This window comes from Chitinophagaceae bacterium, assembly GCA_016699815.1.
In the GTDB taxonomy this organism is placed as follows: domain Bacteria; phylum Bacteroidota; class Bacteroidia; order Chitinophagales; family Chitinophagaceae; genus Ferruginibacter.
Genome location: CP065012.1, coordinates 1,903,163 through 2,364,535, shown reverse-complemented (window position 1 = coordinate 2,364,535; position 461,373 = coordinate 1,903,163). Strand labels below are relative to the sequence as shown.

Genomic DNA, 461,373 nt, shown 5'->3' with positions numbered 1-461,373 from the left:
CTCATTCACTGCACCATCCACAAGCTTCCTATCCATTCTTTCGGCATTTTTGCCCAGTTTATTAAAAATGATGCGTTGCGTAATAAAGTTGTACAACTCATCTATATAAAATTTATTTTTTGCAAGGGTATAAATGCCTTTCATGGAATTTGCCACAGCTTCGGCTTTACCCGATGCCGATTGATACATCCACATAGCCAATAAAATACCGGTAAGCGCAAGGGCCACAGGAAGTATGGAAAAACTTAAATCAAAATGCTGTGCCAATGCCCTTCCATCTGCCGAAACATATTTGCCAAATGAAATAAAACCGGCACCAACAGTACATGCCGACAGTATTAGCAAAGGAATTTTCATGGAAGCGCCTGTTGAAGTATGGTGCTGCAACTGTTGTGATGGTTTGTTCCAAAAAACAGAAAAATATAGCCGGAACATATAAAAAGCCGTAAGGCCCGAGGTAATGAGTGCTACAAGGTAAACCAGTTTGTTTTTTTGATATGCCGCAAGCAAAATTTCTTCTTTACTGAAAAACCCGGCAAAAGGCGGAATGCCTGAAATGGCAAGGCAGGCAATTAAAAATGCAGCGTGGGTAAGGGGTAAATTTTTTCGCAGACCGCCCATGTCTTCCATATTATTGCTGTGTACAACATGAATAATTACACCGGCACATAAAAACAATAACGATTTAAAAAATGCATGAGTAAATAAATGAAACATGCCTGCAGTAAAGCCAAGCGATGCTTCTCCACTGCTCCCGCTTACAGCAAGGGCCAGCATCATGTATCCAATTTGGCTCATGGTACTGTAGGCCAAAATGCGTTTAATATCTGATTGTGTACAGGCAATTATTGCTGCAATAAAAGAAGACATCAACCCAACGATTAAAACTATTTGCAATGAAGCGCCATTAAAAACATACAAAGGAAATAACCGGGCCACTAAAAACACACCTGCCACCACCATTGTTGCAGCATGTATCAAAGCGCTAACAGGCGTTGGGCCTTCCATGGCATCAGGCAACCAAACATGAAGGGGAAACATGGCGCTTTTGCCTGCCCCGCCCATAAAAATGAGCGTTAATGCCCAGGTTAAGCCAGAGCAACCCAGGAACAATGGCGCTGCTGCTGCTGCAAAATCGGGTGACTGAGGATGAGAAAGGTTTTGAATTACCGTAATAAAATCGAGGCTATTGCCAAAATACGATAACATTAAAATACCGATAAGAAAACCAAAATCGGCAAAACGGGTAACAATAAATGCTTTTTTTGCTGCCGCAACAGCAGATGATTTTTGAAAATAAAACCCAATTAACAAATAAGATGAAATACCCACCAACTCCCAAAAAATATACATTTGAAATAAATTGGATGCCATTACCAGGCCAAGCATTGAAAAAGTAAACAAGCCGAGATAAGCATAATAGGTAGCAAACCGCTCTTCTCCTTTCATATAACTGAGGCTGAAAAGATGCACCATCAGCGAAATAAAAGTTACCACAATTAACATAATCACCGAAATAGGATCGAGTAGTATGCCGATATTTATAGAAAGGTTATTGGTGAACCCGAGCCAGTGAATATCCATCGCCACTAACTTATAGTAAACATCAAATGCTTTACCAAAATAAAAAAAATATTGCGCTGCTACAATTAGGGAAAGAACGGCAGACGCCAGCAAAAGCAGGCTGGCAATAACACCAGAGGATTTATTGAAATATTTTTTTCCAAACAAACCTAACAACACAAAGCCGGCAAAGGGCAACAATGGAATGAATAATATATAAAGCTGGTTATGCATTAAAATTTCATTTCACCTGCTTCATCCACATCAATAGATTGATGAGACCGGTAAAGGTTAATAATTATGGCAATGGCCACAGCGGCTTCTGCAGCAGCTATGGTAATAATAAAAATGGTAAAAAATACCCCGTCGAGTTTATCGGGATATAAATATTTATTGGCGGCAATAAAATTTATATTTACGCTATTGAGCATCAGCTCAACAGACATAAGCATAGAGATAAGGTTTTTTCTGGTAAAAAAACCATACATGCCAATAAAAAAGAGCAGGCTGCTTAAAACAAATATATGTGCTACCGGTATCAACTTAAATTTTATTAATTATTTTTTCGGCATTTTTTTGTTCGGGGCTTTTCATAGCAATAACAATACAGCCTACCATTGCAGCCAGCAGTAAAATACTCACCACTTCAAAGGGCAATACAAACCCGTTTTTACCGGTATGCAACATTGCTGTGCCAATTTTACTTACCGAAGGGTCAAATATTTTTGTGGAAACAGGAAAATTAATGTTACTGATGATATAGATACTAAAGGCTACTCCAAACAAAGCAGATAAAACTGCAAAAATGTTGCGGGCAGGCGGCGCTTTGGCCATTTCATTACCCGATTGCTGCGTAAGAAAAACAGCAAATATGATGAGTACAACAATACCGCCAACATATACGGCAATTTGAACAGCGGCAATAAATTCCACTTCCATCCAAAAATACAAACCGGCAACACCTATTAAGGAAAGCAGTAACCATATTGCTGAGCGAAAAATTTTACGGGTAGTAACGGATAGAAAACCCGTTACCAGTATTATGGCAGCAATGCAATAAAAAGTAATTTGATAAGCAGTCATCCTGTTTTTTTTTGTTTTACTCTACACCCGACCTTACTTTAGAGCCTTCGTTATTTAATTTTTTTGTGAGCTTATTCCTGTCAAATACACTGTGTTCATAGGCGGTATCCATTTTAATTGCCGATGTTGGGCAAGCTTCCACACACAGGTTGCACATAGTGCACATTTCCAGGTGATACACAAATGTATCAATAGCTTTTTTCTTTTTCCCTTCGGGTGATATATCAAACTTAGTTACAATTTTAATGCTTCCATTAGGGCAGGCCAGTTCACATGCCGTGCATCCTGTGCAAGCATGCTCGTTATTTTCATCATGCATCAATACCACTTCTCCCCTGAACCTTTCTGCAATTACGGGCATTTCATCGGGGTATTGCTGTGTAATAATTTCTTTGGGCCTTACAAAATAAAATAAGGTACGCCGCATACCAATAGCCAGCGACTTTACCGCCCCAAAAACATCCTTTATATAATTTATCAAAAACATGTTTATCCATTAAAAATGCCAACCGCTAATTGCCACAACGGTTACCAGCAATAAATTTATTAAACTTATGGGTAATAAATATTTCCATTCCAGGTTGAGCAATTGATCAATGCGTAACCGTGGAAAAGTCCACCTAAACCACATCATTACAAAAATGAGAAAAAAAGTTTTTCCAAAAAACCATACAATGCCCGGTATATAATCCATTACATGGTTAAAACTGGTATTGCTGCCAAAATGCAACGGCATCCATCCGCCCAGGAACAGGGTGGCGCCAATGGCACACACAATAAATACATTTACATATTCAGCTAAAAAAAATAACGCAAACTTCATTCCCGAATATTCTGTATGAAACCCTGCGGTAAGTTCACTTTCAGCTTCGGCCATATCAAATGGCGCTCTATTGGTTTCGGCAGTAGAAGCAATAATAAAAATTACAAAAGCTATTATTGCCGGTATATGGCCTTTAAATAACCACCATCCATTTGCCTGTGATTGAATGATATCGCTAAAAGTTAAGCTACCCGATAAAATTACTATGGCTAAAATGGAAAAGCCGGCACTTAGTTCGTAGCTCACAATTTGTGCGCCGCTACGCATTGCGCCGAGTAAAGAATATTTATTGTTACTGCTCCACCCGGCCATTAAAATACCAATTACGCTTACCGAAGAAACAGCGCTTACAAACAACACCCCAATATTTACATCCCATATTTGAAACCCATTGGCAAAAGGTAATGGAGCCAGCAATATCATGGCTACAATCATTACTAAAAATGGGGCAAGATGAAATAAAAACCTGTCCACATTGTTTGGCGTCATTCCTTCTTTTACAATTAATTTAATGGTATCGGCCACGGTTTGAAACATCCCTTTTGGCCCCACACGGTTGGGCCCCAAACGTACCTGCATAAAAGAAGAAACCTTTCTTTCCATAAGCACAAGTACCAGCCCAAGAATTGCAAATAAGCTTATGGCAAGCAGGGCTACAATAATTGCCTCAAATAAAAAAGCCATTGCAGGGCTGAACATTTCATTCAACTTTACATCGGTTCTTTTTACTATTTCATTAAGGCTCCACATGTATAAAAAAGTTGTACAATTTTATCGGTCTATATCCGGTATTACCAAATCAATGCTTCCCATTACGGCAACAAAATCGCCAATTTTACCGCCCACAGCCATATGCTCCAAAGCACTTAAATTACTAAAACCAGGGGAGCGAAATTTAATACGGTAAGGCGTTGTAGCGCCTTCGCTCACAATATACACCCCTAATTCCCCACGGGCAGTTTCTACCTTACTGTAAAATTCGCCTTTGGGTGGTTTCAACACTGCTTTTGTTTTTGCCTGAAAATCTCCTTCCGGGATATTATCAATTAACTGCTCAATAATACTAAGGCTTTGCCGCATTTCCTGCATCCTTACATTATATCTTGCCCAGCTATCGCAACCTGTATCAATTATTTCTTCAAAATTTAATTTATCGTAAATGGCATAAGGAAAATGTTTGCGTACATCACAACTCACCCCGCTTGCCCTTGCCACAGGCCCTGTGCAACCATAAGAAATTGCGGCTTCCCTGCTCAAATGACCAATGCCTTTGGTACGGTTTTGAAAAATTATATTATCGGTAACCAGTTCATCATACTCTGGCAATTTAAATTTGAATTGCCTGATGAAAGCATGGACTTTATTTTGAAAACCGGGATGCAAATCCATGAGTACACCACCGGGAACCATATAGTTCATGGTTAACCTTGTACCACAGGTATCTTCAAAAATATCGGTGATCATTTCTCTTTCCCTAAAGGCATGAAAGAAAGGGGTAAGCGCACCAATATCCATTGCCATAGAAGCCCACCAAAGCATATGAGATGCCATACGGGTAAGTTCATCCATGAGTACCCGGATGACCAATGCCCTTGCCGGCAATTCTATTTGCATGGCCTGCTCTGTAACCAGGCAACATGCATGGTTATTGATATGGCTGCTAAGATAATCCATGCGGCTGGTTACATAAATAAACTGGCGGTAGCTGAGGCTTTCGCACATTTTTTCTATGGAGCGATGGATATAGCCCAGGTGAGGTTCTACTTTTTTGATGGTTTCACCATTGAGGGTTATTACAAAATGTAATACACCATGCGTTGCAGGATGCTGCGGCCCTATGTTGATGATCATTTCACCTTCGGCGGTGGGTTGTTGCAATATATTGGTAGTTGTGTACAAATTATAGTTTTATCATGTTCACAGGGTCTTCAAAATCTTTTCTCAAAGGGTTGCGGCCCTCCCATCCATCGGGCAAAATCAACAATCGTAAATCTGGATGATGAAGGAATGTTACACCAAACATTTCATACACTTCTCTTTCATTAAAATTGGCCGTAAGCCAAATGGATGAAACCGATTCTATCTCGGGATTATCACGGTTCAAATCGGATTTTACAAAAAGTTCATGGCCAAAAATTGTAGAACGAAGAAAATAAACCATGGTAAGTTTTGTCTTCCAGTCTATACAAGTTTCGCAATAAAGAAAATCGAATTGCAAATTTTTATGGTTGCGCAACAAGCCTGCAATGCTTAACCAATCAGCAGAAGGAACAATAACATAGGGCCATTGGCTACCCTCTTCAAAAGTTGCGGCTGGCAAAAGTTCGGCAAGTAGTATTTTCAGTTCTTCTTTGGTCATCAGGTTTTTTCAAAAATAGATTAGATTACTGGCAACATTTTCATTTCTTCCTTTATTTGTTCACGGGTTAAACCCATTCTTATTTTTTTCTGTAAAGCAATTAAAGCATGAATGAGGGCTTCGGGCCTTGGCGGGCAGCCGGGAATGTACACATCTACAGGAATTACATGATCTGCACCTTTTACTACGCTGTAGGTATTATAAAAAAAAGGCCCGCCACTAATGGCACAGGCGCCCATTGCAACCACATATTTGGGTTCGGCCATTTGATCGTAAAGGCGCTTGAGTACAGGTGCCATTTTATTTACAATTGTACCGGCAATAATAATAACATCTGCCTGCCTTGGTGAAGCCCTTACTACTTCAAAACCAAAGCGGCTCCAATCGTACCTGGCAGAATTTACCGACATAAACTCAATGGCACAGCAGCTTGTACCAAATGTAAGAGGCCACAAAGAATTGCTCCTGGCCCAATTGATAAGGTCATCGAGTTTACTGGTGCTAATGGCAGACCCGGTTTCCCGAACTATTTCGCCTGGAAATACCTCCGCACCCTGCGATTTAATTTCTTCACTCATATTATTGCCACTTCAAAGCGCCTTTTTTATGTGCATATAAAAAACCTAAAAATAAAATAAAGAGAAAAACCATCACTTCAGCCAGGGCAAACCAGCCGATTTTTTTCACTACCACTGCCCAGGGAAATAAAAAAATCAATTCTACATCAAATAATAAAAAGAGCAGGGCAAACAAATAATATCCTACATTAAACTGTACCCAAGTGGGGCCTTTTGTTGGTACGCCACATTCATAAGGCTCACCTTTTTGCTTATTGGTAGTAGGTTTTAATAAAAATTTGGAAACCAGTAATGCAATACCCGAAAAGGCAATGGCTGCAAAAGAAAGAATGATGAGGGAAGCGGCTCCCATATTTCGCAATATTAATTGCCTTAAAGTTAACCATCATTGGCAATTACACAAAATATGTTTTATACATATTGTGGAAATATATAGGCGCTTCAAATTCCTATTGCAAGTGCAGTGTAAAAACAAAATATAAAATACTCAAAAAATTAATAAACTTTTTCATTGGTACCATTTGAGAGAATAAAAATAGCAACTGTATCCTTTAAAAAAAATTCCCTAAATGGCGTAGTGGCCAAAAAATTGCTGTTTAAATCACTACGTTGATCATTTTACCTTTTACAAAAATTATTTTTTTAGGCGCTTTGCCTTCCAGCCATTTTTGTACCACATCGTTTTGCAATACAATAGCTTCTACTTCAGTCTGCTGCAGCTCAAGAGAAAGCGTAAGGGTAGTTCTCAGTTTACCATTTATGCTCAATGGGTATTCTTTGCTGGTTTCTACTAAATATTTTTCTTCCAGTGCTGGATAATCAGCGTCTAACACAGAGCCAGTATTGCCCAATTGGCTCCAAAGTTCTTCTGCAATATGCGGCGCATAAGGTGCAAGCAGTACCAATAGTTTTTGAAGCACTTCTTTTTTATGGCATTTGGCATCGGCAAGTTCATTTACACAAACCATAAAAGCGCTTACGGCTGTATTAAAAGAAAAGTTCTCGGTATCCTGTTCTATTTTTTTAATGGTGCGGTTGATGATTTTTAGTTCGGAATCGGTTGATTGGTCAACTGTCCATATTTTTCCTTTCAACTCATCATTAAACAAGCGCCAGAGTTTTCTTAAAAAACGGTGTACGCCTTCAATGCCCTTGGTATCCCAGGGTTTGCTTTGCTCCACAGGGCCCAGGAACATTTCGTACATTCGAAAAGTATCGGCACCGTATTTTTCACACAACTCATCGGGGTTAACCGTGTTGTATTTTGATTTGGACATTTTTTCAACTTCAACACCGCAGATGTATTTTCCATCATCCTCCAAAATAAATGCTGCATTGACAAACTCAGCATTTTTCCATTTTTTAAATTCATTAATTTTCAATTCAACTCCATCAACTAAGTTTACATCAACATGAAGTTCATTCACATTATAATCTGCCTTTTTACTGATTGAAACAAATTTATTTGTTCCGGTTATCCTATACACTAACCTGCTACTCCCCTGTATCATCCCCTGGTTCACCAACCTTTTAAAAGGCTCATCAAAGCCTATCAATCCCAGGTCGAACAACACTTTTGTCCACATGCGGCTGTAGAGTAAATGGCCTACGGCATGTTCTGTACCGCCAATATAAACATCTACCTGGTTCCAGTAATCGCTTGCTTTGCGGTTGCAAAAACTATTGTTGTTGTGTGGATCCATGTAGCGTAAAAAATACCAACTGCTTCCGGCATAACCGGGCATGGTACTTGTTTCCATATTGGCATCTTTCCATTCCTGTATGTTTGCCAGCGGCCCTTCCCCATCTGGCCCGGGGCCATATTTTTCCACATGTGGTAATTGTAAAGGCAGTTCATCTTCGTTTAATGCAACGGGCAAGCCATCTACCCATTTTATAGGAAAAGGCTCGCCCCAATAACGCTGGCGGCTAAAGCCTGCATCTCTCATTTTGTAATTCACTTTTCTTTTACCAATACCCAGTTCTACTATTTTATTTACGGCTACGCCAATGGCTTCTTTCATGAGCAAACCATTTAAAAAATCGCTATTTTCCAGTACTGCATCTTTTGTAGGGTTGGCTTCGTTGCCATTAAAATGGCTGCCTATTATATTAGTAATGGGAATGTTAAAATGTTGGGCAAAATCATAATCTCTTTGGTCGCCACAGGGTACGGCCATTATAGCCCCAGTTCCATAACCTGCCAACACATATTCTGCAATGTAAATTGGTATTTCCCTGCCATTAAAAGGATTTTTTGCATAAGCGCCGGTAAAGCAGCCGGTAACTTGTTTAACTTCGCTCATACGCTCCCTGTCGCTACGGCTTTTTACATAAGTAAGGTATTCTTCAATAGCATCGGCCTGCTTATCACTCACAATTTCTTTTACCAATTCATGTTCGGGTGCCAGCACCAAAAAGTCCACACCAAAAATAGTATCGGGCCGGGTGCTGTAAACCGTTATAGGCTCATCTAAATATGTTTCTGAAATAGAACCCTTTACAATCGAAATCGAATTGTCTTGCTGAATAACTTCCTTTTTTTTAACAGATTTTCCAATCTTAATTTCAAATTCTATCTCTGCTCCTTCGCTCCTTCCTATCCAGTTGCGCTGCATTTCTTTCATAGCATCGCTAAAGTCTACTGTATCCAGGCCTTGCAGCAACCTGTCGGCATAAGCCGTAATGCGCAAATACCATTGGCGCATTTTCTTTTTTACAACCGGGTGGCCGCCCCTTTCACTTACGCCGTTTACTACTTCGTCATTGGCCAGTACGGTTCCTAGCGCTTCGCACCAGTTTACTTCACCATAAGCTACAAAAGCAAGGCGGCGTTTCATCAACCAATCGCTTTTCGTTTTTTCATCAAAGGCATTCCAGGCATCGGCTGTAAACTTGCTGCTGCCCTTAGTTTCGTATTTATTTATTAACGTTGTTATAGGTAAAGCTGCTTTGCAGGTATTACAAAAATAACTGTTGAAGAGTTGCAGAAAAATCCACTGTGTCCATTTATAATATTGTGCATCGCTGGTGCGTACTTCTCTATCCCAATCGTAACAAAAACCAATTTTATCTAATTGCTTTTTAAAAGTGTCAATATTTTTATGGGTAGTATCGGCTGGGTGCTTACCGGTTTCAATAGCATATTGCTCAGCCGGTAAACCAAAACTATCAAAGCCCATTGGATGTAGTACATTAAACCCTTTTAATCTTTTATAACGGCTGTAAATATCGCTGGCAATATAGCCCAATGGATGACCCACATGCAAACCTGCGCCGCTGGGGTAGGGGAACATATCCAGTACATAATATTTGGGTTTGCTACTATTATTACTTATGGAATAGGTATTGCTTGCCTTCCAGTCATCCTGCCATTTTTTTTCTATATCCTTAAAATTGTATTCCATTCTTGTTTATGCTATCATTGATTTTATTAAATAGTATTTTAACAAAACAATAGGCGTAACTATAGTTCTATAAAAATATATTTGACAGGCAATCTCAATTTTTTTGTAAGCCGCAAATTTAAAGCAAAGCAGTTAAAATCCTTTATTTTTGCTGCAAATGGCGTTAATAATAGAGAATGATGAATGGGGTTACATTGAAAATAACATTACTTTATTCATTTGTGAGGTAAAAATATAATAGCGGCAACCATATCTCCTTAGAAAAAATTAATAAATTAAAAAAACTATGGCTCAATTTGGAAAAGCTCCCGGTACAAAAAGCAAACCCAGTTATATCTATGCAATAATTGGTGTTTCCTTAGTGCTTTTTTTATTTGGAATAGTTGGCTGGTTTTTCCTAAACCTGCGTAAAACCGGCGATTATTTTAAAGAAAGCATACAGGTGCACACTTATTTAAACAGGGATGCACCCAAGGTTCAAATTGACAGCCTTACCCAATACATCAGTGCTTTACCCTATGCTAACCGTGTAGAATATGTTACCAAAGAAAAAGCCATTGCTAAATGGAATGCAGAAAACGATACTACCTGGAAACAGTTTTTATCCAACAATCCTTTGCCGGAAAGTATTGACTTTTATGTAAAAGCCGACCATGTTGATAAAGACAGCCTCGCCTTACTTGCTGCGGATTTACAAAACTATTATCCAGGCGTTATCAGCGAATTTCAATTTCCCACCGAAACTTTAACGCAGGTAAGTAAATTTGTAAAAACAGCAGCCGTAATTTTTATTATTGCAGCTATTTTATTAACGGTACTTGTGGTTATATCTATTGATAATACCATAAGGCTGGCAATGTACAGTAACCGGTTTTTGATTAAAACTATGCAAATGGTTGGTGCCACAAGGGGATTTATTTCCAAACCGCTGAATAAACGAGCTATTATAAACGGGCTAATTGCCTCTGCTATTGCTATTGTTGCTGTTTTGGGTTCTGTGATACTCATTGAAAAATTTATTCCCGACTTTAAATTATTGCACGATAACCGTGGGCTTTTATTCCTTTGTATCTTAATAGTTATTTTGGGTATTACCATTACGGTGATAAGCACGCACAGGGCAGTTATTAAATATTTAAAAATGAAGCTGGACGAATTGTATTAACAAGGCTGCAACCGATACTTATTAAATCCAGTACAGGCCAAGTTTTGGAACTTTTGGAACCTTAAGTTATATTGCAGCCTCAATAACAAGTTTATGTCAAAAAACAAACCAGAAATTTCACCTAAAACACATAAGGAATCTCATGCCAATATAGAGTTGTTTACTAAAGAAAATTATAAATGGATGCTGATTGGCCTTGCGGTACTGGCCGTAGGTTTTTTTTTAATGGCCGGCGGTAAAGGTACCAATCCTCAGGTGTTTGACCCTAAAGAAGTGTACAGCCCCATTCGTATAACCTTAGCGCCGTTATTAATTATTGCAGGGTTTGTAATTGAGATTTATGCCATAATGAAAAAATCAAAAACCGACTGATATTTTAAAATGCCTAACATTTTTTAACCGGTTTATAAATTTGAATTTTTATTTCAGGTTTTAAACCGGTTTTTTAATTTTAATTACTGCGTATGAATATTATTGAGAGCATCATTATTGCTATTGTAGAAGGAATTACAGAATACATCCCCATTAGCAGTACCGGGCACATGATTATTACCGAGAAACTTTTGGGTGTGGAAGAAACTGATTTTGTAAAAGTATTTACCGTAGCTATTCAGCTTGGCGCCATTTTATCGGTTTTGGTACTTTACCGCAAAAAATTCTTCGATTTTAAAAATATCAACTTTTACTTAAAGCTTGCCATAGGCGTAATACCAGCTATGGTACTGGGCCTTTTGTTTTCTAAAAAAATTGATGCCCTGCTGAATAGCAGCACTACCGTAGCAATAGCCTTATTGCTTGGCGGTATTGTTTTAATTTTTATTGATAAAGTTTTTACCCAAAATGAAATCCACAACGAAAAAGAAATTTCCTTTATCAAAGCCTTTATCATAGGTTGCTGGCAATGCCTGGCCATGGTTCCCGGGGTAAGTCGCAGCGCAGCTTCCATAATTGGCGGAATGCAGCAAAAATTAACACGTTATGCAGCTGCAGAATTTTCATTTTTTTTAGCCGTGCCTACCATGCTGGCTGCATCTGGCTATAAATTATTTAAATATTACCGACAAAATGGCGGGTTTAGCAGCAATGAGCTGCAATTGCTGGCTATAGGTAATATTGTAGCCTTTATAGTTGCGCTCCTTGCCATTAAATTTTTTATTGGTTTTTTGCAAAAACACGGCTTTAAGGTTTGGGGCATTTACCGTATTATTTTAGGCATACTCCTCCTGACGCTTATTTACAAAGGCTATTTACCTGCCTGATTATTAAAAAATCATTGCTTTTGAACCATTTAATGTGTAAATCATACATATTTTTTTCAATCGGCTGGTTATTGTTATTTTTGCTTTATGCACATTGTTGAATCCATTCAAAAAGCTGCTGCCAAAACGCTTTGCGGGCTTTTTGGTGCTGCGGTAACCGAAAACGACTTCCAGGTAAATAAAACAAAAGAAGAATTTGATGGTGATTATACTATTGTGTTATTTGGCCTTTTAAAAAAAACCGGCAAAAGCCCCGATACCCTGGGCAATGAATTAGGCAATGCATTGGTACAGCAAAACTCTGAATTATTTAGCGGGTTCAATATTATAAAAGGTTTCTTAAACCTTAGCATCGCTGAGGGCTATTGGCATCAATTTTTACAACAGCATTACAGCAATACTTTTTACGGCAAAAAATCAATCCATACAGGAAAAGTAATGGTGGAATATTCATCCCCCAACACCAATAAGCCGCTTCACCTGGGCCATTTAAGAAACAATTTTTTAGGCTGGAGCATTGCAGAAATTTTAAAATACAACGGCTACCAGGTAATTAAAACCTCCATTGCAAACGACCGTGGCATCCATATTTGCAAAAGTATGGTTGCCTGGCAACTTTACGCAAATGGCAGTACACCTGAAAGCACCAATACAAAAGGTGATCATTTTGTTGGCGATTATTACGTATTGTTTGGAACAGAACATAATAAACAGGCCAAAGAACTGGCAGATAGTGGTATGAGCAAAGATGAAGCCGAAAAAAATACGGCTTTAATAAAAGCAGCACAGCAAATGCTTATTGACTGGGAAGCCGGCAAGGCAGATGTGATTGCTTTGTGGGAAATGATGAATAGCTGGGTGTATAAAGGCTTTGATGAAACCTATAAAACCATTGGCAGCGATTTTGATAAAATGTACTACGAAAGCGATACCTATATACTAGGCAAGCAACTGGTACAAATGGGCCTGCAGAAAAATGTTTTTTATAAAAAAGAGGATGGCAGCGTTTGGATTGATTTAACGGCTGATGGTTTAGATGAAAAAATTGTGCAGCGTAAAGACGGAACAGCCGTTTACATTACACAGGATATTGGCCTTGCACTCGAAAAACACAAACAATACCAGTGCAACAAAAGCATTTACGTAGTTGGCGATGAGCAAAATTATCACTTTAAAGTATTAAAACTCATTTGTGAAAAGTTGCAAATTCCAGCTGCCGAAGGGATTTATCACTTAAGCTACGGCATGGTGGAGCTACCAAGTGGCCGCATGAAAACACGGGAAGGAACAGTAGTAGATGCAGATGAAATTGTAACAGAAATGCAGGCAGAAGCTGCGCAAAAAACCAATGAGCTGGGAAAAGTAAAAGATTTTTCTGCCGAAGAGTTACAGACCTTGTACCTTACCATTGGCCTGGGTGCCTTAAAGTTTTTTTTATTAAGGGTAGACCCTAAAAAAAAGATGCTCTTCAATCCTGCAGAAAGTATAGATTTTCATGGTTTTACCGGGCCTTTTATCCAGTATAATTTTGCCAGGATACAATCGGTATTAAGAAAAAACGAAGCACCTAAAATAGAAATTACCCGGGGATTTTTTTTACCGCTGGAAAAAGAGTTGGTTGTTTTACTGGAACAATATCCATCTGTACTTACTGCTGCTGCAAATGAATACAACCCATCTGCAATAGCAGTATATGCATACCAACTGGCCAAAACTTTTAGTTCGTTCTTTGCAGGACATTCCATTGCACATGCAGAAACTGATGAAAAAAAACAACTCAGGCTCAGGCTGGCAATGCTTACGGCAAATGTGCTGCAAAGCGCATTGCATTTACTGGGTATAAAAGTGCCCGAACGGATGTAATTTTAATTTTTTTTAAACGCAAATGCTTGTTATTCATAAATAAACAATAAAGAATGTAAATCCAATTATGGCAGAAAAAAAAGTAACAAGAATAGGTGTAATGTGCAGTGGTGGCGACAGCCCCGGAATGAATGCAGGCATAAGAGCAGTAGTACGTACGGCACTTTACCATGGCATTGAAGTATTTGGCATTGTGCGTGGATACAGCGGAATGATAGAAGATGATATCCATCAAATGCAAAGCCGCAGTGTGGCCAACATTATTCAAATAGGCGGTACTATTTTAAAAACAGCAAGGTCCAAAGAATTTTTTACAAAAGAAGGCAGGCAAAAAGCTTATAACAATTTAAAAAAGAGAGGTATTAACGGGCTGGTAATTTTGGGTGGTGATGGCAGTTTCAGGGGTGCACAAACTTTCAGCAATGAATTTGATATTCCCTGTATTGGCCTGCCGGGAACCATTGATAAAGATATTGCCGGTACAGATTTTACCATTGGCTTTGATACCGCTGTAAACACTGCCGTTCAGGCAATTGATAAAATAAGAGATACGGCCGAAAGCCACGACAGGCTTTTTATAATAGAAGTAATGGGGCGTGATGCCGGCTATATTGCCTTGCACAGCGGCATTGCCACCGGTGCAGAAAATATCCTCATCCCCGAAAAGAAAACAGATATTGACAACCTAATTGCTTCTTTACAGGAAAAAGAAAAACGCAAAAAATTAGTAAACCTTATCATTGTTGCAGAAGGCGAAAAAGGCGGGGCAGATTATATTGACAAAATCATTAAAGAAAAAATTCCCGGCCTGGATACCCGGGTTTGTATTTTGGGCCATATACAACGAGGCGGTTCCCCTACCTGCTTTGACAGATTAATTGCCAGCCGCATGGGTTACCACGCTGTAGAATGCCTAATGGAAGGCAGGTTTAATGTATTTGTAGGTATAGTAAATAACCGCATCAATTACATACCGTTGAACGAAGCCGTGAAAAAGAAACAACGCATTAATGAAGAATGGATGAAAATTGTAAAAATCCTTTCTTCCTAATTTAATAAAAAAAAAGAAACCAGTAAATGAATACAACAGATAAAAATATAAGCAAATACCTGTACCAGGAGATGGATAAAGAAGCAGGTATTGCACACGCCCAAAAAAGAACTAAAATTGTAGCTACAGTTGGCCCGGCCTGCGATACCTACGAAAAACTGCTGGAGCTGGTAAAAGCCGGCGTAAATGTTTTTCGACTAAATTTTTCCCATGGCACCAATGACGATAAGAAAACCATCATAAAATATATCACCCGCATTAATAATGAAGAACCCTATAATATTGGCATCCTTGGTGATTTACAAGGGCCTAAAGTAAGGGTGGGCGAACTGCATGATGCAAGCATCCACCTAGAAACAGGCGACAAACTCATTTTTACCACCGAAAAACAAGTGGGCACAAAAGATAAAATTTATATCTCCTACCCCAATCTTACCAAAGATGTAATAGTGGGCGAACGCATTTTTCTCGATGATGGCAAAATGGAAATTAAAGTAGAAGAAATATTGAATGAAAAAGAAATTTCTGTAAGCGTTATACTTGGCGGTACTTTACTTCCCAAAAAAGGAGTAAACTTTCCCGACAGCACCCTCTCTTTACCATCACTTACTGAAAAAGATTTAGCCGACCTGGAATTTATTATTGAGCAAAAAATTAACTGGGTTGCCCTTTCTTTTGTGCGAAAAGAAGAAGATATACTTGATTTAAAGCAAAGAATAAAACAAAAAAGCAGCAAGCTTAAGGTTATTGCTAAAATAGAAATGCCCGAAGCGGTAAAAAATATCCGCAATATTATTTTGGCCAGCGATGCCATAATGATTGCCCGTGGCGACCTGGGTGTTGAAATTCCCATTGAACAAGTACCTATTGTACAAAAAGATATTATTCGCAAATGCATACGCAGGGCAAAACCGGTAATTGTAGCCACCCAAATGATGGAGAGCATGATAGACCGTACCAAACCCAACCGTAGCGAAGTAACCGATGTAGCCAATGCCGTGCTGGAAGGCACCGATGCCGTAATGCTTAGCGGCGAAACGGCCACAGGCGCTTATCCAAAACTGGTTGTAGAAACCATGACAAGGATTATTCAATATGTAGAAAGCACTTTATACCATTACAACCGTGAAGATTTACTTGCGCCGCAACCACATTCACCTTCTTTTATTAGCGATGCCATATGTTACAATGCCTGCAAACTTGCGCAGGATGCAAAAGCAGATGCACTTATTGGTATGACGCAAAGCGGCTATACCGGCTTTATGCTCAGTAGCTACCGGCCAAAATCACCTTTATTTATTTTTAGTAAAGAACGCACTCTCATAAACCAATTGAGTTTAAGCTGGGGCGTACGTGGGTTGTTTTATAATGAAGAAGTGAGTATTGATGATATAATTTTTGACCAGATAAATATCCTTAAAGAAAGGGGATATTTAAAAAAAGGGGATATTGTAGTAAATACCGGCAGCATCCCGGTAAAACTCCACCTTAATACCAATACCATTAAAATTACTATGGTAGATTAACGCTTTTAAAATTCTTTAATTAAAAAAATTTAATAATAAAAAGTTTAGCGGTTTTGGATTTTATTAAGGAGAAAGATTAGCGGCTGGTTTTGTAAAAAACAGTACCTTCATAAGGGTAAAATAAAAACATGACATCAGGCTGCCCTATTTCTGAAGATGAAATATTAAACCTGCTTCCGCTAATTGCTATGCAGGATGAGGGTGCTTTTCGCAAACTCTACATGCATTATTATACCAAGCTGTTCCAATTTTCTCATTCTATTTGTAAAAATAAACAGTGGGCAGAGGAAGTAACAGAAGATGTATTTATTAAAATATGGCGCAACCATAAAAATGCCCCCCAAATCCAAAACCTGAAAGTATATTTATACACCGCAATTAAAAATACTACCCTCAACTATATAGCCCAGCAAGCCCGCCGAAATATTACCGAACCCTTTGGCGATATTGACATAGAGCTCACTGAAAACCCTGCAGATAGCATTATTGAAAAAGAAACCTTTAAAAAAATTTACCAGGCCATAGAAACCCTTCCCCCACGCTGCAAAATTGTTTTTAAACTCATAAGGGAAGATGGCTTAAAATATAAAGAGGTTGCAGCAATACTCAACATCTCCCCAAAAACCGTTGAGGCCCAAATGGCCCTTGCCATCAAAAGGATTTTTCTGTTTATGAAAGACGATTTTCTAAAAAAGCCCGATCTTAAACTTTTTTACAAAAAAGTTAAAAGCAATTAAGGGTAAACCCTTTTTCTATTGTCTTATACATATAAGCTACTGCTTTGAACAATTCGTCAAAACTATATTATCTCTTTTCCCGTAAACTTTCCGGCGAAGCCAGCCCGGAAGAAATAGAACAATTAAAAGCCATCTTGGCCGAAGATGCCGAAAACGATTTTATTGCCCAATCCTTAGAATCTTTTTGGCAGCAACCCTATTCATCTGCAGAAAGTGCAACTGAAGAAAAATTAGACCATTTACTCAATACTTTAAAAAATGAAACCGGGGAAAAAGCCTCTATTGGGTTTTGGAAAAAATTCAAATGGCACATATCTATTGCTGCAACAATTATTCCTATAGTAATTTTTGGCTACAACTTAGTTTCCCAAAAACCTATTAAAGAACAAACCAGGGTTCCTGCGCTTGCCTCAAAAATAATAACGCCTGCCGGCAGCAGAAAGCAACTTACCTTGCCCGACGGGACAAATGTGTGGCTTAATGCCGCTTCCTCCCTCATTATCCACAAAAATTTTAATGAAGAAACACGAGAAGTGGAACTAAAAGGTGAAGCCTATTTTGATGTAACCCACAATGCCCAAAAACCATTTATTGTACATACTTCGGTAATAGACATAAAAGTGCTGGGAACTAAATTTGATGTAAAAGATTACGAAACCGAACCCAATATTGAAACTACTTTGCTGCACGGTGCCATTGAAGTGGTAAAACGTAACGAACCCGGAAGTGCAAGGGTAATTTTAAACCCCAATGAAAAACTGGTTTTTGCCAAAAAAAACCTACTAACGCATAACGGTAAAGAAAAAAAGGTTTTAGCGGAATACAATAAAATTAAAAGGTCTGATATAACCATTACCACACTTAAAGCCGACAAGAAAATTGTGGATATACCCGAAACGGCATGGATGTACAACAAACTGGTTTTTGAAGAAGAAAACTTTGAAACCATCGGTTTTTTGATGGAACGCTGGTATAATGTAACTATCCATTTTGCCGATGCAGAAATAAAAAACTACCGCATGAGCGGAACCTTTGTAAATGAAACCGTTAATGAAGCGCTCGATATTTTAAAAATACTGGTTCCTTTTGATTACGATATGAACGGAAACAACATTTTAATTGGCAAATTAAAGAATAGCAATAAATACAAAAGAATAAACAATATAAAATCTAAATAAAAATCCAAAACCTATGACCCCGAAATTTTTTCTAATTTTAAAAAAATGTTTATGCAAAACAAAGCACTAATCGGCCGGCACATTTGGCTAAAGTCGCTACAAAAAACTTTGCTTGTTATGAAGCTTGCTGCAATTTTTCTCCTCATCGGCACTTTACAGGTAAATGCTGATCCACTAATGGGACAAACCATTAACATGCATCTGAAAAATACCGAAGTAAAAAAAGCGCTCAAAACTATTGAGCGTGATGGTTACTATCGCTTTGCTTACAATGCCACATTGGAAGGATTGAAGCAAAAAAAAGACATCAGTTTTAACAACGCTGGTATTGAAGAAGCCATGAAATTGCTCCTAAATGGCACAAACATGACGTATAAACTGGTAGCCAACAACCTGGTATTGGTGCTACCGGCCTACAGTAATGAAAATACGACACAATTAGTAACCGGAAGAGTTACCGATGAAAATGGGCAGCCCGTGGGCAATGTAAGTGTAACCGAAAAAGGAACAACCAACGGCACCAGCACCGATGCAAACGGCAACTATACCATCAATGCTGCACCCAATGCCACACTGGTTTTTAGCAGCATTGGTTACGAAACGCAAAGCGTAGCCGTTAACAACCGCAATGTTGTTGATGTAAGCTTAAACCCTGCAGTTAAAAAAATTGATGAAGTAATTGTGGTAGGTTATGGCTCACAAAGAAAAATAGATGTTACCGGATCGGTTACACAAATAAAAGGCAATGAAATTTCCAAACAGGCCTCATCCAATGTACTAAGTGCATTGCAAGGAAAAGTTGCCGGTGTGCAAATAACCAATTCTGGTGCGCCTGGCTCTGCTCCTCAAATTAATATAAGAGGTGTAGGAACCGTGTATGGTAATACCAACCCACTTTTTGTAGTTGATGGTGTTTGGTACGATGATATTAGTTTTATTAATGCCAGCGATATTGAGAGTATGAGTGTTTTAAAAGATGCCTCATCCGAATCTATTTATGGTATAAGGGCAGCAAATGGCGTAATTTTGGTTACCACAAAAAAAGGCCGGCAAAATGCCAAAGCTGTTGCCAACTATAATGGGTTTGTGGGCACTCAGGTTGTTACCAATCAAATAAACATGGTAAACGGTCCGCAATATGCTCAACTCATAAATGAGCTGGATGTACTTAACGGAAGCGCAGGCAGGTATACCAACCCTACTGCATTTGGCACAACAGACTGGTACCACCAAATTCTTAGAACGGCAATGGTTACCAACCACCAGGTTTCTATCACAGGTGGAGGAGATAAATCGAACTATAATGTTTCCCTGGGTTATTACCACCAGGATGGTTTGGTAAAAACCAATAACTACGACAGGTACACGGTACATGTTTCCAACGATATACATTTATCTAAAGCAATAAAATTTGGCGTAAACACTACTGCATCTTTAAGCAAATCTAAGGATATGCCGGGTGGTATTTTTTACGAACTGTTTAATGCAGCTCCAATAGTACCGGTTTACTATGCCGATGGCGCTTATGGCGACGCCGGCGATTATAATATTGCTACTGCCAATCAAAAAAACCCGCAGGCATCCGTTGACTTTTTTGATCAAAACACCAAAACCTGGAAATTGAACGGAAATATTTACGGCGATTTAAAATTCCTAAAATATTTTACCTTTCACAGTAGTATTGGCGGCGATTTCTCGCAGGCAGAAACCAATAATTATACACACTATACTAAATACAATTCGGTTCCGGTTGCCTACAGGAACGATTTTACCGCCTTAAACCGCAACCGTGGCGAAAACCGCAACTGGATTATTGAAAACACTTTGACTTACGATAGGAAATTTGGAGACCATTCTTTTAAAATACTTGCTGGCCAGGGCGCACAAGAATATAAATTTTATGGATTGAATGCCTACAGAAGAGGCGTACCCGATTTTAACGGCGGACAATATTTTGCCTTAGGCAGCGATACCATGACGGTTTCCGATGCAGGATCTATCAACCGGGTTGCCTCATATTTTGGAAGAATTAATTATGCATTTGCCGATAAATATATGGTAACCGCATCATTAAGGGCAGATGGTTCATCAAAGTTCAGCAACAACTGGGGTTATTTTCCTTCTATTGGCCTGGGCTGGGTCATTAGCAATGAAAAATTTATGGAAAGTCAGCAAATTTTTAACAATCTTAAGTTAAGAGGAAGCTGGGGAAAAATAGGTAACATGAGTGTACCGGCAAACCTCTCCGTACTTACGGCTTCGCAAACAGGCCAACTGGTATATGTAGGCGGAGATGGTACCACAGGTATTGGCGCCAGCATCAACTCTGTAGTAACGCCAAAAACAGATTGGGAACTGGGCGAAGGAATTGACATTGGCCTTGAAGCCTCAATGCTCGACAACAGGTTGTATGCAGAAATTGACTGGTACAGCCGCAAAACAAAAAATGCAATTTTTGATATCCCTGTATTAGGCTCTGTAGGTACAAGCAGTGGAACTATAATTGGCAACCAGGCCAACTTTTTAAACAAAGGTATTGAGCTGGTTGTTTCCTGGAAAGATGATATTAATAAAGACTGGCATTACACCGTAAGTGCAAATGCCGGCTTTAATAAAAACAAAGTTTCTTCAGTAAGCACCGGAGGAAACCCCATTTATCAATACCTGGGTACAAGCGTAATTTCCCGTACCATGGCAGGCCAGCCTATAGGGCAGTTTTATGGCAGGCAGGTAGTGGGTATTTTTCAATCGGCGGCAGATATTGCCAATTATAAAAACAGCGGCGGCACCGTAATACAGCCCGGCGCTAAACCAGGCGATTTTAAATTTAAAGATGTAAACGACGATGGTGCCATTGATGATAAAGACAGGGTAATATTGGGCAACCCCAATCCTAGGATGATTTATGGTATTAACACTACTGTTGGTTACAAAAACTTCGATCTCACACTTGATTTTCAAGGAGTATCGGGCATAGAAATTTACAATGGCAATTTTGCATTGCGCTTTGGAGGTGAAAATTATACCAAAGATTACTACGATAACCGCTGGCATGGAGAAGGTACTTCCAATACTTATCCTTCTGTTGCCACATCGGGCAATAGCAGCGTTACCAGCTCATTTTATGTAGAAAACGGAAGCTACTTCAGGGTAAGAAACGCACAATTAGGTTATACCTTTTCCGGCTTAAAACGTACAGGAATTTCAAAATTAAGGATGTATGTAAATGCACAAAATCCTTTTACCTGGTTCCATTACAGGGGCTTTACACCGGAGGTTCCGGCAAGTTCACCTTCAAGGTCGGGTATTGACCAGCAGGTGCATCCTTTATATGCTACCTATAATTTTGGCGTAAACCTTACTTTTTAATTTTAAAAAAATATTATCATGAAAATATTAAACAAAAAATTAGGGGTAACGGCTTCTTATTTATCTATCCTGTTATCTGCATCGCTTTTAATAACAGGTTGTAAAAAAGATTTTTTAGATGTTCCCCCGCAGGCTCAGCAACCGGTAACACAGTTTTGGCAAACCCAGGAAGATGCAACAGCAGCCGTTAATGCCATGTATGCCAATACCCGTAGCTGGACGTTTTCAGCATTTGCTACTATGGCCATAGAAAGTTTAGGTTCCGATGATGCCTCAACAGGCACCGAACCATCCGATGGTTCCTATGGTTTTATGAATGAGTTTGACACTTATACCGTTACATCATCCAACGATAGGGTGAATGATTTTTGGGTAGGCATGTACCAGCAAATAAATTATTGCAACCAGGTATTGGATAATATCCCCAATATTAATATGGATGATGCACTTAGGGCTCGTTATTTACTGGAAGCAAAATTTTTAAGAGCTTATTCTTATTTTAGGTTGGTTAGAGCCTTTGGCGATGTTCCACTAAGGCTGCATGTACCGGTAAGTGGAAGCGAATACAACATTCCCCGTACACCAAAGGCAGAAGTATGGGCAGCCATACAAACCGACCTTACCGAAGCTGCCGCAGGTTTACCGGCATCTTATACCGGTGCAAATATTGGCCGTGCCACAAAAGGCGCTGCTCTTGCACTTTTAGCTAAAATATCTATTTACCAAAGCAAATGGACCGAAGCTAAAAATTACAGCGAGCAGGTAATGGGCATGGGCTATAGCCTTTATACCAACTACGAAAAAATGTTTAGGCTCGAAGGTGAAAATTGCGCCGAATCTATTTATGAAATTCAATGCGCTTACTTGCCCAGTATTCCGGGAGCATCTAACAGCCAATATTGCCAAATACAGCAGGCAAGAGGGCCTTTTGATGGTAATGGATGGGGCTTTAACACACCCACCCAAAACCTTGCCGATGCTTATGAAGCCAACGACCCAAGAAAATTTGGCTCCATACTTTTTCGTGGACTTACCTCTGCCGAAGGCGATTTAATTCCCCTTACTGCTACTAACCCTATGTATAATTACAAATCCTATATACCCTTTGCCTCTTATACCACTACTGGTGGAAGCGAACAAAACATAAGGGTTATCCGTTTAGCAGATGTGTTATTAATAAATGCAGAAGCCAATAACGAATTAGGCAATACTGCAAATGCATTGGCATCACTGGAGCTGGTACGTAAAAGAGCAAGGGATTTTGCAATAGCCAATGGCGCACCTGCCAATACTTTGCCAGCCATAACTTCTACCAGCCAATCAGATATTCGCACCGCTATTTATCATGAAAGAAGGGTGGAACTGGGTATGGATTTCGACAGCCGATATTTTGACGTTATTCGCCAGGGAAGGGCAAGCACCGTATTTGGACCATTGGGCTGGCAGGCCAACAAAAATGAAGTGTGGCCAATACCGCAAAAAGAAATTGATTTAAGTGCCGGCATGTTGCTACAAAATCCCGGATATAATTAATAAATAAAAAACACTTATTATGAAAAATAAATTATGGATACAAAAGGCGCTTCTTCCTGCCCTGGCAGTTTGTGGCCTTCTTTTTTCGTCATGCTATAAAGAATTTGATCCCAAAACTTACCAACCTGTTTTTTCCATAAACGGTTATTCCTCTTCATCCGAAATTGGCGCCGGCCATTTAGTGGGTTACTGGGCTTTTGAAGGCCATTATAAAGACAGTGTTTCCGGCGCAGAAGCTACTGGCATAAATACCAGCTTTTCTTCGGGCTTTGTAGGTAAGGCCATGCAAGGCGGCGCCAATGCTTATGCCATTTGCGATTTACCGGCTGGTATAAAAACCGTAAGCAGCTTTACCATTGATTTTTGGATCAACACACCCCAAAACACCAGTGGAATTATTACCCCAATTACCATTTCTAAAGATGATGATTTTTGGGGCTCGCTGGATATGTTTTATGAAAATGGAAGTACGGCAAACAGTGCCACTTTTAAAGTACATGTAAAAGCCCAAAGCGAAGTATGGTTTACCAATCCCGTACTGGCCAACCCCTGGAATGCATGGCAAAATATTGCCCTTACTTACGATGCAGCTACATCTATATTTTCCGTGTACCAGGGAGGCGGGCTTGTAGCCAGCACTACATCTGCAGGCCTGGGCAACCTGGTATTTCAAAACACTGCAACAAAACTTATTTTTGGCACCGAGCAATTTAACTGTTCCCCAAGTATAGGCACCGCAGGCGGGCCACAAGGTTGGGCAGATTATTTAAGGGGGAAAATAGATGAAGTGAGGTTTTACGATAAAGTTTTAAGCGCAACCGAACTTCAATCTTTAATTGTTTTGCAGGGTAAGGGCAAATAACATTTTAATACTTCAAATTTTTAACATGAAAAATAAATTATTCATTCTAATGGCGGCTTCGGCACTGGCCTTTTATGGCTGTAAAAAAACCGATTCAGACACTGGCATTGATGTGAATGCAACTATGCCAACCGTTGTTACCAACGATGCAAGCGTAGCCGGCACAACTGCTTCGCTTGGTGGCAATATTACCAGCGATGGCGGCTCAATGGTAAGCGAAAGCGGCGTATGCTACAGTAGCGAAATTGGTGTTGATACTTCGGATAATAAAATTGCCAAATATGCCATTTCAGGAAATTACTCCGTAAATGTTCCCGGCCTTACTTACCTGTCAACCTATTATTACAGGGCTTATGCTATTAATGAAAAAGGACTGGTGTATGGCGAAGAAAAATCTTTTTTTGTTCCCATACCCGGTTATCCAACAGCCGACGATGTGGCGGCAGCCAACTTAGTGGGTCATTGGGCTTTTGAAGATAATTATAACGACAGTGAAACCGGTACTGCCGGCACGGCAAGCAATGTAGCAAACGTAAGCTTTGTAACAGGCGGTTTAAAAGGCAAGGCAGCACAGGTTACCACTCCGGGTTACATCAATACAAATATGGCCAGCACCGTTTCTGCATTGGGTAGCGTTACAGTTTCCTGCTGGATACAACAACCGGCAAGCTTAAGCTCCGGGCCTTCCACTTATTTCCCCTTTTCTCTCAATAAAGCCGGCTACTCCTGGGAGCAAACTAAATTTTTTACTTTGTATGAATCCGAAACCGGCGCAAACAGCTATGGTAAAGTTTGTGTAATGGACCAATGGTTTGATGCAGGAAGAGTTTGGCCAAAAATGCTGGAACCTGCCTGGCACCATCTGGTAGTTTCTTACGATGGACCATCCGGAGCGTTAAGGGTTTATGTAGATGGTGCACTGCTTCCGCAAACTTCAAATACAACCTTTAATACGCAAACTAGCTTTGGAGATGCCGACAGCTTTACCCTTGGCGGACCCGATGATAATGCGCATACTGCCAATGGCTGGATGAACTCTTTAAGTGGATATATTGATGAATGCAGGGTATATAGCAAGGCTTTAACTGCAAACGAAGCACAAATATTATATTCCTTAGAAAGTCATGGCTTCTAAAATATTCATTACTTTCTTATTAAAAATCCGGGTACTTTTTCCCGGATTTTTTTTATTGCTGCAACCCTATGGCTAAGAAAAATATTATAGTAATTTAGCAGGTAATAAAAAAAATGAAATTATATTTTTGGAGTATAGGAAAACCTAATGAAAGCTATGTAAAAGAAGGCATAGACCTGTTCACCAAAAGGTTGAATCATTATTTTGCTGCAGAGTGGAAAATTATCCCTTCGCCCAAAAATGCATCGGGTCTTGCACCGGATGATGTAAAAATAAAGGAAGAAGAAATTATTTTAAATTTTCTGGAGAAGGATGATTTCCTGATTCTTTTGGATGAAAGGGGTAAACTGCTCAATAACGACGGATTGGCTAAACTCATACAACAAAGAGCCAATGAAAGTACAAAAACATGTATTTTTTTAATTGGCGGAGCTTTTGGTGTAGGTAAAAAAATACAACAAAGGGCAAACCTTACCTGGAGCCTCTCTCCTTTGGTTTTTCCGCACCAATTGGTAAGGTTGGTACTTGCAGAACAGGTTTACAGGGCATGTACCATCCTAAAAAATGAAAAATACCATCATTAGTTAATTATCTTTACCTGCACCTTTTAAATTTTACTGCCTTATTTTTCCTTATGTTATTTTTACAAAAAGCAAAACTAATACAATGAATTTTTCCGAATATCCTATCACTATTTTACTCATAGCCGCCAACGTTATTATATCACTGATTGGGTTTAATAATGCCGCCTTTGCCGACAAGGCAATAATGCACCCATACCTGGTAAAGAGAGAAAACCAATATTACCGTTTCATCAGTTCCGGTTTTTTACATGCCGATTTCCTGCACTTGATTTTCAATATGTTTACCCTTTTCTTTTTTGGCATGGCTGTAGAATTTTATTTTACCAAATATATACTGGGTGGCAGCACTTCTTACCTTTTACTTTATTTTATAGGGCTGGTAGTTTCCGATATACCAAGCTACATCAAACATAAAGATGATTATCAATACCGCTCTTTAGGCGCATCTGGCGCTGTTTCTGCCGTAGTATTTGCAGCCATCATTTTTAATCCCTGGAACAGTATTTATATTTATGGCGCCATTAAAATTTCTGCGGCAGTGTATGCTTTGCTCTATATTGCTTATTGTATTTATATGAGCAAACGCAATGCAGATAATATTAACCATGATGCACACCTTTGGGGCTCTTTGTTTGGGCTTGCATTTACTATAATATTAATTTCCAGTTTGCAACCGGGTTTAATAGGGCCTATTTTAGAAGAGTTAAAACATGTAAGTTTATTTGGCAGGTAAACAATTAAGCATGGTAAGCAAATTTTTTGTTGTATGTTCCACTTTTCTTTTTTTGCAAATTACCGGTTTTGCACAGTTGAAAGCTGACAGCTTAATTACCCGGCCTAAGAGTGCTTACCAGTTGAGCTACAAAAAACTTATTTTACCTGCTGCATTAATAAGTTTTGGATTTATTACTAAAGAAAAATGCTTAAATGGTTGCAACAACACAAGCATTTATGATGAACCAAAAACAAGTTTTTCCACATTTTTTAAACCGGTGAATATCGCCCGCTTTGCGCCAGCAGCATTAGTTTACAGCTTAAACTTAGCAGGAGTTAAAGGCGAGCATAATATCCGGGACAGGTCAATCATTTATTTTACGGCACAGGCAATCACATCAGTATTGGTATATTCTTTAAAACACAGTATTAAAGAAATGAGGCCGGATAGCAGTAATTTCTTATCGTTTCCATCCGGGCATGCAGCCTTATCATTTTCAGCGGCACATTTTTTTTACCGGGAATACCAAAACAATAATTTTTGGCTTGCTATTTCCACATTTCCCATTGCCCTTTTTACCGCTGCCAACCGAATGGCTAATAATAAACATTGGTTTGGCGATGTATGTGCAGGCGCAGGTATTGGCATATTATCCACAGAAGCAGCATACTGGCTTTTTCCTAAAATAAATAAAGCGCTGAAAAAAAATAAACGTAAAACACAGGCAATGGTGCTGCCCTATTATCAAAGTGATAGTTATGGTTTAGCTGCTGTGCTGCAATTTTAGGCGCAAAACCTGTTTTGTGGCACCGGTAATTTTAAACCTGTTGTCAATGCGCATACCCAGCACCCAAATGATTTTTTTATTGGACTCCAGCACCCAGGTATTTTCTTTTTGCAACAGCGACAATTTATTATCCACAAAAAAACGGGAAAGTTTTTTCTTTTTGGACATACCTAATGGGTAAAAATAATCGCCCTGCTTCCACTTGCGTAATATCAAAGGAAAATCAATTTCCTTTTTATCCAAAAAAGCAAAATCGGGTGATTGGTTTATTTCGCCTTTTAGCTCCTGAATAGTAATGTGCAATACTTTATCTTCTAAAAATAATTCGCTATCGCCTTCATTTATAATATAAACCGCTGAAGCATTGCTGAGTTGAGAAATGATGAGCCATTTGCGATTTTTTAAAATGCGGTATCTTTCGTTTGAAATAAACTTACCACTTTCTGCATCTAGCAACTTTATTATTTCTGGCAATTGTGTGGCGGCAAACCCATAGTTTTTTACAATTTCAAAAAGCACAGTAGGCATTGCAGGTGTTTTCAGCAATCTTAAAACGGGTATATGGGTTTCTTCGTTATTTACCGTAATTAATTTTCTCTTTATTTCTTCAATTTGCATGTTGTATAAAATGGCAACGTCATTAAAACGTTGCAAATTATGCAACAGGTTGGCCTCTGCACCGGGATATACTCTTTGTATAGCAGGCAGCAATTTATTGCGAAAATAATTACGGGTGTATTTATCTGATGCGTTGGATGAATCTTCCCTAAAGGGCAGCTTGTTTTCTTTGGCATAGTGCAAAAGGGCTGCTTTTTGGGCAAAAAGGAACGGCCTTACAATAGTGATTTTATTTTTTGTTTTGGGCAAAATCCCCTGTAAGCCTTTAATTCCTGTTCCTTTAAAAAAGTTCATCAGCAGGGTTTCTATATTATCGCTTGCATGATGGGCTGTTAAAAGCATATTTGCTTCGCCTCTTTCAATTAATTGGGCAAACCATTGATAGCGCAATTCACGGGCTGCAACCTGTGTAGACACTTTATTAGCTTCAGCGTAAAGGTTGGTATCAAATTTTTTAATAAAAAATTGTCTTTGAAACCTTTCCGCAATTAGCTTTACAAAAACTTCGTCGCCATCACTCTCTTCCTTTCTTAATTGAAAATTACAATGTGCTATTGCAAAAGTATAACCGCATTTTTGCAACAAATCACAAAGCACAATACTATCCACGCCACCACTTACAGCTACCAGCAGTTTATCTTTTTTCAAAAAAAGATGGTTGCTTTCAATATAATGCTGAAAAGACTGAAGCATATTTAAATTTGCCAACCGGCAATTAATAAAAAATATTATTTAATCCGTAATTTCTTCTAATGCCATTTGTAATTCACTATAAGCATGGTTATCGCCGGCTTTTTTACTTTCTACCATACCCTTTTTATAAATTTTAATGGCTCCCTCATAATCCTGCTGCCTTTCCAGCAATTTTGCCAGGTGGTAATAAGAACCAATATATGCCGGTTCATATAACAAAATGCGCTCAAATAGGCCTTTGGCTAAATTATCTTCGCCCAATTTAATATATTCCAATGCCAGCGCATGTTGTAAAAAACTATCTGTAGCGTTAGTTTTTAAAAATTCTTTCAATTTTTCTATCCTGTCCATCATTTTTTTATAGGATTGTTACCCGGTATCTTTGCAAAACATTATATTTGCATTTAGTTGCATAAACAACCATTTTTTTAACCTGCCTGAGGGCAAAATATTTTTTTCATGAAAATCTTAGTTTGTATCAGTAAAACGCCTGATACTACGGCAAAAATAGCGTTCACGGATAACAATACGAAATTTGCTGCCGATGGCGTTCAATGGATCATCAATCCTTATGATGAATGGTATGCCCTGGTAAGAGCCATTGAAATTAAAGAAGCAGATCCATCAGCGGTATTACATTTAATAAATGTTGGCGAAGCCGATAACGATCCTATAATCCGTAAAGCATTGGCACTTGGCGGAGATGAAGCCATAAGGATAAACAGCGTCAATACAGATACCTATTACATTGCTACTCAAATAGCCGAAATAGCCAAAAGCGGCGGTTATGATATTATTTTTACTGGTAAAGAAACCATTGATTATAATGGATCTTCTTTAGGAGGTATGATTGCGGAATTACTTAATGTTCCCTTCATCTCCAATGTTACCAAATTCGATTTACAGAATGCCAGTGCTATTGTTACCCGTGAAATTGAAGGAGGCGAAGAAAAAGACACAGTTGCCTTACCGGCAATTTTCAGCGCACAGCAAGGTATGGCAGAACAACGCATACCCAATATGAAAGGTATTATGGGCGCAAGAACCAAACCGCTTAAAGTAATGGAACCCATTGCTGCCGACAGCTTAACCAACATTGTTTCATTTGAATTGCCTCCGGCCAAGCAAGGTGTAAAATTAGTAAGCCCCGATACCCCTGAAGAATTAGTAAAGTTATTGCACGAAGAAGCAAGGGTTATTTAACCTGGTATTTTAAAAAATTTATAAAAGCAAAAATTCGTTATGAGCATATTAGTATTTATAGATCATGCAGAAGGCACAATAAAAAAGTCTTCATTTGAAACCGCATCTTATGCATCTCAGCTTGCCGGGCAGCTTTCTACTACTGCCGAAGCCGTGGTACTGGGTACGGCCCCATCAGGGCTTGAGCAGCTCGGCAATTATGGCATTAAAAAAGTAAACACCGTAAGCAACCCGGTATTAGACACATTAGATTCGCAGGCCTATACCCATGCATTAGCACAGGTTGTATCAACTACAGACGCCGAAATAATAATATTTAGTAAAAACTCCGTAGGAATAGCAGTAGCGCCAAGGCTGAGCGTAAAACTTAAAGCCGGGTTAGTATCCGGCGCCGTTGCATTGCCGGATATTTCAAATGGTTTTGTGGTAAAGAAAAGTGTTTTTAGCGGAAAAGCTTTTGCACATATCAGTATTGCCACGGCAAAAAAAATTATTGCATTAAACCCCAACTCATTTGGTGTACATGCAACAGGCGGTACCGCAGAAATTGCTGCTTTAAACATTACGGTAGAAGCACCAAAAGTGGAAGTTCTAAGTACCAGCAAAATTGAAGGGGAAATATCATTAAGCGAAGCAGAACTTGTGGTAAGCGGTGGCCGTGGATTGAAAGGCCCCGAAAACTGGGGACTGGTAACCGACCTTGCTAAGGCATTAGGTGCAGCTACTGCATGCAGCAGGCCTGTGAGTGATGTAAACTGGAGGCCACACCACGAACACGTAGGTCAAACCGGGCTTGCAATAGCGCCCAATTTATATATTGCAATTGGTATTTCGGGGGCTATACAACATTTAGCTGGCGTAAACCGCAGCAAAGTTATTGTAGTGATAAATAAAGATCCTGAAGCGCCATTTTTTAAAGCTGCAGATTATGGCATTGTTGGAGATGCATTTGAAGTTGTGCCAAAAATTACCGAAGCGGTAAAAAAAATAAAAGGCATAAAATAAATACTGTATTAAATAAATTTATAAGGTTGACCGGAAATCCTGTCAACCTTTTTTTACGCTTCATAATTATTAAAAATTTTGCCTGAAATTATTCTACCCAATCGGCTATAAAAATATTAGTATCTCTTGTGCCGCCATTATTGCGGTTGCTGCAAAAAACAATTTTCTTACCATCGGGGCTAAACATAGGGAAAGCATCAAAACCTTTATCCCTCGATATCTTGGTAATATTTCCTCCATTGGCATCGGCCATATACATATTAAAAGGGAAACCCCTTTTATACTCATGGTTACTGCAAAAAATAAAGCGTTTTCCATCGGGCATAAAATTGGGAGCCCAGTTTGCTTTTTCCAAATTGGTGAGCATTTGTGGGTTGGAGCCATCGGCATTGGCAATCCATACTTCCATATTGGTAGGTGCTACAAGATTTTGCGCAAGTAATTCTTTATACTCTTTAATATCTGCTTCTACAGCAGGCCTGCTGGCACGCCAAATAATTTTACTTCCATCAGGGCTAAACCATGCACCGCCATCATAACCTAAAGCATGAGTGATCCTTTTTACATTTTTACCATTTATGTCCATAGTATATAATTCCAAATCACCGTCACGCATACTGGTAAATACAATTTTATCACCCTTGGGAGAAATGGTGGCTTCGGCATCGTAGCCTTTAGTTTTGGTAAGCTGCTTTATGATTTTGCCATTGGTATCGGCTTTAAATAAATCAAAACTTTCATAAATGGGCCAAATATATTTGTTGCCATATTTTTTCCTATCGGGAACCGGCGGGCATTCCTTACTGTTTAAATGGGTAGAAGCATAAATAATGTGCTTGCCATCGGGGTAAAAAAAAGCGCAGGTTGTGCGGCCGGTGCCTGTACTCACCAGTTTTGGGTTAAAGGTTTCATTAGGTTCTTGGGGAATTTTTCCCATCCAAATCTGGTCGCAATTAATACCTTTTGCCTGGTTGGTGTATTGATAAATTAAATACTTACCATCATAGCTAAAATAAGCTTCGGCATTATCGCCGCCAAAAGTAAGCTGGCGTATGTTGGCAAAATGGCTTTCGCCGTTAAAATGTATGGAATCGTTTAAGGGCTGGGCTTTTAGTGTGTTTTGCCCAAAAAATAAAATCACCAATAAAATAAAACTGTATCTCATCAAAAAATAATTTTTGCAAAGTTAGGCCTAATAAAAAATAGTATTGTCAGCAAATTGTCATGTACTGCAGTTAACCATTACTTTTGCAATATGAAAAGGATTTTGATTTGGGGTTTTACTGTATTTGTTGTTTCCTGTAATAACAAAAAGCAAAATGATATCCCAGGCAGCACAGTAACCACTCAGGAAGAAAAATTAAAAGCAGAAATAATAAAATACCCAGACAGCCTTATTTTGATGGAAAACCTGGTTCAATATTACCGGGAGGGCGGCAATTATGACGAAGCGGTAAAAACAATAAATCAGGCTTTGCAAAAAGATAGCAGCATAGCCAGGCTTTGGGATATTAAAGCCATATTGAGTTATGAAAACGGAGATACGGCTACGGCTATCCAGGCATTTGAAAAAGCAATTTCCATTTTTCCGGAACCGGTATATGTAATTTCATTAGGTACGCTTTATGCCCAAACAAAAAATGAAAATGCACTCACCATGGCCGATGCTTTGCTCATTGGTAACAAAGCCAATGCCAACCGGGAAGCATTTTTTATAAAAGGCCTTTACTTTAGCGCTACCCATCAAAAAGAAAAAGCTATTGGCTTTTTTGATAAGGCGCTTGCTACCGACTATGGCTTTATGGAAGCCTACCGGGAAAAAGCCATAGCGCTTTACGATTTACAAAAATATACCGATGCTTTACAGGTGTTACAAAAAGCGGTAAAACTTAATAACCGGTATGAAGAAGGTTATTATTATATGGGCCTTAACTTTGAAAAACTCGGAAAAAAAGAAGAAGCCATAGAAAGTTACGAAACTGCATTAATTTACGCACCGGATTATATTGAAGCCAAAGATGCATTGGCAAAACTGGGCATTAAACATTAATCTTAAATAATTACCATGGCCATTATAGCACCTTCTTTATTGTCGGCAAATTTTTTAAACCTGCAACAGGACTGCAACATGCTCAATAACAGCCGAGCAGACTGGTATCATTTAGATGTGATGGACGGCAGGTTTGTACCCAACATCAGCTTTGGCCCAATGCTGGTGGAGTTTTTTAGAAAAGCCACCACTAAATATTGTGATGTACATTTAATGATTGAAGAGCCGGAAAAATTTGCAGAAGCTTTTAAAAAAGCCGGTGCAGATAATTTAACGGTGCATATTGAAGCATGCAGGCACCTGCACAGAAATATACAGCAAATAAAATCATTGGGAATGCACTGTGGTGTTGCCATTAACCCACATACACCTGTTGAAGCTTTAAAAGATATATTGGCCGATATAGATTTGGTTTGCATGATGAGTGTAAACCCTGGTTTTGGAGGACAGTCGTTTATAGAACATACCTTGCAAAAAACCAGGGAATTAAAAGCCATGATAACCGAAAAGGGTTTAAAAGTAAAAATTGAAATTGACGGTGGCGTAACCTTACAAAATGCAAGGGCTATTATTGATGCAGGTGCCGATGTGTTGGTTGCAGGCAATACCGTTTTTAAATCTGCAGACCCTGTTGCTACCATTTCAGCATTAAAAGATATTTAAAACCCTGCTCCTTTATACTTGGTTTATCAAACAAAAATATGCATTATTGGCGCCGGCCCGGGTGGCGTTACTGCCGCATTGCAACTGGCTAAGCTGGGTATAGAATGTATTGTTGCCGATAAAGCAACTTTTCCCCGTGATAAAATTTGCGGGGATGGGCTTAGTGGAAAAGTTGCGGCCATACTGGATAAAATAGATCCATCCATCATCAAAAAATTTCAGCAACAGCCTTATAAAAATAATAGCTTCGGCATTATTTTTACTTCTCCCAACAGGCGGTCGGTTCCTATCCCTTTTTCCTTAAACTATAAAAATAATTTACATAACCCACGGGGTTTTGTTAGCCGGCGCTTTGATTTTGATCATTTTCTTGCCAACGAATTGCGGCTGCAACCAAAAATTACTTTTTTAGAAAACACCAATATTGTTTCGCATACTTTAACAAAGGAAGGCTATATTTTAAACGACGAAACCGGAAATATAGAAATAAAGGCACAATTGCTGATAGTGGCCAATGGCGCACATTCCCGCTTTGCCAAAGTAACCGGCGGAATTAAAATGGAACCTCAGCACCATATTGCAGGCATAAGAGCTTATTATAAAAATGTAAAAGGCTTAAATGAAGATGGTTTTATTGAACTGCATTTTTTAAAAAAAGTATTGCCCGGATATTTTTGGATTTTTCCTTTGCCTGGCGGCGCAGCCAATGTGGGCCTTGGCGTGCACAGCAGCATTTTACAGCATAAAAAAATAAATTTACGCAAGCTGCTTTTAGAAATTATTGATACCGACACTGAAATTAAATCCCGTTTTTCTGAAGCATCACCCGATGGAAATATTGACGGCTATGGCTTACCGCTGGGAAGCAAAAAAAGAAAACTGTATGGCAACCGTTACCTGCTTATTGGTGATGCTGCAAGCCTTATAGATCCTTTAACCGGCGAAGGCATTGGCAATGCCATGTACTCTGGTTTTTATGCGGCAAATGTTGCAGAAAATGCGGTGAAAAATAATGATTTTTCGGAGCAGTTTTTACAACAGTATAATAAAGATATTGATCGTGTGCTTGGGCCGGAGTTAAAGATGAGCACTACGTTACAAAAACTGGCCACGAGGCCCTGGTTGTTTAATTTACTCATGAATAAAACAGCAAAAAGCGCCGAATTACGGAACCTGCTTACCGCAATGTTTGCAGAAATAGATGTAAGGAAAAAATTAGCCAATCCCTTATTCTATCTTAAAATGCTTTTCAATAAATAAAAAAGCCACGATTACTCATGGCTTTGAAAAAAATTTATTTAAAAAATTATTCAACAGTACTTTCAGAATCTGTAGTGGCTGTCATTGTCATTGCCTGGCCTGCAACATTCATTTCATTGGTCATTTCTACTTTTAGGGTACGTTTTTTTACCAGGCCGTTTGCAGCAACTAAAATAGTTCCTGAATTTTTGGCATCAATTGTCATATCAATCTGCATACCACCCTGTGCTTCTATTTGCTTAGCTCCGGTCATTGTGCCTTTCATATCAATGGTGCTAATGCCGTTATCTACCGATTTTAAAGTATAATGGCTAATGGCATTAAGCCCGTCTTTATTAGTAGTATCGCTCCATGTAACTCCAGGTTTTGCACCTGCAGGTATACCTTGGTAAATTCCGGCAATCATTACATCGCCACTTATGTTTTGCATAGTTTCACTTAAAGGGCCAAGTTTTTGTTGTGCTTCGGCATCTACATCTGCAACTTTCATAGAATCTACTTTGCCGGTTGCTTTGTTCAATTGGGTTGTACTTTCTGTGTTTACAAAAGAAGCCAGTGATTTGCCCACTTCTGTTTCCTGATCTTCTTTTTTATCAGAATCGTAATTGGTTGCGTTTCCCATCATTTCGCTTTTTACTACAAGCTTGGTTACCTTACTTGAAATAACGTAGTTCACATCATTTTCATCTTTTACAACGGCATTTGTAATTGCTGTTACATCATTGGTCATTTGCATCCCCATACCTAACTCAGCTGTCATGTGTGAAGTATTGGTGATTTTTATAGCCTGGCCCTTTTGTAACGTAATTGCGTTTTGAGCAATAGCATTTGCAGAAACCAGCACTACAACAAAGAGTAATAATTTTTTCATATTTAATGGTTAAAAATTTGAGCAACAAAAATAGGTATTCCGGCAATACAAATCATTTTGAAAATTGTTAGTGTTTCTGTAAAAAAACGGGAAAAACAGGTATTTTTTCCATATTTTCACAATTATCGGCTAATTTTAAACAGCCTTATTTTAAAAAAGCTGGTTCTTGCCTGTTTGTTCACTATTAATACACCATAAATGAGATCTGTAATTACAGGCACAGGGAGTTATATTCCCAGTAATATTAAAACTAACCAGGATTTTGCCATACATAGTTTTTATGCCGAAGACCATGTAAAAATTGATACCGATCCGCTTGAAGTAGTGGAAAAGTTTGAGCAGATTACCGGCATACAGGAAAGAAGATATATTGATGCCGGCATCAATACCTCCGATATGGCAACTATTGTTGCAAAAGCTGCACTTGAAGATGCCCACTGCAACCCTGAAACTATTGATCAGATAATTGTGGCCCACAACTTTGGTAATGTACTTAAACATACTATTCAAACCGATGTACTACCGGCGCTTGCATCGAGGGTAAAACACGATCTTAAAATTAATAACCCCAATTGCATCCCTTACGATCTTTTATTTGGCTGCCCGGGATGGGTACAGGGCCTTATACAAGCCGATGCTTTTTTTAAAGGAGGTGTTGCCAAAAAATGCCTGGTGATAGGCACCGAAGCGCTTAGCCGTGTGCTGGATACGTACGACAGGGACAGCATGATTTTTGCCGATGGCGCCGGGGCCTGTGTATTGGAATGGAAAAGCTCGGATGAAAACGGACCAGGGATTTTATCAACTGCCGTGCAGGCACATTGTAACGAAGAAGCATATTATTTATTTTTGGGCAAATCTAATTATCCCGAAAGCGACCCAAGGGTTCGCTACATAAAAATGAAAGGGCGAAAAGTGTATGAATATGCCATGAAATATGTGCCTATGGCAATGAAAGACTGCCTCGACAAAGCAGGCGTGGCAATTACCGACCTAAAAAAAATATTTATTCACCAGGCCAATGAAAAAATGGATGAAGGAATTGTAAAAGGTTTTTATAAATTATATGGTAGCAAAACAATGCCCGAAGGCATTATGCCCATGAACATACACAAATTGGGCAACAGTTCTGTGGCTACCATTCCTACTTTACTGGATATGGTTCGAAAAAACAAACTCGACAGCCATCAACTTAATGCAGGTGATGTGGTAATATTTGCATCGGTAGGCGCCGGCATGAATATAAATGCTGTGTGTTACCGCATTTAAACCAAAATATTTCTCCTCTGTATCTAAAATTATTTCAATGCTGAATTTTATAATATGAAAAAAATTCTGTTTTTTACCACAAGTATTTTTTTAATACTTAATGCCCATGCACAATTTAGCGGCAAAACTTTTACAACTGCCGACTATGATAATGCCGTAAAAATGCTGGGAGCCAAAACCAGTAAACTGGTTTTTAAAACTTCTGTACAGCCCAACTGGCTCGATGATGGTGGCTTTTGGTATAAAATACAAACGCAAAAAGATAAAGAATATGTTTTAATAAACCCAAAGAAAAAAACACGTCAAACCGCAGCTACCTATGCAGCATTATTTCCCGGAAAAACAGAGCCCAAAGCCTCAGCACCGGTATGGCAGGGCGGCTTTGAAGTGCTTTCTCCCGATAAAACTAAGGCAGCTTTTATCCGCAACTGGAACCTTTGGGTAAAAGATGTAAAAACCAATGCAGAAAAACAACTTAGCTTTGACGGTACAAAAGATTATGGCTATGCTACCAATAATGCCGGATGGACGCACTCAGAAAAACCCATACTGCTTTGGTCGCCCGATTCAAAAAAAATTGCAACCTTTCAGCAAGACCAGCGCCATGTAAAAGATATGTACCTGGTAAAAACTACGGTTGGCGCTCCCGAATTGGAACAATGGAAATATCCATTGCCAGGAGATTCTGCCATCATCATGATTAACCGTGTGGTAATAGATATTGAAAATTCAAAATTAATTCGTTTTAAAATGCCTGCCGATGCAAGGCGCAGCACATTATGCGACGATATTGCCTGCAACGGCAGTTTGTCCGATACTTACTGGAGCAAAGATGGCAGTCAGGTAGCTTTTGTATCGGTAAGCCGAGACCATAAAAAAAGCAACCTGAGAGTTGCCAATGCTTTAACCGGAGATGTAAGGGATGTTTTTGAAGAAACGGTGCCTACACAATATGAATCGGGCCAGGGAGATGTAAACTGGAAATTTTTACCGGCAAGCAATGAATTTATCTGGTATTCTGAACGAAATAATTTTGGCCATTTATATTTATACGATTTAACAACCGGGCATTTAAAAAACCAAATTACCAATGGCAGCTTTACCATTACCAGGGTAATAGATGTGGATGAAGAAAAACGCACTATTTTATTTGAGGCATGTGGTAGCGGCAGCAATCCTTATTACAAAAACTATTACAGCATAAATTTTAATGGTAAAAACCTAAAAAGGTTAACGCCTGCAGATGGCAACCACAGCATTATTCGTTCGCCTGATAATAAATATTTTATTGATACTTACTCCTCGCCAAATACAGCGCCGCAAATTATTTTAAGCGATGCAAAAGGCAAAAAGTTGATGGATTTGGAAACGGCGGATATTTCTCAATTGCTTGCCAGTGGCTGGCAGGCGCCAATACCATTTACGTTTCGCTCAGCAAATAACGCATTTGATTTATATGGCCTTTTATATTTACCACCCAATATTGATGCAACAAAAAAATACCCTGTAATCAATAATATTTATCCCGGGCCGCAAGGAGGAACTATTGGCTACTGGGGTTTTAGCGCAAGCCGCAGCGATTGTAATGCCTTAGCCCAACTGGGTTTTATTGTAGTGCAAATTGAAGGCAGTTGCAACCCTTACCGCTCCAAAGCATTTCATGATGCCTGCTATGGCGATATGGCAATTAATACCCTACCCGACCAGATTGCCGGCATTAAACAATTACAAAAAAAATATACCTTTTTGGATTTGGACCATGTAGGTGTTTGGGGCCATTCAGGTGGTGGTTTTGCCACGGCTTCGGCAATGTTTCAATATCCGGAATTTTATAAAGTAGGCATTGCAGAATCGGGCAACCATGATAACCGCAACTATGAAGACGACTGGGGCGAACGGTATATTGGTTTACTGGTAAAAGACAGTTCGGGAAATTCCAATTACAGCGAGCAGGCCAACCAGGTGTATGCCAAAAATTTAAAAGGAAAACTTTTATTGATACATGGAGGTATGGATGATAATGTGCCGCCATACAATACTTATTTGGTAGCCGATGCCTTAATAAAGGCAAATAAAAGTTTCGACATGCTTATTATACCCAATGCACGCCATGGTTATGGCCGTGACAGCTACTATGCCATGCGCCGCCGCTGGGATTATTTTATAGAAAATTTAATGGGCGGCAAAACGCCGGATAATTATGTGATAAAGCCCTAAAGGGTTTTGACGGCGTTAATTGACTTTTATCCAACGGCGAAATTTTTTACAAAAAGTAAAAATCTCAGTTGTTGAAGATAATGCCCGATTTAGAAATATTTTTTTTCAACAAGTTGTCATTAATACTGTAGGCCAAGATTTCAAAATAGTAAATATTTCAGAAAGGGGTTTTCAGCTATTCTTTATTTTTATTGACCTGGTTACATAAGCATCTTATTCATATTATCAGTTACTGTTGCATCCGATCGAAAAAAATCATGAAAAAATATATTCATTTAGCCATAGTAACAATTATTACTATAATTATTTTGGGAAGTTGCAAAAAGGAAAACAATAGTGAGGCGCAAAAAATAATATTGGAAATGAGTAAGTGTACCCGATATCAGCAGCAGCATTTCCTGTTATTTGCTTTGATTCACTTATCTCCGATTGCAGGTGCCCGGAAGGAGCAATGCATACCTCGGCAGGTTATACAGCAGTTCAATTAAGCATAAAAACAGGAGAACTTTCATACCAAAGTTTCTCTTTATCTACAGAAGCTAATCATACTACTTCATCCCCTGCAAACGATACCTTATTAAATGGTTACACTATCAGGTTAGTGAAAGTTCTTCCCTATCCAAATATTGATATGCCACAGCCTGTTGCTTACAGTGTAGTATTGGAAGTAACGCAATAATTTACCGGCTGGTGATTGTTCCTAATAAACTAAAATAATTCTGCTTTATTAATGGCCTTTTATCCTCACAAAAGAATTACTGTTAAATAAATATTCTCATCCTTAAGTATACATTATTTGAAACTCAGAGAAATTGCATTTTTACCAAAATCTAAAAATAGTTTACTTTCATACAAACTTTTTAAACTTTCAATAATGCAATTAGCAAAAGAACTCCTTCAAAGAAACGGCGAACTATGCGAATTATGCAATAACCATGCGGCTTGCACAAGTTACCCTGTAATAGCCGGTAATGAGGATGCTGCAAATTGCGTGGCGCTTTGCGCCGAATGTGAGCAAAAAATTATGCAGGAAGAAAAAGGCGAATATTGGCGCTGCCTGGAGGGGAGCATTTGGAGCCCGCAAGCTGCTGTACAAGCCCTTAGTTACCGGCTATTATTTTTATGCAAAGAGCAGGATTGGGCCAATGAAACCCTGAACTCCGTTGAATTAAATGAGCGTGTGGTACAAATTGCACTGAGCATATTTGAACAGGCCGAAGTACATAAAGATGCGTTTGGAAATGCATTGAGTAATGGAGATACTGTAGTACTCACACAAGCGCTTAATGTAAAAGGAACCAGTTTTAGCGCAGCAAAAGGAGTTGTTGTAAAAAAAATAAGGTTGGTGCCCGGTAATACAGATCAAATTGAAGGCAAAATAAACGAACAAACTATTGTAATATTAACTAAGTATGTAAAGAAAAATTGAATTGGGTAAATTTATCTGCCTGGGCTGATAACTTATGCAGAAGGAATTTTTATGTGTATAGTTTTAAAATTTGCTAAAAGACAAAAATGCCGAAAATGCCATTAGCCTTTACCAAAGCAATGAAAATTGTACTAACTGGAACCCTGCTACCCTAAGCCCTTTTGGGAGCCTTTTAACAGACCCTTATCAATAACGATATAAAAACAAAAAAATGAAAACCCAAAAATACTTTTTAATTATATTTTTAGCAGCCGCATCTGCTACAGCTTATGCACAGCATCCACTTGAATACGATACCTGCAATACCCTGCAGCAATACGAGGGAGAGTGGATGAATGTATCCGGTGCCGATACCATACGCATTTATTTAAAACCGGTAAGAACTTATGAACCTGTATACAATAATATTGATGATGAATTATGGGGATGGGTTGAATATAAGCAAGGCAATAATATTATAATGAGTAACTATGCCAACCGGTTTCTCCCAACTTCGGACAGTTGGAGTTATATGAATAGTATTACAAATTTTAGCCTCTCTAAATATATCTGTAATTCACAAAAACTCGATGGCCTTTTTTCAGACTTAAATCATCATCGAGGATTAATAAATTGGGTAGTAGAGGTAACATTAAGCGCAAATGATATAACCATGGATGTATGGCAGCAACGAACACCTTATTATGTACTTGATACAGGCGGTACAGAAATGACGCTACCGCTGAGATTTACGCTTATAAAACAATAAGTTGCCATTTCTCAGCCACAGGTATAAAGCATTAAAGCCGTTGCCTGTTTTTTAGCCAACGACCTTAATTTTAAATTTTCATTAATACATGTTTTCAATATTGCGCAGGCCAACGACCAAACGCCGTTAAACTAATAAAAATGCCCCGAAAAAAATTTTCCGGGGCAACATACAAACTATAAAATACAAACACAACAAAAGTAAAATGCAGCTATTATGCTGCATTACTATTAATCTGGTTTTTTACCTTCTAAAAAAGTATTGATGGTGCTGAGCTCGGCCTGGTTTTTATCATCGGTCTTTACGGTTACATTACTGTAAAATGATTCCACATCTGCAATTTGATTATGCAGTTCCATATTGCGGCGAAGGTAAGCCGGCACCGATTCAAACTCATTATTAGGATCAGCTGCATTGATGTTGAATGACAAATTACGCAGCTTCGCAATGCGTTCCATAGCCCGGCGCCTTAATTCTTCAGTTTCGTCCTGCATTGCAGGCTCCTCAACTTCAGACTTCATGATGGGCTGAGTTTGTTGTACAATTGGCTCTTCCTCCGCCGCATTGTTGGAATCTTTAACTACCAATTGCATTTCAAACATTGCAGTTTCGTCTTCTGCTGGCTCAATTTGCTTTGGCAGTGGTTCCTCGTTTGGTTTGGATAATTCAACGTCTGCATTTGGCAACTCCTCGGCATAAATTTGCTTAGGCTTTGCCAGGAAAGCTCCTGACGAAAGGGGCTTTGCAGTGCTGCTAGCATCATTAAAATTTTCTTTTTTCTTGTCGGGGGCTTCGGCTCCATTGTCTTGCGGCGCCGTTGCTGGTTTTGTAAGAGGGTTGGGATTAGGGTTTTCAAAATCAAATTCCACAATGGGTATTTGATCAGAAGCCGAAGATATTTCAAAAAACAGCGGCTCGCTACTTTCTATATCTTCATTTTTATCCACAGTATTTTTACCTGGTAAATCTACTGTTGTTTCTTCCTTAAGCTTTGGCATATAAGGGTCTTCATCCGCAAAATCTAATTTAAGTATTTCTACTTTTTTTGTTTCCATAAGCGTTTCATTTTCCACTTGCTCTATTGCTGCTTCGTCAACTATTTTTTCATTTGTTTCTGCAACCGGTTTTGCAGGATTATTTGCTTCCGGCATACTCAATTGCATTACAATTTTTTCCTCTTCTTTATTTTTAGTCGCCGGTTTGCTTTCTTTTGGAAATGGATCTTTATGATCAAAACCTGTTGCTATTAAAGTAATACCAATTTTATCTTCGAGGCTGTTGTCATAACCGAGGCCCAAAATTACATCTGTGTCTTCACCGGCATGGCTCAGGAGGTATTGCTGGATAATTTCTACTTCATCCATGGTAAATTCATGATCGCCTTCGGCACTATTGATGTTAATCAAAATCCATCTTGCACCCTGGATATCATTATCGTTGAGCAAGGGTGATGCAAGCGCTTGTTCGATAGCTTCCTGTGCACGGTTTTCGCCGGCTGCGGCTGCGCTGCCCAAAATGGCCACTCCGCCGTTTTTCATTACGGTGCATACATCCGCAAAGTCAACATTTATTTGCCCCGTACTATTGATTACATCGGTAATACATTTTGCAGCAGTAGCCAATACATTGTCTGCTTTTGCAAAAGCTTCCTTCATTTTTAAATTGCCAAACTGGTGGCGCAATTTATCGTTGCTGATCACCAAAAGTGTATCCACATGATCTTTTAATTGCCGTATGCCTTCTTCTGCCTGTATGATGCGTTTCTTTCCTTCATAAGCAAAAGGCGTAGTAACTATACCTACGGTAAGTATACCAAGGTCTTTACATACTTTGGCTAAAATTGGTGCGCCGCCTGTGCCGGTTCCGCCACCCATGCCTGCAGTAATAAATGCCATTTTGGTATTTACTTCCAGTATGCGCTTAATTTCATCGAGGCTTTCCTGCGTTGCCTCACGGCCAATTGCAGGGTTGGCGCCTGCACCAAGGCCCTGGGTAAGGTGTGGCCCAAGCTGCACTTTATTGGGCACCTTGCTTTGTGCAATGGCTTGCGCATCGGTATTGCATATTATAAAATCAACGCCGTCAATATTTTGGGCGTACATGTGGTTAACGGCATTGCCGCCACCACCGCCAACACCTATTACTTTTAGGATTGACGATTGTTCTTTGGGCAAATCAAATAAAATCATGTTTTGTAAGTTGTAGTTAGTAAGTATTGTTTCTTAATTTTCGGGGTACATTGGTTTTTTGTTTTCAAAAGATACAAACCTGGAATATTACAGTTGCGCATCTCCTTCTTCTTTAAACATTTCTATCAGGTTATTTTTAAAGCTGTCCATGAATTTTTTTAAACCATTTCTTTTTCTTGCTGGTATTTCTTCTGAAAAATTACCGGCTTCAATTTCCATTTCACTATGTACTTCAGTTTCTTCATCATCTTCAACAGAAATTTTGGTATATTCTTTCTCAAACGATTTGTTTTTATTTTCAAAATCGTTATAGCCTTTTAATATTAAACCAATGCAGGTGCTATACATGGGTTTTGTCAGCTCTTCGGTATGGCCGCCGCATAAATGTTCATTTGGGAAACCTATTCGTGCATTCATGCCGGTAACATACTCGGTAAGCTGTATTAAATGTTTAAGCTGTGATCCGCCACCGGTAAGAATGATACCGCCGTTCAGCATCCGGTTATCGAGGCCAATCTGTTTTAAGTGATAGCTTACAAAATCCATTATTTCACTCATTCTTGCCTGTATAATATTGGCAAGGTTTTTAACGGATATTTCTTTTGCAGCCATTCCCCTTAAGCCGGGAATTGTGATAAATGTATTTGTTCTTGCCTCATCACTTAATGCGCTTCCAAACTGAATTTTCATTTGTTCGGCCTGCGTTTTTAATACCCCAAGACCAGATTTTATATCATTGGTAATATTTTCGCCACCAAAAGGAATTACAGCAGTGTGTTTTAAAATACCTTCATAAAATACGGCAAGGTCTGTTGTACCACCACCAATATCTACAATGGCTACGCCTGCCTCCAGGTCCTGGTCGCACATTACAGCAGCAGCAGATGCCAATGGCTGTAACATGAGGTCTTTTGTTTTTAACCCTGATTTTTCAACGGCACGATTAATATTTCGGATTGCCGTTTTATCGCCAGTAATAATGTGGAAATTGGCGCCTACTTTTACCCCGCTATAACCAATTGGGTTGGGTATATTTTGAAAATTGTCTACGGTAAACTCCTGTGGAATTACGTCAATAATCTGATCGCCGGCTGGTATATAAGTGCGGTACTGATCGGCAATGAGGCGGTCTATTTCTTCCTGGCAAATTTCTTCTTCATTTTGCTGGCGTACAATATCGCCACGGGTTTGCAGGCTTTTGATATGCTGTCCGGCAATGCCTACATACACTTCATTTATTGCAAGTTCGGGGTTGGATTTATAACAATTTTCCAGCGCCAGCTGAATAGATTTTATGGTTTGTTCAATGTTCAAAACCATACCATGCTGTACACCGCTGCTATTGGCACGGCCAAATCCTAAAATTTCCAATTTACCGAATTCATTTTTACGGCCGGCAATGGCTGCAATTTTAGTAGTGCCTATATCGAGGCCTACTATAATGGGTTGTTCCTGGTTCATAGTTGTATTTTTTTGTGTTTGTATGTTTTGTATTAGTTCCATAAAAAGAAAAATATTTTTAATGGTTCCCTGGCATTACTGCTTTTGGTTTTTTCCCGGAATCAATTTTATTAATAGTATTTCCTGGCGGCTTAATAATGGGTTTTTCCAAGGGTTTTGTCTTCATAGGAACAGGTTTAAGAGCTGGCTTGGCGGGTTTTACCAAAGGTTTTGTGGGTTCAGAGGTGATGCTATTTATGTTTCCTGGGGTAATATTTTGTTGTACCACGTTATTGGTTCCTATTTGCTCATTGTTTCCATCATCCTCTCTTTCAAAAGAATGCTGAATGATGTCATTATCCTGCACGGGTTTATCACTATTATCTGCAGATTGCCCGGCAAGTGAAGAATCCGAAGCCATTGCCTCAGCTTTATCTGCCATAAGTTTTAGCAATTGCAATGTGCGGAGTGAATCGGCGATTACATCCTCTTTATTTCTCAGTTTTGCCACTACCTGGTCTTTATATTGTAAATTAATATTACTATATCTGTTCCAGCCTGCTTTAAGCATAATGTTTTTATAAAAAAGTTTCAGTTTATTAAATTTTTCTCCTGCGTTATTTGCATCTCCAAATTCAATTACCTGTTTCCCAATTTTAGGGATGATTTCAAAACTATTGCCTGCGGCAATGTCCACCTGTTCAATCATACCCATTAAAAAAGAATCGGCCATGATTATTTGCGCCAGGTTATTGATGTTATTAAGCAACAAACTGTCTGCTATCTTAAGCACTTTGGTATCTGCTGGAAAATTGGTAAATAGCGGCAGTCGTGCAGAAAATTTTTCACTCAATGGTAAAATCATATTGCTGCTATCTACATAAAAAGTAGCACCAGTGGCGGAAAAAATCCTTGCCACAGGTTCCCGCTCATCAATTATGGCTTTTAATATTCCGTTATTGTCAAAGAACAGTTCGGCATGTTTTATCCAAACATCATTTTCGAGCCCGGTTTCCAGTTTTTTTAAATTAAATTTTTCTACCGGCCTGCCTTCCATTTTACCGCCAGCTTCTCTTTGTATAAGGCCAATAATATCTGCTTCATCTATAAAAAAGTTAGTGCTTACGCCCCTAATCTCCACATCTACCCCATTACATTTAGCTGCATTTTTTTTATGCATGGCAGCTATGAGCAATACCAGCACTGCAGCTCCTAATGCACCCCAAAAAGAGCCAATCAATACTTTTACGATATGTTGCTTATTTACTGCCATCAATTATTGTTTACTAAAATGCTTTTTATTTCTGCCAATAACAGATCTATATCGCCTGCGCCAGCCGTTATTAATAATTCTGTTTCATTTTTCTTCAGCAATTCCAGCAAGCCGGTTTTAGATACTACTATTTTTTGCTGTATATTCATTTTGCTTAAAATCATTTCGCTGTTTACGCCTTCTACAGGCAATTCCCTTGCCGGGTAAATGGGCAACAAAACCACTTCATCGGCAATTGCCAGCACTTCGGCAAATCCATCGGCAAGGTCTCTTGTTCTGCTGTACAGATGGGGCTGAAAAACAATTGTGCATTTTTTACCAGGATATAATTCTTTTGCACTGGTAATAAGCGCCCTCAATTCTTCCGGATGGTGGGCATAATCATCAATTAAAATATGCCTGTTGTTTTTAAGCACATACTCAAACCTCCTCTTCACTCCTTGAAAAGATGAAACGGCACTTTTAATTTTTTTTTCATCTATATCCAAATACCTGGCAATGGCGATTGCCGCCACCGTATTCTCAATATTATGCCTGCCACCCATATTCAACTCAACATTTTTTATTGTTTGCTTGTTTATGGTAACATCAAATTTGTAAGCGCCGTTTTGAATAGTTACATTTTGTGCAAAAGAATCTGCGTTTTCTTTTCTGGCGCCATACGTCCAGGTTTTGCCGGCTTTAAATTCCTTACTTCTTGCAAGTTCCTGTTTGTGTATCAGTAATCCGCCCGGCTTAATTCTCTGGGTAAACTCTATAAAAGCATCCTGCATATTTTTTTCTGTACCATAAATATCCAGGTGATCGGCATCCATTGCGGTGATTACGGCAACATCCGGCGTTAATTTCAAAAAACTCCTGTCGTATTCATCGGCCTCTGCCACACATACATTTTTTTCGCTGCTCCAGAAATTACTGTTATAATTGGTAGCAATACCTCCCAAAAATGCATTGCAACCAAAACCACTATCCCGTAAAATGTGGGCAACCATAGCACTTGTTGTTGTTTTACCATGCGTGCCTGCAACACATATATTCAATTTATTTTCTGTAATTAAACCCAGCGCTTCGCTTCTTTTAATAATGGTGAAGCCATTGGTTTTTAAAAAATTAAATTCACTATGCCCTACAGGAATTGCAGGAGTATAAATTACCAGGGCTGCATTTTTTTCAACCAGGCTTATATTATCATCATAATGAATTATCATACCTTCTTTAACCAATTGTTTTGTAAGCTCCGATTCTGTACGGTCGTAACCGCTCACTTTATGGCCTCGGCTATTAAAATACCTTGCCAGGGCGCTCATGCCAATTCCGCCAATACCCAAAAAGTAAACTGGCGCTTTTATCTTTTCAATTTTATCAATTATGTTCCCTGTTTTTTCCAAACCTGATATTTAGTTAAGGTCATTTAATACCTGTGTTGCAATGCTATCATCTGCGTTGGTTACCCCAAGTTTTCCAATATTTTGTTTTAGTTCATTTCTCCTTTGCTCGTTTTTGCTTAGTGCTATTACTTCCGCAACAAGTTTTGTTGCTGCATCATCATTCATCACCATTAATGCCGCATTTTGGTTTACCAGCATTTTTGCATTGGCCACCTGGTGATTTTCGGCTGCAAAAGGGTAAGGCACAAATACTGCTGGCTTTTTTACCACGCTCAATTCTGCAATGGCCATTGCACCGCTGCGGCTAATAACAAGGTCTGCTGCGGCATAAGCCATATCCATCCTCATAATAAAATCACTTACATATACATTGCTCAAATTTTTTGCAACCTCTTCGGCCTTTTGTTTAAAGGGCTTACCGGTTTGCCAAATGAGTTGCAGGTTATTTTCTGTAAATTCATTTATGTGCCGGGCAATGGCTTCGTTAATACTCTGTGCGCCCAAGCTCCCGCCAATACTCAAAATGGTTGTTGTAGCTGCATCAAGGTTAAAAAATTGTAATGCTTCTTTTTTACTCACAGCACTTTGCACAATTTCTTTTCTTACCGGGTTGCCCGTTACTACTATTTTATTGGCCGGGAAAAAATTTTCCATACCTGCAGATGCAGTAAATATTTTTTTTGCTTTTTTAGATAGCCAGATGTTGCTCTTCCCGGCAAAAGAATTGCTTTCGTGTATATAAGTGGGCAACCCTTTTTGCTGTGCATACTTTAATACGGGGAAACTGGAATAGCCGCCAACCCCAATTACTGCACCTGGCCTAAACCTTGAAAAAATTTTAGCAACCTGGAAAAAACTTTTCAGCAATTTATAAGGCAAAAAAATATTTTTTATCAAAGAACTCCTGTTCAATCCTGCAATATCAATAGCAACAATTTTATACCCTGCCTGCGGCACTTTTTCCATTTCCATTTTTCCTTTGGCGCCCACAAATAAAATTTCTGTTGCCGGGCTTTGTTTTTTTATGGCATTGGCAATTGCAATTGCCGGAAAAATGTGCCCACCTGTTCCACCACCTGCTATAATAATCTTATTCAATTTCTTTTACCTCCTCTTCTTCAATTTCCTTTTTAATTTCTTCAACCTGGGTTCCTTCCTGCTGCTCTACATTTCGGGACACGCTTAAGATAATACCAATAGAAAGACAGGTAAATAAAAAACTGCTGCCGCCCATACTTACCAATGGCAGCGTAACACCTGTGTTGGGGAACAGGCCTACGTTAACAGCCATATTTGCCATAGCCTGAATGGCCAGCATAAAACTTAACCCCAATGCCAGGAAAGCACCAAAGGCATAAGGGCACCTTTTGTAAATGCGGATGCACCTGTAAAGAAATAACAGGTAAATAAAAACTATAAATGCTGCGCCAAACAAACCATATTCTTCAATTATGATGGCATAAATAAAATCGCTGTAGCTGTGTGGCAAAAAATTCCTTTGTTCGCTGTTGCCCGGCCCCACCCCCAATATGCCCCCTTTTGCAATGGCAATTTTTGCCTGATTTACCTGGTAGGTTTTATCACTTTCCAATTCATTACTGCCATAATAAAATGTTTGCACCCTGCTTATCCATGTGGGTATTCGGCCCATGGTGAGGATACCCGGCAGTTTTTTTGTTTCATGCGTTTCTTTATCGTAGGTGCTAATGGCAATACCCACCAGTAATACTATAGGAATAAAAGCAATACCCAAAGTTGCCAATATATGTTTGGTATTTACCCGGCCGATAAACATGAGAATAAAACTGGTGCCGGCAATAAGTATGGCCGTAGAAAGGTTTGCCGGCGCTATTAAACTGCAAATTAAAATCACCGGTGAAAGTATGGGTAGAAATCCTTTTTTGAAATCTTTAATTACTTTTTGCTTGCGGCTCAGCTGGCGGCCCAGGTACATAAACAATGCAAGCTTTGCAAGGTCGGATGTTTGCATGGTCATGTTAATTACCGGAAGCTTTATCCAACGGCTGCCAGCGTTTAACTCTACTCCTGCTGCTAAAGTGTAAATCAATAAAGGAACAGACGCTAAAAATAAAATTATAGCCACCCTGGAATAAATGGTATAATTGATGCGGTGTGCCCAGTAAATAATAAATAAACCAAAGATGATAAAGGCAAATTGTTTAAACAAGTAACTTTCATTGCTTTTACTCATTCTATATGCCAGCGAACCTGTACTGCTATACACCAGTAATAAACTGGCAAGCGTAAGGATAATTACAATTGCCCAAATTACCCTGTCGCCCCTTGTTTTATTTACAAGGCTGCCACCCATATTACTAAGCCCCGGGCTTAAAATAGATTTAATATTTAGGTTTTCGGCCATTACTACTAAAGGTTTTTTACAGCTTTTTTAAATTGCAGCCCCCTGTCTTCATAATTTTTAAATAAATCGAAACTTGCACAAGCCGGGCTAAGCAAAACCACATCACCTTTGCCGGCAAAATGAAAAGCCGTTGCTACAGCATCTACAGCATTATCAGTATTTACAATTTGAGGTACTACATTTGCAAAAGCTTCATGAATTTTTAAGTTATCGGTACCCAGGCATACAATAGCTTTTACTTTTTCGGCAACCAATTCTTTAAGAATAGCATAGTCGTTTCCTTTATCTACGCCGCCTAAGATGAGTACCACAGGTTTTTCCATGCTTTCCAAAGCATACCAGGTACTGTTTACATTGGTGGCTTTGCTATCATTAATAAATTCTACGCCTTTAATTGTAGCAACAGGTTCCATGCGGTGTTCCAGCGTTTCGAAAGTTTGCAATGCTTCTCTTATTTTTTCCTTTCGGATATCAATTGCTGTTGTAGCCATGCTTGCTGCCATACTATTATAATAATTGTGTTTTCCTTTAAGCGCAAAATCGTTGATACTCATTTGCATTTCTTCTGTGCGCCATTTAATATGCATTTGAGCATTGGTTAAATAAGCGCCTTGTGGTAGTTCTTTATTCATGGCAATTGGTGCTGGTATAGATTTAATGGTATAGTTAGTAATATTCTTTATTGTTAATTCATCATCTGCACAGTACACAAACACATCGTTTTCATTTTGGTTTTCAATAATTCTAAACTTGCTTTTTATATAATTTTCAACTTTATAATTATATCGGTCCAGGTGGTCTTCGGTAATATTTGTTAACACAGCAACATCTGGCCTGAAACTGCTGATATCATCTAATTGAAAAGAACTGATCTCTGCTATATACCATTCTTTGGGTTCTTCGGCCACCTGCCTGGCAAATGAAAACCCTATATTCCCTACCACCGCACAATCCAAACCTGCATGTTTACAGATGTGGTAGATCAGCGAAGTGGTGGTAGTTTTTCCATTGCTCCCTGTTATCCCTATTATTTTACTTTTTCCTTTATACCGGTAAGCCAATTCAATTTCACTGATAACCGGAATGCCTGCTGCCCTTATTTTTTTACCAGGCTGTTTTTTTCCGGGATACCCGGGCTCTTCATTACTTCGCTTGCATTAAGTATAAGATCTTCGGTATGGCCGCCCTGTTCAAAAATTATCCCATACTTATTTAACTCCATCCTATAAGTATCCTTAATGATACCACTATCGCTTACAAACACTTCGTAGCCCTGCTTACTGGCAAGTATTGCAGCGCCAACTCCGCTTTCGGCAGCTCCTAATATTACCATTCTCTTTTTCACATCCGTAATGCTTTAAAAATTGGTTCTTCATGAGTATTGAGCGCTAATACATCTTGTGCGTTCAGCATTACAAAAATTTGGTTCTTCATGGGTATAGGCATACAGGACAAAATTGCCTTGCAGCTTCCCAATAAAAAGGTTTTTCAACAGTATAGAATTTAACGGGTAACTGGTTTCCACTTTTCACCCGCCAACATTCTTAAAAAAGGTTTTTCACTGGCATAGAACTTAACAGGTTAGTTTCACCAACGGACAAGGGAAAGAGTGGATACCTTTTACAGCATTTCAATTTTCCCTAAACTTTTTTATCTCAGCTTAAGCGTAACTATTGCTGTGGCTACGCAAAAGATGGTTATAATCCAAAACCTTACAGCTATTTTACTTTCATGATATCCCAGCTTTTGATAATGATGGTGTAGCGGGCTCATTAAAAAAACACGCCTGCCTTCGCCATACTTTTTTTTAGTGTATTTAAAGTAACTTACCTGTATTATAACACTTAGGCTTTCCACAAAAAACACCATACAAAAAATGGGTATCAATAATTCTTTTCTAATAATTATAGCCAGCGCCGCAATGATTCCACCTAAAGCAAGGCTCCCCGTATCTCCCATAAAAACCTGTGCCGGGTAAGCATTGTACCATAAAAAACCAATACATGCCCCCACAAAAGCAGCAATAAAAATACTCAGCTCACCAAGGTTGGGTATATACATTATATTCAGGTAATCTGCCAGCTTAATATTGCCGCTTACATAAGCAAAAATGCCGAGGCCAATCCCTATTACAGCACTCACTCCGGTTGCCAGCCCATCAAGCCCATCGGTAATATTTGCGCCATTGGAAACAGCAGTAACAATAAATATTACCAGTATAATGTAGAGCACATAAGAATAATTTTCAAGGCTTTTGGGCATTAGCTTTGCGTAATTGAACTCATGATTTTTTACAAATGGTATTGTAGTAATCATATCTTTTGCATTTACAAAAACCCTTTTTTTACCATCTACCATAAATGAATCGTATTTTATGGAATGGCCGTCCTTATCTATTACCGGCAATGGCGCTGCTTCATTGGCACGGATTACTTCCCGCTTTACAATCACATTCGGGCTAAAATAAAGCGTAGCTCCAACGATTATGCCCAGCATTACCTGCCCAAATATTTTGAACCTGCCGGCCAATCCGTCTGCATCAGATTTTTTATATTCAATCCCTTTTTCTTTGGCAATCCGCTTTGCCCTTATTTTTAGATAATCATCTATAAAGCCAATGGCTCCCAGCCACACCGTACACAACAGCATAAGTCTTACATACACTTTATCAATATTGGCAAACAAAATTGTTGGGATAATAATAGCCAGCAACAAAATAATTCCGCCCATGGTGGGTGTGCCTTTTTTCTGCTGTTCACCTGCCAGGCCAAGATCCCTTACCGATTCACCCAATTGCTTTGCCTGCAAATACCTGATTAACTTTTTGCCGTATACAATGGTTATAAACAAACTCAAAATAAGCGCAAGCAAAACCCTGAAGGTTATAAACTGAAAAAGCCCGCTGCCCGGAAAGAGAGATACTTTCCAGTGTTCAGTAAGCCAATCAAATAAATAATACAACATAAACTACTATTGCTTTATAATGAGTTAAACTCTTTTTGCTACTATTTTTCCAGCATGGTAAACATTTCCAATAAAACCTGCTTATCATCGAAATCATGTTTAATGCCATCAATATCCTGGTACTTTTCATGGCCTTTACCGGCAATTAAAACGATATCTTCTTTTTCACTTAAACTCACTGCCGTTTTTATAGCTTCCCTTCTATCTACTATGCTGATAAATTTTTTTTTTAATCCTGCATGTACTCCGGCTTCCATTTCTTTAATGATTTGCCCTGGATTTTCTTTTCGAGGATTGTCTGATGTAAAAATTACTTTATCGCTATGTTCACAGGCAACTTCTGCCATCACCGGCCTTTTGGTTTTATCTCTGTTGCCACCACATCCCACGACGGTAATAATTTTTTCGTTTCCATGGCGCAGGTTATTAATGGTTGCCAATACGTTCAATAATGCATCAGGCGTGTGTGCATAATCCACAATACCCACTACTTTTTCATTGCTACTTACCAGGTATTCAAATCTTCCTTCGGCGCCATCAAGCTGGCTTAAAACCTGTAAAGCTTCCTGCTTATCAATGCCGAGGCAAATGGCAGCGCCATAAACGGCCAGTAAATTATAAGCATTAAACTCGCCAATCATTTTAAAAAATACTTCGGTATCATTCACCATCATGTGCAGGCCAGAAAGGCTGTTGCTCAAAATTTTTCCTTTATAGTCTGCAAGGGTTTTTAAACTATAGAAATACTTTTTTGCCCTGGTATTTTGCAACATCACCGCACCACGTTTATCATCGGCATTGCTTATGGCAAATGCAGTTGCGGGCAGATTATTAAACCATGATTTTTTTACGTTGATATAGGCTTCAAATGTTTTGTGGTAATCCAGGTGGTCATGCGTTATGTTAGTGAATAAGGCACCAGTAAACTCAAGCCCTGCAATTCTTTTTTGTTGTATGGCATGGCTGCTGCATTCCATAAATACATAGGTACAGCCGGCTTCTTGCATTCTTTTCAGGAGGCTGTTTAATTGAATGGCATCGGGTGTGGTATGCGTAGCCGGAATGATATTGTTGCCAATTCTATTTTCAACGGTACTTATTAACCCACAGTGAAACCCGGTTGCTGAAAATAATTTGTACAGTAAAGTTGCTACCGTAGTTTTTCCATTTGTGCCGGTAACAGCAACTAATTTCATTTTTAAAGTGGGCTCTTCAAAAAACAGGTGGGCCATTATTCCTGCGGCTTCTGCTGAATCATTTACTTGTATATAAGTTACATTATTTACCGGCTTATCCGGCATTTCTTCACACACAATTGCCAAAGCGCCGTTTTTAATAGCGGCATTTATAAAACTATGCCCATCGGCACCTGTACCTTTTATTGCAATAAAACAATTTCCTTTTTGAATGGCACGGGAATCTATTTGCAATGCATTAATAGGAATTGCCGTGCTGCCGTTTACAGCATTAACCGAAGTTTTATATAATAAATCCTGTAATAACATGCCTTATTAATTAAGCATTAAGTTTATTTTTTGCCCGCTTGAAACTGATGAACCGGCCAGTAAACTTTGGCTGATCACCTTTCCCCTTCCGGTAAAGCCCACTTTAAGACCCCTGTTTTCTAAAAGGTAAATGGCATCTTTAAGTCCCATTCCCATCACATCGGGCATTGTGTTTGCCGGCAAGCCGCTAATACCCGGCGATTTAAGCCCACTGTTATTCGCAACCATATTGACCATTCTCCATTTTCCCGAAACAGATGAATCACTGTAATTCATGTGCATAAAACTAAAAATAGCATTGAGGTCGTTCATCATCCCCGAATATTTGTACGCCGAGCTATCTGTAACCAGCCCTGCAAAAAGCGCCTTGTTATTATTAATATATCGGCCATAAATCCTGTCGCTGATTTCTTTAAAAACCCTTCCGGCTACGTCGGCTCCATAAATAAATTTTGATTCCCTGGAATTTTGTATCACTACGGCAATGGAGTATTTAGGGCTTTCGCTGGGGAAATAACCAATAAAAGAAGCCTGGTAAATTTTGTTGCCTTTATTATAGCCTTTATTATCGAGTGCAGAAACTGCAGTACCGGTTTTGCCGGAAATAGAATACAAGGAATCAAATAAAATCCTATGCCCGGTTCCGTGTGCACTGTCTACTACAGCTTTTAAACATTCTTTTACCTGCGCAAGGGTTTGCTCACTGCAAATTTTATTGACAACCACTTCCGGGTTTATTTTTTTAATTTCAACCCCATATTCTTTTATGGTATGTACAAGGTAAGGTCTCATCATTTTTCCCCCATTGGCAACAGCGTTATACAACATTAGCATGTGTAAAGGAGTTACCAACTCTTCGTAACCATGTGCCATAAAGGGAATAGTGGTTTTTGACCAACTGCGGTTTTTTGGTGTTTTAATGGTGGGCTTTCCCGCTGAAGCAATAATATCCACACCTGTCATTTGATTGAGCCTGAATTTTTGCAGGTGCCCAATAAATTTATCCGGCTGGCTATTGTAATATTCGTAAGCCAGTTTTGCAAAGGCCACATTACTACTTTTGAAAAATGCTTCTTTAACCGGCATTTCATGTTCGCCCAAATGCGAATCTTTAATTCTTAAGCCATAAAATTTTTTAATGCCTCCTTCGCAATCCACAATAGAATTTTGGGTTACATAACCATCATCAAGCAAACTTATAAGAGTAGCCAGTTTAAAAATTGAGCCCGGCTCTGTTGCCCTTCCAATGCCGTAATTAAGGTCTTCGATATAAGATCCATCCGGCTGCTTACCAAGGTTGGCTATTGCTTTAATTTTTCCTGTGGCCACTTCCATTACTATGGCAGTACCATGGGTAGAATTATTGCCCAGCATCATTTTCATTAAGGCGCTTTGTGTTACATCCTGTATATATGTATCCAGTGTGGTTACAATATCCTTTCCGTTTACGGGGTCAAGGTCTGCTCCATCTACGGGTAAATATATTCCTGCAGCATAGCGCATTAAACGCTGTCCGCTAATTCCTCTTAAGAGGCTGTCATAAGTTAATTCCAATCCTACATTTCTCTTGCTATTTTCCCTGGAGAGGCCAATGGTACGGTTGGCAAATAATACATAGGGATTAATTCTTTTATCCCTGGGATCTAAAATAAAACCGCTTTTATTTTTTCCTAACCTTACCAACGGAAAATTTCGAAGCTCACAATATTCATCAAAGGAAATTTTCTTTTTGAGTGAATAATACCTTAGCCTTTCCTTATATCCTCTTTGAAGTTCTTTCTTATACTGCTGGATGGTTTTATCTTTAAATAACCCGGCAAGGCAAATGCTGAGGGAATCAATATTATCTTTAAACCTTTTTCCTCCTTTTGCCCTTAGGCCATCTGCGCTAAAGTCTACATACACATCAAATATGGGTACAGATGTACTGAGCATATTTCCATCTTCACTGTAAATACTTCCTCTTTCGGCATCCACAGGAAAATACCTTAGGTGGTCTTTTTTACTTACATCCAGCCAAAATCTACCTTCTGCCTGCTGTACATAAAAGGCTCGGCCCAATACGCATAAACCCAAAAAGGCTATGCCTATAAAGCAGAGATAAACCCTCCATAATATGTCTTTTTTAATTTCCAAGCCTTTTTTGAAATGCTTTTAATTATTTGGCCCCGATGAATCTTCCAACACCTTTGGTGGCGCTATTAACTCTTTTAAACCCAGTGGTTCTACTGCTTTTATCAATTCGCTTGCCTTGCTCCGGAATATTACCTGGCTTTTTACATTCTTATATTCGTACTCTAACTCTTTAATATTTTTTTCAGTAACCGCAATTTTTCTTACCAGCTTATCCGAATGATGCCCATTATAGATATAGGCTACGGCCAATGCCGATAAAAAAAGAAAAAATGGGATATTTTGCACCATCCATTTGTAATTAAAAATGCGCCTCCAGTCTGTTTTGGGGTTATGGGTGTTTCCTATTTTTTTTTCTTCTGCCATTATTTTTTTTCTGCAATCCTAAGCCTTGCACTTCTTGATCTTGGGTTATTTTTTATTTCGTACTCGGTAGGTGCCTGCGGTTTTTTAGTGATTATTTTCAGTGGGTTGGTTTTTTTTATTCCAAAAATGTTGTCTTCCTGTTCTTCAAATGACCCGTTTTTAAAAAAACTTTTTACCAGCCTGTCTTCCAGCGAGTGAAAAGAAATTACGGCTATCCTTCCTTGCTGGTTTAACATTGCTACACTTTGCTCCAGCAATTCTTTTAAAGCCCCCAATTCGTCATTTACCTCAATGCGCAAAGCCTGGAACACCTGAGCAAAATATTTATTGGGGTTGCCTTTCACTAAACCGTACACCGCAACTTTAAACTGGCTGATGGTTTCTATATCCTTCAGGCTCCTTTGTGCTACAATTGCTTTTGCCAGCGATTTTGAATTGGTTACTTCCCCATATTGTTCAAAGAGCTTGTGCAATTTTTCTTCGGGGTAGTTTTTCAAAATATCGGCTGCCGTAAGTGTTGCCCGTTTATCCATTCTCATATCCAATGCTGCATCATACCTTATGGAAAAGCCCCTTTCTGCAACATTAAACTGGTGACTGGATACGCCCAAGTCAGCCAAAATACCATCTACTTTTTCCATTGCATAAAGCCTAAGGAAACGTTGCAAATGCCTGAAGTTGTGCGGCACAAAAATGAGCCTGTCATCCTCGGGCAAATTGTTTTTGGCTGCTTCATCCTGGTCAAATGCTATAAGCCTTCCTTTTGCAGAAAGCCGGCCCAGTATTTCCCTGCTATGCCCGCCGCCGCCAAATGTGCAATCCACATAAACACCATCCGCATGGGTAACGATACCATCTACCGCCTCTTTCAGCATTACGGTAGTATGATAGGCATTCGTCATCCCGGTTGCATTATTATTTATCATTCATGCCTGGTGAAGAAGGCTTATTCATTACTTCGTTTGCCAACGTGCTAAATGAATCTGCTGTATATGAATCAAAGAACTGCTGATATTTCATTTTATCCCAAATTTCAATTTTGTTTAATGCGCTTACCAGTACAATATCTTTTTGAAGCGCAGCATGTTCCACTAAATTTTTGGGAAGCAATATTCTTCCGGCGGTATCCAACTCTACCTGGGTGGCGCCATTAAAAAAATACCTTCGGAATTCTCTAACTTTGGGATCGAAATCATTGAGGTTACTTATTTGCTCAAAAATGGGCTGCCAGCTTTGTACGGGATATAGGGTGAGGCATTTTTCAAAACCCCTATTTATTACAAACTGGCCCACACCGGCTTCAGGAAGCTGCTTCTTGAAACCTGCCGGTAGCAGAAAACGCCCTTTTGCGTCAATAGTACTCTCATATTCACCCAAAAATTGGATCATGAAAGAATAAATAATGGTTTATTAAGCTGATAACAATACGAAAATAACACTATTACCCACTTTTACCCACCTTTTGGAAAAATTTTTTATCCACAGCTAATATTATGAGGCTTAATGGCTATTGTAGGCTAAAATTGCCCATTATTAGCCCTTTTAATGTGAATTAAATTGTGAATTGATGTGGATTACTGTGAATTGCTGTGGATTACTGTTTTTGAAAAGAAACTTAATTGAAATAACTATCCAGCGTTTTTATAAAAAAAACCGGCCTGGCAGCCGGTTTTCCTATACTTACTTTTCTTTTTGCCTGCATTGCTTACAGCAAAAAAAGATATTTTTAATTTTTTGCAAGCCCTAAATATTGCTTGTTGATTTTATCTACAATATAGCCGCTAATCCAGCCTACATAGGAATTGCGGAAGAAGATTAATTTTTTATTAGGGTTCCTTGTATTTACCTGTTGCATTAATTCATCCAGCCAAATTGCTCCGGCAAGCAAAGCTTTTTGATCGTAGGTTTTAACTACCCGTCCTATATTTTTCAGTGAAGCCTCTGCCAGGTCCCTATCGGCAAGTGTTGACAAATCGGGCTTTGAAAGCCTGGTAAAATTTTCAAACACCTGTTTGCGGAAATTAGCAATATCCTCTTTCTTCAATTCCACGGCATTGTCGTACACCAGTTCTGGGTACATCATAGAAGCTACAGCCCACACAATTCCGCCAGAAATATACACTACGTCCCTCGACTTAAAATCTGTTTTATTGGTAAATTCATATACAATCAAGCGGCCCAGGCTATCGTCCAAAATTTTTTGGGCTGCTTGCTTGTAATCCTGCAGGCTGCTTCCCTGTAATTTACTTTCAATAAGCCTTTGAAATGATTTTGTACCCAGCGGAAAAGTTACCGGAATAAAATTTTTACCTGCATCAAAATATCCTCCCTTGGTATTACCACCTCCCACATCAAGGTGGTCGGCTGTTAACCTGCTTTTTGAAGGCACAATTCCCCTAAAGCTGAATTCTGATTCCTGGTCGGCAGTAACATAACTTATCATGATTTTTGGATCCAGGTTTTTGGGCCTTACGATGCCGGCAAAATACTCTACCTTATTATATTTATCCAACTCCTGCCTTAGCCCGCTGCTGATAACAATATGGGTATGATTGGGCGAAATTTTAAAACGATTTTTTGCAATATGGTAAAATACAGCAATGGCATCATAAGTTTCCTTTTCGCTTTGGTAAGAAAGTTCGGCAGCATTGGTATTGATAGAGGTATCCAGCTTTAGCAGGTATTCATTCTCCCCGTCTTTACCCATGCGCACTTCAATTACGCTCATTTTATTTCCCCTTGCGCCAATTTCTATACCTGCATACATGTCGCCAATGCCCTGAACATTTTTTAAAAGAGTTTCCACCACTTTGGCAATTACTTCAAGGCCCTGAGCTTTATATAATTTAATTGCTTTTTCATAAGAGGTTACCGCAAGGTTTTTTTGCTCGGTTTTAGAATACAAATTTCCCAAACCCTCATAAGCCTGTGCCTGGTAATAAACATCAAATTTGGCTTTGGCATTTTTTAGCCCGATATTAAAATATTCTTCTGCAGCTTCATACTGCTGTGCTTCCAGCAATGAAGTTGCGGTTTTAAGAATACGGGAAACCGGTTGTGATTTTATATCCTGTGCCTTTACAGAAAAACTAAAAACAATCAACAGTATCAAAAAAAAATTACGCCTCATATACAAAATTTTTATATCAAAAAAAACAAACTGGCCAGTGCCGGGCAACAAATGTAGCCGTTTAATACTGCGGGCAGGGAATATAAACCGGGGTTTTGTAAACAGTTTTTCAACAAATAAAACTATTGCAATATGTATGCATTCATTTGGCTTTTAAAGCCTGTTTCTTATCTTTAATGTATGCAATTTTCAGATATAGTAAATGCAAAGCTGAGCAACGAAAAAGACAGGCCGCAAATGCGAAAAGAATTTTTTGCAGTAAGCGAAGGATTGCAAAAATACCTGGAGAAATATGGCAGGGGAAAAATTTTCCCGGTGAGATATTCTGACTTACTTAATTATCGCTTCAGAGATACCCTAAAAGATAAAAACGGAAAACTTACCCATTGGGAAACAGTACATTACGACCTTAAAGAAATGGAGTTTTTACGCACTGGTTTGGTGCAAACTTATGCCATGCTAAAAACCGAAGGCAATGAAAGGTTTAGCATACACCTTGATGTGGAACGCATAGATTTTTGCGAATTTGGCAACAGCGCACCTTTTCGCATCCGTATCATTAACCGCATTAATGGCAATTACGATCATTTTTATATTAAACAGGCAGATGCATCAAGGATTTACGGGCTTGAACTGGAGCATCTTTTATCGCCACATGCCATTGTTTTTCAATACCAGAAAAATACGCTGGTAGAAGAGCATATTGCCGGTATTCCCGGAGATGTGTTCCAGGAGCATTTTTTACATAACCCATTGCATAATAAAATACGTATTGCCAAAGAATTTGTAAAGTTCAATGAACGCTGCTTTGCCCGGTTACTGGGCGATATGCGCTCTTACAATTTTGTGGTAAGCGCCATTCCCGATATTGAAGATTTTCAATACCATTTCAGGGCCATAGATTTTGACCAGCAATGTTATGAAGGCAATAAAAAGTTTTACCTTCCACAGTTTTATAAAGAAAATTTTGAGTATGTACAATTAACCCTCGGCAGCCTGAGTACAGAAGTAATAGAACAATACCGCACCGAAGAAAGAACGAGTATTGCCTACCGGGTTTTTGATTGCAGGCACAGGCTTATGGAGCTTTTTAATACCATGATAAAAGATGAGCTTTCTGAAAATTATAAAATAAAATTATTAGCGCAGCAGCTAAATGAACATCACAACAACAATATTTTCAGTAAATGTAAAACCATGGGATGCCTGGTTAAAAAGCAATTAAAAGCACATATACAATCCCATTTAAAAAATGTATCCGGCTTTTATTAAGAAAAATAAATGGTTTCGTCTTTTTTCTTGCTTAATTCAACAGACTGGATTAATAAAAACTAAAATAATCATTATTAACCCGATTAAAAAAGTAGCGTAATACCATAATAAATCCTGCGCTGTACCAATTAGGCTTAAAAACGCCCCAAAACTGCATTAAAACTGAATAAAAAAGCCCATTTATGCAGCTTTTTATAGTTTATTTATATCTTTGCAGTAGCAAAGCCAATATACAACCGCTTTGCTTTTATTTTTATGGCACGTCAGCAACAGTTGCATTGTTCATTTTGCGGAAGAAACAGGGATGAAGTAAAAATACTCATTGCCGGGCAAGATGGGCATATTTGCGAAAACTGTGTGGACCATGCTACAGAAATTATTGAACAGGAGCTGGGCATTGTGCCTGAATCCAAAGCAAGCACGCCTTCATCCGGAAAACTTACGGTAAAAAAACCTGTTGAAATAAAAAAATTTCTGGATGAATATATTATTGGCCAGGATGATGCAAAAAAAATATTGGCCGTAGCCGTATACAACCATTATAAAAGGCTCAATCAAAAAATTGAGAACGATGTAGAGATTGAAAAAAGCAATATTATCATGGTGGGTGAAACCGGTACTGGTAAAACCTTACTGGCAAAAACCATTGCCCGAATGCTTAATGTACCTTTTGCTATTGTAGATGCTACTGTGTTTACAGAAGCAGGCTATGTGGGCGAAGACGTGGAAAGCATGCTTACCCGTTTGTTACAAGCCTGCAATTATGATGTAAGCTCTGCAGAAAAGGGAATTGTATTTATAGATGAAATAGATAAAATAGGCCGCAAAAGCGATAACCCATCCATTACCAGGGATGTAAGCGGTGAAGGCGTACAGCAAGGTTTATTAAAGTTGCTTGAAGGTACCGAAGTGCTGGTGCCGCCACAAGGTGGCCGCAAGCACCCCGAGCAAAAATTAATTAAAATTAACACCAGCAATATTTTATTTATTTGCGGTGGTGCATTTGCCGGTATAGATAAAATTATAGCCCGAAGAGTAAATACCCACTCCATTGGCTTTAACGTTAATAAAGAAGAACAGGAGTACAGGGAGAAAAATTTATTACAATTTGTAAATGCGGTAGATTTAAAAAGTTTTGGGTTAATACCCGAACTTTTGGGCAGGTTGCCAGTAGTAACCTACCTTAACCCATTAGATGCAGCAACATTACGCAATATATTAACTGAACCCAAAAACTCACTCATCAAGCAATTTACCCGCCTTTTTGACCTGGAAGGTATTGCATTAAAATTTGAGCCGGCCGTATTGGATTTTATGGTGGAAAAAGCGCTGGAATATAAACTCGGTGCAAGGGGCTTAAGGAGTATTTGCGAAAGCATACTTACCGATGCCATGTACGAATTACCATCAGAAAAAACAAAATCTTTTGATGTAACGCTGGAATATGCACTAAGAAAATTCAAAAACAGTAAATTAAGTATGCTTAAAGTAGCATAAAAATAACTTCCTTTTTATTGTTCTATCCATTGCCCGTTATTTTATTTACTTTTGGCCCTCAATCAATTTAATTTATGGTAGATGTAATATTAGGGATGCAGTGGGGCGATGAAGGCAAAGGAAAAATAGTAGATTTTTTTGCAAAAGATTATCAATTGGTGGCCCGGTTTCAGGGAGGCCCAAATGCAGGGCACACGCTATATATAGGCGATAAAAAAGTAGTGCTCCACCAAATTCCCAGCGGCATATTTCATGAGAACAAAATAAATTTAATTGGCAATGGTGTGGTGCTTGATGCTATTACCTTACAAAAAGAATGTGCTGCTGTAGCCAGTTTTGGTATTGATTATAAAAAGAACCTTTACATTAGCGACAGGGCGCATTTAATACTGCCTACCCACAGGGCATTAGATAAAGCCAGCGAACTCACAAAAGGAAAAGAAAAAATTGGCAGCACCTTAAAAGGTATTGGCCCAACGTATATGGATAAAACCGGAAGAAACGGGTTACGGGTGGGCGATTTACTGGATAAAAATTTTACTACGCAATATATTAAACTAAGGCTCAAGCACCAGCGCCTGCTGGATAGCCTAAATTTTAATGAAGACATAAGTGCATGGGAAGAAGAATTTTTTGATGCCCTGGAATTTTTAAGGAGCTTTAAAATTGTAAACGGGGAGTATTTTATTAATGAAAAAATTGCCGAAGGCAAAAAAGTACTGGCAGAAGGCGCACAAGGCAGTATGCTTGATGTGGATTTTGGCACCTTTCCATTTGTAACCAGCAGCAATACCATTTCTGCAGGTGTATGCACCGGGCTGGGCATTGCCCCTCAAAAAATAAAGGAAGTAATTGGCATTACAAAAGCTTATTGCACCAGAGTGGGCGAAGGGCCTTTCCCTACAGAACTGCTCGATGAAACCGGCAACTTTCTGCGTAATGCCGGAAACGAATTTGGCAGCACCACAGGCAGGCCACGCCGCTGCGGCTGGATGGATATGGTAGCTTTAAAGTTTGCCTGTATGATAAATGGTGTAACCCAAATAGTAATGACAAAAGCCGATATACTGGACGGACTCGATGAATTGAAAGTATGCAGGAGCTATAGCATTAATGGTGAAGAAACACAAAAGATCCCGTTTCAAATGAATAAACTGGAGATAACTGCCAATTATCAATCTTTTGAAGGATGGAAAACAGATATTACCAAAATTAACCAATTTGCTGCCATTCCTCCCACTATGAAAAAGTATGTTGATTATCTTTGTCAATACCTGGGTGTTCCCATAAAATACATCAGCAATGGCCCCGGAAGGGATCAATTACTGGCTGTGTGAAAAAAAAATAAAAAAAACCAGTAAAATATTTGGCCAAGTAAAAATTTCGTAAAAATTTTACAGTATTAATCCAATTTTAATTATGGCACCTAAATCTGAAAAAGGTAAAAAAATAGAAACGAATAAAAGTACGCCTGAACCAAAAGGCAAGAAAAATACCCCTGTAAAAAATACAGAGGATGATGAGTTGGAAGATGATGAAGATTTTGACCTGGAAGATGACGAAGTAAAGCCGGCCTCCAAAGCAAAACCTTCCAGAAAAAAATCTTCAAAGAAAAATGATGATGACGATGATGATGACGGTGATGAAGAAGTAGAAGATGAATGGGAAAAGAAAGAAGAAGAAGATAACTGGGATCCGGATTTTGATGAATTTGACATCCCTAAATCTGCCGCCAAAAAAAGCACCACCAAAAAAGGTAAAGAAGACGATGACCTTGGGCTTGATGATGACTTTAAAGAATTTGGCTTGTTTGACAATGAAGGCGGCAATTACGACGACGAGGAAGATGACTTTTAAAATAATTTGAAACCAACGCATCCACAAATTTTCATAACCGATATCGGAGGGTTTAAACTTAAGTTGCTGAACTGGGCTAACCGGTTTAGCATTTTTTGTTTTTTGGATAATAATGGTTACCCATCTCAAAACAAAGAATTTGATTACCTGTTAGCAGCTGGCGCAACACGTAACCTGCATTTAACGGCCGAAAACCCGTTTCAACAACTCAAAGATTTTTTTAATGAAAAGCCTGGCTGGCTTTTTGGGCACCTGGGGTACGACCTTAAAAACAGCCTGGAAAATTTAGTTACACGGCATCCTCCCTTTATAAACTTTGGAATTGGTTATTTTTTTGAACCCGAAATTATTGTAAAAGTATCAGGGAATAAGGTTCAGGTTATAGGCAATAAAAATGCCAGGCAGGTAGTTGATGAAATACTCAATGAAAAAACAGAAAATTTTCAAGCCAAAACTAATTTTTCATTAGAGCCTGTTTTTAATAAGCAGGAATACCTTTTGAAACTTAATCAAATAAAAGCCCATATTCAAAGGGGTGATTGCTATGAAATTAATTTTTGCCAGCAGTTTATTGCCCATAATGCAGGCATAGACGCTATTGCAACCTTTCATAAATTAAATTCGGTTTCTCCCAATCCATTTGCATCTTTGTATAAGTTAAATAAAAAATATTGTATTGCTGCAAGCCCTGAGAGGTTCCTGAAAAAAACCGGTAACCAACTAATTTGCCAACCCATTAAAGGCACAGCAAAAAGAAATACCCAAAATTGCGTTTTAGATAATCAATATAAAACTGAACTAAGTGAGAGCCAAAAAGAAAGAAGCGAAAATGTGATGATTGTGGACCTGGTTCGCAACGATTTAAGCAGGGTTTGCAAGGCTGGTTCCGTTACCGTAAAAGAATTGTGTGGTATTTATACTTTTCCACAGGTGTTTCAAATGATAAGCACCATACAGGGCGAATTACCTGCTGATATACATTGGGCCGATGCCATTAAAGTATGCTTTCCTATGGGTTCCATGACGGGTGCACCCAAAAAAAGGGTAATGGAACTAATAGATCAATACGAAGAAATTGGCCGGGGTTTATTTTCGGGGTCAATTGGTTATATTACCCCACAATCTAATTTTGATTTTAACGTAGTAATCCGGAGTATTTTTTATGATGAGGAAAACCAAAAGCTATCTTATGCTGCCGGCGGAGGCATTACCTTTAATAGTATAGCCGAAAATGAATACGAAGAAAGCCTATTAAAAGCAGCAGCTATAAAGCAGGTATTAGAAAACCAATAACCGGAACTCTTCGCAAACAATCAAAATTTATACAGGTAGTTACTCCCCTTTTTTCCGGTACTTATTATACTTAGACGGGTAAACGGTTTTATTATTGGGTACATCAAAATCGCTCAGCAAATATTGAACGCATTCATTGAGAATCGTATATTTATTGGCATTAAATACTTGCATTTTATCTATCGGCAATACCAGTTCATACTGGCCATTGGCGCTTATTAGCTGGTCAAAACCAGGGTTGTAGCGGTTAAATTCAGTAATTGCCATGGAAAGGTTTTTAGCTATTATTACCGCATTAAATTTGCCGGTAATGGTTTGTGTTTCGGCAGTTTCTGCTTCTTTGAGTGAAATATCGGGCTTATTATCGTAAGGATTTATTACCGCAACTGCATTATTATAACTGAGCGGGTTATTGCCTTCCATAATGTAATGGGTAGCTATAAATTTTTTTACATGGTTACGGCTTTCTTCGGGTAGATAATATTGCAGTGCCCAAAAATTGCGGCTTCCGCTGCGTTTTATGGCACTAAAAACCCTTCCTGGTCCACCGTTATAAGCGGCAATTACCAGCAACCAGTCATGGGTTTGCTTATACAGGCTTAGCAGGTAGCGTGCTGCAGCATGTGTGCTTTTTAAATAATCCCTGCGCTCATCGTAAACGCCATTAACCAATAGGCCATATTCCCTAGCGGTGTAAGGCATAAATTGCCAGGGCCCTGCAGCGCCAACCCAACTTGTTGCCCCTGTACTTAAATGGCTTTCTATTACCGCAAGGTATTTAAGCTCCCTGGGTAAACCATACTGCGAAAAAACATTGTCTATAAACCCAAAATAAGGCGTTGCCCAGGTTTTCATTTTGAGCAGAGATTTACTGTGAGACCTCAGGTAACCCTGCATATAGCTTTCTGCCAGTGGATTTACCTGGGACGAATAGGGTAATGAAGGATTATAGCTAAAGGAATTAAACAGGTTTTTAAACCCATAGCGTGTAAGCTGGCTGAAATATTGAACCTTATCTTTTTGTGGTACTGTTTTTTGCTCAATAATTTCATCAATAATTGCATTTTGGGCTATATCGGTTTCTATTGTACTATCTACAGATTCCGATTGTAAAACGGAATCTGATTTTTGTGCTACTAACCCAAAAGGCATTAACGCAATTAATAAAATATAAACTGATACCTGTCTCAATAAATTAAAAATTTATTTTACTATTTTACCTTGTTTTCAACTGCATAAAATCATTGGCAGCCTTTAACAAAATTAACTCATTATTGCTTTTTGACATAATTTGAAGGCCAAAAGGAAGGTTATTACTATGTGAAAATAAGGGTAAGGCAATAGCGGCAATGCCTGTAAGATTGGCAAATACGGTATAAATATCAGCAAGGTACATGGCAACCGGGTTTTTATTGTTGCAACCAATAGGGAAAGCCGTTGTGGGGCTCACTGGCATTATTACTATATCATACTTATCAAATACATTATTGATTTTTTCTACCAGCATGCGCCTTATTTTTTGCGCTTTTGAAAAGTATGCATCGTAATAGCCCGTACTTAATACAAATGTACCCAGCATAATGCGGCGTTTAACTTCTATTCCAAAACCTTCGGAGCGGTTCGAGGAATAGAATTCTTCAAGGTTTATGGTTTGTTTTTTTGTTGAATAGCCATAGCGTATACCGTCGTACCTGCCTAAATTACTGCTTGCTTCGGCAGTGGTAAGTACATAATATGTGGGTACTATATAATCCAGCAAATCAAAGGATATTTCATCTACCCGAAACCCATTATCTGATAAACTGGAAATATAATTTTGTATTTTCTCTTTTATTTCAGCATCCAGGCCTTGATGCTCCAATGCTTCCCGAAAATAACAAATACGTAATTTTTTTTCGGGAGTTAAATTAATTCCGGTTACCTCATTATAAGGAGCTGTTTGCAGCATGGTACTGTCTTGCTTATCTGGCTTGCTCATAATTTGCAGCAGCAAGGCTACATCTTGTAATGTAGTTCCAAAAATACCAATTTGATCAAAGGAAGAAGCATAAGCAATAAGGCCATACCTGGAAACCCGCCCATAACCCGGCTTTAAGCCAATAACCCCACAAAAATCTGCAGGCTGCCTTACACTTCCGCCGGTATCGCTACCCAGGCTAAGCATACACATATTGGCTTGCACCGCTACGGCGCTTCCGCCTGATGATCCACCGGGAACTTTTGTTTTATCTGATGCATTCAACACCTTGCCATATGCAGAATTTTCATTACTGCTGCCCATGGCAAATTCATCGCAATTGGTGCTGCCGATAATAATAGCATCTTCATCTATTAAATATTGTAAAGCCGTTGCCGTATAAAGCGAAACAAAATTTTTTAACATAGCCGATGCTGCCGATACCTTATGGCCTTTATAGCATATCACATCTTTTATGGCTATTACCACGCCATGCAGTTTTTTAATAGGTTGCCCTTCTGTTCTTTTTGCATCCAGTTCAGCAGCTTTGGCCAGGGCTTCATCTGTAAAAACTGATATAAAGGCATTTAACTCATTATGCTTCTTAATTTGAGATAAGTAATGCCTTACGGCTGCAATACAAGTAGTTTGCTTATTTTGTAATTGAGTATGGTAAGCTTCAATATGGGTAAATTCAAACATTTGGAGGTAAAATACGGTGAGCGGGATTTTTAAAAAAAAGCCAAAATGAATAAACATTTTGGCTCCATTTCTTAAGCGGATAAAATTAGCGGGCCGTTTGTTCTTCTTTTTTTATATCTTTTTCTTTCATGCCTTCCTCAATTTCGTTTTTCACATTATTTTTTGCATCACTAAATTCCCTCATCCCACGGCCAATCCCCCGCATTAATTCAGGAATTTTCCGGCCGCCAAAAAGCAATAATATGGCAATTAAAATAAATATCCACTCACCGCCTCCCGGCATGCTCCAGAGTAAATTTGTCGTAAACATTTTTATAAGTATTTAAAGAACAAAGATACAGCTATATTGAATAAGGTATTTTTATTTTAACAAACACAAAAAAAGCTGTTTTAAACAACAGCCGTTAACCAGGAAAAAAAAATTATTTTAAACTACCTAAGATACTTACCGCATTTGGCTTTTCCATTTGCTGCTTCGTAAGTGGATATACCACGAGCACAAGAACTTACCAAAAAAGCAATAAATGCTACAAATCCTAATACTTTAATCCAACGCATTGTTTTTTAAGTTTTAAGGTTAAATAATACCGTAAACTTTGGGGATGTAAAGTATTGCTATAAGAATAAATTAAGTGAGGTAATAAATTTAATAGGCTATAAATATACTTTCCAAGCCCCTAAAATCAAAATATTTGTTCATAAAAAAAGGGAACATTTAACAATATTCCCTTTTTAGTATTTTCTACTACATGCAAACCGTTATTTTACTGTAGTCACTATCCTTTTTTCTTTAATACGTGCACTTTTACCGCTTCTTTCACGCAAAAAGTAGAGCTTAGAACGGCGAACACGGCCGGTTTTATTCAAAACAATACTATCTATATTTGGCGAAAAGATGGGGAAAAGGCGTTCTACACCTATACCATCACTTATTTTACGCACGGTAAAAGAAGCGGTTGCTCCATTTCCCTGTCGTTTTATTACATCTCCTTTAAAGCTTTGGATACGTTCTTTATTGCCTTCAACAATTTTATAGTTTACTGTAATATTATCACCCGCTTTAAAAGTGGGTAATTTGGCCTTATTGGTTAGCTGGTCGTGTACAAACTGAACTGCATTCATTTCCGTAAAATTTAGGACGGCAAAGGTAAGGAAAAGAAATTGAACTTTTTAAGTAATTCCCTTAAAATATCACTGCTTTACCAAAAAAGAAAGGCTACCGAAAAGTAGCCTTTCAAAATAAACTATTACAAACAATTACGGTCTTGGGCCGATATAAGTTAACGTATCGTAGAACCCACGAAGCGGGTTGTTATTGTAGTTAAAACAAGCGTAAATGCTATGGTCAGATGGATCGAACCTGCTTGGGAAAGTGTTATAACTTGGATTGTTGAACACACCCATTACAGGGCTTCCAGGAGCAACAAAGTTTACAACGCTTACCATATCATTATCAACATTAAAGGTAATTTCTGGTGCAAAATCTCCATACCATGATAAACCTGAAGTTAAACCGATGGGATGACCGAAATCACCGCCTGCTTGCCAATAATATACTACAGAATTAGGGCCGGTTGTAATCATATCCATCAGTAATTCTGAAGGGTCTCCAGCTACATCCTGGTAACTCAAATCATAAGGAGCCCTGTTGTGGTGACCTCTAATTGAATACACACCATCGAGCCTGTTTTTTACAGAAAGCTGAAAAGCAAGTGTACCCAAACCTCCGGTAGCAGCCTGGAAACCATTGCTCGCTCCGGTAAGGTTTATAGCAAATACATATACATTTTCAGCATTAAGGGCAGATGTGTTTAATATTACTTCAACAGAGTCAGCCCAACTACCGGCATCAACAGTACCTGATGCAGGAAGGGTGATTAAAGAAGGGTCCAATACTTCAACATTTGCAGGGTCTAATCCCTGGGCAATTAAGGTATCCCTTAATTTATTGGCAGCTTCATTACTTAAGGCCATGTTAAAATCAACAGATGAAGCCTGTAAAGTAGATGCAGCCAAACCTACGGTAAACATTAAAGGCTGTGGTAAAGAAGACAATTCCACGGCAGATTTAACTCCGGCTAAATAAGGGCCTTTACCCTTACTAAAATAAACACCCTTCACCTCGTTTTCGCTACCGCCCTGCGTAGGGTTTGGCTGATTTACAGAATCTTTCAAACAGCTGGTAGCCGTTAAAAGTAAAACTGCAAAGCTTAAAAATTGTATTTTTTTCATAATCACTTTTATTAATATTTTTCTTTATGTTTATTAATTTAAATCCCAGAAAATTCGGTTTTGAGTTGCCGGGTTAAATAAGTCTATTCCACCATTTGGTGTTTCTGCAGCCACATTTGCGGCATTGTAATTATACTCATTTTGAGGATAAAACAAGCGTGTAGGCAAGAACAAATGTGAATTATTTGGGTGAATTGAAATTGGAGGACCTGGATCAAAACCTACAGCAGCGCCGTATTCAATATCACTCCTGCGAAAATCTGTCCAAACTTCCAAAGTAGCTGTAGCGTTTAAGGCAAACCATTTTTGTGATAAAATGGTATAAATACCACCGCCCGGTAAACCAGCGCCTAATGAACCTGCTGTAATATCCACATCAGGATACCCGGCATTGCCAGCTAAATAATTTGTGGCATCGGTTGTAGTTAAGCCCAACCATACAAAAGATTCGGTAACAGCATCAGCCAATTTTGCCTGGGCAGCTGGTGAACCACCAGGTAATATACCCCTGTAAAGTGCCTCTGCCTGCAGAAACAAGCTTTCAGTGCTGGTAAATATCCATGCCTTGGTAGCTGCCTCATTGGGTAATAAGCCTTTACCCCAAATTGTAGATAATTTATTACCCTGGTTATTTGCATCTACTCCGGAAACTTCACCAAAGGTTATACCTCTGTGTACGGTTGTTGGAGGTGTAGTTTTAGGGAATTCGTATAATTGATTTACACGCTTGTCTCCATTATACTGATAATAACCGCCATTATCGCTGGCACCTACTGCATATTTATTTGCTTTACTTACATCTCCAGATGAAGCAACCGTACCGGTTTCTGTAAAGCGATAAGTCCTGTAGTAAGGATTAGGTTTTGTACTGGAATATCCAGGTTCAATTTGCGCCGTTTCGCCAGCTTCTATAAAACCGCTGCCTTCGGCTGCAATGGCTGCGCCTTCTGCAACAACATCAATACCTGGGGCAAAAGAATTTATTTCGCCGCCGGATGCATCAAACTTTGTAGTAGAGGCATGTATTAATAAGCGCAACTTTAAAGTATTGGCAAATTTTATCCAGTTTGTTGTATTGCCCTTAAACATTAAATCGTTAGTAGCAATTGCCGGATTTGCATCGGGTGCACTTAAGATAGGATCTTTCAATAACCCAATGGCAATATCGCATTGGCGTAAAAGGTCGTTATAAATAGCTACATCATCATCATACTTTGGCGTTTTAAAATCGGTACCCTTAAATGCTTCAGAGTAAGGGAGATTACCATAAATATCCACCAATACCTGAAAGTCGAGTGCCTTCATAATGCGGCCAATGGCTTCGTAAGTACCGGCTCCTTTTGCATTGGCGTTGGTAACTATAAAATTGTAGTTATTTGCATTGTAATAATAGTTGTTCCAAATACTATTTTGAAAATCGTTTGTGAATTCATAAGTTTCTATCTGGTCTTCTGACTGATAGCTGCCAGAACGAGCCCAATAGCCCATCCAATGTTGCAGGAAGCGCCACCTGTTTGCGGTAATGGTTGCGGTATATGACTGCGCTGCCGGTAACACTGATTTGTAATCCACCGTTGATGCCGTAACATCATCGGGATTGGTATTGATTGCAAATTCTGCTTTTTTGCAACCTGTGGCTACCACGGCAGTTGTAAACGCAAGTATTGCAAAATATTTTATTTTAAATAGCTTCATTTTTATTCCTTTTTATTATTAATGATATTAGAAGTTTAAAGTTACGTTAGCGCCCATAAACCTTGTAGGAGGCTGGTTAAACGCTGTACTTAAACCTACTGCGTTTCCGGTATAAGAATTATTACCGTTAGCAGTAAATTCAGGATCTGTCCATTGGTTTGATTTTGGCAACCACATAAACAGGTTTCTTCCTGTAAAGCCGATAGAAGCGCCTTTGATACCTTTACCTTTAAAAATAGAAGCTGGGAAATCGTAAATTAAAGTAAGTTCACGCAATTTCCAGAAAGAACCATCAGCAAGATAGTTGCTGGTTACATCTGTATTGATATCATTATTATAGAATAACCTACCATAATTTTGTGTGTAAATATTGGTATTGTTTACATATTTACCATTATCTAAATAAACTGAGTTAGGGAATACAAATGCCCTTCTACCGTAAGATCCGCTTCTTGCAGAAATACCGTTATCATCGAGGAAATTACCGAGCTGGTCAGCAATTATCTGGTTACCACTGCGGTATTCAGCTACTGCGCCCAGGGTAAATCCTTTCCATTTTATGCTAAGGTTTAAACCCAGGATATGCTTGGGAAGCGTACGCCCAAATTGCGTTAAATTAGGATTTTGAGAAGGCATACCGGTAATTGGGTCAACAATTACTTTGCCTGTAGCAGAATCCCTGTAATAATCATTGGTTTTGAAAACAAATGCAGGTGAACCCACAACAGCATAGTTATAGTTGCCAATACCCAATTCATTTACACCATCAATAAGGCCGGTAATTTTGCTATCCTGGTTAGCGTAGTTGATTTTAAAATCAATTTCTGCTTCTCCCAATTTAACCAACGGGGTTAATTTAAGGTCAAATTCAAGGCCTTTATTGGTAAACTTACCAGCATTTAATAAAGCAGATGTAGCGCCTGTTGTATTAGAAAGCTGTACGTTCAATACCTGGTCGGTATTATTTTGGTTATAATATGTAGCTTCTAAGTTGATTCTGTTTTTAAGAAACCCTAATTCAATCCCTACTTCTTTGGTATTTACAAATTCAGGCTTTAAACCTTCGTTTGGATAAATTGTAGATCCAATTTGGTAACCTGGAAGGCTTCCAAAAGGAAAGAAAGTACCGGAAGAAAAAGCCACTTCATTTGCAAAAGGACTTATATTTACGTTACCGGTTTTAGCAATTGCACCACGAACTTTAAAGAAGTTCAAAGTGTTATTGTCTTTTAAACCGGGTATAATTTCATGAAGAAGAATTGAAGCACTTGCACCGGGATAAAAGAAAGAAATATCTTTTAACTGGAAAATTTTATTTGCAGGCACCAGGCGGCTATCCATATCGTAGCTTCCGGTTACTTCAAGGAACAACCAACGGTCGTAATCAAATCCCACCCTTCCAAAGAAACGTTGTGTTCTTGATGTAGTGTTGTCAACGTTAACTGTAGGCTCGCCCAGGCGGGTTGCAATGCTCAGGAATTGTGATTTACCGAGGTTGTCACTACCTGTTTTCTGGAGTTTGCTCCTTGAATCACGGTAAGAGTAACCTAAGGTTCCGTTTAAACCTACTTTATTAAACTTCCTGATAAAGTCAGCCATAAACAGGGAAGTAAGCCTGTTGCTATAGTCATTATAATTTTGAATAGCTGCAGTAGTACCTGTTTGTGCAGTAGCTTCTGGCCTTGCGAAATAATAATCGGAGAAGCTGAAAGGTTCTTTGGTAACTGTACTACCCGTATTGCTAACAGATAACCCTAACCGGTACGTTAAGTTTAACCATGAAGCCGCTTTATATTTAAATTCGATGTTTCCAAAAATATCATCGGTTTTACCGATATCCCTGTTAATATCTTTGGTGAAATAAGGAGTGTACTCCTGGTTGGAAAGGTATAATGTATAATAACCATTGGGGCTGGCCCTTACGTCATTTCTCCAATCCCAAAAATCGGTTAAAGGAACCTGGCCGGGGGCGCTTGCCACGCCATACCAAATAAGGGTATTGCTTGTAGTTACATTATATTTTTGTTGATTATAGCGTACATCCAGTGAGGCTTTAAACCTGTTGTATTCTTTTTCGGCTTTAAAGGTAATTCCTCTTCTTGTATTTTTATCGCCGGGTACAGTACCTTTAATATCTACGTTTTGGCCACTTAAGTAAAAGTCGCCAGTGGAGAAAGATACATCTGTTTGATTGGTGGTACCTACATCATAAAACCTTCTTCTTTCGCCCTGCAGGTAAGCATATTTTTGAGTATAGATTTCTCCGTTGGGACCAGGATCGCCCAATTGCCTGATGGAACCATCAAATTCATCTCCCCAACTTTGCTGTTCGTGTGGTTCATAAGTACCGTTTCCGTTACCATCCTGGGCATAGCCAGAACCCCAACGATTTTGGAATTGAGGCATATAGTTGATGGATTCAAATTGTACCGCATGGCTTACAGAAACCTGTGGCCTGTTTTTTGAACCCCTGCGGGTTGTAATAACTATGGCACCATTTACACCATCGGAACCGTAAATGGCAGTAGAACCTGCAGATTTTAAGATATCAGCAGTAGCAATGTCATTAGGATTAATAGAGTTTAGGTAACCTAATGAAATGGGCACACCGTCAACAATCAACATGGGTTGGTTATTACCGGTTAAAGAACGGATACCACGTAGCGTGATCCTTGTATCCTGAAAAACGCCACTGTTTGTTTGTAAGAAGGTAGCGCCGGAAACTTTACCGGTAAGGCCCTGTGCAATATTAGTTGCTTTGGCCTGGGTAAGTTCCGATCCTTTTACAGTAGCTGTAGAAAACCCTACTGAAGATTTTTGGCGGATTTGACCAGTTGCAGTAGTTACAACAACTTCCTGCATGGTTGCAGAAGTGGTTGCTATAGTAACGCCTACAAAAGATTGACCATCGGTAGGAACCGTTTTAGATTCGTACCCGGTTGAAGAAATAACGAGTTGTTCACCTTTTTTAACTTTAATGGCAAACGAACCGTCAGAATCAGTGGAGGTACCCTTATTAGTACCGGCAATTTTAATTGATGCCGCTGGTACTCCATTACCTTTATCGTCAACAACCTTACCGGTCACCAGCCGGTCTTGTGCAAATGCAAAAATTGATGTGAGCATTAGCACTGTGAACAGTGTTAGAAATCTTCTCATGTGCGATTAATTAATATATGTAAGCTACAAAAATAAGGAGTTATAGGTTCAACACAAAAAAAATGTTAAAATACACTCCCGGTTATATACATTTATAATGACAAAGGCAGTTTTTGAATTGCTGCATCCAAAAAAAATATTACTAAAATTAGCTGAGTGGTATTTTTAGAATTTATACCGAAGTTGAAGCTTTACTTCGGTTTTATGGTTGCCTTCTATTTCATCGAGGCCTGAACCAATAAGGGTTTTATCGGAGTAAATGGTTTGCGCCCATTTTGCCCAAAGAGAAATGCGCTTATTAATATCGTAATTAACATTAATATAATAACGGTATCCTTTATCATAAAAAACCGGTATGGAATAACCGTAAAGAACATCGTTTTCATAAGAATACACCCGGCTATTGTATCCATCTGTTTCAAAATATTGCAGCCTAATATTGCCCGAAAGTGGCTTCATCATTGGGTTATACAGTAAATCAGTAAAAATGGTAAAGCCATTTTCGGCAGCGCTTCCCCGCTTATCAAACCAAACCATTTCTACCCTGCTCCTGAATGTAAAAATAGAATTGAGTTTTACACTTAGTTGAGTACGCCAGTTTTGCCTGGGTTGTGGTATTACCGGGTTTAAAGTTAACCCTGTAGGATTGTAATTTATGGGCTTGCTTTCGCTGCGTAAGCGGCTGTAAATGCTAAAAATTTTATTGGGCTGATAGGTTAGCTGAAACATATACTCCTTACCGGTTGTAGGTGCATCTACCCTATAGCGCAACCAGGGAAATTTATATACATCTGCATAAGCATCTACTCGCCAGCCCATTGCCGGTTTTATGGAAATGCCCGTATAAAGGCCTTTTTCATTGGTAGGAAAAGTATTTTCGGTAAATGCGCTGGTATATAAGGATTGGTAAGCAGGAGAAATATTACGGTATAACAAACTTACATCTACATTATTTGCAACACTCATGAGCATGCCCTGAATAAAGGCAAGTTTTCTTTTATTAGTACTGGCAGCTTCTCCAAAAAAATGCATATTCCTGTAAGTATAGCCATAATCTATGCTATAATTGCCAAATGTTTTTCCGGTAAGTGCAAACTGGTTATAGGGATATTGAGATTTTTGAAGGGGTAATTTAAATTGATATTGCACAGCATTTACACCTATTTGCAGTCCATAAAGCCTATATTTAAAATTGCCGCCAAATGCTACCTGGCGCTGCATTCCCTTATCCTCTACTTCGCTTTTGGTACGGTGATAGCCCGATGTTTGCAAAGAGGTTACAATATCTTCAGCCTCCAGTAAACTGGTATCTGCCGCAACAAAATTGGCATCTATTTTTTTGTAGGAACCAAACAATGTAGCTTCCCAGTTATTTTTACCAACGGTAATGCCTATACCACGATGAAAATTTATTTCGCCTGCGGAGTTATAGGGCCGCAATACAGCAGCCTGCCTTTTTATAGTAGTAATATCGGGCCCTTTTCTGTAAGCCTGGCTCATCCATTGCGTTAAACCCTGGCCAAGGTTTACCGTAAAGTCCCCTAGAGCCAGCGCTTTTACTATGCCTGCATTTCGCATAAAAAAATGTACGGAGTAATAGTCGAACCCATATTTTTGGGAGCCTTTAAATAATTCTTCACCGGGGTCTTTTTCGGCCACTACACCGTATTGCAACAAATTTTTAAAACTGTATTTATACCGTATAAAAAGCCTTTGCGGTGAGCCGTAGTAAAAATTTGTGGCCTGCGAACTATCTAATTTGTAACCCCTGGATTTTTCCAACACCTGCGTAGAACGAACAAATAAAATATTATCTCCGTTTTTTAACCTGCTGCCAATGGCATTAAATAAGTTTACGGCCTGGCTTACCATAATATAGGGCCGTATTTTTTGAATGGTTGCTAAATCCCAGCCTGGAATGGCCTGTATTTCATAGATAGTTAAAAACTTACCCAGTAATGTACGATAAGTTATAAAATTATCTATTTGAATGGGTGTGAGTAAAAGTAGTTCTTCCAGAGTTGCGGCATCTGCCAAGTTTAAATTAATGGGGTTCCTCGAAAATTCTGAAAGCGACTGCAAATAAGTATCATCGTCGGTTTCTTCATCGGCATTATTTTCGGTAATATTTTCTATTTGTTGTTCGGTATCTGGCGAGGGCTGCGTAACGGGAGGTTGCGCCCATGCAGCTTTTATAAAAAAACAACAAACTAATATGATCAAATGTTTCATTTGGTTTCTTGAGCCTTCTTAAAATTATAGAGCAACATTAAACCTGGAGAAAACCCTAATTGCGGGTGGTAGCTTGCGGAAATATCGAACCGGAATGTATTCCAGGCAAGGCCCAGCCCGGCAAAGCCGCTGCCTGTTTCACTCATAAAGCCTGCCCTTGCAAAAAACTGTTTTTTGAAATGGTATTGCAAGCCGCCGGTTACATTCACTTCTTTATCTTCCTCTTTAATTATTTCTGCACTAAAATAGAAATTATCCGATGCATCGTAACCCATGCCCAGTTTATAAGCAGAAGCTAATTTTTCATCGCTTTCTTTACCTAATTTGCCGCCTACGGGGTTATATACATGCACACCTGCATTGAGCTTATCCGTTAAATGTACCAGCGCACCGGCTTCAAAATTTATGGAAGATGTACTTCCGTAAGCGGGAATTCGGTAGCCGTAATAGTTAAATTGTATGCCAATATCTACCTTACTGCCCAGGCTGCGTGCATAAGCAAGCCCGGCTTTGTTTTCATTAAAATTAGAAAAACCGGAATAGTTTACCATTACTCCAAAATTGCCCAGGTTTTTGGTAGGCAAGGCAAGGGCAAGGCCATAAAGGCTGGTTTCTTCCAGCATGAACCTGCGCTCTCCATAAACACCAACAGCAGCAAATTTTGCACCTGCCAGGGCTGCCTGGTTACTGGTAAATGAAAAAACATCCTGCTGCCGGCTGCTGTAAGCACCAAGGCTTACATAAGGCATGCTTAAGCTGTACCTCAGCGATTGTGCATTTAATTGCTGCAATACGGCAAGGCATAAAAGGCTAAAAAAAATTCTTCTCAATGCAGTAATAATTTGAATTGAAGTTAGGAAAAAATAAATAAACATGCATACTTCAATTAAGAATTGCAACGCAAAGCCCGGAGCTTTTGTATTTTTGCAGCATGCAACTATTAGATGGCAAACTGGTTTCGGCAGCAGTTAAAGAAGAAATTAAACATCAAACAAATATACACACACAAAACGGGGGCAAGCAACCTCATTTGGCTGCTATACTGGCAGGCAACAACGGTGCAAGTGAAACCTATGTGGCCAGCAAGGTAAAGAGCTGTACCGATGTGGGTTTTAAAAGCACTTTAATAAGACTTGATGAAAAGATAACAGAAACTGATCTTTTAAGCAATATTGAAAAGCTGAATACCGACAAAGATGTGGATGGTATTTTAGTGCAACTGCCCCTGCCCAAACATATTAATGAAGAAAAAATAATTAATGCCATAAACCCTTCAAAAGATGTGGATGGGTTTCACCCAATAAGTATGGGCAGGCTGGTGCTGGGCTTGCCGGGTTTTGTGCCGGCTACGCCTTATGGCATTATGTTGTTGCTGCAACATTACAAAATTGAAACCCAGGGAAAACATGCCGTAGTAATTGGCCGCAGTAATATTGTAGGAAGACCCATGAGTATTTTATTAAGCCAAAATACCAACTCCGGAAACTGCACCGTAACCTTATGCCACAGCAAAACAAAAAACTTAAAAGAAATTTGCCTGCAGGCAGATATTATTGTTGCTGCATTGGGCAGGCCCGGTTTTTTAACTGCCGATATGGTTAAAGAAAAAGCCGTAGTGATTGATGTAGGAATTACCCGTGTAAAAGATGAAACTAAAAAAAGCGGCTTTTCCATTAAAGGCGATGTAGATTTTGAAAACGTAGCGCCAAAATGCAGTTATATAACACCAGTACCCGGCGGCGTGGGCTTAATGACCATTGGCGCATTGCTGATGAACACCCTGAATGCGGTTACAAAAAAATAATTTTTGAATACGAATACAAATATTGAGGTGAAAACTACTTTGCCCTTAATGGAGCATTTTTATACTATACAGGGCGAAGGCTATCACCAGGGCAGGGCTGCTTATTTTATACGGCTCGGTGGCTGCGATGTGGGCTGCACATGGTGCGACGTAAAAGAAAGCTGGGATGCCTCTGCTCATCCTTTTATAAAAATTGATACCATAGTAAATGAAGTTAAAAAAAGTAATGCAACCCTTTGTGTAATTACAGGGGGCGAGCCATTGTTATACAATCTTGATAGCCTTACAAAAAAATTGCAGGTACAGGGAATTGAAACCAATATTGAAACATCGGGATCTTCTCCACTAAGTGGTTTTTGGAACTGGATATGTGTTTCTCCCAAAAAATTTAAAGCGCCCTTGCCCGAAGTTTTGGCAAAGGCAAATGAATTGAAAATAATTATTTTCAATAAATCAGATTTTGAATGGGCAGAAAAACATGCAGCCCTTGTAGCGCCCGGCTGCCGACTGTATTTGCAGCCAGAATGGGGCAAACAGGATAAAATGCTATCCCAAATAATTGATTACATAAAAGTAAACCCGCAATGGGAGCTTTCTTTGCAAATACACAAGTTTATAAATGTGCCTTAGGGCAAATAATATTATGAATAAAAAAGCTGGCAGGTTTGGGCTATGGTTTCATTTAATTACAACTACCCTTTTTTTTCTTTATCATAAATGGATAAAAGAACATTTTTACATTTTTGTTATTTATATTATTATTTGTCTTGCAATAATATATTTCATTCATAAAAAAGGAGCAACAAATAAACAATAGCAGATACTAATATAAATAAAAAAGGTTGAAACTATGTTTCAACCTTTTTTATAATTAAACTTCTATAAAGATATTAATACCGCTTCTTAAAGTTTTTATTGTTATTCCTTCCATTGTTGCGGTTGTTGTTATTATTGCTGCGGTTATTGTTACCACCGCCACTGCGGTTATCTCTGCCGCCAAAGTTTTTACGGTATTGATTGCGGCCTCCGCTGCGATTGTCCCTGCCGTAATCGGATTGTATTTCGGTGCGGTGTTTCACAAAGGGCTTATTGGTAAATTCCAGTTCGCCATCGGTAATTTCACTAAGTTCCATTTGTATGGTATCGTCATGCACCAGTTCTTTATGCCAGTTGCTGTAAGTAAGCTTCATGTAATAAGCAATTACATTGGCAAAGCCCTGCCTTTTTTCGGGGTCGGTTTCTATAAGCGCTTTATCCAAAACGGTTTCTATATTTTTTCCCAGGTGGTTATACTTGGGATACCTTTTTGGGTAATGCAGCGGCTTGGGTTTTGCCTTTAATTTTTCCCTGGTAGGTATTGGGTATGGGCTTTCTACCTCCAACTGAAAATTACTGATGAGAAAAAGATGGTCCCAAAGTTTATGGCGAAAATCTTCTACATTCTTCAAATGTGGGTTAAGGAAACCCATTAATTCAATTACTGCATAAATATTTTTTTGCCGCTCATCTTTGTCTTTTATGGTAAGGAGATAATCTACCATTTTTTGAATATGGCGGCCATACTCTTTCATAATGAGTGGGGCACGGGTGCTGTTATATTCCATAAATTGAATGTGCTATATTTACAAAATTAAGTTTTGGGGAGCATACGGCAAAACCCAATAACCGGTTTTTGATCTGTTAATTATAAAGTGTTGTTTTTCTGTACTTCTTACGGGCAAAGGTTTACAGCGCTATTTGATTCCTGGGCTGCTGAATATATTTTCTCCAAATAAAAAGCAGGGCTATCAACACCCCGGTGCAACCTGCCAGCCAATCGGTTAACTCATAAGAACGTCCTTTTACAAAATTTTTTTGAATAAATTCAATAGCCAGTGCCCAACTGCAAATTGCAAGGGAAACTATAATTGCATAGTGTTTTTTATCATTTGTAAAAACCTGTTTCTTACAATAGGGTACCAGCAAAAAATAAGTAAGCATACCAAACAAAAACAAATGCACCCATTTATCAAAAAATATTTTATCCAGCCAGTCAATGGTTATAGGTAAATCCGGCCCTGGAATGAGCAACAATATGGAAGCAATAAAAAACCAGGCTATACCCGGCTTATAACTTTTTACAGTAAAAAATTTATTGATTTTTAGCATTATCCAATTAATGAGTTGTAGCCTGTAGCATCCATCAAACGGGATAAATCGGCGCCGGCATCAATTTCCATTTTTACCATCCATCCTTCGCCGTATGGGTCAGAATTTACCAGTTCCGGGTTGGCTTCCAATGCAGGGTTTACCACGGTAATGGTGCCGGAAACCGGCAAAAACAAATCACTTACTGTTTTAACGGCTTCTACGGTGCCAAATATTTCTTCTGCAGCAAGTTTTTTACCCACGGTGTTTATATCTACATAAACAATATCGCCCAGTTCGTGCTGTGCATAATGGGTAATACCAATGGTGGCCAAATTCCCATCAATGGCTACCCATTCGTGGTCTTTGGTGTATTTTAAGTTTTCCGGTGTGCTCATGAAATGCATTTTTTTCGGATTTGCAAGATAGTTTTTTTTCACCACAAAATGCAAGCATTAAATTTTACCCCTATTTTTGAAAAATGGAACATCTATTTACCAGCGAAAGTCTCATAAGTTTTATCGTATTGGTTGTATTGGAAATTGTACTTGGTATAGATAATGTAATTTTTGTAAGCCTAATTTTAAACCGGCTAAAAGATGCAAAAGAGCAAAAGAAGGGCCGTACTATTTGGATTATTACCGGCATTATATCCCGCTGTTTATTATTAATGGCATTGAGCTGGCTGCTTGCCCAAAAAGGCAAAGCAATTTTTACGGTTTACGGCAAAGGTTTCGACCTGGCCAGTATTGTAATGCTGCTGGGTGGCTTGTTTTTAATTTATAAATCGGTAAAGGAAATACATGCCAAGCTGGAAGGGGAAGACCCAACGCAAAACGGTTCAAAAACAGCAGGCTTAAGTTTTGGTACGGCCATTGGCCAAATAATGCTAATTGATGCCGTATTTTCTTTTGACAGTATTATTACTGCAGGAGGCACGGCCAAGCATTTAGAAATTATGATTGCGGCTGTGGTTATTGCCATGTTTATGATGTTTTTCTTTAGCCCTGCCATTGCAGGTTTTATTCAAAAGCACCCTACTCTTAAAATGCTGGCCCTATCTTTTTTGGTGATGATTGGGTTGAGCCTGGTAATTGAAGGCTGGGATAGTGAAAAAGTGCATGATTTACATTTGAAAAACTATATTTATTTTGGTATGGCATTTTCATTTGTAGTGGAATTGCTGAATATGACCATGATAAACCGTGCAAAAAAGAAGCATGTGGTAAAACTTAATGAACCCCAACTTCCACAGGAAAAAGCATCAGCATTTGATGATGAAGCGCATTAATTATTTTAAAGCAAGCAAAACCGATGCTACCAAAGCTGCCGTTTCTGTCCTTAACCGGTTTTGGCCAAGGCTTACGGCGGTAAAATTATGTTGCAGGGCCAATTGAATTTCTTCTGCTGTAAAATCACCTTCGGGCCCAATTAATATTATTGATGATGCCGGTTTTTCAAAAGGGGTAAGCAAAAACTTATGCTCTGCATTTTCGCAATGAGCAATAAATTTTTGCAAAGTATTTTCATTCTTTAGCGTATCCATATAATTTTCGAATTTTACCGGCTCATGATAAAGCGGCAGCCTGCATTGGCGGCTTTGCAACATAGCGCTTACCAAAATATTTTTTGCCCTTTCGGGCTTTAAAGATTGTTTCTCGGTGCGGCTGCATAAAAGCGGCGCAATTTCCGAAACACCTATTTCTGTGGCTTTTTCCAAAAACCATTCAAAGCGGCTGGAATTTTTTATTGGCGAAACAGCAATTATGGTTTTATGCTGTGGTGGATTTTTTATTTGTGCATTTATTACTTCAACGGTACATTTTTTTCGATGGTTATCGGCAATAATGCAAGTGGCAATAATACCATTACCATTGCTAAGGATGAGTTTTTCACCATTTTGCATCCGTAGTGCTTGTACGATATGTTTTGAGACAGCTTCATCAAGGATTATTTGATTCCCTAAAGTAAACCGCTCTTCAGCAAAATAAAAAAAAGGAAGTGCCATGTAAAAATAAAATGAGGGGTAAAGATAAAGCACTAATAATATTTATCCTGCTGCGTCACTCTTTAGAAATAATAAATGATATGTTTCTAAAGTAATGTTTTAAAAATTGCCTACATTAGCAATAAACAAAATGTACCCATGCTCATTAAAACCTTTGGCAGTGCAGTATATGGGGTAGATGCCATTTCCATTACGGTAGAAGTGAATGTGGATGCTAAAGGCCAGCATTATTATATTGTGGGCCTGCCCGATAATGCCGTAAAAGAAAGCCTGCAAAGAGTTGAGAGCGCTATAAAGAGCAATAATTTTTACATGCCCCGTACAAAGCTGGTGGTAAACCTTGCGCCGGCCGACATTAAAAAATCGGGTACGGCATTTGACCTTCCTATTGCCATTGGTACCCTGGCCGCAACAGATCAAATTAAAGAACCGGAACGCCTGGAACGTTTTGTAATAATGGGAGAGCTAAGCCTCGATGGCTCGGTAAGGCCCATTAAAGGCGCTTTACCCATTGCCATTAAAGCACGCAAAGAAGGTTTTGAAGGCCTGATGGTACCTGTACAAAATGCAAGGGAAGCCGCCATGGTTAATAACCTTAACGTGTATGCCATAGAACACATAAATGATGTAGTGAATTTTTTTAACGGCGATAAAAAATTAACGCCAGTAACCGTAAATACAAGAGAAGAATTTGCTTATGCCCAAAGTAATTTTGATATTGATTTTTGCGATGTTAAAGGCCAGGAAAATATAAAGCGTGCATTGGAAATTGCAGCAGCTGGCGGTCACAATGCTATTTTAATTGGCCCGCCGGGAGCCGGAAAAACCATGCTGGCAAAGCGTTTACCTACTATATTGCCACCATTGAGTTTATTTGAAGCTTTGGAAACCACCAAAATACATAGTGTAGCCGGTAAGTTGCCCGAAAATGCAACACTCATCAATAAACGGCCTTTCCGAAGCCCTCACCACACTATTTCCGATGTGGCTCTGGTGGGAGGCGGCGGCAATCCACAACCCGGTGAAATATCTTTAGCGCATAACGGTGTTTTATTTTTAGATGAACTGCCCGAATTTAAACGTGCCGTATTAGAAGTAATGCGCCAACCGATGGAAGAAAGAAAAGTAACCATCAGCAGGGCAAAAGTAGCGCTTGATTTCCCGGCAAGTTTTATGCTAATTGCCAGCATGAACCCCTGCCCATGCGGTTATTTTAACCATCCGGAAAAAGAATGTACCTGCGGACCAGGTGTGGTGCAAAAATACCTAAGCAAAATATCGGGGCCTTTATTAGACAGAATTGACCTGCATGTAGAAGTAACCCCGGTTGCATTTGGTGAAATTTCTTCAGCCAAAGAATTTGAAAAAAGCGAAGCCATACGTAACCGGGTGATACAAGCCAGGGAAATACAAACCGAAAGGTATCAACTACAGGATGGCATTTACGCCAATGCACAAATAACGAGTAAAATGCTTAAAGAAGTTTGTGTAATTACCACTGCCGGGCAAACCCTTTTAAAAAAAGCCATGGAACACCTGAACCTTAGCGCCCGGGCTTACGACCGCATTTTAAAAGTAAGCCGAACCATAGCTGACCTTGCCGGTAAACCTGATATATTACCGGAGCATTTGGCCGAAGCCATTCATTACCGCAGCCTCGACAGGGAAGGCTGGGGCGCTTAAATTTTTTATGTAACCCAATTCACTTTTTCTTCGATAGATTTTCTTTTTGCAGGAGCAGAGGGAACAGCTACATGGCCAATATAAAAAAAGCCCAGCAATTTATCTTCTGCCGTCAAATTAAAAAATGATTTGGCTTCTTCTTTGTAAGTAACACCACCGGTTGTCCAGTAACCACCCAGCCCATAAGCCGAAACCGATAAATAAATATTTTGAACGGCACAGGCAACGGCTTCCACATCTTCAATTTCGGGGATTTTTCCTGTGCTGGTACGTTTCATGCCAATAGCAATAATATGCGAAGCAAGCAATGGCGTTTGCTGTAATTTTTCATAGGTGCCCTGCAAAAAATTTTCTCCGCTGTTTTTTTTGTAAAACTCACTTTGAAAAGTGGCCAGCTTTTTCAATCCTTCGCCACAAAAAACGGTGAATTGCCAAGGTTCTGCATGGCCATGGTTGGGCGCCCAGGTGGCATTGCAAAGTATTTGTTTTATTATTTCATCATCTATGGGTTTGCCCGCAACAAATTGCTTTGTAAATACCGATCTGCGGTTGCGTATAAGTTCATTGAGTGCTGCTGCTTGCATGTAAAAAAAAATTTTGGCAAATTTACTACTACGTAACTATCTAATTTTTCGAAAAGGGTAATAAAAATTTTGTGCTGCTTTAGAGGCCAGCCTATATCAGGCAGGAAATTGAACTACCGGCTTTGCAGGGTATTTCGTAGCTTTGCGCCCTTAAAATAAACTCCTTGATACATAATTTTAATGCCGGGCCATCTGTATTACCGCAATCTGTGTTTCAACAGGCGGCATCAGCTGTTATTAACTTTAATAATACCGGCTTATCTATTTTAGAGATTGGCCACCGTACACCTGGTTTTATAGATCTAATGGAAGAAGCAAGGGCATTGGTAAAAGAACTAATGAGCCTTGATGATAACCATGAGGTTTTATTTTTACATGGCGGGGCTTCAACGCAATTTATGCAGGTGCCCATGAACCTGCTGGATAATAAAGAAACCGCAGCTTATACCGATACAGGTGTATGGGGAGCCAAAGCCATTAAAGAAGCAGCACTATTTGGCAAAGTGGATGTAGTATGTTCCTCTAAAGACCAAAACTATTCCTATATTCCAAAAGATTTTGCCGTACCCAATGATGCAAAATTTTTACACATTACCACAAATAATACCATTTACGGAACGCAATGGCAAAATATACCGTTTACCAGCAATAGTATGGTAGCTGATATGAGCAGCGATATTTTAAGCCGTAAATTAAACTTTAACCAGTTTGACCTTATTTATGCAGGAGCACAAAAGAATATGGGCGCTGCTGGGGTAAATATTGTAATTGTAAACAAAAATATTTTAGGAAAAGTAAAACGCCGCATCCCCACAATGATGGACTACCGCAACCATATTGCGGAAGAAAGTATACTCAATACACCTCCTGTTTTTGCCGTATTTGTTTGCCTGCTTACGCTTCGCTGGTTAAAAGCAGAAGGCGGCATAGCAGAAATGGAAAAACGCAACAATATAAAATCTGAAATGCTTTATAATGCCATAGACAATAGCAAAATTTTTAAAGGCACTGCAGCAAAAGAAGACAGGAGCAAAATGAACGTATGTTTTGTAATGGATAATAAAGCTGCAGAAGCACAATTTTTAGAATATTTACAACCCCTGGGTATTGTGGGTATAAAAGGCCACAGGAGTGTTGGTGGTTTCCGGGCTTCGCTGTATAATGCACTTGAAAGCAGGAGCGTTGAAGTATTGGTTAAAGCCATGAACAATTTTGAACATAAATATTAGATTTCTTTCACCGGGCTGTACAGCCCAATAATATATTTGCATTATAATGATTACTATCGCCCCGTTTAAAGGATTAAGGCCCGAAGTACAGGTTGCCAAATCGGTAGCCTCCAGGCCTTATGATGTACTGAACAGCAAAGAAGCAAAAGTTGAAGCACAGGGTAACCCCAATTCATTTTTGCATATTACCAAAAGCGAAATTGACCTTGCTGCAGATATTGACACCCACAGTGCTCAGGTATATGAAAAAGCAAAGGAAAACCTTAGCGCATTTATAAGCAGGGGAATTTTATTTAAGGAAAGCAAAGCATGTTATTATTTGTACAAACTGCAAATGAACAACCACAGCCAAGCAGGCCTGGTATGTGTAAGCAGTGTAAATGATTATGAAAATGGCCTTATTAAAAAACATGAGTTTACCCGGCCCGATAAAGAAAAAGACCGTATTGACCACATGATGGCCATTGGCGCACAAACAGGAAATGTATTTTTAGCATACAAAAATGTAGCGGCAATAGATGAACTTTTGAATAAATGGATGCATGAAAAAAACTGCCAGTATCATTTTATTTCTGAGGATAATGTAACGCACAGCATTTGGGTAATTAATGATGATGCAACTATTGCATCCATTACTCAATTATTTAAAACCCAGGTGCCGGTAAGTTATATTGCCGATGGCCACCACAGGGCAGCATCTGCTGCCAAAGTGCGTAAAGCATTGGGCAAAAATGCGCCACTGGCTGCGGGCTATTTTTTAACTACTTTATTTCCTGCAAACCAATTGGCCATATTGGATTATAACCGTGTAATAAAAGATTTAAATGGATTAAACGCTGAGGATTTTTTACAAAAGCTGGAGCAAAATTTTACCATAGAAAACCAAACGGCAATTTTCAAGCCCGAAGCGCCACAACAGTTTGGCATATACCTGGAAAAGCAATGGTATAAACTTACGGCAAAACCGGGAACATGGAAACAAGACCCAATAGGCATTTTGGATGTAAGCATCATGCAGGAACATATACTTACGCCATTACTGGGCATCACAGACCAGCGCACCGATGTAAGAATAGATTTTGTAGGCGGTATAAGGGGTTTAAAAGAATTAGAAAAAAGAGTAGATAGCGGAGAAATGAAACTGGCCATAAGTTTATACCCGGTAAGTATGCAACAGCTTTTTGCTGTAGCCGACAGCGGGGACGTAATGCCCCCAAAAAGCACCTGGTTTGAACCCAAATTAAGAGATGGCCTGCTCACCCATATTATTAATGCTGATTAAAAATTATTTATTCAAAAAAATTACTTAATAATTAGCCTTATTAGATTAACGGTTTTTTAAAAGAATAGTTTTTATCTTTACTCGTAATGAAAAAACTGTTACTCGTAATAGTATTACAACTGGGTTTTTCCTTAGTTTATAGCCAACCCGTAACTGAACTGCAGGAAACCGCAAAAAATTTTATGCGCCAGGGCGATTATGCCAATGCTATTTTGGTATTAAACCGGGCGGTGCAAATGGAACCGCAAAATATTGCCGTATTAAAAGACCTCTCCTTAAATTTATATTACAAGGGCGACTATGATAAAGCTTTAGAAACTTTAAAGCCCGTTTTGGAAATGCCGCAGGCCGATGACCAGTCTTTTCAAATAGCCGGAAGTATATACCGGCAATCTGGCCGGCCGGAAGATGCCGAAAAAATGTACCGGAAAGGATTAAAAAAATTTCCGCAAAGCGGGATATTGTTTAACGACCTGGGAGAAGTACAATGGAGGCTGCAAAGTAAAGAGGCTATTAAAAATTGGGAAAAAGGCATAGAAGCAGAGCCTTCTTACAGCCGTAATTATTTTAATGCATCACGTTACTATTACTATACCGGTAATACCGTGTGGGGATTATTATATGCCGAAATTTTTATCAATATGGATCCATTTGGGCCAAATGCACCCGAAATTAAACAGCTTTTATTAGACGGCTACAAGCAATTATTCAAGCAGGCCAATATTGAACTGGGCAATACCAATAAAAATCCTTTTGTAATACAATACCTGCAATGCATGAACAAGCAATCTGCATTGGCATCAACGGGTATTAATACCTCTTCACTTGCAATGATAAGGGCAAGGTTTGTATTAGACTGGTTTGCCAACAGCAAAAATTTTCCTTACCGTTTATTTGAATACCAGCAACAGCTTTTGAGAGAAGGTTTATTTGATGCTTACAACCAATGGCTATTTGGCACCGTTCAAAGCCTGCCTGCTTACCAAAACTGGACCAATACCCATGCCGATGAAAGTAAAACCTTTTATAACTTTCAAAAGTCCAGGGTATTTAAAATCCCCAACGGGCAATATTACCATTAATAATTTTTCAGCTCAAAGTTTATCTTTACTTTTGTACAGCTAACACTTATTATGAAAAATTCCTTTCTCTTAATTACTGCCATTACTCTTTTTACCACTTGCAAAAACAGCCAAAAAGCAGATACAGTGGAAACTGCAGAAAAGCAGGAATCTGTTCAGGTTTCTGGTGAAAACTATTCTCTGGACTCGGCTAGTATCATTACCTGGACGGGCAGCAAACCCACGCAGCACCATACCGGTACTTTTAAATTAAAAGATGGAAAATTGTATGCCGCAAACAATGTATTAACCGGCGGTTCTTTTGTAATAGACATAACTTCTTTAACCGATACCGATATTAAAGACGGCGCCGATAAGGCCAAACTTGAAGGTCATTTAAAAAGTCCCGACTTTTTTGATGCTGCAAAATACCCTACTGCAAAATTTGAAATTACTTCTGTAGCGCCTTTTGTAGTTGATAGTTCTGCTGGCAAAACCTCGGTGCTGGAAAATGCTACAAATATTATTAAAGGTAACCTAACTATAAAAGACAGTACCGTAAACATAAGCTTCCCGGCAAAAGTTACCATTGATGCAAATTCCGCAAGCGCTTTTGCCAATTTTAATATAGACCGTACCCGCTGGGGAATAAATTATAAAGGCCCGGGAAACCCCAAAGACTGGATCATAAACAAGGAAGTAAACATACAACTTACCCTAAGTGCAAGTAAAAATTAGTTTTTAGTTTTAAGGGTTAAATAAAAAAGTCCATCCTGAAAAGGGTGGCTTTTTTTTTATTATCTTAGTTGCTATATAATTTCTTATGAATGAAGTAACCAGGCTTTTTGATTTTTTTTATTTTCAGTTAAAAAACTTTCCCAAAGCAGATATGCTCACCAGTAAAGTGAATGGGAAATGGGCGCCATTAAGCACACAAGACGTTTCCGGACTTGTAAACAGGCTAAGCGCAGGGCTAATGAAACTGGGGTTAAGTGGCAATGATATGACGGTGGAAAACCAGGATAAAGTAGCACTAATTTCCCGCAACAGGCCAGAGTGGTTGATTCTTGACCTTGCCTGCCAGCAAATTGGCATTGCGCTATGCCCAATTTATCCTACCACAAACCCATTGGAGCTTGAGTTTATTTTTAATGACGCCGCAGTAAAATATGTGTTTTTAAGCGGAGAAGATATTTTAGAAAAAGTAAATAACGTACAACATCAGACCCCTTCTTTAAAAGAAGTTTATAGTTTTGATGATGATGGTATTGCTACATCCTGGAAATCATTGCTCGAAAATATTTCACAGGAAGATTTAGAAAAAGTAGAAAAACTCAAGCAGGAAATTTTGCCCTCGCATTGCGCCACAATTATTTATACATCGGGCACTACAGGAAAACCCAAAGGTGTAATGCTGAGCCACAACAATATAGTTTCTAATGTTATGAACTCAGTTGAAAGTTTTCCTTTCCCTTTGCACACCCATGCAAAGGCGCTGAGTTTTTTACCGCTTAACCATATTTTTGAAAGAATGGTTTCTTATATTTATTTTAATAGCGGCATTTCTATTTATTATGCAGACAGCCTGGAAACCATAGGTGAAGATTTAAAAGATATAAAACCGCAATTATTTTGTACAGTGCCCAGGCTTTTAGAAAAAGTGTATGAAAAAATTATGCTAAAAGGCGCTGAACTAACCGGCATAAAAAAGAAATTATTTTACTGGGCCATTGAATTGGGCAATAAATATGACAGTATCAATAAAGGCAACATGAGTTACCGATTACAACTTGCCATTGCCAATAAACTGATATTTAGTAAATGGCGTGAAGCATTAGGCAATAATATTGAATTTATTATCACCGGCGGCGCTGCATGCCAGGTAAGGCTTTTAAGGGTTTTTACTGCTGCAAAAATTCCTATTTATGAAGGATATGGACCCACGGAAAACAGCCCGGTCATAAGTGTAAACACCCGTAAGCAGGTAAAATTTGGTACCGTTGGCCCGGTGTTAAAAGGCCAGCAAGTGAAGCTAGAACCCGATGGTGAAATTTGTGTAAAAGGGCCAAGTGTAATGCAAGGATATTATAAACGGCCCGACTTAACTGCAGAAACCATTATTAACGGATGGTTACATACCGGCGATATTGGGGTAATGGAAGACGGTATATTTTTGAAAATTACCGATCGTAAAAAAGAACTCTTTAAAACCAGTGGCGGCAAATACGTAGCGCCGCAACCCATTGAAAATAAAATGAAGGAGTCGGCATTTATTGAACAAATGATGGTTGTGGGCGCCGATAGGAAGTTTGTGGGTGCACTAATTGTTCCATCATTACCTAATTTAAAAGAATGGATGCAGCTTAAGGGTATATCGTTTACCACAGTTACAGATGCAGTAAACCACCCAAAGGTATTAGAGCTATATAAAGAAATTGTAGAAAGCTTTAACCAATATTTTAATAATGTGGAACAGGTGAAAAAATTTGAATTGCTGCCCGAAGAGTGGACGATTGATACCGGCGAACTTACCCCAACGTTAAAACTTAAGCGAAGAGTAATTATGGAAAAATTTAAATCTGCAGTGGACAGAATATATGTTTAACTTTTTAATTAATAATTAAGATTAATAATTTTTTTGTAAAAAATACTTTCGCAAAAAAAAGAAGCCTGCTTCATGCAGGCTTACAATGGTTTGTTTTTCTTAGAACGATTTAAAACGGAGCCAATAAAATCAGGCTACATAAGACTTGATAATGGATGTTATATGTTCAAAATCCCTGGATTTATCAATAAAGTGATCGGAACCTATTTGCTCACAAAGCGTGCGGTAATTATCCCCGCTTTTATTCGTAAGAACAATTACTTTAAGAGCAGGGTGATACTCCTTGATCCTTTTTAATAAAGCAATCCCATTATTATCGGGTAAATTAATATCGAGTAAAATAACATCGGGTAAATTGGTATCTATTTCATGCATTGCTTCTGAATAATTGTCGGCAATGGCAATAGATTCAAAACAATTTAATTCATCTAACATATCATGCAGGCGGCTGGCAACAACTTCGGCGCTGTCAACTATTAAAGCCTGCCTCGTACTGCTCATGGTATTATTCATTAACTCGGTAAATGTTTTCAGCCACAAAAGTAACTGCAACATTTTTAACGAGTTGTAGAGAGAAAGCCAATAAGTTAAAGTGGAAATTGAGATTTAAGAGTAGAACAAATACTACAAACAATATGCTTATTTACAGCAACTTATGTTCAATAGAGTATAAAATAAGGTCGGCATTGGTTTTTAGGTTCATCTTCGCCATTATTCTTGCCCTGTAAGTGCTTACAGTTGTAACGCTCAAAAACATTGATTCGGCAATTTCCGATACCGATTTACCAGTAGCCAGCAATTTCAGCACACTAAATTCCCTGTCGGATAATAATTCATGTGGCTGTTTGTCGGAATCCTGGTCCAATACCGAAGCCAGTTTTTCAGCAATGCTTACGGTAATATATTTTTTGCCCAGTAAAACCCTGTTAACGGCATTTACCAATTCATCCGGAGCTAAATCTTTACTTAGATAACCAGCTGCACCTGCTTTCAGCACACGCAATGCATATTGCTCTTCAGGGTGAATGCTTAAAATAAGCACAGGGATCTTTGGTTTAATTTGTTTTATTTGTTGCAGTGCTTCAAGGCCACTTCTTCCGGGCATGCTTAAATCGCTAATAATAATATCCCAGTCGGATTGTATGGTATTTTTTATGAGCTCTTCGGCATCGGGTACTTCCTCAATTTCTGCATCGGGGAAACCCTCAAGCAATATTTGCCGAAGCCCTCTACGAACTATAGTATGATCGTCTGCTATTAAAAACCTCATGTATCCAATGTTTAAGATGCGATAACCTGTTGCTGAACGCCTAAAGGTACAATTATTCTTACTAAGGTTCCCTTTCCGGGCTCGCTGGTAATTTGATAAGTTCCACCTATGAGCAAAACCCTTTCTTTCATACCCAGTAACCCAAGCGTTTTCTTGCTTTCTATTTCAGATGGGTTAAACCCTTTTCCATTGTCTTTTATGGTAAGTTCAAGCCTGTTTTCGTCAACCATTAAGTTTGCTTCTACCAGGTTGGCAGCCGCATGCCTAAGTACATTGGTTAGGCATTCCTGAAAAACACGAAAAACCACGGTGGCAATCTCAGGCTTTACCAATAAGGTTAATACATTGGCTGAAAAATAAGTAGGTATTTCCGACCTTTTTTCAAAATCTTCACTTTGCCATTCCATTGCGGCAATAAGGCCAAGGTCATCTAAAATACTGGGGCGCAATTGTGTGGCAATCCTTCTTACCGTTACTACGGTTCTGTCTATCAAAGAAATGGTATCTTTAATTTTTTGATTAATTTCTTCATCCTCTGATTTTATTTTTTTATTAAGCCAGGATATATCCATCTTTAACCCGGTAAGTTGCTGGCCCAGTTCGTCATGAATTTCCCTTGCCATATGGGTACGCTCTGATTCTCTTATGTTTTCCAGGTGGATAGCCAGTTGCCGCAACTCTTCATGCGACTTAAGCAGGTTTTTTTCGGCTTCTATTTTATCGGTTACATCATTTGCCAAAACCAGCTTACAAGGTTTATCTTCATAAATTATATCGTGTGCAATGATATTTACTTTAACATTAGTGCCGTCTTTTTTACTGTGCTCCCAAATGCCGGCTTCATCTTTACCCGGTTGTTTAACCTGCAATAAATTAATGCTGCTTTTTACCAAATCGTTTTCTTTCATTTGCAAAAATTCATCTTTACTATAGCCATAAAATGTAAGCGCAGCAGGGTTTACATCGGCAAGGCTGTTATCGGTCAAAGAGAGCATCCACATAGGCATAGGATTTTGTGTAAATAATAAGCGATATTTATTTTCCGAAAGCCGCAGGGCTTCTGCAGCAGCCTTCCTGGCAGTTATATCTCTCACAATTCCCTGGAACCTGCCATCGGGCAAAAGTTTGGCGCTTATTTCCACATCAATTATTTTTCCATCTTTACAACGCATTTGCCTTTCCCTAATTACTACACTGCCATTAAACAAATCGTCCATAAGCAAAGCGTCGCTACTTTCCGGATCTACAGTAATAACCTGGTCAAACATATTCATTTGCAGTAATTCTTCTTTGGAGTAACCGGTGAGTACTGTTGCGCTGGTATTTACATCGAGGTATTGCAGGTACCTATCGCAAATAAAAATTCCATCGGAAGCCTGTTCAATTAACATCCTGAAATTTTCTTCACTTTTCTTGAGTTCTTTTTGCGATTTTACTCTTTCGGAAATATCAATACCAACACCCATAAGGCACTCTTCGCCTTCGTACATAATAGCTATACCGGTAAAATAATAAGGCACCCACTGCCCGTTCTTCAAAACAAGCTGGGCTTCCTGACTGTTTTCGCCTATTAAAAAAACTGCATTTATTTTCTCTATTGCCATTTCTTTGTCTATAAAAAAATCTACGGCATTCATGGACTTTATTTCATCGTAACTATAGCCTGTTACTTTTATAAGGTTATTGTTCCAGCGAAATATTTTACCTTTTTTATCCATAAGGTAAAAAATACCGGGCAGGCTATTGATGATGGAGTCGGAAAGTTCTTTTTCGAACGTAAGTTGTTTTGCCGATTTTCGTAACTCGGTAATATCCTGCATAGCACCGAGCATACGGTAGCCTTTGCCCTCGCTATTATACAAAATATAGGCCCGGTTATAGAAAGTAAGCCAGTTTCCCTTTGCGGTTTGTAGCCGATACTCCTCGGTAATTAAGCTGTTTCGTTTTTTTAAAGTATTCCTAAAATTGTTGATCATGGGTTCCCTGTCCAAAGGATGCAAGTGTTCCATAAATTTTTCGAAACTGTATTCATTGGTATCTTTTAAGTCAAAAATTTCGCAATAGCTGTCGTTGCCCCAAATTGTACCGGTGGAAAAATCCCAATCCCATACGGCATCGTTTGTTGCCCTTGCCACAAGCATAAACCTTTCATTGGATATTTGTAACGCTTTTTCGGAAAGCTCCAGTTGCTCCAGAGATTTCTTGCGTTCTGTAATGTCCAGCACAAGGCTCATAATGCCTATGAGCTTGCCTGCCTTATCTTTTAACACTGAATTATACCATTCACAATAAATAATTTTACCCTGCCTGGTGATGCTCCTGGCAGTAAAAATATTTTTACTGCTGCTGTTAGATACCAATTGTGTAATAGAATCTTGCACAATGGATATATCATCTTTGTAAATGAGCTCCCAAAAACTTTGAGGGTTGTTCAGCAACTCATCCTCTGTCCACCCAAATATTTTTTCTACGTTTTCGTTGCCTTGTATTACCCTGGGGTTGCTATCCATTTCAATAAAAGCCATAGGCGTATTATTGATATGGTATTGCAGGCGTTCATGCATTTTTTCCAGGGCAATTTCTGCTTCCCTCCTTTCGGTAATATCGTGGTAATAAACAGATATACCATCCCGGGTGGGGTAAATTAAATCTTCGTACCATTTGCCATCTTTATCATAATACAACTGCACACGCTGGGGTTGCTGTGTTTCTTTTGCGAGGTAGAGGTAATGGTGAAATTCCCCGCCCACCAGCTCTGGGTATTCGGTCCAAATATTTTTGCCCTCAAGCTCGCCTTCTGACCTATTGTGCATTATGGCGGCCATTTTATTCAGGTAAGTATAATTCCAGTTGTTATCCAGAGCTATAAATGCATCGGTTATCCTTTCAAACACTGCGGTAAGTTCCGCAGCTTTTACTTTTACCTGCTGCCCGAGGTTTTCATTTAACATGAGCAATTCCTGCTGGAGTTTTTTACGTTCGGTAATATCCCTCAATACTTCTACAATACCCAGTATTTCACCGGTTTCGCTTTTAATTTCAGAAATAGACATTTCGGCATAAATCGTAGTTCCATTTTTATGCTGGTGCTCCACTTCACCTTTCCAATTACCATTTGTTTGTAATGTTTTCTCTATTTCATCAGTTGGAAATGTGTACTTTGATTGTAACAACTCCCCTACATGCCTGCCAATTACTTCATCTTCGGTATACCCATATAATTCATTTGCATGTTTATTCCAGTTGGTAATTTTGTAATTTCTGTCAATGGTAATTACCGGGTCGGACATGTTTTGAACTACGGAGGCATTAAACCTAAGGGCATGGTCGTTTTCCTCCCATTTTCTAAACTCCCTGTTGATGGTTTTGAAACTATAAAATAGAATTCCAAGAAAAAGCAGCACCAATGCAAAAAATTCCCAACTGATACGGCTAGCATATTTTTTTAAGTTCATGTTGGACTGTTCCATTTCAAATCTCCTGTTATTTTCAATTTGGCTGATAAATGAAATAACATTGTCGAATTGCATTTTTCCCCTCCCCAAATCCATATAGCTTCTGGCCGAATCGGCTCCGTAAAGTTTTAAAATTTCTACATACTCCTTGGAGTGGAGCATTTTTCTATTGAGAAGCGATAACAGTTCGGTCTGGTAATTATTGGAAACAGCATCGTTAAATTTCAATGCTGCCAAAAGGGTTGTATCCCTGCGGAGTTTGTTAAAATTATCATAATAAGGAGGCAGCAATTTATCATCGGATGCTGCAAATGCATTTTGGCTGGCCTCCATGGCATTTAGGTCAATACTGGTGCGCTCTAACTGCAATAAAAAATCCAGCGAACTTTTAACGCTGCTGCTGGAAGTTTCTGCTTTATACATATTAGAAAATGTAAATACCAGAAATGCACTAATAACTACAAAAGCGATGATAAATATCACCCTTATCCTTGCATCGGTTATTTTACTTTCCATATGCTTTTTTTATAGCCGGTAAAAATTACAAAAAATTTTATTTCTGTTGCAATTTAAGCCCATTGCTTTCCCTATCCAATATATAAAATAAAAAAGCAGCCCGGTAAGCTGCTTTTAAGTATTAATTAATAAACATTTATTTCAAATTTCCATTGGCATCCAGTTCTATAATCTCATAAATGCTGCTCATCACCTACATGGTCGCTGCCCTGGAACATCATGTGTTCAAAAAAGTGTGCAAAGCCGCTTTTGCCAATTTCTTCTCTTGCACTGCCTACATGATAGGTAATATCTACATGCACTACTGGATCGCTATGATCTTCATGCAACAAAATAGTGAGGCCATTGGGCAAGGTATATTTTTCGTAAGGTATTACCAGTTCATTGCCTTTACGGGTAATTTTTTCTACTAAAGCAGCCTGGCCAAAAGAAAGCAAAGTAACAATGAAACAAGAAATAGATAAAAGGATTTTTTTCATGGAGATGCAAGTTTAATAAAATAAAATTTCCATAATTGGTATTGTGCAAAAATACCGAATCGGTACTTTAAAAAAATTGTAATTTTAGCAAAAATCACTTTATGGCCACACATGATATTGACTATAAAATTTATGGTGAAGAACTGCAATATGTAGAAATAGAACTCGACCCCGGGGAAACGGCCATAGCAGAAAGCGGCGGGTTTATGATGATGGATAATGGCATAGAAATGCAAACCATTTTTGGCGATGGCAGCCAGCAACAGACTAACAGTGGTTTATTGGGAAAATTAATGAGTGCTGGCAAGCGTTTGCTGGTAGGTGAAAGTTTATTTATGACGGCATTTACCAATACAGGACAAAGTAAAAAAAGAGTAAGTTTTGCAGCGCCCTATACGGGGAAAATTATTGCATTTGATTTGTCGCAACTCGGCGGAAAAATAATTGCCCAAAAAGATGCTTTTCTTTGTGCTGCAAAAGGCGTAAGTATTGGAATTGAGTTTCAGCGAAAATTAGGTACGGGAATTTTTGGCGGTGAAGGTTTTATAATGGAAAAGCTTGAAGGTACCGGAATGGCATTTGCCCATGCCGGCGGATATATTACCGAAAGAGAATTGCAACCTGGTGAAATTTTAAAAGTGGATACAGGCTGTATAGTTGCCTATACCGCAACTGTAGATTTTGATATTGAAATGGTAAGAGGTATTAAAAACTGGGTTTTTGGCGGCGAAGGATTATTTTTTGCTTTATTAACAGGTCCGGGAAAGGTATGGATACAATCTTTGCCCATTAGCAGGCTTGCAGGAAAAATGTTGCAATACTCAATGGGAAAAAGAAAAGAAGAAGGAAGTATTTTGGGTGGGCTGGGTAATCTTATGGATGGATCTTAATTAACTTTATGCAAAACTGTTTAATAAAAATTACCCTTATACTTTGTATTATTTTTTTGCGGTTACCTGCAAAAAGTCAGCAACCCATAAATAATATTGTAAAGCTGAACATACCGGGTTATTTCCTGCTATCGGGAAAGCTTTCTTACGAAAAAAAACTTACGGCAAAATCTACTGCCCAGCTTAATTTTATTGCTGGCAAAGCTTATGGAAACGAGTTTAAAACCCTTGCTGCAAGGGCAGATTACCGCTTCTTTTTTTCTAAAAAGAAAAAAGCGCCTTTGGGGTTTTATGGCGCATTGGGTATGGGTTTTGAAAAATTTTCTTTTTATACATCTTATACAACACCTACAGCAACTTACCGCAGAGATTATGAAGCCAGCGGGTTTGCCATGGCCAATTATTATGGCTACCAACACCGGTTTAGTAATGGTATTATGCTGGATGTATTTTGTGGTGCACAAAAATTATTTTCTACATTCCGGGATAAAGAGGGCTACGAATATCTGCCCAATACACCAAAATCATGGGTATTGTATTTTGTGCCGGTGGCAGGTGTTTCTGCAGGGTTTAGTTTTTAAATATAGTTACTACCTGGAAACCACCTTCAACTCCGTTCTCCTGTTTTGGGCACGGGTTTCTTCGCTGCTGTTAGGAGCTATTGGTTTTGCTTCTCCAAAACCTTTGGACATAAGCCTGTTTGCTGCAATACCATTGGTAATAAGGTATTTCACTACAGATTTTGCCCTGTCCACAGAAAGCCTAAGGTTATCTGCCGGGTTGCCCACATTATCGGTATGGCCGGTAATTTCAATTTTAAGCAAAGGGTTATCATTCAACAGTTGCACCACTTTATTCAACTCGGTTTGCGATTCGGGTTTGAGCTCCCATTTTTTGCTGTCGAAGAAAATATTTTTGAGCACAATACTTGCCCCGGCTTCAATGGGTTGCAATGGTATGTCTAAATGAAAGGCAGTATCTGCGGAATTATTCATCAAAGAAAAATTATCGGAATAAAATAAATAATTTTTCCGGTTCACATTAAATACATAGTCTTTACCAATTGGCAAGGTAATAAGATAGTTCCCATGCTCATCTGTTTGCAATTGTGAAACCATACGGCTTGAATTTAATTCAAATAATTCCACCAGTGACGGAAGGCCTACGCCGGTTTTTTTATCAAAAACTTTTCCGCTTACCCAAAGTGTTTTTGCTGCGCTTATATCTTCCCTTAATTGATAACGATAAATATCCAATCCGCCTTTGGTATCTGCGCCATCGCTGGCATAATAAGCGGTTTTTCCATCACTTGCCACTATAAGCGAGCCTTCATCATCTATTGTGTTAATAGGGTACCCAAGATTTTCCGGTATTGACCATTTTCCATCCATAGTTTTTCTGCTCAAAAACAAATCGGTTGCACCATATCCCGGGTGTCCATTACTGTTAAAATATAATGTTTGGTTATCGGCATGTATAAAAGCGCAACCTTCATCGGCCATGGTATTAACTTCGGGGCCAAGGTTAACGGGCTCGTTCCAGCGCCCATTGTTGCCATTATGGCTTACCCAAATATCTTTGCCGCCAAATCCGCCCAGGCGGTTACTGGAAAAATATAAATCCCTTTTATCCGGTGACAAGCAGGGAGAAGATTCCCAAAATTCTGTATTGATCATTCCGGGAAGGTTTTGCGGTTCGGTCCATTTGCCGCTTTTTGTTTTATAAGAAATATAAAGGTCGCAGCTTCCTCTTCCTTCGGGATAATTACAACCGGTAAAAACCAGCAATTCCCCATCCTGAGAAATATTTTGTGCACCTTCATTAAGGTTGGTATTTACTTTTCCTTCTATAGGATTTGCTTTGCTCCATACGCCATTCACTAAATTGCTTACATAAAAATCTTCGTCGCTATTTATGCGCCGGGTAATAATCATGCTTTTGCCATCAATGGTTAAAGAAGGATAATATTCAAGATCGGCTGAGTTGATGCTATCTCCTAAATTTTGTGGTGCAGAAACAAGGTTGCTTATCGGGTGCTTTAATGCATAATCAATAGCAAAGGCATAAGTGCTTTTACGAAAATTTGCGGCTTTTTTACTTTGTGCATTAAGCGTGGGATTTTGCAAAAATTTATTTACTGCTTCCAGCGCTTTTGCAAAATTGGCGGTACCAGCCAGGGATATGGAATAAGGCAATAAATAAACCCCCGAATATTGTGCATCAAGGGCAAATGCATTTTCATATTCTGTTACGGAAGCCTGGTAGTTTTTCAAATTACCATATATGCCTGCTTTGGAGAGAATGGCGTCCAAAAATTTTGGATCGGCCTCAAGCGCTTTATTTAATAAGGTAATGGCCCCGGCATAATTTCCGTTCTGTGCTGCTTCGTAAGCGCTTTCATTTATCTGCAGGGCTTTTTTATTTACTTTATCGGGGTTATACCATTGGGCAAAGCTGCAGGAACAAACCAGTATAAAAAAAACATTTAAAAACAACTTTTTGCAATAAGCCTGCTCCATACCCAATAAATTATGTGTTGAAGATAGAACGAAACAAAAAGAAATGTATTTTGATAATGTTAAAAAACAGGAGTTAATTTTGGGTAAAACTGCGGAAAATATTTTCGAGGCTTTGTTCTATTGTTTGCAGAGACAACACATCTAATTTATTTTCTATGCTCCATTGCAGCAATTGCTTTTTTACCTGCTCGGTATTTTCGCAGGCAAGCCTGTAACGGTTATTAGTTTCTGCAAAAACATCCGTTACGCCGGGAATATTTTTCAAACTGTTTTCATTTGCTTTTGCCGAAAATTCTACCAATACCATTTGCCTGCTGTTGTTTTTGCTTTGCAAATTGGCAATGGAACCGTCGGCTACAATTTTCCCTTTGTTGATGATGATAACCCTGCTGCACATAGCTTCCACCTCCTGCATAATATGGGTTGAAAATAAAATAGTTTTATCTATTGCCAGTTGCTTAATAACATTTCTTATTTCCAAAATTTGATTGGGGTCGAGCCCGCTGGTAGGCTCATCTAAAATCAATACATCGGGATTATGCAGTAATGCAGCGGCAAGGCCTACCCGCTGCTTGTATCCTTTGCTAAGCTGACCAATTTTTTTATGTACTTCGGGCAATAAACCTACGGTTGCCGTTACTTCATCAATTCTTTTTTTGGGTTGTGCAATTTGATGAATGCCGGCAATAAAATAGAGGTATTCTTTTACATACATTTCAAAGTAAAGCGGGTTGGCTTCGGGCAGGTAGCCTATTTTTTTTCTGGTTGCCGTACTGGTTTCCGTAACCGGTAAATCACAAACTTTTATTTCGCCTTCATCTGCCGCAAGGTAGCCTGTTATCATTTTCATTGTAGTGGATTTTCCTGCGCCATTTGGGCCCAAAAAGCCTACAATTTCCCCTTTATTTACCTGGAAAGAAATATCATCTACAGCTTTTTGGGTTCCGTAATGTTTAGAAAGGTGTTTAATAGTAATAGTCATAATGCATTTACAAATTATGCTTAAAAATACGGCAATTATTATTGCTTACTTTTATAAAACTGGTTATTGAGAACAGTTGCTCTATTTATTGGTTATCTCCCGGCTTGTTTCTCCGTTGGTTGAAGTTGGGGTTGTTTCTGTTTTGCGGGCCTTGCTGGCCACGGTTTGGCCTGCCGCCATGCTGCGGTGGCCTTTGTGGCCCTTTTTGCTGGCCTGGTTGTTGCGAAGTTTTTTGATCGGGCCTGCGGTTTAAATTTTGCGGCTGTTGCCTGCTGCGTTCTTTATCCTTGCGTTTGCGGCTGTTTTTTTCCAGGCTACGCAGGCTTATTTGGCCTACCAGGTCGGCATACTCCGGTTCTACTTCTTTTGGTTTATTAGAAACTACCTCTACCGTTTCTAATTCTTCGGGCCTTATGCCTTCCCTGTTTTGTTGCTTAATGCGTTTTACGGTTTCAATAGCCAATGGGTATTGTGCATTGCTGTCTGCCATTGTGTACCACATCAGATTTTTAAAAATATCTTTTTTCACTAAAAAAGCTCTTCCTTTTGCCACTTCAAGCATATCGGCATCGTTAGGAAAAAATTGGAGTGCATCCAAATAGGTGTCTAATTCATAATTAAGGCAACATTTTAACCTGCCGCACTGGCCACTTAGCTTGGCCTGGTTGATGCTCAAATTTTGGTATCGGGCGGCATTGGTATTTACACTTTTAAAATCGGTAAGCCATGTGCTGCAGCAAAGTTCTCTTCCGCAACTGCCAATACCGCCTACTTTGCCGGCTTCCTGCCTTGCACCTATCTGGCGCATTTCAACTTTTACTTTAAATTCCCCGGCAAATAATTTTATCAGTTCTCTAAAATCAACCCTGTCATCGGCTATGTAAAAAAATGTTGCCTTTTTTCCGTCTGCCTGTATTTCCACTTCGGCCATTTTCATATCCAGCTTTAATTGCCGGGCAATGGCACGGCTACGTATGAGTACTTCTTTCTCTCTTGCTTTATTTTCTTTTAGTTTTGATAAATCGGTATCATTGGCAATTCGTAAAATCTTTTTTATTTCCGGGCTTTTTTCATCTACATTGTTTTTTTTGAGTTGCAGGCGAACCAGTTCTCCGGTAAGGTTTACTGTGCCTACATCAAAACCATTAACCCCTTCTACAGCCAGTAAATCGCCTTTTTCATAAAAATGCAATGTAGTATTTCTAAAAAAATCTTTTCGGCTGCCATTGTTAAAACTAAGTTCAAGAACCTTGCAATTGCTCTCCGGATCGCTAAAAGGCAGGTTGGCCAGCCAATCGAAAGCATTTAGCCTATTACAGCCACCGCTGGAGCAACCGCCATTGCTGTTGCAGCCGCCAACTTTACCAGTACCACAGGAACCACAAGACATATTAAATAATAATTAACATTAAAATTATTTGTACAAACCATTTGTACTTTTCAAAAAAATTTAACTGGGGAAATGTTTGTTATTTTCTTAAGAATGCAGCAAGCACTAACTTTTAATGGTAAAAAGTATTTACCAGGCCTCAGTTTCCAATAAAAAACTGCAAGGCCTTACTATGCTAAATATAGAGTTGAAAGCTTGTTAACTTACTAAAAACAACCCTCACACAAATCCAGTTCACATCCTCAGTTTACCAAAATTACTGATTTATTATGAATGATATGTAATAACTTAATGGTAAGTGCATGAAAGAGGATTTTTGCATTGGCATTACGTTCAATATAATAACTGGCATAATCCAGTTCTTTCATTATAGCTTCTTTTTGTTCCATTGCACAAATATTATTGAATTTTAAGGCTAATTCAATAGTTGAAGACATAGCTTCTGAGGTACCCGGCTGGTTGGTTCCCATTATTTCCAGCCTTATGGCTTCCTGCAATAACCTAAGGAAGTATTTGAGAAATTGCTTTTGTTTTTCCCTTCCCAGCTTTGCTGCTTCTTCAATCCATTTTACCTGCGCTGCCGTACCGGTTTTAATAATAGTATTTAGCCAATTCCTAAGCATAATTTCCCAGTCGTCTTCACCCGAATTTTGTAAATGAAGCAACGCCTCCCTATAGTTACCCTCACTAATAGAGGCAATTTGCAATGCCCTGACAGTAGCTAAATCTTCATATTGCTTTTCGAGTGCCTGAGCTATATCGGCATCGTTTAGCGGCGGAAATTTTACCAATTGTAACCGACTGAGCAAGGTGGACAGTATTAAAGATTCGTTTTCGGCCACAAAAATAAAAAGGGTATTAGGTGGCGGTTCCTCAATAAGCTTGAGAAGCTTGTTTCCTTCTGAACCCAGGTATTCGGGCATCCAAAGGATGAGGATTTTATATTCTGCCTCAAAGCTTTTGAGGCTCATTTTATGGATAATTTCGTTGCACTCTTTTGCGGTAATATTGCCTTGCTTATTTTCTGCGCCTATAAACTGCAGCCAGTCATAAGCATTGCCATAAGGTTTATCGGTAATAAATTTTCTCCATTCAACAATATAGTCGGTACTTACCGGTTGTTCACCCGACTTTCTGGTTACTACAGGATAACAAAAATGTATATCGGGGTGAATAAATTTTGAAGCTTTAATGCACGCCGGGCAAACGCCACATGAATCATGCAGGTATTCATTTTTTTTTTCGGATGCAGCGGTTGTACTTTCTTCGGCAAAAAGCGATGGAGCAGGTGCAACTGTGGTTTTACCGTTTTGCCTTTCGCATACAATATATTGTGTAAAGGCTAGAGCTATATTTAATGCACTGCTGCCTTCTCTCCCCAAAAACAATAAAGCATGGCTCAACCGATTTTGCTTTACCATTTGCACTAAATGTTCGGTAAGAGGTTTTTGGCCAATAATTTCGGAAAATTGCATAGCTGCAAATTTGGCTTTTTTTGCCAGTACGGCAAATAAAAAAATTGAGTTTCATAATATGTTGAAAAAAAGGCAGACGAATTACAGCCGGGAAACAATTTCATCATCCAAAGGTTTTACCTTGCTCCCAAAATGCGCTATCAATTTCCCTTCTTCATCGAGTAAAAATTTATTGAAATTCCAGCCCACTTCGGCATCCAACACGTTATTTTTTTCTTTATGCGTAAGCCAGATATAAATGGGGGCAATATCATCTCCTTTTACCGAAATTTTTTGGGCCATGGGAAATGTAACGCCATAATTTTGGGTACAAAATTCTTTAATTTCGGCATTGGAGCCAGGCTCCTGGTTCATAAAATTGTTGGCCGGGAAACCTACTACCACTAATTTATTTTTATACTTTTCGTAAAGCGCTTCCAACTCCTTATATTGCGGCGTGTAACCACATTTTGATGCTGTATTTACAATGAGTATTTTTTTTCCTTTAAAATCGGAGAAGTGTATAACACCGCCATCTAAAGCTGCTACCGAAAACTGGTAAACCGAAGCGGTATTTTTTGAAGATGCAGTATTGTGAATAGCCGTAACTGCATTGCCTGCCTGCTGGTTACAGGCCAGCATCAATAAAGATATCACTACAAGAAAAATATTTTTCATAAAAAATTATTATACAATAAAAATCTGTAACCTTTACCTATTGTTTTTCATAACATCCGATATCGGTATTTCCAATACTTCGGTTATTATTATCTAAATCTGAAGAAAACAAAGTACTAATTCCTGCATCAATTGCCGGAGAGCCATCGGATAAATGAAAGTCAAAAATATTATCGGCAATTTCGGTGGCGGTAAAAACCGGGTCGGCATTGGGCAGGCAACCCGTAAGCGTACAATTTTGAGGGTCGCTGCCTTTATAAATACAATTTTCCAGTATTATAGAAAACGATAAACTTCCTTCTTTGGCTACTTCAAATTCGTTAATAACATTAGTTTCGCTTCCCCAAAAAATACAATTGGTAAATACAGCATCCATTGCGCCATAAACTGTACTGCTGTTTTCTACAGTAAAGTCCTGCAAAAAAGTGCCGGGCCCGGTATGAGCAATAAATATTGTGGGATAAGCAGCAATGGTACAGTTTGTAAAATTATAGGTTCCCCCTTTTTCAATTTGCAGGTTTATATTGCAATTGCTGATTAAACAATTATTGGCGTTTACAAAACAATTTACTGCATACAGTCCGGCTTCGTAAGCATTATCAATAATGCATTGCTGAAGGGTAAGTTTTGGGATTGTATTTACCGAAGGTGCAAATACCGAAATACCATTAACAGCATTTTTTATTTGGGCAAAAACAAGAGTATTGTCTTTACTGTTTTCCATAAAGCGAATGCCTTTCCAGCCTGCCGGGTAATGGCTATAGGGTTCATCGAGCCTGTCGCCGGCAAAAATTACGGGTGCATCTTTTGTACCGTTTACCTGCAAGGTTCCCATTACGGTAATTTCGGCATTGGCGGCGCTATAAACCCTTGTGCCTTCGGGAATAGTTAATGTGCTGTTTTCGCTTATGGTAAGCCCGCCAATAATTACATAAGGCAATGGGCTGTTCCAAAATGAATTGTTGCTTATGGTATCATTCCATAAAAAATTTGCATTGCGGCCATAAGCCTGCAACTGAACAAAGTGGGTATTGCCATTAAAAGTATAAGCAATACTGTCTCTTTCTAAAAAAGGTGCATTTATGGCATTGGGATTAATAAATGCCGAAACAAAAACATAAATACTGTCGTTGGCAGGTATGGAAATAGCTGTTTGTTCTGCTCCTGGCGTTCCGTTAATATTCATTTTAAAAGAGGAGGTATTGCCGCCCATTATTTTTACGGAAGAAAGAATAACATCGTTGGAATTGCCGTTAATAATTTTAAAAGAACGGGTAACAGAGCCGGCGCCTGTAAAAACCGTATCGTAAAATAAGGTATCGGCAGAAACATACAGACCCCTGTCAAAAGACAAAGAATCTTTGGAGCAGGAATGCATTGCAGTACCCAAAACTATTGTTGCAAGAATAACAAAGAAAAACCCTGAGGTAACTAATTTCATAAATGAGGTGATTGCCAATGCACAAGATAGTTAATGTTATTTACTTGCTATGGCAAGCGTGGCAATACTTATGGTAACGGCTTCAATATGCTGCATTGCCGTAGCGCAGGATTCCAGCGTGGCACCGGTGGTAATTACATCGTCAACTATAAGTACATGCTTATTTTGTAATAAACCGGGATTGTGCACCGCAAAGCTGTCTTCTACATTTTGCCACCTTTCTACCCTGTGCTTTTTTGTTTGGGTTTCTGTGTATTTTTCACGGGTTACCGAAATGGTATCGGCAATAGGCAGGCCTGTTACCTGCTGCATGCCTTTACAAAGAATTTCGGCCTGGTTAAAGCCCCTTTTAAATACTTTTTCGGCATGTAATGGCAATGGTACCAGTATTTCCACAGCCGCAAACCGCTTACTTTTTTGCATGGCATATCCCATTATTTGACCAAGGAATTCTCCCAATTTTTTATTACCTCCATATTTAAACTGGTGAATGAGTTGCTGCACCAACTGGTGCCGGGAGAAATATAAAAGGCTGTAGGCTGATTCTATTTTTACCCTGCCGTAAAAAATTTTTTCTATACTATTTCCTTCAATAGATTCAAATTGTGTGAAGGGTAAATGGGCAATACATTTAATGCAAAGCATTTCATTTTCCGGTAAAATATCGGAGCCGCAGCCACAGCACAGGTGCGGATAAAAAAGATGCAGGGCATTTTGAAGGTACGACCGTAGCTGCATATTATCATTTAAAATTATAGCGCTAAATCTATAACCATCATTTCATTTTTCGTTTGGCAGGCTCATGAGCACTTAAAGCAATTTACCTATTTCTTCTACCAGTTCTGCTTTTGTAAAAGGGATGCCCATAATTTTGTTGTAAGCTTTTGCATCTACAAAATATTGATCCCGTATAATTTTCACCAACTGCCCGTTATTTAATTCGGGTACCAAAACGGTATCGAAATTTTTAATAATTTCTCCCAGGTTTTTAGGAAAAGGCCTTATATACCGAAGCTGGGCATGGGCAACTTTTTTACCCTGTGCCTGCAATTCTTCACAGGCCGTTTTAATAGCACCATAAGTGCTTCCCCACCCAATTACCAGCACCTTCCCTTTATCGGGTCCGCTATCTAATTGTTGTTCTGGAATATATTGAGCAATATCATCTACTTTTTGCTGTCGGATTTTCACCATCAACTGATGATTTTCGGGGTCGTAACTAATATTACCGGTGATGTTTTGTTTTTCAATGCCTCCAATGCGGTGTTCCAATGCCGGGGTTCCGGGAATTACCCATGGGCGCACCAATTTTTCATCTCTCTGGTAGGGTTGAAACTTTTCTTCATTTTCTGCAAGCTCGGTTTTAAAGCGCACTTTAATTTCGGGCAGTTGGTTACTTTGCGGAAATTTCCAGGGTTCGGCGCCATTGGCAATATAGCCGTCGCTTAAAAGAATTACCGGCGTCATGTGCTGAACAGCAATACGCACTGCTTCAAAAGCCACATCAAAACAATCGCTAGGTTTACTGCTGGCAATTACAGGCATGGGGCATTCGCCGTTTCGGCCATAATAAGCTTGCAATAAATCGCTTTGCTCGGTTTTTGTAGGCAAGCCGGTGCTTGGCCCGCCCCGCTGCACATCAATAATTACCAGTGGAATTTCCAGCATTACAGCAAGGCCCATTGCTTCTGCTTTTAAAGCAAGGCCCGGGCCGCTTGTAGTAGTAACTCCCAAGGCGCCACCATAGCTTGCGCCAATTACTGAAGCTACAGCCGCTATTTCATCTTCGGCCTGGAAGGTTTTAACACCAAAATTTTTATGGCGGCTCAGTTCATGTAAAATATCCGAAGCCGGTGTAATGGGATAAGAGCCGAGAAATAACTGCAAACCGCTTTTTTCTGCTGCTGCAATTAAGCCGTAAGCTATAGCCTGGTTGCCCATAATGGAACGGTAAACACCGGCATCCATTTTGGCTTTTTGTACCATATACCTGCCCGAATGGGTTTCTGTAGTATCTCCATAATGATACCCGGCCTGCAAAACCCTCATATTACTTTCCAGAATTTCGGGCTTTTTAGAAAATTTTTCTTTTAAAAATTTCAGGGTATAATCCATGTCCCGGTTATACATCCAGTATAAAAAACCGAGTACAAACATATTTTTGGCCCGGTCTTTTTCCTTAACGCCCATGGTAATATCCTTCAGTGCTTCACGGGTCATTTTGGTAACGTCCATTTTTATCACACTATACCCTTCGAGTGTACCATCTTCCATAGGATTGGCGCCTTCGGCATAATTGGCAAGCCTTAAATTTTTTTGGTCGAATCCGTCAATATTGGCAATAATTTTTCCCCCTTTTTTAAGCGATTTAAGGTTTACTTTAAGAGCGGCGGCATTCATGGCCACCAACACATCAAAAGCATCACCTGGTGTAAAAATGCGGTCGCTGCTGAAACGCAACTGGTAACCGCTTACTCCGGGAAGCGTTCCTATTGGTGCCCTTATTTCTGCCGGAAAATCGGGAAATGTGGCAAGATCTAAACCCAATAATGCAGAGTTGTTGGTAAACTGGCTCCCTGTAAGTTGCATACCATCCCCACTATCGCCTGCAAACTTTATCACTACCTCTTGTATTAATTCTGATTGCTGTGACATATATATAAACTGTTAGCTTGCTTCAAAGGTAAGGAAGTAACAAATAAAAAAAAATGATGTTTCACCGGTTAAAAAAAATTAAGTTTTTGTAAAATAAAACCGGCTGTTAAAAACTCATGGATCAATATTTTATATTTGCAGTAACACAGCGCACACATGAAGTTAAAATTTTTGCTATACTATCTTTTTGTTTTTGCCCTGGTATTTATTTTACCCTTTGCATCTACTGCCCAAAAGAAAATAAACCATAAAAAACAACCTAAAGGCATTACCTATTTAGACCAATATATAATGCCGTATTTAACATCTTTTCAAAATACATTTGCCGGCGGTTTTTCCAGCATTGACTATGACTCTGTACACAACCAGTTTTATTTTATTTGCGACGACAAGGGAAAAATAAACCCCTGCAGGTTTTACAAAGCCAGGTTCGACATCAATAATAATAAAATTGAAAACTTTACCCTTACTGCTGTAGATACCCTGCGCTATGAAGACGGCAGGATTTACCCCAAGGCAAAGGCAGGGGACGGAAATGCACCCGACCCCGAAGAAATGCGCTATAACCCCATTCAAAACAATATTATTTGGAGCAACGAGGGCGAAAGATTTTTGGGGAAAGAAAAAAACATTTTGCAAAACCCTTCTATAAATATAGCCGATACCAACGGTAAATTGCTGTATGAACTACCTGTTCCGGAAATTTATAAAATGAAGCCTGTAGAAAATGGCCCAAGGCGAAACGGTGTTTTTGAAGGCATTGCTTTTACCAATAATTATAACACGGTTTTTATTAGTACAGAATGCCCGCTATACAATGATGGCGAAGAAGCCGGGTTGAAAAAAAAAGATTATTGGAGCCGTATCTTAAAATATGATTTGGCAACAAAAGAAAATACTGCCCAGTATGCCTACCCGTTGGATGCCGTGGCCCAAAAACCTAAAAAAGAAGGCGGTTTTATGGTAAATGGAATTTCTTCGATACTTGCCCTAAACGAAATTGAATTGCTGGTAATGGAACGTTCTTTTTCTACCGGCTATGAAAATGACCTGCAGGTAAAAATTTATTTAGCCGATTTACGTAACGCAACAGATATTAAAGGCGATTCATCACTTGTATTAAAACCAGCATTAAACCCTGTAAAGAAAAAATTGCTCTTTAATTTTTCTACTTTAAAAATGAGGATAGACAACCTGGAAGGCATAAGCTTTGGCCCAAGGTTAAAAAACGGCAACCGTTCACTGCTGGTAATAAGTGATAATAATTTTAACCCTTTGGAAATAACGCAACTGATTTTGCTGGATAGCGGGATGAAGTAAAATAGGAAAACAGCAGAAGTTTAAATCTTATCCAGTATACCATCTACAATACCATAGGCAACGCTTTCTTTTGCATCCATCCAGTAATCCCTGTCAAAATCTTTCATAATTTTTTCTACGCTGTGGCCGCAGTTACCGGCGAGGATTTTTGCGCCCATATCTTTGGCTTTTTGCATTTGCACGGCCATAATTTCCAGGTCGGCGCTGGTGCCTCGGCCACCACCGCTGGGCTGGTGTATCATTACTTCTCCATGCGGAAAAATAAAGCGCCTGCCTTTTTGACCACCACTTAGCAAAATACTCCCCATACTTGCCGCCATGCCCATGCATACGGTACTTACGGGAGATGAAATCATTTGCATGGTATCGTAAATTACCATGCCGCTGGTTACTACACCGCCGGGGCTATTGATATAAAAAGTAATTTCTTTTCCGGGATCAAGGGCTTCGAGGTATAAGAGGCGGTCGGTAATATCTTTTGCACTTTTATCTTCTACCGGGCCCCACAAAAATATTTTTCGCTGTTCAATAAATTTTTTATCGAAGCGCCATCCGCCAATCATTTTTTCCATGGGATTTTCCGGTGCAGTTACTTCCGGGTTTTCTTCTTCTTCGAACCTTATTTTCATTGTACTATTATTTGCAGGTGATTTTATTTTTTTTCTTTTTTGGGGTTGGTAAGCAGCACTTCATCTACAAGGCCATATTCTTTGGCTTCAAATGCAGTGAGCCATTTGTCTCTATCGCAATCTAAGGCTACTTTATCTACAGACTGGCCTGTGTGCAAAGCTATAATTTCGTAAAGTTCTTTTTTTAGGGTGCGTATCTGGTTTACGGTAATTTCAATATCCGAAGCCTGGCCTCCTGCGCCAGCGCTTGGCTGGTGCATCATAATGCGGCTATGCTTTAATGCCGTACGCTTGCCCCTGGTACCGGCACACATAAGCACCTGCGCCATACTTGCAGCAATGCCAATGCAAATGGTGGCTACATCCGGCGAAATAAACTGCATGGTATCATACATGCCCAGGCCTGCATGTACACTACCGCCGGGGCTGTTGATATACATTTGGATATCTTTTGTACGATCGGTACTTTCTAAAAATAAAAGCTGGGCGGTAACAATATTGGCCACTTCATCGCTTATAGGATAACCCAGAAAAATAATCCTGTCCATCATCAGCCTGCTGTATACATCCATTACGGCCACATTCATGGGTCTTTCTTCAATAATATTTGGCGTAAGGCCGGTTACTATATAAGGGTTAGCGCCATTATTAATTTTTGCAGCGTTTTGGGTTTGATAACTATGCAGCGTATTGCCACTAATGCCCTTATGCTTTACGGCATATTTTTCAAATTCTTTTTGTATATCCATTTTTGTTTATTAAAGTTTGTAAGATAATTAAAAGTTCTAAATGTTATTTTGATTATTCATTTACCAGGAACATCATACTCTTCTTTTAATCGTCTCGTCTGCCTAAAAATATCATTACATATTGCAGCAGCATGGCAATTGATGCCAATGCAGCAACCACATAGGTAAGCGCTGCCCATTTTAAAGCATCTTTGGCGCCCTCCTGCTCACGGGATGATGTAATACTGGCATTTTGCATCCATGCAAGCGCCCTGTTGGATGCATCAAACTCAACCGGCAGGGTAATTACAGCAAATAAGGTTGAGAGGGCAAATAAGGCAATGCCCACTAACAGGATGGTATTATTGCCAGAGCCAAAACCAAGGCCCAGGCCGGCAAGTATTATCCACTGGCTAAAATTGCTGCTCACCTGCACCAACGGTACAAGCTTACTTCTTAAAGTGAGCATTGAATAAGCTTTTGCATGCTGTACCGCATGGCCGCATTCGTGTGCAGCAACGGCTGCGGCAGCAACGCTACGGCCATTATACACATCTTCACTTAAATTCACTGTTTTATTCACAGGGTTGTAATGGTCGGTAAGCTGGCCCTGAACCGAGGTAATTTTTACATCGAAAATGCCGTTATCTTTTAGCATTTTTTCTGCTACTTCGGCTCCATTAAGGCCTCCACTCACCGGCATTTTACTGTATTGGGCAAACTTGCTCCTTAACCTGCCCTGAACAATCATTCCGATGACCATAAAAACCACCGAAACCATTAAAATTGACATTGTCATTTTCTATAAAATTTTACTTGAACATTGTTACAAAAACTATTCCGTGCAAAAAAACTGACATTATTGCCGAAAGCAAGCCCTAAAACCGTATTTTTTTAAAAAAAACATAAAAAAGATAATTCTATAAAATATTAGTTATTACCTATACGTTTATGCATTTACTTAAAAATTAAAAATCAAAAAAAAACCTTTGTAAATGAAAAAAATTATGGCTGTTGCAGCACTTGTTACTTTATTTATTGCCTGCAACGATTCTAAAAATGAAAACAAAACAGAAACGCCTGCGGCCGATTCAACCGCACCTGTAACAACAGACACATCAAGCGTGGCAACAAAAATGGACTCAGCTGTAAGTAATGTAGTAGATGCCGCCCAGCAAACCGGTGCTAAAGTGGTAGCAGGTGCCAAAGATGCCGCAAATGCAGTTGCTGAAGGTGCAAAAGAAGTGGGCACAACCGTTAAGGAAGGCGCTGAAAAAGGTATGGAAAAAGCCAAAGAAGTGGTAAAAGAAGGAACCGAAAAAGCTAAAGAAGCGGTAAAACCCTAATTCTATAACCCCACAATACTGAGCCTGCAACAGCGGGCTTTTTTTATGCCGTATGCTGTATAAAACCCAGCATAATATTGATACTTAAAGCTACCACAAAGGTATTGAGAATAAAAGCCAGCAAGCCATGCAACAACACCAGGTGCCGTATTTGACGTGAAGTTACTTCCACATCAGACACCTGAAAAGTGCAACCAATTACTATGGAAAAATATGCAAAATCAAGATAATCGGGCTCATGGTTGCCCGGAAATACCAAGCCGCCACTTTTACTATTATTTTTATAATACAAATGGGCATAATGAAAAGAAAAAATAGTATGCACAATAAGCCAGGAAAAAAACATACCGGCAACAGCGCCCAGGGTTAATGGAAGCCGGGGCACATCCACAATATTTTTACTCAGCAGCAGCATGATGATAAATAGCCCGGCAATAGAAAAAAGGATCAGCAGTACAAATACCATCCATTTGCTCCCATCTTCCTGCGAAGCATTTTGTTTTAAAACCGGCAGTTTTAAGTTGATTAATACTACCCAGCAACAAATTAAATATACAACGGCAAATACATCCCAGGTGATTAACAGTACAAAATAGCGGTTAAGCGGATTTACGGAATAACGCAACAATACATAAGTGATTGCAGCACCTACACAGGATACTGCAAGCCTTTGCCATGGCTGTAAGCCTGAAATAGTTTTTGCAAAAAAGTTGCCCTTATTTTCCATAAGTAGCATTAACTAAGGTTTCATTTTAAAAAAAGATTGGAGGCCGTTTAAATAAATTTTTGCCCGGTTACCAGCCTGCAGGTTAAAGCCAAAAGAAACAATCGCCTGCAACATTAACCCAAAGGCAAGCCCACGCCATATTGCAGCGCCTGCATTATTTTTATAAACCAAAAGTAAAACTACCGCAGTTACAAAAAACGATGCTTCTGCAATGAGCAAAATAGTTAACCGCTTTTTTACTTTTTGCATTCTTGCCATTTCCTGGCTTTCCAGTTTTGCCGGGTTTAAATCATAAGCAAACACATTGTCTTTTCTATATTCATCTGCAGTTTTATATACCTGGTAACCCACCACGCCCTGTATGATACCAATTATAAATAAGGGAACGGCAAAGCCTTTATACCAATTGGTTTTAATAAAGGCAAAAAATATTACGGAAGCTAAAATGGCTACAATTCCCAGGATCAAAAAAAACAAAGCTGCATTTTTTTCTGCGAGGAAATATTTTTCAATATCTGCTTTTGTAAACATAATAAAGGTTATAGCTTTTTAGAATGTAAAAAAAATTACAGTTTTTCCAGCAGCTCTTTATCCATAGGATCTACAGGCGAAGGAAAAAAATGGGTGAGGTTGCCATTTTCGTCAATTAAATACTTACAAAAATTCCAGTCGGGCGCTTTGCTGTTCCATCCGTTTTTTTGCTCCTGTGTGAGCCATTGGTACACCTTGCTTTGTTCTGTTGATTTTTTTACGCCACTTTTTTTTGCCAAAGGAAAATTAACGCCGTAGTTTACGAAACAAAAATGTTCAATTTCGGCATCGCTGCCTTTTTCCTGCTCGCCAAACTCGTTTGAAGGGAAACCTATAATAGTTAAGCTGTTTTTAAATTTTTCATGCAACGCCTGCAACCCTTTATACTGTGGTGTATAGCCGCAATCGGATGCAGTATTAACAATTAAAACTTTTTTTCCTTTTAAGGCAGAAAAATCAAGTACCTGTTCATTATTTAAAGTTGCCTGCAATTGATAAAATGATTCCGGAGCCATAATATTAGATTGTAAAAATGAATTGTTGCCCACACATTGTGAAAATTTATGGAGCAAAGGATATGCAAAGATGATAAGTTTTTGCCTTAGCGTCATAAATTACCTGATGATTTTTTTAAACAGGTTAAGCCTTCCCTTAAACGGCGGATATTTTAACTTGGGGTCGAACCAGTTGGGTGATTTAAGCACGCCCTTTGGATGAGTAAAGGTATCAAAACCATATTTACCATGGTAATTACCCATGCCGCTTTTTCCCCTGCCACCCGCCGGCAGGTAATGATTGGCAAAATGCCAGCTTGCATTATTAATGCAAGCGCCGCCTGATGCAACATCCCTGAGCCATTGCATTGCATTTTGCCTATGGGCAGCAAAAATATAAAAGGCCAGCGGGTTTTTATTGGCTTCAATAATTTCCAAAGCCTGCTGTTTATCATCAAAAACAAAGATGGGAAGTATGGGCCCAAAAATTTCTTCCTCCATAACAGCGCTTTGTAAAGACAGCTCATCTAAAAGCGTGGGAGCAATAAAAAGTTTGCTGCGGTTATATTTTCCGCCAAAAATTACGTTGCCCTCATCCAGGTATTTAACAATGCGGTCAAATTGGTTTTCGTTTATTATTTTACAATAATTGTAATGAGCTGCAGCATCCTCACCAAAAAATTGAATGATGTATTTTTTCAATTCTTCAACCAGCGCTGCTTTTTGAGAACGGTGCACCAGTACATAATCCGGCGCTACACACATTTGGCCGGCATTGGTAAATTTTGTAACGGCTATTCGTTTTGCTGTAGTAACCACATCGGCGTCTGCATCTACTACGCATGGGCTTTTACCGCCCAGTTCCAGCGTAACCGGCACCAGGTTTTCTGCAGCCATTTTATAAATTTCTTTTCCCACAGCAGGGCTGCCGGTAAAAAACACATGGTCAAATACAAATTGCTGCATCATTTGAGGCAACACACTTTTTCCTTCTCCTTCTACATATAAAATATAATGCGGCGGAAAAATTTCTTCTACCATAGCTTTCATTACGGCAGCGGTAGCCGGTGCATGTTCCGAAGGTTTCAATACCACACAATTTCCACCGGCAATTGCAGCAATAAGCGGCTTCATGAGCAGTTGAAAAGGATAATTCCATGGCGCAATAAGCAATACAACACCCAGGGGTTCCCTCATTACAAAACTGGAAGAAAGAAAATTTACCAGGTTGGTACATTTTCGTTGCGGCCGCATCCATTTTTTTAGGTTGCATAAGGCATGGTTTATTTCTGCAATTGCGAGGCCGTTTTCCGTAACCCAGCATTCTTCGGCGCATTTTTTAAGGTCGGTATAAAGCGCCGCATAAATTTCTTCTTCGTGTTGAAGAATGGCATTTCTTAACTTTTGTAATTGTTCTTTACGAAAAAGGTAAGGTTGGGTTTGCCCGGTTTTAAAAAATTCATAGAGGGTATTGAGCTGTTGAAGATAAGACATGCACTAAATTTGTTTAAAGTTAAATTTTTATGACGACAGATGAGCATTATATGAACCTTGCATTAAAAGAAGCACAAAAAGCTTTGGAAGGAGATGAAGTGCCGGTAGGCGCCATAGTGGTAGTGCAAAACAGGATCATCAGTAAAGGATGGAACCAGGTAGAATTGCTAAACGACAGTACGGCACATGCAGAAATTATTGCCCTTACTGCTGCTTTTAATTATTTGGGAAGCAAATACCTGCCCGATGCTACTTTATATGTAACCTTAGAACCATGCCTCATGTGCTGTGGCGCATTATACTGGAGCAAAATAAACAGGATTGTATTTGGCGCTTACGACGAAAAAAATGGTTTTAAAAAATATACAGGCAATAAAAACCCGTTTCATCCCAAAACCGAAATTGTGGGTGGCCTATTGCAGGAAGAATGTAGCGCATTAATAAAATCTTTTTTTAAAGATAAGCGGTAAGTTTCCGAAATTAGAAAGATTAACAGGCACAGATGGGTTTTTTTAAAGCGAACCTTTAAATTTGTGATCCGAAAAATTTTTAAGAACCAATAAAATTTACAACTATGGCATTTACACTATCTCCATTACCTTATGCATACGATGCTTTGGAACCGCATATTGATACCCTTACCATGCAAATACACCATGGCAAGCACCACCAGGCCTATGTAGATAACCTCAATAAAGCCATTGCCGGATCTGACAATGAAAATAAACCGCTGGAAGATTTGGTAAAAAACGCAGGCAAAATAAGCCCGGCAGTACGTAATAACGGTGGCGGCCATTGGAACCATAGCTTTTTTTGGGAAAGCCTAATACCCAGCGCAGGCGGCGCCCCTACAGGAAAAATTGCCGAAGCAATTAATGCCGCATTTGGATCGTTGGATTCTTTTAAAGAAAAATTTAACAGCGCAGGATTAACCCGCTTTGGAAGCGGCTGGGCATGGCTGATAGTAAGAGACGGCAAGCTTGAAGTAAGCTCCACCCCCAACCAGGACAATCCTTTAATGGATGTAGCTGAAGTAAAAGGCACGCCATTGCTTGGTGCCGATGTATGGGAACACGCTTATTACCTAAAGTACCAAAACAAGCGGGGCGATTACCTGGCAGCATTTTGGAACCTGGTTAACTGGGCCAAAGTAGCCGAAAGGTTTGAAGCAGCTTAATTAAAACAATATTTAAATTTTTAAGGTTCAGCAGGTTAAAGCTTGCTGAACTTTTTATTTTGCAGCAGGGTTCATAATTTTACGACCTCACTTTATGCGTTCAGTCATAATTTTTAGATTTTTATTGCGTTGCATAACCTCTTTTGGTCCAAAAAAAATATTTACATATATCCAAAAAAATTACCCTTTTTCGGATTTTCAGATATCTTTTTTATTTAATTTTAAGCATCCTGATGCCCTGGCCATGTAACTGAGGGCTACGGAGTTGTATGCCCATTGAATTCCTTTAAAAGCAAAACCTGGCATGAAAACAATTTACCTGCGCCCTTTATTTCACCGTAACAATAATTGCATTGGCATTTATGTAGCTCACAATAAAAGCTTTATTGAATTATTAAAGAAAAAAGTTGGTGCACTGTGGAGCAAAAGCAATAAATGCTGGTATATACCCTACAATAAAGAAAGTTATCAACTGCTTAAAAAGGCTTTTAAACAGGTAGCAACCTTATTAACCGATGCACAAACAACACAACAGGAAGTGATGCAGGTAGCACATAAACCACAGGAACCAAAACCCGCTATTGCCGGCAAAGCATTGAAATCCTTATTTTATATACATGCAGCAAATGCACAGGTACTACCCCGTTTATTGGAAACCTTGCATTTAAAAGCTTATAGTGCATCTACAATAAGAACTTATGCAAATGAAATGAGCCAGCTTTTGGTACTACTCAAAAACATTCCGGCCGATGAGCTTACCATAGAAGATTTGAAGCGCTATATTATATATTGCAAGCTGCAATGCGGGCTAAAAGAAAATACATTGCATAGCAGGATCAATGCCCTAAAATTTTATTATGAGCAGGTATTGAGAAAAGAAAGGTTTTTTATAAAACTACCACGGCCAAAAAAGCCAATGCAATTGCCCAGGTTATTGAATGAAACAGAAATAGCCCGGTTGTTTAATGCGCTCAGCAACAAAAAGCATAAGGCCATGTTGTTTACGGCATATAGTGCAGGACTTAGGGTAAGCGAAATAGTGGCCCTAAAAATTACCGATATAGATAGCCGCAGAATGCAAATATTTATTGAGCGGGCAAAGGGAAAAAAAGACCGTTATGTGCCCTTAAGCCCCATATTGCTGGATATATTAAGAGATTATATAAAAGAATATAAGCCCCGGCCAAAACGATACCTTTTTGAATCGGAAACTACGGGAGAAGCCTACCCTACCCGAACTGCACAGCAAATATTTTATAATGCTAAAAACAAAGCCGGCATAAAAAAAGAGATAGGGATGCATAGTTTAAGGCATAGTTTTGCCACGCACCTGCTGGAAAAAGGGACGGATATAAGGTATATAAAAGATTTATTAGGACATTTCAACATTAAAACCACGGAGCGATATTTACATGTAAGCCGCCGGGAACTGGTAAATATTAAAAGCCCGTTTGATGATTTATGGAAAAGCGAAAAGATAGAGTGGTAAACAGACCAAAAACGTATTGTACTAATAACAATACAAAATGCATTATACTAAAGCGTTGGTTTTTAAGGTACATTTTTTTTCGAAATGGTGAGGAAGTATCATATATTTACGTGTACCCTAAACAGCACCTACTAAAGCCTTACATGACTTTGCCAGACGACCCTCGCTATTTTTAGCACATTGCGCCATCAAAACCCTGACACAAAGCCAACCTTGCAAAGAGCTAAAAATGCCAACACCAGACCCACCCCCCCGGCTGACGAATATCTATCATCATTAAGCGATGATCAATATATCTTACCTCGACATCCAGTTTCCACCCACCACCCATAGTTGGACAGCCATTTCTCAGGGCAACTTTATGATGGTGAAACCATAATCTGTCTTTTAACCTTTTTGTGGATGTAATGACCCATCATATATTGTATCCAAAGATGGAATAAAGAGTAATAAATTTTTTTTCAGGACGGCTTTGACTTAATTGAAATTTTTGTTTCAGAATTTAATGAGGACGGAAGGCCAACTAATATTTCTGATGGAATATCAATTTTTGTGGACCAACAAAAGGATTTTCCAGGGTATTTAGGAGATAGTGTTTTTCTGAAAAAGAAAAGGAATTAATTTCTCTTAATCGCAAAATAATGGACACCATTATGAAATTGAATGGGAACATCCTTGGTGGAGAGGGCATGACAAAGAAGTGTATGGAATATGTTTGAAAGTGAAGTTTTAATTGACAGTATAATAAATAAACGCTTCCCTTCAAACCCCAAAGAGAGTAATGTTCTTGAAAAGAGCGAAAATTACAATGGTTTTACTACTGATGAAAATAATGGATTAAAATTTACGACTATTCCCAAAGATTATATCAGACACACTCCCATTTGCTCTAAGAAATAAATCAATGGTATCTTTTAAATTTTCCAAGCATCTAATACAACCGACAAAGTATTTTTTTTGGTTAAAAGACGGAAAAATTCAAGCAATATGTAATTACTATAAAAGTAAAATTTGGGGTGATAAAAAACTGCGCCCAACATGCGGTTTTTGTGCAATTAGGAGACGGAAGTACAATCATCGGCAGTAAATATCCCAGCTTTATATTCGGCGGACGTAATTCTGCCGGACTGTAGTTCTAAACTTCGGCTTTTTAGTTATAAATTTAGCTTCAAATCCGGGCGGACAGTTGGTCAATTCCCCAACTGCACAAAGCCTCAAAACGTTACCGGGGAAACCCTTTGGCGACAGTGCTAACATCAAACTTACTGACATGGAAACGAACATTTTTGGACAACCTAACCGAACGACAGACCGCCAGACAGACAGCCAACGCAATGAAGTTTTATTTTTGCCACCGCACATTTTTTTGTTTTTAATTTTTTCAGCCGCACTGGGTGGCACATTTTGTTTTGCCGCAACCGCACAAGCCAACCCAAAGGCAAAACAAAAAGAGCCACTTCTTCCAACGCTTTATTTCAATTCTAATTTTACATTTGCATAATCAACAACTAACAATTTAAATTCATAACAACATGTCAAACTTCAGATTAAACCTTCAATCGACATTCCATGGAAACTCGTTAATTGTAGCGAGGATATGATGGACAAAACATTTTGTGACAAAAGATGCCTTCACCTTTCAGGTCATCAATTTCCTCTACACTTACGACCCAAAGGTTGAGGATATACCGGAAGAATATTCAAAGTGTGGCAAAGCAAATAACTTACCTAAAAGTAAGTTGCAGCATTACAGGCTACCAGCCAACTGAGGATGAAAAGCAAAAAATAATTGATTTGCTTGCTTCGGTTAAAGGAGTTGACTATTCTAAAATTGATGACATCACCAGAGAATACTTTGGATGTTATGGTGTATTATTAAATGTAACCGTTCATCCTGATAAAAGATAAGGATAACTTGGATAAATATCCTCACATCATTGACTTTGAACCAAAAGTCAGAGATTTCTATCAAGCAGCTACTGAAACAGGAGAAATTTTAACATCTTCAGTAAGCAAACTATCAACAAATAAATCTTTTGGGACAACAGACTCTACGCAAAGTTCTTGGAATGCAGGAGCAAATGTTAAAGCAACAATTCCTGTGGAAGGCATTCCAATTGAAACTGGTATCACTGGCTCAACTGGTCAGGTGAGGAACAGAAACTGACCAAGAGAATTGGAGTTTCAACAGATGCTTCTCGTGAAAGAAGAGAGGGACAAATCACAACAACTCAACTCAGTCAAATGTATAACCTTCTTACAGGCTATCATTCTGGAACAAACAGAGCTTCTTTCATAATGTTACCTCGTCCACACATTTTACAGCCAACTGACAGGAGAACCTTTGTTCAAGGATTAAGAGTTATAGAAGGTGTTCAAGATTTCTTCCTTATTGTAATCAGAGATAAAGAACAACCAATTCTAAATGCTTGATGCATTTTTTGCAAACAGGTCACTTCTGGATAACATCTCAATCAATCCACCATCAGATAGTGAAGTTTATGAAGAATCAGAGTTTGTTATGCAAAACGCCTGAGACAACATTGTATGCAAAGTATCATGATGCAAACCCCTTTAATTCAAATAAAAGGGAAAAAAAATTATTCAAAATCATACACTGTTATCCCTGATGGATGGGAAGGCAACCCAAGTAAGGGAGTAGCAGGACTTGGTGGTGTTGAAGAATTACCACCTGAAAGGTTACAATAACATCTGTAGATTCGGAAACTGGTGATGTTCTCGGATCCTATGAAATAGAGGCTCCATCAGATTCTGCTACGGAAGTTGATTATAAATTGATATGAATAAATTATTAATTGACTTCCATCTTGAAGTAGGAGATAAATTTCTATGGAAGGAAACAAATGGGCATTTTTTCAGAGAAGCTGCAAATATCCATTCGTAGAAAAAAAATTAAGCCCCTCAGGCCAAAGTTGATGTGTCAGGTTTGCTGATAACACAGCGTAAACTTTGCACTCAAATAACTGGCAACGAATGTATATCCAGCAAAGATGTTACAACTACAAAACTTAAAACCCATTGACACAGATATTGTTGATTTGCACGGTGGAAGGTTTGATGATATTGTGGTTGAAATTCCATTTGATATAACTCCATTATTTGAACTTCCAGAAGTAGTTGATCCTTCTATATTTGGAGATAAGGTAAGGCCTCCAAGACCAAGAGGACAGAGAAATGATTTCCCGTTCAAAAAGGAATCATTAGAATGATTCAGAACTCAATGCTTTCTGCATCTAATTCACCTTTGAGAAATGACCCGGGAACAGTTGGCTATCTCCAATCAAAACATTTCCAAAAGAGGTTATTGCAAATTCTACCAAAGAATATTTTTTAGAGTCTTCAATACATGACCTTGCTTTCATCAATCCAAAAGTCAAGGAGAAGGTTGATAAAATAGTTTCATTGAAAGAAATCTTGTCAACAAACGATTTGGCTGTTACAAAACAATTTGGAATATCTAGAATGAAATTCTCAATGTAGAAGAAACCAGACATAGCTAAATAGTAAATTATTTTTCTGTCACAAAAAATAATTATTGCTATGTCAGATTATACGGCAAAGTAACTTACCCGATTTCTCTTAATGGAGAAATTCAACAACCCGGCAGTGAATTCGGCTTTGACGACCCTTGCGATGCAATCAGATTTTTAGATAATGCTAACAGGACAATATTTTGTAATGCTGGTGAAGGTCCTGCAATTGGAGCATTTAGGAGATAATACTGGAGCCATAACTGATTGGACACCGGAAGACTATCGGGCATTATGCAATTCCAATCTACAAACAACAGTTAGAAGAAGCAGGAAAGATTTAAGCCAACGAAATCCCTGTTTGATAACAATCCTTCTGACACCGAGCTCCTGAGACATTGGGTGCCAATGTTACTGAACCGCCAGAAATTGAAATACAAGTTCCTCCTGTTCAGAAAGACATTGACCCAAACATCCCACCACCACAATCACCTCCTCAAGGTGAACCTGAAAAACGATCAAAGGATGAAGCTAAGAATACTCCAAAGGTTGCAGACCCTGTTAATCCATTCACAGGTGAATTCTATTTAGAGAAAGTAGATTTTGAATTGCCTTCTGTAGGTTTCCCTTTTGTTTTTATCAGAACCTACAAAAGCGGCAGAACATTCTTTGGTCCATTTGGTTACAACTGGGATCATAATTACAATGTCTATTTGAACATTAAACAATGGTTCCATTGCAATTAATACAGGGAGTTTGCAGGAAGATATATACTGATTCAGGGATTCTATTCTTTACAACCCACCAAGAGGTGTGTTCGCAAAATTGGAGAGGATTCAAAATTCAGATTTCATCTTGACCTTTAAAGGTGGGATGAAATGGTATTTCACAGATTCAGGTTTTGAAAGAATCCCGTTAATAAAATTGAAGACACAAATAAGAATTCTCAACAGCTAATTTACAATCCACAAAATCAACTTGAAACTGTAATTGATACAGTTGGTAGAAAAATAAATTTTGTTTATGGCAGTTGTGATTTGCTTGAAGCATTACAACCCGAATTTTTGCAAGAGCAAGGCAAGCATCCGGTAGAAATTAAATACATGCATTCCAATAACATTGAGCAACTTTCAGCAGTAATAACTTTTCCTACTCCCGATTTCCCAAACGGTTTAATGACTTGCTATGAGTATGACGAAGATCAGGCATTATCTGAATTAAGAAATAATATCCTCAGAGTAATAGATGCAAAGGGACAAACAATTGTAGAAAATTTTTACGGCACGGACTCAACAGATGATAGTTTCAATCGTGTGGTGAAACAATATTTCATGGGTGGTGAATATTTATTCAAATACACTAATATCCGCTACATTCCTCCATTTGACGAATACATCAATGATGCTTATCTGCAAACTGAATTTTACGAACCTGAAAGACCACTTAAAGTTTTGACTTTTAATTTCAGGGGAAATTTGCTTGACGAAAGATTTAGATTATGTGCTGATGGTTCTTACAGGGTGTGGGCACAATCATACAGGTATAATAAAAACGGACAAATGACTGAATTTTATTATGCCAATGGCATGGCAGACATCTATGAGTATTATGAGCATGACCCTAATAACCCGGCTTCAGTTATTGAAAAAATGGAAACTTGCTTCGGGTATTTAAACTAAATACAATCAGGTTAAACCCAAGAAAATAGCTGAATACACTTATGAAAATAATTTTCAAAAAGGTAGAAACTGTTACTGATGAAGGAACACAACTATTAAATTCAAGTATGACGGAAATGGGAACTTAGTCAAGATAATTTATCCAGATGCCACATTGCCCGATGGAACCGTTCAAAATAATTGCGAAACTAATCTTAAATATGACCCCTCAGGTCAATTAGTAGAAGAACTTTCTCCGGAAGGAAGAAAAAAAACTTATGATTATTTCTCAAATGGAAGCGGAGCAGGTCTTGTAAAGAAAATTAAAACACACGATAGCACAGCCTCACTGATTAAATCGTTTGAGTATGATGCTTTGGGAAATATCAAAAGAGCTATTGATGGATTTGGTAATGATACTTTATTTGAACATAATCTTATTGGGCAATTGGTAAAAACTGAACTGCCTTCCGTTAATGGCAGCAGAGCCGTTTACAAGTTTGAATACAATGAGGACAGAAAAATTGCTAAAGAGTTTTGCCAAAAGGAAATTATAGCGATCCGGTTTTGAGTGGTTCATTTATCATCAATGAATACTTTTATGATGTTGCTTCATGGTTAGTTGAAGTAAGAAAATATTCCAATACAGCATCTCAACAAATCACTAAAATTCAGAGAGACTTTTTTGGAAATGTAATTAAGCTAATCAATCCAATAGGTCAGGAATTTAGAAATAAATATGATGACAGAAATTTGCTTTTAGAAGAGACTAAATTTTCAAATACAGAATTCCCTTTAAAAACAAAATACCACTATGACCGAGTTGGAAATCTTGATAAGGTAACATATCCTGACGGCAACATTGAAAACATTTAAGTATGGTGAACTGGGAAATGGTGATCCTTATGCCCGTTTAGTTTCTCAAACGAATCATCTTGGAGTTGTTCAGGAAATTTCATATGGAAGTCGTGATGAGATTACCCAAAAAATAATTAAGGATTCTCTTAATTCCATTCTGCAAACTCATACCTTTTCATTTGACGAAAAAGGCAGATTGATAGAGTCAGATATAAATGGTTTAACTTCTCAATTGTTTTATGATAAAGACAACCTCACGATAAAAGCAATTAATCATCAAAACAACGCTACAAAAATTGATTATGATGGCATTGGTAGAACTGTTTTGGTTACTGATCCATTAGGAAACCGACAGGCTAATTCTTATGATGCAAATGGAAACATTATTTCTGATAAAACTGAATCTTTTAATAGCACTTCAGGTAATTATTTATCTTTCAGCCAAGGTGTTTCTTATGATTCAAGGAACCGTCCAATACAAACTTCTGATCCTTTAGGAAACAAAGTTTCGTTTATTTATGACGACAGAAATTTAAAGACAAGTGTTATTAATGCCTTAGGACAACAAGTAAATTTGTATTATGATATTAATGGTCTAACTATCAAAACTGGTTTAATTAGAACAGGAAATGAAATCATAATAAACCAATGGAACAGAGATTTGATTGGCAGGTTGAATTCATATCAGGATGCGGAAAATAATTTGACGAAATATTTTTATGATGAAAAAAGCAATCTTTTTAAAACTCAATACCCCGATAATTCTTCAATAATTAAAGAATATGACGCTTTAGGCTTTTTGAAAAAGGAAACTGATTGCAATGGCACAATAACCAATTTCAGTTACAATCCTAAAGGTCAATTGACCCAAATGGATTTTCATGTAAATGGCGGAACACTGCCAACTCCGCCTTTGACTTATGGCTATGACAGCTTTGGAAGAATTAATTCAGTTTCAAGCGGAACTCATACCATTTCAAAAAGTTTGACAGCTTCAACAGACCTATTGAAGAAAAACAAGGGACTGAAACCATCAGGAAAATATTTGATGACATTAACAACAGCATTGCTTTGACTTTTCCTGATGGAAGAATAGATAAATACAAATTGGATGCATTAGGCAGAATCAAGGAGGTTGTATTTGAAAAGAAAGGAACTGCAAATTGTTTGATTAATGATTTTGCAGAAGGAACGATATTATCAGCATTTCAGTATGAAGGGCTGTTTTTGAATAATAAAAAATATGCGAATAAATCTGTAACAGAATATAATTATGACATTGAAGGTTGGTTATCAGGTTTTAAGGTTAAAGACAATGCTGGTAACATAATTGATGGAGAGCAATATTTGTTTGACGGTGATAAAAGAAAAAAAATCATTACCAGAGATTCTTTACCTAACACAAACAAATATTTCAGCTACGATGGACTTAGCCGACTGACTGAAAGTTATACCGGAATAAATGCAGCGATTCCAAATAACTTAAACGACCAGCCAAGTATTGATGCTTTTTTGAACGGCTTAAATCCGAATGCCGCTGCCCATAAGGAAAGTTATACTCTTTCCGACAATGATAAAAGAGCGAGTTGGAATATAGACGGAGTGCAGTTTAATACAGCATACAATAATCTCTTGCAATTAAATTCCATTTCAGGTGGAGCAAACATCAATTATACTTATGATAAAAACGGTAATCGAACTTCTGATAATTTATTCAATTATTATTATGATGCGTTTGATAACCTTTTAAAAGTTGTTCAGAAATCAGATAATGCTGTTTTGCTTGAGCATCATTATGATGGCGAAGGCAGGATAATTGAACGGAAAGAAAACAATATTTCAAACCTGTTTTTTATGACGGACTTCGTTCAATACAGGAAAAGCCGCAAGGCGGCAATACACTTCAAAATACTTTTGGGTTAGGTCTTGATGAATATATTGTTCAAAGTAAGGGACAATCAAATTATTTCTATCATCAAAACAGCGTACTTTCTTTAAGCAGCATTACTGATAATAACAGTAATCCTTTGCAATATTTTGATTTTAGTTCTTTTGGTTCTCCTGCTGTTTTTGATTCTGGGAAGAATATAATTCCGTCAAGTAATTCTTTAACTACTATTCTTTTTAGCGGAAGACCCCAAATTAAGTCAATAGATAAATATGATTTTAGAAAAAGGGTTTATGATGAGCAGGTAGGATTATTTTTTCAGAGAGACATTTCCGGACATCTAGAAAGCAATAATCAACATCAGTATTGTGCTCATGACCCAATTAACAGGCGTGATGCGTTAGGGTTAGTTTCTGACACATGGACACCAAAGCTTTCAGGCGTTGCTCCTGCAACAGAAGACGAAAGAGAAAACATGAGAAAGCTTATCAGCGATACATCTTTTGGAATCGCAAATGCAATTACAGCCGGAGGATTAAAGAAGATGGTTGAAAGAAAGTCAACAGGATTCGTTTCAGACCTCGGTGCGAATGCTTGGATTGGAGTTACTACATTATCTAATATGGCTTCCTTAGGCTTTCAAGATGCTATTTACAATGGTGTCTCTGAAACGAAAGGTGATTTAACAGATTGGCACTTTAATACCTTTGGAGAAACTGCTGGTATATTACCAGAAATAGGATATGGCTTGGCGGCATCTGTCATAGGAACTGGTAGAGGAGCTTTAGATAATGTCGTAAGCTTATTACCCATTGAGGAAGCGGAAATTTTACTCGACTCAAATTCTTCTACTGCTGATAAGTGGGGAGCTTTATTTTCGGGAATTTCTAAAGCAGCAAATATTGCCGCAATGGGTGCTGCTGGTAGAAATTTTAATCCAATGACAGGTGAGACAGGAACCGTAGGTTATGGTCTTGCCGGCCCAAAGGGAACTCAAGGTTTAGGTTCATTTTTAAAAGGACATGGTGCAGTAACCTTTGATAAGATATTTTTTGATAAAAACGGACCATCTACAGTTCGTATTCGAAAGATTGATATTCGCCCAGATAAATATCATATTGATAGGCGATTATTTAATGGAAGAGAAGATTGGAATGGAGGAAATTTTGGATATACTGATGTAAAGGTTCCAAAATCATTATTTGATAGAGCTTTAAGATCGGCTCAATCAAGATTTAATAAGAACCAAAATCTGAATGGGCAAGAAGGATTCAATATTGGCCTAAATAATTGTAGTCAGTTTGCGGGTGAAATGCTTTCAAAAGCTGGCTTAGAAATACTTTCTTCTTTTCCAAAATTAGCACAGATGAATATGGAAAAAGTTCCGTTTCTTGGTGGGACAGCAATTAAATCAGCAATTACCAATTCCGCCATTCAACAAACAGAAAAAAAGAAATAAAGCCTCACACAAAAAATACACTCTTGCAAGTCGCTTGAGCCAACGCTTAATTCAAAGCTTGCAAGAGAGTATTTTTTCTCCACCCAAGAAAAAATTAAAAAACAAAAAATCTCCCACCCTTCAAAAAAATAAAACTTCATTCCACCGCACCATGCAAACTCTGACGGACACAACGTTGAATGTAAATCACTTCGGACAAAGTGAGTGCAAACTTGATACGACACACCTTCGGACAACCAGAAGGGCATCCGGTAACAAGGTATTGCCAAAAGCGGGGGTGACGAGCTTCTATGACACTTTTATGCTTAACCGAACTTTAGTTTTTCAAATCAACAGTAGTGCTGTAACGCCCCGCCTTCGGCAATACCCGAACCGTTAGCAGCAATTATAAAACAATTACACAAGCAATATGGGACTTCCAACTACCTACTCTCAAGAATTTAAGAAATTCAAAGATTTCTTTGCAAAAATTAGAGACGCTCAAGCGCCGCCTAAATTTACCAATCAACTTCTTCTCGATTGGGGTTACAAGTCCAAAAACCATCGAGCGTTTATTCCGTTACTTAAGTCGTTAGGTTTTTTGACGTGGGATGGAGCCCTACAGAACGATATTCGGAATTTCGAAACCACGCTACATCAAAGCAAGTTATGGGTGAAGCTATAAAGGAAACTTATTCTGATATTTTTCTAATTGCTGAAAATCCTACAGCAGCTGACAGAAATTTGATTGAAGGTAAATTTAAAAGTTACCACAACACCAGTGATGTAGTAGCAGGGTTAATGAGCAAGACTTTTTATGCGTTATTAGAACTAGCGGATATTTCAGGAGTTTCAAAAGTGGTAAAAAAGACCAAAAAAATTACAGAAACAACAGAAGATGATGATGAAAATGATGACGAAGGACAATCAAAAACAAATTCACCCAAGCCAAAAGGTAGTTTAGGTCTACATTATAATATTCAAGTCCATTTGCCAGCAACAAAAGATGTTGAAGTTTATAATGCAATATTTAAATCTTTAAAAAATCACCTCCTTGAATAAGAAAAAAGATGTTAGAGATTTCCTCTTTAGAGGATTGATGTTTGAATCCGAAGTATCGTTGTTTCAAGGTGCCGGGATAAAAATTGGTGCCGATAATGATATTAACGAACAGAAAACTCATTTAGAAGCATTAGCTCCTTACAATGTCAAGCTCCGAAATAAGTCTTTAGAAATGGCAAGACTTTATTCTATTGTTTTTTGCTTTGAAAATGATGTTCGGGATTTCATAAGAGAAACATTAACAGAAAATGTTGGTATAGATTGGTGGGATAAACTATCTAGCAGAATTAAAAGTCATGCCGAGACCAGGCAAGCAACTGCACTTAAGGACTCATGGCTCGAAGGCGAAAAGACAGACTTACTTGGGTTTGTTGATTTTGGCATGTTAGGTAGTATTATTATTGAAAAGTGGGAACACTTTGGAAATATAATTCCATCCCAGCATTGGTTGAAGCAACGAATGGATGAACTTGAAAAAACTAGAAATTTTATTGCACATAACAGAATGTTATTACCATCTGAATTTCAAAGAATTTATATGTATATAGCTGACTGGAATCGAATCAACGGACAATAACTGCTGCTAACATTGGTATTGCCAATAGTGGGGCTTGACGGAATAACAATCAGCAGCAGTAATTCTATTGTGCTGTGGTTCGGGGCTTGACGAATAAAGCCCAGCTTTAGTTCTTATTATTTATCTTTAGCAAAAAGCCAGGCAGCAGTTCCGGCGGACGGGAATTCTATTTCCCCACCATCGGCAATACCTGTCCGTTGTGCGTCATACAATCGCAGCAGTTTTAATCTTTAAAGTTTAGACAATATGAGCAAAGTTTTAGGACTTGACTTAGGGACAAATTCAATTGGGTGGGCAATTATTGATACCGATAATAATCAAATCGAAAGTTGCGGAACAAGAATTTTTCCAGGCAAAGCAGTTCGACACAAAAGAATTGCAAGACAAAAGAGAAGGAACGTATTTACAATTGTCAACTTGCTTCACTTCATTTCATTTGCAACAGTTTTATTATCATTGTATGATAGAACCAGTTGGCAATTTTGGCTTAATTTATCTTTGACAACTTTTGTAGCGACACTTATTCTTTTACATCAGGACAAGAAATAAAATAATGAAGGAGCATTTCATAAACCTTTTACTTGAACAATATAAACAAGAATGTTTGTTTGAAGAGTTAGAACAAAAAGGCTTACAATTCGGAAATATCTGCGTTGATAATTTGGCTGTTGTACTCGACATCATAGGCTTTCCACGAGACAATACTCTTGAATATGACTTTCTCTACTTAAACACTGGAGGGGAAAAGCGAGAAGAAAATAAAAAAATCCCTGATGATGAAATGTTTTGTAGAGATTGGCTTGACGAGAAGTATTTCGAGATAACAAGAGAATTATTTAGTCACCAATATATTTTTGTTACCGACAAAGGACTTCAAATAGAAAAGGGTGCTGGACTTGACTTAGTGCTTCAAAGCTTTGACCAATATATTGACTGGCTTTATGAAGAGTACGAAAAATTCAAACAAGGCATCGAGTGACAAGTACGAACGCACAACAAAAGGTTTGGCAATAGGCTGGCTGAAGGAATAACAATCGGCTGTAGTTCGCTATCAGCTAAGGTTCCAGCAGACGAACAAATATCGGCTTTTTGCACTTATCTTCGGCTTTAGTTTTTCAATCGGCTGACGTTCGGGCGGAAAGTTCATTGAATACCAGCCCATCGCCAAGCCTTAAACGTTGTAGGCAATTTCACCGAAACGCTCTAAAATTTCATGTTATATTTTTCATGACATTTTTTAGAGGTCTGATGGAATCGTCTGACAAAAAATAAATGAATTTATTATATTGCAAACGGGGAAGCCGAAAACCGCATATTGAGAGAGTAGGCACAAATTGACAATTGCTTTATGGTCAAAGCTTTTATATCAACTGGACTAATTTTGTTTTGTTTATTTTTCCCTTCATGTAAGAATTGTGAAACTAAAACAATTTCATACATTGAACAGGAGCCATATCAAACGACAGAAAGTGAATTTGAAAAACTTGACTTTCATGTTTCTGATAATAAACTACATTACAATAGAGTTGAAGGTGTTATTTTAGTTGGGGACAACCCTAAACTAGAAATAAAATGTAGTGTGATAAATGACGGTCAAGAAGGTGGAGACTTCGTATTGTATGCAGTATTAACTTGCCAAGGCGATAAGGTTGAAATTAGAGAAACCAAATATATACCAGCACAAGGTATAGGAGAATTTAATGTTCGGAAAGATGTAAATCCGTTCTCGTTCAAAACAGATATTGAAGTTGAAGATTGGGGTATACTTGCACCAACAGTTTCAGTTGAGAAAGTTGTAACAAAATACAAAGATGTTGTAAAATACAAACAGTGTAATACATGTGATGGAAATTGTCCTTAGGAATTCAGATTTTATTTTTTAAGTATAACTAAATTTTAATTTTTAAACATTAAAGAATGTATATACGATTGTTAGTAACATTTTTTTTCTTTTCATTAACAACACAAGGTCAAATTAAATTTTCTTCAAAAAAGGAAGCAGCTAGTTATTTAGTAAATTCATACAACAGATATAAGTATCTGCATTTTTTGACATGGAAGCTTAATGATGATAACGATATTCTAATCAGAAGCTATAATGGGGTAAAAGAAAATGGAAAGGAATGTGCCGAGTTATGGAAAATTGGAGTAAATTATATAGAAAGCTGTAGCATTGTCGGAGATAAGTATGTTCAAATCAATTTGTTTGGCAACAACAAAGTTTATAACCTCGAAACATGTTCTGGCAAGAGATATACTCAGACTGGTTATGGCTATTATATAGAGTTTACGAAAGTTCAGGGGCTAAAAGAAAATATTTTAGCGGCAGTTAAGTATATCAGCAAAGCAAATGGCTTCAGCTATTATTCAAATTAATACCATCTAAACTAATTAACTATGCTTAAATGTAAATCCTGCAAATATTCAGTTTCTTATGACACAATTGTTTGTCCTAAATGTGGTGACCCTGATTGTGTGTACAATTTAGTACTCAATCAAAAATATAAAGAACAAGACACTTTTGAAAACTTACTAAAAGCCGCTGGGGCCTTTACTGCTTTGTTTTTAATAGGAGGTATTGCAGCCAGCTTTTCAGATATATCTGCATTAGACCCAATTAAAAAATTGGGCATAGACAAAGCAATTATTACAGGTGTAATTGGTGGCGTAATTACTGCAATTATTTACAATTTTTACAGTAAGAAAAAATCAGAAATAAAAATTTTAAGAATTAAAAAAGAAAAAACAGAGTACCTATAAACTGCCTACAACAGGCGGTTTGGCTATATGGCGGGGCGACGAATATATTCTCATCTTTTTGTTCGCTAATCAGTTTCAGTTCCAGCCGACGGAATACTAATCAGCAGCAGAATTAACAATGAACTGTTGTAACTTTATTCAGCAGCGGTTACGGGCTGACGATTTTCAAATACCGCCACATCGCCAAGCCGTGTCCGTTGCCTGCAAGCCGTCTGACTGTTTACTAAGGAACGACATCGTCTGACTTTGACTTCATCTTTCAAACTGTTTTAATTTGCTCGGCTTCTTTTGCCCGGACACATTTTAGCACATTTGCAGGCTCACAAAACCTTGACACAGACCCAAACCTGCAAAAGAGCTAAAATTTTGCTTAGCTTCGACAGAACATTACAAATTTAAAGTAACGATAATTGATGGCGACAAAGGCAAAGAACAATAATTTACAGGAAGCAAAAAACAACAAAAAAGACGAGTTTTATACACAGCTTTCCGACATTGAAAGAGAGTTAAAGTATTACAAGAAGCACTTTAAAGACAAGGTTGTTTATTGCAACTGTGACGACCCAAGAGTTAGCAATTTCTTTCACTTCTTTTCATACAACTTTGAAAAACTTGGACTTAAAAAACTAATCGCAACTTGCTATAAAAACCAAAATATGGACTTGTTCAGCCAAAACACCTCTGAACAAGCAATTTATTTAGAATACACAGGCGACAAGAACGGAAACAACGTTCCCGACCCTAATGAAATTGGCAAAAATAAATTAAAAGGTGACGGAGATTTTAGAAGTAAGGAATGTATTGAACTTTTAAAAAAAGCGGACATTGTAGTTACAAATCCGCCCTTTTCTCTATTCCGTGATTACGTTTCACAACTTATTGAATACGACAAGAAGTTTATAATTGTTGGACACCAAAACGCAATAAAATACAAGGAGATTTTTCCTTTAATTAGAGACAACAAACTTTGGTTAGGTTACGGATTTAAAGGTGGTGCAGGTCATTTCATTAATGAACATTATGAAGACTACGCAACTGCAACTGACCGAAAGGAAGGAATGATTAGGGTTTCAGGCGTTCATTGGTTTACCAATCTTGAAATAAATAAGCGACACGAAGATTTAATTCTTTACAAAAAATACACACCAGAAGAATATCCAAAGTTTGAAAATTTTGATGCTATCAACGTTGATGTAACAAAAGATATTCCCATGGACTATGACGGCTTTATGGGCATTCCAATAACCTTTATGGACAAATACAATCCTGCTCAATTCGAAATTATTGGTGTAGGAATAGCAAACTTAGGTCTTGAAATGGGAATAGAACCCTACAAACCTGAACATAAAAAATACAGAAAAGAAATTCAGAAACGTGGTGCAGTTGACGGTGATTTGTATATGATGGTTAATGGAGTTGTAACAGTTCCATATTCCCGAATAATAATCAAAAACAAGAAAGTGCAAAAATGAACATTGAACTTAAAGAAATAACAGTTCGTGAACTGACAAACGGTTATCAAGACAACGAAGAAAACGGAGTTGTCGGATATGGTGGCAAGTTGGATATTCGACCACCATATCAAAGAGAATTTATTTACAAGGACAAACAACGGGAAGCAGTCATAGACACTATTACAAAGTCGTTTCCTCTCAACGTTATGTATTGGGCTGTTCGTGAAGATGAAAATTATGAAGTGATTGACGGACAACAACGTACTATTTCAATCAGTCAATTTGTAGAAGGCGATTTTGCCTATAAAAACAGATACTTTCATAATCTGCAAAAGGACGAACAAGAGCAAGTTCTGAATTATAAACTGATGGTTTATTTATGCAGTGGTACAGACAGCGAAAAATTAGAATGGTTCAAGACCATCAACATTGCTGGCGAAAAACTAACAGAGCAAGAACTTCGTAACGCAGTTTATTCAGGTTCATGGGTAGCAGACGCCAAAAGATACTTTAGCAAAAATGGTTGTGCTGCTTATGGTTTGGGCAGCGACTATTTAAATGGTGCACCAATCCGACAAGACTATTTGGAAACCACAATCAAATGGATAAGCAAAGACAACATCGAAAAATACATGGCTGAACACCAGCATGAACCAAACGCAAATGACCTTTGGCTATATTTTCAAAGTATTATTAGTTGGATAAAGGTTGTATTCCCAAAGTACCGTAGAGAAATGAAAGGAATAAATTGGGGCTTCCTTTACAACAGTTTCAAAGACCAGAAATTAAACCATAAGAAAATTGAAAATGAAATTTCAAATCTTATGCAGGACGAAGACGTTACCAACAAAAAAGGGATTTACGAGTACGTTCTGACACGAAATGAAAGACATCTAAACATCCGTGCATTTAGTGACAATCAAAAACGGGAAGCCTACGAAAGACAAAAAGGAATTTGTCCTGTTTGCACAGAGCATTATGAAATTGAAGGAATGGAAGGCGACCACATAACACCCTGGCACGAAGGCGGAAAAACTTCTGCGGACAATTGCCAAATGTTATGCAAAGACGACAACAGACGAAAATCTGGAATATAGAAAGCAATATTTTAAAGAACAAAATGGCTCGAAAAAAGCACCACACATTTACAAAGGCACACAAGCCCAGACACAGAAGCTAACCTTTGTAAAAGAGTGTTGCTTGCAGACGCTTCTAAAACCCCTCGACTCAATTAAAACCATTTCGTTCGACAAATCGGCCAGCAGGCAACATGGGGTTTGCCAAAATGGGGGTAGACGGAAGCCGTGTTTCAACTTTTTGTAATTCTATTGGGCTGCATATCCAGCTGGACGTAATTCTATTTAGCTATGTGCATATCATCAACTTTTATTTATAAATTTAGCTTCAGTTAGCCGGGGCGGACGGATTTCTATTTCCCCCACTTCGGCAAGCCCTGAACGTTGTGTGCCATATATCCCGAGAGTTCGCTAAAAAAATACCTAAAAAAGTTTCGTTATGATGAAACTTTTATTATTTTTGCTTCGTTGGACTAATTAACGAATGGACAAACTTTTTGAAATAACATTTTTGGACGAAGCGTTTGAATTCTTGAAAGGGTTAGATAGAAAGCATTACGAAAAAATTATTTATAACATTCGTAAAGCACAAACTGGAAACGACCCTGAACTATTCAAAAAACTTAATAACGAAATTTGGGAATTCAGAACATTATATCAAGGACTTCAATATAGGTTGCTTGCTTTTTGGGACAAGACATCCACTACCGAAACATTGGTTATTTCGACACACGGATTTATTAAAAAAGAAGTAAAGTTCCTGACAATGAAATTCAAAAAGCCATTGGACAACGAACTAAATATTTTGAAGAGAAACTATTAAAAAATAAGAAAAAATGAAAACATACACATTAGACCAAGTGCAGGACGAACTTATCGGAAAGATAGGAACTGCGGAAAGAGACCTTTTCAGTATGAACTTCAAATGGACTTAATTGGAAAAGCGATTAAACAGACAAGACAAGAACGTAAATTGACACAAGAAGATTTAGGAAAACTTATTGGTGTTCAGAAAGCCCAAATATCACGACTTGAAAACAATGCAAGCAACGTAACTATGGACACTTTGTTAAGAGTTTTTACGGCTTTGAAAGCAAAAGTGAAATTACAAGTAGAATTATCAAATTTAAACATAAGTGTTGGCCAATAATACGGCACACAACAAAAAAATTGGCGATAGAGCCGGTGAAGTGCTTCTATTGAACTTTTGTACAAGATTGAAGAGTTGTAATTCTATTCAACTTTTGTGCTAAAAGTCGGCTCCATCGCCAATTTTCCAACCGTTATAGGCTATTGTAAATGACGACTACGAAAAACATAATATTTTGGACAGTGACGACTTTAGCAACAGCATTTTTCGGACTGTTGACATTTATGTCGTTTGACGAATGGTGGACGGTTAAAATCAAAAAACAAACAGACAATTATCCTTGGGGACCAATTAATGATAACCCTTGGTATTACGACACACCAAATTTGTATTCGTCCGTAATGCTGACAGAAGGAATTTTGTTCACTATTGCATTGACAGTTTTAGCAAGACAACTACTAAAAAAAGACAAGACAAAAATTTTATACACATTACTTGTTTGCTTCGGACTTTTCATCGCAATGCTTGTAAATGGACAAATAAGATGAAGCGAATTTTAACAATTATAGGATTTTGTGTATTAGGACTTGTGGTAACATTCGTTTTGAATTTCTTCATTTTGGAAAGACTAATAATTCCTGACCCTTGTTACTATCATTCACACGACACAAACAAAATTTTTGACCTCTTTTACGAATTGACAGCAGGAGAAGGTTTTCATCCGACACCGACAATTTTAAATTTAGTTTTAACTTTGACGGCAGGAATTATTGTAGGGCTTGTTTTGGGTATAAGACGAACATCAAAATGACGATAAACAAAACAACAACAGCCTATAACAGCAGTTTGGCAAAATGGCGGGTTCAGTGCTAAATTCAAGTTCAGTTCTTCGATTGAACTTTTGTGCAAAACTGAACATTTGTGCTTCGATTTCCGCCACTTCGCCAAGCTGCAAAACGTTAGCTGCAACCCTATTGGACACTTTCCAATTATTCAAGCGGACATTTTTGGCGACACTTCAAGGACACTTTGTAACCCTGCTGACAATTTTGTATTTAAGTATTTGCTTAAATAAGTAATCTTCACTACTTTTGACACGACAAACAAAATTGACAATGGCAAACGACACTTGCATACGGCTTCAGGCAGACATAGAACAAATCAAAAGTTGCCGTGAAAAATTAAAAGCAAATTCAAAATCATTTTTGCAGTTAGGACAAGTTCTTGCTTTGGCAGGTAACGAAGTTCGGTTGAAAATTCTGTTTCTGCTTGAAGAAGAAAACGAACTTTGCCCCTGTGACCTTAGCGATATTTTAGGAATGAGTATTCCTGCAATTTCCCAACACTTACGCAAACTAAAAGACGGCAACATTATTGAAGCCAGAAAAGTAGGCCAAACTATTTTCTATTCTTTACGCAGCGAACATTTAAAAGTTTTAAGACCGTTCTTTAAAATAATCAATCAACAAAATTTGGCGGCCGTATGACAACGAAAACAAAAAATAGCAAAAGTTGGGTTGCAGGGATTTTTGCTGCAGTTGCAGCTTCTCTTTGTTGCATCACACCTGTTTTAGCTTTCTTAGGCGGTGCAAGCGGACTTGCTTCTTCGTTTTCGTGGATTGAGCCTTTTCGTCCTTATTTAATCGGTTTGACAATTGCAGTTTTTGCATTTGCCTGGTATCAAAAACTAAAACCACAAAAGCAAGTTGACTGCGACTGTAAAGGAGATAATAAAAAATCATTTTGGCAATCAAAATTATTTTTAGCAATCGTTACTGTGGTTGCAGGACTATTAATTGCATTTCCTTACTACGCAAAAGTGTTTTATCCAAAACCACAACAAGCAAAAGTTATTATTGTTGATAAAAGCAATATACAGACAGCGGAATTTAAAATAAAAGGTATGACCTGTGAAGGCTGTACAGAACATATAAACAGCGAACTTTCAAAAACATCGGGAGTGATTGAGTACAATACTTCTTACGAAAAAGGCAACAGTCTTGTGAAGTTTGACAACAGTAAAACTTCCGTTGACAGCCTTGTATCCGTCATAAATAAAACTGGCTATAAAGTAACTTCTCAATCTGTAATCAACAACTAATGGACAAAACTATCATACTTCAATCTGTTATTACTTGTCCCATTTGTGGACACAAACAAGAAGAAACAATGCCAACAGATGCTTGCCAGTATTTTTATGAGTGTTCAAGTTGCAAGACACGACTTAAACCAAAAGAGGGCGACTGTTGCGTTTATTGCAGTTACGGGACAGTAAAATGTCCACCAATGCAATTGGGAACATCCTGCTGTTCGTAGCGACGAAGGGTATGCAGCTAACAGCGAGGTTTGCTGCTATGCTGGCTGACGAATATATACTCATCATTCTTTTCGCTATCAGCTTTTGTTCGGGCTGAAGAATATAAATGAGCTTTAGTTGTTACCTTCATCATCAGTTTTTCAATCGGCTGCGGCTCCGGGCTGGACATTATAAAATACCAGCACAGCAGCAAGCCCCAACGTTATGCGCAACCTTTTTGGGACACCACATTAACTAAACACATTACCTTTGACAGAATAACAAAGACATTTAAAGAAGAGTGAAAAGGACAATTAAGTATTACAGAATCATTTGGCTTAAACACGACTTACCTGCCGGACTTTCCGTTTTTTGTTGCACTTCCGCTTTGCCTTGGGATTGCATTGGCTTCGGGTGCGCCACTTTACGCAGGGATTTTAACAGGCATCATAGGTGGACTTATGGTTTCACTCATCAGTGGTTCTCAACTTGCCGTTTCGGGACCTGCGGCTGGCTTGACAACATTGGTTGCCGCTTCCATCATTTCGCTGGGCGACTATAAAATATTTCTGCTTACAGTTGTAATAGCTGGCTTGTTTCAACTCATTCTTGGGCTTTTGAAAATGGGTGTAATTGCCAATTATTTTCCTTCATCGGTTATTAAAGGAATGTTAGCTGCAATCGGCATTATTCTTATCACTAAACAAATTCCTATTGCCTTGGGATATGACCAACCTGATTTTTGGGCAGGCGGAATTTTAAAATTGTTTTCAGGCAAAGATGTTCCTGCTAATCTTGACGGTTTCAGACATCATGTAACTGCCGGTACTCTGCTAATTTCAATTCTTTCAATTGTAATTTTTCGTATGTTACAATTACCATTTGCACATAAATTAAAAACAATTCCTGCGCCATTATTAGTCGTTGTTTTAGGAATAGTTATCAACTTAATTTTTAGTAGTGCAACATCAGGGTTTTCTCTAAAACATACTCAATTAGTAAATATTCCAACGAATATTTTGAAGAAATTTCGTTTCCCGATTTCACTAAACTTTTCAGCAATACTGAAATATGGAAGGACGGAATAACAATTGGACTGCTTGCAACACTTGAAACTTTGCTTTGTATTGAAGCCATTGACAAATTAGACAGACGTAACCGCATAACACCTATAAATCGGGAACTGGTTGCACAAGGAATTGGAAATATGACTTGCGGACTTTTAGGCGCAATTCCAATGACAGCAGTTGTTGTAAGAGGCTCGGCAAATGTTGACGCAGGGAAGGACAAAACTTTCAGCATTCACACTGGACTTTTCTTTTGCTTGCGGTATTACTTGTTCCATTTCTGCTCAACAAAATTCCTTACGCTTCGCTTGCAGCCATTCTCATTATCACTGGTTACAACTTGACAAAACCTAAACTCTATCGCAATATGTGGAGTTTAGGATGGAAACAATTTTGCCGTTCATACTCGCCATTCTTGCAACAGACCTGCTTATTGGGGTGAGTATAGGCTTGCTGTTATCCACATACTTTATCATTCGCAGTAACTTTAAAACGGAATATAAAATCACGAAAAAGACAATTAATGAGATTGAAACTGAACATATCAAACTCAACTCTGACGTTACATTCCTGAACAAAGTGAGTTTAAAGAAAGCATTGGACGAAGTAGCTGAAAATAGTGTGCCGACAATTGACGGCAGCAGTGTAATTTTATTGACTACGATATTCTTGAAATTATTAGTGAATTTGAAAACAAGGCAAAGGAAAGACATTAGAACTGCGGTTAATTGGTATAGAAAAAGTAAACGTAACAGCTTACTGACAATGAAATATGAAACGAGGACACAATTAGGGAAGGACAGCAAGGCGCGCATAACACGGGATTGCCAATAGTGGGGCTTGACGGAAGAACAATCAGCGGTAATTCTATTGTGCTGCGGTTCGGGGCTTGCGAACAAAGCCCAGTTTCTTATTATTTATCTTTAGCAAAAGCCAGGCAGGGTCGGATTCCCCACCATCGGCAATACCTGTCCGTTGTGGGCAAGCATCAATTGACTGCAGGAACATTAATAAAGCAAAAAAAGATAAAACCTATATGGACAAAAAATTATTTGCGGAACACTTTCAGGTGGTTGGCAGTGATTATTGGCAATCAAGCGGCTATGAAGCCCGCCTTTATTCCGGGTTTGGAGAGGAAACAAAAGTAAAAATTCAACAACATGACAATTACCATAACAGGCTATACTTACTTAATAAGCAAACCGGAAACCTACATGATGTTCACCTGATCAATTGGGATATGGGATTTCAAAAAGGGCATGAAATAACCATTGTCTGGCCAGCGGGTTCAAGTCGTAAAGAAGACGCCAATCAGGGTTGTTGGGTTAAGGTTACCGTAAAGGAAGACCAACCGATGGGGGAGGTACTTGCTATACGCAATTACAATACCGGTAAAACCATGCTCAACGAAATGCTGATGCGTTCTACCAGTCGAAACCCAATATATATAGTGATACCAGTTATGATTTTAATACTTTGGTTGGTTAACCGATTGATGAACTTAGGTATATCGGCACTTTTTGTGGGCTTCTTTGGAATATTATTAGGACTGCTTGCGTGGCGCAAAACCTGGAATCCACAAAAATACAATCAGCTAAAGCACCAAATTGAAAAATGTTTTAGCAATAAGTAGAGATACTATTCATTTTTGTATCAACATAAGTTAGCCTAAATTTAAAATACCATGATAAATGTTAAATTCTATGCAAAAGCAATTTTGATGGTTACCCTAATTACCATAAGTACACAAACGCAAGGCCAAACGGCAATAAAAGATTGTGGTTGTGCTTACAAGCCGCTATGCAACTATGATATGACAAAATCGTATGCAGGCAAGGTGTATAAGGGCATAAGAAATGATGATGAGTCTATAAGCTATTACCATTGCGAAAACGGCATACTAACTGCTAAGTGGACATGGAAGCGTTATAATGATTTTACAGACGAGAATGAATACTTTAATTATACGAGAATACTGCTAAAGGAAAGTGCTAAACCCGGAGAGGTATGGACGGAACATGGCCCCGACGGAAGATATTACGACCGTTTCATTGTAAAGAAGCATGCCAGCTTTACTGTGAATGGGCAAGTTTACAAAGATGTGATTCAGGTATGCCAATTTGATAAACATTACCCTTGGAAAACTGAAAAAGAGATAGTTGACTACTATGAAAATTTAGGTAGTAGTATTGAATACTTCAAGTTCGGTTGGGAGGCTTTGTATGTGACTGACTTTTACTATGCCAGAGGCCAAGGGCAAGTATTTAGCAATAAAATAACCAAAGAATTTATCAAAGAGCTTCGAGCAAAATTTTACGGACCAGCAAAAGAATATAATATCAACTTGCCCGCTGACATAAGGGAGTATTTAGCTGCCCACGACTGGATAGAGCCATGGAGTATGAATAAGGGTGGTGCAGTAAATTTTACAAAAACAAATCTCTGGCTCGGCACTGAGAATTTGGGATCTTATGACATCAAGGGTACTAACATATTGGTGAATGGAGAAGTGATATTTCACATTATAACAACAGGGCTTGATGAAGGATATCTTCTTAACCTTAAAATAAAAGACCGTCCAAATATTATCCTAGAACCCGTAAAAAGAAAAACTCAACCTGTCAAATAATTACAAGACCACTTTAGGGTGCGGGGCAATATTTCGCCGCCGGTTGACTTTTAAAAGCGGATAAATGCCAGCCCACAACATGAGCATTGCTACAAGTGTGGCAGGACGTGTAATCATCGGCTTTAGTTCACTATCAGCATCGGTTTCGACGGACGGAATTCTGTTGGGCTTTGGGTTGTTATCTTGTACTTCAAATCATTATTCGGCAGCAGTTCCGAGCAGGACAAGCAATGAATTCCACACCTGCAGCAATACCTTTTCGTTAGCGGCAAGCATACAGATCACCATTACAATGAGAGACGTTTTAGATAAAAAGCTTGACAAAATTTCTGACATTTGGAATAACTACATTTGGGAATATAAATTTTGTAATTCAAAAATAACATTCACTCCTGATGTTAAATCAAATTACTTCGGCGACATTTTAAGCTACTTTTCAGACACCTTTAATCTCATATACAATTCTAAAAAGTCGGACACCTTTTCAGAAAATATAGAAACTTCCATTAGTTTTTTGCAAGCAATTTATATTCAACAAGATTTCATTGAAGAACTATTGCACATATTCAAATGCGACATTGACAAAGGAGATTTGAAAAAAGATGACAATTACACAATTAATAGAGAACTTAGGAACGAATTGGTCGTGTAAGCGTCCCCTTTTTTCGGTCAATCCAAAATTAGAGTTTTCTGTTCAGCTTTTTGTTTTTTAATACTTTATCTGTAAGCGTCCCCTTTTTCGGTCAATCCAAAATTAGAGTTTTCTGTTCAGCTTTTTGTTTTTTATACTTTATCCACTAACCGGCTCTCTTCAATTTGAAAAGGATTTCCGTTCGCCGTTTGTGGATAAAGCTTTTGTGCATATTTTGAACATTGGCACCATTTTTCAGCAAACATCAGAGGCGATTGATATTGTAAGGATTTGTGCGGCCTCTCTGTGTTGTAATCCTGCCTCCATTTCTCACAATGTTCCCTTACTTCTCTCATTGTTGTAAATATATATGCGTTTAATAATTCACGGCGTATGCTCCCGTTTTTCTTTCAATAAAAGCATTCTGCATTGGGCGACCTGGTTGTATAAACTGAAGTGTAATGTGTCGCTTACTGCACCATTCTTCTAATTTATGACTGATAAATTCAGGACCGTTATCCATCCTGATATTGGCAGGGCAACCCCGCTCTTGTACCAATCGCTCCAGCACCCTTATTACTCTTAGAGTAGGCAATGAAGTGTCAGTTTCTATTGCCAGAGATTCCCTGTTAAAATCTTCCAATACATTAAACAGGCGTATTTTTCGGCCATCCTGTAAACTATCATTCATAAAGTCTATGCTCCACATTTGGTTAAAACTTGTGGGTAGTGTTAAGGGTTGCTTTATCCTTTCCGGTAAACGTTTTTGGGCTTGCGCCTGATGTTTAAATTCATTTTCCTATATACACGCCTCACTCGCTTATGATTCCAACCATAGCCACGGTTGCGCAGTCGATAAAAGCTTTGCCAAAAGCCAATAACCGGATGCTTCTTCACAAGTCCTTCAAGGGCATCCTCTATCTGAGAATCATCTTTTGTTTTAGCTGTATATTGAAAACTGCTCCGTGGTAGCTTCACGATTTTGCAAGCCTTGCTAACACTACAATGTGCTTCTTCTATTAGTTGAAACACAGCTTCTCTTTTGTCAGCAGGCGTTATAACTTTTTTTCGATAAAACCTTTCATTGCCCGGTTCTCGAAAGTGAGCTCCGCTACTATTTTTTTGTACTGCGATAACTCCGCTTCCATTTCTTTTATGCGCTTTACATCACTGGTTTCCATGCCGCCATATTTGGCTTTCCAGTTGTAAAAGGTAGCATCGCTAATACCCAACTCACGGCAAACATCCTTGGCAGGTATGCCGCTTTCCTGTTTCTTAATTGAAGCCACGATCTGGCTTTCGGTAAATCTTGTTCTTTTCATAATTGACAATTTTAAAATTAAAGATTATTCTCTAATTTCAAACTGCCGAAGATTGGGGACGCTTACAGTCGGACATCCAATCAGAAAAAGTGATATAAATGGTACAAGGCAATTACTTTCTTCAACAATATTCAGCAACTCAACAAATGCAGACCAAATTTCTTATTTGCGATACCATTTGGACAACAATTATAAATTTGAAGAAGTAACACACAACAAAGAGGATATTTTGAAAAGGCATAGTGCTTTCGTTGAATTTTACTTTGATATTATTATAGAAAAATTAAAAGGCATACTATCACTATTCAAAACAAAAATTGAAGAAATTGAAAAAGTCGTAGCTAATGCCCCTTTTGAAAATGTTGTAAAGATTGTATCCGACAGTTTTGAGTACATTTTTAGGACGGATTACCTTTATAAGCCAGACATTTTGCTAGATGTTTATAAATTGAGAAATACTAATCGGCGTTATAGCAATGCAATTGAAATGTTTCAACGGGACTTGAACCAATTTCTATTTGACAAAAAGCAAGACATAGATGATTTAGTAAATGACACAGACAGATTTAGCTCTAAACAAACAGATGAAGAAATCATAATTCCCGAAATAATATTTATTGAAAGCAATGATAAAGTTGACACAAGTAAAATTTCTGTTTCATATCATTATGAGTTAGGCAAATTGGTGGACAGAAGCGACTTTACTAAGTTTAGATTTTTCAGCTCATTATTAAAAAGTAAGTGTAAGGACAAAGAACTTGTTTTAGCAGAAATTGAAAATATGGAAATGAACTTAGACAATACTTTAGAATACTATTGTTCATTTCATTTGGTGGACACAGAATTGAATGGCGTGGAAAATGCCAGCCGCTAACATTGGTATTGCCAATAGTGGGGCTTGACATTGGAGCAATCAGCAGCGGTAATTCTGCTGTGCTGTGGTTCGGGGCTTGACGAATAAAGCCCAGCTTTGGTTCTTAATATTTAACTTTATCAAAAAGCCAGGCAGTAGTTCCGGCGGACGAATATAAAATTCCCCACCATCGGCAATACCTGGCCGTTAGTGGCAATTTAAATTGAACCCTCATGCCAAGTCAAGTTTTTTCGACACGAAATATTACTTCCGGAAGCAGCGTCAAAACTTATTCAAAAAGTTTTGACATGACAGGAACTGGACTTCAAAAGTCTGCAGATTATGCTGCAAATAAATCTAAAGCAAGAGTATCAGGGGAAAAACTAAGCTGCTCTATTAACAAGTCAAAAAAAGTTATTAAAGTTTTTACGACTGCCGAATTCCCAATTGATTTTTTTACAGCGACCGGAATTTCAACTTTAACGAAACTAAAAGGAACCTATAATACAACTGGTTCATTTTATAAAGGGTTTGGGAATATCATTTTAGAAATCTTAAAGGCTATTCCAAAGATTGTTGAATTTACAATTGACTTTTCAACAGATTCGAAAACCAAGGTGACGACAAAAGCGGTGGGCAAACATCTTATTCTTAGCAGTCACGACTACAATTATATTCATGGTTTATTCAACTCCGAGAAAAAAACAGATAAATCAAAGTTCACTTTCCCAAGCCTTAAAATTTCTGAGTAGAAAAATTACAATTCCTGCCAATGTAAAGATTGGCGGCGAGCTTGTATCAACAGCTTTTAAAAAAACAATATTCAAAGAGGTTATTAGTAATTTATCTGACAAAGAATTACATGAATTGCTATTTCAACTTTATGAGAAGCGTTATGATATTTTGGCTTCCAAAATTGAACTATTTAAAGAGACAGACACTTACAAGTTGGATTATATAAATGAACTTTATCAACAACATCTCAAAAAGCACAAGTCACATGAATCAAAGTGGCAAACATTTTTTGAAGACAATTTCAACATTATTAATCCAAGTTACAAATATGTAATTAGAGAGGTTGATACAATCATTGAACAAATTGACGAAGAAGCTAAAAGCAGACCTATTGATTTTATTGCTATTGATATATACAACAATATTGAGTTGATTGAATTGAAAACTCCAAGTGCGGACATAATTTCAAAGCGAAAAGACCGTAACAATTACTGTTTAACTCATAATTGCACTAAGGCATGTACCCAACTGGAAAAATATCTGATTAAGATTGAAAGCAACAAATTAGAAGTTGCAAAATTAATTACTGAGAAAGTTTCTAAAAAATATGGAATAAAGAAGTCTGATTTAAATATTTTCATAACTAAGCCAAAAGCAAAGCTAATTATCGGAATGATTGAACCTTTGTTACCCAATTTCTCTAGGCATCAGGATTTTCAGTTACAAAGACATAGTTTTAAAAATATTGAGATAGTAACATTTGACGAAATATTTAATAGCTTGGACGAAATCAACAAAGAATTGAAAAGAAAAATCACTCGCCGACGAAGTGCATTAGCCTAAACTGCCACTAACATTGGTATTGCCAATAGTGGGGCTTGACGGAATAACAATCAGCAGCAGTAATTCTATTGTGCTGTGGTTCGGGGCTTGACGAATAAAGCCCAGCTTTAGTTCTTATTATTTATCTTTAGCAAAAAGCCAGGCAGCAGTTCCGGCGGACGGGAATTCTATTTCCCCACCATCGGCAATACCTGTCCGTTGTACGTCACCCTATTGAACATCCTACACATATACAAGCATCCATGACTTTGCCGACACGACCCAACGCACCAAGTCAGGCACATTTGCAAGGCACACAAAGCCGACACACAAAAGCCAACCTTGCAAAAGAGCCTGCCTTGTGCCAACGCACAACCCTCACACCCCAGCAGGACGAATATCTTTCATCTTTTGTTCAACACTTCAGCGATATATCCTTACTGAACACCGAAGCCCACCCACCACCCAACTGGAAAAGCTGCGAACTTCAATATATTTACTACTATATTTTGTAAAATGTAGTGAACAATCTATATTCGCACATTCTAAAATGTTTATGACATGGCAAAGAAAAATCAGAATTTAAAGCGGGACAGATTTATTAATGTTGCTGGCAGACGAGTTCAGAAAGTGCTTGACAGTTTAGACAGCCTTTCAAAATGTGCCAATCGAAATAATTATGATTTTAATGAGGAGGATATTTCAAAAATGACAAAAGCCATTAAGGAAAAAGTAAGATTACTTGAATCTTCATATACCAGTAATACTAAAACAACCAAAAACTCTTTTCAATTCTAAACCTGCCATTAATGAAGAAACTTTTTAAACAATTATTAGAAGCAAATACAGCCAAAGAAGTTACTGATTTACTTGAAACCTTAATTGATAATTACAATGTTAGCTGGACACCTGTTGGTGGCTACAAAGACAACATTGCGACTATCAACATCGGAACAGACCCAGCAGCAGGTTTAGCAGAAAGGATTACTAACGCCATTGATGCTGTTATAGAACTTGAATGGCAGAAGCAAGGAAAACCAACAGATATAGTTAGCCCAAGAACTGCTTCTGAAAATTGGTTTAATTTAAAAGATGGAAAATTAAGAAGTATTGATAATGCCTCTGATAAAAAGATACAAGAACTTGCAAGAAAAATAAAAGTTACACTTAGAGATTCTGAGAGAGAAAATTATCCAACTGTAGAAATTCGAGACCAAGGTATTGGAATAAAAGGTGATGATTTTTCTAAAACTATTTTAAGTCTGCACGGACAGAATAAAATTTCCAAACTCTTTTTAATGGGAGCTTATGGGCAAGGAGGTTCTACAGCTTTATCATATAACAATTACACCATAATAATTTCAAAACCTGCCATTACTGAAAAGAAGGAGAAAGCAAAAACATCCTGGACTATCGTTAGGATTAATCCAGGTAATATCAATTCAGACAAACTTGAATGGTTTGAATATTGCGTTGACAGTGCAAACGGACAACCATTTAATGTTGAACTTGAAGATAAAGATTTTACACCCGGTACATTGGTAAGACATATAGGAATGGATTTAGGAAAATACACAGCTAAAATGACTGGACCTACTTCATCGCTTTGGTATTTGGTGCATCATTATTTATTCGACCCGATTATTCCAGTTACAATCAGTGGTGAAAGGAAAAAGGATTTGAATGCAGGCAAAATTGAAAACCGCAGCATATTTGGAAACAATAGGCGATTGACAAAAGGAGGTGGCGATGAAAAAAACTTAACGCAATACCAACAAGAAGTAAACCTAACATTTAGAGATGGGAAAGTAACTATTTATTATTGGGTTTTGACTTTGGACGGCTCTGATAAGCCAATGGATAGAATTAAAAATTATTGCTTACCCTCTCAACCAATTATAATAACCTTCAACGGACAAAAACAAGGGCAGTTAAACAATTCTCTCATTAAAACCGATTTAAAATTACCCTTCATCGAAAAATACTTAGTGGTTCAAGTTGAATGCGATAATCTGGATAATGAATCTAAGCGACATCTTTTTAGTAGCACAAGAGAATCCCTTAGAGACACTTCGATTTTAGAGGAATTGAAAAAACTAACCATTGATACATTGGCTGAAGACGATGAACTAAAAAGACTTGATAAAGAAAGGAAAGACCGATATTTAAAGAAAGATGAAACAGAATCCTTAGATAAATTAAGAAAAAGGCTTGCAACAAGAATAAACGCTTACATCAAAACATCTGGCGGCGGTAAGACTGTAAAAGCTTCCGAAACAAAGGATACTGTAAAAACAAAAAAACAGCAACCTATTCCTGTAAATGACCCACCGACATTTTTAGAGATTACTTCCGAAGATGAAAAAGAAGTTTACATCGGAAAAACTTTCAGTGTAAAGTTTAAGACAGATGCACACCCAAGTTTCTTCAATAATCCTGATGCGTTTCTTGCCGTTATTGAACCACATTCATTCGGAAGCTTCACTGGCTCTGCAAGAGTAATAGATGGTTACGGTATCGCCTTTTTCAAAACAAGAGATAATATAGAACTGGACGCTAAAGCTTCTATAACACTTGAATTAAGACCACCAAGACAAAAATCATTGAGTGATTCTGTAAATGTTATTGCAGCAAATTATCCTGATGGTGCTGATTCAAGTAAATCTGGTGACAAGAATACCCCAAATATTCAAATCCATGCAATCAATGAAAACGACCAGTATTATAAAGACCAATCATGGACTATCGAAACAGTCGCTGATGTTGATATTGGAACTGAGGCTGTGGACATTTTCATAAATGATTCCAACAAACATTTGACAAAACTTATTAGCAAAGCTCAACAGTATAGCACCGAAGCTGTTGAATCAATTAAAAACAGATATAGAGAACATATCGGATTTTGTGCATTTATGATTTCTCAAAATAAAATCGAAGAACGTTTAACCAAAGAAGATGGGAAAGAAATTTCGCAAGAGCATATTGAAGCAGTTAAAAAGGCAGATTTAGAAAATGCCTGTGAAACAATAGTGGATTTAATTCATGATTTCTTTCCCGTAATAATAACCGAAAGTCAAGAAAGTTGATGATAACCGAAGAAAATTTTGTGACCCCGTGGGCTAAGCTTAGTGCAAGAGAGTTTGATTCTTGGCATTCTATGTGTTCATATTTAGGAGCGTTTCCGCCACCTTTGGCTAATTACTTTATTCGTTATTTCACAAACGAAAAGGAATTAGTTTTTGACCCTTTTTCTGGAAGGGGAACTACAGCTTTAGAAGCAAGAATTTGTAATCGCAAGACCGTAGCAACTGACCTTAATCCAATTGCTTTAGCGTTAAGCGAAGCCAAAAATTATAACTTAACAAAAGAGGAAATATTTACAAGAGTTGAAGAACTTGAAAAGAAGTATGACCATGCTCTTTATCAACCAGAGGCTATGGCACAGTCAGATGAAGTTCATTTAATTTTTCATCCCCGTACTTTAGCACAACTTTGCTATTTAAGGCGTAAGCTATTAAAGTCAGACAAACCAGTTGACAAGTACCTGATTGGAATAACTCTTGGTGTATTACATGGTGGAGAAAGGGCTAATGGCAGTTCAGGGTACGCCTCGATTGATATGCCTAACACATTCAGTATGTCGCCAGAATATGTAAGGCGATTTGTTCAGACCAATCAATTAAACCGCTTTTACAGGGATGTGTTTGAGTTGTTGAGAGAAAAAACTGAAAGGCTTTACAAGAAACATTCAAAGCTTGGGCAAACAGGTGTCGTACAGAGAGCTGATGCAAAACAATTGTCAAAGATTGAGGAATTAAAACCTTTCCATAAAAAGGTAAGTTTAATTCTTACCTCGCCACCCTACTTAGGAATTGTAAACTATGCAAAACAAAACTGGATTCGTTCATGGTTTATGAACCAAAATCCACTCTTAATTCATGAAGAACTCGATGATGACTTAAATCTTGATGAATGGATTACATTTTCTAAAGCATTTATCCAAGAACTTAAGGTCTTTCTAAAAAGAGACGGTGTTGCCGTCTTTGTAATTGGAGATGTTGCAAAATCAAAAACAAGCGTAATTCCTCTTGCAAGAGAATTTTGCTTAATGGTGAAGGAGAATAATTATTTTAAAAATGTTTGGTGTTTTACCGATGTAATTATGGACACAGATAAAACAACAAGAATTTGGGGCGAAACTAAAGGAAGTGCAACGGCTACAGACAGAATTGTAATACTTTCAGACATTAATCCTTTTGAAAAATTCAGTAATCAAAAAGAAGTAGAATTATTAAATTTTAAGTTTATCGAAAAAAGTACAAAAAAATTTATCGGTCAATAATAAAATCATGAAGCCAACTTCAAATAAATACAATCAGCTACTTGATAACATTGGCTCTACGCTTCAAAAAGCAAGAGAGAATGCTATTAAAGCAATCAATACCGAGTTAGTGAAAGCTAATTGGGAAATTGGCAGACATATTGTTGAATTTGAACAACACGGAAAAGAAAAAGCCGATTACGGAAGTGCATTACTAACCAGTCTTGCCAAAGATTTAAAGACAAAATATGGCAAAGGTTTCAGCAAAAGTAATATTTACTTGTGCAGGTTGTTTTATATTAAGTACCAAAAATTCCAGACAGTGTCTGGAAAATTGAGTTGGAGCCATTATGCTGAATTGCTTACCGTTTCAGACGACTTAGCCAGAAGTTTCTACGAAAAACAAACTATCAAAGAGAATTGGAGTTTCAGAGAAATGAAACGACAGATTGATTCTGCATTATTTCAACGCTTAGCTTTAAGCAAAGATAAAAAAGGAGTATTGGCTTTAGCTGAAAAAGGTCATGAATTAATTGTTGCAAAAGACGCTATTAAAGACCCCTACGTTTTCGAGTTTCTTGAGTTGCCAAAAGATAAAATACTTAAAGAAAGGGGGCTTGAAAAAAAACTTGTTGACAACCTGCAAAAATTCTTACTGGAACTTGGCAAAGGCTTTTCATTTGTGGCAAGGCAATTTAAAATCACGGTTGACAATGAACACAATTTTATTGACCTTGTTTTTTATCATCGCATTCTTAAATGTTTTGTTCTTATAGACCTCAAAACGAGAAAAGTTAAGCATCAAGATATTGGACAGATGAACCTTTACTTGAATTATTTTAAAGAAGAAGAAAATACAGAAGGCGACAACGAACCAATAGGAATTATCATTGCGGCAGACAAACATGAATACACTGTTAAGTATGCAACAGGCGGACTTGCCAACAAAATTTTTGTTTCAAAATATCAGTTGTATTTGCCTGACAAAAAAGTTTTAGAAAATAAAGTAAAAGAAATAATTGACAGTGAGTAACATTGTTTGGGTACAATAGGCGAAGTCTCTAATAGCCAACGCACCAAGTCAGGCACATTTGCAAGGCACACAATGCCGACACACAAAAGCCAACCTTGCAAAAGAGCCTGCCTTGTGCCAACGCACAGGCAACACTCTGCGGTTGGACACAGAACCACATTGTAGATGACCGAGGAGAAGGGCGAACGTACAACAGGGGGTTTGCCAAAATACGGGCTGACGGAAGTTATCTTCGGCTTTTTGTAATTCTATTGTGCTTCATATCGGGCTGGACATTATCTATTTAGCTTTTTGTTGTTATCTTCATCATCAGTTTTTCAATCATCATCGGTACCGGGCGGACGGAATACTAATTCCCGTACTTCGGCAAGCCCTGTCCGTTGTGCGTCATACAATCGCAGCAGTTTTAATCTTTAAAGTTTAGACAATATGAGCAAAGTTTTAGGACTTGACTTAGGGACAAATTCAATTGGGTGGGCAATTATTGATACCGATAATAATCAAATCGAAAGTTGCGGAACAAGAATTTTTCCAGGCAAAGCAGTTCGACACAAAAGAATTGCAAGACAAAAGAGAAGGAACGTATTTACAATTGTCAACTTGCTTCACTTCATTTCATTTGCAACAGTTTTATTATCATTGTATGATAGAACCAGTTGGCAATTTTGGCTTAATTTATCTTTGACAACTTTTGTAGCGACACTTATTCTTTTACATCAGGACAAGAAATAAAATAATGAAGGAGCATTTCATAAACCTTTTACTTGAACAATATAAACAAGAATGTTTGTTTGAAGAGTTAGAACAAAAAGGCTTACAATTCGGAAATATCTGCGTTGATAATTTGGCTGTTGTACTCGACATCATAGGCTTTCCACGAGACAATACTCTTGAATATGACTTTCTCTACTTAAACACTGGAGGGGAAAAGCGAGAAGAAAATAAAAAAATCCCTGATGATGAAATGTTTTGTAGAGATTGGCTTGACGAGAAGTATTTCGAGATAACAAGAGAATTATTTAGTCACCAATATATTTTTGTTACCGACAAAGGACTTCAAATAGAAAAGGGTGCTGGACTTGACTTAGTGCTTCAAAGCTTTGACCAATATATTGACTGGCTTTATGAAGAGTACGAAAAATTCAAACAAGGCATCGAGTGACAAGTACGAACGCACAACAAAAGGTTTGGCAATAGGCTGGCTGAAGGAATAACAATCGGCTGTAGTTCGCTATCAGCTAAGGTTCCAGCAGACGAACAAATATCGGCTTTTTGCACTTATCTTCGGCTTTAGTTTTTCAATCGGCTGACGTTCGGGCGGAAAGTTCATTGAATACCAGCCCATCGCCAAGCCTTAAACGTTATCGGTAACTCTATGACGACAGTGCAAACTCAAACGACAGGACATAAATGAAAGAACTTATTGCAGTATTTATCGGCAGCGGACTTGGCGGACTTTCTCGGTTCGGGCTTGGCAAGTGGGTTGACAATTGGCACAACCATCATTTTCCTTTCGGAACTTTTGTAGTTAACATAGTGGCTTGTTTTGCTTTGGGTTTTATTATCGGACTTGCTGACCACAAGCAAATTCTTTCACCGACCGCAAGGCTGTTTTTGACAGTTGGTTTTTGCGGTGCTTTCAGCACATTCTCAACTTTCAGTAGTGAAACACTGACACTTTTCCAACAAGGACACAATACAAGTTTAGTGCTTTATATACTTGGAAGCATTTTGCTTTGTGTAACGGCAACTTTTGGCGGACTTTTTATTGCAGAGAGAATATGAAGAAAGTATTAGTTCTATGCACAGGCAACAGTTGTCGAAGCCAAATTGCCGAAGGTTACTTGCGACACTTCGCAAGCGACAAAGCAGAAATTTACAGTGCAGGCGTTGAAACTCACGGAGTAAATCCGAGAGCAATTGCTACAATGGAGGAGGACGGCATTGACATTTCAAAACACACATCAAACAACATTGACGAATACTTTGACATTGACTTTGATTTTGTAATTACGGTTTGCGACAACGCCAAAGAACGTTGTCCGTTCTTTCCGACCAAAGCCAAAAAGTTTCATCAAAATTTTCCAGACCCTGCAAAATCAACTGGGACGGAAACAGAAATTTTGGAGCAGTTTCGACAAGTTAGACAAATGATTAAAAGCTATTCACAACAGTTTGTAACCGACAACTTGTAACGACTGACCAATGAACAAACGAAAAAGAGCTACCGATAACATTCGGTTTGGCAATATGGCGGGGCGACGAATACATTCTCAGCTTTTTTTCCGCTATTCGGCTTCAGTTCCAGCCGACGAATAAAGCCGAGCAATAGAATAAACAATGAACTTTTATTTATAAATTTAGCAGCGGTTACGGGCTGACGATTTTCAAATACCGCCACATCGCCAAGCCGTTAACCGTTGGCTGATATGTTACCGCCTACGACCATCACAATTAAAATTTACTTATGATAAAATTAATTCTTTTCATTTCCTTTTTTCTGACCAACTTCTGCGTTGAGATATTGGCTCAAAAAAAATTAGACTCTAAAGTCCTTGACACTTTAATAAAACATGCAGAGTTGACACAATCTGATGCATTAGTTATCTTTTTAGAAGGGAAACTCTATAGTGAATATTATTTCGGAAAAGAGCCAAAAAGAATTGAAGCGATGTCTTCAACTAAGTCTATTGTAAACCTTGCCATAGGTAAGCTAATTACTGACAGCCTAATAAAATCAATTGACCAACCAATCTATGACTTTTATCCGGAATGGAAACAAGGTCAGAAAAAGGAAATTACCATCAGACATTTGATGAATCATACATCTGGTGTGCAAAACATTCCACTCACAACTGTAGAAATTTACCCAAGCCCTGATTTTGTAAAGTTGGCCTTAGCGGCTGAGATTACAGATAAACCCGGCACAAAATTTAGCTATAACAATAAAGCAATGAACCTATTGGCAGGGATTGTAAAAATTGCTTCAAGAAAACGTATGGACAATTATTTGGCAGAAAAAATATTTGCACCACTTGGTATTGAAGATTATGACTGGACTCTTGATGACGAAGGGAATCCACATGCTATGGCTGGTTTTCAAGTATTGCCCAAGGATTTAGCCAAGCTTGGACAATTATTTGTTCAAAAAGGTAAATGGGAAGGAAAGCAGCTAATTAATGAAAAATGGTTTACAGAAACGGGAACTCCTAGTACATTAGAACCAAGCTGTGGTTTACTTTGGTGGATAGATTATGAACAAAAGTTTTCTATTATTGATGATGAACAAATTGGAAAGTTGCAAAAGGCTGGACTACCTGACAGCGTAATAAATGTAGTGCGTTCTCTAAAGGGAAAGCATGAATCATCTGTTTATTCAAAACTTTTTGCAGAAAAAATGAAGAGAATTATGCCAGTATGGGATACTGCAATTACCAAAATTCTAAAAGACAATGGTTTAACGATAAGTAGAAAGGAAAATATGAATAAGTTTTATAAAACACTTGGTTATCTTGGCAACTGTATGGCGGTATACCCTGATAAAAATCTTGTAGTTGTGAGAATGATTAGCGAAGAAAGTTTTTTAAAAGGTAAAGGTACAAAAGATGGGTCAGGGTATAATAATTTTTCTGATTTTTTTGAACTAACAACAAAATTAATCCAATAAAACACATCAGCCAACATTCGGTTTGGCAATATGGCGGGGCGACGAATATATTCTAAACTTTTTGTTCGCTAATCGGCTTCAGTCTGGGCTTGACTTTTACTATTGAGCTTTTGTAGTTATCTTCATCATTAGTAATTCTATTCGGCTTCGGTTCGGTCTGACAATTTTCAAATGCCGCCACATCGCCAAGCCGTAGCCGTTAGTGGCAATTTAAATTGAACCCTCATGCCAAGTCAAGTTTTTTCGACACGAAATATTACTTCCGGAAGCAGCGTCAAAACTTATTCAAAAAGTTTTGACATGACAGGAACTGGACTTCAAAAGTCTGCAGATTATGCTGCAAATAAATCTAAAGCAAGAGTATCAGGGGAAAAACTAAGCTGCTCTATTAACAAGTCAAAAAAAGTTATTAAAGTTTTTACGACTGCCGAATTCCCAATTGATTTTTTTACAGCGACCGGAATTTCAACTTTAACGAAACTAAAAGGAACCTATAATACAACTGGTTCATTTTATAAAGGGTTTGGGAATATCATTTTAGAAATCTTAAAGGCTATTCCAAAGATTGTTGAATTTACAATTGACTTTTCAACAGATTCGAAAACCAAGGTGACGACAAAAGCGGTGGGCAAACATCTTATTCTTAGCAGTCACGACTACAATTATATTCATGGTTTATTCGACTCCGAGAAAAAACAGATAAATCAAAGTTCACTTTCCCAAGCCTTAAAATTTCTGAGTAGAAAAATTACAATTCCTGCCAATGTAAAGATTGGCGGCGAGCTTGTATCAACAGCTTTTAAAAAAACAATATTCAAAGAGGTTATTAGTAATTTATCTGACAAAGAATTACATGAATTGCTATTTCAACTTTATGAGAAGCGTTATGATATTTTGGCTTCCAAAATTGAACTATTTAAAGAGACAGACACTTACAAGTTGGATTATATAAATGAACTTTATCAACAACATCTCAAAAAGCACAAGTCACATGAATCAAAGTGGCAAACATTTTTTGAAGACAATTTCAACATTATTAATCCAAGTTACAAATATGTAATTAGAGAGGTTGATACAATCATTGAACAAATTGACGAAGAAGCTAAAAGCAGACCTATTGATTTTATTGCTATTGATATATACAACAATATTGAGTTGATTGAATTGAAAACTCCAAGTGCGGACATAATTTCAAAGCGAAAAGACCGTAACAATTACTGTTTAACTCATAATTGCACTAAGGCATGTACCCAACTGGAAAAATATCTGATTAAGATTGAAAGCAACAAATTAGAAGTTGCAAAATTAATTACTGAGAAAGTTTCTAAAAATATGGAATAAAGAAGTCTGATTTAAATATTTTCATAACTAAGCCAAAAGCAAAGCTAATTATCGGAATGATTGAACCTTTGTTACCCAATTTCTCTAGGCATCAGGATTTTCAGTTACAAAGACATAGTTTTAAAAATATTGAGATAGTAACATTTGACGAAATATTTAATAGCTTGGACGAAATCAACAAAGAATTGAAAAGAAAAATCACTCGCCGACGAAGTGCATTAGCCTAAACTGCCACTAACATTGGTATTGCCAATAGTGGGGCTTGACGGAATAACAATCAGCAGCAGTAATTCTATTGTGCTGTGGTTCGGGGCTTGACGAATAAAGCCCAGCTTTAGTTCTTATTATTTATCTTTAGCAAAAAGCCAGGCAGCAGTTCCGGCGGACGGGAATTCTATTTCCCCACCATCGGCAATACCTGTCCGTAAGCTGCAACCCTTTGACAGCGTAACTCTAACTTCAACATTAAAAAATTATGGGACTTATTTTTATAATTTGTATCATTCTCATTATTGTTATTTCAATTACAAGCGCTCCAAAAAGAAAAAAGGCGAAAATTGAAACTGAGAGTGAATTGGCTGCTACCTTAAAAGAGTTAGAGAAAAATCCTGACGATGTTAATTTGATTATTAAGAAAGCTACTGCCATTGCTTATCTTGAAGGTTTTGAAAATGGTTTTAAAATTTTTGATGACGCTATACTAAAAATTCCAAGTTCAGGTTCGCTATATTATTATCGAGGATGGCTTACAACTCAAGCCAATGAAAATCTTCCTAAAGAAGCATATTTCTTTTATGCCAAAGCAATCGAGTTTGGAGGCTTAGACCAAAACGAACTTACTTACGCATACTATATGAGAGGACAGATTGGACATAATCACAATGTTATCGGTGCAAAAGCGGATTTGTTTAAAGCTAAGTCTATGGGAAGTAAATCAGCAGAGAATTATATTAAAGAATGGAGATTAAAAGAATAGAAAAATAACTATAATGGGACTCGTAATATTTTTAAGGAAGCGACAGAATGAAAACTGGTTTAGGAAACTTTTGGTAAATTCAATGGACACAGGCTTAGGGAATAATGTACTTTTATGTTCAGGTTTTTTTCAAGAATATTTCAAAGGCGGAATTTACCAGGTTTCTACAGAAGCCAATTTCGATGGTGTTCTTTTAAAACATAAAATTAATCTAACTACAGTTGGAGTACATAATCCTCAATGGCTGACTCCTTACAAAAATTTCAGAGATAATTTAAAAAATCAAGGCATAGTTGTTTCTGCAAAGCTTAGCACAACATTTCATTGGCACGCCAAAATCTTTATCCTTAAGAAAGATGACAGACCCATTTTTGGTATCGTTGGGAGTAGCAACATGACGAGAAATGCTTTTGGTGTGACAACTCCTTTTAACTTCGAAGCAGATGTATTCCTTTGGCTGGATGAGTTCAAAGAATTAAACGATTTAATTACAGAAAGCCTCGTAGAAATTCAGCAATTCAGTAGTGAAGTAATTATTGCAGACTATGACCCTGAAAAAAACTTTGGTTTGACAATTGAAGACAGACTTATACAATTAGTTTCAGACGTTGAAAATGGTGAACTTACAGACCTCCCCGATTAGGGTATGCAGCTTACATGGGGTTTTGTGCAAGCAGGGCTTGACGTTCAAACTTCGGCTGTTTGCATCGCTCTACTTTGGTTCGGGCTGGACGGAATTCTGTTGGGCTTTTGGTTCTTATCTTGTACTTTTATTTCTTTATTGGGCTTCAGTTCCGGGCTGGACAATCAACAATGCCCTGCCTGCACAAAGCCCTGTTCGTTATCGGTCAGCACTACCAGACATTAGAGGCGTAAAACTTACGTCTAAATAATATTGTGCATCTTGGTAACCATTCCACTTTTCTGCCCTGACCAAATTAATTACATAACTTTTTCTTCCCCCAGGCAGAACACTGAAAAGATAATCCTGTTCATTATTGAAGTAACTTCCTTTTAGAAATCTATCCAGTTCTTTAACTAATTCAATTTCCTTTTCGGATTATCAACCCAAGCCACAGCAATTAAATCAAAATCTCTGCTCATTGAACCGTGAATAATTAAATTATAACCCATTTCTTTTGCTATCTCTTGCATCGGATTTAATAAAGCCGCATAAAAATGAGGTTTGGTTTTTACTGACTTTATTTCTACCCGTGCCGAACCGATAACATTGGTATTGCCAATATCAGGGGGTGAAGTGCTGCCAATCGGCTGTGGTTCGCTGTTGGGCTGTGGTTCCAGCTTGACATTATCTATTGAGCTATGAATCATAATTTCAACTTTTTGTTTGTTTACTGTACATTTGTTCCGGCAGAAGTTTTTCAATTGCCCTGCCATCGGCAATACCTGAAACGTTGTACGTCACCCTAAACGACATCCTACAAACATTTAAACATCCATGACTTTGCCGACACGACCCAAAGCACCAAGTCAGGCACATTTGCAAGGCACACAAAGCCGACACACAAAAGCCAACCTTGCAAAAGAGCCTGCCTTGTGCCAACGCACAGCCCACCCACCCCAGCGGACGGAATTCTTTTCGGCTTCAAATAAATACATCAGCAAATAACTATACTCAACACCAATGCCCACCCACCACCCAAAAGACAATTAAGCCGTTGTTTTTAACTATTTTTAACCCTTAATAAATTGACAAGACTTAATTATACATGCCAACATTACACTGGATAGGAAAAGATAAGGTTATCAATCATCACATGGACGTTCCTTTTAAAGTTTTGGAACACTCTTATGGCTTTGACAATGGTACTCAAACAGACGCAGAAACCAAAAGCGGGAATAAAATAATACATGGCGACAATTTAGAAGCTTTAAAATCTTTGTTGCCAGAATACGAAGGACGTATTGACTGTATTTATATAGACCCTCCATACAATACAGGTAATGAAAAATGGGTTTACAATGACAACGTTACTCATCCAGATATTAAAAAATGGCTTGGAAAAGTAGTTGGAAAGGAAGCTGAAGACCTTACAAGACACGATAAATGGCTTTGTATGATGTATCCTCGGCTAACATTATTAAGTAAATTGTTAAAAACAGAAGGTGTTATTTTCATTAGCATTGGAGAAGATGAAATAGCCAATTTGAAAAATCTTTGTGACGAAATATTCGGTTACAATAATAAGTGTGGAATAGTTTCAAGATTAATGAAATCAGGAGGCAATAAAGGAAATTATTTTTCACCAAATATTGATTACATACTTGTTTATGCTAAAGACAAAAGATTTATAAGCGACTTTAAAGGCATAATGGATGAAAAACTTGTCAAGAAATTGTATAATCAAATTGAAACAGAAGGAGAGAGAAAAGGTGAGAAATATCGTCCATTTGGACTTTATCAATCATCCTTAGACTCCCGCCCTAATCAAAGATATTACGTTGAATGTCCTGATGGGACACTTGTTATTCCTCCAGGAAATACAATGCCTGTTCAAAAATTAGATGCAGCAAAAGTTTTGCCTGATAAAGAAGATGGTTGTTGGAGATGGAGTAACGAAAGGTATATTACAGAACGTAAAAATGGGAATATCGTATTTAAAAAATCAACCAAAGCGGTTTTGATTGATTCCGAAGGCAAGCCAGCAAAATGGAATATTTATACTAAAATATGGTTAAGCGATAGAGAAGAAAGTGGTCAAACACCAACAAATCTTATTACTGACTTTGAAAATCGACATAGTGCAAAAGAGTTATCAGCATTAGGCTTGGAATTTGATTTTTCAAAACCATCAAAGCTTGTAGAATATCTAATTAATATTTCAACTAACAATAAGAATGCAATTATACTTGATTCTTTTGCTGGTTCGGGGACTACAGCAAATGCCGTTTTAAATCTTAATAAATCTGATAAGGGTGAACGTAAATTTATTTTGGTTGAAATGGAAGAATACGCCAATAATCTAACTGCCGAGAGAGCAAAGCGTATAATACAAGGTTACGGCACCAGTGAAGGCTTAGGCGGAAGTTTTGATTTTTACAAGTTAGGGCAACCAATGTTCTTGGAAGATGGAAATTTAAACGAGTTGGTTGGGATTGAGAAAATTCGTCAATACGTTTACTACACAGAAACAAAAACCCCGATAATAGAAACGAAGCATAAAGACAATGAATATTTCTTGGGCAAACATATTGATACTGGTTATTACTTCAATTACGATGAAGATGGAATAACAACTTTAGACCATACTTTTTTATCAACTATGAAAACTAAAGCAGAGCAATATGTTATCTATGCTGACAACTGTTTACTGACAAAAGAATACATGACGAAGCATAATATAATTTTCAAAAAAATCCCAAGAGACATAACAAGATTTTAAGCAATGGAACTAAAACCATATCAACAGCAAGTAATTAGTGACGTTTCTCTGTTCTTGGAGCAAGTACAGGAAACCAAAGACGTTAAAGAGGCTTTTTATAATTTTTGGGCAACCCACCCAAGAACACCGTTATTTCCGTATGCTGGCACTGCAATCGAGCCATATAAAAATAATATTGAACGAGTGCCTCATATTTGCATAAAAGTGCCTACTGCTGGTGGAAAAACTTTTATAGCTTGTAATGCCATCAAGACAATTTTTGATGCGTTTGATTACGATAAAGCGAAAGCAGTTGTTTGGTTAGTGCCTTCAATTACTATTTTAGACCAAACAATTAAAAATCTTAAAGACACATCACATCCTTATCGTCAAAAAATAAATTCACAGTTCGGTAATAAAGTAGAAGTATTTGACAAGGCTGCTTTGCTTCAAGGAAGCGGATTTAACGCCACTTCTGTAAAAGAGCAGTTGAACATATTTGTTTTAAGTTTTGATAGCATTAGAACAGCAAACAAAGAAGGAAGAAAAGTTTTTGAACAAAACGGCTCATTGCAATCTTTTGAAAGCCTTTTAGGGAAAGAAGAAGAAATCACTTTAATGAAAGTCTTACAGTTTTTAAATCCTTTGGTAATCGTTGATGAAAGCCACAATGCTGAAAGTGATTTGAGTGTTGATATGCTTAAAGAATTTAATCCTTGTTTCATTCTTGACCTTACAGCAACTCCGAGAAAGAACAGCAACATTATAAGTTTCATTGACGCCTTGGAATTGAAAAAGGAAAACATGGTTAAACTTCCTGTTATTGTTTACAACCATCAAGATAAAACCGAAGTAATAAATTCCAGTTTGCAATTGCAAAAACGTCTGGAAATACAAGCAATTGACGAAGAAAAGAAAGGTGGCAAATATATACGACCTATTGTTTTATTTCAGGCACAACCCAAAAACGGAAAAGACTTTTTAAACGAGGAAGAAGAAAAATCAAATGTGCAGAAACTTAAAGAAAAACTTATTGAGTTAAAAATTCCTGCTGAACAAATTAAAATTAAAACTGCAAGCATTAATGAAATAAAAGGAATTGATTTAATGAGCAAAGAATGTGATGTCCGTTTTATCATTACCATTAATGCCTTAAAAGAAGGTTGGGATTGTCCATTTGCTTATATCTTGGCTTCATTAGCAGACAAAAGTTCGGCAGTTGATGTTGAACAAATTTTAGGAAGGGTTTTACGACAACCGTATGTAATGAAACACAACTTTCCATTGCTCAATTTGAGTTATGTTTTAACGGCATCGTCAAAGTTCCTTGACACATTAGACAACATTGTAAAAGGTTTGAACAAAGCAGGTTTTAGCGACAAAGATTATAAACTTGCCGACCCAGCAATGTTGGAAGAAGCAAAAAAACAAGACCCATTACAACAGCTTTCAGTTTTCCCGACTACAGAAACGGCAAAAGAAGATATTACTTCTGATATTGACACAACAAGAATTTCAGTGCCTTCGGAATCCGCTTTACCAAGCACAACCGTTTCTGAAATTGAGCAAACGGCAATAGAGCAAAATGAAGCATTTGAAAAAACGGTTTCCGAAATGGAAGCTACTAATACAACCGTTTTACCTAACGAAATACAAAAGCTTGTGAAATCATACAGCATTAAAGACATTTTTAAAGAACAGGCTGAGCAAATTAATTTGCCACAGTTCTATTTAAAAATCCCTGCAAACGAATTATTTCAACAGCAGGAAAATGAACTGCCATTAGAAAAAGAAAACCTTTTAGACGGTTTTGCTTTAAGTAAAGCCGACACAAATATTGCTTTTGATAGCATTACTTCTGAACTCTATAAAGTTGACTTAGACGAAACAAAAAAAGAGCATACCCCAACATTTGTAAGGCTTGACGGACAAGTAAAAGAAAGCATAATGACTTACATTCTTGACCCATCGAGAAAAGAAAGTCGTATAAAAAACTTTACGAAACGAATAATGGACATTATTGGAAATATGTACCCAATCCCTGACAAAGAAATTGAAAAATACATTAACAGAATTTTAGAAGACTTTAAAGACGAACAGTTTGGCGACTTTGCAAACAATGAATACACATACACAGACAAAATAAAACAGAAAATAAAATCGCTTTCAGAAACTTTTGCTGAAAAGAAATTCAAAGACTTTTTAGACACTGACAAAGTTTTTATCAAACCTTCATTTGAATTACCAAAAAGCATTTCACCTGGCGATACTGCAAAAGATATTACTAAATCTCTTTACGAGAAAGAAGGAAGCATGAATGGTTTTGAAGAACGTGTAATCAATGAAATTGGTAACATGACAAACATTGCTTTCTGGACACGGAATATTGAAAGAAAAGGTTTTAGAATTAACGGTTTTGTAAATCATTATCCTGACTTTATCATTCAGACAAAAAGCGGTAAGACAATTTTATTAGAAACAAAAGGCGACCATTTAGATGCTGAACCTAAAATAAGACTCGGCGGACTTTGGGCTGGTAAAGCTGGTAACAATTATCGCTACTTCATGGTTTATGAAAGACGAACAGTTGATGGAGCATATAAACTGGAAGACTTTATCAATATCATTAAGGACATTTAGATTGAGGAGAAATTGCGAAGTCTCTAATAGCCAACGCACCAAGTCAGGCACATTTGCAAGGCACACAAAGCCGACACACAAAAGCCAACCTTGCAAAAGAGCCTGCCTTGTGCCAACGCACAGGCAACACTCTACGGTTGGACACAGACCCACATTATAGATGACAGCGGAGATAGGGCGAACGTACAACAGGGGGTTTGCCAAAATACGGGCGGACGGAAGTTATCTTCGGCTTTTTGTAATTCTATTGTGCTTCATATCGGGCTGGACATTATCTATTTAGCTTTTTGTTGTTATCTTCATCATCAGTTTTTCAATCATCATCGGTACCGGGCTGACGGAATACTAATTCCCGTACTTCGGCAAGCCCTGTCCGTTAGCAGCAACCGTATATGACAAAGTCTCTACTATTTATATTATCAGTTTGGGTTGGACAAATTTCTTATGGACAACAATTAGTCAGACCACCTGCCGAGTACTATTTAAATCTTGCAATTTCTGATTCATTAAGCCAAATTAAAGAATACAGTAAGGCGACACAACATTTGAATTTAGCATTTGAATCTTTTGGTTGGCGTGGGACACCCGCCGACAGATTTAAGGCTGCAAGAATTTTTGCTTTAGCGAATAACTACGACTCTGCATTTAAAAACATTGAAAGACTTTGGAAACAAGAGTATATTAATTATTTAAGACTTACTACTGACACAGCTTTTAATGTTTTAAAAAAGAAAAATCAACTTCGGTTTGACACATTAATTCAGCATATAAAAAAAGTAAAAGAGGAAATTGCCCCAAAGCAAAACCTTGTATGGTCTAATTATCTTGACAGTATTTTTCTTGAAGACCAATTATTAAGAAGAAAATGGCAAAAAGCTGCAAACGCTTATGGATACTCTTCAAACGAAGCACAAAAATATTGGCCAGAAATCCATTTAAAAGATTCCCTAAATCTAATTGCTGTAACAAATTTCATAAATAATTATGGATGGCAAAGCAAGGAGGTAGTTGGACAGACAGGTAATTCAACTTTGTTTTTAGTAATTCAACATTCCGACTCTGCAACACAAGAGAAATATTTGCCAATTCTAAAAAAAGCAGTAAAACAAAATAAGGCAAGTCCCGGCGACCTTGCTTTATTACTAGATAGACTTTCAGTTGCAAAATATGGTTATCAAATTTATGGTAGTCAAGTTCACGAGGACACGGCAACAAAAAAAACAGTATTCTTTCCGATTAAAAACGAAAAGAAAGTTGACAAGAGAAGAAAGAAAATGAAATTGCAACCTTTAAGTGAATATGGAAGACTTTTTGGTATTACTTATAAACCAATAGAGTGACGGAAAACGGTATGCTGCTAACATTGGTATTGCCAATAGTGGGGCTTGACATTGGAGCAATCAGCTGCGGTAATTCTGTTGTGCTGTGGTTCGGGGCATGACGAATAGAGCCCAGCTTTAGTTCTTAATATTTAACTTTATCAAAAAGCCGGGCAGCAGTTCCCAGCGGACGAATATAAAATTCCCCACCATCGGCAATACCTGCCCGTAAGCTGCAACCCTTTGACAGCGTAACTCTAACTTCAACATTAAAAAATTATGGGACTTATTTTTATAATTTGTATCATTCTCATTATTGTTATTTAAATTACAAGCGCTCCAAAAAGAAAAAGGCGAAAATTGAAACTGAGAGTGAATTGGCTGCTACCTTAAAAGAGTTAGAGAAAAATCCTGACGATGTTAATTTGATTATTAAGAAAGCTACTGCCATTGCTTATCTTGAAGGTTTTGAAAATGGTTTTAAAATTTTTGATGACGCTATACTAAAAATTCCAAGTTCAGGTTCGCTATATTATTATCGAGGATGGCTTACAACTCAAGCCAATGAAAATCTTCCTAAAGAAGCATATTTCTTTTATGCCAAAGCAATCGAGTTTGGAGGCTTAGACCAAAACGAACTTACTTACGCATACTATATGAGAGGACAGATTGGACATAATCACAATGTTATCGGTGCAAAAGCGGATTTGTTTAAAGCTAAGTCTATGGGAAGTAAATCAGCAGAGAATTATATTAAAGAATGGAGATTAAAAGAATAGAAAAATAACTATAATGGGACTCGTAATATTTTTAAGGAAGCGACAGAATGAAAACTGGTTTAGGAAACTTTTGGTAAATTCAATGGACACAGGCTTAGGGAATAATGTACTTTTATGTTCAGGTTTTTTCAAGAATATTTCAAAGGCGGAATTTACCAGGTTTCTACAGAAGCCAATTTCGATGGTGTTCTTTTAAAACATAAAATTAATCTAACTACAGTTGGAGTACATAATCCTCAATGGCTGACTCCTTACAAAAATTTCAGAGATAATTTAAAAAATCAAGGCATAGTTGTTTCTGCAAAGCTTAGCACAACATTTCATTGGCACGCCAAAATCTTTATCCTTAAGAAAGATGACAGACCCATTTTTGGTATCGTTGGGAGTAGCAACATGACGAGAAATGCTTTTGGTGTGACAACTCCTTTTAACTTCGAAGCAGATGTATTCCTTTGGCTGGATGAGTTCAAAGAATTAAACGATTTAATTACAGAAAGCCTCGTAGAAATTCAGCAATTCAGTAGTGAAGTAATTATTGCAGACTATGACCCTGAAAAAAACTTTGGTTTGACAATTGAAGACAGACTTATACAATTAGTTTCAGACGTTGAAAATGGTGAACTTACAGACCTCCCCGATTAGGGTATGCAGCTTACATGGGGTTTTGTGCAAGCAGGGCTTGACGTTCAAACTTCGGCTGTTTGCATCGCTCTACTTTGGTTCGGGCTGGACGGAATTCTGTTGGGCTTTTGGTTCTTATCTTGTACTTTTATTTCTTTATTGGGCTTCAGTTCCGGGCTGGACAATCAACAATGCCCTGCCTGCACAAAGCCCTGTTCGTTGCCTGCAAGTTTATTGGGCAACCGTATTCTAATCAAAATTCCCAGACACCAATTTTTTCAAACCAAAACTACTTGACATGAAAAATTACCAATGCAAAAAATGTAAGACGACAATTCAAAACAATTCTTCACCAAGCAGTTTTAATTGTCCAGGCGGTGGTATGCACTCATGGACAGACTTAGGTGAAGTTGGTGCAAACAATTATCAATGCAAAAAATGCGGAACATTAATCAAAGCAAAAAACACACCTTCATCTTTTAATTGCCCATCAGGCAGTATGCACTCATGGACAAAACTCTAAACCTTGACACAAAATGAACGAAGCACTAACAAATCTCTATTCATCAAAGTGGGACAACCTTACGGCTGGACTCAAACCAATTATTGAAGATTCCAATCTGGACATAAAACCTGCTAACCCTCTTCTTCTTTACATTGACAACGAAGAAGAATATAAAAATGCAGACATCCGACTTATGATTTATGGTCAAGAAACCAATAGTTGGTACGAAAAAGAAAACGGTACTATTGACGACATACAAACTCTTTATGACGGCTTTTTTAATGAGGGAGATTGCTGGAAATATGGCGGACAATTTTGGAATGGCATAAGCAGGTTCTTATCCTCTTTGCAAAAAAAGTTCCCTGACAAAAAAATCCGCTTGACATGGAACAATATTGTAAAAATCGGTAAGCATGGCGACAAAGGTTTTCCACCTGATTACATTTACGAAATCGAACGAGAACACTTTCATGTAATTCCACAAGAGTTAGAAATATTAAATCCCAATGTTGTTTTATTCTTGACAGGGCCAAATTATGACAGCATCATAAAAGACAATTTTGGAGAACTAAAATATGAAGCACTTCCTAACTCAACAGAAAGACAACTTTCAAGAGTGACTTTAAAAAATGTTCCGTTTGCATACAGAACTTATCACCCAAATTATTTGTGGCGTAACGACATTGACGATTATTTTGACACCATAATTGACGACATAAATTTCTAACGGGCGACATAGAAAACCTGCAGGCAACATTGGGTTTGGCGTTATTGGGGCAGGACGTTGTTATCTTCATCTGCAGCAACATGGCAGCAGTTGTTCGGGCTGGACGTTTTTCAATTTGGCTTTTAGTTGTTAACTTCAACTTCATATTTTTAATTGGGCTTTAGTTCCGGGCGGACGTTTTTCAAATCCCCCAACAACGCCAAGCCCTGCCCGTTGTGCGTCATGCTTAGGAGACATCCGTGCAAATTAATTATTTCTATATTCGTAAAATGAAAATTCAAAACTAATGGCAAGAATTTTAAATGAATATGTTTCTAGACGACTTGGAATTTTAGAGTTACAAACCGAACTGCAAAAATTAATTGCTGACTATAATAAACATACAGGAAGATATATGTTTATTTATGCGGCAGATATTAATAAAGCAAGAAACCGAGGAATTGATGTTAGCCTTGTTCAAGATGACTTTTACAATATCCAAGACATCTTAAGACAGTCAGACAAAAAGAAAATTGATTTCTACATTGAAACGCCTGGCGGTAGTGGTGAAGCTGCAGAAGAAATTGCAAAGTTTTTAAGAAAAAAGTTTGAAGAGGTTAATTTCGTAATTGCTGGTGAAGCAAAAAGTGCAGGCACTATTTTGGTTCTTTCTGGTGACAATATCTACATGACTGAAACTGGTAGCTTAGGTCCTATAGATGCTCAAGTAAAAATTGGGCGATCTGTTGTTTCTGCACATGATTATAAAGCATGGGTCGATGAGAAAAAAGATGAAGCAGCCAAGAACGGCAACTTAAATCCATTTGACGCTGTAATGGTTGCACAAATTTCACCCGGAGAATTATATGGTGTAATTAACTCATTGGAATTTGCCAAAGACTTAGTAAAAGAATGGCTTGAAAAATATAAGTTTAAAAATTGGACAACTACCAGAGATACTAAAACTCCTGTCACAAATGAAATGCGTAAGAAACGAGCAAATGATGTTGCTGATATGTTTTGTGACCATATGACTTGGAGGACACACGGTCGTTCATTAAAAATTGAAGATTTGGCTGAGGTTTTAGTTATTGAAAATATTGATGCTGACAAAAAACTAGCAGACATTGTTTACCGGATAAAAACGGTATTAAGAATGATTTTCGACGGTTCAACTATTTACAAACTATACTATCTTGATGACTTCAAATTGGCAAAAACATTTACGGTAAGCCCATCAGGAAATTTACCTGCCCAAATCCCATTTGGACAACCTCAAAAACAAGGACAACAAAAAGTAGTAGATGCCGTTGAATTAGATATACAATGTCCAAAGTGCGGTAAAAGGCATAAAGTAACTGGTTATATGGACATTAATAGTCAAGAAATACAGAAACAAAAGCTTAAAATCAATCCAAATGTCAAGGATAATGACATTTTGGTTTGTGATAGTTGTAATTTTGCCTTAGATTTGAAACCAATAAAAAACCAAGTAGAAACTCAATCTAAGAGAAAAGTAACCTTCAAATAAATTGAAAATGGCAGAACCATTAAAAATTAAAATTGACTTTGACAACGCAGAAACAAAAGGCTTGTTACAGTTTATCACTGAAACCCAAGAAGGTAAATACACTACTCAAAAACCTGACTTGACACAAGTAACTTACAAGCGACTTGACATTCAAGAACAAGACAAAATTCATTCGGTTGATGAGATTGCCGATGAAGTAATTCTTTTTGGCGTTTCTTATTAATTATTTCAACTTTTTGTTTTACGAAGTAGCACGAACGCACAACATTGGTATTGCCAATAGTGTGGCTCGACATTGGAGCAATCAGCAGCGGTAATTCTACTGTACTGCGGTTCGGGGCTTGACCTGCAAAGCCCAGCTTTAGTTCTTAATATTTAACTTTATCAAAAAGCCAGGCAGCAGTTCCGGGCGGACGAATATAAATTCCCCACCATCGGCAATACCTGTTCGTTATGCGCAACCTTTTTGGGACACCACATTAACTAAACACATTACCTTTGACAGAATAACAAAGACATTTAAAGAAGAGTGAAAAGGACAATTAAGTATTACAGAATCATTTGGCTTAAACACGACTTACCTGCCGGACTTTCCGTTTTTTTTGTTGCACTTCCGCTTTGCCTTGGGATTGCATTGGCTTCGGGTGCGCCACTTTACGCAGGGATTTTAACAGGCATCATAGGTGGACTTATGGTTTCACTCATCAGTGGTTCTCAACTTGCCGTTTCGGGACCTGCGGCTGGCTTGACAACATTGGTTGCCGCTTCCATCATTTCGCTGGGCGACTATAAAATATTTCTGCTTACAGTTGTAATAGCTGGCTTGTTTCAACTCATTCTTGGGCTTTTGAAAATGGGTGTAATTGCCAATTATTTTCCTTCATCGGTTATTAAAGGAATGTTAGCTGCAATCGGCATTATTCTTATCACTAAACAAATTCCTATTGCCTTGGGATATGACCAACCTGATTTTTGGGCAGGCGGAATTTTAAAATTGTTTTCAGGCAAAGATGTTCCTGCTAATCTTGACGGTTTCAGACATCATGTAACTGCCGGTACTCTGCTAATTTCAATTCTTTCAATTGTAATTTTTCGTATGTTACAATTACCATTTGCACATAAATTAAAAACAATTCCTGCGCCATTATTAGTCGTTGTTTTAGGAATAGTTATCAACTTAATTTTTAGTAGTGCAACATCAGGGTTTTCTCTAAAACATACTCAATTAGTAAATATTCCAACGAATATTTTTGAAGAAATTTCGTTTCCCGATTTCACTAAACTTTTCAGCAATACTGAAATATGGAAGGACGGAATAACAATTGGACTGCTTGCAACACTTGAAACTTTGCTTTGTATTGAAGCCATTGACAAATTAGACAGACGTAACCGCATAACACCTATAAATCGGGAACTGGTTGCACAAGGAATTGGAAATATGACTTGCGGACTTTTAGGCGCAATTCCAATGACAGCAGTTGTTGTAAGAGGCTCGGCAAATGTTGACGCAGGAGCAAGGACAAAACTTTCAGCATTCACACATGGACTTTTTCTTTTGCTTGCGGTATTACTTGTTCCATTTCTGCTCAACAAAATTCCTTACGCTTCGCTTGCAGCCATTCTCATTATCACTGGTTACAACTTGACAAAACCTAAACTCTATCGCAATATGTGGAGTTTAGGATGGAAACAGTTTTTGCCGTTCATACTTACAATCTTCGCCATTCTTGCAACAGACCTGCTTATTGGGGTGAGTATAGGCTTGCTGTTATCCACATACTTTATCATTCGCAGTAACTTTAAAACGGAATATAAAATCACGAAAAAGACAATTAATGAGATTGAAACTGAACATATCAAACTCAACTCTGACGTTACATTCCTGAACAAAGTGAGTTTAAAGAAAGCATTGGACGAAGTAGCTGAAAATAGTGTGCTGACAATTGACGGCAGCGAGTGTAATTTTATTGACTACGATATTCTTGAAATTATTAGTGAATTTGAAAACAAGGCAAAGGAAAGACATATAGAACTGCGGTTAATTGGTATAGAAAAAGTAAACGTAACAGCATTACATTGACAATGAAATATGAAACGAGGACACAATTAGGGAAGGACAGCAAGGCAGCGCATAACACGGGTATTGCCAATAGTGGGGCTTGACGGAAGAACAATCAGCAGCGGTAATTCTATTGTGCTGCGGTTCGGGGCTTGACGAACAAAGCCCAGCTTTAGTTCTTATTATTTATCTTTAGCAAAAAGCCAGGCAGTGGTTCCGGCGGACAGGAATTCTATTTCCCCACCATCGGCAATACCTGTCCGTTGGCAGAAATAAGTGGACACACCTCAAACTTTGAAGCTGCAACGCAGGACATTAAGAAACCCTGCATTCATAAGCACTTCAACAGAATATGAAAGAGAAAATTTATAATGCTAACGGCGGAAAATTCTGACACAGCGCCTGTAACTCTGAAGGTAAGAATCTAACAATTTAATTTTTAAAAATGAAAAAGTTTTTTTTCAGTTTAGTTGCAATCATAGGGATTGCTATTTCTAGTTATTCGCAGATTCCTTCGATTGGATTAATGCACAATAAATGTTTAGATAATGGCTTCAAAGCAAGTAGTTCATTCAATCAAATTGTAGCTCAATCAGTTAATTGCTTAAATTCAAGTGGGTTGAACATAGACGAAAAATCCAGTTCTGCAATTGCTGAAAAACTATCGTCTTTAAATTCCTCTAGTAGTCAAGACCTTTATGAAAAATTGCTTTCAGTTTACAAACAAGGGAAAAGCTCTTTAGCTATTGAATATGCAAATCAAATTGACAATATTTTAAGTGTCATTAATGACCTCCCAAATATTGCAAATGAAAATAAGGAACTCTATGACAATGCAATTGTAAAGCAATTTGAGTCTATTCGAAGTAATATTAATAAATCAAAACTTACAAACGATGAGTTTACTCAGCTAAACAATACTATTGATATAGCAATTGGTTCTGCCATTTATTGGCACGATTATCAATCAGGGCAAAACGTGCAAGCCAAAAAATGGTGGCAACAAATTGTTACATTCGTAGGAAATGATGTTTTGGGAGCTGGTGCCGTTATGCAAGTAACTTATTCAGCTTTACCGCCACAAGCCTATGTTGCAGCGGGATTAGCCTGCTCTGCATATAATATGCTTTATCCATAATATTTAAAAATAATTGCAGTGCCAAAACTTGGCACTGCAATTTCAATAATAGAGTTATGAAGTTTAAACTTTTCATCTTGAACATTTTGATTGTAATAAACGCAATTGTATTATACATTCTTTTTATTTTTACAATAGCAGGAGAAATATCGCTTTCAACAATAAAGGGACGAATAGTAAATTTTTCGGAAATACTGTTATTTTTTATTTTTCTGAGCCTATTTGTTCAAATTAAGATATATAATCAAATTGTCTTTTTAAGCATTTCACTTTTCTTGCCGTTGAAGTATGCAACAATAATTGACAAAGGAAATTTTATAGAATGCAAAACTTATTTTTTGGCATTCAAATTAAATGAACAAATATTTTTTAAAAGTGAAAGTTTACAGTTAATTTCCGATTCTTCTACACAAATATTATCCAACAAATATTCTTCATTTCGAATCTCCTTAAATGAAAAAGAAATTGTTGAGTTAAGTCAAAAGCTTAGCAACATGGGATTTAAAATATTGTAGATAATTTGATTCAAAAATATTAAAATGAAGTTTATTGCACTTATTGCTATTCTTTTCTCATACTTTCATTCTAAAGCTCAAAATCTGCAAATTGACACATCTTCAAAAAACAAAAAGCCAGAAATATTTTCTTCAGGATTTATTGATGTAATGAACACCGGGCAAGTAAATGCATCTGCACGTTTCATTAAATTGTATATCGGAGAGCCGGGAAAATTTTCAATTCCCATTTCATTTTATTGTGGAGTAAGCAATAATACATTTCAGGCTTCATCCCCAACAAAAAGCAACGAACAGTTAGTAAGCCAGTATATCAACCCAATGAGCGGCTTGGTCAACATTAGCCTTGACCAAACTGTTTATTTTAAGAAAACAGAAAAACTAACCAAGACGGCGTTCATTTGTCAATTAGGCGAACGGTTATTGAACGGGACACGCATAGGTCAAATCTCAGACCCTCTAACAGGTAAACCTGTAAATTTCCTCAACACGTTTGCAACTGGCGGCTTTTTGTTTCAAACTGGTGCTTGGGAGAAGACCAACTCGAAAAACGTCGGAATATTTTGGTTAACCACACGCTACCATTTTTGTAAATCTTCCCCTAAGTCCATAAAGGAATTTCTGCCCGATATTGAGACTAAGGGAATCTATACTGGCTATTCGATAGGTTTCGGAATAGAAATAAACAAGGTTGTTGACATCAAAGCAATATATTATAAATATCTTAAAGCCCCCGAGATTGATTACGGGCTTCCCATTTATCAATTTTCGTTCAATTATCAAATGCAGAAATGAGCAGTATTCTATCTTACTTCTGCCAACAAAAGTATTTGCAAAAGCAGGGCTGGACAATGAAACATCAACTATGTACTACTATCAGCAGCGGTTCCGGCTGGACGTTCTTTATTCAGCTTTAGTACATATCTTCAAAAGCAGTTTTTCAATTGGGCATTTGTACCGGGCTGGACAATCAATGAATTCCCTGCCTTCGCAAATACTCACCGTTGGCAGAAATAATATCGCAACATTTCAAACTTCGACAGTATAAAATCAGGACATTAAGAAACCCTGCAACATTAATTACTTCGACAGAATATGCAAGAGCGAAATTTTAACTGCTAACGGGCAGAACAATCCGACACAGAGCCCTAATCTGAAGGTAGGAATAACAACATTAACTTATCTAAAATGAAAACGACTCTTATTCTCTTTGTGCTAAGTATTAGCCTTTATTCATGTAAAAAGATTTCGAACCGACCCGATAATGAACCGATTTCGAAAGAAGATTTTATAAGTAAGACTAAAAATTTACTTGGTGACAACAGAAATTCATTAAGCCGAGACACATCAAATGAATTTATTGATTATTCTACGACCACATATTATGATATGTATAAAGATACAAATACCTACCAGTTCTACTATACGAAAATTTATAACAATGGAATAGAAAGTGGAGGTTTAATCAGTCTTCTTCTTGAAGATAGGCGTGTCTTTCATTGTATTGTAAAACCAACGCAAAATACCGACGGTAGTTATACGAATCATTTTACTTCGTACGATAATGTCGATTTAGGCTCAATTACCGTTGATAGCGGGGTTGTCATTAATTCTACAATTGAACCAAGTAGTTCATCTGATGGCGGGAGAACTCAACTTGAGAGGTCTTGGTGGTCATGTACACAAGATTGTGTAAGCGATGCCCATATAGCGTGCTTTCAGAATACAACTTGTCAAACATTGTTAATGGCTACAAATGCAGGATCTGGGTTTGCTCAACCTCGTGGCGTTGGTGCTGGCTCATTTTCAATTTCTGTTGCATGTGGTGTGTCATGTATCAGGAATAGTAATTTGGATTTACTTCCGCAATATTAGAGCTTATGAGAAATTCAATTGACATTATTTTTTCTGTTCTACTGCTAATAGTCGGCATTTCCTTAGTGGTCGAGTTTTTCGACCCCAAAATATATCAATACAAATGGATGTTCATAATTAATGGAATTATCCTAACAGTATTAGCAGGGTATAAATTGATGAATAGAAAAAATGTAAAATAGAAGTTTACAAAAGGTTGCGGGCGGACAATTAACCGCCTGCTTCCTTTAGCAAATTATAATCTTTGCCATACTTCTGCCAACAAAAGTATTTGCAAAAGCAGGGCTGGACAATGTAACTTCAGCTATTTGCAAGCATCAGCAGCGGTTCGGGCTCGACGTTCAATGTTCAGCTTTAGTTCTTAACTTCAACAACATATTTTCAATTTGGCATTTGTACCGGGCTGGACAATCAATGAATTCCCTGCCTTCGCAAATACTCGAACGTTATGTGCAACCCTGTCGGACACTCCCAAATAGTATGAACAGAATTTTGCCAATACAATTTAGTAAAACAGACAAGAGAATTGCTTTTGTCTTGACACTGCTTGTATTAGCTTTTATCGTACTTACATTGATGCAAGACTTTTTACGGTCAGAATTGAAAAATTCGTCATTCTATTTTTCCGAATCATTTATGTTCAGTTCATTTTGGTGGCTTTTTGCACCTTTATTATTTTCACAATATCTTGCTGTCAGATGGAAAATAACTAAGCAATTATATTTTCATATAACAATAATTCTTTTACCCATTTTTGTTCATTTGATTGCATTTCCGTTTTCAGTTTGGACAATATCCAAGATATTTTATTATCACACTTTTGCATTTCAACAAACATTCAGATATGCTTTATCAGAACATTTATACCTGTTAGCCATAATATACTCCATTCCGGTATTGATTTTTCAGTTTTTTTACAAAAAAGCGATATTGGCAGTTCCCGGTTCTGAAGTACAAAACGAGAGTTCGACAAACCACTTTATTAGCACTATCTTAGTAACTGATGGCAATAAAAAACAGAATATCACCGTATCAGAGATATTGTATTTTTCAGCAAACCCACCTTATATCAATATTCACCTTGAAGGCAAAAAACACCTGTATAATGCGACATTGAGGTCTATTTCAATTACATTAAACCCCGAAAAATTTGTAAGGGTACATAAATCCACCATTGTCAATATTGAAATGGTTAGTTCCTACACCACAAGGCTTAATGGGGATTATGATTTAACAATGAAAAATAATGTACAACTTCGGGTTAGCAGAAATTTTGCAACGGATTTTAAAAATCTGTTTAATAAAACTCATCGCTTGACAACAAAATAACCTCATTTTGCAACATATAATTTGATTTACAGTGATCTAATAATGAGATTTGCTTAAAAATATTTGGCAATGGGAACAAGAACATTTTTTCTTTTTTTAGCAACTTCCATATTACTAAGCTGTAAAGGACAAAGGGTTGGCGGAAATTTTGAAAATAGTGAGTTTACTTTTAATGGTATTACAAAGGCAATTAGTGCTGTTGATACAAGTTCCGGTTGGACTCAGAACGGGCAAAAAATTCTACTTACGGGAATAGCATATCATCAAGATGGGATAACACCAGCACCAAATGTTCTTATATACTACTATCAGACAAACATAGAAGGAAGGTATGTACATAAACCCATGGAAAAACGGAGTATGCCGCCAAATGAAAAAGGGCAAACTCACGGATATATTCGTGGGTGGGTAAAAACTGATTCATCAGGGAGATATTTTATATACACTGTAAGGCCAGGTAAATATCCTACAAGGGATTTCCCAGCTCACATACATATGACCATTAAAGAACCTAACGAAATTAATGAGTACTATATTGACGATGTTGTATTTGATGATGATAAATTGCTGACAACAGCCTATAGAAAAAAAATGGAAAACCGTACAGGAAGTGGAGTTGTAACGATGGTTAAACAAAAAGATTCTCTGTTAGTTGGGGAAAGAAACATCATTCTTGGGTTAAACATTCCTAACTATCCTATAAAAAACACAATTGGAATCAATTCGGGAAAAAATATAGGTGAAGATGTATTTTCTTTTACGCCATTCCATGCATGGGGGCCTGATAAAGGAAGTAAGGCCTGCCCTATTTGTAAGTATGGGTGGTATCATGGTATTCTATACTTTGTTGGTAACAATCCCAATTGGAAGGATATAAAAGAATGGCTTACATTTTTGGAATCTGAAAGCAAAAAGCGGGAAAAATACCTGAAAGTTTATTTTGTTTACGGTAATGAATCAAACTATAGCAAGGTTAATAGGGAAAAAGAATTAGAAAATTTGGGAATAGAATTAAAACTTGAAAAAACAGCACTAACTTTTGTCCCTTCTTTTTCTGATACAGATTCTGACATTAGAGATAGTAAAATAAATCAACAAGTTGATAACACAATCATACTATTTAAAAGAAGTAAGATTATTGGAAAGTTTGTAAACTTAAAACCAACACAAGACAACTTTAAACTTTTATCAAACAGGCTTGATGAAACCATAAATGAATACTTTTACTTACATTAAACAGGAAAGCAAAGCCTTTTAAGAAGGGTGTGCACATAACAAATGTATTGCCGACAAATGGGGCTTGACGGAAGAACAATCAGCTGCAAATCGCTATTATACTGCATCCTGGCTTGACAGAATTCTGCTGGGCAGTTAGTTGTTAACTTGTACTTTTAATCATTATTCGACTGCAGTTGCGGGCAGACACAGCATCAAATATCCCATCTGCGGCAATACTTGGTCGTTATGTGTCACCCTATTGAGCATCCTACACATATACAATCACCCATGACTTTGCCACCCGACCCCACGCTATTTTTAGCACATTGTAAGACAAACAAAACCTCGATACAAAGCCATTTTTAATTCCTGCCCATATTGGTACATTGAGGGTTTGCCCAACCGCACAGGCCAACAGAAAAGCAAATCCCATAAGAGCCAATTTTCCACCACATAAGAAGATTTTCGCCAAAATGAAATTTCTAAAAAAATGTAAATCTGACCAAAATCATGGTTCAATGTAACAAAGGTTACTTATCCCGGTAAAAAGCGCAACTATATTTGTGAGTGAACATTCACAAACATTAAAACTAAAATCATGAACGGAAAAAATAACATCGCCATCGGGTTCCTTACAATGGGGGCTTTTATGGCTTACGGGTTCCTCTTAATTTATTTAAGGGATTTTGCACCCGGCAAAGCAGAGTGGGTAAACTCTTATAGTACTGGAAAACACTTTGAAAGCAGGTTAGCCCATGTGCATGGCAACCTCTTTGCCTTCCTGAATATTCTAATAGGCTATTTGCTACTGCGCTTTAGAGATAAACTTAAAAGTGTAAAGGCTATTTCCTGGCTTGCCCTAACGGGGTTACTGATGCCGATTGGTATTTTATCAGAAGTATATTTTGGCCTTCCTCCTGCTTTAGTGTTAATAGGCGCTATTGCCATGACAGCTTCTGTAATATGGCTGGGTATTTCTTTTTATAAAATGAGACTTGGCAACACAGTTTAATGTGATGTAATAAATAAGATTGTAACAATCAATAGTAAAACTTAAAAAATCGCAATATGAAAAATTTAAATGCAATTGGACTTGATGACGCCAAAGCAGCACAATTAGCCGAAAAATTGAATACATTACTGGCTAACTATTCTCTTTTTTATCAAAACACAAGAGGCTACCACTGGAATATTAAAGGAGACAAGTTTTTTGAACTCCATTTAAAATTTGAAGAACTGTATAACGATTTATTGTTGAAAGTTGATGAGGTCGCCGAAAGAATTTTAACCCTAGGTCATTCGCCCAATCACAATTATTCTGATTATAAAAAAACTTCAAAAATTGCTGAGAGCACCAAGGTATCGGATGGCATTACAGCGGTTAAGGAAATTTTAAACTCTTTTCAAACTGTAATTCTATTGCAACGGGAATTACTTTCTTTATCAGACGAAGCCGGTGATGAAGGAACCAACGCTTTAATGAGTGACTATATCAGGATGCAGGAAAAATTAGTTTGGATGTATTCTGCATTTCTTAACAAACAATAATTTGAAACAGTGGCAGGTTTAAACTGATTGTTCAAAAAAATAAATGTAATGGAAATTAAAGTACGTCAATTAGAAATTATTGAAGCTGCAGGTGAAATTCTCACGGAATCAGGTCTTGCAGGACTTACAACAAAAAACCTTGCTGCAAAAATGGGCTTTGCGGAGAGTGCCCTGTACCGCCATTTTAAAGGAAAAGAAGAAATCATCGTTACCATGCTTCAATACCTTGCTGCCGATATGGATAAACGGCTTACTGCCTGTGTTGAAAAATTAGATGACCCTGTGGAAAAACTGAAAGCAGTATTCAATAACCAGTTTGCTTATTTTGAAAAACATCCTCATTTTTTGGTTGCGGTATTTTCAGAAGGCTTGCTGGAAGAAAGTAAAAAAATAAATGCTGCTATTATGCAGATAATGGCAACGAAAAGAAAGCATCTTCTGCCGGTTATTAAGCAGGGACAGTTAGAGGGAGTGTTTGAAACATCAGCTCCCGCCGAGGATTTATTACACATCATTATGGGTAGTTTCCGGCTCCACATGTTACAATGGAGAATGACTGATTTTTCATTTGATGTTAAGAAAAAAGGAAATAGACTGATGGATAGTATTTTGACTTTAATTAAAATATGAACCATAAAATATGAAACGAACATTTATTATAATAATGGCCGTAGTACTGTTTCTGTTTGGTTCTCTAACCCTGTTTCTAAGCGGCTCTGTAATCTTCGACCTGTTTGGTATCAGGGCTAAAGAAGGCAACTATGTACCACTTGTTGTGTGGGCAAATTTCATCAGTAGTATTTTGTACCTGGTGGCTGCGTATGGTTCATTAAAAATGAAAAAGTGGTCAGTTTGGCTATTAGCCGTCTCTGTATTTATTCTTGTTGCCGCTTTTATAGGTTTAAGGATACACATTAACAATGGCGGCTTGTACGAAACGAAAACCGTAAATGCAATGTTGTTTCGTATTGGGTTAACAGTATTCATTGCTGGTGCATCTTATTTATTAATACATAAAACAATTTCAAAAAATGAAACGATTTCAATTATTACTACCTGTTGTACTTCTTGTATTTGTTGCCTGCAATAATCAGGAAAGCAAGAAAGAGGGAAGTCATGACAATCACCAGCAATCAGAAATGAAAGATGAGCAAATGGACAACAAAGGTGAACATGAAGAAACTGCCGCCAAAGTTCAGTTGGATAATGGGAAAAAATGGAAGGCCAACCCCGAAACCATAAAAGGCATCAACAATATGTCATCGCTTGTGCAGAATGGTATTACAGGTAAAGTTGAAGTTGAAAAACTTTATGATTCGCTACAGGTAGAGTTTAAAACCATTTTTGCCAAGTGTACAATGAAAGGAGAGTCTCATAACCAGTTACATAATTTTTTAATTCCGATAAAAGGCCAATTGGAGAAACTAAAAGCTGAAAGCAAGGATGCTGAAATCCTGAAAGAAATGCAGGGCTACCTTTTGACCTTTGAAAACTATTTTGAATGAACATAAAAGATTTGCATACAAAACTAAAACCCGTTTCTGCTATCCCTCATTTTAAAGCAGCAGAAGGAAATATAACGGCTATTCAGATTTTGAATAACCAATTATTAAAAGAACATACAACAAAAACACCTGCCCTTTTAGTTTGTGTAACAGGAGAAGTGGTTTTTGAAAATGAAAGAGGAATAAAAGAAATTTTATTGCCCGGCGACTATGCAAATATTGAGCCGATGATAAAACATTCGGTAAAAGGAATAGAGGATAGCCAGCTATTACTCATCAAATAAAAAATTTGACCAATGAAGTTAGTGAACATTCGCAAACAATTTTTGGTTCTACTGCTTACTGTAACAGGGTTTACCGCAGTACAGGCACAGGTATGGTCCTTGCAACAGTGCATTGATACTGCACAGGTTTACAACAAAGCTTTGCAAATGAGCAGAAACAATATTGCGATAAGCCAGCAAAGAAAAATGGAAGCAAAAGCTAACCTGATTCCTAAAATATCAGCCAATGCAGATTATAAATATTTTACCGATTTGCCAACACAGTTAATGCCTGCATCTATTTTTGGCGGTCCTGCAGGCGCTTTTAAAGAAACACAATTTGGTGTGCCGCATAACATCAATGCCAATTTGCAGTTAACAATGCCATTGTATAATCCGCAGGTGTTTGGGGCTATACAAACAGCTAAAATTGCAACAGAGCTAAGCGATTTGCAATTGCAAAAAACAGAAGAACAAATTTATTTTGATATTTCAAATCTCTATTACAACGGACAACTTTTACTCAGGCAATTAGCATTTATTGACAGTAATATAGTGAACACATCCAGACTATTAAAAAATATGCAATTGCTAAAAGAACAACTGATGGCAAAGGGTGCAGATGTGAGCAAGGTTCAATTGCAAAAAAAACAGCTTGAAACACAAAAAGAATCAGTGACCAGCAAATATGAGCAGGTAATAAATGCATTGAAATTTGCAATGGGAATCTCCCTTGACCAAAACATGGAAATTGAGCAGGAAATTCTCTACGAAAAGAGTAATGAATATTCAAGTACTCCGACAACAGAAATTCGCCTGGCAAATACACAATCCAAATTGTTGCTGAGTGAGTTAAATACATTGAAAAAGAGTAAGCTTCCTTCGGTCTCACTTTTTGGAACGTATGGCAAAACCGGTTTTGGCTACGACAAACAGCCCAATGATTTTTTAAAATTCTACCCCATTGGTTTTGCAGGTATTCAAATAAGCTATCCATTATTTAATGGTACAGTAACCCAACGAAAAATAAGTCAGAAAAAATTGGAAATAAGAAATAGTGAATTGCAGGTACAATTGGTTGCCGAACAAAATGCTATGCAAACCCATAACGCAAAGCGGCAAATGGCAGTTGCACAAAAATCTATTGAAACAAACCGTTCTCAAATTAAGCTGGCCCAAACGATATATGAACAAACTGTACTTCAGCAAAAACAGGGAACGGCTTCTTTAACAGATGTTTTGCTGGCTGATACTGCTTTACGGGAAGCCCAGCAAAATTACCTGTCGGCAGTGGTAGATTATTTGAAGGCTGATTTGGAACTCAAAAAACTAACGAATCAAATAAAAATTGGAAATTAATTATCACCGACATGAAAAAAAAGTCAATCACCTGGAAAAGGATTTTATATATTTTAATCCCTTTGTTGTTGGTAGCAACTATCGCTATTCGCCTTAAAACAAATAAGAATGCAACTCAACAAAAAGTGTATCAATATAATAAAGAGCAGGCCATTAATGTGCAGGCTCAAACAATAAAATTAGAAAGTATTGATGCCGTATATTTTTATACAGGCACATTTGAACCAAATAAAGAAACCAAACTCAGTGCTGAAGTACAGGGAAAAATAAATGCAATTTATGTGGATGCCGGCAGCAATGTAAAAAAAGGGCAGGCACTAATTAAATTGGATGATGCTTTGCTGAACCAGCAGTTGAACACGGTAAATGTACAGATACAAAATATCACTTCGGAAGTTGACATTCAATTACAGGCAAATCAAATACAAATAAATGGGTTGGAGGATGATGTAAGGCGTTATAAAATTCTTGTTGCGGCAGATGCCATCCAGGGAATTCAATTAGAAAAAGCGGAGTTGCAATTGCAAACTGCAAAAAATCAACGTAGTACTATTATGCAAAAATCATCGCTTAAAAATGCACAAGCCTTGCGGGCAAGCATTATAGCACAACTAAATAAAACCACTGTTTACGCACCTTTCAACGGTGTGGTAACTGCCAAGCTAAGTGAGGTTGGCGCTTTTGCATCGCCCGGCATTCCATTGCTGCAGGTTACAGATATAAGCCAGTTAAGATTTACGGTTACTGTTCCCGAAAACGATTTAAAATTATTTGATTACAAAAACAGTTACGAAATTATTGCAGATGCAGCTCCTGAAATTAAGCTACAGGGAAAAACTTCTTTGATAGGAAGCAAAGCAAATGCCGGCAATTCATTTCCTGTTCAGTTTACCGTGAATAATGTTTCAAACCTGGCCATTAAATCGGGCATGTTTGGCAAATTGAATTTGAGAAATGATACACCTGAACAAGGCATAGTAATTCCTGCCGCTGTTACTGTTGGTTCAGAAAATCAACCGCAGGTTTATCTTGTAAAAAACGGTAATGCTGTTTTGCAAAATATTACTATATCCAAAAAATTTGAAAACAAAGTGGCTGTTTCAGTGGGGTTAAAAGAAGGGGATGTGATTGTAACAAATGGATTTATTAATCTTTTTGATGGGGCCAATGTGACAATTAAAAATTAAATATTATGAATTATGAAGTGTACTATTTTTTATATCAGCATTCTGGTAATTGCATTATTTACTGCCTGTAACAACAGCAATAAAAATAATGATAGCATAAAATCAGATTATACAAAAATGGGAAATAGTATAGTAAAGAAAACCTTTGATACCTTGCGAAATTCCCTGCAATCCGCAATCAGTCAGTCCGGTTTTGAAGGCGCTGTACCTTACTGTCAAACAGCGGCATATACACTCACCAATATCTATGCTTCCGATTCCATAACAATAAGAAGAACGGCCTTGAAGTACAGAAATCCAGCGAATAAACCCGATACAGCAGAAGAGCGAATAGTAAAAATATTTGCTTCACTAAAAGAACAGGGAATAATAAATGATTCTATAAAACCAATAACAGAGGAAAGTAAAAATGGCGAAGTTCATTTTTACAAACCAATCATGTTGCAGCAAATGTGTGCTTCATGTCATGGTAGTAAAAGCAAAGATATACAACCATCCGTGTGGAAAGCCATCAATACGCTTTATCCTTTGGATATGGCATACGATTTTAAGACAGGCGATTTAAGGGGAATGTGGCATATCACTTTTTTGAAATCAATTAAAAATTAGGAATTACGAATTAAAAATTACTAAAATGAAGTCAAATAATATTATACAGGAAAAATCATTTGCTTTTGCAATTAGAATTGTGAATTTAAATAAACACTTAATTACCGAAAAGAAAGAATTTATTTTATCTAAACAATTACTTCGGAGTGGAACTTCTATTGGAGCTAATGTGGAAGAAGCGATTGGTGCTGTTTCTGATAAAGACTTTTTAAATAAGTTAGGTATCGCATATAAAGAAGCAAGGGAAAGTATTTATTGGTTGAAGCTTTTGCAAGCAACGGATTACATTACAAAAGAGGAATTTGAAAGTATTCATAATGATGCTGAAGAAATTTGCAAAATACTTGGCAAAATTCAAATCACAATGAAAACCCGTAATTCTTAATTTTTAATTCCTAATTGGCAAAAGATGAATATTACAGAAATATCAATCAAGCGTCCATCGTTGATAATCGTTCTTTTCAGTGTGCTTGCTTTATTGGGTATTATCGGGTATAAAAATCTCAGTTATGAACTGATGCCCGATTTTAATCAACCGGTTGTAGTTATTAAAACAGCATACCCCGGGGCCGAACCCGGTGAAGTGGAAACTTCCGTGTCAAGAAAAATTGAAGACGCTTTATCCAATATGGAAGGCATAGATTATTTGGTTACAAAATCTTTGCCCAACGCCTCTATCATCATTGCTAACCTTAAATATGGTACGAACCTGGATAAAGCGATGCAGGATGCCCAGCGTTACATCGATAATATCCGCAAAGATTTACCGGCTGATATTTTAAGCCCGGTAATGAGTAAGGTATCGCCGAATGATTTACCGATAATGTCTATCAGTGCCACCAGCAATTTGCCGGTTACCGTTTTCTACCAAAAAATGAAAGATGAATATCTTCCGCAAATACAACAGTTGAAAGGTGTGGCAGAGATTACTATTTTAGGTGGTGAAGAAAGAGAAGTACAGGTAAAAGTAAACCTGGATAAATTGAAACTTTTTAAACTATCCCTTTCGCAGGTGGTAGATGCTGTTAATCGCTCAGGGCTTGATTTACCAGCCGGTAAAGTGCAAACTGACAAAGAAAACAGTTCGGTGAGACTATCAGGAAAATTCACAACGATAGAAGATATAAAAAATGTGCAGGTGGCAATGCCGCTTCCCGGCAGCCCTGTTTATTTAAAAGATGTAGCTACTGTAACCGATGGAATAAAAGAAACAACTTCCATCAGCCGGTACAATGGGAAAAATGGCATTGGGCTCATGTTGAAAAAACAGGGAGATGCCAATGCTGTTGATGTTTCAAAATTAGTTCGCAATAAATTCAAAACAATTGAAGAGCAAAATAGGAATGCAAGTGTAAAGTTTATCATTGCAGACGACAGTACTGATAATACTATTGCAGCTGTTAATTCAGTAGTGTTCGATTTAATTTTAGCAGTGCTATTGGTTTCATTGGTAATGCTTTTATTCCTTCGGAGTTTTAGAAACTCATTAATTGTAATCGTTGCCATTCCAACATCTTTAGTTACGGCTTTTGCTGTGATGTGGTTGCTGGGTTACACACTCAACCTGATGACTTTGCTTGCCATGTCATTAATCATCGGTATCCTGGTAGATGATGCCGTTGTGGTCTTGGAAAATATTCAAAAGCATTTGGATAAAGGAAAAGAAAAACGGGTTGCTGCAATGGATGGCCGAATGGAAATAGGGTTTGCCGCTTTGTCTATCACTTTGGTTGATGTAGTGGTCTTTTTACCAATCCTGTTCTTACAGGTTTTTGTAGCTGATATGCTTAAACAATTTTCAGTAGTGGTGGTAACTTCTACACTTACCAGTTTGCTGGTTGGCTTTACACTTACTCCCTGGTTAGCTTCACGAATTGGTATTAAAGAAGATTTAAAACCAACTAATTATTTCAATCGTTTCCTGCTTTGGTTTGAACAGCAGTTAGATAAATTTATCAACTGGTATGGCTTACAATTAGAATGGGTTTTAAGCCACAAGCTGATATTTACAGGAATAGTAGTACTGCTTTTTGCAATGACGCTAGGCATAATGAAGCAGGGAATCATTGGGAAAGAACTAATTTCTACCGGCGACCAGGGGAAATTCAGGATGGCTTTAGAATTTGATAAGTCAACATCAATTCAAAAAAATAATTTGATTGCCCAGCAGGTAGAAACCTATATTCTACAACAAAAAGAAGTGGCAACCGTATTCAGTAATGTAGGCGGGCCAAGTACCGGTATTGGAAGTCTGGGTGTAGGCTCGACAAACAAAACTGAATTTACCATTCAATTAAAATCAAAAAAAGAACTCAATAATTTAGCTACTGAAGAGTTTATGAAAACACTTCGGGAAGATTTAAAATTAAAATACCCGGCAATAAATTATTCGATGGCGGCCTTGGGATTAATTCCACGTTCTGCTCCCATCGAAATTACTTTGAGTGGCAGTAATCTGGATTTGGTAATGAAATCGGGGAATGAATTAAAATCTATTGTAGAAAAAATACCCGGCGCTGATAATGTCCGGCTATCAGTAGAAACCGGAAGCACTGAGTACAAAATAATTCCTGACAAAGATAAAATGCAGCGATTGGGATTAACAACTGCTTATGTGGGAACAAATTTAAGAACCGCTTTTACTGGCAACGATGATGCAACGCTTACCGAAAACGGAACAGAATATCCTGTAAGGATTTGGTTAGATGAATTTGAGCGAAAAAATTATGATGATGTAAAACGTTTATCTATTGTTAATCCAATGGGTTTGCCCATAGAGGTTTCGCAGTTTGCAAATGTAGAGAGAGATAATTCGCCTTCACTGTTAGAAAGAAAAGACCGCCAGCCTGCTATAACACTTACGGCAGATGCTTTGGGCCGTCCATCAGGAACCGTAGCAGATGAAGTGGTGGCTTATCTTAAAAAAAATCCTTTGACAGATGGAATAAATATGACCTGGGGAAGTGATATAAAACGACAGAACGATAGTTTTGGCGCATTGGGTTCTGTTTTAATGATTTCTTTTTTGCTGATTTATTTAATTATGGTGGCATTGTACGACAATTTTGTGTATCCTTTTGTTGCATTGTTTTCCATTTTGGTGGCAACCATTGGTGCTTTTCTTGCATTGAATTTAGCATTAAGCAATTTAAGTTTATTTGCCCTGCTTGGTTTGATAATGCTGATGGGGTTGGTGGTAAAGAATGCCATTTTAATTGTTGATTTTACTAATCAGTTAAAAGCACAGGGGATGTACTATAAAGCTGCATTGATTAAAGCCGGTAAGGAACGTATGCGGCCAATATTGATGACCACATTGGCAATGGTATTCGGTATGTTGCCTATTGCTCTGGCAAAAGGAACAGCCAGTGAATGGAAAAACGGGTTAGCCTGGGTTATCATTGGCGGGCTGCTGTCATCACTGATACTCACTGTTTACTTAGTGCCGATGATGTATTATGTGGTGGATAGATTGAAAGAGAAATTTGGAAAAAATACTGCACGAAGAAAAACGCCTCAAATTATTACTAATGAAACTATCAGCTAAATATTTTTTCATTTGCAAGGCGCACAAAGCTGACACACAAAAGCCAGCCTTGCAAAAGAGCCTGCCTTGTGCCAACGTTTCCGGGACATACCCTGCCACGGTGGACACAGACATTCAATTCAAGTTACCAAGACGAAGGGCGAACACATAACATGGGGTTTGGCGTTATTGGGGCAGGACGTTGTTATCTTCATCAGCAGCAACATGGCAGCTTTTGTTCGGGCTGGACGTTTTTCAATTTAGCTTTTAGTTGTTATCTTCAACTTCAGTTTTTCAATTGGGCTTCAGTTCCGGGCGGACGATTTTCAAATCCCCCAACAACGCCAAGCCCTGTTCGTTGGCGGTAATTATAAAAGACAGACCTAAACTATGGACATAGACCAAATTGACAATAAAACTTTAAAGCACTTTCCAGCAGGTTCAGGTTGTGAAATAAACTGTCTACACATTAAAATCAAAGACTTCAAACCGATAGTTCAAGAGTTTGAAACCTACATATCGGATACAAGTTGGATAAACAACTTAGATGAAATTTCAAAAAAAGCCTTTAAGGTAAATGCGGAAAAAACCATTAACAAAATAGTGACAGACATTATTGGTGGCATTACCACAAGTGTTAATGAAGATATAGGTGAGTTTATAGTTTCATATTCCGCACAACTTGCTTTAGAAATTGAATATTCTCATCAAAGAATTCCATTAGCAGAACTATTAAAAGAAAAAGTTTTAGGAAACCCTGGATTTGACTTTCATACGATTAGTACTAATAATTATTTAGTATTTGGAGAAGCAAAGTTTAGTTTAGACTCAACTCCAAGAGCAAGAGCTTTAAATCAAATTGAAGAGTTCATTGGAGACAGAGACAATGCTGAACTTAAGTGGTTAGAACCATTTTTAGACCCAACGACAAAAGCTAACATCATTAAAGATGAAAAGGGTTATGCAGCTGCATTTTCCTTAAATGGAGAGAACATAATAACAATTTTGAATAATGCTTTAGCATCTGACCCAATTAAAGAGATTATAAAGCATAAAGAACTTTACTTAATTGCAGTTGAATTATGTTAAGCGAAAACCTTTTTAATCAAACTATTGATTCTGAATTAATCAAAGAAATACTTTTTGATTTCCATAAAAATGGGCCTGTAAATAATAGCCACCTTGAAACACTTTCTTACTTAAAAAAATACAATCCCAAAGCATTCAAAATCTATGAAGGTAAATTGATGTTTTTAATGGGCCTTTTTTATAAAACTAGCGAACCTAACTCATTTTTAGAAGCAATATACAATGCATATGCACAGACTATAATCGAAGAAACTGGACACAACTTTACACCAGTTCAAGCCGATGCTTATAATTCAATTAAGAAGTATACAAACTTCTCATTTTCTGCTCCTACAAGTGCAGGTAAATCATATCTTTTTCAAGAATTAATCAAGGAAACACAAGGGGATATAATCATTGTTTTACCGTCAAGGGCACTATTGTCGGAATATCTAATAAAGGTAAAAAAACTAGTTTCAAACGAAACACTAGTGCTCCAATTTATCGAAATTGTAAATACCAAAAGAACGAAGAACAGAATTTATATAATCACACCTGAAAGAGGGGAAGAAATTTTTAAAAATATTGGCAACCTGAATTTGGAACTTATCCTTTTAGATGAAGCACAAATTTCTGAAGAGGGAATACGAGGTATGAAATTTGACTCATTAGTCAGAAGAATTGATAAAAAATTAAATAACATAAAAAAGGTTTTTACACATCCTTTCGTACTGAATCCTGATGCCCAATTTAAAAAACATAACATCACAAATGATATAGACTCTGAAACGTATAATCAAAAAACCGTAGGTAAAATATACATTGAATATTTAGATGGTAACTTTAAATACTTTTCACCTTTTGATGATAAAATAAAAGGTAGAAACATTGAGGGTAATATCGTAAAGGATGTAATTCTGAATAATGGAACTGCATTAATTTATATATCTAAATCAAAAATTTACGATGGAAGTTTCCTAGAAATATTTTCTGATTATATAGAGTTGTGTCCTGAAATTACCGATAAAAAAAGTCTCCATTACATAAACAAACTCGAAGAATTCCTTGGAACAAAAGACGATAGAGATAAAAACTCCATCTTAATCTTCTTAATGAAAAGAGGTATTGTTATTCATCACGGCTCAATACCATTGAAGGCTAGACTAATTATTGAAGAATTTGTAAATGGACATCACGCAAAAATTTGTTTTTCAACATCTACTTTAATCCAAGGCATCAATATGCCATTTGATATAGTTTGGATAAATAATTTTAGTTTCACAGGTAATGAAGACCAGAAAACACTTAATCTTAAAAACCTTATTGGTAGAGCTGGAAGAACCACAATTGAAGATGATTTTTTCGATTATGGTTATGTCATAGTCGAGAAAAAAAACAAAAGACTTTTTATTGATAGATTAAACAAAGAGTCATCCTTATCAATAACCTCTAATCTAGACAACCAAACAGACCCAAACAATGAAGACTTTATTGACATTGTTGATGCCATCAAGAACGATACTTTTAACGCTGAATTGCAACTTACAGAAAGTCAAATTGAAAGAATTTCAAACGCTAATCTTGACAGTGAAATAGCGTTTATTTTAGATAATTTTTTAAACAAACATCTTGAACCATTGACTGTTAAAGAGTATTACAGGTTAGAAATTCCTCAAAGAAAAAAAATTAAGCTATCATTTGAAAATATTTATAAAGCACATTTGAGACGTTCAGATTTAGCAGACGGTGAAAAAAATGTTTTAAGTACATCCATTCCAATTTTACTATGGCAAATTCAAGGGAAGTCCTTTGCAGAAATTATCTCATTAAGATATGCCTTTCTCTCAGAAAAAGATTATAGAAGAAAACTTAGACGACAATTAATCAGAAAAGAAATATCACCTAGAGAATTTAGGCTGTTACTCTCAAAGAAGAAAGTAAGATTCTCTTGCATTGCTGAATCATTGCCAAATAAAGCTTTTAAAAGACCTGTGCCTCTATTCTCACAAGACACAAGTATTGTTGATATAGATTTTGACAAGGTAATCTACGACACTTATGATTATATTGACAAGGTTCTTTCATTATCGATAAAAGACCCAGTCTCAAGTGCATTTATTCTTTATTTCAATAAAACAGGTGACATTCGAGCACAAGTTTTAAGTAATTATATAAAATATGGTACAAATAATGAGACCGAAATTTGGTTAATCAAATACGGTTTTAGTTTTGACGAAATTGAAAAACTAATTGAGCACATAGAGAAAATAGATGAAACAGAAATTATTTTTAAAGACAGCGTAAATGAATTTATTGAAGACCCTGACAATTTGAAACTTATTGAGAGATACTTATAAAATAACTACCGCCAACACGGGTTTGGCAAAAGTGGCGGTTCAGTGCTCCGCAGACACATTTGTGGTTAATCAAAATTTGGTTCACCGCATCAACATTTGTGCTGAAAATCGCCACCTTCGCCAAGCCCGAAACCGTTATGCGTCACCCTATTGGACACCCTACGCAATTTGAGGTTTCCCACAATATGCACCAAGACAGGCAACCCTTCGCAAAATTAAAAGAGCTGCAAAGCCGACACACAAAAGCCAACTGCACAATTTGCAGCACATTTAATTTTGCCCGACCGCACCCAAGCCCACCCACCACCCCATTTGACCAAGGTTTCCACATCTGTTAATAAATTTTAGGGGCTGACAATTGCTTATTTCAAAATATCATTTTACATTTGACACATATTGTCAAGTCAATATTTTCAAATTGAAAACAACAGGCGAAATAATTAGAGAACAAAGAGAAGTAAAAGGACTGCTTCTTAGACAAGTTGCAGCCCAACTTGACATAGACGTTGCAATACTTAGCAAAATTGAAAGAGGGGAAAGAAAAGCGACAAGAGAACAAATTGCTAAATTGGCTGACATTCTCAAATTAAATAAAGACAATTTATTAATTCAATATTTAAGTGAAAAAATTGCTTATGAAATTGCAGACGATGATTTAGCAAATGAAGCATTAAAAGTTGCAGAAGAAAGAGTTGAATATTTAAAAGCTCACAAAAAAAAATGATGAGAGAAAAGAAAACAGTATTGGATTTATTTTGTGGTTGTGGTGGGCTTTCATACGGTTTTATAGAAGCAGGTTACGAGGTGCTTTTAGGTATTGACCATTGGAAAGACGCAATTACGACTTTTGAAAAAAATCATAAAAAATCACTTGGTCTTGTAGCAGATTTGTTTAATGAAACAGCAAAAGAGATTAGCCAAAAGACAGGAATTAAAAAAGTTGATTTAATTATTGGCGGACCGCCTTGTCAAGGATTTTCGGTTGCAGGTAAAAGAATTGTAGATGACGAAAGAAACAAACTTTACAAGTCATTTGTAAGTTTTGTTGACTTTTATAAACCTAAAGCATTTTTGATGGAAAATGTACCAAACATAGTTTCTATGGGACAAGGTGTTGTAAAAGACAACATAATAAAAGATTTTGAGAAGTTAGGCTATACTGTAGTTTATAAAGTATTAATGGCTTCTGAATTTGGTGTGCCTCAAAACAGAAAAAGAGCTTTTTTTATTGGTACAAAAGGAAAGGAAGAGTTTTGTTTTCCTAAAGCAAATACAACTAAATTAATTCCTTCAAAAGATGCTATTTCTGACCTGCCTGAAAAATCATTACCAGATGGCAAAGATTATTCAGTAAAAGCAAAGTCTGATTACCAAGAGTTAATTAGAAAGGGCTCTAAAGGAATTTACAACCACGAAATAACAAATCATAGTGAACAAACAATTGAAATAATTTCAATTGTACCCGATGGAGGCAATTACAAAAATTTACCATTAGCATTACAACAAACAAGAAATGTACATATCGCTTGGACAAGGTTAAATAGCAATAAACCAAGCTTTACTATTGATACAGGACACAGGCATCATTTTCATTACAAATTCAACAGAATACCAACTGTTAGAGAAAGTGCAAGAATACAATCTTTCCCCGACAGTTTTATTTTTTTAGGGAGTAAAACAAGCCAATATAAACAAGTGGGTAATGCAGTTCCACCAATTTTGGCAAAAGTATTAGCCGAATCATTGAAGAAATATTTATGAGTAGTAAAAAGAAATATAAAATACCTGACGAATACTTTTTTCGTTTGCATCACGTAAGACCACGTTTCAAAAATGATGTGGAAGAAGTTTTGCTGTATGTTGCTACTTCAATTTCGGAAATGGAAACTTTACCCGAAAAAGAATTTAATGCTGACTTAAATAAGGTACTCTTTGGCTTCAAAAAAAATTCTACTTCTACTCAAAAAACTATAGATAATTGGAGAACAGAAATATCTGCATTGTTTGGTTTTATACAAGAAAATGACGGCTATCTTCAACCGAGTAAAACTGCAATCAGATTAGCCGATAATCAGTATTTAGATGAATTCTTTAACTACTTTTTATATTCATTTCAATATCCAGGCGGACACATAAAATCTCATAATGTAATAAAGCAAATTGAAGCAGGTGTAAAGTTTAAACCTTGCAATTATATTCTACAGCTTTTAAGCGAAGGCGAAATACTAACAGGAAAACCTTTTAGTATAACTGCCGAGGAATTGACTCAATGTGCTTATTTTGATTTAAGAGTAACAAGAGATGGTAAACATCCAAAAGAAGTTGCAAAACTCATTTTGAAAAATAGAAATGAGAAGATAGACTACGACCATCATTACGAACAATTAAAAAATGAAAAGACAGGTGCGTTTCCCTCAAATGGCGATGTATGCCGATATGCAGGCGACATCTTGGATTATATGGTTTTGGCTAACTTACTTCAACATAAGGGAACAGGTTACTACTATTATTTGAATGATGAAAATAAGGAAGCGATAAACTATCATTTAAATAATCCTAAATGGTTTAACCGATACGACAAGTTTTACAAACTAAAAGAAATTACCAATCCTCAAATTTCCGAAATTGAGGAAAATTGGTTTTCATTTGTAAATAGTTTCAACAACATTGAAGCATTTGCACCACATTTAGATAAAGCCGAAGCTGAGAGTATTTCAAACCTCATTCAAGAATATTATTCAAGAATGACAGGTGATAGAAAAGTGCCTACAAAAATCATTGGAGATTATGGCGAAAGCTTGATTTTAGCACACGAATATTTACGAACCAAAGACAAAACAAACAGACAGCATTTAATAAATAAAATGCCTACGCCTCTTGGTGTTGGTTATGACATTCAAAGTGTTGAAATTGAAAAGAAGAAACGATATATTGAAGTAAAAACTACCAAATCAAGAAAAGCAATTAATAACAATCGTTTCAAATTAACACCAAACGAATGGGACACAGCAGAAACAATGGGAGTAAATTATTTCATTTATTATTTGATTGTAAACGATAACGAAAAAAACATTTTCGTTATCCAAGACCCAGTAAAGCAATACGAAAAAGGTAATTTAAAAATTGATAAAAACTTAGTTGTAGAATTTTCAAAAACAGCAGGACAATGGCAAAAATTAATGGAAATAAAAAACTAAGAGTTGCTTCGCTTTTTTGCGGATGTGGAGGAATGGATTTGGGTATTCAAGGAGACTTTTCATATTTAGGAAAGCACTTTGAAAGCCTACCATTTGAGGTTGTCTATGCTGCGGACAATGATTTATATGCTACAAATATTTACAACAGTAATTTTTCTCATAAATGTGAATTAAAAGATGTGAGAGATATTGTACCAAGTGAAGTTCCCGACCACGATATTTTATTGGGGGGCTTTCCTTGCCAATCATTTTCAATAATTGCACAAAATCCTCAACGACTTGGTTATAAAGACGAGAGAGGAAAACTTTTTTTTGAAATGGTTAATGTACTCAAAGAAAAGCAGCCACGATTTTTTATTGGTGAAAACGTAAAAGGTTTGCTTTCTGCAAACGAGGGGAAAGCATTCCCAATGATTATTAAAGAATTTGAAAAAGCAGGCTATCACATTCATCATAAACTTTTAAATGCTTCCGAATTTGGTGTCCCTCAAAAAAGAGAACGAGTCTTTATTGTAGGCTTTAGAGAATTTGACGACTATTTTAATTTTCGCTTTCCATTACCTAATACTTTAAATGGAGCTAAGGTTAAACTAAAACAGGTAATAGACAAAAAAGCAAACAAAGACGACAAATGGTTTTTTAGTCAACGAGCCGTTGATGGAATGCTTAGAGTAAGAGAAAAAATGAATAAAGGGCGAGTACAAGATTTAGAGCAACCTTGCAATACTATAAGTTCACATCTTGCAAAAGTTAGTTTAAATGGGACAGACCCCGTTTTGATGATAGACGAACGTTACAGACGACTTACACCAAGAGAAGCTGCAAGAATTCAATCATTTCCAGAGACTTTTACATTAGATACCGTTTCTGAAAATAGACAATACAGGGCTATTGGAAATGCCGTTCCACCAGTTTTAATGTGGCAAGTTGCAAACGCATTGACAAAAAGTTTATTAACGGACACTCCAATAAAAGTAAAGGAGAGGAAAAATATTTTGACAGAAGCATAGCCAACGCTCTTGTTAGCACATTTTCATTTTTAGCCAACACACAAAGCCCGACAAAAATGCAAAAGAGCTACCAAGCCAACGCACAGGGACACACTCTGCTTTGTAGGACACAGAACAAAATTTGACAGACCAAGAAGAAGGGCGAACGCATAACATGGGGTTTGCCAAAATACGGGCTGACGGAAGTTATCTTTGGCTTTTTGTAATTCTATTGTGCTTCATATCCAGCTTGACATTATCTATTTAGCTTTTTGTTGTTATCTTCAACTTCAGTTTTTCAATCATCATCGGTACCGGGCGGACGGAATACTAATTCCCGTACTTCGGCAAGCCCTGTCCGTTAGCCGTCACCCTATAGAAACAGTCCGTAAAAAATATGCATCAACACAATTTAGACAGAGTTCAATTTTACTCCAAAGAGGATGGAGCAGGTGGGCATTACCTATCAAAAGGAGAACAAATTTTAAGAGCCGAACCAAAACAAAATTACACAGACATCAACGAAGTTTTAGAGCTTTATCACATAAAAAAATATATTGACAATGAATGCTATTTGAGAAATTGGACACAGCAAGAAATTGATAATTTCAAACAAAAGGCAACAGCATATGGTAGAATCGTAGGTCAATTTTTCTCAAATATCAATGACAGTAACATAGTTGAATTATTTGAGCAAACTCAACACGGTTACATTCATTCTTTTTGGGAGATAGTTAGTAATCAAAACGTTTTTAAACAAATATCAAAACCTAATTTTAGTAACATCCTTGCAAAAGAGCCCCACTTAATACACGACATCTTAACTCACAAAGGCTTAGTTGATTACTACAATACTGAATTAAAAAACTTTCTATTAAATTATTCTCAAGCGGCAGAAATATTACTTTCATATTATGAGACAAAGGACGAATTTCAAAAAAATCAAACATTCATTCCTAAAAGTTTGACAATCGTTGACAAAGAAAATATTATTTCAAATTATTTGGACTCCACAGATACAAACTTAAATTACATCGGACTAATTGAAAATGTAAGGAATAAAAATGATTTCAAAATTTCAGACAAAACAAGACTAAAAGCTAAAAGGCTACACAAAAGCGAAACAGAAAAATTCTTTACTGACAACAGTGGGATGACTTATGGTGTATCAATTAGTTTTCCTGCGAATGCAAGTAAGATAAAAGATGGTCACATTGATGATAAGCTTGTAGCTCATTATACTTATAGTTTGGACTTTATCAAAAAAAACAATAACCCATATATACTATTTCAAAATTTCAAGTATTTATTTGAATTTATTGACAATCAAAACAGGATAAATCTTGTCAGCAGAAAAAGCCAAATGGGCTTATTTGAAAGAATCATGGGAGTTCACTCCCAAAATGAATATAGGATTGGAACTGGATTTTCCTTATCTGAAATGACATCTCAAGGTCAGATATTTAGCTATAACAAAATTGTTTCTGAATTAAATACATCAATAGAGGATATTTTACATTTTGCTTTTACAATTGCGTTTCAAGAAAGATATGGTTTTGCAGATAATGCTCGTTTTTTAATACCATCTGCAACAAATTCATACTTTGAAAAAGTAAGGCTACTAGCACCTGAGTTTGAGTCAATTTTAAAACAATACAAGCTCTTTGTTGAAGAGGGAAATATTGATTTTGAACTTTTACAAATTTCTTCATCCCCAACCTCAATCAAAGACATACCCAGTCTGAATCGAAATAAATATATTTATTTCAATACCGACAACAAAGAAATGATTGGCTGCTCAAATCTATTTTTTTCCGACCAAACACTCCTTGCTTATGTTGAACCATTCAAAGAGGAAAAATATCACACTTTTTTTGACTTAATTGTAAACGAACAAGTAAGTTTCAACAATTATGAGGAACATCAAAGACCACAATTAAAATACCTACTTGATAAAGGTTTTATAAACGTAGACAACAACGGTTTCATCCAGATTACTAATACCGAAAGGTTATTTGTTTTTAAAGACTTACACGACAATGAATTTGCTTCTTTTTATCGCTATCCTTTGGAATTCCAAAAAGAAGTATTGCAAATGGCAAGCGAGAATATAGTGCTCTTTGAAAGTTCCTTGTTTTCAAAAATAGAACAATCCTATTTCAACTATTTTCTAAACAAAAGTGAGTTTACCAATGGACTAGATTTAAGGAATAGTTACTTACACGGTACGCAGGCAAACCCAGATGAACTTCAAAAACACCAGTATGCTTATTTTACATATTTGAAGCTTCTTATTTTGACTATGTTGAAAATAGACGATGACTTACAAATTTCAATAGCAATAAAAAATGGAACTGAAAGGGCGAACGGCTAACAAACGGTTTTGTACAATTGGGGCTTGACGGAAGATCAATCGGCTGTAATGCAAGTCCAGTCTGCATATCCGGCAGACGGAATGCTGTTGATCAGTAGTTTTTATCTTCAATTTTTAGTTAGTAATTTAGCTTCAGTACCGGGCGGACAGTTGGTCAATTCCCCAACTGCACAAAGCCTCGGTCGTTAGCTGCAAGCGTGAAAAAGACACCGACACGGCAGACAGACTCGAACAGACAGACAAAAACGCTTTACAAAATTTGACAAGTGAACAGGACTTTTAAAACATACAATTGGACAATAGGAAAGCTGACACTCAAAGCCGACCCTTCTGTATTTTTTATTTTCCCCACCGCACATTTTTTTAATTCAATTTTTAGCCAGCCCGCATTGGCACATTTGGTTTTGCCCCGACACACAAGCCGACAAAAATGCAAAACCAAAAGAGCCAATTTTTCCAACGCTTTTTTTAACTTTACACCGTGAAATATTTATCCTTCATATTAGCCGTTTATGTTCTGCTATTGTCAGTAGCACCGAACCTTGTGGAGGACGAGTGTTTTAATGAGCAAACAACGGAGCAAGGACAAAGACAGCAGGACGACCAAGATTGCAGCGACTGTTGTTCCCCATTTATGAGTTGTAATACCTGTAACGGTTTTACCGTTTCCGTGACATCTTTTTCAGTTCAATCATTCCTTTTTTATTCGGACTTAAAAGTTTCTCTTTATGACGAGAACTTCGCTTCTGAATTTTTCTCATCCATCTGGCAACCGCCCAAGATTGTATAATGTTTAGTGCCTTCGGCACAAATTATTAAAGGCGGTGCTTCGCACCGCTATTCATCATTTTATAAACATTATCAATCATTCAAAAAATGAAAATCAAAATCATTTTGCTACTATCCGTAGCATTCAACATAAATAATGTGTTCGGACAGAACACATTCAAAGCCACCATAAAAGACAGCGACACCAAAGAAACACTAATCGGAGCAACAGCTTTATTGAAAGGCACAACCAAAGGAGGGACAGCCGACCTAAACGGGTTAGTAACAATTTCCGACATTCCTGATGGACAGCAAATCATAGAATTCCGTTATATCGGCTATGAAACCCTAATTGACACTTTTACTTTCCCATTAGCAAGCACAGACCCTATTGAAATCCTTCTCAAATCGGAAGCAGGAGAATTAGGTGAAGTTACAGTTACTTCTACACGCAGCTCAAGGACAATTCAGGAAATCCCAACACGAATGGAGTTGATAGCAGGAGAAGAGTTGGAAGAAAAAAGCAATATGAAATCGGGCGATATTCGTATGCTTTTGAGCGAAAGCACAGGTATTCAAACGCAACAAACTTCAGCTACATCTGCTAACGCTTCCATACGTATTCAGGGACTTGACGGGCGATACACACAAATTCTAAAAGACGGATTTCCGCTTTTTTCGGGTGCAGCAAGCGGGCTTGGTCTTTTACAAACTCCGCCACTTGATTTGAAGCGAGTAGAAGTTATCAAGGGTTCGGCATCTACACTTTACGGAGGTGGTGCAATAGCGGGACTTGTAAACCTGATTTCAAAAACACCGACAGACGAAAGAGATTTGAGGTTTCATTTGAACGGAAGTTCGGGCAAAGGTTTTGACCTTAACGGTTTTTATGGACAGCGGTTTAATAAAATCGGCACAACAATTTTCGCTTCACACAACCGCAACTGGGCTTACGACCCTGCGGGCATTGACCTTTCTGCCATTCCAAAATTTGACAGGTATGTTTTCAATCCCAAACTGTTCGTTTATTTCAACGATAAAACTAAACTGAATTTCGGGGTAAATACGGCTATTGAAAACCGTATTGGTGGCGATATTCATTTCATTGAGGGAAAAGGCGACAGCATTCATAGCTTCTTTGAAGAAAACAAAACGCAACGCTATTCAACCCAACTGACTTTTGACCATAGAATTAATGAGAGCAGTTTTTTCAATTTCAAAAACAGTTACAGTTTCTTCAATAGGAAAATTTCTATTCCTGACTATGTTTTTGATGGAACACAGCAAGCCACTTTTACGGAAGCAAGTTACACGAACAGCAAAGAAAAATCTGAATGGGTTGCAGGGGTTAATCTATGGACAGACAATTTTCAGGAAAAGCAATTAGACACGTTTCAATTACGGGATTATAATCAAATTACATTCGGTGCATTCGTTCAAAATTCCTGGAAAGCCACTAAATGGTTCAATCTGGAAACAGGTTTCCGAACAGATTATGTGGTTGATTATGGAATTGCATTTCTACCGAGAATTTCTGCCTTGTTCAAAATTACCAACAAATTTTCTTCACGCATAGGAGGTGGCTTCGGTTACAAAGCTCCAACCATTTTCACCGAAGAAAGTGAGCGAATACAATACAGAAATGTATTACCCATTGACAAAAACTTAAACAAACTGGAACAAAGCTACGGAGGAAATATAGATTTGAATTATCGCACAATTTTGGGTGAGGAGGTTACCTTCAGCATCAATCAACTTTTCTTCTATACCTATTTGGAAAATCCCCTGTTACTTGAAACACAACCAAACAGTTTGTATCAGTTCATCAATTCATCGGGACACATTGACACAAGGGGAACAGAAACCAATATTAAAATCGGTTATGATGATTTCAAACTGTTTCTTGGCTATACTTTTACTGACACCCGACTGCATCAAAACGGAGTATCAATAGAAAATCCATTGACACCAAAGCACAGGATAAATTCAGTGCTGATGTATGAGATTGAGGAAAAATGGAAAGTTGGTTTGGAAGCATATTATTTCAGTCAGCAGAAATTGAGTGACGGAACAACTGGAAAGCAATATGTGATTTGTGGCTTTATGGCTGAAAAACTTTGGGAGAAATTTTCAGTCTATCTCAATTTTGAAAACTTCCTTGACGCTCGGCAAACACGCTTTGATACCATTTACACAGGAACAGTAACCAATCCAGTATTCAGAGACATTTACGCACCACTTGACGGATTTTTAATCAACGGAGGAATAAAATTTAAACTTTAGGATTATGCAAAAGACAATATTCAAAATACAAAAAATGGATTGCCCAAGTGAGGAGCAAATGGTGAGAATGAAACTTCAAGGCTTTGAACAGATAGAAAAACTTGAATTTGATATTCCAAAGAGAGAGTTAAAGGTTTATCATAATGGACAAAAAGACCAATTATTTTCTGCGTTAGAAAGTTTGAACCTTGACACTACATTAATTTCAACAGAAAAAACCGAAGAATTTTTAGAAATTGAACCACACGGAAAAGAAAGAAAATTGCTTTGGACTGTTTTAATCATCAATGTATCCTTTTTTGCCATTGAAATATTTACGGGCTTGATTGCAAACTCAATGGGTTTGGTAGCTGACAGTTTGGATATGCTGGCAGACGGTATCGTTTACGGACTTGCCCTGCTTGTCGTTGGTGGAACAGTTGCAAAAAAAAAGAACATTGCAAAGTTTGCCGGGTATTTTCAAATCCTTCTTGCTCTTATCGGATTTACGGAAGTAGTCAGACGGTTTATTGGAATTGAAAAAATGCCCGACTTTCAGACTATGATTATCGTTTCAATTTTCGCTTTGATTGCGAATGTAATTTGTTTGTATTTGCTACAAAAAGGTAAGAGCAAAGAAGCACATATGCAAGCAAGTATGATTTTTACCTCAAATGATGTAATCATTAACACAGGGGTAATAACAGCAGGACTTTTAGTAAATTGGCTCAATTCAAGCTATCCTGACTTAATTATAGGAGCAATCGTATTTATCATTGTAGCAAGGGGAGCATACAGAATACTACAACTTGCTAAATAGCCAACTCACATAAGCACACACATTTTGCAGCCGCTCAAATCCAGACACACAAACCAAAGCTGCAAAAAGAGTGTGCTTATTTCCAACCCAAGAAAAATTGAATTAAAAAAATTTCCTTCCCCTCTGAAAATAAAAAATACCCGACACGCAAATCCCGACAGAAATTAAATGACCAACTTAAAAACATTGACAGTAAAGCGTTTCAGGACACAGACGACAGAACGCCAGCAGCTAACAGCGGTTTGGCGTAATGGCGGGTGACGTGCTTCGTATGACTGTTTTTCGTAAATTTGAAGTGTGTGCTTCGTATCAACATTAGTGGTGAAAACCGCCACTACGCCAAGCCGCAAAACGTTGTATGCAAGCGGGCAGACCGTTTACTAAGGAGTGACACAGGAGCAATCATCATCACTTTTTCAAACTGTTTTAATTTGCCAACGCTTCTTTGCCGACACACATTTTAGCACATTTGCAGGCTCACAAAACCTTGACACAGACCTAACCTGCAAATCAGCCAAAATCTTGCATCCGCTTCTTAGGACAGTTTTTGCTTCGGGTTATTTTTAAAATATTCTAGCAGCTTATCTTTTGAAGAGTTGCAATAATAATGTGTTATTTGACCATTATCTATGTCACCAAGGCCATTGTTTTTCTTGTCAATGATATGGTCTGTATTCTGTGACTTATTAAAAATTATTCCATCGCAAAATGGACACTTTAAAGCACTTTTTAATCTTGCTCTAATGTTAATGGCGGACTTAGTTTCAGTTGAAAATTCTTTCCTATTTGCTGGTTCCATTTCTGTTTCTTCTCTACGCAAATACTTGAAGTCTTTATGTGAGTTTATGGCATCCCAAATTTCATCTTCCTTTGATATGCCATCTTTCGTTTTGGCCAACAATCCGCTAATGATTAAAACGAATAAGGACTGTATTCTTTTGTAACTTTTATGTCCGCTTCCATATTTACTAACAATCTGTTTAATTATACTTTTATACTTTACAAGAAACTCCTCAAACATTCCACGGATAATTGTAAACTTAAAAAAGTCATCTTTTGTGTACCCTTTTACTAATTCGACAATTGCCATAAAAGCTGTAATCTGGTATCTTCCATCAATACTATAGAAGTAAACAATTGGTGACAATCCTAAAGAGTAGTTTTCATCACCAGCAATTATATCGGCAATCTTTTTTGTTTTTTTTAAGTATTCAAGAGTGGAGTCACCATTTTCATCATCTGCTGGCTCAATATCCTTTGCATTCTTCATTTTTTTCCACTCGACAATCTTTATATCATTGACAATGTTTACCAAATTAAATATTAATTCAAGTGTCTGTGCAGAATACCCCTTACCGGCCATTGGCAAGTCAACCGTTTTTATTGGCGTTTCATATTCTGGTTGAAATAAAAGTTCATTTATTTCCTTTGCCAACAATTTTATTTTGTCTTTAGTATCGGCCTTAAATTTCGACCAATATTCATGTCCGGTTCCTGAATGTATAATTGCTCTTGCTGAAATTGAGTTTGGCTTTTTCCGAGACTTTAGAATAAGTGCTTCTGTATCATTTATGGGTGTAGCTTCTCCGTTTATTTTAAAAAATGAACTTTCGGCAGCTTCGGGAGATTGAGTATTTATTGTTTGAACCTGGATTGACAAAAAAGCTAAGTTTTTTGCAATTCTAATTGTTTCTGGTTCGGCTTTACTTTCATCTATTAACCTTAAATCATAACTTTCAAATGCACCAACCTCACTTGCAACTAACTTTCTTGTTTTGTCGGCTATTTTATATTGTTCTTTAGGGATGTTTCTTTTCCCAAAGAAATTTTCAGAAACAGCCCTATCGCCATAATCATCCATCACCCATGCAATTAAAGCACTCAAACGATGTGCGCCATCAATAACAAAATTATTACCAGACGGCGAGTGCCATAAGATAATGGAAGGTATAATATCATCATTAATAAAACTTTTTATTAACCCAGCAATCCTTTCTGGTTTCCATTCAGACGTTTCTCTTTGGAAGTCTGGTTTTCTCAAAGTTTTTAGCATTAATGAATCAGGCTTCAAATCAGCTTCAAGCCTAATTTTATCTATACTAAATTTTGCGCCACCGTCATTTTTATCATTTATAATAAAAAGGTCTTCTCTTTTTATTAGTGCTTCTAAATTTACGTAAGACATATTCTTATTCTTTATTGCAATATCAGTCATTTTTTTGTTTTTTGGTAAGTTGGACAATTTGGCTCGACAAAAGCACCACACATTTACAAAGGCACACAAGCCCAGACACAGAAGCAAACCTTTGTAAAAGAGTGTTGCTTGCAGACGCTTCCAAAACCCCTCGACACAATTAAAACCATTCCGTTCGACAAATCCGCCTGCATACAACAGGGGGTTTGGCGTTATTGGGGCAGGACGTTGTTATCTTCATCTTTAGCAACATGGCAGCTTTTGTTCGGGCAGGACAAACACCGGTGAACACTTGTTCTTATCTTGTACATCAGCAACGCATCAGCTTCGGTTCCGGGCGGACGTTTTCCAAATCCCCCAACAACGCCAAGCCCTGTCCGTTATCGGTCAGCACTACCAGACATTAGAGGCGTAAAACTTACGTCTAAATAATATTGTGCATCTTGGTAACCATTCCACTTTTCTGCCCTGACCAAATTAATTACATAACTTTTTCTTCCCCCAGGCAGAACACTGAAAAGATAATCCTGTTCATTATTGAAGTAACTTCCTTTTAGAAATCTATCCAGTTCTTTAACTAATTCAATTTCCTTTTTCGGATTATCAACCCAAGCCACAGCAATTAAATCAAAATCTCTGCTCATTGAACCGTGAATAATTAAATTATAACCCATTTCTTTTGCTATCTCTTGCATCGGATTTAATAAAGCCGCATAAAAATGAGGTTTGGTTTTTACTGACTTTATTTCTACCCGTGCCGAACCGATAACATTGGTATTGCCAATATCAGGGGGTGAAGTGCTGCCAATCGGCTGTGGTTCGCTGTTGGGCTGTGGTTCCAGCTTGACATTATCTATTGAGCTATGAATCATAATTTCAACTTTTTGTTTGTTTACTGTACATTTGTTCCGGCAGAAGTTTTTCAATTGCCCTGCCATCGGCAATACCTGAAACGTTATGCGTCACCCTGCGACAACAGTCCTTTAATCGACAGACATTTGACATTTTGGGCGACAGTATTAATAATTTTTTAGCAACATTTGTACGCTTTTTGTGTTTTATTTACAAGAATTTGTCACTATTTTGTGTTTGAAACATATATTTGTACTCAATTTTCGACTTGAATTATATGCAAGAGGTTGTAAAACAATCAGTTAAAACTTCCCAAATACCACTAAACTGGAAAAAAGAGGAATCTGTGTACACAGGTTACCATCTTATTGACGCATACTTAAAGGGAAAACAAGACGGAAAAGATGAAATGATAAAAATCCTCACAAAGCAGTTTAAAGATAATATTGATATTGCGACTTCAATATCAGAGAAGTTATACTCTGATGCTGCAAAAAAGAAAATCAACTTCAAAACAATACATCTTAAAGCGGAAGGAATAACTAAATTTTCAGCTTTATTTATTGCAAAAAAAGACGACTTCTTATCTGACAAATTCAGAAATATATTTGTTTCTGCTCGAAAACTAAAGAATGAAGTAGAAAGCGATAGTTTTTATATTTCATTCTCATTCATGCCTGATTCAAAAGATTTAAACGAAAAATGTATCAATGCTGACGGCTTCTTTTTAAAGTATGACAAAAAGTAACGACAGACTAAATCATGCTTTACATAACGAAGCTGTTTGCGACTATCTTGAACTAAAGGTAGATTTTGCTGATTGGACAATTACGACAGCATTTTATGCTTCGCTGCAATTTGTTTCCTATAAAATATTCCCTTTTGAAGTAGCAGCAATTGGAGGTAAGAAAACAAAAATAGAAAGCATTGACGACTACTCCCGTTACAAGAGTGACAGAAAACTTAGTAAACACGAACTACTTGCTGACTTAGTTGAAAAGCATTGAAGCCAAATATCACCAGATTATGATTGGCTATTAAGTATGTCAATGACAGCCCGCTATACAAGCTACCAACATGACAAACCAATAGCGGACAAAGCCAGGGCTTTAATGAAAAAAATAAAAAAGTTCTGCATCTAAAATTCAAGACGTACAAATAAATATTTCAAAGAGCTATTCCGACAGAAGGGCGAACGCATAACAGGGGGTTTGGCGTTATTTTGGCTGAACAGTGAAACTTCACCTAAGTGCTACTATCAGCAGCATATCCAGCGGACGTAATTCTTATGGGCTTTTATTTGTTATCTTCATCTTTTGTAATTTTATTCAGCAGCAGTACCGGGCAGGACGATTTCCAAATTCCAAAACAACGCCAAGCCCTGAAACGTTGTACGCCATTTATTGCAACACCCTACTAATTCAAAATGACAAAGAGCGAATTACAAGAACAATTGGTAAGACTATTCCTTAGACTTAACGGCTATCTTACATCAGGGCTTATTATTCATTCCAGCCAAAAAGGGAATAATAAAACTGAATTAGATATAGTTGCTGTTCGATTTCCAAATCACAAACAAATTGATAGACAAGTTGAGTGTTCAAAGTATATGGACTATCCAACGGATTCTATAGATATAATTATTGGGGAAGTTAAAGGGCAGAAAGCACCTGCTAATTTTAATGCTGCATTGCACAATGACAAAGACGCAATTGAAAAATTAGTTAATTGGTTGGGTATGTTTTCTAATGAACAGATATGTCAAGTTCAATGTGACGTATTTAAAATGTTACAACCAAAACAAATCAACAGTTCTGAAAAATTTGACACTCTAAAATATACTTTTGACTCTGGTAATTATACAATCAGAGCAATATTATTTTGCCCAGATAGACCTAAGCCTAAAAACAACCAAATTAAATATGTATATGGTCAGCTAATGTTGGACTTTATATGGGAATGTTTAAGACCAGAAATATTAAGAAGCACATGCTCTACTGTTTACCCTACAAATATGTGGGGTATTGACTTTACCCACCTTGTTGAGTATTTTAAGGATGAAAATAAAACAACAGTTGGGACGGTAACTGATTTATATACTCATTTCAAAATCAAAAACTAAATCTGTCTATGTCATTTATAGATTACTACAAAGTATTAGGACTTCAACCAAACTGTACTCAACAAGAAATTAAAGAGGCTTACCGAAAACTATCAAAAAAATTTCATCCAGATTTGAATGATGGAGACAATTTTTTTGCAGAAAGATTTAAAGAAATTCAAACGGCTTATGAAACTTTAATGGACAATTCTAAAAGGGAAGAATACAAAAGACAATTTGATAATCAAAACGATAAAAGCGACAATACCTTTAAAAAAACCACTGATTATTCAAAAGCACAATCCAATTCTAACCACTCACAAAATTCGGAATCAACCTCAACAAATCAAACGCAAAGTAAAAAGAAACGTAGTTATAGTTGGCTATATATCACTATACCTATAATGATTATTATTGGTCTAATAAGAGGGTCAATAAAAAAATCAATTCGAGAGAATGCAATTAATGAAGCGGTTAATACTTATGAACCATCAAGTATTAACTCTTATACAAACGATACTGTTGCAATACCATCAACTAACTTATCTACGATTTGTAAGCGTCCCCAATCTTCGGCAGTTTGAAATTAGAGAATAATCTTTAATTTTAAAATTGTCAATTATGAAAAGAACAAGATTTACCGAAAGCCAGATAGTGGCTTCAATTAAGAAACAGGAAAGCGGCATACCTGCCAAGGATGTTTGCCGTGAGTTGGGTATTAGCGATGCTACCTTTTACAACTGGAAAGCCAAATATGGCGGCATGGAAACCAGTGATGTAAAGCGCATAAAAGAAATGGAAGCGGAGTTATCGCAGTACAAAAAAATAGTAGCGGAGCTCACTTTCGAGAACCGGGTGTAAGCGTCCCCTTTTTTCGGTCAATCCAAAATTAGAGTTTTCTGTTCAGCTTTTTGTTTTTTTAATACTTTATCCACTAACCGGCTCTCTTCAATTTGAAAAGGATTTCCGTTCGCCGTTTGTGGATAAAGCTTTTGTGCATATTTTGAACATTGGCACCATTTTTCAGCAAACATCAGAGGCGATTGATATTGTAAGGATTTGTGCGGCCTCTCTGTGTTGTAATCCTGCCTCCATTTCTCACAATGTTCCCTTACTTCTCTCATTGTTGTAAATATATATGCGTTTAATAATTCACGGCGTATGCTCCCGTTTTTTCTTTCAATAAAAGCATTCTGCATTGGGCGACCTGGTTGTATAAACTGAAGTGTAATGTGTCGCTTACTGCACCATTCTTCTAATTTATGACTGATAAATTCAGGACCGTTATCCATCCTGATATTGGCAGGGCAACCCCGCTCTTGTACCAATCGCTCCAGCACCCTTATTACTCTTAGAGTAGGCAATGAAGTGTCAGTTTCTATTGCCAGAGATTCCCTGTTAAAATCTTCCAATACATTAAACAGGCGTATTTTTCGGCCATCCTGTAAACTATCATTCATAAAGTCTATGCTCCACATTTGGTTAAAACTTGTGGGTAGTGTTAAGGGTTGCTTTATCCTTTCCGGTAAACGTTTTTTGGGCTTGCGCCTGATGTTTAAATTCATTTTCCTATATACACGCCTCACTCGCTTATGATTCCAACCATAGCCACGGTTGCGCAGTCGATAAAAGCTTTGCCAAAAGCCAATAACCGGATGCTTCTTCACAAGTCCTTCAAGGGCATCCTCTATCTGAGAATCATCTTTTGTTTTAGCTGTATATTGAAAACTGCTCCGTGGTAGCTTCACGATTTTGCAAGCCTTGCTAACACTACAATGTGCTTCTTCTATTAGTTGAAACACAGCTTCTCTTTTGTCAGCAGGCGTTATAACTTTTTTCGATAAAACCTTTCATTGCCCGGTTCTCGAAAGTGAGCTCCGCTACTATTTTTTTGTACTGCGATAACTCCGCTTCCATTTCTTTTATGCGCTTTACATCACTGGTTTCCATGCCGCCATATTTGGCTTTCCAGTTGTAAAAGGTAGCATCGCTAATACCCAACTCACGGCAAACATCCTTGGCAGGTATGCCGCTTTCCTGTTTCTTAATTGAAGCCACTATCTGGCTTTCGGTAAATCTTGTTCTTTTCATAATTGACAATTTTAAAATTAAAGATTATTCTCTAATTTCAAACTGCCGAAGATTGGGGACGCTTACAGATTGATACAAACCAAAAGTTAGAAACTGAAATACCAAAAATTGATACATTTAATTATTCAGCTTCAACTGAAAATATTTTACCTGTTAAAGAAAATTCTCAAGAATTATATAGGAATACACAAAATGATGCAGAAACAGATAACAATACGGCAACTAAAGAAGAAACTAAAAATTGGTTAGTTGAGAAATTGAATAATTTCACTAAAGAATATAGGAATTATAAAGGTGATACTTATACAGGTAATTTTGAAAATTTTCAAGACTATAAATTTAACTTTAATGAGGAGTATTTAATTATAAATTATGTAAAAGAATACTTCTTTTTTAGTTCTACTGCAGGTAGCTCAAATAAAACCTATACAAATATTATTTCAAAGATTCCTATTTATGACTTAAAAGGGTTTAGCAACTATGGGTTTAAAGAGGGCTATAGCAAAACAGCGGCTATTGAGACTAACAATCAAACAATTATTACTACCGAGAACGGAGTTAACAAAGTAAGTTATTCTTTACCATTAAATTTTCGGACAAACGCAGAAACAGATTTAGATGACAGAATTAATTCAGCCTTGAAACATTTGAAGCAATTTTATTCAAAACCAAAAAGTAGTGAAACTTTCTAAGAAAACGGCGTACAACAGGGGGTTTGCTTCTATGCTGGCTGACGAATATATTCTCATCTTTTTGTTCGCTATCAGTAGCAGTTCCAGCCAACGTAATTCTATTTAGCTTTTTGTTGTTAACTTCATCTTCATATTTTCAATCATCAGCGGTACCGGGCTGGACGTTCAATGAATACCAGCACAGCAGCAAGCCCTGTCCGTTGCCTGTAATTTTATTGCAACACCCTAATAACCCTAACATTTAGACAGACACAATGTTTCAGACACGACTTGCTTACCTCAGCGACATAGACAAAATTGCGAAATCTATTGCCGAGGATTTCACTGGCGGACAGAAGATTACCGAACGACTTCTTAAAACAATAATAGACCTCTATCAATCTGCCAAAGTTGAGCAAGCATTCAAAGACGAATACTTTGAAACTGCATATCATTCACCAATTACAGGCGAGTTAGAATTTTTCATCGCAAGAATCTTATTTCATTATTCCGCTCTTAATGACAAAAAATGGAAAATTTATTTGCGGCGACAAGAAAGCAAGACTGCCCCTGACATCCGACTTCTAAAGAATGACAAAACATTCGCAATTATTGAAGTAAAAGCAAAGGCAGGTTGGATTCAGCCTTTTCTTTCACCCGAGCGTTATCAACACGACAAGAACAGGCTTGCAAATGGTAAATCACCGTTTGACCCCGACAACTTAATAAGTAATTCAAGAAATCAACTCAACAAATATTTTACAACTTTCGGGTTAACAAGTAACGACATTTTCCTTTTCTTACCGACACTTGCGTTAGTTCATAGGAAAAAGTATTTGACAGACCTTCCTGAATATTACACATACTTTGCTTCGACATCAGGACTTCCTTCAGAGAACTTAATCTTATTATCTAATAACAAACGCCTTGACCTTTCATATAAAACAAGCGATTTAGAGCCGACAGACAATTTTGAAAAACTAATGTCAAAACTTGCGACACGATGAAAAACTACAGGCAACATGCGGTTTGGCAATATGGCGGGGTGACGAATATATGCTCAACTTTTTGTTCGCTATCAGCAGCAGTCCGGGCTTGACTTTTACTATTGAGCTTTTGTACTTATCTTCATCATTGGTAATTTTATCCGGCTTCGGTTCGGTATGACGATTTTCAAATGCCGCCACATCGCCAAGCCGTAACCGTTGCCTGCTATGCCATCGGACACCCTACAAAATTCAAAAGTATGACACGAAAATTATTTATAGTTATCCTACTGCTTTATTGCGGACAAAGTATAAAAGCACAATTCAATTATCCTGCTACTAAAACAGTGGACAGTTTCAGCACATGGCACAACGTAACAGTAAAAGACCCTTACCGATGGCTGGAAGACCTAAATAACCCCGAAGTAGTAAGTTGGTTTAAAGCACAGGCAAATTTCACCGATAGTGTACTAAATAAGTTGCCGTACGCCAATACATTATTCAATGAAATGGATAAGTTGAACGTTGCCCTGCCTGAACTAAAATTTGACGTAAGACGAATTGGTAATTCTATATTTTATAATCAAACAAAAACAGGTGAAGGGAAAATGAAAATTTACAGGCAGTTTGACAATTCGAGTTCACCACAGGTGATAGCTTCTTCTGAAATGTGGGGTGAGAACTACAGCCTGTCATCCAGCTATGAATTTGACCCATCCGAAAAATATATTGCCATATATGCAAACGAAGGCGGCAAAGAAATAAACGAAGTAAAAATTTACAGCATTGCAGAAAACAAAATGCTACCCGATAGGATAACAGGGAGCTATAAGGGGTTTATGAATAATCAAAATGGTGTATTTTATTATGTACAGCTTCCTTCATACGACACACATGAAGCCTATATGCATCACAATGATGAAATTTTTAAAACACATATCATTGGTACAGACACATCCCTTGACAGGGTACTTGTAAGCAGGCAAACCAGTCCCGAATTTATGAACTATACAGACGGTAGGTATTTATGGGAGATTATTACATTTAAGGATTGCAGTTATGAATTTGCCGGGGTGTATCAAACTTCCTTTGCCGAAATATGGTACAGAAAATCCACAACAGCCAAATGGAATAAATTATTTGACATGAACGATATGGTCTCTAATATATTTTATTTCAACAACAAAATTTATTATAACTCACTAAAAAATGCACCTAACGGTTCTATAAAAATGTTGGATTTAAATAATCAAGTTGCAGCACCTAAAACTATTTTGCCCGAGCAAGCCGACCCAATTAGCTATTATGCTATTGCTCAAACAAAAAATTACCTCATCGTTCCATTAAAAAAGAATGGTGTCACCACATATTCTAAATTCATTTATTTACCAACCAATAAAATCACCGCTTCGCCCTTTAAAGAAAATACATCAAGCACACAGTATTGGGCAGTAAACATGAATAAAAACGACAGTGTTTTAATTCAAAGAGAAGGTTGGACAAATTATCCGCAACTAACCAATGCAGTTATTGGAAGCCCCAAAGAAACACCTGATAAATATTTAACCCTTAATTCCCTCCCTTTTGCCGACAATTTAATAGTAGAAGAAATAGAAGTGCTAAGCTACGATGGAACATTGGTGCCGCTAACCATTATACGAAGAAAAGATTTACAACTCAATGGCAACAATGTAGCCATTGTAATGGGCTATGGTGCTTATGGCGACCCCGTACTAACGAATTACTTCCACCGTTCTTACGCTATGCTTGCCAATAAAGGTGTAGTTTGTTGCCTTGCCCATGTAAGAGGCGGAGGCGAAAAAGGAAATAACTGGCATATAGGCGGCATGAAACAAAGCAAACCCAATAGCTGGAAAGACTTTAATGCATGTGCAGAATATCTTATTGCAAAAGGCTATACATCAGCCAAACATTTAGCATGTGAAGGAGCAAGTGCCGGTGGCATACTCATAGGCAGGGCTATTACTGAACGACCCGACCTTTGGGCTTGTGCAGTACCTGAAGTCGGCGTACTGAATGTTTTGCGTAGCGAATATTCATCTCATGGCAAATCACAGAACGATGAATATGGAGCATTAGAAAACATCAATGAGTTTTTTGCCTTAATGGAAAGTGATGCCTTGCTGCATATTCAAAAAGGAACAAAATATCCTGCCATGCTGGTAACAACGGGTTGGGACGACCCAAGGGTAAACAGTTGGCTTTGTGCAAAATTTGCTGCTGCTGCACAAAATGCAACGGCTTCGGACAAACTTGTTTTACTAAAAGTAAATTATAATGCCGGGCATTTTGGCGGTAGTGCCGGCAAACAAACTGCTATGAAAGAGGCAGCAAAAAAATATGCTTTTATGTTGTGGCAATGCGGCTTTGACAAAACAAACAAGTACGACTGACAAAGGCACAAGCAGGCAACATTGGGTTTTATGCAAGTTGGGCTTGACTTTATAACATCAGCTAATTGCAAATCCCAGCTTTAGCTCCAGCAGACGAATTACTATCAACTTTTGTACATATCTTCAAAAACATATTTCTAATCAGCAGCGGTTATCGGCAGACGGAAAACTAATTCCCAACCTGCACAAAGCCCTGCTCGTTACCTGCCATTTTAGGGCGACAGTGCAACATTGAAACTTTGTGAATAAAAACTGACCATTTTACGACTTGACGATAAATAATTAAACTAACTTTTGGAACTAAATTAATATGACAGAAATGCACCCATTTGAAAGAGCCTTATCAGTTGCGACAGAGGACATAGAACTTGAATTAAGAGGGGTAACTGAGATTACTTGGGCTGACTTTTGGCTCAATCCGAGAAAATTAAGAGGCAGCGACTTCTTGATGCGATGGTCGCAAGGGGTTTGGAGTGAGAAGCGTTTAATTGATGCTACTAACAAGACCAATCAGTTTTATGCTATTCCTTATGGACCAAGCGGAACTGCACCGACAGATGATGTAAGAGCATTTGAACTTTACTTTGAAAGGTTAGAAGCCGCAGGACTTGGCAACATCAAACGCCCCGACCTTTTAGTTTTTAAGATTGAAGACAAACCATTCGTTGACAAATTTCTTGCAAGCATCGGAGGAGAAGAAGAACTTCCTTTCATCACAGAGGACAAACTTCAGGATTTAATTTCAAAAGCAATCATTGCCGTAGAGTGTGAGAATTCTCTTTGGGTAGCAGAGAAAATGCCGTTCTATAATATTCCAATGAAGCCACAAAAGCGGCTTGGAGGAAAAATGGGACTTGCAAAAAATGCTGTTCTGCCGACAGTAATTATAAAAGAAGAAGATAGAATTCCTTTAAGCAAATGGCAAGAGCAAAACAAAATTCCAATTCATGTTTGGCATGTTTTCTTTGACCGAGCATTTGGACTTTCATTTGATGAAGCACAGCGATTAGTTACTGACGGTTTAATACTTCCGACCGAACAAATTTTTCAAGCACCAGGCGGTGCAACCACTAAGAAAGCGATTTACAAATATTATTATCACTACGCCTATCCTCTCGGCATTGCGAAGGAAAGACCAAATTTAATTCCTGCATTCATAGAGGATAAGAATGGACACATTTTGCCTTATGTAAAATTTGAAGGCGGTTCGCTTGAGATTACTCCTGATGCAATAAATCTTTTAAAACAACTCTGATGGGAAAAGTAAAATCACATCAGAAGTTGCCGACTGAATGGAACGAAAGAGAAATCCTTCGTGACAAAGGACAGTTTTGGACACCAAGTTGGGTTGCTGATGCAATGGTTGCTTATGTCTCTCAAAACACTGATTTAGTTTTTGACCCAGCAACGGGCAGAGGAGCATTTTACGAAGCATTATTGAAACTCAACAAACCAAAAGTTTCTTTTTTCGGAACTGATGTTGACATAGAGGTTTTAGAAGATGAAATTTACAATCACAAAAATTGTTTTGTTGAGAAAAGAGATTTTATAAAAAATCCACCTCAAAGAAAATTCAAAGCGATAGTTGCTAACCCACCATACATTAGGCATCACCGTATTGATGATGAAACAAAAATTTTACTCAAACAACTTTCTGCAAGCATCACAGGTGATACTATTGACGGCAGAGCAGGTTATCACATTTACTTTCTCATACAGGCACTGAACCTTTTAGAGCAAGACGGCAAACTTGCTTTCATCATGCCAGCAGACACATGCGAAGGAAAGTTTGCAAAGAATTTATGGAAATGGATTTCAGAAAAATTTTGCGTTGAAGGTGTAATTACATTTGATGAAATGGCTACGCCATTTCCAAATGTTGATACCAACGCAATGGTTTTCTTAATCAAAAATTCCAAGCCAACTAAAACTCTTCATTGGGTAAAATCTAACCAAGCATATTCAACAGACCTTTTCAATTTCATTTCTTCCAACTTCAAAAAACAGAATTATAAAACCATTGAGGTAATTGACCGACAACTCAAAGAAGGAATTGCAACAGGTTTTTCAAGACCCGAACAAACTCATAATGGCTTTAAATTTCATTTGAATGACTTTGCCAATGTTATGAGAGGCATTGCAACAGGTTCAAATGAATTTTTCTTTTTGACAGCTCAACAGGTTAAAGAGATTGGTATTCCTAAAGAATTTCTAAAACGAGCAGTTGGTAGAACAAAAGATGCAACAGAAAGTGTTTTGACTTTGAAAGACGTTGAAGCATTAGAAAAAGAAAACCGCCCTACATTTTTACTATCAATAAACGGACAAGAGAATTATCCAAAATCAATAAAGGATTATTTGAAAGTTGGTGAAGAAATGGGATTACCAACACGTTCGCTTATTCAGCAGCGGAAACCTTGGTATAAAATGGAGAAGCGACAAGTCCCTCCTTTGCTGTTTGCATACCTTGGCAGACGAAATACTCGGTTCATAAAAAATGAAGCAGGTGTATTACCATTGACAGGTTTTCTTTGCGTTTATCCGATTTATGACGACAAAGAATACATAGACAATCTTTGGAAAGCATTAAATCATCCTGACACTTTAGAAAACCTGAAACTCGTTGGTAAAAGTTATGGTTCGGGAGCAATTAAAGTTGAGCCGGGCAACCTAAACAAACTTCCAATTCCTGAGCACATCGTTAGCCAGTTTAATCTCAAACGGCCCTATAAAGACGCTGACGGACAACTCGAAATTTTCAGAGAACCTAAAGTGAAATACATTACGGACAAAAAGAAAAACGGCAGGTAACAAGGGTTTTGCGTCAGGCGGGATGACATGCAAACTTCAACTTTTGTTATAAATTTGGCAGTAGTGCGAGGCTGAACATTTGTGCAAGAAATCCCGCCCGAACGCAAAGCCCGAAACCGTTGTAAGCAACCCTGCCGCCGGACTCAGTATAAAATACTACTTTTAGGTTATTGCGGGTTTGACAAAGACTAAATACTTTACATCGGTAAATATGAAAAATAGGCAACATCAACTACCCCGAGAACATAGCCCACCAAGCAACGAATAAAACAACATAATTGTCTGTTTATAAACTTTTATTTATGAAAAAAATTGTAGGAGCACTTGTATTTATCGTGGTTGTGACTAAAATTTTTGGTCAAGCAAACAAGTACAGTATTGAAATTAACCCATTTATTCGGTATGACAAACAGGCGTATTTTTTTAGTTGGGAAACAACGACAAGTGGAAAAAATTATGTTAGTCCAAGAGGATTGTCATATGGGATAAACCTTAATATTAAAAAAAAGTTAACCGAAAAAAACATTTTATTTATCGGAACAGGATTTTATAAACATACAGTTTCAAAAATAGAAACTTATAATGATGGAGGTAAAGGAAATTCGAGACTAATAAAATATCCAAGCCCTTTGTTTATTCCATTTTACACAGACAAATATGCTTATAACTCCCTCTGCTTAAATATAGGTTACAAAAGAAGTCAATTCATAAACAAAAGCTACTTGGGCGAAGCTGGACTTGATTTTGTGGGCCTGTATACTTTTTCTCAAAATTATCATCTAACTCAAACTGGAAATCCCAATTACAGAAAAAATTCGGTTGGCTTCCTGGGATTTATTGCTTCACTGGATATTTCGTTTCTTAAAGATTTTAAGAAGTTTAGTATTGGTCCCGAACTGAAAATTCCCATCTTAACAAGTATTAAAACAGATGTAGTTTTTCCAAACGAAAATGATTCCGATTTAAGAACCCAATGGTTTAGTGGTTTGGGTATTGGTGTCTCAATTAATTATAAACTCAAAAACTTAAAAAAATGAGAAAAAATTATTTTATACTATTAACTATTTTTAACTGTATTTTTCTTCAATTCGGATTGTTTGCACAAGTAAAAACAAAAGTGTACCCCAAGGGATTACCTAAAGATTTAATTAAACAAATCTATCCGTTTAAGGAAATTAATATTGCCGCCCCATCAAATTTCGAGTTACTCAAAGCAGGCGGAGTCAATGTGGAAAATCCGGAAGAATACAAAATTAAATTCGCTGAAGTAGTAGATGTGAATTATGATTTATTAATTACAGCAAAAAAGATAACCTCAAAAGATAGAATGATTTATTCTTTGAAATTAATTGCTGAAAAGGCTTTTAATATTTCTGTTCAGTTTAGCGAGTTTCATTTAAGCCAAAATACAATTCTAAATATACGAACCGATTTTGAAATAACTGATGATATTACTGCAAAAGAAAATAATTCAAACAATATATGGGCAACGAGGATTTATCAAGGAAACGTACTTTACCTCACCCTATCTGTGCCAGAAAAAGAAATTACCGAAGTAAAAATTAAATTAAACAAGATTGGCTTTGGCTTTCGTCAAGTAGGTGGAGGTTTTTTTGGCAATCCCGGAACTTCGGGAGATTGTAACATAAATGTGTAAGCGTCCCCTTTTTTCGGTCAATCCAAAATTAGAGTTTTCTGTTCAGCTTTTTGTTTTTTTAATACTTTATCTGTAAGCGTCCCCTTTTTTCGGTCAATCCAAAATTAGAGTTTTCTGTTCAGCTTTTTGTTTTTTTAATACTTTATCCACTAACCGGCTCTCTTCAATTTGAAAAGGATTTCCGTTCGCCGTTTGTGGATAAAGCTTTTGTGCATATTTTGAACATTGGCACCATTTTTCAGCAAACATCAGAGGCGATTGATATTGTAAGGATTTGTGCGGCCTCTCTGTGTTGTAATCCTGCCTCCATTTCTCACAATGTTCCCTTACTTCTCTCATTGTTGTAAATATATATGCGTTTAATAATTCACGGCGTATGCTCCCGTTTTTTCTTTCAATAAAAGCATTCTGCATTGGGCGACCTGGTTGTATAAACTGAAGTGTAATGTGTCGCTTACTGCACCATTCTTCTAATTTATGACTGATAAATTCAGGACCGTTATCCATCCTGATATTGGCAGGGCAACCCCGCTCTTGTACCAATCGCTCCAGCACCCTTATTACTCTTAGAGTAGGCAATGAAGTGTCAGTTTCTATTGCCAGAGATTCCCTGTTAAAATCTTCCAATACATTAAACAGGCGTATTTTTCGGCCATCCTGTAAACTATCATTCATAAAGTCTATGCTCCACATTTGGTTAAAACTTGTGGGTAGTGTTAAGGGTTGCTTTATCCTTTCCGGTAAACGTTTTTTGGGCTTGCGCCTGATGTTTAAATTCATTTTCCTATATACACGCCTCACTCGCTTATGATTCCAACCATAGCCACGGTTGCGCAGTCGATAAAAGCTTTGCCAAAAGCCAATAACCGGATGCTTCTTCACAAGTCCTTCAAGGGCATCCTCTATCTGAGAATCATCTTTTGTTTTAGCTGTATATTGAAAACTGCTCCGTGGTAGCTTCACGATTTTGCAAGCCTTGCTAACACTACAATGTGCTTCTTCTATTAGTTGAAACACAGCTTCTCTTTTGTCAGCAGGCGTTATAACTTTTTTCGATAAAACCTTTCATTGCCCGGTTCTCGAAAGTGAGCTCCGCTACTATTTTTTTGTACTGCGATAACTCCGCTTCCATTTCTTTTATGCGCTTTACATCACTGGTTTCCATGCCGCCATATTTGGCTTTCCAGTTGTAAAAGGTAGCATCGCTAATACCCAACTCACGGCAAACATCCTTGGCAGGTATGCCGCTTTCCTGTTTCTTAATTGAAGCCACTATCTGGCTTTCGGTAAATCTTGTTCTTTTCATAATTGACAATTTTAAAATTAAAGATTATTCTCTAATTTCAAACTGCCGAAGATTGGGGACGCTTACAAATGTACTTTGTCCCGCTGGTAATGGATGGCAAAATGAGAGAAATTCAGTTGCCCTGATTGTTTCTGGAATCAATGAAATTTGTACAGGAACCTTAGTAATGAATACTTGCGGTAACAACATTCCTTATTTACTTACCGCAAACCATTGTTTAAATTCCAGCGTTTCAAATTGGGTTTTTCAATTTCAAACATGGAGTACTGATTGTAACACCAATATTGGATGGAGGGAAGATGTTCAATTTAATGGTTGCCAACTTCGGGCAAACAATGAAGCGACTGATTTTGCCCTTGTGGAATTAAATCAAACTCCACTTGTTAATTCCGGTTTGACCTATTCTGGTTGGACGAGGGACCCAAACCCTGCAATTACAACTACAGGTATACATCATCCAAGTGGGGATTTAATGAAAATTTGTCATGACTTTCAATCTCCGGTATCAGTTTCTTGGTTTGGTGGAGCAAGTAACCACTGGAGAGCAATTTTTGACCAAGGAATTGTTCAACATGGCTCTTCAGGCTCCACTTTGTATGACGAAAATCATCGTATAATAGGTCAATTACATGGAAATCAAAACAACATTTGTAACATCGGAGACAATAATTGTTTCTGTAATATACAAATTCCTTCTATTGGAGAATATGGTAGATTCGACATATCATGGACCGGTGGCGGTACAAACTCAACCCGGTTAAGCAACTGGCTCGACCCTGGCAATACAGGAGCAACAACAACCAATACAACCAATATTAACCAGCTTACACAGGCTATTGGTACACTTACCATTTCCGGCAACCCCACGATTTGTTCCGGTACGGCTACTTTTACTTTAAACAATAACGGAACCGCTTATACAGGTAATGTTAGCTGGTCCTCATCTAATCCAGGTATAGCATCTATTACTGCAAGCGGCAACCCTGCAACATTAACCAAAACCGGCAATGGCCAGGTTACCATTACCGCAACAATATCTCAATGTGGCTCCACATTTGTAAAAACCCTTGCCCTTGTTGCAGGCGCACCAATTATTGGCGCCAATAGCCCACTTTTAAAACCATGGACAGGCAACAGCTCCAGCTACAATGATGTATGCAATTATCAAAACACGTATACCAATATGCCCGTAACCGGCGCCAGTTCGGTAACCTGGAGCCGGATAGCTGCTTCGCCATCCAATACCAATTGGAGCCAGGTGGGCAACAACCTTAATTTTTATTTTTGGGCCGTGGGTCAAACTGCCGTATTTAGAATAGTGGCGGCAAATAGCTGCGGAAGCGCCAGTTACGATTTTGGCTTTAGGTCTATCAGTTGCGGCGGTGGTGGCGGCGGTTGCAGGCAATATATCGTTTCGCCCAATCCTGCAAAAGATGCTTTAAAACTTGAAGTGCCCAACATACCTCCTCCATGCGATTATCGCAATGGCCAGGCAAAAAATAAAAATTTAAAACAACCATTAATAAGAGCAATAAAACTATACGACTTAGTGGGCAATGTAAAACTATACCAAAAAACAAAAGGCGTTAAACAGGCAACGCTCAATATTAGTGGCCTGCTGCCCGGCACTTATTTTATAGAAATTTCCGACAAAGATTATAAAGAAAAGCAGCAGGTAATTATTCAATAGCAAAATTTTATAAAGCACATAATGTAAAGAGTCTTGTACTAACTAGGCTCTTTACATTTTAAATAGAAGGGTATGCTTACAACATCGTATTGGCAATAGTGGGGGCTGACAGTTGTAAACTCAACATTTGTGATTCTATCGGGCATTTGTGCAAATATTGGGCAGACGTTTTTCAAATGCCCCACCATCGCCAATACGTAAACCGTTATGCGCAATTGTATTGGGACATTCCCTAACATTGGGACGACCTAAATATTTTAGCAAAATGTTGCTAATTATTCCTCAAACCACACTAAATTTGACAAAACTAATTCGTTAGACAAATGGAAAAACTTCGCTTCATTGACCTATTCTGCGGAATCGGCGGCTTTCGTGTCGCTATGGACCAAGCCTGTATTGAAAACGACCTAATACCGCAATGCGTTTTTTCATCAGACATTGACCCATACTGCCAAGACAGTTACGAGGCTAACTTTGGACACAGACCGACAGGTGATATCACAAAGGTTGACCCTAAATCAATTCCTGACCACGACATTTTATTTGCAGGTTTTCCTTGCCAGCCATTCAGCATCATTGGACAGATGAAAGGCTTTGACGACACAAGAGGAACACTCTTTTTTCATATTGCAAACATCATTAAAGAAAAGCAACCAAAAGCATTTGTACTTGAAAATGTAAAGCAGCTTGTTGGACACGATAAAGGAAAAACGTTAAAAGTAATAATTAAAACACTGAAAGGATTAGGCTATCAGCATGTTCAATACACAGTTTTAAATGCTTTGGATTATGGATTACCCCAAAAAAGAGAAAGAGTAATAATCGTTGGACACAAAGAACCGATTTTGTTTTCTTATCCATCACCAATAAGACCCTTCAAACCATTGAATGAAATTCTTGAAAAGAAGATAGATAAAAAACATTACGCCTCTGACTACATAAAAAGAAAAGAAAAGAAACCCACAAGCCAGCATACAAACTTTCCATTTGGCATGAAAACAAAGCAGGAAACATTTGCTCTTATCCATACTCATGTGCATTACGGGCTGGTGCTTCATACAACTATTTACTTGTAAACGGTGAAAGGCGCTTGACACCAAGAGAGATGTTCCGTTTACAAGGTTTCCCTGATACTTATAAAATAATTACTAACGACACACAGGCAAGAAAGCAAGCGGGTAATGCAGTTCCTGTAAACATGGTGAAAGCTGTTATTTTAAAATTATTGCCGTATGTTGCAACAACTCTTGATATGACTAATGTATTGAGAGAATATGAAGTTGAATATAACAGCAAATAATGAGCAAGCAATCTCCTAAACTTAGAACAGTAAATAAATCAGTAGCTGCATTTCCATTAAATGAGTTTCCAAAGGATTTCCCTTTCCTTCTTGGTAAAGAATTAATTTATCTGCTTGCTTCAAAAGGCAAACCAGAACTTGAGGGTTCTGACTGGGAAAGCATTTTTGCCTCTTGCATAGGGGCAGATTGGAAACCTTCAAATGTAGGACTTGACGATGTTGTAATGGGCAATACAGCATGGGGAGCTAAAACTGTAAAGGCTACCAAACCATCTTCGCAAAAAAAGGTTCGCCTTATTTCAGGTCGTAATTCTCCAATTTATTCATTTGGTGAACGTATAGACACAAAAGCAAACCCAAATACAATTGGAAGTTTAATACTTGATATCTGGAATGAAAGAGTTTCAGCAGTAAGAGAAAAATTCAAACATTTAAGAACTGTCGTACTTGTTAAATCTGGCGACCTTTCAGAAGTTGTAGTATTTGAATTTGAAACTATCCGTTATGATAACGAATTATTTACTTGGGAATGGAATAAAAACAAAAATCTTGTAGGCAGGGAAAAGAAAACAGGTGAGCATCGTTTTACATGGCAGCCTCATGGTTCACAGTTTACAATTATTGAAGACGTTCCAGAAAAAAGTTTAGTTATCAATATCAAGCAGCCCAAAACTCTTGACAAAGAACAAATTTTAAAAGCACTTGGTTTTGATAAATCCTGGATAACAGTAACTCATAAAAATGGCTGACACTTTCACAAAAGAACAGAGAAGCCAAATAATGCGACAAGTAAAAAGTAATCGCAACAAATCAACGGAACTAAAGCTCATTCAATTCTTCAAAGACAATTCAATTAAAGGCTGGCGTAGGAGTTACAATTTATTTGGCAGACCTGATTTTGTTTTCCCATTGGCAAAGAAAGTAGTTTTTGTTGACGGCTGTTTTTGGCATGGACACAACTGTCGCAACACAAAACCCAAAGACAATAAAGAATACTGGCTACAAAAGATTTCCCGTAACAAAAAACGAGACCGAACCGTTAATAAAACACTTACATCAAATGGGTGGACAGTAATTCGCATTTGGGAATGTCAACTGAAAAATGAAAAGACATTGAGAAACAAGCTGACGAACAAAAGCGCATAACAGCGAGGTTTTGCGTCAGCGGGGGCGACGAATAAATCCTGATCTTTTGTACTAATATCGGCTGCATATCCAGCTAACGGAACACGGATGAGCAACAGAATATATTTTCAACTTTTGTAACTTACATCGGCCTCAGTTCCGGCTGGACGTTTTCCAAATACCCCGCCGAACGCAAAGCCCTACCGTTAGCGGTCAGCTTAAAAAACGACACCAAATAAGAAACAACAGACATAAATGGCAAGAAAAAAACAGAATAGTAACCTTCCTTCATTTGACGAACTTATCGTTCCGACAGTTAAGGCAATTATTGAGTTAGGTGGCTCGGGGACAGTTGAAGAGATAAACACAAAAGTTTATGAAATTGCAAACATACCAGACGACATTTTGCAAATTCCGCACGGTGACGAAGGGACAACTATTGAAGTAGATTACCGACTTGCTTGGAGTAGAACATACTTGAAAAAGTTCGGACTATTAGAAAATTCAAGTAGAGGTATTTGGGCATTATCCAAAGCAGACATTGACGTTACGAAACTTGACCATATAGAAATTGTAAGAGCAGTTAGAGAACAAGACAAACCAACTCAACCGAAGACAAAAACCACCAAGACAACTGAGGAGGAAATTCAACAAGAAGTAACAAACGAAGTTGACAACACAGAAGAATGGAAAGAAAAATTATTGAACGTTCTATACAATATCACACCAGCCGCATTTGAGCGACTTGCACAACGACTTTTAAGAGAGAGCGGTTTTTTCAAGTTGAAGTTACAGGTAAATCCGGTGACGGTGGAATTGATGGAAAAGGAATTGTAAGAGTAAGCGGACTATTAAGTTTCCACGTTATTTTTCAATGCAAACGTTATAAAGGTTCGGTGACACCGAGTCAAATCCGTGACTTTAGAGGTGCAATGCAAGGTCGGGCGGACAAAGGACTTGTAATCACGACAGGAACTTTTACAAGAGAAGCATTAAAAGAAGCAACTCGTGACGGTGCACCACCAATTGACCTTATTGACGGAGAACTTCTTTGCGACAAATTGAAAGAATTAAAATTAGGCGTTGACACCAAGTTGACCGAAACAGTTGACATAAAAAATGAGTGGTTTAACAATTTGTAAAGTGGACAGAAAAGAAAGCCGAACCGCTAACATGGGCTTGGCAAAAGGTGGGCTGACCTGCTTCGTAGAAACATTTGTGCAAGGTTCAACATTTGTGCTTCGTATGAACTTTTGTGCTATAAATCCCGCCTTCGCCAAGCCCAAAACCGTTAGTGGCAATTTAAATTGAACCCTCATGCCAAGTCAAGTTTTTTCGACACGAAATATTACTTCCGGAAGCAGCGTCAAAACTTATTCAAAAAGTTTTGACATGACAGGAACTGGACTTCAAAAGTCTGCAGATTATGCTGCAAATAAATCTAAAGCAAGAGTATCAGGGGAAAAACTAAGCTGCTCTATTAACAAGTCAAAAAAAGTTATTAAAGTTTTTACGACTGCCGAATTCCCAATTGATTTTTTTACAGCGACCGGAATTTCAACTTTAACGAAACTAAAAGGAACCTATAATACAACTGGTTCATTTTATAAAGGGTTTGGGAATATCATTTTAGAAATCTTAAAGGCTATTCCAAAGATTGTTGAATTTACAATTGACTTTTCAACAGATTCGAAAACCAAGGTGACGACAAAAGCGGTGGGCAAACATCTTATTCTTAGCAGTCACGACTACAATTATATTCATGGTTTATTCGACTCCGAGAAAAAACAGATAAATCAAAGTTCACTTTCCCAAGCCTTAAAATTTCTGAGTAGAAAAATTACAATTCCTGCCAATGTAAAGATTGGCGGCGAGCTTGTATCAACAGCTTTTAAAAAACAATATTCAAAGAGGTTATTAGTAATTTATCTGACAAAGAATTACATGAATTGCTATTTCAACTTTATGAGAAGCGTTATGATATTTTGGCTTCCAAAATTGAACTATTTAAAGAGACAGACACTTACAAGTTGGATTATATAAATGAACTTTATCAACAACATCTCAAAAAGCACAAGTCACATGAATCAAAGTGGCAAACATTTTTTGAAGACAATTTCAACATTATTAATCCAAGTTACAAATATGTAATTAGAGAGGTTGATACAATCATTGAACAAATTGACGAAGAAGCTAAAAGCAGACCTATTGATTTTATTGCTATTGATATATACAACAATATTGAGTTGATTGAATTGAAAACTCCAAGTGCGGACATAATTTCAAAGCGAAAAGACCGTAACAATTACTGTTTAACTCATAATTGCACTAAGGCATGTACCCAACTGGAAAAATATCTGATTAAGATTGAAAGCAACAAATTAGAAGTTGCAAAATTAATTACTGAGAAAGTTTCTAAAAAATATGGAATAAAGAAGTCTGATTTAAATATTTTCATAACTAAGCCAAAAGCAAAGCTAATTATCGGAATGATTGAACCTTTGTTACCCAATTTCTCTAGGCATCAGGATTTTCAGTTACAAAGACATAGTTTTAAAAATATTGAGATAGTAACATTTGACGAAATATTTAATAGCTTGGACGAAATCAACAAAGAATTGAAAAGAAAAATCACTCGCCGACGAAGTGCATTAGCCTAAACTGCCACTAACATTGGTATTGCCAATAGTGGGGCTTGACGGAATAACAATCAGCAGCAGTAATTCTATTGTGCTGTGGTTCGGGGCTTGACGAATAAAGCCCAGCTTTAGTTCTTATTATTTATCTTTAGCAAAAAGCCAGGCAGCAGTTCCGGCGGACGGGAATTCTATTTCCCCACCATCGGCAATACCTGTCCGTTAGCGGCAACCCAACCAAACGAAATACCTCAGGTTTAACAATGAAATTAGATGACAAGAAAAAGAAGTATATAGAAAAAGAAGCCTTCAATATTCTAGCTTTAATTGAAGAAACAGAAGAAAAATCAAAAGTTGCACGACCTGACACAGGCTCTTCAAATCAAAAAATTCCATTTGATTTGACAGATAAACTTGTAAACTCACCTATTATAATCAGTCAAACTGATTTTGAATCAGTAATATCAAAGAAACAGTGTTTTAATGGAAAATGTATTGGGTTAAACATTGAGAACTACAAAAGATTAGTAAAACTAAATGACACAATCCACAAAGAAAAAAGTATAAACCAAGTAATTAGCAAAGAATTTATTGAAGACAAGATATTTGATTGGCTAATCAGTACCTTCAAAAACAAAAAAGCTGATAAATCTTTTGCTAATTTTCTGATGGATGAATTAGAAAACTCGTTGAAAGCTATTAAATACCACTTTCCTACTTTATATCTAGACATAAACAAACCATTTGAAATCGGAAAAGTATCATTCAACTTTTTCACAAAAGAATATTTCAATTATTTAGAAGAACATTATAAAAAGAAAGACCCAGAAAAATACCGTGACGATTTTTCAGAATTTAGAAAAAAATATCAAGGAATGGTTTATGTTGCCTATTCGGTAAAAGCTGAATCATCTAGAGGAGAAGAAATTGCTTTTGAAAAGTGTTCATTAGCGGTAGATGTCTTGAAAATGTGTTCAGAAACAACCGACTTTCCAAACGTGGAATTAGGTTTTGACATTGACAGAAGAGTGAACATAAACCCTCAAAATGAAGTTTTTGTTTGCAATGCAGAAAACGAGCTTGATGATCTAAAATTGAATTTATCAAGGCCTAAGCACCATCATAAAATAGATGACAAAGAATGGGAAAGAATTATTTCTCGTCAAGCACCCGATTTTCACAATTTTCTGTTGCAAATAGAAACTTGTGAATTATCTGAGCTACAGCAGTTAATTATTAATAGTATTAAAAGATATGGAAATGCAATTTCAAACAAAAATCTACATCAGAGAATAGTTGAATTATTTACTATTTTAGAATCACTTCTATTGCTTGACCAAAACTCTCCAATAATTGACTCAGTATGTAAATATTGCTCTAAACTTGTTTTTAAAAAAGTTGAGGACAGAAAATATTTAATTGCCCTTTTGAAATCAATGTATGAGGTAAGGAGTAGCCTAATTCACCACGGGAAAGAGAAAAAAATTGAATTAACCCATTTAAGACAACTTCAATATTCTGTCGTTATGTTGCTTTCTACTTTAATTACGAAAACAGACCAACACAAAACCAAACAATCTGTACTTAATGAAATTGAAGAAGCTATTTTAAATGCCTATTAAATGGGCAGCCGCTAACAAGGTATTGCCAAAAGCGGGGCTGAAGTGCTTCGATTGTGCATTTGTGCAAGGTTCGACATTCGTTCTTCGATTAAACTTTAGTGCTAAAAATCCCCGCCTTCGGCAATACCCAAACCGTTAGCGGCAAGCGTAAACCGACCACCCCAACAACTTTTCAGTATCCAGACAACCCCTTAAAAAATATTTTTAGTCAGACTGTGATTTTTTTGACCCCTTTGCGAATAATTAGTTAAACACAACAATTAATTTGTAACGACAGTATTGTGATTTATCCGCAAGTCTTTCAATACAATAAAACTGGCATTCGGCATTATAAATATAAATATGGATTTAAACGAAACATTTCTAAAAGTAATTGAAGACCATAGGGGTATTCTTTACAAAATTGTTCGTTCATATTGCAAAAGCGAGGAAGATAGAAAAGACTTAATACAGGAAATTATTTTTCAACTGTGGAAATCATTTAAAAAGTATGATAACCACTATAAATATTCAACATGGATATACCGAATTGCTTTAAATATTTCTATTTCGTTCTACCGAAAAAAACAGGACACTGCAAACGTCTTCTCTTCCTTTGGAAGAAAATATATTCACCTTTCAAGAGATAGAAATTGATAAGGAGAAGGAGTACCAAATAAATCAGCTTCAAGTCTTTATTGATGAATTGAAAGAAATAGATAAGGCTATTATGCTACTTTACCTCGAAGAAAAAAATCATAAAGAAATTTCTGAAATAATAGGAATTTCTGAAACAAATGTTGGAACAAAAATAAACAGAATAAAAAAAATATTATTAGTCAAATTTCAAAATAGTAAATAAAATGGAACACACAGAAATCTTAAATCTTTGGAAGTCATACGATCAAAAATTGGAGCAAGCACTCTCTATAAACAAAGCTACAGCACAAGATGTATTAAAGCTAAAAACTAAATCAGTCTTAGCCAGCATGAAACCTATAAAACTTTTTACTCTATTGGTGGGTTGTGTTTGGGTAATGTTGGGAAGCGTCATTATTACCAATCTCTTTATGTATGCCTATGACAAGGTCAGTCATTTTTTTATTTATTCGGCAGCGATACAGCTTATTTTAACTGCGATAGCTATAGCCATATATCTCTATCAACTTGTTGTTATACAGCAGGTAGATGTAGCCGATAGTGTTTTAAAAACACAAAAAAGACTATCTTATCTTAAATCCTCTACCCTTTGGTGTGCCCGTATCCTCTTTCTGCAATTACCCGTATGGACAACTTTCTATTTATCTGAAAGTACATTCCTGAGTGGAAACATAGCATACATAACCATCAATGGCATCATCACTCTTATATTTACTTGCATAAGTGTTTGGCTATTCTTGAATATTAACTACAGCAATAAAGACAAGAAATGGTTTAAAGTCATTTTTGAGGGAAAGGAATGGAATCCGATAATAGAATCGCTCGGCTACTACAGAGAAATTGAAGATTACACTAAAGAAAATAAATAAAAAGCATTAAAAGAAAATTCAAACTTTAAATTATAAACAATGAAGATAATAAGTGTAATAAAAATTATGCTAATGCTATCAGCAATCTTGTTAATTTCATGTAAAACAAGCAATCCACCAGCGCAGACTACACAAACCTCAAACACCGAATTTAAAACTGAATTAGTGAAAAGCGAATCATCCGAAATGCAAATTGATTCAATAGTTCAATTTTTAATTAATGCCTCGGCATCAGATTTCCATAAAACCAGGCCCAATTCATCCATTAATTTTCGTGACGTTAAATTGGCATACACAGTAACCCCCAACAATGAAAAAATGTACCTTTTGTGTGGCGAGTTTCAAATACAAGAAAAAAACGATAAAGACAAAGTTTGGATTCCTTTTGCAACCATTAAAACTTTCGGGTACGAACAATGGATTGGAGGTCAAGCATCAACCTATTGTAAAGACGCAAAAGAAATACTGATTAAAAAATACAATTTATCATCTCAGTTAAAAGAACGGATAGAAACCTTACGTTAATAATGAACAGAGTATTATCAATGATAACCGGCTATTCACTCATATTGATGGCAATATTAGCCGGGTTTTCGTATGGATATGTTTTTACGAAATTTTACAAGCCCAATTCACCAGATCTTGTACAAGCTGACTTTTTGGGAAATCAAGAACTATATATGTGGATGGTAATTGGTTTCATCTGTATTGTTTTACTTGATTTTTTGATATCGTGGACAATTTTTAAATTGTTCAAGAAGGAAAACCCACAACTTGCATTTATAACATCCTTACTAAGATTTCTCTATACCGTTATATTTTTCAGAGCCATCATTTTTTTGAAAAATAATATTGAACTGTCAAACAAACATGGCCTGGAGATAAATCAAAATTTTGAGTACTTTTTATACACCTGGTCAATAGGATTAATATTATTTGGAATTCACTTAATTCTATTGGCATTAATATTGAAAAAACATCAGTATATACCCAAATTTATTTGGTATCTGATGTTAATAGCTGGAATTTCTTATTTGGCAACCAATTCAATGAAAATATTTGTTCCTGGAAAGTATGATACCGCTAATCTATTAGAAAACATACTAGCCATACCAATGGTTTTGGGTGAACTATGTTTTGCATTTTGGATAGTATTTAAAGGAAAAATGACAATAAAAACTCTTACAAAGTAGATGAAAATATGCATTCAGGTATGAATAATATTCGCAGACAATTGACATTATTTGTTGAGGAGACAGAAGCCAAACAAATAGAAGCAATCCGAGATAAGTACAATCCTTTGCAAAAAAAGCTTATCAAGTGTCACGTTACAATTTGCAGGGAAAATGAAATACAGGATTTGGATAAAGTGATTGAAAATTTAGAAAATTTAGAACAGCCACCATTTAATATTCAATTTGGGCTACCAACGCTATTTAACAATGGAAAAGGTATCTTGCTACCGTCAATAGGGGACAATTTAGAATTTAATGTTTTAAGAAAAATGATTTTGAGTGGAACGCAAAATAACTTACAAGTACAAATTCCACACATTACTTTAATGCACCCAAGAAATTCAAGCTGCTCTAATTTGGATTTTGAAACGATAAAAACCATGCCATTGCCTTCAAAGTTTAACTTTAAGACTATTTCATTGATTGAGCAAATTGACGGAGAGCAATGGCAAATAATCAAAACTTTCAAACTCAAAAACAGAGTAGCTATGATACACGATGTAGTAATTTAAGCCAACTTGATAACAATTAAATTTAATAAAATGAAAAATAAAATGACACATTTTGCTATTCATATTGATGATATGGAACGGGCAAAAATATTTTATGACAAAGTATTTGATTGGGGCTTCAATTCTTACGGACAATCCGACTTTTTTCAAATCAAAGCCGACAAAACCGAAAATGGAGAATTAATTGGAGCTTTACAATCAAGGAGATATTCCCCAATTCCTGACAAAATAATCGGATTGGAATGTACCATTGGTGTTGAAAGTATTGACCAAACAATTGAAAAAGTAAAAAGAAATAACGGGCAAGTTTTAATGCCAAAGACTGCTATTCCTTATGTTGGTTACATTGCAAAGTTTTTGGACACGGAAGGAAACCTGATTTGTGCAATGCAATACGATAATTCAGCAGGATGACAAAATCAAGACCAATACACCCCGACTTTCAATTCTTGTTGGACTTTAAAACCCAGATGTCATTGACTTGTTTCGTGACTTGCGACAATTTATCTTGGAACTGTATCCAGATAGTAATGAATTAGTGTATCACACTCACGCCTTGACAGCAGTTTATTCAGTATCTGAAAAGTTATCTGACGCTTTTTGTATGTTACCTATTTATACAAATCACCTAAACTTGGGGTTTAACAAAGGGACTCTCTTGAAAAACCCAAACAAACTCTTAACAGGTACAGGCAATTTAATCAGACACATAGACATAAAAAAGACGAGTGATTATAGAAACCAAAAAGTGAAAGATTTAATTAAAGAAGCAATTGACTTTGCGATAAATGATATGGACAAGCCAACTAAATCAGTTGGTAAGACAATATCAAAAATCAAGAAATAGGTAAACCCAAACCTCATAAATGGTTTTTCAAATACACAGATTACAGTGATAAATTTGACATCTGAAGACCCAAACGCCAGCCGCTAACAAGGTATTTGCAAAAGCACGGCTGACGAAAGTAATTGACCATTTGTGCCACTATCAACTTTTGTGCATATATTCGGCTGACGGTTTTCAAATGCCGTGCCTTCGCAAATACCCAAACCGTTGGCGGTAATGATAAACAACATTCCGAGCAAAAATGAACAGTTTCAACTTAAAAACATATCTGACCTCAAATCTTGACATTGATGAAAAAGAAATTTCGTCAATAGTTGAAAACTGCACCACAAAAACATTTAAAAAAGACCAATTCCTACTTCGTGAAAATGAACATTGCACACATACTTTTTTTGTGGAAAAAGGACTTTTGCGACAATATTCAATTGATGAAAAAGGCAGGGAACATATCCTGACTTTTGCGCCCGAAAATTGGTTTGTAACCAATAGGGAAAGCACCTATTTCAACCAACCATCTGCTTATTATATCCAAGCATTGGAAGATAGCAAAGCAGCAATGATAAATGAGGAATTTATTCATTTGCTTTCAGAAAAATCCCTTCCTTTTCAGATTTCAACAATAAATTGCTTCACAACCATATTCGTCATTTGCAGAACAGAGTAAATTTATTATTGAGCGCTACGGCGGAAGATAGATATTTACAATTCATAAAAATGTACCCTGATATTCTGTTGAGGGTGCCACAAACAATGGTCGCTTCTTATTTGGGGATTACACCAGAAAGTTTAAGTCGTGTGCGGAAGGAATTGGCACAAAAAAATTTTAAAAATTAGTTTCTTACCATACATCAATGCACAAATGCTGCTTTGAGACTAATTTTACACTATAAAAATTTGAGATTATGAAAACAAAAACAGTAGAATTAGTAGCAAGCCCAAGAGAGCCCCATTTTGTTGGAGATGGTTTTCGAGTGCACAATTTTATCCCAAGCGGATATAGAATGGATATGCAGCGTATGGATCCTTTTATTATGTTGGACTATAATTCAACTTATAACTTTCCACCATCGGACAAACCAAAAGGCGTAGGCGTTCATCCGCACAAAGGCTTTGAAACCGTAACTATTGCATACAAGGGCAAGGTGCAACACCACGACAGCAGCGGTGGCGGTGGAATTATTGATAGGGGCGATATTCAATGGATGACAGCTGCAAGTGGTGTGCTTCACAAAGAATACCATGAAGAAGAATGGAGCAAAAAAGGGGGCGATTTTCAAATGGTGCAACTTTGGGTCAACTTGCCCAAAAAAGACAAAACGAGCGCACCAAAGTATCAAGCCATAAAATATGCTGATATCAAACGCTATGAATTGGAAAACAAAGCCGGTGTTATTGAAGTGATTGCTGGCGAATACAAAGGAACCAAAGGTTCGGCCTCAACTTTCACGCCAATACATATGTTCAACTCCAAATTAAACAAAGGCGGCAAAGCAACTTTTGAGTTTCCTGCCAACTACAACACGGCTTTACTTGTTTTGGAAGGGAATATTAAAGTCAATGGTATGGAAGAAACGCCAACAGACCATTTGGCACTTATGGCAAATGATGGAGAAACTTTTGAAATCGAAGCAACCGATGATGCCGTTGTTTTGGTATTGAGTGGCGAACCCATCAATGAACCTATTGCCGCACACGGTCCTTTTGTAATGAACACCAAACAAGAGTTGATTGAAGCCTTCAATGATTTCAACAACGGAAAATTTGGTTATTTAGAAGATTAACCTATATGGCTTTCGACCTCGGCCGAAAGCCATTTTTAAAATAAACAAGATGAAAACAGGAAGATTGGAAGCATTTAGCGATGGCGTTTTGGCCATCATCATCACCATAATGGTATTGGAACTATCCGTACCGGAAGTTTCAAGCTTTGATGCGTTAAAACCTTTGATTCCAAAGTTCATCTCTTACCTACTTAGTTTTATTTATGTCGGCATCTATTGGAATAATCACCATCATTTATTTCAGGCAACGGAAAAAGTGAACGGAGCTATTTTGTGGGCAAATTTAAGTCTGTTGTTTATGCTATCCCTCATCCCGTTTACAACCGCTTGGATGGGAGAAAACCATTTTGCCCAAAACCCGGTAGCCCTCTATGGAATTAATCTTTTATTGTGTGCCGTGGCTTATGCCTTTTTAATGAAAGCCATTTTAAAAAACGAGGGAAAAGATTCGAAAATTGGCACAGCCGTTGTAAATACAAAAAAGGAGAATCTTTCCATAATTTTATACCTTGCAGGAATCATCATTTCATTTTTTACACCCATCATCAGCGTGGGAATTTTATTCATAGTAGCTATAATTTGGATAGTCCCGGACACAAGAATTGAGAAAAATTTAAAACCTTAAACGATGAAAACGAAAGAATATTCTAACGGAGAAATTACCATTTTATGGAAACCCGAAAAGTGTATCCATTCCGGTATTTGCGCAAAAACATTGCCCAAAGTCTATAACCCCAAAGAACGACCTTGGATAAAACCCGAAAATGCCACTACCAAAGAAATAATCGAACAAGTCGCCCAGTGTCCATCAGGAGCATTGAGCATCAAAAAAGACTAAAAAATGGAAACAAAAATAGAAAGAGAAGACAACGGAAAAAAAGGAAGGTTTGTAATCTATGAAAACGGAGCATTTGCAGGCGAAATGACTTTCACGTGGGCAGGTATAACAAAATTTATAATTGACCATACAGGTGTTGAAGAAGTCTATGGAGGAAAAGGGTATGGAAAGAAATTGGTAATGCAATCCGTTGAATACGCACGAAAAAAACAATTTAAAAATCATACCACTTTGCCCCTTTGCAAAAAAAGTTTTTGACAGAACTGAAAGCATTCGAGATGTATTGTACTAAGAATCACTACCGCCAACAAACGGTTTTGTGCAAGAGCGGATTAACGGTTAAAATCAAGGTTTCAGCTTTGATTGTCGCAAAAAACCCCTTGTTTTTTGCTCAAAAGAATTAAATTAGAAAAATCCCAAGCGGTTTTTGCTTAGGTTGGTGGTAAATCGAAAGTTCCGTCTTCGAATGCCGCTCCTGCACAAAGCCGCAACCGTTATATGCAACTTGTTTTGAACAGCGTCATCAACAATTTTGTTGAGCTTCAGTAAAGGGAAACCTTAAAATTATTATCTAAACAGTGGCTTCAGAAACTCTATTCAGCAACTATTTTCAAAGCCGCTTTTATACCATGGCAGACAGAGAGCATGGGACTGCAAAGCGATTACATTTTATTCAAACCTTTTTCGCTATTGCAATCACAAACAGTGCTCTTAATCCAATCAAGTATGCATATAACAGGCAGGTTGGCAAAAATGCGGGCAGACGGAATACGTTCTTCAACTTTTGGTTCTCTGTTCGGCTATTGTTCCGGCTGATTTCTATGGACTAAAAAAATATAATTTTGTGTTTTTATTCACCGGTGAAACAGGTGTTTTCCACAAACGGTTTATCATTCCTAACTACTGCAAATGCCCTTAATACAAGTTTATTTCTGATAGCATTGATGATGCTCATTTTATGTTTACCCTCTTCTACTTTCCGGTTAAAATAATCCTTTATTTCCTGCACATATTTTATGGCTGATATGGCACACAGATGGAGCAAGGATTTTAAATTTTTGTTTGCCATCTTATGCACCCGGTGTTTGCCCTTGATGCTTATGCCGCTCTGGTATTCAAATGGAACTGTAAGCGTCCCCAATCTTCGGCAGTTTGAAATTAGAGAATAATCTTTAATTTTAAAATTGTCAATTATGAAAAGAACAAGATTTACCGAAAGCCAGATAGTGGCTTCAATTAAGAAACAGGAAAGCGGCATACCTGCCAAGGATGTTTGCCGTGAGTTGGGTATTAGCGATGCTACCTTTTACAACTGGAAAGCCAAATATGGCGGCATGGAAACCAGTGATGTAAAGCGCATAAAAGAAATGGAAGCGGAGTTATCGCAGTACAAAAAAATAGTAGCGGAGCTCACTTTCGAGAACCGGGCAATGAAAGGTTTTATCGAAAAAAGTTATAACGCCTGCTGACAAAAGAGAAGCTGTGTTTCAACTAATAGAAGAAGCACATTGTAGTGTTAGCAAGGCTTGCAAAATCGTGAAGCTACCACGGAGCAGTTTTCAATATACAGCTAAAACAAAAGATGATTCTCAGATAGAGGATGCCCTTGAAGGACTTGTGAAGAAGCATCCGGTTATTGGCTTTTGGCAAAGCTTTTATCGACTGCGCAACCGTGGCTATGGTTGGAATCATAAGCGAGTGAGGCGTGTATATAGGAAAATGAATTTAAACATCAGGCGCAAGCCCAAAACACGTTTACCGGAAAGGATAAAGCAACCCTTAACACTACCCACAAGTTTTAACCAAATGTGGAGCATAGACTTTATGAATGATAGTTTACAGGATGGCCGAAAAATACGCCTGTTTAATGTATTGGAAGATTTTAACAGGGAATCTCTGGCAATAGAAACTGACACTTCATTGCCTACTCTAAGAGTAATAAGGGTGCTGGAGCGATTGGTACAAGAGCGGGGTTGCCCTGCCAATATCAGGATGGATAACGGTCCTGAATTTATCAGTCATAAATTAGAAGAGTGGTGCAGTAAGCGACACATTACACTTCAGTTTATACAACCAGGTCGTCCAATGCAGAATGCTTTTATTGAAAGAAAAAACGGGAGCATACGCCGTGAATTATTAAACGCATATATATTTACAACAATGAGAGAAGTAAGGGAACATTGTGAGAAATGGAGACAGGATTACAACACAGAGAGGCCGCACAAATCCCTACAATATCAATCGCCTCTGATGTTTGCTGAAAAATGGTGCCAATGTTCAAAATATGCACAAAAGCTTTATCCACAAACGGCGAACGGAAATCCTTTTCAAATTGAAGAGAGCCGGTTAGTGGATAAAGTATTAAAAAAACAAAAAGCTGAACAGAAAACTCTAATTTTGGATTGACCGAAAAAAGGGGACGCTTACATAATCTCTCAAAATTATCTGATAATGCTGGAGCTATCCACAGCTATTTAATTGATCAGGTTGGGAAAACCAATAATTTAGCACTTTTGACAAAAGAACAATATAGATATGCAATTTATTCAATAAAAATGGAAGGGGTTGAACTAAATTATTTCGATACAAAACTTGCCATTGATAAAAGGGGAATATATGATTTTAAGAATTATATAACTAATCATTTTGCATATAAAAGTGAGTATGAACAAGATATATTGAAACAAATTGTCAGCATAACAATTTCATCTCAAGATTTCAATGAAATTAATAAACAATTTAATAAATTGAAATCAGAAATCCTTTCAAAATCTTTTACCGCCACTAAACAGCTTTGCCTATTAGGAGCATTAGAAATTGCAAGAAGTAGTAGTAAATATTGGTTAGATGCAAAGCAGAACCAATTAAACCCATACCACCAATTTTTTGAAAATTATCAAAAACCATATTTTCCGGATTGTGTAACAATTATTGATATTTGCATGTTCGCTATTTCGTATGATGAATATTTAGAAAATGGATACAATCCAACACAGGCAGAAACAGCAGCCGCACAGGATGCCGCTTACCAATCTGGACTTGCAGGTATGGCCGGAGGTGCATGTGTCTAATTAAATATTTAAAAATGAAAAAATTATATGAGACAATATTGTTGTGCTTTTTTGTAATGTCATCTTCCAATTTAAAAGCACAATCAAATGTCAACCATATGGTATTGAAATATGATGTATATAAAATACATTCTAGTGATACAGTATTTGAAGAAAGAACTGTTCTGATAGACAATAATCAAATACTACTATTCAATACTGCTGATACATTGCAAAGTAGTTTTTACGACTTCAACAAAGGAAAAGTATATATTTCAACAACAAGGAATCGTTTAGAATTCTCTATGGAAGAAAAATCAACTGGTCAGGTAAAAGAAATTGATAGTACAGGTAATGTTTCTGGTTATTGCTTTCAAAAAGCCATATTTATTATGTCAACTTCTAAAGAAAGTAGATTTTCGAATGAGAGTTATTTAATTTATGATACACTATTAATATCGACCTCAGATTCCATCCCTAAATATCAAATAAATAGATATAGTGATTTTATTGATAATGGCTTAGGATGTACACCCATATTGTTTTCAAGAACAATAATAGCTGAAGACAAATCAATTAAAGCAAAATCCTTATTCATCTTAAAATCTAAACTTGACATTTTAGTTAAAAAGTCCGAATCAATTAAATTGGGTTTTGTTGATGACTGATGACTATTCCAGAGGTGCTGCAAAATTAAATTGTAGCACCTTTCCTTTACTTCTGCCAACAAGCGCATTGGCAATAGCAGGGCTGACGTGCATTTCATCAGCTTTTTATTCGCTATCAGCAGCAGTCCGGGCTGGACTTTTACTATTGAGCTTTTGTACTTATCTTCATCATTAGTAATTCTATTCGGCTTCGGTTCGGTCTGACGATTTTCAAATGCCGCCACATCGCCAAGCCGTACCGTTGGCAGAAATAAAATAGCTACTTTTCTAACTTTGAAAGTAAAATGCAGGACATTAAGAAACCCTGAAACAATAATTACTTCGACAGAATATGCAAGAGTGAAATTCTAACTGCTAACGGGCAGAATAATCCGACACAGTGCCAAATCTGGAGGTAGGAATAAATTAATTTTTTAAAAAAATGCGTAGATTATTTTCACTAACTGTATTAATTTTTGCAATTCTTTCTTTGAATTCTTGCAAAAAGGATAAGGACTTAAAACCTATTTCCACAATGGAGGTTCCTTCAAACCCGAATATCGAGTCTCCGAAATGGGGGCAAAATGACGAAATTTACAAAGCCAGTCTTATTGCTATTGCAAGAAGTTTAAAAAAACCAATGGCAAAGAACGAACCAGAGCCTGAACCAATTCCACTCCCATATACATGTTTATCTAGTGGAGGAAATACTTATGGGTTATATCAAGATCCGGAAAATCTTATCATTGGCGGTCCTTTTAGATCTGCTTCTTCTTCTGGTCAAGAAACATTTTTTCATACTTGTAGTAGCATTTCTTCTGCAATTACTTCAGCTAGAACCTATTTAATTAACGAAGGATATAGTGATATAGTTTCGGAACTAGAATCACAAGGGGAAAATTATAAATTAATTCATGCAGCTAACAGTTTAATGGATTTAAAAATGCAGGTTGGTATAAGTAATATTCAAACTACAAAAGTTGCAAATTGTATTTTTCAGGCTTTAGGATTCACAGCTTTAGCAGAATTAGGTGCAAACTGGGCAGGTGCTTCACGCCAAGTTATTTTAAGAGCCGTAGGAAAAGTAGCAACACGGTACTTAGGATGGTTTGGAGCAGCAATTGCCATAGGAAGCTTTGTAGATTGTATGTGGGGTTAATATATAAACTTTTAAATAATGAATATGTTTCCTTTTATATTTGCACTTTTATTAACTCCAGTACTTTTAATAAAATATTATGAGCTAATAAAATACAAAGAAAAACTGAATGTTAAAAATTGGGTTTATTTAATACTTGCAACTTGTGCAGTTATTTCTATTTTTGCTGAAAAAATATTAAAATATTCTCTTTAAACTTATAGTCGCTTGAATTTAAAATCATTCAAGCGACTATTTTATAAATTACTTCTGCCAACAAAAGTATTTGCAAAAGCAGGGCTAGACAATGTTACATCAGCGCTATGCAAGCATCAGCAGCAGTTCGGGCTCGACGTTCAAAATTCAGCTTTAGTTCATAACTTCAACTTCAGTTTTTCAATTGGGCATTTGTACCGGGCAGACGAACAATGAATTCCCCGCCTTCGCAAATACTCGAACGTTAGCGGTCAGGCTGTGACGACAGTTCCGACCAAAAACGGGGAAGCCGAAAACCGAACAGAGTAGGCAGGCAAAATAAAAATTGACAATTATGCCAGTAGCACTTCAAGGAGCAGTCATCGTTAAAAAAGACGGACTGCGAATTTCTTACAAACAGAAATGTGAGAAATGTGGTAATGTGAGCAGCAGCACAACGACAATGACTGCTTCTTCATCATCAAGTTCAAAATCAACTTCATCATTCCGTTGCTCAAAATGTGGCAACCAACAAAAAATTGAAATTCAAGGTGGACTTGGTTAAGCGGACAATGACGAGCAAGACGGAGTTACTTAACGACCTTTTTGACAGGTGGGAAAAAGCTATTCCTGAATATCAAGGAAAGTTTGTTAAAGACGGCATTGTGGACGAACCGCAATATGTTTCCGCACCGACAAAAATTTTGTTTATTGCGAAAGAGCCGAACAATCCAAAACAAGACGCAGGGGATTTTAGAGTATGGTGGCGTGAAGAAATTGCTTACACTTTTTCTTATCGCATTTCCGAATGGAGTTACGGACTGCTCAATAGCTTTCCACAGTATGACGACATTTGGGCAAACAAAGGTTCTGCTCATAAGGCAATCCAAAGTATTGCGTTTATGAATATCAAAAAATCGGGAGGACTTGGCAACTCTGAATACGACCGAATGATTGAGCATTTAGGAAAAAACTTTGACTTTTTGCATCAACAAATTGACATCATTTCTCCCGACATCATTATTACAGGAACTTCTTGGAAAGAACTTCGCAACGGACTTTTTCCAGAAGTTAATTGGGTCAATAGTGGTTATGGTGTTGCAATCGGCAGACACAAAAACGCCAAAGTAATTGACTTCTATCACCCATCTTCACGGACAGCACCTTCGGCTTCATACAGCCTGCTTCAAAACATTATTAACGCTGACCAATTCCGGCAACTATGACGACCGAAGGAGAAGCCCGAACCGCTAACAGCGGGTTTAAGAAATTGGCGAATCAGTGGTTAATTGAACATTCTACCTCGCATCAACATTTGTGGTGGCTTGACAGTTTTGTGCTCCGAAATCGCCAACTTCTTAAACCCGCAAAACGTTAGCGGTAAGTGTAGCTAAACAAACTGCAAAAAATAAAAACTTTTTAATTATATGAAAAAAATATTTTCCTTATTAATCTTTATGTCTATTTGGACAATTTCCTACGTCCAAAACTATACATTAGAAGAATTGCAAAATAAATTCAAACCTGAAAATTATTCTGAAAAGGTATTGTTGTGTAAGCTCCCCCAAAAATAGTACGTTTTAAAAGTAGACACATTTTGTAACTTTAAAAAACGTAAAAGATGAAAAGAAGCACATTCAGTCCTGCCCAGATTGCAGGCATTCTTAAAGAGTTTGACAATGGCAAAACCGCAGAAGAAATTACCCGGGAGCATGGTTTAAGCAAGGCAACGTTGTACAAGTGGCGGCAACGCTATGGAGGTATGGAGGCCACCGAATTAAAACGAATAAAAGAACTGGAAGAAGAAAACAGCCGGTTAAAACGGATGTACGCCAATCTGGCGATGGAGCTTGACACTGCTAAATGGATTATTGAAAAAAAGTTTTAAAGCCTTGCGATAAAAAATGCATTGTTCAGGCAGTGCGTTTAGAACGACCAAAAGACATCGGCAAGGCGTGTCGATTAATAAAACTAAGCAGGAGCAGCCTGCAGTATCATTCCATTAAAAATGATGGTAACCTAATTCAGCGACTGGAAGAGCTTGCTAAACAAAGCCCTGTGGAAGGCTTTTGGAAGTGTTATGGCCGCATTAGAAATAGTGGCACCATTGTTAATCATAAAAAATTACACAGAGTTTATAAACAGATGGGATTGCCACTGCGCCGTAAAATAAAGAAACGGTTGCCAGCAAGAGTAAAAGAAGCATTGGCTATACCTGACTGTTTTACACAAACCTGGAGTATAGATTTTATGAGTGACGCACTTAGCAACGGCACTAAGTTTAGATCATTTAATGTAATAGACGATTATAACCGTGAAGTATTATTTATTGAAACAGACTATTCATTAAAAAGCAGCAGGGTAATTTGGGTGCTTAAACATTTAATTAACCGCTATGGCAAGCCACAAAAAATACGGATGGATAATGGTCCTGAGTTTGTAGCAAAACTGGCGCAGGCATGGAGTATAGCCAATGAGATTGAGTTTAAATACATACAACCAGGCAAGCCTACTCAAAACGCCTATATAGAACGATTTAATAAAACATACAGAGGAGGCATTTTAGATGCCTATCTGTTTGATAATATTGATGAAGTGAGAGAGGTTACACAAATATGGGTGGATGATTATAATTGCCTAAGGCCTCATGATGCACTGGGAGGGTTATCTCCAAAAATGTATAGAGAAAAGTATGCACAAAAAAATATTCCTGCTGTTGGGCTCCGTTACGCTTCGGCTACGCCTCCGCTCCACTACGCCCAACAGCAGGAACAAACAAACAATTAAATAATGAAACTATTTTTCTACTTTTGAAGTGTACTAAAAAGGGGGAGCTTACAACAACAGGACACATCAAATGAATTTATTGATTATTCTACGACAACATATTATGATATGTATAAAGATACAAATATCTACCAGTTCTACTACACGAAAATATATAACAATGGAATAGAAAGTGGAGGCCTAATCAGTCTTCTTCTTGAAGATAGACGTGTCTTTCATTGCATTGTAAAACCAACGCAAAATACAGACGGTAGTTATACGAATCATTTCACTTCTTACGATAATGTCGATTTAGGCTCAATTACTGTTGATAGCGGGGTTGTCATTAATTCTACAATTGAACCGAGTAGCTCTTATGATGTCGACCGAACTCAACTCGAGAGGTCATGGTGGTCATGTACACAAGATTGTGTAAGCGATGCCCATATAGCATGCTTTCAGAATACAACTTGTCAAACATTGTTAATGGGTACAAACGCAGCATCTGGGTTTGCACAACCTCGTGGCGTTGGTGCTGGCTCATTTTCAATTTCTGTTGCCTGTGGAGTGTCATGTATCAGGAATAGTAATTTGGATTTACTTCCGCAATATTAGAGTTTATGAAAAAGTCAAGTGATATCATTTTTTCTATTCTACTTCTAATAGTCGGCATCTCCTTAATGGCCGAGTTTTTCGACCCCAAACTATATCGATACAAATGGATGTTCATAATTAATGGCTTTATCCTATCAGTACTAGCGGTGTATAAATTGCTCAATAGAAAAAATGTAAAATAGAAAATTACAAAAGGTAGCGGGCGGACAAATAACCGCCTGCTTTCTTTAACAAATAATAACCTTTTCCATACTTCTGCCAACAAAAGTATTTGCAAAAGCAGGGCTGGACGTTCATTATTCAGCTTTAGTTCATAACTTCAACATCAGTTTTTCAATCGGCTTCAGTTGCCGGGCGGACAGTCATAAAATACCAGCCCTGCGGCAAGCCTCGAACGTTAGCTGCAATGCTTATTAGGGCGCTATTTTTAAACTTAAACTCACCTGTTATGAAAAAGATTATTATTTACGCAATGTTGCTTTTTGTGACTGCAAATGCATTGGGTCAACAAATAAATCCTAACCAGCCATTAACCCGTCAAGACTACCTAAAAAAAAGTAAAACTCAAAAAAAGACTGCCTGGATATTGCTTGGAGGAGGCACTGCAGTCGCAGCTGGAGCGGCTATATTGGATGTGAGTAGTGATTGGTCTAAGTCCGAAACCCCCTATCTTGTAGCGCTCTCTATTGGTAGCGCATCAATGCTTGGAAGTATTCCTTTATTTATCGCTTCGAAACGGAATAAAAGAAAAGCAATGAATGCTTCTACATATTTCGAAATTCAACAAAACCCTGTTCCAACAAACACAGGGCTAACATTACATTCTACAGCAACCTTATCGCTAAAATTTAATTTCTAAGACACTTATAACTAAAACTATCTTCGTGGATTTTCAACTTACTTGAAAATGATCTAGGACACAGCAGGCAACATTCGTATTTATGCAAGCCTGGCTAAAGTGCTAACAATGAGCAGTGGTACATCTTTCAACAGCAGTCCGGGCTGAAGGAACTTTATTGAGCGATAGTATTAACAATGAACTTTTAGTTATAAATTTGGCAGCGGTTCCGGGCGACAGGAATTCTATTTCCAGTCCTGCATAAATGCATGGACGTTGTAAGCAAGGCTGACAAAACTCTAGCACTACAAACACATCACGTAATGAAGAATTCTAGTACTCTAATTTTATCACTACTATTTGCCTTAACAACTTTTGCACAAAATAAAAAGTATTTTGTAAGTAACAATGAGAGTTTTGTATTGGGACAAATTTTATATTCAAAGGACAGACAAATTACAGCTTCCTTTGGAAAATCAACTTTCACAATAAAAAAACAAGGTTTAATAATTTGGAATTCAAATGACGAAGGCTCAATATTACCTAAGAGTAAAGTAAACAAGTTGGTATTAAAAAATGGAAACATTCTCTTTTATAAGAACGATTCTATAGTTTGGCAGTCATTTACAAAATTTCCAACTTCATCAAAACTAATTGTTGGAAATGATGGAATATTAAAAATCATAAGCTCTAAGAAAACTATATTGTGGGAGAACTTTGCATTAAAAGCCAATTCCTTAAAACCGCCACTGTTATATGCAGGAAGTGAAGGACCATTTACCAAAGGCTTTGTAAATCCAACTAATAAACTTAAACTTTATGTATTGTTTGTAGATTGGGCTGACGCAAAAGCAATAACCAAAAACTTTGACAGCATTTGGAGTGTAGTTACAAGCAATGGTACATTAGAAAAATCTTTTGCGCAGCAAGGCAAAGCTATAAATCTTACTGTTGAACCTCTACTTTCAAAAAAGTGGGTCACTCTTCCAAAAACATCTGCATATTATTTTCCAACAGACAGTACAGACAGTTATTGGAATTGGCAGGACTATACAAAAGATTGTGCTGCTGCATTAAATTCTGCTTTCAATTTAGATACTTTTATTAATAATTCAATTGCTGTAATATTGAGTAATCCTGAAATTGCAGATAAGTGGGCTAAAGATATTCCTTGTGGTAATCACGAAATTCATTACAAAGGAATGAATACTATGATTACGTTTTTGCCCAATCATTACACAAAAAAATATACTGCTTTGATGCATGAAATTGGGCATAGCTATGGCACTAATGAATTATACGCATTTCCACCTTTTAATTGGTACGATGAAGAAATGATGGGTTTTGATATGATGGGAGATAGTCACTTAGCAACAAGTTTTATAGGTTATCATCATTACCGTTATGGGTGGCTTCCGTTTGTTAAAGATGATCCCAAGGTAATTTACTTAACAAACCAACATTCCTATAGTGTTACCCTAACACCACTTTCGGCTAAAAAAGGAATTAATGTTGTACTGATACCAGATAAAAGAGTAACCAAAGACAGTCTTGAACTACCATCAAAACTATGGGGAATTGAGATTTGTCAAGATGTTCAAGGAACAGAACAATTTTTTGCGGGCAAAGGAGAAAAAATGTTTTCAGAAGGCGATAAATTACTTATTTACACTGTTGAGTATCCTGAACTGCCAAATAAAAGAGCAATAAGATTATTCCCCAAAAAAGAGTTTAATAAAGATACTGACAGGTGGAGAAATGTTTTTTTATACAATGACAATGAAGTCTTTGACAATATAGAAGCGCCAATGACAGTTGAAATTCATAAAGTAGAAAATAACAACTATCAGTTACTAATAACATTAAAACCAAGATAGAGAAGCCCAGCCTACAACAAAAGTATTTGCAAATGCAGGGCTGGACAATGAAACATCAGCTATGTGCTACTATCAGCAGCGGTTCCGGCTCTACGTTCTTTATTCAGCTTTAGTTCTTAACTTCAACTCTAGTTTTTCAATTGGGCATTTGTACCAGGCTGGACGAACAACGAATTCCCCGCCATCGCCAATGCGTACCGTTGGCAGAAATACGATTCTTACCCTTAAACGATTGTAACAAAAAGAAAATATCCCAATTTGGTAACTATTCTTTACTATTGACAAACTAAGAGAGTTGAGCTTAATTACTAAGAAAACACCCAGGAATTTTTGGAAAAACACAATGATTGTGAACAGCAATTAAAATCTTACGATTTTAAAAATATAATACTCTACCTTTTCAAATTGGCGAATTTCAATTGTACACACATAGCCAATGTTTCGCAAATCTCAAAACGCCAAATTTCCTTTGCCTAAAGTGGCTTAAGTATTACCGAAACTTTATTATTTAAAAAATTTTGCCTGCTTTAAATTTATTTATAATTTTGTGAGTGAATATTAACTAACAATTTGTTTAAGAAAAAAAATGAAACAGTTTACAGGCAGACAAATTGAAATAATGGAAGCCGCAACAGATAGAATTTCCAAATATGGCATTCAGAACCTGACGATAAAGACGCTTGCGACGGATATTGGATTGTCTGAACCTGCCTTATATCGTCATTTTAGCAGCAAAAATGAAATTCTGCTGAGTTTATTGGAATACTTCAAGGCAGAAATGAAAAGTCGCATCAATGGAATTTCACATAAACCGGATGCTACAGCCGGGGATGTATTAAGAGCCATTTTCAATTCTCAATTACAAGCATTTACCAATAAACCGGCAATTGTCAGTGTAATTTTTGCTGAAAGTATTTTTCATTTTGATGCGGCGTTGAGTATTAAAGTTTCTGAAATAATGGATTTGATGCAGGAATACGTTTGTTCCAATATTAAAAAAGGCCAGGAAACGGGACAATACAGTAAACTGATAAATGTCCCTATCCTAACAACAATTATCATTGGTGGAATTCGGATGACTGTTTTGAAATGGAAGATTTCAGGGCATAAGTCTAATCTTGTGAAAGATGGAAAAGCAGTTTTAGAAGGTATTTTAAAAATGATTGAAAAAAACAATTAAAATATGAAAAAGGTGCTCGTATTAGCAATCAGTAGTTTTGTATTATGGAGTTGCAATAACCCATCTGAAAAGGCAAAATCAAATCAGGAAACGAAACAAGAAGAACATCAACACGATGAAACTTCAGAAGCCATTGAACTAAACAGCGGTAAAAAATGGATAGTGAATGACGAAATGAAACCATTTGTAGCGAAAGGAGAAGGATTAGTAACAACTTATTTACAATCCAGTCAAACCAACTATAATAAGCTTGCTCAAAAGTTGAAAGACCAAAACAATCAGCTTATCAAAAGTTGTACCATGAAAGGGAAAAGCCATGACGAGTTGCACAAATGGTTGCACCCTCATCTGGAATTAGTTGAAGCATTGGAAAAGTCAGCGAATGAAAATGAAGCAAAAGGAATTGTATTGAAACTTCAAAAATCCAATGAAGTATATCATCAATATTTTGAGTAATTAATTTTCAGACTATGAACACACAAATTAAATTCACAGCCTCTCACCGAATACTGCATTGGGTAATGGCCCTGGCAATGCCCATTTTATTCATCACGGGTTTTCTCCGTATGTATTGGATGAATAAAAATCATATTTCTGGGATAATTGAAAGTAAAACAAGTGCAATACCCAAAGAACAAATGAGTGAAATTACAAAAGCAATTCGTGAGCCCATGTGGGTATGGCACGAAGTATTTGCCAAAGTGATGATTTTTGCATTTATCGCCCGTATCATTTACATGCTGGTAAAAGGTATCCGTTTCCCTAATCCATTTAAAACAAATCAAGTTCTTAAAGAACGCTTACAAGGGTTTACATACATCTATTTTTATCTTTTCGTTTTCATTTCTGCTTTTACAGGTGTTTGTATAGAAAAAGATTTGCTTTCTGCTTACCACGACAACATTGAAGCCATTCATAAATGGGGAATTTATTGGTTCCCTATTTTTATAGTTCTTCATTTGGTTGGGATAGCTGTAGCTGAGTTTTCTAATAAAAAAGGAATTACATCAAAAATGATAGGAGGAGATTAGTCGTATGGTAGATATCAGATAGTATAGAATTAAGTAGCATTCACTAAATTTATATAAATGAAAAGAACCATTGCCATATTTTTCCTATTCACTTTTCTATCTGCAAATACTGCATTTGGAGAAGTGTGGAAATTGCCGGTTTTGCTTCAGCATTATTGGGAACATACAAAGAATGAAAACAACATTACCCTCTTGGAATTTTTAATTATTCACTACTCAGACAGGTCTAATCATTCTGCCAATTCAACTCATCACCACAAAAATCTTCCTTTTAAGTCAGCGGTTCTCCAGGCCGGTCAAATATTTACAATTGCCCCTACATCTACTATAGCATTTTCTAAAGTTATACATCAGGAAGATAAAAACCCACTGCCTGGGTATCAGCAGAATAATTACACCAATAATTACCTTAGTCAAATCTGGCAACCGCCCCGCATTTAGTTAATCATATCTTTTACTGACAAGGGTTTGCTCTTGTTTGCTATTGTATCTGTAATTTTCAGGTACTTAAAATTATCCATTGATTAACAAAAAATAATAATGCTTAATAAAATCATTGAGTTTTCCGTAAGGAATAAACTCATCATCGGGCTGTTTACCGCTGCACTGGCGCTTTTTGGCATTTATGAAACTACCAAACTGCCCATAGATGCCGTGCCAATGCAAAATGCTACTATTGTACAAAATGGCGCCTATACCCTTTTGATGGCATTGAAAAATAAAGCGGAGGAATGATATATTGTACCAAAACACAAACTATTTGTTTAATCTAAATTTGCAACATGTCTTATCCGATTCCCAACAACCTAAAAGGATTAACAGAAGAGGAAGTCTTGCAGTCTCGCACAAAATTTGGCAACAATAAAATAGCCACTATTGAAAATGGCAAATGGTACATACTGCTTTTTCATATTCTGAAAGAACCCATGTTGTTGCTGTTGATAAGTGTTACTATCATTTATCTAATCGTAGGCGACTATGGCGAAGCGGCTTTTATGTTTGTGGCTATTTTGGCAGTAACCGGCATTGAGGTTTTTCAGGATAATCGAAGCAAAAAGGCGTTGGAAGAACTAGAAAAGCTCAATGAACCTTTGAGTAGTGTCATAAGAAATGCCAGGGTAGAAAAAATACCGACTTCCGAAATTGTTGTGGGCGATTTGTATATCGTTGAAGAAGGAAATTTAATTAATGCTGATGGGAGAATAATACACAGTAATGATTTTTCTGTAAATGAATCTTCGTTGACAGGAGAAAGTTTTTCTGTGTTTAAAGATAAAGATGTGGAGAACAATACTGTGTTTAGCGGCACCATCGTAGTTTCGGGTTTGGCAATTGTGGAGGTTGAAACAATAGGTATTGCTACTTATATTGGGAAAATAGGTGCCTTCATTCAAAATATTAAAGAGGAAAAATCACCCTTGCAAATTCAGATTGCCGTTTTTGTAAAAGCGATGGCTGTGATTGGGATTATTATTTTCCTATTGGTTTGGGGATATAGTTTTTACCAAAGCCGCAATTTAATTGACAGCCTACTCAATGGATTAACACTTGCCATGTCTATTTTACCTGAAGAAATTCCCGTTGCTTTTACTACGTTTATGGCATTAGGTGCATGGAAGTTGATGCGTGATGGCATTATCATCAAACGCAGCAGCATTGTTGAAACCTTAGGAAGCACTACCGTAATATGTACCGATAAAACCGGCACGATTACTGAAAACAATATGCACTTGCAGCATTTATATCAGTACGCAACCGATACTGTTTATGGGGATGATTCTTTCGGAAATGCAGACCTGTCAGAATTGATTGAATATGCTATGTGGAGTAGTGAGCCTGTGCCTTTTGACCCGATGGAAAAGGCATTGCACCAGGTATATGCCACCCATATTCAAAAAGATGTTCGACCCAATTTTCAAATGACACACGAATATCCATTAGCGGGTAAGCCACCGATGATGACGCATATTTTTGAAAACGCAAATAAAGATAGAATAATTGCAGCCAAAGGTGCAGCTGAAGCTATTATCAAAAAATCAAATTTATCAGAATCCGAAAGCAACAAATTGCTTCAACTGGTAAAATCCTTTGGTAGTAAGGGATATAGAGTTTTGGCAGTAGCAAAGACAAGTTTTGAAGGTGATGATTTTCCTGTACATCAAGAAGAATTTATTTTTGAATTTTTGGGACTGACTGTTTTTTACGACCCACCAAAAAATGGGATCAGTAAAGTGGTGCAGCAAATTTATAATGCCGGAATAGAACTAAAAGTGATTACCGGTGATAATGCCGATACCACCAATGCCATTGCGTTGCAATCTGGAATCATAAATCATTACCCTATAGTAAATGGCAGCGAAATAGCAGATTTGCAAAATATGGATTTGCAAACTTTGGTCAAAAAAACCAGCATTTTCACCCGTATGTTTCCAGAAGCGAAACTGGCAGTGGTAAATGCGTTAAAAAAAGAAGGTGAAGTAGTGGCGATGCTGGGAGATGGAGTAAATGATGCTCCGGCTTTAAAATCGGCACATATTGGAGTGGCAATGGGCACTAAGGGTACAGAGATTGCCAAAGCAGCAGCCTCTTTAGTAATTACCAACGATGATTTGGGTAAGTTAATAACAGGAATAGCGGCAGGAAGAAGAATTTACAGTAACCTAAAAAAGGCTGTTCAATACATTATTTCCATTCATATACCCATCATTTTTACCGTTTCCATCCCGCTATTTTTAGGTTGGATATACCCTCAAATATTTACACCGGTACATGTTATATTTTTAGAATTGGTGATGGGTCCTACCTGCTCCATCGTGTTTGAAAATGAACCGATGGAAAAGAATGCCATGCGCCAAGCTCCACGAAAGATGAGTGAAACTTTTCTAAATTGGCGTGAACTCAGCATCAGCATCATCCAGGGAATTATCATCACAATAGCTGTTTTATTTACCTATCAATGGATGGTAAAACAAGGGGGCAATGAGGAGCAAACCAGAGCGATGGTTTTCAGCACCCTGATTTTTGCCAATGTGTTTTTAAGTTTTGTAAATCGCTCTTTTTTCTACAGTGTATTTGAGTCCATGAAAAACAAAAACCCTTTGTTGATTGGTATTACCGTTATTGTTTTAATGCTATTGATTCTCATTTTGAATGTAAAACCCATAGCTGCATTTTTCCATCTTCAATCACTTTCCCTCTATGAATTGGGAACGGCAGTGCTTATTGCTTCTATTGCAGTTTTCTGGTTCGAAGGGTTTAAATGGTTGAAAAGAAAGAAAATTTCGTAAATAGTGTGACTTTATAATAATGTATTGGGATATTGTTAAAGTAAGGAATTGGTTTGGGAATTAAAGACTACAAGATGCAATTTATTTTTTCAACTGTGGATTGGTAATATTGTGGGGCAATAAATATATGTTCAGCTTCATGTTCACTATTCAGACTTAGTTCCAGGCATTCCTTTTACCATTTAGTTTTATATTCTTAACTTCAACCTAAATAATTTTAGTTGACACTTTACTTAACATTTTTAATTAACGGCACAGTAGAAAACCTTACGTAAGCTTCTATTGCCAGTCTTTTCAACAATATTTACAACAATGAAATATTTAAACTCACTTTGTTTGCTCTTACTTATTCAGTCATCCGTTTTAGGACAGAAACCAAGGGCAAGGGATATTGGAATTCCTTTTAACGGAACGACAGGTAAGTTTAATGCAATTACAGACGTGAAAGGTGTTGAAGTGGGTTATAGTACAATCATTTCAGGACAAGGCAAAAACGTTAGAGGAAAAGGGCCCGTTAGAACAGGAGTTACTGCAATCTTGCCAAGAGGCAAAAACAATAACCCGGTTTTTGCTAATTGGTATTCACTGAATGGAAATGGAGAAATGACAGGAACTACCTGGATAACAGAATCAGGTTTTTTGGAAACCCCGATAATGATCACTAACACTAATAGCGTAGGCGTTGTTAGAGATGCCGTATTGAAATGGTTTGTAAAAACTGGTTGGTACAAAGAAGATTTTTGGTACACCTACCCTGTTGTTGCTGAAACTTATGATGGTTTTCTTAATGACATTTATGGCTTTCATGTAAAAGAAATCAATGCAATTGAAGCATTAGATAGCGCTAAAACAGGCTTCTTAAAAGAAGGTAATGTTGGAGGTGGCACAGGAATGATGTGCTTGGGTTTCAAAGGCGGAACAGGAACATCTTCCAGAGTAGTTAAAATTAAAGACTCGACTTATACAGTTGGAGTATTAGTGCAATCAAATTTTGGAGGCAAAAATAATTTTACCATTGCTGGGGTTCCCATTGGAAAAGAGTTAAAAGATACATTGAATTATGAATTCAACGCAGCGCCGTCATACAGGCAAGATGGCGACGGCTCTATTATTGTTATAGTAGCTACAGATGCACCTTTATTACCTCACCAGTTAAAAAGAATTACAGCAAGGGTTCCTATTGGTATAGGCATTGTTGGCGGACGTGGAGAAAATGGTTCAGGCGATATATTCATTGCATTTTCTACTGCTAATCCATCTGCTTTTCAGAGAGAGAATTTTACAAAAATTGACGAATTGCCTAATGATTTAATTAACCCGCTATTTAATGCAACTGTTCAAGCTGTTGAAGAAGCCATTATTAATGCTATGGTTGCAGCAGAAACAATGGAAGGAATAAATGATAACAAGGCATACGGATTACCTCATAAATTGGTAATTGATTTGTTGAGAAAATATAACCGGGTAAAGTAAAAATACTGCGCTAACATTGTAAGGGTATTAATAGCGTTGCAACAAAAACTAAAAAGACACAAATTATTGACATAAAGAATCAGAAAAACAGAATTGTATTAGATGAACAAATTGAATAAATTAAAACTATTAGACAATATTGAATTACGTAAAAAATATATCATTCTAAAAAGAAAAATATAAAGAATGAAATTTACCCATAAGCATACTAAAACCATTGCATATTAATGAGTTTGGTGGCAATGCTGGCTCACCGAAAATTGTTTGTACTGGCATTCTTAATTTTTTTCTTTTAATTTTAAACGCTATCAAGAACACTGTTTATATACTATTTTGTGGAATATGAAACAATTATCAGCCCTCCTATTTACTTTTGCCTGCCTGCCATCCATAGCACAAAACAAAGTTTTGGACCTCGAAGCCAGGCGTGTAGCCGATAACTGCGTGGATATAATGTACCGCAAAGAACTTCCCGGCAGCTTTTGTGTAGGCATCCATTTTACCCATTTAGATAATACCAATTACCCCAATGGCTCATCATTTACCGTAAACAACCCAAGGGGCACACTTTTAACCTTAAGGCCATCAAATAAAGATGCTGGCATTGGTTACCATTTTGAATATCGTTTTATAAGGGGTGCACTCAATCCAAAAATTAAACAAAATATTATTTATCTATTGCCGTTTTCACCAGGCATTAAAGTAAAAGCAATAGAAGCAGGCTTTGCCGATGAAAAATATTTTGGGGCACAAAAACCAGCAGACTGGATAAACTATACTTTTTATTCGCAAAATCAAGATACAGTAAAGGCCTGCCGCAAAGGTTTAGTAGTAGAAGTAGTTGAAGAGTTTAATGACGAAATATCCGGAGTTGTAGAATATACCAGTAAAAAAAATTATTTACTCCTGGAACATGAAGATGGAACTATAATGCGGTATATGGGCTTCAAAAAAAACAGTATTTTCGTTCAGCCCGGAGACGAGGTGCTGCCGGGCTCAGCATTAGGCATTAGCGCAGCGGCAAACAATAATTATTATATGGTAAATTTATTGCTGTACTACTTAAAGTCAGCCAACTTTGAAATTTTGCAAAATGCAACCTTTGCAAACAACCAAAACTTATACAAAACACTCTCCCCACAATTCCTGTTCAACGATATGCCGGGTAATCCCGAAAATGGGGCCGAATACATTTCAGCTACTACAGAAGAAATCATCACTAAAGAAATGAGTAAAAAAGAGCTTAAGAAATATAAGGCACAGTTACCGCAGCCTAATCGTTTAAATTAAATACACATTCTTCACATTCCTATATTTTTTATCTTATCACTTCTTTTCCACTTCACTGATCGCTTTCACCGTTTTTACCAATGAATCCGGCGTTACTGATATACTATCTATTCCCAGGTCAACAAGAAACTGTGCAAAGTCGGGGAAATCTGAAGGGCCTTGTCCGCAAATACCCACTTTTACTTTATGCTTTTTGGCCGTTTCCATCAACATGCTGATAGTCCGTTTCACCGCTTCATTTCTTTCATCATAAATATGTGCTACCAATGATGAATCCCTGTCGAGACCTAATGTTAGCTGCGTTAAATCATTGGAGCCAATTGAAAAGCCATCAATATGTTTGGCAAATTCATCTGCCATTAGCACATTTGAAGGAAGTTCCGCCATCAGGAATAATTCCAGGCCGGCTTCCCCTCTTTTTAAACCATACTCCTGCATTACCTCATGCACTTTTTGTAATTCCGTTACTGTTCTGCAAAAGGGTATCATCACCACTACATTTTTTAATCCCATTTCCTCCCTTACTTTTTTTATGGCTTTACATTCCAGGCCAAATGCTTCTTTGTATTCAGGAGAATAATATCGGCTTGCTCCCCGCCAGCCAATCATCGGGTTTTCTTCTTTAGGTTCAAAATGATTTCCTCCCAGCAGGTTATAGTATTCATTACTTTTAAAATCAGAAAAGCGAACAATTACTTTATTGGGATAAAATGCCGCCGCAATTTTTGCAATACCGTATGAAAGTTTTTTTATAAAAAAATCTTCTTCGTTTTCAAATCCACGAATTCTTTTTTCAATGATAGCGGTCAGCGCCTCATCATTCATGCTCCGGTGTTTCAGCAATGCAAGCGGATGAATCTGGATATAGTTGTTAATAATAAATTCTTCCCTTGCAAGGCCCACGCCTTTATTGGGCAGGTGAGAAAAATTAAATGCCATTGAAGGTGAAGCCACATTCAGCATCAACGCTGTTTTCACTTCCGGCAAATCGTCCAGGTTGTATTCTTCTTTTTTAAATTCAATAGCGCCGTTATAAACAATACCTTCATCGCCTTCGCCACAGGATACGGTAACCAATTGCCCGTCGTTCAATTCATCGGTGCCATGATGTGTGCCAACAATTGCCGGAACGCCTAATTCTCTTGCCACAATAGCTGCATGGCAGGTACGACCTCCTTTATTAGTGATAATGGCAGATGCTTTTTTCATAATCGGTTCCCAGTCAGGGTCCGTCATATCGGTAACCAATACATCACCTTCATTAAATACCTGGCCTTCGGTTAATCGTTTATCTAATGAATATAAAATATTTACTTTGCCTGATGCAATTTTGTCTCCTACCGCAATGCCTTTTAAAATAATTTTATCGGCCCGTTTTGTATCGTTGATTTTATATTCAGTGATGATACGGTGGTTTTTCTGCGAATGAATGGTTTCAGGTCTTGCCTGAACGATGAATAAATCTTTGCTTAATCCGTCTATCGCCCATTCCACATCCATGGGCGTCCATTTTTGTTTTTTTGTGGTATAATATTCTTCAATTTGCTGCACCCATTTAGAAAGTTTCAGGATGGTTTCATCGGTAAGGCAAAAGCGTTCCCTGAGGCTTTTTTCGGTAGGAATAATTTTCACTCTTTCGTCCGGGTCGTCTCCATATACCATCATTTTATCTTTTACGCCTAATTTTTTTTCAATGATGGGGGAAAAATTTTCTTTTAATGTAGGTTTGAAAACGATATACTCATCAGGTGAAACGGAACCCTGTACAATCATTTCTCCCAAACCGAAAGATGCATTGATAACCACTACATTTTTAAAACCGCTTTCGGTATCGAGAGAAAAAGCAACTCCGGAAGCGCCCAAATCGCTACGCACCATTTTTTGTACACATACCGAAAGGCCGATGCTGAAATGATCATATCCAAAACTTTCCCGGTAGCTGATGGCACGGTCGGTGAATATGGAAGCAAAGCAATTTCTTACGGCATTCATCAATGGTGCCGGGCCTCGTACATTTAAATATGTTTCCTGCTGGCCGGCAAAAGAGGCATCGGGCAAGTCTTCCGCAGTGGCAGAAGACCGAACCGCAACATCTGTTGCATCCTGCCCGTAAATTTTGCTGAGTTCATAATATTTATTGATAATTTCTTCGCTTAACTCACGGGGAAATTTTGCATTTTTCAACAATTGCCTCGCCTGCAAGCCGCCCCTTCGCAGCGATTCAATGTCGTCTATTTTTATACCAGTGATGATTTCCTTAATGGCATCATCAAGCTTATTATATTTTAAAAACTCCCGGTAAGCAGCAACAGTAATTACAAAACCCATGGGCACCTGTATACCAAGAGGAGTAAGGTTTTGGAGCATTTCTCCCAGCGAGGCATTTTTACCGCCCACCTGGTCAATATCACCCAGGCTTACTTTATCTAAATCTGCAATGTAGAGGGAATATGGCATATATTTAAAAGGGTTTGGTTTATAATTGATGAACCTAAAATAAGTAAATATGAGCAAAAAAACAAATTTGTAAAAACTAATTCTTTAAGTTTAAAATAAGTGGTTTGTGGGCTGGCCTGAAGGATTTAGAATTAATCAGAGTATTTTCCCATTTTATAATATCATTTTACCACTTGCAGAAAAAAGCATAAAAAATATGACTGGACTGTTTCTCTTGAAAACGACGAGGGAAAACACAAAATCAATGAATATTTCTATGACAACAACAAACTATGCATAAAAGAAAACAGTTCAGTTGAAACACAAAATACTTATGCTAATTTATTCAAAGGCACCGACATCTTAAACAGGGTAAAAGAGAATAAATTTAACCCGGATAAAACGCTATTAGAAACCAATGTTTATGTGGATGATAAAAGGATACAAACTACCAGGTATTATTATTTTAAAGTGTGAACATCTATTAGCTGTACGCAAGCCTGTTTTGGAAACATTCACAAAAATTTTCTGCCATAAATTAATATTTTTACAAAATCAATAGTAGTAATATACAAAATAATTAAACAGGTTTCAATGATTTCTATAAAAAAGGCAACAGTAAAAGATTATAATACAATTGTACAAATTGGCAATATATCAGTAGGTGAAGCACATAAAGGCGGCGCTTCAACAGAAGATATGGATGCCTACCTGGCTAAAAATTATAATAACGAGGCAATTACTAAGGAGCTAACCGACTTCAATAATATTTACCACATAATTAGCTATAACAATAACCCGGTTGGGTTTTCCAAAATAATATTTAACGCAACTCACCCAAATATTGCCGCACAAAACGTTACCAAGTTGGACCGTATTTATTTACTCCAGGAGTTTCAGGGCTTAAAACTGGGAATGAAACTTTTGAACTTTAATATTGAATTTTCAAGAAAAAATAACCAAATGGGGATGTGGTTATATACCTGGATTGAGAATAAAAAAGCAATAGATTTTTATCTTAAAGCAGGATTTTCAATTATAGGAAGCCACCATTTTTACGTTACAGAAACGTACTATAATTTAAACCATCAAATGTTTTTGAATTTTCTGCAATTTCAAAACCCAAAGGATGATTAAGTTATAAAATACTCATTGGATCATTCCTGCAAAAACAATTATTGTAAAAAAAATCATTTTACCTTAAGCATTGCCTTTACCTGCTGTACCGGCCCGTTTTGCAGACGTACATAATAAATACCTGCCGCTGGCGGAGTATTATTCCAGTTTACGGTATAATTTCCTGCTGTAGCAAATTCTTTGTCCACCAGAGTGGCTATTACCTGCCCGAGTGTATTCATAATTTGTATTAAAGTATGGCCACCAGTTGTTGTAAAGCGGATGGTAGTATTTATGGTAAACGGGTTGGGATAATTATCTACCAGGCTGGTACCCGATGTGTTGGGTATTGCAGGGTTACAGGCGCTTGCTTCAATAAGTGGCAACACCTGGAAGTTTTGCAACATAATTTGCTGCAGGTTGTTGCCATCTACACAAAGCCAGTCCTGCAGCATGGTTGCATACACGCTCCTGAAATCATATTGCATGGGTATATTATCGTTGCTGGTTGCATTTGCGGGTAAATCGGGTGTGTTGCCCAATACCATTTGCTTTGCTTTTTTGCCAAATACAAAAAGTGGCGCTGCACTTCCATGGTCGGTACCACTGCTGCTATTGCTTTTAATGCGCCTGCCAAATTCACTAAAAGTAAGGCCCATCACCCTGTCTTCAATATCCAGGTATTTAAGGTCTGCCTGAAAAGCAGCAATGGCACCACTTACATTAGCTAACAAAGTTGCATGCCTGCCAATACTGGTATCATTGCTATCTACCTGCAAGGAGTGCGTATCGAAGCCGGTATAGCTTACCATGTAAATTTTTGTTTTTAATCCCCCTTTTATAAGCCGGGCAACAATTTTTAATTGATCGGCAAGCGAATTATTATTAGGATAAGCGCTCTGCTGTGTTACACTCAGGGCAGCATCTTTTACCACATCGGCATATAAATTAGTTTGCATAGCTACCAGCCTGATGTATTTTAATTCATTGCCTGCAGGTGTATTGGGCGCAGGGTCTTCTACGCCATTAATGAGGTTATAAAAACTAGTAGGATCGGTAATGCTCATACCCATACTTACGCTTGGCCCTTGAAATACTGTAGAAGTTACAGAGCCAATTTGTATACCCAACGGATCTGTCATATCGCTATTGGGATAGCCAATGGGAAAATTGGGAAATTCAAAATCGAGGAACCGGCCGCCCCATCCACTGGTAATTACTTCGTTGCTGTTTGATGCGGTCATCCAAATATCTGTTGCTCTAAAATGCGAAAAATTGGGCTGCGGATAACCCACTGCTTGTACAATGCCCAACTTACCTTCGTTATACATGGCCTGCATGCCAGCCATGGCCGGGTGCAATCCTGTATTGGTAATGGCATCAAGTTGCAATATTTTATTTTCGGCAATGGCCACATTGGTTCTTGCATTATAATAGTTGCTGTATTGATCAATGGGAATTACAGTATTTAAACCATCGTTTCCGCCATTTAATTGCACAATCACCAGTACATGGTCATTATCGGTGGCGCCTAAAAGCCTGGCTAATGGGCTTTCTGCTGCAAAAGCTTTTAAAGAAAAGCCATTGATTACTGTGGGTAACAACGCAGTACCCAATCCTGCTCTCAAAAATTTTCTTCTTTTCATAACCCGTTATTTATTTGCCGTATATGCAACTGTTTTTTAAAGATGATAACGTTTAACTTAATTGGTACTCGGGCAGACGCATGAGGTACATATATAAATTGGCCAGCCTGGTTTTTACCACCGTGGTATTCATCATATCTCCCGGGTTGCTGATAAAAGTGTTCCATGCGCTGGTCCAGTACCCATCAGAAATTTGGCCGGTAAGCAGGATATCACTTTTTATTTGATCTCTGCTGGATTGAATGAGCGGCAGCCCCAATAAAAATTTTACCGAGTCTTCAATCAATGCATTCGGATCGCCGGGGTTGGGCATAGTGTTTGCAAAGATGCTGTGATCAATAATAATTTTACGGCCTTGCCGGGTATAACCTGTACTGTTCATTACATCTGCAAACTGTTGCCGCTTGGGTAACGTATCGCTATTGATCCAAATTTCGTGAAACTGAGGCCGCTGATAATATGCAGGCCAGCCGGCCACTGCAGGCGGGTCGCCAATATTTTGTTGCAAGCCCGAGCCAACGCCTTGTACATATTGCCACATAAAATAATTTCCGGTTACATCGGTATCTACCGGAAATTGAATGGAAAATTCACGGCAAATTGCTACAATATTATCAATGGGGTTTTTAATATTGCATCCTTTGTTCAAGCTGTCAAAAAAATGTTCGCTTTTAAAGAGTGTTGCCAGCGTTGTTTTAATATTGTATCCGGAATTGCGGAAAATGGTAGCCAGCGGTTCAATTACATTTGTTTCGGCTGCTGCATCAATATTATAATAAACAAACCAACGGTAAAGTTTACGGCAAATATTTAAGGCCACATCCGGCGTAGCAAAAATCATATCGAGCAATGCATCCAGCTCCAGGTTGCCGCCGTTGTTACCAGCCTGCCCAGTTATTATAGTATTGCCATAAAATGCCGAAAATGTTTTATTGGTTACATCATGCCTGTTGGTATTAAAAATGGTTACATTATTGGCGCCATCCACATTCCAGCCGGTTAAAACTTTAGCGGCTGCTTTTACATCATCTTCGCTATAGGGTGATGTAGCGCCATCAATGCCTTTACCTACGGTAAATAATTCCTGCAGTTCCCGTGCATAATTTTCATCGGGCGCTGTTTTGGTATTTAAATATCCATTCAGGTAACGGAGCATGCCGGTATCCAAAGTAATAGCCTTTACAAAAGTTTTAAAATTACCTACGGCATGGGTACGCAGGGTAAGGTTGTTTTGGTAACACCATATTGCTCTTCCAATATCGGTGGTTTCTGTTGCAAAATGATTGTGCCAGAACATTACCATTTTCTCCCGGATGTTTCTTTCCTGGTGAATCATAAGTCCCATCCACCAGGCTTTAAAATTCTGGCGGCGTTGGGCATTAATGCCTCCATCGGTAGTATTGGTATTTACCCAGGTACTTCCCTGTGCAATTGAGGCATCGGGGTCGCCGGGAGTATTTGAATTATTGTAAGTTTTTAATGGAGGTATGGGTTGAGAGATGGGTACATTTAATAAATAATCTACTGCTGCTTCTACCGTCATTGTGCCAAAAAAATCTACATCTTCTTTTTTTGCACCAAACATGGTTCGCCGTAAAAGATGTATAATTTCTGTAGAAGTCCATGTACCACTGTAGGGCATCAATCCGCTTAATACCCGGGCTCCCTGGTAAGGGTTATGCTTAATAGGATTTATAGCTTTTGGCATTTTTGCCGTAAGAAAAGATCTTCTATCCATGGCAGATAATTTTAAATGTAAGGCAACCAACTATTGACATTTTTTGTTAAAAAAAGTTTAACGGCTCTTTAAAATAAAATTTACAGATGTTATATTCAAATCATGACAATGATAATCAATAGATTAAAAATAAATTTTGCGAAACCGAAATGTTGCATTTATATTTGCAACCAAACAGTTTCATTAATAAACCCAATCAAAAATTGAGAAGAGATATTTTTCAGGCAATAGCTGACCCTACAAGACGTGCCATTATTGCCCTTATTGCACTACAGGCCATGACGCCCAATGCCATTGCCGAAAACTTTCATGCCAGCAGGCAGGCAGTTTCAAAACATTTACGCATACTCACCGAGTGCGAAATGGTAAAACAAGAACAGCAGGGCAGGGAAATTTATTACTCCCTAAAAATTGAAAAATTGAAAGAACTTGATAAATGGCTGGCCCAATACCGGAAACTTTGGGAAACACGCTTTAACCAACTCGACCATGTTTTAGCAAACATTAAAAGGCAAAAAAAAGGCTAATGATGCTTTGGGGATTCAATACTAAACGGTAATGATAAAGTTTGCAGAAATGAAAATAAAAAATATTGTTGAGCTTTTTACTTTACTTCCCGAAGAGGAGAGAATTATTACCGATGTATTACGACAAATAATTTTAGAAACGCTGCCTGGCTACTGCAAAGAAAAAATTTCATTTAATGTTCCCTTCTTTTATGGAAATAAAGGCATTTGCATTGTATGGCCGGCCACCGTTCCCAGGGGCGGCATAAAATCGGGGGTATTATTAGGATTATGGTATGGCAATAAATTAGCCGACAAAGATAATTTTTTAACCCATGGCAGCAACAAACAAATTTTTTATAAAATATATTACAAAGCTGATGAAATAGATGAACGGCCCATTAAAAAATTATTAAAAGAAGCAATTAAGCTTGACCAATCATTCAAATAGGGAAAAAGCTAACTGATCAATAAATACAATAACTAAAAATTACAAAATGGAAAATCATTTATTATTTGATTTTACCGTTGATAAAGTTGCAAAAACAGTTTATATCATCCGGGAGTTTGCTGCATCGCAGAACCTGGTATGGGATGCATTTACCAAAGCAGAATTACTTGACCAATGGGGAGCACCTAAACCCATGACTTCTAAAACAAAATACCAGGATTTTAAAGTAGGCGGCAAAAGATTTTATGCCATGGTAAGCCCCGATGGAATAGAGCGTTGGTCCATACAGGAATATACTTCCATTACTCCAAAGAGCAATTTTAAAATGTATAATGCTTTTGCAGACAAAGATGAGAACCCACAACTGCCGGGCTCTCAATGGGATTACCATTTCAGCCAAGTCGGCAACAAAACAAAAGTAAGTATTAGCATTTTTAATGAATCCTTTGAACGCATGGAAAGTTTACTCGAAGGCTTTAAGCATGGTTTTACCTCTAGTTTGAAAAACCTGGAGGGTTTACTGTCAACTTTATCTAAAAAATGAAATACGTTATAAAACATCGGTTAATACAAAATTGCACATTAAGAAACTAATGTTGTTAAATGATAACCTGCTACCCATTGCTAAAAGAAACTTTGACCTTGACAACAGCGTCAAAATTTTACGCATTGACTGTGAAAAAAATATTGTTTTGAAAATTACAAACCTGCTCAGCGCCTATCAATTTAATTGTGAAGAGCTGGAGTAATAAATTAAAAACTATTCGCATAAAAACTTAAATCATGAAAACCTCAACAATCACTATCGAAATTTTGGCGCCCATACAAGCAGTATGGAAAGCCCTTAGTACTACCGAGGGTATGAAGGCCTGGCTTGACTGGCTAAAGGTAGAAACCGATTGGCTGCAGAACAGCCCGGTAGTATTTACCTGCTTTGATAAAAAAGGGGAAATACTGGAATACAAAGGAGAAAAAATGATTTTCAAAGGTATTATTGAATCAAAAATGGAAAATAAGGAAATTACATTTGATTACCCGGAACAATTAGCCGGAATTATAAAGGAGCGATACACATTGAATGAGATAAATGCCGGCGCCACCAGCGTTTCTTTTACACAAACCTGTACCGATGAAAAAGCCCAAAGCCAGGAGGAAGACCAAAAGCAATTAATGGAAATGCTGAAAACAAAATTGGAAGAAAAATAATTTTATCATTTAAAATAAATACCATGGCACAAATCAATCCTTACATTCACTTCAACGGCAATGCCGAAGAAGCATTTACATTTTACCAATCGGTTTTTGGCGGTGAGTTTGCAATGATTGCCCGATTTAAAGATTTTTCGAGCCCCGAATTCCCCGTTCCGGAAAAAGAAGCAAATAATATTGCACATATTGCATTACCCATTGGCAAGCACAGTTTGCTTATGGCAAGCGACACACCCGAAAGTATGGGAAGACAAAATGAAAATGAAAACAGGAGCAAAATTTCAATAAGTGCAGAAAGCAAAGAAGAAGCAGACAAAATATTTAACGGCCTTTCGGCAGGCGGCAAAGTAGAAATGCCTATTAGCGACAGTCCCTGGGGTACGTATTTTGGTATGTTTCGGGATAAATACGGAATAGAATGGATGGTAGATTACGATGCAAGATATAAAGGCCAGCATTAACAAATAAAAAACTCAATCTTTAACATCCCGGGCATTTACTCATGCCCGGATTTTTTTTAGCTACAAATAACTCATATTAAGCCATTTATCAAAAGCAAATACATTTATAGACAAATATTTTATGTTTTCTATAAAATATTTATTGTCTATCAATAATTTTATTTATCTTTGTACAATCATTTAAAAAGCAATAGCAGTTATGTCAAACAGTAAAAACCTAGTATTTAAAGGCCTGCATATAGTTGCATGGATCATATTTGTGGGCCTTTGTATTGAAGCCGGTGGCCTGCTGGTAAATTTTATTTTTAGTATTTACAACCCGCAATTTGTATCAAAGCTTTATGAAAAGCTTGACCTAAGCGCTATGTACAACCAAAGCAAATGGGTGTTTTTTGGTATGTACGGTTTTATACTTTTTGTTGCGCTCTTAAAAGTGAATTTATTTTATATTGTAATTAAATTATTGAGCAAACTAAATCTTGGTAAACCCTTCAGCAATTTTACATCGGAACAAATTACCCAACTTAGCTATTGCACGTTTGCAATAGGCATTATAAGTTTAATTGCCAGGCAGGTTGCAAAAAGCGTTCAGCATTATGGTTTTGAAACCAGTGTGCTTAACCGTTTTTGGGTTGACAGTGAAGCATTTATTTTGATGGCTGCGGTAATTTTTGTAATTGCAGCAATATTCAAAAAAGGAATTGAACTCCAAAATGAAAATGATTTAACAGTATAAGCTATGCCGATTATAGTAAATTTAGATGTGATGATGGCGAAACGAAAAATTTCGCTTAATGAGCTTTCAGAAAAAGTTAATTTAACTTTATCCAATCTTTCCATTTTAAAAACAGGTAAGGCAAAAGCCATACGCTTTAGCACTTTAGAATCTATATGCAAAGCCTTAAACTGCCAGCCTGGCGATATTTTAGAATTTATTACCGATGCCGGAAGCAGTACAAACCGCTAAAGATTCATTAGGAGAAAAAATATTATACTTCTGTTAATTATCCTCCGGGTTGCAATATTTAAACAAAAAGGCTGCCAGCACAGCACCGCCAAATGCGCCAATCAGGTAAAACCAAATATCGGCCCATTGTGCCATCTTCATTATACTTATAGCTAAGGCTACAGCCGGGTTAAAAGCCCCGCCGGAAATACCGCCTAAAGCATAAGCCATTGCCGTAACGGTAAGCCCAATAGCCATACCAAAATAATTATTACCGGCCGTTGCTTTTGCAGTAGCCACATTAAGCACAACAAAAATTAAAGCAAAAGTACCGAGCAACTCAGCCACCAGTGCTTTTACTGCATTGGGGTTTGCGGCTGCAGCATTTGCCAAAATTTTATCAGCACCCACCAGGTATTGAACCACAAATGCAGCTATAGCCGCAGCAACAAACTGCACAATCATGTAAGGCACAGCATCGGCAACGGTTATTTTTCCCCTTATTAATATACCCAACGTTACAGCAGGGTTAAAATGCGCCCCGGAAATATGGCCGCCTGCATACACCATCACCATTAAAGCCAGGCCAATGGCAACAGGAGCCAAATTGCCGGCTCCGCCCAGTACGGCCATTCCAATGGTAAGTATCAAAAAAAAAGTGCCGATAAATTCTGTAATTAATTTTTTCATACTCTTTGTTTTAAGATTTTATTTGAAGATGTTAAAATATTGCATTAGGCTTTAAAAGCAATAGACATTTTATTCACAAAGCTGAAGCATCATTCCTCTTCAAATTATTGTCTTACTAAAAAGGATAGCTATGATAAAAAACTCTTTTAATAATATAGCCAACTTGGGGTTGCTTATTCTTCTACTTTACAGTTGCACTAAAAAAGAGAACGACAGTTGCATTAGCTACATTCCTGCACCGGTTACCAAAGTTGATGGCCCCAACTCTGGAATGGTGAATCAGGAAATTCCTTTTACAGTTGATTATTTTTGTATAAATGGTTGCGGCAAATTTTGGGATATTGAAGAGGATTTAAATGAGAATACGGCCAGCATTAAAGTTATTGCTAAATATGAAGGATGCGTTTGTACGCAGGCTTTAGTACCCGGGCAGATATTGTATAATTTTAAAGCATCCCAACCCGGCACATATTATTTAAAATTTTTACAATGGGATAATAATTATTTAATGGATACCATACTTATTCAGTAATATCTTACCAAGGGAAAAATATTTACCCCTAATAATTCAGGCATTTTCAATTAAACTTATTCCCACGTAACGGTTATTGCATACTTTCCTTTAAATGACGCATAAATGCCCTGCGCTTTGTACCTTAGCTTTGAACCCTATTAGTTAATACCAGTTTTAAATAACCTTTTACAGTCTTACTGGCAAAATAAAAACAAGTAATTTTTTTCAAAAAATATTTGTACTTTAAGCAAAATATTTTAAGATGAAGAAAGCTATTCTTTGCCTGTTGGTTGCTATTTATGTAAATTTTAATACAACATTATTTGCACAAAGCAAAATTGAAAACATCATCCTTATTACAACCGATGGACTGCGCTGGCAGGAAGTATTTAACGGTATGGATACGGCCATTGCCCATAACCCCAAATTTATCCAATACGATAGTGCCTACCTTTATAAAAATTACTGGAGCAGCAATGCAAATGAAAGGCGCAAATTGCTGATGCCTTTTTTATGGAATACCATTGAAACCCAGGGGCAGGTTTATGGTAACCGGGCTTTTGATAATAAGGTAGATGTGGCAAACCCTTACTGGTTTTCATATCCCGGCTATAACGAAATATTTACGGGCTACCCGGATACCCTGGTAAACAGTAATGATTACAAGCCCAACCCAAATAAAACGGTACTTGAATTTTTAAATGAACAAAAAAATTTTAAAGGTAAAATTGCGGCATTTGGCGCCTGGGATGCATTCGACAGGATTTTGAACGAACAAAGAAGCGGCATTCCGGTATTTTCTGCTTACGATGCATTAGGTGGAAAAAACTCCACAAAAAATGAACAACTCATAAATGCCATGATGCAGGATGCTTACAAACCCTGGCATAAAGAAGAATGCCTGGATGTTTTTACACAATATGGTGCAATGGAATACCTAAAAAAAAATAAACCCAGGGTATTATATATTGCCTACGGCGAAACCGATGAATGGGCGCATGCAGGCCAATACCGTTTTTACCTTGATGCTGCGAAGCAGGTGGATGCATGGATAAAAAAAATTTGGGAGTTTGTACAAACCGATCCGCAATATAAAAACAAAACAGCCTTATTGATTACGGTAGATCATGGCCGTGGTGATAAAAAAAAGTCAGAATGGACCAGCCATAACAATGAAATTGCTGGCAGCAATGAAATATGGTTTGCTGTAATGGGCCCAGGCATAAAAGCCAAGGGCGAAATAAAAACCTCCATGCAATTGTATCAAAAACAATTTGCACAAACCATTGCCCGGTTATTGGGTTTTAGGTATAAGGCAAAGCACCCAATAGGAGAACCTATTATGCTGGAACCGGAGTGATTTTTTAAATGCAATGCTATCAAATAATTCAGCAAACAGCAATATATTGTTCACTTTAGATCAAATAAAAGCAATACACAGTAAAGTAAAATCGGGAGTAGACTTTCCTGACTTTATACAGAATTTAAAAAGCCTGGGCATAACGCAGTATGAAACATTTGTAACAGATGGACATACGGATTATTACGGATTGAATGGCTACAAAATTTCTTCCCCGGGATTGTATAAACTATTAACCGTATGTACTGCTGCAAATGCCGGACAATTTATAACCCGGCTCAAAGCGCATCAGCAGGGTAAAACCGATTTTCAAACATTTTGCATGGACAGTGCAAAATATGGCGTAGAAAAATGGATGGTTTCTATAGATAAAATGACCTGTACGTACTATGACAAAAATGCCAATGAAATTTTAAAGGAAATAATCCCAACAACAAAAACAAAACCATGAGTGTAGAAGGAGCATATAACCAATGGTCGGAACAATACGACAGCAATGAAAATAAAACAAGAGACCTTGAAGCAATAGCACTAAGGGAAATGCTGGGAAAAATTCAATTTGAAAATTGCCTTGAAATAGGCTGCGGCACCGGTAAAAATACGGAGTGGCTCAAAACCAAAGGTAAAAAAATACTGGCTGTTGATTTATCTGAAGAAATGCTGGCTGTTGCAAGAAACAAAGGGAGCAACCAAAATGTACAATTTATTAAAACCGATATAAATGCTGACTGGGATTTTACGCATGAGCAGTTCGACCTCATTGTTTGCAGCTTGGTATTAGAGCATATAGAAAACATTAACAGAATTATGAGACTTATTTCAGAGCGGCTAAAACCCGGCGGAACGCTCTACATTGGCGAGCTTCATCCTTTTAAACAATACACAGGCTCCAAAGCTAAATTTAAAAATGAAAAAGTTGAACTGGACATAAATTGTTACACCCATCATATTTCTGAATTTACAAATAGTGCAAAAAAATATTTATTGCCGCTGATTGAGGTAAATGAATTTTTTGATGGCCCCGAAGCACCAATCCCAAGGATATTAACCTTAAAATTTGTAAAAAGCAACTGATACAGGCAAGTGATTATTTCAAAAATTAATTGTTTCTCTATTTTCTTCCAATCCTGAATTTATATAAACTTTACAAAAACAGGAAAGCATTTCCCGTTATTGAAATAATTAACTTCATGTATTTAAAATGGGTTTGCAATTTTTTTGTCCTTTTTTCTTATTTTGGTAACACCATATTTTAGCAACGGTAAGCCATCATCATTGAAAAAACAATCATTGAAACTGCTATTCTTTATCTTGCAATATAATATGGGTTCATCTATAATAATGGCAAATTGAATACTACGAATGTTCAGTAATTTATTTTTACAAGTCATACAATGTATTAATCTTTTTTGCAAAAGCCAACTAATATTCAATAAACAATGAAGAAAGGATTAATGCTTTGTATTGCACTTTTTTCTTTGCTGGCAGTAGTTACACAATATTATTTAATGCTTGCAAATAGCACACATTCGGTTTTTGAAACTTCTATCCGGTTCTTTAGTTATTTTACTATTTTATCCAATACCATTGTGGCAGTATATTTTACTTATCTAACTTACGATTTTTTAATACATAAAGAAAATATTCAATTCAGTTTTGGAACATTATCTGCTATTACCGTGTACATTACCATTGTTGGGTTAGTTTATCAATTCTTATTAAGGCAAACCTGGAACCCGGCAGGAATGCAAAAAGTAGCAGATGAAACGCTCCATTCACTAAACCCGCTATTGGTAATCATTTTTTGGTTCCTCCATATTAAAACAAACAAATTACCTTACAGCCAAATCAAATACTGGCTGGTTTTTCCCCTACTTTACCTGGCATTTGTATTAATTCGTGGCCACTATTCAAACTTTTATCCTTATCCATTTTTAGATGTACCCGGTTTGGGTTTAAAGAAAGTAACCATTAACTGTTTGGGCATGGCCCTATTCTTTTACCTAATTGCAGCAATGTATATATGGTTTGCAAACAAAATAGTAAATAGAAAATAAAGTACAACGAGCCATTATTAAAGCGCTATTTCTACTGACAATAATCATGCCCGAACATTGCTACGCTTTGTAACATTGTACTATGAAAAAACTAACCGGCATAAAACTACTATTGCAATTAAAACAAGCGCCTGATCCTTCAACTTTACTAAGGGTGTTGGAGCTGTTATCCCAAATACTATTAACACGGCCGCTATTTATAAAAGAATATCATGAGCAGCTATTGTTTTTGAGCGCATTTCCTTATAGCCCAAAAATACACAGTGCAGTAAACAAAGAGTTAAAAAGGGTTGCTTTAGCTGTAAAGCAATCAAGCCCGGCCTTATATAATGTGCTTAGTGGCGATGGAATAATAAATACAGAACTAATTTGCAGCTATAGCTTTAGCCTTACAAAATGGTTAAGCCAAAAATTTACACAAGCAGTAAGCTTGCACTCCTCATTTGCAGACGCAGATACAGTAAGAAATATACTTCAACTCATCTGCCCTTTTGCAGAGTTTGAAAAAACCACACAGGATGAAATGAAACTGGGGCAAAGAATTGCCACAATATCAGCAATCAAAAACAAGCAGGCACAATTAAACTGGCTATTGAGGGCTATTGATGAAAGTAATTTGCCCTTAAACATTAAGGAAGAAATGTTCAGGCAGCTACAGGTTTTTGTACAATGGAAAATAACTAATCCTCAATACAGCCGAACATTCTTAAAGTTTAGCACCGAAAATATTTATTATCAGAAAAAATCTATAAACCAAATTAATACTAAATGGGTACTCAATAAAAAAATAAATCTCCCGGTTAAACTTACAACAGAGCAAAAAGGGCAACTTTGTGATACACTAAAAACTTCACTGGCGCTCTTAAGCCGGGAAACCGACCCGGTTACTTTTGCAGATGAGCAGGCCGTACAATTGTTTAACATGGGCCGTGGCTTTAGCATTGCATTAGTGTATTTGAAAAAAGACAGGAGGCTTTCTCTTGAAAGTTATATTGGTTATATGGCGTTTAAAAATGGTATTCCGGTTTCTTATGGCGGCGGTTGGATATTGGGCACTAGTTGTAAAATTGGGGTAAATATATATCCTGCATTTCGCAAGGGCGAATCGGCATGGATGTTTTGCCAGGTACTTCGCCTGTATCATCAAAATTTTAAAGTAAGTTACTTTTATGTAAATCCCTACCAGTTTGGCAAAGGAAACCCGGAAGGTTTAAAGAGTGGTGCCTTTTGGTTTTATTATCGTCTTGGTTTCAGGCCTGTGCAAACTGATATAAATGTACTTTCAAAAACAGAATGGAAAAAGATCAATACAGACAAAAAATACCGCACTCCTGTAAATATTCTAAAAAAATTTACTGCTGGCCCGGTTTCACTTCACCTAAATAAAAATAATACTCCGGCATTTTTTGCCCCGGAAATTAGCACTCTTATAAGCAATTATATCAATAAGCATTTTAATAGCAACCGCAAAGCAGCAATCCAAAATGGATATCAAAAACTAAAAACGCAATTTCAACTTACCGCAAAAAACGAAACCCTTTCCCTACTATACCTTTTGGCAGATAAAAATAACAGCCTTTCGTTAAAAGAGAAAAAAGATCTGGCAAACGTGTTCATGCTACAGTATAATAACAGTGAAGCTGCTTTTATTAAAAACCTTCAAAAATGCAGTGGATTTTGGAAATTGCTTAATACTCAAGGGCAAAAATAATTACCCACTTGATTAATAATAGGTTAAAAATTGTTTGATACTTCACTATAACAGTAAAAATTGCTGTACTTTTTTATGAAAAAAACATTGACAGTAACCAAAATTTTGTTCAACCCAAAGCATATTTATCATCCCTGCTTTTCTTCCAAAAAATTTACGTTTTACCCAGATGTTTATGCAATACTATTTAATGAAGTACACTTGTTTTTATAGCCGGTAACTCATATTGAAGATCTAAAAAAATACTATCTCCTTTTTGAAAAAATATTAAAAGATATTTCGCCTCACCTCTATACTGCTGTTGCCAATATATCCAATACATTTTTAGCAGAGCTGGCAATGCTTTCAGGCGGGAACAATTTGCTACTTTTTCAAGGAAACATCCCGGCAGATTATAGAATGGAGTGCAATATTATTAACTTTTTAATGCAGGCAGAATAAATATTTAAGTTAAAATATTCATACTTTTACTGAGGTATTTAAAATTACCAGGCATTTAATGCAGCAAAAAACAAGCTATTGTTGTCATCTCTTTTTTACTAAAACCCTACTATTATGAAAATAATTTTTTTACTGTCCACATTAGTTTTACTGGCTGTTTGTACATCTTGTAATAAAGAAAATGTTATTAAAAATAATGGCATTTATGGAAAATGGCAGTACAAAGAGGTATATGATGGCTATTTTAACGGCGGTAATTTTACCTGGACAAAAATTACTACAGACAATTCCCATACCCGTGAATTTAAAAACAACGGTCAGTTTATACAAAAAGAAGATAAAAACGGGGATTACCGTGTTTGTACCGGAAATTTTCAATATCAAACTGATTCGCTTTATATAAACAGCAACTGCATCAGCACAATGCAGGTAAATTTTGTTAGTGAGTTAACTGCAACCACTTTAATTATAGATCAGCCGGTGGATGAAGGAGTAATAAGGCTGAAATATGTGGCTATAAAATAACCTGCAGTATCCTTATGCTTATTCTATTTTAAAGCAGGCATTTTAAAAATAACCCACGGGGAATTTAATGAGAATATTCTTTTCAAATTTTCTTCTCTTATTTATACCCTTTTCTATTATTGAAAGCTGTAGTGTTACAAATATTACAAACGGTTGTAGTAATAAGAATAATATTTCATCCGGCAATTTAAATGATACTACACTGGCCAAATTAAAAACATTCCTTTCAATAATAAGCAATACACTAAGTGACACAATAATTATTAAATGCAATTATAACAGTAGTTATTGTTGATAGAATATTTGACCAGAACAGCAAACATACCATCTTAGCTGGAATAAAAAGAATAAATGCTGGAGCAGAAAACAATGTTAAAACAAGAAAGAATATCAGTTATTTTAACATTAGAGCACCAGGTGAAAACGTAAACAAAATTATAAAGTGAAACCACCATATTATCATTGATAGCAGCAGGTTTCTTTTTGCACTTTTATTCAACGAATGTTGCCATTGCGGTAATTCAATATTTATTATGCCGAACGGTAAATTTTATTATTTACGCTCCGATTCCCAGGCTTTGGCTTTAAGGATAACCACAAAACGAATGGAAGAAATAGTAAATAAACAATAAACGATTACTACGCCAAACTTTACACTCCTTAGCATTAGGAGTAAAAAAGCAGAGATTCAAATAAATTTATTTTTTGAGATTTTACAAATGTTGCATATTTTTAGCAATAAGGATGCTTCCACCATTTAGTAAATCTTTTTTACTCACTTTATGTACATATTTCCATAAAACATTTATTATGAAAACAAAATTTTTTATAGCAATTGTATTTCTATTTGCTTGTCATTTGTTTGCCTACAGCCAGCCACCCGAGCACCTTAATTTTAAAGGAGTGCCAATTAACGGAACCCTTGCAGAATATGTTTACAAAATGAAACTAAACGGGTTTAGGATTTTAAAATCTGAAGATGGCATAGCCATGCTAACTGGGGACTTTGCAGGCTATAAAGAATGCATTATTGCTGTTGCTACATTAAAACAAAAAGATTTAGTGTATAAAATTGCTGTAATTTTTTCTAATAGAGAAACCTGGTCAACACTTTCAGGCAATTATTTTGATTTAAAAAAGATGTTAATTGAAAAATATGGCCGGCCATCCGAAGAAACAGAAACTTTTGACTCTTTTACTCAGCCACATGATGATGGAAGAAGAATGTATGAAGTTAAGTTTGACAATTGCAAATATTCTTCAACCTGGAATATTGATAAGGGTGAAATCCAATTATCAATTGACCATGACAACATGATTAATTGTTTTGTTACATTAATATATTTTGACCGTATCAATAATGCTATTATAAAAGAAAAAGCGAAAGCTGACTTGTAATAAAATTGGGAAAAGCTGGCATTGTTTATATTTTTTTCAACAAATAATAATTCTTTCGCAGCAAATAGAAATACGCAACCAAAGGCTACGTATTTCTATTCAGGAATGGTTCTTACTTTACTCAAAATCTAATTTATACACGCTGTTGTTCCTTATATCGTCATGCGAACTAAAGGTTACATTTAAATCTTTTATTAACCCGGTATCGAGGCCGTAAACCCAGCCGTGTATGGCCAATGCCTGCCCTTTGCTCCATGCCTGCTGTACAATAGAAGTTACGGCCAAATTAAGTACCTGCTGCTTGGTATTCCATTCCACAAAGCGGTCAAATTTTTCTTTTTCATCGGTTATGGATTCAATTTCATTTTTACGAAAGCGATAACTGTCTTTTATATGCCGTATCCAGTTATCAATAATGCCTACAGGTGTATTACCCATTGCAGCTTTTACGCCACCGCAGCCATAATGGCCGCATACAATAATGTGTTTTACTTTTAACACATTTACGGAGTAATCCAATACACTCAGCATGTTCATATCGGTATGTATCACCATATTGGCAATATTCCTGTGCACAAAAACTTCACCAGGCTGTGCGCCAATAATTTCATTGGCGGGCACCCGGCTGTCAGAGCAGCCAATCCATAATAACGGCGGGCTTTGCGCATCTTTTAAGTGGTTAAAAAAATCGGGGTCGCTGGCCAGGTTGGCTTCCACCCATTTTCTGTTGTTTTCAATAATATTGTTATAAAAATCAGGCATAATTTATTAATTTATAGTTTACAAAAAAATATTGCTGGTTATCCAAAAAAACAGAGTCATTTATTTTTATTTCTGTTTTATTCAAAGCCTATTGATTTCATTTCGTCAATTACCTGGCTGGATGTTTTCATCCGGTTTCGGTGTTTCATGAGCAAAGCATGTTCAAAGGAAACCTGGCGTATATCGGTATTGGTATTTTCCAGGTTGTATTCTTCTTTAAAACCCAGGAGAGTTACATCTACATTTTTTAGTGGCGCTCTTATGGTTTTATATTCCCTTAAACTGTCTAAAATATCGTGGGCTATATAAACGGTATCGGAAGCATTGACGATTACTTTGGAATTTTCCGGTATTGCATCCAGCGTAAAGAGTATGGCCGCTTTATTTAAAAAAGATACTTCCTGCGCCAGGTGAATATGGATAATATCCCCATCTTCATATTCTTCTTTGCGGAAATAATAAGCCCTTTTCATATTTCCTCTAAGAATAGAAAAAATACTAATTACCATGCCCAGTGCCACAGCAATTAATAAATCTTTAAACACAACGGCAACTACCGTAATGATAAATGGAATAAACTGGTATTTACCCCTATGGTAAAAATGTTTAAACACTGCAGGTTTGGCCAATTTATAGCCAATAACAATAAGTATAGCGGCCAGCGAAGCCAGCGGAATTTTATTTAATAAAAAAGGGACAGAAAGTACACTTAGTAATAATAAGGCTCCATGTGTAATAGTGGATAATTTTGATTTTGCGCCTGCATTGGCATTGGCAGAAGATCGAACCGCTACTGAAGTAATGGGCAACCCACCGAGTATTGAACTCACAATATTTCCTGCGCCCTGCGCTTTAAGTTCCAGGTTGGTATCGGTAAGTCTTTTTTGAGGATCAAGCCTGTCCGATGCTTCAATACATAACAGGGTTTCCACCGAAGCCACTATGGCAATGGTAAAAGCCACGGTCCATACTTCTTTATTCATTAAGCCAGAATTAGAAAACCCATTTGAAAAATCAAAAAATGATGGCAGTATAAAAATATTTCCTAACGCTGCAAAACTGGAAACCTCAGGTAAATTAACCAGGTAATTGCCAGATACAATAGCCAGCGAACTGCCTGTGGCCTTAAACAATTCGTTTAATGCCGTTCCAGCAATTACGGCAAACAATGCTGCCGGGAACAATTTTAATTTTTTTAGAAAATTTATTTTTTCCCAAAGAATAAGTATGCCAAGCGATACAGCTGCAATTACAATAACACCCGGCTGAATTTGTGTAAATGATTTTGCTAAATCTATAAATATATCAAAGCCGCTGCCCACTTCAATATCCGAGCCTAACGCTTTGGGTATTTGCTTTAAGAAAATAATAATGCCAATGCCGGCAAGCATACCCTCAATAACATTATTGGGAAAATAATTGGAGATTGCACCAGCCTTTAAAAAGCCCAGCACAAGCTGCAATAAACCTGCAAGGAACACCGCAGTTAAAAAAACTTCAAAAGAACCCAGCGAGGCAATTGCTGCAAGCACAATAGCCGACAAGCCCGCAGCCGGGCCGGAAACACTAATAGGTGAATTAGAAATACTGCCTACAACCAAGCCACCAATTATACCCGAAATAATTCCCGAAAATAATGGCGCACCCGAAGCCATAGCAATACCCAGGCATAAAGGAAGCGCAATTAAAAACACCACTAAACCAGAAGAAAAATCAAACTTCAGGTGGGCAAAAATTTTATTTTTTGTCATAAAGATTAAAAAAGTTGTAAAAAAATTTTGCACTGCATGTATCGTTAATACATAGCAAGTAAGGATTGAAAGAAATCAATCCAAATGCAGCACAGCAATAAAAACTGTGTAGCCTACACTAGATGCTGGTTGGGTGGCGGCAGGAAGATTTCGAGACTGGAATTTTTATACCAGAACAAAAAATTGGCAGTTATAAATCCTATCTCCTGGTTATAAAACTCGATATTATAGAAGGAAGAGGCAAACTCGCCATTTTGCTCGGCACCGCTTTTATGCTTCTCTTCTTTTTCTTCGGCAAAGTTGAAAACACTGGACATATCCACATCTTTGCACACATTACTTAATATAGAAGGTAATGTTACAAACGACATAAATATAAGCATCAAGGCAAAAGCGTTTAACTTCATTGCGGCAAAAATAATGGGTTCAAAACAAAAATGTAATATTTAAGTGAATATTTTATTTTTTTTGTGATATAAAACGCAGCCTGTGCAGCAAAAAGCGATACAATATGCATGGAATCACTTAATAAGAGCCATGAAAAAAATTTGAAAAAAATGTGGTGTGTAGGAAATTTTGTGGACATTTGCAGTTTACCGAATCTCAAATTTGTACCGTGGGTATTAGCCATCTTTCCGGCAAAGTATATATCGTAATTAAATAAAATTTTATGAAACAAATATTTATTTTTATTTCTGTAATAGCCTTGTTTCAACTTTCCTGTACAAAACACGACAATTGCGGCCCTGCTCCCACTTCTTTTGAGGGTAAATGGAGAATGATAAAGGTAACCGATAACATCTCCGGTTTTGCTTTTATTAAACCGGATTCAATACCCGGCGATGTTGCTATAATATTTACTGCTTCAAGCGCTACCGAAGGCACATTTATTGGCAACACTCCTACCAACGATATTTGGGTAACTACTTATTTTATTGGACAAAACCAGGAATTATCAATTCCGGCTCTAAACATTACAAAAGTTATGGAAACAGCCTGGGGAAAAGAATTTGTAGATAATATATGTAGTGCACAGGGTTATTACTTTGAAAACTGCGAAAAACTCAATATCAGGACCACAAAAAACACACTTTGTTTTCAGAAACAGTAAACGAGTACATTATTTTTGGCAGAAATAATCTCCCAGCCTTTTTACCATTCTTAAATGTTGCCTGCAAAATATCCTGCTTCCTAAAGCTACGAGCCCCTAAATACAGCTGTCCTTTAAAAAACGAAAACTACTCATGTAGAAAAGAGCCTATATTTTTTTTATAACTATTGCACTCTTCTTAAACATACTTTATTCCTGTAAAAAAGCAGATAAGCCGGTTACGGATTGTTTTCCAAACGCAACTACGTACTGGCAAATAAACAATAAGCCGGCAACAATAAAACAACTTCCCGGCGGTGCCTTTTATATAGTAGAACAAAGTGCTATTGACACTAAGATAAACCCTTGCAATTTGCCGGTGGAATTTCAGGTACCTACCTGAACGTAATGCTAAGTGGCAATGTGAAAACAACCCTTCAAACAGGGCCCGGCCCTGTTGTACTACTAATTTTGTAATTACAAAACTTACCCGGTAAATCCATATTTTAAATAGCAACCCATTGCATTTTATATACTTTGATGCAAAACGAAGCATCCAATAAATAATTTTCTTAAAAAGCATACTTTTACCAATCAAACCATATCTGAATTGCGTATAATTTTTCTCATCACCTGTTTTTTTCTCCCTTTTATAAAAATAATTGGGCAACCAACTGCACAAAAGCTTAAAATTTCGCCACTTACCGGTGATTTTTATATTTACACAACCTACAATATTTACGAAGGCAACCCTGTGCCGGCTAATGGCATGTACCTCGTTACTAATAATGGTATTGTACTGTTTGACTCACCCTGGGATACCACGCAGTTTCAACCACTTTTAGACAGCATTCAATATAAACACAAACAGCCTGTAACCCTGTGTATTGCTACCCATTGGCATAGCGATAAAACTGCAGGGCTGGAATACTACCGGCAACTGGGTATTAAAACTTACACTACAGAACTTACCGACGAATGGAGCAAAAAGAACGGAAAGCCAAGGGCAGAATTTTTAATGACAAAAGATACCGTTTTCAATGTTGGGAATTATACTTTTGAAACATATTATCCCGGCCAGGCACATACGGCAGATAATATTGTACTATGGTTTGCCCGGGAAAAAATTTTGTACGGCGGTTGTTTAATAAAAGGCGCCGATGCCGAAAATTTGGGATTTTTGGGAGATGCAAATAAGGCCGAATATGAATCTACATTAAAAAGAGTAAAGAAAAAGTACCGAAACCCTAATTATATAATAATTTCTCATAGTGATTGGAACAATATTAACTCTTTAAACCATTCTATAAAAATGGCAAAAAAACTCAAAAGAAAAATAGAAAGCAAACAATGAGCAATAACCCCAATTATATTGAGATCAACAAAAAATCCTGGAATAAAAAGACTGCTGTACATTTAAAATCGGAGTTTTACGACCAGGAAAACTTTTTAAATGGCCAAACTTCATTAAATGATATTGAACTAAACTTACTGGGCAATATTGAGGGCAAATCAATACTTCATTTACAATGCCATTTTGGGCAGGACAGTATTTCCCTCAGCAGGCTTGGCGCCAAGGTTACCGGCGTAGATTTATCGGACAAAGCCATAGAAGCCGCCCGGCAAATTGCAAAAGAAACTAATGAAAACACAAATTTTATTTGCTGCAATATTTATGATTTACCCAAGTTTTTAAACCAGCAATTTGATATTGTATTTACAAGCTATGGCACTATTGGCTGGCTGCCCCATTTAGGCAAATGGGCAAATATTATATCGCAATACCTAAAACCGGGCGGACAATTTGTTTTTGTAGAATTTCATCCGATAGTTTGGATGTTTGACGATAATTTTGAAAAAATTGATTACCGTTATTTTAATTCAGGCGCCATTACAGAAACAGAAAGCGGCACTTATGCCGATAAAAATGCCAATATAAAACTGGAATATGTAAACTGGAACCACGGCACAAGTGAAGTACTGAATAGCTTAATCAACAACGGCCTTGAAATAAATGCGTTTGATGAATATGATTATTCGCCCTACAACTGCTTCAATAAAACCATAGAATTTGAGCCTAAAAAATTCCGGATTGAACATTTAGGAAATAAAATACCAATGGTTTTTTCTATACTGGCAACAAAGAAAAAAATTACCAGCTTATAATCCTATAGATTTTTTACTAATATTGCATCGGTTATCACAAGTTTGCACATTTACTAAATTCAATAATTTGAAAAGCAGCAAAATATTAATTCAGTTTTTTACTCTTTTAATCAGCCTGAATTTATTTAGCCAAAAGATTATAGTAAACGGGCAAGAATCAAATGGAAAATTAACCTGGGACGATTTTACCGGTAAAGCAGACAAAAGCACACCCTTTAAAGCTTTTACTTCTTTCAGGTACAAAACAAAAATTGAAGGCATTTCATTTGTAGGTGACACTGCAATTATTAATGGGTATGAAGTGATATTGGAACTAGATCCTAAAAAAAGCTGGGCGATAAAAGATGAGGTTAGTGATGAACTATTGGTACATGAACAAGGGCATTTTAATATTGGGATATTGTGTATAAGGGAAATTATGGAAAAATTTAAACAAACAAAATTCACTAAATCTAACTTTTCGCAATTACTAAGTAACCTATTTAAAAGCACCACAAATAAATACAGTGAACTTACTTTAAATTACGACAAAGAAACCGATCATTCAAAAAACAAAGTGCAGCAAGCCAAGTGGAACAAATTTTTTACCGAAGAGCTAAAAGGAACAAATTAAGTTTACCCTTTATGATTATGGGTGGCATGAAGCACAATTATAAAATATATTGCGGAATCAAATTATTCAAAAATTCAAAGTACAGCCATCTAAATGTTGCAACATTTTTTCATTACTTTTAATTAGGTAAAATACAATCCAATAACCTGAAATAAAAACTATGGCCGAAAACTGTAAAAACTGTAACGAACCAATTGCCGGAAATTTTTGTAGCCACTGTGGCCAAAAAAAATACAAAAGAATTGACAAAAAATATATTTGGGATGAAATACAATACAGCGTACTGCATACCAATAAAGGCCTTTTTTATTCCATAAAAAGTATCCTCAAAAACCCTGGTAAAACGGCAAGGGAATTTGTAGAAGGCAACAGGGTAAACCATTACAAACCCATTTTACTTGCTTTTGTATTAAGTGGTATTGCCACTTTTATAACGTACAAAGTTTTGGGTTTTACAGAAATAATGGCCGCATTTTACAAAGAAAGAAACATAGGCGCAAAGGCTACAGCCGATATTTTGGCATTTTTTTCAAGCTATACTACTTTAATCATGCTCTCCCTCATTCCTTTTTTTGCGCTCACTACCAAAATTGCATTTAAAAAATGGGGCCATAATTATTATGAGCATATTGTAATGAACGCTTACATTTTGTCGTACTACACACTCATCAGTATAATTATTATTTACCCGGCAATGTATATTTTCAGGCATAGCGCTCCGGCAATAATGCTGGCAATTGCCCAATATTCAATTTTACTGGTTCCTGTTATTTTGGGCTTGTTTTTTAAAGAATTTTATAAAGATAAGCCTGTAAAAGCCGTATATTTAAAGGTGTTAGTTATTCTTGGCCTTGTACTATTAGCTTATATTTTGTTATTGGTATTAGTAGCGATAGCTGTGGTGATATACAGCATGCAATATGGCCCGGAAGCAATAAATAATATTCCTAAGCCAAAGTAACCATTGGATTTGTTACTAATTATTGTTTTTAGGTTGCAGTTCAATTATTTACTTTTTTGTGCATCACTGGTTATTTACAACGTATAAATATAAACTACCCCAAGCTATAACTAAATTATGCCCAAAGGAAAACATGTTCTATTTAAATTTAAGTGTACTTTTATTAAGAGCCAATAAGTACCCAGAGAATTTATAACAAGTTTATATGAACAAATCTGCTTTAAAATGGAGAGATATTGATGCCTACCATGCACAATTTTCCAAAAATATTCAGGCCATATTGCAGCTACTCCGCAAAGCAATAATGCAAGCAGCGCCAGGGGCAACAGAAACCATCAGCTATGGCATGCCTGCGTTTAAGCAAAATAAAATGCTGGTATATTATGCGGTTTGCAAAGAACATATTGGGTTTTACCCTACGCCAAACCCCATCCTTATTTTTAAAAAAGATTTAGAACAATACAAAACCTCCAAAGGCGCTATTCAGTTTCCACTGGCACGGCCTTTACCCTTTTTGCTCATTAAAAAAATTGTGAAATACCGTGTTAATGAAGATGCAGCAAAGGATAAATCAAATTTTGTTAAAAAACCTGCTGTCATTGGTAAAGCAATTTTGGCTTATAACAACAAACAGGCAACCGGCAAAGCCATCTGTAAGCTTTTGGCTATGGAAATTTCAAAAAAATTGCCTGGCGCCGAAAACAAAATATGGCATGGCCACCCGGTGTGGTTTCTGGAGGGCAACCCTATTGCAGGCTACAGTAATCAAAAAGTCGGCATAAGGCTGATGTTTTGGAGCGGCGCTGGCTTTAACGAAGAAAAATTAAATGTGAGAGGAGAAAAATTTAAAGATGCCTCGCTATTTTACCCATCCATTGATGCAGTAAATAAATCAGACCTTAAACGCTGGCTCGGTAAAGCAAAAACCATACAATGGGATTATAAAAATATAATTAAAAGAAAAGGAAAATTAATTCGCCTGAAATAATGCTCAATATCTATAAACATAAAACCATGAGTGCCGCATTAAACCATGATGTACGTATTGCCCAAATGATTTTTGCAACGGTATATCCGTTTTATATTTCCAAAATAGAAAGCAAGGGCAGAACCCTTAAAGAATTGGAGCAGGTAATTGAATGGCTCACCGGTTTTACTAAAAAGAAGCTGGAGCATCTCATAAAAGAGAAAGTAACCTTTGAAACCTTCTTTGCACATGCAACCTTAAACCCCAATGCACATTTAATTACCGGCCTTATTTGCGGCTACCGCATAGAAGAAATAAAAAACCCCTTAACCCAAAAAGCCCGATACCTGGATAAGCTGGTGGATGAACTGGCAAAAGGAAGAAAAATGGAGAAAATTTTAAGGAGCTGAAAAAATGCCATTTTCTATCAAACTTTATTATCCCTACCTTAAAGCACAAAATCTCAGCAATTAATATGTTGAACTTCTTAAAAAAACAAATCAATTTAAAATTTCGCTTTTTACATAAATATTTTGCTAATACAGCCTTTAACCTTCTTGATGTAGGTGCAGGCAATAATTCTGCATCCCGTACAAAAGCCCTGTTCCCCAATTGCAAATATTATGGGCTTGACATAAGCAAAAGTTATTCCAATAGCGAAACAGATTTTAATAAAATGGAAAAGTTTTATGAACTTGACCTTACCTTATTGGACTATTCAGCCATACCCAATAATTTTTTTGATGCCATTATGATGGCGCATGTAATTGAGCATTTACACAATGGAGAAGAGGTATTGCCGCTTTTGGTAAAAAAATTAAAACCTGGCGGGTATTTTTATATTGAATATCCCGGAAAAAAAAGTACCACATTGCCTTCTATGTACGGTACCCTTAATTTTAAAGACGACCCAACCCATGTAAGGCTATACTCCGTTAATGAACTGAAAAAGGTTTTTGAAAAAAACAATTGTACCGTATTGGCCTGTGGTATCCGGAGGAATTATTATTATATTTTGGCTATGCCGTTTAGAGTAATATATTCATTCATTAAAACAGGAAAAGTTACCGGTAATATTTTTTGGGATATACTGGGCTTTGCTGAATATTTAAAAGTAAAAAGAAATATGCAGGAACAAACGAATGAACCAGGCATATAATTAAAGAAACAAAAATATACCATTTTGAAATCAAACAGGCTGGAAGCATTTAGTGATGGCGTATTGGCCATTATTATTACCATAATGGTTTTGGGCATGAAGGTTCCAAAAGGAGCAAATTTTGCCTCACTAAAGGAAGTGCTCCCTTCTTTTATTTCTTATTTGCTCAGCTATGCATATGTGGGTATTTACTGGAACAACCATCATCATTTATTTCAGGCAATTGAAAAAGTAAATGGAAAAATTCTATGGGCAAATTTACTCTTGTTGTTTTGCCTTTCTCTTTTGCCGTTTACCACCGAATGGATGGGCACAAATCCTGGCGAAAAAACTCCGGTATTTTTATACGGCATAAACCTCTTGCTCTGTGCCATTACCTATACTATACTGGAAAAAATTGCCATAAAGCATGAAGGAAAAGATTCAATTATTGGCAAAGCTTTGGAAAATAAAACCAAAGAATATGCTTCTACTGCCCTTTATATTTTTGCAATTGTCTTTTCACTTTATTCGCCCTTATTGGGTTTTATTGGCTATTCCATAGTTGCCTTAATTTGGATAATCCCCGACAGGAGAATTGAAAAGCAATTGAATTAAAAAAAATCTGCCAGCTAATTTATTTTTTTACCATAACCCAGGCTGTACGTGTAACTTAGGTTTGGCCTGGCTACCATTTTGCCATTCTTTTTATTGATTACTTCAAACCGAAAGCCTATTTTATTGCGACCATTTAATTTATAATCGCTACCCAGGGCGCTTTTTTGCCGGTAAAAGCCCATATTTCCTTCTTCTATTTCCAAATAATTTTCGGTAAATACATAAAGCTCCAAATTACTTGTTGCATCATAACTTAGGGTAAGCCTGTTACGCAAAAAATACTCAATAGGATTTTTTACCAGGTGCTCTTTTTTAAGGGAAACAAACTCCTGCTGCATCATAGGCCGGTAAGCAACCTTCCACCTGGGCGAAAGCTTAAAGTCAAATGCGATGGAATAGCGGATATCATGATAATGCTTCCTGGAATTAAATCCATATCGGTAATCAATGCCTGCTTTTAACCAGCTGTTAATTTTAAAGCCTGCATCTACACTCATCACCGACTTATTATATTGCTTAAAATTATTTTCCAAATAATGGTAATAGGTACCGGTTACAGACCATTGTTTGTTAAACTTATACTTTAAAGCAATATTGGGCCTGGCTTCCCATTCGTCAAACAACTGGGCCTTGCTTTTTATAATAAACAATACGGATAACAAAAAAAGAAAAAATATTTTTAAATACTTCATGATAATAGTTTTTATCTGCTCAAATATGCTTTACCTATAAAAGCAAAGCATATTTGGGCAAGTGGTTATTTATTTTTAAAGTAGTTATACAAGGGCAATTCCGGAGAGTACTGCGCTTCCATCTGCATTTGCGTATTTGTAGGTTTTTTCAACTGTTGCTTCAGTCATTTCTGAATTTTTCAATTGCTCGTTAAGTAAGGTAACCGAGTTGCAGGAATGCGCTTTTAGCATCGCTATATCCTGCATCAGGTCTATACTTACAACCTCTATTTTTTGAATATTCAATCCTGTACGATTACGCAGGTCTGCAATCATCACTTCCCTCATTTCGGGCTTAATCAAGTCAATACGTTCATAAATAATGTCCTGTATAAGCATATTATTATTATTATTTAAAGCGCTTGCGGTGCGATCCATCAACAGGGGCAGAATTAAAATAAATACATTAGCAAGTATCAATACCATATAGTTATCCTGTGTTGTTGCCAGCGAATTAATTAAGCCCATGGCAATGCAAATAAACAGGTAACCCATTTCTTTTACCGGCACCGTTACGGTTCGGTAACGCATAATGGAGAAAATGGCAAACAGGCCAAAAGCAAAGCCAATACCCAGGTTTGCGCCGCTCAGTAAAAAGCAAATGAGAAAATTTACACAGTTAAACAATATAAGAGTAAACATAAAGTCCCGGTTTTTATGCTTTGCAAAATAAACAAGGCGCACCATGATGAATATTGCAACCAGGTTAATTAAAAAGCGTATGCCCATTTCTCCGAGGTTAAAATCTTTAACTACTTTTTCCACAAGGTTGGTATCCTGGGCAAATGCAGGCGCAATACTAATAAAAAGGAAAGCAGGTAGCAGAAATAATAATTTTTTCATGATTGTTGTATTTTAAAATATTAAGAAAATTGTAATTGCTGTGCTTTAATTTTATTGATTTTATGTAACAATGGCTTAAAGGCATTGTGCTTTATCTCTGGCCTGGTAAGTATTAAGCCCAGCACATACTTACTAATGCTGGAGGGCGGTATCCTCATAGTTCTAAGCGCTGCAATGATGCCATTTAATACCGAAGTTTTCGATTGCTTTACTTCAATAATGGCAATATCATTTACGCAAATTTCTTCATGAAGCGATGCAGGGTTTGTGAATGTAAGGTTCACATCTATGGTGCACCTTTCCGTTTTATCTTTATTTACCAGCGTAATACGGTTATACGTATTGATTAAAGTTGTATCCAGCCGTCCTGTAAGTTGCCTGGGATAAAATTCCCTTATTTTATTGCTTTGCGCATCCGATAATTGTGTACTGGATGCATGGAGCACTTCCCTGTATTTATTGGTTCGCAGTTTTGTTTTTACTTTTACTTCAAAAAAATGCAGGTTGCTTTCTAAATACGACCTGGTCCTTACTTTAATCCTGTTGGAAAGGCGGTTGTGGTGGTCGTGAAAAAAAGCATACGCATCATTATCGTAATATGTGGTTAAATAACTAAAGGCCCTGCAGCCGTTTATTTCCAATACAGAGTATTGATTGTTCTTAAGCAACTGAATAATTTGCGACAAGCTTGTAACAGGAATAATATATTTCCGGTCTACCCGGTTTAAAAGTTTTACAGTATCCAACCCCGTTAGTGAAATTGGGCTTAAGTTGCTTAAATGTTTTTGAACGGTTTCTTTTTGCATCGTTTTTATTTAAAATGACCGATTAAAATAATTCAGGATAAAATTGCATCTCTTTGTTTAAACTGTCCAAAAACAAAAACCCCTACGCTAATACTAAATATTTTTTTATCTGAGCATGTAATTACCTTTTTGCTAAATTGAAAACTTAACCAGTTTTAAGTAATACTCTCGAAAAGGGTATTTCATAAAAGCTTACCAAAAAAAAAGTAATAACTTCATCGTATCAATGGAGGAAGCAACAGAAATAGAAAAAAATTTTGAAACCCTTTTCAAACAACACTACCAGCAGCTTTGCAGCTATGCATTTACGTTTTTAAAAGATGCAGAAAGTAGTGAAGATGTCGTACAGGAATTATTTATTAAGATTTGGGAAAAACAAAAGTTGGAAATTGGTGCTACCCAATTGAAATACTACCTTTTTACTGCGGTACGCAATAACTGTATCACACGGCTTCAAAAAAACAAAAAAAATTATTTTGAAGAATTAAAAGATGAAGATGCTACCGATGAAATGAAAATTTTTCTTGAGAAAAATGAAGAAGCTGCCCAGCCAAAGGAGTTAATTGCAAAAGCCATGGAGCTGCTGCCGCCAAAATGTAGGGAAGTTTTTTTACTGAGCAGGCTTAGTGGCCACACCTATATGCAAATAGCCGAAAGCCTGGGCATCTCCGTAAAAACTGTTGAGAATCAAATGGGCAAAGCCATACGGCTGATGAAAGCATTTGCAAAAGAAAATAATATTTATGCGGCCATGCTCAGTTTTATTTTTTTTGAAAAAAATTTGTCTCAAGCCATAGGGGTTTTTATTAATAATACGTTTTTAAATTAAATATGGGTGAAAATATTCATATACAGGAAATAATGCTCCGTTACCTAAATGGAGAACAAACCCCGGAAGAAAGCCGGCAACTGGAGCAATGGATAACTGACAATCCATCCAATGCCGAAGAATTTGACCTGATTAAAAAAATTTGGGCAGATACTTCTTCGGCAGCATTAATTCCCGTTGATACCCATTTGGCCTGGCAACATGTAAAAGCAAAAATCATGGGCAGGGAAACAAAAGTAGTAAAAATGTTTCCCTGGAAAAGAGCAATGGCCATAGCCGCCTCGTTATTGCTGGTAATATCAGTTGCTTATTTTTTACTAAAACCAAAAGAAATTGAATGGCGTGAAACTTTTGCGCAAAAGGCCAACCTGGAAATTAAACTGGAAGATGGCACAAAAATAAGTTTACGAAAAGGTGGCAAATTATCCATACCCGAAAATTTCGGCAAAGAAATCAGGCAGGTAAAATTAGAGGGTGAAGCTTTTTTTGACGTGGTACACAATGCCCAAAACCCTTTTTCAGTTATTACCGCCAACAGCTTAATTAAAGATATTGGCACTTTGTTTTTAGTTCAAAGCACTGGTATCATTGAACAGGTTACCGTAATGGAAGGCGAAGTTAGCTATACAACTAAAAGAGAAACCCAACCGGCCATCTTGCTCAAAGCAGGGGAATCTGCCGTTAATGTTAAAGAAAAAGTACAAAGAAAAAATGTGGACACCAGCAATCTCATATCCTGGAGTACAAGGATATTAACTTTTAATAATACAGCTTTGACCATTGTAGCCAAAGATTTAAAAAATTACTACAACATAGAAATAGAAATTGCCGGCAACCTTGGTATTCATAAAATAACGGCAATTTTCAATAATGAGCCATTAGAACAAGTGATAAAAGAACTGGGATTATTAACCGGCCTGGCTATAAAAATGCAGGGAAATAAATTATTGATTTCAGAATAACCGGCTCACTTTTTTAAAAAAATTAGCGATAGTTATATTTAAAAATATTTTGCCCATTTATTTATAATGCGATATTTATTTATTTTACTTTTAATTACACAAGCCGGCTTCAATGCCTTTGCCCAAAAAAAACTGGTTTCAATGCCTTACCATACCAGCACAAAAAATGCAAGCATCAATCAACATTTGCAGGAAATAAGCAAAAGCAGTGGAATTGTACTGGAATATTCGTCTGCAAATTTTGATGCAGGTAAAATGGTGCGCTTAACCGGCGAGGAAAAAACTATTGCTGAAGTTTTACAAACCATTTTGCATGGCCAAAAAATAAAATTGCTGGAACACAACAATAAAATTATACTCATTCCCTCAGCAGAAATATTTTCTTTGCCCGGTTTTAATAAAGAACAATATAATTTTTACGGATATATTAAAGAATATGCAAGCAACGAGTCGCTTGCCGGTGCAACTATTTTTGAACCTGCTACGCAAAGGGGCGTTGCCTCCAACAACCAGGGGTATTTTAATTTAGCTTTTACAACCGGGCAGCACCTTGTGGAAATATCCTACGGCGGGTTTAAGCCAGTTAGTTTGCTCTTAAACATCCATGGAAATATAAGAAAAGATATATCGCTGGTTATGATAAACGACACTTTATCTACCGTAGTGGTAGCCACAGATGCTGCGGTAAAAGAAGGCTCTGTAACGGTGCTGCATGAAAAAAGCTATTCTAACGGATTAATGAATGAAGATGATCCCTTGCAGTTTTTATATTTATCACCAGGCTTGCAAAATGCAGCATATTCTTTCAGCGGTTTCCAGGTACGTGGCGGCGGCACCGATGAAAATCTTTTTTTGCTGGATGGCAACCCGGTTTACAACCCTACGCATTTGCTAGGCGCTATTTCTATATTAAACCCTACAGTACTTAAAAGTATGCGGTTTTATAAAAGCGATTTCCCGGCAAGGCTGGGTGGTTCTTTATCATCAGTTTTAGACATATTTACTAAACAAGGTAATATGAATAGCTGGCAGGGAGAAATAAATGCAAGCCCGCTTGCTGCGGCCCTCACCCTCGAAGGCCCTTTGGTAAAAGATAAAATTGCCTTAATGGTTTCTGGACGTAAAAGTATCCCTTTCCCATTTTATGATTCTTTGCAAAATGGTATAAAATCCAGTTTTTATGATACACACATTAAGTTGTCGGCCATTATAAGCCCTGCCAGCAAATTATTTATCAACTTTTATACCGGCGAAGACCAACTAAGACAAACGGGAAAATACACGGGAAATTTACACAAATGGGGTAATCATACCGGATCGTTACAATGGAATTTACTACTGGGCAAAAAATCATTTATACATACCTCGCTCAACTTTAGCGAGTACCATAACCTGGCCAGCTCACAATTTTTATTTTATGAAAAAGATGAAGAGGAAGAAATAGATGATGAAGTAGAGGAAGATCTGAGCCTCGGCACAAAATTCATCAGCTCTTATGCATCCTTTAAAAACTATAATGCAAAAACAGGTGCAGAAATATTTGTTTCTAAAAAAATAAAAATTAATGCAGGCCTAAAACTGGAGCAAAACAAAACAAAACCATTTGAAGGTAAAATTACCAATACCGAAGAAGAGGATGAACAGGGGTTTTTAGCCTTTAGGCCTCTTCAGTTTAAAGCTATATATTCTTATGCTGAAGCCGAAATTAAAATTGGGAGAAAGTTCTTTGCGAAATCGGGCTTAAGGGCCAGCGCATACCGTATGGAGGATTATAGTACCTGGAATTTACAGCCTCGCTTTTATATGGCCTATCGCATTGGCCCATTATATAAACTATTTGCATCTTACAGCCGCATGAACCAGTATTTACATTTGGTAATAAACCCTTATGCCGGGGCCAACCGGGATATGTGGGTACCCAGTACAAAAAAATTACAACCGGAGTGGAGTGAGATTTATAATATTGGTTTTGTGTTTAAACAAAAAAATAACTGGAATATATCCCTGGATGCATATTATAAACGTTTAATGAATGTTACAAACTATGCCAATGGCAAAAGTACTTTTATCCATAGCGATAATTGGGAACAAAATATTGAATTGGGCAAGGGCCGGAGCTATGGCGCAGAAATACTCATTAATAAAACCGGCAAAAAATTATCTTTCCAGGGAAGTTATGCATTGGCCTGGAGCTGGCGGCAATTTACAAGCATTAACAACGGCAATGAATTCCCTTACAAATACGATCACCGCCATACGGCAAATATCGGCATGAGGTATTCCCTTACAACACGATTTGATTTGTCGGCACTATGGAGCTTTGCCTCGGGCAATGTTTATACCCAGGGAGGAATAGTGTTTACAGACACACTACAGGCGGCGCCCACTGGAGAAGAACTCATTGAAGCCTACCAGTTCACCTATCAATATACTCAAAACAACCAGTACAGGGCAAATTACTTTCAACGCTACGATGCTTCCCTGACTTTTCACAGCCTCAAAAACAAAAAAGCTTATGCTTCTTTTAAAGCTGGTGTTTATAGCATAAACGGCTCAGACAATCAATATTCCTATAATTTAAAGGGTTCACTGGCCAGCAAAAGCATAAAATTAAAAACCGGCACCAGTGAATTTAAACTCATCCCCTATTTATCATTTACTTTAAAATTTTAGGCCCTCTTTTCACAAACAATATTAATTTACATTAAGGCTGTTGTAAAGTATGATGAATATAAGTGTACCCATAAAATACATTTATATGAAATGTATTCTTTTAATATCCTCGGTAATAATCTTTTTCAGTTGCTGTAAAAAATCAAATGAGTCTGCACCAGGCAACCAGGCAACCAATTTTGGTACACTTAAGGTAACCTTTGCTTCGTCAACAGTTTACCATACCATACTTGTTGGCTTAGGCTTAGTGGGCTTATACAAAAAGTTTTCCCATTGGCGTTACTTCAAAAACGCTTCATGTAACACCTGTCCCACGTTTTTTACGTTTTTTTAGCTATTCTTTACCTGGCGGCCCTGCAGTAAATACCGTAAACGCAAGTGTTACCATAATTCAAAATAATGAAACGTTTAAATCTGTATCGTCTTAAATAATTTTTTAGCATTAAAAAGTTTTTATGTTTCCTCTATGCAAACAAATGCACATTTTCTACTATTCCTTTTGTACTTTTGCCGCTATATCAATCCCGGTAAACTCAAATAGATATAATTACAAGGGTTTATCAAACTTCTAAATATAAATAGCGTTCCACACTTAACTGATCGCTATATATTAATAACAAACGATGAGAAGCAATAATTTACACAACACAGGTATCCCTATTTCCCTTTCACTTGACCCAACTTTAGCAATCGAAAATGTACAACCCAAAAAATCATTTAATAAAAGGAGGCTGCTGTTTATCTCTATTTCGGCAATTGTAATTGCCATTGGTGTAAGCATTATTGCAAAACTGCTGGTGCACCTCATAGATTTAATTACCAATATTTCTTTTTACGGAAATTTTTCGTTTGCACCCATAACACCGGCAGAAAATAATTTGGGTTTGTTTGTAATAACCATTCCTGTAATTGGCGGGCTTATTATTGGTTTAATGGCTTATTATGGTTCAAAAGCCATTCGTGGGCACGGCATACCCGAAGCAATGGAACAAATATTGACCAACAAGAGTAAAATAAAACCAACCATTACATATTTAAAACCAATTTCAGCGGCTATTTCAATTGGAACCGGCGGGCCTTTTGGAGCCGAAGGGCCAATTATTGCATCTGGTGGTGCATTGGGTTCTACCATTGGGCAAATAATGAAAATTTCCAACAACGAACGTAAAATATTACTTGCTGCCGGAGCTACCGCTGGTATGTCGGCAATTTTTGGCAGCCCCATTGCAGGTATATTTCTGGCAATAGAATTATTACTTTTCGAATTTTCTCCCCGTTCAATAATACCCGTTTCTCTTGCCTGTATCACCGGTGCAGCTGGCCATCATTTTTTATTTGGGCCGGGAGTTGTTTTTCCAATTATTGATACCATTGAGCCGGCATCTAATAGTGCAATTGCATGGTATAGCGCATTAGGTATTGTAGTAGGTTTGCTTTCGGTATTGGTTACTAAAATTGTATACTTTATTGAAGACAGTTTTGAAAAATTACCCGTGCATTGGGCATGGTGGCCCATGATAGGTGGTATTGCTGTAGGAATTGTGGGATATTTTTCTCCACGAACTTTAGGGGTTGGCTATAATAATATAGCCGATATCCTTTCGGGCTCTGTTTCTATGCAGCTTTTACTATCGTTGTGTATTTTAAAATTTATTTCCTGGTCTGTTTCTTTGGGCAGTGGCACTTCGGGTGGTACTTTGGCGCCATTACTTACCATTGGGGGTGCTGCAGGTGCAATTTTTGGGCATGTAATCAATGATTATTTTCCGCAATCGGGTATTTACATTCCTTTAGCTGCACTGGTGGGCATGGCGGCAATGTTTGCAGGCGCTTCAAGGGCTTTTATTACCTCTATTATTTTTGCATTAGAAACAACAGGGCAGTCCAATGCTTTGCTGCCTTTACTGGCCAGTTGTACCGGCGCCTATTTCCTGTCGTATTTTATTATGGATAATACCATAATGACGGAAAAAATTGCCCGCAGGGGAATCAATACACCCAATTCTTATGAACCGGATATTCTGGAAAAACTTACCGTAGAACAAATATTAACCGATAACGGAATAATCATTAGCGAAGAAAATAAAATAAAAGAAGTAAGGGAATGGCTGGATTTGGAGCCGGATTATAAGCTCAATTATTTTATAATTTCCAGCAACCAGGGCGAATACAGGGGAATATTAAGCGCATCTAATTTATACAGCAATATACACACCCCGGAAAACCTGGTGGGCAGCCTCATAAAAAGAAACAAAATTTACATCAGCCTGAATGATTCATTAAAAACTGCTGTAGAAACTATGGCAAAAGAAAATATAGATGTATTGCCGGTTGTATCCAATGATGATGGCACTATAATTGGCATCCTTTCTTACCGGGATATTATTGATACCTACAAATACAGCCTTGAAGAACATGAGAAAAAAAACCCTGCAATTTCTTTAAAAAGAAAAGGGTTGAAAATTATGTTGCGTGGCAAACAAATGGTTTCGGCATTTAACCGGATGGGTAAATAAATTATTTATTCTCCTGGCGAAGTTGGAGCAAATGCATAATGAAGATTATGCATCTTTCCTATCTAAAAAGGTTTCCTGTGTTTTTACAACACAAGAAAATTATTTCTTATTTATTAAGGGTTAAATTTATTTGCATAGGGAATATTCAATAAAATATTGTTAGAATAGCGTTAAAGCTAATGAATAAAAAACTGGATTTAAATATGTACTTTAGAAAATCAATTCAGCAATAACCAATATATTTTTATGATAGAATTTTTTAGACATTTTATGTCGGAGATAGAATTGCCTTTGAAAAACCCGGTGTTGATATTTTCATTGATCCTCTTTATAATATTATTGTCGCCGCTACTATTGAAGAAAATAAATATCCCCGGCATTATTGGTTTAATAATTGCCGGCGTGGTAATTGGCCCGCATGGATTAAATATACTGGCAAAAAATTCTGCCATTGACCTTTTTTCTACTATTGGATTGCTTTATATTATGTTTATTGCAGGGCTGGAGCTGGATTTAAACGAATTTAAATCCAACCGTAATAAAAGTATTTTATTTGGCTTTTTCACCTTCATCATCCCTTTGGCTATTGGCTTCCCGGTATGTTTTTATTTACTCAAATATAATTTTAACACCAGTTTTCTTACAGCAAGTATGTTTGCAACGCATACACTTGTTGCCTATCCTATAGTAAGCAAATTTGGCGTTTCAAAAAACCAGGCAGTGGCCATTACGGTAGGTGGTACAATTCTTACCGATACTGCCGTACTCATAATACTTGCCGTAATTATGGGCAACCACCAGGGGAGTTTAAGTAATGAGTTTTGGTTGAAACTGGGTGTTTCCTTAACTATATTTTCTGTAATCATGTTTTTAATTATTCCGAGGATAGCCAAATGGTTTTTCCGCAAACTGGAAAGTGAAAAACAATCGCATTATATTTTTGTACTTTCCGTAGTATTTTTTGCAGCATTTTTGGCAGAGGTAGCCGGTGTAGAACCTATTATCGGCGCTTTTATGGCTGGCCTTGCATTAAATAAACTCATTCCCCACTCTTCTGCGTTAATGAACCGCATTGAATTTATAGGCAACTCTTTATTTATCCCATTTTTTTTAATAAGCGTAGGTATGCTGGTAGATGTGAGTGTGCTTTTAAATGGGCCAATGGCATTAATTATTGCCGCAACACTTTCGGTGGTAGCTATTATTGGAAAATGGGTAGCGGCCTTTTTTACACAACTTGTTTTTAAATATTCCAAAGCACAGCGGCAATTGATTTTTGGGCTTAGTGGCGCACATGCAGCGGCAACGCTTGCCGTAATTTTGGTAGGGTTTAATGCCGGCATACTGGATGAAAACATTTTAAACGGCACCATTATTTTAATTTTAATCACTTGTATAGTGGCTTCATTTGCTACCGAAAAAGCTGCCAAAAAAATTATTATTGAAACCGAAGACGACTCGGAAAGCCTGTTAAAGTCCAATGGTGCAGCATCAGAACATATTTTATTGCCTATTTCCAATATTGAAAAAATTGAAAAAATATTAGAGTTTGCCGTTTTAATAAAAGATAAAAAATCTGCAAACCCAGTTTCTCTTTTATCTGTTGTTTCGAATAATGAAGAAGCGGAAATAAACCTTTTAAAAACAAGAAACAAGCTGGAAGAATTTGTAAAACAGGCTTCGGCAACAGAAACAAAAGTAAATATTATTACCACACTCGATCATAATGCGGCAAGCGGAATTACCCGTATTTCACGGGAAATAATGGCCGATATTTTAATTTTGGGGTGGCCGCAACGCACCGGTTTTTTGGACAAATTAATTGGCGAAAAAATTGATGCTATTTTAAATAATTCCAATAAAACAATTTTTATTTGTCAACTGGAAAAACCATTGGTATTGCACAAACGCATTATTATTGCCGCACCGCCGCTTACGGAACATGAAAACGGGTTTTCGTTATGGCTCAACAAATTTACAAAGCTGGCTCAGGAACTCAGCATTCCCATGCATATTTATTGCAACGAGGCTACCCAAAAAGTAATGGATAAGTTGTTAAAGAAAAGTAAATCCAACGCTTCTGTAAGCTTTACACATTTTACAGATTGGGAAGATTTTCTGATGCTGTCCCGCTACATAAACGATGATGATTTATTTGTATTGGTATCGGCAAGAAAAGGCGCAACTTCGTATATGAGTGTATTGGATAATTTACCCGCAAAACTCAAAAAATATTTTAATGGCAACAGCAGGTTTGTTATTTACCCTCAGGAATTTGAAGACAATTACAATGCCGAACCTTATAATGAATTTTCAGCTGAGCCGCTGAACAAAGGAATTGAAGCCGTTCAAAAGATAAGCAAAGGTATAGGCTCTTTTTTAAAGAAAAAAGAATAGTTTTTCTAAAATTAATTTCCTGACGGCACAAATTTCATAGAAACAGAATTTACGCAATGCCTTGTATTTTTGGCAGTAAACCCTTCGCCCAAAAAAACATGGCCCAAATGGGCGCCGCAGTTAGAGCATACAATTTCTGTGCGCTGTCCGTCGGCGTCGGGGATGCGTTTTACAGCTCCCGGTATCTCGTCGTCAAAACTGGGCCAGCCACAATGGCTTTCAAACTTACTATTAGAATTATATAGAGCAGCATCGCACCTGCGGCAGGTATAAGTGCCTTTTTGTTTGTTATGCAATAATTCACCGGTTCCCGGGTATTCTGTGCCTTTATGCACAATAATATTTGTTTCCTGCGCCGTTAACTTGTTCCACTCACTGCTGTCTTTTTTAATAAAATTTGTAGCCATTTGTTGCTTTTTAGAATTTGAATTGCCGGGTTTATTTTGTGCACATGCCGATAATGAAATAACCATACAAAATAATATAACCGTTTTAATTTTCATTTTAAGTTTATACTAATTTACGGCAAAATGTGCTTTTGGGTTTTGTAAGAAATGGTTTTAACAGCAGTTTACAAATTCTATCTTTGCAAAACTATTATGTACAGTAGCTTTAAAGGTAAAGATGCTATATACTCCGGGCTAAGTGATGGCCTTATAGTGCCTTTTGCATTGGCAACAGGCATGGCTTCTGCGGGCATTCAACATTGCAATATATTTCTATGGGCAATTATTGCCGGATTAGCCGGTAGTATTTTTATGGCAATTGCCGGCTATTTTTCGGCTAAAGCAACAGATAACCCCGAGGCAGAAATTAAAAAATTACAACGCATTTTTGATAATATCGGGCTGCATAAAGATTATCAGCAAAAAGCTATAGATGACGTTCGTAAGGAATATACATCACTTGAATTTAATGGCAAATCCATTATTAGCCCGGCAAAGAATGCATGGGTTACATTTATATCCTATTTAACAGGTAGTTTTTTAGCTGGCTTTCCCTATTTAATTTTTAACAATACAAAATATGCGTTAACCGGTTCTGCAGTTATTACCGGGTTGTTATTGTATGCAGTAGGTTATTATTATAACCGGCACAATAACGCACATACTGCATGGGGTGCTTTACGGTATTTGTTAATGGGCATTTTAGCAGGGGCAGCCGCTTACCTGGTAGCAAATTTATTTAACCCTGCATTATAATTTTTCTTAACCTGCTTTTATAATTTTATTAAAGCTTACCGTAATTCCCCTAATTAATGATGAGCTGAAACCCTGGTGTTCCATTTCGTTTAAACCGGCAATGGTACAGCCTTTTGGCGTGGTTACTTTATCTATTTCCTGCTCTGGGTGCGTACCTTTTTGCAATAACAATTCGGCAGCGCCTTTTACCGTTTGTGCGGCAATAAGGCTGGCTGTTGCAGCATCAAAGCCTATTTCTATACCGCCCTGTATATTGGCACGAATATACCGCATGGCATAAGCCGTACCACAGGCGCCAAGTACTGTTGCTGCATCCATCAACTTCTCATCAATTACGGCAACCTTGCCTACGGTTTCAAACATATGCGTTATCCATTGTATTTCTTTTACAGAAGCATTGCTGTTGCTAAGGCAGGTAATACTTTGCTGTATGGCAATGGCGGTATTGGGCATGGCCCTAAAAACAGGGAGTTGTTTTTTTATCATTCCCCTTAAATCATCAATGCTTACGCCGGTTATTACCGAAACAACAATTTGCTTTGAAGTAAGCGCATCTTTAAACCCTTTAATTACATCGGCTATCTGAAAGGGTTTCACCGCTAAAATTATAATATCAGCTTTTTTTACTGCCGACAAATTATCAGCAGTTACCTTTACTCCTTTAGCAGCAATATCTTTTAAGGTAGCAGTATTTCTTTTTGTAATGGTAATTTCTGCAGCACTGCAAAATTTACTTTTCAATAAACCTTCGGCCATTGCCGTGCCCAGGTTTCCTCCGCCTATAATGGTTATTTTCATGATCTCTATTTGGGCAACAAAATACTTATATTTTTTTTTAAGTGACGCAATCATTTTGCATAAAACTTATCTTAGCAGCATGATTAAACTGGTAAAATTCATTAAAGACGGCTTACTTGCCGTTCCTGTAACCCTGCTGTTTCATCCTTTTTCAAAACTATTACTCACCCTTTTATACTTTAACAAGCTTATTATCTGGATCAGGAAAAATAAAAAAACACTCATTTACTCCGACTTTTACTCTCCCTTACGCAATTATAACAAACGCTTTGAATTATATGCTTTTTTGCTCCAGCATTTTCAATTGAAAAATGAACCTGTAACATATTTAGAGTATGGCGTGGCTTCAGGCGCTTCTTTTAACTGGTGGCTCCAAAACAACCAAAACCCTGCTTCACAATTTTACGGCTTTGATACTTTTGAAGGCTTACCGGAAAACTGGGGAAGTTTTTATAAAAAAGGGGATATGAGTTCGGCTATACCAACAACAGGCGACAGCAGGGCACAATTTATCAAAGGCCTTTTTCAGGATAAGCTTAAAGGGTTTATCGGCCATCAACAGGATTTACTCCATCAACAAAGGAGATTAGTGATACACATGGATGCCGATTTGTATTCTTCAACTGCATTTGTATTATCCATGCTCTACCCTTTTTTAAAAAAAGGGGATATTATAACTTTTGATGAGTTTAGCGTACCCATGCATGAGTTCAAGGCTTTTTATGAGTTTACCCATAACTTTTATATCAACCTTAAACCTGTAGCCGCTGTAAATAATTTTTACCAAACAGCTTTTGTTGTAGATTAAGCAAAGGCAAAACCTAAATCATATTCAATGCCCCTTCGCCTTCACGGTTTTGTAAAAAACCTGAAAGGGCATTATCATATAACTCTTTCCATGCGAAAATATTTCCCCAGGCTTCACTATCAGTAATTATTTCGCCAGAAGTAACAGTACCTAAATTTGAAAATTTGATACCAGATAATTTTACGGCTTCTTCAAACGCTTTAGATTGGCCAGCTGCAACAGATACCACAATCCTGCTTTGGCTTTCACCAAACCAGTAAGCATCTTTTGCAATTGCGTCGTCGTTTTGTTTTACATCAAAACCCAAATTTTTTGGAAAAGCACTTTCCAAAAGGGTAATGGCCAAACCACCTTCGCTTACATCGTGTGCCGCATTAATTATTTTTTTTTGTATTAATTGTTTTACCAAATGCTGTAAGGCAAATTCTTCTTCTAAATTAAAATAAGGGCAAGGGCTAAACTCAATGCCCAATAATTTATGGAGGTATTCGGAGGAGTGGATATCATTTCGGCTTAAGCCCAACAAATAAATTTTATCACCCGGTGATTTAAAATCCAGGGTCATTTTTTCATTTACATTATCCAGTAACCCAACCATACCTATGGTAGGCGTTGGGTAAACCGGCCCATGAGGCGACTGGTTGTAAAAACTCACATTACCACCGGTTACCGGCGTATCAAATTTGCGGCAGGCATCTCCCATGCCAGTAATAGCCTGGGTAAACTGGTAATATACTTCGGGGTCGTAAGGGTTGCCAAAGTTGAGGCAATTGGTTACGCCAAGAGGTTCGCCGCCGCTGCATACAATATTTCTTGCCGCTTCTGCAACGGCTATCATGGCGCCTTTGTAAGGGTCGGCAAATACATAACGGCTGTTGCAGTCTGTAGTTAATGCCAAAGCTTTATTGGTAGGCTTTGCAATTACAACTGCCGCATCGCTGGGTGAATTGGTGCTTGCCAGGCCTGTACCCACCATGCTATCGTATTGTTCATACACCCATTTTTTGCTTGCAATATTGGGCAATGCAATTAATTCTTCCGCAATTTTTTTAATATCGTTTCTTCGCTTAACAGAAGCTATATCGAATGCTTTAATTTTATTTAAATATGCAGGCTGCTTTACATCCCTGTCGTATTGCGGCGCACCACCACCCAATACCAGTTCGTGTGCAGGCAGCAGGGCTTCTACTGTTCCATTCATAAAAAACTGCAATATGCCGTCATCGGTTACTTCACCAATTTGGCTGCAAGGCAAATCCCATTTTTCAAAAACTTTCAATACCATGTTTTCTTTTCCTTTTTCTACCACCATCAACATTCTTTCCTGGCTTTCGCTCAGCAAAAGTTCCCAGGCCTTCATTCCCTTTTGCCTGGTGGGTACTTTATCCAGGTGAATAATCATACCAGCACCGCTTTTTGCGCTCATTTCCGATGTGGAGCAAATGATGCCTGCGGCTCCCATATCCTGCATACCTACCACGGCTCCTGTTTGTATTACTTCAAGGCAGGCTTCCAGCAATTTTTTTTCCTGGAAAGGGTCGCCAACCTGAACCGCAGGTAATTCTTCCACACTGTCTTTTGTTATTTCTGCGCTGGCAAAACTTGCACCGCCAATGCCATCTTTACCCGTAGCGCTTCCTACAAAAAATACAGGGTTGCCTGTGCCTTTTGCTGTAGCCGAAATTGTTTCGCCATTTTTAACAATGCCTACGCTCATTGCATTTACCAATGGATTGGTATGATAACATTCTTCAAAATAAATTTCACCGCCTACGGTGGGCACTCCAAAGCAATTGCCATAATGGCCAATGCCATGCACTACACCAGAAAGTAAATGCTGTGTTTTGGCTTCTGATAATTTACCAAAACGAAGGGAATTAAGCGAAGCAATAGGCCTTGCACCCATAGTAAAAATATCCCTGTTAATACCGCCCACTCCTGTTGCCGCACCCTGAAAAGGCTCAATTGCCGAAGGATGGTTATGGGATTCAATTTTAAAAACCACACCGTATCCATCGCCAATATCCATAAGCCCGGCATTTTCTTCACCTGCTTTTACCAGCATTTTTTTACCATCTCTTGGCAGTTTTTTCAGCCACTTGATAGAGTTTTTGTAACTGCAATGCTCGCTCCACATGCCACTAAAAGCACACAACTCGGTAAAGTTGGGTACCCGCCCAAGTTTTTGCTTTATTAATTCAAATTCTTCCCCGGTAATCCTGAGTTGTGCTGCAGTAGATGCGTTAATTTCCATGAAGTGAAAATGGTTTCTTTTAATATGCAAAAGTACATGCTCTGTTTTTTATGTACCGCTGCGGCAACAAATTATTTTAACTAACTTCCCACATTCAAAAAATAATACTTGCACTATTTATTGTTTTTTATATACCTGGGTTTAATAACCTATTTTTTACCTAAAATCCCTTTTATCCGTAAATCGGGTTTAAAAAACGGTGAAATACGGTTGTTGCTGCTGCTTAAAATTTTTGTGGGCAGCCTGTACTGCTGGCTTTCCATACATTTTTACAACCCACACAACGATATGCTCTCCCTTTTTAGGGATGCAAAACTGGAAACTGCTGTATTGCTACATTCGCCTGCAAATTTTATTACCAATATTTTCAGCAATTATCCATGGCAAAGCGGTTTTTGGGGTAAAATATATGATGTAATTTATATTCTCAATAATAATAGCATTATCAAGGTACTCGCCGTTTTCAACCTGGCCAGCTTTAACAATATTTATATCAATTCAATATTTTTCAACAGCCTATGTTTTTTTGCCCATATTGCTTTATACAGGGTTTACGCCCATATTTACCCGGGCAATAAAATTGCCGCTGTTGCAGGATGTTTCCTTTTGCCATCTTTACTCATTTTTTCTTCTGCTATACTTAAGGACAATGTAATGTTTATGGCGCTTGCAGGTATTTTTTATGGCATTTATTTTTCCAAAAGAAAATTTTTAGGCGCTCGTAGGTTACTGTTTGTGGGCTTTTGCTTTTTTTGTCTTTTGGTAATTCGTAATTATGTAGCAGCAGCGCTTGTTCCGGCTTTGTTTGCTTATTGGCTGCATCAATTCTATGGTACATCAAAAGTAAAAACTTTTGTATTTACCTACCTTGCAACAGTTGGTATTTTAATTGTATTACCTTTTCTTGATCCTGAATTAAATGTTGGCAAAATTATCAGTAACAAACAAAAAGAGTTTTTAGAAATTGGCCTTGTAAATACACAACTCACTACAGATACTTTACATTATTCTGCTGCAGATTTTTTGAGTACATTTCCTTTGGCAGTAAACCATGTTTTTTTAAGGCCATATTTATGGGAAAAAGCGTCTTTAGATACTGTAATTTTTGCTTTGGAAATATTTATTTACCTGGCACTGTTTGCTTATTGTATTTATAAGCACCAAAAAAAATTTAAAGATATACATGCTTTTGTACTCTGCACTATAATTTTTAGTGTTAGTGTATTATTAATTTTTGGCTTTATAGTACCTGCATACGGGGCTATCATACGTTATAGAAGCATTTTTCTCCCCTTTATAATAATACCACTAATGAATATGATTAAATTCAAACACATTATATATAAAAATATATAAATTATTCCACCTACTTCTCCATGTTTTTAACTTTTTTATGAAATAAATTTAGATTAATTGAATAAATATATGTTTTTTTGTGCCTTAAACATTAAAAATATATGAATTCGTTACGTTTTACTGCTATTTCAAATTTTACTCAAAGAGAAGTGGAAACCGAGTTTGAAAACAAAGGAGCTATTACCAATTTTTTTGGAGAAAATGTTTTTACACTTGATACAGCGAGGCAATTCTTAAGTGAAGAAGCCTATAAAAGCCTGGCTGCATCAACTAAAAGCGGCAATAAAATTGACCGCAACATGGGCAACCAAATTGCCAATGGACTTAGAGCTTGGGCACAAAGCAAAAACGTAACCCATTTTACACATTGGTTTCAACCACTTACCGGAGCATCGGCAGAAAAACATGATTCTTTTTTTACCCTAAAAAGCGATGGTACGCCCATAGAAGAATTTGATGGAGGCGCTTTAATACAGCAAGAACCAGATGCTTCCTCTTTTCCCAGTGGTGGCCTTAGGGCAACGTTTGAAGCAAGGGGCTATACCGCCTGGGATCCATCCTCTCCTGCATTTATAATGGAAATAGGCAATGGCAAAACCTTGTGCATCCCTACCATATTTGTATCATATACCGGGGAATCTCTGGATACAAAAACGCCACTTTTAAAAGCGCTTGTAGCTATTGAAAAATCAGCCGTGGAGGTATGCCAGTATTTTGACAAAAACGTAACCAGGGTTACGCCAACCCTGGGTTGGGAGCAGGAATACTTTTTAGTAGATGCCGGGCTGGCAAACGCAAGGCCTGATATACTTTTGACTGGTCGTACCGTTTTTGGTCATGCTCCGGCAAAAGGCCAGCAGCTTGAAGACCATTATTTTGGCGCAATACCCGAACGCTTTTATGCTTTTATGTGCGACTTTGAACAGGAATCTTATAAGCTGGGCATCCCTTTGCGTACAAGGCATAATGAAGTGGCGCCAGGCCAGTTTGAATGTGCGCCAATTTATGAAGAAACCAACCTTGCAGTGGACCATAACACCTTGCTGATGGATATAATGAACAGGGTTGCAAGGCGCCATAATTTAAAAGTACTGCTTCATGAAAAACCCTTTGCAGGCATAAACGGTAGCGGAAAACATAATAACTGGAGCCTTGCTACCGATACAGGAGTAAACCTGCTGGCACCTGGCAAAACGCCAAAAACCAATTTAATGTTTCTCACTTTTTTTATTAATATCATTAAAGCAGTGCATGATTATGCAGAACTCTTAAGGGCTTCCATAGCCAGTGCAGGTAACGACCACCGCCTTGGCGCCAATGAAGCGCCACCTGCTATAATTTCTATTTTTATTGGCAAATACCTTACTGATGTTTTAAAAGAAGTGGAAATAAGGGTAGGCAGCAATTTTGATGAAACAGATGAAGCCTTATTGAAACTGGACATCCACAAAAGCATCCCTGAGCTTATGCTGGATAATACCGATCGTAATCGCACTTCTCCTTTTGCTTTTACCGGAAATAAATTTGAGTTTCGTGCCGTAGGCTCTTCGGCCAACTGTGCACTTTCCATGACGGTGCTCAATACTATTATGGCTGAAACACTTAAAACTTTTAAAAAAGAAGTAGATGTATTAATTGAAAGTGGTGATAAGAAAGAAGTAGCCATTATGCATATTTTACAAAAATATATTGTAAGCAGTAAAAAGGTTTTGTTTGAAGGTGATGGCTATAGCGAAGAATGGGAAAAAGAAGCACTAAAAAGAGGATTAGCCAATATTAAAAACACACCATTGGCCTTAGATGCCTATGCTGCCGATAAAGCAAAGGTACTGTTTGAAAACAACCACATCTTCAGCCATGCCGAACTGGAAGCACGCCACGAAATAATGCTGGAAGAGTATATTAAAAAGATTCAAATTGAAGCAAGAGTAATGGGCGACCTGGCTACAACATTTGTATTACCATCGGCCATTAAATACCAGAATATTTTGGTACAAAATATAAAAGGCCTCAAAGAAGCCGGGCTAAAACCCCATGCTTACGCCAACCAGGTGCAGGTACTGGAAAAAATAAGCCATCATACCAGCATTATGAGCGACAGCGTAGAAAAAATGATTGAGGCACGCAAAAAAGCCAACAAAATTACCAACACCCGTAAAAAGGCCATTGCTTATTGCGACGATATAAAAGGCAAGTACTTTGATGTAATCCGCTATCATGTAGATAAGCTGGAGTTAATAGTTGATGATACTTACTGGACTTTACCTAAATACAGGGAAATTTTATTTTTAAGGTAATGAGCAACAAATGAAATTTTTATTTATAAAAGGCTGCACCAAAAAAAACAGTTTGATGCAGCTTTTTTATGCCGACTTTATTCTTAAAATGTATGCAGCAAAAAAACCTTAGCAGGCAAAAAATTTTATTTTGCCTGCTTACCTCAATAGTATCTATATGTGCTTATGGGCAACGCAACAAAAACTACACAAATGCAACCTATTTAGAAATAGGAGGCAACGGCTTAATGGCATCTGTACATTATGAACGGCAGCTTTTCAAATCTACAAAAATCTATGGCCATATTGGCGTAGGCATATATGGAGCAAAACAACTTAGGCCCACTATTCCATTTGGGGTAAATTACCTGTTGCCCATTGATAAAAGCAAATCATTTATTGACTTTGGCGCCGGGGTTACTTATACCAAAGCCGATGTAAAACTTTATATAATTGTTGACCGAATAAACAATAACCCCGTACAATACAGCTATTTTAATTTTATTCCACATATAGGCTTCAGGCATCATAGCAGCAAAAACTTCATGTATAAATTAAGTATTACCCCGGTTTTTAATCACTACGATGGCATTCCGTTCATTGGGTTTTCTTTTGGGAAAATATTTTAAACTGCTTTTAATTTTAAAAAATGTTTACACTATTAATATAAATTGTATCGTTTCACTTAAACTATGAGCCAGATCATAAAACATTTTTTTTGACCGTATTGTTACAATAATAACAGCCAACCACTATTGATAAAAGTTATCTTTGCAAAAAAAATTTAAATATGGATACCCAATTAAATACCGCAGGGCAGGAAGCATTGGATATGAGGGTTTTTATTCCCATTGAAAGACACAAAAAACTCATACAGCTTTTTAAAGAATTACCAGTTGATAAAAGTTTTGTTTTTATTAATGACCATGACCCTATTCCGCTTTACTATGAATTTCGTTCTATTTACGGTGATGTGGTAGGCTGGGAATACCTGAACCGTGGCGGCAGGGAATGGATGGTAAAAGTTACCCGTACTGAAGCCTCACAAGGACGAGAATTTACAGACATATCTACATTGCTCGACCTGAGAAAGGCGAATAAAGATGAATGGAAACAGATTGTATTTCACCGCTATGGAATGATGGAGCAGGGAGACAGCATGGAAATTATTGCAGCAGACGACCCCAAAGAAATACATGGGATTTTTATGCAAAAATTTGAAGGTAAACATTCCTGGATTTACAAAAAACAGGAACCAAACGAAGTTGTAGTGCATATTACCAAAAAAGTAAAAAGCGGTTTAGGCGATGATGGCTTTTCGGTGGTGAATGAATACGACCTGAGGCCTTTTGCGCCGGCACAGCGCCACGAAATGTTTTATGAAGCTTTTGCCGAAATAAAACAAGGTGAAGCTTTTGAATTTTTTAACGACCATGATCCTTTGCCACTTTATTATCAAATGGAAGCAGAAAGCAAAGACCCTTTTAAATGGGAATACTTAATTAAGGGCCCTGAAGAATGGAAGGTAAGGGTTATTAAAGTAAAAGGATAATTACAGATAGGGAGAATTTTTCTCCTTATTTTATTTTATCTTATCAAAATCGTAACCAGCCCGTAATAATGCACGCCTTGCCGCTTCAATAGCAATGGGTGCTGGGTTTGGTGGATGTACCGGAACTTCTTCTACTTTTTCCAATACCGCCAATAGCTCTTCTGTTTGGCCTTGCGTTAAAGCTTCGCACACATCGTATAAGCCCCCGTTTTCCTCTTCCGCAAAATCATGTTTTTCTAAAACATGCCTTATTGCATTTATGATGGAATGAGTTGGCGGCGGCACCAGCAATGCTGTTAATGCTCCATGCTCCAATTTAAACCGGGGAATTAAATTTTGCATTACTTTTTTATTCATCTTAATTGATGCAGGAAATAAAGTTTTTTCTTCCATTTTAATATGGCGCAACAAACCGGTTCTGAATTTATGATAATACTCCATATTAATTGTTTCCGGTTGCTCCGTGGCTTTTTCAAGTAATGCTTCCAGCCGGTGATGGTCGTTCGTGAAAAAAGTATGCAAAGGCTTATTCATAGTAAAATTTGTTAAGTAAACTCTGGATGCAAAATTATCTTTTATTTTGTTGCTTATCAAAGCAAAAATAATAGGTACTTTATAAAAAACCCATATATACTAATTACCCTATTTAATCTATTTATCAAACACTAAACAAACTGGCCTGGCTGTTTTCCAAAAATTTTCTTGTAAATTAAAGATATTATTGTCTTTTATTTTTAACCTTTGCAAACCCCAAAAGGGAAAGATTATTTAAAAATATGGAAAACCCAATCATCTACTCCTGTTCAGGCTGTTCCAGTGCTGCACAAATGGCCAATTACATAGCAGTAAAAATAGACAGGAAAGCAATAGCCGAAATGTCCTGTATCGTTGGCGTTGGAGGTAATGTAAAAAAAATGGTAAATACAGCAAAATCAGGACGAAAAATTATTGCCATTGACGGCTGCCCACTATCCTGCTCCAAAGCCTGCCTGAGTAATCATCATATTGAACCTGATTTACATTTTGAACTAACGCAATTTGGTGTAAAGAAAAAAAACCATGTGGACTTTGATCCAAACCAGGCCGATAGCATTTTGGAAATTATTGAAGAAAAGATTGCAAATAATAATACTCAACTAAAAAATGCAGAAATAAAAACAGAAATACTTCAAAAGCATGAAGAGTAAAAATATAAAAAAGAAAATAGAACTATTGGCGCCTGTCGGCTCATTTGAAAGCCTGCATGCCGCTATACAAGCCGGAGCCGATGCTATTTATTTTGGTGTAGCCCAATTAAATATGAGGGCAAAATCTATAAATTCCTTTTTTTTAAGTGATTTGCCACTCATACAAGCAACCTGTAGCCAACATCATATTAAAACCTATATTACACTTAACACAGTAATGTATGAGCATGATATGCAATTACTCAAAACTATTTTAAAAGAAGTAAAGAAACACAAAATAGATGCGGTAATTGCCTCGGATTTTGCCGTGATGGAATATTGCAGGCAGCTCCATATTCCTTTACATGTTTCAACCCAGGCCAACGTAAGTAATATAGAATCTATAAAATTTTTCGCATCATTCTCAGATGCGGTTGTATTGGCCAGGGAGCTTACTTTAAAACAGGTAAAACAAATAACCGCTGAAATTGCCCGAAAAAAGATCAATGGAATTTCGGGAAAATTAATGCGTATTGAAATTTTTATTCATGGCGCTTTATGTATGGCTGTTTCGGGTAAATGTTATTTAAGCCTTCACGCTCAAAACTCTTCAGCAAACAGGGGTGCATGTTCGCAAAATTGCCGCCATGCCTATAAAGTAACCGATATAGATACCCAGGAAGAACTAGTGATAGAAAATAATTACATCATGTCGCCAAAGGATCTTTGTACCATAGATATCCTGGACCAGGTTATTGAAAGCGGAGCAACAATTTTAAAAATTGAAGGCCGTGGAAAAGGACCGGAATATGTATCTATAGTTACTAAAATCTATAAAAAAGCTTTATTGGCTATTGAGGAAAATAGTTATACAAAAGAAAAAATTGATTTATGGAAAAATGAATTGGCAAAGGTGTACAACCGGGGTTTTTGGGAAGGATATTATCTCGGAAGAAAATTAGGAGAATGGACTGATAACCCCGGTTCTGCAGCTACAGAGAAAAAAATATATGTAGGCAAAGGCAAAAAATATTTTTCAAAAATTAAAGTGGGTGAATTTTTAATAGAAACAGGAAGTATTAAAGTTGGTGATACCTTATTACTTACCGGTCCGGGTTTTGGATTAATAAAGCAGCCGGTAGAAAAGCTTTTAGTTAATGGTGCAATATCATCAGAAGCGGTAAAAGGCGACTTTGTAACGCTTGCCTGTGAGCACAAAATATCCCCAACTGATAAACTCTATAAAATAATAAAAACCTGAAATGCCCAATATTGTACATTACAGGAATAAATGTATTGGCTGTGGTATTTGCTATGAAATGATGCCTGAAGTTTGGCGTATGTCAAAAAAAGATGGCAAAGCCACGTTAATAAAAGGATTGTTAAAAAAGCAAACTACCGTTTTACCTATTAATCCATCACTAAATGAAACTGCAAAAAAAGTAGCAAAGGCATGCCCGGTAAACATCATAAAAATAAATACATTTTAAAGAAAGCTACCTTGCTTTAGTATTAACTGTCAAATTTTATTTTAGTTGCTCAAATTTTGCCTGGAAGAACCGTAGGTATTTAGGCTCATAAACCATTTTCAATCCGTTAATATTTTTCCTTCTTTCATGCACCATTGCCACTGATTCTGCTACTACATCCATGTGTGCCTGAGTGTATACACGGCGAGGTAGAGTGAAACGTACCAGTTCTAACTTAGGATAGTAATTCTCCCCATTAGGTTTTCTTCCGGCAGATACCACACCTCTTTCCATGGTGCGTACCCCTGAATCAATATATACTTCGCCTGCCAGGGTTTGCGCCGGAAATTGATCCTGCGTAAGATGCGGTAAAAATGCTTTTGCATCTACAAAAACACCATGCCCTCCAATTGGTTTTACAATAGGAATACCATATTCCTGCATTTTCTTTCCTAAATATTCCACCTGTCCAACACGTGCTGCCTGGTGGGCATCGTTCACACTTTCCATAATGCCTACGGCAATTGCCTCCATATCACGGCCGGCAATACCACCATAGGTATGCAGCCCTTCATAAGCCACAACCAGGTTCCTGGCTTCTTCAAAAACATTCCAATCGTTAATGGCCAAAAAACCGCCAATATTTACCAATGCATCTTTTTTTGCACTCATGGTTGCTCCATCGGTTAAAGAACAAATTTCCTTTACAATATCTTTAATTTTTACTTTCTCATATCCCTTTTCCCGTTGCTGAATAAAATAAGCGTTTTCAGCAACACGTGTCATGTCGTGTATAATTCTAATGCCATGCTTTTTAGTATATTTTCTCAGCTCTTTTAAATTAGCCATACTTACCGGCTGGCCGCCTGCCATATTTACATTTGTTGCCAGGCAGATATAAGAAATTTTTGCTGCACCCACTTTTTTAACCAGGCTGTCCAGCTTATTTAAATCCACATTTCCCTTAAAAGGAAATTCACTGTTGGGGTCATGCGCTTCGTCAATAATAATATCTACAAATTTTCCTCCTGCCATTTCCTGGTGCAGCCTTGTAGTAGTGAAATACATATTACCCGGCACAAAATCGCCCTTCTTTATTAAAATTTGAGAAAGCAAATGCTCGGCGCCACGGCCCTGGTGAGTAGGCACAATATATTTATAGCCATAATAATCCTTAATAGCATTTTCCATTTTATAGTAACTCTTGCTTCCAGCATAGGCTTCATCTCCGGTCATAAATGCGGCCCATTGCTGGTCACTCATTGCATTGGTACCGCTATCTGTCAATAAATCTATATACACATCTTCTGCAGGCAGCAAAAAAGTATTGAAACCTGCTGCTTTAAGCGCTTTAATACGCTGTGGTTTTGTTGTTACCTTTAATAATTCAACCATTTTTATCCTGTAAGGTTCGGCCCAGGAACGTTTAGCAATCTTTGCCATAATACTGTATTAATTGTGTGGATTAAATGGTAATTTAATTACCCTATCAAATGCACTGGTAATTTACCGGCGCAAAATTAATCATTTATCATTATAAAAGACAATTATATCTTTTATTATGAAAAAAACTTTAAGTTACCCAATTAAGTAAAAATATTTTTTCTTTTAGGAAACCTTTAGTTATTCGCTTAATAATTCAGAATTTTTTAAGGAAATATGCATAAGAATTTTCAGAATTTTTAATTATATTGTAACAGCCATGACTTTTAGTGACCTCAATAAATGGATTGTTGCATACCCGCTTTTGGGAGATATTATCAGTTTAAAACCGGTAATATGGCTCAATGCAAACCGGGAAAAAATACGGAACATCCATTCGTTACCTGTTACCCTGCAGGATTTGCAGGATGCAGCTGAACTTTGGGAAAGATTTGCTCCCTACTTATCAAAAGCATTTCCAGAAACAATAAAAACTGGCGGTATAATCGAATCGCCTTTAAAAGAAATTCCACAAATGCAGTTATTGCTCAATAAGCAGAAAGGGATATCTATACCTGGGAAATTATTGCTGAAATGTGACAATGAATTACCTATTGCCGGATCTATAAAAGCCAGAGGTGGTATTTTTGAAGTGTTGCATTATGCCGAGCAATTGGCTATACAAAGCGGCCTTTTAAAACTAAGAGAAAATTATGCAGTACTGGCAGAAGAAAAGTTCAGGAATATTTTTTCAAGATACTCTATAGGCGTTGGCTCTACAGGAAACCTGGGTTTAAGTATTGGTATAATAAGTACAAAATTGGGTTTTAAGGTAACGGTGTATATGTCTGCTAATGCCAAAGAATGGAAAAAAGAACTATTAAGATCGGTAGGTGCAAACGTAGTGGAGTTTACCGGTGATTTTAGCGAGGCAATAGATGCAGGGAGAAAAGCTACAAATGCAGATCCTAAAGGATATTTTATTGACGACGAAAATTCAAAATATTTATTCCTGGGCTATAGTGTTGCGGCAACCCGGTTAAAAAATCAATTGGATGCAATGAATATCATTATTGATGAAACGCATCCGCTATTTGTGTATTCTCCCTGTGGAGTCGGCGGTTCACCAGGCGGAATTGCCTTTGGACTCAGGCAAATTTTTGGGGATAATGCCCATTGCTTTTTTGCTGAACCTACACATTCGCCTGCTGTGTTACTGGGCTTGCTCACTGGTAAAATGCAAAAACTGAGTGTGCATGATTTTGGAATTGATAATATAACAGAAGCCGATGGGTTGGCAGTAGGGCGGCCATCTGCATTTGCTTCTGGCATTAGTAACGTTTTAATAAGCGGAATTTATACTATTGAAGACGATGAACTTTTTAAACTGTTGTATATGCTGGGAAAAACCGAAGGTATTTTTTTGGAACCTTCTGCCACTGCGGGTTTAATCGGTCCGTATCAAATAGCAAAATCGGGATATAAGGAAAGCCATCATTTCAATCCAGAAAAAATTACCCATATTGCCTGGGCAACAGGTGGCGCCCTGGTTCCTAAAGATGAAATGGAGCGTTTCTATAATAAAGGGGAAAAACTATTTAGTAAAAACTTTTAGGAATTACCCATCTCTTCATGCCTTAAATGTTCCATTACTTTAAAAAGGTGAAGTATGTAGGGAAAAAGTGCGTCCATACTTTCTGCTGCACCTTTTGTAGAGCCCGGAAGTGCCAATATTAATGTATTGCCTTTTAAACCGCCGAGGCTACGGGATAGCATACTATAGGGTGTTATCTCCTGCCCAAATCCACGGGCTGCTTCTCCAATTCCGGGAATTTCCCTATCAAGCATAGGCCGAATGGCTTCAGGTGTAACATCTCTTGGTGATAAACCAGTGCCGCCGGTTAGTATGATTATATCAATTTTATTGTTACAATAAAATCCTACTTTTTGCTGAATATCTTTTACTTCATCCGGAATAATGCAATACTCATTATTTTCAATTCCGCATTTTTCAAGCTTTGCTATGATGGCTTTACCGGCAGCATCCTGCTTTTTACCTGTGGCAATACTATCTGAACAAACAATTACCGCTGCGGTAATTTTCCGGGATAATTTTTCAATATACTGCGATTTTCCTCCTTTCTTTTTCAGTAGTTTAATATGGTTTATTTCTACTCCTTTGTCAATAGGCTTAAGCATGTCGTATAAAGTTAAGGCCACAACCGAAGCGCCATGCATGGCTTCTACCTCTACACCTGTACGATAAATTGTGTGTACTTCCACCTCTATGTTAATATCCAATCCATCAATGCTATGTTTTATTTTTGCAAACTCAATGGGTAAGGGATGGCAATCGGGGATTAAATCACTGGTTTTTTTTATACCCAGCAAACCGGCTACCCTACTTGCTTCCAGCACATCACCCTTAGGCACGGCTCTATTATTAATTGCTGCAATAGTTTCTTGCCGGCTAACGGTTACCGTAGCTTGTGCAATGGCTATACGGTGTGTTTTTATTTTTGATGTAATATCTACCATAATTGTTTATGAATTTTCTTTCCATTGGAAATTTTCGTTTCCTAAAATTTCTTTTCCCCAAATGGGCACTTCCTTTTTTATGCGTTCAACAATTTCTTCACAGGCATTTATAGCTGCTTTTCTATGCACTGCAGAAACAAAAACAAATAAACTTATTTCGCCTGCATTTACCCGGCCCAGGCTATGATAAATGTGCATACAAACTAAGGGATATTTTTTAAAAAAATCTTCCCTTATCTCCTGAAATATTTCAACGGCCATATCCTTATAAGCTGTGTATTCTATTGCAATTACTTCCTGTTCTTTAATTTTATCGTTTCGTACCTGTCCCAAAAAAATACTATGTGCTCCAATATTCTTTTTACTATTGTGTTTTAAAATAGATTCGCCAATAAAAACCGGCTTTATTGCACCTTCTACAAATACATTCTTTATTTTTTTTTCCCCCATTATTCAATTTTAAAATATTGCCTTTTTTCTATTGTGTATTTTCCAGGATTCAATACCGGCCTTAAGGCTATAAACCTGTTCCAGCCCAGTTTTTGCCCGAATGATGGTTACCGCCTTTAAACTACGTATGCCCGATTGGCAGAAAACAACAATTTTTTTGTTTGTGCATATTTCGTTTATCCTTTGCTCCAATTTACTTAAAGGGATTTGAATAAATGGAAATTCATCTATAGCCGGTAATTCCCCAATTTCCCTTACATCCATAACCAGCACCCCGTCTTTCCTTCTTAGCTCATCAAACTCATCCACAGTAATTTCATCCTGGTTATTAGCAATACCGCAATGCCATTCATAATCAAAGTTTTCAAACCCGGTTTTATTTGCAGGAATATTTATTGAAACACTTTTTGCAGGTGAAATAAGGAATTCAAAAAAACGGTTGTTGCGTACATTATAAGTAAGCAATTTATTAGTCAAAGGCTCGCCAATTGCCGTGATAATTTTAATTACTTCTGCCGCCTGCATGGTGCCGATAATTCCTGGCAATACGCCAATTACACCTGCCTCGTTGCATGAAGGAACTGTATGCGGCAACGGGGGCTGGGGAAACAAATCCCGGTAATTCGTTTTGTAATTGCACTGCTCTGTTTGCAAATTAAATACTGCAACCTGTCCTTCAAAACGAAGAACAGCGCCATATACCAAAGGTTTATTGAGCAACACACAAGCATCGTTCAGCAAATATCTTGTTGCAAAATTATCCGAACTATCTAAAATAATATCGTAAAGGCCAAGTAAATCCCATGCATTCTTATGAGTAATTTTGTAATAATACGCATCAATCTGTATATCCGGGTTCAGCAATTTTAATTTTTGTGTAGCAACTATTGCTTTAGGTTTACCAATATCCTCAACAGTAAACAAGGTTTGCCTTTGAAGGTTGGATAATTCCACCAAATCAAAATCTATAATACCAATACTGCCAACCCCTGCAGCAGCAAGGTATTGCAATGCAGGGCAACCCAATCCCCCGGCGCCAACAACAAGCACTTTTGCAGCCAGTAATTTATCCTGTGCTGCTGGGCCAAATTCTTTTAAAATTATTTGACGCTGGTATCTTTCGTATGTATTATGCCGTATCATTTTATCCACCGGAAAATGCCGGCAATAAAGCTATGGTATCATTATTACTTAAAATAGTATTGCCGTGTATTATTTGTTTATTTACTGCAATATTAAATTCCATTTGCTGCACTTGTGGAAATTTCAGGTTTAGGTATTTTAGTAAATCTTCAGTATCCTTTATGTCTGCAACAATAAAACTATCCACTTTCAATGCTTCGGCAACCTGCCCAAATGCTATTATATTAATTTTCATTTTTAAGAAATTGAAGGCCTTTTTTAAGGTCATTTTTATCATTGATGTTCATTAAAACTTTTTCATCAAAAATAATATTATGGTCAACATTCAGTTTCAACAAATCAAAATGAGCAACCATTTCCTGTAATTTAATAAATTTTTGTTCAATAAGCTGCTCCCATATTGGCAGGCAACTTTTGCTATACACTGCAAATAAAGGTTGCATTTTAGTATGGTAAACAGGTATGGTTATTTGTGTGCCGGCAGATTGGCCGACAACAAAACCTATTGCCTTAGCAGTGATGAATGGCATATCGCAGCTTACCACAAAAATGCTTTTGGTGTGGGCATGTTTTAAAGCTGTAAAAATGCCCCCAGCCGGTCCAATATTTTTAATTTCGTCTTCTATTACCTCCAAATTAAATTTTTGATATACTGCATTATTGGCAACAATAGTAATTTTTTCAAAAACAAATTGCAACTCATTAATCACCCATTCAACTAAATATTTATTTTGAAAGTGCAATAAACCCTTATCTGTTCCCATCCGGGAGCTTTTGCCACCGGCCAATAAATAGGCGTGGATATTGGGATATTTTATCAATTAAGTAAACAATAATTTTACCGATGCCAATAAAAGCACAAATGCCAATAAAGTTTTTAAAAAGAAATTGCCGGCTTTCATAGCCCCAAAATAAGAGCCCAAAAGGCCCCCGGCAAAAGCCACCACAATCATCCAAGTCATATTATGGCTCATCTGCACACCCCTGGTAATTAATCCGGCCATACCAGAAATTGAATTCACCAAAATAAATAAAGCTGATACTGCTGCGGTTTGTTTCAAGTTGCCCCAATGTAATAACAATATCACCGGGCTTAAAATTATTCCGCCGCCAATGCCTATTATCCCTGATATTACCCCAATAGCAGCACCAATAATTAATGACCATACCAGGTTTTGCTTTTTAAATTTTTCGATATTATTAAATTTCAAGCCAATTAACCTTATAACAGAAAACAGGAGTAATATCCCTAAAATAGTTTTATACAACCCTGCATCTATATTTATTAACCCGCCTAAAAAAGCAGCAGGAACCGAAGCTACAGCAAAGGGCAAAAACAACTTCCAGCTAAAATGCCCACCACGGTAATACTGAATAAAGGCTGTAAGTGAAACAAAAATATTCAGGAGCAAAGCAGTAGGACGCATTACCTCAGGCGCAAAGGAAAAAAAAGCCATTAATGCCAAATACCCGCTTGCTCCACCATGCCCTACAGAAGAATACATAAAGGCCACAAAAAAAAGCAAAGAAAAAAAAAGAACGTTTATGGTTTCTAAATCCATTGATGTTATTTAAAGTTATTTAATTAACCCTGGTAATTTCAATACTCTTTAACCAAATTACCTGCCTTGGCCCGGTTTTAATATCATTGGCACAAATTAATTTCATTTCTCCATGTGATGCTATTGGTTTACCATCTTCTTCGAAAATAACAAAGGTATTATCACCGGTTGGGTTATTAAATATTTCTGCCCAGGAAAATGTTGCTTTATAATTATCTGTAGCCCTTGCAACAATTATTAAATTACGGTCTTTATGGTTTTGCTGCACTATCACAGCTTTTTCAAGTATATCTTTTAGCAGCACAGCTTTTCTCGTTGCTTTTGCGCTGCTTGTAGCGCCAGACAGGCAAACCACATTCAAATTATTTAAAGTAACCAATTTCATTCTTTTTAAAGAATCTACGGTAAGATTTAAGGTATTTTCCACATCTCCTTTTACTTCTAAAACTTTACTGATGTACTTAAAAGTATCCCCAGGCGCAATGGGCAGCAAACAGGCTCCTTCATTCTCAACATTGAAACCTTTTGCCGCTACTTCTTTATGGCTTATATGGGAAGCTGACTTTATTGATGAACTATCCTTACTAGTTGATTGATAACAACCGGTAAAAATTACTGTTGCAAAAAAGATGAAGCTGCAATGCTTAAAATTATTCATACTAAACTTTTTTAAACACAATTAAAGAAAACTAAATAATATTGACAATTGCCATCTTCAATTTACAACCAAGTTAAGTACAGCCTTAGCAAAAAATAATGACCGAAATCATACAAAAACCCTGACTCTAACCATCTCATTTTGCTCAAATTTCTCTTTTGGTTCTTCCAATTCAATAATGCCATCTGCTAAAGCAAAAGAATTCATTTTATAACTTTCCTGGCTATCTAAAATTTCAATTTTGTTATGGAAAATTTTTCCTTTAAGAAAAAAAGTTAACCCTGCTTTTTTAGAAAAACTTTTGCTCAATGGCATCCAGGAAATATTAAAAAATTGATTTTGGGTATAACATTTTATAGCTTCTGCGACATACTCATAAAAGCAGGTAAGTACCGAAGCCGGGTTGCCCGGCAGGCCAAACACCAGGGATTGATTGCAGGTGCCAAAAAATAATGGCTTCCCCGGTTTTTGTTTTACTTTATGAAATATTGTTTTTACAGCACATTTTTTAAGTGCAGCAATTACAAAATCATAATCACCCACAGATACGCCACCGGTAATTAATAAAATATCAACATGGAGTTGGTTATTTATTGCCCTGCATATTTCTGTTTCATTATCGTCAACAATTTGAATTGAAGATGGGAAAATACCCATTTGATGCAATACAGCATTAAGGCCAAAAGAATTTGACTCATATATTTTTCCTTCAACCAGGCATTCTCCGTGCTTTAATAATTCTTTACCCGTTGCAATAATACTTACAGAAGGCAATGAAAAAACATGTACATAACTAATACCCAAGCCTGCAAGCAAAGCAATAGATGCCGGGGTAAGTAAATGGCCTTTTTGCAAAACCAAATCTGCTTTTTTAGTTTGTGAGCCGGCAATCCTTACATTATTACCTTTAAGCAAATTTGGATCTTTTATAAAAATTACATTATCCTCTCTTTGCACATTTTCCTGAATTACTACGGTATCGGCACTGGGAGGAACAGCAGCACCGGTAAAAATACGGAGCGCCTGCATAGGTTTTATACCGGCTTTAAACGTATTGCCAGCCTGCACTTCGCCAATTACATCCAATCCCGATTTTCTATCCCAATCATTATAAGCAAATGCATAACCATCCATTGCCGACTGATTATAATGAGGGGCATCCATGGGTGCAAATAAATTTTCGGCCAATACAAATCCCCCGGCTCCTGCTAATGGAACTTGTATGATTTTTGGAGCGGGACAATTTTCAATTATTTTTCTCTTTGCTTCAGCAACGGAAATCATTACCATCAATTTACAGTTTTATAACTACTTTTTTCCTGCTATGCGCTTAAGCATATTTCTAAAAATGAAAAAATGAAAAGGCAGCATGGCATACCAGTAATTTCTTCCCATAATACCTTTGGGACGAAAGGTTGCTGTTTGCTTAAGTATAGAGCGGCTTTCGTTGGTAACGATGGCAAATTCTAGCCATGCTTCGCCGGGCAATTTCATTTCGGCAAATAAGAGCAGCCGGTGATTTTTGCGATCGGCTAAAATTACCCTCCAAAAATCTATGGTATCACCAGCTTCAATATCTACCTTGCTCCTTCGGCCACGGCTCAACCCTACTCCGCCCATAATTTTATCAAGAATCCCCCTTATGCGCCATAGCATATCCGCATAATACCATCCATGTTCACCGCCTATACTAAAAAAACGGTTGGCCACAACTTCAATCTGGTCTTTAGAAATTTCTGTCCATTTCCTGTCTTTAAAACATCCATTAACGGGCACTTCAATATATTGGCTCACATCAAGGCGTGTTAGGCTGCTTGATGCAGAATCTGTCCAACTGGATACCACCATATTTTGCTCTATTCTTGCAAATGCCATTTTCAATGCCTCATCGTAAGGAATAAGATATTGCGGAATTATTTCCTTTATAGAAAACTCTTTGCATATCACATCGTTTTTCATACTTTTTACCAATTGCCGGGCAATAGTAAAATTGGCAGAGGTAGTAAGGTTGAGCCAGTAAACAGATAAGCCTGGAAAAAGCACCGGCAAAGTAAAAATTAATCTTTTGTACCCTCTTTCTTTTGCAAAACCCAGTAGCATTTGCTTATAAGTTAATACATCGGGACCGCCTATTTCAAAAGTCTTAAAAAAAGATTTTTCATTCATTACACAGTTTTGCAGGTAATAAATTACATTGCGAATGGCAATGGGCTGGCATTTGGAATTGAGCCAGCGTGGCACAATCATTATGGGTAATTTTTCGGTAAGGTCACGAATAATTTCAAACGAAATACTGCCCGAGCCAACAATTATGCCCGCTTCAAAAATGGTATATGGGATGCCTGATTTTATAATTACATCTTTCACAACTTTGCGTGCCGTAAGATGGCTGGATAGAAATTCATCGTTGCTAATTCCACCCAGGTAAATAATTTGTTGCACTTTAGTGAGTAGCGCTACCAGCACAAAACAACCAGCAGCCCTTAATTCATATTCTTTAAGTGTATTGGATGTATCGGCCAGCGAATGAATTAAATAATAGGCTACATCAAACTGCCTGTGATTAAAACTTTGCACGGCATTTTCCGGCTTTAAAAAATCAAATTCTATAATTTCTACTTTATCCAGTAAATCCTGCGAAGGTTTAAACCTATTAACATCCCTTACTACACAGGTAACCTCATGCCCCGATTCTACAAGAACGGGCAATAACCTCATGCCAATATATCCATTTGCACCGGTAAGCAGGATTTTCATAAATTATTTTTTATCCGCCAATATGGATCATGCTCCTGTTAATAATTTCAGCTACTTCGGGCTTGCCATTTATTGACGTAAACTGGCCGCCAAGTGCTTCTTCCTTTTCCCAAACACATTGCTTGATTAATGGCAGTATATCTTCCCCATTTCTTAATGCACTTAAAATATCCACCTCGCTTTTGGAAAAGAGACAGTTTTTCATTTTTCCGTCTGTTGTTAACCTCAAACGGTTGCAGCCGCTGCAAAAGGGCTGGCTCATGGTGCTGATAATGGCAAAAGTGCCACAGTGGCCATTTACACGAAATTTCATTGCAGTATCGTGCTTTTCATGATGCAATTTACTATAAGTAAATTTTTCAGAAACTCTATCTAATATTTCTTTATAGGAAAACACTTTTTCGTTGCTCCAATGGTTGCCGGTAAAGGGCATAAATTCAATAAAGCGCACATGAACCGGCTGTTCTTTTGTCCAGGCAACAAAATCCAAAATTTCATCATCATTAATATTTCTCATTACCACCACGTTAATCTTTACATGAAAATTATTTTTTAAAAGCAATTTTATATTTTGCGTAACCTGATCAAAAACATCCCTGCCGGTAATAAGGAGGTTACGGCTGCTTTTTAAAGAATCGAGGCTCACGTTTACAGATCGCATCCCTGCTTTTTTAAAAGCGTTTAAAAATTCATGAACATACACACCATTGGTAGTAATAGCCAGCTCTACAGGCAGTTTTGATAAACGGAGGATAATATCTCCTGCATCTTTCCTCACCAATGGCTCACCACCCGTAAGGCGTATTTTATTAATGCCCTGCTGAACAAACTCTGTTGCAATTTGCTCCATTTCCTGAGGCAGCATTTTGGTAAATTGAGAAAAATATCCTTTGGGCAAATCAACCGGGTTGCAATAGGTGCAACGTAAATTACACTTATCAGTAAGTGAAATTCTTAGGTAGTTATGTACACGGTTAAATTTATCTTTAAGCATAGTTATAAAAAATCATTGGGCTTTTACCAGCAGCTCAATAGAAAAATATTTTTTCATTTTATTAGAAATTTTTTCATAATCGCCTTCGGTTAAATATTTATGCGCCAGGGGAAAAACCACATTGTCTTCCCTAAAAATATGCAGGCGCAGCAATTCAACCAGCGAAAGGCCCTGTTCTACAGCTGTATCCATCAAAACTGCCCTGGAAACCGGATCGGTAATGCGGGAAGTAATTCCCATAAGGCTAAAAACCAGGGTAGACAATTCCATAATTTTAATGTGGTCGTTCTCCAGCATATCTACAGCCGTATCTGGTATTGGTCCAGTGCCATGTTCGCCGTTGTCAATCATTCTGTCGTGTATAAATGGAAATAATATGCGCTCTTCTTTTAAATTATGCAGCACAATTTTATCATCCAAATAAGCAAAAAATTCACCCAGCTTTTTATTTTTTTCACGGCTGATGCCTTCTGTTTTAATTTGAATTAATGTTTGCTCTAGTTGATCTGTTTGTGCAAGCGTAGTTTTATGCTCGTTCATAAATAATTGCATTACAGGATGCAGGTATTCATAAGGAACCGGCTCAATACCCTGTGGCTTATAAGCGCCTGGCGGATCCATTGGAGAATATACCTGTTCAACTGCAGCATCTTTTTCTACAAATCTTTTAATGTAATCTGTTTTTTTATTGTCGTTATTTTCAAAAATATTATTCATAATTCTTTAATTGATTTGAGCACTTAAGTTACATTTTTTTTACGAGAATATTACTGATGGGGAATAATTTACAACAACTGGTTTTTCTCTTTAATATTTAATTTTTGAGAAAGAGCAATTGTATATTTAATTTTTTTGATTTCTGAAATAAAAAAACGAACCAAACCTGTAAATGTAACGGTCCATGCCAATATGGCGAGATAAATAAACACTTCGTAAAAGTAGTGGAGAAAGGGCATGTGCAAGGCTTTGGACATACGAAAGGTACATACAGCATACATTCCCTGCGGAAATACTGCTCCCCAGTAAAGAGGGTCGTATTTTAACGGGTATTTTTTATAAATATGCCGCCAAATGGCTAAAATAATCAGCATAGGAATCCACCAGGTTCCGGTTGCCCAGTAAAAAACGGTAAAGCCTTTCAAAAAAGGAAGCAGTGATTCAAGAAAAGGGGCATCGGGAGCATTAATAATAAGCACAGAACCACCCAGGGTAGAAATGGCCATTGCCCCCATATTGATCCAATAAGGAGGTGCAAGGTCGCCGGGAGAAAATTTAAAAAAAGTGTATCGGTAAAAAATCAGCGAGATCATCCATATATAAAACATTCCGCCCCACAACCACATGGATAATGCAAAAAAATTTATTTCAATACGATAAGGCTGTGGGGTATGCGATGCAATTAAAGCGCTCAAAATAGAAACTGATTGGGTAGCTACAATTGCGGTAAGCCAGCCGCCGGTAATACCCTTATCTAATGTAGGTTTATTTTGCTGCGTTGTAAGTGTAGTAAAAATCGTGTAGGTTAAAAACAACCACAATAATATTCCAAACGTAAGAAGCGTAGCCGAAATATAATAATTCTCAACCATGATAATGTATTGAATACCCAATACACAAGTTCCGGCAACTGAAGTGAAAAAACCCGTTCCTGCCATATGGTTGGTTAAATCAGCTTTAAAAGAAGAAAAAAACCAAAAGAGACGAAGAAGGGTTAACACCCACAATACAATAAAAAAACCATTGTTGAGAGCAAACAAAATATAAGCTATCCATTGCATATCCATAAGGTATGCACCAATAGAAATAATTCCTGTAGCCATCACAAGGGCAAAATAGGAAGGCGAAAGGTTTTTTATTCCGTCCTTTAGAGCCGCAGCTATTATACCTGATGCAGATATTGCTTTATCGTTTATTATTTGCTCCATTAATCTTTTTATAATGGGATAGTTTCCTAAATAGTTTATTACATTCTTAATAAACTATATAGCAGAAGATTTTTTAGTAACAGCCCTTATTGCTGTACGTTGCAACACAATACAAATTACTACCAGCACAGCAAGAAACATCCAGCAGGAGGTCCATATACCAGTAGATTTCAACAGGTATCCAAATACCAATGGGCCAAAGAAACCACCAAGGCCGCCTAATACACCAACAATGCCACCAACGGTTCCAATATTGGAAGGGTAATAATCTGATATATGTTTAAATACTGCTGCGCCGCCAAGGCCCATCATAATTCCAATAATAAAAACCAACACAGAAAAAATCCATTTGTTTGCCTGGAAATAAATAAGGGTTACACCTTTGGCCAATAAATCCCCTTTTGTTACTTCATCTCCTACTCTTACTTTAGGTTCCTGATGATACGTTGTAGTGGGCAGGAATAAAAAACCTTCTTTATCGTGATGAATGCCAAATCGTATGGCCACTTCGGAAGAGTTACCTGCTTTGCTTTGCAGTAAATAAGTGTCGTTACCTACAATAATTTCATTTGCGTTTACTGAGCGTACCGTACCAGATTTACCGGCCATAACACCCTGCCCCGGAGCTTGTATTTCCATTCGGGGAATAAATAAAAAAACCATGCAAACCAGGCTTATACCTAATATCCATAACAACACCATTCTTGCACCTACTTTATCGGAAAGCCAGCCGCCTGCAGCCCTAAACAATCCTGCAGGCAAGCTAAAAGCGGCAGCCATAAAACCAGCTGCAACAATCGTTAAAGAATATACATTTACATAGTAGGGTATCAGCCATTGAGACAAAGCAACAAAACCACCAAATACAAAGAAATAATAAAGGCCAAAACGCCAAACCCTGGTTTCTTTTAATGGCAATAACCGCTGAAGCATAGTTTTGGATGCAGCCGGTAATTTATTTTTTGTAGCCAGTAAAAAAATAATTGCAGTTACAAGTAATAAAGCTGCGTATAATTTAGGTAAAGAGCGCCAGCCTTCAATATTTGCTCCATAATTTGTGAGATTATTTAAAATGGAGGGTGCAAAAAAAGTAGTTAAGGCTGCTCCTACATTTCCGGCACCAAAAATCCCTAAGGCAGTTCCTTGTTGTTCTTTTGGAAACCATAAACTGCTATAAGCCACACCAGCTGCAAATGATGTACCGGCCAGGCCAAACCCAAAACTCAATAAAATAAATGATAAAAAACTATTTGCATGGGATAAAAAAAACATCGGTATGGCACTAAAAACAAGGATAATTGTCATTATCCAACGGCCGCCATATTTATCTGTAAGAATACCTACCGGGAGCCGGAATATAGAACCTACCAAAACAGGGATACCCAGCAACCAGCCAATTTGTATTGGGCTCCATTTAAATACGCCCTGCTCTACAAGAAAAGTAACCAGCACACCATTTATCATCCAGGCCGAAAAGCAAATCATAAATGCAAGTGTACTCAATAAGAGTATGCGCCAGGATAATTTTACAGATGGATTACTCATAACATTTTTAATTGCATGATTTAGTTGGTTTTTTTATTAAAATCCATTCTTCCTTTTCCCGGAAAACTAGTGCTGGCCCTCACCCGGTATTTTCCACCGGGTATTTTAATACTGTCTATAGTAATAGGATGAAACGTATTACAGTTCCTATATTTTATACCATTTAGTTCGTATTCAAATTCAATTCCCCGGCCTTCTGCAAAAACGTTACAATAATCTATTGTTGTGCCGGTTACATAAACCGGGTTTTTGAGTAAGGCATACTCTACACGATAAACTCTTATTACAAAAGTGAGTGCAATACAAAGTATACACAAGATGGCAATGTTAATGGCTCTTTTTCGAATTGAAATAAAACGGACAATACGGTATATATTGAAAATGATGCCGCCTGAAATAACCAGCAGCAATATTGTTTTTACGATTTGGCTGGCCAGTAATTGTTCATCAGTTACAATATTCAGCAGCATAATTAAGTATTTTTTGGGCGCTGCAACGACCAGGGCGTTTTACGGTTGCGAACTTTCTTTCTATCCCAATACCACATAACCTGCTGGTAGGGGCGCCATATATAATTTAAAGGAAGTACCAGCATGTGAATAAGCCTTGAAAAAGGAAGGATACCAATAATGATAAATGCACCGGCAATATGTAATTTAACCGTCCACGGTAATAAAACTACAGCAGTAATATCTGGGTTTAGTTTAAAAATAGAATTTAAATAAGGGCTAAGTAATGTTGAAAACCAGGATGAACCCCAGCGGAAATTATAAGCAATCCACAATCCGGTAAAGGTTTGCAAAATTAATAACACATAAACCACAAAATCCATTTTATTAGTAACCGGGTAAAGCCTTGGTGTGGTATATCGCCGTATAAAAAGATTTACAAGGCCTACAAGCATACTAATACCAAAAATAAATGCTGATATTTCAAGTATTAAGAGGCGAACCGGTTGGCTGTTCCATGCAAGTACTGTTCTTGGAACAAGAAAAGCTATAAGATGACCACAAAAAATAAATAACACACCCCAGTGAAACGGAACTGAGCCATAAAATAATTTTCTGCCTTCCAGGAACTGAGATGACAAAGAAGATACCTGGAACTTCCTGCTCCTGTAACGGTAAATAGAACCAATTAAAAAAGTGGCCAGGGCAAGGTAAGGCAGTACTATTAAAATAAAATTATCAATGTAATTCATAACCGTTGAATTTTAAATTTTTGGAACAAATTGCGTTATTTTTCCGTTAGCATTTCGGTTTCAATATTCTGGCTGAAGTCTTTAATTTCTGAATTTTGAGTGCCGGAGGCCGGGTTGCCCGGGTCAGTATTTTCATTACCCTCCTTGCTTTTATTATTACCGTAATAATTAAAATCTCTTTGCATTACAAGAAACAAAGCCATTAAGCTGTTTTGAAAAATGGTGCGGTAATTTTGGGAATAATCCAAAAGTACTTTCTGGTGTTTTTTATACACGGTATCCTTCTTATCAATTTTATCCAGGGTAAATTCACTTACCATTTTCTCTACAGCCGGCAAAAGCAATAATTCAGCAATTTCAGTTTGCATTTCTGCATCTTTAACTTTTGGAAGCAGCCGTAATAAGTTGGGCAAATGATCAGAAAGTTCGGTTTCACAAAGGTTGCCGGCTTTGCGGTGTTCTTCATTTAGGTGAACGAGTAATTTTCCACGCTTGTAATCTTCCCCAAATAAAACAAATCCAATATCCAATGTAGTTATTGCCTGAACATCAAAAGACCGGAGAAAAAGCTCCTGAATATCCCTAACAGAAGTTGACGATACGAATTCAGCAAATGGCTGCAATGTGAGTGCAGCTTCGGTAAAAGTATTTACCAAATATTCATGAGCGGTTTGTATTGTTTTTTTATACTCATCGTTCACCGGGTAGTTAAACATTTCGGCAAGCAATGCATAATTGGCCAAAGTACGGGTAGCCGTTGTGCTGGTTTCTGCCTGTAAATCCTGCTGTGTTTCCATTTTCTTTTTTTTATACTTAATTTTAGATGCCACGTTGCACCGGTTTTTTAAATCCAAATCCTGCATCTCCTTTTGTATCGCCGGTAAAATCCATCATTTCTATTGCCTGTTCCCTGTGGGCAGCAGGAATCACAAATCTTTCTTCAAATTTTGGAAGTGAAGTGAGCGCATAAATTGCATCTGCTTCTTCTGCGGTCATGCCTGCATCTTTTAATGTTTCTTCCACTTTTTCATCGCTTATATCACCCACCGTTACTTTCCTGCGGTGAATGCGTACTGCCATTAATTTTTTCCATTTTTCTTTTATGAGTTCTTCATCGCCTGCACTAAATAAGTTGGCAATATATTTTAATGGAAAACGTATTTGATCCAGGGTTCCCCATAATTCTTTGGTGCTGGTGTCGTACAGCCAGTTGTCTTCCCATTTTTTGGCAATGGGATGCATTTTATCCTGTTGCTCACTGTTATCAGTTTTTTTCACTGTAGCCATTACGGGCAACAATGGTGGCACATAAAACAACATAGGCAGGGTGCGGAACTCAGGATGCAACGGCAAAGCCAGTTTCCATTCTTTTACAAATTTGTAAATAGGAGAATTTTGAGCAGAGTGGATTGTTGAATCGGCTACACCGTTTTTCTTTGCTGCTTTAATTACCTGCTCATCAAATGGATCTAAAATAATATCCAGCTGGCTGTTAATTAAATTATTATCATCTGCACTGGCTGCTTCTTCAATACGGGAAGCATCATAAAGCAACACACCCAAATACCTAATGCGGCCTACGCAGGAATGCATACATGCAGGCGCCAGCCCGGCTTCTATACGAGGATAACAGAGAATACATTTTTCTGATTTGCCGGTATGCCAGTTGTAATAAGATTTTTTATAAGGGCAGGCGGTAACGCACATTCTCCATGCACGGCATACTTCCTGGTTAATAAGTACCACACCATCTTCCCCTCGTTTATAAATTGCGCCTGACGGGCAAGAGGCAACACATGCCGGGTTGAGGCAATGGTTGCAAATTCTGGGAAGATAAAACAGTGCCATTTTTTCCAGTTGAAACATCACTTCCTTTTCTTCTTCGGAAATGTTGTGCAAATTCGGATCGTTACGGGCATAATCGGGTGTGCCGCTAAGGTCATCGTCCCAGTTTGGTCCCATTTTTATATCAATAGGTTCGCCTGTTATTAATGATACCGGCCTTGCTGTTGGCTGGTCTTCTCCTTCGGGCGATTCAATGAGGTCTAAATATTTATAAGTAAAAGGCTCGTAATAATCATCAATTACCGGCAGGTTGGGGTTATAAAAAATATTGGTGAGGCCACGTCTTTTACCGGCGCCTTTTAAATCTATACTTCCATTTCTTTTTTTTTCCCAGCCGCCTTTATAAATCCCCTGATCTTCCCACTTGGTAGGATATCCGGTGCCGGGTTTTGTTTCTACATTATTCCACCACATATACTCGGCGCCTTTTCGGTCGGTCCAAATATTTTTACAGGCAATAGAGCAGGTATGGCAGCCAATACATTTATCTAAATGAAAAACCATTGCTATTTGTGATCGTACGTCCATAAGTTTTGAATTATGAATTGTGAATGATGAATTGTGAATGATGAACTATATTTTATTTTTTTTCTGACATTATCTTGAATTATTTTTCCTAATGGACTTAAAATGCAATTAACCAAAATCAATTAACCATTACCACACCAGTTTTTCCATTTTCTTTACAATTACATGAGTATCTCTTTGTGGCGCTACTGGCCCCAATAATTAAAGTGGTAAGAAAACTGGCCATATCCGCCATTGAGATAATTGGGTTTTAAGTGAATACGTGTTACGCTGTTATGCCCGCCTCCTCTTCTATTTCCCCTCAATTGCGATTTGGGAATCCCTACGGTTCTTTCGGGCACATGATAAACAATACATACTCCCGGAGGTATACGGGAACTTACACATGCACGGGTTACATACACACCATGATCGTTGTGCACTTCTACCCAGTCGTTATCTTTTATGCCCAGTTCTTCCGCATCTACTTCACTCAGCCAGCAGGGCTCAATACCTCTGGAAAGGGTGAGCATTCTTAAATTTTCCATATAAGTGGAGTGAATATGCCATTTACCATGCGGTGTGAGATAGTTCAATGCTTTTGCTTTTCCGTTTTTCCAGGTTTCTCTTAAATCACCATATACTTCTGGGCTTGGCGCCGGCTTAAATGTGGGCAAATGTTCGCCATAAGCAATGTACATTTCCTGGTCAAGATAAAAATGCTGCCTTCCGGTAAGAGTTCGCCATGGTACTAATCGCTCTACATTATAAGTATAAGCAGAATAAGCCCGGCCATTATTCATTAACCCCGACCAAACAGGAGAAGTGTTGTAACGATGCGGCTTTGCCAAAAGATCAGCATAGCGGATTTTTACACCTAATGAATCATCGGACAGGTCCACAAGTGCAAGGCCTGTTTTCTTTTCCATGTATTCATAGGCTTTTTTGGTAAGCTTTCCATTGGTTAATGAAGAAAGATGTAATACAGCATTTGCGGCCCACTCATCTTCCTGGATAGAAGGGAGCTTTTTGTCTTTATACTTTCGTTGATGAAAATGTTGTGAACTGCACATTTCATCAAATTCTTCTTTACACATATAATGGTTGCCGTGTGCACTCAATCCTTTTTCCCTAATGCCTTCGCCAAGTGTGATGAATTTTTCATACAGGTCAGTATAATCTCTTTCTACAACACTTATTTTATGCATAGATTTTCCGGGAATTGCCTCACATTCCCCGGTGTACCAATCTTTAATAGTAGGTTGGGTAATTTCATCTGCACTATCATGCGAAAGTGGTGTAAACACAACATCTTTCTGCACATCATTAAAATATTTTTTGGCCATTTCGCTGGTTGCTTTTGCCAAATGTTTAAAAATATCCCAGTCTGTTTTTGATTCCCATACCGGGGCAACAGCCTGGCCAAGGGGATGGATGAACGAATGCAGATCGGTACTGTTCAAATCGGCTTTTTCATACCACGAAGCAGCGGGTAAAACAATATCCGAATACAGTGCAGAAGAATCCATCCGGAAATTAAGGTCTACCACTAAATCCATTTTACCTACAGGCGCAATGTCGTGCCATTTTATTTCTTCCGGTTTATCCTCTACATCTTTTGCAATTACGTTGCTATGTGTGCCCAGGTAATGTTTCAATGCATACTCATGCCCTTTCATGCTGCCCACAATAGCATTGCCACGCCATATATACCACACCCTTGGATAATTCACTTCCTCTTCCGGCTCACTTACGGAATATTTTAGTTCTTTGGATTTTAATTTTTCCAGCACATAAGCTTTTATCTCCTCATCACTTTTGGCGCCATTGGCCATGGCCTTTTTGGCAAGCTCTAGTGAGTTTTCATTAAACTGAGGATAAAAAGGCATCCACCCGTTTCTTACAGATGTAAAGATGGTATCGGCCACATGTTTATCAGTCCATTTATTTTTATGTGTGGTATTATAGTTGGAGTGATGGCCATCATAGCGATACTGGCAGGTATTGATATAATGCCAGAGTGGCGCTTGTTGCAGCCTCGAAACAGGAACCCAGTCTTTGGCAAATGCAATAGAACCCCAGGATTCTACTGGGGCTAGTTTTTCCTGGCCAACGTAATGGTTTAATCCTCCTCCATTTTTACCTACGCATCCACAAACCATTAATGCCATTGCACCGGCACGATAGGTTAAATTTTGATGATACCAGTGGTTTACACCAGCGCCTACCAAAATCATACATTTTCCTTCGGTTACATTTGCCGTATCGGCCCACTCACGGGCAAACTGGAAAAGGGTTTTAGAATCAATACCAGTAAAAATTTCCTGCCAGGCAGGTGTATAAGCTGCATCGGGGTCGGTATAATCTTTGGGATATGCTCCACCCAGGCTACGGTCCACACCATATTGTGCCATAGTGAGATCATAAACAGTTGTAACAGGAATTTTTCCATTTACCGTATCCAGCATTTTTACCGGAACGCCACGTAATGCATTTTTTGAAAGTCCAAATTCTGTAAACTCAACCTGTAGCACTTCATCTTTTTGGTTTAATAAAGTAAGAACAGGATCAAAATTTGCATCGGTTTCACCACATTCATATTTCATGTTCCATTTGCCACCGTTTTTATCCCAGCGATAACCCATTGTACCTTTTGGCACAACCAGTTCTTTGCTTTTTTCATCTATGGATAAAAATTTCCAGTCTCCGTTTTCAATATCCTTCCATTTTGGTAATTCATTGGCCCTAACCATTCTTCCGGGGGTGTAGCCATTTTCTGTTTTATCTAAATGCACCAGCATTGGGCTGTCGGTATATCGCTTTACATAATCAATAAAGTAGGGCGTTTGTTTTTCGTAATGATATTCTTTAAGTATTATATGCGTTACTGCCATCCAAAAAGCACCATCGCTACCTGCATGAAGTGGTATCCATTGATCGGCGTATTTACACAGCTGGCTAAAGTCTGGTGAAAAAACAACTGCTTTGGTTCCGTTATGGCGGGATTCTGCAAAAAAGTGACAATCTGGTGTACGGGTCATGTTTAGGTTGGTACCCATATCGGCAATCATTTTTGCATTGTACCAATCGGCGCTTTCGCATACATCCGTTTGCTCGCCCCATAGTTCGGGAAATGCCGGGGGCAAATCGCAATACCAATCATAAAAGCTCAGGTTTACTCCGCCAAAAAGTTGAAGAAACCTTGCACCCGAAGCATAACTTAACATGGACATTGCCGGAATAGGAGAAAATCCAATTACCCTGTCGGGTCCATATTTTTTTGCCGTATAAATATTTGAAGCAGCCATTATTTCCAGCACCTCATCCCATGTTGTACGCCTGAAGCCGCCTTTTCCCCTTGAATTTTGATATTTTTTTCTTTTTTCTTTATTGTTTTGCAGGTTTTCCCATGCAGCAACCGGGTTACCACCGGCTTTTTCTTTTTCTTCCCGGTAAGCATCAATTAATGTTCCACGTATAAGTGGATATTTTATTCGAAGCGGACTATATAAATACCAGGAATAAGAAATCCCTCTTTGGCAGCCACGGGGTTCGTAAGGTGGTATTTTGTCATCAATTAACGGGTAATCCAACTGTTGTGTTTCAAACACTACAATTCCTTCTTTTACATGAATGGCCCAGGAACAACCACCGGTACAGTTTACACCATGTGTACTGCGAACTATCCGATCATGTTGAAAGCGATTACGGTAAAACTCTTCCCACTTACGGGTTTGCGGTGAAATAATGTCCTTAATCCAGCTCATGGTTTATTTATTAATGATGAACAAATTGCATTTTTTCTTTGCCCTTCTTCTTATTTTTTCTTTACTGCCTATGCCGATTTTATTTGTCTTTTGAATACCGAAAAATTAACAGGGTGCTTTTTACGTTTTATCCAAAAGAATGAATACAAAATGATTAAGAGAACCAAACCGGTAATACCACCAACAAGTAAATAATTACCTGTTTTACTGGTAGCGGTAAGCGCTGCTTCTTTATCTACTTTTACCAGAAATGCAGTTAGGTCGGCGGTTTCCTGCGGAGTAACCGGGTGGGCCGCATAGGTTTCTTTCATTTGGGGAAATGGCAAACCGGTAATAATACCCGAAACGCCATCCGCAGATAACCTTGCTATGGCATGCGTAAGGTCTTTACCTAATGCACCACCACTCATATAACCTTGCATGGCTACATTGTGGCAGGAATTGCAGGCCGCACCATTGTTCATAAAACGAATATTGCCCACAAATAATTCCTTTCCCCTATCGCTATTTCCCTGTGGCTGTGTTGTTGCAGCAATTGTTGTTGAGGGCATACTGCTTTGTGTTTTGATGTAGGCAATTAAGCCTTTTACCTGTGCATTGTTGAGATTTGGATGATCGGGCATGAGCAATTGGTTGTATGCCTTATAAATGGAATCGGCATATTGATCACCCGATTTAATAACCGATTGTGAAGACTGTACAAAATTGATGATCCAGTCCTCTGAATGACGGTCCTGAACATTTAACAGGTCGGGGCCAATTAATTTGCCGCCTCCAATTGTGTGGCACACAGCACACACGCTTTTAAATGTAGCGCTGTCGCTTTCCTGCGCAAAAGCAGGTGGGCATGAAAGAAAAAGAATTACTGACGTAACAAAAACTGAGTGAAGGGTTATTTTCATACTGCTGTATTTACCAGTTAAAAAAAATGCACTATTTCCCTGCTCCTGCTTAATTTACTTTCTATATTCTAATCATATCCGTACTAAAAAATTCCCAATTTCGATAATTAAAGACAAATATATCCTCTAAGGGTACGGGCTATAAATAATTGAAATCATGTTTGCAAATGTTTTTTGTCATGCTTTTGGGTTTAACCAGCAATAATTCAACAGATTTGCCTGATTTTCATTAACTTTTTTTGGCATATCAAAAATTGATAATGTTCTTTTTAAATAAGATGATACTATTGAATTGACAGAAGCCTTTTCCGTTGGTTTATGTGGCGAAAAATATGGGCAAAGTTTTGTTTTTCGTAACTTTATTACTTCTCCAGGATTAAAGAAACCGGCAATAAAAAATTTTGTACAGAAAACTGGCAGAAATTATTACATGATTAGTTGGGCTGAAATAGTTTTAAGGTTATCGCTTGCATCATTATTTGGAGCGCTTATAGGCTTAGAAAGGGAACGGAGGCACTGGGCAGCAGGCTTGCGTACACACATGATGGTATGCGTAGGCTCCTGCCTGGTAATGATTGTTTCGGCATTTGGTTTTACAGATGTATTGGGAACAAGTAATACGGTACTCGACCCATCCAGAATTGCAGCTCAGGTAATAAGTGGTATTGGTTTTATTGGGGCAGGAGCCATACTGCTGTTAAAGCAGGGCACTATTCGTGGGTTAACTACCGCTTCGGGTTTATGGACGGTTGCGGCAATAGGCCTGGCAACAGGTGGAGGCATGTATTTTGCTGCTGGCATTACCAGTTTTATTGCATTAATAATTCTTTGGGCTTTAAAACCATTAGAACGGATGTATTTTAAAAAATCCAATCAAAAAACATTGCAAATAACCGCCACCCCGTCCCCGGCAAATAATGAGTTGATTAAATCTTTGCTTGAGTCAAAAGAGGTTAGCTTTCAAAATTTTTCCATAAAAAAAGAAAATGATGAACTTATTTTTATTATAGAGCTTGACAAAACAGACGCTACTATTATACAGCCTATTTTACAGCAATTAAAAACAAACTCATCGGTTAAAGAAATTTCCTGGAGTTGATAATATTATTCTTACTATCCAACTAAAGGCAAAGCAACATTTTATAATCTGTTGTAACCTTTTGTATATACAGTTACTCTAATTATTTCAGACGGGAGTAAACAAGCATTCGCTAACAGGAGCTAAAAGAATATTTTAAAGCAGGTATTTTATGAATCCAATAAATAAATTATCAGAGGAAGAAATAATACAACGAATTTTAGCAGGAGAAAAACCACTTTACGAACTTATCGTAAAGAGGTTCAACCCTACGCTGTACAAAATTGGAAGATCGTATAATTTCAACCACCAGGACACACAGGATTTAATGCAGGACAGCTTTATTGATGCCTATAAAAACCTGAAACAATTTGAAGGCCGTGCCCACTTTAAAACCTGGATCATACGCATAATGCTCAACAACTGTTACCGAAAAAAAGAAAAACTTAGTTTTAAAAACGAATTAACAACCGACTTTAATGAAAATGCAAAGCCAATGTTTAGTAATACCCAATACAATGCAGTAAACAACATTCAAAACCGTGAGCTTGGGCATATTATTGAAAATGCCCTTGCCACTATTACTGAAGATTACCGCATAGTTTTTTCGCTGAGGGAAATAAACGGGTTAAATGTAGCCGAAACCGCAGAACTGCTTGGTATAAGCGAAGCCAATGTAAAAGTGCGGCTCAACAGGGCAAAAACTATACTGCGTAATAAAATTGAACTTACCTATAGCAATGTGGAACTTTACGAATTTAACCTGCAGTATTGCGACGCTATTGTAATAAATGTAATGCAAAAAATTAATGACTTATAAAAAACAGAAAAATGGAAGCACTTGTTAATTATGAAAGGATAAAAAAGATAACGGAAGCACAAATTGGCAACCCACTTAATGATTTAACCGACAAAGAAAAAATAACCCTTATTGCCGGTCATTTTGAAAAAATCATGCAAACCCTGGGCCTCAACCTTAATGACGACAGCCTTAACGGCACACCCAACCGTGTTGCCAAAATGTATGTTAAAGAATTATTCAGCGGCCTCCGCCCCGAAAACAAACCTCAAATTAGCCTCTTTGAAAACAAATATGGCTATCATAAAATGCTGGTGGAAAAAGATATTACTTTGTTTTCATGCTGCGAACATCATTTTGTGCCCATCATTGGAAAAGCGCATGTAGCCTACATTCCACACAAGCAGGTAATTGGTTTATCGAAAATTAACCGGCTGGTACAGTATTATGCCAAAAGGCCGCAGGTGCAGGAGCGCTTAACTATTCAAATAGCAGAAGCCTTAAAAGGAATTTTGCAGCACGATGACGTAGCCGTACTTATTGAAGCCGATCATTTATGCGTAGCTTCGAGGGGAATAAAAGACACCAATAGCCAAACGGTTACGTCGAGCTACTCCGGCCATTTTGAAAACAACGATACACGGCAGGAATTTTTATCTTATTTGAACAACAAAAAATAATTTATCATGGCAAATGCAGTTAAAATAAAATCTATTGAAAAAATTACACACGACGTATTGCATATTGTTGCACAAAAACCAGGAGGGTTACAATACCATGCCGGGCAGGCTGTAGATGTATCCATTAATAAACCCGGATGGGAAAAAGAATTGAGGCCCTTTACTTTTACTTCGCTGCCCACAGACAACCAAATTGAATTTACCATAAAAACTTACCCGGCGCATAACGGGGTTACCAACCAGTTACTTTTGCTGCAGCCTGGTGATGAATTACTGATTGGTGAAGTTTTTGGAGATATTGCCTATAAAGGAGAAGGGGTTTTTATTGCAGGCGGAGCAGGCATTACACCGTTTTTAGCTATTTTAAAACAATTGGAAAAAGAAAATAAAATTGGGAACAATAAACTTTTATTTGCCAATAATACCCAGGCAGATATTATTAATAAAGAAAAATTGACAAATCTTTTAGGGAATAATTTTATCAATATACTTTCCAATGAAAAAAAAGAAGGCTTTGAAAATGGTTTTATTACCGCCGGTTTAATTCAAAAACATACAGGGAAAAATTCTTTTTATTATCTCTGCGGCCCACCACCCATGATGGCTGCAATAGAAAATCAGCTTGCTTTACTGGGCGTAAAAAGTGAGTACATAGTAAAAGAAGCTTTTTAATTTAGTTTTTCAGCACAGGGTTCAAATCATCCTGGCAAACCATAAGGCGCTGTAACATTATTCTATGATGGTTTAGTTTATTTCCACTGTAAAGAGGCGTAAATTTGTCCCATAGTTTCCTAATGCATTTATGCAAATATCCACTCCATGTCAAAAAATCTTTCTACGGAACAAAAAAGATTAGAAGAAAATTATTCAAATCAAAAAAATTGGTTGAAATGGGGCCCTTACATATCAGAACGGCAATGGGCTACTGTAAGGGAAGACTATAGCGCCGATGGAGATGCATGGAACTATATAACCCACGATATGTCCCGCTCCAAAACCTATCGCTGGGGCGAAGATGGCATTGCAGGTATATCCGATGATAAACAACGCATTTGTTTTGCGCTTACTTTATGGAACGGCAACGATCCCATTTTAAAAGAACGGCTCTTTGGCCTTACTCCTGCAAACGGCAACCATGGTGAAGATGTAAAAGAATTATATTATTATCTCGATAATACGCCTACCCATTCGTACATGAAATATCTATACAAATATCCGCAACAGGCATTTCCCTATGCCGAACTGGAAGAAAAAAATAAGCACCGAAGCAGGCTGCAAGATGAATATGAAATTATAGATACCGGTATTTTTAACGAGGGTAAATACTTTGATGTATTTATAGAATATGCCAAAAACAATGAAGAAGATATTTGTATAAAAATTACGGTGCACAACCGCTGTAACCTTAAAGCGCCCATTGTTTTAATGCCCACTTTATGGATGCGCAACTTATGGGCTTTTAACCTGGAAAATGAAAAACCTGTTATTGAACTCATAAATGAAGACAGTAATACCAGTGAAGCATTTATTTACACACCGAAACTAGGAGCATATCAATTTTATTTTCAAACACCAGAAAGGGTATTATTCACCGAAAATGAAACCAATACTGAGCGCCTCTATAATATTCCCAACAAAAATCCTTTTGTAAAAGATATTTTTCATGAAGCAGTTATCTCCAACAATTTTAATTTACCTGAAAATAAAAAAAGTGGAACTAAGTTTGCTCCTTTTTACCGGTACAACGTTGATGGAATAGGATCTGTAAGTATAAAATTACGGTTAAGCAAAACAAAACTGAACAATCCGCTGGGTAAAGATTTTGACGAAATATTTAAAAGCAGGATGCAGGAAGCCAATGAATTTTATGATCAGCTTATCACTACAAAAAATGAAGATCTAAAAAATATACAACGCCAGGCTTATGCAGGAATGTTGTGGAACAAGCAATTTTATTATATTGATATTCCCAGTTGGTTAAAAGGTGACGAAGGGCAGCCGCCACCGCCTCAAGAACGCCTCAATGGCCGCAACAGCAAATGGCTCACACTGAATAATGAAGATATTATTTCCATGCCGGACAAATGGGAATATCCTTGGTATGCCGCATGGGACCTTCCTTTTCACTGTTTACCCCTTGCTTCACTTGATCCGCAATTTGCCAAAAACCAATTGCTGTTATTACTAAGAGAATGGTATATGAACCCTTATGGCCAGATACCTGCGTATGAATGGAATTTTAGCGATGTAAACCCTCCGGTGCAAGCCTGGGCATGTATGCGGGTATATAAAGCCGAAAAGGAAAGCCTGGGAAAAGGCGATACTCTATTTTTAGAAAGGGTGTTTCAAAAACTGCTCATCAATTTTACCTGGTGGGTAAACAGAAAAGACAGGCAGGATAATAATGTATTTGAAGCTGGTTTTTTGGGCCTGGATAATATAGGCGTATTTGACCGTAACAATGTACCCGAAGGTGGCTCACTGGAACAGGCAGACGGCACCGCATGGATGGGAATGTATTGCCTGGATATGATGGAAATAGCGCTGGAACTAGCCCAAACGAATAAAGCCTATGAAGATTTAGCCACCAAATTTTTTGAACACTTTACTTATATTGCCGAATCCATTAACCAGATACATACCGGCGCTGGTGGGGCGTGGGATGAAGAAGATGAATTTTTTTATGATGTACTGAAACTACCTAACCACCGTAGCATTCCTTTAAAAGTTCGGTCATTGGTTGGCCTCACCTCCTTATTTGCCGTACATGTAATTGATCAATCTTTACTTTCAAAAGTTCCCGAATTTTATCAAAGGCTCAAATGGTTTGTTACTTACCAGCAAAAAAACGACCATTTTCTTGCTATTGAAATAAATTCAACCGGCGCTATACTGCTATCGCTTGCACCAAAAAAACGTTTAGAAAAAATTTTGAAAGCATTGCTGGATGAAAATGAATTTTTATCTCCCGGGGGTATACGCTCTTTATCAAAAATTCATGAGAAACCTTATGTAATTAATATTGACGGGAAGGAGTTTGGCCTAAACTATGAACCCGGCGAATCACAAACGGCACTATTTGGCGGCAACTCTAACTGGCGTGGGCCCGTATGGATGCCCATAAATTACCTTACCATATCGGCATTGAATAAATATTTTCAATTTTTTGATGAAGACCTGCTGGCTGAGTATCCCACACATTCCGGCCAAAGCCTAAACCTTAAAATGGTTGCCGGGCAATTGAGCCAAAGGCTTATTAATAATTTCACCAGGAATAATGAAGGAAAGAGAAAAATTAATGGTGGAAATACCCTTTTAGATGAGAATCAATATTTTAACAACCTGGTTTTATTCTACGAGTATTTTCATGGCGATAATGGCAAAGGCATTGGCGCATCTCACCAAACCGGGTGGACGGGATTAATAGCGGAAATTATCAGGAAAAATGTTGATTAATTCACCTGCAGATAAAAAGATATACAGGTATTCTTTTGTACCTTTCACTAAACATTTTTTTATGAAAAAGTACTTTTTTATTGCTATTGCTTCAATATTTATCATCTCCTGCAATTCTGGAAATCAAAAGAATTCGCCTGAAGTAAAATCGGTTAATAAAGAAAACAAGACTACCGTTAACAACGCCGACAATCGTATTTTATTTAAAGCAAATGGCGCTGCAGTAAATTCTGAAGGCTGGATAGTACAAAGGTTTTTATGGGATGAAAAAACGCCAGCAGCATGGCTGAACATTACCAGTAATATGCATATGGATAAAAGAACTATTAATGTTAACCTTAATAAGGCAACTTCGGGCACTTTTCAGCTTTTTGAAACAGGAATGATGAAGAATTCACATGGAGGCTATTTCCCAGATTTTTCAAATCCAATGGATAGTTATTCATTTGTAAGCGGTGAATTTAATATTACCGAACTTGACACTATAAAAAATATTTTAAATGGCACATTTAACGGGGTTGCAAAAAATATAAATGACAAAACTGTTAGTATTACCGAAGGTCAACTTATAAATGTAAAAATAAAGCCCGGCGTTACCAACCTTTCCGAAGAAATTGATGCAATAAAAAAACCCTAAAAAAGGGTTTTAGTAAAAATAATTATTTAAAAAGGCTTAAAATTATCTTGTAAAGCTTACCAGTTCTAATGATTGATCCAAAAACAAATTAGTTGCAGGTCCGGCAGCTTTTTCATCGTAGGTATTGAATTTAATTAAAATGGCTCCATCTTTTGAAAACCAAAATTCGTCTTCCTTGCTATTGGAATCATCTCCTTCTACCATGTAACAATTTGAGAAACTACCTGCAGGAACTGTTACCGAAGCATTAATTTCTTTAACCAGGCAAGTACCAAAAGCATATGGATAGGTTTCATTTACCGCAGCCGGATATTTAAACCATAAACTTGGTGGGCCGTCCGGGTATGCATTATACCACCAACCTTCGGTTCTTTTTTGAATGGCAATTATGGGCTGGCCTGTAGACTGATCCACCATATTGAGCCAAGTGCTGCCGCCAATAGTAGCCGCAACTGCTTTTAAGGTGATGTTACCGGTTTCTATTACCGATCCGCCTTCGTTATAAGTTGTGGATTTATAAACCCATTGGCTATTTTCAATTGGTCCATTACCTGGCGGTGGCTGGTTATTGTCTGAATCTTTTTTACAGGATAGCATTACAACAGATAATGCTAAAATACTAATGAATACTTTCATGGTTGCTTTTTTTAATTGAGTTTAGGAATAAGTTGTAAAACTCTTAAAACACTTGCTTTGAAAAAATGTGATATTGATGTTATGCCTTACTTAGAGCAAGCCGGTTTTTTTTAATGCTTCTGCCCTGGAGTTTACCTGTAGCTTTTCGTAAATATTTCGCACATGCGTACGTACCGTATCTAAACTTACAAAAAGTTTATCGGCAATTTCTTTATAACGATAACCCATGCTTAAATTTTCAAGTATTTCCTGCTCCCTTCGGGTGAGGTTTTGAAAGTACTCATTGGTATTTTCTTTAATAGCAAAAGCTTCTATTACTTTTCGGGCTATTTGGCTGCTTATTGGGCTCCCCCCTTTATTTACTTCTGCTATGGCTTCAATAATTTTTTCTGCCGGTGTACTCTTTAATAAATAGCTTATGGCTCCGGCTTTTAATGCTTCAAAAATAATATCTGGCTTATCATACACGGTAAGTACCATGCACTGTGTTTTGGGGTGAACCATTTTTAACTTCCTTATGCAATCTATACCATTCATTCCGGGCAGGTTTACATCAAAAAGGGCAATATCCACAGGCTCTGCAATCAGTTCTTTCAAAGCTGTTTCGGCATTACCAAAAACCCTAAGCTCGGCTACATCAATACAAAGTTGTATTTGTTCGGCCAAATAATGCAGTACCGTTTCATCATCTTCTATTATTGCAATTGAATTTATTTTCACCATACAAAAATGGGTTTAAACGTATTTACCGGCAATGTGATTTATATGGTAGCATTTAGGAAGATACTAAAATTGAAACGACAGCCTTTTCCGGGGCTTGTATCTATACTTATGCTTCCACCCAGCTCCTTTATCCTGATTTGTATATTTTTTATTCCATTACCGTTGTGTGATTTTTGCAAATCAAAACCATCGCCATCATCATTAATTTCAAATAAAAGTGTTCCGTTTTGTATGATTGATTTTACAAAAATATTTTGTGCATTGCTGTATTTAATAGCATTGTTGATGATTTCTTTTGTTACCAGCACTAAATTTCGGCGCTGTTCGTTGGTAAGTAAAATGTTGTTGCCGGCTTTGGGTAAACTAATGTAGTATTTAAAGTTTGCGTATTCCAATTGAAGGTTTATTTGCTCCCTTAAATAGGCAAAAAGGTCACTCAATGTTTTTTGGTTGGGGTTTAAACTCCAAATAATTTCACCCATATTATTTACCAGTTTACGGCTTGTGCTGGTAATATTATCAAGGTCTTTGCCGGCATAACCGGTCATTTTATTTTTTAACGATTCCGTCATTAAGGTAATTTGGGTAAGTCCGGCTCCTATATCGTCATGCATTTCCCTGGATATTCTTTGTCTTTCCTTTTCAATTTCATTTTGTTTTTTAAGTTCTGCTATTTCTGCTTTTAGTTTTTGATTTATAAAAAAACGGGTAATAAAAATAACAGAAAGCAAAACTGCTATTGCCGTTAAGGTATAGAACCACCATGTTTTCCAAAATGGTGGACGAATGGTAATATAAACTTCCCTTGGTTTTTCGCTCCATATACCCATGTTTCCCTGTGCCATAACCTTAAAAGTATATTTGCCACTCGGTAAATTGTTATAATAAACTTCATTAAGTGTACCCGGATAAATCCAATCTTTATCCCAACCTTTAAGCATATATTTATAGCGGATTTTAAGTGCATTATTAAATTCCACACTCCTGAACCGGAAGTATAAATTGTTCTCATTATAAGACAATTGAAGCGCCTGGATATAGCCAGCCGCCAGTGCAGTATCTGCTTCATAATCGTTTACCAGCAAACCGGTAATTTGAATATTTGGTTTTGTGAGGTTTGATTTGATATCTTCAGGCTTAAACCAAACTACACCTTTTACGCTTCCAAAATAAAGGTTACCGCTTTTACCTTTATAAAAAGCGCCGGTATTCATCTCATCAGCCGGTAGTCCTTCGGAAACGGTGTAGTTCATAAATTTTATTTCCGGCAATCGTTCCCCGGTTTTATAAACAATTTTTCCTTTTGATAATCCATTATTGGTGCTAACCCATATTTCATCATTATTGCTTATTGTTCCATATACAAAACTATTCAACAACCCGTCTTTTTCGGTATAAAACCGGTGTTGACCATCGGGATACGAATAGGCAATTAACCCATCAGAGCTGGAAATCCACAGTAAGTGTTTGGCTGCATCATAACGTATGGATTTTACATCAAGTCCTTTAAAAATACGCTGTTCGGCAATAGGGTCATCGGGTTTGTTTAATATTAAAATCCCGTTCGATCCTGCCACGGTCCAAATTTTTCCTTCGGGCGAAACCCATAGCCCAATTACTTTTGACTGGTTGTAATTGGTAACATGCCTCACCCGGTAAATACCTTTTTCTTTTTTAATAAAATACAAGCCAATATTGGTTCCGGCCAGCCAGCCATTTTCATAATCTACAATACTATTTAGCTGGGGCGTTTGTAAAGCGCTTATAGGAACGGGCATTTTAACAGGTATAAAATCATTTTTTCCCTTTTCTCTTATGTATAAATAACCGGAGTAACTCGCCCATAGGTTTCCGCTACTATCTGTAGCAATGAGTGGCACCGATTTGGCATAGAGCAGCTTATTGTCAAAAAAAGGAAATGCAAAAGGTTTTGCCTCTCCTGTTTTTTTATTTACAACCAATAACCCGTTTTGAAAAGTTCCCAACCACATATTTTCTTCAGAATCTTCATAAATAGAGTACACAAATAAATCTTTGTTGTTATTTGCTTCATTTTTTACATTTGGGAACCTGTTAAAACCACTATGCGTAATATCTGCTTTTAATAAACCCAAAACATCTGCACCCACCCAAAGATTGCCCGAAGTATCTGCATACATGCAATAAACCGGATACTTTGTTCGGGCATTACCATTAATGTTTCCTTTCCAAATAAATTCATTTGCTATTGCAGGTTTATAAAAAATATTCCCATCCTGGTCGCCAGCCCAAATATTCATTTTTCCATCTGTAGTTATATACCGGATTGTTTTTTGTTCCGCCTGAAAATTATTTATTTTGCAGAACCCTTTTTTTAAAGACTTTGTATCAAACCACTCAATATTCTCATTGTTACCGAGGTATAAAGTATCCCTGCAATGGGCAATAGAAAAAAAAGACTGCCCTGCCAAAAAAAGGTCCCATTGCTTATGGATTAAATTAAAGCGCAACAATCCTTTGGGTGATGCAAACCATATATTATTTTTAAGTGCAACACCCTGGTACATAAGTGGAATATTGTTTCCTTTTTCATCTTTTATTGTTACCGGGTAATTAAAGCAGTTATTCTTTTTTGTGTTTAAAGCAAACAATCCTTCACTCGCCGATGAAAACCAGTAATAGCCTTCTTTTATGATTAACGGATTGGCAAATATTTCTATATTGGGCGTGCTATCCAACCTGCCTAAACCCGTTTTATTCCAATACAATTGCCGTTGCGTAAAAACCTGCTTCTTTTTATTAAAACAATTAACAACCCTATCGCTTCCAAACCAAATTTGATCTGCATCATCTTCCAGCAATGCACTGCGTATTATTCTTCCCTTCATTTTACCCTGCGGCTCACTATATGAAGGCTTGTATATGTTCATGGAAGTACCATCAAACCGGTTAAGCCCGTTTGCCGTAGCAACCCATAAAAAGCCCTGCTTATCTTTTAATATTGAATATACTGTACTTTGTGAAAGCCCGCTAATTGAGTGAAAGCTCAGTTGGCTATTGCTTTGGCCATAAGATAGCGTAGAAAGAAAAAAAAGAAAAGAGAAAATTTTATTTCTCATGCTTAAGGTTTAACAAATACACTTTACAGCTCAACACTCCACTATTTCGTTCAAGTTAATTCAAAAGATATTAAAAAAAATCAGGCACCTTGCTTTACAAATTTTACTTTTTCCAGTAATTATTTGCCGCAGCAACCGTTTGAAAATTAATAGCAATCACCTGCGAAGCAGCAGTAAGAGCATTAGGATCATTAGCATATTGTGGCCTAAGTTTTTGCAATACTTCTGCATCGGGCTGGGTATATTTAACGCCACGGCGTGAAAGTGTAATCGCCAGTTCATATCCTTCCTGTGGTGTTGCCGTAATTAAAGTGGTTAACCAGGTATCCATAATAAAAAAATTTTTAGTTAAGAAATCAATTAGCTAAAGGTACAAAAAGGCGTTCACTATATTTCCTGCGCCTGTTTTATTCTTTTAATAAATAATCATAACAAAAAAAACATGGTGAGGTAAATTTCCTTTAAATTATGCACCCAATAATTAATTACAATAACTTTGAAAAAAAAACATGGAAGAATACATTTCTTTTATGCGGCAATGTGAAGCATTAGGGAAAAATGCTGCTTTAAAAGGAAATTCGCCAGTAGGCGCAATGATAATTAAAGACCATACTATTATCAGCAAAGCAGAAGAAGCAGCTCACAGTAAAAACGATATTACCTGCCATGCAGAAATAGAAGCCATTAGATTTGCCATAGAAAAACTACATACCAACGACCTGTCAAACTGTATTTTAGTTACTACGCATGAGCCTTGTATTATGTGCGCTTATGCATTAAGGTTTTATAAGATTAAAAAAATTGTTTACAAATATCCCGTTCAGTACCTTGGAAGTATTACTTCTGATTTCGCTTTATTAGTTTCTAACAAAGTGCCTTCAAATTGGGGAAATCCACCGGAAATAATATGGTTAATATAAAATACGGGTATTTTATGTCTTTAATTAAAAAAAATCTTAAATCAGGAGTATAATTTTAAGCACCGGGCTGGTTGATTTAACAAAAAAATGAGTAGTATTGTTTTAGTTAATGAAAACTAAATGCGTAAAACATATTTGCTATTTTGTATATTTTATTTTGGCTTATTATCCTGCAATAAAAACAATGAAAAGATTAGTAAAAATCCTTACCCGGGAACTGCAGAAACACTCATTCAAAGTCTTTTTGAAAAAGTTGTAGTGCAAAAAAGTTTTGCCATTGATAGTGCAGAAAAATATTTTTCATCGTTGGATTCCCTAACAACACTAAAAAAAGATTACCAGGCCAAAAAGGAGCTAATTAAAGGAAGCATTTATCTAAAAAAAGCAAGCCTTCAACTTTCTTTATCTTACTACGAAAATGCATTGCAACTTGTGGATTCATCCAGCTTGCTGGCAGATTATGCCTTACAGGGAATGGGAACAGCCAATAAAAGTTTAGGCAATTATCCAAAAGCATTACTCGATTTACATCAATCCATAACCAATAACGAAGCAAGAAAAGATACCCTGCGCCTTTCCGGCACCTATACAATTTTGGCCCAACTTTATCAGGAGAAGGAAGATTTTGACAAAGCAAAAGATGCCATAAATAAGGTTTTTGAACTATTGAAAAATAATGATACCTCCCGGTCTTACCTTATTACGCTACATACTTTAGCCAATGTTGAGGCTCAATCGGGCAATTTTACCAAAGCAATGGAAATTGACAAAAGAGGAATAGCCATAGCCGATAAAATAGGCAACACTTTAGTTAAAACAAGTTTCCAGGATAACCTGGCAAGGTGTAATTTATTTTTTCTAAAAGATTATAACCAAGCCAATTACTATTTTAAAGAAAACCTAAAGATAGATAAGCAATTGAATAATCCTGCGTGGATTGCCGACACATACATTAACCTTGCGGAAGTAGCAACAGCAGAAAGCAAGTTTATCATTGCTGAAAATTATTTAAAAGAGGCCATAAAAATTTTTACCGAAAGCAAGCAATTGAACAATGCATTAAAAGGCAGCCATGCATTAGCTGCATTGTACCAAAAACAGGGCAAGCTGCAAAAAGCATTGGATGCAAAAGAAGCTTACATTGAGCAGTATAAAAAATTCATTAACGAAAAAGGCGAGCAATCCATAGCCGAGTATAATATACTTTTTGAAACCCATAAAAAAGAAAAAGAATTAGCCAATGCAAACCTTCAAATTGCAGAAAACAAGCTAATCTCCAGGCAAAAAAATTTATGGCTCATTGCTTTAGGATGCGCCTTGTTTATTGGCATAATTGTATTAAGAAACCAAAAGGTAAAGGCCAGTTTTATTGAAAATAAATTACAGTTAGAAAATCAATTATTACAGGAGCAGGCACAATCACAAATACAGCAGCAACGCCTGGCTATTTCCCGTGACCTGCACGACAGCATTGGTGCACAACTTACATTCATCAATTCTATTTTAGATGGATTGAAAAATTTATCTGCTCAACTAAATGCTACCATAAACAAAAAAATAAATACGCTTGCTGAGTTTTCAGAAAATTCCATAACCGAATTACGTAATACACTGTGGGTACTCAATTCCAAAGAAATTTTTCTTGACGATTTAAAGGTAAAAATTTTGAATTATATCAACCATGCCGCAGAAGCAAAGGAAACCATGCAGTTTCACTTTAACTTTGAGGCGCCCGAAAACTACCTGCTTAGCTCCAGGCAGGCAATTAACCTCTTTAGGGCCGTGCAGGAAATTATTACGAATGCCATAAAATATTCTACGGCAAAAGAAATACTCATTGACATTACCCAAAAAGAAAAACTACTGGCTATAAAAATTGCCGACAACGGAACTGGTTTTGACTTTGAAAAACTTAAAAATAAATCCTACGGGCTTTCCAATATACAAAACAGGGTTGCCGAAATAAACGGCAGCCTAAAAGTGGAAACCAGCGAAGGTAAAGGCACTACTTACTTCATTGAAATACTGTTTTAATATGATAAACATTGCTATTGCGGAAGACAATAATATTGCCCTAAATACGCTCAAAGAAAAACTCTCTGCTTTTCCTGATATTATTTTAAAACATACAGCAAAAAATGGCAAGGAAGCAATTGAAAACATTGAAACCAGTAGCGAAATAGATATACTGCTGATGGACATTGAAATGCCGGAAATGAACGGAATTGATGCAACAGAAAAAATAAAAAAGCAATATCCGCAGGTTAAAATTGTAATGATTACTATTTACGATGATGATGACTATATTTTTAATGCCATAAAAGCAGGCGCCGACAGCTACATACTGAAAGATACCAAAGCAGAAAAAATTTACGAAACAATAACCGATACATTAAATGGAGGCTCGGTAATGTCTCCTTCTATTGCCATAAAAGCATTGCAGTTATTAAAAAACGCAGCCCATATAAAATATTTTTCAAAGCAGGATGTACCGCTCCTTTCGGACAGGGAAACCGAAATATTGGAACAACTCAGCAAAGGGCATACGAACAAAAACATTGCAGAAAATTTATTTATTTCCCCCTTTACTGTTAAAAGGCATATTGAAAATATATACAAAAAACTCCAGGCGCAAAACCGTATTGAACTAATTGAAAAAGCAAGGAGAGAAGGATTAATTTAAACCAGCTTCCCTATTACATTATTTAAGCTGCAAATACCATCGGCAACTTTTTTGTTCCCAAATTACAAATAAAAATTGGGCTTCTCAGCCCATTGTATATGCCATTGAATTGCATGACTTTTGAATGGCAAAAAACCTGTATAAAACACCTTAAAATTCTAACCAGTATGCCTTAGTGGCAGAATTTACAAATCAAAAAAATTTTTAAGTATGAAGAAGCTATTCACTTTTTTATCATTTGTTATTATGACACATTTGTCTATAGCAAATAACGTAACCACCGCAAATGTTTCTGTGGGCAGCCAAAACACATCCCTGCATTACAGCATGGTAAAATTTGATATTGCCTGGGAAAACTCATGGCGAACAGTTACCAATGAAAGCAACTATGATGGTTGCTGGATTTTTGTAAAATTTCGTAAAAAAAATACGTATGCGTGGCAACATGCTACTTTTAATTATGTAAGCCCGGGCACAGCCGGAGCATCGGGCCACACAGAGCCTTCTGGCAGCACTATAAGCACCCCATCCGATGGCAAAGGAATTTTTATTTACCGAAATGCAGTAGGTAATGGAAATATCAATTGGACTGGCGCACAGCTACGCTGGAACTATGGCGCAGATGGAGTGGCAGATAATGACAGTGTAGAAATAAAACTTTTTGCCGTAGAAGTGGTTTATGTTCCACAAGGTTCATTTTATTTAGGCAGCAATGGAACCGAGCCGTACCATTTACGCAGGGGCGACAAAGATACATGCTTTAATGTAACATCAGAAAATGCGTTAACAGTAGGCACATTAGCTTCCGACCTTTTTTCTGCTTCGGGCACTTTACAAAATGGTACAATACCTGCACTTTATCCCAAAGGTTTTAATAGCTTTTGGTGCATGAAATACGAAATAAGCCAGCAGCAATATGCCGATTTTTTAAATACACTTGATGCAGCTACAGCAACTACCCGTACCCCAAGTGCATTTACTACAGGCAGCCATCCTGCTTTAGTACCCAACCAGCCAGAGCGTGCAATGAATAGTCTTAGTAACGATGATGTATTGTCCTTATTAGACTGGAGTGCTTTAAGGCCAATGACCGAACTGGAATATGAGAAAGCATGCCGAGGCGCCAATCAGGCACCTGTACCCAACGAATATGCCTGGGGAAATACTACTATTGAATTTGTACAAACGCCTACCGATATTGGCTTAAGTACAGAAACCTGGGCTAGTGGAAATATTGGATATAACAATTCATATCCTATACGTTGTGGCGCTTTGGCTACAAGCACTTCCACAAGGCAAAGCAGTGGAGGATCTTTTTATGGCATTATGGAAATGAGCGGAAATATTTATGAAATAGTTGTAAGCGCCGATGTTCCGGGAAGGACATTTATAAGTAAACATGGCGATGGTAACTTAGGTGGCGCTACTCAAAATTTTGATGTTGCCGAATGGTATAATAGCAGCCCCGGATTTTATGGTTACCGTGGGGACCATTATGGCCAAAGCTCTTTTTATTATAGCTATGCCTCAATTTCAAGCAGGGTAAACTATATGACCTACTATAATAACAGCAGGCTAGCTGGCGGAGGTGGCCGTGGTGTGCGTACAGCAGAATAATTTTTTCAAACTTTAAAACCAGGTAATGAAAAAAATTCTGATTATGATACTTTGTCTTATTGCAATAGAAAGTATCTGTGCACAAAACAATCCCTTTATATTTTTTGGGGGAAACGGAGATGGCTTAGCGGTAAACAATTATGCACAAGCTACTACCAGCACACTGGTGCATGGTGGCAACGGAGATGGGTTTGCTGCTACTCTTTATATACAATCTACAGATGGTACTTTAAGCCGTGGAGGCAATGGAGATGGGTTTGCCCTAAGTAACTATTTGCAGGCAACCGATAGCACACTCAACTTAGGCAGCATAGGAGATGGGTTTACAACAATAAAATATGTGCAAATCACCGATAGCACACTCAACCATGGCGGACAGGGAGATGGCTGGGCAAATATTTATTACCCACTCAACCCTTTGCCCGTTGATTTAATTTCTTTTACCGGTAAAAAAGTAAATGATGGCCACTTACTCCAATGGCAAACGGTTAATGAAATAAATGTAGCACACTACAGGCTCGAACGCTCCATAGATACAAGGAATTACAACTTGATAAACAAACAGGATGCAAAAGGAAACGGAACTTCCCAAACTAATCAATACCGTTTTACAGATGCAGCGCCTTCATTAGGTGATAATTATTATCGCTTGCGAATAATTGATATTGACGGCATTGAAAAGTTAAGCAACATAGTGATGCTAAGGGTAACCGATAAAGGGAAAACCATTTTTACACTTTTTCCTAACCCAACAGCCCACCTGCTCCATTTAAAAATGAGCGGCATTGCTGCTGCAGAAAAAGTAGAAATTAGTATTTCCGACAGCAAAGGAAGCCAAGTGTATAAAGGAACTGCTACCGGCGAGCAACAAGTGCAAATTGCTGTTCAATCTTTGGCCAAAGGCACATACATTTTAACCATCTATTATTCCAACAAGCAGGAATCCATACGTTTTGTAAAACAATAAATATTTTCTCTAGTTCTTCTTCATACTAATGCCCGGAAGTTTTTCCGGGTATTTTTTCTTTTTTATTTTAGGCATACTTAGAATATCCTCGGGTATTAAATTATGCAACTGCCGGGAATAAATTAATGGGGAATATTTTCAAGCCTACTTTCAAATATTGCCTTTAATTGATGCTCTGCCTCATCTAATAGATTTCTAAAATTACAATTTCCTGGATCGGAAAGCCCATTTTCTGTAATACTCAATTTTCTGTAATACTCAATACCGCTAATTAACTGGTTATAAAATTCGGTAAAATATTTTCCCTTTTTTTTATCTATTAATACATACTTTTCAGAAACCAACTTGCCCAGGTAATCAATATAAAGAAATAGTTCGTTTATAAATACATGTGCCCTGTTATTATCCGTTACAAGATTGGCCCTGCCATAAATATGATCTGTCATTTCCCGGAGTGACACTGTTTTTGAAAAATAAGCAATGTTGGGTCCCGGGCAAATAGTAACATCGGTAAGCTTTTTTAAAAATGGTTGCTTATATCTAATTGAAGCGGAATTGCTTAAACCTATGCATAAGCATTCTTTATCCAATACTTTTTGTAATTCGTATTCATATTGTTCTACAGGTAAGATAAGAGATTTTAATTGATTAATTTTCAACTTTTGGTACTTAGATGATGCGGTACAAATAGGCTCTTCAGTAAATTCAGTATTGTTCACCAAATGCTTTTCAGTACAAGGACTGCCTGGGAATTTTTTTGAAATTCGCTCCTTTTTTTGGTAATCAGAGCTTGTGCCGTTTAAATAATGAAATGGAACTCCAAGCGGGGAGTTGTTACTTAAATAAATATCTTTCTTTTCGGCTTTTTGTAATAAACGTAACGTATCATCATCTACAGTAGTTGCTTCTGGCACTAATAAAAACGGAGAGCCCCAACCTGTACTATCCACTCTATAATAATTGCACAAAAATTGGTGCTCCTCATAAGTGCCAATTCCTCCCTGGGCACTTATTTTTATAGGATGTGGTTCGCTGAAAGTGATGCAGGATTTAGCATCCAGGGCTTTGTTGTATATTTCAAACAATGTTGTAGTGAGTTCATTTCTTTTTAATTTAAATTCTTCAAGTATTGGTCCCATCAAATATCCATCGGTGGCAAAAGCATGGCCGCCGCAGTTCAAGCCCGATTCAATTCTGAATTCGCTCACCCAAATTCCTTTTTTGGCCAAATACTTTCCCTGTATCAGGGCTGAGCGGTAGTCACTCACTTTTATTACAATTTTCTTTTCAAACTGGCCGGGGCCTTTTGCCTCAAACTCCCTGAACTGGTCTATGTAATTAAATAAACGTGGGTTCATTCCGGCAGATAAAACAAGCGAAGAGTTATTAAGTCTACTTTTTGCATAACCTCTTAATGCTGAAATTGCATCTGACCCGTTTTCTATTAATGTGCCTTCCCTGGTAAAATTATTTTTATCTAACTTGGTCATGATGTTAACATCAATGCCTCCGGGTGTAATAGTATTTCTAAGCTTATTTTCAAGCTCCGTTTTTTTTATTCCCTCTTCTGTATCCTGCATTTGCCTGTACAGTTGTTTCACCAGGCTGTTATCTGGCAGCATTTCAAAATATTTCACTATTTCTGAGCCGGCTTCAAATACTGAATTTCTCAATTTTTCTATTTGTTCCAATACAATCCTGCTTACTAAATTTAAATAGTCTGTGATTCTTTTCTCACGGTAATTTTCCTCTTTGGTTGATATAGGTAAAAATTGCTCATTTATATAAGCATAATAATGCTTCCGCATCATTTCTATAAGCCTGTCTTCCATTATTGAAATAACAGAGGATATGCCATATTGTGCAACTTTTACAGGAGAATCAATGGTAAAGGCCAGGCCCATAACCGGAATATGGAATTGGTGCGGATTTGAACTCATAATCAGTATAAGTGTTGATAATAGATTATTTTAATAAACGTCTTTTTATGCCAATAGTAATTTTTCTTTTTCAAAAAAAAAGCACTGTTTTATAATGAAAACCGGGTAACCCGGGAAAACCAGTTACAAAGCTATTAAATAAGGATAACTTAGTCCTTATTTATTTACCGTATTTTTGGAAAAATGAAAAAGCAAATGGGAGTGTATATAACAAATTTATCCTTAACCATTAGTACAAAAGAAAGATATACTTTTTCTACTTCAGATAATATTTTTATTTAATGTTTTTATGTGTTACTGGCGGTAAATATCTATTTAATATTTATTGCTAAAGATAAATAATAAGAATCCCGATAGCTACCGGGACTGATTACTCCAATATCAAACCACAATATTGGCAATACCAAAATTACCGGATGCCTTTCTTCCTATGCAAAGAGATGTCGTATCAAGATTATTATCAATTTGGACAACGAACCACACTCAAAAAAACATCAGTCCCTGCATTTAGTACGGTGAGTTAAAGTTATATTCATTGAAAAATATTTATTCATTCTTAAAACACATTTAGAAATAGGAGAACAGCATACATGAAGTTAACAAACAGCGCTAAGAGAAAATATTTTACTTCGTGTTTTGTTTTGGTTAATGAAAACACCAAATATATGGCTCCTGAAAATAAGCTCATGTAAATTGGTTTCAATACATAGTCCAATCCGTCAAATCCTGTTCCTTTAGGTGGCGGAAATAGCTTTGCCATAATAAATGTTGCCACAAGGGTGAAAATAATAATAGAGAAAAATTTAGCAAATGAAATCAGGATGCCTTTTGCTCTCATACTTAATTCGCTATAAATTTATTTTAAAACAAGTTCTACCCGCCTGTTGAGTTTTCTGCCTTCTTCGGTTTCATTTGTGGATATAGGAGCAAGCGGACCAACACCTTCACCGGATAAGCGTGATGAAGAAATGTCATACTTCTTTACCAACTCATTTACAACTGCAACGGCACGGCTTTTAGAAAGCGTTATGTTGTATTCATAAGAGCCTTTCATGTCAGTATGTCCTACCACATACAAATTCAGTGTAGGGTTTGCTTTTAAAATTTTTGAAATTTCATTAAGCGTAGATTCTGATTCGGGTTTAATATTAGTTTTGTCGAAATCGAAATAAATGCCGTAGAGTGCAATTTTGCCATCGCTTTTCAACCCCTTCAAAATTTCGTCAGCGTTCACTTTTATCAAGTCATCTTGCAAGGTGGTTTGTTCAATGATATCAACAATGCAAACTTTTTCATTGGATGCATATTGACTGCCACCAATAGCTACATAAACATTGCTTCCCGTTTTTCCAGTTGCGCAGCAATGTAAAATGCACCTGCTGAAGAGGAGGAGCCGGTATTAATTTTGATACCTGCATTAGTGGGATAAGGATTTTTTGTGTAAAAGTATTTAAAATCCCCTTCCGCCAATCTCTTTTGAAACACCGCTTGTAGGATTACTGCCTTGGGCAAGTGTTTTGAAACCAGCTTTGCTTAATGCTGTTTTGTAATTTTGAAATACTTCGGTAAGCGTTGTTTCTCCTTTTATGATGTAATAAATGCGGGTAAACTTACCTTCTGCTTCAACCCATTTATCAATTTGCTTATACCCTGTTTCCGGACCTGTGGCAATATGATACTTCTGGTATTTCTGCACTTCATAGTAACCTATTTCAGAACCAGGATATCGGGTAATCAATGGATGGTCTTTACTGCCTGCAATATCTTGTCCGAAAATGGAACCACAATAAACGAATGACAGAAGAAAAATTAAAGCCTGAATGGAAAGCTTATTTGTGGTTGAATTTTTATTTTTCATTCTATTAAAGCTTAAGAAATTGAATTGAAATATTTCATTTGCAAAAGCAATTTTTTAAGTATTCAATTTTATTTTCTTGCTACTCTAATCATAGGCGAATTTTAAAATTAAATAAGATGTCGCCCAAAGGTTTCTGGCAACAACGAGGTTTATCATAATCTCACTGAAATTTTTTCACTCTTTACTCCTTCTATATTTGCCTTGCTTACTGATGCTAATTGATAGAAATATAATTTCTCTTTAGAAACATTTTTATCTGTAAATGAATCGGCATCGGAAATGGTTGCAATTAATTTTGCTGGTACGCCCGGCTCTGACCTGTAAATTTTAATGGCTGTAACATCTTCAGTTATCTGCCCCCAGGTTATATAAACATCATTTTCTGTCTGGCTCACCCGAATACCTGATGGCGCACCAGGCGATTCATCAGAAATAGCAGGGATTAGAATAATAGATTTTTCACTTTCATTTCCTGAAATATCCAATGAACTCACCGCAAAAGAATAATCAACTCCGGGTTGAATGGTTGAATCCAAAAAGAAATTACGCTCAGGTTGCAAGCTGTCATTGGCCATTCTGATAAAATTGCCGGTTCCGGCTTTTCTGAATACTTTATATCCCAACAAATCATTTTCCCACTTTCTCATATCATCCCACAAAATGGTAATGCGCCCGTCAATACTACGGTATCTAAGATTCATTGGTGCTGTTATTAATTTGGAAATTCCCGGGTTAGCTGTAACCGTGTCTGATGGATTGCTCAATTGATTGTCTTCATTTATGGTGCGTACAATATAATCATACACTTCTCCAGCCTGCAACTGCCTGGTAGTATCCGTAAAGGAATAAACTATTGCCCCAGAAGGCACTAATGCACTTACTTGCGTAAAGTCATCGTTGGTATTATTTCTGCGATAAACATAAAAACCTTTAACGTATGGCTCCGCACTTTTCCAGTATACTTTAATGCCATTTTTAATTGAGGTGGCATCAATTTCAGTTGGGTGGCTTTGGCTTTGAATTATTATCTCTATAGGTTGCAAATATTTTTGTAGTAGGTATAGGGTCGTTATTTGCGCTATGCAATAATAAATAATAATAATAATTTTCTCTCCCGAAACCGGTAGTATATCTGTGAATGTGCTATCACTCACGGGAACCGTTGCAACTCTGATATATCCTGTATCATAATTTGAACTACGCATAATATCTATTCCATTCAGGTATTTTTTATTTTCATAATGCCATGATATTTTCACTTCATGGTTGCGTTGAGTATTGATAGCTTTGAAATTTCTTACAGGTATTGTATAGTAATCTTCGATATTACTGCCATTCACAGTAACCTTTATTTTCTTATAATCATCTTTTCCAAATACAGTACGGTAAACATTAAAATGCACCATATCCATTTTATCTTTTACAGCCCAGGTGAGCGAAACCTTTCCGTCAGCATATTTTTCCGGTAAAATAATTTTTTAAGAAGACACTTTTTTAATTGAGGGAAGGATTCGTTTTCCTTTTCAGATATTATTTTACTATCGCTGCCAGCGCTCTTATCCGGTAAACATATCCGGTTTTATTTTCTGCTGTGGTGTCAACCCAGGCAGTACCCACCAACAAATACATCATAGGAAAATTATCGCTGTACATGCTGTCAATTGTAGCATGAGTCCGCAAGTATCGCCAAAGATTATTTACTTCTGTTGTATTCAGCGCATCCAGACTTTCAAAATATTGCTGATAAAGTTGTTGCCTTTTTACCATTTCCGTTTCAGAAGCAGGGGAATTAAATTCACCTATTTTTTCAAAACGCTGGGCGCCTTCTTTTTTTCTTTCTATCACATAATGAAAATTCTTTGGAATGTTTTTTCCCAAATAAACCCAAATACCTTTCGCAACAGGCTTCGCTACCGGAACTTCGCCTACCTGTTGATTATTTTGAGCAAGGGTTGTTGCGATACTACTTGTCAAAAAAAATATCAGAATAAATACTCTTTTCATTATTGAAAGTTTTTCAATTAAATAATTAATCCCTAAAACACCGGCATTATCCTTTATCCACATCAACATTTATTGCCTGCCCGCTGCAATTGCCCACACCAAAAGACATATCCGTATTTCCGTCTGAATCCAGCAGCAGGTCAAGTTTAAAACCTGTACTTGCCGATACACTTCCACAGCCTCCACAACAAACGCCATCACTAAAGCAGGGGTAAGGGAAACATTGTTCAATACCACCGGAAATCATAAAGCTTCCACACCCTTTCAGTGTAAACACTCCACTGGATGTATTGTAAATACCTGTTACGCCTATTTCCACTCTTGCATCTGCATAAAATTTAGTACAGGTAATTGCTTTGCCTTTCAGATAAGCGTGGGCAAAAGCCATCACACCTATGCCCAATTCGGCGCCGCCATCCGCAAAGTTCATCCATAATCTTGCATCAAGGCCGGCCTCAACACCAAAAGACACTTTGATAATTACCAGGTTGATATCTACATTAGGAACACTGATTGGCAGCGTTTTCATTCCTGTAAAGAAAAATCCTGAAATGCCTTTTTGAAAACCCGGCGGAAGGTTTTTGTTATAGGCATATTGCATGAGTTTTTGTGATACTTCACCGGGCATGGTATTGTAGTCGCCGAAAAGTATGCCCGCAGAAAATTGGCCAAGGCCCGGGGTTTGTAATTGTGCTCCGGCAATAAAATACCACCCGCCGGGATCCACAACAAGAGCGGCTGTACCCTTAGCAGATAATGGCCCAATACTTTGATCTATTTCTAAGCTGCCTGTAAAGCGGCTCTTAGCTATATCATAGGTGAATTGAATACCGGCAAAATCAGCGGAAATATTTTTCACCTTCATATTTTGGTTTACCGCATTGATAGAACCGGTAACCACAAACGTTTTGCGTGTATCACCCTGCACTCCCGTAAAGCCAATCATGTCTCCGCTGAAAGTAAAATTTTTCCATTGGTCCTTACTCATGTCAGCTTCCATTTTTCCTTTGATATTGGCAAGGCTGGTATTTCCACTTCCCAATGGCATCTTCTGATTTTCAGGATCCACCTGTATCCAGGCTGCCTGTGTGGTTTTATTTAAAATACCTTTTAAATAAATTCCCTCTTTATCATGAATAGTACCAAGCGCTGTGAATTTGCCTTCTGTAAGGTTTTGCGGGTTGTCATTAAATTGTACATTAGCCGTGAAGTCCACACCACCGGGGCCATGAAGAGAAACATTCAAAGGATATAACATGAATTTCATCTGTCCGCCTTGTTTGGAAAACTGAATAACACCACTGGTTTCCTGCAATTGCGGAATGTTGAGGTCTATGCCGCAATCCATGTTCACGTAATCTGCACCACTCGTAAACGAGAGAGGTTTTACTTTCATCACGCTGTAGAAAGTGATAGCGTTAGGTTGATTTCCGGGGTTGATGATTTGTTCGCCATTGCTGACTAAAGAGAAATTTTGAAATTTCATTTCATCGCCGGCCTTCATTCCCGGCAATGATTTTATGGTAACTCCGGGCTTACCGTTTTCACCAATAAGCCTTAGTTCATAATGTGCTTTCTGATCGCTTCCTACACTTTTGTTGTAACCAAAAACCGGTTTAGTGGTTACTACGTTTACAGGAATAATACCACCAAGCGTTAGATTGTTTACATTGTAATTACCAATAGAAAGATGATCCGGCTTTAATGAGATGTCTGTCAATGGCACATCAATGCTACCTGTTTTAATAGTGCCCGAGGCAATACTGATACTGCTGCTTCCCTGCAGAAGTTGCCAGTTGTTACCAACGAATTGCCATTTTTCGAGATTGAATTTTATAGGCTGATCTCCCTTTAACGGTTCTATCTTGTCAGGATGAATTATCAAATTTCCCGCATTGATATCAAGTTTGGACGGCGCCATTCCGGGCAGGCCGTTAATCTGAATGATTGTTTGCAAGCTGATACTATTGTCCTGAACCCACGATTGTGCAGCATCCGATTCCGCATCAAAACCAAGTAGTTTAAATTGTAAAGATTTTTCTTTCAGGTTAGCGACGCCAAATTTCTTTTTAGTAGGGTTTGCAGCTTCAATAGATGGCAGGTTTGTATTGAAAGAGCCAGGCTTTTCTGTAAGCAACATTGCTTCATCAGCGTCATCGTTAAATTTCACATACTCCTGAGTAAATTGAAATGACGATTTTTGAATGGCCATTTTTCCCAACAGGCTTCCTTTTTGATTTTCTGCCTTTATCTGAAGTTGATCTCCAGAAGTTGGTTTCTGAATCACCACAAAAGAATTTTGCAACAACAGTTTAATATTGGCCAGATCAGTCAACAGAATATTATCAGACGGAACACCGACCGGTATTCCATTTTTTAAAGTCCCGCTTTTCTTAATTTTTACATCTTTGAAGGGTATGGATTGTTTATTATTACTCAAAGAAAAATTATCATTGGCCGGAAGGTTAATCAGGCTACCACTCACCAGCCAGGTTCCATCGGGCTGTTTTATTTTTGATTGTATATCGGCATCAAAACCAAAAATATTTTCAATGACCAATTCATCATCATTAATCAAATTAAAATCAAGTTCATTTTTTTGTGCAATGGTTATCTTTTTATTTTGGCTGATGATATTGGGTGTAATGCCCGGTTTGCTTGCCCACACAGTCCGATTTGATGGTGATTTTGGAATGCCATTTAATACATATTTACCTTCGGAATTGGATTTAGTTTCTATTTTTTTGCCACCGCCCATCTCTACATAAATGCTGGCTCCCTGCAATGGCTTTTTATCAGGGCCCAATGTTATAATGCCTGTAATAGTAGCTGCTTTTTTCAGGTAGGCATTGCCGTAAGTAACAGTTTGTAAAGTGTTCTTTGAATTGGCAATTGTATAATGTCCTTCTTCATAAGCATCGGGTTCTTCAGGCGTGGTAATTATAAAATTGAAAGATGAGCCACTGTTGTCAAAAATGAACGTTACGTATCCATCGCTATTACTAAATTGTGCAATTGGTTTTCCTGGCACATCCAATTGTACCCAGGCTCGTCCAATTGGTTTTATCTGGGTCAATACCATATTCAACTGGCCACGGTTGCTTTCTGAATTCGCTTCCACTACTCTGAAACGGATTCTTTTTTGTGAGCGGAAAACGACAAATTTTATTGGTGAAGCTTTGCTTCCATCTAATGGAATATTGAGCGTAGTATCAAAAGGGGCATACGCTTTATCGGTTGGGGTAATCGTAATTTTTCTTTTACCTGAAGGGGCCAGCATACTGAAAGATTCTGTTGAACCTGTTGGCAATTTTACATTCTTATTTCCCGAAGGTTTATTATCATAAGTAAAAATGCGTTCGGTGGTTGTCTTTGTTACGCCATCCACATCAATATCTGCATGTACGGCATTGCCCTTCTCATCTACTACAAAGCCTGAAAGTTTACCATCCGGCGTTAAGAAAAAATCCTGGTTAAGTAATTGCTGCCCCCATTTTAATGGCGGATAGGGAGGTTTTGCCGGTAATACTCCGCCTTTGTATCCATCTGGTTTTGTCAAGAGAGTTCTGGTTGGTCCCTCTACTTTCGAAACCATCCCTACGTGAAATTCGCCTACCTCAACTTTTAAGTTGTTAAACTCATATCTCCCTTCGCTATTGGTTTTTACTACCGTAAATAATTTATCGGAAGCTGTCGGGTATTTATAGGTACTCACCATTACCACTTTTCTTCCGCTCATGGCCTTGGCTTCTACATTAGTGGCCACCTCCAATTTTCCGGCTATCCGGGGTTTGGCAGGATATAAAGAAACGGTAGCAGTATAGGTCTTTATTTCCAGTTGATGGTTCCATGTAATGTTTTCACCATAAGTAATTGGCAAGTTTAAGTCGCTACCGGATGGTGTGTACTGGCTCGTTGAATTAAAAGGAAAAACACCTAATTCCGGATCATATTGTGGATAATAGCTTTTTTCTACCTCTTTAAAAATAAAGTTTCCTTTTTTTTCATCGGGCACACACTTGATATAATACCGGTCTGTTTTGTTATTTAAATCATGCTGCACCAGATAACGAAATGTTACAAAACCATCTTTATCCGTCTCATGGGATGATAATAAGCTATTGGATTTGGGTATTTTATCCTTGCTGCTGTTTTCGCCCTCACCTGTAGGAACAGAAGCCACCAAACTTTTTCGTATAATCGTTGTTGTTATAGCGGGTAATGCAGATCCCTGCCCGTATGCCATGTCCCAGAACTTTGCATTCGTCGAAGTGACCTTCACTTTCAGCGAATAACTCTTCACATAAGACACAAGCGTACCCAGGTCTATTCCTTTCCACGGATCTATTTTAATGTTTACATCAGGGCTGCAATAATATTTATTCTCCACCCTAAGACGCAATACCTTATACATTTTGCCACTAATATTTTCAGGGAACTCACCTCCATGTTTATAAGAATAATCATCATTAAAAAGTCCCAGCGTTTTTTCTGCATTTACAAAATTGAATTCAAAGCTTCCATCCGGCCCGGTAACGGTGGTTGCAAGTACTTTGTCTGCATCATCAAGTCCTTTTGAAAAATAAGATTGATTTTTACCGATGATCATTTGATCTTCATTCTTCCCATTGTGGGTGCCTGAAAAAAGATAGGTAATCACCAGGCTTACTTTTTTACCTGCAAGCGGCTCTGCTCCGCCAAGTGGTATATTATTTTTATTATAGGGCATGTTATCTGCTCCCGGTAAAAAAAGTTGAACATTTTGAGATGAAGGTTGTTGATTTTGTACAATACCTTCCGGTACCGGGCCACCCTTATCCTTGAATTTATAAAACAGTTTTCCTTTTAACTGGCTGTATGGAACGGGATCAAAGTTTGTAACTGTGTAGCCAGGCGATTGTTTTGGTGGTTTTTTCTTAGATTCCTTTATATCAGTAATAATGAGAACAGGTTTGTTGCTCTTTCCCTTTGTAAAAGTTATTACTTCACTGCGGCCATTATTCATAAAGCCCACCTGCTTATATATATCTCTGGCAATTACCTGTACTGCGTAAAGGGTATTGGAATCTATTTTTAAATCGTATGGCTGTGTTACATATTGGTTACCGGTGAGGTTTGTTTTTATAAGTGGATTGTTAGCTTTATAATTTATAGCAGCATTCATTACATCATTGGGGTTTTGCCCGTGAGGCACTTTTACAATATAGAGATCATAAACAATGCTTGCGCCAATGATATTACCAATGGGTGGCGTCCAGGTAAATATGGTAGTGGGCATTTGAGTGTTTAATTCCTGCCCATTGTAAGGCGAAGAAATTACCGGCGCCTGTGCAAGAGAAATGCTAAATCTAAAGCAAGCATCGCCAGCAGGCACTAAAAGCCCTGAAGGATCAACCCAAAATGCATTTACACAAAACTCGTAAGATCCATCGGGCAATTGCCCGGTTTTTAATATTTGCACCCATTCTTCATCAGGTATTCCTAAGTGCTCAACATTGTTTCTCCCCAAAAAAAGCATAGAAGCAAAATCGCTTATCATTACTTTTGTTTGATTGGAACCAAGGCTAAACACACCACCCAGATATGCTTCTTTTGTAACAATTCTAAAATCTCTTTGTATATTAGTCAATGAACCATGCAAAACAATATTCATGGGTTGTGTACTACCCAGTAATGTAATAATGGCATGATTGGATAAATTTTCAAACGTACTATAATTGGAGGAATAAGGTGGTTTAAGTATTACATTTTTTACTATTGATAATGATTGCCCCAATACAAAACTATACATTGACAGTAGGCAAAATAAGAGGTATGCTCTTCTCGGTAGGAAGCATAACTTTAAAGAAAATAGTTTCATCTCTGCTACATTTAAAAGGTTAATCCGTAAATAAACTGCACATTGGTTTCATTAAAGTTTTGAATAATGGTAACATCTTTTGATGTGTTATTCAAATAATTTCCCTGCAATTGAAAATTATGGCGTGTGCCCACAGGTACCAAAATCCAACAGAAGCCCTTATGGAATTCCCGTTAGAGGTTCCTTTGAACAAATTTTGCAGGTAAGAAGCAGATGCATTTACCATTATTCTCTTTTTGCAATAGGAACCATTCCACCAAGTGTTCCTCCATAAGAACTAATATCGCCTGCAGCAATTTTAGAATTTATATAATTTACAGAAACATTTGCATTAATTCCTCTTTGTATCCAGGTATTACTAAATGCTCCTGTAAGCGAATAACTGTTCATATCCGGCATACTACCTATACTGCTCTGCGGTGTTTTTAACGACTGATAAGTGGCAATAATATTCAGATTCTTAATGGCTTTTTCATTGGTCCAAAAGAAAAAAGGCATCAGCATAAAACTATTATTTACTTGCTTGAATAATTCATTACCCATTGAAGTGGGTAATGGATTATTGGTAATACCATAATTGCTGAAATTAAAATTGATGCCAAATTTTTGCGAAGGAATATAACTAATATTGGCACTGCCGATAAATCTTTTTGAAGTGGATGTTTTTTGTTTTTTTAAATTATCTTTTTGAAACCCAATATTCGTGTTGATACTCAATTTACCACTGTCTAATTTAAAATTATTGGCAAAACTATATTCCTGTATATCATGTTGAAAAAAATAGGCCCCCATAGACTGATAACCGGGGTCTATTCGTTTAATAATAAGTTGTGCACCCCATTTTTTTTCTTGATAGCCAAGCCTAGTTTCCCCTGCAAAGTAATAGTGGGTACTTACTTTATCTTTAACCAAAATGCTGATCAAATTTTTGGCCATTCTTTTTAATTCCCGATGTATCCCTGCCATCTTCCCTGTTTAAAGTAAAAGCACTTATACCTAAATCAACAACCCATGAAAATTTTTGAAGAAAGTTTATTGAAGAAATAATGCCTATGCTGGTATTCTCAGCAGGCATAACAGAATCTTTCAGCTTATCACTTAACGAAGATGTTTTATCCCAGCCTTTGAAAAATACCAGGTCCACATAATTTTTTTTGAAACTATAACCCAGTTTTGCCGCCATACCTAACCGCTTGTAAGTTGGCGCTGGCCTTACATACATAGGGTTTGCATTCATACTGGAATCAATGGATGCTGAACGTCTTAATTGCCCGTACATAAAACCAATTCTAAAATTCTTTGGCTTTAAATCAAAGCCAGCGCCTAATATACGGTGGCCTGCTAATGTATAGTTGGAATACGTAAGATTTCGATAACCCAAATGCAATGTTGCCCATTTGTATTTTGGGCTTATACCAAACTGGTTAAATGGCTGATAAAATTTATTTTCAAAATTAGATAACACAAAAGATAGGGGAATGTCAACACCAAGTACGGTTAATACTGGGTTTCCATTAATGAGCCAGCTAAACTCTTTTTGCCGGGCAGAAATTCCATTAGCTTTATAATAATCCAATTGCAGGTTAACATTCCCATGAAATTGAAATGGATTTTTGATATTCATACTTTCTACATCCTGAGCCTGAACATCAAAAAAACTAAAAAAGAAAATATTAATGGTAAGAAAATTCTCCAATAATCAGGAAATTTTTCTTTTCGTTTAAGTGTAAACATATTATACAACTATAAATTTCTAAAACGGTGTTTCTATGGCGGCAAAAAAATAGAAAGTAAAAAAGAAATTCGTTCCATTTATTAAGAAAATTATCAAAAGAAATTTACAAGTAAAAAAAATATTATGCACAATTTGCATTATTTCTTACAGCAAAACATTCTTATCATAGTGGTATTCAAGTAATTAGAAAATTATAAATAAGGATAAATATATCTTTTATTTTTCATTGGAGCTAACCTTTTAAACTAACTATATACAGCATTTCACTTAACTTTTCAGCTTTGCACCCTGCACTTCACCATCTTTTATGAGCACTTCAATATACTCTTTCCAACCGCTGGCTATAGAAAGCCCGACATAATCCACCGCTATGGGAAATAATTTATGGGTACGCTCTACCAAAGCAAGGGTTTGTATTTCGGCAGGATGCTGGCTAAGCAAAGGCGTTAAAGCATACAACATGGTTCGGCCGCTGTTGGCAACATCATCTATTAGAATAATGTATTTATCTTTAAGGCTAACATTTTCACTTAGCAATATTTCGCCGGGTTGTTTTTTATTAATTTGTAAAGAAAGTGTTTTAATGGCGCCTTTAAAATTTTCTGCCAGGCTTGCCGCAATTTTTTGGGCAATAAAAAAACCATTTTCCTTAATGCCAATAAGTACAATTTCATTTTTAGAATAATGGCGTTCGGCAATTTCCATTGCCATACGGTAAATTTTTTTTGCGGCGGCATCCTTGTCTGAAATCATAAGCAAATGTATTTATTTGGCGGCAGAATTATTTATCTTAGCTTTTAAATAAGCGCTATGCATTATATATCCCAGGTTGTTTTTATACTGTTGGCTGGTTATGCAATATGGCTTTTTGCCAAAAATATAGGGCAAATAAGAAAAAATATTGCCCTGGGCAAGGATGAAAGCCTGTCGGATAACCCTTTCTTACGTTGGAAAAATGTATTGCTGCTTGCCTTTGGCCAAAAGAAAATGTTCAGGAACCCATTAGTGGCCTTACTGCATTTTGCAGTATATGCCGGTTTTATAATTATTAATATTGAAGTGCTGGAAATTGTGCTGGATGGCTCACTGGGCACTCACCGGCTATTTTTAAAACCTTTGGGCAGTATATATCCTATCCTGATAAACAGTTTTGAAATTTTGGCATTTTTGGTAATTATTAGCTGTGCAGTTTTTTTAATCCGCAGGAATATTATCAAACTCCGTCGCTTTATCAGTAAAGATTTAGATGGATGGCCACGCAGCGATGCCAATTATATTTTATTTACCGAAATTATTTTAATGAGCCTTTTTCTTTGCATGAATGCAACAGACCGTTCTTTGCAATTGCAGGGCGCTCCTCATTATTTAGATACAGGCAGCTTTGTAGTTTCGGGCAAGCTGGTACCATTATTCCAAAATTTTTCGCAAAGCACTTTATTGGGTATTGAGCGGGGCTGCTGGTGGCTGCACATTATTGGTATTTTTGCCTTTTTAAATTATTTGCCTTACAGTAAGCACCTACATATTTTACTGGCTTTTCCCAATGCTTATTATGCCAGCCTTAAACCCATGGGCGAAATGCAAAACATGGAAAACATACAAACGGAAGTAAAGTACATGATGCAACCTGAGCTTGCACCAACAACCAGTAGTGAAGCTGCTTCCATGAAATTTGGCGCAAAAGATGTATTTGACTTAAGCTGGAAAAGCCTGCTGGATGCATACAGTTGTACCGAATGTGGCCGGTGCAGCGCTGCCTGCCCTGCAACTCAAACCGGCAAAATATTAAGCCCCAGAAAAATTATGATGGCCACCCGTGACAGGCTGGAAGAAGTGGGAAAAAATATTAAAGCCAATGGCGTTTTTAAAAACGACGGCAAGGCCTTATTACATCATTATATTACCACAGAAGAATTAAGAGCCTGCACTACCTGCCAGGCCTGTGTACAGGAGTGCCCGGTAAGCATCAGCCCTTTGCAAATAATTGGGGAATTGCGCCGTAATTTAATAATGGAAGAAAGCAATGCGCCACAGGAGTGGAACGGCATGTTCAGCAATATTGAAAATAATTTTGCTCCATGGAAATTGAGTCCCGATGAACGGGATAAATGGACGCAGGAAATATAGCAACTTTACAATCTTAGTTTTTCCACATCTTCATCTTTGATGTGTTCCATTCTATCTACACTATTCTTGTGGCTTATAATTTTCCAAAGTTGAATAAGGGCAGTAATAGTAAAAATGCCGCCAATAACCCAGTTGATATATTGTGTACTGTTTTTTATAGTACCCACCAGCCATTTGCCGCCAAATATAAAAACTGCATTGCCCAGCAAGGTTCCTAAGCCTATACCCATAATATAAAAGTTGTATTGCATCCTTGAAGGTTCCAGTATTTTTTTGGTAAACAAAACCGTACTCCAGCCAAACCAAAAGGGTATTTGCACCGGGTTTATTGCACTCATTAATGCGCCAAGCAAAAAGCGGTGCATATTATTTTGAAGCATTACATTTTTTCCATCGCCACTATCGCTTGCCGCTGCAATAAAACTGCCAATTGCCAAAGCCACTATTATGCCCAGGGTAATCCATTCCATTGCTTTCATAAGTTTTACCTGCTTGCGCACCCAATCAATACCTACAAGCGAAAGCCTTACATAAACCATTTCTACCAATAAAGATCCTGCCGAAAAAATAAGGCATTTTTAATACTTTCCTGTATGCCAATTTGCATGGCTGCCACATTTAATGTACCCAATGGCAAAGAGCCCAAAAAGCTAATGAACAAACCCCATAAAAAAATGCGGAAAATTTTGGACATAGGTCAAAGATACAGGCAGAAACAATGCCTTATGCTACGCAATATTATTTTGCCATTACGCTCAGCAATACTTTTACATTGTCTCCCATTACCCTGCTTTCTCCGCCTACATGGTAATCCAGGCGGTTAATGGTAAATTCGCCGGTAAATAATTTTCCTCCTTCTTTAAGCGCCACTGTAAACGGAAATTGTATTTCACGGGTTACATCTTTAATAGTGAGGTAGGCAAACAAATAATAATTGCCTGGCGTATTTGTGGGTTGTATCCTTTTACTTTTTATCCTGATTTGTGGAAATTTATCGGCGCCAAAATATTCTTCTTCACGCAAATGGTTGTCTCTTTTTCATTATCGGTATCAATGGTTTTTACATCGCAGGTTACCTCTATTGCCTGCGGCACATTACCGGCATCTATTGTAATTCCTCCTTTTAAGTTGCTTAAGTAGCCGGTTACCGTAATCCCAAAGTTTTTTATTTGAAATTTAACTTTACTGCCTTCATTGTTGGGCACATGGTTGTGCTGCGCCATAGCAGCAACTGTAACGAAAAGAAATGCAAAAAATAAACGATATTTCATACTTAAAATTTTAACCATACAAAAATGCGGTTCTAATAAATACAAATGAGGCCGCCCTTCATTATTAAATCAATTTTAACCAATTTTTTCATCGGTTTCTTTCATTTGCTTATTTAGCTTTTTTGAATACTGCAAAAAACGCCAACCTTTTAAAAAAGGCCAGGGCTTAACGCCATTTTTGCTGTTGTACTTACTAATGGTATATAAAGCCTTCCAATGTTTTAAGATTTCACGGTAAGCGCCTGCAAGTGTATAACCGGTATCGTAAAAATGGTTGGGCTCGGCGCCACATCCATTATACTCCAATATGGTAAAATTCTTCCCGGCTTTTAATTCTTCCACACTGCTACACATAATATCATACCGGCCATAAAAAAATCCATTGTTATTATTGCTCAGTTGGTCAAACATTTTAATTAATGTATCATCAATATGCCCTTTTAAATCTATAAAATGGGCGCCTCGGTTGTGGTTGGCCGCATAACTCAACATACATTTTTCGCCTTGTGGAATAATAGTATGCCATTTTTCTTTATGCTTGCTGTGCAGCTCTCCTACTCTTTTTTTTCCCTTTGGGTGTAGTAAAACCAATTCTTCCAGGCTGAGTTTTCCGTCGCCTGTTACCTGCAGTGGAACCTTATGCAAAAAGCCGGTAATAATTCCTTTATTATTTTGTGGATGCCGTATGTAAAATACACTTACTTCCATTGGATATTCCACTAACTCCTGCACCATGTATTCCATTACCATATTGCTGTGGTAATGCTTTAGCTCATCAGCTTTATCAATCTTTCTGAACAACACGCCCTGCCAGCCCACTTGTGGTTTTACCACAAAGGGAAAATTAAAACCAGCCTGCTCAATTCTTTTTAATATATCATCAAAATTTTCATTGGGCAATACATATAATGTTTTTGGATATAGATGCGTGGGTAATAAATCATACATTTCTTTTTTGGGTTCACCTTCCAGGCCGCCAAAAGTAATTTTGGGGTTGCTGGGTGTAAAAAACCAAACGGAACCCGACCGCAACATATACCAAGCCCATAACGGTGTAAGTGGTGCATAGAGCAGCCTGAAAGGCCATGCTTCCCAATTAAAAATTTTATGTATTAACTTTTTCAAACAGGTAAATACTGCAAAAATACTTGCATACAAGTAAACAACCTTATCAATTTCTAACTAATTTGCCAAAAAATAAGTTATGCATATTCCTGTAATGGCAGAAATGGCGGCAAGTAACCAGCAGCCCGATGTTTTGTTTTGGATTGGCTGTGCAGGCAGCTTTGATCAGCGGGCGCAAAAAATTACTAAAGCATTTGTAACCATTTTAGATAAAGTTGGCATTAACTACGCCATTTTAGGCAAAGAAGAAATGTGTACAGGCGACCCGGCACGCAGGGCTGGCAACGAATTTTTATTTCAAATGATGGCTTACCAGAACATACAAACACTTAGCAACTACAACATTAAAAAAATTGTAACTACCTGCCCGCATTGTTTTAATATTTTTAAAAACGAATACCCGGCGCTTGGCGGCAAATTTGAAGTAATGCACCATGCCAGTTTTTACAGCAATTAATTGATGAAGGAAAAGTAAAATTAAAAGAAGGCGGAACTTATAAAGGCAAAAAATTACTTACCACGACAGTTGCTACCTGGGCCGTGCCAACAATATTTACGAAGCGCCACGAAAAGTTTTGGAAGCATTAGATACCGAACTGGTAGAAATGAAACGCTGCAAGAGCAATGGATTTTGCTGTGGCGCAGGCGGCGCCCAAATGTTTAAAGAAGAAGAAAAAGGAGATGTACGCATTAATATAGACCGCAGTAACGAAGCTATAGCTACCGGCGCAACTATTATTGCTTCTGCCTGCCCTTATTGCAATACCATGCTTACCGATGGTGTAAAAAATGCAGAAAACGAAAACGTAGCTGTAGTGGATATTGCCGAACTGGTTGCAGCATCTCTTGCTTAAAAATTTATGATGATGAATTTAGAATATAAAGAACATCTTCCACAGGAATTTTCCCCGCAAAGCAGGATTTGGATTTACCAGGCAAGCCGTATGTTTACCATTACCGAAGCTTTTGAACTGGAAGATTTGCTTAAAGAATTTATACAAAACTGGAAAAGCCATGGGGATGATGTAACCGGTTATGCCAATTTATTCTTTGGCCGATTTATTATTATTATTGCCGATGAAAGCCAAACAGGCGTTGGTGGCTGTAGTACCGATAGCTCAGTAAGGTTTGTAAAAACTATTGCGCAAAAATTTAATACCGAAATGTTCAACAGGCAACTGCTTGCTTTTATTGTAAAAGACAAAATAGAGCTCATACCGCTTGCGCAACTGGAATATGCTTTTGCCAAAGGTTTTATAAATGAAAACACACTCTACTTTAACAATACGGTACTTACTCTTGAGGCGCTCAACAGCCAATGGATTGTTCCAGTAAAAGAAAGCTGGCTTGCAACAAAGCTGCCTGCTGCAAAAAGCCATTAATTTTTTTAATCCAAATTTTTTGTTGGTATATTCACAAAAAAAAGGTTGCTGTACCAGCTTTTTAAAATACCGGCAAAGCTTTGCCTGCGCTTATATGTAAGGCATTTAAAAATTAATAACAAAAAATGGCTTGCTGCCGAAGGGCCCTTATTATTGGCCTGCAACCATCCCAATTCTTTTTTAGATGCCATTATATATTGCAGTTTATTTAACCGGCCGGTTTACTCACTTGCCCGTGGAGATGTGTTTAAAAATAAAATTGCCGGCGCCATACTCAAATCTTTAAATATGCTGCCGGTGTACCGCAGCAGCGAAGGAGTGGAAAACCTGGAGCATAATTATGCCACTTTTTCTGCCTGCAAAGAAATTTTTAAACAAAACGGCATTGTACTTATTTTTAGCGAAGGCAAATGTGTAAACGAATGGCATTTACGGCCTTTAAAAAAAGGCACGGCAAGGCTTGCACTCAGCAGTTGGGATGAGGGCATCCCATTAAAAGTTTTGCCAACAGGCATCAACTACAATAGGTTTTATAGCTACGATAAAAATGTACAACTTCATTTTGGCACTATTATTTGCAAAAAAGATGTAGAACAAACGAATGGTTTTGGCCGCTCTGTAACTTCCTTCAACAATATTTTGCAAAAAGAGTTGCAGCCACTGGTTTATGAAATAACTGCTAATGATGTAGGGAAAAGAAAAGAAATTTTTGATTTTAAAATTCCCCGCTGGAAGAAAGTATTATTGGCTGCTCCGGCAGTTTTAGGCTGTATTTTTCATTTACCCTTATATTTACCTGCGCTTAAAACCGCAAAAAAACTGGGAAAAAACAATGGACATTACGATTCTATACTGGTTGCTTTTTTAATGCTGGGCTACCCTTTTTATGTATTGATGGTTATGGTGCTTGCCTATTTATTTACCCACAATATTTATAGTTTATGGCTTTTATTGGCAATGCCTTTATTTGCCTGGAGTTATTTACAAATAAAAAAGGGCTGATTATATCAGCCCCAATAAAAATGATTTTCCACTATTCATTTTTTACAATCTATTTCAGCACCTCCTGATGCGGCAAGACAAGAATAAGTTACTTTGTCATTCCCATCCCAATAAGGAGTGCAATGACCGTTATTAGTCTTTGAATCAGAAGGACAATTTCCACCGCCAGTACCTGGTGTAACTTTCCCATGTACAATAAAGGTAAATGCGGTAAACAGGATTACCGCAAGAAAAATAATCTATGTCATTTCAATAAAATTTTGTGTTTAAATAAATTTGGTTTGGGCTATTTGAAAACGCAGTTAAGTTTCAAAGGGCCTTTCGCAAATAAAGTTGAAAAATTTTTACCTTCTTAAAAATTTGTATTTGAAATATTCTATTGCATGTAGATATAATGGCAACCGCTTAGTCTGCCTTTCTTTCTCCTTTTATTGAAGCAGATTTCATTTTGGCAAATTTTGCAAGCCTGATATTGGAAAAATAATATGCAAACCTTATGCTAATTAACCTTGATGGCCTTATTATGTTGCTATATTGGCTTAACCCATTGAAAACACTATACGTTTTTTTCTCCCTGTTTTTTACCAGGAACTCTTCCAGGATGAATACAACGGTAAATTTTCTTTGAATAATGGATTTAGCATAAGATAAAGAATACCTCAGCGGCCCGGTAGTTTTCCCCTGGCTTGTAACATTATTGCCCTCAATAATTCCCCAGAAGTTTAAATTGCCATATTTGCGGCCCAAATAATAATCTATTGTTGGTTGTAACCGGTAAATTATTCCGCTTGAGCCGGTATTAATAATTCTATTGGTTCTTTTAAGATAATAAATACTGGAGTAAATAGAAAGATTAAGCTTTTTAGCAATTAATTTTTGAAAATTTAACTTGTCGCCTATGCCATAACTTTTGTCACCGTTATTTGGGCTTGTAACCATTAATTTATTAATGCTGTCATAAGCAGTAAAGAATGTAGGATCATCAAAGCTGTGCCAGCAATTTAATTCACTTGAAAAAGTTGATTTATTAACCAATAAATATTCTACACCTGCGCCAATAGTTTTCCCGGGCGCCAAATCTGCCGATCCACGATGGGCTTCCGCCGGGTTATTATAGTATTGCTGCCCTGTAAAATAATCTTCCGAAGGCTTTGAATAATTAAAACTTATTGAATATGTTAAAGAAGCATTGTTATCAAACAGCGTTTTATAAGAAACATCTATATCGGGCAGGTAATAATTTTTTCGTTTAAAATTATTAGGCAATATGGAGTACCATTCCGAGCTTAAGTTCAATATTAAGTTCTTCTTTGGAGTAAAATCTTTGTCGTATTTAAAATATGGCCTTAAAGCGTACTGGGTTAATCGCATAGAATCTTTTTGCGCATATACAAGATTAATATTTTCATTGGTAAAACTGTCCAGCGTGTATGTGTAGTAAGACTGGCTATAATCTTTTTGATAGAACTGTAAGCCGTATTCAATATTATAAGTTTCATGCCGGGTATTAAGATAATTGTACTCTACAATCCAGTTCATTGGTTTTGTTTGAAACAGCCGGCTTATGCTATCATTTTTCACTGGCTGCATATAAGCAAGCCGGTTATTATATTCTATGTTTTCAATTTTTGCTTTTGCAACAATACTTTTGGTTATAAACTTACTTTTCCTATGTATGTAACTTAAATTGATTTCTCCTCCTGAATTAATATGATCATCATTTTGGTTATTCACTGGCGTGGGATAGGCATATTCATTTTGAAATGCACTTATGGTTTTATAACGGTGCATGGATAAATTTACCGACAAATCATTTGCAGAATCCACACGCAGGCCATAACCTAAATTTAAAGAATACCCGTGGAAGCGGAAGTTTGTGTTTATCCTGTTTTCGCTAATAATGTTTTCGTTTTCCATAACTTTAGCTTGCAAAAAGTTTGTTTGCCTGTCGTTATTATTATTTGCACTTATGGAAAAATCGGCCTTTTTATGCTGCAATGTAAAACTGGTACTGGGATTAATATTATTCCTCGTATTGAAAAACGTAGCCGCAGTAAAGGTTTTTCCATACAAGTTTGCATCAAGCGTTAAAATATCTATAATTACATCATAGCCCTGGTTTTTTACAAATGCAGGAACTTCTGTAATCATTTCTACTTTATAAATATCTTTGGCATTAATGGCATTTAAAACACTGTTCCAGCTATTTCCAATCCCCTTTTTTTCTCTGCCGTTAATTTTGAACATAATTTTTCCACGGGTATATTCAATTGCGTCTTCCCCTTTTAAAATTATAAATGGCAACCTTTGTAAAGAAACCAAAAGGCTCCTGTTTTTAAAAACGCTGTCGTTTTGTGGTGAATATTCAAACCCTTTAAGGGTTTGCCTTACAATGGTTTTTCTGCTTTGTACTACTACCGATTCGAGGTTTTTATATCCAATAAAAATTAAGGTATCGCTGTATATTTTAAGGCTTTTATACCCGGGATGATAAAGCCGGGATGATTAAATTCTATGATGCAATTTACACCGGTATCAACAGCAATTTTTTCATTTAACCTTACTTTATGTAAATAGCCATTTTGCGAAATGCTGATTTTTGTATCCTTCAAACCTGTAGTTACTGAGGTATCTAACCTAAACTCAATAAAACATTTTTTGTTTTGAGCAAATAAATTACTGCATGATATTATATAAAAAACAATACCAAATATTAATTTGAGGGAAGCTTTCATATAGGCTTTATTAAGGCTTTATTAAGGCTTTATTAAGGCTTTAGGTATTGTAAAGATAAAATTTTAATCATCCTTATGATCATTTTGAGCAATTACAGAAAAAAGTAGATGATATATGAAAAAAATAAATATTGCCATATTGGAAATAAAAAAGGCTGAAAGTATCAGCCTCATTAAATACTTTGTTGTTAAATTAGTTTTATTTACAACAATTGAGTGCAACTGCTGAATTCCCTGGATCCAAGCATACTGACTTACCGACATTATTGGCATCAAATATTTCAACACAATACCCATCACTATTGGGGCCTCCACTCGGGCAGCTTGCTTCGGGAGGTGGGGTGACTTTTGCATGTAAATACATTGCAGTGCCAAAAACGAAGATTGAAATCACAAAAATAATTTTTTTCATTTCTAAAGTTTTAGATTAAAATTTATACCCTAAATTCAAACATTTTACTTTATAATAAAATTTGCATTTGCAATAAATCATTTCAATTCGCAATATCAATTTGCCGATTTCTCATCGTGCACACGGGTAGACTTTTTTTGAGCAAATTTCCGTATCACAAGGTTTGAAAAATTATAAGCCAACCTTATTTTAAATAACCGGAATGGAGTAATTTGATTTGTAAACCGCTCAGTATTATTATAAATACTATAAGTTTTAATATCCCTGTTCTTTTCAAAAACTGACTGGCAATTAATGTCATTACCAGCTTCCGTTTTATTATGGTGCGAGCATAGTAAATACTATACATTATGGAACCGTTATAATATCCCTGGTTGGTAATTACATTAGTGTTTAAAAAACTTGTAAAGCCCAGGAACCCGGCTTTAGTACCTAATGAATAAGTACCATTGCTAAGGCTTCTAATACTAAATCCACTATGCGAAGCATTATTCTTCCCGGTATGTGTAATGATATAATTGGGGCTTGCACTAATAGAAAATCGAAATTTTTTGTTCACTTGTTTTTGAAAATAAATATAATAATTTAAATATAAGCTTCGGTCTTCATTTATCGAGTTGGTAATAAGCATCTTGGCAGATGTATCATAAACTGTATAGAATGTAGGAACATCATAAAAATAAGTTGCAGAGAGCTTTTGCGAAATTGTTACTTTATTTGTATACGTTAAATCAATATCTGCATTAATGGATTTGCCGGGAGACAATGTAGTGGAGCCATTTCTTTCTTCTATTGGAGACATGAAATAATTTTTGCCGGTTAAAAAATCAATAGATGGTTTAAAATAATTATACTTTACCCCATACTTTAATGACCCATTATTTTTCAGCAATTTTTTATAGGATACATCAATTGAGGGTAATAAAAAATGTTTTTGATTTTCACTTTTATTCTTTAATGAATAATACTCAGCGCTAAGCGTGAGTGTTATATTTTTTTTATTGGTAAAATCTTTATCAAGTTTATAATAAGGCCGAATGGCAAATTGATTAAACAATACAGAGTCTTCGCTTTGCTTAATAAGACTCCCGTTTTTATTTGTTAGGCTGTCAATCGCATAAGTATAAAAAGATTGACCCAGGTATTTTTTATATGCCTGTACACCGTATTCTATATTATATGTTTCATGTTTTGTATTTAAATAATTATACTCAACAATCCAATTTGTTGGCTTAGTATTGGTTTTATAGTCAATACTATCAGGCTTACCCGCTTTTAAGTAAGCTAATTTATTGCTAAACTCCTCATTTCCAAATTTAGCTACAGTGATTATGCTTTTAGTTATAAATTTATTCTTCCTGTGTATATAACTTACATTTAAACCTGCGCCCAGGTTTATCAATTTGTTTTTTTGATTATTAATTGAATTAGGGTAATTATATAAAATTAGAAATTGATTGTTATTTTCATATTTGTGCAATGCTAAGTTTATAGAAAAATCATTTGCACTGTCAATCCGAAGGCCATAACCAATGTTTGCAGTATTGGAACGATAAACATAATTTATACACATATCATTCTCCGCATTAGTATTACCATTTTCAAGAACTTTTGTATGACTAAAGAGCTCCTGTTTATCACTTGAACTTGCTGCAGTTATAGAAAAATCTGCTTTCTTATGTTGCATTGTAAAGTCCAGGTTGGCATCACTATTTTTTCTTGAATCAAATATTTCAGCAAAGCTGAAGGTTTTTCCATACAAGTTTGCATCAAGCGTTAAAATATTTATTATTACGGCATATCCCTGGCTTTTTACAAATTCAGGAATTTCCCTTATCATTTCTACTTTGTATATATCTTTTGCATTTAAAACTTTAAGTACATTATTCCAACTATCACCAATGCCTTTCTTTTCTTTTCCGTTTATTTTAAACATTATTTTTCCACCTTCGTAACCAATAGCATCCACGTCCATTATGTACATAAAGGGCAATCTCTGTAAAGCAATTAAAAGGCTCTGATTTTTAAAAAGGCTATCATTTGCCGGGCTATACTCAAACCCATTTAATGTTTGTCGAACTATACTTTTTTTTGACATTACCAGTACCGATTCCAGCCTCTTTATTGTTACAAAAATTAAGGTATCACCTTGAAGTTTTAAATTTTTTATACCCGGTATAATAAAATCGGGGCTGCTAAATTCAATGCTCATTGTAACATCTTTATATACCCCAACCTTTTCATTTATTTTGCAACGAGTTAATTTATCATTCTGAACTAAGTTTATTTTAATATTCTTTAAATTCAAATTAGTAGAATCTTGAACGGCAAATTCAATCGTACAGTTTTTATTTTGTGCGGTTATCTTAGTATGTAAAAAAAGAAAAACTAATATTAGCAAAATAGGATACGTTATAAATTTCATTTAATTTTAAATTATGGTTTTAGGTATTGAAAGAATTCCAAATTTTTAGATACCATTTTATAAACAATAGGGTAAATTCTATATTGATCATTTGGATATTTAAAGTAATTGAGACTATCAACAATTACATTCTTTGCGATATAAAGTTGAGGAAATTTATTCTTAAATATTTTTAATGATCTTATTTCTGTAAAAATAAAATAATTACTATCGCTATTTATATTTTTCAAAGCTAATTCTTCGGCACTACTAATACAACCTGTACAACCAGATCCAGGAATAATATAAATTTTAGAATTTTCCCCAACATCATTTAATTCCTTAAAACGTGATAAACTATCATTGAATTTATCATATTTGCAACCACTAATTATCATTCCTATGTGAATACAGATAAAAATAGAGATTATCTTCATCATTTTGATAGCTTTCATTTTTTATTAATAGCCCTTTTTTTGTAACAAAAAAAGTTGAACTTGAAACTGATTCATTTAATTCTGTGAATCCCAAATACTGTAACTTATTATTATAAGTAAGTATTATTTTCCTTTGCATACCAAGTTTCCCATTTTTAATATCTTTTTGGTTAGCAGGTTCAAGTAAAAATCTGTGAAAAACTTTTCTATATTTATCATAAATTATCCCTTTAAATGAGTATTGCCCGTAATAATGTTTTGCTCTTTTAAAGTTATCTTTTGCTGAAATAATCAAATCTCCATGAAATGGTTTTAATAATTTATTAATTTGAGGATATAAATTTTGATATTTTACTTTTTTAGTATTAAGATTTAATATTGCTATAAAATCACTTGCCGGAAATGAGATGTACATTAAAGAATCATTCGCAATACAACTATATACCATCCTATAATATATGCCTCCCCAATCAATATCAGCGTAATCCGGAGGATAATTTACTAAGTAATCTGACGTGTCTTTTTTAAGTTCTCTTACGACAAATCTATTTGAATCCGCAATTTCCTTTCCTTCCCCAAAGGAAAAACCTGAAGTATAAATTGATTTTTCATAAACGTAGGGTTGCTGAATCGTAGAAATATAAATATGTGGCAGTAACTTGATTTTAATAGAATCATTTGTTGTTGAGAGACTATCTATACAAACCTCTTTATTATTAAAAAGGTAAATCATTTTATACTTTGATGTAAATACATAAATTGAATCAAGAGATGTAAACCATGCTCCATCTATATTGAATTTATGCAACTTCTCTTTCATTTCACTAAAGTCGTGATATGCCAATACATTTCCTCTAAAATCTAAAAAAGTCAATGAATTTATCACTTCATTTTTTATCATAAGTACGGAATCCTGTAGCTGTATATTATCTGAATTGTTAAATGTTAATGAGTCCAATTTTATCTTAATACTGTCTTGAAAATTTAAATAATTTGAGTTTTCTAATTTTAAACTGACGGTATTATTACATGAAATAGTTAAAAGTAGAATAATGACCAGTTTGCTAATTTTCATAATTTTTATTAGCTTAATTAATTTGATTGTATGTTTAAAATTCAATGGAAAATATGAATTATTTCATTTTAAAATGAAATAATGTTATTACATTTGAGAATAAACTCTCTTTTATGGATTTTGGTTCAAAATTAAAGTCAATCCGTAAGCTTAACAATTTAAGCCAGGAACAAATGGCTGATTTATTATTTACAACGCAAGGAAATTATAGCCAATACGAAAACAATAACAGGGTGCCTTCTTTAGATTTACTAAAACGATTAATTGATCAATTTGATTTAGACGCCAATTGGCTACTTTCTGGAAGTACTGAACAGGTAGTTAACTTTAATGATAACAGTTCCTGCAATATTGTTTCATTAAAAACCGAAAATTTTAATCATCCTTATGATCATTTTGAGCAATTACAGAAAAAAGTAGATGATATATTGACTATTATTTCTAAAAATACAAAATAAAAAACCCGGCCATATAACCGGGTAAATATATTATACAAAAATTAATTTAAATTTCTTCCGCTCCTTCTACCAGCACGGTAGTTTTATTTGCCAATACTTCTACAAAGCCGCTTTGGATATTAAACTGCTGGCCGGTATTTTTATCTTTCAAAATTTTCATTTTGCCGCTTTTTAAGGCGCTTACAAGTGGGGCGTGTTTATCCAATACTTCAAACAACCCGTCAATACCCGGCAATTGTACGCCATATACATCGCCGCTAAAAACTTTGCGTTCGGGGGTGAGAATTTCTAATGTCATATAAGTATTTAGTATTTAGTATTTTAGTATATAGTATTTAGCGGGTTATGCTTCGCTTAATGAATTATAAATTGCAAGGATCAATTTTTACATTTGAAATGCTTCATCCATTAATACCTCGCCTGTTCAGGCTGAACGTAGCCAAACCTTTGGGCCAGCTCCATTTGCGTTTGCACCTCATTGCAGGAATCCATTGCCACTTCAAGAAAAAATTTAAATTGCTTATTGATAGCCCGGCCTGCACCCTCGGATATATTAGCTGGTACAGAAACAGCACATCTTTTTAATTGAGGAGTAAGGCCATATTTTTCTTCAGTTGGAAACCCTGCAACTACCCGGTAAACATTTTCTGCAAGATCCATTCTTCGTTGCCCTATTTTTAGTTCCCTAAACCTATGCATTCCCATTTTAGCACAATTAATTGATATTACGCTCTATACTCAAATCTAAATACTCAATACTCTATACTTCCCTTAAGCCTGCGCTGCTGCCATCAATTTTTTACCTTTTTCTATTGCATCGTCCAATGTTCCTACCAGGTTAAATGCTGCTTCGGGGTATTCATCTACTTCACCATCCATAATGGCATTAAAGCCACGTATAGTTTCTTCAATGGGAACCAACACACCTTTTAAACCGGTAAATGCCTCGGCCACAAAAAACGGCTGGCTAAGGAAACGCTGCACTTTGCGTGCACGGAACACAACGAGTTTATCTTCATCACTCAATTCATCCATACCCAATATGGCAATAATATCCTGTAACTCTTTATAGCGTTGTAAAATTAATTTTACCCTGTTGGCGCAATTATAATGCTCATCTCCTACAATTTGCCGGGTTAAAATCCTTGAAGTAGAATCCAAAGGATCTACCGCAGGATAAATACCTAAATCTGCAATTTTACGGCTCAGTACCGTTGTTGCATCCAGGTGAGCAAAGGTTGTTGCCGGCGCCGGATCGGTTAAATCATCCGCAGGTACATACACCGCCTGCACCGAAGTGATAGAACCATTTTTTGTAGAGGTAATACGCTCCTGCATCAGTCCCATTTCGGTAGCCAGCGTTGGCTGGTAACCCACGGCAGAAGGCATACGGCCAAGCAGCGCCGATACTTCGGAACCTGCCTGTGTAAACCGGAATATATTGTCTACGAAAAACAAAATGTCTTTTCCCTGGCCTTGTCCGTCGCCATCACGGTAGTATTCAGCAACGGTTAACCCGCTTAATGCCACACGGGCACGGGCTCCGGGTGGTTCGTTCATTTGGCCAAAAACAAAGGTTGCTTTGGAGTCTTTTAAACCATTCATATCCACGGCATCCAAATCCCAGCCACCTTCTTCCATGCTGTGCTTAAATTTATCGCCATAATTCATAATACCCGCTTCTATCATTTCCCTCATAAGGTCGTTCCCTTCACGGGTACGTTCGCCCACTCCGGCAAATACTGATACACCACTGTAAGCTTTGGCAATATTATTGATTAACTCCTGTATTAATACGGTTTTACCCACACCAGCGCCACCAAACAAACCAATTTTACCACCCTTGGCATAAGGTTCAATAAGGTCAATTACTTTAATGCCGGTAAATAAAACTTCCGATGCCGTACTCAGGTTTTCAAAAATGGGTGGTTTTGCATGTATGGGCCGGCCATTTTCTTTGCTTACCGCAGGCAAACCATCAATAGGGTCGCCGGTAACATTAAACAGGCGGCCACGAATGGCTTCTCCTGTAGGCATAGCAATAGCTTTGCCGGTATCTACCACTTTCATGCCACGCACCAGGCCTTCCGTTCCATCCATGGCAATGGTACGTACGCTGTCTTCGCCAAGATGCTGCTGTACTTCAAGCACCAACTTGCCGCTTTCGCCACGGTCCACTTCGAGGGCATTAAAAATTTCAGGAAGTTTTGAATCGCTATCAAACTGTACGTCCACCACAGCGCCGATAATTGCTTTAATTTTACCTGTATTGGCCATAAAAATTATTTAAAAAAATTAGGTTTATTTTTGAGCCGCAAAGGTAAGGGTACAGGGCTGTATTGAAAAATTTGTTGGGGAGGATTTTTAGAAAAAATAGCCGACTTTTTACCCAATATTGCATTTTGGTGCAGCTTTTGCTATATAAGTGGTGAAAAACTTTAAAAATCATAGAAAAGATGCGGTATATTCTGTTTCTTATTACCATTATTTCTTTAGCCTCCTGTGGCAGCCTTGGCTCATTTAATAAAGATAAAACGACTTTTGAAAGCAGCCCGGTAACCATGAGCTTTAAATCGGTGGCAGATATGAACGATGCTTATTTTGTGATTAGAGAAAACAACTTTTTTGAATTTTACCGCCAGTTATTTGACAGCGTAAAAAACAACAGCTACCCCGGCAGATACAACCTGGTAAATGATACTTTTTACCTGAAATTTTACGATAAAAAAGGATTGGATATTTTAGGAAGCAAGGCCGTAATTGAAAAAGCCGATAATAAAATTATTTTTTTTAAATAGGCGTTTTCGATATTGCTGTTTAAAAAACAGTTCAAAGTTTACCTAATGGCTATAGCAGTTTTAGTAAATCTTCAAATGTTGTAATTACGTTATTGGCTAGCGTAGTATCTTCCGGGTCGTCGCCCCAGCCGGTTTCTTTTAACCAAATAGTATGACAGCCTGCAGCATGGCCGGGAGCAATATCTTTACTGTACGAATCGCCAATTACCACACATTCTTCGGGCAAAAGGTTTAAGGCTTTTACACCCAACGAAAAAATTTCCGGGCTGGGTTTTCTTACACCCACTACGGCCGATTCTACAATACTTTTAAAAAAATGGATGATGCCAAATTCCCTTAATACAGTGTGTAAATTTCCATAAAAATTAGACACTAAAATCAGAGGATACCTTTCTGAAAGTTGCTCCAGTACAGGTTTTGCAGCGTTTATGATATGCATAGCATAGTTATTGCAATCACCGGCTATATTTTTTATTTCTTCCGAAAAATTATCGGTGTTTTCTTTAAGCTGGCCTTCGGCAAACAAGTAATTAAACTGGCATTTTACTTTAATTTGTAAAACATCTAAAAAATTATGGCCCGGTTTTATCAACGGGTTTATAGCCAAAGATTTTTCGCCAAAAGTATAAGCCTGGCGGAACACTTCTTTGGAAACTGGCACCCGGTAACGCTGGTACATTTCCCACAACAATTCGCCCCAATGTTTACCATTGGTATCTATTGTGCCGCCATAATCAAAAAAGGATACCTTTTATCATGAAAAAAATTTAGTGTACAAATTATAAATGTTTCGATTTGGTTTTCATTAATATTAAACCAATAAATATCCAAACCAGTTCCCGGATACGGGTTACCAGGCTCATAAAAATACCCATACCGCCATTGAGCCCCATACTCCGCAATGCCAGTATAAAACCGCCTTCTCTTGCACCCAACTGCATGGGAGAAAAGAAAATTAAATTGGCAAATAACGAAGAGCCGGCGCTAATTACAAATGAATCGAACAAACCAATTGGCGCCTGCAAAGCCAATGCAATAAAATAAATTTCGAGGCAGCCAATAGCCCTGGCCACAAATTCAAATACCATAGAGGCATAAAATGTGCCACTGCGGTGGCTGAACAAATCAATAATGTGCTGGTCTATTTCCAGCAGATTTTCCCTTCGTTTCTCAATAAATACACCTATCTTTTTTCTTAAAAAAGGGATTTTAGACAGCATGGTAAAGGTTATCATCAGTAACCCTTTTTTATATTTTAAAAAAACCCAGTACAGCAAAAATAAGAAAATTAAAAAAGTGAGGATGCAGCCCAAAAAGCGCCATTAGCCCCGGCTTTAAAACAATGATGATGCAAATAATAGAAACCATCCAAAAAATAATATGAGAAAAAATATGGATGATATTATACAGCAATACCGATGATGTTGCTTTATTGGTATTGAGTTTTTTTTGAAGCGTCATAACCCGGTATGGTTCGCCGCCAAGGGCTATAAATGGCGTAATATAATTAATGGCATAGCCCGAAATGGTCAGTTTTAAAATAGACAAAAAGGCAGGTTGCTCTCCGGCAATTTGCGTTCAAAAATAATTTCTTTAAAAGCCAGTGCATTTAAAATATAAATAATTAACCAAATGCCAATAACCGGTACAAACCAAATACCCGTTTGCACTATATTGTTCCAAATTACCTGCAACCCAATTTTGTAAACCATGTAAAGCAGCGTAAGCAGCCCAAGTATAAAAAATATGGTATTGTAGGTTTTTGCCTTCATGTATACTTTGTCCGTTAATTTTTTTGTGCCTGTAATTTATTATAAAAATATTTACTCAGTTTTTCCTGCTGCATTATCATATACAGCATAATGCCATTAAGCACAATAAGGTCGAAGAGGAAATACCAGTAAAGTTTATTGCTGATGAGGCAAAAAAATAAAAATATGGCCCTGGTATTAAATTGCACAATATTGGTATACTTCATTAACGGTTTATTTTTTTCCCTGAATTCTGTAGCCAGCCAGTCCGGCAATTCATTGGGGAACCTGCTTTTAATGAGCTTCATTAATTTTTGCAGTTGGGGCGATAATAGTTCCTGCTGCTTTGTATAGTTGCGGTAAAAAGAGAGCAATAATTTTTGCCCAAAATTTTTTGCCCAGGATAATTTGCTTAGTTCTTTATTCAGGTCTTCGCTGTTATCCTGTTCGCTCCCGGTTTTTCCTTTAATAAAAAATAAATGGATGTTGCGGTAATAATCTGCCTGCTGTGCCTGTATCATGTGCGAAAGGCCGGAAAGTACACCCAATATCCAGATTGCCTCAGTCCAGCCCTGGTTTTGCAAACGCAGGCAAAGCGCAATATGAATAGTTATAAACCAAAAACTTCCTGCCAGCCCATCGAGTATGCGGCCCAGCCTTGATTTGTTGTTGGTCATTCTTGCCAGTTGTCCATCGGCACTATCTAAAGCATTGGCAAAAATAAGTAAGCCAATACCAATATAGCTTAGCGTAAAGTTTTCGTAATAAAATAAAATGCCTGCTGCTACACCAATAAAAATACTGGCAATGGTAACCGGGTTGGGCGTAATGCCCAGGTAACGGCAAAGCAAAGCAATTCTAAAACCTATAGGGCGGTAAAAATAAATATCAATGGTTTCTTCTGTATCCGAAGATTTGAGGGTTGATTCAAATGTTATTTTTTCTTTCTCCATAAATTATTTTACCTGTTGAATTGATTTTTTTGCCTGCTGATAAATACATTGGGCAATATGCAGGGATGCTTCTTCCCTGCAGGGTGCAAAACTTGGCCAGTCGTTAAGGTCAATAAAATGCATGGAGCCATCCTGGGCAATAATGGCATCACCACCATAAATATAAATGTCCAAAGCTTCGGCAGCTTTTGTACTAAAGTCTTTTAATTTTTCTTCGCTAAAAGCATAATAATTGGATGCGCCGTTTATAGCTTCTGCATTGAATTTACTATGATTAAATTCCACCGGGTAAAACCAATAAAAAAAACCGGTTCCTCTTACGCCATAAAATTTTACCAGGTCGCCATGTAAATGCTCCGATATTACGGCTTCGGTAATTCCCCGCAAATGGTATTCTTTTAAAATATCCAGCGCATGGCCTATATTACGTGCAAAGCTTACATCTTCTTTATGTATGGCATGAAAATCGCCTCGTTTTATCCAGTATGAATTGCCTTTTAAAGCAGTGAATTCTTTTGCTGTAATATTTTGAGTATTTACAATAATACTTTTGGGATAAGGGATACCTGCATTTACCAGGCCATTGGTCATGTTTATGCGGTAACAATTTTCAATTCCGGCACCGCTGTTGATCACCCATTTTCCCTGCTGCCCTGCCTTTTGTAGTTTTTTTACTGTTTGTTTATTACGGGCCATGGTAAAAATGCAATCTTCAAATACATCATCCATTTCCATAAATTCATCTTCGCTATAAAGGGTTACCGTGCAGCCTTTTTTAATTAACTCGGCAGCGGTAAGGGTAAATATAGCATTATCATTTCCTCTATGGTTGGGAGAAAATTCGGTATTTCTTTTTATTCCGGCAAAATGCAGCATAATTAAAATCGCAATTTAATAAGTGTGGTTAATGTAAATGCTTTGTTGAATGTAGCCAGTTTTCAGCAGTAGCAATATCCTGCACATGGTCTATATCAATTATTTTAGAAAAAGGAAATGCTTTTATTGCAAAACCTTCTTTTACTAAAATACGTTGCAGGTTACGCATTCTCGTAACGCCATTGTTTACTGCATTGGTTACCGTTGAAAAAACAGGCCTCCTAAGGCAATAAATACCGCCGGAAACCATGTTGCAGTTTACTTCCTTACGGTCAAAAAAACCGGTAATAGTATGGTTGCCCGTAGTTTGAATAAACAATGGTTTTTCATCATCAACAAACGAAGTTGCCGCCATTAATGCATCGGTTTTATTATCGCTGATAAATGCAGCAATATATCCTGAAAATTCTACAGGGTCAAAAACAGTATCCACCGTTGTAAGGCAAATTTTATCGCCTTCAATAAAAGGCAATAACTCAAAGAAACTGTGCAAAGAACTTTCGGTAGTTTTTACCAGCAGGTTTATGGGAACAGTAGCGGGAAAACTTTTTACAAATGCTGCAACAGCGTGGGAGTAAGCGTTTACAATTACATGAATTTTACTTGCATGGTTGGCTTCAAATGTATGGATAAGCCTTTGCAATAATGGTATGCCATTAAGTTGCACCAATGGTTTTGGCGTTGTCAAACCTTCATTTGCCAATCTCGATCCTTCCCCGGCTGCTAATATTGCAAATTCCATTTTACTGTTGGCTTGTTTTACACTGCATAAAAGAAGCGTTTTTGGTTTATCTTTTTTAATTGAAAATCTGCAATGAATATAAAGCGGTGCAGCAGGTATTCCAATTTGGTACATACAAAAAGGCTTGTAGCAAAATAGCCGGCAAAAAAACTAATTCCAACTTCAGTAAATTCATAATAATAAAATAAATAAGGTCAAGTAAAAAAAATTTGTGCACAGAATAATGAACTTTTGGAAACGTTTCCTTGAAGTTATTGTTAAACATTACTGTGTATGCTTCAAACTGTGAAATAATTTTCTTTGCTATAAACAATTTTCAATACAATTACTTAAAAATTTGTACCTATTGTAGCAACTCAATTTTTTGTGTAAAGATACTTAAAGCCCTTTATTGCTTTACCAAAAGATGGCTGGTAATTTTCTTTTAAAAGTCCAGCCGTAACCTCGTTCTTATGCCCCATTCGCTTACCTGCGGATGATTGAGGTAGCTTAGCCTCCTTACCAAATCTACCCTTACCAGTTTAAAAATATTGGCAATACCCACACTGGCTTCAATGTATGGGCCGCTATTGAGGTTATAAGTTGTCAAAATACCATTTTCATTTACCGGAAATTTTAGTACATCATCTTTTTTGCCCGGGTTGTTTTCATCTCTCAGGCTGCCAAATAAAATTTTTACACTTGCCACTTCTCTCAACTTAAGTTTGCGTAATAATGGCACACGATTCAGTATAAACCCATTTAGGTATACGTCAACATTGGCAGCTGCATATTTATCACTTACAAATTCCATAAAATTCATGAGGTTGTAAGCGCTAAGCTGGTATGCGTACGTTTGGTTGGCTTTATGTATGGTGAGCAGGGGAAAAGGCACTTTGCCAAAAACATATCCGCCTTCTACTATTAAATCGGTATAACCGGCCTGCGCCATGTACATTCTTTTAGAAATGTTGAGGTTTATGTTTTGAAAACTATACTCACCATTGAAGAGCCCCTTGATACCGGCAATATACCTTAACCGGAAAATGGGGTTCTTGGTAATAATTGGCGTACGGTAATTTTTTCCCTGGTAAAATTTTTCATTGGGAGCCCACCGCAGTTCTGCCGATAGTTCGGTGGTAGTAATATTATTTACAATAGTTTCATTACCTACCGGGCCTTTTTTAAATGTAATACTGCCCGCCGGTGTTTGCTGTAATTGTTTTATACCCGCATTAAGGGTAAAGTTTTTCCCAAATTCATTTACAAATTCTGCCTTTAAAGAGCGGTTATAAAAATACATTTTATTTGAGCCTCTTTTAAAAGAAAGGAAAAAATTATCTTCTGCAACATATTGCAGTTCCCTTCCTGGTATTTTAGTATCATATTGATACGTAAGTTTTATATATTTTAAGGGATACGAATAAATAGATTTATTGTTTAGTGAAAACGTGCCCGAAACAGAGCCTTTGAATTTTTCATCTTTAAAGCCGTAGGCCAGGTATTGTTCAAAATAAATTCGCTTGCTAAAGTTAGTGGTGGTTCTTCCGCCTATCCTTGCCCTAAAACCTTCTACATCATTAAAACTATAAAATGTGTTGGTATTACCTATATCAAAACCGCCCAATCCCCAGTAGCCGGAAAATAAAAGTGTTGCCACTTTTATGAGCTTATTGTAAGATTTCATATTGCGCAAGCTGTCTATATTATAATAGGCTTTTGCCTCCGAAACGGTAAGTGGAACATGGCGGGAAGCTGTCCAAAAGCTATCGGCATATTGATGATCGGTACTTTGCACCAAATCTTTTCCTTTATAAACACTGTCGGGTGCAGGCGTGTTTACCAGGTAATTTTTGTACGAAACGGTGCGTTGCCCCAAAATGCTGCCTGCCGATTTTTTGGTGAGTGCAAACTCTGCAAGCATACCACTTTTGGAAACATGGTACCGGCTATCCGATCCTTTTTCAAAATCCTGGTTAATGCGTAATTCATTTGTCCAGTTTAGATTGGCATGTTTGCTGATGGTCATGTTAATTTTTTGTACGGCATAATTTCCATCCAAAGTAATATACATGGTTCCTCTAAAAAGAAGGTCATTAATGTTTCTTGGGGTAAAATACATTTGCACCACTTTCACCCCATCAATTACCGAAGTATCCCTTATATAAAACCGGTAAAAAGAGGGCGCTGCATCGGCAATAGGGCTAAGGAATTGCGTGGCTAAAATGGCAATATTGTTGGAGTAAATATCAATATCGGCATAGAGTTTATCTAAATATGCACTTATTCCTTTGCTATCGAAAAACTCACCAAAATTTACTTTCTTTTCGCCCAGTAAAAACGTTTTGTTTTTATACGGCTCTTTTCTGAAATACTTTTTAGCCAGGCGCTCTTCAAGATAAATGGGTATAATGGAGCGGCCCTCAAGCACCATACTGTCCTCATTATCCATTATAAAAGCATAATTTTTGAGCAGCTTGCTCTTCATTAATTTTTCAGGCTTATTGGTTAAGGCGAGGTCCAGTTTTTCGTATTGCTCATATTGAACAAAATCATAAGCATGCAAGCGGTTATTGCTTTTATTATCAATTACCTTTTTTATAAGTTCTACAGCAGGATTATTTTTATTGGAATATTTTGCTTTGCGGCTGGATTTTACCACTACTTTTTCCAAAGCTTTAGGGTCAGGCACCAATTCAATATTTAAAACCTGTTCTTTACCTGCCTCAATAGTTTTCTTTTGGGTTTTATACCCGGATGAAGAAAATACAATTGTTGTTTGCCTGGTATTTTCCGTTTGAATATAAAAGCTGCCATCTTCATTGCTGGCAACTCCTTTGCTGCCCTGGAATACCACGCTTACCATGGGAAGCGCTTGCTTTGACATCCCATCCCGTACAATACCTTTTACAATAGTTTGGGCATTTGTATTAAACCCAATACCAAATAACAGGAGAAAAATAAAAATCACTCCTGCTTTTACTTTTAGTTTCATCTGTTATTTCACATTTATAGCTCATGCTTTCTTCTAAGGATACACACATTGGATTAAGAAAAGGATTCAGAAAAAATAAAATTTACTTTTCTTCAGCCTAAAAAAAATTTTTTAAATGAGTTGCCTGCAGTTTGCTGCTACAGGCAACTTTGTTTTTTGTACTTTTTTTTATAAAGATTCTACCAGCTCCTGGTAATAATCCAGGCCAAGATGGGTGATTAAATCTTCTCCCATTATGTGGCGCAAAGTATTTTGCAATTTCATTAATTGTTTAAAAATATCATGCTCTGGTGGCAACCCTTCCAAAGTTTGTGGTGACTTAAAGTAAAACGACAGCCACTCCTGAATACCACTCATATTGGCACGCTTTGCCAGGTCGAGGAACAGGGCAAGGTCCAGCACAATGGGCGCTGCCAAAATAGAATCTCTGCAAAGAAAATTTATTTTTATTTGCATGGGGTAATTCAACCATCCAAAGATGTCAATATTATCCCAGCTTTCTTTATTATCACCATGGGGAGGATAATAGTTGATGCGTACTTTATGATATAAATCACCGTAAAGCTCCTGGTTATTATCGGGCTTAAAAATTTCATCGAGTACACTCAATTTTGAAACTTCTTTGGTTTTAAAATTATCGGGGTGATCGAGTACATAACCATCCCGGTTGCCTAAAATATTTGTAGAAAACCATCCTCGTACGCCCAATGACCTTGCAAACAAGCCTGGCGCAACAATAGTTTTCATTAAGGTTTGCCCGGTTTTAAAATCTTTACCACCAATAGGTGTGTTGGTTTTTTTTGCGAGTTCAATTAAAGCGGGGATATCGCAGGTAAGATTGGGTGCGCCATTGGCAAAAGGCACGCCGCATTTTAAAGCAGCATAAGCATAAATCATACTTGGCGCTATGAGGCTTTCATTATTTTTTAAAGCTGCTTCAAATTTTTCGATGCTGCTGTGTATGTCTGCTTCACTGATGTATTTTTCGGTACTGCCGCACCAAACCATCACCACACGGCTGCAGTTATTTTGTTTTTTAAAGTTTTCAATATCATCAATTACCTGCATGGCCAGGTCGTATTTAGTTGCGGCTGTTTTTACGTTGGTACCATCGAGGTTGCTTACATAAGATTTATCAAAAACCGCTTTCATGGGTTTTATGGCTTCCAGCTGGGGCTTTACGGCATCGAGTAAAGGTTGCTCCAGCACTTTGGCATGCATGGCTGCTTCATATACGTTGTCTTCGTATACATCCCATCCGCCAAAAGTTATATCACCCAGTTTGGCAAGGGGAACAAAGTCATTGATTTTGGGGTGCCTGTTTTCGGTTCTTTTACCCAGGCGTATATTACCCATTTGTGTTAACGATCCTACAGGGTGGGCAATTCCTTTTTTTACTGCTTCTACACCTGCAATAAAAGTAGTGGCTACTGCACCAAGGCCGGGTATAAGTATCCCTAGTTTGCCTTCGGCGGGAGCAATTTGTTCTTTCATGTTTTGCGTTTTTATATTTAAAAATTATTATTATTTTTCTTAAATCCAGTTGTTTTGCCTGTACCATTCAATAGTTTCCTGTAACCCTGTTTCTAAGTTGAATTTTGGAATAAAGTTCAACTCCTGCTTTGCCTTGCTGATATCGCATATCCAATTTTCTGCTACCAGTTCTTTAAGTTTTTCTCTGCTCAGCATGGTAGGCTTATTGAGCCAGCCATTAAACTTTTCAAGGCTGTGTGCCAATGAGTGTACTGCTGATTGTGGCAGATGCATCCTTAAGGCTTTTTTATTTACAATATGTTTTAGAGCATCGGCAAAGTCGTATTTACTATAACTGTTTCCATCCGATATATTAAATACTGCTTTCGCATTTGATAGTAATGCATTTATAGCTGCATCGGCTACATCTGATGCATAAACAAAACTTAATTTTTGCGGCTTTGAACCTATATTAGCGTCAATTCCTTTCAACAAGGTTTTAATAATTACAAAAATCTCTTTTTCCCTTGGCCCGTAAATGGCCGTGGGCCTCAGTATTACCGATTCGATATCCAACTCGGCCAGTTTCCTTTCTGCCAAAAGCTTACTTTTTCCATAGCTGGTAAGCGGGCTGGGAAAAGTTTTTTCTGTAATTATTCCTTCATTGGCTTTGAGCGGACCTACTGCTGCCAGGCTGCTGATAAAAACCATTTTCAAAAAACTATTTCCCGACATTTGCGCTGCTTTTGCCAGGTTTACTGTATAGGCTACATTCACCTGTTCAAATACTTGCTGCTTTAAAGCCTTTGTGGTGCCGGCAGCATGAATAATGTAGTTAATTTTTTTATCGGCTATTTCCTTAGTTAAATCTTCTACATTTTCATAATTCAAATAACTGTATTGAATGGGCAACTGACTTAGGTGCTCTGCCTTGCTATTTTTCCTGAGGCCGGCAAATACCTCAAATTTTTGGGCTAATGCTGCATTTATTAAATGAAAACCCAAAAAACCGTTTGCACCGGTTATTAATACCCGTTTCATGATACTATCTTTTCCACTACCCGGTAGCGCTTGTACAGTTTTGCATTGAGGTGTTCCAGCCCTTTATTCATCATTTCGTTATCTTCCAAAATCCAGGATGCTTCGCCACCACGAATGTTTTTTCCCTTTGCCTTTTCTATTATCCTTGCATAAAAGCAGGCTTCAATTCCTAATTTTCTATAAGGTTCTGTAACACCCAACGCCAGCACCCTTACGTAATCAATTTTTTTCTTTCCCAAAAGCAATTTAAAAATCCCCGTAGGCAACAAGCGCCCTTTTTTTATTTTTATTAATATTTGGTTGATATCGGGAATTGCCAAAGCAAACCCTATCATTTTTCCATTATGCTCGGCAACCAGGCAAAAGTCTTTATCTAAAATCATTTTGAGATCTTTTGCCAGGTAACGGAATTCGGCTTCCGTCATGGGAACAAAGCCCAGGTTTTTATCCCAGGCTGCATTATAAACCTGCAACAATTTCTCTACTTCGTTATTAAAATCCTTCATATTAATTGGCCTCACAACTATTCCTTTATGCTGCAACCTTTGCTCCAGCGAAGCCCTGAGTTTTACTGATCGTTGATCTACAGTTTGCGTGGGTAAATCGTAAGCCAGCAAATCGGTTTTCTTTTTATAACCCAATTCTTCCAGCAAGCTGGCATAATAAGGTTTGTTATAAGTCATCATGGCAACCGGTGGGGCATCAAACCCATCAATAAGCAAACCCGTAGGATCGTTGGTAGTAGGGTTTGCGGGGCCAAGTATTGCCGTTACTTTTTTTTCTTTTAGCCATTCTTCGGCAGCATCAAAGAGCATTTTTGCAGCCTGCTTATTTTCAATTACCTCAAAAAAACCAAAAAAGCCCTCGTGGCAATGGTTGAACTGGTTATAATTATTATTGAGGATTGCCGCTATTCTTCCAATAATTTTATCGTTGTTATATAATAAAAATGCCTGTAGGGTGGAATGTTCATGAAAAGGGTGTTTCCCCGGCGTTAAAATATCCCTTTGTGCTATATGCAGTTCCGGAACATAATGCACATCATCTTTATACAGTTCATGCGGAAAGTCAATAAATTTTGCTAGTTCTGCTTTAGAGCCAACCTTTTTAATCGTCATCATACTTTAACTGTGTTTACAGTATTTACCATGGGCACTTTTAATTTAAATGCTACTTTTTTTATTTTATCAAAGGCGTAATCTATTTGTTTAAAAGAATGTGTTGCCATTAATGAATACCGTATTAGAGAAGCTTCACTTGCTACGGCAGGCGAAACCACAGGGTTTACAAAAACCCCTTCGTCCATAAGCATCCTTGCCATAAGGAATGTTTTTTCGTTATCTCTTACAAATAAAGGAATGATTGGGGATTCTGTAGGGCCAATATCAAAACCTGCATTGCTAAAAAGGTCTATGGCATATTTTGTATTTTGCCATAATTTATCAATGCGCTCGGGCTCGGTTTTTAAAACATGTAATGCCGCTAAGGCGCTTGCAGCCGCTGCCGGCGAAATGCTGGCGCTAAACATTAGGGAGCGGGCATGGTGTTTCAGGTATTCAATTACATCCCTGTCTGCGGCAATAAACCCGCCAATAGATGCCAGGGATTTACTGAATGTAGCCATAATAAGGTCTACATCATGACCGATATTAAAATGTGCTGCTGTGCCATTACCTGTTGGCCCTAAAACACCCAGCGAATGGGCATCATCCACAAAAACAGCAGCATTGTATTTTTTGGCAAGTGCGGTAATTTCAGAAAGTTTGGCTATATCGCCTTCCATACTAAAAACACCATCGGTAACAATAAGTTTAAAAGATTCATGCGGTACTGCGGCAAGGAGTTTTTCCAGGTGTGCCATATCGGAATGGCCGTACTTATATATCCGGGAAAAAGAAAGCCTTGCGCCATCAATAATGCATGCATGATTGAGTTCATCTAAAAAAATATAATCCCCCCTTGCACCCAATGCAGAAATTACACCCAGGTTCACTTGGTAACCAGTGCTAAAAACCAGCGCTGCTTCTTTGCCTACAAATTGGGCCAGTGCATTTTCCAGCTCTATATGCAAATCGAGTGTGCCGTTTAAAAAACGGGAACCGGCACAACCGCTGCCATATTTATCTACCGCTTTTTTTGTGGCTTCTTTTATATAAGGATGGTTGGTAAGACCAAGGTAACTATTGCTCCCAAACATCAATACCCGCTTTCCGTTAATAATTACTTCTGTATCCTGGTCAGATTCCAGCGGCCTGAAAAAAGGATAGATATCCGCAGCTTTTAACTCTTCAATTTTTTTATTAAACGCCGCAATTTTGTTTCCCAAAGCGTAATTAGCCATTTTGTTGATTTAGGTTAAACTAATTATTGTATATGCTATAAATTTCAAATTTCATTATTTGCATTTTTCCTGAATTTTGCAGAGTACGCTCATACAAGTTTCAATGTCTTTTACGGCAATGTCTTTTCTTAAAGTATCGTCATAACTCAAAAAAAAGCTGTGTACTTTTTCAGAAATTAACTTGCCTGAGTTGGTGAGTTCAATTATGTTTTTTCGCCTGTCCCCAGGTACTGGTAATCTTTTTACCAACCCTTTTTCTTCCAGTATATCTATAGATCTTAAAATAGCCGATTTGGTTTTTTCCATTACCTCGGCTATATTTTGCTGTATTAACCCATTTTCCCTGTTCTTATGCCTTGATATAAAATATAACAAGCCCAGTTGCTCAAAGGTAATATCACCAGTAATTTCATTAAACTTTCCGTTAATGGTTTTTAAGAGTTGCTTACCCGTATGAACAAGCATAAAACCCAACGTTTGCGGCAGTTCTGCACAATCCATAAATTATTAGTTGACTATTGAACAGTCGCAAAGGTATACTATTAATATTAATTATTAATGCACTATTTAAAAAGCCTATTGTAAATATCTGTAATCTGCGGCAAATATTATAAATTTTTCTTTGCTCTTCTATTAAGGTTTTACTGAAATATATGTAAAAAATAGGTACAATAAAAAATGTACCAATAGAAATTATTTTCTTGTTGCTAAAAATACGCCTAATAAAATTATGAACATGCAAGACCATTGGGCAATTCCAACATCTTCCCCATAAAGCATACCCCAAATAATGGCTACAACGGGAATTCCATAGGTTACCATTGAAGAAAAAACGATACCTGCTTGTTTTATTAATTTATAAAACAACACAGATGCCAAAGCAGTGCCTGCCCAGCCCAAAATGCAGGCACAGAATGTACCCCATAAAAATTGCCCATTAAATGATTTCGAAAAATAATCCGTATTTAGTAATACAACCATTGCCGGAATAGCATTAAAAACCAAGGCCAATGAAACCACTTTAAGCGAAGGAAGTCCCTTTAAATTCCGGTTTACAATGTTTACATTTAAGCCATAAAAAAATGTGGCAATTACTATAAACAATACATAAATAATATTATTGGACTGGGTATTTTCCTGTGAAAAAAAAAGTAAAACCGAGCCTAAAAAAGCTACGGTAATACCCAGTATTTTACCAGGCTTTGTACTTTGCCCAAAAAATAAAGCACCAACAAAAAGCACAAAAACCGGAGTGAGAGAGTTAAACACCCCTGCTAATGCACTGCTTACCTGCTCTTCGGCAATACAAAAAAGATAGGCGGGCAATAAACTACCCAAAGTGCCGGATAATATTACATACCCTTTTTTCTCATTGGGTATTTCTCTAAAGCTTTTTATTGCCAAGGGTAATAATACCAGGCCTGCTGCAATAACCCTAATGGAAGCAACCTCCCAGGCGCTAAGGTAAATCAAGCCTTCCTTCATAAGGATAAAACTACTGCCCCAAACAATGGAAAGGAGAATAAATAAAACCCAATTGCCAGATTCAAATTTCAATAGAAAACAAAATTAAAGGCATTAGTACAAATAATAGCAACATCTGCCTACATATAATTTTTCTTAAGCACTATATTTGCACTTCACCTTAAAACTTTACACAATGGGATTTATTAAAGATTTTAAAACCTTTGCCACTAAAGGCAACCTGCCCGATATGGCTATTGCTTTTTTAATGGGCACAGCTTTTGGAAAAGTTGTTAGCGCATTTATCAACGATCTAATATCGCCAATACTGGGTATAATTACAGGCGGTAAAAACTTTAAAGAATTGAAGTATGTTTTCAGGGCACCAGAAATGGGAGCCGATGGTAAAGAAGTAGCCGGAACCGGCGTGGTATTTGGCTATGGTAATTTTATTACCGAACTCATTTCGTTTTTACTGGTTGCCTTAGTTTGCTATTGGGTAATTAAGGCTCTGCTAAAAAAAGACCCCAACGCTGTACCAGCACCATCTGCTACAGAAACGCTACTTACCGAAATAAGGGATTCTTTAAAAAAATAATTCTTCACTTCGCTAATTAGCATTGCGCAATGAAAAGGTTCCCAATAACAATTGTAATTTAATTGTGTAACGGAACCTTTTCTTTTATTGCTGTATTTGTTATTTATTAATTTCAAAAAAATATATTTCTCAAAAAACACAAGCATGATGAAAAAAATAATCTTCACTCTTTTATCTTTTGCCATTTTAACAGCATCGGCACAGGATGCATCGGTAAAAGACCTTAAAAACGACGCCACAAAATCCATTGCCAAAGATCCCAAAGACACCGTAAGCCTCAAATGGAAAAAAGGCGGCAACTTTGGCATCAACCTCAACCAGGGAACATTGAGTAACTGGAGTGCAGGTGGCGATAAATTTTCTCTTTCTATAAATTCAATGCTCAGCTTATTTGCTTTTTATAAAGAAGGCAAAAAATCATGGGACAACTCACTTGACCTGGCTTATGGCATTGTAAAAACTACCAGCTTGGGCAGCAGAAAAGCATCGGACCGTATTGATTTATTGTCAAAATATGGCCATGCCATCAGCAAAAAATGGAATGTGGCTTTAATGGGTAACCTGCGTACCCAGTTTGCCAATGGTTATACTTATTTAAAAAATGCTGCAGGTGCAGATAGCGCTGTACTCACCTCCAAAGGCTTTGCGCCTGCCTATATCCTTTTATCTCCGGGCCTCGATTATAAGCCCAATGATAATTTTTCGTTTTTTATATCACCGGCTACTGCCCGCTGGATTTTAGTGAGCGATAAAACCCTTGCTCCTGCTTATGGCATTAAACCCGGCAAAACCGTAAAAAATGAATTGGGCGCTTTTGCTTCTGCCAATTTTCAAAAAGCTTTAAACAGTACCACTTCATTTAAAAGCAAGTTGGATTTATTTTCCAATTACAAAAGCAACCCTCAAAACATTGATATTTACTGGACCAATTTGCTTACCGCAAAGCTCACCAAATACATCAACTTTAACCTTAATGTAGATATTATTTACGATGATGATGTGGCTAATGTAAAACCTGGTAAAGGCCCGGCGCCACAAATCCTGCAACTCATGGGCATTGGGTTTGCCTACAATTTTGCCAATTACAAAAAATAATATTCAGCTCAATATCGGAGTTTTCCACAAAAGCCTTGTATCTGCAATGATGCAAGGCTTTTTTGTATAATTTTACCAGCTAATCACTTATTAAATGGCTGCATCTACATACCAGATAAAATTAGAGGAATTTGAAGGCCCGTTTGACCTTTTGCTGTTTTTTATAGAAAGGGACGAACTGGATATTTACAACATTCCCATTACCAAACTCATCAACGACTTTTTGGATCACATCCATAACAGTGAGCAGTTGAATATAGAACTCAGCAGCGAGTTTATTTTATTTGTAAGCACCCTTATGCGTATTAAAGCCAAAATGCTGCTGCCCAGGAAAGAGCTCGACGCCGAAGGAAATGAAATTGACCCAAGGCAGGAACTCATTGACAAGCTCCTGGAATACAAAAAATTTAAAGAAGCGGCTACGCAACTGAGCAGGCTGGAAGAAATAAGGATGCAAATGATTAAAAGGGGCAACCTGCAAAAAGAACTCAATACCATTGGTGAAGAAGCCGGCGAAGGTACAGAAATACAAACGGTAACGCTGTACAAACTAATGAAGGCATTTGAAAAAATAGTGCAAAAACTCCAGGAGCGCAATAACAAACCCGTGCATACAGTAGTACATTACAATTATACTATGGAAGATGTGAGGGAATATATCCTCAGCACATCCAGCACTCATAAAACCTTAACTTTCGAAAAAATATTTGATGTATGTATAGACCGCATACATGCTATTTTTATTTTTTTGAATTTACTGGAGCTGGTACAGCAAAAATATTTGCAGATGATTGTTGGGGAAGGCCGCAACAATTTTATAATTGAATGGAACGAAAACCGTGAAGAAGAAGTTTTGGCACCGTTAATGGATGAAAGTTTTAGCACACTCAATTAATACAACTTTTACTTACCTTTTGAAATCGGCAGTATGAAAAAAATTAAAAAACATATTTTACACATCGTTTTTTGTTTTCCTTTGGGTGAAGCCTTTTCACAAACTAACCCAATTAATACCGACAGGCCCGACCAGGGCGATGGCGTTTTTACCATACCCAAAAATTCGTGGCAATTGGAAAACGGGTTGATATTTGCCAAACAAACTATTACCAACAACCTTTTATTGCGATATGGCATAACCCAATCTACTGAACTACGCCTGGTTACCGATGCCGGAAAAGAAATGCAAAGCACAGGCTTAAAACCAATAGTTTTTAGCGTTAAGCAAAGGCTTATTCAGCAAAAAAAGATTATTCCTGCTATTTCATTTGTGGGCTATATAAGTAATGAAAAATGGGCCAGCAAAAATTTTCGTGGAAACGATATACAATATGAATTGAAACTGGCAATGGAAAATGAAATTTCCGATAAATTTTCACTGGGTTATAATGTTGGCGCTTCAAACGAATTTAAAAACCTCAATATTACCGCAGGTATCAGTTATGCTGCCTCCAATAAAATTTCCACTTATGTTGAGTATTTCTCCAGCCTTAGTAAAGCAGCAAATGAGCATAATGCAAATATTGGAGTTTTGTATTTGTTAAAACCACAATTACAACTGGATATATCCGTAGGCAATTCCCTTTTTAGCAAAGCAAACAGATTTTATGCAACTACAGGCGTTTCTTACTGGTTTAAATAATTAGCTTCCTGGTTTTTCCCAATATTTTCTTCCTTTTTAGTAATTGCAGAATTAACATTTTACTCCATGGTAAAATATTAAATTTGGGTACAATTTTTTTATAAATTTATAGTTAACCCTTTAAGAAAAATGCATACTATGCAACAGGTTAAATTTTACGGTCTTCTTTTTATTGCCTTATTTTTTTGTTTGATTCATCCTGCTTTTGCGCAGCAATACAAAAGTTATAAGCTCAATGCAAATGGAGATACCCTCAATGCCATTACAAAAGATAATTTAAAGCAGGGCAAATGGGTGGAAAAGGTGGAAGAACTAAGGGGCGAACCCGGCTTTGAAGAAGAAGGCGTATATAACAAAGGCATGAAAGAAGGCATGTGGCGCAAATACAACCTCACCGGTGATTTAATAGCCGTAGAAAACTTTATACATGGCGGCAAAGACGGGCTGCAGCAATATTATAATTACCTGGGCGATATTGAAAGAGAAGAAAACTGGAAAGGCTTTAACCCCGATTCTCCCTATATTTTTATACCCATTTATGGAACCGGCAGTGGTGAAATTTTGGAAATGAAAAAAGTAAAAGCCGAGCCTTACAGCGTAAAGCATGGTTTTTGGAAATATTACGAACCCGGCGGAAGGTTGCTCCGTACCGATGAATACCTCAACAACCAGTTAGTAATACCCAAGCCAAAAGAAACCACCGTATCTAACGATGCTCCCAAAAAGAAAGAAGTGCCCAAAACCCCCGAAATGATAGAATGGGAAAAAAAGAACAGCGGAAAAAAGAAAGCGCTGAGAGAAGGGAAGACCTCGTTGTAATCGGCTACACAGTAGCCTTCACCTTGCATTTAGTTACCGAAGCAGTTTTATTTCTATAATTATTTAGTAGTTACCAAGCTGCTTAACTTTTTTTAAAATACCTAATTCCGGGTATTGTTTATTTATGCCGGTTACCCATATATTTGTACCAATAAAATTTTAACCTTAAACCTGCTGTTTATGAAAATTAAATTCCCCCCCCCGGGTTTTTTTAGCCGCATTGGCAATTTTGTGTTTTTTGCAACTGAACTGTAAAAAAGAAGATGTTTATAATGCAAAGCCTAATGTAGAAGATAAATTCTTTACCATACCTTCAGGCACCAATGCTTCCGTTATGAGAGTAATAAATGAAATTAAACGGCGCAATAATGTAAAGGAATTTGTAACCAAATTTGCTGCTCAAAACGGCTTCCCTGTTTGGAACAAAGTATTGATGGGTACTTCTCAAAAACAATATGCCAATGCCAGCCTTAACGGCAGCAACCTCGATGGCGTTACCGATACTACTATTTTAATACCCTTTGTAATGGAAGGCGAGTTTAGCGTTAAAGGTTTTATAAAGGCAACGCTCAATGATAGCGTAAGCCTTAGCTATTCTCTTGCCAAAGATTATAAAGCTTACGAAGAAAAATTAGATAATTCAAAAACCGCATCTTCGGCATTTGCCATGCTGAGTATGGTGTTAAATAAAACCGTATTTAATGAAGATTATTATAAAATAACTGATCAAAAACTTTTTAGCAAAGATACCACCCATGTATTAACACAATCTATAAATATTGATGAAATTAATTTTAGCATAACGGATAGCGCAGGCATGAGGTATTTAATATTATGTAGTACGTTTACCCAAAACTTTTCTTTTTGTGGATCCAGGTCATATTGCAGGGCTAATGGTGGATTTGATGCAGGAAATTGTATATCAAATCCTCCCGTATGTTATTTTTATACCGAAACCAATACCAATTGTACAACAGTAGAATATCCCGATATACTTGGCTCAACAGGAGGCGGCTCAACGGGTGAAGGCGGCGGAAGCAATGGCGATGGGCCAATACCTTATGTTTACCCCTGCGAAACCACACAAAACAACCCAGCTCCTTTTACAGCAACCAATAATATAGAAGACCCAGGCGATTGCCCTGTACCCGGCCCGGGTGATGGATGGATACCGTTGGAGGATGATAATGACATTAACCTAAATTTGTTTTATCAAGGCCTAACTATAATTCAACAAAATTGGTGGAATGATAATGCTAATTATCTTAATAAAGATGATTTTATTGGTTTCCTATATAGTTATAATTTTAATGAACAATCAATATATTTAGTTAAAGAGTTAATTAATTGGTTAATTCAGGATAACTCTATTTCAAATGATGAAGTAAAATATTACTTATCTCTTCCAGAAGAAGGAGATGGATTATATGATGCTACTTATTGGGAAAATCCCAATACTGTTTTTCAACAAATAGCATTACCAACTTTACAACAATTCACCGAGAAATTCCCAAAGATTACAACAGCTAACGGCATATCATATATGAAGAGTGATTCAGTGTATAAAATGGTCGGTGACCCTCTAAAATCTGAATATGGAAAACCAAATTACCAGAATGCATGTGCAATACGAGGTTCATGGGCTTTTAATCAGATAAAAGTTGGCACAAGTTACCCTTTTAGAATACCGCCCGGTACGGCAAACACAGGTTATGGAGCAAATAATTTGATATATATTCTCAATGCAAAAGGCTTCAATGCATATATGCATAAACGGTTTGGTAATCCCACTTATTCCATATCTTCTGCACAAATAAATGGCAACAGAACTACTTTGAATAATTTTTTGAAAAATTTACGTAGTCAAAATATTCATGGTATATATAATTTGGCAACAAATGGAGGCAGTTATTCTGGTCATGTGGATTTAATGACTTATGGTGAATGTCTCGGTGGATACGCCTTGCCAGAAAATATTTCAACAATTGATAAAATAGAAATATGGGTATTAAACTAATATACATATATATAATTCTCGCAATAGTGAGTTGCGATGCGACGAAGAAAACTATCAACATCTGTAATAGGAAGTACACCGTATATAAGCATAATTCGTACTTGCATGAAGAGGATTTGAACGCAACTTTTCATACTATTTGCTTTCCAAATAGTCGTTACTCACTTTTTTCTTATTTAGTATCTGGAAAACGTAATGACTCAAATCTTGTAAGCACTCAATTAAAGTACTCTGGTGACACTTTAATAATTAATACAGTGTATGACAAAAAAGTATATCATGAAGAACATGACTATATTTCAAAAAGATATTATCGGTGTATTCCAGATGGTGTTGTGTCGTTGTCAAATAATAATGTGGAACCAGACTTTATTATCACCATTGATACAGCTAAAAAATACAATATGATACTACCTAAAAAAAGTAACCCATAAATACTTCTGCCAACAAAAGTATTTGCAAAAGTAGGGCTGTAAAATGTAACATCAGCTATGTACAAGAATCAGTAGCGGTCTGGGCTCGATCTTCAATGTTCAGCCTTAGTTCTTAACTTCAACTACACATTTTTACGCCTGCGTTCGTGGCACACGAATGCTTTGGTGGAAAGTATCCTTACTTCTGTCTTCGTTTCGTGTGCCACGAACCGAGAAGTAAAACAACCCAACTCCATTTACCGCAACCAATAATATTGAAGACCCAGGCGATTGCCCTGTACCAACTGAAGGTGATGGTTGGATACCTCTAGAAGGAGAGGATGAATTATATTATTTAGTTACCTCCTTAATTTTAACTAATGAACAAATAAATTTTCTTGAACAAAATCTCATTAATGTATATCAACTTTATCAATATATACTAATTAATGCAAGTAACGAGAATAAAGAAATTTGCAGGGAACATTTGAATAAGATGATTAATGATTCAGATTATCTGATATTTGTAGATTCCTATAATAATGGGTTTAATGCCGGAACAGAAGTGTGGTGGGAAAATAATATATGGCTAAACAATTCAAATAATTTTAACCTCGATATAGAAAATGGAACTGGACCGTATGATGAATTGACTTCGGCAGAAAAGGCTTTAGTTAAAGAATTTCCTGTTCAGGCATGGGAAATAAAACAAAATATAGACCCAGCATTTGCAATGGCCCAGATTAAATTTGGAGATTACCCCCCTAATTATGGTTTAAACGACAAAAAAGATGCATTTCGTCACGCTTTTTTCAATGCACTAAATACACGTGACGTTACCCCAAGAGGTATTTCCCCTTATCCCCCGCCAGTTGGATGGCCACCATATACTTCTGCACAAATTGTAACTATGTTTGCAAATGCCCACGAAAGCGAGGTGCCCGTGTAAGCGTCCCCAATCTTCGGCAGTTTGAAATTAGAGAATAATCTTTAATTTTAAAATTGTCAATTATGAAAAGAACAAGATTTACCGAAAGCCAGATAGTGGCTTCAATTAAGAAACAGGAAAGCGGCATACCTGCCAAGGATGTTTGCCGTGAGTTGGGTATTAGCGATGCTACCTTTTACAACTGGAAAGCCAAATATGGCGGCATGGAAACCAGTGATGTAAAGCGCATAAAAGAAATGGAAGCGGAGTTATCGCAGTACAAAAAAATAGTAGCGGAGCTCACTTTCGAGAACCGGGCAATGAAAGGTTTTATCGAAAAAAGTTATAACGCCTGCTGACAAAAGAGAAGCTGTGTTTCAACTAATAGAAGAAGCACATTGTTGTGTTAGCAAGGCTTGCAAAATCGTGAAGCTACCACGGAGCAGTTTTCAATATACAGCTAAAACAAAAGATGATTCTCAGATAGAGGATGCCCTTGAAGGACTTGTGAAGAAGCATCCGGTTATTGGCTTTTGGCAAAGCTTTTATCGACTGCGCAACCGTGGCTATGGTTGGAATCATAAGCGAGTGAGGCGTGTATATAGGAAAATGAATTTAAACATCAGGCGCAAGCCCAAAAACGTTTACCGGAAAGGATAAAGCAACCCTTAACACTACCCACAAGTTTTAACCAAATGTGGAGCATAGACTTTATGAATGATAGTTTACAGGATGGCCGAAAAATACGCCTGTTTAATGTATTGGAAGATTTTAACAGGGAATCTCTGGCAATAGAAACTGACACTTCATTGCCTACTCTAAGAGTAATAAGGGTGCTGGAGCGATTGGTACAAGAGCGGGGTTGCCCTGCCAATATCAGGATGGATAACGGTCCTGAATTTATCAGTCATAAATTAGAAGAATGGTGCAGTAAGCGACACATTACACTTCAGTTTATACAACCAGGTCGCCCAATGCAGAATGCTTTTATTGAAAGAAAAACGGGAGCATACGCCGTGAATTATTAAACGCATATATATTTACAACAATGAGAGAAGTAAGGGAACATTGTGAGAAATGGAGGCAGGATTACAACACAGAGAGGCCGCACAAATCCTTACAATATCAATCGCCTCTGATGTTTGCTGAAAAATGGTGCCAATGTTCAAAATATGCACAAAAGCTTTATCCACAAACGGCGAACGGAAATCCTTTTCAAATTGAAGAGAGCCGGTTAGTGGATAAAGTATTAAAAAACAAAAAGCTGAACAGAAAACTCTGATTTGGGATTGACCGAAAAAAGGGGACGCTTACAGATAAAGTATTAAAAAAACAAAAAGCTGAACAGAAAACTCTAATTTTGGATTGACCGAAAAAAGGGGACGCTTACACCCGTACAACTTATTAAAGAAAAAGTTATGGACGTTCATAATAATACAGAAGGAATTAACTATTGTCAAAGTTGTAATTCTACATATACTAATTCTTATATTTCTGAAGTAATAATGCAAATGTTATTATTTGGCTCATTGCAATATTTAAGCCCTATTTTTTTGCCAAAATATAATCAAAACGGGGTTATAATAAATCCTACTGGAGATCCTTATTATTTTATTGGGCCAGATGGCAGCCCTCATTCAGCAACTCATGGAATTAATTCCAATACTACAGTTATTCCCACAAATCAATAGTTATGAAATTTATAACAATAAATTTATTCCTGCTATTGTCCTTAAGCGCATGTAAGAAAAATTCAACTCAGTTTTATTTTGTCAATAAATCAAATATTATTCCCAAAAAAATTATAATAGGTATTAACAACTATAACGAAACAATAGAATGGCCTCAAAAAAAGGCGGATAATAAAACAATCAATTGGAATAAGGTATCTTTAAACAAACATGATTGTTTCATTGGAGTTTCCATTATACTTAAAAATGGTAAGGTTATTGACGCAGGTGATTACCAGGATTTAACCGGGAGGCCACAATTTTATTCAGTTGAAATACATTTATTACCAGACAGTACAATTGTATTCAAAAACATTTTTTATTCTAAATAGTTGTTTACATCACAGTTGATTTTTGCAGGTATTGAAGCCTGAGAGAGAGTGAAAAAACATCCACTGCCTGATCTATCACCGGCATCAACAGCAAAGGCAAAAAAGAAATTGAACATTTGTAAAGCTAACTCCAGTCGCAGACTGGCAAACATAATTGGCACAAGTGACCCTGCAGAACACTTGCGCCAGTATGTGAGAGTGTGAAAAAAAATCCACTGCCTGATCTATCACCGGCATCAACAGCAAAGGCAAAAAAGAAATTGAACATTTGCAAAGTTAACTCCAGTCGCAGACTGGCAAATATAATAGGAAAATCTATTGCAGCACAATGGAAAACCAATGAAGAAATAAAATGGAAAAGCGTTGAAGAAATAAAAGGGCTTGGCATTAAAGCCACCGATGCAGAGGGTTATATATACCAGGCAGGCTCTTTTAATATTTTGCCCAAAAACTTTACCGATACAAGCCATAATATTTTTGTAACAAAAAACGATGCATTTATTGGCTGGATTGACCTTGAAGATGAAATAAGGCCCGAAGCTGCAACAGTGATTAACTGGCTAAAACAAAAGCAGCTAAAAACCATTTTGCTTAGTGGCGACAGGAAGGAAAAATCCGAAGCGCTAAATAGAAAAAATGGCGTTGTGCATAATTGCAGGATATTTTATGAAGAGCCAGTTTTAACGGCAAGTATTGATACCGGATCTGCCGGAACAAGAATAATAAAACAAATATTAAAATCTTTAAAAAAAATAAGGGGAATAGAAAAAGTAGAGGTTGATTTTTAAATATTGTATATCACTTTAGTTATTTTATGCAGGTAACTCTCATTTTCTTTGACACGACTTTGTAATGCCTCTGGTTGGAGACACATGCGGCGGCAGGCACCTTCCTATAAATACCTAAAAAAAGAACACGAAGAAAATGAAAATATTGAAAACATTTTATCCGCTTTGTAAAACTAAAAACCCTTTCAAGTGAAAGGGTTTATTAATTACTTCTGTGTATGATGAGCTTAAGCCCTGCATATCCCTGGCCCGATTCGGGCTGTATTACTTTTTGCTTATAGGGCAATATATATACATTATTTCCCTGCTTGTAAGTTACCAGGGTTTTTGTAGATACTTCATTTGAAGATGCATTATTATCATTTTCTATTAACGAACCCTTATAGGTAAGGCCGGTACGCAGATTAAAAGAAATTTTGCTGTTACCCATACTGGTTACAGGTATTTTCACCAGAATTTTGTTTTTCTTTTTACCAAGACCCCTGTCTGCAAATATGGGATTCATAAAACCTATCAGCAGGAAAAAAACCAACGATATTTTAACAGCCTTTATCATTCTTATTTAGAATATGTTACAAACTTACTAAATTTTATTTGCTTTTACAATACCATTTATCCATTTTTTCACTTGTTTTCAACGCATGTTTATAAGTTTTATATGTTAAATAAGTATGCATTAACGTAAAAACACGGTATATTAGAGCAACCTACCTCAAAAACGTATGAGTAAATACCCATCCCGACAGGACCGTGAGGAACTAAAAGCCCTGCTTAACCAATATAATAACCTTAAAGCAGGCCGTTCCCATTCTTTAATTGAAGAGGATGAATTTGAACGCATTATAGAATATTTTGATGAAAAAGAGCAATTGACTGCTGCCCTTGAAGCTGCGGAATTTGCCATAGAGCAATATCCTTTTTCCAGTAACCTTCTACTGCAAAAAGCCAGCTTTCAAATAGCGTTAAGGCTTTATCAGGATGCGCTGCATACTTTGGAAAAAGCCGAACTCTACGATGGCCGTAATGTTGACCTCTTTATTTTAAAAACCGAAGCCTTTCTTGCATTGGATATGCAGGAAAAAGCCGCAGAAATATTAGAATCGGCACTGGATGATTTTAGAGGCGAAGAAAAAACAGATTTACTTTTTGAACTGGCCGATGTATACGACGATTACGAAAATTTTGAAAAGGTTTTTGATTGCCTTATTTTGATTTTAGAACAAGATGGCAATAATGAGGAGGCGTTGTACAAAATTTGCTTTTGGACCGATTTTACCGGCCGGTACGAAGAAAGCATCCGACTGCACCAAAATATTATTCATTCATTTCCATACAATGAACTGGCATGGTTTAACCTTGGCGCTGCCTTCCAGGGATTAAAATTGCATGAAAAAGCCATTGATGCCTACCAGTACGCAATTGCCATTGACGAAAAATTTGATTATGCCTACCGCAACCTTGGTGATGCTTACCTGAGGTTGAGAAAATACAAAGAAGCCATTGAGGCATTGGAAAAAGTACTGGAGCTTTCCCGCCCGGAATATGTGATTTACGAAGCCATGGGCTATTGCTACCATAAGCTGCAAAATTTTTCGCAGGCAAGATTCCATTATCGCAAAGCCAGCCACCTTAATGCAGAAGACAGCCAGCTACACTATAAAATTGCCGGCACCTATATGAACGAAGGCGCATGGCAACCGGCTATAAAATGTTTACATACCGCATTAAGCATGCACCGTTTGCAACCCGAGTATAATATTGCACTGGGCAGATGTTATATGGAATTGGGCAAATACCCCGAAGCGATTACAGCAATTGCAAATGCCGTAAAATTGAAACCCAAAAACATTAATGGCTGGGTAGAACTATTGCAATGCATGTACAAAGGCGGTTTAATTAACGATGGTATTGAATATGCAAAACAGGCTTTTGAAAGCACAGAAAATAAACCGGTATTTTTATTTTATAAAAGCCTGTTCCTGTTTGCAGCAGGCAAATCAAAAGAAGCCCTTATATACCTCGAAAATGGCTTTGCCTTGTACCCCAAAGGGTTTAAAAAAATAATTGAAATTGAGCCTTCACTGCTACGTTACCAGCAGGTAGTGGAAATTGCTGCCCGCTTTAAAAAGAAAAGGCCTTCTTAAACCTGTTTTCATTTTGCAAATAATTGCTTTAGCGTAAAAAATACGCTTCCCTTATCTTTGCACGCAAAAGCAAAGAGCATAAATTATATGAATTTTAACCTCTCCCAAATTCCCGAAAGAAAAACCAAGCCTCGTAAAAGTGGCCTTACCATGGTAATGGATAAAGGCTTGAGCGTAGCTGAAGCCAAAAATTTTATGAGTGTTGCGGCACCGCACATTGATATGGTAAAACTCGGTTTTGGTACAGCATATGTAACCAATACCCTCAAAGAAAAACTGGAAATTTACCGTTCTTTTGATGTTCCCGTTTATTTTGGCGGCACTTTGTTTGAAGCATTCTTAATCAGGAACCAATTTGAAGATTATATTACTGTTTGCAAAGAATACGGTATTAGCTACATGGAAGTAAGCGATGGCTCAATTACCATTCCACATACGGAAAAATGCGGCTATATAGAAAAACTCACTAAGCATGGCCTGGTACTTAGCGAAGTGGGCAGCAAAGATGCCGCACATATTATTCCGCCTTATAGATGGATTGAACTAATGCGTGCCGAATTAAATGCAGGCTCATCTTATGTAATTGCCGAAGCCCGGGAAGCCGGTAACGTAGGTATTTACCGTGGTACAGGTGAAGTAAGGGAAGGCCTGGTACAGGAAATACTCACCCAAATACCCGAACAACAAATTATATGGGAAGCGCCACAAAAAGCACAGCAACTCTACTTTTTAGAACTCATTGGATGCAATGTAAACCTGGGCAATATTGCTCCATCGGAAGTAATAGCGCTGGAAGCCATGCGTATCGGGTTAAGGGGCGATACCTTTAACCTTTACCTCAATAAAGAAAATGCCTGATGAAAGTTTACGGACTTTTGGGTTTCCCTTTATCCGTTTCTTTTTCAAAAAAATATTTTACCGAAAAATTTGAAAAAGAAAAATTAACAGATTGTGAATTTGAACTTTTCCCAATAAGCTCAATTGAAAACTTTCCTGATATACTTGCACAAATTAAAAATTTAAAAGGGCTTGCAGTAACCATACCGCATAAGCAGGCCGTTATTCCTTTTCTTACACATTTAGACTTTACTGCAAAAGAAATAGGCGCTGTAAACTGTATCAAAATAAATGGAAAAAAACTAAGCGGTTATAATACCGATGCGCTGGGTTTTAAAACATCCTTTGAACCTTTGCTGCAACCGCAGCACAATAAAGCGCTGGTATTAGGTACAGGTGGCGCTTCCAGGGCAGTTCAATATGTTTTAAAGCAATTATCCATTCCGTTTTTGCTGGTATCCACATCAAAAAAAGAAAAAAACTGCATTGGCTACAATGAGGTAAATAAATCTATACTGGAAGAATATTATATCATCATCAATTGTACGCCTGTAGGCATGCTGCCCAATGAAACAAATTTTCCCGATTTGCCTTATGCATCGCTTAGCGCAAAACACTTGCTTTACGATTTAATTTACAAACCTGCAGAAACCCAGTTTTTAGCCAAAGGAAAAGCAAAAGGTTGCCTCACCAAAAATGGTTTTGAAATGCTGTTGATACAAGCTGAAGAAAACTGGAGAATTTGGAATAGCGATTAAGCCTGTGCAGGTGGCCCGCCAAAATTAAAAGGCAGCTCTACTGTTTCCATATCTTTAATTTCGCCATGGCTGGCCTCAAATTTTTGCACATTTTCAATAATAGCTTTCATAAATCTTTTTGCATGAAAAGGTGTCATAATAATTCGGCTTTTTACCTTGCTCTTGGGTGTGCCGGGCATTACATTTACATAGTCAAAAACAAATTCTGCATGGCTATGTGTAATGATGGCCAGGTTGGCATACTGCCCTTCGGATACCTCTTCGGAAATTTCAATATTTAATTGATTTTGTAGCTGTTTATTATCTGTTGCCATTACTATTTTTTTTGCAAAATTCGTTGTTTTTATTCTATTGGCCTAACTTTTATAAGTTCCATTTTATTTTAAGGAATGATGCTTAAATTCACAGTTTAAAACATAAGATTATGGCACACAATATGAACCGCAGAAAATTTATTCGCAACACCGGCCTTGCAGGCTTATCGGTAGCACTATCGCTGGAAAACATACAGGCATTATCTTTTCAAAAAAACAATAAAGTAAGAATAGGTTTAATTGGTGTGGGCCTCAGGGGCCAGGAGCATGTGCGCCTCATGGCCGCAAGGCAGGATGTGGAAATTATTGCCATGGCCGACCCTGATTTAAAAATGATGGCCGCATCGCAAAATATTATTACAAAAGCTGGCAAACCAAAACCCATTGAATTTACCAATGGCAATTACGATTATAAAAATTTATTGAAGCGTGATGATATAGATGCCGTAATAATTGCAACACCCTGGGAGTGGCATGCACCGCAAACCATAGATGCATTAAATGCCGGAAAAATACCCGGCGTGGAAGTTGCCGGAGCTCTCCATTTAAAAGATTGCTGGGACATGGTGAATGCCAGCGAAAAAACTGGCATACCGGTAATGCCTTTGGAAAACGTTTGTTACCGCAGGGATGTACTTGCTGTTTTTAATATGGTAAAGCTGGGTATGTTTGGCGAAATTTTACACTTGCAGGGCGGTTACCAGCATGATTTGCGTGCCGTAAAATTTAACGATGGCATTACGCCTTACGGCAGCGGTGTGGAGTTTGGAGAAAAAGGCATGAGCGAAGCAAAATGGCGCACCCAACATTCTATTGACCGGAACGGCGAATTATATCCAACGCATGGTTTAGGCCCTGTAGGTACCATGATTGACCTTAACCGGGGAAACAGGCTCACCAAACTATCTTCCATTGCTACCAAAACGAGGGGTTTGCACCGCTATATAGTAAACCATCCCAAGGGCGGAAAGGATCATCCCAATGCAAAAGTAAATTTTAAATTGGGCGATATTGTAACAACGCAAATTCAAACCGCCAATAACGAAACCATTGTTTTAACCCACGACACTTCTTCGCCAAGGCCATACAACCTGGGCTTTAGAGTACAGGGTACCAATGGCATTTGGCAGGATACCCATGCAGGCGAACTAAACGGCGGATTAATTTATTTTGAAGATAAAAGTAAGCCGCATAGCTGGGAAAACACCGAAAGCTACATGAAGCAATACGACCACCCGCTTTGGGTGAAATACGGTAATGATGCTGCAGGGGCCGGTCATGGCGGTATGGATTGGTTTATTGACAATGCTTTTATAGAATGTATTAAACGCAAAGCAGAATTTCCTTTGGACATTTATGATATGGCTACCTGGTATGCCATTACACCTTTGAGTGAAAAATCTATAGCACAAGGCGGCAAACTGCAAACCATACCCGATTTTACAAGAGGAAAATGGAAAACGAGAAAGCCACTGTTTTGTGTGGGGCAGGAAGATTATTAAAAGAGTTTACACTGCAAAATTGTAAAAGAATTTTAAAAGTGAATGTGGCGATCTGCTCATGACAAAATTTTTTACCTGCATCTTAATACTAAATTGCTTTTGCAGAAATAAACTTAAAGATTTACCTGAAATTCTTTTAACAATTGTACCTGGTTTTGCGCCCTCAGCAAATTATGTGTTTCATATTTTTTGCCATAATAAATATCGTTATTGAGGTAATCAGTTAAAAAGCGCAATGCCTGCATATACATTAAAAATTCGCCGGAAAACAAAAAATGATCTTGCTCAAATTGAGATAAGCATTGTTTCATTTCGGTGAAATATCCATCTTGTATTGCCTGTATAAATTCATTTCGCACAAATATTTTATCCAAATCTTTTTCTTCCTCTGATACAGGGCAAATATAAGTACGCAGCATATCGCCCACATCACTTATAAAAAAACCCGGCATTACAGTATCCAAATCAATTACACAAATCCCTTTTTCGGTTTCATCAAAAAGCACATTGGAAATTTTAGTATCATGGTGGGCAACCCTTTTCCCAGCCTCTTTATGCTCAATAAAATTTTGCCAGCGCTCCACAATATTTTTTTGGGATATTAAAAAGAGTATTTCCTCCTTTGCACCTGCTTTTCGGGCCTGGTTACCCTTGTTCAGGGCATTTTCAAATTGCTGGTAGCGCAATGCAAGGTTATGAAAATCGGGCAGTGTAATATGCAATTTGTTTGCATCAAAATTATTGAGTAATGCAGTAAATTTTCCAAACTGAGCTGCCGCTTCAAAAGCCTGGTTTGTGGTTTGCAGCACATCTACCGTATGCGAATTGTTTACAAAAGCAAAACACCTGTAGTAGCTTTTGTTAATTTCATATAACGAATTTCCGTATTTTCCCTGCAAAGGGGCGGTAAACAAATAGCCTGGAAAATGCTTGCTGAAATAGTTAGCAAGCATATTTAAATTTTCATCAATCCATCCGGGATGCTCAAAAACATGGGTATTAATTTTTTGGATGATAAGCAAATCCTGCCCGGCGCTTAGCTTCCAGGTATGGTTTATTAAGCCGGTTCCAAATACTTTTGGATTGGCAAAAGGTTTTTGGTAAAATGTGGCTAATTGTTGTAATAGTGGCTCCTCCATTGCTGAAAATTAAAACAAAAAATCAAGGATTGGTTCCAACAAATTGCATATAATAAAAAAGCCTTTGCTTTTCAACAAAGGCCATTTTAAAAATACATCAATTTTATCGTGCTATATTTACCGCTCTTTTTTCCCGTATTACCGTTACTTTAATTTGGCCCGGAAAGGTCATTTCGGTTTGTATTTTTTGGGCAATTTCAAAACTTAGTTTATCGCTATCGGCATCACTCACTTTTTCTGATTCTACAATTACCCTCAGTTCCCTGCCGGCCTGTATAGCGTATGCCTTTTCTACACCATTATAGGCAAGCGCCAGGTTTTCCAAATCTTTAATGCGTTGAATGTATTGCTGCATTATTTCTCGCCTTGCCCCAGGCCTTGCACCGCTTATGGCATCGCAGGCCTGTATGATAGGTGAAATAACATATTGCATTTCCATTTCGTCGTGGTGAGCGCCAATGGCATTTACCACGGCCGGATTTTCTCCATATTTTTCGGCAAGTTTTGCACCCAGTAAAGCATGGCTTAGTTCGGTTTCTTCATCGGGCACTTTTCCAATATCGTGCAACAAACCTGCTCTTTTTGCCAGCTTTGGGTTTAAGCCAAGTTCCGATGCCATTATTGCACAAAGATTTGCCGTTTCACGGCTGTGCATTAACAGGTTTTGGCCGTAAGAAGAACGAAAACGCATACGGCCTACCATTCTTACCAGTTCTTTATGCAGGCCATGTATGCCCAGTTCTATTACGGTTCTTTCTCCAATGTCCATCACCTGGTCATCGAGCTGGCGGCGGGTTTTTTCCACCACTTCTTCAATACGGGCAGGGTGTATACGGCCATCGGATACCAGCCTTTGCAAGGATAGGCGGGCAACTTCCCTTCGCAAAGGATCAAAGGAGGAAAGCACTATGGCTTCCGGGGTATCATCTACAATTAAGTCAACACCCGTTGCTGCTTCAATTGCCCTTATGTTGCGGCCTTCACGCCCAATGATAGAACCTTTTATTTCATCGCTTTCCAGGTTAAAAACCGTAATGGTATTTTCAATTACCTGCTCTGCTGCGGTACGCTGAATGGTTTGTATTACAATTTTACGGGCTTCTTTATTGGCTTTTTGCTTTGCATCTTCTATAATTTCCTGTTGAAGCGCCAATGCACGGGTTTGTGCTTCCTGTTTTAAACTTTCAATAAGTTGTGTTTTGGCATCTTCTGCACTTAAGCCGGCAACTTTTTCCAGGCGTCGGATATGTTCTTCCTGGTGCTTTTCCAGTTCGGTACGCTTAAGGTTTACAATTTCTGTTTGCCGGTTCAGGTTTTCTCTTATGGCATCGTTTTCTTTAAGTTGCTTTTCCAGGTTGCCTTCTTTGGCATTTAGGCTTTGCTCTTTTTGCCGGATGCGGCTTTCTCCTTCATTAATTTTCTGGTTGCGCTGCAGCACATCTTTGTCGTGTTCTGATTTTAATTGAACAAACCTTTCCTTTGCTTCCAGTTCTTTTTCTTTTTTGAAAGTTTCGGCTTTTGACCTGCCTTCTGTAATTATTTTTTGTGATTGAGCTTCGGCCTCTTCAATATTTTTTTGTGTGTTTTTGGCAAAAATTACTTTACCCAGCAAGATGCCCGCTACTATGGCCACTGCACCGATGATGATATAAATTATCGTTGAATCCATTGATTATTAGTTGTTTGAACTGATTATTATTATATTTCTTCCAATCTTTACCCATAATATTTTTAGAGTGAGATGGTTATTAGCGAAGATACCAATTTTCAGGAAGTTTGAACGGGATAGCGATAATTTATTATATTAATAAATAAATCTAACAGCAAATACAAAAATTTATTAATATGGAAGGTCTGTTTTATAAAGACTTATCTATTTGTGCTTCAAGTTTTTTAAGGCCTTCTAAAAGTTGATTGTTTTGTGCTGCAGCTGAGTGGTTTGCCGGGGTTTGTGTGGCATACCAAATAATTACCATAGCAATATAATCCTGCATATCTTTTCCGGCAAACTGTGTTTTGAACTCAATAATTTTTTCGTTGATGAGTTTTAGGGTTTGCCTCACTGCTTCTTCATCTTTAGCTTCCGTTTTAATGCGGTAAGTGCGATCGCCAATTACAATATTCAGCGGTATCATTTCTGCCATACAAAATTATTTACCCAATAATGAAATACATTTATCAATATTACGCAGGTAGCTATTTATTTTTTGAACCATTTCTTTTTTTTCCTCGGGGTTGAGTGGGGCCGCCGATGCTTTGAGCAGGAGTTCCTGCTGGCGCATTTCATCTACCCTTTGTTTTAATTCTTCCTGCTGTAGTTTTAGCTTTTCATAATTTTCCTTTAAAACGGCGTTTTCTTTTTTTAAAGAATCGTAGCGCTTTAGTACTTGCTGTACTTTGGTAGAAATGGAATTAATATAATCCTGTGTTGTCATTCTTTTAAAAAACTGTTATCTAAAAAAATTGATCCTTTATTTTTTCCTTACTTCGGCGCCGAGTTTTTGTTCGTACAAGCCAGTGATTTGATGCATCATTTCTTCCACCTCTGCATCGGTAAGGGTTTTTGTTTCGTCGCAAAAAGTAAAGTTTACCGCCATAGATTTTTTATTATTGCCCAGTTTTTCACTTTCAAACACATCAAAAAGTTTTACAGAAACCAGGCGGTTTATATTTGCTTCTGCTACCGCTTTTTCCAGTTCATGATAAGCAATATGCTTATCTACAAGCAAGGCCAGGTCTCTTTCTACGGCCGGAAATTTTGGTATAGCACGGTAAATAATTTTATTGGTTTGCAAAAGCGTCAATATTTCATCCCAATTTACGCCGGCATAAAAAACACTTTCGCTTATATGGTGCGCTTCTGCTTTTGCTGCCGATATTTTTCCGGCACTACCCAACACGGTATTTTTTTGTTTTATTAAAATATACTCATCAAAGCCAGGCGCCTCAGCGGGTTCGTAGCTAACCCGTTTTGCCCCGGTAAGCGTCATGATTTTTTCTGCAACCGCTTTTACGTAATAAAAATCCACTTTTGGGGATTTGTGCTGCCAGCCCGTTTCGGCAAGTTCGCCGCTAATGTACAAGGCCAAATGGTTGCGCTCTGTATACTTTCCCATTTCGGCGCTGCTGTAAGTTTTTCCAAATTCATAAAATTTTAACCGCTGCATTTTTCGGTTAATATTATATGCCATTACTTCAAGGCCGGTTTCGAGCATTGAGGGCCGCATGATATCTAATCCGGCGCTAAGACTGTTTTTTAATTTTACTGCGGTATCCAATTCCGCTGCGGTATAATAATGACTATTTGTTATACTATTGGTAAAAATTTCTCTGAAACCCAGGCCAGTTAAATAGTTGGCTGTTTTTTCTTTAAAAGCCATTTTTTCTGCGCCAAGTTCCGCCGAAGGTGTGATGGTAATTGCAGCGGGTATTTCAATATTATCCAGGCCGTCAATACGCATAATTTCTTCTACAAGGTCTGCAGGCAGTGTAATATCAGGTTTATGATAAGGTACTTGCACCCACAATTCATCAATGGCATCTTTAAAAACATCAAAACCCAATGCCATTAAAATATTTTTTACAGCTTCGCTATGATAATTTTTACCGCTGAGTTTTTTAAGGTAATGGTATTTTAATTGCACAATTGTATTTTCAACGGGTTGCGGATAAATATCTGTTACCGCACCAATAGTAGCGCCACTCACCTGTTTTATTAACTCTGCAGCACGCTTTAATACCAACACGGTATTACTAATGTCTACTCCTTTTTCAAATCGTGTTGCAGCATCTGTTCTTAACCCATGTACCACCGAAGTTTTTCTAATTGCTCCAGGGCTGAACCAGGCGCTTTCTAAAAAAATATTTTTGGTACTATTGCCTACGCCGCTATTTAACCCGCCATATACACCGGCAATGCATAAAGGCCCTTGTGCATCGCATATCACCAGGTCATTTGCTTTTAATTTTCTTTCGCTTCCATCAAGCGTTATAAATTTTTCGCCTTCTTTGGCGCTTTTTACAATAATAGATTTGCCGTTAATTTTATCGGCATCAAAAGCATGCAAGGGCTGTCCGGTTTCATGCAAAATAAAATTGGTAATATCCACAATATTATTAATGGATTTTACATTGATGCTTTGCAATTTTTGCTTTAGCCAATCGGGGCTTTCGCCTACGGTAATATTTTGAAGGTAAAGGCCGGCATAACGTTTACAATCTACATTATTTTCGATGCTAATGCTTATAGTTGTGGCATCACTATCCGGAGCAAATGATGGGTTATAGGGAAGTTTTGGTTTAACTTCTTTACGGTTGTGGTGCGTTAAATAAGCGCATACATCTCTTGCTACGCCCAGGTGGCTCATGGCATCCATACGGTTGGGTGTGAGGCCTATTTCAAAAATATAATCGCTGCTTAAGTGGTATAAACTTGCTGCAGGTTTTCCTACTTCGGTACCGGCTGGTAAAACAATAATCCCATCATGGCTTTCCCCAAGCCCAATTTCATCTTCGGCACAAATCATCCCTTCGCTTACAATGCCACGTATTTTTGTTTTTTTTATGACAAATGGTTCACCGGCTAAAGGATAAATGCAGGTGCCGGCAACTGCTACAATTACTTTTTGGCCGGCAGCTACATTTGCTGCGCCACAAACAATTTGCAATGCAGTTCCATTACCAGTGTTTACCGTTGTTAATTTTAATTTATCTGCGTCTGGGTGTTTTTCACAGGTTAATACCTCCCCGGTAACCAGGCCTTTTAATCCGCCTTTAATGCTTTCTTTTAGTTCAAGGCTTTCCACTTCTAAACCTATTGCCGTTAAAATTTTGCTCAATGCTTCAGGCAGGGGTTTTTCTGGTAAATAATTACAAAGCCAATTATAAGAAATAGTCATACCGTACTAATGGTTTAAGCCGCAAAGATAAAGTATTGCAAAATGTAGGAATAACGAATTTTATGCATCAAAAAGTCATTTTATTTGCATTGGTTTGCTCTTTAAATAATTTTTACTCAATCCAAAAAAAAATATTTAAAACAACAGGTGAACAAAAAGAAATTTGGTGGTTTAATTTTGTTAATAAAAAGCAGGCTTGCCCGAATTATATTGCATAGGAGATGTGAATTAACCTGTTAGTTACCCGTGAATAAACTAACTTTATTGTGAATTTCTGTGGATAAAGCGGTAAAGCATAGTATTAAAGGCTTTGTGCATAACTATTTAATCCATAAGATTAGTTTACACCTGCTACCTTAGCTGCCGTAGCAGAAAACAAGAGTGGAAAGAGTACAGTTTTAGAACAAATGAAAATTACCTGTTAAGCAAAAAAAAATGGAATTTACCAATCTCAATAAGGACAGAAAATCAATAAGAAAAACTTCAACCGACCTGGGAAGTATGGTTTTTGGAAAAGTGCCGCCACAAGCCAAAGAAGCAGAAGAAGCCATACTTGGCGCTATCATGCTGGAAAAAGGGGCATTTGATACGGTTATTGAAATCCTTAAACCCGAATGTTTTTACGTAGATGCACACCAAAGGATTTTTAAAGCCATGCAATCTCTTGCCGGTAAAAATTCTCAAATAGATTTACTTACCGTTGTTGAAGAATTAAAGTTTAAAGAAGAGCTGGATATTGTAGGTGGTGCTTTTTATGTTACCCGCCTCACTAATGCGGTTGTATCATCGGCAAATATTGATGCACACAGCAGAATTGTGTTGCAAAAATTTATACAGCGGGAGCTTATCCGCATAAGCGGCGAAATTATTGGTGATGCTTATGAAGACAGCATAGATGTATTTGATATGCTGGACGATGCCGAAAGCAAATTATTTGGCATAACCAATAACCATTTACGCAAAAATTTTGATGAAATAGAAACTGTATTGGTAAAAACTATTAAGCGCATTGAAGATATGCGCAACCGGCAGGAAGATATTACCGGTGTGCCCACAGGTTTTGCTTCGCTGGACAGAGTTACTTACGGTTGGCAACCTACCGACCTTATTGTTCTTGCTGCAAGGCCTTCGGTTGGTAAAACGGCATTTGCGCTTAACCTTGCCCGCAATGCCGCATTACATCCTACAAAACCTACTCCCGTTGGTTTCTTTAGCTTAGAAATGAGCAGCAGCCAGTTGGTACAAAGGATTTTAAGCGCCGAAAGTGAAATATGGCTGGAAAAAATTGCCCGTGGCCAGTTGGAAGAGTATGAAATGAAACAGCTCCACGATAAAGGCATTAACCGCCTTACTAAAGCGCCCATTTTTATTGATGATACTGCGGCCTTAAATATTTTTGAACTAAGGGCAAAATGCCGCAGGCTGAAAAACAAACATAATGTAGGCTTAATAATAATAGATTACCTGCAACTGATGAGTGGCAGCGGCGATAGAAATGCCAACCGTGAGCAGGAAATAAGCCGGATTTCCAGGGACCTTAAAGGCCTTGCCAAGGAATTACAAATTCCTATTATTGCCTTATCTCAATTAAGCAGGGAAGTAGAAAAACGTAAAGAAGGCAATAAAATGCCCCAACTGAGCGACCTCCGTGAATCCGGTGCCATTGAGCAGGATGCAGATATGGTAATGTTTTTATACCGGCCGGAATATTATGATATTACTGCCAATGAATTTGGCGAAAACAATAAAGGGGAAACACATGTAAAAATTGCCAAGCACCGTAATGGAAGCCTTGAGTTAATAAAGCTTAAGGCCTTGCTGCATATTCAAAAATTTATTGAAAACGATAACGATGGCAACAGCCAGGGTGGTTCAATGCCAAAGAGTGGAAACTGGAAACCCGTATCTGGTGGAAGCGGAGATGATGCGGCTAAACTTTATATCAATAAAGAAAGCAGCATGAACGACGGCCGTTTTGACGACATGAATTTTTAATTATTCCTGAAGTTTAAATAAAATCGAGGTGCTGGTAATTTTTGCCCAGTATAGCTTCGTCATCTGTCTGCAACCATTTATTAAGTAAGGTTGCATACACAGCCTTAAAATCTACCTGGTGCTTGAGGTCGCCGCTATTTAAATCGGCAAGGTTGGGCATGGTATTGATCAATCCTTTTTGTTTTAAATCGCCTCCAATAAAAAACATATTATTTGCCGTGCCGTGATCGGTGCCGTTGCTGGCATTTTGCGAAACCCTTCTCCCAAATTCGGAGAAAGTCATGATAAGAACATCTTCAAAGCGGTTGTTCTTTTTAAGGTCGCCAGTAAATGCTTTAATGGCATCGTTAAGCTCTGTAAACAACCTGGTTTGCTGTGCAGCCTGGTTAATATGCGTATCAAAACTTCCCAGGGAAACATAGTACACTTTAGTATTGATATCACTCATTATAAGCGAGGCAATGGTTTTGAGATTGGCTGCTAATTTTGTTGATGGATAAGATGCAGAACTTGGCCTTAGTTTACTTTGCTCAAAAATATAATTGGCGCTGCTAATAGTATCGCCCATGGTTTTATACAAATAATCCACTGCTGCTTCGCTGTTTACATGCTCTTTGCTTATTTCTTTATAAAAACTTTCATTACTGCTGCTGTATAAGCGTCGGGGATCGGTAAATGCCAATCCTTTTTGTTTGTTGCCCTTTAAAGCAAGGCTTAGCATATCATCAATTTCCACAGCCTGCGTAGGTTTGTCGCATCCGCTGCATTGTGCATCGAGGTAGCGGCCCACCCAACCGGTATTGATATAATCATTTGCATTGCTGGCGCTTTGCCAAATATCCATGCTGCGGAAATGGGACCTGTCGGGATTGGGATAACCCACACTATTTAAAATTGACAAGTTGCCATTATCGTACAATTCTCTAAAGGCTGATAGTGCAGGGTTTAAGCCGGCATCCGTAGTTATTTGCAAAGCATCTGCTTTTTGTATCCCCAGCCTTGGCCTTTCTTTATAATAAATATCGTTATTAATAGGAATTACGGTATTCAAACCATCGTTTCCCCCGCTAAACTGAATCACTACCATCACTTTATTGCCGGGCGGTACAAGATTTTTATGCTCAAATGCTTTCAAAAATTTTGGAAACATTAAAGAGGCGGTTGCCAATGAGCCTGATTGTATAAATTCTCTTCTTTTAAACAACATATTATTATATTTTAAAAAAGACTTTTACAATTATCAACACATTTGGTATTCGGGTGTACTCATAATATTAATTACAGCGCTTTTAATAAACGCTTCTCTTGAAGATCCATCGGAATAGCGGGTAATTATATCCGGGTTTACGCTTTTTGTTGATTGAACCAAAGAATTGCTGATTGCGTTTACCAGGCTGGGCCTTTTTACTTTTTCAAAAGCCGTGAAAATTAAGTTCCACTCAATATCTGCCGCACCTCCCCTGTTTACATAAGCTTTGTTCCTGTTGATACGCACCGTTTCTTCCATTTTGGAACCCATGGCAACATCGTCATCTATTTTGGGAGTTAGCAAAATAGATTCTTTAGCAGCATACACCTGCGGAACCTGGAGGCGCACCATGAGGCTTGTACTGTCAATCCATGACATACCGCCTGGCCAGCCGGCAACATTTGGCGGATAAAATAAAACCTGGCCCAGAACTTTTTGAAAAAGCATTTGGGCTTCATCATTATCAAGGCTCATGGGCAGGTAACGGCGTATGCCTGCAAGCAATTCTATGGGAGATTTTATTTTGCTGCCAATATTTTTTTCATCATAAAACCAATCGGAGGTAACCATGGAATGTAACAAGGGCAAAATTTCGTAACCGGAATCATAAAAATCTGCCGCAAGGCTTTTTACTCTGCTTTCCTCTACATTATCATTTACTAAAAAGCGGTAAATTTTACGGGTAATAAATTCTGCGGTTTCTCTTTTACTTAATAAAATGGTTAATACATCATCGCCATCAAAATTTCCCGATTTTGCCAGCACAGTTTTTTTACCCTCATCGTGAAACTGGCGCCTGAAAACAAATTCGCCCTGCATATTAAAACCCCACCCGGTAAAAGCACGTGCAGCTTCTTTAATATCGTCTTCGGTATAGTTGCCCCGGCCCATGGTAAAGAGTTCCATTACTTCCCGTGCAAAATTTTCGTTGGGATGGCTTTTTTTATTTTGCTGGTTATTTAAAAATTGCAGCATGGTAGGCGATTTACTTACAGACCTAAGCAATTCGCCAAAATTTCCCAATGCATTTTCTCTAATGATATGAAGGAGTTCTTGTTGAAAATAACTGTTAATAACCCTTGTGGCAAAGTGGCCGTGCCAGAAAAAACTCATTTTCTCCCTTAGCTGCGCCTCACTGTTAATCATGGTATCGAGCCACATAAGGTTTAAGCTTGCAATGCCTTCCTTGTTTTCCTGGCGGCGCTTTTTTTTGATGGCTTTTTTTTCGTCGGCAGGCTTTTCCATACGAATAATTTCGCCAACACCTTTTACCAACCCATCTGAAAGGCTACGTGCCACTTCGATTTTTTGTGGCTTTTTTGCAGATGTTTGTATGAGGACTTCCCAGAGTTTTTCGGTAGAAAAATTTTCCAGGCTGGCGGAGTTTTCTGCCATGGGCCCAAAGCCTGCACGCCAAAGAAGGTGCTGGTTTTTTATACGATTGGAAGCCATAAATCTAATTTTTACTGCAATACAATGTACAATTATCCTGAGTGAGACTCAAAATAAATTGCCAGGTTTAACAGAAATTAAATTATTGGCAACAAAAAAGGTTGTGCAGTATTATCCGGCTTTGGCAAGCGCCTGCACATAAGCATGTACATTGGCTTTTTCAGTACTGTCTAAATTTGCTTTTGGCGCCATGGCATCCAAAATAGGCACCCACTCCGCAGCAGTATAGTTATCAACTTTTTTAAGTTCGTGGCACTTGCCGCATTTTGCGGTATAAATTACCAAACCGGCAGCGGCTTCTGTAGTTAACTTAGGAATAGTTATAGTTGTACCTGTAGGCGTGGTTTTGGGCGAGCAACTGAATAAGAAAACGAATGCAGAAGTTATTAATAAAGCAATTAATTTCATACTAGTAAATATATTTTATAAGCAACAAATTTAATATTTTTTTGAATAAAAAATATAATAAACTGCCTGGAAAATTTAAGGTTTCTCAATTTTTTTTGCCCCAAAATACTGGTGCAAAGCCCTTGGAAGGTTGATGTAATCCCCAGCCTGGTTGTTTTCTAATAACGCTGCCACAATTCGGGGCAGGGCCAATGAAGAGCCATTGAGCGAATGCAGTAATTCTGTTTTACCTTCTGTATTCTTAAAACGTATTTTCATACGGTTGGTTTGAAAAGTTTCGAAATTGCTCACCGAACTAACTTCGAGCCATTTTTGCTGTGCGGCGCTATATACTTCAAAGTCGTAGGTAAGTGCAGAGGTAAAACTCATATCGCCACCGCATAAGCGCAGGATACGATAAGGTAATTCCAGTTGAACCAATAAACTTTCAACATGGGCAACCATTTGCTCCAGCACATTGTAACTTTTTGCCGGGTGTACCAATTGCACCACTTCTACTTTGTCAAACTGATGAAGGCGGTTAAGGCCTCTTACATCGGCACCAAAACTTCCGGCTTCTCTCCTGAAGCATGGGGTAAAGGCGGTCATTTTTACAGGCAACTCATCTTCTTTAATAATTTTATCGGCATATATATTTGTTAGCGGCACTTCGGAAGTGGGTATCAAATAAAAACCATCTTCGGTAATATGGTACATTTGCCCTTCTTTATCGGGCAGCTGGCCTGTGCCATATGCGGTAGCTTCATTTACCATTAACGGCGGGGCATACTCGGTATAGCCTGCTTTAGTGTTATACTCTAAAAAAAACTGTATTAAAGATCTTTGCAGCTTTGCACCCATGCCCTTGTACAATGGGAACCCGCTGCCCGTAAGCCTTGCACCGGTTTCAAAATCTATAAGGTCATACTCTTTTATTAAATCCCAGTGTGGCTTTGCAGCTTTATCCAATAGTGGTTTTTCACCCGCTTCTTTTACTGTTTCATTATCATCTGCCAATTTGCCTTTAGGAACTGTAGGGTGAGGAAGGTTGGGCAATTGCAATAATATTTCATTAAACCTTATTTCCAGTTCTTCTAATTTGCTCCTGCACTCGGCCAATTCAATTTTTTTTTGGGCAACATCCTGCTTCTTTTTTTCTGCAGCATCCTTTTCTCCCTTACCCATTAAAATGCCAATTTCCTTTGATGCAAGGTTCATGGCTGCCTGCAAGTTTTCGGTTTCGGCTTTTTGCTTACGCAAATCGCCATCCAGGTTTAATAGGTCATCTACCAAATGAATTTTTGAAAAATTCTTTACTCCAAGCCTTTGTTTTACTTCGGCTGCATTTTGCCTTATAAAATTTATTTGCAACATGTATTCCTGTACTTTTTAAGGCGGCAAAGATAAGATTAATGCCGCTTTTATAGGTTTTGCGGCTATGATCAGCAGAAAATAAATATTACCCTCTGGCTTTAGTTGTGGGGTTAATCACTTTATCATTCATTTTACAAACAACATTGAGCAATTTGAAACTAAGGTTATACTTTTGCAGGCAATGCAACATTTGGGCGAAGATCTTCAGGTACGCTGGTTGAAATTGCGTATAAAACTTAAAGAAAAATTTGGTATTAAACCGGATATGAATGGCGTATTGCTTTTAATTGGCATTCAGGAACTGGGTAAAGGCCGGGCAGAATACAGCAAAGAAGAAAAGCAAGACCTGATGCACATTGCCGTTTGTACCATTTTAATGCAAAGCGGTTATTACCTTCTTGAAGGGCATGATGATGAAGGGTGGCCACATTTTAAGCAAGCAAAAGCTTTGCCGGAATTTAATATGATAGAACAAGAAAATTTTCTTAAAGACCATGTTTTACTGTATTTTCAAACCTTAAACTTTAATTGATTAATGAAAAAAATTGCATTTTTAACAGCATTTTCCCTTGTGTCAACTTTTTATGTAAATGCACAGCCTCCAAAAACAGGTACTGCAAACAATTCAAACCAAAAAATGAAGGCAGCAAAAAAACTACCTAATACTATTGCCTCTCAAAATAAAAAAGATATAAGCATGGAAACAGATAAATGCATCAGAGTAAAAATAACTACAGATTCAGGCATTATTATTTTAAAATTATACGATAGCACGCCACTACACAGGGATAATTTTGTAAAACTGGTGAAGGAAGGTTTTTACGACAGTCTTTTGTTTCACAGGGTAATACCGCAGTTTATGATACAAGGCGGCGATCCATTGAGCAAAAACGCAACACCAGGCACCTTGCTGGGTGGAGGTGGTGCAGATATGCCAAGGATACCTGCAGAATTCAACAGCAATTATTTTCACAAAAAAGGTGTGATTGCAGCAGCAAGGGATAATAACCCTGCAAAAGCCAGCAGCGCCTGCCAGTTTTATTTGGTAGAAGGTAAAGTAAGTACCGATGCCGAGCTAAACCAGATTGAACAGTATTATGGTATTAAATATACCCCTGAACAACGTAAAATTTATACCACAATTGGCGGTACACCCATTCTAGACCAGAATTATACCGTATTTGGAGAAGTGGAAAAAGGCATTGAAGTAATTGGTAAAATTACCAATGTACCCAGGGATAGCCATGACAGGCCACTTGCAGATGTACGTATGAAAATAGAAATAGCAGAATAATTTTTTTCAAGAAAAAAAAACCTCACCAATGTCCGTAATAAAGATTTATGGTGAGGTTATTTTTATTAAGCTTTTCCGGCTTCGCTTTCTTCTTCATTTTCATCGCCGGTGAGTTCATTGTATTTTTCTTTGATATTGTCTTTTAAGCCTGCCGCTTTTTCCTTTGTTGCATCCCAGGCAGCTTCTGCTTTGTCTTCTACTTTATCCCAAACCTCTTCGGCTTTATCTTCCACTTTATCCCAGGCATCTTCTGCCTTATCTTTTAACTCGTTGAACTGGCTTTTTACTTTATCAAAAAAGCCCTCTTCTTTTTTTTCTTCACTCATGTTTTAAAAATTTTAATTGTTTAAAAAAATATTTTCAATAATTGGGTAAAATTTAATCATAAATTTTTCATTATATTTTTTACAATGCCCGGCCCTTCGTAAATAAACCCTGTCCACACCTGCACAAGAGAAGCGCCTGCGTTTAGTTTTTCCTGGGCATCTGCAGCCGTAAAAATGCCACCACTGGCTATAAGGGGAATTTGCCCAACGGTTTTCTGAGCAATGTATTTTAATAGTTGTGTACTTTTACTTTTTACGGGCAAGCCACTTAGTCCGCCTGCGCCTGCTTTATGTGCAATTAATTTTGATGCATCGCTAAGGCAGCTCCTGTCAAGCGTTGTATTGCTTATGAGCAACCCGTCAATTTTAATTTCCAAAGCAAGATCTACCACATCGTCTACCTGTTCAATGGATAAATCAGGCGCTACTTTTAAAAGTATGGGCTTTTGTACAGCCTGCGAATTATTGATGCCTTGTAGCGTAGTGAAAATTTTTCGCAATGAATGTTTTTCCTGCAACTCCCTTAAGCCGGGTGTATTGGGGCTGCTTACATTTACTACAAAATAATCTACATAAGGGTGCAGTGCAACAAAACATTTCTCAAAATCCATCCATGCCTGCTCATTTGGCGTAGCTTTATTTTTACCGATATTTCCGCCAATGATCATACGGTTTTCCGTATCATTAAATCCCTTAAGGCGTTGCTTCTCCTTCCATAATTGCAGCCTGCTTACCATAGCTTTTGTGCCATCGTTATTAAAGCCCATGCGGTTGATGAGCGCTTTATCATTGGGCAACCTGAACAACCTGGGTTTATCGTTGCCTGCCTGGGGCAACGGCGTTACGGTTCCAATTTCCACATGGCTAAAACCCAACGCTTCCAAATCACATAAGTATTTTGCATTTTTATCGAACCCCGCTGCCAGCCCTACCGGGTTTTTAAATTGCATCCCTAAAAATTTCACAGGTTTATCTGCCGGTTTAAAATTATTGCTGATAATTTTTTTTAAAAAAGGGAAGCGGCAAAAAAGTTTTAAGGAGTTCATGGAAAAATAATGCGCCTTTTCAGCTTCCATCAAAAACAAAACGCTCCTCAATAATTGATACATGTGCCAAAGTTAACCTAAACCATTTGCTTGCATAAAATATAGAATGATGGCCGGTATATATGGAACCCTGTTTGCCGCTTTTTTATTTATGATAATTGCCTTACTTTTGGTTAATAAAGTTGCATAAACAACCATTTTTAGGGAAATTATTTTTTTTGCATCAATTCTTAACTTTTAAAATAACCATACAATGCAGGAAGCATATATAGTTGCCGGATATAGAACAGCAGTTGGAAAAAGTAAAAAAGGAGGCTTTAGGTTTACCAGGCCCGATAACCTTGCCGTAGAAGTTATAAAAGGATTACTGGCAACGGTACCGCAACTTGAAACCAAAAGGATAGATGATGTAATAGTGGGTAATGCGGTTCCTGAAGCCGAACAAGGTTTACAGGTAGGCCGTATTATAGCGGCAAAAGCCGTAAGCTTTGATACAGCCGGAATTACCATTAACCGCTATTGTGCAAGCGGCCTTGAAAGCATTGCTATGGCAACTGCAAAAATCAGGAGCGGAATGGCAGAATGTATTATTGCAGGAGGGACAGAAAGTATGAGCCTTGTACCCACTGCAGGATGGAAAACCGTACCCAGTTATGAAATTGCCATAGATGAACCCGATTATTACTTAAGCATGGGGCTTACAGCCGAAGCAGTAGCAAAAGAATATAAAATTAACCGTGAAGACCAGGATGCCTTTGCTTATAATAGCCATGTGAAAGCAGCCAAGGCCATTGATGAAGGTTTTTTTAAAAGCGGCATACTTCCTATTACAGTTGAAGAAGTTTATGTAGATGAAAAGAACAAACGCAAAACAAGGTCCTATATAGTAGATACTGATGAAGGCGTAAGAAGAGATACAACAGTTGAAGGACTTGCAAAATTAAAACCGGCATTTGCTGCAGGTGGTGTAGTTACTGCCGGTAATTCATCGCAAACCAGCGATGGCGCTGCTTTTGTAATTGTAATGAGCGAAAGGATGATTACTGAACTTGGTTTAAAGCCCATTGCAAGGCTGGTAAACTCTGCCTGCGCAGGTGTGCACCCGAGAATAATGGGAATAGGGCCAATTGCTGCAGTTCCCAAAGTATTAAAACAAGCGGGTATATCGCTAAACGATATAGATTTAATTGAACTCAATGAAGCATTTGCTTCACAATCTTTAGCGGTAATAAGGGAACTTAAACTCAACCCATCTATTGTAAATATAAATGGCGGTGCCATTGCACTGGGCCATCCGTTGGGTTGTACGGGCTGCAAGCTTAGCATTCAACTTATTAATGACATGAAAAGGCTGAAGAAAAAATATGGTATGGTTACCGCTTGTGTTGGTGGTGGACAAGGCATTGCAGGCATTATAGAAAATATTGAATAGCCATTAGTAAATTTCGCAAAGCCGATTATTAGAAAATTATTTCCCTTTAAGAATATACTTTGGGCTGGGTAATTTCATACTCTTCGTCATAAGTAATAAAAAAGCGCAGGTAAACGCTACGGCTCAACCGCATAAGCCAGGGCTGCAATACTATTAATAAAACGGCATTTGCTATCAGCCAATAAAATAACCGGTAATCATCCAATGAAAAGCCAATGATTAACCACCAAAGAATAAAAGATACCGCTGAAAATACTATCGTTAATGCATAACTCACATAACCCGTTCCATACCAAAACCCAGGTTCCAGGTGAAAACGCTGGCCACATTCGGCGCAGGTTTCGGGCATATTTAAAATATTGCCCATGGTAAGTTTTGAATAAGCATTTTTTGAAATAAACAAAGGTCCACGCCTGCATCTGGGGCAGGTCATTACCAGTATGCTCCAATAATAATTTGGCTTCGGCTTTTTTTCTTCGGCCATTGATCTACTTAAATTTAAATTTAAAATACAACATCAGCAAACCCATTAATAAAACCATGCTATTGGTATAAATAATTGCGGCATCTTTTTGAAAAATACCATAAGCAAGCCACATACTTACACCCACCATGAGCAATAATAACATATTTATAGATAAATCCTTTGCCGATTTGGTTTTCCAAATACGAATAACTTGTGGCAAAAAAGTAATGGAGGTAATGGTGCCTGCAACAAGGCCCAAAATTTCAATTGCTGTCATATAAAGGAGTTGAGTGAACCTGATTGTTTAATTAAACTATATTTTCTTTCACCAATTTGCTGGCGCCACATGGCAAAATACAACCCTTTTTTATCCAGCAATTCTTCATGGGTGCCTATTTCTTCCACTTCGCCTTTTTCCAGTACAAAAATTTTATCGGCATGCATTATAGTACTCAGCCTGTGGGCAATTAAAATGGTAACCTGGCTTTTTAATTCGGAGATGTTGCGGATGGTATTGGTAATTTCTTCTTCCGTGAGGGAATCCAATGCAGAAGTGGCTTCATCAAAAAGTAAAACCCTGGGCTTGCGCAATAAGGCACGGGCAATAGACAAGCGTTGTTTTTCACCGCCGCTTAGTTTTAAACCGCCTTCACCAATCATAGTTTCCAGGCCTTTTTCGGCACGGGCCATTAAATTGGTACAGGCTGCTTTTTCAAGCGCTTCATTTAAGTCTGCCTCACTGGCGCCGGGTTTTACAAATAATAAATTATCTTTTATGGTTCCGTTAAACAGGTTGGTATCCTGTGTTACAAATCCAATTTGGTTGCGCAAGTCATCAAAGCGAATTGCGGTTTCATCTAAACCGTTATATAAAATTTTTCCCTGTTGTGGCCGGTACAAGCCTACAAGCAACTTCATTAAGGTAGATTTGCCGCTGCCGCTTGGACCCACAAAAGCAATAGTTTCACCTATGCTTACTTTAAAACTGATATTATCTATGGCTTTTTGTGCAGCGGTTTTATGCTGAAAAGCTACATTTAAAAATTCCAGTTCTTTTATTTCTCCTAGCTGTTGTGGATGGGCGGCTTCGGGCTCGGGTTCTTTTTTCATGAGCCTGTCGAAATTTTGCAACGATGCTTCTGCTTCACGGTAAGAAAGGATGATATTGCCGATTTCCTGCAAGGGCCCAAAAACAAAAAAAGAAAATATCTGCATGGTTACCAGTTGCCCGGCATCCATTTGGTGCCTGAAAATGAGCCACATTAAAATAAATAAAATTACCTGCCTTAGCGTATTTACCAGGGTTCCCTGCACAAAACTAATGCTGCGTATGCGCTTTACCTTGGTAAGTTCCAGTGCTAAAATTTTATAAGTATTTTTGTTGAGCCGGTCTACTTCCTGCGTTGTGAGGCCCAGGCTTTTAACCAGTTCTATATTCCTAAGCGATTCGGTTGTAGAGCCAGCCAGTGCCGTTGTTTGATTAACAATATTTTTTTGGATTACCTTAATTTTTTTACTCAGCTTACCGGTAATAAAAGAAAGCATAAAAATACCAACAAGATAAGCCACCGGTACCAGCCAGTGTATAAATAAAGCGGCATATACAAACACAAATACAATACCCACAAAAACGCCAAAAAGAACATTGATAAAGCTTATCATAAATCTTTCGGTATCGGATCTTACTTTGGTAAGAATGGAAAGTGTTTCCCCGCTTATCTGGTCTTCAAAATCCTGGTAAGGCAGTTTCATGGCTTTTTTTAACCCATCGGTAAAAACATCAGCGCCAAATTTTTGAATGATAACATTTAAAAAATAATCCTGAAATGCTTTGGCAATACGGCTGATCATTGCCACTGAAATAGAAAAAATAATAATTACAAAAACGCCTAATTCCCAATAGGGTACGTCTTTACGGGTAATTTTATGAAAGGTCCAAAAAAACTGATCGTTTGATAAACCATCAACCCCCGAAAAATGGTCGGCTGCCAGGTTCACCAGTTTACCAAACAAAATAGGATCTGCCAGGGAAAAACCTGTATTGATACCTGCCATTAACAGGGTTACCAATACCAGCCACTTATGTGGTTTAAGGTATCGCCATAAAATTTTCATACTGTAAAAATAAATTGAAGATGGGGTTTTGAAGAAAACCAGGAAAATGGAACTGCAGGTTAAAAATCTTCTTCCTGCCTACCTATCATTTTTTTGCCTGGCGACCATTCACTGTTGAGTTTTTCAAAATCTTTAACATCTGCTTCAGAAAATTTTTGTTTGCTGATGGGTTTTAAATCGGGCTGGCCTGCATTTACCCATGCCGTGTACCAAAAGGAGGCAATGGTAAAAATTGCCTGTTTCATACGGCGCTCTACCATGCCATCCATTTTTGCATCGTATGCCTTTGAAAATGCAGTTGAATATTGCCTGATGATTACTCCGTTGCGTTCTTCAAATGAATATTTTTGGTCTTCCGAAAATTGTTTGGTGAGTTCCCTTTCAATAGATAAAACGCTATCGCTTGCTTTTGCACTCTCTAAAACTCTTGCCCAAATATACTCCCCTGGGTTTTTTATGTATTGGGCCTTGCCCACAAAAAAGTCAAAATATTTTTCGGCCAATAATTCCGGAACCCTGCTTTCCCAAAAGGCGTGTATGCCTTTTTGGTTAGTATATTGCCCGTTGTGGTTGGTATTGGCATGTAAAGGAACATGTGCATCGGCAATATAGTGGCCCAGTTCGGTGCTGTTTTTTAAAATACCGCTAAAGTTTTTATCCCTAAAAGCATCTGTTAACCTGCCCAGCATTACCTGTACATGCCAGGGTACAATACCATAAGTGGTAATACTGTCCAGCGAATATTTTGCCACGGCATCTTTCCATTTCCTCGGCAGTGAATCATAAGGGTATTCTCCCCAATGGTCAATATCAATATAATGCCTTGGTCCTTCGCCGGCAACGGCGTAGCGCCTTTTATCGGGGTCTACAGCATGTTCGCTAATAAAAGTGATATTAGGTTTAAACAAAACCATCATTTCCGGCGGTAAAGAAAATACTGCGAAGTAATTAATTTTTTGATGTGCCCAAAATCCCCAGCAATAGGCTGGCAAATAAGCCACAAGCATCAGCAGCGTCAATATACCTGAAACAAAAATTTTTTTCATTCGTAAACAATTTTTTTGCCAGCAACAATTAATAAAAATAACTCTTTTTTACGAAACCCTTGTTTCCACTTCATCAACCGTGGTAACGCCGCCGCTTACGGCAAACTTCATCGTTTGGGCGCTGGTAATATGGGTAATAGGTTTTATCCTGCTTTTGGGAATTACATATACATGCCCGGCAACGGAATAAGCCATGGGGATATATACCGCCACATAATCCTGGAAACCAAATTCGGCCATGTCTTCCCGGGTTACAAAACCCATACGCCATACATCCGTATCATCTATATTGGCCAATACGTTAAAAGTAAATTTTTTCTTGTCGCCTGCAAAAGCTTCTACAAAATCACGGGTGGTAGTGTAAATATGCTTAATGCCCGGGGTACGTTCCATTACCCTGTCCATAAAATTAATGAGCCTGCCGGTAATAAAAAACGAACTAAAATAACCAATAGCAATTATTGCCAGCAAAATTATTAAAAAACCAAGGCCATAGTTTTGCACAATTACCCGGCCTTTTTCATTGGTATAAGAAAATATAGGCAGCCAATTATCTATGGTACTTATAATAAAGTACAAAGCATAAACGGTTATGGCCAAAGGGGCAATAATGAGCAAGCCCTGCAAAAAATATTGTAAAATTTTAGTATAATAAAAGCGCTGTGACATAAAAAATTATTTATTCAAAGATAGTAATAACGCCTGCTCAGGTATCAAAAAGAATACGCAAAAAAGCGTATAGGGTTCACCCAATTCCATAGCAAAAACAGGATGAATGGTAAATAAAAAGGATGGAAACTTTTTTTACAAAATAAGTTTTCTTAGTTTTGCAGCATGAATTTTGATATTTCAGATACCCGGCAAAGGATAAAAGCTGAAGCAGGCATGCTTTTGATGAAATATGGCCTGCGCAGCATGAGCATGGACGATATTGCCGCTCACCTGGGCATGAGTAAAAAAACAATTTACCTGCATTATACAGATAAAGAAGAACTGGTAGGGGAAATTATTACCGAAATGCTGAACAAAAATGAGAAAGACTGCAATTGCGAAGTAACCCAATCAGAAAATGCCATCCATGAAGTGATTTTGGCAATGACCATGCTTCAAAGCCTCATCCCTACTATTAACCCTTCGCTGCTCAACGACCTGCAAAAATATCATCCAAAAGTTTTTTTAAAATTTAAAAAACATAAGGACCAATTTTTGTTTAACGTATTTAAATCAAACTTAGAAAGGGGTAAAAAAGAAAAACTTTACCGGCCGGATATCAATGCAGAAATATTAGCAAAGTTCAGGGTGGAAAGTATTATGATACTGTTTAACCCGGAGTTTAGGACCAACTTTAGCGATAGCCAATTGGATATTCAACTGGAAGTTTTAAGAAATTTTTTATTTGGGCTGGTAACAGCAAAAGGATACGAATTACTGGTGAATTACCTGGCGCAGCAAAAAAAACAAAAGAAAAAAAATTAAGTTCCACTAAATGAAGAGATTATTTTTTAAAAAAGCCGTACCGCTCCCATTATTACTATTGGGTTTTTTTGTAACAGCTATTGCACAAAAAAAGCATGAATTTTCTGTGCAGCAGGCAGTTGCTTATGCCTTGCAAAATAGTGTAACGGTAAAAAACGCCTTGCTCGATTATAAAATTCAGCAACAGGCAAATAATGAAATTGTGGCTATTGCTCTACCGCAAATAAGTACCAGCGGACAGTTTACCGATTATTTAAAAATACCTACAAGCCTTATACCTGCTGAATTTTTTGGCGGCCAGCCCGGTACTTTTATGCCTGTACAGTTTGGTACCAAGTATAATACCAGCGGTGGTATTGATGTACGCCAGATATTATTTGATGGCCAGGTTTTTGTAGGCCTGCAGGCAAGGGATGCCACATTAAAATTTGCAGGCCTACAGGCAGAATTAACCAAGGAGCAAATTAAAATGAATGTAGAGAAAATCTATTACCAGCTGGTAGTGGGCAAACAACAAATTACATCCATTGACGCCAATATTTTCACCACCCAAAAATTGCTGGATAATACCCGGGAAATTTTTAAAAACGGCTTTGCAGAAAGGCTGGATGTAGATAAAGTGAATGTATTGCTCAACAATATGCTTACCGAAAAAGAAAAAGCACAATGGCAGTTGAATGCCGGCAATAATGCATTAAAATTTTTATTGAACCTGCCACAAAAAGATTCCCTGGTACTCACCGATTCATTAACGGTTGACCTGCTCAAAGAAAACCTGCTTGATAGCGCTTTTGATTACAATAGCCGTAAAGAAGTGCAATTGCTCAACGTATCAAAGCAGTTGAACCAATATAATATAAGGCGTTACCAGTTGAGTTATATCCCTACCCTGTCTGCATTTGCCAGTTATCAAAAAAATGCACAGCGCACAAAATTTGATTTTTTTGCCGATAAAAAATGGTTTACCACTTCAATGGTTGGGCTCAATGTATCCTTTACATTATTTGACGGTTTTGCCAAAAAAAGCAAGATAAACCAAGCCAAATATGCTTTAGAAAAAACCAATAACAGTTTGGAGCAAATGAAAGCGTCTATTGATAATGATGTGGAGCAGGCACGTACTAAAATTAAATCTGCCCTTATTACAATGGATATACAAAAACAAAATATGCAACTTGCCGAAAAAGTTTATACCAGCACAAAACTAAAATACGAACAAGGCCTGGGTAGCCACCAGGAAATTTATAATGCTCAATCGGAACTTAAGGTTGCGCAAAATAATTATTACGGCGCACTTTACGATGCCATTATTGCCCGTATTGACTACCTTAAAGCAAGCGGCAAATTATAATTACTCAACTAAAAATATTTCAATTACTATTTACATGAAAAAACTAACAAAAATAATTGGGGTTGTTGTTTTGCTGCTGGCTGCCGGCTCCTGCGGCAATAAAAGCCCTAAAGAAAACAACGCTGGTATAAACGACAAAAAAACAACACTGGCAAAACTTAAGAAAGCACAGGAAAAAAACGACCTGGAAATTAAAAAACTGGAAGAGGAACTGGCTTTACTGGATACAAGTGACGCATCGGAAAAATATGCAAAGCTGGTTGCAGTAGCGCCAGTTGCAGTGCAAAACTTTCAGCATTATATTGAGCTAAGGGGAAAAATAGATGCCGAAAATATTTCTGCAATTACGCCAAGAATGGGCCCAGCGCAGGTAAAAGCCATGTATGTAAGGCAAGGCCAGGCGGTAAAAAAAGGGCAGCTTTTATTAAAACTGGATGATGCCATCCTGCGCCAGTCGGTTACTGCCGCACGTCGCCAAACCGATGGCATTAAAACACAACTGGCATTTGCCAAAAATGTTTACCAGCGACAAAAAAATCTGTGGGACAAAGGCATTGGCACCGAAGTACAGCTCATTACCGCCAAAACAAATGTAGAGAGCCTCGAAAACCAATTAGGCGCTGCCAACGAACAAATTAAAGTTGCCCAGGAACAATTGAATACTTCAAATGTAGTGAGTGATGTAAGCGGTATTGCCGATGAAGTGAATATTAAAGTAGGGGAAATTTTCAGCGGCATGAACGCCCAGGGCCAGCCGCAAATAAAAATTGTAAATACCAGCAGCCTTAAAGCCGTTACAACAATTGCCGAAAATTACATCAACAAACTCCACACCGGCACACCGGTGGTAATTACCCTACCCGATGTAAACAAAACCTTTAACAGCAGCATCTCCTACCTAGGCCAGTCTATTGCAAATAATATGATAGGCTTTGTGGCCGAAGCAAAATTACCCAGGGATGCTGCCTTAAAACCCAACCAAACCGCTATCATCAAAATACAGGATTATACGGCATCCAATGCTATTGTAATTCCGGTAAATACCATTCAAAACGATGAAAAAGGCAAGTACGTTTATGTATTACAAAAATCCGGCAACGGGCAAATGTATGCAAGCAAAAGAAATATCAATATAGGCGAAGCCTTTGGAGAAATGGTAGAAGTAAAAACTGGTTTATCGGCCGGCGAACAACTTATTACCGAAGGATACCAGGACCTCTACGAAGGGCAACAGGTAATTACCAATGCTAATTAATGACGAATTCTAATTGATAAAAAAGTTTTTATGAAGAAACTAACAGAGGGGATTTCCAAAAAATTTAAAGAATTTTCTCCAACCAGTTGGTCTGTTGACAACAGGGTTGCTATTTATGTAATTGCCATTATTATTTGCGCTTACGGCCTCATTAAATTTAATACTTTACCCAAGGAGCAGTTTCCCGATATTGTTGTACCCACCATTAGCGTTACCACAATCTATGCAGGCAATTCGCCAAAAGATATTGAAAACCTGGTAACCCAACCCATAGAAAAAGAGTTGAAAGCAATAAGTGGCGCAAAAGTGAATAAAATCAACAGTATTTCCCAGCAGGATTACAGCCTCATCATTATTGAATTTGACACCGATGTAAAAACAGAAATAGCCAAACAAAAAGTTCAGGATGCCATAGACAGGGCAAAATCTGATTTACCCAACGACCTCACTTCCGATCCAGTGGCAAAGGAATTTGACTTTAGCGAAATGCCGATAATGTACATCAATATCAGCGGGGATTTTGACGGACTTAAATTAAAAAAATATGCCGAAGACCTGCAGGATGAATTTGAAAACCTGCCCGAAATAAACCGTGCAGAAATTATTGGCGCACCCGAAAGGGAAATACAGGTAAATGCAGATCCGTATAAAATGGAAGCCACCCGTATCTCTTTTATGGATATTGAAAACGCCATAAGCCGTGAAAACCACGACATCACCGTGGGACAAATTGATGTGGGGCCAATGGAACGCACCTTAAAAGTAAAAGGCCAGTTTACCGATGCCAAAAGCATGAAGGATATTGTAGTACGCAGCAGTGCACAAGGTGGCTGGGCCTATTTGCGGGACATAGCTCAGGTAATTGACACCGTAAAAGAAAAAGAAAGCTATGCACGCCTTAACGGTAAAAATGTAGTAACCATAAATATAATTAAGCGTGCCGGCGAAAACCTTATTGAAGCTGCTACAAAAATTAAAACTATTGTAGCCAACATGAAAGAAAAGGAGCAATTGCCTCCCAACCTTAATGTAATGATTACCGGCGATACCAGCAAAGCAACGGAAACCTCATTTAACGAATTGGTAAACACCATTATCATTGGCTTTATTTTGGTATTGGTAATATTGATGTTTTTTATGGGGGTAACCAATGCATTTTTTGTTGCCCTTAGTGTACCACTAAGTGTGTTTGTAGCATTTTTATTTTTACCGGTTGCCGATTTTATTGTGGGCACTTCGGTTACGCTCAATTTTATTGTATTATTTGGTTTGCTCTTTGGCCTGGGTATTATTGTAGATGACGCCATTGTGGTAATTGAAAATACACACCGCATTTATAATAATGGAAAAATACCCATTATTAGAAGCGCCAAAGAAGCGGCAGGTGAAGTATTTATTCCCGTAATGGCCGGTACAGTAACCACCTTAGCGCCATTTTTTCCTTTGCTGTTCTGGAAAGGCATTATTGGTAAATTTATGATTTACCTGCCGGTAATTTTAATTTTAACTTTAACCGCATCTTTAATTGTTGCGTTTATTTTTAACCCGGTATTTGCGGTAAGCTTTATGCGCCCCGAAGGCAAAGAACATGAAGAACCCAAAAAAGCCATATTTAAAAAACCCTGGTTTTGGACATTTTTAGCCTTTGGGATTTTATCTCAATTAGCTGCATGGCATGGCGTGGGTAATTTCTTATTTTTTATGCTATTACTTGCCGTGCTCAACCGTTTTGTTTTTAGGGATATCATCCATTTATTTCAAAATAAACTATTGCCGGCTTTAATGGCCAGGTATGAAAAATTATTGAGATGGGCGCTTAAAGGATGGAGGCCAACCTGGCTTTTGGTGGGCTTGTTTGTTTTGTTCCCGGTATCTTTTATTCTATTGCTCCTTAGGGGAAACGATACTACATTTTTCCCCAGTGGTGATCCTCATTTTATTTATGTGTACCTCAAAATGCCCATAGGCACACGTGTTGAAACAACAGACAGTATAACGGCAATATTGGAGAAAAGGGTATTAAAAGTATTAGCTTCAGAACAACCCGGAACTCCGGGAAGCATTGTGGAAAGCGTAATTACCAATGTGGCCAATAGCGCCAACAACCCAAGGGATAATAACCGCAGCATACAACCCAACCTGGGCCGTATACAGGTATCCTTTGTAGAATATGAAAAAAGGCATGGTAAAAAAACAAAACCATTTTTGGAAGACATCCGGAATCAAATGAAAGGCATTCCCGGTGCAAGCATTGAAGTGGGCCAGGAAGATGCCGGGCCGCCAACTGACCCACCGGTTAATATAGAAGTGGAAGGTGAAAACTATGAAGCAATTTCCAGGATAGCCACATCTTTGCTCAATTATTTAGATACCAACCGTGTAGAAGGAATTGAAAACCTACACTTAAACGTTGACCTCAACAGCCCGGAGATAACCCTAAAAGTAGATAGGGAAAGGGCTACCATGGAAGGCCTCAGCACCGGGCAGGTAGGATCTGAATTGCGAACAGGCGTTTTTGGCAAGGAAATTAGTAAAATAAAAGAAGGGGAAGATGAAATAAAAATTCAACTGCGTTATAACAGTGATTTACGTAATAATATTGCCGACCTCATGAACAAGCGCATTACCTTTTTGGATATGTCAAGCATGAGGGTAAAATCTATCCCTATTACTACTATTGCCAGTATTGATTATACCACAACATCAGGCGCTGTAATGCGTAAAAATGTTAAACGCAATATACAGCTCCAATCCAATGTGCTTAATCCATCTATGACGGCAAAAATAAACAAGCAACTTGCAGAAAAAATTAAAGTATTTAAATCAAAAAATAATATCCCTGCAGGCATCAACATCCGCCAAACAGGCCAGGGTGAACAGGAAGCAGAAACATCAAAATTCTTAGGTACCGCCCTGGTTATAGCCCTGGGATTGATTTTTTTAATTTTAGTTTTGCAATTTAATTCTGTAAGCAAACCATTTATTGTTTTAACAGAAATATTTTTCTCTGTAATAGGTGTAATGCTTGGCTATGCCATTACAGGCATGACCATAGCTTCAATAATGTTTGGCGTAGGTATAGTAGGCCTTGCGGGCATTGTAATTAAAAACGGTATTTTACTTATTGAATTTACCGATGAATTAAGAGGAAGGGGTTTGCGAACAAGAGAAGCAGCCATACAGGCCGGAAAAATAAGGATCATACCCGTAATGCTTACTGCTATTGCAACCATTTTGGGTTTACTGCCTTTAGCGGTTGGGTTCAATATTAATTTTGCATCTTTCTTTCAGCACTTAAATCCTAAAATATTTTTTGGCGGGGATAGCGTGGTATTTTGGGGGCCGCTAAGCTGGACGATTATTTTCGGTTTAATCTTTGCCTTCTTCCTCACATTAATGATGGTACCCAGCATGTATATTATTGCCGAAAGGCTGAGAAGACCAATGGAAAAGTTTTATGGCACCAGGTTTATTGCTTTGCTCGGGTTTTTAGGTCCACTCTTTTTCCTGTTTGTCGGCATCATGTATTTTGTGAGATGGATACAGGGAAAAAAGGTTTGGAATGGTACATATAAAAAATAATATCAAATATTAATTCCGTTCATGAAAATATAAAAGCCTTGCAACTTTTTGCAAGGCTTTTTAAATGAACCCTTTAATTTATTTTTTTCGTGAAATTGCTTTTTCTGCTGCCGCAACAATATGGTCTGCAGTGAGGCCATATTTTACCAGCAACTCTTCCGGCTTTCCGCTTTCACCAAAAGTATCGTTGGTGCCTACATATTCAATAGGTATAGGAAAATGCTTAGCTGCAACCTGTGCAACACTGTCGCCCATTCCACCAATAATATTATGCTCTTCGGCCGTTACGGCACAACAGGTTTTTTTAACAGAGTTCAATACTGCCGTTACATCCAGTGGCTTTATTGTATGCAAATTAATAAGATCAACGCTGATGCCTTTTGCTTCTAAAACTTTTGCTGCTTCTACAGCAATCCATACCAAATGTCCGCAGGCAAAAATGCTGATATCTTTTCCATCATTTAACTTTTGTGCCTTGCCAATTACAAAATCTTCTTCTTTGGTAAAAATGGGCCACACCGGCCTGCCAAAGCGTAAGTAAACAGGGCCATTCATATTGGCAATGGCTTTAGTGGCAGCTTTGGTTTGGTTATAATCTGCAGGCACAATTACTGTCATGCCCGGCAGCATTTTCATTAAGCCGATATCTTCCAAAATTTGGTGGGTAGCGCCATCTTCGCCAAGGGTAAGGCCGGCATGTGATGCACAAATTTTTACATTTTTATTGCTATAAGCAATGCTTTGGCGTATTTGGTCGTACACCCTTCCGGTGCTAAAGTTGGCAAATGTGGTGGTATAAGGTATTTTACCCCCAATGGTTAAACCTGCAGCAATGCCCATCATGTTAGCTTCTGCAATGCCGCATTGAAAATATCTTTCAGGAAACTCTTTCATAAAGCCGCCCAGCTTGAGCGACCCGGCAAGATCTGCCGTTAAAGCAACAATTTTATTATTTAAACGGGCTGCTTCCAATATACCATCTCCAAAGCCGCTCCTTGTATCTTTTTTTCCGGTTACTTCAATTGTACTAAGCATAAAAATTTTAATAATTTGGGCACAAGATAGCAAAAAAGCAAAAAGCATAGTTGAGGATATATAATTCGCATATTAATTAACCTACATCAATACGCCCCATTTTTTGCAGAAGTATATTTGTAATAAATTATTGATTATGGAATTAGGTATAGGAATGTTTGGTGATAACCACTACGATAAAAATGGCAAACCTTTGCCTGCAGATGAAAGGCTTAAAGAACTCATAGAAGAAATAAAACTTATGGATGAAACCGGCCTGGATTTTTTTGGCATTGGCGAGCACCACCGGCCCGATTATGCCGTATCGGTTCCTGAAATTATACTGGCCGCTGCAGCTACTGTAACCAAAAATATTAAATTGGGCAGCGCTGTAAATGTCATCAGTTCATCTGACCCTGTGAGGCTGTACCAAAGTTTTGCCATGATTGACCTATTATCAAACGGCCGGGCAGAATTGATGGCAGGAAGGGGAAGTTTTATAGAATCGTTCCCTATTTATGGTTTTAAGTTGGAAGATTATGATGAGCTATTTGAAGAAAAATTACACTTACTCGTAAAAATAAATAAAGAAAATCCCATTACCTGGAAAGGCAAACACAGGGCTGCTTTAAATCATCAACTTATTTTGCCCAGGCCCATAAATAACCATTTAAATATGTGGGTTGCTGTTGGCGGCACCCCGGAAAGTGTTTTAAGAGCAGGCAACCTTGGGCTTCCGGTAATGTTTGCCATAATTGGCGGCAACCCGGCACAGTTTAAACCGCTTTTTGATTATTATAAAAAAGTGTACAACCTTGCCGGGCATAGTGAAAACAAAATGCAGGTGGGTGTACACATGCATGCATTTTTTGGAGAAAAAAGCGGGGCCGTTGCAAATGAGTACTATCCTGTGTATGCAGCACAAATGAACCGCATTGGCCAAACCCGCGGCTGGCCTGCTTATTCCCAAAACCAATACGATATTGGAAGAGGAAAAAATGGCCATTTAATTATTGGAGATGCCAGCGAAGCTGTAGAAAAAATTCTGCAAATGCAGGAAATGTTTGGCTTAACCCGTTTTTCTGCCCACATGGATATGGGCGGGCCTTCTCATACATCCCTAATGAAATCAATAGAAATATTTGGTGATAAAATTTCCCCAAAAGTAAGGGCTGCTTTAAAACAAAAGGGTTAAGGATACCCCATTTACTACCGGCTATTTTTATACCGCCGCAAAAAGTATATACCAATAAATACGGCTAAAATAAGCAGGGCCAGCAATGCAGTAAATGGTTCATCAATAAAAATACTTATAGCAACAAAAGTATAAGCTAAAATAAACAACATTGGAAACACCGGGAATAGTTTCATCTTATAAATCCCAGAACCATCAAGGTGGGCCGTTTGTTTTCGTAATTTAAATATTGTTGCAGCAGATAAGGCCATACCAAAACAATCCAGGAAAATAGAAAAACTTAAAATTTTATCAAAAGTTTTTGCCCAAAAAACAATTAAAATGGCCAGGGCCGAAAATAGGTTTAGCGAAACAAATAACACATTGTTTTTTGCTGTTCTTTTTCCGCAGGCCTTTGGTAAAACGCCCTCTTCGCTCATGGCCTGCATTACCCTTGGGTTACTGAGTAAAGAGGAATTTACATAAGACAAAACCGACAGGAAAAGTAAAACGGAAATTATTTTACCGGCAGCATCACCAAAAATATAGCCGGCCATAATTGCCGAAATATTTTCTGCACTTTTTAGTTGCTCAAAGCCTATAACATTTAAATATGCATAGTTTACCAGCAGGTAGAGCAATACAATTATACCAATACCCAAAAACACTGCCCGGGGAATAGTTTTGGAAGGTTTCTTTACTTCTTCCCCGAAATTTATCACCTGCTGGTACCCGCCGTAAGTAAAGGATACCGCTACTAACCCTATACCAAAAGCTTTTAAATATTCCCATAGCCCGGGGCTAATGTGGTGTTGCTGCATTATGGTTTCCTGCAACGACCTGTCGGAAAAAAAAATGGGGGCAATAAGCAAAAGCACCAAACCTATTTTTATTACCATAAGGGCATTTTGCGTTTTAGCGCTCATTTTTAATCCTAAAAGGTTTATGGAATAAAAAAGTAAAATGCAAAAAATAGCAATGGCAGCTCTTATGAGCACAAGGTTTTGTGCCGTAGGGAAAATTACCGACGAAATATATTCGGCGCCAACCAGCGCAACTGCCGCAACTGAAGAAGCGTTACTGATAAGGATGATGCCATTTATAGCAAAAGCTATGGAAGGGTGATAAACTAAAGAAAATATTTTGTAATAGCCGCCAGTAACCGGGTAGCGGCTGCCAATTTCTGCATAAGTTAATGCGCCGCACAAGGCAATAAAACCACCAGCCACCCATGCAAATAAATAACCCAATGGATCGAGGCTTGCTTTGGCCACATTTACGGGTGTTCTAAAAATACCCATGCCAATTACAAAGCTCACCATTATCATGGTAAAGTCAAAGAGGTTTAGCTGGGTGCTGGTTTTATTTGAAGTTATGGGCAAACTTTATGCTTTAGCAGTTGTATTTTATTTGTAAAATATAAAAAGCGCTTAATTAAACTCTGCTATATTGCTTCCAAAAAAGTTTTCATCTTTTTTAAGTTTTAGCTCCCATTTCCATGCGGTGTCCATCATTTCATCCAGGGTAAAAGCAGGGTTCCAGCCCAGGGTATTTTTGGCTTTATCATTATTGGCATATATGGCTATAACATCGCCGCTGCGCCTTGGGCCCACTTTATAATTCAACTTTTGGCCGCTTACTTTCTCAAAGGATTGTATTACTTCAAAAACGGTATTGCCGTTTCCTGTACCTAAATTAAAAACTTCGCAGTTTGATGCATTTCTTTTTTCAATAAGGTAATTAAGCGCCAAAGTATGGGCATGTGCAATATCGCTTACATGGATATAATCCCTCACACAGCTTCCGTCCCTAGTGGAATAGTCGCTGCCCCAAACCTGCATTTGTTTTAACTTACCAATTGCCGTTTGTGTAATTGCCGGAACCAGGTTGGCCGGTTTGCCCAGGGGCATTTCGCCAATTTCTATACTTGGGTGGGCGCCAACAGGGTTAAAATAGCGCAGCAATACAGCATTAAGATTTTTGTTTTGCTTTGTGGTATGCATAATTATTTCTTCACCCATTTGCTTGGTATTTCCATAAGGCGATTCGGCCGGTTTCCATACCGTATCTTCTGTTACCGGTATTTCAGCAGGGTTTCCGTAAACGGTGCAGGATGAGGAAAAGACAAAATCCAAAACCTTAAATTCCAGGGCACATTTTAAAACATTAAGCAGGGAGTTGATATTGTTTTCATAGTACATAAGCGGCTGTTCCACGCTTTCGCCTACTGCTTTATATGCAGCAAAATGGATGATGCCGGAAATATCGGGGTTTTCCTGAAACACGGCACAGGTATCATCAAAATTGCAAAGATCAATATTGTAATTTTTTACTTTTACCCCGGTAATTTTTTCCACACCTTTTAAAACCTGTGCATGGCTGCGGCTATTATTATCGGCACAAATAACGCTATACCCGTTTTGCAATAAATCCACTATTGTGTGCGATCCTATATAACCGCATCCACCGGTTACCAATATTTTTTTCATCTCTTAAAAATTTATGAAACCCATGCTTGAGGCATAGGGTACTATTGCTAAAATATAAGTTGCAAAGAAACAGAAAAAATACCCGAAAAAATGTTTCAGGTAATAATCACATAAAGAATTTAATGAGGCAATAAGTTCCTGAAGCCAGCAAGGCCGAAACCGGTATAGTAAGTATCCATGCCCAAATGAGGTTTACGGTAACGCCCCATCTTACTGCACTAAGGCGTTTTGTAGCGCCTACGCCAATTATAGATCCGGTAATAGTATGCGTAGTGCTCACCGGCGCACCAAGGTTGGTTGCGGTAAACAAAGTAATGGCGCCGGCGGTTTCGGCACAAACACCTTCCAATGGGGTAACCTTTGTAATTTTTGTGCCCATTGTTTTTACAATTTTCCATCCGCCGCTCATGGTACCAATGCCAATTGCAGTGTAGCAGGCAAGCGGTACCCAATCGGGCATTTGGCTAAATTCACTAATGTTGCCGCCGGCAATAAGCGCAGCAGTAATTATGCCCATTACTTTTTGGGCATCTGCACCACCATGGCCAATGCTAAATACCGCAGATGAAACTAATTGCAAACGCTTAAACATCCTCCCGGTACGGGCAGCGGTTTCGCCTCTAAAATAATTAATAAAATAAGCCGTAACAAACACCACACTTAAACCCAATAAGGCCCATTTTTCGAATTCTTTTTTAAAAGGGATAAATAACATACATGCACTAACCACAGCAGCAATGATGGCAATTTTGAGCCAAAAATTTTTTTGAATAGTTACCAAAGTAATAAAAATGGAAATAAACATCCCAATTAAGGGTGCCAGGAAAATAAAAATTACCGTTTTCATAATCATAGCCGTATCAATGCTATTAAAGCCAGCTGCAGCTATTGCCGCACCTGCAAAACCGCCAATAAGCGTATGCGAAGAGGAAGAAGGAAGGCCAAACCACCAGGTAAATAAATTCCATATAATCGAGGCAATTAACCCGGATAAAATAATAATGATGCCACCGGTGCCGGAAACTACTTCGGGCTTTACCGTTTTGGCTACCGTATTGGCTACCGCATGGTCGCTAAAAATAAAAAAGGCTACAAAATTAAAAAAAGCCGCCCACACCACCGCCTGAAAAGGGGTAAGCACTTTGGTAGATACTATTGTGGCAATAGAATTGGCTGCATCATGAAACCCATTGATATAGTCAAAAATTAAGGCAAGAACAATTACTACAATTAAAATAGTGGCCATAAAATTAATGCTGTTTTCAAATGCAGCTTACCAGCGCTATTGTTTACAAAATTGATTTAGGTTTTGGCAGCAGCATTATGCGTATTTAATAATAATACTTTCAATAACATTGGCTGCATCTTCGCACTTGTCTGTTACTACTTCCATTATCTGGTAAATTTCCCTTTTTTTAATTACTTCTTTTGCATCGGGTTCGGTGGCAAAAAGCCTTTCAATACTCATATCAAAAATATCGTCGCCCTGGTTTTCTATACTATTTATAGCCACTAATGCATCGGTAATTTGGCGCATATTTTTCATGTTCCGCAATTCGGTTACGGCTTTGTGTACCTGCACGCAACCCAGGCAAATAAGGTCGGCAAATTTTTGTATGCCAATATCGTTGGGGTTAACCCGGTAAAAATTAATTTTTTTGGCAGAGGCATAAATATAATCTGCAATATCATCCAGGGATGTAGCCAGGGAATGTATATCTTCCCGGTCGAAAGGCGTAATAAAATTGCGGCTGAGTTCGGTAAATATCTGGTGGGTATGGTCATCGTTTACATGCTCCATGTCTTCAATTTTCTTAATTAGGGCAGCCCTTTTTTCAAAGTCGGGTTCGTTTACTACTTCTTTTAGTGCTACTCCCATTTTCACCAGTTCTTCGGCTACAACTTCAAATAATTGATAAAACACCCTGTCCTTTGGTAGAAAGATTTTTAGAATTGAGTTGAATCCAGACATTAGTTTGGCTTTTTTTGGATTACAAATGTAAAACCTTTGTTTGCTTAAAACCCCTACTTAATAATTGGTAATGATTTCTTAACACAGGCATTTTAAGCAATATAAATAAAGGCAATAATTTGTGGTATGCTTGCCCTTTCCGTAAAACAAGTGGAGAAAATAGCTAAAATTATTTCTCTTCTAAAGTAAACCCAATTGTAGTTCCTACATCTTTTTTGCTCCTTACATGAATGGTTTGGTCATGGGCCTCAATAATATGTTTACATATGGCCAGGCCAAGCCCGCTGCCACCCACTTTACGGGTTCTGGCAAGCTCTGTACGGTAAAACCTTTCAAACACCCTGGGCAGGTGGTCTTCGGTTATCCCCACTCCATTGTCGCTTATTTCAATGAGGATTTTTTTATCTTCTACTTTATAAAAGCTGGCTTCAACAATGCCATTGTCTTTGCCGTACTTTATGGCATTGTCAATGAGGTTTATGAGCACCTGCCTTATTTTTTCCCTGTCGGCACTAACCATCAATGGCGCTTCGCAGCCCTTTTTGATACCAAGGGCAATACCCCGATCTTTTGCCTTTAGGTAAAGGGAATCAAATACTTCTTTTACCAGATCTTGAATTACAAAATTTTCGGCGGCAATATTAACCTGGCCACTTTCCAGTTTTGAGATTTCATCCAGGTCCCGGGTAAGGCCCACGAGCCTTTCGGCATTACGGCCGGCTTTTTGCAAAAAAGAAATATTGTTATCCTTATCGTAAAGCGCACCATTTAAAAGCGTATCAATATACCCCTGTATGGCAAAAATGGGTGTTTTCAATTCGTGGCTCAGGTTTTGTAAAAATTCTTTTCTAAAAACCTCGTTTTGTTTCAGGGTTTCAATTTCCAGCTTTTTTTCTTCGGCCCATTTTTCTACATCCAGCCTTACTTCTTCAATAGTTTGCTGCGGCAATAAATTTTTATAATAAAACTCTTCCTTTTTGCTTGCTTTGGTGTGGGAAATCAATTTGTAAATAAGTTTTATTTTACGGTAAATAAAAACCTGCAGCATTTTTAAAAAAAGTAAATAACTGCCAACAAAAATAACAGCAGTGCTAAGCAGGGCTACCCACCATACGGGTTTAAAAATAAAAATCACTATGGCTATAGGTACCGAAAGTAAAACTGCTGTAAGTGCAGCGAGTTGTTTTGGAGTAAAATTTTTTTCTGATATCATGTTTCATTTATTTTGTGTTAAATCCATTCAAATTTATAGCCAACGCCTTTAACCGTTGTAATACAATCTATTCCTAATTTTTGCCTAACTTTTCTGATGTGTACATCTATGGTACGGTCGCCTACAATTACATCGGCTCCCCACACATGGCCCAGTATTTCATTTCGTAAAAAAACTTTTCCTGGTTTTGAAGCCAGCAAAGCCAGTAATTCAAACTCTTTGCGGGCCAAAATCACTTCGTTATTTTCATAACGCACCACAAAACTTTCCCGGTCAATTTCGAGTTGATTAATTTGAATTTTCCCCAACCCCGAATGTTCCAGCCGTCTGAAAAAAGCATTCACCTTACTCATAAAAACCCTGGGGCTTACCGGCTTGGCAATAAAGTCATCAGCACCGGTTTCCAGCCCTTTTATTTCTGTAACTTCATCGCTAAGAGCCGTTAAAAAAATAATAAATGTTTTACGAAACATGGGCATTGCCCGCAAAATAGCACAGGCTTCAATTCCCGATTTTTCGGGCATCATTATGTCCAGGATGATAAGCTGAGGGTTATTTATTTTAGCAACTTCAATAGCTTCATTGCCATTTTTTGCCGTAAATACTTCATAGCCTTCTGCCCTTAGGTTATATTGTAATATCTCCAATATATCCGGCTCGTCATCTGCAATTAAAATTTTGTTTGCCATTTTTTGAAGGATACAAAATTAATTCAACTTTAATTAAGACAGGGAAGTTAAAAGGCTGTTATAATTCGTTAATTCCCGTTTTTGGTAAGGCAACAATTAACCACTTGTGTTGGTCTTTTAAAAAAACGGTGCGTATATTGCAACAACTATTGCAGGATTGGCGAAAATGATGAAATATCTACTTTTTATTGTATTGCAGCTTTGTACTTTTTGTGCTGCTGCACAAAATGACAGCATTGCAAAAGTGCCTATTGACCGGCAATATTTTCATGACCTGGTTACTAAAGAACAAAAACTTACGGATAGAGCCGATGGCAAACTGGATGGTACGCTCAAAGTTACCGGAAACGACGAAGTGCATTTGTTTCTCACCGATGTTCTTTTTCGCCGGGTTGATGCCATAAAAAACTGGATAGAAATAAGCCCAACCCTGCCAGCAAAAAATGAAAAAGTGAGGTACCTCCGCTATTTAGAAAATATGCTGAGGCTGTTTAGAACCGACTGGAAAAAACATGATATAAGCCCGTTGGATTTTCCATTGCTGGTTGAAACATTTTACCAGGCCTTGCAGAAGCAGGCAAAAAAAGAAAGCATAAATGCGCTTATTCAAACCTCAGCTTACCCTATTGCAAAAATAATTACAGAAGTATTGGTAGAAAACCCGAACATTAAGCAACTGAACAATATTGTGTATTTAAAATTTTGCCAACTAAATCCCGATAAAATTTTACCTACGATCAGGCCTTTTGCCAATGAACCTTTTGCCGACAGCCTTATTGTACTGGCCAGTATGAAAAGGCCGGTTCAGCTTTATTCCTATGCACAATCAAAATCTTCGGTAGAAGGTAAATTGATACACCGCAGCAACAACCAAATGGTGCAAACCATTGCCGAACTGAGCCAAACACCCAATGCCCTTTTTTATTTTCCTTTTTTGGACGATATACTCTATGGAAGGCAAAAAATTGAAGACATAAAAAAACTGGTAGGTAACGGGGATAAATATGACAGCGTAGGATATTACAAATTATTGGTAAAAACGGCCATTGCTTATTTTAAACGAATGAGCCCGCCACTGAAAGATACACCCATTGCCATGTTTGGCGCAAATGGATTATATGAAACATTAATGATGCGTGCCAACAAACATTTTATTACGCCCATTAATGAGTTGCACAACCAAAGTAATTTAAATATACGAATGAGGGCCATTGACCCACTTTTCCCAGAAGACCTGTATTATATGATGATTATGGGAGAAAGCAGCATTTATACTTCAAGTTACAAGCACAGCTTTAACCGTATGCTGCAGCGTATGGGCAACAACCCTCGAACCGATTCCCTTTTGCTCAAAGTAAACTTTGACCATTTTAAAAAGTTTATAAAAATGGCGGCCAATTACAATAAGCTGGATACTTTTTTAAAATTGATGCCCTCCCAAAACTCCGAAGTATTGATGAGGGCATTTGTAGCCAACCTCGATAAAACAGAAAGCCTTGAAGATGCGGTTGACGTTGCCGACTCCTACAGCAGCATTACCAATAAACAATTGCTAAATACCATACTCACTTATGTAAAAGAAAATGAAGCCATTGCTATTGATGAAAACAATACCCGTGGCAAAATTATTTATGGCTTGTTGAAAATTATTTTTATGGCGGCAGATAATAATAATATTGACCTTTCTCAGGAAATTGGTATCCCATCCATTTATGAAATACCTTTATCGGCAATGAAAGATGGAAAAGGGAGGGTGGTACAACAGGTTTTCTTTTATGGCGATGAAGATGGTAAAGCATTTTTTCCTCCGTTTGTAAATTCTTTTTCTTCAAAAGACTGGATAAAGACCGACAAAAAAGAATGGGTGGAACTAAAATCTAAAAAAGGCGAAGTTTATGTTTTTGCCAACAAGCCCTTAAACTACGATGCCAACCTCGATGACTCTGCACAGGTGCACCTTGCAAAATACCTGGAGTCGAGGGATATGAGCCCCACAATGGCGGTTCACCGTGGCCACAGCTATTGGTTGCCGGGCACCATAAAACGCCTGCCCGAATCGGCAAAAATTATTGTACTGGGTTCATGTGGCGGATACCAAAACCTAAATTCCATACTGGAAATTTGCCCCAATGCACATATCATATCTACAAAAGAAATTGGCAAAGGCGATATTAACCAACCAATTTTAAATTACCTCAACCAGGTGTTTACCAGCGGCGACACCCTGGTATGGAAGTCTATGTGGTCTTCGCTTACAAAAATATTCAACAGAGATAATGCCGAAGTAAGAGAAAGCTGGGAAGATTATATTCCTCCCTACCGTAACCTTGGCGCAATTTTTTTAAAGGCATTTTATAAAAAAACCGAAGCCGGCCTTTTGTAAAACTTACTGTTTATTGCTGTACCAACAGTACATTTGCAGATATGAGCGCTGGTATTTCCGAAAAACAAAAATTAAAATTTTCAATATTAAAAAGGGTTTTTGCTTTTACGGCACCGTATAAAAATAAATTTTATTTATCCCTTTTTCTTGCAGTTTTCCTGGCCATAATTGCACCACTTAGGCCGCTGCTCATCCAACTCACCATTAATGAAGGTATAAAAAACGAAACCGTATCCAGGTTTATAAATGGCCCAGGGGGTTTTATTATTGAAATTACCCTAATTCAAGTGTTGATCTTGCTTATTGAAACCATTGCCCGATTTTATTTTACATTTACTACGGCATCCATGGGGCAAAACGTGGTGAAAGATTTAAGGGTTACAACGTATAAAAAAATTACCCATCTTAATTTATCGGAGTTTGACAAAACACCCATTGGCACATTAACCACACGTACAATAAATGATATTGAAAGCATCAACGATATTTTTAGTGATGGTTTAATCCCCATCATTGCCGATATGCTTTCCATCGTTTCGGTATTGACTTATATGTTTTGGGCCGATTGGAAACTTACGCTGGTATGCCTGGCGCCATTTCCTATTTTAATGCTGGCTACCTATTTTTTTAAAGAAGCGGTAAACAAATCATTTATTAAAGTGCGTAATGCAGTGGCCAATCTCAACGCCTTTGTACAGGAGCATATCACCGGTATGAGTATTGTACAAACATTTGTGGCAGAAAACAGGGAGCAGGAAAAGTTCAGGGCAATTAATAAAGAGCACCGCAATGCCAATATTAAAGCCATTTTTGCTTACTCTATTTTTTTTCCGGTGGTAGAGCTGGTATCTGCATTTTCCATTAGCCTTTTAGTATGGTGGGGAGCAAAAGATGCCTTGCAGCTTCCGCAGGAAAACGCTTCCCATATTGCTGGCATCATCACTGCCTTTATACTTTGTATTAGTTTATTGTTTCGCCCGCTAAGGGTAATAGCCGATAAATTTAATGTACTGCAAATGGGCATAATTGCCAGCGAACGTGTTTTTAAAGTATTGGATAATACCAATGTAATGCCCAATATGGGAACCCTAAATTCTGGGGATTTAAAAGGCAAGCTGGAATTTAAAAATGTATCTTTTGAATATACACCGGGAACACCTGTATTAAAAAACATTTCATTTACGGTAAACCCTGGTGAAACACTGGCTATTGTAGGCCAAACCGGAAGTGGCAAAACCTCAATCATAAGTTTAATCAACCGGCTTTATCCCATTAGCAGCGGGCAAATTTTGGCCGATGGAAAACCCATTGAAGATTATGAACTCAATTTTTTAAGGAGCCGTATAGGTGTGGTGCTCCAGGATGTGTTTTTATTCAGCGGGTCAATAAAAGATAATATTTCCCTGCACAATGATGCTATACCCATTGAAAAAATTAATGAAACGGCAAAGCTGGTTGGCCTTGGTACATTTATTGAAAAGTTGCCCAATGGTTACAACCAAAATGTAATGGAACGTGGCGCCATGTTGTCTATTGGCCAGCGCCAGCTCTTATCTTTTGCCCGGGCATTATTATATAACCCTTCTATACTCATATTGGACGAAGCCACATCTTCTGTAGATACCGAAAGCGAAATGCTCATACAAAATGCCATTGAAACGCTGGTTTCCGGGCGCACCTCAATTATAATTGCCCACCGCCTTAGCACCATACGCAAAGCCGAAAAAATAATGGTGCTGGAAAAAGGAGAGATAAAAGAAATGGGCAACCATGAAGCCTTAATGAACCAAAAAGGGGCTTATTTTAAGTTGTACAAAATGCAATTTGAAAAAATGGCAATTATTGGTGCGTAAAATGGCCTGGAATTGTGAATTTACCTATTTAAAATAATTAGCTCGTTTAACCCTTTGCTACCTGTTTCAATCCCCTTATCTTTGCGGCAAAATTACAAGCAGGATATGGCCTTTAAGCATATAAAATCTTTACTGGTAGCCACTTTCAGCATTTTTGCACTAATGTTTTCTGGGCCTGTTTTTGCACAGAACCATGAAAACGAGCCCAAAACTGAACTCCCCCACGAAGCAGAAGGAAAACTGGACCCGGCAAAAATTATTTTGGAACACATACAGGATGCCCATGAATGGCACTTTTTTAGCTTTGGCGATTTTCATGCTACTATTCCCTTACCCGTAATTTTATACTCACCCACAAATGGCATTAGCCTGTTTTCTTCCTCAAGGTTCCATCATGGCCACGAAGCATACAATGGCTATAAACTCGAAAAAGGGGAAATAGTAGCTATTAATGGAAGCAAAGTATATGATTTTTCTTTAACCAAAAACGTGGTGCAAATGTTTTTGGCATTGATAGTATTAGTACTATTGCTTACAGGAATAGCCAAAAAATATAAAAGCGGGCAAGGTGTTACCAGCGCACCCAAAGGATGGCAAAGTATGCTGGAGCCGGTAATTACTTTTATAAGAGATGAGGCGGCGAAGCCCAACCTGGGCCATAAATGGCAGAAATACCTGCCTTACTTGCTTACGGTATTTTTCTTTATTTTAATTAATACCCTTTTTGGGTTGCTCCCCGGCTCGGCAAATGTTACCGGAAATATTGCTTTTACCATTGTACTTGGCGTAATTTCCTTTTTTGTAATATTGTTTAGTACCAATGGCCATTTTTGGGGCCATATTTTCTGGCCTCCCGGCGTGCCCCTACTAATTAAATTTATATTGATACCTATAGAATTTGCCAGTTTCTTTATTAAACCAAGCGCCTTAATCATACGTTTGTTTGCCAATATGGTTGCCGGGCATATTATTATTTTAAGTTTTGTAACGCTTATTTTTATTTTTGGCTCAATGGCTACGGTGGCAGGCTGGAGCGTATCGCCACTCTCTGTTGCATTTGCAGTTTTTATATATTTAATTGAATTGCTGGTAGCATTTATACAGGCTTATATTTTTACCGTGTTAACGGCAGTATTTATTGGCCAGGCATTTGAGGGAGGGCATAATGATACAGACGGGCATGCAGACGCCGTAATAATTTAGTATTTTTTAATTTTAAATAAACAACAATGAACATTACAATGTTGGCTGAAATCGGTTTTTCGCACATGGGTGGCGCAATTGGCGCAGGCCTTGCTGCAATTGGAGCCGGTATCGGTATCGGTCAAATCGGTAAAGGTGCAGTAGAAGCTATTGCCCGTCAGCCGGAAGCATCAAACGACATTCGTGGTAACATGATCCTCACCGCAGCATTCGTAGAAGGGGTTGCCCTTTTTGCTGTGATTGTAGGGTTGCTGGCTGTATTAAAAGCCTAAGCCACCAATGCATTACTGCACCCGAAGCATAGGGCAAAAGGTGCAGTAATATTTTTAAAAAGATTTAATATTGTATATATGGAACTTTTATTGCCCGCACTGGGTTTATTATTTTGGACATTAGTAGCTTTTGGCATCGTATTTTTTATTTTAAAAAAATATGCATGGTCGGCTATTTTAAAAGGACTATACGAAAGAGAACAAAATATTGCTGACAGTATTGCCACTGCCGATAAAGTAAGACAAGAAATGGCACAGCTTAAAAGCGAAAACGAAGCTTTACTGGCCACAGCCCGTGAAGAAAGAGCTGCAATGCTCAAAGAAGCCAAAGAAACAAAAGATAAAATTATTAACCAGGCAAAAGACGATGCAAAAGTACATGCGGCAAAAATTATGGCCGATGCCCAAGCTACAATTGAACAACAAAAAATGGCCGCAATTACCGACCTTAAAAATCAGGTGGGCAACCTTGTAGTGGAAGTAAGCGAAAAAGTATTGCGTAAAGAACTTTCCAATAAACCCGAATATGAATCGTATATACGCCAGTTAACTAATGAAGTGAAACTAAACTAAAAATGAGGGCGCCGATTTTATGCCGGCGTATTGAATTATGACAAATCCACGTTTAGCCACACGATATGCAAAAAGCCTTATAGGGCTTGCACAGGAAAAAAATGTATTGGAAGCAGTGATAGCCGATATGAAATTTTTCTCTTCCCTGCAAAAAACCAATCCCGATTTTACGGCTTTGCTTCGTAGCCCCATCATTAACGCCGATAAAAAAGAAAAAATAATTAACGCTATTACCGGCAACAAAGTAAGTGAACTCAGCAACTTATTTATTAGCTTATTAGTACGTAAAGGCAGGGAAGGCAACCTGCCTGAAATTGCAGAAGCTTTTATTACCCAGTATAATACCTTAAAAGGCATCCATAAAGTAAAGCTTACTACTGCAGCCCCCTTAAGCCAGCAAATTCAGCAGGAAATAATGGCTAAAATAAAAACCGAATCCGGTGTTAAAAATATAGAACTGGAAACTGGCGTTGACCATGAACTTGTAGGCGGTTTTACCCTTCAAATGGCAGATATTTATGTTGATGCAAGTATTTTAAGAGACCTGAACGATATTAAAAAGCAGTTTCTCAATAACGAATATATTCACCAGTTAAGATAATTAGTGTTTCAATTTATTTTTAAAAAGCCCGGAAAAAATCCCAGGCTTTTTTTTGGGATTGTTTTATTTATCCAAATATTTCGTTGAGTAAATTGGCAAGGTGGATACCGCCCTCCAGCAGTTGATTATTTATAACGGCAAGGTATTTATAATTGTATGCATAATTTAATTTTTGATCGGGCTCGGTAATATCTGCATAAATACCAGAAGCTACCTGGTAGCTGGCAAAAACCCAGGCTGCTAAAGTTTTGGTATTTAAGTTTTCCCTTTGTTCTTTGCTGCTAAAGTTTATGGCCCTGGCATATTCGGTATAACTTAATTGCTGAAACTCTATCAGCCCTTCGTCCCAAACCCTGTGCAGGTTTGATGAAGCGCCAAACCATTTTACTTTAACAGAATTGCCTCCCCGGTCTTCGAGCCTGCCCACATGCAGAGGTTGGTGCAGGTCGCCTATTAAATGAATTAAAAACTTGAGGTTAAATTGTTTTTGCTCAAGCGATAGATTTTTGTTGTATAATTCTGCAACCAATAGGTTTATCTTATTATAAATATTATCCTGTGTGGCCGTTTCTAAAAAATGCTTTACCGAATCGAAACTTAAGCCCGGTGATAGGTTTACATAATGCCAGGGGTCGAGGTATTTTTTGGTGGAATCACTTTTAATAAAGTCCGGCCAGTTGCTGGCCATTGCCAGGCTTTCGGTACCCAGTATTTTATTAATTTCTTTTTTGGCTTTTTTGGTTAAATAGCTTTCTGCAATTTGGCCTACAATGCGGTGGCCCAATAAACCCCATGCATTTGCCTGTAGCGGCATATATACCAATAATGAGTAGAATACAATCTTTACTGCTAATTTTTTCATGTTCAATAATTTAATTTCAACCTTGTATAAGTTCCCCAAAAAAACAATATCTTTTTGGATAATTATGTGTAAAGTTAAACTTTACACAGATAGATTAGTCCTAATTCAGGTTTAGTTATTTTTGCAATACACAAAAATATTATGGCCCAACAACAAGACGACAAAGAATTGTTACAGCAGTTTAAAAACCCTGTAACAAAAGAAAAAGCCTTTACTGCTATTGTAAAGAAATACCAGGAAAAACTGTATTGGCATATACGCCGCATGGTAGTAGATCATGAAGATGCCAACGATGTGCTTCAAAATATGTTTATTAAGGTTTGGAAAAACCTCGATAATTTTAGGGAAGACAGCCAGCTTTACACCTGGCTATACCGTATTGCTACCAATGAAAGCCTTACTTTTTTAGAGCAGGCAAAAAAGAGGAATACGATTTCATTAAGTGGTGATGCGGAAAATCATCTGGCCAATAAGCTCCAGTCTGATAAAAATTTTGATGGTAAAAAATCAGAATGGAAACTGCAGTTGGCCATACAGCAACTGCCCGAAAAACAAAGGGCCGTTTTTAATTTGCGTTATTTTAATGAAATGCCCTATGAAGAGATGAGTAAAGTGCTGGAAACCAGCGAAGGAGCCCTAAAAGCCAGCTATCACCACGCTGTAAAAAAAATTGAAGATTATATCCTAAACCGTTAAACTTTTGCCCAATAAAAGTATCTAAAAAACGATGACAGACAGAAAAGACATATTAAATGAACTTAATACAATAAGTCCGGTGGTTGCCGGTATTCCGTTTGTAAATGTATTTGTCGTGCCGCAAGGATATTTTAACCGGCTTGCCGAATCAATTTTTATTAATACAACTGAAGCCGAAAATATTGTTTACCCGGTTTTTGAAAAAGTACCGCAAGGGTATTTTGAAAACCTTTCCGGCAACATAATGGATAAAATTAAAGCGCTTGAAACCTGTGCAAAAGATGAAATACATACTCTATCCCCGGTACTGGCAAATATTGGTAATGCCAATATTTTTACTGTGCCCAATAGCTATTTTGAACATTTAGCTGCTGAACTTACCCAAAAATGTTCCGTTGTTACAGAAACAGAAATGATTTCGGCAACAGTAGTATCAATTGGCAATAAAAATCAGTTTACGGTTCCTGAAGGTTATTTTAATAAAGTAACCAATAACATAATAAGCGCTTTGCCTGCGGCAACCAAAGTTGTAAAAATGCAAGGCCATTTTAGGATACTTCGTTATGCTGCCGCTGCGGTAATTGTAGGGTTACTTGGGCTACTGGTATTTTTTAATTTGAATAAAAACCAAACTTCTGTGGTAGATAATAGTGTAATTGCCAATGCAAAAAAAATCCTTAAAAATAATAGCTTTGATGCCGAACTGGCAACGCTTGGCGCAGATGTTATTGAAAAGTACCTTTCCAATAACGGGGAAGATGTACAGGCTGCCTTAGTTGCAAACAGTGCATCGGAAAATGCAGAAAACCTGCCCGATGCCGTAGATTATTTTTTAGATGACAAAACTTTGGATGAATTTTTAAACAACCATAATTTAAACAGAAATTAATTACCCTTAACACCAGTTTTAAACTTAAGCAAATGAAAAAAATCTTACTTTCTTCAATATTTTTACTGGGAATAATATTACCCTTATTTGCCCAACCGGGGAATGACAAACAGCAAAACGACCCCAGCCAAAAAATACAGGCTTTATATATAGCCTTTATTTCAAGAGAATTAAAATTAACCGAGGCAGAAGCGCAAAAGTTTTGGCCAGTTCATACAGAGTTTGATAACGAAGTGAGGGCCGTAAAACCCGATATAAATGAGCTGGAGCGGCAACAAACTATTTTAAACATTAAGAAGAAATACCAGGAAAGGTTTATTAAAATTTTGGGCTCGGATCGCACCAATAATTTTTATAAAGTAGATGCTGAGTTCAGGAAAAAACTTGTGGAACGGTTGCAAAAAATTCGCCAGCAAAGAGCAAACGGAGGTAAACTTAAAAACAAAAAACTTAACTCCGGTACTGATTGGGAGTAAGAAATACTTGACTATTTTTTTTCATAAAACCTCACTTTTGATAGTGAGGTTTTCCTTTAGAATTTTTTCTATCCTTAACGGCCTACATAGCAAGTACAATATACTTGAAAAAAAATACTAATAAAAGTTGGCTGTAATTAATTTTCCCCTAAATTTGCTTTAGGTGTTTTTCATAGGTTAGCAACGGCCAGCTCTTTTTAGGGCAGGCCTTCTTATTTTTAAAGAGTGATATATGGCGTTTTAATATCATGATAAAACAAAAATGTCCAATGTTTTTCTGTGCCTTCTTTCCACCATTGCTGCCTTAATTCCATTGCCTTTTTTCCATTAAAATCATACTTGGCTACAAATTTATTTTTCATTTGCTGCAATTGCGGCGCTTCATCACCACCAAAAAAAATTGCCTGGTTCCCATCATCTATCCAAAATACAATATGAAATTTGGAATGTGCGCCCGAAAGTGCGTACTGTATATAACCGTCAATTGTTCCCGTATCTTCTTTAAGCAAAACTACATTAGCAGCATTTTTTAAAATAGAAAAATCCCCGGCAACGTAAGATTTGCCATTGTGCTCAAATCCATAATCCAGTTCTTTTTCAAAAACATAATAAACCGCATTAGTGAAACTAAGTATTTGCTGTTTTGTTGCAGCATCTTTCATTGTTAGGCCGCCGGAATGATCTTTGTGTAAATGGCTTAGTAAAACTTTGGTAACGTCTCCGGGTTGTATGCCATTATCTAATAAATTTTGGTGCAATTGTAACACACCATCATTATTTGTGAAACCCAGGCCCGTATCGAAAAGTAAAATATCTTTTGAGGTTACCACGCAAAAAGGCTGCACTTCTACCAGCAGGCTCCCAACCGGCCTATTTTGTATATCCTCATCCTTCTTATTAAACGGGATAAAAATTTTAGTACTGTCTATACTAAATGCGCCTTCGCTAAGTGGAAAAATTTTCATTATTACAATGCGCTAAGGTTAAAAAAAACATTTATTGCAACAGCATTTGTTATCGCAAAACCATCTGCCTGTCGGAATCTAATTTTAATAAGATAAAAATTAAAATGGTAAAAGTAATTAAAGAAGAACCGCCATAACTCATGAGTGGAAGGGTAATGCCAATAACCGGTGCCAGCCCAATGGTTACACAAATATTTACACTTACATGAAAAAACATGATAGATGCTACAGAATAGGCATAAACCCTGCTAAAAACACTTCGTTGCCTTTCTGCAATTTTAATGATACGCAAAAGCATAGTGAGGTAGAGGAGTATTACGGTAATACTGCCCATAAAACCAAAACTTTCACCCATGGAAGTAAAAATAAAATCGGTATGCTGCTCCGGCACAAAATCGCCCTGCGTTTGTGTACCTTTTAAAAACCCCTTTCCCGTAAGCCCGCCGGATCCAATGGCAATTTTAGACTGCTTTACATTATAATTTTGGCCCTGGGCCTTTTTTTGCATCTCTTTAATTTCTTCGGCGGATAAAATAATATTTTTATCTAAAAATGGGTTGTCCACTCCTACCATACTAAAAATGCGGTTGGCTTGGTAGGGTTTAAACACATGCTTAAAAACAAAAGGAATGGCTACGCCAACAAATAATGAGCAAAACAACCAGCCCAGAAGTATTACCCAAAGCAGCGAAGACCTGCGTTTTATTTGGCGCCAGTTAAAATAAATTAGCAGCGCCGCAATTATGGCAAATGCAATGAGCAATGTTTTGGTATGAAACAATAAGGAAACCACTAATAATACAGCCATCGAAATTCCAGCAATAAGATACGCAGGCGGGAGACCTTCCCGGTACATGGGAATTAAAAAGAAAAATAAATTAACGCAAGACCGGTTTCGCCCTGCAAAATTGAAAATACTGCCGGTGTAAAAGCTATTGCCGCAGCTAAGAGTTGGTTTTTGGGTTTTTTAAAATCTATTTCGGGGCGTGATAAATACTTAGCCAGCGCAAGTGCAGTAAATATTTTACACAGCTCCACCGGCTGAAGGTTCATAAAACCAAGTGGTATCCAGCTTTTGGAGCCTTTAATTTCTTTACCTATAATAAATGTGGCAATAATAAGGAGGATGCCCGTTAAATAAGAAAGGTTAGCCATTGCTGTAAAAAACTTACTATCAGTAAGTAAAATAAAAATGGCCAGTACAATACAGGCAAGAAAAAAATAAAACTGTTTGCTGTAATTTTTTTTGAACCCAAAAAAACTTTGCAGCACATCATCGCCGCTGCGGTATTCCACAGAAAAAATACATACCAGCCCAACTATTACAATAGCAGCATAAAGCCAGATCATCAGCCAATCTACCCCTTTTGATATGGAAGGAACCTGCCTGCTCATTACTTTTGTTGTTGGTTTGTGCTGTCTTCTTCTGTAGACAATTTTTTATTATCGGGTAATATTGCCTCTGGCTTTCTAATTATTACTACAGTGTCTTTCTTATTTTTTTCGTTCAAAAGTTCCTTTTTCACTTTTTCCATATCGGATTGTTTAAGTATTTCCGGTTCGTCTTCTGCTTCTAAAGTGTCTTTAATAATTTTGATGTATCCTTTTTGCAGCAGGTAAGCAGAATCACCAATATGGTCGAGTGAATCTATTCTTCTTAATTCAGAATAAATACGTGGTGGCATAAGGTTTTGGTTACTGAGTGTTTCAATACGGGCCAGCCTTGCTTTATCGGTGATGGAATCTTTTAAATATTTTTCAATCATAAAACTTACAATGGGAGCAGCATAGGTACCACCAAACCTTCCACTATTTTCCACCACACACATTATAGCAATTTTGGGATTTATCCTTGGCGCAAATGCAGCAAAAAAGGAGTGGTTGGGTTGTTTTACGCCCCTATAATAATTTTCTACTGTTCCGGTTTTTCCGCAAATTACTACGTCTTTAACTTTTGCACCGGCCCCGGTTCCTCTTTCTACCACACCTTGCATACCATCATGTACTGCTTCATAAATGCTATCGGCAATATCAATTGCCTGGTGTTTAATTTTAAACTTGTTAAGTAATCCAAATTGATCGCCGCCGGCAATGGAATCAATTACATGTGGAATTATGTACCAGCCTTTGTTGGCAATATATGCCATTTCATTTGCCACTTGTAGTGGTGTATTATCTACTTCACCCTGGCCAATACTTACCGAGCGGAAACTACAATAATTCCACCGGCCTTTTCCATAAGCTTTATCGTAATATTTTGGAGTAGGAATAAATCCTGCTTTTTCGGCAGGTATATCAACGCCCAATTTATGACCAAGGCCAAATGCATACATATACTTGTTCCACACGGTAAGGCTGCTGTCAACCGAAGGATATAAAGGGTTGTTGATTACCCTTTGCATTACGGTAGCAAAATAAGTATTGTCGGATACAGTAATGGCATTACGTAAATTAAAAGTTCCGTAATCCAGGCAACGCATGGGCCTGCCGCTGCCGCATCCATAAAAAGCGCCATGGCAGGTTACACTAAAATCAGTAGTAATTACCCCTTCATGAAGGCCCACAAGTGCCTGCAAAGTTTTAAACGTAGAGCCCGGGGAATAGGTAGCGCTCACTGCCCTGTTGAGCAAGGGTAACGCAGGGTTACGGTACAACTCCGAAAAATGTTTGCGCCTTAATGCTCCCGTAAGGTAACCCGGCGCATAAGATGGCGCCGTAACCATACAAAGTATTCCCCCGGTTTGCGGATCAATGGCAACAATGGAGCCAAGTTTGTTCTGCATAAGTTTTTCGCCCAACTGCTGCAATTCAATATCAATAGAAGAGTATAAATTTTGACCTGCAATGGGAAGCGTATCAAATTTTCCCCCTTCCAGTTTTTCGGTAAGCCTGTTTTTGTTGTCTCTTTTCCAAAACTCTATGCCCCGCTGCCCCATGAGCACTTTTTCGTAAGAGCGCTCCAGGCCCGTCATTCCGGCATAATCACCAGGCATGTAGCCTTCCTCTTTATGTTTTTTTAAAAAATTTGAATCTACTTCGGCAGTATAGCCCAAAATATTTGCAGCAGCATTGTAGGGAAACTTCCGGATGGATCTTTCCTGTAAATAAAACCCGGGGACAAAGCGGTACATACTTTCGTTGAGCATGGCCATTTTATCATCGGTGAGCATAGCTTCAAAAACCGATGGCCTTGCCCTGCCATTGCGGATAATAACTTCTACCAGTTTTTTCATGAACTGGGTAGAATCTATTTGTAAAATTTTACAGAGCAAGGCCGTATCTATGCCTTTGATTTTATTGGGCGTAATCATCAGGTCGTATATAATGGCATTTTGCAGTATAGGTTTTTTATTCCGGTCAAATACCAAACCCCTGTCGGGGTATATTACTTTACGAAATTTCCCCTGGTCGTCTGCCATTATTTTGTATTCATCAGAAAAAAGCTGGAGGTTGGCCAGCTGGGCAATAATTACCAGCATCATGCCGATAAAAACCAGCATTATAATTATTTTTCTTGATTGGTTATACACAGGTTTTTATCTTAGCTGTAACTTGAAACGAAAAATTGAAATTATTTATTTATTGTAATATAGCCAATTAACCACAGCTCTTCAAATCCATATTTTACAAAACAAATTCACCGGGAATAGAAGTAACGTTCCGCTTAATAAAAATTCAAAATTAAACAGTATTTGTTTTGAACTTTTGTTTACGGGTAAAAATTAATTCTGTAATAAGAATGAGTAAGATACTAATGGCAGTTGAAAGAACCGTTTTAACAATAAAATACCAGATATTTCCAAATTGCCAGGCCTCAAGTAAAAAAAGCCAGGCATTATGCAATAGGCTTAGCATAGCAATAAAAGTGAAATAGGCAGTAAAAGTGCCAAAACTTTTTACAGATGGCTCTTCATAAGTAAAATCTTTACCCTGCTGTGGCGATAATAAGTTTGCCAAAAAGGGTTTTATATAAGCAATTAGTACGCAAGCTGCTGCGTGAAAACCGGGATGCTGCCGAAAACTATCCATTGTAAGCCCTACAAAAAAGGCCACAAGCATCAAAGCCATTCTTGGCATTTTAAAAGGCAGCCAAATGATGAAAAGAAAATATAAATAAGGCGTAATCATTTGGTGCAGGTGTATCCTGTCCAGCACAAATACCTGTACAAAAATTAATAGGATAAACCTTACTATATATTTTACGATTCCTGTCATTATTACAAATGCTTTTTTGCTTTTTCCAGCAATTGGTTTACCGGCGCTGATTGTATGTTTGCAATTACATAAACATATTCAAGGTTATAAAAATTGACGCCAGTTTTTACCTTGATATTGAGGTTGCTCGTTCCGCTTTCTTCATAAATTTCGTTTACCCTGCCTACCAGCAAACCCCTTGGAAAAGTTGTACTCAAACCGCTTGAAATTACCGTGTCTCCTTTTGAAACCGGTGTTCCTTTAGGAATATTCTTTAATATAATTAAATTGGGTTGCCTGCCATCCCATAGCAGGGTTCCAGCTTCGCCAGATTTTTTTAGGCTGGCGCTTAACCTGCTGTCTTTATGTAAAAGGCTCATTACTACAGCATAGTTCCCACTTATATCAGTTATAATACCGGTAACAGCAAAATTAATGTCAGCGACACCCATTCCAATACTCATCTTTTTTACGTTGGGACCGGTAATTACAATAAAATTATTTTGTGCAGCCACAGAGCTGGAAACCACTTTTGCAGATAAATAGGTAATGGAACGAAACTTTTGTAGGGAATCCACCTTAAAGCTGTCAATACGGGTAACCTGCGAAGAATCGGGAAGGATAAAATTTTGTTTAAGCTGGTTTATCAGAAATTCATTGGCTTTTACCAGCGAATCGTTGGTTTTTTTCAATTGAAAATAATATTCTACCCTGTTGAATTCTTTAAAAACACTACCGGTAACCCTGTTGGTAGCTGTTAAAATTGCTGCTTTATGAAACTTACTGTACCTGCTGATGAGATAGATGCAAATCCCCTGCAAAAGCAGGAAAGTTAGCAAGTGAATATAGCGGCGTATAAATAGAAATATATTACGCACTTTGGATTAAATATTTGATGAAAAAATCCTAAGTCTGTTTGAATTAGGATTTAAAAATTTTTGGAGCAAAAACTTTTAGCGCATCACAAAAGGATACTTATCATAGTTTTTGAGTGCAATGCCCGTACCTCTTACCACGCTTTTCAA

The 461,373-nt window shown here is 37.4% G+C and carries 422 protein-coding genes and 22 pseudogenes (2 of these 444 only partly in view); 271 read left to right on the top strand and 173 right to left on the bottom strand.

The features are described from left to right. The 10 genes from nuoL to IPO46_10555 form a co-directional block, all read right to left on the bottom strand. On the bottom strand, nt 1-1,797 hold the 5' portion of the coding sequence (gene nuoL, locus IPO46_10600) for an NADH-quinone oxidoreductase subunit L (GenBank protein ID QQS62539.1). It extends 132 nt beyond the left edge of the window; 1,797 of the gene's 1,929 nt are visible here — the first part of the coding sequence; the start codon lies at nt 1,795-1,797; its stop codon lies beyond the left edge, outside the window. Then, nucleotides 1,797-2,105 (bottom strand): NADH-quinone oxidoreductase subunit NuoK, encoded by a 309-nt coding sequence (gene nuoK / locus IPO46_10595; protein QQS62538.1) that lies wholly within the window; start codon nt 2,103-2,105, stop codon nt 1,797-1,799. Before nuoK ends, nuoL begins: the two co-directional genes overlap by 1 nt. Nucleotide 2,106: 1 nt before the next feature. After that, nucleotides 2,107-2,646, bottom strand: coding sequence for an NADH-quinone oxidoreductase subunit J (locus IPO46_10590; protein QQS62537.1), 540 nt, complete (start codon nt 2,644-2,646; stop codon nt 2,107-2,109). 16 nt (nt 2,647-2,662) lie between these two features. Then, nucleotides 2,663-3,124 carry a 4Fe-4S binding protein gene (locus IPO46_10585; protein QQS64387.1) on the bottom strand — a complete coding sequence of 154 codons (462 nt, stop codon included), beginning with the start codon at nt 3,122-3,124 and terminating at the stop codon, nt 2,663-2,665. An 18-nt stretch (nt 3,125-3,142) separates the two neighbouring features. Next, entirely contained in the window at nt 3,143-4,219 is a 1,077-nt protein-coding gene (nuoH, locus tag IPO46_10580) for an NADH-quinone oxidoreductase subunit NuoH (GenBank protein ID QQS62536.1), read from the bottom strand. 21 nt (nt 4,220-4,240) lie between these two features. Then, nucleotides 4,241-5,320 carry an NADH-quinone oxidoreductase subunit D gene (locus tag IPO46_10575; protein QQS64386.1) on the bottom strand — a complete coding sequence of 360 codons (1,080 nt, stop codon included), beginning with the start codon at nt 5,318-5,320 and terminating at the stop codon, nt 4,241-4,243. 49 nt (nt 5,321-5,369) lie between these two features. Next, on the bottom strand, nt 5,370-5,828 hold the full coding sequence (locus tag IPO46_10570) for an NADH-quinone oxidoreductase subunit C (protein ID QQS62535.1): 459 nt from the start codon (nt 5,826-5,828) through the stop codon (nt 5,370-5,372). 20 nt (nt 5,829-5,848) lie between these two features. Continuing rightward, entirely contained in the window at nt 5,849-6,406 is a 558-nt protein-coding gene (gene nuoB, locus IPO46_10565) for an NADH-quinone oxidoreductase subunit NuoB (GenBank protein QQS62534.1), read from the bottom strand. 1 nt (nt 6,407) lies between these two features. After that, the gene (locus tag IPO46_10560) at nt 6,408-6,758 is read right to left on the bottom strand and encodes an NADH-quinone oxidoreductase subunit A (GenBank protein ID QQS62533.1); all 351 of its coding nucleotides are present in this window, start codon (nt 6,756-6,758) and stop codon (nt 6,408-6,410) included. 244 nt (nt 6,759-7,002) lie between these two features. After that, on the bottom strand, nt 7,003-9,813 hold the full coding sequence (locus IPO46_10555) for a leucine--tRNA ligase (GenBank protein ID QQS62532.1): 2,811 nt from the start codon (nt 9,811-9,813) through the stop codon (nt 7,003-7,005). Between the two features lie 286 nt (nt 9,814-10,099). On the opposite strand from IPO46_10555, the gene IPO46_10550 reads away from it, so the two are divergent. The 15 genes from IPO46_10550 to IPO46_10480 all read left to right on the top strand — a co-directional run bounded on the left by IPO46_10550 (nt 10,100) and on the right by IPO46_10480 (nt 27,577). Further along, complete coding sequence (locus IPO46_10550; GenBank protein QQS62531.1) at nt 10,100-10,978, top strand: hypothetical protein; 879 nt, start codon at nt 10,100-10,102, stop codon at nt 10,976-10,978. 93 nt (nt 10,979-11,071) lie between these two features. Further along, on the top strand, nt 11,072-11,350 hold the full coding sequence (locus tag IPO46_10545) for a DUF3098 domain-containing protein (GenBank protein QQS62530.1): 279 nt from the start codon (nt 11,072-11,074) through the stop codon (nt 11,348-11,350). 92 nt (nt 11,351-11,442) lie between these two features. Beyond that, nucleotides 11,443-12,237, top strand: coding sequence for an undecaprenyl-diphosphate phosphatase (locus tag IPO46_10540; protein ID QQS62529.1), 795 nt, complete (start codon nt 11,443-11,445; stop codon nt 12,235-12,237). 87 nt (nt 12,238-12,324) lie between these two features. Further along, nucleotides 12,325-14,100 carry an arginine--tRNA ligase gene (locus IPO46_10535; GenBank protein ID QQS62528.1) on the top strand — a complete coding sequence of 592 codons (1,776 nt, stop codon included), beginning with the start codon at nt 12,325-12,327 and terminating at the stop codon, nt 14,098-14,100. A gap of 67 nt (nt 14,101-14,167) precedes the next feature. Then, a complete protein-coding gene (pfkA, locus tag IPO46_10530; protein ID QQS62527.1) occupies nt 14,168-15,151 on the top strand; it encodes a 6-phosphofructokinase in 984 nt (327 codons plus the stop codon). A gap of 26 nt (nt 15,152-15,177) precedes the next feature. Beyond that, nucleotides 15,178-16,677 (top strand): pyruvate kinase, encoded by a 1,500-nt coding sequence (gene pyk / locus IPO46_10525; protein QQS62526.1) that lies wholly within the window; start codon nt 15,178-15,180, stop codon nt 16,675-16,677. 128 nt (nt 16,678-16,805) lie between these two features. Further along, nucleotides 16,806-17,414 (top strand): RNA polymerase sigma-70 factor, encoded by a 609-nt coding sequence (locus IPO46_10520; protein QQS62525.1) that lies wholly within the window; start codon nt 16,806-16,808, stop codon nt 17,412-17,414. A gap of 44 nt (nt 17,415-17,458) precedes the next feature. Beyond that, the gene (locus tag IPO46_10515) at nt 17,459-18,592 is read left to right on the top strand and encodes a FecR family protein (protein ID QQS62524.1); all 1,134 of its coding nucleotides are present in this window, start codon (nt 17,459-17,461) and stop codon (nt 18,590-18,592) included. A 117-nt stretch (nt 18,593-18,709) separates the two neighbouring features. Further along, nucleotides 18,710-21,961, top strand: a complete 3,252-nt coding sequence (locus tag IPO46_10510) for a TonB-dependent receptor (GenBank protein QQS62523.1) — start codon at nt 18,710-18,712, stop codon at nt 21,959-21,961. A gap of 18 nt (nt 21,962-21,979) precedes the next feature. After that, complete coding sequence (locus IPO46_10505; GenBank protein ID QQS62522.1) at nt 21,980-23,494, top strand: RagB/SusD family nutrient uptake outer membrane protein; 1,515 nt, start codon at nt 21,980-21,982, stop codon at nt 23,492-23,494. 19 nt (nt 23,495-23,513) lie between these two features. Continuing rightward, nucleotides 23,514-24,356 (top strand): LamG domain-containing protein, encoded by an 843-nt coding sequence (locus IPO46_10500; protein ID QQS62521.1) that lies wholly within the window; start codon nt 23,514-23,516, stop codon nt 24,354-24,356. Between the two features lie 25 nt (nt 24,357-24,381). After that, entirely contained in the window at nt 24,382-25,491 is a 1,110-nt protein-coding gene (locus IPO46_10495) for a hypothetical protein (GenBank protein QQS62520.1), read from the top strand. Nucleotides 25,492-25,604: 113 nt separating this feature from the next. After that, on the top strand, nt 25,605-26,075 hold the full coding sequence (locus IPO46_10490) for a 23S rRNA (pseudouridine(1915)-N(3))-methyltransferase RlmH (GenBank protein ID QQS62519.1): 471 nt from the start codon (nt 25,605-25,607) through the stop codon (nt 26,073-26,075). Between the two features lie 82 nt (nt 26,076-26,157). Beyond that, nucleotides 26,158-26,808, top strand: coding sequence for a rhomboid family intramembrane serine protease (locus tag IPO46_10485; protein QQS62518.1), 651 nt, complete (start codon nt 26,158-26,160; stop codon nt 26,806-26,808). 10 nt (nt 26,809-26,818) lie between these two features. Next, entirely contained in the window at nt 26,819-27,577 is a 759-nt protein-coding gene (locus IPO46_10480; protein QQS62517.1) for a phosphatase PAP2 family protein, read from the top strand. Here the strand turns inward: IPO46_10480 and tilS are convergent. After that, on the bottom strand, nt 27,554-28,888 hold the full coding sequence (gene tilS, locus IPO46_10475) for a tRNA lysidine(34) synthetase TilS (GenBank protein QQS62516.1): 1,335 nt from the start codon (nt 28,886-28,888) through the stop codon (nt 27,554-27,556). The two genes, IPO46_10480 and tilS, sit on opposite strands and share 24 nt — an antisense overlap. Before the next feature lie 39 nt (nt 28,889-28,927). Continuing rightward, nucleotides 28,928-29,239 carry a hypothetical protein gene (locus IPO46_10470; GenBank protein QQS64385.1) on the bottom strand — a complete coding sequence of 104 codons (312 nt, stop codon included), beginning with the start codon at nt 29,237-29,239 and terminating at the stop codon, nt 28,928-28,930. 108 nt (nt 29,240-29,347) lie between these two features. On the opposite strand from IPO46_10470, the gene IPO46_10465 reads away from it, so the two are divergent. Then, nucleotides 29,348-30,091: an electron transfer flavoprotein subunit beta/FixA family protein gene (locus IPO46_10465; GenBank protein ID QQS62515.1), complete on the top strand. Its 744-nt coding sequence runs from the start codon at nt 29,348-29,350 to the stop codon at nt 30,089-30,091. 39 nt (nt 30,092-30,130) lie between these two features. Next, on the top strand, nt 30,131-31,096 hold the full coding sequence (locus tag IPO46_10460; protein ID QQS62514.1) for an electron transfer flavoprotein subunit alpha/FixB family protein: 966 nt from the start codon (nt 30,131-30,133) through the stop codon (nt 31,094-31,096). Nucleotides 31,097-31,184: 88 nt separating this feature from the next. Here the strand turns inward: IPO46_10460 and IPO46_10455 are convergent, their stop codons facing one another. Further along, nucleotides 31,185-32,261 carry a PD40 domain-containing protein gene (locus IPO46_10455; GenBank protein QQS62513.1) on the bottom strand — a complete coding sequence of 359 codons (1,077 nt, stop codon included), beginning with the start codon at nt 32,259-32,261 and terminating at the stop codon, nt 31,185-31,187. 90 nt (nt 32,262-32,351) lie between these two features. On the opposite strand from IPO46_10455, the gene IPO46_10450 reads away from it, so the two are divergent. From IPO46_10450 to IPO46_10440, 3 genes are read left to right on the top strand one after another with little or no spacing between them, the layout of a single operon-like run. Beyond that, complete coding sequence (locus IPO46_10450) at nt 32,352-33,146, top strand: tetratricopeptide repeat protein (protein ID QQS62512.1); 795 nt, start codon at nt 32,352-32,354, stop codon at nt 33,144-33,146. A gap of 15 nt (nt 33,147-33,161) precedes the next feature. Then, nucleotides 33,162-33,809, top strand: coding sequence for a ribulose-phosphate 3-epimerase (locus tag IPO46_10445; protein ID QQS62511.1), 648 nt, complete (start codon nt 33,162-33,164; stop codon nt 33,807-33,809). Nucleotides 33,810-33,827: 18 nt separating this feature from the next. Continuing rightward, nucleotides 33,828-35,069 carry a geranylgeranyl reductase family protein gene (locus tag IPO46_10440; GenBank protein ID QQS62510.1) on the top strand — a complete coding sequence of 414 codons (1,242 nt, stop codon included), beginning with the start codon at nt 33,828-33,830 and terminating at the stop codon, nt 35,067-35,069. 46 nt (nt 35,070-35,115) lie between these two features. Here IPO46_10440 and IPO46_10435 read toward each other — a convergent pair whose 3' ends face one another. After that, nucleotides 35,116-35,940 carry a hypothetical protein gene (locus IPO46_10435; GenBank protein QQS62509.1) on the bottom strand — a complete coding sequence of 275 codons (825 nt, stop codon included), beginning with the start codon at nt 35,938-35,940 and terminating at the stop codon, nt 35,116-35,118. A gap of 198 nt (nt 35,941-36,138) precedes the next feature. On the opposite strand from IPO46_10435, the gene IPO46_10430 reads away from it, so the two are divergent. From IPO46_10430 to IPO46_10410, 5 genes are all read left to right on the top strand, one after another. Continuing rightward, nucleotides 36,139-37,209 carry a ketoacyl-ACP synthase III gene (locus IPO46_10430; GenBank protein QQS62508.1) on the top strand — a complete coding sequence of 357 codons (1,071 nt, stop codon included), beginning with the start codon at nt 36,139-36,141 and terminating at the stop codon, nt 37,207-37,209. 54 nt (nt 37,210-37,263) lie between these two features. Continuing rightward, nucleotides 37,264-39,426 (top strand): DPP IV N-terminal domain-containing protein, encoded by a 2,163-nt coding sequence (locus IPO46_10425; GenBank protein QQS62507.1) that lies wholly within the window; start codon nt 37,264-37,266, stop codon nt 39,424-39,426. 370 nt (nt 39,427-39,796) lie between these two features. Further along, the gene (locus IPO46_10420; protein ID QQS62506.1) at nt 39,797-40,105 is read left to right on the top strand and encodes a hypothetical protein; all 309 of its coding nucleotides are present in this window, start codon (nt 39,797-39,799) and stop codon (nt 40,103-40,105) included. Between the two features lie 345 nt (nt 40,106-40,450). Next, nucleotides 40,451-40,855, top strand: a complete 405-nt coding sequence (locus tag IPO46_10415) for an alkylphosphonate utilization protein (protein ID QQS64384.1) — start codon at nt 40,451-40,453, stop codon at nt 40,853-40,855. A 211-nt stretch (nt 40,856-41,066) separates the two neighbouring features. After that, entirely contained in the window at nt 41,067-41,603 is a 537-nt protein-coding gene (locus tag IPO46_10410; GenBank protein QQS62505.1) for a hypothetical protein, read from the top strand. A gap of 230 nt (nt 41,604-41,833) precedes the next feature. Here the strand turns inward: IPO46_10410 and ftsZ are convergent, their stop codons facing one another. The 14 genes and pseudogenes from ftsZ to IPO46_10340 form a co-directional block, all read right to left on the bottom strand. Further along, a complete protein-coding gene (gene ftsZ, locus IPO46_10405) occupies nt 41,834-43,792 on the bottom strand; it encodes a cell division protein FtsZ (protein ID QQS62504.1) in 1,959 nt (652 codons plus the stop codon). Between the two features lie 87 nt (nt 43,793-43,879). After that, complete coding sequence (gene ftsA / locus IPO46_10400) at nt 43,880-45,253, bottom strand: cell division protein FtsA (protein ID QQS64383.1); 1,374 nt, start codon at nt 45,251-45,253, stop codon at nt 43,880-43,882. Between the two features lie 58 nt (nt 45,254-45,311). Continuing rightward, a complete protein-coding gene (locus IPO46_10395) occupies nt 45,312-46,505 on the bottom strand; it encodes a hypothetical protein (protein QQS62503.1) in 1,194 nt (397 codons plus the stop codon). Beyond that, nucleotides 46,505-47,875 carry a UDP-N-acetylmuramate--L-alanine ligase gene (locus IPO46_10390; protein QQS64382.1) on the bottom strand — a complete coding sequence of 457 codons (1,371 nt, stop codon included), beginning with the start codon at nt 47,873-47,875 and terminating at the stop codon, nt 46,505-46,507. Before IPO46_10390 ends, IPO46_10395 begins: the two co-directional genes overlap by 1 nt. 27 nt (nt 47,876-47,902) lie before the next feature. Beyond that, complete coding sequence (gene murG / locus IPO46_10385) at nt 47,903-48,982, bottom strand: undecaprenyldiphospho-muramoylpentapeptide beta-N-acetylglucosaminyltransferase (GenBank protein ID QQS64380.1); 1,080 nt, start codon at nt 48,980-48,982, stop codon at nt 47,903-47,905. A gap of 1 nt (nt 48,983) precedes the next feature. Continuing rightward, the gene (locus IPO46_10380) at nt 48,984-50,225 is read right to left on the bottom strand and encodes an FtsW/RodA/SpoVE family cell cycle protein (GenBank protein QQS64381.1); all 1,242 of its coding nucleotides are present in this window, start codon (nt 50,223-50,225) and stop codon (nt 48,984-48,986) included. Between the two features lie 56 nt (nt 50,226-50,281). Continuing rightward, nucleotides 50,282-51,609 (bottom strand): annotated as a pseudogene (murD, locus tag IPO46_10375) (UDP-N-acetylmuramoyl-L-alanine--D-glutamate ligase). Nucleotides 51,610-51,926: 317 nt separating this feature from the next. After that, nucleotides 51,927-53,240, bottom strand: coding sequence for a phospho-N-acetylmuramoyl-pentapeptide-transferase (locus IPO46_10370; protein QQS62502.1), 1,314 nt, complete (start codon nt 53,238-53,240; stop codon nt 51,927-51,929). A 41-nt stretch (nt 53,241-53,281) separates the two neighbouring features. Then, a complete protein-coding gene (locus tag IPO46_10365; protein ID QQS62501.1) occupies nt 53,282-54,745 on the bottom strand; it encodes a UDP-N-acetylmuramoyl-L-alanyl-D-glutamate--2,6-diaminopimelate ligase in 1,464 nt (487 codons plus the stop codon). A 6-nt stretch (nt 54,746-54,751) separates the two neighbouring features. Beyond that, nucleotides 54,752-56,881 (bottom strand): transpeptidase family protein, encoded by a 2,130-nt coding sequence (locus tag IPO46_10360; protein ID QQS62500.1) that lies wholly within the window; start codon nt 56,879-56,881, stop codon nt 54,752-54,754. Between the two features lie 18 nt (nt 56,882-56,899). Next, nucleotides 56,900-57,244: a hypothetical protein gene (locus IPO46_10355; protein QQS62499.1), complete on the bottom strand. Its 345-nt coding sequence runs from the start codon at nt 57,242-57,244 to the stop codon at nt 56,900-56,902. Continuing rightward, nucleotides 57,244-58,146 carry a 16S rRNA (cytosine(1402)-N(4))-methyltransferase RsmH gene (gene rsmH, locus IPO46_10350; protein QQS64379.1) on the bottom strand — a complete coding sequence of 301 codons (903 nt, stop codon included), beginning with the start codon at nt 58,144-58,146 and terminating at the stop codon, nt 57,244-57,246. Before rsmH ends, IPO46_10355 begins: the two co-directional genes overlap by 1 nt. 13 nt (nt 58,147-58,159) lie before the next feature. Then, nucleotides 58,160-58,633: a division/cell wall cluster transcriptional repressor MraZ gene (gene mraZ, locus IPO46_10345; protein ID QQS62498.1), complete on the bottom strand. Its 474-nt coding sequence runs from the start codon at nt 58,631-58,633 to the stop codon at nt 58,160-58,162. Between the two features lie 337 nt (nt 58,634-58,970). Then, nucleotides 58,971-60,374: a tetratricopeptide repeat protein gene (locus tag IPO46_10340; GenBank protein QQS62497.1), complete on the bottom strand. Its 1,404-nt coding sequence runs from the start codon at nt 60,372-60,374 to the stop codon at nt 58,971-58,973. Nucleotides 60,375-60,554: 180 nt separating this feature from the next. Here IPO46_10340 and IPO46_10335 point away from each other — a divergent pair, with 180 nt between their 5' ends. The 5 genes from IPO46_10335 to IPO46_10315 all read left to right on the top strand — a co-directional run bounded on the left by IPO46_10335 (nt 60,555) and on the right by IPO46_10315 (nt 66,293). After that, complete coding sequence (locus tag IPO46_10335; protein ID QQS62496.1) at nt 60,555-61,646, top strand: hypothetical protein; 1,092 nt, start codon at nt 60,555-60,557, stop codon at nt 61,644-61,646. Nucleotides 61,647-61,901: 255 nt separating this feature from the next. Further along, a complete protein-coding gene (clpX, locus tag IPO46_10330; GenBank protein ID QQS62495.1) occupies nt 61,902-63,143 on the top strand; it encodes an ATP-dependent Clp protease ATP-binding subunit ClpX in 1,242 nt (413 codons plus the stop codon). Between the two features lie 74 nt (nt 63,144-63,217). Then, nucleotides 63,218-64,480 carry an adenylosuccinate synthase gene (locus IPO46_10325; GenBank protein QQS62494.1) on the top strand — a complete coding sequence of 421 codons (1,263 nt, stop codon included), beginning with the start codon at nt 63,218-63,220 and terminating at the stop codon, nt 64,478-64,480. An 82-nt stretch (nt 64,481-64,562) separates the two neighbouring features. Then, nucleotides 64,563-65,000: a hypothetical protein gene (locus tag IPO46_10320; protein ID QQS62493.1), complete on the top strand. Its 438-nt coding sequence runs from the start codon at nt 64,563-64,565 to the stop codon at nt 64,998-65,000. 27 nt (nt 65,001-65,027) lie between these two features. Continuing rightward, nucleotides 65,028-66,293 carry an anthranilate synthase component I family protein gene (locus IPO46_10315; protein ID QQS64378.1) on the top strand — a complete coding sequence of 422 codons (1,266 nt, stop codon included), beginning with the start codon at nt 65,028-65,030 and terminating at the stop codon, nt 66,291-66,293. Nucleotides 66,294-66,332: 39 nt separating this feature from the next. Here the strand turns inward: IPO46_10315 and IPO46_10310 are convergent, their stop codons facing one another. From IPO46_10310 to IPO46_10270, 9 genes are all read right to left on the bottom strand, one after another. Beyond that, on the bottom strand, nt 66,333-67,484 hold the full coding sequence (locus tag IPO46_10310; GenBank protein QQS62492.1) for a lytic transglycosylase domain-containing protein: 1,152 nt from the start codon (nt 67,482-67,484) through the stop codon (nt 66,333-66,335). A 25-nt stretch (nt 67,485-67,509) separates the two neighbouring features. Further along, on the bottom strand, nt 67,510-68,952 hold the full coding sequence (gene gatA, locus IPO46_10305; GenBank protein ID QQS64377.1) for an Asp-tRNA(Asn)/Glu-tRNA(Gln) amidotransferase subunit GatA: 1,443 nt from the start codon (nt 68,950-68,952) through the stop codon (nt 67,510-67,512). Between the two features lie 85 nt (nt 68,953-69,037). Further along, nucleotides 69,038-69,235, bottom strand: a complete 198-nt coding sequence (locus tag IPO46_10300; GenBank protein ID QQS64376.1) for a twin-arginine translocase TatA/TatE family subunit — start codon at nt 69,233-69,235, stop codon at nt 69,038-69,040. 476 nt (nt 69,236-69,711) lie between these two features. After that, a complete protein-coding gene (gene rplS / locus IPO46_10295) occupies nt 69,712-70,074 on the bottom strand; it encodes a 50S ribosomal protein L19 (GenBank protein ID QQS62491.1) in 363 nt (120 codons plus the stop codon). Nucleotides 70,075-70,209: 135 nt separating this feature from the next. After that, complete coding sequence (locus IPO46_10290; GenBank protein QQS62490.1) at nt 70,210-71,184, bottom strand: hypothetical protein; 975 nt, start codon at nt 71,182-71,184, stop codon at nt 70,210-70,212. A gap of 33 nt (nt 71,185-71,217) precedes the next feature. Beyond that, nucleotides 71,218-72,879, bottom strand: a complete 1,662-nt coding sequence (locus tag IPO46_10285; GenBank protein ID QQS62489.1) for a SusD/RagB family nutrient-binding outer membrane lipoprotein — start codon at nt 72,877-72,879, stop codon at nt 71,218-71,220. A 27-nt stretch (nt 72,880-72,906) separates the two neighbouring features. Further along, nucleotides 72,907-76,038 (bottom strand): SusC/RagA family TonB-linked outer membrane protein, encoded by a 3,132-nt coding sequence (locus IPO46_10280; protein ID QQS62488.1) that lies wholly within the window; start codon nt 76,036-76,038, stop codon nt 72,907-72,909. 165 nt (nt 76,039-76,203) lie between these two features. Next, nucleotides 76,204-78,270 (bottom strand): helix-hairpin-helix domain-containing protein, encoded by a 2,067-nt coding sequence (locus IPO46_10275; protein QQS62487.1) that lies wholly within the window; start codon nt 78,268-78,270, stop codon nt 76,204-76,206. Continuing rightward, a complete protein-coding gene (locus IPO46_10270; protein QQS62486.1) occupies nt 78,267-79,100 on the bottom strand; it encodes a hypothetical protein in 834 nt (277 codons plus the stop codon). The genes IPO46_10275 and IPO46_10270 overlap by 4 nt, the downstream gene beginning before the upstream one ends. Before the next feature lie 101 nt (nt 79,101-79,201). Between IPO46_10270 and IPO46_10265 the strand changes: the two genes are divergently transcribed. Together IPO46_10265 and IPO46_10260 are read left to right on the top strand one after the other, a co-directional pair. Next, on the top strand, nt 79,202-80,074 hold the full coding sequence (locus tag IPO46_10265; protein QQS62485.1) for a bifunctional 5,10-methylene-tetrahydrofolate dehydrogenase/5,10-methylene-tetrahydrofolate cyclohydrolase: 873 nt from the start codon (nt 79,202-79,204) through the stop codon (nt 80,072-80,074). A gap of 48 nt (nt 80,075-80,122) precedes the next feature. Beyond that, nucleotides 80,123-80,704 carry a 7-carboxy-7-deazaguanine synthase QueE gene (locus tag IPO46_10260; GenBank protein ID QQS64375.1) on the top strand — a complete coding sequence of 194 codons (582 nt, stop codon included), beginning with the start codon at nt 80,123-80,125 and terminating at the stop codon, nt 80,702-80,704. A 260-nt stretch (nt 80,705-80,964) separates the two neighbouring features. Here IPO46_10260 and IPO46_10255 read toward each other — a convergent pair whose 3' ends face one another. From IPO46_10255 to gcvH, 3 genes are all read right to left on the bottom strand, one after another. Then, nucleotides 80,965-81,678, bottom strand: coding sequence for a DUF4290 domain-containing protein (locus IPO46_10255; protein ID QQS62484.1), 714 nt, complete (start codon nt 81,676-81,678; stop codon nt 80,965-80,967). Nucleotides 81,679-81,799: 121 nt separating this feature from the next. Further along, nucleotides 81,800-82,222, bottom strand: a complete 423-nt coding sequence (gene vanZ / locus IPO46_10250; GenBank protein QQS62483.1) for a VanZ family protein — start codon at nt 82,220-82,222, stop codon at nt 81,800-81,802. Beyond that, nucleotides 82,222-82,599 (bottom strand): glycine cleavage system protein GcvH, encoded by a 378-nt coding sequence (gene gcvH, locus IPO46_10245; protein QQS62482.1) that lies wholly within the window; start codon nt 82,597-82,599, stop codon nt 82,222-82,224. Before gcvH ends, vanZ begins: the two co-directional genes overlap by 1 nt. Before the next feature lie 83 nt (nt 82,600-82,682). Between gcvH and IPO46_10240 the strand changes: the two genes are divergently transcribed. Next, nucleotides 82,683-83,492 carry a TerC family protein gene (locus IPO46_10240; GenBank protein ID QQS62481.1) on the top strand — a complete coding sequence of 270 codons (810 nt, stop codon included), beginning with the start codon at nt 82,683-82,685 and terminating at the stop codon, nt 83,490-83,492. On the opposite strand, the gene IPO46_10235 is transcribed toward IPO46_10240, so the two are convergent. Beyond that, nucleotides 83,493-84,209 carry a 16S rRNA (uracil(1498)-N(3))-methyltransferase gene (locus tag IPO46_10235; GenBank protein ID QQS62480.1) on the bottom strand — a complete coding sequence of 239 codons (717 nt, stop codon included), beginning with the start codon at nt 84,207-84,209 and terminating at the stop codon, nt 83,493-83,495. It abuts the gene before it with no gap. 138 nt (nt 84,210-84,347) lie between these two features. Between IPO46_10235 and IPO46_10230 the strand changes: the two genes are divergently transcribed. Beyond that, the gene (locus IPO46_10230) at nt 84,348-85,892 is read left to right on the top strand and encodes a YifB family Mg chelatase-like AAA ATPase (GenBank protein QQS62479.1); all 1,545 of its coding nucleotides are present in this window, start codon (nt 84,348-84,350) and stop codon (nt 85,890-85,892) included. Between the two features lie 5 nt (nt 85,893-85,897). Here the strand turns inward: IPO46_10230 and IPO46_10225 are convergent, their stop codons facing one another. Then, nucleotides 85,898-86,476 (bottom strand): nitroreductase, encoded by a 579-nt coding sequence (locus IPO46_10225; GenBank protein ID QQS62478.1) that lies wholly within the window; start codon nt 86,474-86,476, stop codon nt 85,898-85,900. A 164-nt stretch (nt 86,477-86,640) separates the two neighbouring features. Between IPO46_10225 and serC the strand changes: the two genes are divergently transcribed. The 5 genes from serC (at nt 86,641) to IPO46_10200 (ending at nt 92,653) form a co-directional block, all read left to right on the top strand. Next, nucleotides 86,641-87,705 carry a 3-phosphoserine/phosphohydroxythreonine transaminase gene (serC, locus tag IPO46_10220; GenBank protein ID QQS62477.1) on the top strand — a complete coding sequence of 355 codons (1,065 nt, stop codon included), beginning with the start codon at nt 86,641-86,643 and terminating at the stop codon, nt 87,703-87,705. Nucleotides 87,706-87,751: 46 nt separating this feature from the next. Further along, nucleotides 87,752-88,987 carry a DUF1015 domain-containing protein gene (locus IPO46_10215; protein QQS62476.1) on the top strand — a complete coding sequence of 412 codons (1,236 nt, stop codon included), beginning with the start codon at nt 87,752-87,754 and terminating at the stop codon, nt 88,985-88,987. An 86-nt stretch (nt 88,988-89,073) separates the two neighbouring features. Continuing rightward, nucleotides 89,074-90,069 carry a tetratricopeptide repeat protein gene (locus IPO46_10210; protein QQS62475.1) on the top strand — a complete coding sequence of 332 codons (996 nt, stop codon included), beginning with the start codon at nt 89,074-89,076 and terminating at the stop codon, nt 90,067-90,069. A gap of 51 nt (nt 90,070-90,120) precedes the next feature. Next, on the top strand, nt 90,121-90,786 hold the full coding sequence (locus tag IPO46_10205; GenBank protein QQS62474.1) for a YceI family protein: 666 nt from the start codon (nt 90,121-90,123) through the stop codon (nt 90,784-90,786). A gap of 85 nt (nt 90,787-90,871) precedes the next feature. Then, a complete protein-coding gene (locus IPO46_10200) occupies nt 90,872-92,653 on the top strand; it encodes a long-chain fatty acid--CoA ligase (protein ID QQS62473.1) in 1,782 nt (593 codons plus the stop codon). A gap of 129 nt (nt 92,654-92,782) precedes the next feature. On the opposite strand, the gene IPO46_10195 is transcribed toward IPO46_10200, so the two are convergent. The 4 genes and pseudogenes from IPO46_10195 to IPO46_10180 form a co-directional block, all read right to left on the bottom strand. After that, entirely contained in the window at nt 92,783-93,208 is a 426-nt protein-coding gene (locus IPO46_10195; GenBank protein ID QQS62472.1) for a response regulator, read from the bottom strand. Between the two features lie 88 nt (nt 93,209-93,296). Next, nucleotides 93,297-93,923 (bottom strand): response regulator transcription factor, encoded by a 627-nt coding sequence (locus tag IPO46_10190; protein ID QQS62471.1) that lies wholly within the window; start codon nt 93,921-93,923, stop codon nt 93,297-93,299. Between the two features lie 11 nt (nt 93,924-93,934). Then, nucleotides 93,935-97,894, bottom strand: coding sequence for a PAS domain S-box protein (locus IPO46_10185; GenBank protein ID QQS62470.1), 3,960 nt, complete (start codon nt 97,892-97,894; stop codon nt 93,935-93,937). Between the two features lie 179 nt (nt 97,895-98,073). Then, nucleotides 98,074-98,373: pseudogene (locus IPO46_10180) on the bottom strand (insulinase family protein). Nucleotides 98,374-98,474: 101 nt separating this feature from the next. Between IPO46_10180 and IPO46_10175 the strand changes: the two are divergent. Together IPO46_10175 and IPO46_10170 are read left to right on the top strand one after the other, a co-directional pair. Further along, complete coding sequence (locus tag IPO46_10175) at nt 98,475-99,263, top strand: TIGR00266 family protein (protein ID QQS62469.1); 789 nt, start codon at nt 98,475-98,477, stop codon at nt 99,261-99,263. Nucleotides 99,264-99,271: 8 nt separating this feature from the next. After that, nucleotides 99,272-99,844: a hypothetical protein gene (locus tag IPO46_10170; protein QQS62468.1), complete on the top strand. Its 573-nt coding sequence runs from the start codon at nt 99,272-99,274 to the stop codon at nt 99,842-99,844. Between the two features lie 9 nt (nt 99,845-99,853). On the opposite strand, the gene IPO46_10165 is transcribed toward IPO46_10170, so the two are convergent. From IPO46_10165 to IPO46_10130, 8 genes are all read right to left on the bottom strand, one after another. After that, nucleotides 99,854-101,782, bottom strand: coding sequence for an OmpA family protein (locus IPO46_10165; GenBank protein ID QQS62467.1), 1,929 nt, complete (start codon nt 101,780-101,782; stop codon nt 99,854-99,856). Nucleotides 101,783-101,855: 73 nt separating this feature from the next. Continuing rightward, nucleotides 101,856-102,764: a gliding motility-associated ABC transporter ATP-binding subunit GldA gene (gene gldA, locus IPO46_10160; GenBank protein QQS62466.1), complete on the bottom strand. Its 909-nt coding sequence runs from the start codon at nt 102,762-102,764 to the stop codon at nt 101,856-101,858. 85 nt (nt 102,765-102,849) lie between these two features. Continuing rightward, nucleotides 102,850-104,154 carry a hypothetical protein gene (locus IPO46_10155; GenBank protein ID QQS62465.1) on the bottom strand — a complete coding sequence of 435 codons (1,305 nt, stop codon included), beginning with the start codon at nt 104,152-104,154 and terminating at the stop codon, nt 102,850-102,852. A 242-nt stretch (nt 104,155-104,396) separates the two neighbouring features. Next, nucleotides 104,397-105,629, bottom strand: coding sequence for a hypothetical protein (locus IPO46_10150; protein QQS62464.1), 1,233 nt, complete (start codon nt 105,627-105,629; stop codon nt 104,397-104,399). Between the two features lie 81 nt (nt 105,630-105,710). Then, entirely contained in the window at nt 105,711-106,286 is a 576-nt protein-coding gene (locus IPO46_10145; GenBank protein QQS62463.1) for a glutathione peroxidase, read from the bottom strand. Nucleotides 106,287-106,323: 37 nt separating this feature from the next. Then, on the bottom strand, nt 106,324-107,727 hold the full coding sequence (locus tag IPO46_10140; protein ID QQS62462.1) for a hypothetical protein: 1,404 nt from the start codon (nt 107,725-107,727) through the stop codon (nt 106,324-106,326). Nucleotides 107,728-107,763: 36 nt separating this feature from the next. Next, nucleotides 107,764-108,465: a ComF family protein gene (locus IPO46_10135; protein QQS62461.1), complete on the bottom strand. Its 702-nt coding sequence runs from the start codon at nt 108,463-108,465 to the stop codon at nt 107,764-107,766. Between the two features lie 72 nt (nt 108,466-108,537). Continuing rightward, entirely contained in the window at nt 108,538-110,382 is a 1,845-nt protein-coding gene (locus IPO46_10130) for a 2-oxoacid:acceptor oxidoreductase subunit alpha (GenBank protein QQS62460.1), read from the bottom strand. A gap of 156 nt (nt 110,383-110,538) precedes the next feature. Here IPO46_10130 and IPO46_10125 point away from each other — a divergent pair, with 156 nt between their 5' ends. Then, on the top strand, nt 110,539-111,702 hold the full coding sequence (locus IPO46_10125; protein QQS62459.1) for an esterase-like activity of phytase family protein: 1,164 nt from the start codon (nt 110,539-110,541) through the stop codon (nt 111,700-111,702). A gap of 20 nt (nt 111,703-111,722) precedes the next feature. On the opposite strand, the gene IPO46_10120 is transcribed toward IPO46_10125, so the two are convergent. The 3 genes from IPO46_10120 to IPO46_10110 form a co-directional block, all read right to left on the bottom strand. After that, nucleotides 111,723-112,274, bottom strand: a complete 552-nt coding sequence (locus tag IPO46_10120; GenBank protein QQS64374.1) for an ATP-dependent Clp protease proteolytic subunit — start codon at nt 112,272-112,274, stop codon at nt 111,723-111,725. A gap of 80 nt (nt 112,275-112,354) precedes the next feature. Further along, nucleotides 112,355-113,080 (bottom strand): ATP-dependent Clp protease proteolytic subunit, encoded by a 726-nt coding sequence (locus tag IPO46_10115; GenBank protein QQS62458.1) that lies wholly within the window; start codon nt 113,078-113,080, stop codon nt 112,355-112,357. 85 nt (nt 113,081-113,165) lie between these two features. Next, nucleotides 113,166-113,858 carry a zinc metallopeptidase gene (locus IPO46_10110; GenBank protein QQS62457.1) on the bottom strand — a complete coding sequence of 231 codons (693 nt, stop codon included), beginning with the start codon at nt 113,856-113,858 and terminating at the stop codon, nt 113,166-113,168. A 196-nt stretch (nt 113,859-114,054) separates the two neighbouring features. On the opposite strand from IPO46_10110, the gene IPO46_10105 reads away from it, so the two are divergent. Further along, nucleotides 114,055-114,405, top strand: a complete 351-nt coding sequence (locus tag IPO46_10105) for a hypothetical protein (protein QQS62456.1) — start codon at nt 114,055-114,057, stop codon at nt 114,403-114,405. A 43-nt stretch (nt 114,406-114,448) separates the two neighbouring features. Here IPO46_10105 and IPO46_10100 read toward each other — a convergent pair whose 3' ends face one another. Genes IPO46_10100 through IPO46_10085 form a run of 4 tightly spaced genes read right to left on the bottom strand, consistent with a single transcriptional unit; the run spans nt 114,449 to nt 117,651 of the window. Beyond that, on the bottom strand, nt 114,449-115,132 hold the full coding sequence (locus IPO46_10100) for a DUF1345 domain-containing protein (protein QQS64373.1): 684 nt from the start codon (nt 115,130-115,132) through the stop codon (nt 114,449-114,451). A 12-nt stretch (nt 115,133-115,144) separates the two neighbouring features. Then, nucleotides 115,145-115,663 (bottom strand): hypothetical protein, encoded by a 519-nt coding sequence (locus tag IPO46_10095; protein ID QQS62455.1) that lies wholly within the window; start codon nt 115,661-115,663, stop codon nt 115,145-115,147. A gap of 35 nt (nt 115,664-115,698) precedes the next feature. After that, nucleotides 115,699-116,274 (bottom strand): glutathione peroxidase, encoded by a 576-nt coding sequence (locus IPO46_10090; protein ID QQS62454.1) that lies wholly within the window; start codon nt 116,272-116,274, stop codon nt 115,699-115,701. 3 nt (nt 116,275-116,277) lie between these two features. Beyond that, the gene (locus IPO46_10085) at nt 116,278-117,651 is read right to left on the bottom strand and encodes an aldehyde dehydrogenase (GenBank protein ID QQS62453.1); all 1,374 of its coding nucleotides are present in this window, start codon (nt 117,649-117,651) and stop codon (nt 116,278-116,280) included. Between the two features lie 29 nt (nt 117,652-117,680). Here IPO46_10085 and IPO46_10080 point away from each other — a divergent pair, with 29 nt between their 5' ends. From IPO46_10080 to IPO46_09910, 35 genes and pseudogenes are all read left to right on the top strand, one after another. Next, nucleotides 117,681-118,121: a nucleoside deaminase gene (locus tag IPO46_10080; protein ID QQS62452.1), complete on the top strand. Its 441-nt coding sequence runs from the start codon at nt 117,681-117,683 to the stop codon at nt 118,119-118,121. Between the two features lie 104 nt (nt 118,122-118,225). After that, a complete protein-coding gene (locus IPO46_10075; GenBank protein QQS62451.1) occupies nt 118,226-118,828 on the top strand; it encodes a superoxide dismutase in 603 nt (200 codons plus the stop codon). A 304-nt stretch (nt 118,829-119,132) separates the two neighbouring features. Then, complete coding sequence (locus IPO46_10070) at nt 119,133-120,317, top strand: tyrosine-type recombinase/integrase (protein QQS62450.1); 1,185 nt, start codon at nt 119,133-119,135, stop codon at nt 120,315-120,317. A 1,186-nt stretch (nt 120,318-121,503) separates the two neighbouring features. Beyond that, nucleotides 121,504-121,818, top strand: a complete 315-nt coding sequence (locus tag IPO46_10065) for a hypothetical protein (protein ID QQS62449.1) — start codon at nt 121,504-121,506, stop codon at nt 121,816-121,818. 206 nt (nt 121,819-122,024) lie between these two features. Next, nucleotides 122,025-122,225, top strand: a complete 201-nt coding sequence (locus tag IPO46_10060; GenBank protein QQS62448.1) for a hypothetical protein — start codon at nt 122,025-122,027, stop codon at nt 122,223-122,225. A 7-nt stretch (nt 122,226-122,232) separates the two neighbouring features. Beyond that, entirely contained in the window at nt 122,233-122,484 is a 252-nt protein-coding gene (locus IPO46_10055) for a hypothetical protein (protein ID QQS62447.1), read from the top strand. 380 nt (nt 122,485-122,864) lie between these two features. After that, a complete protein-coding gene (locus IPO46_10050) occupies nt 122,865-123,026 on the top strand; it encodes a hypothetical protein (protein QQS62446.1) in 162 nt (53 codons plus the stop codon). A 302-nt stretch (nt 123,027-123,328) separates the two neighbouring features. Further along, nucleotides 123,329-123,547: a hypothetical protein gene (locus tag IPO46_10045; GenBank protein QQS62445.1), complete on the top strand. Its 219-nt coding sequence runs from the start codon at nt 123,329-123,331 to the stop codon at nt 123,545-123,547. A 659-nt stretch (nt 123,548-124,206) separates the two neighbouring features. Next, on the top strand, nt 124,207-124,554 hold the full coding sequence (locus IPO46_10040) for a hypothetical protein (protein ID QQS62444.1): 348 nt from the start codon (nt 124,207-124,209) through the stop codon (nt 124,552-124,554). Nucleotides 124,555-124,911: 357 nt separating this feature from the next. Then, nucleotides 124,912-125,487: a hypothetical protein gene (locus IPO46_10035; GenBank protein QQS62443.1), complete on the top strand. Its 576-nt coding sequence runs from the start codon at nt 124,912-124,914 to the stop codon at nt 125,485-125,487. 94 nt (nt 125,488-125,581) lie between these two features. Continuing rightward, nucleotides 125,582-126,037, top strand: coding sequence for an RHS repeat protein (locus IPO46_10030; GenBank protein ID QQS64372.1), 456 nt, complete (start codon nt 125,582-125,584; stop codon nt 126,035-126,037). Continuing rightward, nucleotides 126,034-126,342 carry an RHS repeat protein gene (locus IPO46_10025; GenBank protein QQS62442.1) on the top strand — a complete coding sequence of 103 codons (309 nt, stop codon included), beginning with the start codon at nt 126,034-126,036 and terminating at the stop codon, nt 126,340-126,342. The genes IPO46_10030 and IPO46_10025 overlap by 4 nt, the downstream gene beginning before the upstream one ends. Continuing rightward, entirely contained in the window at nt 126,329-127,399 is a 1,071-nt protein-coding gene (locus IPO46_10020; GenBank protein ID QQS62441.1) for an RHS repeat protein, read from the top strand. Before IPO46_10025 ends, IPO46_10020 begins: the two co-directional genes overlap by 14 nt. Continuing rightward, the gene (locus IPO46_10015; GenBank protein ID QQS62440.1) at nt 127,396-128,247 is read left to right on the top strand and encodes a hypothetical protein; all 852 of its coding nucleotides are present in this window, start codon (nt 127,396-127,398) and stop codon (nt 128,245-128,247) included. The genes IPO46_10020 and IPO46_10015 overlap by 4 nt, the downstream gene beginning before the upstream one ends. A gap of 104 nt (nt 128,248-128,351) precedes the next feature. Next, a complete protein-coding gene (locus IPO46_10010) occupies nt 128,352-129,671 on the top strand; it encodes a hypothetical protein (protein ID QQS62439.1) in 1,320 nt (439 codons plus the stop codon). Nucleotides 129,672-130,080: 409 nt separating this feature from the next. Beyond that, nucleotides 130,081-130,335 (top strand): DUF5343 domain-containing protein, encoded by a 255-nt coding sequence (locus IPO46_10005; protein QQS62438.1) that lies wholly within the window; start codon nt 130,081-130,083, stop codon nt 130,333-130,335. Continuing rightward, on the top strand, nt 130,257-130,712 hold the full coding sequence (locus tag IPO46_10000; GenBank protein QQS62437.1) for a DUF5343 domain-containing protein: 456 nt from the start codon (nt 130,257-130,259) through the stop codon (nt 130,710-130,712). The genes IPO46_10005 and IPO46_10000 overlap by 79 nt, the downstream gene beginning before the upstream one ends. Before the next feature lie 37 nt (nt 130,713-130,749). After that, nucleotides 130,750-131,289, top strand: a complete 540-nt coding sequence (locus tag IPO46_09995; GenBank protein ID QQS64371.1) for a hypothetical protein — start codon at nt 130,750-130,752, stop codon at nt 131,287-131,289. A gap of 246 nt (nt 131,290-131,535) precedes the next feature. Beyond that, entirely contained in the window at nt 131,536-131,838 is a 303-nt protein-coding gene (locus IPO46_09990) for a hypothetical protein (GenBank protein ID QQS62436.1), read from the top strand. Nucleotides 131,839-131,842: 4 nt separating this feature from the next. Further along, a complete protein-coding gene (locus IPO46_09985; GenBank protein ID QQS62435.1) occupies nt 131,843-132,268 on the top strand; it encodes a hypothetical protein in 426 nt (141 codons plus the stop codon). A 369-nt stretch (nt 132,269-132,637) separates the two neighbouring features. After that, complete coding sequence (locus IPO46_09980; GenBank protein QQS62434.1) at nt 132,638-133,150, top strand: hypothetical protein; 513 nt, start codon at nt 132,638-132,640, stop codon at nt 133,148-133,150. 56 nt (nt 133,151-133,206) lie between these two features. After that, nucleotides 133,207-133,665 (top strand): hypothetical protein, encoded by a 459-nt coding sequence (locus IPO46_09975; GenBank protein QQS62433.1) that lies wholly within the window; start codon nt 133,207-133,209, stop codon nt 133,663-133,665. Nucleotides 133,666-133,686: 21 nt separating this feature from the next. Further along, on the top strand, nt 133,687-134,049 hold the full coding sequence (locus IPO46_09970; GenBank protein ID QQS62432.1) for a hypothetical protein: 363 nt from the start codon (nt 133,687-133,689) through the stop codon (nt 134,047-134,049). A 413-nt stretch (nt 134,050-134,462) separates the two neighbouring features. Continuing rightward, nucleotides 134,463-135,521, top strand: coding sequence for an adenine-specific methyltransferase EcoRI family protein (locus IPO46_09965; protein QQS62431.1), 1,059 nt, complete (start codon nt 134,463-134,465; stop codon nt 135,519-135,521). Continuing rightward, entirely contained in the window at nt 135,518-136,600 is a 1,083-nt protein-coding gene (locus IPO46_09960; protein QQS62430.1) for a DUF262 domain-containing protein, read from the top strand. Before IPO46_09965 ends, IPO46_09960 begins: the two co-directional genes overlap by 4 nt. Before the next feature lie 463 nt (nt 136,601-137,063). Next, a pseudogene (locus IPO46_09955) lies at nt 137,064-137,419 on the top strand (type II toxin-antitoxin system RelE/ParE family toxin). Further along, nucleotides 137,416-137,729 (top strand): annotated as a pseudogene (locus tag IPO46_09950) (helix-turn-helix transcriptional regulator). Before IPO46_09955 ends, IPO46_09950 begins: the two co-directional pseudogenes overlap by 4 nt. Nucleotides 137,730-137,911: 182 nt before the next feature. Then, entirely contained in the window at nt 137,912-138,217 is a 306-nt protein-coding gene (locus tag IPO46_09945) for a hypothetical protein (GenBank protein QQS62429.1), read from the top strand. 567 nt (nt 138,218-138,784) lie between these two features. Continuing rightward, entirely contained in the window at nt 138,785-139,156 is a 372-nt protein-coding gene (locus tag IPO46_09940) for a helix-turn-helix transcriptional regulator (protein QQS62428.1), read from the top strand. Then, nucleotides 139,153-139,770 carry a mercuric transport protein MerTP gene (gene merTP / locus IPO46_09935; GenBank protein QQS62427.1) on the top strand — a complete coding sequence of 206 codons (618 nt, stop codon included), beginning with the start codon at nt 139,153-139,155 and terminating at the stop codon, nt 139,768-139,770. The genes IPO46_09940 and merTP overlap by 4 nt, the downstream gene beginning before the upstream one ends. 523 nt (nt 139,771-140,293) lie before the next feature. After that, a pseudogene (locus IPO46_09930) lies at nt 140,294-141,474 on the top strand (SulP family inorganic anion transporter). Next, nucleotides 141,414-141,866 carry a hypothetical protein gene (locus IPO46_09925; protein QQS64429.1) on the top strand — a complete coding sequence of 151 codons (453 nt, stop codon included), beginning with the start codon at nt 141,414-141,416 and terminating at the stop codon, nt 141,864-141,866. Before IPO46_09930 ends, IPO46_09925 begins: the two are co-directional and overlap by 61 nt. 202 nt (nt 141,867-142,068) lie before the next feature. Continuing rightward, nucleotides 142,069-142,665, top strand: a complete 597-nt coding sequence (locus tag IPO46_09920) for a hypothetical protein (protein QQS62426.1) — start codon at nt 142,069-142,071, stop codon at nt 142,663-142,665. A gap of 51 nt (nt 142,666-142,716) precedes the next feature. Beyond that, nucleotides 142,717-143,661: a hypothetical protein gene (locus IPO46_09915; protein ID QQS62425.1), complete on the top strand. Its 945-nt coding sequence runs from the start codon at nt 142,717-142,719 to the stop codon at nt 143,659-143,661. 64 nt (nt 143,662-143,725) lie between these two features. Further along, nucleotides 143,726-144,313, top strand: a complete 588-nt coding sequence (locus IPO46_09910) for a hypothetical protein (GenBank protein QQS62424.1) — start codon at nt 143,726-143,728, stop codon at nt 144,311-144,313. Between the two features lie 230 nt (nt 144,314-144,543). Here IPO46_09910 and IPO46_09905 read toward each other — a convergent pair. Further along, nucleotides 144,544-145,614, bottom strand: a pseudogene (locus tag IPO46_09905) (IS3 family transposase). A 52-nt stretch (nt 145,615-145,666) separates the two neighbouring features. Here IPO46_09905 and IPO46_09900 point away from each other — a divergent pair. From IPO46_09900 to IPO46_09825, 16 genes are all read left to right on the top strand, one after another. Next, nucleotides 145,667-146,488 carry a hypothetical protein gene (locus IPO46_09900; GenBank protein QQS62423.1) on the top strand — a complete coding sequence of 274 codons (822 nt, stop codon included), beginning with the start codon at nt 145,667-145,669 and terminating at the stop codon, nt 146,486-146,488. Between the two features lie 212 nt (nt 146,489-146,700). Beyond that, entirely contained in the window at nt 146,701-147,219 is a 519-nt protein-coding gene (locus IPO46_09895; protein QQS62422.1) for a hypothetical protein, read from the top strand. Next, a complete protein-coding gene (locus tag IPO46_09890; GenBank protein ID QQS62421.1) occupies nt 147,146-148,045 on the top strand; it encodes a DUF4263 domain-containing protein in 900 nt (299 codons plus the stop codon). Before IPO46_09895 ends, IPO46_09890 begins: the two co-directional genes overlap by 74 nt. Nucleotides 148,046-148,287: 242 nt before the next feature. Then, nucleotides 148,288-148,539 (top strand): hypothetical protein, encoded by a 252-nt coding sequence (locus IPO46_09885; GenBank protein ID QQS62420.1) that lies wholly within the window; start codon nt 148,288-148,290, stop codon nt 148,537-148,539. 46 nt (nt 148,540-148,585) lie between these two features. After that, complete coding sequence (locus IPO46_09880; GenBank protein ID QQS62419.1) at nt 148,586-148,822, top strand: hypothetical protein; 237 nt, start codon at nt 148,586-148,588, stop codon at nt 148,820-148,822. Nucleotides 148,823-148,833: 11 nt separating this feature from the next. Then, entirely contained in the window at nt 148,834-151,110 is a 2,277-nt protein-coding gene (locus IPO46_09875) for a hypothetical protein (protein ID QQS62418.1), read from the top strand. Next, complete coding sequence (locus tag IPO46_09870; protein ID QQS62417.1) at nt 151,110-152,366, top strand: restriction endonuclease; 1,257 nt, start codon at nt 151,110-151,112, stop codon at nt 152,364-152,366. The genes IPO46_09875 and IPO46_09870 overlap by 1 nt, the downstream gene beginning before the upstream one ends. A 7-nt stretch (nt 152,367-152,373) precedes the next feature. Next, nucleotides 152,374-153,378: a DUF1016 family protein gene (locus tag IPO46_09865; GenBank protein QQS62416.1), complete on the top strand. Its 1,005-nt coding sequence runs from the start codon at nt 152,374-152,376 to the stop codon at nt 153,376-153,378. Nucleotides 153,379-153,807: 429 nt separating this feature from the next. Beyond that, entirely contained in the window at nt 153,808-154,110 is a 303-nt protein-coding gene (locus tag IPO46_09860; protein ID QQS62415.1) for a hypothetical protein, read from the top strand. Nucleotides 154,111-154,114: 4 nt separating this feature from the next. Further along, entirely contained in the window at nt 154,115-154,540 is a 426-nt protein-coding gene (locus tag IPO46_09855; GenBank protein QQS62414.1) for a hypothetical protein, read from the top strand. A gap of 248 nt (nt 154,541-154,788) precedes the next feature. Further along, a complete protein-coding gene (gene crcB, locus IPO46_09850; protein ID QQS62413.1) occupies nt 154,789-155,163 on the top strand; it encodes a fluoride efflux transporter CrcB in 375 nt (124 codons plus the stop codon). After that, entirely contained in the window at nt 155,160-155,573 is a 414-nt protein-coding gene (locus IPO46_09845) for an arsenate reductase ArsC (GenBank protein QQS62412.1), read from the top strand. The genes crcB and IPO46_09845 overlap by 4 nt, the downstream gene beginning before the upstream one ends. Before the next feature lie 272 nt (nt 155,574-155,845). After that, a complete protein-coding gene (locus IPO46_09840; GenBank protein QQS62411.1) occupies nt 155,846-157,045 on the top strand; it encodes a serine hydrolase in 1,200 nt (399 codons plus the stop codon). 225 nt (nt 157,046-157,270) lie between these two features. Beyond that, nucleotides 157,271-158,386, top strand: coding sequence for a DUF4263 domain-containing protein (locus IPO46_09835; GenBank protein ID QQS62410.1), 1,116 nt, complete (start codon nt 157,271-157,273; stop codon nt 158,384-158,386). A 475-nt stretch (nt 158,387-158,861) separates the two neighbouring features. Beyond that, nucleotides 158,862-159,362: a hypothetical protein gene (locus IPO46_09830; GenBank protein QQS62409.1), complete on the top strand. Its 501-nt coding sequence runs from the start codon at nt 158,862-158,864 to the stop codon at nt 159,360-159,362. Nucleotides 159,363-159,444: 82 nt separating this feature from the next. Further along, nucleotides 159,445-160,005 (top strand): NgoFVII family restriction endonuclease, encoded by a 561-nt coding sequence (locus tag IPO46_09825; GenBank protein ID QQS62408.1) that lies wholly within the window; start codon nt 159,445-159,447, stop codon nt 160,003-160,005. A 395-nt stretch (nt 160,006-160,400) separates the two neighbouring features. Here IPO46_09825 and IPO46_09820 read toward each other — a convergent pair whose 3' ends face one another. Then, complete coding sequence (locus tag IPO46_09820) at nt 160,401-160,760, bottom strand: hypothetical protein (protein QQS62407.1); 360 nt, start codon at nt 160,758-160,760, stop codon at nt 160,401-160,403. Between the two features lie 332 nt (nt 160,761-161,092). Between IPO46_09820 and IPO46_09815 the strand changes: the two genes are divergently transcribed. The 35 genes from IPO46_09815 (at nt 161,093) to IPO46_09645 (ending at nt 202,812) form a co-directional block, all read left to right on the top strand. Further along, nucleotides 161,093-162,766 (top strand): site-specific DNA-methyltransferase, encoded by a 1,674-nt coding sequence (locus IPO46_09815; GenBank protein ID QQS62406.1) that lies wholly within the window; start codon nt 161,093-161,095, stop codon nt 162,764-162,766. A 3-nt stretch (nt 162,767-162,769) separates the two neighbouring features. After that, complete coding sequence (locus tag IPO46_09810) at nt 162,770-165,385, top strand: DEAD/DEAH box helicase family protein (protein ID QQS62405.1); 2,616 nt, start codon at nt 162,770-162,772, stop codon at nt 165,383-165,385. A 392-nt stretch (nt 165,386-165,777) separates the two neighbouring features. After that, entirely contained in the window at nt 165,778-166,725 is a 948-nt protein-coding gene (locus IPO46_09805; protein ID QQS62404.1) for a hypothetical protein, read from the top strand. 278 nt (nt 166,726-167,003) lie between these two features. Then, nucleotides 167,004-167,483, top strand: a complete 480-nt coding sequence (locus tag IPO46_09800) for a hypothetical protein (protein ID QQS62403.1) — start codon at nt 167,004-167,006, stop codon at nt 167,481-167,483. A 114-nt stretch (nt 167,484-167,597) separates the two neighbouring features. Beyond that, on the top strand, nt 167,598-168,125 hold the full coding sequence (locus tag IPO46_09795) for an NgoFVII family restriction endonuclease (protein QQS62402.1): 528 nt from the start codon (nt 167,598-167,600) through the stop codon (nt 168,123-168,125). Between the two features lie 277 nt (nt 168,126-168,402). Then, nucleotides 168,403-168,627: a hypothetical protein gene (locus IPO46_09790; GenBank protein QQS62401.1), complete on the top strand. Its 225-nt coding sequence runs from the start codon at nt 168,403-168,405 to the stop codon at nt 168,625-168,627. A gap of 13 nt (nt 168,628-168,640) precedes the next feature. After that, complete coding sequence (locus IPO46_09785; GenBank protein QQS62400.1) at nt 168,641-169,336, top strand: hypothetical protein; 696 nt, start codon at nt 168,641-168,643, stop codon at nt 169,334-169,336. 286 nt (nt 169,337-169,622) lie between these two features. After that, nucleotides 169,623-170,846: an ATP-dependent Clp protease proteolytic subunit gene (locus IPO46_09780; protein ID QQS62399.1), complete on the top strand. Its 1,224-nt coding sequence runs from the start codon at nt 169,623-169,625 to the stop codon at nt 170,844-170,846. 7 nt (nt 170,847-170,853) lie between these two features. Then, complete coding sequence (locus tag IPO46_09775; protein ID QQS62398.1) at nt 170,854-171,069, top strand: hypothetical protein; 216 nt, start codon at nt 170,854-170,856, stop codon at nt 171,067-171,069. A 306-nt stretch (nt 171,070-171,375) separates the two neighbouring features. Beyond that, complete coding sequence (locus tag IPO46_09770) at nt 171,376-172,926, top strand: SulP family inorganic anion transporter (protein QQS62397.1); 1,551 nt, start codon at nt 171,376-171,378, stop codon at nt 172,924-172,926. 424 nt (nt 172,927-173,350) lie between these two features. Then, nucleotides 173,351-174,043 carry a hypothetical protein gene (locus tag IPO46_09765; GenBank protein QQS62396.1) on the top strand — a complete coding sequence of 231 codons (693 nt, stop codon included), beginning with the start codon at nt 173,351-173,353 and terminating at the stop codon, nt 174,041-174,043. A gap of 539 nt (nt 174,044-174,582) precedes the next feature. After that, nucleotides 174,583-175,353, top strand: coding sequence for a hypothetical protein (locus IPO46_09760; GenBank protein ID QQS62395.1), 771 nt, complete (start codon nt 174,583-174,585; stop codon nt 175,351-175,353). 393 nt (nt 175,354-175,746) lie between these two features. Then, nucleotides 175,747-176,433 carry a hypothetical protein gene (locus IPO46_09755; protein QQS62394.1) on the top strand — a complete coding sequence of 229 codons (687 nt, stop codon included), beginning with the start codon at nt 175,747-175,749 and terminating at the stop codon, nt 176,431-176,433. Nucleotides 176,434-176,913: 480 nt separating this feature from the next. After that, nucleotides 176,914-177,762: a LytTR family transcriptional regulator gene (locus IPO46_09750; protein ID QQS62393.1), complete on the top strand. Its 849-nt coding sequence runs from the start codon at nt 176,914-176,916 to the stop codon at nt 177,760-177,762. Between the two features lie 69 nt (nt 177,763-177,831). Further along, nucleotides 177,832-178,998, top strand: coding sequence for an intradiol ring-cleavage dioxygenase (locus IPO46_09745; protein ID QQS62392.1), 1,167 nt, complete (start codon nt 177,832-177,834; stop codon nt 178,996-178,998). A gap of 580 nt (nt 178,999-179,578) precedes the next feature. After that, nucleotides 179,579-179,992 carry a hypothetical protein gene (locus IPO46_09740; GenBank protein QQS62391.1) on the top strand — a complete coding sequence of 138 codons (414 nt, stop codon included), beginning with the start codon at nt 179,579-179,581 and terminating at the stop codon, nt 179,990-179,992. Between the two features lie 56 nt (nt 179,993-180,048). Further along, a complete protein-coding gene (locus IPO46_09735; GenBank protein QQS62390.1) occupies nt 180,049-180,528 on the top strand; it encodes a DNA starvation/stationary phase protection protein in 480 nt (159 codons plus the stop codon). A 48-nt stretch (nt 180,529-180,576) separates the two neighbouring features. Then, the gene (locus IPO46_09730; GenBank protein ID QQS62389.1) at nt 180,577-181,158 is read left to right on the top strand and encodes a TetR/AcrR family transcriptional regulator; all 582 of its coding nucleotides are present in this window, start codon (nt 180,577-180,579) and stop codon (nt 181,156-181,158) included. Nucleotides 181,159-181,168: 10 nt separating this feature from the next. Then, nucleotides 181,169-181,618 (top strand): hypothetical protein, encoded by a 450-nt coding sequence (locus IPO46_09725; protein QQS62388.1) that lies wholly within the window; start codon nt 181,169-181,171, stop codon nt 181,616-181,618. Next, complete coding sequence (locus tag IPO46_09720) at nt 181,560-182,033, top strand: hypothetical protein (protein QQS62387.1); 474 nt, start codon at nt 181,560-181,562, stop codon at nt 182,031-182,033. Before IPO46_09725 ends, IPO46_09720 begins: the two co-directional genes overlap by 59 nt. Beyond that, nucleotides 182,030-182,317 (top strand): hypothetical protein, encoded by a 288-nt coding sequence (locus IPO46_09715; protein QQS62386.1) that lies wholly within the window; start codon nt 182,030-182,032, stop codon nt 182,315-182,317. Before IPO46_09720 ends, IPO46_09715 begins: the two co-directional genes overlap by 4 nt. A 12-nt stretch (nt 182,318-182,329) precedes the next feature. After that, complete coding sequence (locus IPO46_09710; protein ID QQS62385.1) at nt 182,330-183,655, top strand: TolC family protein; 1,326 nt, start codon at nt 182,330-182,332, stop codon at nt 183,653-183,655. A gap of 11 nt (nt 183,656-183,666) precedes the next feature. Next, nucleotides 183,667-184,842: an efflux RND transporter periplasmic adaptor subunit gene (locus tag IPO46_09705; protein ID QQS62384.1), complete on the top strand. Its 1,176-nt coding sequence runs from the start codon at nt 183,667-183,669 to the stop codon at nt 184,840-184,842. Nucleotides 184,843-184,854: 12 nt separating this feature from the next. Continuing rightward, nucleotides 184,855-185,451, top strand: a complete 597-nt coding sequence (locus tag IPO46_09700; GenBank protein QQS62383.1) for a DUF3365 domain-containing protein — start codon at nt 184,855-184,857, stop codon at nt 185,449-185,451. 25 nt (nt 185,452-185,476) lie between these two features. Next, nucleotides 185,477-185,836: a four helix bundle protein gene (locus IPO46_09695; GenBank protein ID QQS62382.1), complete on the top strand. Its 360-nt coding sequence runs from the start codon at nt 185,477-185,479 to the stop codon at nt 185,834-185,836. Nucleotides 185,837-185,860: 24 nt separating this feature from the next. Beyond that, nucleotides 185,861-188,998, top strand: coding sequence for an efflux RND transporter permease subunit (locus tag IPO46_09690; protein ID QQS62381.1), 3,138 nt, complete (start codon nt 185,861-185,863; stop codon nt 188,996-188,998). 369 nt (nt 188,999-189,367) lie between these two features. Continuing rightward, nucleotides 189,368-190,066: a hypothetical protein gene (locus IPO46_09685; protein ID QQS62380.1), complete on the top strand. Its 699-nt coding sequence runs from the start codon at nt 189,368-189,370 to the stop codon at nt 190,064-190,066. Beyond that, on the top strand, nt 190,060-192,402 hold the full coding sequence (locus tag IPO46_09680; protein QQS62379.1) for a DEAD/DEAH box helicase: 2,343 nt from the start codon (nt 190,060-190,062) through the stop codon (nt 192,400-192,402). The genes IPO46_09685 and IPO46_09680 overlap by 7 nt, the downstream gene beginning before the upstream one ends. Nucleotides 192,403-192,820: 418 nt before the next feature. Further along, a complete protein-coding gene (locus tag IPO46_09675) occupies nt 192,821-193,126 on the top strand; it encodes a helix-turn-helix domain-containing protein (protein ID QQS62378.1) in 306 nt (101 codons plus the stop codon). Further along, on the top strand, nt 193,126-194,163 hold the full coding sequence (locus IPO46_09670; GenBank protein ID QQS64370.1) for a DNA cytosine methyltransferase: 1,038 nt from the start codon (nt 193,126-193,128) through the stop codon (nt 194,161-194,163). Before IPO46_09675 ends, IPO46_09670 begins: the two co-directional genes overlap by 1 nt. Continuing rightward, nucleotides 194,160-195,599 (top strand): DUF3883 domain-containing protein, encoded by a 1,440-nt coding sequence (locus IPO46_09665; protein ID QQS62377.1) that lies wholly within the window; start codon nt 194,160-194,162, stop codon nt 195,597-195,599. Before IPO46_09670 ends, IPO46_09665 begins: the two co-directional genes overlap by 4 nt. Beyond that, complete coding sequence (locus IPO46_09660; GenBank protein QQS62376.1) at nt 195,569-196,609, top strand: DNA cytosine methyltransferase; 1,041 nt, start codon at nt 195,569-195,571, stop codon at nt 196,607-196,609. Before IPO46_09665 ends, IPO46_09660 begins: the two co-directional genes overlap by 31 nt. Before the next feature lie 376 nt (nt 196,610-196,985). Further along, entirely contained in the window at nt 196,986-198,962 is a 1,977-nt protein-coding gene (locus tag IPO46_09655; GenBank protein QQS62375.1) for a hypothetical protein, read from the top strand. 876 nt (nt 198,963-199,838) lie between these two features. After that, nucleotides 199,839-202,013, top strand: a complete 2,175-nt coding sequence (locus tag IPO46_09650; protein QQS62374.1) for a TonB-dependent receptor — start codon at nt 199,839-199,841, stop codon at nt 202,011-202,013. A 4-nt stretch (nt 202,014-202,017) separates the two neighbouring features. Continuing rightward, a complete protein-coding gene (locus IPO46_09645) occupies nt 202,018-202,812 on the top strand; it encodes a cation transporter (protein ID QQS62373.1) in 795 nt (264 codons plus the stop codon). 535 nt (nt 202,813-203,347) lie between these two features. Here IPO46_09645 and IPO46_09640 read toward each other — a convergent pair. Together IPO46_09640 and IPO46_09635 are read right to left on the bottom strand one after the other, a co-directional pair. Continuing rightward, nucleotides 203,348-205,027 carry a DUF262 domain-containing protein gene (locus IPO46_09640; GenBank protein QQS62372.1) on the bottom strand — a complete coding sequence of 560 codons (1,680 nt, stop codon included), beginning with the start codon at nt 205,025-205,027 and terminating at the stop codon, nt 203,348-203,350. Nucleotides 205,028-205,386: 359 nt separating this feature from the next. After that, on the bottom strand, nt 205,387-205,944 hold the full coding sequence (locus IPO46_09635) for a hypothetical protein (protein ID QQS62371.1): 558 nt from the start codon (nt 205,942-205,944) through the stop codon (nt 205,387-205,389). Between the two features lie 191 nt (nt 205,945-206,135). On the opposite strand from IPO46_09635, the gene IPO46_09630 reads away from it, so the two are divergent. The 5 genes from IPO46_09630 to IPO46_09610 all read left to right on the top strand — a co-directional run bounded on the left by IPO46_09630 (nt 206,136) and on the right by IPO46_09610 (nt 208,820). After that, nucleotides 206,136-206,606 (top strand): hypothetical protein, encoded by a 471-nt coding sequence (locus IPO46_09630; GenBank protein QQS62370.1) that lies wholly within the window; start codon nt 206,136-206,138, stop codon nt 206,604-206,606. Continuing rightward, nucleotides 206,593-206,865, top strand: a complete 273-nt coding sequence (locus IPO46_09625) for a hypothetical protein (GenBank protein ID QQS62369.1) — start codon at nt 206,593-206,595, stop codon at nt 206,863-206,865. The genes IPO46_09630 and IPO46_09625 overlap by 14 nt, the downstream gene beginning before the upstream one ends. A 419-nt stretch (nt 206,866-207,284) precedes the next feature. After that, nucleotides 207,285-207,980, top strand: coding sequence for a hypothetical protein (locus IPO46_09620; protein ID QQS62368.1), 696 nt, complete (start codon nt 207,285-207,287; stop codon nt 207,978-207,980). A gap of 8 nt (nt 207,981-207,988) precedes the next feature. Next, nucleotides 207,989-208,543, top strand: coding sequence for a J domain-containing protein (locus tag IPO46_09615; GenBank protein ID QQS62367.1), 555 nt, complete (start codon nt 207,989-207,991; stop codon nt 208,541-208,543). A 37-nt stretch (nt 208,544-208,580) separates the two neighbouring features. Continuing rightward, on the top strand, nt 208,581-208,820 hold the full coding sequence (locus IPO46_09610) for a transposase (protein ID QQS62366.1): 240 nt from the start codon (nt 208,581-208,583) through the stop codon (nt 208,818-208,820). 164 nt (nt 208,821-208,984) lie between these two features. Here IPO46_09610 and IPO46_09605 read toward each other — a convergent pair. After that, nucleotides 208,985-210,050 (bottom strand): annotated as a pseudogene (locus tag IPO46_09605) (IS3 family transposase). A gap of 257 nt (nt 210,051-210,307) precedes the next feature. On the opposite strand from IPO46_09605, the gene IPO46_09600 reads away from it, so the two are divergent. The 7 genes from IPO46_09600 to IPO46_09570 all read left to right on the top strand — a co-directional run bounded on the left by IPO46_09600 (nt 210,308) and on the right by IPO46_09570 (nt 218,589). Further along, a complete protein-coding gene (locus IPO46_09600) occupies nt 210,308-210,742 on the top strand; it encodes a hypothetical protein (GenBank protein ID QQS62365.1) in 435 nt (144 codons plus the stop codon). Between the two features lie 254 nt (nt 210,743-210,996). Beyond that, nucleotides 210,997-211,728, top strand: a complete 732-nt coding sequence (locus IPO46_09595) for a hypothetical protein (GenBank protein ID QQS62364.1) — start codon at nt 210,997-210,999, stop codon at nt 211,726-211,728. Nucleotides 211,729-211,967: 239 nt separating this feature from the next. Next, nucleotides 211,968-214,121: a prolyl oligopeptidase family serine peptidase gene (locus IPO46_09590; GenBank protein QQS62363.1), complete on the top strand. Its 2,154-nt coding sequence runs from the start codon at nt 211,968-211,970 to the stop codon at nt 214,119-214,121. A gap of 319 nt (nt 214,122-214,440) precedes the next feature. Continuing rightward, nucleotides 214,441-215,376: an AccI family restriction endonuclease gene (locus IPO46_09585; GenBank protein QQS64369.1), complete on the top strand. Its 936-nt coding sequence runs from the start codon at nt 214,441-214,443 to the stop codon at nt 215,374-215,376. Next, nucleotides 215,376-216,932: an N-6 DNA methylase gene (locus IPO46_09580; protein ID QQS62362.1), complete on the top strand. Its 1,557-nt coding sequence runs from the start codon at nt 215,376-215,378 to the stop codon at nt 216,930-216,932. The genes IPO46_09585 and IPO46_09580 overlap by 1 nt, the downstream gene beginning before the upstream one ends. Nucleotides 216,933-217,234: 302 nt before the next feature. Next, nucleotides 217,235-217,969 (top strand): hypothetical protein, encoded by a 735-nt coding sequence (locus tag IPO46_09575; protein ID QQS62361.1) that lies wholly within the window; start codon nt 217,235-217,237, stop codon nt 217,967-217,969. Continuing rightward, the gene (locus IPO46_09570) at nt 217,966-218,589 is read left to right on the top strand and encodes a hypothetical protein (protein QQS62360.1); all 624 of its coding nucleotides are present in this window, start codon (nt 217,966-217,968) and stop codon (nt 218,587-218,589) included. Before IPO46_09575 ends, IPO46_09570 begins: the two co-directional genes overlap by 4 nt. 240 nt (nt 218,590-218,829) lie before the next feature. Here IPO46_09570 and IPO46_09565 read toward each other — a convergent pair. Then, a pseudogene (locus IPO46_09565) lies at nt 218,830-219,895 on the bottom strand (IS3 family transposase). Nucleotides 219,896-219,947: 52 nt separating this feature from the next. On the opposite strand from IPO46_09565, the gene IPO46_09560 reads away from it, so the two are divergent. The 20 genes and pseudogenes from IPO46_09560 to IPO46_09465 all read left to right on the top strand — a co-directional run bounded on the left by IPO46_09560 (nt 219,948) and on the right by IPO46_09465 (nt 235,281). Beyond that, nucleotides 219,948-221,585, top strand: coding sequence for a T9SS type A sorting domain-containing protein (locus IPO46_09560; GenBank protein ID QQS62359.1), 1,638 nt, complete (start codon nt 219,948-219,950; stop codon nt 221,583-221,585). A gap of 323 nt (nt 221,586-221,908) precedes the next feature. Then, nucleotides 221,909-222,885, top strand: a pseudogene (gene dcm, locus IPO46_09555) (DNA (cytosine-5-)-methyltransferase). Next, nucleotides 222,882-223,634, top strand: a complete 753-nt coding sequence (locus IPO46_09550) for a hypothetical protein (protein ID QQS64368.1) — start codon at nt 222,882-222,884, stop codon at nt 223,632-223,634. Before dcm ends, IPO46_09550 begins: the two are co-directional and overlap by 4 nt. Then, nucleotides 223,627-224,031, top strand: coding sequence for a DNA mismatch endonuclease Vsr (gene vsr, locus IPO46_09545; protein ID QQS62358.1), 405 nt, complete (start codon nt 223,627-223,629; stop codon nt 224,029-224,031). Before IPO46_09550 ends, vsr begins: the two co-directional genes overlap by 8 nt. 234 nt (nt 224,032-224,265) lie before the next feature. After that, nucleotides 224,266-225,152, top strand: a pseudogene (locus IPO46_09540) (restriction endonuclease). Nucleotides 225,153-225,327: 175 nt separating this feature from the next. Next, complete coding sequence (locus IPO46_09535; GenBank protein ID QQS62357.1) at nt 225,328-226,053, top strand: hypothetical protein; 726 nt, start codon at nt 225,328-225,330, stop codon at nt 226,051-226,053. Then, nucleotides 226,041-226,670 (top strand): DUF4263 domain-containing protein, encoded by a 630-nt coding sequence (locus IPO46_09530; GenBank protein ID QQS62356.1) that lies wholly within the window; start codon nt 226,041-226,043, stop codon nt 226,668-226,670. Before IPO46_09535 ends, IPO46_09530 begins: the two co-directional genes overlap by 13 nt. A gap of 239 nt (nt 226,671-226,909) precedes the next feature. Continuing rightward, nucleotides 226,910-228,268 carry a hypothetical protein gene (locus tag IPO46_09525; protein ID QQS62355.1) on the top strand — a complete coding sequence of 453 codons (1,359 nt, stop codon included), beginning with the start codon at nt 226,910-226,912 and terminating at the stop codon, nt 228,266-228,268. Between the two features lie 342 nt (nt 228,269-228,610). Further along, a pseudogene (locus tag IPO46_09520) lies at nt 228,611-229,109 on the top strand (sigma-70 family RNA polymerase sigma factor). 1 nt (nt 229,110) lies between these two features. After that, a complete protein-coding gene (locus IPO46_09515) occupies nt 229,111-229,776 on the top strand; it encodes a hypothetical protein (GenBank protein ID QQS62354.1) in 666 nt (221 codons plus the stop codon). Nucleotides 229,777-229,941: 165 nt separating this feature from the next. Beyond that, nucleotides 229,942-230,301 (top strand): hypothetical protein, encoded by a 360-nt coding sequence (locus tag IPO46_09510; GenBank protein ID QQS62353.1) that lies wholly within the window; start codon nt 229,942-229,944, stop codon nt 230,299-230,301. A 2-nt stretch (nt 230,302-230,303) separates the two neighbouring features. Continuing rightward, nucleotides 230,304-230,969 carry a DUF4386 domain-containing protein gene (locus IPO46_09505; GenBank protein ID QQS62352.1) on the top strand — a complete coding sequence of 222 codons (666 nt, stop codon included), beginning with the start codon at nt 230,304-230,306 and terminating at the stop codon, nt 230,967-230,969. 20 nt (nt 230,970-230,989) lie between these two features. Continuing rightward, nucleotides 230,990-231,523: a 2'-5' RNA ligase family protein gene (locus IPO46_09500; protein QQS62351.1), complete on the top strand. Its 534-nt coding sequence runs from the start codon at nt 230,990-230,992 to the stop codon at nt 231,521-231,523. A gap of 30 nt (nt 231,524-231,553) precedes the next feature. Then, complete coding sequence (locus IPO46_09495) at nt 231,554-231,937, top strand: VOC family protein (protein ID QQS62350.1); 384 nt, start codon at nt 231,554-231,556, stop codon at nt 231,935-231,937. Further along, nucleotides 231,934-232,370: pseudogene (locus IPO46_09490) on the top strand (DUF1801 domain-containing protein). The gene IPO46_09495 and the pseudogene IPO46_09490 overlap by 4 nt, the downstream one beginning before the upstream one ends. 241 nt (nt 232,371-232,611) lie before the next feature. After that, nucleotides 232,612-233,204 (top strand): annotated as a pseudogene (locus IPO46_09485) (Crp/Fnr family transcriptional regulator). Nucleotides 233,205-233,272: 68 nt separating this feature from the next. After that, nucleotides 233,273-234,151: a pirin family protein gene (locus tag IPO46_09480; GenBank protein ID QQS62349.1), complete on the top strand. Its 879-nt coding sequence runs from the start codon at nt 233,273-233,275 to the stop codon at nt 234,149-234,151. A gap of 49 nt (nt 234,152-234,200) precedes the next feature. After that, the gene (locus tag IPO46_09475) at nt 234,201-234,776 is read left to right on the top strand and encodes a DUF1211 domain-containing protein (GenBank protein ID QQS62348.1); all 576 of its coding nucleotides are present in this window, start codon (nt 234,201-234,203) and stop codon (nt 234,774-234,776) included. A 3-nt stretch (nt 234,777-234,779) separates the two neighbouring features. Continuing rightward, complete coding sequence (locus tag IPO46_09470) at nt 234,780-234,989, top strand: (4Fe-4S)-binding protein (protein QQS62347.1); 210 nt, start codon at nt 234,780-234,782, stop codon at nt 234,987-234,989. A 3-nt stretch (nt 234,990-234,992) separates the two neighbouring features. Then, nucleotides 234,993-235,281: pseudogene (locus IPO46_09465) on the top strand (N-acetyltransferase). A gap of 558 nt (nt 235,282-235,839) precedes the next feature. Here the strand turns inward: IPO46_09465 and IPO46_09460 are convergent. Continuing rightward, the gene (locus IPO46_09460; protein QQS62346.1) at nt 235,840-236,130 is read right to left on the bottom strand and encodes a transposase; all 291 of its coding nucleotides are present in this window, start codon (nt 236,128-236,130) and stop codon (nt 235,840-235,842) included. A 52-nt stretch (nt 236,131-236,182) separates the two neighbouring features. Between IPO46_09460 and IPO46_09455 the strand changes: the two are divergent. The 18 genes and pseudogenes from IPO46_09455 to IPO46_09370 all read left to right on the top strand — a co-directional run bounded on the left by IPO46_09455 (nt 236,183) and on the right by IPO46_09370 (nt 254,376). Continuing rightward, nucleotides 236,183-237,248 (top strand): annotated as a pseudogene (locus tag IPO46_09455) (IS3 family transposase). Nucleotides 237,249-237,391: 143 nt separating this feature from the next. Continuing rightward, nucleotides 237,392-238,060, top strand: a complete 669-nt coding sequence (locus tag IPO46_09450) for a hypothetical protein (GenBank protein QQS62345.1) — start codon at nt 237,392-237,394, stop codon at nt 238,058-238,060. 14 nt (nt 238,061-238,074) lie between these two features. Next, nucleotides 238,075-238,707: a hypothetical protein gene (locus IPO46_09445; GenBank protein QQS62344.1), complete on the top strand. Its 633-nt coding sequence runs from the start codon at nt 238,075-238,077 to the stop codon at nt 238,705-238,707. Between the two features lie 421 nt (nt 238,708-239,128). Then, nucleotides 239,129-239,845 (top strand): hypothetical protein, encoded by a 717-nt coding sequence (locus IPO46_09440; GenBank protein ID QQS62343.1) that lies wholly within the window; start codon nt 239,129-239,131, stop codon nt 239,843-239,845. A gap of 24 nt (nt 239,846-239,869) precedes the next feature. Continuing rightward, nucleotides 239,870-240,040, top strand: a complete 171-nt coding sequence (locus IPO46_09435; protein ID QQS62342.1) for a hypothetical protein — start codon at nt 239,870-239,872, stop codon at nt 240,038-240,040. 334 nt (nt 240,041-240,374) lie between these two features. Beyond that, nucleotides 240,375-240,584 carry a hypothetical protein gene (locus tag IPO46_09430; GenBank protein QQS62341.1) on the top strand — a complete coding sequence of 70 codons (210 nt, stop codon included), beginning with the start codon at nt 240,375-240,377 and terminating at the stop codon, nt 240,582-240,584. Further along, the gene (locus IPO46_09425) at nt 240,541-241,245 is read left to right on the top strand and encodes a hypothetical protein (protein ID QQS62340.1); all 705 of its coding nucleotides are present in this window, start codon (nt 240,541-240,543) and stop codon (nt 241,243-241,245) included. The genes IPO46_09430 and IPO46_09425 overlap by 44 nt, the downstream gene beginning before the upstream one ends. Before the next feature lie 395 nt (nt 241,246-241,640). Then, a pseudogene (locus IPO46_09420) lies at nt 241,641-242,716 on the top strand (IS3 family transposase). A gap of 1,132 nt (nt 242,717-243,848) precedes the next feature. Then, nucleotides 243,849-244,259: a hypothetical protein gene (locus IPO46_09415; protein QQS62339.1), complete on the top strand. Its 411-nt coding sequence runs from the start codon at nt 243,849-243,851 to the stop codon at nt 244,257-244,259. A gap of 248 nt (nt 244,260-244,507) precedes the next feature. Beyond that, nucleotides 244,508-246,115, top strand: coding sequence for a hypothetical protein (locus IPO46_09410; GenBank protein ID QQS62338.1), 1,608 nt, complete (start codon nt 244,508-244,510; stop codon nt 246,113-246,115). A gap of 586 nt (nt 246,116-246,701) precedes the next feature. Continuing rightward, nucleotides 246,702-247,295: a TetR/AcrR family transcriptional regulator gene (locus IPO46_09405; protein ID QQS62337.1), complete on the top strand. Its 594-nt coding sequence runs from the start codon at nt 246,702-246,704 to the stop codon at nt 247,293-247,295. A 3-nt stretch (nt 247,296-247,298) separates the two neighbouring features. Continuing rightward, entirely contained in the window at nt 247,299-247,751 is a 453-nt protein-coding gene (locus tag IPO46_09400; GenBank protein ID QQS62336.1) for a hypothetical protein, read from the top strand. A gap of 14 nt (nt 247,752-247,765) precedes the next feature. After that, the gene (locus IPO46_09395; GenBank protein ID QQS62335.1) at nt 247,766-248,326 is read left to right on the top strand and encodes a cytochrome b/b6 domain-containing protein; all 561 of its coding nucleotides are present in this window, start codon (nt 247,766-247,768) and stop codon (nt 248,324-248,326) included. Between the two features lie 57 nt (nt 248,327-248,383). Then, nucleotides 248,384-248,767, top strand: a complete 384-nt coding sequence (locus tag IPO46_09390) for a hypothetical protein (GenBank protein QQS62334.1) — start codon at nt 248,384-248,386, stop codon at nt 248,765-248,767. Nucleotides 248,768-248,866: 99 nt separating this feature from the next. Continuing rightward, nucleotides 248,867-249,061: a hypothetical protein gene (locus IPO46_09385; protein ID QQS62333.1), complete on the top strand. Its 195-nt coding sequence runs from the start codon at nt 248,867-248,869 to the stop codon at nt 249,059-249,061. A gap of 47 nt (nt 249,062-249,108) precedes the next feature. After that, nucleotides 249,109-251,613, top strand: a complete 2,505-nt coding sequence (locus IPO46_09380; GenBank protein QQS62332.1) for a cation-translocating P-type ATPase — start codon at nt 249,109-249,111, stop codon at nt 251,611-251,613. Nucleotides 251,614-251,925: 312 nt separating this feature from the next. Further along, nucleotides 251,926-253,086 carry a P1 family peptidase gene (locus IPO46_09375; GenBank protein ID QQS62331.1) on the top strand — a complete coding sequence of 387 codons (1,161 nt, stop codon included), beginning with the start codon at nt 251,926-251,928 and terminating at the stop codon, nt 253,084-253,086. Nucleotides 253,087-253,428: 342 nt separating this feature from the next. Next, nucleotides 253,429-254,376: a hypothetical protein gene (locus IPO46_09370; GenBank protein ID QQS62330.1), complete on the top strand. Its 948-nt coding sequence runs from the start codon at nt 253,429-253,431 to the stop codon at nt 254,374-254,376. 36 nt (nt 254,377-254,412) lie between these two features. Here IPO46_09370 and ppsA read toward each other — a convergent pair whose 3' ends face one another. After that, a complete protein-coding gene (gene ppsA / locus IPO46_09365) occupies nt 254,413-256,833 on the bottom strand; it encodes a phosphoenolpyruvate synthase (GenBank protein QQS62329.1) in 2,421 nt (806 codons plus the stop codon). 573 nt (nt 256,834-257,406) lie between these two features. On the opposite strand from ppsA, the gene IPO46_09360 reads away from it, so the two are divergent. After that, nucleotides 257,407-257,949 carry a GNAT family N-acetyltransferase gene (locus IPO46_09360; protein QQS62328.1) on the top strand — a complete coding sequence of 181 codons (543 nt, stop codon included), beginning with the start codon at nt 257,407-257,409 and terminating at the stop codon, nt 257,947-257,949. 53 nt (nt 257,950-258,002) lie between these two features. Here the strand turns inward: IPO46_09360 and IPO46_09355 are convergent, their stop codons facing one another. Together IPO46_09355 and IPO46_09350 are read right to left on the bottom strand one after the other, a co-directional pair. Further along, on the bottom strand, nt 258,003-259,574 hold the full coding sequence (locus IPO46_09355; protein ID QQS62327.1) for a DUF1501 domain-containing protein: 1,572 nt from the start codon (nt 259,572-259,574) through the stop codon (nt 258,003-258,005). 52 nt (nt 259,575-259,626) lie between these two features. After that, a complete protein-coding gene (locus IPO46_09350; protein QQS62326.1) occupies nt 259,627-261,312 on the bottom strand; it encodes a DUF1800 domain-containing protein in 1,686 nt (561 codons plus the stop codon). Nucleotides 261,313-261,515: 203 nt separating this feature from the next. Between IPO46_09350 and IPO46_09345 the strand changes: the two genes are divergently transcribed. The 8 genes from IPO46_09345 (at nt 261,516) to IPO46_09310 (ending at nt 264,906) form a co-directional block, all read left to right on the top strand. Then, nucleotides 261,516-261,839 carry a winged helix-turn-helix transcriptional regulator gene (locus IPO46_09345; GenBank protein QQS64367.1) on the top strand — a complete coding sequence of 108 codons (324 nt, stop codon included), beginning with the start codon at nt 261,516-261,518 and terminating at the stop codon, nt 261,837-261,839. 31 nt (nt 261,840-261,870) lie between these two features. Beyond that, nucleotides 261,871-262,269, top strand: coding sequence for a DUF1801 domain-containing protein (locus tag IPO46_09340; protein ID QQS62325.1), 399 nt, complete (start codon nt 261,871-261,873; stop codon nt 262,267-262,269). A gap of 46 nt (nt 262,270-262,315) precedes the next feature. Next, complete coding sequence (locus tag IPO46_09335; GenBank protein QQS62324.1) at nt 262,316-262,813, top strand: SRPBCC domain-containing protein; 498 nt, start codon at nt 262,316-262,318, stop codon at nt 262,811-262,813. A gap of 49 nt (nt 262,814-262,862) precedes the next feature. Beyond that, nucleotides 262,863-263,018 (top strand): hypothetical protein, encoded by a 156-nt coding sequence (locus IPO46_09330; protein ID QQS62323.1) that lies wholly within the window; start codon nt 262,863-262,865, stop codon nt 263,016-263,018. 34 nt (nt 263,019-263,052) lie between these two features. Beyond that, a complete protein-coding gene (locus IPO46_09325; GenBank protein QQS62322.1) occupies nt 263,053-263,475 on the top strand; it encodes an SRPBCC domain-containing protein in 423 nt (140 codons plus the stop codon). Between the two features lie 23 nt (nt 263,476-263,498). Further along, nucleotides 263,499-263,939, top strand: coding sequence for a VOC family protein (locus IPO46_09320; GenBank protein ID QQS62321.1), 441 nt, complete (start codon nt 263,499-263,501; stop codon nt 263,937-263,939). 199 nt (nt 263,940-264,138) lie between these two features. Next, a complete protein-coding gene (locus IPO46_09315) occupies nt 264,139-264,675 on the top strand; it encodes a DUF2975 domain-containing protein (GenBank protein ID QQS62320.1) in 537 nt (178 codons plus the stop codon). A gap of 3 nt (nt 264,676-264,678) precedes the next feature. Beyond that, the gene (locus tag IPO46_09310) at nt 264,679-264,906 is read left to right on the top strand and encodes a helix-turn-helix transcriptional regulator (GenBank protein QQS62319.1); all 228 of its coding nucleotides are present in this window, start codon (nt 264,679-264,681) and stop codon (nt 264,904-264,906) included. A gap of 33 nt (nt 264,907-264,939) precedes the next feature. Here the strand turns inward: IPO46_09310 and IPO46_09305 are convergent, their stop codons facing one another. Then, nucleotides 264,940-265,575: an aquaporin gene (locus IPO46_09305; GenBank protein QQS62318.1), complete on the bottom strand. Its 636-nt coding sequence runs from the start codon at nt 265,573-265,575 to the stop codon at nt 264,940-264,942. A gap of 130 nt (nt 265,576-265,705) precedes the next feature. Between IPO46_09305 and IPO46_09300 the strand changes: the two genes are divergently transcribed. The 8 genes from IPO46_09300 (at nt 265,706) to IPO46_09265 (ending at nt 273,581) form a co-directional block, all read left to right on the top strand. Continuing rightward, on the top strand, nt 265,706-266,107 hold the full coding sequence (locus tag IPO46_09300) for a hypothetical protein (protein ID QQS62317.1): 402 nt from the start codon (nt 265,706-265,708) through the stop codon (nt 266,105-266,107). Between the two features lie 244 nt (nt 266,108-266,351). Then, entirely contained in the window at nt 266,352-267,449 is a 1,098-nt protein-coding gene (locus IPO46_09295; protein ID QQS62316.1) for a phosphoglyceromutase, read from the top strand. 46 nt (nt 267,450-267,495) lie between these two features. Continuing rightward, complete coding sequence (locus IPO46_09290) at nt 267,496-267,900, top strand: DUF1398 domain-containing protein (protein ID QQS62315.1); 405 nt, start codon at nt 267,496-267,498, stop codon at nt 267,898-267,900. After that, entirely contained in the window at nt 267,897-268,523 is a 627-nt protein-coding gene (locus IPO46_09285) for a class I SAM-dependent methyltransferase (protein QQS62314.1), read from the top strand. Before IPO46_09290 ends, IPO46_09285 begins: the two co-directional genes overlap by 4 nt. Nucleotides 268,524-268,888: 365 nt before the next feature. Next, on the top strand, nt 268,889-269,506 hold the full coding sequence (locus tag IPO46_09280) for a Pr6Pr family membrane protein (GenBank protein QQS62313.1): 618 nt from the start codon (nt 268,889-268,891) through the stop codon (nt 269,504-269,506). Nucleotides 269,507-269,588: 82 nt separating this feature from the next. Then, complete coding sequence (locus IPO46_09275; GenBank protein ID QQS62312.1) at nt 269,589-271,217, top strand: hypothetical protein; 1,629 nt, start codon at nt 269,589-269,591, stop codon at nt 271,215-271,217. Nucleotides 271,218-271,772: 555 nt separating this feature from the next. Then, nucleotides 271,773-272,183 carry a hypothetical protein gene (locus IPO46_09270; GenBank protein QQS62311.1) on the top strand — a complete coding sequence of 137 codons (411 nt, stop codon included), beginning with the start codon at nt 271,773-271,775 and terminating at the stop codon, nt 272,181-272,183. An 810-nt stretch (nt 272,184-272,993) separates the two neighbouring features. Continuing rightward, a complete protein-coding gene (locus IPO46_09265; protein ID QQS62310.1) occupies nt 272,994-273,581 on the top strand; it encodes a hypothetical protein in 588 nt (195 codons plus the stop codon). Nucleotides 273,582-273,698: 117 nt separating this feature from the next. On the opposite strand, the gene IPO46_09260 is transcribed toward IPO46_09265, so the two are convergent. The 3 genes from IPO46_09260 to IPO46_09250 all read right to left on the bottom strand — a co-directional run bounded on the left by IPO46_09260 (nt 273,699) and on the right by IPO46_09250 (nt 276,465). Then, nucleotides 273,699-274,343, bottom strand: coding sequence for a carbonic anhydrase (locus IPO46_09260; protein ID QQS62309.1), 645 nt, complete (start codon nt 274,341-274,343; stop codon nt 273,699-273,701). Nucleotides 274,344-274,420: 77 nt separating this feature from the next. Further along, nucleotides 274,421-276,094, bottom strand: coding sequence for a SulP family inorganic anion transporter (locus IPO46_09255; GenBank protein QQS62308.1), 1,674 nt, complete (start codon nt 276,092-276,094; stop codon nt 274,421-274,423). A 113-nt stretch (nt 276,095-276,207) separates the two neighbouring features. Then, nucleotides 276,208-276,465 (bottom strand): hypothetical protein, encoded by a 258-nt coding sequence (locus tag IPO46_09250; protein QQS62307.1) that lies wholly within the window; start codon nt 276,463-276,465, stop codon nt 276,208-276,210. 299 nt (nt 276,466-276,764) lie between these two features. Here IPO46_09250 and IPO46_09245 point away from each other — a divergent pair, with 299 nt between their 5' ends. The 10 genes and pseudogenes from IPO46_09245 (at nt 276,765) to IPO46_09200 (ending at nt 283,647) form a co-directional block, all read left to right on the top strand. Beyond that, a complete protein-coding gene (locus IPO46_09245; protein QQS62306.1) occupies nt 276,765-277,205 on the top strand; it encodes a hypothetical protein in 441 nt (146 codons plus the stop codon). Between the two features lie 589 nt (nt 277,206-277,794). Beyond that, nucleotides 277,795-278,538: a BlaB/IND/MUS family subclass B1 metallo-beta-lactamase gene (bla, locus tag IPO46_09240; GenBank protein ID QQS62305.1), complete on the top strand. Its 744-nt coding sequence runs from the start codon at nt 277,795-277,797 to the stop codon at nt 278,536-278,538. Continuing rightward, nucleotides 278,535-279,350 (top strand): class I SAM-dependent methyltransferase, encoded by an 816-nt coding sequence (locus IPO46_09235; GenBank protein QQS62304.1) that lies wholly within the window; start codon nt 278,535-278,537, stop codon nt 279,348-279,350. Before bla ends, IPO46_09235 begins: the two co-directional genes overlap by 4 nt. 67 nt (nt 279,351-279,417) lie before the next feature. Beyond that, a complete protein-coding gene (locus tag IPO46_09230) occupies nt 279,418-279,963 on the top strand; it encodes a DUF922 domain-containing protein (protein ID QQS62303.1) in 546 nt (181 codons plus the stop codon). Nucleotides 279,964-280,123: 160 nt separating this feature from the next. Then, nucleotides 280,124-280,924 (top strand): DUF3667 domain-containing protein, encoded by an 801-nt coding sequence (locus tag IPO46_09225; protein QQS62302.1) that lies wholly within the window; start codon nt 280,124-280,126, stop codon nt 280,922-280,924. 205 nt (nt 280,925-281,129) lie between these two features. Then, a pseudogene (locus IPO46_09220) lies at nt 281,130-281,492 on the top strand (DUF1801 domain-containing protein). Between the two features lie 30 nt (nt 281,493-281,522). Next, nucleotides 281,523-281,912 (top strand): DUF1801 domain-containing protein, encoded by a 390-nt coding sequence (locus IPO46_09215; protein QQS64366.1) that lies wholly within the window; start codon nt 281,523-281,525, stop codon nt 281,910-281,912. A 26-nt stretch (nt 281,913-281,938) separates the two neighbouring features. Continuing rightward, the gene (locus IPO46_09210) at nt 281,939-282,301 is read left to right on the top strand and encodes a DUF2200 domain-containing protein (GenBank protein QQS62301.1); all 363 of its coding nucleotides are present in this window, start codon (nt 281,939-281,941) and stop codon (nt 282,299-282,301) included. Between the two features lie 65 nt (nt 282,302-282,366). Beyond that, nucleotides 282,367-283,050 carry a class I SAM-dependent methyltransferase gene (locus IPO46_09205; GenBank protein ID QQS62300.1) on the top strand — a complete coding sequence of 228 codons (684 nt, stop codon included), beginning with the start codon at nt 282,367-282,369 and terminating at the stop codon, nt 283,048-283,050. Between the two features lie 24 nt (nt 283,051-283,074). After that, nucleotides 283,075-283,647 (top strand): DUF1211 domain-containing protein, encoded by a 573-nt coding sequence (locus IPO46_09200; protein ID QQS62299.1) that lies wholly within the window; start codon nt 283,075-283,077, stop codon nt 283,645-283,647. Between the two features lie 14 nt (nt 283,648-283,661). Here IPO46_09200 and IPO46_09195 read toward each other — a convergent pair whose 3' ends face one another. From IPO46_09195 to IPO46_09185, 3 genes are all read right to left on the bottom strand, one after another. Next, nucleotides 283,662-284,339, bottom strand: a complete 678-nt coding sequence (locus IPO46_09195; protein QQS62298.1) for a DUF2490 domain-containing protein — start codon at nt 284,337-284,339, stop codon at nt 283,662-283,664. 84 nt (nt 284,340-284,423) lie between these two features. Beyond that, the gene (locus IPO46_09190; protein QQS62297.1) at nt 284,424-285,221 is read right to left on the bottom strand and encodes a DUF4956 domain-containing protein; all 798 of its coding nucleotides are present in this window, start codon (nt 285,219-285,221) and stop codon (nt 284,424-284,426) included. Nucleotides 285,222-285,241: 20 nt separating this feature from the next. Further along, nucleotides 285,242-286,027 carry a polyphosphate polymerase domain-containing protein gene (locus IPO46_09185; protein QQS62296.1) on the bottom strand — a complete coding sequence of 262 codons (786 nt, stop codon included), beginning with the start codon at nt 286,025-286,027 and terminating at the stop codon, nt 285,242-285,244. Nucleotides 286,028-286,253: 226 nt separating this feature from the next. Here IPO46_09185 and IPO46_09180 point away from each other — a divergent pair, with 226 nt between their 5' ends. The 5 genes from IPO46_09180 (at nt 286,254) to IPO46_09160 (ending at nt 295,404) form a co-directional block, all read left to right on the top strand. Continuing rightward, a complete protein-coding gene (locus IPO46_09180; GenBank protein ID QQS62295.1) occupies nt 286,254-286,856 on the top strand; it encodes an RNA polymerase sigma-70 factor in 603 nt (200 codons plus the stop codon). A 2-nt stretch (nt 286,857-286,858) separates the two neighbouring features. Further along, nucleotides 286,859-287,818, top strand: a complete 960-nt coding sequence (locus tag IPO46_09175; GenBank protein QQS62294.1) for a FecR domain-containing protein — start codon at nt 286,859-286,861, stop codon at nt 287,816-287,818. 66 nt (nt 287,819-287,884) lie between these two features. Further along, on the top strand, nt 287,885-290,491 hold the full coding sequence (locus IPO46_09170) for a carboxypeptidase-like regulatory domain-containing protein (GenBank protein ID QQS62293.1): 2,607 nt from the start codon (nt 287,885-287,887) through the stop codon (nt 290,489-290,491). Between the two features lie 623 nt (nt 290,492-291,114). Next, nucleotides 291,115-293,007, top strand: coding sequence for a chloride channel protein (locus tag IPO46_09165; GenBank protein ID QQS62292.1), 1,893 nt, complete (start codon nt 291,115-291,117; stop codon nt 293,005-293,007). A 246-nt stretch (nt 293,008-293,253) separates the two neighbouring features. Then, nucleotides 293,254-295,404, top strand: a complete 2,151-nt coding sequence (locus IPO46_09160; protein ID QQS62291.1) for a cation:proton antiporter — start codon at nt 293,254-293,256, stop codon at nt 295,402-295,404. Between the two features lie 11 nt (nt 295,405-295,415). On the opposite strand, the gene IPO46_09155 is transcribed toward IPO46_09160, so the two are convergent. Further along, a complete protein-coding gene (locus IPO46_09155; GenBank protein QQS62290.1) occupies nt 295,416-295,907 on the bottom strand; it encodes a methionine-R-sulfoxide reductase in 492 nt (163 codons plus the stop codon). A gap of 96 nt (nt 295,908-296,003) precedes the next feature. Here IPO46_09155 and IPO46_09150 point away from each other — a divergent pair, with 96 nt between their 5' ends. Beyond that, nucleotides 296,004-296,606 (top strand): VIT1/CCC1 transporter family protein, encoded by a 603-nt coding sequence (locus IPO46_09150; protein ID QQS62289.1) that lies wholly within the window; start codon nt 296,004-296,006, stop codon nt 296,604-296,606. Between the two features lie 6 nt (nt 296,607-296,612). Here the strand turns inward: IPO46_09150 and proC are convergent, their stop codons facing one another. Then, complete coding sequence (proC, locus tag IPO46_09145) at nt 296,613-297,404, bottom strand: pyrroline-5-carboxylate reductase (protein ID QQS62288.1); 792 nt, start codon at nt 297,402-297,404, stop codon at nt 296,613-296,615. Nucleotides 297,405-297,483: 79 nt separating this feature from the next. Between proC and IPO46_09140 the strand changes: the two genes are divergently transcribed. Continuing rightward, the gene (locus IPO46_09140) at nt 297,484-298,212 is read left to right on the top strand and encodes a class I SAM-dependent methyltransferase (protein ID QQS62287.1); all 729 of its coding nucleotides are present in this window, start codon (nt 297,484-297,486) and stop codon (nt 298,210-298,212) included. Nucleotides 298,213-298,225: 13 nt separating this feature from the next. On the opposite strand, the gene purL is transcribed toward IPO46_09140, so the two are convergent. Beyond that, nucleotides 298,226-300,466 (bottom strand): phosphoribosylformylglycinamidine synthase subunit PurL, encoded by a 2,241-nt coding sequence (purL, locus tag IPO46_09135; GenBank protein ID QQS62286.1) that lies wholly within the window; start codon nt 300,464-300,466, stop codon nt 298,226-298,228. Nucleotides 300,467-300,574: 108 nt separating this feature from the next. Here purL and IPO46_09130 point away from each other — a divergent pair, with 108 nt between their 5' ends. The 4 genes from IPO46_09130 (at nt 300,575) to IPO46_09115 (ending at nt 305,650) form a co-directional block, all read left to right on the top strand. Further along, complete coding sequence (locus IPO46_09130; protein ID QQS62285.1) at nt 300,575-301,822, top strand: hypothetical protein; 1,248 nt, start codon at nt 300,575-300,577, stop codon at nt 301,820-301,822. A gap of 101 nt (nt 301,823-301,923) precedes the next feature. Continuing rightward, nucleotides 301,924-304,119: a glutamine synthetase III gene (locus IPO46_09125; protein ID QQS62284.1), complete on the top strand. Its 2,196-nt coding sequence runs from the start codon at nt 301,924-301,926 to the stop codon at nt 304,117-304,119. Nucleotides 304,120-304,211: 92 nt separating this feature from the next. Next, nucleotides 304,212-304,727, top strand: a complete 516-nt coding sequence (locus IPO46_09120; GenBank protein ID QQS62283.1) for a hypothetical protein — start codon at nt 304,212-304,214, stop codon at nt 304,725-304,727. A gap of 161 nt (nt 304,728-304,888) precedes the next feature. Continuing rightward, nucleotides 304,889-305,650, top strand: coding sequence for a DUF2249 domain-containing protein (locus IPO46_09115; GenBank protein ID QQS62282.1), 762 nt, complete (start codon nt 304,889-304,891; stop codon nt 305,648-305,650). A 30-nt stretch (nt 305,651-305,680) separates the two neighbouring features. Here IPO46_09115 and IPO46_09110 read toward each other — a convergent pair whose 3' ends face one another. Next, complete coding sequence (locus tag IPO46_09110; GenBank protein ID QQS62281.1) at nt 305,681-306,184, bottom strand: hemerythrin domain-containing protein; 504 nt, start codon at nt 306,182-306,184, stop codon at nt 305,681-305,683. 242 nt (nt 306,185-306,426) lie between these two features. Between IPO46_09110 and IPO46_09105 the strand changes: the two genes are divergently transcribed. The 3 genes from IPO46_09105 to IPO46_09095 are packed head-to-tail and all read left to right on the top strand — an operon-like array spanning nt 306,427 to nt 308,306. Further along, entirely contained in the window at nt 306,427-306,837 is a 411-nt protein-coding gene (locus IPO46_09105) for a putative zinc-binding protein (protein QQS62280.1), read from the top strand. Next, a complete protein-coding gene (locus IPO46_09100) occupies nt 306,827-308,077 on the top strand; it encodes a U32 family peptidase (GenBank protein QQS62279.1) in 1,251 nt (416 codons plus the stop codon). Before IPO46_09105 ends, IPO46_09100 begins: the two co-directional genes overlap by 11 nt. Nucleotide 308,078: 1 nt before the next feature. Continuing rightward, entirely contained in the window at nt 308,079-308,306 is a 228-nt protein-coding gene (locus tag IPO46_09095) for a ferredoxin (protein ID QQS62278.1), read from the top strand. Nucleotides 308,307-308,342: 36 nt separating this feature from the next. Here IPO46_09095 and IPO46_09090 read toward each other — a convergent pair whose 3' ends face one another. Then, nucleotides 308,343-309,728 carry a tyrosine phenol-lyase gene (locus IPO46_09090; protein ID QQS62277.1) on the bottom strand — a complete coding sequence of 462 codons (1,386 nt, stop codon included), beginning with the start codon at nt 309,726-309,728 and terminating at the stop codon, nt 308,343-308,345. Between the two features lie 259 nt (nt 309,729-309,987). On the opposite strand from IPO46_09090, the gene IPO46_09085 reads away from it, so the two are divergent. After that, complete coding sequence (locus IPO46_09085; protein ID QQS62276.1) at nt 309,988-311,322, top strand: D-serine ammonia-lyase; 1,335 nt, start codon at nt 309,988-309,990, stop codon at nt 311,320-311,322. On the opposite strand, the gene IPO46_09080 is transcribed toward IPO46_09085, so the two are convergent. The 19 genes from IPO46_09080 to IPO46_08990 form a co-directional block, all read right to left on the bottom strand. Beyond that, the gene (locus IPO46_09080; protein QQS62275.1) at nt 311,319-312,245 is read right to left on the bottom strand and encodes a bifunctional molybdenum cofactor biosynthesis protein MoaC/MoaB; all 927 of its coding nucleotides are present in this window, start codon (nt 312,243-312,245) and stop codon (nt 311,319-311,321) included. The genes IPO46_09085 and IPO46_09080 overlap by 4 nt on opposite strands. Before the next feature lie 6 nt (nt 312,246-312,251). Further along, nucleotides 312,252-312,695, bottom strand: a complete 444-nt coding sequence (locus tag IPO46_09075; protein QQS62274.1) for a molybdenum cofactor biosynthesis protein MoaE — start codon at nt 312,693-312,695, stop codon at nt 312,252-312,254. A 9-nt stretch (nt 312,696-312,704) separates the two neighbouring features. Next, nucleotides 312,705-313,838 (bottom strand): HesA/MoeB/ThiF family protein, encoded by a 1,134-nt coding sequence (locus IPO46_09070; GenBank protein QQS62273.1) that lies wholly within the window; start codon nt 313,836-313,838, stop codon nt 312,705-312,707. A gap of 1 nt (nt 313,839) precedes the next feature. Further along, entirely contained in the window at nt 313,840-314,073 is a 234-nt protein-coding gene (locus tag IPO46_09065; GenBank protein ID QQS62272.1) for a MoaD/ThiS family protein, read from the bottom strand. Next, entirely contained in the window at nt 314,063-314,659 is a 597-nt protein-coding gene (locus IPO46_09060) for a molybdenum cofactor guanylyltransferase (protein QQS62271.1), read from the bottom strand. Before IPO46_09060 ends, IPO46_09065 begins: the two co-directional genes overlap by 11 nt. Then, entirely contained in the window at nt 314,660-315,400 is a 741-nt protein-coding gene (locus IPO46_09055) for a sulfite exporter TauE/SafE family protein (GenBank protein QQS62270.1), read from the bottom strand. It lies immediately after the preceding gene. Between the two features lie 19 nt (nt 315,401-315,419). Further along, a complete protein-coding gene (locus IPO46_09050) occupies nt 315,420-316,058 on the bottom strand; it encodes a molybdopterin-dependent oxidoreductase (protein ID QQS62269.1) in 639 nt (212 codons plus the stop codon). A gap of 108 nt (nt 316,059-316,166) precedes the next feature. Beyond that, the gene (locus IPO46_09045; GenBank protein QQS62268.1) at nt 316,167-317,342 is read right to left on the bottom strand and encodes a molybdopterin molybdotransferase MoeA; all 1,176 of its coding nucleotides are present in this window, start codon (nt 317,340-317,342) and stop codon (nt 316,167-316,169) included. 24 nt (nt 317,343-317,366) lie between these two features. Continuing rightward, a complete protein-coding gene (locus tag IPO46_09040; protein ID QQS62267.1) occupies nt 317,367-318,815 on the bottom strand; it encodes an SDR family oxidoreductase in 1,449 nt (482 codons plus the stop codon). A gap of 10 nt (nt 318,816-318,825) precedes the next feature. Next, a complete protein-coding gene (moaA, locus tag IPO46_09035; GenBank protein ID QQS62266.1) occupies nt 318,826-319,809 on the bottom strand; it encodes a GTP 3',8-cyclase MoaA in 984 nt (327 codons plus the stop codon). A 12-nt stretch (nt 319,810-319,821) separates the two neighbouring features. Then, nucleotides 319,822-320,526 carry a hemerythrin domain-containing protein gene (locus tag IPO46_09030; protein QQS62265.1) on the bottom strand — a complete coding sequence of 235 codons (705 nt, stop codon included), beginning with the start codon at nt 320,524-320,526 and terminating at the stop codon, nt 319,822-319,824. 68 nt (nt 320,527-320,594) lie between these two features. Then, nucleotides 320,595-321,734 (bottom strand): tellurite resistance/C4-dicarboxylate transporter family protein, encoded by a 1,140-nt coding sequence (locus tag IPO46_09025; protein QQS62264.1) that lies wholly within the window; start codon nt 321,732-321,734, stop codon nt 320,595-320,597. 54 nt (nt 321,735-321,788) lie between these two features. Next, entirely contained in the window at nt 321,789-323,279 is a 1,491-nt protein-coding gene (locus tag IPO46_09020; protein ID QQS62263.1) for an MFS transporter, read from the bottom strand. Between the two features lie 20 nt (nt 323,280-323,299). Continuing rightward, complete coding sequence (locus tag IPO46_09015; protein QQS62262.1) at nt 323,300-323,749, bottom strand: hypothetical protein; 450 nt, start codon at nt 323,747-323,749, stop codon at nt 323,300-323,302. 2 nt (nt 323,750-323,751) lie between these two features. Continuing rightward, nucleotides 323,752-324,480, bottom strand: coding sequence for a respiratory nitrate reductase subunit gamma (gene narI, locus IPO46_09010; protein QQS62261.1), 729 nt, complete (start codon nt 324,478-324,480; stop codon nt 323,752-323,754). Nucleotides 324,481-324,515: 35 nt separating this feature from the next. Further along, nucleotides 324,516-325,310 carry a hypothetical protein gene (locus tag IPO46_09005; GenBank protein QQS62260.1) on the bottom strand — a complete coding sequence of 265 codons (795 nt, stop codon included), beginning with the start codon at nt 325,308-325,310 and terminating at the stop codon, nt 324,516-324,518. Then, on the bottom strand, nt 325,300-326,853 hold the full coding sequence (gene narH / locus IPO46_09000) for a nitrate reductase subunit beta (GenBank protein QQS62259.1): 1,554 nt from the start codon (nt 326,851-326,853) through the stop codon (nt 325,300-325,302). Before narH ends, IPO46_09005 begins: the two co-directional genes overlap by 11 nt. A gap of 185 nt (nt 326,854-327,038) precedes the next feature. Beyond that, nucleotides 327,039-330,599, bottom strand: a complete 3,561-nt coding sequence (locus IPO46_08995) for a nitrate reductase subunit alpha (GenBank protein ID QQS62258.1) — start codon at nt 330,597-330,599, stop codon at nt 327,039-327,041. Nucleotides 330,600-330,667: 68 nt separating this feature from the next. Further along, nucleotides 330,668-331,501, bottom strand: a complete 834-nt coding sequence (locus IPO46_08990; GenBank protein QQS62257.1) for a c-type cytochrome — start codon at nt 331,499-331,501, stop codon at nt 330,668-330,670. A 430-nt stretch (nt 331,502-331,931) separates the two neighbouring features. On the opposite strand from IPO46_08990, the gene IPO46_08985 reads away from it, so the two are divergent. The 6 genes from IPO46_08985 to IPO46_08960 all read left to right on the top strand — a co-directional run bounded on the left by IPO46_08985 (nt 331,932) and on the right by IPO46_08960 (nt 338,151). Beyond that, nucleotides 331,932-332,600 carry an MgtC/SapB family protein gene (locus IPO46_08985; GenBank protein QQS62256.1) on the top strand — a complete coding sequence of 223 codons (669 nt, stop codon included), beginning with the start codon at nt 331,932-331,934 and terminating at the stop codon, nt 332,598-332,600. A 151-nt stretch (nt 332,601-332,751) separates the two neighbouring features. Then, entirely contained in the window at nt 332,752-333,399 is a 648-nt protein-coding gene (locus tag IPO46_08980) for a sigma-70 family RNA polymerase sigma factor (protein QQS62255.1), read from the top strand. Nucleotides 333,400-333,410: 11 nt separating this feature from the next. After that, a complete protein-coding gene (folE, locus tag IPO46_08975) occupies nt 333,411-334,058 on the top strand; it encodes a GTP cyclohydrolase I FolE (GenBank protein QQS62254.1) in 648 nt (215 codons plus the stop codon). Between the two features lie 6 nt (nt 334,059-334,064). Beyond that, nucleotides 334,065-334,730: a flavodoxin reductase gene (locus tag IPO46_08970; protein ID QQS62253.1), complete on the top strand. Its 666-nt coding sequence runs from the start codon at nt 334,065-334,067 to the stop codon at nt 334,728-334,730. 147 nt (nt 334,731-334,877) lie between these two features. Further along, nucleotides 334,878-337,514 (top strand): glucosidase, encoded by a 2,637-nt coding sequence (locus tag IPO46_08965; protein ID QQS62252.1) that lies wholly within the window; start codon nt 334,878-334,880, stop codon nt 337,512-337,514. A gap of 61 nt (nt 337,515-337,575) precedes the next feature. After that, nucleotides 337,576-338,151 (top strand): hypothetical protein, encoded by a 576-nt coding sequence (locus IPO46_08960; GenBank protein ID QQS62251.1) that lies wholly within the window; start codon nt 337,576-337,578, stop codon nt 338,149-338,151. A gap of 42 nt (nt 338,152-338,193) precedes the next feature. On the opposite strand, the gene IPO46_08955 is transcribed toward IPO46_08960, so the two are convergent. The 4 genes from IPO46_08955 to IPO46_08940 form a co-directional block, all read right to left on the bottom strand. Continuing rightward, complete coding sequence (locus tag IPO46_08955) at nt 338,194-338,787, bottom strand: hypothetical protein (GenBank protein ID QQS62250.1); 594 nt, start codon at nt 338,785-338,787, stop codon at nt 338,194-338,196. Nucleotides 338,788-338,877: 90 nt separating this feature from the next. Next, the gene (locus IPO46_08950; protein QQS62249.1) at nt 338,878-339,510 is read right to left on the bottom strand and encodes a response regulator transcription factor; all 633 of its coding nucleotides are present in this window, start codon (nt 339,508-339,510) and stop codon (nt 338,878-338,880) included. 38 nt (nt 339,511-339,548) lie between these two features. Continuing rightward, a complete protein-coding gene (locus IPO46_08945; GenBank protein QQS62248.1) occupies nt 339,549-342,608 on the bottom strand; it encodes a hypothetical protein in 3,060 nt (1,019 codons plus the stop codon). A gap of 103 nt (nt 342,609-342,711) precedes the next feature. Then, nucleotides 342,712-342,942 carry a hexameric tyrosine-coordinated heme protein gene (locus IPO46_08940; protein ID QQS64365.1) on the bottom strand — a complete coding sequence of 77 codons (231 nt, stop codon included), beginning with the start codon at nt 342,940-342,942 and terminating at the stop codon, nt 342,712-342,714. 175 nt (nt 342,943-343,117) lie between these two features. Here IPO46_08940 and IPO46_08935 point away from each other — a divergent pair, with 175 nt between their 5' ends. The 5 genes from IPO46_08935 to IPO46_08915 all read left to right on the top strand — a co-directional run bounded on the left by IPO46_08935 (nt 343,118) and on the right by IPO46_08915 (nt 348,795). Further along, on the top strand, nt 343,118-343,528 hold the full coding sequence (locus IPO46_08935; GenBank protein QQS62247.1) for a nucleoside deaminase: 411 nt from the start codon (nt 343,118-343,120) through the stop codon (nt 343,526-343,528). A 120-nt stretch (nt 343,529-343,648) separates the two neighbouring features. Continuing rightward, nucleotides 343,649-345,562 (top strand): hypothetical protein, encoded by a 1,914-nt coding sequence (locus IPO46_08930; GenBank protein QQS62246.1) that lies wholly within the window; start codon nt 343,649-343,651, stop codon nt 345,560-345,562. A 1-nt stretch (nt 345,563) separates the two neighbouring features. Beyond that, a complete protein-coding gene (locus IPO46_08925) occupies nt 345,564-346,211 on the top strand; it encodes a response regulator transcription factor (protein QQS62245.1) in 648 nt (215 codons plus the stop codon). Between the two features lie 210 nt (nt 346,212-346,421). Continuing rightward, the gene (locus IPO46_08920) at nt 346,422-347,828 is read left to right on the top strand and encodes an SUMF1/EgtB/PvdO family nonheme iron enzyme (protein QQS62244.1); all 1,407 of its coding nucleotides are present in this window, start codon (nt 346,422-346,424) and stop codon (nt 347,826-347,828) included. Nucleotides 347,829-347,871: 43 nt separating this feature from the next. Beyond that, nucleotides 347,872-348,795, top strand: a complete 924-nt coding sequence (locus IPO46_08915) for a T9SS type A sorting domain-containing protein (GenBank protein ID QQS62243.1) — start codon at nt 347,872-347,874, stop codon at nt 348,793-348,795. A gap of 122 nt (nt 348,796-348,917) precedes the next feature. Here IPO46_08915 and IPO46_08910 read toward each other — a convergent pair whose 3' ends face one another. The 10 genes from IPO46_08910 to IPO46_08865 all read right to left on the bottom strand — a co-directional run bounded on the left by IPO46_08910 (nt 348,918) and on the right by IPO46_08865 (nt 362,945). Next, the gene (locus tag IPO46_08910) at nt 348,918-350,735 is read right to left on the bottom strand and encodes a hypothetical protein (protein QQS62242.1); all 1,818 of its coding nucleotides are present in this window, start codon (nt 350,733-350,735) and stop codon (nt 348,918-348,920) included. Between the two features lie 556 nt (nt 350,736-351,291). Next, a complete protein-coding gene (locus IPO46_08905; GenBank protein ID QQS62241.1) occupies nt 351,292-351,573 on the bottom strand; it encodes a hypothetical protein in 282 nt (93 codons plus the stop codon). 18 nt (nt 351,574-351,591) lie between these two features. Further along, the gene (locus tag IPO46_08900) at nt 351,592-351,942 is read right to left on the bottom strand and encodes an OmpA family protein (GenBank protein QQS62240.1); all 351 of its coding nucleotides are present in this window, start codon (nt 351,940-351,942) and stop codon (nt 351,592-351,594) included. A 243-nt stretch (nt 351,943-352,185) separates the two neighbouring features. After that, complete coding sequence (locus tag IPO46_08895) at nt 352,186-352,593, bottom strand: hypothetical protein (protein ID QQS62239.1); 408 nt, start codon at nt 352,591-352,593, stop codon at nt 352,186-352,188. Nucleotides 352,594-352,745: 152 nt separating this feature from the next. Next, entirely contained in the window at nt 352,746-354,005 is a 1,260-nt protein-coding gene (locus IPO46_08890; GenBank protein QQS62238.1) for a hypothetical protein, read from the bottom strand. A gap of 118 nt (nt 354,006-354,123) precedes the next feature. After that, nucleotides 354,124-354,597, bottom strand: a complete 474-nt coding sequence (locus tag IPO46_08885) for a hypothetical protein (GenBank protein QQS62237.1) — start codon at nt 354,595-354,597, stop codon at nt 354,124-354,126. Nucleotides 354,598-354,643: 46 nt separating this feature from the next. Beyond that, nucleotides 354,644-360,388, bottom strand: a complete 5,745-nt coding sequence (locus IPO46_08880) for a carboxypeptidase regulatory-like domain-containing protein (protein ID QQS62236.1) — start codon at nt 360,386-360,388, stop codon at nt 354,644-354,646. Between the two features lie 294 nt (nt 360,389-360,682). Next, nucleotides 360,683-361,393: a hypothetical protein gene (locus tag IPO46_08875; GenBank protein QQS62235.1), complete on the bottom strand. Its 711-nt coding sequence runs from the start codon at nt 361,391-361,393 to the stop codon at nt 360,683-360,685. Beyond that, the gene (locus IPO46_08870; GenBank protein ID QQS62234.1) at nt 361,362-362,153 is read right to left on the bottom strand and encodes a hypothetical protein; all 792 of its coding nucleotides are present in this window, start codon (nt 362,151-362,153) and stop codon (nt 361,362-361,364) included. Before IPO46_08870 ends, IPO46_08875 begins: the two co-directional genes overlap by 32 nt. Nucleotides 362,154-362,459: 306 nt before the next feature. Then, a complete protein-coding gene (locus tag IPO46_08865; GenBank protein ID QQS62233.1) occupies nt 362,460-362,945 on the bottom strand; it encodes a phosphoribosyltransferase in 486 nt (161 codons plus the stop codon). A 57-nt stretch (nt 362,946-363,002) separates the two neighbouring features. Between IPO46_08865 and IPO46_08860 the strand changes: the two genes are divergently transcribed. Continuing rightward, nucleotides 363,003-364,319: a (Fe-S)-binding protein gene (locus IPO46_08860; GenBank protein QQS62232.1), complete on the top strand. Its 1,317-nt coding sequence runs from the start codon at nt 363,003-363,005 to the stop codon at nt 364,317-364,319. A 5-nt stretch (nt 364,320-364,324) separates the two neighbouring features. Here IPO46_08860 and IPO46_08855 read toward each other — a convergent pair. From IPO46_08855 to IPO46_08840, 4 genes and pseudogenes are all read right to left on the bottom strand, one after another. Further along, a pseudogene (locus IPO46_08855) lies at nt 364,325-365,013 on the bottom strand (LysE family transporter). Between the two features lie 44 nt (nt 365,014-365,057). Continuing rightward, nucleotides 365,058-365,342 (bottom strand): YceI family protein, encoded by a 285-nt coding sequence (locus tag IPO46_08850; GenBank protein QQS62231.1) that lies wholly within the window; start codon nt 365,340-365,342, stop codon nt 365,058-365,060. Further along, the gene (locus IPO46_08845; protein QQS62230.1) at nt 365,291-365,590 is read right to left on the bottom strand and encodes a YceI family protein; all 300 of its coding nucleotides are present in this window, start codon (nt 365,588-365,590) and stop codon (nt 365,291-365,293) included. The genes IPO46_08850 and IPO46_08845 overlap by 52 nt, the downstream gene beginning before the upstream one ends. Nucleotides 365,591-365,665: 75 nt before the next feature. After that, nucleotides 365,666-366,715 carry a hypothetical protein gene (locus IPO46_08840; protein ID QQS62229.1) on the bottom strand — a complete coding sequence of 350 codons (1,050 nt, stop codon included), beginning with the start codon at nt 366,713-366,715 and terminating at the stop codon, nt 365,666-365,668. 79 nt (nt 366,716-366,794) lie between these two features. On the opposite strand from IPO46_08840, the pseudogene IPO46_08835 reads away from it, so the two are divergent. The 3 genes and pseudogenes from IPO46_08835 to IPO46_08825 all read left to right on the top strand — a co-directional run bounded on the left by IPO46_08835 (nt 366,795) and on the right by IPO46_08825 (nt 369,099). Beyond that, nucleotides 366,795-367,569, top strand: a pseudogene (locus IPO46_08835) ((Fe-S)-binding protein). Nucleotides 367,570-367,581: 12 nt separating this feature from the next. Continuing rightward, the gene (locus IPO46_08830; GenBank protein QQS64364.1) at nt 367,582-368,097 is read left to right on the top strand and encodes a hypothetical protein; all 516 of its coding nucleotides are present in this window, start codon (nt 367,582-367,584) and stop codon (nt 368,095-368,097) included. Between the two features lie 45 nt (nt 368,098-368,142). Further along, nucleotides 368,143-369,099, top strand: a complete 957-nt coding sequence (locus IPO46_08825; protein QQS62228.1) for a 1-acyl-sn-glycerol-3-phosphate acyltransferase — start codon at nt 368,143-368,145, stop codon at nt 369,097-369,099. Nucleotides 369,100-369,504: 405 nt separating this feature from the next. On the opposite strand, the gene IPO46_08820 is transcribed toward IPO46_08825, so the two are convergent. The 6 genes from IPO46_08820 to IPO46_08795 form a co-directional block, all read right to left on the bottom strand. After that, nucleotides 369,505-371,346: an outer membrane beta-barrel protein gene (locus IPO46_08820; protein QQS62227.1), complete on the bottom strand. Its 1,842-nt coding sequence runs from the start codon at nt 371,344-371,346 to the stop codon at nt 369,505-369,507. Between the two features lie 200 nt (nt 371,347-371,546). Then, nucleotides 371,547-371,834 (bottom strand): hypothetical protein, encoded by a 288-nt coding sequence (locus tag IPO46_08815; GenBank protein QQS62226.1) that lies wholly within the window; start codon nt 371,832-371,834, stop codon nt 371,547-371,549. Nucleotides 371,835-372,033: 199 nt separating this feature from the next. Next, the gene (locus IPO46_08810; protein QQS62225.1) at nt 372,034-372,246 is read right to left on the bottom strand and encodes a hypothetical protein; all 213 of its coding nucleotides are present in this window, start codon (nt 372,244-372,246) and stop codon (nt 372,034-372,036) included. A 184-nt stretch (nt 372,247-372,430) separates the two neighbouring features. Then, a complete protein-coding gene (locus IPO46_08805; GenBank protein QQS62224.1) occupies nt 372,431-374,458 on the bottom strand; it encodes an outer membrane beta-barrel protein in 2,028 nt (675 codons plus the stop codon). Between the two features lie 224 nt (nt 374,459-374,682). Beyond that, entirely contained in the window at nt 374,683-375,048 is a 366-nt protein-coding gene (locus IPO46_08800) for a hypothetical protein (protein QQS62223.1), read from the bottom strand. Continuing rightward, nucleotides 375,038-376,162, bottom strand: coding sequence for a DUF4221 family protein (locus tag IPO46_08795; protein QQS62222.1), 1,125 nt, complete (start codon nt 376,160-376,162; stop codon nt 375,038-375,040). The genes IPO46_08800 and IPO46_08795 overlap by 11 nt, the downstream gene beginning before the upstream one ends. Before the next feature lie 113 nt (nt 376,163-376,275). Between IPO46_08795 and IPO46_08790 the strand changes: the two genes are divergently transcribed. Next, a complete protein-coding gene (locus IPO46_08790) occupies nt 376,276-376,620 on the top strand; it encodes a helix-turn-helix transcriptional regulator (protein ID QQS62221.1) in 345 nt (114 codons plus the stop codon). Nucleotides 376,621-376,666: 46 nt separating this feature from the next. Here IPO46_08790 and atpC read toward each other — a convergent pair whose 3' ends face one another. From atpC to IPO46_08775, 3 genes are all read right to left on the bottom strand, one after another. Beyond that, nucleotides 376,667-376,918: an ATP synthase F1 subunit epsilon gene (gene atpC, locus IPO46_08785; GenBank protein QQS62220.1), complete on the bottom strand. Its 252-nt coding sequence runs from the start codon at nt 376,916-376,918 to the stop codon at nt 376,667-376,669. 110 nt (nt 376,919-377,028) lie between these two features. Beyond that, nucleotides 377,029-377,325, bottom strand: a complete 297-nt coding sequence (locus IPO46_08780) for a four helix bundle protein (GenBank protein ID QQS62219.1) — start codon at nt 377,323-377,325, stop codon at nt 377,029-377,031. 66 nt (nt 377,326-377,391) lie between these two features. After that, on the bottom strand, nt 377,392-378,897 hold the full coding sequence (locus IPO46_08775; protein QQS62218.1) for a F0F1 ATP synthase subunit beta: 1,506 nt from the start codon (nt 378,895-378,897) through the stop codon (nt 377,392-377,394). A gap of 179 nt (nt 378,898-379,076) precedes the next feature. Here IPO46_08775 and IPO46_08770 point away from each other — a divergent pair, with 179 nt between their 5' ends. Further along, entirely contained in the window at nt 379,077-379,418 is a 342-nt protein-coding gene (locus IPO46_08770) for a hypothetical protein (GenBank protein ID QQS62217.1), read from the top strand. Nucleotides 379,419-379,467: 49 nt separating this feature from the next. Here the strand turns inward: IPO46_08770 and IPO46_08765 are convergent, their stop codons facing one another. The 12 genes and pseudogenes from IPO46_08765 to IPO46_08710 form a co-directional block, all read right to left on the bottom strand. Further along, on the bottom strand, nt 379,468-380,109 hold the full coding sequence (locus IPO46_08765; protein ID QQS62216.1) for an HAD family hydrolase: 642 nt from the start codon (nt 380,107-380,109) through the stop codon (nt 379,468-379,470). Between the two features lie 88 nt (nt 380,110-380,197). After that, a pseudogene (locus IPO46_08760) lies at nt 380,198-381,190 on the bottom strand (flippase-like domain-containing protein). A 14-nt stretch (nt 381,191-381,204) separates the two neighbouring features. Further along, complete coding sequence (locus IPO46_08755) at nt 381,205-382,122, bottom strand: CDP-alcohol phosphatidyltransferase family protein (protein ID QQS62215.1); 918 nt, start codon at nt 382,120-382,122, stop codon at nt 381,205-381,207. A gap of 3 nt (nt 382,123-382,125) precedes the next feature. Beyond that, nucleotides 382,126-382,998 carry a hypothetical protein gene (locus tag IPO46_08750; protein QQS62214.1) on the bottom strand — a complete coding sequence of 291 codons (873 nt, stop codon included), beginning with the start codon at nt 382,996-382,998 and terminating at the stop codon, nt 382,126-382,128. Nucleotides 382,999-383,026: 28 nt separating this feature from the next. Further along, complete coding sequence (locus IPO46_08745; protein ID QQS62213.1) at nt 383,027-383,740, bottom strand: NTP transferase domain-containing protein; 714 nt, start codon at nt 383,738-383,740, stop codon at nt 383,027-383,029. A gap of 424 nt (nt 383,741-384,164) precedes the next feature. Further along, on the bottom strand, nt 384,165-386,714 hold the full coding sequence (locus IPO46_08740; protein ID QQS62212.1) for a carboxypeptidase-like regulatory domain-containing protein: 2,550 nt from the start codon (nt 386,712-386,714) through the stop codon (nt 384,165-384,167). 168 nt (nt 386,715-386,882) lie between these two features. Next, the gene (locus tag IPO46_08735) at nt 386,883-388,208 is read right to left on the bottom strand and encodes an inositol-3-phosphate synthase (GenBank protein QQS62211.1); all 1,326 of its coding nucleotides are present in this window, start codon (nt 388,206-388,208) and stop codon (nt 386,883-386,885) included. A 39-nt stretch (nt 388,209-388,247) separates the two neighbouring features. After that, the gene (locus IPO46_08730) at nt 388,248-389,231 is read right to left on the bottom strand and encodes an NAD(P)-dependent oxidoreductase (GenBank protein ID QQS64363.1); all 984 of its coding nucleotides are present in this window, start codon (nt 389,229-389,231) and stop codon (nt 388,248-388,250) included. Beyond that, entirely contained in the window at nt 389,225-390,349 is a 1,125-nt protein-coding gene (locus tag IPO46_08725) for a hypothetical protein (protein ID QQS62210.1), read from the bottom strand. The genes IPO46_08730 and IPO46_08725 overlap by 7 nt, the downstream gene beginning before the upstream one ends. Next, on the bottom strand, nt 390,346-391,569 hold the full coding sequence (locus IPO46_08720) for a pyridoxal phosphate-dependent aminotransferase family protein (GenBank protein QQS62209.1): 1,224 nt from the start codon (nt 391,567-391,569) through the stop codon (nt 390,346-390,348). Before IPO46_08720 ends, IPO46_08725 begins: the two co-directional genes overlap by 4 nt. A gap of 54 nt (nt 391,570-391,623) precedes the next feature. Next, on the bottom strand, nt 391,624-392,070 hold the full coding sequence (locus IPO46_08715) for a MarR family transcriptional regulator (GenBank protein ID QQS62208.1): 447 nt from the start codon (nt 392,068-392,070) through the stop codon (nt 391,624-391,626). Nucleotides 392,071-392,262: 192 nt separating this feature from the next. Beyond that, nucleotides 392,263-393,126 (bottom strand): DMT family transporter, encoded by an 864-nt coding sequence (locus tag IPO46_08710; GenBank protein ID QQS62207.1) that lies wholly within the window; start codon nt 393,124-393,126, stop codon nt 392,263-392,265. A 103-nt stretch (nt 393,127-393,229) separates the two neighbouring features. Between IPO46_08710 and mscL the strand changes: the two genes are divergently transcribed. From mscL to IPO46_08655, 11 genes and pseudogenes are all read left to right on the top strand, one after another. Continuing rightward, entirely contained in the window at nt 393,230-393,631 is a 402-nt protein-coding gene (gene mscL / locus IPO46_08705) for a large conductance mechanosensitive channel protein MscL (GenBank protein QQS62206.1), read from the top strand. 147 nt (nt 393,632-393,778) lie between these two features. Then, on the top strand, nt 393,779-394,726 hold the full coding sequence (locus tag IPO46_08700; protein ID QQS64362.1) for a DUF3078 domain-containing protein: 948 nt from the start codon (nt 393,779-393,781) through the stop codon (nt 394,724-394,726). Nucleotides 394,727-394,820: 94 nt separating this feature from the next. Beyond that, nucleotides 394,821-395,621 (top strand): segregation/condensation protein A, encoded by an 801-nt coding sequence (locus tag IPO46_08695; GenBank protein QQS62205.1) that lies wholly within the window; start codon nt 394,821-394,823, stop codon nt 395,619-395,621. Between the two features lie 33 nt (nt 395,622-395,654). Further along, nucleotides 395,655-396,365, top strand: a complete 711-nt coding sequence (locus IPO46_08690; GenBank protein ID QQS62204.1) for a transporter — start codon at nt 395,655-395,657, stop codon at nt 396,363-396,365. A gap of 138 nt (nt 396,366-396,503) precedes the next feature. Next, nucleotides 396,504-397,184 (top strand): hypothetical protein, encoded by a 681-nt coding sequence (locus IPO46_08685; protein QQS62203.1) that lies wholly within the window; start codon nt 396,504-396,506, stop codon nt 397,182-397,184. A 238-nt stretch (nt 397,185-397,422) separates the two neighbouring features. Then, nucleotides 397,423-399,201, top strand: coding sequence for a hypothetical protein (locus IPO46_08680; GenBank protein ID QQS62202.1), 1,779 nt, complete (start codon nt 397,423-397,425; stop codon nt 399,199-399,201). Nucleotides 399,202-400,110: 909 nt separating this feature from the next. Continuing rightward, complete coding sequence (locus tag IPO46_08675) at nt 400,111-400,563, top strand: hypothetical protein (GenBank protein ID QQS62201.1); 453 nt, start codon at nt 400,111-400,113, stop codon at nt 400,561-400,563. A gap of 62 nt (nt 400,564-400,625) precedes the next feature. After that, a pseudogene (locus IPO46_08670) lies at nt 400,626-401,695 on the top strand (IS3 family transposase). A 265-nt stretch (nt 401,696-401,960) separates the two neighbouring features. Further along, a complete protein-coding gene (locus tag IPO46_08665) occupies nt 401,961-402,233 on the top strand; it encodes a hypothetical protein (protein ID QQS62200.1) in 273 nt (90 codons plus the stop codon). Between the two features lie 2 nt (nt 402,234-402,235). Further along, the gene (locus IPO46_08660; GenBank protein ID QQS62199.1) at nt 402,236-402,604 is read left to right on the top strand and encodes a hypothetical protein; all 369 of its coding nucleotides are present in this window, start codon (nt 402,236-402,238) and stop codon (nt 402,602-402,604) included. 200 nt (nt 402,605-402,804) lie between these two features. Beyond that, on the top strand, nt 402,805-403,392 hold the full coding sequence (locus tag IPO46_08655) for a cation-translocating P-type ATPase (protein ID QQS62198.1): 588 nt from the start codon (nt 402,805-402,807) through the stop codon (nt 403,390-403,392). A gap of 202 nt (nt 403,393-403,594) precedes the next feature. Here IPO46_08655 and IPO46_08650 read toward each other — a convergent pair whose 3' ends face one another. Then, nucleotides 403,595-403,897, bottom strand: coding sequence for a hypothetical protein (locus tag IPO46_08650; protein ID QQS62197.1), 303 nt, complete (start codon nt 403,895-403,897; stop codon nt 403,595-403,597). A gap of 217 nt (nt 403,898-404,114) precedes the next feature. Here IPO46_08650 and IPO46_08645 point away from each other — a divergent pair, with 217 nt between their 5' ends. The 3 genes from IPO46_08645 (at nt 404,115) to IPO46_08635 (ending at nt 407,131) form a co-directional block, all read left to right on the top strand. Next, complete coding sequence (locus tag IPO46_08645; GenBank protein QQS62196.1) at nt 404,115-405,536, top strand: tetratricopeptide repeat protein; 1,422 nt, start codon at nt 404,115-404,117, stop codon at nt 405,534-405,536. An 87-nt stretch (nt 405,537-405,623) separates the two neighbouring features. Then, nucleotides 405,624-406,394 (top strand): phosphosulfolactate synthase, encoded by a 771-nt coding sequence (locus tag IPO46_08640; GenBank protein ID QQS62195.1) that lies wholly within the window; start codon nt 405,624-405,626, stop codon nt 406,392-406,394. Then, entirely contained in the window at nt 406,394-407,131 is a 738-nt protein-coding gene (locus tag IPO46_08635; GenBank protein QQS62194.1) for a shikimate dehydrogenase, read from the top strand. The genes IPO46_08640 and IPO46_08635 overlap by 1 nt, the downstream gene beginning before the upstream one ends. Here IPO46_08635 and IPO46_08630 read toward each other — a convergent pair. Next, nucleotides 407,128-407,445 carry a DUF3467 domain-containing protein gene (locus IPO46_08630; protein QQS62193.1) on the bottom strand — a complete coding sequence of 106 codons (318 nt, stop codon included), beginning with the start codon at nt 407,443-407,445 and terminating at the stop codon, nt 407,128-407,130. The two genes, IPO46_08635 and IPO46_08630, sit on opposite strands and share 4 nt — an antisense overlap. Nucleotides 407,446-407,567: 122 nt before the next feature. On the opposite strand from IPO46_08630, the gene IPO46_08625 reads away from it, so the two are divergent. Then, entirely contained in the window at nt 407,568-408,947 is a 1,380-nt protein-coding gene (locus IPO46_08625) for a Gfo/Idh/MocA family oxidoreductase (GenBank protein QQS64361.1), read from the top strand. A gap of 113 nt (nt 408,948-409,060) precedes the next feature. Here the strand turns inward: IPO46_08625 and IPO46_08620 are convergent, their stop codons facing one another. The 5 genes from IPO46_08620 to IPO46_08600 all read right to left on the bottom strand — a co-directional run bounded on the left by IPO46_08620 (nt 409,061) and on the right by IPO46_08600 (nt 414,984). Beyond that, nucleotides 409,061-410,086, bottom strand: coding sequence for an aminoglycoside phosphotransferase family protein (locus tag IPO46_08620; GenBank protein ID QQS62192.1), 1,026 nt, complete (start codon nt 410,084-410,086; stop codon nt 409,061-409,063). 103 nt (nt 410,087-410,189) lie between these two features. Then, the gene (gene rny, locus IPO46_08615; protein QQS62191.1) at nt 410,190-411,755 is read right to left on the bottom strand and encodes a ribonuclease Y; all 1,566 of its coding nucleotides are present in this window, start codon (nt 411,753-411,755) and stop codon (nt 410,190-410,192) included. 190 nt (nt 411,756-411,945) lie between these two features. Continuing rightward, a complete protein-coding gene (locus tag IPO46_08610; protein ID QQS62190.1) occupies nt 411,946-412,230 on the bottom strand; it encodes a cell division protein ZapA in 285 nt (94 codons plus the stop codon). Between the two features lie 6 nt (nt 412,231-412,236). Beyond that, nucleotides 412,237-412,521: a hypothetical protein gene (locus IPO46_08605; protein QQS62189.1), complete on the bottom strand. Its 285-nt coding sequence runs from the start codon at nt 412,519-412,521 to the stop codon at nt 412,237-412,239. Between the two features lie 36 nt (nt 412,522-412,557). Continuing rightward, complete coding sequence (locus IPO46_08600) at nt 412,558-414,984, bottom strand: phenylalanine--tRNA ligase subunit beta (protein QQS62188.1); 2,427 nt, start codon at nt 414,982-414,984, stop codon at nt 412,558-412,560. 435 nt (nt 414,985-415,419) lie between these two features. On the opposite strand from IPO46_08600, the gene dnaB reads away from it, so the two are divergent. Further along, nucleotides 415,420-416,979: a replicative DNA helicase gene (gene dnaB / locus IPO46_08595; protein QQS62187.1), complete on the top strand. Its 1,560-nt coding sequence runs from the start codon at nt 415,420-415,422 to the stop codon at nt 416,977-416,979. Nucleotides 416,980-416,992: 13 nt separating this feature from the next. Here the strand turns inward: dnaB and IPO46_08590 are convergent, their stop codons facing one another. From IPO46_08590 to serS, 4 genes are all read right to left on the bottom strand, one after another. Continuing rightward, complete coding sequence (locus tag IPO46_08590) at nt 416,993-418,186, bottom strand: DUF1501 domain-containing protein (protein QQS62186.1); 1,194 nt, start codon at nt 418,184-418,186, stop codon at nt 416,993-416,995. A 33-nt stretch (nt 418,187-418,219) separates the two neighbouring features. Continuing rightward, nucleotides 418,220-419,680, bottom strand: coding sequence for a DUF1800 domain-containing protein (locus IPO46_08585; protein QQS62185.1), 1,461 nt, complete (start codon nt 419,678-419,680; stop codon nt 418,220-418,222). 111 nt (nt 419,681-419,791) lie between these two features. Then, a complete protein-coding gene (locus IPO46_08580) occupies nt 419,792-420,088 on the bottom strand; it encodes a hypothetical protein (protein ID QQS62184.1) in 297 nt (98 codons plus the stop codon). Between the two features lie 75 nt (nt 420,089-420,163). After that, nucleotides 420,164-421,441: a serine--tRNA ligase gene (serS, locus tag IPO46_08575; GenBank protein ID QQS62183.1), complete on the bottom strand. Its 1,278-nt coding sequence runs from the start codon at nt 421,439-421,441 to the stop codon at nt 420,164-420,166. A 181-nt stretch (nt 421,442-421,622) separates the two neighbouring features. Between serS and IPO46_08570 the strand changes: the two genes are divergently transcribed. After that, the gene (locus IPO46_08570) at nt 421,623-421,973 is read left to right on the top strand and encodes a hypothetical protein (GenBank protein ID QQS64360.1); all 351 of its coding nucleotides are present in this window, start codon (nt 421,623-421,625) and stop codon (nt 421,971-421,973) included. Between the two features lie 165 nt (nt 421,974-422,138). Further along, nucleotides 422,139-422,735: a peptidylprolyl isomerase gene (locus IPO46_08565; protein QQS64359.1), complete on the top strand. Its 597-nt coding sequence runs from the start codon at nt 422,139-422,141 to the stop codon at nt 422,733-422,735. A 65-nt stretch (nt 422,736-422,800) separates the two neighbouring features. On the opposite strand, the gene IPO46_08560 is transcribed toward IPO46_08565, so the two are convergent. Further along, entirely contained in the window at nt 422,801-423,061 is a 261-nt protein-coding gene (locus IPO46_08560) for a hypothetical protein (GenBank protein QQS62182.1), read from the bottom strand. A gap of 56 nt (nt 423,062-423,117) precedes the next feature. Beyond that, nucleotides 423,118-424,170 (bottom strand): quinone-dependent dihydroorotate dehydrogenase, encoded by a 1,053-nt coding sequence (locus IPO46_08555; protein ID QQS62181.1) that lies wholly within the window; start codon nt 424,168-424,170, stop codon nt 423,118-423,120. 190 nt (nt 424,171-424,360) lie between these two features. Between IPO46_08555 and IPO46_08550 the strand changes: the two genes are divergently transcribed. Next, nucleotides 424,361-425,539 (top strand): acetyl-CoA C-acyltransferase, encoded by a 1,179-nt coding sequence (locus IPO46_08550; GenBank protein ID QQS62180.1) that lies wholly within the window; start codon nt 424,361-424,363, stop codon nt 425,537-425,539. Between the two features lie 46 nt (nt 425,540-425,585). Here the strand turns inward: IPO46_08550 and IPO46_08545 are convergent, their stop codons facing one another. The 5 genes from IPO46_08545 to IPO46_08525 are packed head-to-tail and all read right to left on the bottom strand — an operon-like array spanning nt 425,586 to nt 429,835. After that, a complete protein-coding gene (locus IPO46_08545; GenBank protein QQS62179.1) occupies nt 425,586-426,023 on the bottom strand; it encodes a DUF983 domain-containing protein in 438 nt (145 codons plus the stop codon). Between the two features lie 4 nt (nt 426,024-426,027). Further along, nucleotides 426,028-426,282 carry a SemiSWEET transporter gene (locus IPO46_08540; protein ID QQS62178.1) on the bottom strand — a complete coding sequence of 85 codons (255 nt, stop codon included), beginning with the start codon at nt 426,280-426,282 and terminating at the stop codon, nt 426,028-426,030. Then, on the bottom strand, nt 426,279-428,120 hold the full coding sequence (locus IPO46_08535; GenBank protein ID QQS62177.1) for an ABC transporter ATP-binding protein: 1,842 nt from the start codon (nt 428,118-428,120) through the stop codon (nt 426,279-426,281). Before IPO46_08535 ends, IPO46_08540 begins: the two co-directional genes overlap by 4 nt. A gap of 59 nt (nt 428,121-428,179) precedes the next feature. Continuing rightward, the gene (locus tag IPO46_08530; protein QQS62176.1) at nt 428,180-429,166 is read right to left on the bottom strand and encodes a S1/P1 Nuclease; all 987 of its coding nucleotides are present in this window, start codon (nt 429,164-429,166) and stop codon (nt 428,180-428,182) included. Nucleotides 429,167-429,214: 48 nt separating this feature from the next. Then, the gene (locus tag IPO46_08525) at nt 429,215-429,835 is read right to left on the bottom strand and encodes a DUF502 domain-containing protein (protein ID QQS62175.1); all 621 of its coding nucleotides are present in this window, start codon (nt 429,833-429,835) and stop codon (nt 429,215-429,217) included. Between the two features lie 165 nt (nt 429,836-430,000). On the opposite strand from IPO46_08525, the gene IPO46_08520 reads away from it, so the two are divergent. From IPO46_08520 to IPO46_08505, 4 genes are read left to right on the top strand one after another with little or no spacing between them, the layout of a single operon-like run. Next, nucleotides 430,001-430,642: a TetR/AcrR family transcriptional regulator gene (locus IPO46_08520; GenBank protein ID QQS62174.1), complete on the top strand. Its 642-nt coding sequence runs from the start codon at nt 430,001-430,003 to the stop codon at nt 430,640-430,642. A gap of 10 nt (nt 430,643-430,652) precedes the next feature. Then, nucleotides 430,653-431,993: a TolC family protein gene (locus IPO46_08515; protein QQS62173.1), complete on the top strand. Its 1,341-nt coding sequence runs from the start codon at nt 430,653-430,655 to the stop codon at nt 431,991-431,993. A gap of 34 nt (nt 431,994-432,027) precedes the next feature. Further along, entirely contained in the window at nt 432,028-433,248 is a 1,221-nt protein-coding gene (locus IPO46_08510; GenBank protein ID QQS62172.1) for an efflux RND transporter periplasmic adaptor subunit, read from the top strand. Between the two features lie 30 nt (nt 433,249-433,278). Further along, nucleotides 433,279-436,830, top strand: coding sequence for an efflux RND transporter permease subunit (locus IPO46_08505; protein ID QQS62171.1), 3,552 nt, complete (start codon nt 433,279-433,281; stop codon nt 436,828-436,830). A gap of 78 nt (nt 436,831-436,908) precedes the next feature. Here the strand turns inward: IPO46_08505 and IPO46_08500 are convergent, their stop codons facing one another. Further along, entirely contained in the window at nt 436,909-437,865 is a 957-nt protein-coding gene (locus IPO46_08500) for a transketolase family protein (protein QQS62170.1), read from the bottom strand. 136 nt (nt 437,866-438,001) lie between these two features. On the opposite strand from IPO46_08500, the gene IPO46_08495 reads away from it, so the two are divergent. Continuing rightward, on the top strand, nt 438,002-439,039 hold the full coding sequence (locus IPO46_08495) for an LLM class flavin-dependent oxidoreductase (protein ID QQS62169.1): 1,038 nt from the start codon (nt 438,002-438,004) through the stop codon (nt 439,037-439,039). Between the two features lie 14 nt (nt 439,040-439,053). Here the strand turns inward: IPO46_08495 and IPO46_08490 are convergent, their stop codons facing one another. The 6 genes from IPO46_08490 to IPO46_08465 form a co-directional block, all read right to left on the bottom strand. Then, nucleotides 439,054-440,346, bottom strand: a complete 1,293-nt coding sequence (locus tag IPO46_08490; protein QQS64358.1) for an amino acid permease — start codon at nt 440,344-440,346, stop codon at nt 439,054-439,056. Between the two features lie 102 nt (nt 440,347-440,448). Beyond that, nucleotides 440,449-441,507, bottom strand: coding sequence for a UDP-glucose 4-epimerase GalE (galE, locus tag IPO46_08485; GenBank protein ID QQS62168.1), 1,059 nt, complete (start codon nt 441,505-441,507; stop codon nt 440,449-440,451). A 106-nt stretch (nt 441,508-441,613) separates the two neighbouring features. Further along, entirely contained in the window at nt 441,614-442,753 is a 1,140-nt protein-coding gene (locus tag IPO46_08480) for an inorganic phosphate transporter (GenBank protein QQS62167.1), read from the bottom strand. 75 nt (nt 442,754-442,828) lie between these two features. Continuing rightward, nucleotides 442,829-443,479 (bottom strand): DUF47 domain-containing protein, encoded by a 651-nt coding sequence (locus tag IPO46_08475; protein QQS62166.1) that lies wholly within the window; start codon nt 443,477-443,479, stop codon nt 442,829-442,831. Between the two features lie 169 nt (nt 443,480-443,648). Continuing rightward, on the bottom strand, nt 443,649-444,692 hold the full coding sequence (locus IPO46_08470; GenBank protein QQS62165.1) for a HAMP domain-containing histidine kinase: 1,044 nt from the start codon (nt 444,690-444,692) through the stop codon (nt 443,649-443,651). 17 nt (nt 444,693-444,709) lie between these two features. Further along, entirely contained in the window at nt 444,710-445,381 is a 672-nt protein-coding gene (locus IPO46_08465) for a response regulator transcription factor (protein ID QQS62164.1), read from the bottom strand. 166 nt (nt 445,382-445,547) lie between these two features. Here IPO46_08465 and IPO46_08460 point away from each other — a divergent pair, with 166 nt between their 5' ends. The 6 genes from IPO46_08460 (at nt 445,548) to atpH (ending at nt 452,266) form a co-directional block, all read left to right on the top strand. Beyond that, complete coding sequence (locus IPO46_08460; GenBank protein QQS62163.1) at nt 445,548-447,764, top strand: hypothetical protein; 2,217 nt, start codon at nt 445,548-445,550, stop codon at nt 447,762-447,764. Between the two features lie 41 nt (nt 447,765-447,805). Beyond that, nucleotides 447,806-449,617: an ABC transporter ATP-binding protein gene (locus IPO46_08455; GenBank protein ID QQS62162.1), complete on the top strand. Its 1,812-nt coding sequence runs from the start codon at nt 447,806-447,808 to the stop codon at nt 449,615-449,617. Nucleotides 449,618-449,722: 105 nt separating this feature from the next. Further along, nucleotides 449,723-450,820 (top strand): F0F1 ATP synthase subunit A, encoded by a 1,098-nt coding sequence (gene atpB, locus IPO46_08450; GenBank protein ID QQS62161.1) that lies wholly within the window; start codon nt 449,723-449,725, stop codon nt 450,818-450,820. A 26-nt stretch (nt 450,821-450,846) separates the two neighbouring features. After that, nucleotides 450,847-451,092 carry an ATP synthase F0 subunit C gene (atpE, locus tag IPO46_08445; protein QQS62160.1) on the top strand — a complete coding sequence of 82 codons (246 nt, stop codon included), beginning with the start codon at nt 450,847-450,849 and terminating at the stop codon, nt 451,090-451,092. A 78-nt stretch (nt 451,093-451,170) separates the two neighbouring features. Then, nucleotides 451,171-451,665 (top strand): F0F1 ATP synthase subunit B, encoded by a 495-nt coding sequence (atpF, locus tag IPO46_08440; protein QQS62159.1) that lies wholly within the window; start codon nt 451,171-451,173, stop codon nt 451,663-451,665. A 37-nt stretch (nt 451,666-451,702) separates the two neighbouring features. Then, a complete protein-coding gene (atpH, locus tag IPO46_08435; protein QQS62158.1) occupies nt 451,703-452,266 on the top strand; it encodes an ATP synthase F1 subunit delta in 564 nt (187 codons plus the stop codon). A gap of 67 nt (nt 452,267-452,333) precedes the next feature. Here the strand turns inward: atpH and IPO46_08430 are convergent, their stop codons facing one another. After that, on the bottom strand, nt 452,334-453,128 hold the full coding sequence (locus IPO46_08430; protein QQS62157.1) for a S1/P1 nuclease: 795 nt from the start codon (nt 453,126-453,128) through the stop codon (nt 452,334-452,336). Between the two features lie 141 nt (nt 453,129-453,269). On the opposite strand from IPO46_08430, the gene IPO46_08425 reads away from it, so the two are divergent. From IPO46_08425 to IPO46_08415, 3 genes are read left to right on the top strand one after another with little or no spacing between them, the layout of a single operon-like run. Continuing rightward, the gene (locus IPO46_08425) at nt 453,270-453,824 is read left to right on the top strand and encodes an RNA polymerase sigma factor (GenBank protein ID QQS62156.1); all 555 of its coding nucleotides are present in this window, start codon (nt 453,270-453,272) and stop codon (nt 453,822-453,824) included. Between the two features lie 31 nt (nt 453,825-453,855). After that, nucleotides 453,856-454,713 carry a hypothetical protein gene (locus tag IPO46_08420; GenBank protein QQS62155.1) on the top strand — a complete coding sequence of 286 codons (858 nt, stop codon included), beginning with the start codon at nt 453,856-453,858 and terminating at the stop codon, nt 454,711-454,713. 32 nt (nt 454,714-454,745) lie between these two features. Beyond that, nucleotides 454,746-455,189, top strand: a complete 444-nt coding sequence (locus IPO46_08415) for a hypothetical protein (protein QQS62154.1) — start codon at nt 454,746-454,748, stop codon at nt 455,187-455,189. A gap of 218 nt (nt 455,190-455,407) precedes the next feature. Here the strand turns inward: IPO46_08415 and IPO46_08410 are convergent, their stop codons facing one another. From IPO46_08410 to IPO46_08385, 6 genes and pseudogenes are all read right to left on the bottom strand, one after another. Then, nucleotides 455,408-456,154, bottom strand: a complete 747-nt coding sequence (locus IPO46_08410; GenBank protein ID QQS62153.1) for an MBL fold metallo-hydrolase — start codon at nt 456,152-456,154, stop codon at nt 455,408-455,410. Nucleotides 456,155-456,203: 49 nt separating this feature from the next. Then, nucleotides 456,204-457,549 (bottom strand): annotated as a pseudogene (locus IPO46_08405) (rod shape-determining protein RodA). Next, nucleotides 457,549-459,654 (bottom strand): penicillin-binding protein 2, encoded by a 2,106-nt coding sequence (locus tag IPO46_08400; GenBank protein ID QQS62152.1) that lies wholly within the window; start codon nt 459,652-459,654, stop codon nt 457,549-457,551. The pseudogene IPO46_08405 and the gene IPO46_08400 overlap by 1 nt, the downstream one beginning before the upstream one ends. 181 nt (nt 459,655-459,835) lie before the next feature. Next, on the bottom strand, nt 459,836-460,369 hold the full coding sequence (gene mreD, locus IPO46_08395) for a rod shape-determining protein MreD (GenBank protein ID QQS62151.1): 534 nt from the start codon (nt 460,367-460,369) through the stop codon (nt 459,836-459,838). 2 nt (nt 460,370-460,371) lie between these two features. Further along, entirely contained in the window at nt 460,372-461,226 is an 855-nt protein-coding gene (locus IPO46_08390; GenBank protein ID QQS62150.1) for a rod shape-determining protein MreC, read from the bottom strand. 75 nt (nt 461,227-461,301) lie between these two features. Then, nucleotides 461,302-461,373, bottom strand: the 3' end of a protein-coding gene (locus IPO46_08385; protein QQS62149.1) for a rod shape-determining protein. The gene runs 954 nt beyond the window's last position; the window shows 72 of its 1,026 coding nt (coding positions 955-1,026); its start codon lies off the right edge, out of view — the gene reads right to left on this strand; its stop codon occupies nt 461,302-461,304.

What these genes read in the sequence shown, in the direction of transcription:
- IPO46_10540 (QQS62529.1), top strand. Translation starts at nt 11,443, where the DNA reads ATGAATATTATTGAGAGCATCATTATTGCTATTGTAGAAGGAATTACA.
- IPO46_09840 (QQS62411.1), top strand. Translation starts at nt 155,846, where the DNA reads ATGATAAAATTAATTCTTTTCATTTCCTTTTTTCTGACCAACTTCTGC.
- IPO46_09970 (QQS62432.1), top strand. Translation starts at nt 133,687, where the DNA reads ATGCTTAAATGTAAATCCTGCAAATATTCAGTTTCTTATGACACAATT.
- IPO46_09670 (QQS64370.1), top strand. Translation starts at nt 193,126, where the DNA reads ATGAGAGAAAAGAAAACAGTATTGGATTTATTTTGTGGTTGTGGTGGG.
- IPO46_09975 (QQS62433.1), top strand. Translation starts at nt 133,207, where the DNA reads ATGTATATACGATTGTTAGTAACATTTTTTTTCTTTTCATTAACAACA.
- IPO46_08400 (QQS62152.1), bottom strand. Translation starts at nt 459,654, where the DNA reads ATGCTGGTTTTTATCGGCATGATGCTGGTAATTATTGCCCAGCTGGCC.
- IPO46_09515 (QQS62354.1), top strand. Translation starts at nt 229,111, where the DNA reads ATGGAACACACAGAAATCTTAAATCTTTGGAAGTCATACGATCAAAAA.
- IPO46_10335 (QQS62496.1), top strand. Translation starts at nt 60,555, where the DNA reads ATGCAATTTTCAGATATAGTAAATGCAAAGCTGAGCAACGAAAAAGAC.
- IPO46_08820 (QQS62227.1), bottom strand. Translation starts at nt 371,346, where the DNA reads ATGTTCAAAATTAACGGCAGAGAAAAAAAGGGGATTGGAAATAGCTGG.
- IPO46_08570 (QQS64360.1), top strand. Translation starts at nt 421,623, where the DNA reads ATGCAACATTTGGGCGAAGATCTTCAGGTACGCTGGTTGAAATTGCGT.
- IPO46_09595 (QQS62364.1), top strand. Translation starts at nt 210,997, where the DNA reads ATGTTTCAGACACGACTTGCTTACCTCAGCGACATAGACAAAATTGCG.
- IPO46_08970 (QQS62253.1), top strand. Translation starts at nt 334,065, where the DNA reads ATGGCAAATGCAGTTAAAATAAAATCTATTGAAAAAATTACACACGAC.
- IPO46_09870 (QQS62417.1), top strand. Translation starts at nt 151,110, where the DNA reads ATGATAACCGAAGAAAATTTTGTGACCCCGTGGGCTAAGCTTAGTGCA.
- IPO46_10045 (QQS62445.1), top strand. Translation starts at nt 123,329, where the DNA reads ATGTTACAACTACAAAACTTAAAACCCATTGACACAGATATTGTTGAT.
- IPO46_09590 (QQS62363.1), top strand. Translation starts at nt 211,968, where the DNA reads ATGACACGAAAATTATTTATAGTTATCCTACTGCTTTATTGCGGACAA.
- IPO46_09775 (QQS62398.1), top strand. Translation starts at nt 170,854, where the DNA reads ATGGCAGAACCATTAAAAATTAAAATTGACTTTGACAACGCAGAAACA.
- IPO46_09915 (QQS62425.1), top strand. Translation starts at nt 142,717, where the DNA reads ATGATAAATGTTAAATTCTATGCAAAAGCAATTTTGATGGTTACCCTA.
- pyk (QQS62526.1), top strand. Translation starts at nt 15,178, where the DNA reads ATGAATACAACAGATAAAAATATAAGCAAATACCTGTACCAGGAGATG.
- IPO46_10210 (QQS62475.1), top strand. Translation starts at nt 89,074, where the DNA reads ATGAAAAAACTGTTACTCGTAATAGTATTACAACTGGGTTTTTCCTTA.
- IPO46_08790 (QQS62221.1), top strand. Translation starts at nt 376,276, where the DNA reads ATGGATTTTGGTTCAAAATTAAAGTCAATCCGTAAGCTTAACAATTTA.
- IPO46_08620 (QQS62192.1), bottom strand. Translation starts at nt 410,086, where the DNA reads ATGGAGGAGCCACTATTACAACAATTAGCCACATTTTACCAAAAACCT.
- IPO46_08500 (QQS62170.1), bottom strand. Translation starts at nt 437,865, where the DNA reads ATGCTTAGTACAATTGAAGTAACCGGAAAAAAAGATACAAGGAGCGGC.
- IPO46_09575 (QQS62361.1), top strand. Translation starts at nt 217,235, where the DNA reads ATGAAAAAAATTGTAGGAGCACTTGTATTTATCGTGGTTGTGACTAAA.
- IPO46_09105 (QQS62280.1), top strand. Translation starts at nt 306,427, where the DNA reads ATGGAAAACCCAATCATCTACTCCTGTTCAGGCTGTTCCAGTGCTGCA.
- IPO46_08895 (QQS62239.1), bottom strand. Translation starts at nt 352,593, where the DNA reads ATGAAAAATAAAAATTCAACCACAAATAAGCTTTCCATTCAGGCTTTA.
- IPO46_09740 (QQS62391.1), top strand. Translation starts at nt 179,579, where the DNA reads ATGAACGGAAAAAATAACATCGCCATCGGGTTCCTTACAATGGGGGCT.
- IPO46_09525 (QQS62355.1), top strand. Translation starts at nt 226,910, where the DNA reads ATGAAATTAGATGACAAGAAAAAGAAGTATATAGAAAAAGAAGCCTTC.
- IPO46_08425 (QQS62156.1), top strand. Translation starts at nt 453,270, where the DNA reads ATGGCCCAACAACAAGACGACAAAGAATTGTTACAGCAGTTTAAAAAC.
- IPO46_10195 (QQS62472.1), bottom strand. Translation starts at nt 93,208, where the DNA reads ATGTTGCAGTTACTTTTGTGGCTGAAAACATTTACCGAGTTAATGAAT.
- IPO46_08735 (QQS62211.1), bottom strand. Translation starts at nt 388,208, where the DNA reads ATGAAAGAACAAATTGCTCCCGCCGAAGGCAAACTAGGGATACTTATA.
- IPO46_09100 (QQS62279.1), top strand. Translation starts at nt 306,827, where the DNA reads ATGAAGAGTAAAAATATAAAAAAGAAAATAGAACTATTGGCGCCTGTC.
- IPO46_09320 (QQS62321.1), top strand. Translation starts at nt 263,499, where the DNA reads ATGGCACAAATCAATCCTTACATTCACTTCAACGGCAATGCCGAAGAA.
- IPO46_08415 (QQS62154.1), top strand. Translation starts at nt 454,746, where the DNA reads ATGAAAAAAATCTTACTTTCTTCAATATTTTTACTGGGAATAATATTA.
- IPO46_09165 (QQS62292.1), top strand. Translation starts at nt 291,115, where the DNA reads ATGAGAAGCAATAATTTACACAACACAGGTATCCCTATTTCCCTTTCA.
- IPO46_10005 (QQS62438.1), top strand. Translation starts at nt 130,081, where the DNA reads ATGGGACTTCCAACTACCTACTCTCAAGAATTTAAGAAATTCAAAGAT.
- IPO46_10590 (QQS62537.1), bottom strand. Translation starts at nt 2,646, where the DNA reads ATGACTGCTTATCAAATTACTTTTTATTGCATTGCTGCCATAATACTG.
- IPO46_08965 (QQS62252.1), top strand. Translation starts at nt 334,878, where the DNA reads ATGTCAAAAAATCTTTCTACGGAACAAAAAAGATTAGAAGAAAATTAT.
- IPO46_09025 (QQS62264.1), bottom strand. Translation starts at nt 321,734, where the DNA reads ATGGAGCAAATAATAAACGATAAAGCAATATCTGCATCAGGTATAATA.
- IPO46_10240 (QQS62481.1), top strand. Translation starts at nt 82,683, where the DNA reads ATGGAACATCTATTTACCAGCGAAAGTCTCATAAGTTTTATCGTATTG.
- IPO46_09890 (QQS62421.1), top strand. Translation starts at nt 147,146, where the DNA reads ATGGTTTATTCAACTCCGAGAAAAAAACAGATAAATCAAAGTTCACTT.
- IPO46_10255 (QQS62484.1), bottom strand. Translation starts at nt 81,678, where the DNA reads ATGGAATATAACAGCACCCGTGCCCCACTCATTATGAAAGAGTATGGC.
- atpF (QQS62159.1), top strand. Translation starts at nt 451,171, where the DNA reads ATGGAACTTTTATTGCCCGCACTGGGTTTATTATTTTGGACATTAGTA.
- IPO46_09615 (QQS62367.1), top strand. Translation starts at nt 207,989, where the DNA reads ATGTCATTTATAGATTACTACAAAGTATTAGGACTTCAACCAAACTGT.
- IPO46_10105 (QQS62456.1), top strand. Translation starts at nt 114,055, where the DNA reads ATGAAAAAAATTATGGCTGTTGCAGCACTTGTTACTTTATTTATTGCC.
- IPO46_10505 (QQS62522.1), top strand. Translation starts at nt 21,980, where the DNA reads ATGAAAATATTAAACAAAAAATTAGGGGTAACGGCTTCTTATTTATCT.
- IPO46_09435 (QQS62342.1), top strand. Translation starts at nt 239,870, where the DNA reads ATGTTTCCTTTTATATTTGCACTTTTATTAACTCCAGTACTTTTAATA.
- IPO46_09260 (QQS62309.1), bottom strand. Translation starts at nt 274,343, where the DNA reads ATGCCTGATTTTTATAACAATATTATTGAAAACAACAGAAAATGGGTG.
- IPO46_08725 (QQS62210.1), bottom strand. Translation starts at nt 390,349, where the DNA reads ATGATGACGATTAAAAAGGTTGGCTCTAAAGCAGAACTAGCAAAATTT.
- IPO46_08875 (QQS62235.1), bottom strand. Translation starts at nt 361,393, where the DNA reads ATGGCCAAAAATTTGATCAGCATTTTGGTTAAAGATAAAGTAAGTACC.
- IPO46_09150 (QQS62289.1), top strand. Translation starts at nt 296,004, where the DNA reads ATGTACAGTAGCTTTAAAGGTAAAGATGCTATATACTCCGGGCTAAGT.
- IPO46_09380 (QQS62332.1), top strand. Translation starts at nt 249,109, where the DNA reads ATGTCTTATCCGATTCCCAACAACCTAAAAGGATTAACAGAAGAGGAA.
- IPO46_08990 (QQS62257.1), bottom strand. Translation starts at nt 331,501, where the DNA reads ATGAAAATAACCCTTCACTCAGTTTTTGTTACGTCAGTAATTCTTTTT.
- IPO46_10225 (QQS62478.1), bottom strand. Translation starts at nt 86,476, where the DNA reads ATGCAAGCAGCAGCACTCAATGAACTTATACGCAACCGCAGATCGGTA.
- IPO46_09805 (QQS62404.1), top strand. Translation starts at nt 165,778, where the DNA reads ATGACAAAGTCTCTACTATTTATATTATCAGTTTGGGTTGGACAAATT.
- IPO46_08460 (QQS62163.1), top strand. Translation starts at nt 445,548, where the DNA reads ATGATGAAATATCTACTTTTTATTGTATTGCAGCTTTGTACTTTTTGT.
- IPO46_10130 (QQS62460.1), bottom strand. Translation starts at nt 110,382, where the DNA reads ATGTCACAGCAATCAGAATTAATACAAGAGGTAGTGATAAAGTTTGCA.
- IPO46_10545 (QQS62530.1), top strand. Translation starts at nt 11,072, where the DNA reads ATGTCAAAAAACAAACCAGAAATTTCACCTAAAACACATAAGGAATCT.
- IPO46_08955 (QQS62250.1), bottom strand. Translation starts at nt 338,787, where the DNA reads ATGAAAGTATTCATTAGTATTTTAGCATTATCTGTTGTAATGCTATCC.
- IPO46_09305 (QQS62318.1), bottom strand. Translation starts at nt 265,575, where the DNA reads ATGAAAAAATTAATTACAGAATTTATCGGCACTTTTTTTTTGATACTT.
- IPO46_09570 (QQS62360.1), top strand. Translation starts at nt 217,966, where the DNA reads ATGAGAAAAAATTATTTTATACTATTAACTATTTTTAACTGTATTTTT.
- IPO46_09780 (QQS62399.1), top strand. Translation starts at nt 169,623, where the DNA reads ATGGCAAGAATTTTAAATGAATATGTTTCTAGACGACTTGGAATTTTA.
- IPO46_10435 (QQS62509.1), bottom strand. Translation starts at nt 35,940, where the DNA reads ATGAAAAAATTATTACTCTTTGTTGTAGTGCTGGTTTCTGCAAATGCT.
- IPO46_08555 (QQS62181.1), bottom strand. Translation starts at nt 424,170, where the DNA reads ATGTATCAATTATTGAGGAGCGTTTTGTTTTTGATGGAAGCTGAAAAG.
- IPO46_09070 (QQS62273.1), bottom strand. Translation starts at nt 313,838, where the DNA reads ATGATACGGCATAATACATACGAAAGATACCAGCGTCAAATAATTTTA.
- IPO46_09055 (QQS62270.1), bottom strand. Translation starts at nt 315,400, where the DNA reads ATGGATTTAGAAACCATAAACGTTCTTTTTTTTTCTTTGCTTTTTTTT.
- vanZ (QQS62483.1), bottom strand. Translation starts at nt 82,222, where the DNA reads ATGCTAAAAATCAATAAATTTTTTACTGTAAAAAGTTATAAGCCGGGT.
- IPO46_09275 (QQS62312.1), top strand. Translation starts at nt 269,589, where the DNA reads ATGAAAAAACTAACCGGCATAAAACTACTATTGCAATTAAAACAAGCG.
- IPO46_08645 (QQS62196.1), top strand. Translation starts at nt 404,115, where the DNA reads ATGAGTAAATACCCATCCCGACAGGACCGTGAGGAACTAAAAGCCCTG.
- IPO46_10275 (QQS62487.1), bottom strand. Translation starts at nt 78,270, where the DNA reads ATGAAACATTTGATCATATTAGTTTGTTGTTTTTTTATAAAAGCTGCA.
- IPO46_08985 (QQS62256.1), top strand. Translation starts at nt 331,932, where the DNA reads ATGATTAGTTGGGCTGAAATAGTTTTAAGGTTATCGCTTGCATCATTA.
- moaA (QQS62266.1), bottom strand. Translation starts at nt 319,809, where the DNA reads ATGCTTAAAGATAAATTTAACCGTGTACATAACTACCTAAGAATTTCA.
- IPO46_09080 (QQS62275.1), bottom strand. Translation starts at nt 312,245, where the DNA reads ATGGTAGATATTACATCAAAAATAAAAACACACCGTATAGCCATTGCA.
- IPO46_09265 (QQS62310.1), top strand. Translation starts at nt 272,994, where the DNA reads ATGAAAACAAAATTTTTTATAGCAATTGTATTTCTATTTGCTTGTCAT.
- narI (QQS62261.1), bottom strand. Translation starts at nt 324,480, where the DNA reads ATGAATTACATTGATAATTTTATTTTAATAGTACTGCCTTACCTTGCC.
- rplS (QQS62491.1), bottom strand. Translation starts at nt 70,074, where the DNA reads ATGAATGCAGTTCAGTTTGTACACGACCAGCTAACCAATAAGGCCAAA.
- IPO46_09620 (QQS62368.1), top strand. Translation starts at nt 207,285, where the DNA reads ATGACAAAGAGCGAATTACAAGAACAATTGGTAAGACTATTCCTTAGA.
- dnaB (QQS62187.1), top strand. Translation starts at nt 415,420, where the DNA reads ATGGAATTTACCAATCTCAATAAGGACAGAAAATCAATAAGAAAAACT.
- IPO46_09205 (QQS62300.1), top strand. Translation starts at nt 282,367, where the DNA reads ATGTTGAACTTCTTAAAAAAACAAATCAATTTAAAATTTCGCTTTTTA.
- IPO46_09175 (QQS62294.1), top strand. Translation starts at nt 286,859, where the DNA reads ATGGGTGAAAATATTCATATACAGGAAATAATGCTCCGTTACCTAAAT.
- IPO46_08885 (QQS62237.1), bottom strand. Translation starts at nt 354,597, where the DNA reads ATGAAAAGAGTATTTATTCTGATATTTTTTTTGACAAGTAGTATCGCA.
- IPO46_09480 (QQS62349.1), top strand. Translation starts at nt 233,273, where the DNA reads ATGAAAACAAAAACAGTAGAATTAGTAGCAAGCCCAAGAGAGCCCCAT.
- IPO46_08665 (QQS62200.1), top strand. Translation starts at nt 401,961, where the DNA reads ATGGACGTTCATAATAATACAGAAGGAATTAACTATTGTCAAAGTTGT.
- IPO46_09815 (QQS62406.1), top strand. Translation starts at nt 161,093, where the DNA reads ATGCCAACATTACACTGGATAGGAAAAGATAAGGTTATCAATCATCAC.
- IPO46_08920 (QQS62244.1), top strand. Translation starts at nt 346,422, where the DNA reads ATGAAGAAGCTATTCACTTTTTTATCATTTGTTATTATGACACATTTG.
- IPO46_10035 (QQS62443.1), top strand. Translation starts at nt 124,912, where the DNA reads ATGCATTCCAATAACATTGAGCAACTTTCAGCAGTAATAACTTTTCCT.
- galE (QQS62168.1), bottom strand. Translation starts at nt 441,507, where the DNA reads ATGAAAAAAATATTGGTAACCGGTGGATGCGGTTATATAGGATCGCAC.
- IPO46_09495 (QQS62350.1), top strand. Translation starts at nt 231,554, where the DNA reads ATGAAAAATAAAATGACACATTTTGCTATTCATATTGATGATATGGAA.
- IPO46_10085 (QQS62453.1), bottom strand. Translation starts at nt 117,651, where the DNA reads ATGTCTTATCTTCAACAGCTCAATACCCTCTATGAATTTTTTAAAACC.
- IPO46_10265 (QQS62485.1), top strand. Translation starts at nt 79,202, where the DNA reads ATGCAACTATTAGATGGCAAACTGGTTTCGGCAGCAGTTAAAGAAGAA.
- mscL (QQS62206.1), top strand. Translation starts at nt 393,230, where the DNA reads ATGGGATTTATTAAAGATTTTAAAACCTTTGCCACTAAAGGCAACCTG.
- IPO46_09835 (QQS62410.1), top strand. Translation starts at nt 157,271, where the DNA reads ATGCCAAGTCAAGTTTTTTCGACACGAAATATTACTTCCGGAAGCAGC.
- IPO46_09535 (QQS62357.1), top strand. Translation starts at nt 225,328, where the DNA reads ATGCCAAGTCAAGTTTTTTCGACACGAAATATTACTTCCGGAAGCAGC.
- IPO46_08945 (QQS62248.1), bottom strand. Translation starts at nt 342,608, where the DNA reads ATGAGAAATAAAATTTTCTCTTTTCTTTTTTTTCTTTCTACGCTATCT.
- IPO46_08845 (QQS62230.1), bottom strand. Translation starts at nt 365,590, where the DNA reads ATGAAATATCGTTTATTTTTTGCATTTCTTTTCGTTACAGTTGCTGCT.
- IPO46_09020 (QQS62263.1), bottom strand. Translation starts at nt 323,279, where the DNA reads ATGAGTAATCCATCTGTAAAATTATCCTGGCGCATACTCTTATTGAGT.
- IPO46_08640 (QQS62195.1), top strand. Translation starts at nt 405,624, where the DNA reads ATGAATTTTAACCTCTCCCAAATTCCCGAAAGAAAAACCAAGCCTCGT.
- IPO46_08540 (QQS62178.1), bottom strand. Translation starts at nt 426,282, where the DNA reads ATGACAGCAATTGAAATTTTGGGCCTTGTTGCAGGCACCATTACCTCC.
- IPO46_10455 (QQS62513.1), bottom strand. Translation starts at nt 32,261, where the DNA reads ATGAGATACAGTTTTATTTTATTGGTGATTTTATTTTTTGGGCAAAAC.
- IPO46_09195 (QQS62298.1), bottom strand. Translation starts at nt 284,339, where the DNA reads ATGAAGTATTTAAAAATATTTTTTCTTTTTTTGTTATCCGTATTGTTT.
- IPO46_08995 (QQS62258.1), bottom strand. Translation starts at nt 330,599, where the DNA reads ATGAGCTGGATTAAGGACATTATTTCACCGCAAACCCGTAAGTGGGAA.
- IPO46_10120 (QQS64374.1), bottom strand. Translation starts at nt 112,274, where the DNA reads ATGGAAAAAATGATTGGCGGATGGCGCTTCGATAAAAAATTTATTGAA.
- IPO46_08865 (QQS62233.1), bottom strand. Translation starts at nt 362,945, where the DNA reads ATGATTTCAGACAAGGATGCCGCCGCAAAAAAAATTTACCGTATGGCA.
- IPO46_10090 (QQS62454.1), bottom strand. Translation starts at nt 116,274, where the DNA reads ATGACGCTAAGGCAAAAACTTATCATCTTTGCATATCCTTTGCTCCAT.
- IPO46_10500 (QQS62521.1), top strand. Translation starts at nt 23,514, where the DNA reads ATGAAAAATAAATTATGGATACAAAAGGCGCTTCTTCCTGCCCTGGCA.
- IPO46_08685 (QQS62203.1), top strand. Translation starts at nt 396,504, where the DNA reads ATGCAACAGGTTAAATTTTACGGTCTTCTTTTTATTGCCTTATTTTTT.
- IPO46_08610 (QQS62190.1), bottom strand. Translation starts at nt 412,230, where the DNA reads ATGGCAGAAATGATACCGCTGAATATTGTAATTGGCGATCGCACTTAC.
- IPO46_10190 (QQS62471.1), bottom strand. Translation starts at nt 93,923, where the DNA reads ATGAGGTTTTTAATAGCAGACGATCATACTATAGTTCGTAGAGGGCTT.
- IPO46_09695 (QQS62382.1), top strand. Translation starts at nt 185,477, where the DNA reads ATGAAGTCAAATAATATTATACAGGAAAAATCATTTGCTTTTGCAATT.
- merTP (QQS62427.1), top strand. Translation starts at nt 139,153, where the DNA reads ATGACAACGAAAACAAAAAATAGCAAAAGTTGGGTTGCAGGGATTTTT.
- proC (QQS62288.1), bottom strand. Translation starts at nt 297,404, where the DNA reads ATGAAAATAACCATTATAGGCGGAGGAAACCTGGGCACGGCAATGGCC.
- IPO46_08630 (QQS62193.1), bottom strand. Translation starts at nt 407,445, where the DNA reads ATGGCAACAGATAATAAACAGCTACAAAATCAATTAAATATTGAAATT.
- IPO46_08880 (QQS62236.1), bottom strand. Translation starts at nt 360,388, where the DNA reads ATGTATAGTTTTGTATTGGGGCAATCATTATCAATAGTAAAAAATGTA.
- IPO46_09270 (QQS62311.1), top strand. Translation starts at nt 271,773, where the DNA reads ATGAAAATAATTTTTTTACTGTCCACATTAGTTTTACTGGCTGTTTGT.
- IPO46_08935 (QQS62247.1), top strand. Translation starts at nt 343,118, where the DNA reads ATGGAAGAATACATTTCTTTTATGCGGCAATGTGAAGCATTAGGGAAA.
- IPO46_10365 (QQS62501.1), bottom strand. Translation starts at nt 54,745, where the DNA reads ATGTTATTACAGGATTTATTATATAAAACTTCGGTTAATGCTGTAAAC.
- IPO46_09710 (QQS62385.1), top strand. Translation starts at nt 182,330, where the DNA reads ATGAAGTTAGTGAACATTCGCAAACAATTTTTGGTTCTACTGCTTACT.
- IPO46_10080 (QQS62452.1), top strand. Translation starts at nt 117,681, where the DNA reads ATGACGACAGATGAGCATTATATGAACCTTGCATTAAAAGAAGCACAA.
- nuoH (QQS62536.1), bottom strand. Translation starts at nt 4,219, where the DNA reads ATGTGGAGCCTTAATGAAATAGTAAAAAGAACCGATGTAAAGTTGAAT.
- IPO46_09655 (QQS62375.1), top strand. Translation starts at nt 196,986, where the DNA reads ATGCATCAACACAATTTAGACAGAGTTCAATTTTACTCCAAAGAGGAT.
- IPO46_09685 (QQS62380.1), top strand. Translation starts at nt 189,368, where the DNA reads ATGGACATAGACCAAATTGACAATAAAACTTTAAAGCACTTTCCAGCA.
- IPO46_10370 (QQS62502.1), bottom strand. Translation starts at nt 53,240, where the DNA reads ATGTTGTATTATTTATTTGATTGGCTTACTGAACACTGGAAAGTATCT.
- IPO46_08505 (QQS62171.1), top strand. Translation starts at nt 433,279, where the DNA reads ATGAAGAAACTAACAGAGGGGATTTCCAAAAAATTTAAAGAATTTTCT.
- IPO46_10165 (QQS62467.1), bottom strand. Translation starts at nt 101,782, where the DNA reads ATGGAGCAGGCTTATTGCAAAAAGTTGTTTTTAAATGTTTTTTTTATA.
- IPO46_09665 (QQS62377.1), top strand. Translation starts at nt 194,160, where the DNA reads ATGAGTAGTAAAAAGAAATATAAAATACCTGACGAATACTTTTTTCGT.
- IPO46_08490 (QQS64358.1), bottom strand. Translation starts at nt 440,346, where the DNA reads ATGATAATGGTGAGCTTTGTAATTGGCATGGGTATTTTTAGAACACCC.
- IPO46_09865 (QQS62416.1), top strand. Translation starts at nt 152,374, where the DNA reads ATGAAGCCAACTTCAAATAAATACAATCAGCTACTTGATAACATTGGC.
- IPO46_09160 (QQS62291.1), top strand. Translation starts at nt 293,254, where the DNA reads ATGATAGAATTTTTTAGACATTTTATGTCGGAGATAGAATTGCCTTTG.
- IPO46_08750 (QQS62214.1), bottom strand. Translation starts at nt 382,998, where the DNA reads ATGCTGCATTTTGCCGGAATAAAAAGAAATACCGAATTTTCTCCCAAC.
- IPO46_09440 (QQS62343.1), top strand. Translation starts at nt 239,129, where the DNA reads ATGCGTAGATTATTTTCACTAACTGTATTAATTTTTGCAATTCTTTCT.
- IPO46_08755 (QQS62215.1), bottom strand. Translation starts at nt 382,122, where the DNA reads ATGGAGAAAGAAAAAATAACATTTGAATCAACCCTCAAATCTTCGGAT.
- vsr (QQS62358.1), top strand. Translation starts at nt 223,627, where the DNA reads ATGGCTGACACTTTCACAAAAGAACAGAGAAGCCAAATAATGCGACAA.
- IPO46_08830 (QQS64364.1), top strand. Translation starts at nt 367,582, where the DNA reads ATGAATTTAGAATATAAAGAACATCTTCCACAGGAATTTTCCCCGCAA.
- IPO46_10200 (QQS62473.1), top strand. Translation starts at nt 90,872, where the DNA reads ATGAATGAAGTAACCAGGCTTTTTGATTTTTTTTATTTTCAGTTAAAA.
- IPO46_09255 (QQS62308.1), bottom strand. Translation starts at nt 276,094, where the DNA reads ATGACAAAAAATAAAATTTTTGCCCACCTGAAGTTTGATTTTTCTTCT.
- atpH (QQS62158.1), top strand. Translation starts at nt 451,703, where the DNA reads ATGACAAATCCACGTTTAGCCACACGATATGCAAAAAGCCTTATAGGG.
- IPO46_09285 (QQS62314.1), top strand. Translation starts at nt 267,897, where the DNA reads ATGAGTGTAGAAGGAGCATATAACCAATGGTCGGAACAATACGACAGC.
- gldA (QQS62466.1), bottom strand. Translation starts at nt 102,764, where the DNA reads ATGACTATTACTATTAAACACCTTTCTAAACATTACGGAACCCAAAAA.
- IPO46_09785 (QQS62400.1), top strand. Translation starts at nt 168,641, where the DNA reads ATGAACGAAGCACTAACAAATCTCTATTCATCAAAGTGGGACAACCTT.
- IPO46_09790 (QQS62401.1), top strand. Translation starts at nt 168,403, where the DNA reads ATGAAAAATTACCAATGCAAAAAATGTAAGACGACAATTCAAAACAAT.
- IPO46_09960 (QQS62430.1), top strand. Translation starts at nt 135,518, where the DNA reads ATGAACATTGAACTTAAAGAAATAACAGTTCGTGAACTGACAAACGGT.
- clpX (QQS62495.1), top strand. Translation starts at nt 61,902, where the DNA reads ATGGCACGTCAGCAACAGTTGCATTGTTCATTTTGCGGAAGAAACAGG.
- IPO46_08465 (QQS62164.1), bottom strand. Translation starts at nt 445,381, where the DNA reads ATGGCAAACAAAATTTTAATTGCAGATGACGAGCCGGATATATTGGAG.
- IPO46_08635 (QQS62194.1), top strand. Translation starts at nt 406,394, where the DNA reads ATGAAAGTTTACGGACTTTTGGGTTTCCCTTTATCCGTTTCTTTTTCA.
- IPO46_09705 (QQS62384.1), top strand. Translation starts at nt 183,667, where the DNA reads ATGAAAAAAAAGTCAATCACCTGGAAAAGGATTTTATATATTTTAATC.
- IPO46_09580 (QQS62362.1), top strand. Translation starts at nt 215,376, where the DNA reads ATGGGAAAAGTAAAATCACATCAGAAGTTGCCGACTGAATGGAACGAA.
- IPO46_10140 (QQS62462.1), bottom strand. Translation starts at nt 107,727, where the DNA reads ATGAAATTAGTTACCTCAGGGTTTTTCTTTGTTATTCTTGCAACAATA.
- IPO46_08720 (QQS62209.1), bottom strand. Translation starts at nt 391,569, where the DNA reads ATGGCTAATTACGCTTTGGGAAACAAAATTGCGGCGTTTAATAAAAAA.
- IPO46_09390 (QQS62334.1), top strand. Translation starts at nt 248,384, where the DNA reads ATGAAAAGAACCATTGCCATATTTTTCCTATTCACTTTTCTATCTGCA.
- IPO46_10150 (QQS62464.1), bottom strand. Translation starts at nt 105,629, where the DNA reads ATGCAATTTTCCGAAATTATTGGCCAAAAACCTCTTACCGAACATTTA.
- IPO46_10490 (QQS62519.1), top strand. Translation starts at nt 25,605, where the DNA reads ATGAAATTATATTTTTGGAGTATAGGAAAACCTAATGAAAGCTATGTA.
- IPO46_09375 (QQS62331.1), top strand. Translation starts at nt 251,926, where the DNA reads ATGAAATATTTAAACTCACTTTGTTTGCTCTTACTTATTCAGTCATCC.
- rsmH (QQS64379.1), bottom strand. Translation starts at nt 58,146, where the DNA reads ATGACGAATGCCTATCATACTACCGTAATGCTGAAAGAGGCGGTAGAT.
- IPO46_09585 (QQS64369.1), top strand. Translation starts at nt 214,441, where the DNA reads ATGCACCCATTTGAAAGAGCCTTATCAGTTGCGACAGAGGACATAGAA.
- purL (QQS62286.1), bottom strand. Translation starts at nt 300,466, where the DNA reads ATGGAAATTAACGCATCTACTGCAGCACAACTCAGGATTACCGGGGAA.
- IPO46_09235 (QQS62304.1), top strand. Translation starts at nt 278,535, where the DNA reads ATGAGCAATAACCCCAATTATATTGAGATCAACAAAAAATCCTGGAAT.
- IPO46_08420 (QQS62155.1), top strand. Translation starts at nt 453,856, where the DNA reads ATGACAGACAGAAAAGACATATTAAATGAACTTAATACAATAAGTCCG.
- IPO46_08700 (QQS64362.1), top strand. Translation starts at nt 393,779, where the DNA reads ATGAAAAAAATAATCTTCACTCTTTTATCTTTTGCCATTTTAACAGCA.
- IPO46_09910 (QQS62424.1), top strand. Translation starts at nt 143,726, where the DNA reads ATGCCAGCCCACAACATGAGCATTGCTACAAGTGTGGCAGGACGTGTA.
- IPO46_09980 (QQS62434.1), top strand. Translation starts at nt 132,638, where the DNA reads ATGGTCAAAGCTTTTATATCAACTGGACTAATTTTGTTTTGTTTATTT.
- IPO46_10100 (QQS64373.1), bottom strand. Translation starts at nt 115,132, where the DNA reads ATGGAAAATAAGGGCAACTTTTTTGCAAAAACTATTTCAGGCTTACAG.
- IPO46_08480 (QQS62167.1), bottom strand. Translation starts at nt 442,753, where the DNA reads ATGGCCACTATTTTAATTGTAGTAATTGTTCTTGCCTTAATTTTTGAC.
- IPO46_09730 (QQS62389.1), top strand. Translation starts at nt 180,577, where the DNA reads ATGGAAATTAAAGTACGTCAATTAGAAATTATTGAAGCTGCAGGTGAA.
- IPO46_09820 (QQS62407.1), bottom strand. Translation starts at nt 160,760, where the DNA reads ATGGCAGGGCAATTGAAAAACTTCTGCCGGAACAAATGTACAGTAAAC.
- mraZ (QQS62498.1), bottom strand. Translation starts at nt 58,633, where the DNA reads ATGATCCAATTTTTGGGTGAATATGAGAGTACTATTGACGCAAAAGGG.
- IPO46_10430 (QQS62508.1), top strand. Translation starts at nt 36,139, where the DNA reads ATGAGATCTGTAATTACAGGCACAGGGAGTTATATTCCCAGTAATATT.
- IPO46_10050 (QQS62446.1), top strand. Translation starts at nt 122,865, where the DNA reads ATGCAAAGTATCATGATGCAAACCCCTTTAATTCAAATAAAAGGGAAA.
- IPO46_10535 (QQS62528.1), top strand. Translation starts at nt 12,325, where the DNA reads ATGCACATTGTTGAATCCATTCAAAAAGCTGCTGCCAAAACGCTTTGC.
- IPO46_08915 (QQS62243.1), top strand. Translation starts at nt 347,872, where the DNA reads ATGATACTTTGTCTTATTGCAATAGAAAGTATCTGTGCACAAAACAAT.
- IPO46_09355 (QQS62327.1), bottom strand. Translation starts at nt 259,574, where the DNA reads ATGAAAAGAAGAAAATTTTTGAGAGCAGGATTGGGTACTGCGTTGTTA.
- IPO46_09335 (QQS62324.1), top strand. Translation starts at nt 262,316, where the DNA reads ATGGAAAATCATTTATTATTTGATTTTACCGTTGATAAAGTTGCAAAA.
- IPO46_09855 (QQS62414.1), top strand. Translation starts at nt 154,115, where the DNA reads ATGAAGGAGCATTTCATAAACCTTTTACTTGAACAATATAAACAAGAA.
- gatA (QQS64377.1), bottom strand. Translation starts at nt 68,952, where the DNA reads ATGTTTGAATTTACCCATATTGAAGCTTACCATACTCAATTACAAAAT.
- IPO46_09985 (QQS62435.1), top strand. Translation starts at nt 131,843, where the DNA reads ATGAAGGAGCATTTCATAAACCTTTTACTTGAACAATATAAACAAGAA.
- IPO46_09640 (QQS62372.1), bottom strand. Translation starts at nt 205,027, where the DNA reads ATGACTGATATTGCAATAAAGAATAAGAATATGTCTTACGTAAATTTA.
- IPO46_08590 (QQS62186.1), bottom strand. Translation starts at nt 418,186, where the DNA reads ATGTTGTTTAAAAGAAGAGAATTTATACAATCAGGCTCATTGGCAACC.
- IPO46_09700 (QQS62383.1), top strand. Translation starts at nt 184,855, where the DNA reads ATGAAGTGTACTATTTTTTATATCAGCATTCTGGTAATTGCATTATTT.
- IPO46_10555 (QQS62532.1), bottom strand. Translation starts at nt 9,813, where the DNA reads ATGGAATACAATTTTAAGGATATAGAAAAAAAATGGCAGGATGACTGG.
- IPO46_08810 (QQS62225.1), bottom strand. Translation starts at nt 372,246, where the DNA reads ATGAAAAAAATTATTTTTGTGATTTCAATCTTCGTTTTTGGCACTGCA.
- IPO46_08860 (QQS62232.1), top strand. Translation starts at nt 363,003, where the DNA reads ATGCATTATATATCCCAGGTTGTTTTTATACTGTTGGCTGGTTATGCA.
- IPO46_09315 (QQS62320.1), top strand. Translation starts at nt 264,139, where the DNA reads ATGTCAAACAGTAAAAACCTAGTATTTAAAGGCCTGCATATAGTTGCA.
- IPO46_08950 (QQS62249.1), bottom strand. Translation starts at nt 339,510, where the DNA reads ATGGTGAAAATAAATTCAATTGCAATAATAGAAGATGATGAAACGGTA.
- IPO46_09995 (QQS64371.1), top strand. Translation starts at nt 130,750, where the DNA reads ATGTTTGAATCCGAAGTATCGTTGTTTCAAGGTGCCGGGATAAAAATT.
- IPO46_09635 (QQS62371.1), bottom strand. Translation starts at nt 205,944, where the DNA reads ATGGCAGGGCAATTGAAAAACTTCTGCCGGAACAAATGTACAGTAAAC.
- IPO46_09725 (QQS62388.1), top strand. Translation starts at nt 181,169, where the DNA reads ATGAAACGAACATTTATTATAATAATGGCCGTAGTACTGTTTCTGTTT.
- IPO46_10325 (QQS62494.1), top strand. Translation starts at nt 63,218, where the DNA reads ATGGTAGATGTAATATTAGGGATGCAGTGGGGCGATGAAGGCAAAGGA.
- IPO46_09745 (QQS62392.1), top strand. Translation starts at nt 177,832, where the DNA reads ATGGGAACAAGAACATTTTTTCTTTTTTTAGCAACTTCCATATTACTA.
- IPO46_08455 (QQS62162.1), top strand. Translation starts at nt 447,806, where the DNA reads ATGAGCGCTGGTATTTCCGAAAAACAAAAATTAAAATTTTCAATATTA.
- IPO46_08550 (QQS62180.1), top strand. Translation starts at nt 424,361, where the DNA reads ATGCAGGAAGCATATATAGTTGCCGGATATAGAACAGCAGTTGGAAAA.
- IPO46_08930 (QQS62246.1), top strand. Translation starts at nt 343,649, where the DNA reads ATGCGTAAAACATATTTGCTATTTTGTATATTTTATTTTGGCTTATTA.
- IPO46_09760 (QQS62395.1), top strand. Translation starts at nt 174,583, where the DNA reads ATGAAGTTTATTGCACTTATTGCTATTCTTTTCTCATACTTTCATTCT.
- IPO46_09475 (QQS62348.1), top strand. Translation starts at nt 234,201, where the DNA reads ATGAAAACAGGAAGATTGGAAGCATTTAGCGATGGCGTTTTGGCCATC.
- IPO46_10425 (QQS62507.1), top strand. Translation starts at nt 37,264, where the DNA reads ATGAAAAAAATTCTGTTTTTTACCACAAGTATTTTTTTAATACTTAAT.
- IPO46_10230 (QQS62479.1), top strand. Translation starts at nt 84,348, where the DNA reads ATGCTCATTAAAACCTTTGGCAGTGCAGTATATGGGGTAGATGCCATT.
- tilS (QQS62516.1), bottom strand. Translation starts at nt 28,888, where the DNA reads ATGCTTCAGTCTTTTCAGCATTATATTGAAAGCAACCATCTTTTTTTG.
- IPO46_09965 (QQS62431.1), top strand. Translation starts at nt 134,463, where the DNA reads ATGGCGACAAAGGCAAAGAACAATAATTTACAGGAAGCAAAAAACAAC.
- IPO46_09735 (QQS62390.1), top strand. Translation starts at nt 180,049, where the DNA reads ATGAAAAATTTAAATGCAATTGGACTTGATGACGCCAAAGCAGCACAA.
- IPO46_09030 (QQS62265.1), bottom strand. Translation starts at nt 320,526, where the DNA reads ATGAATAATATTTTTGAAAATAACGACAATAAAAAAACAGATTACATT.
- IPO46_08530 (QQS62176.1), bottom strand. Translation starts at nt 429,166, where the DNA reads ATGAAAAAAATTTTTGTTTCAGGTATATTGACGCTGCTGATGCTTGTG.
- ftsA (QQS64383.1), bottom strand. Translation starts at nt 45,253, where the DNA reads ATGAACCAGGAACAACCCATTATAGTAGGCCTCGATATAGGCACTACT.
- IPO46_09610 (QQS62366.1), top strand. Translation starts at nt 208,581, where the DNA reads ATGAAAAGAACAAGATTTACCGAAAGCCAGATAGTGGCTTCAATTAAG.
- IPO46_09885 (QQS62420.1), top strand. Translation starts at nt 148,288, where the DNA reads ATGACTTTGCCGACACGACCCAACGCACCAAGTCAGGCACATTTGCAA.
- IPO46_10235 (QQS62480.1), bottom strand. Translation starts at nt 84,209, where the DNA reads ATGGCACTTCCTTTTTTTTATTTTGCTGAAGAGCGGTTTACTTTAGGG.
- IPO46_09430 (QQS62341.1), top strand. Translation starts at nt 240,375, where the DNA reads ATGCCAGTAGCACTTCAAGGAGCAGTCATCGTTAAAAAAGACGGACTG.
- IPO46_08510 (QQS62172.1), top strand. Translation starts at nt 432,028, where the DNA reads ATGAAAAAACTAACAAAAATAATTGGGGTTGTTGTTTTGCTGCTGGCT.
- IPO46_10280 (QQS62488.1), bottom strand. Translation starts at nt 76,038, where the DNA reads ATGAGAAGATTTCTAACACTGTTCACAGTGCTAATGCTCACATCAATT.
- IPO46_09115 (QQS62282.1), top strand. Translation starts at nt 304,889, where the DNA reads ATGGATACCCAATTAAATACCGCAGGGCAGGAAGCATTGGATATGAGG.
- IPO46_09500 (QQS62351.1), top strand. Translation starts at nt 230,990, where the DNA reads ATGAATAATATTCGCAGACAATTGACATTATTTGTTGAGGAGACAGAA.
- IPO46_09300 (QQS62317.1), top strand. Translation starts at nt 265,706, where the DNA reads ATGATAAAAAACTCTTTTAATAATATAGCCAACTTGGGGTTGCTTATT.
- IPO46_09690 (QQS62381.1), top strand. Translation starts at nt 185,861, where the DNA reads ATGAATATTACAGAAATATCAATCAAGCGTCCATCGTTGATAATCGTT.
- IPO46_09170 (QQS62293.1), top strand. Translation starts at nt 287,885, where the DNA reads ATGCGATATTTATTTATTTTACTTTTAATTACACAAGCCGGCTTCAAT.
- IPO46_08770 (QQS62217.1), top strand. Translation starts at nt 379,077, where the DNA reads ATGCGGTATATTCTGTTTCTTATTACCATTATTTCTTTAGCCTCCTGT.
- IPO46_08780 (QQS62219.1), bottom strand. Translation starts at nt 377,325, where the DNA reads ATGGGAATGCATAGGTTTAGGGAACTAAAAATAGGGCAACGAAGAATG.
- IPO46_10480 (QQS62517.1), top strand. Translation starts at nt 26,819, where the DNA reads ATGGTAAGCAAATTTTTTGTTGTATGTTCCACTTTTCTTTTTTTGCAA.
- IPO46_09895 (QQS62422.1), top strand. Translation starts at nt 146,701, where the DNA reads ATGCCAAGTCAAGTTTTTTCGACACGAAATATTACTTCCGGAAGCAGC.
- IPO46_09795 (QQS62402.1), top strand. Translation starts at nt 167,598, where the DNA reads ATGTTCAGGTTTTTTCAAGAATATTTCAAAGGCGGAATTTACCAGGTT.
- IPO46_08910 (QQS62242.1), bottom strand. Translation starts at nt 350,735, where the DNA reads ATGAGTTCAAATCCGCACCAATTCCATATTCCGGTTATGGGCCTGGCC.
- IPO46_09630 (QQS62370.1), top strand. Translation starts at nt 206,136, where the DNA reads ATGCAAGAGGTTGTAAAACAATCAGTTAAAACTTCCCAAATACCACTA.
- IPO46_09155 (QQS62290.1), bottom strand. Translation starts at nt 295,907, where the DNA reads ATGAAAATTAAAACGGTTATATTATTTTGTATGGTTATTTCATTATCG.
- IPO46_10300 (QQS64376.1), bottom strand. Translation starts at nt 69,235, where the DNA reads ATGCCGGGAGGCGGTGAGTGGATATTTATTTTAATTGCCATATTATTG.
- IPO46_08925 (QQS62245.1), top strand. Translation starts at nt 345,564, where the DNA reads ATGATAAACATTGCTATTGCGGAAGACAATAATATTGCCCTAAATACG.
- IPO46_09075 (QQS62274.1), bottom strand. Translation starts at nt 312,695, where the DNA reads ATGGGGGAAAAAAAAATAAAGAATGTATTTGTAGAAGGTGCAATAAAG.
- IPO46_08690 (QQS62204.1), top strand. Translation starts at nt 395,655, where the DNA reads ATGAAAAAAATTAAAAAACATATTTTACACATCGTTTTTTGTTTTCCT.
- IPO46_09180 (QQS62295.1), top strand. Translation starts at nt 286,254, where the DNA reads ATGGAGGAAGCAACAGAAATAGAAAAAAATTTTGAAACCCTTTTCAAA.
- IPO46_09845 (QQS62412.1), top strand. Translation starts at nt 155,160, where the DNA reads ATGAAGAAAGTATTAGTTCTATGCACAGGCAACAGTTGTCGAAGCCAA.
- IPO46_08740 (QQS62212.1), bottom strand. Translation starts at nt 386,714, where the DNA reads ATGAAACTAAAAGTAAAAGCAGGAGTGATTTTTATTTTTCTCCTGTTA.
- IPO46_10570 (QQS62535.1), bottom strand. Translation starts at nt 5,828, where the DNA reads ATGACCAAAGAAGAACTGAAAATACTACTTGCCGAACTTTTGCCAGCC.
- IPO46_08650 (QQS62197.1), bottom strand. Translation starts at nt 403,897, where the DNA reads ATGAATCCCATATTTGCAGACAGGGGTCTTGGTAAAAAGAAAAACAAA.
- IPO46_10215 (QQS62476.1), top strand. Translation starts at nt 87,752, where the DNA reads ATGATTACTATCGCCCCGTTTAAAGGATTAAGGCCCGAAGTACAGGTT.
- IPO46_09395 (QQS62335.1), top strand. Translation starts at nt 247,766, where the DNA reads ATGAACACACAAATTAAATTCACAGCCTCTCACCGAATACTGCATTGG.
- IPO46_09110 (QQS62281.1), bottom strand. Translation starts at nt 306,184, where the DNA reads ATGAATAAGCCTTTGCATACTTTTTTCACGAACGACCATCACCGGCTG.
- IPO46_10520 (QQS62525.1), top strand. Translation starts at nt 16,806, where the DNA reads ATGACATCAGGCTGCCCTATTTCTGAAGATGAAATATTAAACCTGCTT.
- IPO46_08515 (QQS62173.1), top strand. Translation starts at nt 430,653, where the DNA reads ATGAAGAGATTATTTTTTAAAAAAGCCGTACCGCTCCCATTATTACTA.
- IPO46_09990 (QQS62436.1), top strand. Translation starts at nt 131,536, where the DNA reads ATGAGCAAAGTTTTAGGACTTGACTTAGGGACAAATTCAATTGGGTGG.
- IPO46_10495 (QQS62520.1), top strand. Translation starts at nt 24,382, where the DNA reads ATGAAAAATAAATTATTCATTCTAATGGCGGCTTCGGCACTGGCCTTT.
- IPO46_08545 (QQS62179.1), bottom strand. Translation starts at nt 426,023, where the DNA reads ATGGCCGAAGAAAAAAAGCCGAAGCCAAATTATTATTGGAGCATACTG.
- IPO46_10135 (QQS62461.1), bottom strand. Translation starts at nt 108,465, where the DNA reads ATGCAGCTACGGTCGTACCTTCAAAATGCCCTGCATCTTTTTTATCCG.
- IPO46_10290 (QQS62490.1), bottom strand. Translation starts at nt 71,184, where the DNA reads ATGAAAAAAATACAATTTTTAAGCTTTGCAGTTTTACTTTTAACGGCT.
- IPO46_09830 (QQS62409.1), top strand. Translation starts at nt 158,862, where the DNA reads ATGGGACTTATTTTTATAATTTGTATCATTCTCATTATTGTTATTTCA.
- IPO46_10470 (QQS64385.1), bottom strand. Translation starts at nt 29,239, where the DNA reads ATGGACAGGATAGAAAAATTGAAAGAATTTTTAAAAACTAACGCTACA.
- IPO46_09250 (QQS62307.1), bottom strand. Translation starts at nt 276,465, where the DNA reads ATGTCGTTTGTAACATTACCTTCTATATTAAGTAATGTGTGCAAAGAT.
- ppsA (QQS62329.1), bottom strand. Translation starts at nt 256,833, where the DNA reads ATGCCATATTCCCTCTACATTGCAGATTTAGATAAAGTAAGCCTGGGT.
- IPO46_09340 (QQS62325.1), top strand. Translation starts at nt 261,871, where the DNA reads ATGATAAAGTTTGCAGAAATGAAAATAAAAAATATTGTTGAGCTTTTT.
- IPO46_09050 (QQS62269.1), bottom strand. Translation starts at nt 316,058, where the DNA reads ATGAATAATTTTAAGCATTGCAGCTTCATCTTTTTTGCAACAGTAATT.
- IPO46_09325 (QQS62322.1), top strand. Translation starts at nt 263,053, where the DNA reads ATGAAAACCTCAACAATCACTATCGAAATTTTGGCGCCCATACAAGCA.
- IPO46_08600 (QQS62188.1), bottom strand. Translation starts at nt 414,984, where the DNA reads ATGACTATTTCTTATAATTGGCTTTGTAATTATTTACCAGAAAAACCC.
- IPO46_08580 (QQS62184.1), bottom strand. Translation starts at nt 420,088, where the DNA reads ATGAAATTAATTGCTTTATTAATAACTTCTGCATTCGTTTTCTTATTC.
- IPO46_08715 (QQS62208.1), bottom strand. Translation starts at nt 392,070, where the DNA reads ATGGATTGTGCAGAACTGCCGCAAACGTTGGGTTTTATGCTTGTTCAT.
- IPO46_10095 (QQS62455.1), bottom strand. Translation starts at nt 115,663, where the DNA reads ATGTTTACAAAAGCAGATATTGAAAAATATTTCCTCGCAGAAAAAAAT.
- IPO46_08585 (QQS62185.1), bottom strand. Translation starts at nt 419,680, where the DNA reads ATGGCTTCCAATCGTATAAAAAACCAGCACCTTCTTTGGCGTGCAGGC.
- IPO46_09720 (QQS62387.1), top strand. Translation starts at nt 181,560, where the DNA reads ATGAAACGATTTCAATTATTACTACCTGTTGTACTTCTTGTATTTGTT.
- IPO46_09415 (QQS62339.1), top strand. Translation starts at nt 243,849, where the DNA reads ATGAAAAAGATTATTATTTACGCAATGTTGCTTTTTGTGACTGCAAAT.
- IPO46_10125 (QQS62459.1), top strand. Translation starts at nt 110,539, where the DNA reads ATGAAGTTAAAATTTTTGCTATACTATCTTTTTGTTTTTGCCCTGGTA.
- IPO46_09140 (QQS62287.1), top strand. Translation starts at nt 297,484, where the DNA reads ATGATTAAACTGGTAAAATTCATTAAAGACGGCTTACTTGCCGTTCCT.
- IPO46_08795 (QQS62222.1), bottom strand. Translation starts at nt 376,162, where the DNA reads ATGAAAATTAGCAAACTGGTCATTATTCTACTTTTAACTATTTCATGT.
- nuoB (QQS62534.1), bottom strand. Translation starts at nt 6,406, where the DNA reads ATGAGTGAAGAAATTAAATCGCAGGGTGCGGAGGTATTTCCAGGCGAA.
- IPO46_10550 (QQS62531.1), top strand. Translation starts at nt 10,100, where the DNA reads ATGGCTCAATTTGGAAAAGCTCCCGGTACAAAAAGCAAACCCAGTTAT.
- IPO46_09310 (QQS62319.1), top strand. Translation starts at nt 264,679, where the DNA reads ATGCCGATTATAGTAAATTTAGATGTGATGATGGCGAAACGAAAAATT.
- IPO46_09645 (QQS62373.1), top strand. Translation starts at nt 202,018, where the DNA reads ATGCAAAAGACAATATTCAAAATACAAAAAATGGATTGCCCAAGTGAG.
- IPO46_10445 (QQS62511.1), top strand. Translation starts at nt 33,162, where the DNA reads ATGGCCATTATAGCACCTTCTTTATTGTCGGCAAATTTTTTAAACCTG.
- IPO46_09920 (QQS62426.1), top strand. Translation starts at nt 142,069, where the DNA reads ATGGACAAAAAATTATTTGCGGAACACTTTCAGGTGGTTGGCAGTGAT.
- IPO46_10575 (QQS64386.1), bottom strand. Translation starts at nt 5,320, where the DNA reads ATGATCATCAACATAGGGCCGCAGCATCCTGCAACGCATGGTGTATTA.
- atpE (QQS62160.1), top strand. Translation starts at nt 450,847, where the DNA reads ATGAACATTACAATGTTGGCTGAAATCGGTTTTTCGCACATGGGTGGC.
- IPO46_08745 (QQS62213.1), bottom strand. Translation starts at nt 383,740, where the DNA reads ATGGAATTTGCAATATTAGCAGCCGGGGAAGGATCGAGATTGGCAAAT.
- IPO46_08805 (QQS62224.1), bottom strand. Translation starts at nt 374,458, where the DNA reads ATGAGCATTGAATTTAGCAGCCCCGATTTTATTATACCGGGTATAAAA.
- IPO46_08905 (QQS62241.1), bottom strand. Translation starts at nt 351,573, where the DNA reads ATGAGAGCAAAAGGCATCCTGATTTCATTTGCTAAATTTTTCTCTATT.
- IPO46_08535 (QQS62177.1), bottom strand. Translation starts at nt 428,120, where the DNA reads ATGAAAATTTTATGGCGATACCTTAAACCACATAAGTGGCTGGTATTG.
- IPO46_08980 (QQS62255.1), top strand. Translation starts at nt 332,752, where the DNA reads ATGAATCCAATAAATAAATTATCAGAGGAAGAAATAATACAACGAATT.
- IPO46_09625 (QQS62369.1), top strand. Translation starts at nt 206,593, where the DNA reads ATGACAAAAAGTAACGACAGACTAAATCATGCTTTACATAACGAAGCT.
- IPO46_09715 (QQS62386.1), top strand. Translation starts at nt 182,030, where the DNA reads ATGAACATAAAAGATTTGCATACAAAACTAAAACCCGTTTCTGCTATC.
- IPO46_08890 (QQS62238.1), bottom strand. Translation starts at nt 354,005, where the DNA reads ATGGATATGGTGCATTTTAATGTTTACCGTACTGTATTTGGAAAAGAT.
- IPO46_08560 (QQS62182.1), bottom strand. Translation starts at nt 423,061, where the DNA reads ATGAGTGAAGAAAAAAAAGAAGAGGGCTTTTTTGATAAAGTAAAAAGC.
- IPO46_10355 (QQS62499.1), bottom strand. Translation starts at nt 57,244, where the DNA reads ATGGCAGAAGAAAAAAAAATAGGAAACACCCATAACCCCAAAACAGAC.
- pfkA (QQS62527.1), top strand. Translation starts at nt 14,168, where the DNA reads ATGGCAGAAAAAAAAGTAACAAGAATAGGTGTAATGTGCAGTGGTGGC.
- ftsZ (QQS62504.1), bottom strand. Translation starts at nt 43,792, where the DNA reads ATGATTTTATTTGATTTGCCCAAAGAACAATCGTCAATCCTAAAAGTA.
- IPO46_10560 (QQS62533.1), bottom strand. Translation starts at nt 6,758, where the DNA reads ATGGGAGCCGCTTCCCTCATCATTCTTTCTTTTGCAGCCATTGCCTTT.
- IPO46_09120 (QQS62283.1), top strand. Translation starts at nt 304,212, where the DNA reads ATGCAGCAAAAAAACCTTAGCAGGCAAAAAATTTTATTTTGCCTGCTT.
- IPO46_09765 (QQS62396.1), top strand. Translation starts at nt 173,351, where the DNA reads ATGAAAAAGTTTTTTTTCAGTTTAGTTGCAATCATAGGGATTGCTATT.
- mreD (QQS62151.1), bottom strand. Translation starts at nt 460,369, where the DNA reads ATGACAGGAATCGTAAAATATATAGTAAGGTTTATCCTATTAATTTTT.
- IPO46_10110 (QQS62457.1), bottom strand. Translation starts at nt 113,858, where the DNA reads ATGACAATGTCAATTTTAATGGTTTCGGTGGTTTTTATGGTCATCGGA.
- IPO46_10510 (QQS62523.1), top strand. Translation starts at nt 18,710, where the DNA reads ATGAAGCTTGCTGCAATTTTTCTCCTCATCGGCACTTTACAGGTAAAT.
- IPO46_09360 (QQS62328.1), top strand. Translation starts at nt 257,407, where the DNA reads ATGATTTCTATAAAAAAGGCAACAGTAAAAGATTATAATACAATTGTA.
- IPO46_09015 (QQS62262.1), bottom strand. Translation starts at nt 323,749, where the DNA reads ATGCTGCTGAATATTGTAACTGATGAACAATTACTGGCCAGCCAAATC.
- IPO46_08605 (QQS62189.1), bottom strand. Translation starts at nt 412,521, where the DNA reads ATGACAACACAGGATTATATTAATTCCATTTCTACCAAAGTACAGCAA.
- narH (QQS62259.1), bottom strand. Translation starts at nt 326,853, where the DNA reads ATGGACGTACGATCACAAATAGCAATGGTTTTTCATTTAGATAAATGT.
- IPO46_09860 (QQS62415.1), top strand. Translation starts at nt 153,808, where the DNA reads ATGAGCAAAGTTTTAGGACTTGACTTAGGGACAAATTCAATTGGGTGG.
- IPO46_10185 (QQS62470.1), bottom strand. Translation starts at nt 97,894, where the DNA reads ATGGAAAGTAAAATAACCGATGCAAGGATAAGGGTGATATTTATCATC.
- IPO46_08695 (QQS62205.1), top strand. Translation starts at nt 394,821, where the DNA reads ATGGCTGCATCTACATACCAGATAAAATTAGAGGAATTTGAAGGCCCG.
- IPO46_08815 (QQS62226.1), bottom strand. Translation starts at nt 371,834, where the DNA reads ATGAAAGCTTCCCTCAAATTAATATTTGGTATTGTTTTTTATATAATA.
- IPO46_09350 (QQS62326.1), bottom strand. Translation starts at nt 261,312, where the DNA reads ATGGATAGAAGATCTTTTCTTACGGCAAAAATGCCAAAAGCTATAAAT.
- IPO46_09370 (QQS62330.1), top strand. Translation starts at nt 253,429, where the DNA reads ATGAAACAATTATCAGCCCTCCTATTTACTTTTGCCTGCCTGCCATCC.
- IPO46_08525 (QQS62175.1), bottom strand. Translation starts at nt 429,835, where the DNA reads ATGTCACAGCGCTTTTATTATACTAAAATTTTACAATATTTTTTGCAG.
- IPO46_09245 (QQS62306.1), top strand. Translation starts at nt 276,765, where the DNA reads ATGAAACAAATATTTATTTTTATTTCTGTAATAGCCTTGTTTCAACTT.
- IPO46_09095 (QQS62278.1), top strand. Translation starts at nt 308,079, where the DNA reads ATGCCCAATATTGTACATTACAGGAATAAATGTATTGGCTGTGGTATT.
- IPO46_10075 (QQS62451.1), top strand. Translation starts at nt 118,226, where the DNA reads ATGGCATTTACACTATCTCCATTACCTTATGCATACGATGCTTTGGAA.
- IPO46_10410 (QQS62505.1), top strand. Translation starts at nt 41,067, where the DNA reads ATGAAAACCCAAAAATACTTTTTAATTATATTTTTAGCAGCCGCATCT.
- IPO46_10380 (QQS64381.1), bottom strand. Translation starts at nt 50,225, where the DNA reads ATGGGTGGCAGCCTTGTAAATAAAACAAGGGGCGACAGGGTAATTTGG.
- IPO46_10485 (QQS62518.1), top strand. Translation starts at nt 26,158, where the DNA reads ATGAATTTTTCCGAATATCCTATCACTATTTTACTCATAGCCGCCAAC.
- serS (QQS62183.1), bottom strand. Translation starts at nt 421,441, where the DNA reads ATGTTGCAAATAAATTTTATAAGGCAAAATGCAGCCGAAGTAAAACAA.
- IPO46_08565 (QQS64359.1), top strand. Translation starts at nt 422,139, where the DNA reads ATGGAAACAGATAAATGCATCAGAGTAAAAATAACTACAGATTCAGGC.
- IPO46_09085 (QQS62276.1), top strand. Translation starts at nt 309,988, where the DNA reads ATGACTTTTAGTGACCTCAATAAATGGATTGTTGCATACCCGCTTTTG.
- IPO46_09825 (QQS62408.1), top strand. Translation starts at nt 159,445, where the DNA reads ATGGACACAGGCTTAGGGAATAATGTACTTTTATGTTCAGGTTTTTTT.
- IPO46_09405 (QQS62337.1), top strand. Translation starts at nt 246,702, where the DNA reads ATGAAACAGTTTACAGGCAGACAAATTGAAATAATGGAAGCCGCAACA.
- IPO46_09280 (QQS62313.1), top strand. Translation starts at nt 268,889, where the DNA reads ATGAAGAAAGGATTAATGCTTTGTATTGCACTTTTTTCTTTGCTGGCA.
- IPO46_10260 (QQS64375.1), top strand. Translation starts at nt 80,123, where the DNA reads ATGGAGCATTTTTATACTATACAGGGCGAAGGCTATCACCAGGGCAGG.
- IPO46_08800 (QQS62223.1), bottom strand. Translation starts at nt 375,048, where the DNA reads ATGATAATTAGTGGTTGCAAATATGATAAATTCAATGATAGTTTATCA.
- IPO46_09445 (QQS62344.1), top strand. Translation starts at nt 238,075, where the DNA reads ATGAAAAAATTATATGAGACAATATTGTTGTGCTTTTTTGTAATGTCA.
- IPO46_09810 (QQS62405.1), top strand. Translation starts at nt 162,770, where the DNA reads ATGGAACTAAAACCATATCAACAGCAAGTAATTAGTGACGTTTCTCTG.
- IPO46_10145 (QQS62463.1), bottom strand. Translation starts at nt 106,286, where the DNA reads ATGAAAAATATTTTTCTTGTAGTGATATCTTTATTGATGCTGGCCTGT.
- IPO46_10070 (QQS62450.1), top strand. Translation starts at nt 119,133, where the DNA reads ATGAAAACAATTTACCTGCGCCCTTTATTTCACCGTAACAATAATTGC.
- gcvH (QQS62482.1), bottom strand. Translation starts at nt 82,599, where the DNA reads ATGAGCACACCGGAAAACTTAAAATACACCAAAGACCACGAATGGGTA.
- folE (QQS62254.1), top strand. Translation starts at nt 333,411, where the DNA reads ATGGAAGCACTTGTTAATTATGAAAGGATAAAAAAGATAACGGAAGCA.
- IPO46_09505 (QQS62352.1), top strand. Translation starts at nt 230,304, where the DNA reads ATGAACAGAGTATTATCAATGATAACCGGCTATTCACTCATATTGATG.
- IPO46_09925 (QQS64429.1), top strand. Translation starts at nt 141,414, where the DNA reads ATGGAAACAATTTTGCCGTTCATACTCGCCATTCTTGCAACAGACCTG.
- rny (QQS62191.1), bottom strand. Translation starts at nt 411,755, where the DNA reads ATGGATTCAACGATAATTTATATCATCATCGGTGCAGTGGCCATAGTA.
- IPO46_08475 (QQS62166.1), bottom strand. Translation starts at nt 443,479, where the DNA reads ATGTCTGGATTCAACTCAATTCTAAAAATCTTTCTACCAAAGGACAGG.
- IPO46_10115 (QQS62458.1), bottom strand. Translation starts at nt 113,080, where the DNA reads ATGGATATACAAAAAGAATTTGAAAAATATGCCGTAAAGCATAAGGGC.
- IPO46_08775 (QQS62218.1), bottom strand. Translation starts at nt 378,897, where the DNA reads ATGGCCAATACAGGTAAAATTAAAGCAATTATCGGCGCTGTGGTGGAC.
- IPO46_08625 (QQS64361.1), top strand. Translation starts at nt 407,568, where the DNA reads ATGAACCGCAGAAAATTTATTCGCAACACCGGCCTTGCAGGCTTATCG.
- IPO46_10285 (QQS62489.1), bottom strand. Translation starts at nt 72,879, where the DNA reads ATGAAGCTATTTAAAATAAAATATTTTGCAATACTTGCGTTTACAACT.
- IPO46_09940 (QQS62428.1), top strand. Translation starts at nt 138,785, where the DNA reads ATGGCAAACGACACTTGCATACGGCTTCAGGCAGACATAGAACAAATC.
- IPO46_08430 (QQS62157.1), bottom strand. Translation starts at nt 453,128, where the DNA reads ATGAAAAAATTAGCAGTAAAGATTGTATTCTACTCATTATTGGTATAT.
- atpC (QQS62220.1), bottom strand. Translation starts at nt 376,918, where the DNA reads ATGACATTAGAAATTCTCACCCCCGAACGCAAAGTTTTTAGCGGCGAT.
- IPO46_09650 (QQS62374.1), top strand. Translation starts at nt 199,839, where the DNA reads ATGAAAATCAAAATCATTTTGCTACTATCCGTAGCATTCAACATAAAT.
- IPO46_09330 (QQS62323.1), top strand. Translation starts at nt 262,863, where the DNA reads ATGTTGTTAAATGATAACCTGCTACCCATTGCTAAAAGAAACTTTGAC.
- IPO46_09660 (QQS62376.1), top strand. Translation starts at nt 195,569, where the DNA reads ATGGCAAAAATTAATGGAAATAAAAAACTAAGAGTTGCTTCGCTTTTT.
- IPO46_10205 (QQS62474.1), top strand. Translation starts at nt 90,121, where the DNA reads ATGAAAAATTCCTTTCTCTTAATTACTGCCATTACTCTTTTTACCACT.
- IPO46_08675 (QQS62201.1), top strand. Translation starts at nt 400,111, where the DNA reads ATGATTAATGATTCAGATTATCTGATATTTGTAGATTCCTATAATAAT.
- IPO46_09680 (QQS62379.1), top strand. Translation starts at nt 190,060, where the DNA reads ATGTTAAGCGAAAACCTTTTTAATCAAACTATTGATTCTGAATTAATC.
- IPO46_10395 (QQS62503.1), bottom strand. Translation starts at nt 46,505, where the DNA reads ATGGCAGTAAATAAGCAACATATCGTAAAAGTATTGATTGGCTCTTTT.
- IPO46_09040 (QQS62267.1), bottom strand. Translation starts at nt 318,815, where the DNA reads ATGAAAATCCTGCTTACCGGTGCAAATGGATATATTGGCATGAGGTTA.
- IPO46_10415 (QQS64384.1), top strand. Translation starts at nt 40,451, where the DNA reads ATGCAGGAAGAAAAAGGCGAATATTGGCGCTGCCTGGAGGGGAGCATT.
- IPO46_10450 (QQS62512.1), top strand. Translation starts at nt 32,352, where the DNA reads ATGAAAAGGATTTTGATTTGGGGTTTTACTGTATTTGTTGTTTCCTGT.
- IPO46_09090 (QQS62277.1), bottom strand. Translation starts at nt 309,728, where the DNA reads ATGGCAAAGATTGCTAAACGTTCCTGGGCCGAACCTTACAGGATAAAA.
- IPO46_09065 (QQS62272.1), bottom strand. Translation starts at nt 314,073, where the DNA reads ATGAAAATTAATATAATAGCATTTGGGCAGGTTGCCGAAGCATTGAAA.
- IPO46_10175 (QQS62469.1), top strand. Translation starts at nt 98,475, where the DNA reads ATGGCCACACATGATATTGACTATAAAATTTATGGTGAAGAACTGCAA.
- IPO46_10460 (QQS62514.1), top strand. Translation starts at nt 30,131, where the DNA reads ATGAGCATATTAGTATTTATAGATCATGCAGAAGGCACAATAAAAAAG.
- IPO46_09750 (QQS62393.1), top strand. Translation starts at nt 176,914, where the DNA reads ATGAACAGAATTTTGCCAATACAATTTAGTAAAACAGACAAGAGAATT.
- IPO46_08960 (QQS62251.1), top strand. Translation starts at nt 337,576, where the DNA reads ATGAAAAAGTACTTTTTTATTGCTATTGCTTCAATATTTATCATCTCC.
- IPO46_09875 (QQS62418.1), top strand. Translation starts at nt 148,834, where the DNA reads ATGAAGAAACTTTTTAAACAATTATTAGAAGCAAATACAGCCAAAGAA.
- IPO46_08495 (QQS62169.1), top strand. Translation starts at nt 438,002, where the DNA reads ATGGAATTAGGTATAGGAATGTTTGGTGATAACCACTACGATAAAAAT.
- IPO46_09880 (QQS62419.1), top strand. Translation starts at nt 148,586, where the DNA reads ATGGCAAAGAAAAATCAGAATTTAAAGCGGGACAGATTTATTAATGTT.
- IPO46_08470 (QQS62165.1), bottom strand. Translation starts at nt 444,692, where the DNA reads ATGATATCAGAAAAAAATTTTACTCCAAAACAACTCGCTGCACTTACA.
- IPO46_10170 (QQS62468.1), top strand. Translation starts at nt 99,272, where the DNA reads ATGCAAAACTGTTTAATAAAAATTACCCTTATACTTTGTATTATTTTT.
- IPO46_08520 (QQS62174.1), top strand. Translation starts at nt 430,001, where the DNA reads ATGAATTTTGATATTTCAGATACCCGGCAAAGGATAAAAGCTGAAGCA.
- IPO46_09185 (QQS62296.1), bottom strand. Translation starts at nt 286,027, where the DNA reads ATGCAAAAAGAAACCGTTCAAAAACATTTAAGCAACTTAAGCCCAATT.
- IPO46_09190 (QQS62297.1), bottom strand. Translation starts at nt 285,221, where the DNA reads ATGAAAAAATTATTATTTCTGCTACCTGCTTTCCTTTTTATTAGTATT.
- IPO46_09385 (QQS62333.1), top strand. Translation starts at nt 248,867, where the DNA reads ATGCTTAATAAAATCATTGAGTTTTCCGTAAGGAATAAACTCATCATC.
- IPO46_10340 (QQS62497.1), bottom strand. Translation starts at nt 60,374, where the DNA reads ATGAGGCGTAATTTTTTTTTGATACTGTTGATTGTTTTTAGTTTTTCT.
- IPO46_10320 (QQS62493.1), top strand. Translation starts at nt 64,563, where the DNA reads ATGGCACCTAAATCTGAAAAAGGTAAAAAAATAGAAACGAATAAAAGT.
- IPO46_08660 (QQS62199.1), top strand. Translation starts at nt 402,236, where the DNA reads ATGAAATTTATAACAATAAATTTATTCCTGCTATTGTCCTTAAGCGCA.
- IPO46_09210 (QQS62301.1), top strand. Translation starts at nt 281,939, where the DNA reads ATGAGTGCCGCATTAAACCATGATGTACGTATTGCCCAAATGATTTTT.
- IPO46_09755 (QQS62394.1), top strand. Translation starts at nt 175,747, where the DNA reads ATGAAAACGACTCTTATTCTCTTTGTGCTAAGTATTAGCCTTTATTCA.
- IPO46_09225 (QQS62302.1), top strand. Translation starts at nt 280,124, where the DNA reads ATGGCCGAAAACTGTAAAAACTGTAACGAACCAATTGCCGGAAATTTT.
- IPO46_08410 (QQS62153.1), bottom strand. Translation starts at nt 456,154, where the DNA reads ATGAAAATTTTTCCACTTAGCGAAGGCGCATTTAGTATAGACAGTACT.
- IPO46_09125 (QQS62284.1), top strand. Translation starts at nt 301,924, where the DNA reads ATGAATTCGTTACGTTTTACTGCTATTTCAAATTTTACTCAAAGAGAA.
- IPO46_09470 (QQS62347.1), top strand. Translation starts at nt 234,780, where the DNA reads ATGAAAACGAAAGAATATTCTAACGGAGAAATTACCATTTTATGGAAA.
- crcB (QQS62413.1), top strand. Translation starts at nt 154,789, where the DNA reads ATGAAAGAACTTATTGCAGTATTTATCGGCAGCGGACTTGGCGGACTT.
- IPO46_09400 (QQS62336.1), top strand. Translation starts at nt 247,299, where the DNA reads ATGAAAAAGGTGCTCGTATTAGCAATCAGTAGTTTTGTATTATGGAGT.
- IPO46_09295 (QQS62316.1), top strand. Translation starts at nt 266,352, where the DNA reads ATGAAGAAAGCTATTCTTTGCCTGTTGGTTGCTATTTATGTAAATTTT.
- IPO46_10465 (QQS62515.1), top strand. Translation starts at nt 29,348, where the DNA reads ATGAAAATCTTAGTTTGTATCAGTAAAACGCCTGATACTACGGCAAAA.
- IPO46_09410 (QQS62338.1), top strand. Translation starts at nt 244,508, where the DNA reads ATGGACGTTGTAAGCAAGGCTGACAAAACTCTAGCACTACAAACACAT.
- IPO46_09045 (QQS62268.1), bottom strand. Translation starts at nt 317,342, where the DNA reads ATGATTTCCGTTGCTGAAGCAAAGAGAAAAATAATTGAAAATTGTCCC.
- atpB (QQS62161.1), top strand. Translation starts at nt 449,723, where the DNA reads ATGGCCTTTAAGCATATAAAATCTTTACTGGTAGCCACTTTCAGCATT.
- IPO46_10155 (QQS62465.1), bottom strand. Translation starts at nt 104,154, where the DNA reads ATGTCTTGTGGTTCCTGTGGTACTGGTAAAGTTGGCGGCTGCAACAGC.